General features: G+C 40.2%; 345 protein-coding genes, 1 tRNA gene, 2 pseudogenes, 2 riboswitches and 5 other annotated features (1 of these 355 cut by a window edge). Of the genes and pseudogenes, 47 read left to right on the top strand and 301 right to left on the bottom strand.

What is annotated here, in order from left to right:
- Together Q1B03_RS11290 and Q1B03_RS11285 are read right to left on the bottom strand one after the other, a co-directional pair.
- Positions 1–493 (bottom strand): hypothetical protein (locus tag Q1B03_RS11290; protein ID WP_299741268.1); only part of this gene is annotated, 493 nt, incomplete at its 3' end.
- A 439-nt stretch (positions 494–932) separates the two neighbouring features.
- Positions 933–1,070, bottom strand: a pseudogene (locus Q1B03_RS11285) (general stress protein); the annotation flags it as partial.
- Positions 1,071–1,258: 188 nt separating this feature from the next.
- Here Q1B03_RS11285 and Q1B03_RS11280 point away from each other — a divergent pair.
- Positions 1,259–1,753, top strand: coding sequence for a kinase (locus tag Q1B03_RS11280; protein ID WP_299741303.1), 495 nt, complete (start codon positions 1,259–1,261; stop codon positions 1,751–1,753).
- A gap of 186 nt (positions 1,754–1,939) precedes the next feature.
- On the opposite strand, the gene Q1B03_RS11275 is transcribed toward Q1B03_RS11280, so the two are convergent.
- The 3 genes from Q1B03_RS11275 to Q1B03_RS11265 all read right to left on the bottom strand — a co-directional run bounded on the left by Q1B03_RS11275 (position 1,940) and on the right by Q1B03_RS11265 (position 3,776).
- Positions 1,940–2,128: a hypothetical protein gene (locus Q1B03_RS11275; RefSeq protein WP_044337158.1), complete on the bottom strand. Its 189-nt coding sequence runs from the start codon at positions 2,126–2,128 to the stop codon at positions 1,940–1,942.
- Between the two features lie 156 nt (positions 2,129–2,284).
- Positions 2,285–2,491, bottom strand: coding sequence for a hypothetical protein (locus Q1B03_RS11270; protein WP_044337159.1), 207 nt, complete (start codon positions 2,489–2,491; stop codon positions 2,285–2,287).
- Positions 2,492–2,603: 112 nt separating this feature from the next.
- The gene (locus Q1B03_RS11265) at positions 2,604–3,776 is read right to left on the bottom strand and encodes a hypothetical protein (RefSeq protein ID WP_299741267.1); all 1,173 of its coding nucleotides are present in this window, start codon (positions 3,774–3,776) and stop codon (positions 2,604–2,606) included.
- 268 nt (positions 3,777–4,044) lie between these two features.
- On the opposite strand from Q1B03_RS11265, the gene Q1B03_RS11260 reads away from it, so the two are divergent.
- From Q1B03_RS11260 to Q1B03_RS11235, 6 genes are all read left to right on the top strand, one after another.
- Positions 4,045–6,684 (top strand): hypothetical protein, encoded by a 2,640-nt coding sequence (locus Q1B03_RS11260; protein ID WP_299741266.1) that lies wholly within the window; start codon positions 4,045–4,047, stop codon positions 6,682–6,684.
- 92 nt (positions 6,685–6,776) lie between these two features.
- The gene (locus tag Q1B03_RS11255; protein ID WP_299741265.1) at positions 6,777–7,433 is read left to right on the top strand and encodes a PIG-L deacetylase family protein; all 657 of its coding nucleotides are present in this window, start codon (positions 6,777–6,779) and stop codon (positions 7,431–7,433) included.
- Positions 7,430–8,770 (top strand): glycosyltransferase family 4 protein, encoded by a 1,341-nt coding sequence (locus Q1B03_RS11250; RefSeq protein WP_299741264.1) that lies wholly within the window; start codon positions 7,430–7,432, stop codon positions 8,768–8,770. Before Q1B03_RS11255 ends, Q1B03_RS11250 begins: the two co-directional genes overlap by 4 nt.
- Positions 8,770–9,945: a carbamoyl-phosphate synthase gene (locus Q1B03_RS11245; protein WP_299741263.1), complete on the top strand. Its 1,176-nt coding sequence runs from the start codon at positions 8,770–8,772 to the stop codon at positions 9,943–9,945. The genes Q1B03_RS11250 and Q1B03_RS11245 overlap by 1 nt, the downstream gene beginning before the upstream one ends.
- A gap of 34 nt (positions 9,946–9,979) precedes the next feature.
- Positions 9,980–11,014: a phosphotransferase gene (locus Q1B03_RS11240; protein WP_299741302.1), complete on the top strand. Its 1,035-nt coding sequence runs from the start codon at positions 9,980–9,982 to the stop codon at positions 11,012–11,014.
- A gap of 27 nt (positions 11,015–11,041) precedes the next feature.
- On the top strand, positions 11,042–12,310 hold the full coding sequence (locus Q1B03_RS11235; protein ID WP_299741301.1) for a glycosyltransferase family 4 protein: 1,269 nt from the start codon (positions 11,042–11,044) through the stop codon (positions 12,308–12,310).
- A gap of 148 nt (positions 12,311–12,458) precedes the next feature.
- On the opposite strand, the gene Q1B03_RS11230 is transcribed toward Q1B03_RS11235, so the two are convergent.
- A complete protein-coding gene (locus tag Q1B03_RS11230) occupies positions 12,459–13,856 on the bottom strand; it encodes a protoporphyrinogen oxidase (RefSeq protein ID WP_299741262.1) in 1,398 nt (465 codons plus the stop codon).
- A gap of 292 nt (positions 13,857–14,148) precedes the next feature.
- Positions 14,149–14,256, top strand: a riboswitch (SAM riboswitch).
- Positions 14,257–14,356: 100 nt separating this feature from the next.
- Between Q1B03_RS11230 and Q1B03_RS11225 the strand changes: the two genes are divergently transcribed.
- Together Q1B03_RS11225 and Q1B03_RS11220 are read left to right on the top strand one after the other, a co-directional pair.
- Positions 14,357–14,572 carry a Fur-regulated basic protein FbpA gene (locus Q1B03_RS11225; protein WP_299741261.1) on the top strand — a complete coding sequence of 72 codons (216 nt, stop codon included), beginning with the start codon at positions 14,357–14,359 and terminating at the stop codon, positions 14,570–14,572.
- A 316-nt stretch (positions 14,573–14,888) separates the two neighbouring features.
- The gene (locus Q1B03_RS11220) at positions 14,889–15,458 is read left to right on the top strand and encodes a TVP38/TMEM64 family protein (RefSeq protein ID WP_299741260.1); all 570 of its coding nucleotides are present in this window, start codon (positions 14,889–14,891) and stop codon (positions 15,456–15,458) included.
- Between the two features lie 85 nt (positions 15,459–15,543).
- Here the strand turns inward: Q1B03_RS11220 and Q1B03_RS11215 are convergent, their stop codons facing one another.
- The 3 genes from Q1B03_RS11215 to Q1B03_RS11205 all read right to left on the bottom strand — a co-directional run bounded on the left by Q1B03_RS11215 (position 15,544) and on the right by Q1B03_RS11205 (position 18,896).
- Positions 15,544–16,710: a stage II sporulation protein P gene (locus tag Q1B03_RS11215; protein ID WP_299741259.1), complete on the bottom strand. Its 1,167-nt coding sequence runs from the start codon at positions 16,708–16,710 to the stop codon at positions 15,544–15,546.
- A 98-nt stretch (positions 16,711–16,808) separates the two neighbouring features.
- Complete coding sequence (locus Q1B03_RS11210; RefSeq protein WP_299741258.1) at positions 16,809–17,282, bottom strand: DUF2975 domain-containing protein; 474 nt, start codon at positions 17,280–17,282, stop codon at positions 16,809–16,811.
- 138 nt (positions 17,283–17,420) lie between these two features.
- Positions 17,421–18,896 (bottom strand): flavin monoamine oxidase family protein, encoded by a 1,476-nt coding sequence (locus Q1B03_RS11205; protein ID WP_299741257.1) that lies wholly within the window; start codon positions 18,894–18,896, stop codon positions 17,421–17,423.
- Positions 18,897–19,101: 205 nt separating this feature from the next.
- Here Q1B03_RS11205 and Q1B03_RS11200 point away from each other — a divergent pair, with 205 nt between their 5' ends.
- Positions 19,102–19,338, top strand: coding sequence for a hypothetical protein (locus Q1B03_RS11200; protein WP_299741256.1), 237 nt, complete (start codon positions 19,102–19,104; stop codon positions 19,336–19,338).
- 311 nt (positions 19,339–19,649) lie between these two features.
- Here Q1B03_RS11200 and Q1B03_RS11195 read toward each other — a convergent pair whose 3' ends face one another.
- Together Q1B03_RS11195 and Q1B03_RS11190 are read right to left on the bottom strand one after the other, a co-directional pair.
- On the bottom strand, positions 19,650–19,964 hold the full coding sequence (locus Q1B03_RS11195) for a DUF3892 domain-containing protein (protein WP_299741255.1): 315 nt from the start codon (positions 19,962–19,964) through the stop codon (positions 19,650–19,652).
- A gap of 110 nt (positions 19,965–20,074) precedes the next feature.
- Entirely contained in the window at positions 20,075–20,914 is an 840-nt protein-coding gene (locus tag Q1B03_RS11190; RefSeq protein WP_299741254.1) for an N-acetylmuramoyl-L-alanine amidase, read from the bottom strand.
- A 779-nt stretch (positions 20,915–21,693) separates the two neighbouring features.
- Between Q1B03_RS11190 and Q1B03_RS11185 the strand changes: the two genes are divergently transcribed.
- Complete coding sequence (locus Q1B03_RS11185; RefSeq protein WP_299741253.1) at positions 21,694–22,329, top strand: glycosyltransferase; 636 nt, start codon at positions 21,694–21,696, stop codon at positions 22,327–22,329.
- A 56-nt stretch (positions 22,330–22,385) separates the two neighbouring features.
- On the opposite strand, the gene Q1B03_RS11180 is transcribed toward Q1B03_RS11185, so the two are convergent.
- The 4 genes and pseudogenes from Q1B03_RS11180 to Q1B03_RS11165 form a co-directional block, all read right to left on the bottom strand.
- Positions 22,386–22,958: a sugar O-acetyltransferase gene (locus tag Q1B03_RS11180; protein ID WP_299741252.1), complete on the bottom strand. Its 573-nt coding sequence runs from the start codon at positions 22,956–22,958 to the stop codon at positions 22,386–22,388.
- 107 nt (positions 22,959–23,065) lie between these two features.
- Positions 23,066–23,176: pseudogene (locus Q1B03_RS11175) on the bottom strand (VOC family protein); the annotation flags it as partial.
- 149 nt (positions 23,177–23,325) lie between these two features.
- Entirely contained in the window at positions 23,326–23,799 is a 474-nt protein-coding gene (locus Q1B03_RS11170) for a GyrI-like domain-containing protein (RefSeq protein WP_299741251.1), read from the bottom strand.
- Between the two features lie 14 nt (positions 23,800–23,813).
- Complete coding sequence (locus Q1B03_RS11165) at positions 23,814–24,446, bottom strand: RNA polymerase sigma factor (protein WP_299741250.1); 633 nt, start codon at positions 24,444–24,446, stop codon at positions 23,814–23,816.
- 87 nt (positions 24,447–24,533) lie between these two features.
- Here Q1B03_RS11165 and Q1B03_RS11160 point away from each other — a divergent pair, with 87 nt between their 5' ends.
- The gene (locus Q1B03_RS11160) at positions 24,534–24,956 is read left to right on the top strand and encodes a VOC family protein (RefSeq protein WP_299741249.1); all 423 of its coding nucleotides are present in this window, start codon (positions 24,534–24,536) and stop codon (positions 24,954–24,956) included.
- 45 nt (positions 24,957–25,001) lie between these two features.
- Here Q1B03_RS11160 and Q1B03_RS11155 read toward each other — a convergent pair whose 3' ends face one another.
- Complete coding sequence (locus Q1B03_RS11155; RefSeq protein ID WP_299741248.1) at positions 25,002–26,204, bottom strand: M14 family zinc carboxypeptidase; 1,203 nt, start codon at positions 26,202–26,204, stop codon at positions 25,002–25,004.
- A 322-nt stretch (positions 26,205–26,526) separates the two neighbouring features.
- Positions 26,527–27,411, bottom strand: a complete 885-nt coding sequence (locus tag Q1B03_RS11150; protein WP_299741247.1) for a TetR/AcrR family transcriptional regulator — start codon at positions 27,409–27,411, stop codon at positions 26,527–26,529.
- 214 nt (positions 27,412–27,625) lie between these two features.
- On the opposite strand from Q1B03_RS11150, the gene Q1B03_RS11145 reads away from it, so the two are divergent.
- The 3 genes from Q1B03_RS11145 (at position 27,626) to Q1B03_RS11135 (ending at position 32,897) form a co-directional block, all read left to right on the top strand.
- A complete protein-coding gene (locus tag Q1B03_RS11145) occupies positions 27,626–30,685 on the top strand; it encodes an efflux RND transporter permease subunit (protein ID WP_299741246.1) in 3,060 nt (1,019 codons plus the stop codon).
- A 130-nt stretch (positions 30,686–30,815) separates the two neighbouring features.
- Positions 30,816–32,267 carry an MDR family MFS transporter gene (locus Q1B03_RS11140; protein ID WP_299741245.1) on the top strand — a complete coding sequence of 484 codons (1,452 nt, stop codon included), beginning with the start codon at positions 30,816–30,818 and terminating at the stop codon, positions 32,265–32,267.
- Positions 32,268–32,402: 135 nt separating this feature from the next.
- On the top strand, positions 32,403–32,897 hold the full coding sequence (locus tag Q1B03_RS11135) for a DinB family protein (protein WP_299741244.1): 495 nt from the start codon (positions 32,403–32,405) through the stop codon (positions 32,895–32,897).
- A gap of 48 nt (positions 32,898–32,945) precedes the next feature.
- Here Q1B03_RS11135 and Q1B03_RS11130 read toward each other — a convergent pair whose 3' ends face one another.
- The 14 genes from Q1B03_RS11130 to Q1B03_RS11065 all read right to left on the bottom strand — a co-directional run bounded on the left by Q1B03_RS11130 (position 32,946) and on the right by Q1B03_RS11065 (position 48,856).
- Positions 32,946–33,821, bottom strand: a complete 876-nt coding sequence (locus Q1B03_RS11130; RefSeq protein WP_299741243.1) for a LysR family transcriptional regulator — start codon at positions 33,819–33,821, stop codon at positions 32,946–32,948.
- 110 nt (positions 33,822–33,931) lie between these two features.
- Positions 33,932–34,225, bottom strand: coding sequence for a putative quinol monooxygenase (locus Q1B03_RS11125; RefSeq protein ID WP_299741242.1), 294 nt, complete (start codon positions 34,223–34,225; stop codon positions 33,932–33,934).
- A gap of 65 nt (positions 34,226–34,290) precedes the next feature.
- Complete coding sequence (locus Q1B03_RS11120; RefSeq protein ID WP_299741241.1) at positions 34,291–34,953, bottom strand: type 1 glutamine amidotransferase domain-containing protein; 663 nt, start codon at positions 34,951–34,953, stop codon at positions 34,291–34,293.
- A 223-nt stretch (positions 34,954–35,176) separates the two neighbouring features.
- A complete protein-coding gene (locus Q1B03_RS11115) occupies positions 35,177–35,971 on the bottom strand; it encodes an ABC transporter permease subunit (protein ID WP_299741240.1) in 795 nt (264 codons plus the stop codon).
- A 15-nt stretch (positions 35,972–35,986) separates the two neighbouring features.
- Positions 35,987–36,778 carry an ABC transporter permease subunit gene (locus Q1B03_RS11110; RefSeq protein WP_299741239.1) on the bottom strand — a complete coding sequence of 264 codons (792 nt, stop codon included), beginning with the start codon at positions 36,776–36,778 and terminating at the stop codon, positions 35,987–35,989.
- Between the two features lie 6 nt (positions 36,779–36,784).
- Entirely contained in the window at positions 36,785–37,669 is an 885-nt protein-coding gene (locus Q1B03_RS11105; protein WP_299741238.1) for an ABC transporter ATP-binding protein, read from the bottom strand.
- 26 nt (positions 37,670–37,695) lie between these two features.
- The gene (locus tag Q1B03_RS11100; RefSeq protein WP_299741237.1) at positions 37,696–38,316 is read right to left on the bottom strand and encodes a TetR/AcrR family transcriptional regulator; all 621 of its coding nucleotides are present in this window, start codon (positions 38,314–38,316) and stop codon (positions 37,696–37,698) included.
- A 247-nt stretch (positions 38,317–38,563) separates the two neighbouring features.
- On the bottom strand, positions 38,564–39,922 hold the full coding sequence (gene mgtE, locus Q1B03_RS11095) for a magnesium transporter (RefSeq protein ID WP_299741236.1): 1,359 nt from the start codon (positions 39,920–39,922) through the stop codon (positions 38,564–38,566).
- A gap of 82 nt (positions 39,923–40,004) precedes the next feature.
- Positions 40,005–41,141, bottom strand: coding sequence for an endospore germination permease (locus Q1B03_RS11090; protein ID WP_299741235.1), 1,137 nt, complete (start codon positions 41,139–41,141; stop codon positions 40,005–40,007).
- Positions 41,142–41,216: 75 nt separating this feature from the next.
- The gene (locus Q1B03_RS11085; protein WP_299741234.1) at positions 41,217–42,320 is read right to left on the bottom strand and encodes an endospore germination permease; all 1,104 of its coding nucleotides are present in this window, start codon (positions 42,318–42,320) and stop codon (positions 41,217–41,219) included.
- A 20-nt stretch (positions 42,321–42,340) separates the two neighbouring features.
- Complete coding sequence (locus tag Q1B03_RS11080) at positions 42,341–42,577, bottom strand: hypothetical protein (RefSeq protein WP_299741233.1); 237 nt, start codon at positions 42,575–42,577, stop codon at positions 42,341–42,343.
- Positions 42,578–42,582: 5 nt separating this feature from the next.
- Positions 42,583–43,785 (bottom strand): Ger(x)C family spore germination protein, encoded by a 1,203-nt coding sequence (locus Q1B03_RS11075; RefSeq protein ID WP_299741232.1) that lies wholly within the window; start codon positions 43,783–43,785, stop codon positions 42,583–42,585.
- Positions 43,786–43,806: 21 nt separating this feature from the next.
- Positions 43,807–45,312, bottom strand: coding sequence for a spore germination protein (locus Q1B03_RS11070; protein ID WP_341357922.1), 1,506 nt, complete (start codon positions 45,310–45,312; stop codon positions 43,807–43,809).
- A 337-nt stretch (positions 45,313–45,649) separates the two neighbouring features.
- Positions 45,650–48,856, bottom strand: a complete 3,207-nt coding sequence (locus Q1B03_RS11065) for a DEAD/DEAH box helicase (RefSeq protein WP_299741230.1) — start codon at positions 48,854–48,856, stop codon at positions 45,650–45,652.
- Positions 48,857–49,313: 457 nt separating this feature from the next.
- On the opposite strand from Q1B03_RS11065, the gene Q1B03_RS11060 reads away from it, so the two are divergent.
- Together Q1B03_RS11060 and Q1B03_RS11055 are read left to right on the top strand one after the other, a co-directional pair.
- Positions 49,314–49,571, top strand: a complete 258-nt coding sequence (locus tag Q1B03_RS11060) for a hypothetical protein (protein ID WP_299741229.1) — start codon at positions 49,314–49,316, stop codon at positions 49,569–49,571.
- Between the two features lie 33 nt (positions 49,572–49,604).
- Positions 49,605–50,222, top strand: coding sequence for an acetate uptake transporter (locus tag Q1B03_RS11055; protein ID WP_299741228.1), 618 nt, complete (start codon positions 49,605–49,607; stop codon positions 50,220–50,222).
- Positions 50,223–50,266: 44 nt separating this feature from the next.
- Here the strand turns inward: Q1B03_RS11055 and Q1B03_RS11050 are convergent, their stop codons facing one another.
- The 7 genes from Q1B03_RS11050 to Q1B03_RS11020 form a co-directional block, all read right to left on the bottom strand.
- Complete coding sequence (locus Q1B03_RS11050; protein ID WP_299741227.1) at positions 50,267–50,482, bottom strand: hypothetical protein; 216 nt, start codon at positions 50,480–50,482, stop codon at positions 50,267–50,269.
- Positions 50,483–50,520: 38 nt separating this feature from the next.
- Positions 50,521–51,435, bottom strand: a complete 915-nt coding sequence (locus tag Q1B03_RS11045; protein ID WP_299741226.1) for a ferritin family protein — start codon at positions 51,433–51,435, stop codon at positions 50,521–50,523.
- An 81-nt stretch (positions 51,436–51,516) separates the two neighbouring features.
- Entirely contained in the window at positions 51,517–52,479 is a 963-nt protein-coding gene (locus tag Q1B03_RS11040) for a GNAT family N-acetyltransferase (protein ID WP_299741225.1), read from the bottom strand.
- Positions 52,480–52,939: 460 nt separating this feature from the next.
- Positions 52,940–53,800, bottom strand: coding sequence for a permease (locus Q1B03_RS11035; protein WP_299741224.1), 861 nt, complete (start codon positions 53,798–53,800; stop codon positions 52,940–52,942).
- A gap of 169 nt (positions 53,801–53,969) precedes the next feature.
- The gene (locus Q1B03_RS11030; protein ID WP_299741223.1) at positions 53,970–54,290 is read right to left on the bottom strand and encodes a metalloregulator ArsR/SmtB family transcription factor; all 321 of its coding nucleotides are present in this window, start codon (positions 54,288–54,290) and stop codon (positions 53,970–53,972) included.
- Between the two features lie 151 nt (positions 54,291–54,441).
- A complete protein-coding gene (tyrS, locus tag Q1B03_RS11025) occupies positions 54,442–55,689 on the bottom strand; it encodes a tyrosine--tRNA ligase (protein WP_299741222.1) in 1,248 nt (415 codons plus the stop codon).
- 244 nt (positions 55,690–55,933) lie between these two features.
- Positions 55,934–56,142: a binding site (T-box leader), on the bottom strand.
- A 57-nt stretch (positions 56,143–56,199) separates the two neighbouring features.
- Positions 56,200–56,862 (bottom strand): O-methyltransferase, encoded by a 663-nt coding sequence (locus Q1B03_RS11020; RefSeq protein ID WP_299741300.1) that lies wholly within the window; start codon positions 56,860–56,862, stop codon positions 56,200–56,202.
- Between the two features lie 162 nt (positions 56,863–57,024).
- On the opposite strand from Q1B03_RS11020, the gene Q1B03_RS11015 reads away from it, so the two are divergent.
- Positions 57,025–58,698, top strand: a complete 1,674-nt coding sequence (locus Q1B03_RS11015) for a ribonuclease J (RefSeq protein WP_299741221.1) — start codon at positions 57,025–57,027, stop codon at positions 58,696–58,698.
- Between the two features lie 80 nt (positions 58,699–58,778).
- Here the strand turns inward: Q1B03_RS11015 and Q1B03_RS11010 are convergent, their stop codons facing one another.
- The 13 genes from Q1B03_RS11010 to Q1B03_RS10950 all read right to left on the bottom strand — a co-directional run bounded on the left by Q1B03_RS11010 (position 58,779) and on the right by Q1B03_RS10950 (position 69,466).
- Complete coding sequence (locus Q1B03_RS11010; protein ID WP_299741220.1) at positions 58,779–59,075, bottom strand: putative quinol monooxygenase; 297 nt, start codon at positions 59,073–59,075, stop codon at positions 58,779–58,781.
- Positions 59,076–59,099: 24 nt separating this feature from the next.
- Positions 59,100–59,735, bottom strand: coding sequence for a nitroreductase family protein (locus Q1B03_RS11005; RefSeq protein ID WP_299741219.1), 636 nt, complete (start codon positions 59,733–59,735; stop codon positions 59,100–59,102).
- Between the two features lie 26 nt (positions 59,736–59,761).
- Positions 59,762–60,196: a MarR family winged helix-turn-helix transcriptional regulator gene (locus tag Q1B03_RS11000; protein ID WP_299741218.1), complete on the bottom strand. Its 435-nt coding sequence runs from the start codon at positions 60,194–60,196 to the stop codon at positions 59,762–59,764.
- Between the two features lie 304 nt (positions 60,197–60,500).
- A complete protein-coding gene (locus Q1B03_RS10995) occupies positions 60,501–60,692 on the bottom strand; it encodes a hypothetical protein (protein ID WP_148993760.1) in 192 nt (63 codons plus the stop codon).
- A gap of 63 nt (positions 60,693–60,755) precedes the next feature.
- On the bottom strand, positions 60,756–61,490 hold the full coding sequence (locus Q1B03_RS10990; RefSeq protein ID WP_299741217.1) for a hypothetical protein: 735 nt from the start codon (positions 61,488–61,490) through the stop codon (positions 60,756–60,758).
- A gap of 35 nt (positions 61,491–61,525) precedes the next feature.
- Positions 61,526–61,987 (bottom strand): DinB family protein, encoded by a 462-nt coding sequence (locus tag Q1B03_RS10985; protein WP_299741216.1) that lies wholly within the window; start codon positions 61,985–61,987, stop codon positions 61,526–61,528.
- Between the two features lie 49 nt (positions 61,988–62,036).
- Entirely contained in the window at positions 62,037–62,321 is a 285-nt protein-coding gene (locus Q1B03_RS10980; protein WP_299741215.1) for a hypothetical protein, read from the bottom strand.
- Between the two features lie 553 nt (positions 62,322–62,874).
- The gene (locus tag Q1B03_RS10975) at positions 62,875–64,239 is read right to left on the bottom strand and encodes an NAD(FAD)-utilizing dehydrogenase (RefSeq protein WP_299741214.1); all 1,365 of its coding nucleotides are present in this window, start codon (positions 64,237–64,239) and stop codon (positions 62,875–62,877) included.
- Between the two features lie 180 nt (positions 64,240–64,419).
- Positions 64,420–65,646 carry an MFS transporter gene (locus Q1B03_RS10970; RefSeq protein ID WP_299741213.1) on the bottom strand — a complete coding sequence of 409 codons (1,227 nt, stop codon included), beginning with the start codon at positions 65,644–65,646 and terminating at the stop codon, positions 64,420–64,422.
- Positions 65,647–65,660: 14 nt separating this feature from the next.
- Entirely contained in the window at positions 65,661–66,707 is a 1,047-nt protein-coding gene (locus Q1B03_RS10965) for a helix-turn-helix transcriptional regulator (protein ID WP_299741212.1), read from the bottom strand.
- A 445-nt stretch (positions 66,708–67,152) separates the two neighbouring features.
- Positions 67,153–68,223: a 23S rRNA (adenine(2503)-C(2))-methyltransferase RlmN gene (gene rlmN, locus Q1B03_RS10960; RefSeq protein WP_299741211.1), complete on the bottom strand. Its 1,071-nt coding sequence runs from the start codon at positions 68,221–68,223 to the stop codon at positions 67,153–67,155.
- Between the two features lie 162 nt (positions 68,224–68,385).
- On the bottom strand, positions 68,386–69,024 hold the full coding sequence (locus Q1B03_RS10955; RefSeq protein WP_299741210.1) for a FusB/FusC family EF-G-binding protein: 639 nt from the start codon (positions 69,022–69,024) through the stop codon (positions 68,386–68,388).
- A gap of 175 nt (positions 69,025–69,199) precedes the next feature.
- Entirely contained in the window at positions 69,200–69,466 is a 267-nt protein-coding gene (locus tag Q1B03_RS10950; RefSeq protein WP_299741209.1) for a CD3324 family protein, read from the bottom strand.
- Positions 69,467–69,791: 325 nt separating this feature from the next.
- Here Q1B03_RS10950 and Q1B03_RS10945 point away from each other — a divergent pair, with 325 nt between their 5' ends.
- The gene (locus tag Q1B03_RS10945) at positions 69,792–70,337 is read left to right on the top strand and encodes a GNAT family N-acetyltransferase (protein ID WP_299741208.1); all 546 of its coding nucleotides are present in this window, start codon (positions 69,792–69,794) and stop codon (positions 70,335–70,337) included.
- Between the two features lie 138 nt (positions 70,338–70,475).
- Here the strand turns inward: Q1B03_RS10945 and Q1B03_RS10940 are convergent, their stop codons facing one another.
- Positions 70,476–71,705, bottom strand: coding sequence for a helix-turn-helix domain-containing protein (locus Q1B03_RS10940; protein WP_299741207.1), 1,230 nt, complete (start codon positions 71,703–71,705; stop codon positions 70,476–70,478).
- Positions 71,706–71,944: 239 nt separating this feature from the next.
- Here Q1B03_RS10940 and Q1B03_RS10935 point away from each other — a divergent pair, with 239 nt between their 5' ends.
- Positions 71,945–72,313 (top strand): hypothetical protein, encoded by a 369-nt coding sequence (locus Q1B03_RS10935; RefSeq protein WP_299741206.1) that lies wholly within the window; start codon positions 71,945–71,947, stop codon positions 72,311–72,313.
- The gene (locus tag Q1B03_RS10930) at positions 72,310–73,878 is read left to right on the top strand and encodes a cation acetate symporter (RefSeq protein WP_341357911.1); all 1,569 of its coding nucleotides are present in this window, start codon (positions 72,310–72,312) and stop codon (positions 73,876–73,878) included. Before Q1B03_RS10935 ends, Q1B03_RS10930 begins: the two co-directional genes overlap by 4 nt.
- Before the next feature lie 72 nt (positions 73,879–73,950).
- On the opposite strand, the gene Q1B03_RS10925 is transcribed toward Q1B03_RS10930, so the two are convergent.
- Complete coding sequence (locus Q1B03_RS10925; RefSeq protein ID WP_299741204.1) at positions 73,951–74,508, bottom strand: GNAT family N-acetyltransferase; 558 nt, start codon at positions 74,506–74,508, stop codon at positions 73,951–73,953.
- Positions 74,509–74,951: 443 nt separating this feature from the next.
- Between Q1B03_RS10925 and Q1B03_RS10920 the strand changes: the two genes are divergently transcribed.
- The 3 genes from Q1B03_RS10920 to Q1B03_RS10910 all read left to right on the top strand — a co-directional run bounded on the left by Q1B03_RS10920 (position 74,952) and on the right by Q1B03_RS10910 (position 79,472).
- Positions 74,952–75,767, top strand: a complete 816-nt coding sequence (locus Q1B03_RS10920; RefSeq protein ID WP_299741203.1) for an STAS domain-containing protein — start codon at positions 74,952–74,954, stop codon at positions 75,765–75,767.
- 485 nt (positions 75,768–76,252) lie between these two features.
- Positions 76,253–77,467: a S8 family peptidase gene (locus tag Q1B03_RS10915; protein WP_299741202.1), complete on the top strand. Its 1,215-nt coding sequence runs from the start codon at positions 76,253–76,255 to the stop codon at positions 77,465–77,467.
- A gap of 397 nt (positions 77,468–77,864) precedes the next feature.
- Positions 77,865–79,472 (top strand): M4 family metallopeptidase, encoded by a 1,608-nt coding sequence (locus Q1B03_RS10910; RefSeq protein WP_299741299.1) that lies wholly within the window; start codon positions 77,865–77,867, stop codon positions 79,470–79,472.
- Positions 79,473–79,678: 206 nt separating this feature from the next.
- Here Q1B03_RS10910 and arsC read toward each other — a convergent pair whose 3' ends face one another.
- The 4 genes from arsC to Q1B03_RS10890 all read right to left on the bottom strand — a co-directional run bounded on the left by arsC (position 79,679) and on the right by Q1B03_RS10890 (position 83,463).
- Positions 79,679–80,098 carry an arsenate reductase (thioredoxin) gene (gene arsC / locus Q1B03_RS10905; protein ID WP_299741201.1) on the bottom strand — a complete coding sequence of 140 codons (420 nt, stop codon included), beginning with the start codon at positions 80,096–80,098 and terminating at the stop codon, positions 79,679–79,681.
- 28 nt (positions 80,099–80,126) lie between these two features.
- Entirely contained in the window at positions 80,127–81,425 is a 1,299-nt protein-coding gene (locus Q1B03_RS10900) for an arsenic transporter (RefSeq protein ID WP_299741200.1), read from the bottom strand.
- Positions 81,426–81,439: 14 nt separating this feature from the next.
- On the bottom strand, positions 81,440–81,784 hold the full coding sequence (locus Q1B03_RS10895) for a metalloregulator ArsR/SmtB family transcription factor (RefSeq protein ID WP_299741199.1): 345 nt from the start codon (positions 81,782–81,784) through the stop codon (positions 81,440–81,442).
- Positions 81,785–81,981: 197 nt separating this feature from the next.
- Positions 81,982–83,463, bottom strand: coding sequence for a SulP family inorganic anion transporter (locus Q1B03_RS10890; protein WP_299741198.1), 1,482 nt, complete (start codon positions 83,461–83,463; stop codon positions 81,982–81,984).
- A gap of 269 nt (positions 83,464–83,732) precedes the next feature.
- On the opposite strand from Q1B03_RS10890, the gene Q1B03_RS10885 reads away from it, so the two are divergent.
- Positions 83,733–84,149, top strand: coding sequence for a universal stress protein (locus Q1B03_RS10885; RefSeq protein ID WP_299741197.1), 417 nt, complete (start codon positions 83,733–83,735; stop codon positions 84,147–84,149).
- A gap of 45 nt (positions 84,150–84,194) precedes the next feature.
- Here the strand turns inward: Q1B03_RS10885 and Q1B03_RS10880 are convergent, their stop codons facing one another.
- The gene (locus tag Q1B03_RS10880; protein ID WP_299741196.1) at positions 84,195–85,244 is read right to left on the bottom strand and encodes a M14 family metallopeptidase; all 1,050 of its coding nucleotides are present in this window, start codon (positions 85,242–85,244) and stop codon (positions 84,195–84,197) included.
- Positions 85,245–85,497: 253 nt separating this feature from the next.
- Positions 85,498–86,979, bottom strand: a complete 1,482-nt coding sequence (locus Q1B03_RS10875; RefSeq protein WP_299741195.1) for a triacylglycerol lipase — start codon at positions 86,977–86,979, stop codon at positions 85,498–85,500.
- Positions 86,980–87,299: 320 nt separating this feature from the next.
- Here Q1B03_RS10875 and Q1B03_RS10870 point away from each other — a divergent pair, with 320 nt between their 5' ends.
- From Q1B03_RS10870 to Q1B03_RS10860, 3 genes are all read left to right on the top strand, one after another.
- Positions 87,300–89,075, top strand: coding sequence for a dihydroorotate dehydrogenase (locus tag Q1B03_RS10870; protein WP_299741194.1), 1,776 nt, complete (start codon positions 87,300–87,302; stop codon positions 89,073–89,075).
- A 173-nt stretch (positions 89,076–89,248) separates the two neighbouring features.
- Positions 89,249–89,557, top strand: a complete 309-nt coding sequence (locus Q1B03_RS10865; protein WP_299741193.1) for a PadR family transcriptional regulator — start codon at positions 89,249–89,251, stop codon at positions 89,555–89,557.
- A 13-nt stretch (positions 89,558–89,570) separates the two neighbouring features.
- Complete coding sequence (locus tag Q1B03_RS10860) at positions 89,571–90,761, top strand: chromate transporter (RefSeq protein WP_299741192.1); 1,191 nt, start codon at positions 89,571–89,573, stop codon at positions 90,759–90,761.
- A gap of 122 nt (positions 90,762–90,883) precedes the next feature.
- On the opposite strand, the gene pssA is transcribed toward Q1B03_RS10860, so the two are convergent.
- Positions 90,884–91,558 carry a CDP-diacylglycerol--serine O-phosphatidyltransferase gene (gene pssA, locus Q1B03_RS10855; RefSeq protein ID WP_299741191.1) on the bottom strand — a complete coding sequence of 225 codons (675 nt, stop codon included), beginning with the start codon at positions 91,556–91,558 and terminating at the stop codon, positions 90,884–90,886.
- Between the two features lie 186 nt (positions 91,559–91,744).
- Between pssA and Q1B03_RS10850 the strand changes: the two genes are divergently transcribed.
- Positions 91,745–92,221, top strand: a complete 477-nt coding sequence (locus Q1B03_RS10850; RefSeq protein ID WP_299741190.1) for a DUF2062 domain-containing protein — start codon at positions 91,745–91,747, stop codon at positions 92,219–92,221.
- A 17-nt stretch (positions 92,222–92,238) separates the two neighbouring features.
- Here Q1B03_RS10850 and Q1B03_RS10845 read toward each other — a convergent pair whose 3' ends face one another.
- Positions 92,239–92,433 carry a hypothetical protein gene (locus Q1B03_RS10845; RefSeq protein ID WP_299741189.1) on the bottom strand — a complete coding sequence of 65 codons (195 nt, stop codon included), beginning with the start codon at positions 92,431–92,433 and terminating at the stop codon, positions 92,239–92,241.
- 496 nt (positions 92,434–92,929) lie between these two features.
- Here Q1B03_RS10845 and Q1B03_RS10840 point away from each other — a divergent pair, with 496 nt between their 5' ends.
- From Q1B03_RS10840 to Q1B03_RS10830, 3 genes are all read left to right on the top strand, one after another.
- Positions 92,930–93,154, top strand: coding sequence for a hypothetical protein (locus Q1B03_RS10840; protein WP_299741187.1), 225 nt, complete (start codon positions 92,930–92,932; stop codon positions 93,152–93,154).
- Positions 93,155–93,308: 154 nt separating this feature from the next.
- Positions 93,309–93,518, top strand: a binding site (T-box leader).
- A 93-nt stretch (positions 93,519–93,611) separates the two neighbouring features.
- Positions 93,612–95,339: an aromatic amino acid hydroxylase gene (locus tag Q1B03_RS10835; protein ID WP_299741185.1), complete on the top strand. Its 1,728-nt coding sequence runs from the start codon at positions 93,612–93,614 to the stop codon at positions 95,337–95,339.
- Complete coding sequence (locus Q1B03_RS10830; protein WP_299741183.1) at positions 95,336–95,629, top strand: 4a-hydroxytetrahydrobiopterin dehydratase; 294 nt, start codon at positions 95,336–95,338, stop codon at positions 95,627–95,629. Before Q1B03_RS10835 ends, Q1B03_RS10830 begins: the two co-directional genes overlap by 4 nt.
- A gap of 45 nt (positions 95,630–95,674) precedes the next feature.
- On the opposite strand, the gene Q1B03_RS10825 is transcribed toward Q1B03_RS10830, so the two are convergent.
- The 6 genes from Q1B03_RS10825 to Q1B03_RS10800 form a co-directional block, all read right to left on the bottom strand.
- Positions 95,675–96,094, bottom strand: a complete 420-nt coding sequence (locus tag Q1B03_RS10825; protein ID WP_299741181.1) for a GNAT family N-acetyltransferase — start codon at positions 96,092–96,094, stop codon at positions 95,675–95,677.
- Positions 96,095–96,157: 63 nt separating this feature from the next.
- A complete protein-coding gene (pyrH, locus tag Q1B03_RS10820) occupies positions 96,158–96,886 on the bottom strand; it encodes a UMP kinase (RefSeq protein ID WP_299741179.1) in 729 nt (242 codons plus the stop codon).
- 194 nt (positions 96,887–97,080) lie between these two features.
- Positions 97,081–98,304, bottom strand: a complete 1,224-nt coding sequence (gene thrS / locus Q1B03_RS10815) for a threonine--tRNA ligase (protein WP_299741177.1) — start codon at positions 98,302–98,304, stop codon at positions 97,081–97,083.
- 50 nt (positions 98,305–98,354) lie between these two features.
- Positions 98,355–98,578 (bottom strand) — a binding site (T-box leader).
- Positions 98,579–98,904: 326 nt separating this feature from the next.
- The gene (locus Q1B03_RS10810; RefSeq protein ID WP_299741176.1) at positions 98,905–99,726 is read right to left on the bottom strand and encodes an undecaprenyl-diphosphate phosphatase; all 822 of its coding nucleotides are present in this window, start codon (positions 99,724–99,726) and stop codon (positions 98,905–98,907) included.
- A 45-nt stretch (positions 99,727–99,771) separates the two neighbouring features.
- Positions 99,772–100,083: a hypothetical protein gene (locus tag Q1B03_RS10805; protein WP_299741175.1), complete on the bottom strand. Its 312-nt coding sequence runs from the start codon at positions 100,081–100,083 to the stop codon at positions 99,772–99,774.
- 202 nt (positions 100,084–100,285) lie between these two features.
- Entirely contained in the window at positions 100,286–101,188 is a 903-nt protein-coding gene (locus Q1B03_RS10800; protein WP_187443370.1) for a YitT family protein, read from the bottom strand.
- A 409-nt stretch (positions 101,189–101,597) separates the two neighbouring features.
- Here Q1B03_RS10800 and Q1B03_RS10795 point away from each other — a divergent pair, with 409 nt between their 5' ends.
- Both Q1B03_RS10795 and Q1B03_RS10790 read left to right on the top strand, forming a co-directional pair.
- A complete protein-coding gene (locus Q1B03_RS10795; RefSeq protein ID WP_299741174.1) occupies positions 101,598–102,851 on the top strand; it encodes an ATP-binding protein in 1,254 nt (417 codons plus the stop codon).
- A 131-nt stretch (positions 102,852–102,982) separates the two neighbouring features.
- Positions 102,983–103,360 carry a hypothetical protein gene (locus Q1B03_RS10790; protein ID WP_299741172.1) on the top strand — a complete coding sequence of 126 codons (378 nt, stop codon included), beginning with the start codon at positions 102,983–102,985 and terminating at the stop codon, positions 103,358–103,360.
- A 95-nt stretch (positions 103,361–103,455) separates the two neighbouring features.
- Here Q1B03_RS10790 and Q1B03_RS10785 read toward each other — a convergent pair whose 3' ends face one another.
- From Q1B03_RS10785 to Q1B03_RS10750, 8 genes are all read right to left on the bottom strand, one after another.
- A complete protein-coding gene (locus Q1B03_RS10785; protein WP_299741170.1) occupies positions 103,456–105,309 on the bottom strand; it encodes an LTA synthase family protein in 1,854 nt (617 codons plus the stop codon).
- Complete coding sequence (locus Q1B03_RS10780) at positions 105,306–106,916, bottom strand: aminotransferase class V-fold PLP-dependent enzyme (protein ID WP_299741168.1); 1,611 nt, start codon at positions 106,914–106,916, stop codon at positions 105,306–105,308. Before Q1B03_RS10780 ends, Q1B03_RS10785 begins: the two co-directional genes overlap by 4 nt.
- Before the next feature lie 34 nt (positions 106,917–106,950).
- On the bottom strand, positions 106,951–107,502 hold the full coding sequence (locus Q1B03_RS10775) for a glycerol-3-phosphate acyltransferase (RefSeq protein ID WP_299741166.1): 552 nt from the start codon (positions 107,500–107,502) through the stop codon (positions 106,951–106,953).
- Between the two features lie 66 nt (positions 107,503–107,568).
- The gene (locus Q1B03_RS10770; RefSeq protein WP_299741298.1) at positions 107,569–108,297 is read right to left on the bottom strand and encodes a TIGR02206 family membrane protein; all 729 of its coding nucleotides are present in this window, start codon (positions 108,295–108,297) and stop codon (positions 107,569–107,571) included.
- Positions 108,298–108,607: 310 nt separating this feature from the next.
- Positions 108,608–109,405: an alpha/beta fold hydrolase gene (locus Q1B03_RS10765; RefSeq protein WP_299741164.1), complete on the bottom strand. Its 798-nt coding sequence runs from the start codon at positions 109,403–109,405 to the stop codon at positions 108,608–108,610.
- A gap of 315 nt (positions 109,406–109,720) precedes the next feature.
- Entirely contained in the window at positions 109,721–110,098 is a 378-nt protein-coding gene (locus tag Q1B03_RS10760; protein ID WP_299741162.1) for a hypothetical protein, read from the bottom strand.
- A 219-nt stretch (positions 110,099–110,317) separates the two neighbouring features.
- Positions 110,318–110,611 (bottom strand): TIGR04104 family putative zinc finger protein, encoded by a 294-nt coding sequence (locus Q1B03_RS10755; RefSeq protein WP_299741160.1) that lies wholly within the window; start codon positions 110,609–110,611, stop codon positions 110,318–110,320.
- A gap of 65 nt (positions 110,612–110,676) precedes the next feature.
- On the bottom strand, positions 110,677–110,853 hold the full coding sequence (locus tag Q1B03_RS10750; RefSeq protein ID WP_299741158.1) for a hypothetical protein: 177 nt from the start codon (positions 110,851–110,853) through the stop codon (positions 110,677–110,679).
- Between the two features lie 176 nt (positions 110,854–111,029).
- Between Q1B03_RS10750 and Q1B03_RS10745 the strand changes: the two genes are divergently transcribed.
- Complete coding sequence (locus Q1B03_RS10745) at positions 111,030–111,806, top strand: MBL fold metallo-hydrolase (protein ID WP_299741156.1); 777 nt, start codon at positions 111,030–111,032, stop codon at positions 111,804–111,806.
- 46 nt (positions 111,807–111,852) lie between these two features.
- On the opposite strand, the gene Q1B03_RS10740 is transcribed toward Q1B03_RS10745, so the two are convergent.
- The 3 genes from Q1B03_RS10740 to Q1B03_RS10730 all read right to left on the bottom strand — a co-directional run bounded on the left by Q1B03_RS10740 (position 111,853) and on the right by Q1B03_RS10730 (position 114,482).
- Complete coding sequence (locus Q1B03_RS10740; RefSeq protein ID WP_299741154.1) at positions 111,853–112,458, bottom strand: YitT family protein; 606 nt, start codon at positions 112,456–112,458, stop codon at positions 111,853–111,855.
- A gap of 201 nt (positions 112,459–112,659) precedes the next feature.
- The gene (locus Q1B03_RS10735) at positions 112,660–113,367 is read right to left on the bottom strand and encodes a DNA alkylation repair protein (protein WP_299741152.1); all 708 of its coding nucleotides are present in this window, start codon (positions 113,365–113,367) and stop codon (positions 112,660–112,662) included.
- Positions 113,368–113,423: 56 nt separating this feature from the next.
- Positions 113,424–114,482 carry a bifunctional transcriptional activator/DNA repair enzyme AdaA gene (locus tag Q1B03_RS10730; protein WP_299741150.1) on the bottom strand — a complete coding sequence of 353 codons (1,059 nt, stop codon included), beginning with the start codon at positions 114,480–114,482 and terminating at the stop codon, positions 113,424–113,426.
- Positions 114,483–114,728: 246 nt separating this feature from the next.
- On the opposite strand from Q1B03_RS10730, the gene Q1B03_RS10725 reads away from it, so the two are divergent.
- The gene (locus tag Q1B03_RS10725; RefSeq protein WP_299741149.1) at positions 114,729–115,640 is read left to right on the top strand and encodes a hypothetical protein; all 912 of its coding nucleotides are present in this window, start codon (positions 114,729–114,731) and stop codon (positions 115,638–115,640) included.
- Between the two features lie 48 nt (positions 115,641–115,688).
- Here the strand turns inward: Q1B03_RS10725 and Q1B03_RS10720 are convergent, their stop codons facing one another.
- The 3 genes from Q1B03_RS10720 to Q1B03_RS10710 form a co-directional block, all read right to left on the bottom strand.
- A complete protein-coding gene (locus Q1B03_RS10720) occupies positions 115,689–116,294 on the bottom strand; it encodes an alpha/beta hydrolase (RefSeq protein WP_299741147.1) in 606 nt (201 codons plus the stop codon).
- 14 nt (positions 116,295–116,308) lie between these two features.
- Complete coding sequence (locus Q1B03_RS10715) at positions 116,309–117,289, bottom strand: ring-cleaving dioxygenase (RefSeq protein WP_299741145.1); 981 nt, start codon at positions 117,287–117,289, stop codon at positions 116,309–116,311.
- 236 nt (positions 117,290–117,525) lie between these two features.
- Positions 117,526–118,371 (bottom strand): STAS domain-containing protein, encoded by an 846-nt coding sequence (locus Q1B03_RS10710; protein ID WP_299741143.1) that lies wholly within the window; start codon positions 118,369–118,371, stop codon positions 117,526–117,528.
- A gap of 514 nt (positions 118,372–118,885) precedes the next feature.
- On the opposite strand from Q1B03_RS10710, the gene Q1B03_RS10705 reads away from it, so the two are divergent.
- Positions 118,886–119,083: a hypothetical protein gene (locus Q1B03_RS10705; RefSeq protein ID WP_299741141.1), complete on the top strand. Its 198-nt coding sequence runs from the start codon at positions 118,886–118,888 to the stop codon at positions 119,081–119,083.
- Positions 119,084–119,299: 216 nt separating this feature from the next.
- On the opposite strand, the gene metH is transcribed toward Q1B03_RS10705, so the two are convergent.
- The 23 genes from metH to Q1B03_RS10590 all read right to left on the bottom strand — a co-directional run bounded on the left by metH (position 119,300) and on the right by Q1B03_RS10590 (position 147,026).
- A complete protein-coding gene (gene metH, locus Q1B03_RS10700) occupies positions 119,300–122,746 on the bottom strand; it encodes a methionine synthase (protein WP_299741139.1) in 3,447 nt (1,148 codons plus the stop codon).
- Entirely contained in the window at positions 122,727–124,577 is a 1,851-nt protein-coding gene (locus Q1B03_RS10695) for a bifunctional homocysteine S-methyltransferase/methylenetetrahydrofolate reductase (RefSeq protein WP_299741137.1), read from the bottom strand. The genes metH and Q1B03_RS10695 overlap by 20 nt, the downstream gene beginning before the upstream one ends.
- Positions 124,578–124,592: 15 nt before the next feature.
- Positions 124,593–125,777: a cystathionine beta-lyase gene (gene metC, locus Q1B03_RS10690; RefSeq protein WP_299741135.1), complete on the bottom strand. Its 1,185-nt coding sequence runs from the start codon at positions 125,775–125,777 to the stop codon at positions 124,593–124,595.
- Complete coding sequence (locus Q1B03_RS10685) at positions 125,770–126,891, bottom strand: methionine biosynthesis PLP-dependent protein (protein ID WP_299741133.1); 1,122 nt, start codon at positions 126,889–126,891, stop codon at positions 125,770–125,772. The genes metC and Q1B03_RS10685 overlap by 8 nt, the downstream gene beginning before the upstream one ends.
- Before the next feature lie 95 nt (positions 126,892–126,986).
- A riboswitch (SAM riboswitch) is annotated at positions 126,987–127,096 on the bottom strand.
- Positions 127,097–127,316: 220 nt separating this feature from the next.
- On the bottom strand, positions 127,317–128,315 hold the full coding sequence (locus tag Q1B03_RS10680; RefSeq protein WP_299741131.1) for a tryptophan--tRNA ligase: 999 nt from the start codon (positions 128,313–128,315) through the stop codon (positions 127,317–127,319).
- 58 nt (positions 128,316–128,373) lie between these two features.
- Positions 128,374–128,616 (bottom strand) — a binding site (T-box leader).
- A gap of 65 nt (positions 128,617–128,681) precedes the next feature.
- Entirely contained in the window at positions 128,682–129,308 is a 627-nt protein-coding gene (locus Q1B03_RS10675; RefSeq protein ID WP_299741130.1) for a metal-dependent hydrolase, read from the bottom strand.
- 96 nt (positions 129,309–129,404) lie between these two features.
- The gene (locus Q1B03_RS10670; RefSeq protein WP_299741129.1) at positions 129,405–130,031 is read right to left on the bottom strand and encodes an NUDIX domain-containing protein; all 627 of its coding nucleotides are present in this window, start codon (positions 130,029–130,031) and stop codon (positions 129,405–129,407) included.
- A 13-nt stretch (positions 130,032–130,044) separates the two neighbouring features.
- A complete protein-coding gene (locus tag Q1B03_RS10665) occupies positions 130,045–130,701 on the bottom strand; it encodes an HAD hydrolase-like protein (protein WP_299741127.1) in 657 nt (218 codons plus the stop codon).
- 256 nt (positions 130,702–130,957) lie between these two features.
- Complete coding sequence (locus tag Q1B03_RS10660) at positions 130,958–131,137, bottom strand: hypothetical protein (RefSeq protein ID WP_299741125.1); 180 nt, start codon at positions 131,135–131,137, stop codon at positions 130,958–130,960.
- Between the two features lie 88 nt (positions 131,138–131,225).
- A complete protein-coding gene (cls, locus tag Q1B03_RS10655; RefSeq protein ID WP_299741123.1) occupies positions 131,226–132,440 on the bottom strand; it encodes a cardiolipin synthase in 1,215 nt (404 codons plus the stop codon).
- A gap of 150 nt (positions 132,441–132,590) precedes the next feature.
- Positions 132,591–133,148: a VanZ family protein gene (locus Q1B03_RS10650; RefSeq protein ID WP_299741121.1), complete on the bottom strand. Its 558-nt coding sequence runs from the start codon at positions 133,146–133,148 to the stop codon at positions 132,591–132,593.
- Between the two features lie 78 nt (positions 133,149–133,226).
- Positions 133,227–133,700, bottom strand: a complete 474-nt coding sequence (locus Q1B03_RS10645; RefSeq protein ID WP_299741119.1) for an 8-oxo-dGTP diphosphatase — start codon at positions 133,698–133,700, stop codon at positions 133,227–133,229.
- Between the two features lie 7 nt (positions 133,701–133,707).
- Complete coding sequence (gene selB / locus Q1B03_RS10640; protein WP_299741117.1) at positions 133,708–135,594, bottom strand: selenocysteine-specific translation elongation factor; 1,887 nt, start codon at positions 135,592–135,594, stop codon at positions 133,708–133,710.
- 401 nt (positions 135,595–135,995) lie between these two features.
- A complete protein-coding gene (locus Q1B03_RS10635) occupies positions 135,996–136,592 on the bottom strand; it encodes an SCO family protein (RefSeq protein WP_299741115.1) in 597 nt (198 codons plus the stop codon).
- Between the two features lie 82 nt (positions 136,593–136,674).
- Positions 136,675–137,496 carry a type II pantothenate kinase gene (gene coaW, locus Q1B03_RS10630; protein ID WP_299741113.1) on the bottom strand — a complete coding sequence of 274 codons (822 nt, stop codon included), beginning with the start codon at positions 137,494–137,496 and terminating at the stop codon, positions 136,675–136,677.
- A complete protein-coding gene (locus Q1B03_RS10625) occupies positions 137,493–137,789 on the bottom strand; it encodes a hypothetical protein (RefSeq protein WP_299741111.1) in 297 nt (98 codons plus the stop codon). The genes coaW and Q1B03_RS10625 overlap by 4 nt, the downstream gene beginning before the upstream one ends.
- Positions 137,790–137,902: 113 nt before the next feature.
- Positions 137,903–139,063, bottom strand: a complete 1,161-nt coding sequence (locus tag Q1B03_RS10620) for a Ger(x)C family spore germination protein (protein WP_299741109.1) — start codon at positions 139,061–139,063, stop codon at positions 137,903–137,905.
- Positions 139,064–139,069: 6 nt separating this feature from the next.
- Positions 139,070–140,518 carry a spore germination protein gene (locus Q1B03_RS10615; protein WP_299741107.1) on the bottom strand — a complete coding sequence of 483 codons (1,449 nt, stop codon included), beginning with the start codon at positions 140,516–140,518 and terminating at the stop codon, positions 139,070–139,072.
- Between the two features lie 12 nt (positions 140,519–140,530).
- Positions 140,531–141,610 carry an endospore germination permease gene (locus Q1B03_RS10610; protein WP_299741105.1) on the bottom strand — a complete coding sequence of 360 codons (1,080 nt, stop codon included), beginning with the start codon at positions 141,608–141,610 and terminating at the stop codon, positions 140,531–140,533.
- A gap of 183 nt (positions 141,611–141,793) precedes the next feature.
- The gene (locus Q1B03_RS10605) at positions 141,794–144,928 is read right to left on the bottom strand and encodes an AAA family ATPase (RefSeq protein ID WP_299741103.1); all 3,135 of its coding nucleotides are present in this window, start codon (positions 144,926–144,928) and stop codon (positions 141,794–141,796) included.
- Positions 144,925–146,070 carry an exonuclease SbcCD subunit D gene (locus Q1B03_RS10600; protein WP_299741297.1) on the bottom strand — a complete coding sequence of 382 codons (1,146 nt, stop codon included), beginning with the start codon at positions 146,068–146,070 and terminating at the stop codon, positions 144,925–144,927. Before Q1B03_RS10600 ends, Q1B03_RS10605 begins: the two co-directional genes overlap by 4 nt.
- Positions 146,071–146,253: 183 nt before the next feature.
- The gene (locus Q1B03_RS10595; protein WP_299741101.1) at positions 146,254–146,391 is read right to left on the bottom strand and encodes a YvrJ family protein; all 138 of its coding nucleotides are present in this window, start codon (positions 146,389–146,391) and stop codon (positions 146,254–146,256) included.
- 107 nt (positions 146,392–146,498) lie between these two features.
- Positions 146,499–147,026 carry a hypothetical protein gene (locus Q1B03_RS10590; RefSeq protein ID WP_299741099.1) on the bottom strand — a complete coding sequence of 176 codons (528 nt, stop codon included), beginning with the start codon at positions 147,024–147,026 and terminating at the stop codon, positions 146,499–146,501.
- A 302-nt stretch (positions 147,027–147,328) separates the two neighbouring features.
- On the opposite strand from Q1B03_RS10590, the gene Q1B03_RS10585 reads away from it, so the two are divergent.
- A tRNA-Sec gene (locus Q1B03_RS10585) sits at positions 147,329–147,425 on the top strand.
- 65 nt (positions 147,426–147,490) lie between these two features.
- On the opposite strand, the gene Q1B03_RS10580 is transcribed toward Q1B03_RS10585, so the two are convergent.
- Positions 147,491–148,816, bottom strand: coding sequence for an ATP-binding protein (locus tag Q1B03_RS10580; RefSeq protein WP_299741097.1), 1,326 nt, complete (start codon positions 148,814–148,816; stop codon positions 147,491–147,493).
- A 201-nt stretch (positions 148,817–149,017) separates the two neighbouring features.
- On the opposite strand from Q1B03_RS10580, the gene Q1B03_RS10575 reads away from it, so the two are divergent.
- Positions 149,018–149,443 carry a DUF2621 domain-containing protein gene (locus Q1B03_RS10575; protein ID WP_299741095.1) on the top strand — a complete coding sequence of 142 codons (426 nt, stop codon included), beginning with the start codon at positions 149,018–149,020 and terminating at the stop codon, positions 149,441–149,443.
- Between the two features lie 158 nt (positions 149,444–149,601).
- On the opposite strand, the gene Q1B03_RS10570 is transcribed toward Q1B03_RS10575, so the two are convergent.
- The 4 genes from Q1B03_RS10570 to Q1B03_RS10555 all read right to left on the bottom strand — a co-directional run bounded on the left by Q1B03_RS10570 (position 149,602) and on the right by Q1B03_RS10555 (position 152,054).
- Positions 149,602–150,081 carry a site-2 protease family protein gene (locus Q1B03_RS10570; RefSeq protein ID WP_299741093.1) on the bottom strand — a complete coding sequence of 160 codons (480 nt, stop codon included), beginning with the start codon at positions 150,079–150,081 and terminating at the stop codon, positions 149,602–149,604.
- 172 nt (positions 150,082–150,253) lie between these two features.
- On the bottom strand, positions 150,254–150,733 hold the full coding sequence (locus Q1B03_RS10565) for a CcdC family protein (RefSeq protein WP_299741091.1): 480 nt from the start codon (positions 150,731–150,733) through the stop codon (positions 150,254–150,256).
- A gap of 122 nt (positions 150,734–150,855) precedes the next feature.
- The gene (locus Q1B03_RS10560) at positions 150,856–151,215 is read right to left on the bottom strand and encodes a response regulator (protein WP_299741089.1); all 360 of its coding nucleotides are present in this window, start codon (positions 151,213–151,215) and stop codon (positions 150,856–150,858) included.
- A gap of 131 nt (positions 151,216–151,346) precedes the next feature.
- Positions 151,347–152,054, bottom strand: coding sequence for a cytochrome c biogenesis CcdA family protein (locus Q1B03_RS10555; protein ID WP_299741087.1), 708 nt, complete (start codon positions 152,052–152,054; stop codon positions 151,347–151,349).
- A 266-nt stretch (positions 152,055–152,320) separates the two neighbouring features.
- Between Q1B03_RS10555 and Q1B03_RS10550 the strand changes: the two genes are divergently transcribed.
- Positions 152,321–152,497 carry an aspartyl-phosphate phosphatase Spo0E family protein gene (locus Q1B03_RS10550; RefSeq protein WP_082051130.1) on the top strand — a complete coding sequence of 59 codons (177 nt, stop codon included), beginning with the start codon at positions 152,321–152,323 and terminating at the stop codon, positions 152,495–152,497.
- A gap of 91 nt (positions 152,498–152,588) precedes the next feature.
- On the opposite strand, the gene Q1B03_RS10545 is transcribed toward Q1B03_RS10550, so the two are convergent.
- The 9 genes from Q1B03_RS10545 to Q1B03_RS10505 all read right to left on the bottom strand — a co-directional run bounded on the left by Q1B03_RS10545 (position 152,589) and on the right by Q1B03_RS10505 (position 162,252).
- Positions 152,589–154,394: an ABC transporter ATP-binding protein gene (locus tag Q1B03_RS10545; protein WP_299741084.1), complete on the bottom strand. Its 1,806-nt coding sequence runs from the start codon at positions 154,392–154,394 to the stop codon at positions 152,589–152,591.
- A 3-nt stretch (positions 154,395–154,397) separates the two neighbouring features.
- Positions 154,398–156,146, bottom strand: a complete 1,749-nt coding sequence (locus Q1B03_RS10540) for an ABC transporter transmembrane domain-containing protein (RefSeq protein ID WP_299741082.1) — start codon at positions 156,144–156,146, stop codon at positions 154,398–154,400.
- Between the two features lie 141 nt (positions 156,147–156,287).
- Positions 156,288–157,409 carry a CamS family sex pheromone protein gene (locus Q1B03_RS10535; RefSeq protein ID WP_299741080.1) on the bottom strand — a complete coding sequence of 374 codons (1,122 nt, stop codon included), beginning with the start codon at positions 157,407–157,409 and terminating at the stop codon, positions 156,288–156,290.
- Positions 157,410–157,600: 191 nt separating this feature from the next.
- Complete coding sequence (locus Q1B03_RS10530) at positions 157,601–157,822, bottom strand: YneF family protein (protein ID WP_044337285.1); 222 nt, start codon at positions 157,820–157,822, stop codon at positions 157,601–157,603.
- An 84-nt stretch (positions 157,823–157,906) separates the two neighbouring features.
- Positions 157,907–158,344: a sporulation inhibitor of replication protein SirA gene (gene sirA, locus Q1B03_RS10525; protein WP_299741078.1), complete on the bottom strand. Its 438-nt coding sequence runs from the start codon at positions 158,342–158,344 to the stop codon at positions 157,907–157,909.
- Positions 158,345–158,615: 271 nt separating this feature from the next.
- Positions 158,616–160,622, bottom strand: a complete 2,007-nt coding sequence (gene tkt, locus Q1B03_RS10520; RefSeq protein ID WP_299741076.1) for a transketolase — start codon at positions 160,620–160,622, stop codon at positions 158,616–158,618.
- Between the two features lie 302 nt (positions 160,623–160,924).
- A complete protein-coding gene (locus tag Q1B03_RS10515) occupies positions 160,925–161,158 on the bottom strand; it encodes a DUF896 domain-containing protein (RefSeq protein ID WP_299741074.1) in 234 nt (77 codons plus the stop codon).
- A gap of 105 nt (positions 161,159–161,263) precedes the next feature.
- Positions 161,264–161,914 (bottom strand): recombinase family protein, encoded by a 651-nt coding sequence (locus Q1B03_RS10510; RefSeq protein ID WP_299741072.1) that lies wholly within the window; start codon positions 161,912–161,914, stop codon positions 161,264–161,266.
- 11 nt (positions 161,915–161,925) lie between these two features.
- On the bottom strand, positions 161,926–162,252 hold the full coding sequence (locus Q1B03_RS10505) for a LysM peptidoglycan-binding domain-containing protein (protein ID WP_299741070.1): 327 nt from the start codon (positions 162,250–162,252) through the stop codon (positions 161,926–161,928).
- Positions 162,253–162,408: 156 nt separating this feature from the next.
- On the opposite strand from Q1B03_RS10505, the gene lexA reads away from it, so the two are divergent.
- On the top strand, positions 162,409–163,029 hold the full coding sequence (lexA, locus tag Q1B03_RS10500; protein WP_044337292.1) for a transcriptional repressor LexA: 621 nt from the start codon (positions 162,409–162,411) through the stop codon (positions 163,027–163,029).
- A gap of 116 nt (positions 163,030–163,145) precedes the next feature.
- Here the strand turns inward: lexA and glnA are convergent, their stop codons facing one another.
- The 4 genes from glnA to hflX form a co-directional block, all read right to left on the bottom strand.
- Positions 163,146–164,480 (bottom strand): type I glutamate--ammonia ligase, encoded by a 1,335-nt coding sequence (glnA, locus tag Q1B03_RS10495; protein WP_148969244.1) that lies wholly within the window; start codon positions 164,478–164,480, stop codon positions 163,146–163,148.
- A 37-nt stretch (positions 164,481–164,517) separates the two neighbouring features.
- On the bottom strand, positions 164,518–164,934 hold the full coding sequence (locus Q1B03_RS10490) for a MerR family transcriptional regulator (protein ID WP_299741061.1): 417 nt from the start codon (positions 164,932–164,934) through the stop codon (positions 164,518–164,520).
- A gap of 138 nt (positions 164,935–165,072) precedes the next feature.
- Positions 165,073–166,350, bottom strand: coding sequence for a methionine gamma-lyase family protein (locus Q1B03_RS10485; protein ID WP_299741059.1), 1,278 nt, complete (start codon positions 166,348–166,350; stop codon positions 165,073–165,075).
- 18 nt (positions 166,351–166,368) lie between these two features.
- Positions 166,369–167,622, bottom strand: coding sequence for a GTPase HflX (gene hflX / locus Q1B03_RS10480; protein WP_299741058.1), 1,254 nt, complete (start codon positions 167,620–167,622; stop codon positions 166,369–166,371).
- A 200-nt stretch (positions 167,623–167,822) separates the two neighbouring features.
- Here hflX and Q1B03_RS10475 point away from each other — a divergent pair, with 200 nt between their 5' ends.
- Positions 167,823–168,431, top strand: coding sequence for a trimeric intracellular cation channel family protein (locus Q1B03_RS10475; protein ID WP_299741056.1), 609 nt, complete (start codon positions 167,823–167,825; stop codon positions 168,429–168,431).
- A 72-nt stretch (positions 168,432–168,503) separates the two neighbouring features.
- Here the strand turns inward: Q1B03_RS10475 and spoVK are convergent, their stop codons facing one another.
- From spoVK to Q1B03_RS10455, 4 genes are all read right to left on the bottom strand, one after another.
- On the bottom strand, positions 168,504–169,457 hold the full coding sequence (spoVK, locus tag Q1B03_RS10470; protein ID WP_299741054.1) for a stage V sporulation protein K: 954 nt from the start codon (positions 169,455–169,457) through the stop codon (positions 168,504–168,506).
- A gap of 386 nt (positions 169,458–169,843) precedes the next feature.
- Complete coding sequence (gene hfq / locus Q1B03_RS10465; protein WP_299741051.1) at positions 169,844–170,080, bottom strand: RNA chaperone Hfq; 237 nt, start codon at positions 170,078–170,080, stop codon at positions 169,844–169,846.
- Between the two features lie 27 nt (positions 170,081–170,107).
- The gene (gene miaA / locus Q1B03_RS10460; protein ID WP_299741049.1) at positions 170,108–171,067 is read right to left on the bottom strand and encodes a tRNA (adenosine(37)-N6)-dimethylallyltransferase MiaA; all 960 of its coding nucleotides are present in this window, start codon (positions 171,065–171,067) and stop codon (positions 170,108–170,110) included.
- Positions 171,068–171,280: 213 nt separating this feature from the next.
- On the bottom strand, positions 171,281–173,653 hold the full coding sequence (locus Q1B03_RS10455) for a penicillin acylase family protein (protein ID WP_299741296.1): 2,373 nt from the start codon (positions 173,651–173,653) through the stop codon (positions 171,281–171,283).
- Between the two features lie 255 nt (positions 173,654–173,908).
- Between Q1B03_RS10455 and Q1B03_RS10450 the strand changes: the two genes are divergently transcribed.
- Entirely contained in the window at positions 173,909–174,355 is a 447-nt protein-coding gene (locus Q1B03_RS10450) for a DUF4385 domain-containing protein (RefSeq protein ID WP_299741047.1), read from the top strand.
- A 52-nt stretch (positions 174,356–174,407) separates the two neighbouring features.
- Here Q1B03_RS10450 and mutL read toward each other — a convergent pair whose 3' ends face one another.
- The 4 genes from mutL to Q1B03_RS10430 form a co-directional block, all read right to left on the bottom strand.
- Complete coding sequence (gene mutL / locus Q1B03_RS10445) at positions 174,408–176,297, bottom strand: DNA mismatch repair endonuclease MutL (protein WP_299741045.1); 1,890 nt, start codon at positions 176,295–176,297, stop codon at positions 174,408–174,410.
- Between the two features lie 13 nt (positions 176,298–176,310).
- Positions 176,311–178,932 carry a DNA mismatch repair protein MutS gene (mutS, locus tag Q1B03_RS10440; protein WP_299741043.1) on the bottom strand — a complete coding sequence of 874 codons (2,622 nt, stop codon included), beginning with the start codon at positions 178,930–178,932 and terminating at the stop codon, positions 176,311–176,313.
- 189 nt (positions 178,933–179,121) lie between these two features.
- Positions 179,122–179,742: a DedA family protein gene (locus Q1B03_RS10435; protein WP_299741041.1), complete on the bottom strand. Its 621-nt coding sequence runs from the start codon at positions 179,740–179,742 to the stop codon at positions 179,122–179,124.
- 117 nt (positions 179,743–179,859) lie between these two features.
- Positions 179,860–180,678, bottom strand: a complete 819-nt coding sequence (locus tag Q1B03_RS10430) for a hypothetical protein (protein ID WP_299741039.1) — start codon at positions 180,676–180,678, stop codon at positions 179,860–179,862.
- Positions 180,679–180,807: 129 nt separating this feature from the next.
- Between Q1B03_RS10430 and Q1B03_RS10425 the strand changes: the two genes are divergently transcribed.
- A complete protein-coding gene (locus Q1B03_RS10425; RefSeq protein ID WP_299741037.1) occupies positions 180,808–181,734 on the top strand; it encodes a VanW family protein in 927 nt (308 codons plus the stop codon).
- 49 nt (positions 181,735–181,783) lie between these two features.
- On the opposite strand, the gene Q1B03_RS10420 is transcribed toward Q1B03_RS10425, so the two are convergent.
- From Q1B03_RS10420 to Q1B03_RS10355, 14 genes are all read right to left on the bottom strand, one after another.
- Positions 181,784–182,152: a VOC family protein gene (locus Q1B03_RS10420; protein ID WP_299741035.1), complete on the bottom strand. Its 369-nt coding sequence runs from the start codon at positions 182,150–182,152 to the stop codon at positions 181,784–181,786.
- 107 nt (positions 182,153–182,259) lie between these two features.
- Positions 182,260–183,615 carry an aspartate aminotransferase family protein gene (locus tag Q1B03_RS10415; RefSeq protein WP_299741033.1) on the bottom strand — a complete coding sequence of 452 codons (1,356 nt, stop codon included), beginning with the start codon at positions 183,613–183,615 and terminating at the stop codon, positions 182,260–182,262.
- Between the two features lie 21 nt (positions 183,616–183,636).
- The gene (locus tag Q1B03_RS10410; RefSeq protein ID WP_299741030.1) at positions 183,637–185,103 is read right to left on the bottom strand and encodes a CoA-acylating methylmalonate-semialdehyde dehydrogenase; all 1,467 of its coding nucleotides are present in this window, start codon (positions 185,101–185,103) and stop codon (positions 183,637–183,639) included.
- Between the two features lie 148 nt (positions 185,104–185,251).
- Positions 185,252–186,853, bottom strand: a complete 1,602-nt coding sequence (locus Q1B03_RS10405) for a PucR family transcriptional regulator (RefSeq protein ID WP_299741028.1) — start codon at positions 186,851–186,853, stop codon at positions 185,252–185,254.
- A gap of 72 nt (positions 186,854–186,925) precedes the next feature.
- A complete protein-coding gene (locus Q1B03_RS10400; RefSeq protein ID WP_299741026.1) occupies positions 186,926–187,111 on the bottom strand; it encodes a hypothetical protein in 186 nt (61 codons plus the stop codon).
- A gap of 21 nt (positions 187,112–187,132) precedes the next feature.
- Complete coding sequence (locus tag Q1B03_RS10395; protein WP_113968125.1) at positions 187,133–187,336, bottom strand: hypothetical protein; 204 nt, start codon at positions 187,334–187,336, stop codon at positions 187,133–187,135.
- A 63-nt stretch (positions 187,337–187,399) separates the two neighbouring features.
- On the bottom strand, positions 187,400–188,872 hold the full coding sequence (locus Q1B03_RS10390; RefSeq protein ID WP_299741024.1) for an NCS1 family transporter: 1,473 nt from the start codon (positions 188,870–188,872) through the stop codon (positions 187,400–187,402).
- A gap of 131 nt (positions 188,873–189,003) precedes the next feature.
- Complete coding sequence (gene hydA, locus Q1B03_RS10385; RefSeq protein ID WP_299741022.1) at positions 189,004–190,431, bottom strand: dihydropyrimidinase; 1,428 nt, start codon at positions 190,429–190,431, stop codon at positions 189,004–189,006.
- 16 nt (positions 190,432–190,447) lie between these two features.
- The gene (preA, locus tag Q1B03_RS10380) at positions 190,448–191,734 is read right to left on the bottom strand and encodes an NAD-dependent dihydropyrimidine dehydrogenase subunit PreA (protein ID WP_299741020.1); all 1,287 of its coding nucleotides are present in this window, start codon (positions 191,732–191,734) and stop codon (positions 190,448–190,450) included.
- A gap of 23 nt (positions 191,735–191,757) precedes the next feature.
- Complete coding sequence (locus tag Q1B03_RS10375) at positions 191,758–193,113, bottom strand: NAD(P)-dependent oxidoreductase (RefSeq protein WP_299741018.1); 1,356 nt, start codon at positions 193,111–193,113, stop codon at positions 191,758–191,760.
- Between the two features lie 92 nt (positions 193,114–193,205).
- Positions 193,206–194,096, bottom strand: a complete 891-nt coding sequence (locus Q1B03_RS10370) for a nitrilase-related carbon-nitrogen hydrolase (RefSeq protein WP_299741016.1) — start codon at positions 194,094–194,096, stop codon at positions 193,206–193,208.
- A 451-nt stretch (positions 194,097–194,547) separates the two neighbouring features.
- Positions 194,548–195,996: a carbon starvation protein A gene (locus Q1B03_RS10365; RefSeq protein WP_299741015.1), complete on the bottom strand. Its 1,449-nt coding sequence runs from the start codon at positions 195,994–195,996 to the stop codon at positions 194,548–194,550.
- A gap of 297 nt (positions 195,997–196,293) precedes the next feature.
- A complete protein-coding gene (locus Q1B03_RS10360; RefSeq protein WP_299741013.1) occupies positions 196,294–196,815 on the bottom strand; it encodes an ankyrin repeat domain-containing protein in 522 nt (173 codons plus the stop codon).
- A gap of 100 nt (positions 196,816–196,915) precedes the next feature.
- A complete protein-coding gene (locus Q1B03_RS10355; protein WP_299741011.1) occupies positions 196,916–199,084 on the bottom strand; it encodes a DNA topoisomerase III in 2,169 nt (722 codons plus the stop codon).
- A 143-nt stretch (positions 199,085–199,227) separates the two neighbouring features.
- Between Q1B03_RS10355 and Q1B03_RS10350 the strand changes: the two genes are divergently transcribed.
- The gene (locus Q1B03_RS10350) at positions 199,228–200,217 is read left to right on the top strand and encodes a YeiH family protein (protein WP_299741009.1); all 990 of its coding nucleotides are present in this window, start codon (positions 199,228–199,230) and stop codon (positions 200,215–200,217) included.
- A 150-nt stretch (positions 200,218–200,367) separates the two neighbouring features.
- Here the strand turns inward: Q1B03_RS10350 and Q1B03_RS10345 are convergent, their stop codons facing one another.
- The 3 genes from Q1B03_RS10345 to miaB form a co-directional block, all read right to left on the bottom strand.
- Positions 200,368–200,904, bottom strand: coding sequence for an outer spore coat protein CotE (locus tag Q1B03_RS10345; RefSeq protein ID WP_113968133.1), 537 nt, complete (start codon positions 200,902–200,904; stop codon positions 200,368–200,370).
- 286 nt (positions 200,905–201,190) lie between these two features.
- Positions 201,191–201,622 (bottom strand): RicAFT regulatory complex protein RicA family protein, encoded by a 432-nt coding sequence (locus Q1B03_RS10340; RefSeq protein WP_044337324.1) that lies wholly within the window; start codon positions 201,620–201,622, stop codon positions 201,191–201,193.
- A gap of 1 nt (position 201,623) precedes the next feature.
- The gene (miaB, locus tag Q1B03_RS10335) at positions 201,624–203,189 is read right to left on the bottom strand and encodes a tRNA (N6-isopentenyl adenosine(37)-C2)-methylthiotransferase MiaB (RefSeq protein ID WP_299741006.1); all 1,566 of its coding nucleotides are present in this window, start codon (positions 203,187–203,189) and stop codon (positions 201,624–201,626) included.
- Positions 203,190–203,453: 264 nt separating this feature from the next.
- On the opposite strand from miaB, the gene Q1B03_RS10330 reads away from it, so the two are divergent.
- Positions 203,454–204,566 carry a hypothetical protein gene (locus Q1B03_RS10330; RefSeq protein WP_299741005.1) on the top strand — a complete coding sequence of 371 codons (1,113 nt, stop codon included), beginning with the start codon at positions 203,454–203,456 and terminating at the stop codon, positions 204,564–204,566.
- 75 nt (positions 204,567–204,641) lie between these two features.
- Here the strand turns inward: Q1B03_RS10330 and Q1B03_RS10325 are convergent, their stop codons facing one another.
- The 138 genes from Q1B03_RS10325 to Q1B03_RS09640 form a co-directional block, all read right to left on the bottom strand.
- Positions 204,642–205,508 carry a 2-oxoacid:ferredoxin oxidoreductase subunit beta gene (locus tag Q1B03_RS10325; RefSeq protein WP_299741003.1) on the bottom strand — a complete coding sequence of 289 codons (867 nt, stop codon included), beginning with the start codon at positions 205,506–205,508 and terminating at the stop codon, positions 204,642–204,644.
- A 3-nt stretch (positions 205,509–205,511) separates the two neighbouring features.
- A complete protein-coding gene (locus tag Q1B03_RS10320) occupies positions 205,512–207,254 on the bottom strand; it encodes a 2-oxoacid:acceptor oxidoreductase subunit alpha (protein ID WP_299741001.1) in 1,743 nt (580 codons plus the stop codon).
- A 233-nt stretch (positions 207,255–207,487) separates the two neighbouring features.
- A complete protein-coding gene (locus tag Q1B03_RS10315) occupies positions 207,488–208,414 on the bottom strand; it encodes a dipeptidase (RefSeq protein WP_299741295.1) in 927 nt (308 codons plus the stop codon).
- Positions 208,415–208,512: 98 nt separating this feature from the next.
- Entirely contained in the window at positions 208,513–208,773 is a 261-nt protein-coding gene (gene spoVS / locus Q1B03_RS10310) for a stage V sporulation protein SpoVS (RefSeq protein WP_034760060.1), read from the bottom strand.
- A 137-nt stretch (positions 208,774–208,910) separates the two neighbouring features.
- Entirely contained in the window at positions 208,911–209,714 is an 804-nt protein-coding gene (locus tag Q1B03_RS10305; protein ID WP_299740994.1) for a TIGR00282 family metallophosphoesterase, read from the bottom strand.
- Positions 209,715–209,880: 166 nt separating this feature from the next.
- A complete protein-coding gene (gene rny, locus Q1B03_RS10300; protein WP_299740992.1) occupies positions 209,881–211,440 on the bottom strand; it encodes a ribonuclease Y in 1,560 nt (519 codons plus the stop codon).
- 448 nt (positions 211,441–211,888) lie between these two features.
- On the bottom strand, positions 211,889–212,926 hold the full coding sequence (gene recA, locus Q1B03_RS10295) for a recombinase RecA (protein ID WP_044337332.1): 1,038 nt from the start codon (positions 212,924–212,926) through the stop codon (positions 211,889–211,891).
- A gap of 299 nt (positions 212,927–213,225) precedes the next feature.
- Positions 213,226–214,461: a competence/damage-inducible protein A gene (locus Q1B03_RS10290; protein ID WP_299740990.1), complete on the bottom strand. Its 1,236-nt coding sequence runs from the start codon at positions 214,459–214,461 to the stop codon at positions 213,226–213,228.
- A gap of 71 nt (positions 214,462–214,532) precedes the next feature.
- Entirely contained in the window at positions 214,533–215,111 is a 579-nt protein-coding gene (pgsA, locus tag Q1B03_RS10285) for a CDP-diacylglycerol--glycerol-3-phosphate 3-phosphatidyltransferase (RefSeq protein WP_149155565.1), read from the bottom strand.
- Positions 215,112–215,193: 82 nt separating this feature from the next.
- A complete protein-coding gene (locus tag Q1B03_RS10280) occupies positions 215,194–216,090 on the bottom strand; it encodes a helix-turn-helix domain-containing protein (protein WP_299740986.1) in 897 nt (298 codons plus the stop codon).
- A 16-nt stretch (positions 216,091–216,106) separates the two neighbouring features.
- A complete protein-coding gene (locus Q1B03_RS10275; protein ID WP_113968160.1) occupies positions 216,107–216,898 on the bottom strand; it encodes a DUF3388 domain-containing protein in 792 nt (263 codons plus the stop codon).
- A gap of 263 nt (positions 216,899–217,161) precedes the next feature.
- On the bottom strand, positions 217,162–217,419 hold the full coding sequence (locus Q1B03_RS10270; RefSeq protein WP_044337337.1) for a DUF3243 domain-containing protein: 258 nt from the start codon (positions 217,417–217,419) through the stop codon (positions 217,162–217,164).
- Positions 217,420–217,508: 89 nt separating this feature from the next.
- The gene (locus Q1B03_RS10265; protein WP_299740980.1) at positions 217,509–218,225 is read right to left on the bottom strand and encodes an elongation factor P 5-aminopentanone reductase; all 717 of its coding nucleotides are present in this window, start codon (positions 218,223–218,225) and stop codon (positions 217,509–217,511) included.
- 61 nt (positions 218,226–218,286) lie between these two features.
- Positions 218,287–219,576, bottom strand: coding sequence for an EF-P 5-aminopentanol modification-associated protein YfmH (locus Q1B03_RS10260; protein WP_299740978.1), 1,290 nt, complete (start codon positions 219,574–219,576; stop codon positions 218,287–218,289).
- Between the two features lie 2 nt (positions 219,577–219,578).
- Positions 219,579–220,853, bottom strand: a complete 1,275-nt coding sequence (locus tag Q1B03_RS10255; RefSeq protein WP_299740976.1) for an EF-P 5-aminopentanol modification-associated protein YfmF — start codon at positions 220,851–220,853, stop codon at positions 219,579–219,581.
- A 257-nt stretch (positions 220,854–221,110) separates the two neighbouring features.
- Entirely contained in the window at positions 221,111–222,070 is a 960-nt protein-coding gene (locus Q1B03_RS10250; protein WP_299740974.1) for an ABC transporter permease, read from the bottom strand.
- Entirely contained in the window at positions 222,071–223,120 is a 1,050-nt protein-coding gene (locus tag Q1B03_RS10245; protein ID WP_299740972.1) for an ABC transporter permease, read from the bottom strand.
- Positions 223,113–224,648, bottom strand: a complete 1,536-nt coding sequence (locus Q1B03_RS10240; RefSeq protein ID WP_299740970.1) for an ABC transporter ATP-binding protein — start codon at positions 224,646–224,648, stop codon at positions 223,113–223,115. Before Q1B03_RS10240 ends, Q1B03_RS10245 begins: the two co-directional genes overlap by 8 nt.
- Positions 224,649–224,863: 215 nt before the next feature.
- Entirely contained in the window at positions 224,864–225,961 is a 1,098-nt protein-coding gene (locus Q1B03_RS10235; protein WP_299740968.1) for a BMP family protein, read from the bottom strand.
- 49 nt (positions 225,962–226,010) lie between these two features.
- Entirely contained in the window at positions 226,011–226,736 is a 726-nt protein-coding gene (locus tag Q1B03_RS10230) for a GntR family transcriptional regulator (RefSeq protein ID WP_299740966.1), read from the bottom strand.
- A gap of 425 nt (positions 226,737–227,161) precedes the next feature.
- Complete coding sequence (locus Q1B03_RS10225; protein WP_299740965.1) at positions 227,162–229,525, bottom strand: DNA translocase FtsK; 2,364 nt, start codon at positions 229,523–229,525, stop codon at positions 227,162–227,164.
- 190 nt (positions 229,526–229,715) lie between these two features.
- On the bottom strand, positions 229,716–229,922 hold the full coding sequence (locus tag Q1B03_RS10220) for a YlzJ-like family protein (RefSeq protein WP_299740963.1): 207 nt from the start codon (positions 229,920–229,922) through the stop codon (positions 229,716–229,718).
- Positions 229,919–230,653 carry a ClpP family protease gene (locus Q1B03_RS10215; protein WP_149156060.1) on the bottom strand — a complete coding sequence of 245 codons (735 nt, stop codon included), beginning with the start codon at positions 230,651–230,653 and terminating at the stop codon, positions 229,919–229,921. The genes Q1B03_RS10220 and Q1B03_RS10215 overlap by 4 nt, the downstream gene beginning before the upstream one ends.
- Before the next feature lie 155 nt (positions 230,654–230,808).
- Entirely contained in the window at positions 230,809–232,476 is a 1,668-nt protein-coding gene (locus Q1B03_RS10210; protein WP_299740961.1) for a ribonuclease J, read from the bottom strand.
- 376 nt (positions 232,477–232,852) lie between these two features.
- The gene (dapA, locus tag Q1B03_RS10205) at positions 232,853–233,725 is read right to left on the bottom strand and encodes a 4-hydroxy-tetrahydrodipicolinate synthase (RefSeq protein WP_299740959.1); all 873 of its coding nucleotides are present in this window, start codon (positions 233,723–233,725) and stop codon (positions 232,853–232,855) included.
- A 22-nt stretch (positions 233,726–233,747) separates the two neighbouring features.
- On the bottom strand, positions 233,748–234,986 hold the full coding sequence (dapG, locus tag Q1B03_RS10200) for an aspartate kinase (protein ID WP_299740957.1): 1,239 nt from the start codon (positions 234,984–234,986) through the stop codon (positions 233,748–233,750).
- An 88-nt stretch (positions 234,987–235,074) separates the two neighbouring features.
- Positions 235,075–236,121: an aspartate-semialdehyde dehydrogenase gene (asd, locus tag Q1B03_RS10195; protein WP_299740955.1), complete on the bottom strand. Its 1,047-nt coding sequence runs from the start codon at positions 236,119–236,121 to the stop codon at positions 235,075–235,077.
- 215 nt (positions 236,122–236,336) lie between these two features.
- A complete protein-coding gene (gene dpaB / locus Q1B03_RS10190) occupies positions 236,337–236,930 on the bottom strand; it encodes a dipicolinate synthase subunit B (RefSeq protein ID WP_299740953.1) in 594 nt (197 codons plus the stop codon).
- On the bottom strand, positions 236,927–237,829 hold the full coding sequence (gene dpaA / locus Q1B03_RS10185; protein ID WP_299740951.1) for a dipicolinic acid synthetase subunit A: 903 nt from the start codon (positions 237,827–237,829) through the stop codon (positions 236,927–236,929). Before dpaA ends, dpaB begins: the two co-directional genes overlap by 4 nt.
- A 230-nt stretch (positions 237,830–238,059) precedes the next feature.
- Positions 238,060–238,293 carry a YlmC/YmxH family sporulation protein gene (locus tag Q1B03_RS10180; RefSeq protein WP_299740949.1) on the bottom strand — a complete coding sequence of 78 codons (234 nt, stop codon included), beginning with the start codon at positions 238,291–238,293 and terminating at the stop codon, positions 238,060–238,062.
- 136 nt (positions 238,294–238,429) lie between these two features.
- The gene (locus Q1B03_RS10175) at positions 238,430–239,671 is read right to left on the bottom strand and encodes a pitrilysin family protein (RefSeq protein WP_299740947.1); all 1,242 of its coding nucleotides are present in this window, start codon (positions 239,669–239,671) and stop codon (positions 238,430–238,432) included.
- 45 nt (positions 239,672–239,716) lie between these two features.
- On the bottom strand, positions 239,717–240,706 hold the full coding sequence (locus Q1B03_RS10170) for a polysaccharide deacetylase family protein (protein WP_299740945.1): 990 nt from the start codon (positions 240,704–240,706) through the stop codon (positions 239,717–239,719).
- A gap of 262 nt (positions 240,707–240,968) precedes the next feature.
- On the bottom strand, positions 240,969–243,092 hold the full coding sequence (gene pnp, locus Q1B03_RS10165) for a polyribonucleotide nucleotidyltransferase (RefSeq protein WP_299740943.1): 2,124 nt from the start codon (positions 243,090–243,092) through the stop codon (positions 240,969–240,971).
- Positions 243,093–243,431: 339 nt separating this feature from the next.
- Positions 243,432–243,701, bottom strand: a complete 270-nt coding sequence (rpsO, locus tag Q1B03_RS10160; RefSeq protein WP_034760125.1) for a 30S ribosomal protein S15 — start codon at positions 243,699–243,701, stop codon at positions 243,432–243,434.
- Positions 243,702–243,836: 135 nt separating this feature from the next.
- Complete coding sequence (gene ribF / locus Q1B03_RS10155) at positions 243,837–244,781, bottom strand: bifunctional riboflavin kinase/FAD synthetase (RefSeq protein WP_299740938.1); 945 nt, start codon at positions 244,779–244,781, stop codon at positions 243,837–243,839.
- An 18-nt stretch (positions 244,782–244,799) separates the two neighbouring features.
- Positions 244,800–245,708, bottom strand: coding sequence for a tRNA pseudouridine(55) synthase TruB (truB, locus tag Q1B03_RS10150; RefSeq protein ID WP_299740936.1), 909 nt, complete (start codon positions 245,706–245,708; stop codon positions 244,800–244,802).
- A gap of 99 nt (positions 245,709–245,807) precedes the next feature.
- Complete coding sequence (gene rbfA, locus Q1B03_RS10145; RefSeq protein ID WP_044337361.1) at positions 245,808–246,176, bottom strand: 30S ribosome-binding factor RbfA; 369 nt, start codon at positions 246,174–246,176, stop codon at positions 245,808–245,810.
- 55 nt (positions 246,177–246,231) lie between these two features.
- On the bottom strand, positions 246,232–246,510 hold the full coding sequence (locus Q1B03_RS10140) for a DUF503 domain-containing protein (RefSeq protein WP_299740933.1): 279 nt from the start codon (positions 246,508–246,510) through the stop codon (positions 246,232–246,234).
- Complete coding sequence (gene infB / locus Q1B03_RS10135) at positions 246,507–248,678, bottom strand: translation initiation factor IF-2 (protein ID WP_299740931.1); 2,172 nt, start codon at positions 248,676–248,678, stop codon at positions 246,507–246,509. Before infB ends, Q1B03_RS10140 begins: the two co-directional genes overlap by 4 nt.
- A 4-nt stretch (positions 248,679–248,682) precedes the next feature.
- Entirely contained in the window at positions 248,683–249,000 is a 318-nt protein-coding gene (locus Q1B03_RS10130; protein ID WP_299740929.1) for a YlxQ family RNA-binding protein, read from the bottom strand.
- Between the two features lie 10 nt (positions 249,001–249,010).
- Positions 249,011–249,280, bottom strand: coding sequence for an RNase P modulator RnpM (locus Q1B03_RS10125; RefSeq protein ID WP_299740927.1), 270 nt, complete (start codon positions 249,278–249,280; stop codon positions 249,011–249,013).
- A gap of 12 nt (positions 249,281–249,292) precedes the next feature.
- A complete protein-coding gene (nusA, locus tag Q1B03_RS10120) occupies positions 249,293–250,426 on the bottom strand; it encodes a transcription termination factor NusA (RefSeq protein ID WP_299740924.1) in 1,134 nt (377 codons plus the stop codon).
- Between the two features lie 35 nt (positions 250,427–250,461).
- Positions 250,462–250,932: a ribosome maturation factor RimP gene (gene rimP / locus Q1B03_RS10115; protein ID WP_113968189.1), complete on the bottom strand. Its 471-nt coding sequence runs from the start codon at positions 250,930–250,932 to the stop codon at positions 250,462–250,464.
- Positions 250,933–251,118: 186 nt separating this feature from the next.
- A complete protein-coding gene (locus Q1B03_RS10110; RefSeq protein ID WP_299740919.1) occupies positions 251,119–255,438 on the bottom strand; it encodes a PolC-type DNA polymerase III in 4,320 nt (1,439 codons plus the stop codon).
- A gap of 93 nt (positions 255,439–255,531) precedes the next feature.
- Positions 255,532–257,241, bottom strand: a complete 1,710-nt coding sequence (locus tag Q1B03_RS10105; protein WP_299740917.1) for a proline--tRNA ligase — start codon at positions 257,239–257,241, stop codon at positions 255,532–255,534.
- 148 nt (positions 257,242–257,389) lie between these two features.
- Positions 257,390–258,646, bottom strand: coding sequence for an RIP metalloprotease RseP (gene rseP, locus Q1B03_RS10100; protein WP_299740915.1), 1,257 nt, complete (start codon positions 258,644–258,646; stop codon positions 257,390–257,392).
- A 114-nt stretch (positions 258,647–258,760) separates the two neighbouring features.
- Entirely contained in the window at positions 258,761–259,903 is a 1,143-nt protein-coding gene (locus Q1B03_RS10095) for a 1-deoxy-D-xylulose-5-phosphate reductoisomerase (RefSeq protein WP_299740913.1), read from the bottom strand.
- Between the two features lie 36 nt (positions 259,904–259,939).
- A complete protein-coding gene (locus Q1B03_RS10090; protein WP_299740911.1) occupies positions 259,940–260,725 on the bottom strand; it encodes a phosphatidate cytidylyltransferase in 786 nt (261 codons plus the stop codon).
- Complete coding sequence (locus Q1B03_RS10085; protein WP_299740909.1) at positions 260,725–261,516, bottom strand: isoprenyl transferase; 792 nt, start codon at positions 261,514–261,516, stop codon at positions 260,725–260,727. The genes Q1B03_RS10090 and Q1B03_RS10085 overlap by 1 nt, the downstream gene beginning before the upstream one ends.
- Before the next feature lie 284 nt (positions 261,517–261,800).
- Positions 261,801–262,358, bottom strand: coding sequence for a ribosome recycling factor (frr, locus tag Q1B03_RS10080; RefSeq protein ID WP_299740907.1), 558 nt, complete (start codon positions 262,356–262,358; stop codon positions 261,801–261,803).
- Positions 262,358–263,083 carry a UMP kinase gene (gene pyrH / locus Q1B03_RS10075; RefSeq protein ID WP_299740905.1) on the bottom strand — a complete coding sequence of 242 codons (726 nt, stop codon included), beginning with the start codon at positions 263,081–263,083 and terminating at the stop codon, positions 262,358–262,360. Before pyrH (Q1B03_RS10075) ends, frr begins: the two co-directional genes overlap by 1 nt.
- A gap of 87 nt (positions 263,084–263,170) precedes the next feature.
- A complete protein-coding gene (gene tsf / locus Q1B03_RS10070) occupies positions 263,171–264,052 on the bottom strand; it encodes a translation elongation factor Ts (RefSeq protein WP_299740904.1) in 882 nt (293 codons plus the stop codon).
- Between the two features lie 149 nt (positions 264,053–264,201).
- Entirely contained in the window at positions 264,202–264,909 is a 708-nt protein-coding gene (rpsB, locus tag Q1B03_RS10065) for a 30S ribosomal protein S2 (protein WP_044337376.1), read from the bottom strand.
- A gap of 159 nt (positions 264,910–265,068) precedes the next feature.
- Positions 265,069–265,593, bottom strand: coding sequence for a hypothetical protein (locus Q1B03_RS10060; RefSeq protein WP_299740899.1), 525 nt, complete (start codon positions 265,591–265,593; stop codon positions 265,069–265,071).
- A gap of 135 nt (positions 265,594–265,728) precedes the next feature.
- Positions 265,729–266,487 (bottom strand): FliA/WhiG family RNA polymerase sigma factor, encoded by a 759-nt coding sequence (locus Q1B03_RS10055; protein WP_299740897.1) that lies wholly within the window; start codon positions 266,485–266,487, stop codon positions 265,729–265,731.
- A gap of 100 nt (positions 266,488–266,587) precedes the next feature.
- Entirely contained in the window at positions 266,588–267,085 is a 498-nt protein-coding gene (locus Q1B03_RS10050) for a chemotaxis protein CheD (RefSeq protein ID WP_299740895.1), read from the bottom strand.
- Positions 267,082–267,717, bottom strand: a complete 636-nt coding sequence (locus tag Q1B03_RS10045; protein ID WP_299740893.1) for a chemotaxis protein CheC — start codon at positions 267,715–267,717, stop codon at positions 267,082–267,084. Before Q1B03_RS10045 ends, Q1B03_RS10050 begins: the two co-directional genes overlap by 4 nt.
- A gap of 15 nt (positions 267,718–267,732) precedes the next feature.
- On the bottom strand, positions 267,733–268,158 hold the full coding sequence (locus Q1B03_RS10040) for a chemotaxis protein CheW (protein ID WP_299741294.1): 426 nt from the start codon (positions 268,156–268,158) through the stop codon (positions 267,733–267,735).
- Between the two features lie 33 nt (positions 268,159–268,191).
- Complete coding sequence (locus Q1B03_RS10035; RefSeq protein ID WP_299740891.1) at positions 268,192–270,216, bottom strand: chemotaxis protein CheA; 2,025 nt, start codon at positions 270,214–270,216, stop codon at positions 268,192–268,194.
- Positions 270,217–270,231: 15 nt separating this feature from the next.
- The gene (locus Q1B03_RS10030; RefSeq protein ID WP_299740889.1) at positions 270,232–271,320 is read right to left on the bottom strand and encodes a chemotaxis response regulator protein-glutamate methylesterase; all 1,089 of its coding nucleotides are present in this window, start codon (positions 271,318–271,320) and stop codon (positions 270,232–270,234) included.
- A gap of 9 nt (positions 271,321–271,329) precedes the next feature.
- Positions 271,330–272,151, bottom strand: coding sequence for a MinD/ParA family protein (locus Q1B03_RS10025; RefSeq protein ID WP_299740887.1), 822 nt, complete (start codon positions 272,149–272,151; stop codon positions 271,330–271,332).
- 13 nt (positions 272,152–272,164) lie between these two features.
- A complete protein-coding gene (gene flhF, locus Q1B03_RS10020; RefSeq protein WP_299740885.1) occupies positions 272,165–273,325 on the bottom strand; it encodes a flagellar biosynthesis protein FlhF in 1,161 nt (386 codons plus the stop codon).
- Complete coding sequence (gene flhA, locus Q1B03_RS10015) at positions 273,322–275,358, bottom strand: flagellar biosynthesis protein FlhA (RefSeq protein WP_299740883.1); 2,037 nt, start codon at positions 275,356–275,358, stop codon at positions 273,322–273,324. Before flhA ends, flhF begins: the two co-directional genes overlap by 4 nt.
- A gap of 18 nt (positions 275,359–275,376) precedes the next feature.
- The gene (gene flhB, locus Q1B03_RS10010) at positions 275,377–276,459 is read right to left on the bottom strand and encodes a flagellar biosynthesis protein FlhB (RefSeq protein WP_299740880.1); all 1,083 of its coding nucleotides are present in this window, start codon (positions 276,457–276,459) and stop codon (positions 275,377–275,379) included.
- Between the two features lies 1 nt (position 276,460).
- On the bottom strand, positions 276,461–277,237 hold the full coding sequence (gene fliR / locus Q1B03_RS10005) for a flagellar biosynthetic protein FliR (RefSeq protein ID WP_299740879.1): 777 nt from the start codon (positions 277,235–277,237) through the stop codon (positions 276,461–276,463).
- Positions 277,238–277,241: 4 nt separating this feature from the next.
- Positions 277,242–277,511 (bottom strand): flagellar biosynthesis protein FliQ, encoded by a 270-nt coding sequence (gene fliQ, locus Q1B03_RS10000; protein WP_299740877.1) that lies wholly within the window; start codon positions 277,509–277,511, stop codon positions 277,242–277,244.
- A 14-nt stretch (positions 277,512–277,525) separates the two neighbouring features.
- On the bottom strand, positions 277,526–278,191 hold the full coding sequence (gene fliP, locus Q1B03_RS09995; RefSeq protein WP_299740874.1) for a flagellar type III secretion system pore protein FliP: 666 nt from the start codon (positions 278,189–278,191) through the stop codon (positions 277,526–277,528).
- Positions 278,184–278,822, bottom strand: a complete 639-nt coding sequence (locus Q1B03_RS09990) for a flagellar biosynthetic protein FliO (protein ID WP_299740872.1) — start codon at positions 278,820–278,822, stop codon at positions 278,184–278,186. The genes fliP and Q1B03_RS09990 overlap by 8 nt, the downstream gene beginning before the upstream one ends.
- 24 nt (positions 278,823–278,846) lie before the next feature.
- A complete protein-coding gene (locus Q1B03_RS09985; protein ID WP_299740870.1) occupies positions 278,847–279,209 on the bottom strand; it encodes a response regulator in 363 nt (120 codons plus the stop codon).
- Between the two features lie 24 nt (positions 279,210–279,233).
- Positions 279,234–280,406, bottom strand: coding sequence for a flagellar motor switch phosphatase FliY (gene fliY / locus Q1B03_RS09980; RefSeq protein WP_299740868.1), 1,173 nt, complete (start codon positions 280,404–280,406; stop codon positions 279,234–279,236).
- A complete protein-coding gene (fliM, locus tag Q1B03_RS09975) occupies positions 280,396–281,394 on the bottom strand; it encodes a flagellar motor switch protein FliM (RefSeq protein ID WP_299740866.1) in 999 nt (332 codons plus the stop codon). The genes fliY and fliM overlap by 11 nt, the downstream gene beginning before the upstream one ends.
- Positions 281,395–281,427: 33 nt before the next feature.
- A complete protein-coding gene (gene fliL, locus Q1B03_RS09970; RefSeq protein WP_299740864.1) occupies positions 281,428–281,853 on the bottom strand; it encodes a flagellar basal body-associated protein FliL in 426 nt (141 codons plus the stop codon).
- The gene (locus Q1B03_RS09965; RefSeq protein ID WP_299741293.1) at positions 281,850–282,065 is read right to left on the bottom strand and encodes a flagellar FlbD family protein; all 216 of its coding nucleotides are present in this window, start codon (positions 282,063–282,065) and stop codon (positions 281,850–281,852) included. Before Q1B03_RS09965 ends, fliL begins: the two co-directional genes overlap by 4 nt.
- Before the next feature lie 83 nt (positions 282,066–282,148).
- Entirely contained in the window at positions 282,149–282,934 is a 786-nt protein-coding gene (gene flgG, locus Q1B03_RS09960) for a flagellar basal body rod protein FlgG (protein WP_299740862.1), read from the bottom strand.
- Positions 282,935–283,002: 68 nt separating this feature from the next.
- Positions 283,003–283,389 carry a TIGR02530 family flagellar biosynthesis protein gene (locus Q1B03_RS09955; protein ID WP_299740860.1) on the bottom strand — a complete coding sequence of 129 codons (387 nt, stop codon included), beginning with the start codon at positions 283,387–283,389 and terminating at the stop codon, positions 283,003–283,005.
- A gap of 11 nt (positions 283,390–283,400) precedes the next feature.
- The gene (gene flgD / locus Q1B03_RS09950; protein WP_299740858.1) at positions 283,401–284,033 is read right to left on the bottom strand and encodes a flagellar hook assembly protein FlgD; all 633 of its coding nucleotides are present in this window, start codon (positions 284,031–284,033) and stop codon (positions 283,401–283,403) included.
- Between the two features lie 8 nt (positions 284,034–284,041).
- Positions 284,042–285,289 carry a flagellar hook-length control protein FliK gene (locus Q1B03_RS09945; protein ID WP_299740856.1) on the bottom strand — a complete coding sequence of 416 codons (1,248 nt, stop codon included), beginning with the start codon at positions 285,287–285,289 and terminating at the stop codon, positions 284,042–284,044.
- Positions 285,290–285,316: 27 nt separating this feature from the next.
- Complete coding sequence (locus Q1B03_RS09940) at positions 285,317–285,910, bottom strand: MotE family protein (RefSeq protein ID WP_299740853.1); 594 nt, start codon at positions 285,908–285,910, stop codon at positions 285,317–285,319.
- Positions 285,911–285,914: 4 nt separating this feature from the next.
- Positions 285,915–286,361 carry a flagellar export protein FliJ gene (gene fliJ / locus Q1B03_RS09935; RefSeq protein WP_299741292.1) on the bottom strand — a complete coding sequence of 149 codons (447 nt, stop codon included), beginning with the start codon at positions 286,359–286,361 and terminating at the stop codon, positions 285,915–285,917.
- Between the two features lie 5 nt (positions 286,362–286,366).
- Complete coding sequence (gene fliI, locus Q1B03_RS09930) at positions 286,367–287,686, bottom strand: flagellar protein export ATPase FliI (RefSeq protein WP_299740851.1); 1,320 nt, start codon at positions 287,684–287,686, stop codon at positions 286,367–286,369.
- A complete protein-coding gene (gene fliH / locus Q1B03_RS09925) occupies positions 287,683–288,459 on the bottom strand; it encodes a flagellar assembly protein FliH (RefSeq protein WP_299740849.1) in 777 nt (258 codons plus the stop codon). The genes fliI and fliH overlap by 4 nt, the downstream gene beginning before the upstream one ends.
- Positions 288,452–289,465, bottom strand: a complete 1,014-nt coding sequence (fliG, locus tag Q1B03_RS09920) for a flagellar motor switch protein FliG (protein WP_299740847.1) — start codon at positions 289,463–289,465, stop codon at positions 288,452–288,454. The genes fliH and fliG overlap by 8 nt, the downstream gene beginning before the upstream one ends.
- 11 nt (positions 289,466–289,476) lie before the next feature.
- A complete protein-coding gene (fliF, locus tag Q1B03_RS09915) occupies positions 289,477–291,075 on the bottom strand; it encodes a flagellar basal-body MS-ring/collar protein FliF (protein ID WP_299740845.1) in 1,599 nt (532 codons plus the stop codon).
- A gap of 33 nt (positions 291,076–291,108) precedes the next feature.
- Positions 291,109–291,414: a flagellar hook-basal body complex protein FliE gene (fliE, locus tag Q1B03_RS09910; RefSeq protein ID WP_299740843.1), complete on the bottom strand. Its 306-nt coding sequence runs from the start codon at positions 291,412–291,414 to the stop codon at positions 291,109–291,111.
- An 18-nt stretch (positions 291,415–291,432) separates the two neighbouring features.
- Complete coding sequence (flgC, locus tag Q1B03_RS09905) at positions 291,433–291,894, bottom strand: flagellar basal body rod protein FlgC (RefSeq protein WP_299740840.1); 462 nt, start codon at positions 291,892–291,894, stop codon at positions 291,433–291,435.
- Between the two features lie 2 nt (positions 291,895–291,896).
- On the bottom strand, positions 291,897–292,286 hold the full coding sequence (gene flgB / locus Q1B03_RS09900) for a flagellar basal body rod protein FlgB (RefSeq protein ID WP_299740838.1): 390 nt from the start codon (positions 292,284–292,286) through the stop codon (positions 291,897–291,899).
- Between the two features lie 763 nt (positions 292,287–293,049).
- Complete coding sequence (gene codY, locus Q1B03_RS09895) at positions 293,050–293,829, bottom strand: GTP-sensing pleiotropic transcriptional regulator CodY (RefSeq protein ID WP_044337406.1); 780 nt, start codon at positions 293,827–293,829, stop codon at positions 293,050–293,052.
- A 96-nt stretch (positions 293,830–293,925) separates the two neighbouring features.
- Positions 293,926–295,338, bottom strand: a complete 1,413-nt coding sequence (gene hslU, locus Q1B03_RS09890) for an HslU--HslV peptidase ATPase subunit (RefSeq protein WP_299741291.1) — start codon at positions 295,336–295,338, stop codon at positions 293,926–293,928.
- A 68-nt stretch (positions 295,339–295,406) separates the two neighbouring features.
- Positions 295,407–295,949: an ATP-dependent protease subunit HslV gene (hslV, locus tag Q1B03_RS09885; protein ID WP_044337408.1), complete on the bottom strand. Its 543-nt coding sequence runs from the start codon at positions 295,947–295,949 to the stop codon at positions 295,407–295,409.
- 19 nt (positions 295,950–295,968) lie between these two features.
- Positions 295,969–296,868 carry a tyrosine recombinase XerC gene (xerC, locus tag Q1B03_RS09880; protein WP_299740834.1) on the bottom strand — a complete coding sequence of 300 codons (900 nt, stop codon included), beginning with the start codon at positions 296,866–296,868 and terminating at the stop codon, positions 295,969–295,971.
- A 61-nt stretch (positions 296,869–296,929) separates the two neighbouring features.
- Positions 296,930–298,228 (bottom strand): FADH(2)-oxidizing methylenetetrahydrofolate--tRNA-(uracil(54)-C(5))-methyltransferase TrmFO, encoded by a 1,299-nt coding sequence (gene trmFO / locus Q1B03_RS09875; RefSeq protein WP_299740832.1) that lies wholly within the window; start codon positions 298,226–298,228, stop codon positions 296,930–296,932.
- A gap of 242 nt (positions 298,229–298,470) precedes the next feature.
- Positions 298,471–300,546 (bottom strand): type I DNA topoisomerase, encoded by a 2,076-nt coding sequence (gene topA / locus Q1B03_RS09870; protein ID WP_299740830.1) that lies wholly within the window; start codon positions 300,544–300,546, stop codon positions 298,471–298,473.
- 300 nt (positions 300,547–300,846) lie between these two features.
- Positions 300,847–301,722, bottom strand: a complete 876-nt coding sequence (gene dprA, locus Q1B03_RS09865; protein ID WP_299740828.1) for a DNA-processing protein DprA — start codon at positions 301,720–301,722, stop codon at positions 300,847–300,849.
- A gap of 80 nt (positions 301,723–301,802) precedes the next feature.
- Positions 301,803–302,705, bottom strand: a complete 903-nt coding sequence (sucD, locus tag Q1B03_RS09860; protein WP_044337414.1) for a succinate--CoA ligase subunit alpha — start codon at positions 302,703–302,705, stop codon at positions 301,803–301,805.
- Between the two features lie 16 nt (positions 302,706–302,721).
- Entirely contained in the window at positions 302,722–303,882 is a 1,161-nt protein-coding gene (gene sucC, locus Q1B03_RS09855; protein ID WP_299740825.1) for an ADP-forming succinate--CoA ligase subunit beta, read from the bottom strand.
- A 259-nt stretch (positions 303,883–304,141) separates the two neighbouring features.
- Positions 304,142–304,423: an EscU/YscU/HrcU family type III secretion system export apparatus switch protein gene (locus tag Q1B03_RS09850; protein ID WP_113968236.1), complete on the bottom strand. Its 282-nt coding sequence runs from the start codon at positions 304,421–304,423 to the stop codon at positions 304,142–304,144.
- On the bottom strand, positions 304,420–306,240 hold the full coding sequence (locus tag Q1B03_RS09845) for a hypothetical protein (RefSeq protein ID WP_299740820.1): 1,821 nt from the start codon (positions 306,238–306,240) through the stop codon (positions 304,420–304,422). Before Q1B03_RS09845 ends, Q1B03_RS09850 begins: the two co-directional genes overlap by 4 nt.
- Positions 306,241–306,300: 60 nt before the next feature.
- Positions 306,301–307,071 (bottom strand): ribonuclease HII, encoded by a 771-nt coding sequence (locus Q1B03_RS09840; RefSeq protein WP_299740817.1) that lies wholly within the window; start codon positions 307,069–307,071, stop codon positions 306,301–306,303.
- 85 nt (positions 307,072–307,156) lie between these two features.
- A complete protein-coding gene (gene ylqF / locus Q1B03_RS09835) occupies positions 307,157–308,023 on the bottom strand; it encodes a ribosome biogenesis GTPase YlqF (RefSeq protein ID WP_299740816.1) in 867 nt (288 codons plus the stop codon).
- Between the two features lie 28 nt (positions 308,024–308,051).
- Positions 308,052–308,591, bottom strand: coding sequence for a signal peptidase I (lepB, locus tag Q1B03_RS09830; RefSeq protein WP_299740814.1), 540 nt, complete (start codon positions 308,589–308,591; stop codon positions 308,052–308,054).
- Between the two features lie 187 nt (positions 308,592–308,778).
- Positions 308,779–309,123, bottom strand: a complete 345-nt coding sequence (gene rplS / locus Q1B03_RS09825; RefSeq protein WP_032088854.1) for a 50S ribosomal protein L19 — start codon at positions 309,121–309,123, stop codon at positions 308,779–308,781.
- 136 nt (positions 309,124–309,259) lie between these two features.
- Positions 309,260–309,994 carry a tRNA (guanosine(37)-N1)-methyltransferase TrmD gene (gene trmD, locus Q1B03_RS09820; RefSeq protein ID WP_299741290.1) on the bottom strand — a complete coding sequence of 245 codons (735 nt, stop codon included), beginning with the start codon at positions 309,992–309,994 and terminating at the stop codon, positions 309,260–309,262.
- Positions 309,994–310,512, bottom strand: a complete 519-nt coding sequence (gene rimM, locus Q1B03_RS09815; RefSeq protein WP_299740811.1) for a ribosome maturation factor RimM — start codon at positions 310,510–310,512, stop codon at positions 309,994–309,996. The genes trmD and rimM overlap by 1 nt, the downstream gene beginning before the upstream one ends.
- A gap of 17 nt (positions 310,513–310,529) precedes the next feature.
- Complete coding sequence (locus Q1B03_RS09810) at positions 310,530–310,916, bottom strand: YlqD family protein (RefSeq protein ID WP_299740809.1); 387 nt, start codon at positions 310,914–310,916, stop codon at positions 310,530–310,532.
- Positions 310,917–311,152: 236 nt separating this feature from the next.
- Positions 311,153–311,386 carry a KH domain-containing protein gene (locus Q1B03_RS09805; RefSeq protein WP_299740807.1) on the bottom strand — a complete coding sequence of 78 codons (234 nt, stop codon included), beginning with the start codon at positions 311,384–311,386 and terminating at the stop codon, positions 311,153–311,155.
- Between the two features lie 12 nt (positions 311,387–311,398).
- Complete coding sequence (gene rpsP / locus Q1B03_RS09800; protein ID WP_032088859.1) at positions 311,399–311,671, bottom strand: 30S ribosomal protein S16; 273 nt, start codon at positions 311,669–311,671, stop codon at positions 311,399–311,401.
- A 118-nt stretch (positions 311,672–311,789) separates the two neighbouring features.
- Positions 311,790–313,133, bottom strand: coding sequence for a signal recognition particle protein (ffh, locus tag Q1B03_RS09795; protein WP_299740804.1), 1,344 nt, complete (start codon positions 313,131–313,133; stop codon positions 311,790–311,792).
- A gap of 12 nt (positions 313,134–313,145) precedes the next feature.
- Positions 313,146–313,478: a putative DNA-binding protein gene (locus Q1B03_RS09790; RefSeq protein WP_034755696.1), complete on the bottom strand. Its 333-nt coding sequence runs from the start codon at positions 313,476–313,478 to the stop codon at positions 313,146–313,148.
- 194 nt (positions 313,479–313,672) lie between these two features.
- On the bottom strand, positions 313,673–314,662 hold the full coding sequence (gene ftsY, locus Q1B03_RS09785; protein WP_299740801.1) for a signal recognition particle-docking protein FtsY: 990 nt from the start codon (positions 314,660–314,662) through the stop codon (positions 313,673–313,675).
- 17 nt (positions 314,663–314,679) lie between these two features.
- Positions 314,680–318,246, bottom strand: a complete 3,567-nt coding sequence (gene smc, locus Q1B03_RS09780) for a chromosome segregation protein SMC (RefSeq protein WP_299740799.1) — start codon at positions 318,244–318,246, stop codon at positions 314,680–314,682.
- An 11-nt stretch (positions 318,247–318,257) separates the two neighbouring features.
- Positions 318,258–319,004 carry a ribonuclease III gene (rnc, locus tag Q1B03_RS09775; RefSeq protein WP_299740798.1) on the bottom strand — a complete coding sequence of 249 codons (747 nt, stop codon included), beginning with the start codon at positions 319,002–319,004 and terminating at the stop codon, positions 318,258–318,260.
- Positions 319,005–319,198: 194 nt separating this feature from the next.
- Complete coding sequence (gene acpP, locus Q1B03_RS09770) at positions 319,199–319,432, bottom strand: acyl carrier protein (protein ID WP_032088865.1); 234 nt, start codon at positions 319,430–319,432, stop codon at positions 319,199–319,201.
- A 94-nt stretch (positions 319,433–319,526) separates the two neighbouring features.
- Complete coding sequence (fabG, locus tag Q1B03_RS09765; protein ID WP_299740791.1) at positions 319,527–320,270, bottom strand: 3-oxoacyl-[acyl-carrier-protein] reductase; 744 nt, start codon at positions 320,268–320,270, stop codon at positions 319,527–319,529.
- Positions 320,271–321,215 carry an ACP S-malonyltransferase gene (gene fabD / locus Q1B03_RS09760; RefSeq protein ID WP_299740789.1) on the bottom strand — a complete coding sequence of 315 codons (945 nt, stop codon included), beginning with the start codon at positions 321,213–321,215 and terminating at the stop codon, positions 320,271–320,273.
- Complete coding sequence (plsX, locus tag Q1B03_RS09755; RefSeq protein WP_299740787.1) at positions 321,208–322,206, bottom strand: phosphate acyltransferase PlsX; 999 nt, start codon at positions 322,204–322,206, stop codon at positions 321,208–321,210. Before plsX ends, fabD begins: the two co-directional genes overlap by 8 nt.
- Positions 322,207–322,788, bottom strand: coding sequence for a transcription factor FapR (gene fapR, locus Q1B03_RS09750; RefSeq protein WP_299740785.1), 582 nt, complete (start codon positions 322,786–322,788; stop codon positions 322,207–322,209).
- A 92-nt stretch (positions 322,789–322,880) separates the two neighbouring features.
- Positions 322,881–324,932, bottom strand: coding sequence for an ATP-dependent DNA helicase RecG (gene recG / locus Q1B03_RS09745; protein ID WP_299740783.1), 2,052 nt, complete (start codon positions 324,930–324,932; stop codon positions 322,881–322,883).
- Positions 324,919–325,812 (bottom strand): L-serine ammonia-lyase, iron-sulfur-dependent, subunit alpha, encoded by an 894-nt coding sequence (gene sdaAA, locus Q1B03_RS09740; protein WP_299740781.1) that lies wholly within the window; start codon positions 325,810–325,812, stop codon positions 324,919–324,921. Before sdaAA ends, recG begins: the two co-directional genes overlap by 14 nt.
- A 49-nt stretch (positions 325,813–325,861) precedes the next feature.
- Positions 325,862–326,524: an L-serine ammonia-lyase, iron-sulfur-dependent subunit beta gene (gene sdaAB / locus Q1B03_RS09735; RefSeq protein WP_044337431.1), complete on the bottom strand. Its 663-nt coding sequence runs from the start codon at positions 326,522–326,524 to the stop codon at positions 325,862–325,864.
- Positions 326,525–326,620: 96 nt separating this feature from the next.
- A complete protein-coding gene (locus Q1B03_RS09730; RefSeq protein ID WP_299740777.1) occupies positions 326,621–328,285 on the bottom strand; it encodes a DAK2 domain-containing protein in 1,665 nt (554 codons plus the stop codon).
- Between the two features lie 15 nt (positions 328,286–328,300).
- Positions 328,301–328,663 (bottom strand): Asp23/Gls24 family envelope stress response protein, encoded by a 363-nt coding sequence (locus Q1B03_RS09725; RefSeq protein WP_034755738.1) that lies wholly within the window; start codon positions 328,661–328,663, stop codon positions 328,301–328,303.
- Positions 328,664–328,988: 325 nt separating this feature from the next.
- A complete protein-coding gene (gene rpmB, locus Q1B03_RS09720; RefSeq protein ID WP_034755741.1) occupies positions 328,989–329,177 on the bottom strand; it encodes a 50S ribosomal protein L28 in 189 nt (62 codons plus the stop codon).
- Between the two features lie 851 nt (positions 329,178–330,028).
- Positions 330,029–330,109, bottom strand: a complete 81-nt coding sequence (gene spoVM / locus Q1B03_RS09715) for a stage V sporulation protein SpoVM (protein ID WP_032088878.1) — start codon at positions 330,107–330,109, stop codon at positions 330,029–330,031.
- 112 nt (positions 330,110–330,221) lie between these two features.
- Positions 330,222–330,869, bottom strand: coding sequence for a thiamine diphosphokinase (locus Q1B03_RS09710; protein WP_299740771.1), 648 nt, complete (start codon positions 330,867–330,869; stop codon positions 330,222–330,224).
- 59 nt (positions 330,870–330,928) lie between these two features.
- Positions 330,929–331,579, bottom strand: a complete 651-nt coding sequence (gene rpe / locus Q1B03_RS09705) for a ribulose-phosphate 3-epimerase (protein ID WP_299740769.1) — start codon at positions 331,577–331,579, stop codon at positions 330,929–330,931.
- A 2-nt stretch (positions 331,580–331,581) separates the two neighbouring features.
- Positions 331,582–332,463: a ribosome small subunit-dependent GTPase A gene (gene rsgA / locus Q1B03_RS09700; protein WP_299740767.1), complete on the bottom strand. Its 882-nt coding sequence runs from the start codon at positions 332,461–332,463 to the stop codon at positions 331,582–331,584.
- Between the two features lie 139 nt (positions 332,464–332,602).
- The gene (pknB, locus tag Q1B03_RS09695; RefSeq protein ID WP_299740765.1) at positions 332,603–334,621 is read right to left on the bottom strand and encodes a Stk1 family PASTA domain-containing Ser/Thr kinase; all 2,019 of its coding nucleotides are present in this window, start codon (positions 334,619–334,621) and stop codon (positions 332,603–332,605) included.
- A gap of 4 nt (positions 334,622–334,625) precedes the next feature.
- On the bottom strand, positions 334,626–335,375 hold the full coding sequence (locus tag Q1B03_RS09690) for a Stp1/IreP family PP2C-type Ser/Thr phosphatase (RefSeq protein WP_299740763.1): 750 nt from the start codon (positions 335,373–335,375) through the stop codon (positions 334,626–334,628).
- Between the two features lie 305 nt (positions 335,376–335,680).
- Positions 335,681–337,015, bottom strand: a complete 1,335-nt coding sequence (gene rsmB / locus Q1B03_RS09685; RefSeq protein WP_299740761.1) for a 16S rRNA (cytosine(967)-C(5))-methyltransferase RsmB — start codon at positions 337,013–337,015, stop codon at positions 335,681–335,683.
- Entirely contained in the window at positions 337,008–337,958 is a 951-nt protein-coding gene (fmt, locus tag Q1B03_RS09680) for a methionyl-tRNA formyltransferase (protein ID WP_299740759.1), read from the bottom strand. Before fmt ends, rsmB begins: the two co-directional genes overlap by 8 nt.
- A complete protein-coding gene (gene def / locus Q1B03_RS09675) occupies positions 337,958–338,440 on the bottom strand; it encodes a peptide deformylase (protein WP_299740757.1) in 483 nt (160 codons plus the stop codon). Before def ends, fmt begins: the two co-directional genes overlap by 1 nt.
- Before the next feature lie 31 nt (positions 338,441–338,471).
- Positions 338,472–340,895 (bottom strand): primosomal protein N', encoded by a 2,424-nt coding sequence (gene priA / locus Q1B03_RS09670; protein ID WP_299740755.1) that lies wholly within the window; start codon positions 340,893–340,895, stop codon positions 338,472–338,474.
- A complete protein-coding gene (coaBC, locus tag Q1B03_RS09665) occupies positions 340,882–342,111 on the bottom strand; it encodes a bifunctional phosphopantothenoylcysteine decarboxylase/phosphopantothenate--cysteine ligase CoaBC (RefSeq protein ID WP_299740753.1) in 1,230 nt (409 codons plus the stop codon). Before coaBC ends, priA begins: the two co-directional genes overlap by 14 nt.
- Before the next feature lie 137 nt (positions 342,112–342,248).
- Complete coding sequence (gene rpoZ, locus Q1B03_RS09660) at positions 342,249–342,470, bottom strand: DNA-directed RNA polymerase subunit omega (protein ID WP_299740751.1); 222 nt, start codon at positions 342,468–342,470, stop codon at positions 342,249–342,251.
- Positions 342,471–343,085 carry a guanylate kinase gene (gene gmk / locus Q1B03_RS09655; protein WP_299740749.1) on the bottom strand — a complete coding sequence of 205 codons (615 nt, stop codon included), beginning with the start codon at positions 343,083–343,085 and terminating at the stop codon, positions 342,471–342,473.
- Positions 343,086–343,358, bottom strand: a complete 273-nt coding sequence (gene remA / locus Q1B03_RS09650) for an extracellular matrix/biofilm regulator RemA (protein WP_044337446.1) — start codon at positions 343,356–343,358, stop codon at positions 343,086–343,088.
- Between the two features lie 56 nt (positions 343,359–343,414).
- Positions 343,415–344,290, bottom strand: a complete 876-nt coding sequence (locus tag Q1B03_RS09645) for a YicC/YloC family endoribonuclease (protein ID WP_299740746.1) — start codon at positions 344,288–344,290, stop codon at positions 343,415–343,417.
- 115 nt (positions 344,291–344,405) lie between these two features.
- Entirely contained in the window at positions 344,406–347,084 is a 2,679-nt protein-coding gene (locus Q1B03_RS09640; protein WP_299740744.1) for a cation-translocating P-type ATPase, read from the bottom strand.
- Positions 347,085–347,297: 213 nt separating this feature from the next.
- Between Q1B03_RS09640 and Q1B03_RS09635 the strand changes: the two genes are divergently transcribed.
- Positions 347,298–349,001, top strand: coding sequence for an NFACT RNA binding domain-containing protein (locus tag Q1B03_RS09635; RefSeq protein ID WP_299740742.1), 1,704 nt, complete (start codon positions 347,298–347,300; stop codon positions 348,999–349,001).
- Positions 349,002–349,160: 159 nt separating this feature from the next.
- Here the strand turns inward: Q1B03_RS09635 and pyrE are convergent, their stop codons facing one another.
- The 16 genes from pyrE to Q1B03_RS09555 all read right to left on the bottom strand — a co-directional run.
- A complete protein-coding gene (gene pyrE, locus Q1B03_RS09630; protein WP_299740740.1) occupies positions 349,161–349,784 on the bottom strand; it encodes an orotate phosphoribosyltransferase in 624 nt (207 codons plus the stop codon).
- On the bottom strand, positions 349,781–350,491 hold the full coding sequence (pyrF, locus tag Q1B03_RS09625) for an orotidine-5'-phosphate decarboxylase (protein WP_299740737.1): 711 nt from the start codon (positions 350,489–350,491) through the stop codon (positions 349,781–349,783). Before pyrF ends, pyrE begins: the two co-directional genes overlap by 4 nt.
- On the bottom strand, positions 350,463–351,404 hold the full coding sequence (locus tag Q1B03_RS09620; protein WP_299740735.1) for a dihydroorotate dehydrogenase: 942 nt from the start codon (positions 351,402–351,404) through the stop codon (positions 350,463–350,465). The genes pyrF and Q1B03_RS09620 overlap by 29 nt, the downstream gene beginning before the upstream one ends.
- Positions 351,401–352,174, bottom strand: a complete 774-nt coding sequence (locus Q1B03_RS09615) for a dihydroorotate dehydrogenase electron transfer subunit (RefSeq protein ID WP_299740733.1) — start codon at positions 352,172–352,174, stop codon at positions 351,401–351,403. The genes Q1B03_RS09620 and Q1B03_RS09615 overlap by 4 nt, the downstream gene beginning before the upstream one ends.
- On the bottom strand, positions 352,171–355,383 hold the full coding sequence (gene carB / locus Q1B03_RS09610) for a carbamoyl-phosphate synthase large subunit (RefSeq protein ID WP_299740731.1): 3,213 nt from the start codon (positions 355,381–355,383) through the stop codon (positions 352,171–352,173). Before carB ends, Q1B03_RS09615 begins: the two co-directional genes overlap by 4 nt.
- Positions 355,376–356,467 carry a carbamoyl phosphate synthase small subunit gene (locus Q1B03_RS09605; RefSeq protein ID WP_299740729.1) on the bottom strand — a complete coding sequence of 364 codons (1,092 nt, stop codon included), beginning with the start codon at positions 356,465–356,467 and terminating at the stop codon, positions 355,376–355,378. The genes carB and Q1B03_RS09605 overlap by 8 nt, the downstream gene beginning before the upstream one ends.
- Complete coding sequence (locus Q1B03_RS09600) at positions 356,464–357,750, bottom strand: dihydroorotase (protein ID WP_299740727.1); 1,287 nt, start codon at positions 357,748–357,750, stop codon at positions 356,464–356,466. The genes Q1B03_RS09605 and Q1B03_RS09600 overlap by 4 nt, the downstream gene beginning before the upstream one ends.
- A 16-nt stretch (positions 357,751–357,766) precedes the next feature.
- A complete protein-coding gene (locus Q1B03_RS09595) occupies positions 357,767–358,645 on the bottom strand; it encodes an aspartate carbamoyltransferase catalytic subunit (RefSeq protein ID WP_299741289.1) in 879 nt (292 codons plus the stop codon).
- A gap of 162 nt (positions 358,646–358,807) precedes the next feature.
- The gene (locus Q1B03_RS09590) at positions 358,808–360,136 is read right to left on the bottom strand and encodes a solute carrier family 23 protein (RefSeq protein ID WP_299740725.1); all 1,329 of its coding nucleotides are present in this window, start codon (positions 360,134–360,136) and stop codon (positions 358,808–358,810) included.
- Between the two features lie 147 nt (positions 360,137–360,283).
- A complete protein-coding gene (gene pyrR / locus Q1B03_RS09585) occupies positions 360,284–360,829 on the bottom strand; it encodes a bifunctional pyr operon transcriptional regulator/uracil phosphoribosyltransferase PyrR (protein WP_044337457.1) in 546 nt (181 codons plus the stop codon).
- Between the two features lie 187 nt (positions 360,830–361,016).
- On the bottom strand, positions 361,017–361,928 hold the full coding sequence (locus tag Q1B03_RS09580) for an RluA family pseudouridine synthase (protein WP_299740720.1): 912 nt from the start codon (positions 361,926–361,928) through the stop codon (positions 361,017–361,019).
- Complete coding sequence (gene lspA / locus Q1B03_RS09575; RefSeq protein ID WP_299740718.1) at positions 361,876–362,394, bottom strand: signal peptidase II; 519 nt, start codon at positions 362,392–362,394, stop codon at positions 361,876–361,878. The genes Q1B03_RS09580 and lspA overlap by 53 nt, the downstream gene beginning before the upstream one ends.
- A gap of 109 nt (positions 362,395–362,503) precedes the next feature.
- Positions 362,504–362,785 carry a hypothetical protein gene (locus Q1B03_RS09570; protein WP_299740716.1) on the bottom strand — a complete coding sequence of 94 codons (282 nt, stop codon included), beginning with the start codon at positions 362,783–362,785 and terminating at the stop codon, positions 362,504–362,506.
- Between the two features lie 136 nt (positions 362,786–362,921).
- On the bottom strand, positions 362,922–365,693 hold the full coding sequence (gene ileS, locus Q1B03_RS09565) for an isoleucine--tRNA ligase (protein ID WP_299740714.1): 2,772 nt from the start codon (positions 365,691–365,693) through the stop codon (positions 362,922–362,924).
- A 106-nt stretch (positions 365,694–365,799) separates the two neighbouring features.
- Positions 365,800–366,037, bottom strand: a binding site (T-box leader).
- Between the two features lie 50 nt (positions 366,038–366,087).
- The gene (locus Q1B03_RS09560) at positions 366,088–366,603 is read right to left on the bottom strand and encodes a DivIVA domain-containing protein (RefSeq protein ID WP_034755815.1); all 516 of its coding nucleotides are present in this window, start codon (positions 366,601–366,603) and stop codon (positions 366,088–366,090) included.
- A gap of 89 nt (positions 366,604–366,692) precedes the next feature.
- Positions 366,693–367,182, bottom strand: partial view of an RNA-binding protein gene (locus Q1B03_RS09555; RefSeq protein ID WP_299740708.1) — the 3' portion only. It continues 281 nt past the right edge of the window; 490 of the gene's 771 nt are visible here — the last part of the coding sequence; its start codon lies off the right edge, out of view — the gene reads right to left on this strand; it ends in the stop codon at positions 366,693–366,695.

The following is a 367,182-nucleotide window of genomic DNA, read 5'->3' as shown; positions in this document are numbered from 1 at the left end:
TCTCCTCGAAGACCTTGTACACCCTGGAGTCCTGGTTCTCCAGGAAGCCCTTGTTCTCCTTGAGGTCCCTGCTCTCCTTGAAGACCTTGTTCTCCTTGAGGTCCCTGCTCTCCCCGAAGACCTTGTACACCCTGAGGTCCTGGTTCTCCACGAAGCCCTGGTTCTCCTTGAGGTCCCTGCTCTCCTTGAAGACCTTGTTCTCCTTGAGGTCCCTGCTCTCCTTGAAGCCCTTGTTCTCCTTGAAGCCCTGGTTCTCCTTGAGGTCCCTGCTCTCCTTGAAGCCCTGGTTCTCCTTGAGGTCCCTGCTCTCCTTGAAGCCCTTGTTCTCCTTGAGGTCCCTGCTCTCCTTGAAGCCCTTGTTCTCCTTGAGGTCCCTGCTCTCCTCGAAGACCTTGTACACCCTGGAGTCCTGGTTCTCCAGGAAGCCCTTGTTCTCCTTGAGGTCCCTGCTCTCCCCGAAGACCTTGTACACCCTGCAGTCCTGGTTCTCCACGAAGCCCTTGATCTCCTTGAGGTCCTTGATCGCCCTGAGGACCTTTTTCCCATTGTATCCTTGTGACTTCTTGAGACACTAAATCTCCTTGAGCTACTCTCTTTCCTCGTTTATCGCTTTTTTTCTTACATTCTTTATCCTTTTCATTTTGATCGCTTTTTTTCTTGGATTTATTACGCTTGCCTTCCCTTTTAGATGCCAATTTTCTCACCTTCTTTTCATATATCAATATATTAATCCTATTAATCAAATGATGAATAACTAAACAGAGTTACTATAGTCTATGAGAAATAATGAGAGCAGGTGTAGACAAACATCCGTTTGTTCCATAAATCAACGATAGTCCTATAGTATTTGAACAAAACTATAATATATTAGTAAATTACTATGAAGGATAAGATGAACTTTTTAGTGGAGAAAGGGAGCTGGGATTGAAGTGTTATGGAAATCGGTAAATAACACAATTAATAAATATGTACACAGTCTTGAAATGGAGACGATTAGCAGAAGTAGCTTCTCCACCTTTTTCACCAATCTCTTGATAGAACTCTTTGTCATGGGATTTTGCAGTCTTTTCCACTTAAAGCGTCTCACTGGACTCATTTCTCCTATACGAAATTTCAGCATTTGGCTCGGTTACAAAAGAGGATCTATCTCATACAATATAAAAAAGCAAATGTCTACCAAGTAAAGGGGTGATTACCGGTGGAAAATCTATTTAACGGAAATTTGAAAATTACAAAGAAAGACCTGGCAGCCTTTGAAATGATTGGTGACGGGAAAGATGGAGAAATCTACAAGGTAGCAGATGACAAAGTTGTAAAGTATTTCTTTAAAGAAGAAACACATCAGAGGGAACTTGAAGCGATGCAAATAGGGCAGACTTCGTCCATTATGCCTCGTCTTTATGAATTCGGTGATAATTATATTGTCATGGAGTTTGTTAAAGGAATATCCCTTGCCCGTCACATGAAACGACAAGGCCAAATTGATGAAGACATGACTAAAAAGATTTTATTCGTTCTGGATGAGTTTAAGAGATTGGGCTTTACGAGATGGGATACAGAGGTTCGCCACATGTTAATGAATGAAGAAGGCGAATTCAAAGTGATTGATCACAAGCGAGCGTTTACATCTGACTCTCCTGTTCCAACGAAACTGTTCAAAGGGATGAAGAAATTTGGTTTAACAGGCGAGTTCCTGGAACATGTCAAGAATTTAAACCCAGAGCTCCATTATGCTTGGAAGAAACTTAAGTAGTTCCATACATGATGAAGGTATTAAGTAGAATATCATAGAGATGAAAACGTTCTTTCCTTTATTTAAGATCGGATAGGACGTTTTCAAAGAAAGTGTTTAGGACAAGCACCTATAAAAATCAAAAAAAAAAGGGAAAGTACTTTCCCAAAAAGTACTTCCCCCAGAACCGATTTATTATTCAAATGATTATACTTTTTTCACCGTTACCCTATCCAAGTGAGTGAATAAAACGTCACCGTTACCATTAGACCATACTAAATAATGATCTTCAGCTTTAATGAATGTTCCGTCGCAGTCTATTTTTTCTGCTCCAGACAAAACCTCGATTTTATCACCAAGCTTGAGTACTTTATTAAGTTTATCTGAAAATCCCATATTGCCTCCTCCTTTCTATCTTGTGATTCATCAGTCTATATATTTATATTAAAAAATAAGGAATTTGATAGGGCTATTACCTATCATTTTCATTTTTTTCAAAAAAAAATGACTGGAAAGCATCCAGTCATTTTTTGTGTTTCTAAATAATGTTCACTAAACTTTACGAACAGTTACATTATTTAAATTAGAAGTGTTCATATGGCCGTCATCGTCAGCCCATACAACGAAGTTATCGCTTGCGTATACATAGGAACCTTCTTCGATTTCTTCGTCACCAGATAGGACCTCGATTTTATCACCTAGAGATAAAATTTTATTAAGAAAATCTGCCATACTACCATCTTTAAACAAATGAGACATTATGTTTCCTCCTTTCGGTATTTACTCTATTTTTATGCTGAATCGCTAAATGCGTAAAGGCAGATAACTAGATTCCAAAAAAAATTTTCGTTTTTAGCATTTACTAGACTAATTATTCTTTATTATCCTCTGACATTGAGTTGATAGGTGAAGGTTCCGAGTCATCTTCTAAAGGGACTTCCTCCACAATCAGTAAACCCTCATCTTGTTTTTCGGGCATTTCAACTACCTCGGATTCCTCAGACAAATCACCTTCTTCATCTACTAGTGAAGGAGCCTGGTTCTCTTCAGGGATCTTGCTTTCTTCTTCCTTGGTAATCTCATCTGATTCAATATCATGTTCAGAAGTAACCTCTTCAATGACAGGCTCTACATCTGTTACCTCAGAATGATCTCCATTTGTGTCCGATTGCAGAGTGTACTCCTCTTCCATATCTGAACCATTAGAGTCATCTTCTGCATTCAATTTGATTTCCTTTTCCATTTCATCAGATGAATTGTGTAATGAGTCTTCATCAGAAGCATGGAAATTTTCTACTGAGGTAGTATCATCTTCGATTTTTTCATTTTCCCAGTGTTCTTGTAGAAGACTGAGATTCAACTGAGACCTTTCCTCAGTCTCATCTTCTTCTTTTTCAAGCTTTACAAAATTCAGCACTTCTTCATTAACGCCAGATTGTTCATTATTTACATCCTTTTTCCGTGAACCTTTTTCTTTCTTATCTTTTTCTTTCTTATCTTTTTGTTTCTTATCTTTTTGCTTCTTATCGTTCTTGTTATCATCTTTATGTTTCTTATCATTTTGTTTCTGCTTTTTCTTTCGCTTGGAGCCAATTTTCCTTACACTGATCGGACCGCATAAATCTGTGAAGTTGACGTTTGCTTTATGATCCATCCAGATGAGAATATTATCGAAAGCTGCTACAAATGTTCCTCCGCAGCCAATCATTTCATCCTCAAAGAAAACTTCAAGATGATCTCCAAGATTGAACATTGAATTCAAGACCCCTTCAACGGATTTACACGGAAGGCAGTCAAAATCTGGATCTGGACAATGCTTTTCATGACAATGCTTTTCATGATCATTTGAACATTCGTCATGATCGTTTGGATCTCCTTCACAGTACTCATCTGTTTCATGAGGATCTCCTATACATAATTTCTCTTGCTCATCAGGTTCTCCAACGCACAACTCATCTTGTTCATCAGGATCTCCTTCACAATTCTCTTCATCGTCGTAATGATCATAATATCTTCTCGAGAAATCATCAAACTCGTTTACCATATGTGTTCCCACTCCTTTACATTTTGTCTACAATTCATAATCAATATATGTATGTGAAAAAGGAATGTATAGCCTATTTTTGTGGTATAATCCCAAATTCCGCTCACTCTAACCGGGCTTTTGAATAGGTTATAAATAGATACAAAGACGTGGAGTGAAGCACATGCCCAATTGTTATCTTTTTATAAATGAACATATTCTGCCAAGGATCTTTTCCTCCATTTATTACGATGACTTTCTGATCCCTTGTCACAATCAATCCATCTTTGTGAGCTATCAAAAACACAAAAAGGAACATGTAACTTATTCTGTAGAACAACTGCAAAGTGCTGTTTATATTGATCAAACTCATGTTTCTCAAATGATACAGAGTATGATGAGCAGCTTAAACGTAACCACTACTCATCATCAAACAATTGAGCGGCCTACCTTCGACATCACTCTTCAAAATGAAGATCAACCCAGCCTGATTATCTCTCGAATATCTAAGCCTCGTCGCCGTAAAAGACGTGGGAAATGTCCGCAGTTACTATCACGTGAGGTACAATCATTCGAAAGAACCAATTATATAGATCACAATAACAGTCTCCACCAATCAAAATATCAAGCTAATGCGCCACCAGTACAACATATTCAGAAAAATCATTCACCAAATACCCACTCTGACAAAGGTAAAAATAAAGATGATTTTATCCAAAAGAAACTTGATCAGGAGAAGCCATCGAGAAAAGATATATATCAAATAAAACAAAAATCCTATACAAAGGGTCACTATGATCAATCGGTTAACGATAAGATATCTCATGAGGAAAAGACACATAATCATAAGGAGCATGAACTGAAAACTAAGCATCCTACCTCCTCTTTAAAATCAGATGTTCCTAAACAAACTTCCACTGCTGGTTCATCCATTGAAAATATAAAATGTGACTCTAATCTGATTGAAAAAGAAGTCAATCTTTATACCAGTTTAAAGAAAAATGAAGTGGATAAAGACATTCATATCTACTCCTCGATGGAGAATGGTAATGACGTAATACAACCGAAGAATTCGCACGAAAAATCACACCCCTACGTAGCAAATGGAGATATTCCATCTGAAAAACTCCTACAAGAAAATGTAAAATTAAAATCTCCTACTGAATTTGATTTCCTAGGATCGAACTCACCGGCTAATGAAGTGAAATATCACCTGAATCGCACTGACTTCCGGCCCAAAAAGATCGTTAATGAAGATAAGAAGGCTGCAGATTTCAATTTCGACATCCTTAGCTCGAAACCGCCAGCCAAAGAAGTGAAATATCATCTAAATCGCACTGACTTCCGGCCAAAAAAGATCGTTAATGAAGATAAGAAGAAGGCTGCAGATTTCAATTTCGACATCCTTAGCTCGAAACCGCCGGCCAAAGAAGTGAAATATCATCTGAATCGCACTGACTTCCGGCCCAAAAAGATCGTTAATGAAGATAAGAAGAAGGCTGCAGATTTCAATTTCGATATCCTTAGCCCGAATCCGCCAGCCAAAGAAGTGAAATATCACCTGAATCGCACTGACTTCCGGCCCAAAAAGATCGTTAATGAAGATAAGAAAAAGGCTGCAGATTTCAATTTCGACATCCTTAGCTCGAAACCGCCGGCCAAAGAAGTGAAATATCACCTGAATCGCACTGACTTCCGGCCCAAAAAGATCGTTAATGAAGATAAGAAGGCTGCAGATTTCAATTTCGACCTCCTTAGCTCGAAACCGCCAGCCAAAGAAGTGAAATATCATCTAAATCGCACTGACTTCCGGCCCAAAAAGATCGTTAATGAAGATAAGAAGAAGGCTGCAGATTTCAATTTCGATATTCTTAGCTCGAATCCGCCAGCTGAAGAAGTGAAAAAGGACATCAAATGTACAGAGCACTCACTTAATGAAATAGCAAAAGACGAAAAAAAATCTACTACGTCTACTAATGAAGCCCAATTTGATATCTTACACTCTAAGTCACCAACTAAAGAAGAAGTGAAAAAAGACATTAAACGTACAGAGCACTCACCTAATGAAATAGCAAAAGACGAAAAAAAATCTACTTTCTCTACTAATGAAGCCCAATTTGATATCTTACACTCTAAGTCACTGACTAAAGAAATGAAAAACGGCATTAAACGTACAGAGCACTCACCTAATGAAATAGCAAAAGACGAAAAAAAATCTACTACGTCTACTAATGAAGCCCAATTTGATATCTTACACTCTAAGTCACCAACTAAAGAAGTGAAAAACGGCATTAAACGTACAGAGCACTCACCTAATAAAATAGCAAAAGACGAAAAAAAATCTGCTACATCTACTGATGAAACCCAATTTGATATCTTACACTCTCATTCTCCAGCTAAAGAAGTGAAATACCACCTAAAACGCTCTGACGTCATGCCTAATAAAATCATTAGTGAAAAGACAAAAATTACACAGAGTCCCAAAGATAACCAATTCGAGATTCTAAGCTCTCACTCAGGAAATGTTAAAAACCAAGTCAAATACAGTAATAAACCAAAAACAATCGTAAAAGACGATGAAAAAACGACCAAAGAGCACGATTTTGACATTTTAAACGACAACACCTCATCTAACCAACCGAAAAAAGAACCATTCTACCAGACTACTAATAAAGAGGCTGGTAAACGAGTCTCTCCTGCTCCTCTTGACATGGATACAGACAATTACTCGCATACAACGATCTTGAATAAATATTTCACACTGGGTGACAAAATCAATGTATATGCGGGAAGTAAATTACTTGATCAGCAAGGAACATTTTTAATAGCCGGACCTGATTTCTTCATATGGATTGATGGTGATGGGTATGTACGGTTACAAATTATCAGCGGCGGAATTAGCATTGGTCAAACGGCAAGGAAAAAATAAGAAACAGACATTAGCCCTGTGCTAGTGTCTGTTTCGACAATATAGAAGGATACATATAGTAATGTAATAGAGATTAGAATGGGGTGAAGGGAATGAAAGAAACTGTATTGGTCATAGCAGCACATCCAGATGATGAACTACTTGGTACAGCGGGTACGCTAAAAAGGCTAGTGGATCAAGGTAATAGAGTCGTCTCGATCATTACAGCAAACGGAAGAAAGGAAGAAGCTCATCATATTCAGCAGCTTGCCCGGAAAGCAAACAAAGAAATCGGGATAAAAGAAGTTATTTTTTTGGAGCATCCAAATCTGGAATTAGAAATGATGGCTCTTCATCTTTTTACAAAAGAAATTGAAAAATTAATTGATATCTATCAACCAAGCAAGATTTTTACCCACCATTACGGTGATGTGAATCGAGATCACCAAATCACCTTTCAAGCTGTATTAACAGCAGTTCGTCCGGTGCCAAATAAACAACCGATTGAACTGATCACATTTGAAACGGTTTCCTCAAGTGAATGGAATACTCAGACAAATGACAAGCAATTCAAACCGAATTATTATGTGAACATTTCAACAGTGATTGATCAGAAAATTGCTTCCTTAAAACATTATGATGTTGAAATGAGAGAATTTCCACATCCACGTTCCTATGAGGGAGTCAAACATTTAGCAAGTGTCCGCGGAATGACGGTCGGGGTACCGTATGCGGAAGCATTTGAAGTCATTAGGAGGGTCTGGAAATGAAGGAACTATATTTTCCCTATCCTTACCTTGTTTCTGCACTGGATAAATATTATGGAGTAAAGGCAAAACCAATAACGGCAAAAACCATGGATTCAGGTACGGATTCAAAACGAAAAAAGAAAGAGCGCAAATCGAAAGTAAAGACTAAAAAGCTGAAAGGTAAACGCGGCGGCGGAAAGAAACTATCCATTCTGATAGCGACATTTTGGGACTATCCCCACACAGGTGGTCTTTCCAACTATATCACTACTTTGCGAGAAGGCTTGCGGGCTTTAGGACACAAAGTGGATATCATTGCTCCAAACCATTTTTCTCAAATAAAAGCAGAGAAAATTCGTGAAGTGGTTGTTCCTGAATTAAAGACCTTTTTCAAGGAACGGTATGGAACGTACACAAGTAAAATTATTCAAAGCTGCCGTCTCCTCTACATTTATGAGCAGATGATGCAAACCGTTAAGTTGGAGAAATACGACATTCTCCATGCTCAGGATTTATTCACAGCCAATATATTAGGTAGATTTAATGAAGACTTAGGTAAACCACTTCTTTTCACCCCTCATGGTATGTTCACCTTTAGCAGGGTCAAGTTCAACCGAATTGAAAGAGGTTCTGAGGAGGAGGTTTATTACAAAGAAATTGAGAGAAAAGCGATTGAATATGCAACTCATATGGTCATTTTAAGTGACTCTTTCCGTGATCCATTAAGCTTACTGGGTGCGAAATCTGCAAAACTTACCACCGTCAACACGGGGATTGATTTTAAATCCGTTGCCCGGAGTGAAACGAGAGGGAAAATTGTGATTTCATGTATAGCAAGGCTTGGACCAAGAAAAGGACATTCAGATTTATTAAATGCTCTTTCTCGAATAAATGGAGCAATTCATGGTGTCGAAGTGCAAATTGTTGGAGATGGAGAAATGCGTGAAGCCCTGGAAGCTCAAGTCCAATCGTTAAGACTATCCAACGTACACTTCTTAGGTAAACGAGATGATGTCCCTTCCATATTAAGTAAAACTGATATTTTTGTTCTGCCAACCATCAATGACAATTTACCGATTTCCATCATTGAAGCCATGCATAGCGGTGCAGCGATACTTACAACCAATTGTGGTGGAATTACAGAAATCATTCACCATAATGAAACCGGAATCATTGTAGAGCCGGGTAATGTAAATCAGTTAGCAACTCAACTAAAGAACCTAATTGGAAATGAGGCATTGCGAAAGAAACTTGGCAACAATGCGTATCAATATGCCAAGAACCATCTCACACGTCAAGCCATGGTTGACAAAATTGAAGAGATTTACCAAGATCTATTAGCTTCGGGAGGAGAATAATGATGTCATCACACCCAGCTGTTGTTCTTGATTTAAGTGCCAATGGAGTTGGTATCATTCATGCTCTTTCTCGAAAAGGAATTGATGTATATGCATTTGATACAGAAGGTCCCTATTCTAGAGGGAAATCCAGACTTGCCACTTGTGGGGTATGTCCAAGCCCCTTACATCAAGAAGCCGAGCTGCTTTCTTTTTTAAAAGGAGTAGCGAAGAATCTTGATGAGAAACCCGTGCTATACGCAGGTGCAGATGATTATGTTGTCTTTATCTCTAAATACAGAAACGAATTATCTCAGTACTATTTGTTTCTATATCCGGATCACTCTCTAATTATGGATTTATTAGATAAGAAGAAAACCTATGAATTAGCATTACAATATAATATCCCAACCGCAAAGACCTTTTTTGTGGAAAACGAAGAGCAGCTTGATGATGCGATTACTCAATTAGAATTCCCGTGTATTTTAAAACCTGTGTTCGGACATGAATTCAGAAAACATGTGAATAAAAAGGCCATTCATATCCAGGACGCCATTCAATTAAAGAAAGTCTTTCCTATCTATCGGAAGTTTGGAGAGCTTATTATTCAAGAAATCATACCCGGAGACAACCAATGTTTCTATAAAGTGGCTACATTTTTTGATGATGAAATGGAATTACTAGCCCTTTTCACTCTTCAAAAAAACCACCAGTTCCCTGCACAATTTGGAACGGGAGCACATATTGTGAGCAAACGAATACCTGATCTGGTTGAAGTCGGTGTTCCACTTTTGAAAGAGTTAGGACTAAACGGAGTAAGCATGATCGAATATAAAAAGGATCCCCGGGATGGACAATATAAGCTCATTGAAATCAATCCCAGGTTCTGGTTGACTCATAGTTTAACAGGTCATTCCGGAGTCGACTTTGCCCATCAGTATTATCTGTACCTTACTGGTCAACATCCTACTCCTCAACTGCAGCAAATTGACGGGGTTCAATGGATTTACATTGTACGTTACTTCCTCACCTTTCTTGAAAAACGAAAGAATGGTGAAATGAGCATTAAAGACTTCTTTAATGGGTTCAGAGGTAAAAAGGTATTCGCCCTACTTGCCTTTGATGACCCTATGCCATTCATCAGGAGTACCACGTCTCACCTGTGGAATGCTTGGAAAAGAAAACGAAAGGAGTGACTTTAGTTTGTACACACCACAAGAAGTGTATGCCATGTTTCATAAGCATGGCATCGAAGAAAAACTCTCAACATCACTTGGGAATAAAGTGTCCATTCATGCTGCATCAATCCAAAACCTTAAATCAACAAAAAGGAGCAGCATTTATCAGCTTCAGCTACAGAAACAAACAGACATCTTCCCCATCATCTTTAAAATCTACCATTCTACCAAATACAAAAATGAAGTCGAAATCAATGTTTACAGCCAAGCCTACCCATTCTTAAAAGAGTTTCTTCCTGAAATCTACTTGATGGAGAAACAGGGAAGTGACACCTGGGTATTCATGGAGTTTGTTCGTCAAATCCGGGGGCAGCTTACCTTTACACCTAAGCACTTTGATTACATTATCCCAACACTTGCCAAACTTCATGCCCACACGTACGAAGGAAAATTCACGAAAGAAAAAAACATTTTTCAGTCTTGGTTTCCCATCTACAGCTCGATAAAAATGAAAAAAGACCGGGAAAAATTCATCTCTAATACGATGACATTTCTTGACGATGCCAAGAAGGATAAACAATTGAAAGACATCATCAAACCACATTACAAATCATTAAAAAATCTGTACAGCCACGGTCCCGACTTTTTCCCGGAATTAATGGACAGCGGCTTCTCGATTACCCATGGAGATCTTCATATGCAGAATATCTGTTCAAAAGATGTAAGCAAAAATCAACCTTGGGAGATTCAATTCATCGATTGGGAATCAGCCAAATTTTCCCCGACATGGTTTGACATGATTGTATTGGTAGAGATTTTACTAGCCTTCAGGAAGGATTGGCAAAGCAATGCTGAAGAGATTCGTACCCATGCGGTTGACGTGTATACGAATGAAATGAAGAAATATGGAATCGACTTTTATACCAAACCGATTCATCTGTACAAAATGGCGTACCTTCAACGAACTCTCGAAAAAGGATTACACACTCAGCTTAGACGTATCTTTGACAATCGAGGCGGTGAGCTTCTCCCTTACCATTTAGAGAAAATATCAACCTGGGGAAGTGAACTGGGAATCTATAAATAGAAGAAAGGATGAGAAAATTTGAGTCGAATGCCCGCTCTCAACATTCACCCCTCTCTTCTGGCCATAATGGATCAGTATTATGGAGTGAAAGGAGACTTTGAAGAGTCTCTCACTCTACAACCATTCTGTCAGAAAACAACAGGTGACGATTTAAAGCCGATGAAAATTTTATACGTCACATTTTTTCAATATCCTCATACAGGTGGATTGTCTCATTACATCACCTCTATAAAAAACGGATTTGAAGAGCTCGGTCATAGTGTAGATGTACTAGCGCCTAACCACATGACTTCAGAACAGCTTGATGAATGGATTCCTCAAGCTGCCTCTGAAGCACGTACCTTTATGCTCGGCCGCTATGGAATCGCCAATGAAAAAATCGTCAAAAATCTCAGTTTTCTTCATGTATTCGAACTGTTTCTTAAAGAAAAAAATCTCCAGCAGTATGACATCATTCACGCTCAAGACCTATTTGCTATCTTCATTCTCGGCCATTTGAACCAAATGTATCAAAAACCATTACTCTTTACGCCACATGGGTTCTTTACGAAAAGCCGCTTAAAATTCAATAAAATACAGATAGGATCCATCGAAGAAGTCTATTTTACTGAACTTGAGAAAGTAGGTATTGAAGCAAGTACTGAAATCGTGATGATCTCAGATTCCTTCCGGCCTAACTTAATGGATTTCGGTGCAAAAGATGAAAGGATGACCACCGTTCATACGGGCATCGATTTTGAACCACTTCCTCATAAAAATCATGAAAACATTATCCTAACATGTGTCTCCCGACTGTCCCCTCGTAAAGGTCATGGATTTCTCTTAGAAGCATTGTCCAAGCTTCGTGAACACCTGACTAATGTAGAAGTATGGATTGTCGGAGATGGTGTCATGAAGGATAGACTGATAAAACAGGCGGAAGAACTTAAGCTAAATAACGTAATCTTTTTTGGAAAACGTCACGATATACCCTCTATTCTTTCCATGTCGGACATCTATGTGTTAGCAACTGTGAATGACAACTTTCCCTTATCCGTCATGGAAGCGATGTTTTCCCGGCAAGCGGTCATCTCCACCACATGTGGCGGACTTCCGGAAATGGTTCAGCATGAAGAAACAGGCATCCTTTGTGAACCTGGTAACGTCGAACAACTTGCACATGCGATAAAGCGTTTCATTACAAATAAGGAAGAACGTGACCGTTTTGCTAACGCTGCTGAATCCTATGCTCGTCAACACTTAACCAGTCAAGTTATGACGAGAAAAATTGAACAGATTTATCAAAGGTATTTATGAAGAAATGAGAAGGAGAATAAACTGATCCAGGACAGTTGAATATTTCAATAAGAAAATGGAGAATGAAGAATGATTTCATAACTCGTGCAAATATAAAGGAAAAGAGCTTGGTAAATTCCAAACTCTTTTCTTTTATTATTTATCTTCCTCAAACGTTCTCCTCTAACTCATCTATAATACTTTCTGCAGTTTTCTTACCGTTTTGAATACACGCACCAATGCCCACTCCGAAATACGAAGCTCCAGCCAGCTTCACTCGTGGTAGTTCGGTTGCGAGATTTTTATCTAACGATTGAACAGACTGACTATGCTCAAGATGATAGTTAGGCATAAGGTCTTTCCAATTTGTCACTTCGACAGAAATCGGGTCTCCGTCTATGCCGACACTTTTTCTGATATCGTCAAGTGCCGTGCGAACCAGTTCTGCCTCGCTAAATTCTTTCAACACTTTATAATGAGGATTTGTGCTTTTATAAAAAAGTCGCAATAAAAGATTTTGGTCATTGGACGTGTGCTTCCACTTCCGACTCGTCCATGTGCAGGCATCACATTTCACTTCGTTGCCTTTGGAGACGATGAATCCTGTGCCATCAGCAGGAAGTTCCTCAGCCGGTATATTAAATCCGAGGTAGATCGAAATCAGTGAAGAGTTTTTCAGTTTATTGAAATCAGGATCAAGTTTTTCATGAGTCAGAATCTTTTGGGCTACATCATGAGGTGTTGCGAATATTGCATAATCCGCTTGAATGCTCCCTTGACCACTGAGAGTCAGCTCATATTTGTCTCCTGTTTTTTGGAGCTTAGTAGTTTCCACTCCCTTTATGATTGTCGCACTGGAACATTTTTCTTCTAAACGTTCAATGATGGTTGATAAACCATTTTTAAACGATATGAACTTTTTATTGGATGGACCTTGGAATTTTTGTTTGTTTTTAGATAAACCTTTAATAATACTGCCGTATTCATTTTTATAATCAAGTAAGTATGGGAGTGTCGAAGCCAAAGTAAGTTTATGCAAATTTCCAGAATAGACGCCTGATAATACTGGGGCAACTTGATTCTCTACCAGTTCTTTACCTAGGAATGCTTCTAAAAATTCACCGATTGAACTTTCTTTTGTAAATTGTGTGTTTTCAGTTTCAAGATCTTTAAGTGCTGCATTCTTACCTTTTTCTGACACCAAGCTGCTATTTTGAAGGGACTCAACGCTCATAGGAATTCCGAAAATCGTGTCATGTGGAATCTTATGCAATTCTCCATTGGTATATATGTAAGATGTGCCTGTTTCATTATAGACAAGTTCATCTTGAAGATGAAGCTCATTAATGAGAGGGAGAACCCCTTCATTACGGGCCACGATGGAATCGGCTCCTGCTTCCATAATGAATTCCGCTTCTCTTACACTTCTAATTTTGCCGCCGAGCTGCTGATTACGCTCGATTAGTATTAACTTGATATCTATTTCTCGTTCTTTGGACATTTTTTGAAGATGGTACAGCGTTGTTAATCCTGTAATTCCTCCACCTACGACAACCACTGTCTTCATACGATTCACTCCAATAATTGCGTTTATGTATACAGATTATCATGTTTTTTGTTGATTAGAAAAAAAATCTGTGTCTGAATTGGGAAAAAGTATCGGGAATAAGGGGTTGAAGGCTGATTTGGGAGCATAATCTGCCAAGCTAAACCGTTTCTTTTCAACTTCAAATTTTTTATTTCAACTTACTCCAACACCCTATTCTACCTCTAATGATGCACCACTTTATATAAATACCAAGTTGACAACTATGAATACTCACCTATATAATAGATGTAATTCATGACAACTATATAATCACTTATCCAGAGAGGCAGAGGGACTGGCCCGATGATGCCTCAGCAACAGATTCTACATCATAGAACACTGTGCTAATTCCACAAGCAATTTGCTTGGAAGATGAGTTGAAGTTTTGTTACATAAAGCCTTCTTCTTATCTAATGGGAAGCGGGCTTTTTTCAATGACCCTTCCTCAATTCGGACACATTATAAGAGGAGTGATCACAATGGGAGAAATCCTACAAGAAGCGATTCATAATCGACGAAATGAATTAATTAACAAATTGATTATCCATAACATTTTCAAAAAAGGCCACAAACAATTATTCGAGTTGACGCTGCAGGAATTAGAGGACGAATTTAAATACATTCAGCAGGAAAGCCATCCGCACAGCGATGTAGGATCGATTAAATGGAAAAACTGTGCGAAGTTAACCAGCTAAAAAAGCCCCCATCCATGGAAGTGGATTGGGGCTTCCTTACTTTCCTATATTTAGGAATTTAAGCTAACTTTCTGCATTAACCCGGACACTTAAAGCATATATCTGTGCATGTATGCCAATGGTCGTAAACATGTTACCTGCACTCATTTTCGCACGCTACATTGACAAGTGATCAGTCCTTTTCTAAAATGACAAAGGATTGTTCTGGATGAAATTCATGTATGATACTATTTAATTTATATCATATAGTTTCCACCTCCCCCGGATTTCATATATCTTTCAAGGTTAGTCTAATCTCTTACAAAGGAATATACATATGTCCCTCAATCTGCAGCATTTTATGAACGAATTCATCGGCCTCGATAATTGGTCTCTCTTTTTTATCAGTATTTTCATTAATGTTGTCATCAGTATCCTTGGTTTTCTACCGAGTGTCTTCTTGACGGCCTTTAACATTTCCGTATTCGGGTTGTGGCCTGGAATCGGAATTTCCACCCTTGGTGAATCATTAGGAGCCATTGTTAGTTTTTATTTATATCGAAAAGGAATTAAGTTTGCTCGTATTGATCAGATACTTTCGAACAATTATTTTCTCAAATTAAAAGAGGCCTCAGGTACCGAATGGATCATACTTCTAATCTTATTTCGCATGGTCCCATTTGTGCCTTCAAGTGTGGTAACCGTTGCGGCTGCCTTTAGCTCTATTCCAATTGTGGTTTTTTCTGTGATCAGTTCCGTCGGCAAGATTCCTTCGTTGTTGATTGAGGCATTCGTGGTGGTGAATGTGTTGGGTGCGGATAAGGGGAAGGCTATTTTGTTAGGAGGTTCGGTGGTAGTCGGGATGTTTTATTTGGGATATCGTTGGAGGAAGAACTCAATTTCATGATTGTCACAGTTACGGAAACCACTCTCCTCCGGAACTGAAAAAAAAGACGTCCACCACATGGTACACGTCCTTTCTCCCCCATTACTTATTGTGCATTCACCTCGACAGCATCCTTCTTGTAATATTCTGCAAAGATCTCCGCAAATGCTTCTGTTGAGTTATACAATTCTACTAAATTATTTTCCACTCCGCCAAACTCAAGAAGCATGGCTCTCTCAGTTAGGTCCTGATTGTAAACCCCGTTACCTTCTGCTCTTGTTTTGATAAAGACTCCGCGGCTGATGCCAGGATACTTTTCTTCTAATTTAGCATTTAATTCTTTAGCGATTTTCAGGTTCTTTTCGAAGTTTTTGTTTTCTTTTCCTACAATAAAAAATAAGCGGGCATAGTTTTTGCCGTTAATGGTTTTGGTTGTGATGTTTCTTGGCTGGGAATCCCGGTGGATATCGATCAGGTAGGTTAGGTCATTGTCTTGAGCGATGGCTTCCTGGACCAGTCCCCTAGATAATTGATACGATTCGAAATACGTCCATGACTTATCTTTAAGTGCTTTATTTACATCCGTCTTATCTTGAACCGCACCAATTCCTCTTGATTCAAGCTCTTGCTTCAACTTTGATCCAACAGCAATGACATTAACCTTCTCATTTGTACTCGCCGGATCTTTAGAGTCGTTGTTTTTAATCAGTGGACTAAAGGCTTCCCAGCTGTGGGAATGATAAATGAAGACGGATTTTTCATCGATTTCCTGAATACCGTCTCCTGAGTTGTTGTTTGCTTGATCGATTTGACTCTGGTCAATTTCTTGATCTTTCAACTGATCTTCTGTTGGCGCCGGCGATTCGTTCGGAAGGTTCGTAATGTCCGTCCCTTTCCCTGCAACTGCTATATGAGTGTGATAATTTTCTATCCCTGGGATTTCCCGTCCAAATAAACTTCGTGGATCAAGTAGTGATACGTTCGTGACGCTCTCTAACCAATCAAAATCATTGTTTAATGCTGATTCATTAGTGACCCGGAGTCCAGTCATTTCCTGTGACAGCAGCATGAGAAACGTTTCCTTCGGGACGAGTTCAGACACCGATGAATACAATAAACTATCCACCCTCAATTTAATCGCTGTTGACGAGATCAACCATACGGTCAAATACATGAGGACAATACCGATCAATACTACCCGAATGATGGCCTTCATAGAGACGAATACTAGTGGGACTAAGCTATTGTTGTTTCGAGACTTATACGACATCATCAGTACCCCTATATAAAGTATTTAATAGTTAACTTTATGCAGGAGGTTGATAGAGTAGAAGGTTTTTTCAGGGATTCGGTCGGATTTCCTACTTCACCTTATACCGTGAAATCATTTTCAGATTTAAGTTTAAGTGCATTTCGCAGTAATTCTTGAAGGACTGCTGCGAAAATCGAAATGGTTACAGACGCAAAACTAATGATGATCCCTACCATGGCAATACCAGGATGTAGAGCATTTTGGATTAATAGAAACACTATACCTGCCACATAAATGGCAGTGATTAGTAAGGCATTCAGTTTTATTCGGTGAAGAGCCACTATTGCTTTCGCTGAAAAAGCGTTCTCTTCAATATACTTTAAAAGCTTAAAAGCTTGATACAGCGCTAAATTAAATGGAACCGCTGTTAAGTATACCCCTATTAGAATCGGCCATTTCAAATAAGCGAATTCGGGAAATAGATCAGCAGAATGCTTTGCCATGGTTGGCAACCAGACAACACAAAGGATGAATACAATCGCTCCTACTGCCATTACTGCCCCTTTTAAAAAAGTCGTCGTTCCTCGTTTCATAACACACCTCTGATACCATGTTTTTCTAAATTATATAATGAGATTTATTGTTTTCCAATAAAATATGATTGATTTTTTATTCTCTATTAAAAGTTTCCTATAAAAACAAACGCATGAGTAATCTCATGCGTTAAATCCTTATCTGCTATTCACTTCATTGGCTGCCCTCACCCCCGACTCAACCGCCCCTTCCATCCAACCATGAAAGGAGGAAGTGTGCTCTCCAGCAAAATGAATTCTGCCTTCAGGTATCTTAATATAATCCCCAATATCACTTGCCTGACCAGGGGTATAAAGGGTAAAACATCCAGCCGAGAATGGATTTTTACTCCAGTTGTAAACTACATAATTCAGTATTTCAGTATACACTTGTTCACCATATACTTTAGAAAGGTCTTCTAAAACCTCTTTGATGATTTCTTCTTTTGGTTTGCTGTTCCATAAGAGTGCATTCTGGCCCCAGCTGTAACTCGCTAACATGACCCCTGGTTTGTTGCTGCCTCTGTCGTGACTTGGCATATACGTAAAGCGGGTGGGAAGATCTGACACGATGTTTCCGTAGTTCAAGTCTTCCCAGAAGCGACGACGAAATTCAATTCCTATTTTCACGGCTGGAACATTCGTTACTTCCCGAATCGCCTGCCACTTTTTAAAGGATATTGAATTATAAGGTACGACCTCGATAAACTGAAAGACAGTAAATGGTACGGTTACGATGACATAATCGGCATTGTATTCACGCACCAATCCGTCAATGGAATCTCTTGATCGAACACTTACTCCTCTATTGGATTGAATAATGTGGGTCACTTTTTGATTCAGTAGAATGTGTGACGCAAGTTCTTGAACAAATCCGTAAGGTAAGTGGTCGTTACCTCCTGTTATTTGATAAAATTTGGTTTCTTTCCTGAATATAGGGAAAATGATGTCTTTTAATATATCGACGAACGAGAACTCAGGGAACCCTTCTATCCCGAGAATAACATTGATTTTTCGAATTGCATTTACGGATAATGATTTACCAAATGGATTGTTTGCTAAAAATTGTCCCATAGAATAACCAGAGTATTGTTTAATTAATTTTTCCTGTTCTTCATGATCACTTTTATTATATAAATCCATAAAGGGCTTGGTCGCTTCAATAAACAATTCCGAAGCTGTTCTTCCCTGTTCACCTTCTGGTAAAGGATACTGTATAATGTCGGGGTTTTTTTCGTATTGTTCTCTTGTTGTTAGGATATTGTTTACTAATAGTAAATCTCTTGGAGAACTATTGATGAATTCTTGAAAGGGCAGGTTGAATTTTCTTATATATTCGAACACTAATTTGTGGTTATCGGGGATCCTCATAGCTCCCAGGTCCAAATAATTACCGGGTGTGAATGGCTTGCGAACAGTATATACCCTGCCGCCGATTCGTTTATTTCCTTCTAAAATCGTTACGTCATGCCCGGCTTTTTTCAGTAGAGAAGCAGCGACTAAACCACTCATTCCTGCTCCAACGATTATCACTTTTTTAGACTTAGTTGGATTTAATCCTTTCCGGATAATGGCCAGCATATCGTCTGGATAGTTCAATTTGTAGGGATCATCTCTTGAAAGTTGATTTACCATCTCATCACCCACCTCCCTTTTTCTTACATCATATGACGTCAAAAAAGGAGGTATACGTATGATCTCTGTGACGAAGAGCTCATTTCCACTGATTTTAAGAACAAGTGTTTCTATTTATACGTTTATGTGTTATACTTAAATTTCATTGGGTCTACGAGACTGTATTTAGTCAATCCCTCGAGCAAGTAGAAGGGAGACATGTTATATGTCACTAGAAAATATCGTAACCATGCTCAATACTCTTAAGGAATTCAAGGATAGTGAGATTGTTCATACGATTTCAAGTCATGATCACTCACCTGTTATGACCGTTACCTACCATTTGGACAAGGAATGCTTTCAAATCACATATGTTGATTCAATGAAAGTTGAAGAATTTACAGACCTCAGCCTTTTGGCTACAACCATAGAAAGTGTTGTTCTTCTCGAACCTTCAAGATAAGGTTATAAAATGGGATGCCATTACGTAAATCGTGATGGCATTTTTTTGTACCCGGATTTTAATTATGCCGGGACATTATGTCTTTATCTTCTCAGACATATATTCGAATCTTCATTGGTAGAAACGAGCCATTATAAGGTTATGAAGCAATTTTTTGTTGAACGGGAACGAATGATATAGCATTTATTGAGGGTACAAGATTGAAGGTGGAAATAGGATTTATTCATTATGGTGTTAATTGATAAAGCATTTCCCTAATAATAAAATCGAGCATAAAACCAACCCTGGTTTTATGCTCGATTTTATACTTTTTAAAAAGAAGGAAGTTCACTAAGGTTATTCTCTTTCAGGCCGTCAGGTTCACTGCGAAGAACATCTCTTCCATATCGATGAATCACATCTACATGAGCCAGTTTTCCTGACTTTGCTTCTTCGAGTGCAGTGATATAATCAAGCTCTCTCCCACTTTCGGTTTTAAAAGCGATGAGATCGTCTTCCGCATTTCGGCGAACGGCTACAATCTGTTCCGCGCCAGATGCCAGCTCCTGAGCCATTTCTACTTTAGCTTGAAATTTACCTTGCTGTTTGTATTCCTCGTAAATTTGTTCAAAACTTTTTTCAACCATAAGATTCACCTCCCGAACGTATAATTATTATTAGCGGGAAGTTCAGGAATTATTAATATCTTCCAATGTATTATTGAGCAGATTATTGATGCCTGACTTTAAAGAGACTCTTAAGAATCAGTTTCTTTTGGTTGAGTCAGGGGTAAATTAGTACTTACCACCTCAACACTAATAAATGAATCGATTCCAAACATTTTCAATTTAGCCACTTGGCTTTCAGCATTATCCCTGATTGCAAAAGCACCGGCCTGTACTCGATAGTAGGTATTACTGGATTCTGATAGAATGTCGATAACCGATTCAATGGAATTTTTTTTAAGCTCATTCACTCTGTTTTCTGCATTTTTTCTTTCCGTAAAAGAACCAGCGATCACCTTAAATAGAGACTTTTTATTATCCGATTTTGGCGGTAATTCTAATGCCTTCGCGATACCACGTGCAATGGCCACAGCAACGGCATTTCTAAATTCAGAATTGTTCAATAATGAGATATCTCTTGGATTGTCTACAAAAAGAACCTCCACCAGTAAGGATAGCATGTTCGTTTCCCTCAATACATGAAAATTGTCTCTCTTTTTCCCTCTGTCCACCACATTGAAAGGCTTAATTGCAGTCATTACTGCATCATGAATTATATTCTGATAAATAAAGGTTTGAGCTGGTACGCTGCCACTATAAACATAACTTTCAAAGCCGCTTCCACCACCAGCATTATGATGAATAGATAGGAAGAAATCGGGCTTTGAGACATTAGCAAGTGTAGAACGATCTGATAAGGATAGCGTTTTGTCTTCTGTTCTAGTCATAATGATATTCACTTTATAATTTTCCATTAAATAGTTTTGTACAAGTCGGGCTGTCAATAGATTGAAGACTTTCTCTTCAAACCCTCTATAAGTAGCACCAGGATCCAATCCTCCATGTCCGGGATCAATCATAAGTGTTTTCACTTTAATTCCTCCTAAAATTAGATATATAGTACTATATTCACGGAAGGACTAGCCTGATTGGATTTTCAAGGTGTATGATCACCTCATTGTGAAAAAAAGAGTTCCCTGTTCAACATCAGGAAACTCTTTTTTATCTATATCAAATGGAGGTGACTTTCTTATGGGGCTTAGATTTTTATCTCTATTGTATTTCTGTAAACACGTTCTTATTCACTTTATTCATCATCATTGACTTATTGATCGGCGGAGTTTCATACTGGTGCTCGCTTCATTTTTTCAGTATGGACTGTTGATCTTATAACCATTGTTCTCTTGCTTAACGAGGGGTCGAAGAGTAACCCCGAACTGTGCAACGTGCATATTTGAGAGGGAAGGAGATCCCAAGTCAATCTTGGCATGTGTATCTGAGGTCCTGATAAAAAGATATTCTAGTAATTTTCTTGCCAAAGCATCACCTCCATAGAACACTTTATGTCGAAAAAGGCTATTTGGTGAGGACAAGCAACGGTTTTTTTGAAAATTGGCAGCCCTTTTTATTTTTCCCAATGTATTGCGCATCCAAAAAGTGAGAGGTTTGCCGACATGCCACTTACCTCCCTCTTTTCAACTACACCTCACCTGCTCCCTAAGCGTAAATGTAGGTTTCGTACGTTTGAAGATTCAAGGTCCGTCCCTCTCAATTTTTAAATTAACATATTTTTCCGATTGAGTTTTTATGAGTGAATGGGGAAAAGAAGTAAATAATAATGGGGCAAAGCTAAATGAATGGAGGTTTTTTAATGAAAAAGATTGGATTTCTTGTAATGGTTGTGATGATCACTCTTTCTTACTTCCCTGGGATCGGTGCTTCAGCTGAAGCAAAGCAGGCTGAATGTGTGAGTGAAGCCAGCATGAAAGCAAAAGAAGACATTAGAATTTTATGGAACGATCATGTTATCTATACCAGGAATTATATTATTAGTGCCGTTGATGAATTAGAGGATCAAGATGTGGTTCTTGCAAGATTACTTCAAAATCAGAAAGACATCGGAAATGCAATTAAACCTTATTATGGTGAAGAGGCTGGGAATAAGCTAGCTGATTTGTTGACCGAGCATATTGTATTGGCAGGAAAAATCGTTGATGCTGCTAAAAATGGAAAGCAAGCAGAAGTGGAGAAATTTAACAAAGAATGGTATCAAAATGCAGATGACATTGCAGGATTCTTAGCAAAAGCAAATCCTTACTGGTCTGAAAATGCGCTTAAAGACCTGTTATATATGCACTTGCAATTCGTCACCGATGAAGCGATTGCACGAATCAAGAAAGACTGGAAAGGAAACATAACAAGCTTTGATAAAGGGAAAGCACATATTCTTCACCTGGCTGATGTCCTATCGGGCGGAATTGTCAAGCAGTTTCCAGAGAAGTTCTAATCATGGCAGCTGGGATAGATTGATTCCAGCTGCTTTACTCTGCTTTATAAATACGCTTATCTCTTCTCTTCCAAGTCAATCTCCTTGATGATACGGGCAGGATTTCCACCCACCACGACATTAGAAGGGACATTCTTTGTCACAACAGCGCCTGAAGCTATAACCACATTATCACCTATCGTCACTCCGGGATTAATGATTGCGCCTCCACCAATCCAGCAGTTGTCTCCTATTTTGACAGGCTTCCCAAATTCCGGTCCTTTGTTTCTCTCAACCGGATTCATTGGATGAGTCGCTGTGTAAATATGTACTCCAGGTGCGAGCATACAATTTTCACCGATGCGGACTTCACACACATCTAATATCACACAATTAAAATTAGCAAAGAAATGGTTGCCCACGTGAATGTTATATCCATAATCACATCTGAAGTTAGGCTCTAAATAAACGCTTTCCCCAGTAGATCCGAACAATTTTTTTATGGCAACTACTCTATCCCCGTCTTCTTCTTCTGTCGTTTGATTAAGCATGCGTGTTAAAAAACGTGCTTGTTTTCTCTCTTCCATTAATTGAGGATCCCATGGTTCGTAAAGTTCTCCATCGAGCATTTTCTGTTTTTCAGTTTTCATATGTGTGCCTCCATCTTTTGTAGTGACAATACCAGAACCCTATTCTATCTCTTTTTCTAAAAAAAATATATCAACAAAACACTCCCTCACCTAGTGTAAGGATCCAATCATTCCTCTCTCTTCGATAAATTCAACTGCCATGACACACCAAACCTGTCCTCAACCCAGGCAAATTTCTCACTAAACGGAGATTCCTCCAAAGGTATTAGCACACTCCCGCCTATAACTATTTAGATGCAGATATTTATTTTCATATTTAAAATTAAAAGGCGTTGCAACCAATTTTTCTACATGAATAAAACAAAATCCCTTACCAACTTACATCCAATCAAAAAAAACGACTCCACTATCAGAGTCAGTCATCTAATCACTTCAAATCAACTGTATCCAACAATTCCACTTCAACCTGATCACTATTATCAAAACGATAAAATCTCTCTACATGCCATAAATCTCTTCTTCTTGCATATCCGTTTATCTCTGCCCATTCATGCATGTCACGATATGCATCTCTAATTCCATGATTCGTCCCTTGATAAAAGGTGCTTACATAGGTTTGGGGAGGAATCGTTAATGACACCATGCCTGGGGGAATAACTTCAATCTTCTCCACTTCCATCCCTACCCAGTATCCATCCAAATCGACAGTAGCATCCTCTGCTACAAACGCACCTAGTTGAATCTGCTTATTTACAAGATGTTGAATCTCATCGACCCTTTCTTTCAATTTAGCAGCAGCTTTTGGGATTTCTATGATGTACTCGTCACCAGGACATACGACTCGAAACCCTACTAAGTTCAATCCACCAATTTCTTTCACTTTTATGTTACGCGTAATCATATTCTTAAACCTCCTTAATTGATGATTTCTAACACATTTCCATCTGGATCAACCACATAACAAAGGATATTCACTGCGCTTCTCGAGGTATTGTAATACTTGGTTTCTAGTAGGCGATAATACTGAAATAATCGTAAGGAATTTGATTCTTTGATGGAGTTTGTTATTTCACGAAGGATCTTTTCATCTGAATTTTCATAAGGTACACCCTCCACTATTTTATTCCTAGCTCGATGAAGAGCGGTTTTTACGGATGCATCGCTGATTCGAAGCATAGAGGCGATTTCTTTAGATGAGTAGCCAAACACGTCTTTCAATGTGAGAAGCATAGCTTGCTTAAGGGGTAAAGCTGTAAATAGACATTCCAACAGAGCGTCATATTCGATAAAGTCTTTTGATTGGAAATGATAATCCTCATTGATTAAAACAAGCCCGTTTCTTTTTCTTTTTCCATCAATAAAAAGGTTTTTGGCGATGGTATAGAGAAAGGACATGGATAAGTCTCGTTCAGGTTCTGATTTCTTCAATTTGTACGTTTTTAAAAGAGTCTCCTGAACAAGGTCTTCTGCCTCTGGTGTAGAAGCAGAGAGCTTTACACAATACTTATAAAGTTTTAGAATCGTAGTTTCCAGTTCCTCAAAAATCAACTTTTTCGTCCTTTCAAAAAAATTTAAAAACATTTGTAACTTTTATTCTAGTATAATCGTTATACCAATGAATTCCAAATAGGAGGAGTGAGTGTTTTGTTTAAAGTGGGTAGTGTATTTATACCTGTGACGGACATGGAGAAATCGATGAAATGGTATGAAAAGCATTTAGGTGTAAGAAAGATTGATACCTGGGATGGTGGTGCAGGTTTTTATTTCCCAAATAGTGACACTCAATTAGGATTGGTTCAAGTGGATTCCCCTCAGCCTACTGAATTTGTCATCAGTGGGAAAAAGAAGAATGTGTACTTTAATTTCTTGGTAGAAGACATTGAGGAGGTTCATAAGGATTTAAAGAACTCTGGAGTTGTCACTTCTGAAATTGAAGACTTTGGAGGAATGAAAGGATTTGAGTTTTTCGATTTGGATCATAATCCATTTAGCGTAGTGAATGAAGTTGAAGATTCTCCCTTCCACCGGGACCAGGTGAAAAAATCACAGTATAAATAGAACAAAAGAAGCTGACTCCCCTGATTGGAGTCAGCTGTTCTATCACTATAAACCAGGTCTATATGCCGTTTCTGGAATATCTTCATAATCTTCTGGATTGAGGTCATCAATGCTGTCGTTAGCCACACCGGTGATAATTGAATTTAATCCCGTCTCAACTGCTTTTACTAATTGACCTTTTTTCTTTTGTCCCAGAGTCCATGTTTGTCCTCTTACTTCGAACAGCACAGTACCGCTACCATTAAGGGCGAATGATCCAAGGGCTGTCCCAGGAAGATCTAATTCTTGCTGATACAGGGTAATGTTAGTAAACGGTGAATTTCCGATGGATTGTAAGGCATTATACGCTGCAACATTTAACTGCCTGGAATAATCATATCGATAATTCTCAGCGTACTCAGCATAATCACTTCCTTCAGGTGAACCAGGATCTGGAACAAACTGTCCGGATAGGGACATTGTTACAATATCATCCGTCCCCTCGACGTAATATTGACCTTGATGATGCAAGTCAATAAATGTATCTACATTCCCAAACTCCTCTCTCAAGCTCTTATAAACATCTCTAACTGTCTGGGATTCAGGTGTAATATACCAACCAGGTTGATCTGAACTTCCGGGAAAATCAGCAGGTTGAGCGCTATAATTCAAATCCGGATTAAAGTCACGATTTACGTCAAATCCAGGGCGTTCACTATAATCAACATCTTGAAGAGTCCTAGTGTAATAATTCCAGGAGGGCGTAGCTTCTGCTAATGATGGAAACTTTTCCACCACCTCACTCCATGTCATATCATTCGCACGTCGATTCAATTCACTTGCGTCAGGATTCATCATAGGGAGAACGACTAGTGTAATTTCTTCACGAATGTTCTGTGCCTCTGGTGAATTACTCGACCCGAGGTACTGAAGGATATTCAGAAGAGCTTCCGTTCCTGTTTTTTCATTCCCGTGGATTTCACTTTGAATCATCACTACGCGGTCCCCGGTTCCCACCCTTGCTTTATATATCTCTAATCCATTATGTGAACGACCTGCCACATCCAGCGCTACTCTTCCTTGGCTTGTCTGTGCAATTTTCTGTAAAGCCTTCGTTAATTCTGCATGATCAGTAAAACCGGAGATTGGTAAATTTGCCCGATCATTTGTTAAATTTCCATTTGGTGAACTGGACGCTAAGCTTGTTGATGCCATGCTGGTACAAAGAAGAATTGCTGCTAAACTTGAGACTACTTTTTTCTTTTTCATAAATATATTCCCTCCCATATGTTTCGGTACCCTAAACAGTTTCTGCCTTTACATGAGGATCACCTTCAATATTACGTAAAACAGGAAATATTAAGGAGAAGTAATATGGACATATATGTCTAAAGATGTAGAATATTCAGAAAATGAGGACTTAATTTTATGTCTATTTATCTATCGATGTGTGCTCACCTTTAACGATGAAAGAAGGTATATAAAAAACCTGGTACCCCCGCTCTTCTCATCCCCCTTCAAAGCAAACCTTCCTTCCTCACTTCTGATCACACTACCTTAAAAAACAATAACAAATAAAAAAACTCCTTCCCTATACACTCTCAGGAAGGAGTTGCTTTTCTAACTCTATCGCTTCATTTTTCAAATTCTCTTCGTCCATCATCAATCTGAATAACCCTCTTATAATCAACTCATCTTGATTAGACTGGCGGCATACTTGTGAGATCCGATTGGCAATGTTCATGTAATACTTTACACGATCTTCACTCAACCCCCTTATTTTCTCATACAAACTCTTCCAAGCGTTCTCCCTCTCTTCAAATGAAATGAAGGCTCCTTCCCGGTCCATGCTAACGGAAAATGATTTCATTATCTCATCATCCAACAATGGCTTGCTCTTTCCTTCAAGAAAGTCTCCAGCAAGGAGAGAAATTTGTCTCACTAAATGTTTCCCGAGAATAGAAGGGTCCAGGGCATCATCAGTAGAAATCAAAAGCATCATATATGATGAATAGATGGATTGTGTCATCCACATGAGGTCCCATATGTATGGCTTGATCTTACCACCAAATACTTCTAATAAATTATGCTCGAGCCAGCTAAACAACCGTCCTCTCATACGGTGTTCCATTGCAGCCAATTTCTCACTGTTCTTCGCGGACTCCCCCCGCATGTGCATTTTCATATAAGATTTGTATTCGAGTATCCCTTCAAATTGTACTTGAAACTGTTTTGCGAATCGTTCAAGAGGTGGTAAATTCCCTTCTAGTCCGACGACAAAAGCCCGTTCGAAGACAAGTTGCTGATAATGTTCATAAATCGATATGATTAAATCTTCTTTTGATTGAAAGAATGAGTACAGGGAGCCCTTTGAAATGCCGACACTTTCGGCGATTTGCTGCATGGACGTTTGATTATATCCGTGTTCTGCAAAGAGCTCCACGGCTGATTCGAGTATTGATTTACGTTTATCCATTTTTCACACCTCTATATCCAAAGAAAAATTCACTCTACCATTTTAACCATACTCCCCAAAAAATAGAAGAGCATTATTTCTTGACTACAGAAAAAATACAGGTAAAATGACTAGTGAGTCAACCAAATAAATAACTGTTATAACAACGAATAATCAAATTAATAAAAAATCATTTGACCCATGAGTCAAATATTTTTAAAGGAGGACAACATCTATGTTGAAGGCTATTTTAAACCGTTCCAAAATCACACTGATTTTTATCTTATTATTTGTGATTATCGGTATTTTCACTTTTCTACAATTACCACAGAGAGAAATACCTGAAACAAGCGTGAACATTGGAACGGTCAGCACCGTTTATCCTGGTGCAACCGTTGACTCTGTTGAGAGGACAGTGACCAATCCCATCGAATCTTCTCTGCAATCCATTGATGGAATTAAAGAAATCAGTTCCTCCTCTTCAGCCGGTTTCTCTACTATTATTGTAGAGGTTGAAGATGGAGAAAACAAAAAAGAAGTGTTTGGAGATGTTCGACAAGCGGTTTCAGATGCTTCCACCTCTTTTCCTGACGAGGTATTCGATCCGGAAATTAACGAATCCACTGTAAAAATGCCGATTGTTTCGTATCACCTTACAAGTGATAGTGAAGAGTCACTTTTCGCTCTTCGTGAAGAATTGACTCGTTGGCAGGAAGAAGTCAAGGAAATCACTGGTGTCTCCAGTGTAACGGTAAAAGGATTACCCGAAGAAGAAATTGTCATTGAATTAAAACAGGATGAACTAAAAGAGTCCGGACTTAATCCTTCCACTGTCATGAGTGCGATTAATGATGAATACTATCCCACTCCTCTAGGAAAGCAAGAAGTCGATAACGAAGTCGTTCAATTAACGGTGGATCACTACTCGACTCTTGATGAAATGAACGAGCTTTTTGTTGGTAAGAACCCTCAAGGAGAATCGGTCTATTTACAAGATATAGCCAACATTAACGTTTCGTCTAAAGAAGTAAAAGATATTGTTACATTTGAAGGTAAGCCATCCTTATCCTTTACAGCATTTGTTCAGGCTGGGGAAGATATCCCTTCTGTGGATGAGAAAGTAAGCGACAAAGTGGATGAACTGGCAAAGTCTCTTCCATCTGATGTGAAACTTGAACCTTATTACTCTCAGGCATCGATTGTAACAGACATTTTTGATGGATTATTTATGTCACTTGCCATTTCAGTTGTTGCGGTCATCCTGACTACAGCTCTTGGACTTACGGTTTCTGGTGCGTTCGTCGTTGCTTTAGCCGTTCCGATTTCCGTACTTATAGGTCTAATTCCACTTCCGTTTTCAGGCGTGGACTTAAACCAAATATCTGTCATCGGTGCCATCATTGCTCTTGGTATATTGGTTGATGACTCGATTGTAGTAAATGATAATATTCAACGTCGTTACAAGCTTGGCGACCGTGCACTAATGGGAGCCATAAATGGGGTAAAAGAAATTTGGGTATCGATCCTGACATCTTCTCTAGCCATAGTGTTCACCTTCCTTCCACTTGTTTTCTTATCAGGGGGGAATGGGGCATTTATAAGGGCATTACCTACAGTATTAATTACGACTATTATTGCTTCAACACTTGTAGCGCTGATATTCGTTCCAATCTTGAGATATCTGCTTTACAGTAAAACAACGAAAAAAGTATCTGATGCTCCTGGTTTATTAGGGAAGCCATTGAATAAGCTCGCTGATTTTTATGCTGACAGTGTATTGAAAAAGTTTTCAAAAAGACCTTTCGTGGTATCTTTCATCGGCCTTGTATTCACAACCGCCATCTTTGGTCTCATTGCCCTTACACCGTTTGAATTCTTCCCGTCAGCTGACCGTGAAGAAGTAACGATTGATGTAACGTTACCAATCGGTACAACGATTGAAGAAACAGCGATCACCTTAGAAGACATGGAACAATTGTTAAAAACAGACGAAGGTGTATATGAAACTTCAGCGTTTGCAGGTACGGGACTACCTAACTTATTTAACAGCTCTCTTTCAAATTCCGGTCAAAATACAGGTCAATTGGTCGCGAGAGTCGATCGTGAAAACCAAACGGCTCAAGGACTGATTGACGAGTGGACTGACAAACTGAGGGAAGAATATCCAGATGCGAAGATCTTCATGGAAACGATCCAGCAAGGTCCTCCTGCAGGAGCTCCCGTTACAGTTACGGTTTCTGGTCCTGAGATGGAACAATTAATTGAACTTCGTGACACGATTTCATCTGAAATTGAAAAACTGGAAACTGATCTAGTGGTTGATAATGTTGGAGAAATGGAGCCAACGATTGAATATGTTCCAAACCGCGAGCTTCTTGAGGAAAATGGAATTACAATCAATCAGATCAGCCAACAGCTTCGATTGGCAACAGAAGGCATTCCTATGAAAGCCTTTGATAATGGTGTTACGAAACGTGATATGACACTGGTTTTAGAAGGAAATGATGAAGAAGTCGACCTGTCTACTCTAGAGGTTCCCGCTGAAATAGCTAATCCTGCTGGACCACCAAAGCTGATTTCACTTGATGAGCTAGTGACTCCTGAGAAGAAAGAAGAGCTTCAACTCATCCCTCATAAAGACGGAGAGCGTGCAATCACGATTCGTGCTTTCCCTGAGAATGAAGAGAACTATAAAGAAAATGTCCAGGATATCGTGAAAGATGTACGAGAAAACCTTGACGACAACAATTATTCCATTACATTAGGTGGAGAGAATGAAGCTCAGAATGACTTCTTTGCGGAGATTACAGTCCTATTTACAATCGTCATTTTCCTTGTGTATCTAGTCATTGCCCTTCAATTTAATTCTTTATCACTTCCGTTCTTAGTTCTTGTCGCGGTTTATCTTGCCATTGCAGGTGCGATTCTAGGGTTATTCGTTACTCAAACCCCAATCAGCTTCCTGGGTGTTATGGGTATGGTATCATTAACCGGTATTGTTGTGAGGAACTCTGTCGTGTTAATTGAGTTTATTGAGCAAGGATTGAAGAATGGTATGGGTGTGAAAGAAGCTGTCGTGGAATCAGGACGGACCCGAATTCGCCCAATTCTATTAACGGCTCTCACATCAATTGTTGCACTTATTCCAGTTGCAGTCAGTGGAGATGCCCTTTTTACACCACTTGCTGTTACCATTATTTCAGGTATCCTGTTCTCAGCTGTATTAACGCTGATCATAGTTCCGATGATGTATCTTGTCTTTCACCGCTTTAGAAGAAGAAAGCGCGAAGCATAAGAATGGTCTAGAGGGGTGTCCATGTGACACCCCTCTTTTTCGTGGTATATGGAACAATTCACTTGAGAAATCATTCAAAATCAAGCATTATAGATAAGTATTTTATTTTAATCTTTAATGGAGGAACAACATGTCATCAAATATCAATTCAAAAGCGATCCTCATTACTTTTATGATAGGTGCTTTTTTTGCCATATTAAATGAAACGTTGTTAAATATCGCCCTAACCGAACTAATGGCCGTATTTAACGTCGATGCTCCCACGGTTCAGTGGTTAGCAACAGGATTCATGCTCGTGATGGGTGTGCTGATGCCAATCTCCGCCCTTCTTATCCAATGGTTCACGACTCGTCAAATGTTTATTGGTGTAATGAGTGTGTTTCTTCTAGGCACGGTGATTGCTGCATGTGCCCTGAATTTCCCTATGTTACTTGCTGGCCGGATGATCCAGGCCGTTGGTACCGGTTTACTCATTCCTGTCATCATGAATGCCTTATTACTTATTTACAGGCCTGAAGTCCGTGGTAAAATCATGGGTACGTTTGGACTGGTGATTATGTTTGCACCAGCGATCGGACCGACTCTTTCTGGCGTGATTGTCGACTTGTTAGGGTGGAGATGGTTATTCATTACGGTCATTCCCTTCGCCGTATTCTCTATTCTATTCGCTCTGAAATATTTACAAAATGTCGGCGAAATCACTCGACCAAGTGTGGATATCTTGTCCATTATCCTTTCTTCGATTGGTATTGGAGGAATTGTTTACGGATTTAGTTCGGCGGGAGAAGAATCTGCAGGGTTTACGTCTCTGAAAATCATTGGGATTATTTCAATTGCGATAATAAGCTTGATTCTATTCGTCTTACGGCAGTTAAAGCTTGATGAACCACTTCTCGATGTTCGTGTTTTCCGTTATAAAAGCTATGCGAGAGGAGTATCGATTTTCGTCATCGTGATCATGGCTATGTTTGCATCGGAAATCGTCATGCCTATGTATTTACAAGGACCTCTCGGATACTCTGCAAAAGCAGCCGGATTATTATTACTTCCCGGGGCACTTTTAAATGGGCTAATGTCTCCAACGATGGGATCGCTTTTTGATAAGTACGGCCCAAGAAAACTGATCATTCCAGGAACCTTAACATTAGTCGGGGTAATGATATTCTTTAGCACAATTAACCCATCTACACCGATCTGGTTATTCGTTCTTTTCTATATGGTTTTGATGCTTTCCATTTCAGCCATCATGATGCCTGCACAAACGAATGGTTTAAATGAACTACCGAAACATTTATATCCACATGGTACCGCCATTGCAAACACCCTGCAGCCAGTCGCTGGAGCTTTAGGTGTTTCAATCTTTGTCAGCATCATGACTCAAAGTCAGGCCGGGTATATTGAAGGGCAATCGGGTGAGTTAACAGAAGGACTCTTAAACAAGGCCATGACCTACGGTGTACATCATGCTTATTGGTTTGCTCTTGCCTTAGCTGCTGTCGCTTTCTTTATTTCGTTATTTATCCGGAAAGCTGTTGCTCCTGATTTTGATGGAGAAGGAGAAAAGACTGGAAGTGAAAGTTAAAGTACGTTAACAAAACACCATATTACCTGAAAAGCTCAGATTCCTGAGCTTTTTTTAAAAAAGTGCTATTACTGTACGTTAATCTCTCTAAAAGAGTAAAATGGATGGTGAAACCACCCATGAGGAGGAACTTATTTGGATAAAGAGATTACCATGATTGAGGACATCCGTTCTGACCTATTGAATAGTGTGAGCGATTTAACGAATGATGAATTGAACAAAAGAATTGAAGAAGGCCGATGGACAATCATGCAAGTGCTTGATCACCTGTATCTAATGGAGAAATCGTTGACGAAAGCGATTCAAACAACTTTAGCTAGAGGTGAAGAGCAGGAAGTATCGTCGAAGCCGATTCACTATACGGTAAATCGGTCGACGAAAGTAGATGCACCTCCATTTGTCGTTCCTACTGAAGAAAACCTTACACTTCAAGAAATGAAGGACAAACTTGAAGAATCACGAAAAGACCTTCTAACATTTCTGGATACAACACATAAAGAAGCTCTACAAAAAAAAGCATATCCCCATCCCGTTTTCGGACTTATCCGTTTAGATGAATGGGTACCGTTTATTGGATATCATGAGAAGAGGCATTTAGAGCAGATTGAAGAACTAAAGGGAAAATTATAAATCTATTCGAAAAAGGATCTTTTCCCTTATGGAAAAGATCCTTTTTCATCACTCTTCTCCCTTTAACTTTTTGACTATACCCTCTATCACTGGATTACTCCGATGTTCGATCTTATATGCAGCATAAATCGTATTGTTTACGGAAAGATGAGGGAACATTACCTTTGACCTCTTTGCCTCCAGACTATCTTTTAATAAATACGTTGGAAGAATACTTACTCCCATACCGTTTTCAATCGCTTCTAGAATCGTCCGAAGATCCGGTACAATGTGAATCGGTGGCACTTCAGGTCTCTTGCCGAAATGTTCTCTCCAGTATCTTCTAACAATCGGGAGCTCGACTCCATAGCTTAACCACTTCTGTTCCATTAACCACACTTCAATATCTGAAATTTCAACGGCACTTGAAGAATAGCTTGCCGGTGTGACAACAACAAATTCTTCTTCTACTATCTTGACATACTCAATCGAAGACGTGTTCAGCTTTTGAGTTGTTATGGTAAAGTCGAGTTCATCTTTCTCCAACTTTTCCAATAATAAACCGGCGGTACTAAATTGAACGATAAAACGTATGTCGATATCCTTCAACTGAGGGATGACTGCTTTCGTGAAGTATTCAGCAGGGGAACCAAACCGAACGATGGGCGCAAGGGACGTTTTAGAAGAAGCGTGTCTGATCTCAAGGGTCGCGCTTTCTAGGTTTTCAATGAGAGGCACAATTTTCGTATATAATTCTTTCCCCTTAAGCGTGGGAATCATTTTACGTGGTGCACGGATAAACAGTGGTTCGCCCACTTCAGACTCTAATGCCGATAGATGCTGGCTCATCGCTGGCTGAGTCAAAATACGCGCTTTCGCTGCAGCGGATACGGAACGATGCTTATAAATACTAATAAAACTGCGATACCATTCAAAATCAATCATAGTGATCACTCCCTTCGATAAAATTTTTATATCCTCAGCTAATTCTTTTTTTAGTATATCTATAACAGAATTTATTTGAAAGCACCGTCCACAAAAGGACGGTGCTCATCTTATATATCTACTTTCTGCAGCCGATATACTTCTCGTTTCTCAACCAGTGTTTCTGTGTTTTGTCGATAACGATTGTAATGCTCAGATTCAATATGAGATGCCAGAGCTTCTTCACTCTCCCATGTTTCATAAAAAACAAAGGTCGCGTTATTTGCTAATGATTGATGAAGCGAATATTCGATGCATCCATCTTCCCGGCGAGAAGGTGTTATCACTTGGATTAATTCTTGATATAGTTGCTCTTCCCTACCAGGCTTTGCAGTCAGGATTGCGGTAATCGTAATTGATGACATTTTAGCCCTCCTGCCAATCATTATTCTACCAACATATTATTGTAAAAGTAATGACCCTATACCTGTTAGCTTAATCTCTTTACAACTTCTTTTGCTACACTCACAGTTGATTGTGGATTTTGACCTGTGATTATGTTTCCGGCCACTTGGATATGATCGGTCCAATTTGCTGTAGCAACAAATTCTGCTCCAAGCTCGCGCAATCGTGTTTCTAAAAGGAAAGGCATAAAGCGATCTAGTGTCGTTTCCTTCTCTTCTTCATCTGTAAAAGCTGTAACTGCTTTCCCTGCTACTAATGGGGTTCCATCTGATAATTTCACTCCGACTAGTCCAGCGGGTCCGTGACATACAGCCGCTACCACTTTATCCCCTTCGTATAATTCTCGAATGATATCTTGAAGTTTTGAATTATCCGGCAGATCAAACATCGTCCCGTGCCCACCTGGTAAGAAAATAGCATCAAATTGAGAATGATCTATGATATCTTCAAGTTTCAACGTGTTTTCCAGATACTTCGCTGTGTCTAATATGTCTTGAGGGGTATCCCCCTCTAAGCTGCGGGCATCAACCGGTGCTTTTCCACCCAGTGGACTTGCTACTGTAACGGAATACCCTAAACGAGCAAATTCAACATATGCTTCACCAAATTCCGATAACCAAAGTCCTGTTTTATGGTCCTCATTCATCTTGTCAGCCGTTGTAACGACCATTAATATATTTTTACTCATTATTTATCCCTCCAAATTTATATTTGTTTACCTTACGAAGTTAATTGTAATGGGGGATGATACATAATACAAATTAGTTAATTTGGTTATTGGTATAAATATATTTATAGCTTTAGTCGAAAAGTTTTTATACTTGTGGGTTCTTACCAGTGACGTTGACTCTACTTCAAATTCAGTCTATATAAAAAAGCCCATCCTTTTAAATAAGGATGGGCTTCTTTGCCTACACATTCAAATCCCGCTTATCATAAAACACAAACGTAGATACTGCCAGCACGCCTATCAAAACAACTGATATTCCTACGAATCCCGATTCCAAACCACCATCCATCACATTCTTCGCTTCAAAGTATTTGAATGGTGTGAGATATTTCAAGCCTTCGAGTTTTCCGCTCAAGTCTATGGCAAAGGAAAGGATGAAGGTGGCTAATAAAACACCTGTTGCTAATGTAGCGGCTTTTCCAGGCATTTTGGTCAAAGCTGCAATCGCTGTTCCGATTACTAAAAATAGTACTTGTAATATAAACATTCCTACCATGGTCATTCCAATATCGCTGATGATGTGCTCTCCATCACTATAGCTTCCTACTATGAATAAAGAAGCTGACCATGTGATGATCAACAGAATCCCGACTTGCGTGAGAGCTGCCAACAATTTAATCACTATGATTTTCTTCCTGGGCAGGGGTTTAACGAACAAAAACTCTACGGTTTTATCCCTTTCTTCCTTTGAGATGATTGTTGCACCAATCATTGCAGCATGAATGGTAGAGAGCAACACTATATACAGAAAGAGCACTCCATAAAATCCACTGGCCGTCGACATATCGAGACTACCTACGCCTAGAAATGCTTGGAGTGATTTAGGCATTTGGGCCATTAGCTCATTCATGGATTGACCTGAAGAAGAGAATCCTGCAAACTTCCCCATCCCCGAACCGATCAACGCTACCATCCCTATGCACCAAATGATGAGGGATGTGCGGTGAGCCTTCATTTCTCTAATATATACGTTCATCTTGTTCCCCTCCCCTTATACCGTATGGATATCTTTTTTGTTGTAAATAACGAAGCTTCCGATCAGTGAAAGGACAATCAAGAAGATCCCTAAGATCAGGAATGACCATTCATATCCCTCTTGGTTCAAAATATAGCTATAGTCAAAGTATTTAAATGGAGAAAAATAACGAGTTGTCTCCTCAGCAGCTGCAACCATACCAATTAGAAAAAAGGCAAACACGACGCCAAGCGATAAGCTGATTACCGATTTCACCTTTGGAAATACTACGGCAATGATGATTCCGATGGCAAACATAATCAATTGGGTGAATAGTAGAGTTAGAGAAATCAGCAAGAATACATACAGACTGAAATTCTCCACTTTTACCACGTTCGCCACAATGACTGCTGCAACCACATACACGATATTTGTAAAAAGCAGCGATGTTAAAGCTGCGAGTATTTTAGAAGCAAGGATCTTCGTCCGGGTAACTGGTTTGGTCAATAGAAAGTCGGCTGTCTTTTCACGAATTTCCTTAGAACTAATTGAGATTCCAAGATTCATGGCTTGAATCGCACCGCATAGTGTGATGTACAAAAAGATATACGAATAATAACCATTTAGAGAACCGATACTGTCGACCTGAATACCTAACGCTTTTCTCACTCCTTCTGGGAATCCTTCCAGGAGTTTCTTAAATTCATCAATTTCTTTAGATATAGAAGGAAACATCGACATAAACAGGATCACTAACACAACGAGTGAAACGGTCCAAATAAACGTTGACTTACGATAAGCCTTCAGTTCATACAGAAAGATATTCATAGAGTATCAAGCCTCCTTTTCGTAATAGTGCATGAAGATTTCTTCTAAATCCGGCTCCTCTATCCATAGATTGGCAATTTGGATAGAGGAAATCTTCTTCATCACCGAGTTGATATCCCCCCTGAACAGGAAGCTGACATGATTTTGATTCACTTCAAGATTGCTCACGCCTTCAAGCTCGAAGTATGATTGATCTACATCACTTTTTAATTCAAGTTTGAATTTTTTATGGTTGTTTTCTTTTAACGTACTGATCTTTTCGACTTGAACGATTTTTCCTTCTTTAATGATCGCTACTCGATCGCATAGTCGCTGAACTTCACTTAATATATGAGAAGAAAATAGAATGGTGACTCCCTTCTTATTTTCAGCTTGAAGCAGTTCGAAGAATTTTTGCTGCATTAATGGATCCAGTCCTGATGTTGGCTCATCGAGGATAATGAGTTTAGGTTCATGAAGCAACCCTTGAATGATTCCCACTTTCTTTTTGTTTCCAAGTGAGAGATCATCAATCTTCTTCGTTAAATCTAAGTTCAGCACTTCGGCCAATTCTTTAATCCTCTTCGTGCAGTCTTTCTTGTAGAAACTGGCAGAATACTTGAGGAGGTCCATCACCTTCATATTGTCGTAATAGAATACTTCAGATGGTAGATATCCAACTTCCTTCGCAATCTCTGGAGCGAACTCAACACAATCTTTTCCAAATATTTTCGCACTGCCGCTCGTCGGATGAATCAGCGAAAGGAGGGTTCGAATCGTCGTAGATTTCCCTGCCCCGTTAGGACCGATAAAGCCAAAGATTTCCCCTTCTTTTACTTGGAAACTGATATCCGTAATCCCTCTCGACTTTCCATACGTTTTCGTTAATTCATTAATTTCAATCACATTCATGAATCTCATCCTCACTTTCCAACTGTCTATTTGTAAAATGATGCCTTCAATAATTCGATGTAGGAATCAACTTCAGCCAGCACTTCTTCTTGTTTAATTTCTTCTACGGATAGTGTCTTAGCTTTTTGCTGTTGTTGATTGGCAATTCCTTCAAACGTCCAATAAATAATTTGAATCGCTTTTTTCACATCGACGCCTTCTTTGAATTTAGTTGTATCTATGTTCGAAAATAATTTTGCAAAGCTGTTCTCCACCATTTTGGCTTTAATCTGTTCGATATCATCTTTTACTTCCGGTGCTTCTTCGATAAATGCACTAGTAAGAAAATTTATCAGATGTGGGTAAACGGCAAAAAGCTCAAACTTTATCAACGTTACTGCGCGAATCGTAACGAAAATATCGCGCTCGTTCCAGTCAATACGCTCATAAATCTTCTCAGTGAATAAGTCAGCTAGATGTTCATACAGTGAAACATACAAATCCTTTTTGCTATTAAAATAATGAAATAAAATTCCCTTTGATATCTTTGCTTCCTTGACGATCTCGTTTGTTGAGGCATTTTGGTAACCATTCTTCGCAAAAACTTGAGTTGCTGCATTAATGATCCTTTCTTCTTTCTCAGGATCTAAGTTCAATGTTTTAAACAATACTTTCTCATCCTCCTATAAAGGGACAGGCGTTTGACCATATTGGTCAATTTCATTATAGCCATTTTTGACCAATTTGGTCAATGTTATTTTTGTATAATAGTAGCATTTTCAAAAAAGGTCATTTGAAGAATTAGAGAAGCTATTCCTTATTAGTCTCCTCAAATAAAAAAAAAGCTCATGATTTAAGAGCTTTTTGTAATCGTTACGTGCTAATTCTTGATGATTCTCAACTATTTGAGAAAACTTACATTAATCTCGTAATAAACATGGTAGCAATCCCAAAATAGATCATAAGAGACAAGATATCGTTGATTGTTGTAATTAAAGGACCGGAAGCTACAGCAGGGTCAACATTAAACTTGTATAGAATCAGTGGAATAATTGTACCTGCCAACGTTCCAATAACTAGTGTGATGAGTAAGGAGCTCCCTACTACTGCACCCAATATGACATTTCCTTGCCAAACAAATGCAATGATGGATATCATCACTGCGCATGTCACTCCAATGATGATGCCAACCGATAGCTCACGGATGATCAGCTTCAGCACTTGCCCGAAATCTAAGTCATTTGAAACCAGGCCCCTTACGACTACAGCAAGTGATTGAGTTCCGGTATTGCCCGTCATACCAGCAATCATGGGCATAAAGAAAGCGAGTGCCACGACTTGCTCTAGTGTTGCGGAAAACATATTTATAATGCTTCCTGAAACGAGTCCAATGAATAATAACAGAATCAACCAGGGTAATCGACGATAGGCAGCTACTAATGGTTTGGTATTGAAGTCAATTGATTTTCCTGAAGCTGATAACTTTTCTATGTCTTCATTTGCTTCTTGAATGACCACATCGATAATATCGTCAACGGTAATGACACCAGCCAATTTCCCATCTTCCTCAATGACCGGGATCGTAATGAAATCATATCGACTAATCATTTTTGCTACTTCTTCCTGGTCAGTATAGACATCTACTTTTACCACTCTGCTGTACATAATCGTTTCAATTTTATCCTGCAGTTCCCCTAGTAACAAATCTTTGTAAGAAATAACGCCGATTAGTTTCTTTTCTTCATCGATCACATACAGGTAGTTAAGGTATTCAGCCAATTCGGCGAAATCCTTCAGTTTATCAACCGCCTCACGGACTGTATAGTCCTTCGGAATCCATACATAGCGGTTGTTCATTATTCTACCAGCCGTTTCTGGGGGGTAATTCATTAAATTCATAACGACTTGAGATTCCTCTTGATTCATCTCTGACAAGAGTTCTTCAATCTTCTCAGGTTCAAGGTCTGTTAATAAAGTAGCCAGATTATCGTTTTCCATTAAGTCCAGGACTTTGGTTGATTTTTCAATTCCCAGCTTTTGTAACACCACTAATTGATTTTCTTTATCGATTTCCTGAATGAATTCAGTTAATTGCTCTAATGTTAAAAATAATAGGAATTTGTTTTGGTGTTTAGAAGGTACATTTGAGTATTGCTGAGCTATGTCATAAGGCTGCAATTCTTCTATTATTTCGAGAAACGCATTTTTTTTACCGTCTTTGAGGCTTTGGATAATGGCAAGTGTGATTTCATTTTCAGTCATCGACAACGTCATATGTTTACTCCTTGCTATAGAGTTTATTGCTGCTCACCTTAACACCTTTTCATGTTTTTGATTTGGATTAACTTACATTGACCTATTGCAATGAACGACTCCTTTGTTTGTATGCTCTTTTCACTACCAAAATTAGAAATAATAATAATGGAATATATACCTGAAATGGCATATGTACATATAACGGAACAACTTTCAGTCCTATTTGTAGATGCTGTGTAAACCCTTCAGCCATAAAAACCGAGCTTGAAAGAAGGGCTGTACTGGTTAGCACTAAAAAGAATTTTTGCTTCTTGATTCGAAACAATCTCTCAAACCCGTACATTCCTGCAAAAAAGAAAAGGGTGATTTTAAAATAGACACCTATAATGAAAATCCCCAGGGCGATAGGATCTAAACGTTGGATTATTTGGGCAATATTCACTTTTTCTATTGCTTCCATAAGGGGGAATTCTGTGTTTTTTCCTATAGTTGGCCCGAGTACACCTAAGATGACACTCATGGTTACGATGAGTACTGTACCACTAAATATTACTGCAAAAAGCCCTGTCTTCAATACCTTTTCCTTTCGATTTAAGAATGGGAAAATCATTGTAAACACGATTATTTCGCCGAAAGGGAATGTTAAAGTTAAGGGAAATGCTGTTTTTAAAACGGGAATCCAGCCTTGCTCAAGTACAGGCTGAAGATGTTCCAATTGCGGGAGGCGATCGATAAATACGAATATAAAAAACAATGAAGCGAGGATCGTTAAGATAATGAAAAATATATTGCCTGTTCTCGCAATAACCTCGATTCCTAAGTAGTAAGCGTATACCACCAAAAGTACCATGAGTAAATTGATCACCATTAATGGTGTTTGACTAAGTGTGGTTGTGATGAGGAGGTCTCCGAAATCCCGCAATACCCTTCCCGCAATGTAGAAAAAATAAAGAATATACATAAAAGCAATAACTTTTCCAGGGTATTTCCCTACTATCTTTTCCACATATTCGGTTAGTGGAAGATTGGGATACTGTTTAAAAAGGTATTCATACAAAAGGAAAAGAATGATTCCCCCTATCATCGCCAATAGAATCACCAACCATGCATCCTGATTTGCATCAAATCCTAGTCCGACGATGATTGAACTTCCCAATTCAAACAAGAAAATCAATACGAATAACTGGGTTGAATTTATTTTGTATGTTGTGATATGACATCCCTCCCTTACACCCACACAGTAAAAAGATTACAACTACTCAATAACTAAACGTTTCTTTCGCCTTGTTCAATGATGTGTATTACTCTTCTCTTAGTTATAACCTATCTTTTCATGTTTTTTTCTTAAGAATGCAACAATCAATAGAAGCAAAGGTAATAATACGCTAAATGTACTGTCATAAAAAGGCCAGTATTTTGAAATCGTATCATTAAAATAGGCTGCATTTGGAGAAATGACGATTGAAAGTACAGTGATAATCATACCCATAGGATAGAGGAGTACCTTGTATTCCTTTATTCTTACAATTTGGGCTAATGCTACGTTCAAAATATAAAAATAGAACGTAATCTTATAATAAGTGGTTAAAATCCACATGACGGCTAATATCACTTCTATCCTTTCCAAAAAATCACCAATCCTGATTATTTTGGCTAAAGCAAATGTAGGATAAAAAGACCTTTGTGTAAGATCGTATCCCAGAATTAGAATCGTAAAAGCAATGATAATGACTAATACAAGCCCCCCACATAAAGAACCTATGAGAAAGCTTTTTCTGATCTTTTTTTGATGATTTACATAGGGTAATACCATTAAAAACACTACTAACTCCATAAAAGGGAAGGCCACCACTGTAAAGGCACCGTTGATGACGGGTTTTATCCCGCCCTCAAGAATAGGCTGCACATTCTTCAAATCAATTAATGGAACAAGTGCTATAACAAATACTACAAATAGGAGCGTAAAGAAAAAGAAAAAAATTTCTCCTGATCTCGCAATCACTTCGATACCCAGTCGTGCCCCCATGACGATAATGACTACAAATAACAGGTTAACCATTAACACAGGTGTATTAGTCATGATATGTGTTGTTGTAAAATCCCCGATTTCTCTTACATGTGCTGCAACAGAAAGGAGCGGGTAAAAAATAAATAGAATCGAAACAACAATTCCAGGCCACTTTCCAAGGATTTTTTCGTTATATTCCACTAATGTTAAATGAGGATATAGTTTCCCTACCGTACCCAATAAATAGACGACAAGTAAACCAATTAGTAATCCGAGAATCGCTGATATCCAGGCGTCTTGTTTAGCTAATGCAGCTGGTATTGCAGGTAATACCAGAATAGAATCTCCAATGGTAATGAGTGTTACAAGTATAGTAAACTGAGGAAGATCTATTTTTTTGTTATCCAAAAGAATTTACACCTCATTTACTATGAATTTAACATCGACGTGAGCAAATCACTGAAAGGTTTATATACAATGCTGAGTACGTCCAAGGGATTTGGGATACTGATATTTAAACATCTTGCTATGCTTAATCCAACTCCTATAACGAGTAGAACAGAAAATACCCATAGCTCTCTTTTAGCTTTATTTTTTAAAAGGGAAGGTACTTCAGCCATAATAATGAGGATAGCTACAATAACAATTCCCAGCGTTGACCACATTATGGTCACTCCTTCATTTCAGGTAAAAATGAGTTTCCTATCTTACCTAAACGGCGAATTTTTATATCAGCTTTCACATTCACTTCAAGGTCTGTGAAGTGTTTTTCATTCCAATCCTTTTTAAGCTTTTTCCATAATTCAGGGTCAGAACGATGAATGATATCCCCGAATCCGAAAATATCCACTCCGAAATCTTCCTGAACCGTTTTGATTGTTCCTTTAGTAAGTTTTATAAAACTTTCCTCTGCTAGCTTCTCTAACTCATAAATAGTTTTAGGTTTTGTTAAATCAATGGCACATTTCACTTCCCCTATATTTCCTTCTGCCTCGATCGAAACATCAATCTTGGGTATTCCATTTTCTACATCTCCTTTCACTTTCGTTTTTGACTGTATAACTTCGAAATTCAATTCCCCTTCACTCGGACACTGGACATTAGCCACCGTGTTTTTTACGTTATCCATTATGATGTTATACCCTCTGCTCTGTTCCTCGTTTAACCATCCCAACATTCGATCTCTCTTGAATACCGCTATTCCGGAATATTTTAAATAGGCTGCAGGATTAATTTGTTCAATGTTCTGAACATTATCTCCAATAGAAGGATCACCAATAATTTCAATACCTGTCAGTATAGGACTCTTTCCTTCTGTCACCAAGCTCCGGATAAGTTCATGTAAGGTAACGGAAGTTGTTGGTGCCCATGTCTTCTCTGAAGTTTCCAGAGAAGACAGCATATTATTTGAGGGTATTTTCTCAATTGTAGTTAACATAGATAATATATTCTCAGCAGTCGTGTCCTTGGCAATGACGATATAGAAATCCGTCCGATATTCATGGTCCCTTGCATAAAAATCCAACACTTTCCCTATTCCTTCTTTGGCCAGTTCTTCCCCGATGACAAGGATTCGGAGATGAGAATGATAAATCTTTCTCGGACTGACGGTCGTTATTTCCCGCATTGCTTCAAATACGGTTTCTTCTGTCCCTGTAAAGAGGGTTACGGGTATTCCAGAAGTCGCACCTGCTTTTAAAGCAACTTCACTTGGAATAACAATTTGTGTAGATACTTTGTATTTATCATCCTCTTTATCGATTCCTTGTCCTACACTTATGGCCAGTTCATTTAACTCAACCCGGTTCCAACAACCTGTAGTAAAAAGAATCAAAAGACAAATGCAAAGGAGAGTTATTGTTTTCCCAATCATCTAACAACCTCCATCTATCATTTATTGATTATCTGGCGGGGTTGGAGCCGGACTATCTTCGCGATTCACATTTTGCTGATTCATTAAATGTGGACGTGAAACCAATCCCCAGTGAGGGAATCTGAATAGGGAATCCTTTTGATCTTCAACATTGAACGGCCCAAAAGGACTCATATAAGGAACGCCGAACGAACGTAAACTGCATAAATGGAGTATCATTGCTATAAATGCAGCGGTAATCCCGAAAATACCAAATGACGCAGCCAGCCCCATAAATATAAAACGAATCATCCTGATGGAGATACCCATATTGTTAGATGGTACAACGAAACTCGCGATTGCTGTAATAGATACTACAATGACCATTGCAGCGGATACGATTCCCGCTTCTACCGCTGCTGTTCCAATGACCAATGTGCCAACAATCGAGACGGCTTGCCCGATGGCTCTCGGCATTCTTATACCGCCTTCCCGTAATATTTCAAACGTCACTTCCATCATTAGTGCTTCCACAAAAGCAGGAAATGGAACACCTTCACGCTGAGATGCGAGACTAATAAGGAGTGGGGTGGGTATCATTTCATGATGATACGTAGTAACAGCAATAAAAATTGAAGGAGCTAATAAAGCAATAAAAAAGCTAATTAAACGAAGAAAACGTATGAGGGTACTAAAATCCCACCTTTGATAATAGTCTTCAGCAGCTTGGAAAAACTGTGTGAATAATGAAGGCACCACTAAAACAAAGGGAGTACCATTTACCAAGATGGCTACACGTCCTTCTAATAGGCAAGCGGCAACTACGTCTGGGCGTTCTGTGTTATATATTGTAGGGAATGGAGAGAATGTCTTATCTTCAATCAATTCTTCAATATAGCCGCTTTCTAAAATCCCATCGATCTCTATTCGATCAAGACGTTCTCTTACCTCTTCCAGCACTTTGTCATTGACGATCCCTTTAATGTACATAACAGATACCTGCGTTTTTGTGACTTTACCAATCCTTTTAGACTCTACCCAAAGATTATAATCATTGATTTTTCGTCTTATCAAAGCTGTATTCGTCCGTAAAGACTCCGTGAACGCTTCCCTCGGACCTCTAACAACAGTTTCCTGAGTGGCTTCTGATACCTCCCTGTCCTTTCCTCCACTTAAATCAATCGTGACTCCTCTCTTAAATCCATTCATTAATACGATGACGTGCCCAGAAAAGAGTGAAGAATATAATGTCTCAAAGTCATTTAAATCTTGAATATTTCCAACAGCAACAACAGAATCTCTCAAACGATCCACCAAATCCATCTCAGAATGATCATTTATTTCATAATCAAAATCGATCATAAGAGATTCTAAGATAAAATCATTGATTGATTTTGTGTCAACAATTCCATCTGTATAAATGATTCCTGCATCCATACATCTTTCTTTTCCTATTTTAATTTTCCTTATGACTACATCATCACTATTTCCAATTGCTTTTGAGATGGAATGTAGATTTTCTTCTAGGTTTGCATGTAATTGATTCACTTTTGAGGAATCCTCGTTTATTGTGGAGGTCGAATCTATCTTTTCTTCCTTATTAGTTTTTGAACTGCGTCGCATGAATTACACCTGACTTTATGTACAAATTTTCAACATGTTTCGGCAAGAAAAATCTTACATCATTTCTCTTAATAAATCACAAGCACTTTGAAAAAAACAACCATATCTTCATCGCATGAAACTTTCTATTCTTTCCCATTTATCATGCTTATTTATTTCTAATTTATTCGTATGCTCGTACCCTCATTGTAAAATTCAGCATGAGTATAAATATAAAAGGTGGGGCTTCATTATAGAAGCCCCACCTTTATCATCCAACGTTTTAAACTGATAATATTCCTCTAAGCTCATCTTCCGTGATGGAAGAAACGATTTTTTCATCAGGATCGATCACCTCTTGAATGAGGTGTCTCTTTTTTTCTTGCAGTTCATTCATTTTTTCTTCAATGGTGCCGCGGGCGATGAGCTTGATGACTTGCACCTCATTTTTTTGACCCATGCGGTGGGCTCTATCGGCTGCTTGCTCTTCGACAGCAGGATTCCACCATGTATCATAGAGGATGACGGTATCGGCACTTGTTAAGTTAAGTCCCGTACCTCCCGCTTTCAACGAAATAAGGAACAGGTCGCGCTCGCCTTCATTAAATCTGTTGCACATGCCTACCCGCTCTTCAGAAGGAGTTGATCCATTAAGGTAAAAGAAGGTCTGTCCCTTCTCCGAAAGCTCTCTACCGATGAACTCAAGCATTTTAGTAAACTGTGAAAAAATCAATACCCTTCTGCCTGAAAGCCTTGATTCTTCCAAAATCTCCATGAGCTGAATAAATTTAGCCGATGTTCCCTCGTAGCCCTCGACAAATAAACCTGGATGACAGCATATTTGTCGAAGCCGCGTAATACCAGCCAGAATTTTGATTCTGTTTTTCCTCAAAGTATTTTTATCCAAATGCTTAAGTGTATCGTGACGTAGCTTGGCTAAATAAGCAGCGTACAATTCCTTTTGAGGAGGCAGCAGTTCCGCCGATTCCATGATCTCCTGTTTTTCCGGAAGTTCTGACAAGACATCTTCCTTCATCCTGCGCAGGACAAACGGGCGTGTTCTTTTGGCGATATCTTTTTTTGTAAGATGACTATAATCCTTAAGTCCTCGAAATAATCCCGGAAATACTACGTGAAAGATTGACCACAACTCTTCGAGTGAATTCTCAACAGGGGTGCCGGTTAATGCAAAACGGTGATTGGCTATAATCTTCTTTACACTTCTTGCAGTTTGCGTTATTGGATTTTTGAACGCCTGAGCCTCATCATAAAACACCGTGTGAAATTTCTGTTGCTCGTACCACTTGATGTCACTTCGAAGTAACGGATAGGAAGTGATGATCACATCGACATCCTTTAACCCTTTCTGCTTCTTCCTTCGTTCTGATTGATTTCCATCCAGAATCACTGCTTGTATTTCAGGAGCAAACTTCATAAATTCACTTTGCCAGTTATACGTGAGGGACGAAGGACAAACAATCAGAACCGGAAGTTTCAGCGTCCTAATCTCTTCTAACTCCGAAACGATATAAGAAATGCTTTGAATGGTTTTCCCTAACCCCATATCGTCGGCTAATATCCCCCCCAAACCATAAAAGGCCAGCGTTTTCATCCATAGATAGCCGGTTTTTTGATAATCCCTCAAAAGTGTGTTCAAGTTTGGTGGAACGGAAAACTCCATACTGCCGGGGTTCATGATATGTTGTAGGAACTCTTTATATGATTCCCCTAATTTGAACGTGTGGCTCACATCAACTGAATCCATTAGTTGAAGACTTTGATGCAATGGCAGCTCAAGTCCCTTGATTAAATCATTTTTTTCCGCTTGTGACGTATGAAGAAATCGCTGGATGTCTTGAAACTCATTGGATTCCAGTGACAGAAGAGACCCGTTTCTCATCCGGTAATATTTACGTTTTTCTTCTAATGCCTCAAGGATCTCCATGATCTGTCGGTCAGGAATCCCATCCATTTCAAACTTGAATTCCAGCCAGTTCATTCGTTCTTTCTTCACCTTGACCTGGATTTTCGGACCTTTATTTCCTTTAAAGACACGGTTTCTCACTGCTGTAGTTGCATAGATTTGGACAAGCTTCTGAACCTTCGCCACACCATAGGTTAAAAACTCATATTCTAAATCTTCATTGTGTAAAAAGTAACCGCCTTCTGTTTTTCCAAAAGAGAACTCTTCCATTAATTCAAGGATGGCATCTTCTTTTTCAACATCCCTGATTAACACAGAACTTGAAGGGGGTTCCCTATTTTCCAACGGGTAAATCACTACATTTTCGTAATGAAATTCAAGTCCGGCGAGCAAGCGATTCTTCACCCGGTCAAGATACAGCTTTGCAACAAGCGGTGCACTTTCCAACTTTCTGGAAATGTCGTCCGAGATTGTTACCTCTCCCAATTTCTTTAATCCAATCGCTACTTTCTCTAGAAAGACGCCTATTTGGGTTTGAGGAATGGGAATCGAGTCTGTTCCTGATTCGGTGAGAAGTCGCTTTAATTCGGATAGACGCTTGCAATCCCTGGTGTCCAGTTGGGTCAATGTTCCTTTATGAAGAACGACTTGATATTCATCCAGGACGACCATATTGTTTAACCCGGTTATGTGTAATCGATAGCTTCCATTCTCAATTTGACCAAATTGGAACTTTAATGGAAGCGGGGTCTTCAATAGTTTGATCCCCTCAACTGTGTCCTGGCTTTGCTCTACTTTGACCCCTGGCGCCTTTATAAGTAATGGTAAAAGCCGCTCCCATGATGATGGTGGTATAAGTAATTGTTCACTATTGTTCATTTCAGACGAAGAGTATATTGTTTCTTCCTGGGACACTTTTATAAGCTGTTGAATCACATCATCGGTTTCGATTGCAAAGCAATGAAGTTGTTGATTGAAAATAAATGATTCTGAAAGATGAAAGGGAACTCCTTCTTTAATGCTCTGAAGAAACCCTCTAACCTGTTGAACCATGATAGAGTGTATCGTTAATTCAATCCCGATCATAGCTCCACCTGTTATTAAGGGTACAGGCTTAATCATTATTTCACATTGCAAAACTTGTCTTTTTTCAAAATGCCTCTGGTGACCAGTGGATCGTATGGGTTCATCGTGAAACAAGGTGAAAAATTCTTCTGTTACTGCCCGTTCTTGGCTATTTCCATTACGTTGCTTATATTGAATGGCGAGTAGGACAGCTGCGATATGTTGACAATCTTTATCGAAAGATGCCAGTTTGGGGCAGCTGCACTTTGCTTGGATTTCTCCATTAGCTCTCCCTGTAACGGTTACGTGGAAATCTTCCTCTCCCATAACGGTCGCTCCACAATAATTTGAACTGAACTCGACTATCTTGACTTTATTAGAACGGTAATAGCCCACTCCCCTTTTGAAAGAAACGGTACCGCATCGTTCTTTTATGAGTTTTTGTTGTATGACCTTCAATTGTCTGGTTCCTTCCTGGAAATGTTTATATGTATGTTCCATGATTGGATTTCTTCAATATTCTTATGATAACAACAATAGGCAAATTTAGAAACAGTACATCATCGATTGCTATTTTAATAGAAACGTATATTCCCGAGGTGATCTACATAGACTATAAGGGAAGCGATCCGACAGAAAAAAAAACCGAACTATGAGGCCAGTCATAGTCCGGAAAAACTTATAAGGAGCCCTCTACTTTTCAATATGATTCAACAACGAAATGATGAAACTTCCTGCTTGAAATATGAGCATGAAAATAAAGTAGTTCTCCACCGTCCTCACCCCCTTCTAGAGGAACGCTCGAGTAAAATATTTGTCCCCTGTTGATATGTATGTAGGATAGACTCAATTCATGCGTTTTTTTGTTGTGAATTGTGTGTACGGTCAGAAGGAGGAACTCCCGGATTATCTTTTTACGGATAATCCGGGATTTTTTTCATTAGTTAGGAGGTTTTTGATGAATTTTCATTGGATGAGTCGTAATCTTGTTGAAATCGACTCTTTTGATGAAGTTTTGTTAGCTGGATTAGCGAATGAGAAAATTTTATCAGCGAAATTTTCATTTTATCAGCGAAATCCAAAATATATCAGCGGAATCTTCATTTTATCAGCGAAACCCAATTTTATACCTAAACCACACCCAAAATACCGTCTTTTTAATGAAAGTTATGCTTACATAATATTTTCTATTGCATATGGAGACTTTTTTATGTAAATTAGTCAAGTATGTTTAATAGGAGGTATCATCATGAATCAAATACAAAATACTCAGCGAGTTCAAATAGCATCAGCCGATCCATCTGCTATTGGACTTTTTGGACTAGCTATGGTTACTCTTGTCGCTTCTTCAGCGAAACTTGGATGGACGGATGGAGTTTCATTTGTATTACCATGGGCAATTTTCCTTGGTGGAATTGCACAGCTGATTGCATGCTTTGGAGATGCAAAACATAATAATACATTCGGATTCACTGCATTTGGAGCATTCGGCTTATTTTGGCTTGGAGTAGGAACATCCTGGTTAATTTCATTCGGTGTGTTTGGAGATGCAGCGGCTGCTGCAGTCGATCCACGCCAACTGGGGATTGCATATATCGGCTATCTGATTTTCAGTATTTTCATGACCGTTGGCGCCATGGAAACACATAAGGTCTTGTTCATTATTTTTGTCCTGATTGATTTCCTATTTATCGGGCTTTCGCTGTCTACACTTGGAATTGCACCTGAAGCCATGCATAAATTAGCGGCCATTTCTGAGTTGTTCATTGCATTATTCAGCTTTTACGGCTCTGCTGCAAGTGTGTTGAACACCCACTTTGGGAGAGAAACACTTCCAGTAGGAAAGCCATTCGGGATATTTAAGTAACTGGAAAAAGAGATAGATGAAATGCTCATCTATCTCTTTTTCCATTATTTTTTCAATACGGGAATCAGGATGCCGAAATGAGGCTCCTCTAAATCCCGGTCACTGGGGGTATCTTTCATGCTTGATGGGAAGATCATCGAAATATTCAACATTCGGTTCTCTATAAGGTTGGTATTCGCTCTCTTTGAACCATCGATAAATACGATGATACGTATGGCCCATATCTTCGCTTTTTTATGGTGGGTCCTTTCCCTCCTCAAACCCACTCCACAAAAAAACACCCATCCAGGCGGTCACTTCATCTGGCTAACCCTCTCTCAAAAGCTGCTAAATGATTCTGTGAAGCATCTCTCAATTGTGTAAAAACAAACCTTACATCTTGAGGAAGATTGTAAGTCAGGAATTTATTATACATAGCTATATTATCAATTTCACCCTGTACTCCTGCTGCGTATGCACTCTTAATCGAATCTGGAGTTAAAGTATAAGCTTGAGAATGATCTTCAGGCAATGACACACCATAGCGCTGGAATAGGGTTTGCAAAGCTGTAATATGTCGCAGCTCGGCTTCCTTTATTCTTAAGAAGGTTCGAACATTACCGAAATTCTGTATGATTCGATCGTATCTAGCCTGAGCGAGATATTCGTCCTGCAAGGCATAAACGAGCATTTGAGGAACAGTGAGTGAAGTTGCCTCAAGTGCTCCTTTTGCGCCGTAATTCATCTGCCTCTCCTGTCTCCAGCTTCCTTGGTTCTTGATAAAGTAAAACAAAAACCAAACGGCATGATTCTGTTCATCGGCAGCAGCACGACGGAATGTTTCCTTAATATAGGTATCTTTGGCTCCATCGGCAATCTCTAAATAGAAATCAACCGTTTCTTGCTCGTCTTTTATGGCAAACTCAAGACCTTTTTTGTATGAATCAGGACAACCTTCTTGCAATTGAGGAGTGGGCGGGACTCCTGTTATATTCGTATAGATATCACTGAAAGCTTTGAAATGGCGCATTTCATCATTTCGGATTTCTCGAATGCGATTTTTCTCTTCTTCGGTTGGCGCCAATTTAGCAAGTTTTTTATAACAAGCGATCGCACTATATTCTCCGTTAATTGCCTTTTGTATATCTTTTATCAGTGAATGATTCTCCTGAACCCGCGAGTAACCATCTAAATAAAAAGGTTTGAATTGACGATAAAATTGATAAGGATTCATATAGAAAGACACCTCTCTTTTCGGTCTGTCATTAAGTATCTTATGACTTCAGCCTAAATCGGGTGTCTGGATATTTTCACTTTACCTCTTCTTATGTACTACTTCATACGCCTCCAGAAGATCTTTCACCAAAATATTATTGATCCTCATTCCCTCCGTCTCACAATCTATTAACCTAACATCATTCAGATTGCAACTTTTAAAATGGCTTCCTTTAAGATCACAGCGCTCAAAACGTACAGGTTCACCTTCTTCTCCACGAGTCGTGTCATGAACATACACGCCCCCTAAAGACACATGGGCGAATTCACTATGTGAAAAATTCAAATCAGCAATCAGGGATTTTTTAAAATTAATATTTTGAAAGCGGGTTTCACTGAAATTGCAATTGCTAAATTGAGCTCCCTTTAGGTTACTGTTGCTGAATGTTAAGTGACTGCCGTTGATTCCATAGAAATCCGTCTCCGTCATATTGCTCTGTTCTACTTGCAGCCGAGAAAGGTTCCCTTGTCTCAATGTATCACCTTGAATGAGAATCTCCCTCGTATCAACTTCTACTGTAGCATCGACTTGGATACATTTCTCATAGCAGAATTCATCTTCTGATTCAAAGATTTTCTTGTACCCCATCTTCTCATAAAAGGCATGAATATTCAGCTGCCGGCTGGATGTCTCAAGTTCCCACGATATCACCTGTGGAAACTCCTCTTCTATTAATCTTATCGTAGAAGAACCAATTCCTTTCCCCTGGAAATCCGGATCGACAAAAATCCGATCGACTCTCGCACGGTGCTTTCCTGCCAATGTGACAATCACGCCTCCCACAAGCTCTTCTTGATATAGGATTTTGAAATAATCCAATTCACGGATCATATACTTTCCCATCTCTATGGAGTCGTAGCCAGGTGGCTGAATATTGTAATCGACGACATTCTCTGCATATGAAAGCCATCTTTCCTTTTCAGCATTGAACACTTTTCTCTTTATATCTGTAAGGATTTCTGCATCTTCTATTCGTGCTTTTTCTATAGTGATTGTACTCATTTTGTTTCTCCTCTTTATCTCAAATTAATTGGTCATTAGGTAACAGATCTGCATTGTTTTTCAAATAACGGATTGCCCCCTTCATTTCTTCTCTTCGAATTTCAATATATGGAAAATTATAACTTAAATATTGCGATTCATGAAGAGGAGAACGGACAATTATCTCAACTACCTATTGTTAAGGTACGCAATTTAGAATCTGCGTTGAAGTATATTGGCTTTCATTTAACCGAAACCCCGACTCATTGATTTGAAAGTAGATCTTCGCAAACTCTCTTTATTACCATATCAATAAAAGAAGTTTAAGCCCTGCGTTAGAAAACGAGGGCTTCATTTTTATTTTTGACAACATTCTTTTTTCACATTTTCATCTTTTACTTCAACCAACTTCACTTTGCAGCAATCCATCTTTTCTTTCTGACCCATCAAACTCTTTAACCATTTCATATTGACCACCTCCTTATATAAAGTAAAATAAGAATCCCGACATAGTAGACATCATGAGGACAGAGCCAATAAATGCGAAGACAAGCTTTTTCTTAAAAATGCTATGGAGTAAAGTTACCTCAGGAAGGCTAGCTCCAGCTGATGCAATCATTAGGGCCATTACTGGTCCCAGTGCCATTCCTTTAGCAACGAGAATTTGCGAAATGGGAATCATTGTAGAAAGTCGGATGTATAACGGAATCCCAATAATCGCAGCTATTGGCACAAGCCACCAATTCTCTCCTCCTAAATAGGTTGTAATCCATTCTGTTGGAACAGAACCGTGAATAACCGAACCGATCCCTGCCCCGATAATAAGAAATGGATAGACATTTCTCATAAGTGTGAGTGTTTCTCTTATTGCTTTCTTAATGTCGATACCACTCTCAGGGGCTGAGAAATTTTCTACCATGACATTTTTTAGTTGTCTTTCAAATCCAAATGCACTCAGCGCAAATCCGATGATAATAGAAAAAGAAGTGGTTAAAATCGTATAGGCAATGGCTACTTTCCAACCCAGTAGGTAGGTCATCAAGGTCAATATCGTTAAATCCAGAACAGGTGAGGCAAAAAGAAAAATCATCACAATGGGAAATCGGACTTTGTTTCGCAATAGATTTGCGACAATAGGGATTGTTGAACAGGAGCAAAATGGTGTGACGAACGCAAAACCAACAGCAATCAGAGCACTCAACAGAGGATGGCTTCTATCCATCAATACCTCCATCCTTTTATAGGGAACAAATCCTTGCAGTAGATGAATAACAAAGGAAATTCCGACAAACAGCACAGTTAGTTCAAGGGCAATACTGATGAAATCTTTTAATATAGTCATTTTGACTACCTCCATTTTGTTTAATCAATTTTTTTTGATTAAATATCGAATATTATTTATCAACTTTTTTTGATTAATAAATCGAATTAAAACAATCTCTTTCTCAAAACATCTGCCTTACCCTAAATCAATTTTTCTTGATTAATTAATCATAAAGAGATTGAGCATCTTATTCCTTCCTAAACAAACAGCAAAGTTGTTCTGATAACAAGTGATTCAATTCAGTGTGATTTAATGTATAGTAACTCCACGTGCCACGCGTTTCTTTCAAGATCAACTCAGCTTCCATTAAAACCTTCAGATGGTAGGAAAGTTTAGATTGGGGTAAGTCTAATTTATCCGATAAGTCACATACGCACACTTCTCCCATTTCAGTAATTTGGTGCAGGATAAATAACCTTTTTTGATCTGCAAGTGCCTTGAATTTTTTTTCGTATTTACTGAAGGTTGAATCCAGTGATATATTTTTTAATGGACTTTGTTTATTCATGCTATCTGCTCCTTTTAAATCAAATTTATTTGATGTATCCTCACTATATGCAAGAACTTCCATTAAGTCAACTAATAAATCAAATATATTTGATTTATTAAAAAATTTGAAAGTCATCTACTCTTGCTGATTAGACGACTTTCATACGGAGTTACATTATTCTCAGCTTTTTATACTTCCTCTTCCCTACCTGCACAATCATCCCTTCTTCAATCTCTACTTCTAAATGCATATCCAGTACCTTTTCTGAATTGATTCTGATTCCTCCATTTTGAATCATCCGCCGCGCTTCACTCTTTGAAGCTTGCATATTCAGCTCAACAAGTAAGTCGATAATGGACACTCTACTTTCACCTGTCCACTTTATCTCTGGAATATCATCAGGCAGTGCTCCTTTTTGAAATATTTCCTTAAAATTGTTTTCAGCTTGCCCGGCTGCTTCTTCGCCGTGGTACATGGACACGATGGTTTTTCCTAAACGTATTTTGGCATCTCTGGGGTGGAGTGTCCCTTCGAATAATTCCTTCTCTATTTTCGATTTCTCATCTAAAGATAAGTCCGTGATCAGGTTGAAGTATTTCATGATCAATTCATCGGGAATCGACATCGTCTTCCCAAACATTTGGTTAGGATCTTCATCAATTCCAATGTAATTATGTTTTGATTTTGACATTTTATCTACGCCGTCAAGGCCTTCCAGTAAAGGAAGCAAGATGACCACTTGTTTCTCCTGTTTGTAATGCTCCTGAAGATGTCTTCCCATCAATACATTAAATTGTTGATCCGTCCCGCCAAGCTCCACATCACTTTCTAATGCGACGGAATCGTATCCTTGCATTAACGGGTAGAAAAACTCATGAAGAGAGACTGGCTTCCCTATTGACAACCGATTAGAAAAATCGTTTCTTTCAATTAATCGAGCAACCGTGATCTTCGATGATAAATGAATCACATCTTCAAGATTCAACGATGACAGCCATTTGGAATTGTAATGAAGCTCTACCTTCTCTTTGTCGAGGACTTTACTAAATTGCTCAAAGTAAGTTTGGGCATTTCTCTTCACCTCTTCATCAGTCAGCTGCTTCCTTGCAACAGACTTGCCAGTTGGATCACCGATTTTACCGGTGAAATCCCCGATAATAAGCTGAATGATATGACCGTTTTCTTGGAACTGCCTTAATTTGTTGAGAACAACCGTATGACCCAGGTGAACATCGGGAGCCGTTGGGTCTAGACCCAGCTTGATTTTCAATGGTACTCCTGTTGCAATTGACTTGACTAGTTTTTGCCTTAATTCTGCTTCTGGAATGATTTCATGCACTCCATTTTTGTAGACGGTTAACTGCCTTCCTACTTCTGCCTGTTGTTCTTGTGAAAGTGAGTCCCATTTGTGTTGCATGATCATTCCTCCTTGAGTTTGAATGAATTAATGTGAGTTTGGTCGAGTTCGCTGATATATCCTGGATTTCGCTGATAAAACGAAAATTCCGCTGATATATTCTGATTACAGACGACTAATTTGTGACTTCGCCGTTATATTTCCGATTTCGCCGTTAAAACGAGAATTTCTACGTTATTTTTCACATGTGGCCATTATCCACTCTCCTCAACTAAAAATCACACCAAAAAACCACGCCCCTAAAAAAAGGGACGTGGTTAACGCGGTACCACCCTAATTGAAGATTTCTCTTCCACTTCATACGGATAACGGACCGGCCGTTCTCTGCTACTAATGGTTCACAGAGAATGTTTAAGGAGGTAATTCGCGCTTATCTTTGTACTGATTCCCACCAGCCATCAGCTCTCTTCACCAGGGAGATAAGTCACTACTCGTTCCTATCATGACATGTAAGATTATGAATTTTCATTTATTTTACAGAATAATGCCATAAAATACAATAATTATTTTTTATCCCTTCACAATACCCATTACAAACCCGTCGTAGCCTTTAGATCCGACGGTTTGAACAACCGTTGAATCAATACGGGGCTCTTTAGACAACATATCAACAAAGTGGCGAACACCTTGAACACTTTCATCTTCACTGTTTTCATCGATTACTCTTCCATCTCGTACCACATTATCTGTAATGATCACAGCTCCAGGTTGAGAAAGCTCGAGTGCCCATTTTAAATAATTTGCATTGTTTTGTTTGTCTGCATCAATAAAAATGAAATCAAATTCACCTTCAATAGTCGGCAACGTATCCAAGGCAGCACCTACCTTAATTTCCACCTTTCGATCCATTCCAGCGTTTTGTATGTTTTTTGCAGCGACTTTTGCATGTTTTTCACTATATTCCAAGGTTACAAGATGGCCGTCCTCTGGCAGTGCACGGGCAAGCCAGATCGTACTATAGCCACCAAGGGTCCCGATTTCCAATATTCGTTTCGCTCCTTTAAGCTGTGCAAGCAATGAGAGAAACTTCCCTTGATTCGGAGAAACATCGATTGCAGGCAGTTCTGCTTCACTATTTGCTTTCAATACCGTGTCCATAAGTGGATCTGATACTTGAAGTTTACTCGTAAAATATTGATCTACTTCTGTCCATGCATTTGTTGATGCCAACATCATCACTCCTTAGTATGTATCATTCATAAATAATAATAGCATAATTTACCATATAAATATTTATATCATGTAACTTTTTATCTCTCAAAACAAAGTTTACCTTAATGAAATCATCCTATTCGGGCATAATAACCAAAACAATTTGTCTTGGAGGGTTCATTCTTGCATACCAATGAACAGGCATTATCCATTTTTGCACTTGGTGGAATCAATGAAATCGGAAAAAATATGTATGTCATACATCATCGTGATGATATTGTCATCATTGATTGTGGAGGTAAGTTTCCTGATGAAAGTCTTTTGGGAATCGACTTAATCATTCCTGATGTCTCTTATTTGGAGAAAAACAAAGATAAAATTCGTGGGTTAATCGTCACGCATGGCCACGAGGACCACATAGGCGGCATTCCTTATCTTCTAAAAAAAATGAACATGCCTATTTATGCTACACATTTCACCCTGGGACTGATCGAACTAAAATTAGAAGAGCATAGGCTGATAAGAGATACAAAACTTGTAACCATCGACTCAAATTCAAACCTGAATTTCGGAACAATCGATGTTTCGTTCTTCAAGGTCAGTCACAGTATTCCGGATTGTTTAGGTATCGTATTTCATACACCGGAAGGAAATGTCGTACATACTGGAGACTTTAAGTTCGACTTAACCCCTGCCAATCATCAATACTCAGACATTCATAAAATGGCGAGGATCGGTGATGAAGGAGTGTTAGTTTTGCTTTCTGAAAGCACGAATGCGGAGCGCAGCGGCTTGACCCCTTCTGAACAAATGGTGGGGAACCACATGGATGAAGCGTTCTTGAAAGCCACTGGAAAGATCTTCGTCTCAACCTTTGCTTCCAATGTCAACCGGGTCCAGCAGGTAGTAGATGCTTCCATCAAGACAAACAGAAAGCTGGCATTATTAGGAAGAAGCATGATCAATGTGGTTTCAGTAGCCATGGAACGCGGGTATTTATCGGTGCCTGACGGGATGCTGATAGATGCCCGTGAAATTGATGCATTACCTCCCGAAAAGGTAGCGATTTTATGTACGGGAAGTCAAGGTGAGCCTATGGCCGCACTTGGTCGCCTATCGACTGGAAGCTTCCGGGACGTATACGTTTATCCAGGTGATACGATCATTCTGGCTGCTTCACCTATACCTGGAAATGAAAAGGACGTATCTCGAATTCTGGATAATTTGTTTCAACTTGGTGCCAACGTAATTTACGGAAGTGGAAGCACAACAGGCATGCATGTATCAGGACACGGGTATCAAGAAGACTTAAAACTCATGCTCACATTAATGAAGCCGACCTATTTCATTCCTATACATGGTGAATACCGAATGCTGCATCATCATCGAATACTCGCTGAATCGGTAGGAGTAGAAGCAGGAAATACTTTTATAATAAAAAACGGTGAAGTCGTCGATATTCAGAATTCCACTGCCCGCCAAACCCGTGCCATTCCTGCAGGGGATACCTTTGTAGATGGCTTAAGCGTCGGAGATATCGGATCCATAGTTTTACGGGATCGAAAACAACTTTCTGAAGATGGAATGCTTATCATTGTCATTACCCTTAGTAAATCGGAACACACGATTATTTCTGGACCTGATACCATTTCAAGGGGATTCGTGTTTGTACGAAACTCAGAAGACCTCTTAAAGGACGTAAACCATCTCGTCAGGAAAGTAGTAGATGAATTGTCTGCAGAAAATATTCGGGACTGGAAAGAAATGAAACAGGCAATCAAAAAAGACGTAGGTCAATACCTATTCAAACATTTGAAGAGGAAACCAATGATTTTGCCAATCATTATTGAGGTGTAGTTGGAACTGCCGGGTGCTTATTTGCCTGGCAGTTTTTAATAAAAAAAGCACCCAACAAAAGTCAGGTGCTATCCGATCGATTATTTCGCTGCCTTGTTTCCTTCATAAATCTTCACATCTAAAGGAGCCGCTAAATACTCCGGTGCTCTCCCAACAAATGAAGAGAAATGCTCACTCGCATTGTGAGTCTCAACGGCAGCAGCATCCCTCCACACCTCTACCATTGTATAGACACTTTCTCTTTCAGTATCTTTCATCAAGTCATATGAAATGTTTCCCTCTTCTGCTCTCGATGTTGCTACAAGTGGGCGAATCTCTTCTAAAAATGCTTGTTCTTTGGTTGGATTAATTTGAAATTCTGCATGAATAATAATCATATACTTTCTCCTCTTTTCTTATTTTTATTTCCATTCTGTGATGGACTCTACTGGCAGGCGAACAGATTTGTAGCCTGCATCTGCCGCTTTTCCGATTGAAATCAGCATGACTGGATAGTAACGGTCTTTGTCCATACCGTATGCTTCAGCAATTTGATCTTTTTCATATCCACCAATCGGATTTGTATCAAATCCGTGAGCACGTGCAGAAAGCATGAGCTGCATGGATACTAAACCTGCGTCGATGAGGTTCATTTCCCTGAACTGTTCAGTTGTCATCATTTGTAGTAATCCTTTAATAGATGGTAGCTGTCTGTCTCTTACTTCTGCAGGCATATACCCTTCTTCTACTGCTTTATTGTAAATCTCATCCGCATAGTCAAGGCTGTTCATATCTACAAATACCGCAATCACTGCAGATGAAGTTTGGACTTGCGTCTGATTGAATTTCGCAAGTGGTGCAAGTTTTTCTTTCCCTTCTGGACTATCGATGACTACAAAACGCCATGGCTGCAAGTTTACAGATGATGGTGCAAGAGTGGCTTCGGTTAGTATCTCTGTCATTTCTTCTTTACTGATTTTCACAGACGGGTCATAATTACGGATGGAACGGCGCCCTGTGATGATTTGGTTAAAATCATTGATTTTTGTTTGATTCATGATGCATTCTCCTTTATGAGTAAAATTTAGTATTCAATATCCTGAACATTATCCTGAATACGATTAAGCATGTCGGATAAAACCGAACGTTCTTCTTTTGTAAAGCTTTTAAAAACTTTAGAGATAAAGATCTCTTTCTCTTCACGATAAGCTTCTATTTTCTGACGGCCTTCCTCTGTCAGCCGGACAAATGTAAACCTGTTATCATCAGGATTTTTACGGCGGGAGACCATCCCTTTTCCTTCAAGCTGCTTTAAGTGTCTCGTCACGGCTGCACTATCAATATTCACTTCTCTTTGTAGAGCCGTTTGACTGATTTCTTCCACTTCAAACAACTTGTGCAAAAGATCCAAACGAGACTGACTAATTCCGGTACAGCGCTCAAACTTAGGACTCATTTGCTTATATATATCATTTAATTGAACGATTATCTTCTCTTCTTCACGACACGAGTTGGACAAAGCATCCTCCTCCTCCACTTTAATTGAGGGGTCAATCATTGACCTGTCAATTAATATAATACATAAGATTTTATAAGTCAAACATATAGTTCTTGGGAGAAAACCCTAATGATTTTGAAGGAATCCTACATACAAATGCGGAAAGTCTGAAATGAGTTAAAACAGGAGATTTTTTCTGAATGAAAAAGGAAAAGGCAAGGTAATGAGGGAATCTCCTCTCTTACCTTGCCGTCTATATGCACTATAAAAACACTAATTATGTCATTTGTGTGAATTTACCATACGGAATTTCACAGAAAAAGACTTACTCCTTTGGTTGGTCTAACGCTTGGTAGGCAGCCTGGTATTTTCCACCTTCTGCAACCTCTGAATGATACAATGCTTTAAGAGCAAATGTACGCTCTAAATTCATCTCATCCATCAATACTTTCAGGCGCGCTTGCAATTCTTTATTATCTTTGATTAACAGTTTCATTTGTGATTTCATATATTTCATAAGGCTTTAACTCCCCTTTTCTAGTTGAACAATTCATCAAGTATAACATTGCTTATCACAGTACTAAAGGGATTTCTTAAGGAATACCCTGTTCACATCCTTCACTTCACACCCATTGGCAAGAAATGTCCGGATCATCGGAGCGTTATTTTTACTCGTCCCCCCAATATATTTTTTTGCATGAAACACACTAGCTAACAGACTAAGTGCCAGTTTATGTAGAATCTTGCTCTTTCCCTTGCTTCTTTCATCAGGAATCAATCCGAAATAAAACAGCCTTCCCTCATCTACCGTGCCCGGTTCTATATGTGGTATCATGACGCCAATTGGCTGATCACCTTCATAAATCGCAATACAGGAATCCTTATAGCTGTCACCCAGTTCGATTGCGACACTTTTCATTTGTTCTGGCATAGTTAAACGAGATGGAGCATTAAGAGAGCCCTCCATAGAATGCATCCAAATATGAGCAAACTCTTTTTCTGAAATCATATGTAAATTTTTCAATGTAAAAGAGTGTTTGATTTCCGACTTCTCAAGCTTTTTATGCACAGTCACAAATTCATCAACCAGGTCATATCCATTTCCCTCTAGATACTCATCCACTTCTCGGGAGAATGTTTGATTCACAAGAATCTTCAAGTTAGATAGGGAATGATAGGGCGGTGTCTGATCCAGGTAACTGACGAGTTCTTTCAGTTCTACAGTGGTCAAATCATTCGTATTCTCAATGGTCGCATAGTCGTTACCTTGAATGATTTTTACTTTTTCGATGAATGGCTTTTGATGTTTATTCAATGTATAGTCCTCCTTTTCTATCTGCTACATATTCATCATCTGAAAATAAAATCACTCGACACCGGTATTTTTCCGACTTCCCTTGCCCACACGGATAATTGACCAATATGATGGATCTCATGGGTCACTACATGCTGCATAACTTTTTTGTATGTAAGTAGGTATGTTTTACCTGACCTTGATGTCATATTGAGTTCTTTCTTTCCATAGGCGGGAGTCCATAATGACAGAAAGTTTTCCGTTTGCTGCCTGGTCGTTCCTGAAAACTCAATGACTTCGTCAAGTGTCGAAATAGTATGTAAATCCTTTTTCATCACGGGTTTCCCTTGTAATTGATTCATCCAAATTTGCTCACAGTCCGCTACATGAAAGAGATTCTTCAGGATGCTCCCCATCCCGCCTATACGCTCTTTCGTCAGTTCATCCGGATCAATTTCCCTGCACCAATCAAACCATTCTTCCCGTATTTGCCAATTATAAGAAAAAAGTTCTAACATGCCCTCAACCTCTCCTTTGTATTTTAAGAATTCTTAAAGCCGTACTTCCTTATTCAGTGAACAATCCAACCACAATGATTCCTATGGCATTCAATGCAAAAAAAGTCCCGTATATCATCATGACCATGCCTGTTCCAAAACCAGAAGGATCAAATGGACTTACGGATAAACCAGTCAGGATAAAAACCACGGGTGTGAGAAGTAAACATACGACTCCATACCAAATTCTCTTCTTTTTATTCTTCCCTGCCAGCTTCATAACCATAAAGTTGGTGAAAGCTAAAATCGCCATAATGATCATGAAGAACAGAAATAAGACGCCCCAATCAGACAAAAAACCCCTCCTTATTTCCTCTTAATATACGCATCCAAATGGCCCCTCCAACTTAAAAGGGGCTTGCCTCTATTCATAGATGATCCCCTCAATTTCAGCTTAGAAAGATTTAAGTGAAAGGAAAAATAAGATGCCATTGATTACTCCCAGACTTAACAAAGTGATCAGTAAAAACGTTCTTCCCCACATTTTTTTAAAATATAAATATAACAATCCAAAAATATGAATCCTACCGTGATCAGACATAAAAAGAATTCTCCCATCATTTTCCCATCTACATGAATGCCCTCCACACGAACCCATTCAAATTTATGATTGAGATCCAGATGGATAGAGAAGAACATGAATCCCCACCCAACGAAATTAAAAATTCCCAATAAACGAATGAGCGAGTACATACTCATCCCCTTTTTTGGATGATTATCTACAATCGATTCATATTCCAAAATGTTTTTTTGTACTCGCAATCCCATAAAAAAATCCTTTCTGCCTGTTCTTTTCTAGTAATACGAAAAAACAAACAGAAAGGTTTCAAATTATTCCAAATATATTATTAACTGGTAAAAACCCTATCTCCCAGATGTTTCCCCAAATAAATACCACTTGCAGCTGCCTGCGATAAGGAATGGGTTTCCCCCGAGCAGTCACCAATAAGATACAGATTTGACACATCTGTTTCAAAGTTCTTATCCGTCGGTAATTTCGGTTCATAATACTTCGCATCCAACCCGTAAAGAAGCGTATCATGGTGTATCGGTTCCCCAATAAGGCTTTCCAAAGAAGCAAAAAATTCCTTAAGCGCAATACTATATAATTCCGGAACCTCTTCCCTAAGATTCCCACATTCCGCTTTGAGGGACGGATCTACCAGATTCCCCTCTAGCGATTCTGTATTCCTATGTAATTTGAAATCTTCCAATCTCTGAACGACAATCCGCTCTTTTCCTTGATTGATCCCTCCTATAGTGCTCACTGCATAGTCCATTGCCTCACCATGGGAATGAAAATAACGCGGAACGAACAAACTGAAGTTCAAATTTGCACTTGGTATATCTTCTTCACGGGCATTTTGTCCATCAGGCATCACTACGCCATGCTGGTGCTTCCGTATGATCCTCCCTCGCGGATTCATACAATAGGTCGTCGCGCTGAATGAATGCCTTTCGATTTTCAGCTTCGTTTCAAACGTATCTTCTAATATCGATTGAAGCTGATCACCTTTCATTTCCACCCGAACCCCCATATCCAGACGTGTCTTTCCTGGAAAAAGTCCAAGTGATGCTGCTTGTTTTTTCATCCACGTGCTGCCGCTCATTCCTGTACCGATCACTAATTTCTCTGTCGTAAAGTCAACGCTATTAGCTTTCAAGTGAAAGCCCGCATCATGTTTTGAAATTGTCTCAACTCGTGTTTCAAAACTAAACGTAATGTGATTTTTGAGCACTTCATACATTCTTTGAAAAATATCACTCGCTAAACGTGTTCCTAAATGACGGACCTCAGTTGAAAGAACCTTCACGTCCACCATACTGGCTCGTTTTGAAAGCGTATCATTTTTCGTGCTATAGGACGGGATGATGTCACCGCCAAACTCACAGAGAATATCGTCTACTTCCTTCATCAAATCAAGTGTGGTTTGGTCTCCGATTTTCCTGCCGAGCTCTCCTCCGAAATCATTCGTGTAATTAAATTTCCCCTCTGATTTTCCAAGACCCGCAAACCCAATGTATTTACTGCACACTCCTTCACACGTACACACGCGCCCATCATCTAAACCGCATGTACGTTCACTCAGCTTTTTGCCGAGATCAATCATGTGGATGGAGATATGTTCATTGTGCTTCATCAAGGTGTAAGCGAGAAACACACTGCTCACTCCTGCTCCGATGATCGTGATGTCATAATGATTCGATTGCATTCTCTGCTCCCCTTTCTTAGTTGTAATCGTGCTTATGCCACTTTATATTAAAACGGTTAAAATCGATCTTTTTTAATTTCTCATTCAATTGACTTTCAGTGATTCTATCTGAATTCTCCCCACCAATGTGGTCTCCATTTCCATCGTACCATAAAACAGAGTTGTGGGAGGTCCGTCCCTCTATTTATCTTTCAAACTGTGATGAAGGTATGGAATGGAAGCAAGTGTCGAGATGGCTCCAGCTAGAACGATGGTCAGATCTGTACCTATTTCTTTAGCCAATATTCCTGCTAGGAATGCAGCGAGGGGCATGGATACCCAAGTCATGAGGCGGCTTGTAGCCTGCACCCTTCCCAATAAGTGATCTGGTGTCAGCGTTTGCCGGATTGTGATGATACAAGGACTCATCATTGAAGCACAAAAGGTCCCTATTGCGTTCATGGTCACAAGCCAGAAATAGGTTTCTGCCAGCCCGAAATAGAGAATCGAAAGTCCTCCAATGACAGAGGCCGTAAATAATATGCTCCGATAAGAAAACCGCTTCCGAAAAAGGTTTGACGTAACCGCGCCAAGAATGGCACCTACTCCACCCATTGATAATAACCCACCAATCATGACCGTATTTAAACTGATGGAATCTTTTAAGTGAAATACCAGTAATGTGAGAAACAATGTAGTTCCGAACACAGAAGATACCATGGCTAGATTGGTGTACAAGATTGGCTTGGTCTTTACAACGAATTCAAATCCCTCCCTGATCTCTCCCCATATGGAATGCCTTGATAAATCTCTCTCATTTATCTTCATCCGGAGACTCGCAATGGCAAGAAAAGATACCAGGAAGCTGACGCTGTTCACTACCAGGGCATATCCTGGATTCAAAAAGGATATAATCAGCCCTCCCAAACCTGGTGCCAGAAAGACCGCTAAATTAAATATCCCGGAATTTAGTGAATTCACAGCTTGAAGGTCTTCTCTTCTCACCAGGCTTGGTACTGAAGCAAATTGAGATGTATTGTATATTTGGCTTAAACATCCGATACCAAACACAATGGGATATACCATCCACATCTCCAGTACCTTCAAGATAAATAGAACCCCAATCATCCCGACAAGTAAACATCTTCCTAGATCGCATAAAAGCAGGAGGTGCTTCCGGTTGAATTTATCGGACATGATACCGGCGAAGGGCTGCAATAGAATCGGCAGACGCTCAAGTGCCGCCACAATACCCATACTCACAGGTGATCCAGTGAGGGATAATACCATTAGAGGAATTGCGATTAAATAGATTTGATCTCCGAAAAATGAAATCAGATTCCCACCCATGAATCGGAAAACAGGATAGTTTTTCTTTAAGGGCGGGAAATCTTCCACTTGATTTAGTCTGACCGCACGCTCACCCATATCATTTCCCCCTTTTAATCCTCGGCTAAATACTGCATTAATTCATTCGATAAAGATTGAACCGCATTCTCCTTCAGGCGATACTTCCCATCCAGAGTTTCGACCAGCCTTGCGGACCTGAGTATTTTCAAATGATGATGGACCGTCGACTTCCCCATGTTCAGCTCATTCGTGATTTCCTGAAGTGTACGATCTGACCCCTTCAGCAATTTCACCATTCTGAGGCGCGCTTCATCCCCAAGGGCTTTATGCTTTTGGACCAGAAAATAGCTTGGCATATCCTTATCATCCGGATAAATGCTTTCATTGGCTACGGGGTAATAAAACACCTTGACTCCTTCAACATCTCCTTCTACGTTCCAAGGACGATAAATCGATTGGGGGATCAACAAAACTGTATGCACTCTTGGCTCGGGCAAATAAGTGATACCTCCCGTTGCCCATTCTACTAACGCTTCGGACTTTAGATTTCCACTCATCTTTTCCTTGGATTGTTTATCCCTTTCCAGTATTTGAGATAGTGTCTCTTTATGAGGAATGATTACTTCTTTATACCACCCGGTCATGACACTCTTCAGGTGGTTCCTAAGGTCATGAACATTTGTGGTGCAGATGAATTCAATATAATCCGGAAAAAACGGGTTATCCTCTGTCTGCTTTTTCAATCTGTTTCTTGATGACTCATCTCCTTCTGAAGCATGCGTTCGAAGTTCTTGAAATTTCATCCCTATGTATGGAATGCAGATGAATCTTAGTCTTTTATCTTCCAACCCATCCAGAAACATGATAAATTCAGATAAATCCCGAAACTCTTTTTGATGCAACAAGAGAAGTAGGGATTTCCAGGTATTATTCTTTTCAACGTATTTCAAATCCCCTATCAACGGTTCAGATAAAGATCTCATTAACTTGTCCCATGACTCTTTTGGTTTTTCTAACGTATCGATAAGCCTTGTATTTGTGATGGCAGCAATCCCCAAAGCGCATTCCCAAAGAAGAGAAGCCTCAATTCTTACTTCGTATGTCTCTCTTTTTCGGCTGGTCGTATGGAATACATCCAAATTGGAACACCTCATTCCCAAAAATTTCTTCCTATCATTTATTCTATATTTATAGAACGATAAATTCAACATATATTGAATATTTTCTGGAAAAGTAGCATATTTTTAATAAAACATTGTTTCTTCGGTGCTTATTGGATAAAATGACTCAAATCTTATGTGATTATTAGCTGTTGTTACCAAATATGGCTTTTCGTACTGGCATTCATTAATATTAAAGTCGTTCGATAGAAGAATTGCGTCGTTTTCTTTCTTAATTGCGTCAAAATTAATTTTATTGCGTCTATTAAACGGAAATTGCGTCAGGATCGAGTGGAATTGCGCCAAAATAGTGGTTAATTGCGTATTTTAACAAAATATGGAATAGAATCTCATATTCAGTCTCAACAATCAAAAAAACACACAAATTCCACTCAGGAATTCATGTGCTTCATTTAAAAAAGTATTAAGATTTCACTTTGTCTTTTTTAATTTGCTTACTTCTTAACTGACCGCAAGCTGCATCAATGTCCGTTCCTTGTTCCACTCGGACCCCACAGTTGATTCCATGTTCAAGTAATGTACCGTAGAATTCGACAATCGCTTCTTTCGTACTTCTTTGATATTGGTTGTGTTCGTCAACCGGGTTATAAGGTATCAAGTTCACATAAGAAAGGTGACGCTTGTTTTTCAGCAGTTTGGCCAGCTGAATGGCTTCTTCTTTATGATCATTCACATCACTTAACAAGATATACTCAAAGGTAATGCGTCGATTTGTTTTTTCTAAATAGTAATCAATAGCTGGCATTAATTTCTCTAACGGGTATGCACGGTTGATCTTCATAATCTTCGTACGCAATTCATTGTTTGGTGCGTGCAAGGAAACGGCCAGGTTGATTTGAATGTTTTCGTCGGCAAATTTGTAAATCTTATCTGCCAGACCACTTGTTGATACGGTGATATGACGCGCTCCGATGGAAAGACCTTTTTGGTCATTCACCACCCGGAAGAAGTCCATCATGTTATCGTAGTTATCGAATGGTTCACCAATTCCCATTACAACGATATGACTGACTCGTTCTCCATTTCCTGCTTCATCCAAGTGATGTTGGACGTTCATGATTTGTTCAACAATTTCACCGCTTGATAGGTCCCGGTTCTTCTTGAGTAGTCCACTCGCACAGAATGTACAACCGATGTTGCATCCGACTTGAGTCGTCACACATACACTCAGTCCGTAATTGAAACGCATAAGAACTGTTTCTATTAGGTTACCATCCTCAAGTTTGAACAAGAATTTGATTGTGCCGTCCTTAGATTCCTGTTTAACCTCTTGAGTGAGTGTATGAAGATAGAAGTGATCGTCGAGCAACTGTACACAGTCAGCGTTCAGATTCTTCATATCGGTAAAGTTTGTCACTCTCTTTTTATATAACCAATCCCATACCTGAGCCGCACGGAACTTCTTTTGACCGTGCTCGACCAGCCATGTTGTCAGTTGATCTAATGTTAATCCGTATATGGATTTCTTTTCCATTTAAAACCCTCATTTCGAAACTCTACAATTTTCTACTTATCTATACTACTTAAAGTATGGCAATGTTTCAAGGGATTTATAAGTGTTGAGAAGAATTGGAATTCCGTAATATAGTATAAATACAATGAAAAAATACGCCGAGACTCTGCCCAGCGCATCCTTCTAATGATTGATCCTTTGAATGAAATCATCCAATTTCTCTTTGTCTTTGAGCTTTTCATTACACTCATCACTATCCTGGCAGATGTAATTTCCTTTCTTCACAAAGGTTCCTTGAGATGACGTTTTCGATTCAGACATATAAAACCCGATGCTTCCGAAGCTATTGCAAATCGTACAAATTCCTTTTTTGCTGCTGCTTTTGAAGGTACCTTTGAATCCTTTTAATTTACCTTCATACTCAGCAACGATATATTTTCGCTCCTGTCCGTAATCATTCCAGCCTAAATAGGAGAGATCCCTGAAATCGATATTTGCCCAATCAGGTGTCTTTAGCTTTTTCACTTTCGGGAATAACTTTTTCAATGAGGCATCAGAAACAGATGGAAATGGAATGACATAAGGCTTTAATCCAATTAATAAATCCTCCGCGTGGTCAGTATCACTGATATCCCCGATTGGATCAAGTATGTCCTGTTGAGCTTGAGACAACCCATCAAACAAATTTGTCACCTTATCTTTCACAAGTCCTTTCAACGCTTGAAGTACACCTAGATCATTCACTGTTGAATATCCATTGATCAGCACCTGAGTCTGATACGCAATGAAATTATATTGATCATTTCGAATAAATGGTTCCATATTAATCGCTCCTAGAAACATTTGTCTCATCATCTTAAATGGTATGTTCAAGATGAGTCAAGGAGCACGGGCATTCCGTGCAACCTCATTAATAATATATAACGATTCATGGCAGAAAGATATGTTGAGTTTGGTTCAGAATCAAACAATACATAAAAAAGCACTGACATAAACATCAGCGCTTTTTGTACACGATTTTCTTAATTGTTTCTGGTGAAAGATAATGATGAGCGGCTAATTCTTGAATCGTCTTTCCATTCAAAAAATCCTCTTGGATCTTAACATTTCGTTCATCAATTGCTTTTCTACTACCAGAACGGCTGCCCCATTTTCGGTATTTCACCTTAGGTTTAGGTATATAAAGGGTTTCCCCCTGTACATATTTCTGGATTTCAACAAGAAGGGATTGTGGTAAAACACTCTCCGCTTTTACATATTTCATTTCAGTCAGCCCCTTATTTTCTGATAAATAAAGTAAATAAGGTGCAAAGCCGACTTACTAGAAATGTACTTTAAGGGCGATCAGTCAGCGTCCACCCCATGCAAAGTATCGCCTTTCTAATAATAGGCTTTGCATGAGACGCTTGGGACTCTGGCAAGATTGTTCTCATTACCATGTCACCACCTCCTTTAAGGTCTCCTTCATTTTATTCTATTATAAAACAAATGCGGTTGAATCACATTATGATAAACAGCCTTACTTTGACTCCTCCCTAAAAACACAACATATGGTATAATCTTCTAAATATCTTAAAGGAGTTGTTCCCATGTTTTCATTCACAGTAGATCAAGAAATCTCGATCGAGCTATTTCAACAGCATCACAAAGAGGAGTTATACGAACTGATTGATTCAAACCGGGATCATCTTCGCAAGTGGCTTCTATGGGTTGATAAACGCCGGTCTCCTCAGGATTTAGAACCGATCATCCCCCTTTGGATTCGGAATTACGCGGATAATAACGGATTCGATGCCGGGATACGTTATCGAGGGGAATTAGTCGGCATGATCGGGCTGCATTATATTGATTGGAAAAGCAAGAGCACCAGTATTGGTTACCTTCTTTCGGAAGAAGCACAAGGAAAAGGGATCATTACCCGAGCCGTGTCCTCTCTATTAAACTATCTATTTATTGAAATGGGCCTCAACAAGGTAGAAATCCAATGTGCCATCAACAATAAGAAAAGCATCGACATCCCGAAACGATTAGGATTTACGAAAGAAGGAATCTCTAGAGATGGACAATGGCTATATGATCATTATGAGGATCTTGTAACGTATAGTTTATTAAGGAGAGATTGGGTTAAGTCTTAAGGAGCCAATCTTTCCGAGGGCGATACTCCTCATTGAAATCGCCCTTCTATTATCTTCACACACAACCTAGGGTAAGACTAAATTGCCTCACCCATATTCAAAGCTTTATATGAATGGATCGATTCCTACCCTGCCGTATTAAATAAAAATAATTTCTTCCGTCCCTCTGTATTCTCTTGGAGAAAGCCCTACATATTTTTTAAACGTACCACTAAAATAATTAGGTGTATTGAAACCAAGCTCTTCAGCAATATACTCAATTGTATGGTTGGTATGACGCAAAAGCCACACAGCACGCTGAAGACGAACAAAGGTGACATATTCAACAAAATTCCGTCCTGTTTCTTGTTTAAAAATCCTGCTGAAATACGGTACACTAAAATTAATCTGTTCAGCTACTTGTTTTATTGAAAGATTATCTGTACAACAATGAGCTATATAGTCCGTACATTTTTGAATCTGCTGGTCCTTTGTGATTTCTTCATAATAACGAAGGGTTAGTCTCTCATATGGTGACGTACGCCGTGCTTTATATGCTTCCCTGTATGAATGATGAAGGAGAAGTGGTTCTCGATAGATGGATCCTACACCAATATAAAGATGGATCCCATACTCCCTTTCTAATTCCCCAATCGCATCAAGTATTCTGGCTTCCCCTTGTTTCCAGTGTTTTAAGGATCCGTACTTTGAAGGAATCCGAATGAGCATTAGTAAGTGTTTACGATATGATAGAAAAGAAACCCCTTCTTCCTGAAAGCGCTTTCTTAAATGACCTTGAATAACCATAGATGCTTGCCACTCATGCTCTTCTTTCCAGGATGTGCATCTAGTGAACCCCTGAATAAAACACACCACATTTGGCAGCCCATCCATTGGAAAGAGAGGTCGGGATTGAATCAATTCCTCCTCAGAATTTATTTCCCCAGAAAGTAATCTTCGTAAAAATGCTTCTTGAAAAGGAAACGTGTGGTTCCCTTTCTTTGGTTCCGGATGATGACCCATGACATTATCACTAGTCAATATATGACCCTCACTTGAAATACCCCCTATAACTTGCTTTAACATTCGAATGAATTTATGTTTTTTTACAGCCTTGACTAGTAAACTGCTTAATTTTAACTCCATTGCAAGGGGTGAAGTATATAATAATGATGGTTCCAGTAAAGGAATGATTTTACATTCTTTATGACGTTTTTGAAATCGATGTATTTTTACCCAATCAAGCCATGTGCTTACTTCAAAAATTGCTATATGTATATGAGACGGTTTCACTTCCTCCTCCACCAGTGCAATGCTTCCCATAAATTCTTCGGTAATCCAGTCTTCCAGCTTTTCATATTCCATTTGATCTTTTACGACTAGCTTCATTGAATACACTTTGGCTTATATCCTGCCTTTCTATGATACATAATGATGTCTTATTCTAGTTTCAATTATAGAATAAAAATTAGATTATATTAAATATTTGTATATTTCTGATAATTTATTGTAAGGTATATATTCTTCTTATATCGTAAAATCAATTTTATACTATCTTATTGGTAAAGGAGGACAGTAATCAGTTATCAATAATCAGCAAAAGCACAAACCTTAAGGAGGGGTCTTTAATGGCTGGAGAGTATTCAGAATATGACTATGTTGCTGCAGACACTATAGATGTCAGCGAACTTGAACCACTCGATCCGGAAACAAGAAAAATCATGAAGGGTGAATTCAGTACTGGAATTAAACTTACGCTATTTTATTATGTTTTTATCTTATCAATCCCGATATTGAATTGGTATGCAGATGGTTTTATGTTCTCACGTATGTGGGGTGGTATGACGTATAGCTGGTTTTTCACAAGTATCGTGGCCATGGCGATGGCTTTCATCATTGCCTATGTACATACTACTCTTTATGAGAAACGTTTAAAGAATCATCGCCACATTCCCACTCACTCCAGCACATCTTCTGAGGAAAGGAGAATCAATTGATGGGTGTTTTACTAGAACCAAAATTCCTATTAACGCTCCTCTTAATGGGGACGATTGTTTATATCACCTATTTATCAAAAAGAAATGCTACCGCTTCTGATTATTTTGTTGGTGGTAGAAGCTTTGGCTGGTTTACTAACGGTTCAGCTATAGGTGGAGACTATTTAAGCGCAGCCACATTTCTTGGTATTGCCGGTTTAACCTATCAGCTTGGGTATGATGGAGCTTATTATGCATTTTGCTTTTCTATCGGTTTGACTCTTTTGGCTATTTTCGTAGCAGGTCCACTTCGTCGATTCGGCGCCTATACAGTGGCAGACTTTTTAGCGTATCGTTTTCACAGCAAACGTGCACGCCTCGCAGCTGTTGCTGTGGTTTTAGCCATTTCAGGCTTCTATGCAGCCCCACAGTTACTTGGTGCTGCGCAAATTTTAAGTATGTTCTTTGGGACAAGCTATGAATTTGGTATCATTTTCACTTGTTCTGTCATGATTTTTTACGTTGGAATCGGTGGTATGAAGGGTACTACACTTAACCAGGCTCTCGAACTATGGATTCGTCTTGGTGCCTTTCTTCTTATGGTTGGTGCTGCTATCTATGGTGGACTCCATTACCAGGAAATCCTGGCTTCGATTAATGAATTTAAAGGGGTTATTTCAGGAACTGCTGGTTTTACTACTGATGGAAAGGATATACCTTTTGATGGTGCTGCTTGGACAGGTACCGGTAATTACTTTCCATCATTCTGGCAAACCATATCAATGACCATCGGACTTTCACTCGGTACGATTGGACTTCCGCATATTTTGCTTCGTTTCTACACAAACCCTAGTGCTAAAGCAGCTCGTAAGTCCGCTCTTATGGCAATAGGTATTGCAAGTGTATTCTTTTTCTTTGCCGTATATCTCGGAGTGGTCGGGCGCTCGATTTTTCTAAGCGGAGACACAGATCCAGGTGTTATGAAAGACCTTTTAGCCGGAGGAAACAATATGGTTGTTCCTTCTACTGCCCAGGCCCTTGGTGGGGAGTGGCTGCTTGGTCTTGTTATTGCAGGGGCATTTGCTGCCGTCTTTTCAAACCTTTCTGGTTTATTCATTGCAAGCTCCGGTGCATTGGCGCATGATTTATATGCAACATTCTTCCGAAAAAACATTACAGAGAAAGAACGTGTTTTAGCCGGGAAGGTTTCGATTATCATTCTTGGTATTCTATACGGTGCTCTTGGTCTAATGGTAAAAGAAGCTTCCATCGGCCATCTGGTGGCATTGGCATTTACTGTTGCAGCGAGTACGTTTACACCAATCTTCATCCTGGGTATATGGTGGAGGGGTATGACAGAGAAAGGTGCAATTGCCGGTCTTGTTATAGGTCTAATTGCTTCTATGTACATGATTTTCTTTAAAACTACCCTACCTGAATTTCTACAGTTTAATGTACCCGGATTAATAACGGTGCCGGTTGGATTCCTTTCTGTGTATATCGTTTCAAAGATCGATCGCAGAGTACCTGGAGATGTAAACGAATTCATGAAAAAAGTTCATTCTAAAGAATCCGAAGCTGCTTAAATATAAGTAGTTGATAAAAAGACGGTTACAATAGATGAAGCATGGTCTTAATGAAGACCATGCTTCATCTATTTATATTTTCCCATACACACACGTATCCGTTAACCGTTCCCCATCTACCGAAAGATCCTCATTTCGCAGAATCCCTTCCAGCATATAACCAAGCCTTTCAGGAACCGCCCTGCTCCTCGCATTTGTGGATTCACATCTGATCTCTACTCTCTTTCCCTTTAATTCGGTTAAAGCAAAATCGGTCAATTTCCCAACCGCTTCCACCATGTAACCATGCCCACTCAATCTTGTATCAATCCAATAACCGATTTCGAATTTAGGTACACTCCAATCGATGTTATGAAAGCCTGTTGAACCGACAAATTCCTTTGTATCTTTTCGGAAGATGAGATACCTCAGACTTTCCCTTGTTAAAAATTTCGCGTGAGCTTCACGGGTGTTTGTTTCCGTATCTTCCACTGAAGGCTCATTTTGTGCAAATCCTAACCAAGGTTTCAACTCAGATAGAGAAGCCTTGATGGCTGCATTCACTGCTCTGCCGTCACCTGGCTGAGGCATTCGTAGTTCTAATCTTTCCGTTTCTAACACTGGTTGAACTTCAAGTAATACAGGGTTCATATAAAACACTCCTTTTATCAAAATAAAAAACTCTCATTCTCAAGAAATAATTCTTGAGGACGAGAGTATATCTTTCGCGGTACCACCTCAGTTCGTTGACATGTCACCATACCAACCTTTTCGGATATACGTATATCCTATCTCTATAACGGGAGATCCCGATGTATTCACTGAGTAAAATAGCTTCATACATAACTCCAAGTCTTTTACCATAATGATCATGATGGCCCTTTTTCAGCTAATAGAGCTCTCTGTTCATCAATTTCTTCATTATGATTCTCTCTTCATCGTCTAATTGGAAAATTTTTAAATTAATGAAATTATAAGGTGATGACATCTTATTGTCAATATACCTGGTATACTATTACTCTAGTCTTTCCAGCCTATACTAAAAATTAATAATACTTTATAATAAAGGAAAATCATACACCTGGAGGAGAAAAATGACTCACCACACAATTACTACATCAATTGGTAATCAATTGATTGAGAGAAAACAGGAAGTCGCCAATACCATTTTCTCAGATCTTATGGCTTCTTATCCAACACATTACATAGAAGCAAGAAGAACTGAAAGCCTTCCTTATTTTGAGCAGCTTATCGAACTTATAGGTGAAGGCTTGTTAAGGGGAGAAAATAACTTAGATAAATCAAGTCAGTGGGGAAAAGAAGTTGGAAGACTTGCTTCAGGACAAGGGGTGCCTTTGCAGATGTCCATAAGTAAATCTTCATTATATAAAAAGGTTATTTTAGAAGATATCGTTTTGAACAATGAAGCAGCAATATCTAAAGAAACCTTACTTCAAATCACGAATGATATCGATCACACATTCACCACAATGATTTCTGCTTTCTGTGAAGCTTATAGTGAGTATGCGGAAGAGCAGCTGAAAATATCCGAAGAGAAGTATTTGTCCCTATCCACTCCAGTCGTTCCCATCTTCTCCGACTTGGCAGTATTGCCTCTCATTGGTCAAGTGGATGAAGTACGTGGAGAAATGATGGCAGAGCATGTCCTTCTGGAGTGCAAAAAGCTTTCCATTCATAAACTTATCATCGATTTATCCGGTGTGTATGAAGTGAATCCTTTGTTTCAACAAGGTATCATGAAGTTGATTGATAGTCTTAAATTACTTGGAATCGAGCCGATTTTATCGGGAATGCGCCCAGAAATGAGTATCGAATTTGTCCAGATGGGTATAAATATTTCAAATATGAAAATCTATCAATCATTAAATAAAGCAGTAGAAGCTCATTAAAAATGATCATGCATGAAAGAAAGGACTTCATTCACCGAAGTCCTTTTCATATTAATGATGTTGCCCTCCGCCCCCTCCTTCTTGATGACTATCCTCCTCCATCTATTTTCATTAAAAAACAGGTCCGTTCCTCAATAATTTTAAAATTGATGTTGGGAAAATACGTGACTGTTTTCCTATGGGCATTTTTGTTTTTAAGGGAGTATTGAGGAAAGTTTTCTTGATTCCAGGTGTTTTTTGTATTTGCTTTGATTCACTTTCCTTATATTTACAAATACTGAATTTTCGCCCTATTCTTTTTTTTTGAAGGGTTTGCTAGAATCCTAGTTAGCAAGAATCATATACATAGTTTTCTTTCACACATTCTTAACAATTCTTGTGAAATTTCATAAAAGGGGGTATTTTCGCAAGCAGGCGTTTTGACACTCAATTCATTTGTCGTTGAACCACATTCATTCAAAAAAGAAAAACGGAGGAATGCTATTATGAAGTTTAAAAAAATTGCTGCTTTATCTTTAGCTGCATCACTTGCTCTAGTCCCTAGCTTCGGAGGAAGTGCCTTTGCACAAGATCAAAACCCTCTCGAGAAAGCTCCTCAGAAGACATCTGTCAATAAAAGCCTTGAAAAAGGCAGTTATGTAAAAGGTGAAGTTATTGTTAAATTCAAAGATGGTGTGACCAAGTCTGAAAAAGGAAATACCCTTAAAAAAGTGAATGCATCTGCAGTAAAGGAAAAAGATACTTCGAAAAAGCCATTTGAGGTATTAAAAGTAGGAAATGTTGAAGCAACTGTAAAAGCATTAAGCAAAAACCCAAATGTAGAATACGCAGAACCGAACTATACCTTCTCGGCTACCTGGACCCCAAATGATTATTACTACCAAGGCTATCAATACGGACCCCAAAACACGTATACACCTAGTGCATGGGATCTTGCACGCGGGAGCAGCGGACAGGAAATCGCCGTTCTTGATACAGGTGTAGATTACAATCACCCTGATTTAGATGGTAAGACGATTCGTGGTTATGATTTCGTCGACAATGATTATTATCCAATGGATTTAAACGGACATGGTACACATGTAGCTGGTACGGCTGCTGCTGAAACGAACAACGGAACCGGGGTTGCCGGTATGGCCCCTAATACAAAGATACTTGCCGTTCGTGTATTAGACGCTAACGGAAGTGGATCGCTTGATGATATCGCGGCAGGTATTCGCTACGCTGCAGATCAAGGCGCAGAAGTTCTGAACCTTTCCCTGGGTTGTGACTGTAATACTACAACGTTAAAAAGTGCAGTTGATTATGCTTGGAACAAAGGATCCGTCGTCATTGCCGCTGCTGGAAATGACGGAGTATCAACAACGTTTGAGCCAGCTTCTTATCCTAACGCAATTGCTGTAGGAGCAGTTGATTCCAGAGACCGTAAAGCTTCTTTCTCAAACTATGGAACATGGGTGGATGTAACCGCACCTGGAGTTGACATTGCTTCTACCGTACCTAACAATGGCTACTCATACATGTCAGGTACATCGATGGCTTCCCCTCACGTTGCAGGTTTAGCAGGATTACTTGCAGGGCAAGGACGAAACAATGTTCAGATCCGTCAAGCGATCGAACAAACGGCTGATCCGATCAGCGGTACAGGTTCTTACTTCCAGCACGGAAGAATTAACTCTTATGATGCTGTAAGATACTAATAAGTAGTAAAGCACCCCTCAACCAATAGGTTTAGGGGTGTTTTACAATTATTGAATCTACTTCCCCAACAAAATTAAAGAAGTCAAATGCTATGAGACTTGAAAGTTAACAAGATTGATAATCTCCTGGATGGCCTGGACTAAACCCCTCACCTTTTATAACCCGACCGACTATATGAAATATGCCCCAAATTTAAATAAAAGTATTTTATCTTATAAAAAGTTTCGTTTTTATGAAAATTTTCCTGAATAGGACCATTAGTTGTCTACTCTACACCCTCAAAAAGTCCTGCATTTTCTCAATACCGTCTTCTTCTTACCTATGATACTCTATTTTTGACAGAATTTTTAGAAAAAAAGAGGAGGAATCGGTTTGAGAAAGAATAAAATCATTAGCATGGGGTTATCCGTCGGTCTACTGTCTGGAATGATGGCAACTGGGAGTTTAGCTGCACCATCGGAAAATGCTCTCTTTCAAATGAATAAAAAAGAAGGAACACCGGAATTTGTTTCGGGACTATTATCTGCTCCATCCGGAAAAAAGGCAGAGACCATCGTTCTTTCCTTTTTAGAGAAGAACAAGGCAAAATTCAAGCTTTCTGATGAGAAATCGGACGAGCAGTTCAAGGTGTTGACTGTTGAAAATGATGAACTTGGAAATAGAGTCGTTCGCATTCAGCAAACTTACCATGGGGTACCTGTTTGGGGGTCCACACAGTCAGCAGTCGTAAAGGAAGATGGTACACTTCAAGCTTTTTCCGGTACTGTCGTAGCTGACCTGGATCAAAAGATCACCTCATCAAATAGGAAAGTGAACGCGAAAAAAGCCTTAACGATCGCTAAGAAAGATCTTGGAATCGATCCAAAATTAGAGAAAGAGGCTAAACCGGAACTGGTCGTCTACACAGATGGTGATTCTGCTTCCTTTGCATATTTCGTAAACCTGAATTATTTAGAACCGTCTCCTGGTAACTGGAACTATTTTATTGATGCGAAATCTGGAAAGATATTAAATAAATACAATGACATGCATGAAGTAAGCGGAACAAATCAAGTAGGAACCGGCAAGGGCGTAATAGGTGACACAAAACCGTTGAACACAACCCTTTCAAGTGGCAAGTACTATTTGCAGGATAATACCCGGGGCAATGGTGTGTATACATACAACATGAACAACCGTACCTTCTTCCCTCAATTCTTCTTACCGGGCACTTTGTGGTCAGATAGCGATAATATACTAAATGCTTCATATGATGCTCCTGCTGTTGATGCTCATTATTTCGCAGGTGTCACGTATGACTTCTATAAGGATAACTACAATCGTAATTCCTATGATAATCAAGGCGCACGCCTGGTCTCTTCAGTTCACTACAGCAGCGGCTACAATAACGCCTTCTGGAACGGATCTCAAATGGTGTATGGTGACGGGGATGGCACAACATTTGCCCCACTTTCAGGAGGCATCGACGTTGTGGCCCATGAATTAACTCATGCGGTGACAGACTTTACTTCTGACCTTGTGTATCAGAACGAATCGGGAGCCTTAAACGAAGCGATTTCAGATATTTTTGGAACATTGGTAGAATACGAGAATGGATCGAATCCGGATTTCGAGATTGGGGAAGATATTTATACACCTGGCACATCCGGTGATGCCCTCCGCTCCATGAGCAACCCTGCTAAATATGGTGACCCTGACCACTACTCTAAACGTTATACCGGTACAGGGGATAATGGAGGTGTTCATACAAACAGTGGAATTATCAACAAGCAGGCTTACCTATTAAGTGAAGGTGGTAATCATTATGGAATAATCGTTCCCGGAATTGGCCGTGAAAAGCTTGGGGATATTTATTACCGTATGAATACAGTGTACCTGACAGCTTCCTCAACCTTCAGCCAGGCAAGAGCTGCAGCTGTCCAGTCTGCAACCGATTTATATGGAAGCACGTCTGCAGAAGTAAATGCTGTGAAGCTATCATTTGATGCAGTAGGAATTAACTAAAGAGTTTGCCAGACCAGCAGGGATTTTGTCCTTTGCTGGTTTTCTTCGTTGGAAATTGTTCATTCATCATCAAAAAAAGCCTGTTACTAAGTACAAAAAGCACCCAGAACAGGCTTATTCTATTTAGGAAGACCTTAACAACAGCCGCTATTTCCTATTGGGCAGGTCATTAAAGAATGCCATGAGGTCAGTCCCTCTATTTCTGTTCACTTCCCAGTCTCAGCGAATGTTTTGATGCGATCGCTGATTTCATCACGAACGCGTTGGAAGAATGCCCATTTCTCTTCATCCGTTCCTTCCGCTTTTGCCGGGTCATCAATGCCCCAGTGCTCACGCTTGACATGAGGAGGGGTCATTGGACATTTATCAGCTGCATCACCACAAAGAGTGACGACTAAATCCGCATTGTTCAAAATTTCAGGATCGATAATGTCAGAAGTTTGGTTTGAAATATCAATTCCCGCTTCTTTCATTGCTTTTACTGCATTAGGATTTAATCCGTGCGCTTCAATACCTGCACTTTTCACATCCCACTCTTCTCCTAAATGATGCTTTGCCCAACCTTCTGCCATTTGGCTGCGGCATGAGTTACCTGTACATAAGAAGTATAGTGTTTTTTTAGACATAATAATCGAGCTCCTTTTGTTGTAAGTTTTAAGATATGATCATTAACCAGATATATAAACCAATAAGGGTAATGAGTAATGTTGGTACGGTTAAAATAATTCCTGTTTTAAAATATTGCCCCCATGAGATTTTTACGCCTTTTAATGATAAAACGTGTAACCATAAGAGGGTTGCCAGTGAACCGATCGGGGTAATTTTCGGACCAAGATCAGAACCGATGACATTGGAATAAATAAGGGACTCACGAATAACTCCTGTAGTGTCTGTATCCATAATCGCAATCGCATCGATCATAACGGTCGGCATATTGTTCATGACCGATGACAGTATCGCTGCAATGAAGCCCATGGAAATCGTAGCGACGAAAAGTCCTTGATCAGCTGCAACTTGGATAACGTCCGTTAACACATTCGTCAGTCCTACATTGCGCAAACCATACACTACCACGTACATTCCAATCGAGAAGAATACAATCGCCCATGGAGCACCTTTAATGACATCTTTCGTGTTGACGGCTGAGCTTCTCCTAGCCATTAGTAAGAAGAAAAACGACACAATACCTGCGATGATCGATACTGGAATGTGCAGTGATTCACTGATAAAGTAACCAACAAGCAAGATACCAAGCACAATCCAGGATAGCTTAAACATACGCTGATCTTTAATCGCTTCAACCGGTTTTTTTAGCTGGCTGGAATCATAATTTTTTGGAATGCTTTTTCTAAAGAACAGATACAGCACCAGGATGCTTGCAATCAATGAGAAGAAGTTTGGAATGATCATTCTTGATGCATATTCCACAAACCCGATATCAAAGAAATCGGCCGACACGATGTTCACAAGGTTGCTGACGACAAGCGGCAATGAAGTCGTGTCGGCAATGAATCCACTTGCCATGATAAATGGAAACACCATTTTTTCTTCAAAATTCAAGTTTCTCACCATTGCCAAAACAATCGGAGTCAATATCAACGCAGCTCCATCATTCGCAAAAAATGCTGCGACAACCGCTCCTAATAGGGAAACGTACACAAACATTTTGACGCCATTCCCTTTTGCTGCCCTCGCCATATGTAAAGCAGACCATTCAAAGAATCCAATTTCATCTAAAATTAAAGAGATAATGATAATAGCAATGAATGCTAAAGTAGCATTCCATACTATTCCTGTCACAGCCATAACATCCTGGAAGTCGACAACCCCTACAATTAAGGCTAGAACCGCTCCTCCACAGGCAGACCAGCCAATGGACAATCCTTTTGGCTGCCAAATCACAAGTATCAATGTGGCGATAAAAATCATGGTAGCTAAAAATACTGAAAACATGGGAAACCCTCCTCCTAATGACAAGAAATGCGTAATCCTTGCTTTTCTAAAGTTGTTAATCGATCATCCTGTTTAGGCAAGTGTTCTAACAAGCTTTGAACAAACGGATACGCTTCACTTTCTTTGTTAAGAGAGTAAAAGACCCATTGACCCCTTCTTAATTCCTTCACAAGTCCTGCATCTTTCAATTTACGAACATGCTGTGAGATGGCAGGCTGACTCATTTTGAATATCTCGACAAATTCACACACGCAGCAGTCATTGGACTCTAATAGTTTCACCATAGTAAGACGGGTTTTATCCCCTAGAAGCTTTAACATTGTTGCCGCCCTTTCTATTTCTAGCATTGATGTAAGCATGTAAACACCTCCTCAAGTGCCAATATTATTAGCATATTATTATTTACTTATATTAAGGACAATAAGAACCATTTAAAAGGTTCATATATAAGTTGTTTCTTATATAATAAAATGCTTATATGCTTATTTCAAGTGAAAGTTTAGTAAAGTAGAAAAACTCTTAATCAAAATGACCAAGAGTTTTTCTAAATATCCCACTAATGATTAACCACTTTACCTAGTCCACCCGGCTTGTTATGCACAGCCAGTTTTTCTATTAGCCTATTACTTTCAGCATTTAAACCTGTTACATTTGCCCTTACACCATTTTGATGATATTTAATGACGATTTTATCAATTGCCCCTACCGCTGAGTCATCCCATAAGTGTGCATGAGTTAAATCTAGAGTTACTTCTTTTACATCTTCATTGAAGTTGAAGCTTTCAACAAATTCTGTTACAGAAGCAAAGAACAATTGTCCTGAAACACGATAGACTTTTTTATGCTTATCATCGGATATCATGCTCGTAATCTTCACTTTTGAAATTTTTGATGCAAAGAAGATGGCACTCAAGATAATTCCCACTAGAACTCCTTTTGATAAATCATGTGTCAATAGGACAGTTATTACGGTCGCTAACATTACAACCGTATCGGTTATTGGTGTTTTATGAATATTCTTTAAAGAAGACCAGTCAAATGTCCCAAATGACACCATAAACATTACCCCAACAAGGGCAGCCATTGGAATTTGAACTAAGAAATCATTCAGGACGATAATAAGGATCATTAAGAAAACTCCCGCAACAAAAGCAGACAATCTCCCTCGCCCGCCTGATTTTACATTGATGACGGATTGTCCGATCATCGCACAGCCTGCCATACCACCAAAGAAACCTGACACAATGTTGGCAATACCTTGCCCTCTTGCCTCCTTATTTTTATTACTCGTTGTATCAGTCATGTCATCTACAATAGACGCAGTTAAGAGTGACTCGACCAATCCAACAATCGCGATCGATAAAGAATAAGGAAAGATGATTTGCAGAGTTTCAAATGTAAATGGGATGTCAGGAATCAAGAATATGGGCAATGTTTGAGTTAGTTCACCCATGTCTCCCACGGTACGAACCCCACTTCCTGTTACAACAGCAAAAATCGTAACCGCGATAATGGCCACCAATGCTGAAGGCACAGCTTTTGTGAAACGTGGAAGGATGTAAATGACTCCAAGTGCTGCTGCAACCATTGCATACATGATCCATGATTCACCAACAAAATGAGGTAATTGTGCCGAGAAAATAAGGATTGCCAAAGCGTTGACGAATCCTATCATAACGGAGCGTGGTACAAATTTCATTAAACGCCCTAGCTTCAGGACACCCATGACAATTTGAATCACACCCGTCAGGATCGTAGCAGCAAGTAAATACTGGAGACCATGATCAGCTACCAGAGTCGTCATAAGCAAGGCTGTAGCACCCGTTGCAGCTGAAATCATTCCTGGACGTCCACCCACAAATGCAATGACTACTGCGATACAGAAGGAAGCGTACAATCCTATCATCGGGTCTACTCCTGCAATAATTGAGAAGGCAATCGCTTCCGGGATCAATGCCATCGCAACGACGATACCGGACAGTACATCTCCTCTAACATTTCCAAACCATTCATATTTAATTTTTTTACTTAAACTCATAATGCACCTCTTCCTAATTATCTATGACTTTCAACTCTCATGAAAGTCGGGGCCGTTTAACACAAAGGACATTATATAATGGATCATTTGATTTGTGAAATGATAATGAAAGCGCAATCATACAGTTTTATCTTCCTATTACTCTGGATTTCATCCATAATCTGATCCAGTTCAAATACGTGTAAAATATATCTTAGATATCTATAAAGGAAATTGAATAAAAATATAGAACTTAATACGAAACGCTTTCATCGGATGGAGGAAATGCAATGTTCAAACACATTCTTCTCGCAACAGACGGGTCTGAACACTCTTTAAGAGCAGGAGAAAAAGCGATCGCTCTCGCAAGATGCCATGAAGGCTCTAAAATAGCTATTGTTTATGTAGTAGACGGGAAGCAATCAAAGGAAGATGTTCTTAACCATTGGGGACTGGATGCAACAGACAAACGGAAGCAGAAACTGCAATTGATAGAACAAAAAGCCAAACGTGAAGGCATCGACTATGAGATTATCTTTTTACACGGAGAACCAGGTCCAGCCATTGTTGAGCATGCGAACAAAAACAACTTCGATGCAGTAGTGATTGGAAGCCGTGGATTAAATGTATTTCAAGAAATGGTCTTGGGAAGTGTAAGCCATAAAGTCGCTAAAAGGGCTAAATGTCCCGTGATGATCGTGAAATAGAAAAAGACTTCCTAATAGGAAGTCTTTTTCTATTTACTTATATTTTTATTCACTTTCACTACGATTATATGAGCTTTCAGGAAGCGTATCCCAGAAAGAAGTATCCGCATTTTCAATTGACCCGTCAGCAATGGCTTTTGCCGTAGCTTCTAAACTAATAACAGCTTGCTTGATAAGGTAACCATTACTCTTTTGACCCAGAACATAATCATCGCGGTAATGATCAGCCATTCCCCTCATTTCAAAAAGAAGGGTTGCAATCCCATATTCTACCGCCAGTCCGTTGCGGCTAATCGTCGGTGCTGTGCCACCGATGTATTTTGATAACGTACCGAATCCACGGCTTTCCACCGTGTTATAAAGGACTGTACCAAGCTGTTTTGATTTCTCCACTACTTCAGGATCCACTTCATCATTTGTAGGATAAAGGATAGATCCTGATACGAGTTCATCTGTATCTCCAAGCGTTGTTTCGGCTCCTTGATGATGAAGATCGATCATATAATCAGGCTTGTATTTTTGAAGAACGTTTTTATGAAGAGCTTGTGTTTCCGGTTGTTTCCGGTCCACATGATCACGATTTAAATCGACTTCGTTCGCATTGTAGCGGGTGTGAGTTCCCGATACATAATCCTCCAAGGAGAAATTAACGTCCCCTTCTGCTCCATCCACATTTAATCGCGGAGCAACCAATATATTTACGTTCTCAAGCATTTCTTTTACTTCTTTTGAGTTCGAAGTAAGATGCTTGATGAACTGAAGGGCACCTTCAGTCGTCAATGTTTCGTTCCCATGCTGCTGAGTTAAGTAAAGGATTGTAGGGTTGTTATCATTGGTTCCAAATTTCGCAAGATAAAGATCTCGTCCTTTGACGGATTGACCATACACTTCTAATGATAGAGCATTTGATCTCTGATCTAATTGTTGAAGCATGCTCACCATTTCTTCATAATTATGAAGTCGCTCGTTTTTGATCGTCTCGTTCCCATTATATCCTGGACCATTTGCAAGTGCAGATGCGCCCGGTGCAGAGAAAGCGATTCCTGATGCTACTAACACACCCGAAAGTGCACCAACCATTAATTTCTTTTTCATTATGTATTCCTCCTTTTATTTCGACTCCCTAATTTATTTAGAGATTAATGGATTGAAACCCTTTTCCATTTGCAAAAATGAAACATTAGAACTGAAATACGGAACTGCGTGTGGATAAAAGTTCCTATTACTTTTCTGAAATTGTTGACTTTTGTCAAACTAATGGAGGGAGACTATTTGTTCAGTCCCGCTTTTCCATTAAAAAAGAAGCTAATGGAACATCAGCTTCTCACCTAAAGTATTTCAACCTATCCTACTGTCCATAAACGGCCCCTGAAGCATCAACGTAAATGGTTTTAATGAAGGTTCTTTGGAACGTATTTTTGTCACCGCTTCCTTTTACATCAATGGTCACATTATAAACTCCTTCTCCAAGTTTCGGAAGTTTTAATGAGTCGTTCTTTGTTTTCACCTTACTCTTCTTCAACTTACCATCCTTATAATATTCAATAGTCATGACTGGTCTAAGGTTTAGCTTACTTTCCTTGGCTTTCAAGCTGATTTCATCCTGTGCTAAATGGATACTCAAAGCATCATTCATCACGCTTTCAAAAGACACATGTAAGAGATATTTTTCTGCTGAAGACGACGATGCGTCAACCGTCCATTCCCCTGGTGCCGGATCTTTAACAGTAACAGTATGATGATACGCACCGTTAAAGTATTCACTTTCATCCTTTTTTACCTTGAAGATTGAATTTGCTTTTTGACCAGGATCTTTAAGGATTAATTGTGATGAAGAGCTATTGCTTATCCAATCAAATGTTACGGACTTAGCCCCCTGTTCAACTAAGACCTTTTCTAGTTTCTTTCCACTATATTCGCCTCCCCTAATATAAGAGGCAGCGCTTTCTGCACCTTTTCTCTCCACAACACTTTGAGCGTTAAAGCCTGACGTTTTGGTCGCTTCATTCAAATAATCTTTGAACAAATTAAAGGTAGAGGAACCTTCTTTGATAGTGAAGTGATCCCAGCCCCCAACTCTCAATTCTGTGCCATAGGGAAGTCTCGAACTATTTACTGTAACGGCACCATCGTTGCTTCCATAAGCACTAAGATACAATCCACCCCAATAAAGAGAGCTTCCGAAGCTTCCCCATTTTGTCCCGCCAAACGTATAGATCGGATTTCTATTTACATTAGGATGATGATCCGTTTCAGAGCGAAAATAACTCATATATCCTGTTTGCAGTGAATAGGTGGCGTCATTCTTACTTCCCAGAATACCTGTCAACCATCCTGCCCAACTGCTATAAGCAAGATCTGCCAGTTGAGAACCATAATGTGGCGTGGAAAGGGTGATCACCCTTGAGACATACGGATAGGCGCCATAGTGTACAAGTGCTGATTGCGTATCGATGCCCCCTTTACTGTGGGCCACAACTACTACCTTTTCACCGTAATAATCGTATATGTTGCGTATTTTCTGGGCCAGGAGGGCACCGTTATCCCACATATTCTTTGTTGGATACAGATCGATAAAAGCGGTTTCATAACCATTTTGAAAGGCTGTGTCATACATATTATTTCCATTCCACCATGTGTTAGAAGAGCTATTTAATCCGTGAACAAAGAGGATTGGATGCTTGGAAGGGTCCACATACGAGGGAGTTGTACCTACATACCACTGTCCGGGAACTCCAGAAGGATCATCACCCCCGAATGAACCTGCCTGGCTCCAGGACGGCAGCAATAAAAATAGTGCAAAAACGCTCATACAAATCTTTTTAATCATACACTCTCTCCTTTTCCATTGAAATAAACCTGTAAAGTATATCGACGGAATCTAGAAGATATAACTGATGTAACAGAATTCGGGAAGAAAGAACTAAAATATGTTCACGAGTCTGTTTTTTCACATAAACAATCATGATTAAGATCCTGAATCTTAGTCATTTCTATATCACGCTATTTCCTTCCAATAGCTTTCACCAATATTTGAATCATAATAGTAATTCGTATGTCCACGTAACCAACTTCTTCTCTAAATCCCCCCCACTCTATGAAAATCCCTGTTAAAATGATGGTATTACAATAAATTGCGAGGAATGTGTTATGCCTGATTGGTCCTATCACAGAATATTCAAACCCGTTTTATCCAAACTCCCTGCTCATATGTCGAGAGAGTTTATACATAGAGGAATGAGTACAATCGCTTCTCTCCCCCTTGGTCCTCACATTATCAATTTTTTGGGACGAGAAGAGTGCCCCCCTCAACTTAAAATACAATTTAATGGGATAGAGTTTGCCAATCCTGTTGGTCTATCCGGTAAAATTGACCCGTTACTAACCGGTACATCTGCATTTACCCATTTGGGATTTGGCTTTATTGAGGTTGGTCCGGTAACGATACAGCCAACAGAATCGTACCATCCCATTACGAATCATAATGAGCAGCGTATTCAGTTTTCGGATCCCCCCGAATCCATTGGATTAAAGAAGACTATAGAGAAATTAAGGAAGATTAGAAAAAGACAGCCATTCATCTTACGCTTGTCGGGGACACCTCAAGAAATAACCATTATGATGGAACAATTAGATGTATTGGCAGATGGTTATATTGTCGAAGGTGATGAAATTCACCCTACAATACAAAGTAACAAACCGATTTTCATCTCAAATCCAACTTTAGATCTTCTCTATAAATTGAGCGTTGAAGATATTTCAGGAATCGTTGTGGAAGAAGATGAATTCAAGACTCTCCTCTCAACTATTCGTACGTATAAAAAGGCAATCCCAACTCTCTCAATCATCACTTCAGGTGGAGTTCATGAACCAGGTCAGGCGCTATCTCTACTGGATGCAGGGGCAAGCCTCCTTCTTCTTTCAGATGGATATGTCTTTTCAGGTCCGGGCTTGACCAAACGCATTAACGAAGCATTGCTGGATGATTTGAACGATCAGATCCCCCCTCAAAAGGGATGGAAATCTTACTGGTATTTTGGTTTATTTATTTTTATAGGAGGACTCTTAGCCTTCCTATTTAGTTTAACTTCAGTGATTCTGCCCTATGATGAACATTATTTGGGGATGAAGAGGGAATCGATTGCTGGATTCAACGACCGGATTGTAAAATTTATGGCTCATGATCGGATGACGTTAGCAGGTACAATGATTTCTGGAGGGATAGTGTATATGCAGCTCTCCTTCCATGGTGTTAAAAGAGGTCTCCTATGGGCCAAACGATCAATAGACATTGCTGCCATTACAGGATTTCTGGGAATTTTCCTATTTATAGGGTATGGCTATTTTGACTGGCTTCACCTTTTATTTTGGTTCGTTTTGCTACCTTTTTACGTATATGGCTGGATTCATACAAGGGGGATAAATGGAACTCCCTCATCCCGAAATCGAAGAAATCATAATATATGGATGCAATCCCTGTATGGTCAGCTTGCATTTGTCGTACTTGGATTTTCTTTTGTTCTTGGTGGTCTTGTCATTTCTTACTTTGGGGTTACTTCTGTTTTTGTTCCCACGGATCTTCTTTACCTCTGTATGCCACCGGAGATTCTTCATGAGTTCAATCAGAACCTCATTCCCGTTATTGCACATGATCGAGCGGGATTCGGCAGTGCTTTACTAAGTGTGGGATTACTAGTCTTAACTCTCTCACTTTGGGGCTTTCAGCAAGGAAATAAGTGGGTTTGGCAGACCCTTCTGATAGGGGGGCTTCCTGCCTTTATTTCGGGCATATATATTCATTTTGCTATCGGGTACACCTCGTTTACCCATCTTCTGCCCGCCTACTTTGCCATTGGCTTATTTTTGATTGGCTTAGTCAAGACCTATTCATTTTTTTATCATGATAGAGATATTGGTGAACGTTAGCTGTATCCATTGCGGATATGGCTTTTTATATTCGTAAATACCTTTTGTTAAGAGTTTGTAAATTTGCCGTCAAACCTTTGAATCAGCACGCTTTTTATGTTACAGTCTTTGTGTAGAATTTTGATATCGACTTTCGATATTGAATTTCGATTTGAATAGTAGGAGGTGTTTACTTGGAAGACAAAGTATTACGGAAACTCTTTCTAGGGTTTATCCAGATCCATATACTCCATCATGCCAAAGAAGAGCCTATTTATGGGACGTGGATGTTAGAAGAATTAAGAGAACATGGATATAGCATAAGCTCCGGTACACTGTACCCTATTCTTCACTCAATGGAGACTGACGGACTACTAACAAAAGAAGAGAAAAACGTGGAGGGAAAGATCAGGAAGTATTATTCCACTACAGATAGAGGCAATAAAGTACTCAGTGAAGCACGAGATAAAGCTTATGAGCTATTTAAAGAAATTAAAGACTAACAAAGAAGGTGAAATGATAATGAAAACATCTAGAAGTTTAAAGACCCTGATTGAAATACTGATTATTTCAACAAGACTGGGCCTTACTTCATTTGGTGGGCCGGTTGCCCACTTAGGATACTTTCATGAAGAATATGTTCGCAGACGAAAATGGATGGATGAAAAAAGTTACGCAGATCTGGTCGCTCTTTGCCAATTTCTCCCGGGTCCTGCTAGCTCTCAAGTTGGAATGGGCATTGGTATCATGCGGGCAGGAGTGCTTGGAGGAATTGTTTCATTTTTAGGCTTTACACTCCCTTCTGTCATTGCATTGATTCTATTCGCCATCATTCTTCGAGAATTGGATGTGGCAGATGCCGGGTGGATACACGGGTTAAAGATTGTCGCAGTTGCAGTCGTTGCTCATGCTATTTTAGGAATGGCAAAAAAGTTGACGCCTGATTTAAAACGAAAAGCGATTGCATTGTTTACTTTAGTGGTTATTTTATTATGGCAGACAGCGTTTTCACAAATCGGGGTCATTCTTCTTTCAGCTTTCATTGGATTTTTACTCTTTAAACAACATAAACCCGACGAAGAAGCCGGAATTGACTTCCCGATTACTCGTAGATTCGCAGTGATTTGTTTAGTTATATTCTTCGGATTACTATTTCTTCTTCCGTTCTTAAGGGAATTGACCTCCCTTGAATGGATCGCTTTATTCGATAGCTTCTATCGTTCCGGGTCATTGGTTTTTGGTGGAGGTCATGTTGTCTTGCCTCTGCTTGAACGGGAGTTTGTTCCTACCGGATGGTTAACGGAAGAAGCGTTTTTGGCAGGGTATGGTGCAGCCCAGGCGGTTCCAGGTCCTCTCTTCACCTTTGCAGCTTATATTGGTGCTGTAATTAATGGATGGAAAGGCGGAATACTTGCTACTTTCGCTATTTTTCTACCGGCTTTCCTACTCATTTTAGGGACTCTCCCATTCTGGGATTCTCTCCGTAGGAATCCTAAGATAAAAGGAGCTCTTATGGGAGTGAACGCTGCTGTTGTTGGAATCCTGATTGCAGCCTTCTACCATCCGATATGGACTTCCTCCATTCTTGCTCCCCAAGACTTTGCCTTTGCTGCGGTTTTGTTTAGCATGCTGGTCTTTTGGAAACTTCCACCTTGGATCGTCGTGGTGACAGGAGCAGTGGGTGGACTCGTTATGGGTTTTATATAATTCATTAAGTTGATTTTGTAAGGGACCTGGTCCTAGCATTTTGATATTATGGTTTTAAGGAAACGGTTTTGCACAGTGGTAAATAAAAAATGATCCAGGCAATGAATGCCTGGATCATTTTTTTATCTCTTAATAAATCGATACGTCAGATATGCGATATACAGTGGTGTGGCGATGTAAATCAAATAGGGAAACTCCTCATAAGTCCCTTTGTAAATGACGAATAGTAATGCTCCAATGAAGAGCGTCACGATTGTTCCGTATTTAGGTAAAGGCACTTCCTTGAGACTGGGGATTCGTATACGGCTCACCATGAGAAAACACATTGCTGTGAAAATGACCGTTGTCACGATATTTGGAATAAAGTTTCCAAAAAGGGTGAGAATCGCAAGGATTCCACCTGCTGCCGTAATCGGGACACCTACGAAATAATGAAGAGAAGATTTCGGCGGACTGGTATTAAATCTCGCCAGTCGATAAGCACCGAATAATGGAAATAACCCTGCTACGATAAACCCTAATAATCCAAATTGAAAGAAATATGTATAATACACAAGAAAGGAAGGTGCGACTCCAAACGTGACAATATCAGCTAATGAATCTAATTCCTTTCCTAGTACACTATCAGCTTGCAGCATTCTCGCCAATCTGCCGTCCATACTATCTAGCATCATGCCAATGATAATTAGTATTGCTGCGTTTTTAAATTGTCCGCTTGCGGCAAACCCAATTGATAAGAAACCGCAATACAGATTTCCCAACGTGACCATATTGGGTATTTTTTTCGTTAGTTTCATCTTTTATCCTCGCTCTGCCAAAAATTCTGTTACTACTAGCATATCATGTTCCTCAAAATCATAAAGGATTGTCTTAAAAAATTGATTAAAACTTTTTATAAAAGTACTTTTTTCCATTTACAATCTTGCTAATTAAGCCATACTATAAAATGAGTAACAAAGTAAACGATTACTGGTGATGATTTCATGATTAGAAAAAAGCTTAGAGAATTCAAATGCCTTACTTTAAAACTTTTACGTCTAAAAGATAATGCTCACAGTATTGCATTAGGATTCACGGTCGGTTTATTAGTGAATTTTGTTCCTTCCTTTGGTATAGGTCCAGTCATATCAACGGCGTGTGCAAAGATTTTTAAAGGAAATCCATTCGCTGGATTAGTAGGTGGAGTCTCCTTGATTTGGGCGTTCCCTTTATTTTTCTATCTGAATTTTCTTGTAGGCCATCTATTCTACCCTATTAATGTAGTCGTTCCTTCTGTTGAAACTGTTGACTCCGCAAGTGAAGCAGTAGGCTATGGTCTGCAAATTGGGAAGGCGTTCTTTATTGGGATGTTCATTAATATTCCTTTATTTGGTACCTTTACCTATTGGGTCATGAATTCCATCGTTAGAAGATACCGTGAGTCTATGCTTACATTCGTTCAGAAGAAATGGGATTTATAATTATTTCAATTCTCTCTTTAACAACCAGTAACAGTAAAGATCGTAGTACTCTCCCATGAAATAATGCTTTTCCCTGAATATTCCCTATTTTTCAAATCTGAGCTTCTCAAGTAAACCGATGGAGGAATGATTTTTCGGTGCTCCATAAGCGTGAATTCGATTAAGTCGTAAAGAAAGCCATGTTTTAAACATTTTCCAACGGCTTTACTCATATACCCTGCCCCCCAGAAATTCCTCAGCCAAATCGTACCCGATTTCAGCAATATGATTATAGTGATCCCATAAATGAAATCCCACGGTTCCCACTATAACCTCCATCCACTTTTCTTATGATCCCCCAGCGATTATGGTTTTTGTTTTCATCATCATATGTATTCCACTCTATATAGTTCTTGGTTGCTCTATAAAACAACTCCTCGTCATAGGGATACTTACATACGTTTCATTAGAATACAAATCCAAGATAAAAGGTGCATCTTTTAAGTGAAGTTCATTTAAAGATAAACGGCTTGTTTCCAAATCAGGAAAATGTCTCACTCTAATCCTTCTTTTATATAAAATGATGAAACTCTTTCAGGTTTATATTCGTATATTCTTGTATAAAGATTCTATCTTAACATTACCACACTATATACTAATCCACCTCGTGTTTTGTTATAATTTAACTATTAAGTAACGAAAACGATTAGGAGAAAAAGGAGGATTGTCATGACTGGAACCATTGCTGTTATCATGATCTTTTCAATACCCATCCTCGGAATCATAACGGATCATTTCCAAAAACAATCCAAGCTAAAACAAAAAATGATAGAAGACCAACTCGAACTGGAAAAACTGAAACACGAAAATTTTGTGATTGAAACGCAGAAAATGAGACTCGAATTAGAACAAATGAAACTTCAGGACCCGAAGGAAAAAACGCAAATTCTATAAATTAAAAACGCCAGTATTTCCTGGCGTTTTTATCTATCTGGCATTATTGATTCAAGGCCACTTGAGTTATATTATTTATACTCCTTAAAAATGCCGCTTGACTTTAACGCTTAAAAGCGTTTAAGATATAAAGCATCTTGATCATACATATTTGTGAAGAGCTGTGATGGATTTGAAGTAGTGATCTCCTCCCTGTTATAGAGAGCTAGTGGTGCTGGGAACTAGTACATAGGAAAATCATGAATTACGTTTCTTGAGCTTCTTGTTCTGTAGTGGAACAAGACGGTTATTGTCCGTTATCAATTCGAGTGGTAGGCAATTTGCTTACAACAAGGGTGGTACCGCGATCTTTTTCGTCCCTGCTGATTTATTCAGCAGGGATTTTTTGTATGTATCCACTTTCGCGCATAAAAGCGTTTAAGCGCTAAATAACATCTTGAAATAAGGAGAATTTAATATGAACCAAACCATTCCAAGTCATTTACGCCAATTTGTAGCTGAACAGCATTATCATTCATACACTCCTATCGATCACGCCGTGTGGCGTTATGTGATGAGACAGAATCATCACTTTCTTGAAGATACCGCACATGAAGCTTTCACTGAAGGATTAAAAGCCTCCGGTATTAACATAGACGAAATTCCTAAGGTAAGTGATATGAACAGGCACTTAGGGAAAATTGGCTGGGGGGCTGCAATTGTAGACGGTTTGATCCCTGGCACAGCGTTCTTTGATTTCCAAGCTCACGGTATTCTTCCGATAGCTACAGATATTCGTCAAAAATCGAATATCGAATACACCCCTGCTCCTGATATATTGCATGAAGCAGCCGGACACGCTCCCATTCTGTTTGATGAAACCTATTCCCGATTTGTAAAGATAATCGGCAATATAGGAGCAAACGCTTTTGCCTCTGAAGAAGAACACGAAGCATTTGAAGCAACCAGGCATTTATCCATTGTAATGGAGGATCCAAGCTCCACTGAGAAAGAAATTGAAGAAGCAAAGCAGATGTTAATTAAAAAGCAAGAGGCCGTTTCCGGTCTATCTGAAGCAGAACAAATTTCACGAATCTTTTGGTGGACAGTGGAATTCGGTTTAATTGGTAATTTTCATCAACCGAAGATCTTCGGTGCAGGACTGCTTTCATCGGTTGGAGAAAGCAAGCACTGTTTATCAAGTGAAGTGATCAAAAGGCCATTCACCATCGAAGATGCCATCCATACTAGCTATGATGTTACCTCCATGCAAACTCAATTATTTGTTTGTGAAAGTTTCGAACAACTCATTGAAGAAGTCGAGAAATTCGGAGAGACCATGGCTTTCCGTAAAGGTGGAACAGAAGCTATAGAGAAAGCGATTCATTCTAATCAACTTGCTCATATCGAATACAATTCAGGATTACAAGTCACCGGTATCTTCAAAGAAGTCATAAAAAATGAGCATGGTGAAGCTATCTACGTCAAAACCGCAGGACCTACTTCACTTTCCATCCAAAACGAGCAACTGGATCATCACGGGACAGATCATCATGCTGATGGCTTCGGTGCACCTATTGGTATCCTTCAGGATGGTACCATTCTTGAGAATCAGACCGAAGCGGATTTAAGGAAGCTTGGCATTGAGATGAATAAAATAATGCAAATCACATTTGATGGTGGAATTGAAGTCTCTGGACATGTGACGAATCTCGTCTTTCACCATCATCATCTTGTTCTCATATCAATTGATGAATGTATGGTGACTTTGGGTGAACACGTTTTATTCCATCCTTCATGGGGAACATACGATTTGGCAGTAGGCAGTGAAATTGTTTCAGCACGGCCACATGCGGCAGATTATGATGCTTTCTTCGGAGAAGACCCTCTTATCAAAGAAGAGGATGGCAGATGTCATGATTTTACACCATTGGACAGTCTCTTCAGAGAGGTCAGAGAACTGAGAGAGGTAGCCTTTTCCAGAGATCTTATTCATAGTATAGTAGGAAGGCTGAAAGAGGATTTCCCTGAAGAGTGGCTGCTTAGACTTGAAGTTATCGAACTACTGCAGATTCACGAGCCGGGGTCTCAGTTAAAGGAAGAGCTTCTGAAAGACTTATATGCTTTAAGTAAGCAGGATCGGTTTGCACGTCTCATTCAAAATGGCCTAGATGTCATGTATGGAAGGAAAGGAGTTATGGTATGAAGAAGTTAAGTGAAGCTGCCATTTCTCATAAACTTGAAACTCTTGAGAAATGGCGTATTAAAGAAGAGAAATGGATTGAACGGCGCTATCGGTTCAAAGATTACCTTGAAGGAATACGGTTCGTCAACAAACTGGCAGAGGCAGCCGAGCAAGTGAATCACCATCCTTTTATAACGATTCAATACAAATTGGTTATTGTAGAGTTGACTTCCTGGAGTGAAAATGGTCTGACAGATTTGGACTTCGATGTGGCCACTCAGTTTGAAAAGCTCTATAAGGAAATGGTGTAAACAAAGAGACAGTCACACGTGGCTGTCTCTTTTCTTCAATGCCCCCTAATCCAAATACTCACCCGTCAAACTTGAATTCAAATATCTAGCCATACCCGTTTTCAGTTTCTTCATTCCATGTTTTCTATAAAACTCTTCATTACCGGTTGTTGAGATTAATTGAACGCAAGAAACATCTTTTAACTGCTCTAATAGGTCACTCATTATGAGACTTCCGATTCCGATTTTTTGATACTCTAGATGAACGACCACATCATATATTGCGGCATTGAATACGCCATCCGTAAGGGCTCTTCCAACTCCAATGATCCTACCATCACTTATAGCGAAAGATACTATATCACTTCTTTGAAAAACCTTGGTAATTACTTCATTTGAGTGCTTCAACCATCCTGCTGACTGGTACACTTCACATATCTCATCCAGCTTATTCGAATCAAATTTGTGATAAATATTGATCTCCATTATTTTTCACCTTACCTATCCCAATCCGATCATTTTCATAAAATCATAGTTATCTTCATCTTCTCAAAGTCTTGTCTCTTCATGATTAATAAGTGTTCCCCGCTTCTGACCTGAGCATATTTTCTCCATGATTCCTGCCTGGTCGAAATTAAAAATGTGTACAGGGAGTTTATAGTCCCTTGCTAAAAGCAGAGCTGATTGATCCATGACTTTAATATTATTCGTTACAACGTCATCATAATTTAAATTATGGTACATCTTCGCCTTTTTATCCCGTTTTGGGTCACTTGTGAAAACACCATCTACTCCCTGCTTTGCTACCAGGATGGCCTCACTATTCGTTTCGATTGCTCGCTGAACGCTGGGGTAATCCGTCGTTACGAAAGGTTGACCGTTTCCTCCACCGAATATGACAATGTATCCTTTGTCAAGATGGTGAACGGCACGAAGGCGAATATAAGGTTCGGCAACCGTTGATACTGGGATAGAGGTCATCACTCGAACTTCTTTGTCGGTCTTACTTTTCAGCACACCTCTAAGCATTAAACTGTTGATGATCGTTCCAAGAGTACCAATGCTATCAGCTTCTACCCGCTCAATCCCCCAAGTATCTGCCAGACTTCCTCGAAATATATTGCCCCCGCCCACAACTATGGAAACTTCAATCCCCATATTGACGATCGACATGATTTCGCCTGCAATGTGATCAAGCTCTTCAGTGCCAAAATTATTTCCTTCCTTATCCGCCAACGCTCCACCACTTAATTTAATTAACACACGCTTGTATCTCATCACTATTCCTCCCCTGGACATAAAAAAAGAACTAAAAAGGGAATGAATACCCTTTTAGTTCTTTTTATAGGAGAAGAAATGCTGAAATATGATTGATGATTGATTAACATTCCTTCTCCCCCTCTCGCACTATTCAGAATTTTCCTTCTCTCATTGTATAGAAAATACAGGAAATGTTCAAGTGGATTTTTGAATTAGTTGGCCTTACTACCCAAGCCATTTACCTCTTCTTGTAATTTCACCATAACCTCATTTAACTCCAACACACCTACGTTTCCTTCCTTTCTCTTACGTAACGAAATAGTATCACTTTCGACCTCCTTATCCCCTATTATCATCATATATGGAACTTTTTGCATCTCTGCTTCTCTGATTTTCATACCGACTTTTTCTACACGATCATCGATTTCTACCCTAAACCCTTCTCTTTCTAATTGAGACTTCACACTTTGAGCATATTGGAGATGTGCGTCGGAGATCGGAAGGATTTTGACCTGGTGGGGAGCTAACCAAAGGGGAAAATCTCCTCCGAAATGTTCAATGATGATTGCCATAAAGCGTTCGATTGAACCGTAAATGGCTCGGTGAATCATAATCGGTCTGACTGCTCCATTGTCTTCGCCAATATATTCACACTCGAATTTTTCAGGCATTTGGAAATCAAGTTGGACCGTACCACATTGCCAGCTTCGCCCAAGAACGTCCAGTATATGAAAGTCTATTTTAGGCCCGTAGAAAGCACCGTCTCCTTTATTGATCTGATAATTGACTCCTCTCTCTTTCAATACAGCTTCCAGATCTCCTTCGGCTTGATCCCATAATTCGACGGAGCCCATAAAATCTTCCGGCCGAGTCGAAAGCTCGACCTTATAGTCAAACCCGAATTTACTATAGAAAAGATCGATAAGATCCAATACTTTATGAAGCTCCGACCGAATTTGATCTTCCCTAACAAATAGATGAGCATCATCCTGAGTGAAGGAACGGACTCTCAATAATCCGCTTAATGAACCCGATAGCTCATGTCGATGAACTAATCCCAGTTCAGCGTAACGAAGGGGTAATTCACGATAACTTCTTCTCTTGCTTTTATAGATCAAGACTGCCCCTGGGCAACTCATTGGCTTGATTGCATATTTCTGATCATCTACCTCTGAGAAATACATATTCTCATGGTAATGATCCCAGTGCCCCGACTTTTCCCATAGCTCCTGCTTCATCATAATGGGAGTCCTAATCTCCTGGTATGCTGCTTTCCGATGTTCCCTCTTCCAAAAGTCTTCTAACTCATTACGTAGTAGCATCCCTTTCGGTAAATAAAAGGGCATCCCTGGTGCTTCCTCCATCGATACAAACAGCTCCAGCTCCTGACCTAATTTCCTGTGATTTCGCTTTTCCACTTCAGATTGAATTGACATTTTGTCTCCTCCTAATCATTTTTTCATATAAAAAACCGCATTCATCCCTGTCAAGGGACGAATGCGGTCGTGGTACCACCCTAATTCCGAAGTGCTAAACAGAAGCCCTCCGCTCAAAGTTGATAACGGTTTTCCCGATTATGGATACTGACATTTCACCATAATAGCTCCAAGGTGGTAAATCATTTCCTTTTCTTCAGGGCTCTCAGCCATGTGACCCTGTTCTCTGGTAAGAAAAACAGCAAATGATTCGTGTCCTCTTCATCACTTTTTATTCAATTAATAAAAAAACCGCACCCATCCCTAACCAAGGGACGAGTGCGGTCGTGGTTCCACCCTAATTCCGAAGTGCTAAACAGAAGCCCTCCGCTCAAAGTTGATAACGGTTTTCCCGATTATGGATACTGACATTTCACCATAATAGCTCCGAGGTGGTAAGGCATTCCTTTCTCTTCAGGGCTCTCAGCCGGTGACCCTGCTCTCTGATCAAGAAAAAACGGAATGAATCATGTCCTCATCTTCGCTTTCGTATAGTATATTCAATTTTGTTAAATTTGTTATTGAAATTATATGGTAGTATTTTCTAACTGTCAAGAGTGTTTAAATAAAAAAAAGAAAAATAATCGCGACTAGAACAAGCCGATAGATCGCAAAAGGAATTAGTTTGATTTTATTAATCACCTTCAGAAAAAAGTGTATCGACAGATAAGCAAAAAGAAATGCACTTAAGAACCCAACCAATAGAAACGGTAAAAACTCAGGGGTAAAATACATCCAGTTCTTCATAAGAGAAAGCGAACTTGCTCCCAACATGATCGGAACCGCCATAATAAATGTGAAATCTGATGCTGCCCGGTAGCTTAACCCAAGTAAAACCCCTCCGGAAATGGTCGAACCCGACCGAGAAAAACCTGGCCATAATGATAAGCATTGAATAAGCCCAATCATCAGCGCTTTTTTATGGGTTATCTGATCGACATTCTCCACTGTGACAATCTTGGGACGAAACAAATCCGCTGCAATCATGAGGAAAGCACCGATTGTTAAACCAGCCAGAACTGTATTAAGCGAAAAAAGATGCTCATCGATATAATCCTCAAATAACAAGCCCAGGATCACTGCAGGAATTAATCCAGCCAGAATATGGGTTAATTTTAAATTGGATGATTTATTTGCGGTACGGTGTTTAAATCCGAGCAAATCTTTAAATCTTTCTCTAAATACAATGACAACTGCTAAAATTGATCCTAATTGAATCACAACTTTAAACGTATTTGCCGGATATTTACCCAATATCTCTTTTGATTTGATCCATAAATCGTCTACTACAATCATATGACCAGTAGAAGATACAGGGGCAAACTCCGTTAACCCCTCAACCAAACCTAAGATGAATGCTTTTATTAACATGATGACGTCCATTTATCAATTCTCCTCTATCTTTTATTCATTCTGTTTATAGGACAGTCACGAAAGATAGTTGGAGTGATATTTCACGATGACCTCAAAGCCGGTTGAATCCCCACGGTAATGGGAATAGAGTCGGTCATTGGAATGAATGGGAGAAGTTAGAGGTAGAATTCTTTTAAAAGGAATTCTACTTTTATCTTCTATTTTCTTCGTCACTAGAGGAGGAGTTAATGAGAAAGAATCATCGTCAAGAAAGGCCATCTGCGCTTGATCCTGAATGACTTCTTCTCCACTATGAGCCTGTATGGCGTCTATCTGCTGAAAAATTCCACAACAGCAAAATAGCACAAGCAACATGATTTTCTTCACACTTTTCCCCTCCCCTCCCGTGATAATCTAGCTTATCATACTATAACCGACAGGGGACGACAATAAGGAAATGTACGCTATTGATCAGAGCACTTCCAATGAATCATCAGCCAAAATGTTCACGAAAGGAGTCTAAAATCAATTTTCTGAGTCAAATCAACAAAAAGCACAGTAAAGGGCTTCCCTATACTGTGCTTCTGACCTAATGAATATCTTTCTTTTTGAACCTCCCCCCCCTTACCTCTGCTATATCAGCAATAGCTAGAAAAGCGGATGGATCATGTTCAGCGACGATGTCTTTAAGTTTGGCTTCCTCCAGACGTGTGATGACGCAGAATATCACTTTTTTGTCATCTCCTGAGAAGGCTCCTTCCCCCTTCAAATAGGTCACTCCTCTCCCCAGTCTGTGTAAGAGAGCATCACCGATTTCCTTATAATTTTCACTTATGATCCAAACCGATTTGGATTCGTCCAACCCTTTAATGGTAATATCAATCATTTTAAAAGCTACGTAATAGGCCAGAAGTGAATACATGGCTCTATCCCAGCTAAATACAAATCCGGCGGAAGCCAAAATGAATAGATTGACAAACATAATAATTTCACCTACAGAGAAGGGCAGCTTTTTACTTGATAAGATAGCAAGAATTTCCGTACCATCCAGGGATCCACCGTAACGAATGACCATACCCACTCCTATTCCAAGAACGATTCCTCCGAATAAAGAAGCCAGTAGAATGTCTTGTGTGAAGGCAGCTACCGGATGAAGAAAAGTAGTTGAAATCGACAGTATAATAATGCCGTAAAGTGTAGAGAATGCGAAGGTTTTTCCGATTTGTTTATAACCGATGAAGAAAAAGGGGATGTTGAGAATAAAGATGAAAAGACCAAGTTTAACGCCTGTAATATGGGAGAGCATAATGGAGACGCCAACGATTCCTCCATCAATGACCTGATTCGGGACTAGAAATATTTCAAGACCAACTGCCATAATCATCGCCCCGATGGTAATGAGGACAGCTCTTTTCACTACCTCTTTAAGGGGAATCTTTTTATGCTTTACTTTCACTTGCTGCAATTGATTTATTACCTGTCCTTCAATCATCTTCATTCCTCCTCCAAAGATAAACATCACGCGACAACTACTGAACTCATCTCACTGGAATCAAAATGATCTATGTAACAAACAGAAAACCAATACCCTTAAGTTCCCTAAAACAAGCTTGTATAACTTATATATTCTATTATCCCCTCCAAAATACCTGCTTATAGTAAGGGACGGACCTCTAAATGAGCACAGTCCAACTTCCATTGGCTTAACGAATACTTGGTTTTAATCCTTCTAATCGAGTTATCCAGCCATTCTCTATTTAACATTTCAAGGTCCGTCCCTCTGCCATTAAATTTGACTCGAAGGGGAAAATGAAGTATTTTTAATACTTGTATATTCATATTTTGGATAAGCTGGAACTTGTTTTCTGTTTCCAGGTAAATTAGGTTTTGGAGGCTTTTCTTTGATTACATTAATCAAAACTTTGTTGGTCAATATTACAATATTGTTTTCATTTACGTATAATGCTAACGTATTATTTCCATTTAAAGAGAAACAAGTTCCACATTTTAAACATAAAATCACTTATGGTCTTATCGCATCCTTTGGGGCTTTACTGTGTATGCTCTATCCGATTGAAACCCTTGGAGAAACTCACTTTGACTTACGCATGATCGCCATTTTAATTGCGACAATCTATGCCGGTTTATTATCAGGATCGATCGTTTTAGGATGCGTGATCATCTTCCGCTATTTAATAGGCGGTCCATATGTCATGGTTGGAATAGCGGTCTCAGTTCTGGCATTTGTAATAGGCATTCTCTTTCGTAGGCTGTTATTAGATACACAATATAAATTATTGGGGAGTACAATCATCTTCCTGGTTCATTCATTGTTTTACATCACGATTATAAACAACTATATTCCTATTCTTCATTTGCCGTTTTATTTTATTTATTTCTCTGTTTTCTATTTTACTTTTCTAGCTCTGGTGTTCATTATTGAACATTTGATTCGAACGAACAAACAGATCGAAGAAATGGTGTATCTCGATAAATTGAATATGGTGGGCCAGATGGCAGCTTCTATCGCCCATGAGATTCGAAATCCCCTTGCAACCGTCAGAGGGTTCATCCAGCATCTAAGCGAGGACACTGAGGATGAACAGTTTAAAAGGTACTCTCCTCTTATTCTAAATGAATTAGATCGTACGAATAAAATCATCACAGATTATCTTAGCGTAGCAAGACCTGATGAATTTCAGCTGTCTACAATCAACCTGGAAAGAGTGATTCAGGACTGTGTCGACTTACTAAGACCATTTGCCTCCTATTCGAATACATCGATACTATTCCATCAAAATGGCACCCATTATATTAAGGGTGATGAGCATCATATGAAGCAAGCGATTATGAACGTCATAAAGAACGGTATTGAATCCATTGATGAAAATGGGGAAATCATCATCTTTTTAAAAGAAGACTCTTCCAGGGACAATGTGGTAATCAATATTTCAGACACGGGAAAAGGAATGACTGGGGATGAGTTGAAAAAGATCGGGTTACCTTTTTACACCACGAAAACAAAGGGCACCGGCCTTGGAAGCATGGTGACGAATAAAATCATTCGTGAAATGGGTGGAATGATTGAGTACGAAAGTGAGTTGAATAATGGCACCGTCGTGAAGATCCGTCTACCTCTCACAACTAAACAATAATTCTCACCAAAAGCTTAGGGTATTTTAACCTAAGCTTTTTTATTAAAAAATCTCATCTCTCTTAATCTATGATACACTTAATTCATCAAGATTTTCCAGTTCTTTCACAACCTGATGGGAGGCTAAATACAATGAGCAAAAGATGGACATTCCTATTTCTAATAGGTCTAATCGTAACACTTTGCAGTATAACCATTCTCAATAAGCCGACAGAAAAAGATTTTACCCTTTGGCTGCAAGAAGAATACACTATTGATTGCAATAAAGACTGCTCTATCATTGAATTGGAAAGTGGTAATGGCAACATCACAGAGAGGATTAAGCTTGCAAATGGAAACGGAGCCTTTTCTCCTGGACTATTTACATTACATATAAATAGACACTACATAAGCCTGAATGACCCGAACCGCATATTTAGTCTAGAAGCCATCGGATTTAATGGAAGATTCTACAAAATGAATTCCGAAAATCGGATTGAGAAATACGGTCTGTTAGAAAATCGGGAATGAATAAAGAACGCAATACGGTTTACATAATTATATTATTGATAAGTGTATACCCATTACAAACCCCGACTCTACAATAGAGCCGGGGTTTCTGCCTGCTATTCCAAAAACCTCAACAAATCTCCATAAATGATATCATCCGACATCCCCAACTCTTTTCTTACCGTTTCTTTGAACGGCTCGCATAATGATTCAGTAGCGGATGTTTCACTATTCTTGTCATAGCAAACATTGTCTTTAAAGACGTACTTTTCTGTAACAAAATCTCCATCCCTGAAAATGACTGGATGATCTTCCTTTCTAGTGAACAGGTTATGACCAAATGAAAGATTATCTTTCATCTTAATCCCCAATAAGTGAAGAATGGTTGGACGAATATCGATTTCTCCCCCTATGGTCTCAATCGTTTTCCCTTTTTCTCCCGGGACATGGATAATGAGGGGTACCTGCTGAAGCTTCACATGATTCACCGGGGTATCTTCCTGCCCCAAAAGCTCGAACACTCCATTTTCATATTTTTCTGAGATGCCATAATGGTCTCCATAAAGTACAAATACAGTGTTCTCATACATTCCGTTTGCTTTAAGCTTGTTAAATAATGTCTTTATCGCTTCATCCTCGTAACGTACCGTGGTGACATAACGGTTAACAACATCCTCCCCTGTGGAAGCCTCTGGAATAAGTTTATCTTCTTCTTCTAATAAAAAGGGAAAGTGATTCGTCAGCATTATGAGACGCGTATAAAATGGTTGCGGCAATTTTTCAAGATATGAAATAGATTGTTGGAAGAACGGAATATCCTTTATTCCATAATTGACTGAGTTATCTTCAGATACATTGAAGTCTCTTTTCGAAAAGTAGCGATCATATCCTAACGATTCGTACATCACATCACGATTCCAAAACGAACGATCATTCCCATGAAAAACAGCGGCATAATAATCTTCTTTCTGTTTCAAAATATGGGGCATGCTTTTATAACGGTTATCAGGTTTACGAACAAAAGCTGATCCACTAGCTAAGGGATATAATCCTGTATCAATCATAAACTCAGAGTCTGACGTCTTTCCTTGTGCAGTCTGGTCATAAATTTGATTGAAATAAAAACTATCCTTGATTAAAGAATTCAAGAACGGTGTGATTTCTTCTCCGTTGACTTTTTGATTGATGACAAAATTCTGTGTAGATTCCATACTGATTAATACGACATTTTTTCCTTCTGCAACTCCAAATAAGTCTGACTCATTTCGCTTCTTGGATTGTGTATATTTAAGGGATGCTTCTGTATCTGATTTACTGGCAAGCATCTTAGTGAATGGAACCGTAGATTCGACCCCAATATCATATAAATGATAATTATAAGGTCCCACTGATTTGACCATTTGCTCTCTGTCGTAGGATTCAGCAAATAAATACGGTGATTTCACTAGCCCTAATCCAACTGTAACGAGTAGTAACAGGAGGCTTAATCCGATATATGAAAGCTTCCACCTTTTTGACACATTAACGGGGTGAGTCCACTTTTTCTTTAATAACCATCCGAGCAGAAGGAAATCTGTAATTAAGAGAAGGTCCCAAGGACTCATCAGTTCAAATGTACTTGGCCCGATGCCCCCTACATTTTTAAACTGAAATAGAATCGGAACGGTTACAAAATCGGAGTAAAACCTAAAATACAATAGATCACCGTATAGTAGACCAGTTGCAATCCCCATGGCAAGGACGACAACAGAGGGTTTTATCTTTTTTGAGAAATAAAAACTGAACCCGACTAATATCATTAACGAACCAATGGAATTGAATAAGATAAGTAATAAGTCCAAGAAGGATTCTATATGCAAATTAAATCCAATAAGGGAAACTAAAGCGGTCTTTAACCATAGGGTTACAAGGGCAAACCCTACTAGTTTATATGTTTTAAAACGGGAGAAAAAAAGGGTAATCCGACTCATTTAACAGCCCTTGAATCGACATTGCTTTGATATTCTTTGTTGAGTATGTTCATTGCTTTCAAAACCTTTCGTTCGTTTTGTGTTCCCATGAGTGCCACCTGCACCCAGTTCCTCTTAACCAAATAGTCACTTTCGTAGCTTAATAAAATACCTCTATCTTTACAAACATCTCCAAACTGTCTACTACACTGTTCCCTCTCTAGTGCAATTGTAATCACTCCTGGGGAATAGTTTTTATCACCTAGTATATGAAATCCTCCTAGTGTTAACACACACCGTACTTTATGAGCTAATTTTTCATGCATTTCATACTCAATAAAATGCAGTGCCTCCTTTAGTGCCCTTACTAGGTTAGATGAGTGGGTAAATGGGATGCTTCCATTCACCTCGTACATTCCCATATCCAAGTACCTTGGAATTGATGTGCTGGATTGTATATCGTCCCTATGAAATACAATAGCGAGGCCGGGATAAGAGCCTAACCCCTTCCCACTGACTGTTGTGGCAAAGTACACTTCCTTGAAGTTCACTGGAATGGTCCCAACAGAACTACAGGCATCGACGCATAGCTCTACTCCATACGTTTTACACAAAGAAAGTAGCCCGTCCAAGTCATACAAATAGCCTGTCGACGTTTCACAATGAACCGTCCAAAGCCATTTTATGTTCTGATTTTTCTGGAGTAGGCTTTCCACTTCGACCAATGAAATGGGTTCATTCCAATCCTTTTCAAACGTTTGAAAATGTAAATCAAACCGGTATGCGTGATCAATCAACCGGTACCCAAATTCTCCGTTTGCCAGGATAAGGCCGCTGCCTGACAAACATTTCAGCTGAGCTGCAACCATGTCATTAGATAGGGTACCCGTTCCCACTGCAACTTCTGCATAGTTTGCGTTTGTTATCTCGCATAATGATCTTTTTACTTCTTCCATTTCATGAATAAACATCGTGCTTCTATGAGAAACGGGTTCTCTTTTGAAAGCTTCTTCTACCTTTCCATGAAGTGGAACCGGCCCTGGAAGGAAAGAAAGCGGAACTGATTTTTCTGTTTTGCGAATCATTAATCGCTGAAAGGCTTTCGTCGAATTTTCGAAGCTATGACGGGTTAAATACATTGGCTGGAATTTTGCCCCTTCCTCCCCTACTAGATCGGCAAAGGGCTGGAAACCTATTCGTTTATACAATTTCAGCTGACGAACCGTCCCTGAAATGAGAGCCATCGTATATCCTTTCTCCAAACAATAAGATACTAAACGCTCACATAATTGATAAAAAACCCTCGTACTTCTATACGCTTCCTTGACAGATAATAAGCGAATTTCACAAGGGACAGCATCAGTCGGCAAATATTCATTAAGATTTCTCAGTTTTAAATCCAATGAGAAGGGACGCTTGTCACGAACTGCAATCATGCCCACCACTTCACCTTGATCTTTAGCAATCACATATGTATTTTCATCGTGAAACTTATCAATCAGTTTGCGTTCTTGATTTCCTTCGTGCTGAGGTATTTCTTCTACAAAGGTCTCATAATTCAATGTATAAATTTGTTGAAACTCATATGATTCACTTGCTATTTTATACTGAAGAGAAAGGTTGTCCATTCTCGTACCTCCTATGTATCGACAGATTGCTGCTTCATCGTTTATGAGCCCATAGTACAAAAACAAATAGTGACAATAATCCGATTGAAATGGTGAATGAACCCTCAAGCACATACGCCGTAATCGGAATGCTTGCCATTGAAAGAAAACCGGCTATGGGGTATCTTCTCAAAATTAGATATAAGATTCCCATAGTGATGGCGAAAATCCCAATGGTAAGGGGACTAAGAAATAAGGCAGATGCTAAATAAGCAACTACTCCCTTTCCACCGTGAAATCCAAGCTGGATTGGAAACAAATGTCCGATCATGGCAAATATCGAACTGAGAACTAAGTAACTCTCGCCTTCTGCCAGTTGTGCCGTGATCATGATTGCAAGAATCACTTTCCCGGCATCAATCAGGAGCGTCAGAAGAAATCCTTTTTTCCCTATTGCTCTACCTGCGTTCGTCGCACCGACATTTCCGCTTCCCAGTTTACGGATATCTTCACCGGTAAACATTTTCACTATATAATAAGCACCTGTTATACTTCCCAGTCCATAAGAAACCAAAATGATAATACTTATGATCATACTATTACTCATCATACCTACACCTGTCTTTTCTTATATGTTAATAGACGGATTGATACCCGAGAAAGTTTCATATATTTACAATTCCCCTACACTCTTCCTTTTTCTTAAGAGATAGAACGGTAAATAAAGGAGGATGAATAATATAAGGGCGACACCTTCAAGAGCAAGGAGGTACCAGGGATACTCGCCTAAATAATCTATGGGACTTGCATTATACGGTTTATGAGAAAGAAACATATAATTTGCTCCAACCAGTCTGTTCAACAAAAACACGATAACAGCGATCAGATTTAAAGCGATGAATGCCCTAACCATAGATCGGAACGTTATTGTGAAGCCTTCTATCCATACCATGTACAAACAGGATATAACGATCGTCAGATGTGCTAAGAAAAATTGAAAATAACGAAAATGAGGAAAACCAAAAAACAACTCAGGTGTCACGATGGCAATAAAAGCACCCGTCATACTGGCAAAAAAACTGATTTCAAAGATTCTATAGCTTTTCGTTATGAGCATGATCGTGCACAGATACAATGAGATCGAACATAATTGAAACGGCAAATTAATGGCTACATCCCAATGATCATTGATAAAGTACCAAATCTGAAATAATGCTTCACTCAAAACCATAAGCACCACCAGAAGCCATTTAAACACACTCTTACCCCTGCCGTTTAGTTGATTTCTGAACACATACAAACCGATCATACATCCAAACGAGACAATCATTGCTACCACATGGGATACCGAAAACAACTCAAAAGGATACTCCTCATATCTAAAATTCATCATCTCTTTCACCAAACCCCTCAACTCCCCTTCGAACACCCATCTATACTATATTCTCTTAATCCTTCCTCAATTCCTTTAAGGGACGGACCTCCCCAAAGATATCTAGCAATCATCGCCCTTAACACAATCGAAATATTCCATCCCTCCCCATTCCCTTGCTCTAAATATTTAACCCCATGACAAAAAAATCCCCGTTAAGAATCAATCAGATTACTTAACAGAGATTTCTCCACTCTATCACTATATAAATCAAGTTTGCAACTAACATACATCTATAAAAAAACTCCCATCTCAATAAGGAAATGGGAAATTTTTTGCTTTATTGAACCTTACGCAATGGAACGTCTTGGTTCTTATAAATGAAATCAAGAGCCAGTCGATTAAATTCACTTGGCTTCTCTACATTGCACACATGTCCACAATCCTCAATGAACACTTTCGTAGCTGAGGGATCTCCCTTTGTATCCTGATCAAGTGACTGAACAAATAGATGATCTTCTTTCCCGGAAATATAAAGCTTAGGAACATGAGAAGCCCTTTCCTGCACAGAAGCGTACGTTGATTTCACAAAGGGTGTCAGACGATACCATCCGAGAAAATCATTACGATTCATTTTCTTTGCTTCGCGAATGAATAACTTTCTCGAAATTCTGTGATTGCTTTTAGGCATCATGATGTAGGCGAAAATTTTATACAACCACATGAATGGGATCATGTTTTTCACTGCATCACCAATTTTAAGTAGTGTATTGGATAATAAATTGAATCTAGTGATACATCCCCCTAAGACGGCACTTTTTACTCTGTTTGGAGCAGCTTGTAATAAAGCGTGAATTAGAACCGATCCTAAAGAAATTCCAATAAAATGAGCACGTTCCACTTTAAGATGATCTAATACCTTAAGAACTTCACGCACATTTAAATCAATTGTAAACTTTTCATTATATGATTCTACGCTTGGGGACTCCCCATGCCCGGGCAAATGAATCGTTATTACATTATAATATTTTTTGAATATATCGAGCTGCTTACCGAAAATTCTCGAGTTTCCTCCAATTCCATGAAGAAACACCACATATTCTTTGCCGACTCCTTGATGAACATTGTATTCTAGCATCAATTCTCTCCTTAAAACAGCATAACCTACCAAAAGAATGAATGAATCAGCCAATTATTCGAGAACCGTTTTACTTCTATTAACTATTCTTTAATGTAAAAATCGATTTTCAATACAAATGCTTGATGCACTCTAAACTCTTGAAGCCTTACCTTAATTATCTATCATTCTAAACTATATGAAGTCGCTTTGTCATATAAAAGCTGAAGAAATTCCGAACATTTTGTGATGAATGGGAGAATACCTGCCATTTTTAGAAATCCCTTACATTTATCGACATGTGGCCATCTAATTTTCAGCTCGGTAACAAGAAGCCTATACTTCCTTCACCATCTTGACATCTTTCGTGAGCTCACTTAAACCCAATTCCTTTTGGATATCCTTTTCAGGAATATCTGACGCATGAAACGTAATGGTTTCGGCTCCCCTTGACCTTGCCTCGTTCATCAACACACAAATCATTTTACCCTTATGAGTCTTGAATTCTTGTAAAACCCCAAATGACAATACTTCACTATACTTTGTATCTTCACGTAACGTTATGCCCATGACGCCAATCATCTGTTCCTCGTAAAAAAACGCAATGGAAAAGTCAAAGTCAACGGATGAATAGTATTCTTCCATCATTTTGATTTGGGCTTCATTCACTTCAACCTTTTCCTCAATTATGGAACGCCAATCTTCAAATTTCACTTTGCACACAATTCCCATATTAACAGTGTAACTTATGAATAAATTCCCTCTCAAGAATGTACTAAAACAAAATGTAGATCCAAACCTAATTATGAGATTGGGATACATTTTCTTTCATATGCCTTACTACCGCACTAAAGAAGTGTTAGAAGAATTAAATAACGGACATTAATCAATTTCCAAAAAAAGAGCTACCCAGGTCGGCAGCTCTCTTTACTATTATTTTTTATACTCGTATTTAACGAACAACGGTAGAATCAACGAGATCACAAACGCCAAACCTACGATCACACCAAAAGTCATCGGTTTTGATAACCCTTGTTCAGGTGCAATCAATAACCCGAATACAACTGCTGGAACGATGATTAGAAATGAAACAAAAAATTTTGAGGCAAAATTTATTGTATGCTTTTTACCACATTGACTGCACTCAATAGGTTTATAAGATCTCCAAATGGAGAATAATAACTCTTTCCATTGAAACTGATTCTTACATACATTACACTTCTGCAAAGCATTTCCCCCTATGTAAAACATCTACTCTACTCTCTAGTGTACCATTTTTAACACTTGAGGAGTTACTTTTCTTCACATGAAACATTCCAAGAAAGGATCCCTTCTTCCACCTCTGCTAAACCCTCGTTGCTCTCACACGCTTCAATTGCCTTTTTTAAACCCATTTTATCTAGCATTACGATGGTAATCACCATCAGAATCGTAAGGATTACAAGTAAAGACTTCTGTTTCACCTTCATACATTGAAAACCCCTTTAAAAAACGCCTGATATTCCACTTATAGGGAATTATACCATATCCACCCTCCGAATTGACCTATACAAGGAAATTCGCACTTAAATATATATTCATGCAGGAATTTAAAACTTTCATTCGAATTATGTACTATAACACTTATACATAAGGGGTAACTGCATTGATACAATCATTTAAATTAAACGTTCAAACATTAGGTCAGAAGATGCCCGTTTATATTTTTAAAGTCGATGATGTTCTTGTTGATACGGGACCATACAGTATGAAAAATGAAGTACGTACTATTTTTAAAGAGCTCCAGATTAAAGAAGTCATTCACACTCATCACCACGAGGATCATACTGGTAATAGTTCTTGGATTGAAAGGTTTTACTCCATTCCTCAATGGATTCATCCTTTAGGGGTGGAAAAGTGCAATGACAATACTAAACTTCCTTTTTACAGAGCTATGTTCTGGCATAATCGTCCAGCGTTTCACCCTTTACCACTTCAGAAGGAAGTATTTAAAACGTCGAAACACTCCTTTAGAATTGTTCATACACCTGGACACGCTGAGGATCACATTGTTCTCATTGATGAAGAGAAGGGCATTTGCTTTTCTGGGGATTTATATTTATTCCATTCTCCTACTTCTAATTTTTCATTCGAGTCTGTACCAGAGCTCATTCGATCAATAGACAAAACATTGCAGTATTCCTTTCAAGAAGTGTATTGTTCACATCAGGGGTACTTGAAGCATGGGAGAAAGCTTTTAGAGAAAAAACGAGACTATCTTATCAACCTTCAAGAAGCCGTCACCAAAGCCCACCTGGAGGGAAAATCGCCTAAAGAAATTCGTAATCACCTGCTGCCAAAAAACAAACTCTTTCAATACATCTCACTCTTTGAAAACTCGCCTACACACACAGTCAAATCAATCATCAAAGAAATATCCTAAAAAGGAAGGTCCGTCCCTCTTCACGTACGAGGGACGGACCTTCCTTTTAATGATCTTCGATGCTGGTGAAGTTTCGTTTGAGTTCAAGCTGACAAATGACATCCAAGATTCTTGTTCCGATGAATTGGCAGGCAATAGCAAATAGGATGATTTTCAAATCTACCACGATTCCTGTCAGAAGTAACAGATTACCATTAATGACAAACAGTGTTTTTCCAGGGGTGTATCCTCTAAGCTTTGAAATGATTAGGGCTAAAATATCCATCCCACCTGAGGATGCTCCCATTCTGAAAAGGATGCCTATTCCTATTCCGAAAAGGATGCTGCCAATGAGGAGATCAAAGAAAACAATTGAAACTGTACTCGTGATTAAGGACGATGTGAGATTCACCACACCCGATGTGACTGTCACACAATACATGGTCCATATGGTATTTTCTTTTCCTAACCATTTAACTGCCGCTAATAATAAACCTGCATTTAATGCCCACAGCGTAATGGCAAATGGAACATTCATCAAATAGTTTAGTAGTACACTTACACTTGCGGCCCCACCTGAGGGAATGAAGTGAGGAAACAAAAAAACCGACATGGCCAATCCTTGAATGCTTGCTGCTACACCTAAAATAGTACCTTTTCTTACAACATTCATATGTACATTGCTCCCGATTCTGTATAGGACTCTATTTCATAGTCTAGTAGCTCTTTACCCCCTGTGCAACAGAGAAATGAAAATGGATAGATGGACCACTTAATATCCTTCACAAATTACAGGCATATTTTCAGGTAAAGCAATGGTTTAGTACTATTAACTCGGACAATTAAATCTTTTCCAACCCACTTTATCTTTCATTTAACAAATGCATGTCTTCCTTTTCACACCGACCCTGCCTTTATCTTCTATCTTCTTTATGTAGCTTGTAGCTACCGGTACTTTACATGCTGTATCTCCAACATCGACATGTACCCTCCCAATTTTTTTCGCCACTTGTTTTGCCTCATCTAACAAAGGAGCTACATGTGCTCCAACAGAAATGACAAATCCATTCATTACGTAACGTACTCTATTTCTCTCTTCATGAATCGTATTTTCAATATGTTTCAGATACTGTTTGATTTCGTCTATATTGATTTCTTGATCTGAGGTTATACTAATATACCCTGCATAGGCACTCCAACCAGCCGTTGCCACCATTTCATATTCCGATTTGATCCACTCGTTTGCTAATTCAATAGCGTAGGCGCTCTCCGCCGTTACATTAGCGACAGTGTATTCAGCCAGCATATACCAATCTGCTTTATCGACCCAATCCTGTAGCATTTCCTTATTCATATTTTTGGGATTTACAGATAGCCCCGCCAGGTACATGGCATCGAAGTTGCCCGATTCGTACAGGCTTAGTACAAGCCCTTGATCATTTTTCACATGTTTAACCAGTTTTTTTAAGTCACCAATTTTCACTCCGAATAATGGTTCATGTGCGCCATGACGTAAATATGTATTCTTGGTCTGCTCGTTCCCCATTTCTTCAAGTGCTGCCATCACTTCATCAAAATTCATGTTTAACCACCTCTTCAACATTAATTGTTCACTTGTTTCTTCCTATACATGAATAATTACTTCTTTCCTTCATTCACCTTCCTTTCATGTTCGATCAACCATTTTTTCCGGGTAAGACCTCCTGCATAGCCGGCAAGATCTCCATTTGTTCTGATCACTCGATGACAAGGAATGATGATGGCAAGCTGATTACACCCATTGGCCCTTGCAACTGCTCGAACAGCTGCTGGGCTGCAAATATTTTCAGCGATTTCAGTATAGGATCTGGTTTGTCCACAAGGTATCCTTTGCAATTCTCTCCAAACGTTTTCTTGAAAAGGCGTTCCGGTGATTTTCAAAGGGGTTTGGAAGATCGATAAAGCGCCTTCAAAATAGGCATTTAATTCCTTTTCAATGGAACGAAGTGGCTCTGTAGTACCGGGAATGATTGCTGCCTTTGTTTTCTCCCGCATTCTTTCCACTTCTTTTTCTAGACCGCGTCGGTCAACAAACTCCAACAGGTAAAGTGCCTCTTCGTCGGAAATTCCAATCATCGGTCCAAGTTTCGTATCAACCCAAGCTGCTTTAAGTATTTGATGTTGATGTGACATAGCGGGTGCTGTTCCCATAATTCTCGAAAAAGCATCTCTAAATCCACTGCTTGATTCATATCCCGTTGTAAGTTGAGCATCCATGACCATCGACCCTGACCTGATGTGCTTCATGGCAAGCCCCATCCTGCGGGCTCTGGCATATTCCACAAAGGTCATACCGAACCGCTTCTTAAATTGACGCCGAGCAGTTGATGCATCAATGGATAGCTCCTGAAAATCCTTATCCTTCCAACGTTTTTCAGGATTTGATTCAACAGCCTCTACCAGCTTTTTCACGACATCCGAAATACTATTTGGGTACGTTAACGGTTGGCATCTTTTACAAGGTCGAAACGACGCCAGAAGGGCTTGTTGAGCTGTTTCATAGAATTCACAGTTCTCAAATTTAGGTTTTCTTGCAGGACAAGTCGGGCGGCAAAATACACCTGTCGTTTTAACCCCTACATAAAAAACCCCATCATATTCCGTTCTTTTTTCAATTAAAGCTTGATAATACTCCCTTTGTAATTCGACTGAAATCATCCTCATTCCTCCATTTTATCATCCTAGTCTTATTATAGCTCCAATCAAAAAACGCTGCCGCCGAAAATCAGGCATCGTTTTTTTAGAATTATTGAAGTTCCATTCATCTCTACGAATACTGAGGGACGGGCCTATGTATTCCAACAAAATATTGTAACAAGCAGGGATTCTATAACCCAATAGATAAAGTATTAAAGTAGCGAATATTTATCATTCAACCTAAATTACTATAAAGGAGAATCCCTTATGAAACTGACAACACAACAATGGAATATTGCAGCTACCTATATCAAAACCCATGCAAGACCAATTGATCAAAAGATATTCAGCTATTTTTTTGAAGAAGGAAGTAAAGAGGAAGCAATCATAGAATTATCTCGTTTCCAAAATGCTGACGGAGGATTCGGCCGCTCTTTAGAGCCAGATTTCCGCTTGGATAGTTCATCTCCAATGGCAACAACCGTTGGATTACAGGTTGCCAAAGACTTAAAGCTTTCAGCCAGCCATCCTATCGTTCAAAAAGCGATGAGCTATCTACATGACACATACGATGAGCAAATCAACGGCTGGCATGCTGTGCCTGAAGAGGTTAATTCTATTCCCCACGCTCCCTGGTGGCATTTTGATTCTGATAAGGGATATTGCCGCGTTCAAACGACTTGGGCGAACCCTAACGCTGAAATAGTAGGTTATTTCCACTTATTCCACCCAGAACATCCACGCTTACAAGAGTGGACTGAAAGAGCGGTCACAGAATTAAAGAATCTTCCACATCCGATAGAAATGCATGATTTTCTCTGTTATCAACGACTCCTTTTTGAGGTGAAAGAAGAAACGGAATCCAATCTCTATAGAATTCTTTCTTCTTCCGTACGAAAGACGGTTTGTACCGATCCATCACGCTGGAATGAATATGTAGCCAAACCATTGCAGATAGCCAGTCATCCTGCTTCCCCGTTTTATGAAGCGTTAAAAGCGGAGGTACATATGCAATTGAATGTCGAAATTGAAGCACAACACCAGAAAGGTTATTGGCATCCCAGTTGGTCCTGGTTCGGTCAATTTGACGAGACATGGCCAGTTGCTGAAAAGGAATGGAGAGGAATATTGACCCTTGGTATGCTACGGATTTTAAAGACCTATGGTAGGGTAGAATGATAATTAATAATAAAGAATCCGGAAGACTTCCCTTCCGGATTCTAAAAATTATTTAAAGTTGTCTTCAAACCATCTTTTTGCTTCATCTACTTCGTCACGACGAAGCTCGTGACCGCCTTCAGTCCAGAACTCTTTCACCTGTGTTCCGGCATCTTGAAGATTTTTCACAAGTTCTTTTGTCTCTTGTAGGGGAATGAGTGGATCTCGCTTACCAGCCCCAATGAATACATTAACATCACTTAAATCGGGAAGCTCGACATTTCGTCTTGGAACCATGGCATGAAACAGGATTCCACCTTTTAATGCATGCTTGTAATGATACATTAAACTAGCCGCGATATTCGCTCCATTGGAGTAGCCTAACGCAACGATATTGTGACGATCGAATCCATAGTTATTAGCGCTCTCGTCGATGAATTCATTTAATTCCTTCGTTCGGAATACTAAATCCTCTTCATCAAACACTCCTTCCCGTAAGCGGGCAAAGAAGCGGGCCATTCCATTTTCATCCACATTCCCTTTTACGCTTAATACCGTAGCATCGGGCTCAATCATCTCAGCCAGCGGTAATAGGTCCCGCTCATCTCCACCTGTTCCATGAAGGAGTAGAAGTATGGGTAAGTCTTTATTTCCTTGTTTAAAAAGATGTTTCATGCTGCCTTCCTCCTTTATTCTTTTGTATCTAAGGGTTTTAATTTAGCTTCTATGGAATCTCTTTGTGCTTCAAAATATGGTGGAAGTGATAAATTTTCACCTAAAGTATCAAAATCTTCATCGGTCTCAAAGCCAGGTCCGTCTGTAGCCAGCTCGAAAAGAATGCCATTTGGTTCACGGAAGTAGAGGGAACGGAAATAGTATCTTTCAACAAAGCCTGAATTCGGCAGGCGGTTTTGAGTGATCCACTCTACCCACTTTCGCAATTCATTTTCATCTTCAACACGGAAAGCGACGTGGTGAACACTTCCTCTTCCCGGTCTTTCTTGCGGAATATCGCTCCGTTCTTCTATATATACCTCTCCACCAGTACCGCCATCCCCTGTTTCAAACACGCGGATATCGGGTTGTCCATCTACATCTGAAGGAAAAGTCCTTGTTTCTCTAAAACCTAATACGTCTCTCAATACCATTGCCGTGTTTTCCCCACGGGCGACCGTCAGCGTAACAGGACCCAGGCCTACAATGCCATGCTCAACTGGTACAGGGCTCTTGTCCCAAGGCTTGCCGCCAGGAACTCCTTCGTTCTTTTCATCTGACACAAGCATGAGACGCTGTCCTTCAAAATCACGGAAGCTCAGTGTTGCCCTCCCACTATTGTGAGAAATCCCGTCATGCTCGACACCTTTCTCTTCAAAGCGGTTTTGCCAAAAAGCAAGAGACTCATCCGTGTTCACTCGCAGTGCCGTTAATGAAATACTATTCGTCCCTTTATACGTATGCCCCGCATGTGGAATTTCGAAAAATGTCAGGTCCGTCCCTGGATTTCCTCTTTCATCTGCATAGAAAAGATGGTAGACGGATGTATCGTCTTGGTTGATCGATTTTTTCACGAGTCGAAGCCCTAGTATTTTTGTATAGAATTCGTAATTTTTCTTTGCATTTGCTGTAATCGCAGAAACGTGATGCTGCCCTTTAAGTGGTTTTAAGTTCATAGCAGATTCACTCCTTTGTGATATGCTTGCTTACTTACTATCTACATCATACACAAAAATTATCTTTAATTCAAGATATTTTATTTCAAAGTGTTAGCTATTGCTTTTTCTATTCTCTTTTCTTGTGTACGCTGTTTCAATAAGCCTGTTTTTCGTAAACCTTGTCACTATTCGAAGGAAATCCACCAAAAAAAAGCATCCGTACACCTTGTACGAATGCTTTTCATTCTATTCAATTATACGACTTCATTATTCTTAATGGTCAGAGCCTGTGACAGAGTTGAGGTAATCGTAAGGTTTTCAAAATTCACTCCAAGCTGAACGGCTGTTTGTGCTATCTCTGGGCGTAGCCCAGATAGAATCGGCTTAACACCGATCAACTGAAGTGCATCTATTAGCTGAAAGATTTGATGGGCAACCATCGTATCTATTAATACAACTCCAGATAAGTCGATGAACAATTGAGAAACTTCCTTGTTAACACATTGTTCTAACGCATTCTCTAATATTAATTCCGCTCGTGAAGGATCGATATTACCAACAAGGGGTAAAAGTGCTGTATGTCCATTTAAGGATATGACAGGTGAACTTAATTCATTGATCACTTCCTGCTGGGATTGAATCTGCTCTTCCACCACTTTCGTTTGCAGCTCAACAAATCGCAACATAGCCCGGTCAAATGCTTCAATGATTACTTGATTCCAACGGCTGAATTGTTCGAATATGTTTTCTTCCATATGAGTTTCCGCATATTCTTTCAAGAATTCCAGGTATTGATGTCTAACCCTCATGAATTCTTTAAGAATATAGTGATTTGGCGTTTCTAGATGTTCTTTGTCCTCTGCAATGGTCAAGACCCATTCATCGATCCTCTGGTTAAACGTTTCTTTATCCTCAGCAAACACACTACAAAGAATGCCGTGAAACTCAAAGTTTTGTTTTTTTAAAGTTTCTATCACCTTGGGATCTGAGGAAGAATAAACACCACTTGTTGTGTTTTTATCCAGGGAGTTATACCAATCTTCCGTTAATTGACGAGCCTTACTTAATAAAAATGTATGTAGTTCCCGATTTCTGTGCATGTATGATTCCTCCTATGATATTATTCTTCTTCCCTGTCTGACGCAATGAGTAGTTGGGAAATCATACTCTTTTCTCATGTAACTTCGTATAAAAAATTTGACTTTTCGTACAGGTTCAAGTTGATCAATTCACTGTAATTCTCGACATTTTCTTATACTATCCCTCATTCTATATCACATTCATACCAAATTTCCATTCAGACACACTTATCTGTGAGCATTCCAGGTCCGGCCCCAAGTAATACCATTTACTACACTATTCAAATTTAATAAAAATCCAGATCAATTATGAGTATATTCTAAAAACATTACATTATTTTGTAAAATCAACTCTACAATTCACAATATAAAGTGTATAATGGGGGTATTAACTGAGAAACAGACAGCAGGTATGTCTCGATATACTATTTCGATGTATATGAATCTCCTACTAGAAACCAACCACAAATCTTAATATGATGTCGTAATCCTACTACTTAGTCATTTGTCAAAATAGTTGGGAGCTGATGAGAGAATGAAAAACAATTTGACAAGAAGGTGTATTGAATCACTTGCTATCCAAAGTGCCTATCATTTCTGTGAGACTATAGGAATCAAACCCAGTTTAGTCAATCTGACGATGATTACAGGATTCTCAGAAGAAAGAATACTGGAAATACTCGAAACGAAGTTTAGTAATCAAAGTGTTAAAACAGAAGATCACTCTTTCTAACTCTGTGTTTCCCCTTTATTACTCTACAAGCCGATTGTCCTTCATCCCCTAACCTTTAACTTTAAGTTCTTTCATCACCAAAAAATTCCATTTTTATTTTGAAACAGTGGGTCCTTGCCGATCTTACCAGCAGCTTAATAAGAATAGACTTTTGAACTTATCGCCATAAGTAAATAAGGCAACTCCACTTTGGAAGTTGCCTTTTTAATATGAATTTTATAATACATTAAAATACCTTGCTTCAGGGTGAGCGAAGACCATCGCTGTTACCGATGCTTCTGGTTCCATCATACATCCGTCTGTTAAATGGATTCCAATTCTTTCAGGTTGAATTAGCTTAAACAGCTTTTTCTGATCCTCAAGTTCGGGACAGGCGGGATAACCAAATGAAAAACGCTGTCCTTGATAGAGAGTCCGGAACCGGTCCTGCATCGTAAAATCAACGGGATCAGGGAACCCCCACCTGCTTCTCATCATTTCATGCACTCTTTCAGCCAGTCCTTCTGCTGTTTCTAAGGCAAGAGCCTGCAGGGCGTGACTTTCAAGGAATCGGCCATCTTCCTTCATCTCACTTGCCCACTGCCTGATTTTCACACCGGCCGTTACCGCAAAGAAACCGACATAATCCATTTCTCCACTTTCTACCGGCCGCAAGTAATCTGCTAAACATAAATGCTGATTTCCTGCTTGTCTTGGAAAATGAAATCGTTCTATTTCTGTGGAAGAATCATCCGGGTGATAAATAACAACATCTTCTCCATCTGATTGAGCAGGGAAAAATTGATATCTTGCAGCTGCCTGAATCATCCCTTCCCTATTTGCTTTTTGGAACAATTCATCTGTTACTGCTTTTAGACCGACCGTCCGCTCGTCTCCCTCTTCCAGTAATCTTGAAATTTTCCCTTTAATCCCCAGATGATGCCCAAGCAGCATTTGCTGATTAATGTAGGGATGAATTTGATCAAGTGAAAATTCTTTTATGGTATGTGGAATCAAGTCAGAAGGGACATGAACCTTTACATCTTTTGCAACTGTTGAACGTACTTTCACCGCAACAGAAGCTGTATTTCGATTCGGTGAATCTTCATTCGAAACGACCTTACTTAACTTATCGCGACACTCTTCTTCCAACTGCAATCTTGTTTCTTCATTTTGAATCTTATTCATGATGCCAAGTCCATCCATTGCATCCTTCGCATAAAGAACCAGCCCATCGTATTCCCGGCCAATTTTATTCGTAGTGAATTTTCGGGTGAGTGCCGCACCACCTACTACAAGAGGAACTGAAATATCAGACTGTTTTAAATCTTGAGCAGTAATGACCATTTGTTGGGCAGACTTCACAAGGAGCCCGGACAAACCTACGATATCCGGCTTTTCTTCCCGTATAACTTCTATCAGTTCCTGAGGGGTCACTTTAATGCCTAAATCAATCACTTTATATCCATTATTACTGAGAATAATATCAACGAGATTCTTACCGATATCATGAACATCCCCCTTAACCGTAGCTAAGATCACTTTGCCTTTCGAAGATGAACTTTCCGTTTGTTCCATATGTGGTTCCAAATGAGCAACGGATGCTTTCATGACTTCGGCACTCTGTAATACCTCCGCTACAATCAGCTGGTTATCATTAAATAATCTTCCGACTTCACTCATTCCGGCCATAAGGGGGCCATTGATGATATCCAGGGGAGCATCATATTTCTCCAAGGCGATATTTAAATCGGCAATCAGTCCCTCCTTCGTCCCTTCCACCACATAATGAGCCAGTCTCTCCTCTAGATTCATAGTATTGACGGGTACCTTTACTTCTTTCTTTTTCCCTCTATAAAATGCTGTAAATTCAGCCAGGGTTTCATCCGTCGTTTCAAATAAGAGTTTCTCCGCCATTCGAACTTCTTCTTCAGGAATAGAGGCAAAGCGCTCTAGTTTTTCCGTATTGACTATGGCATAATCAAGGCCCGCTTTTGTACAGTGATAAAGATACACAGCATTGAGGACTTCTCTTCCGACAGGAGGCAGTCCAAAAGAAACATTACTAACCCCTAAGATATGAGGGCATTCAGGTAAGGCTTCCTTAATCCGTCTTATCCCTTCAACGGTGGCATTGGCTGAACCGATATATTGCTGATCCCCTGTTCCCACAGGGAATACGAGAGGGTCAAAGATGATGTCTTCTGAGGCAACCCCATATTTCTCTGTTAACAGTTTATGTGAACGAAGGGCAATGTCTACCTTACGTGCGACTGATACACCCATTCCTTTTTCATCAATCGTCCCTACTACAACCGCCGCTCCGTATTCCTTCATCAGCTTTGTAATCTTCTCAAACCGCTCCTCTCCGTCTTCAAGATTAATCGAGTTAATGATTACTTTCCCTTGAGAATATTTTAAAGCGGTCTCTAGCACTTTCTCATCCGTTGAATCAATGACAAGTGGAACTTTTACTTTTTTCACAACCTCCTGGATAAATACATTCATATCATCTACTTCTTCACGATCGGGATCTGCAAGGCAGATATCGATCACCTGAGCTCCATTTTTCACTTGTGCTCTCGCAATCTCTGACGCTTCTTCTATCTTATTTTCTGCAATCAATCGTTTAAATTTACGTGAACCGATGACATTCGTCCGCTCTCCGACCAGAATCGGTCTTCTGTCTGCATCCTCATAGACGAACGCTTCAATTCCCGACACCGCATGAGGGTGAGACTCATTGGGTTTACGAGGAGGTAATCCCTTTACCACATTTGAAAGGGCACGAATATGCTCCGGTGTCGTTCCACAGCACCCTCCAACAAGATTCACCCAGCCTTTCTCAGCAAAACCTTTCATCTTTATACTGAGTGAATCAGCCGTCTCATTGTAATTTCCTTCTTCATCAGGAAGTCCTGCATTCGGATAACAGCTTACATAGGTAGTGGCTAAGCTTGATAAGGAACGGATATGGTCACGCATAAATTCAGGTCCTGTTGCGCAGTTTAGACCAACTACCAAAGGGTTTAAATGTTCAAGGGATAAATAAAATGCTTCGATGTTCTGGCCGGCGAGTGTAGTGCCCATAGGCTCAATGGTTCCGGATAACAAAATGGGGATCACTTTCCCTCTTGATTCAAAAGCAGTTCGAATTCCGAGGTTTGCTGCTTTTACATTTAACGCATCCTGACTCGTTTCAAGTAACAGGACATCGACTCCTCCATCGAGAAGACCTTCTGCTTGAACCCGGTAGTTGTCTACTAAGTCATCGAAGCTTACCCCTCCTGTAACAGATAAGGTTTTGGTAGTGGGACCGAGAGATCCTGCAACAAACCTGGGCCACTCGGAAGTTGAGACATCTTCTACTGCTTTTTTGGCGATTTCAGCTGCTACTTTATTGATTTCGTATGCTTTAGATCCTATATCATATTCGTCCAACACAATGGGGGTTGCCCCAAACGTATTCGTTTCAATCACATCAGCCCCTGCTTTCAAATATTCCAGGTGAATCTGATAGATGACCTCCGGCGCTGTTAAAACCAGATTTTCATTACATCCTTCAAGCTCTTCTCCACCAAAATCCTCTGGGGATAAATTCGCTTGTTGAAGCATCGTTCCCATTGCTCCATCGAGTACGAGTATTTTTTTCCTAAGCTGTTCTTCAAACAAAGTGATGGCCATAGGGAACCTCTCTTTCTGTGCTGGTTTTCTCTTGTATATGATGAATCAGTTCAATGCTCATATCGTACCTGACAAAAGGCGTGATAAGATAAATCCCATTAAAAAGATCTATTGCTGTATCAAGTAAGTCTTTTGCAATATCCATTCCAACTGCTCTTGCAACTACAGGATCACTTCCCGCTTCCTTCATTCTTTTTCTTGTTTCTTCTGGAACATTGATTCCCGGTACTTCATGATGGAGAAACTCAGCATTTCTCGAACTGATTAATGGCATGATTCCGATAAAGATCGGAACATCTAAATGCTTCGTAGCTTCATGTACTTGAATCAGCTGTTCTTTCCCAAAGATCGGTTGAGAAATGAAATAGTCAGCTCCGGCTTTCTTTTTCTTTTCAAGCCTTTTTACAGAAGCGTCTAAATGACGGAAATTTGGATTAAAGGCCGCTCCTACTGAAAATTGAGTACGTTCCCGGAGTGACTTACCGGAAAAGGATATCCCCTCATTGTTTTGTTTGATGAGTTCAATAAGTTCAAGGGAAGATAAATCATAAACGGATGCTGCCCCAGGAAAGTCACCAATCTTCGCCGGGTCACCCGTAATCGCTAAAATATTGTGAATGCCCAACGTGTGCAATCCCATAAGATGGGATTGAAGTCCTATCAGGTTACGGTCCCTGCAAGTGATGTGAACTAAAGGTGTAAGATCAAATTTGGACCTGACCAGACTCCCAATGGCGTCATTACTAATACGAGGAGATGCTAACGGATTATCAGCAAGCGTGAGTGCGTCAATTCCAGCTTTCTTTAATGCCTCAGCCCCTTGGAAGAACAGCTTCGTGTCGAGATGTTTAGGTGGATCGAGTTCAACAATGAGTGTTTTCTTTTCTCTTACATGCTCATGCAGCAAGTTTCCCCTGATTGAAGGTGATGATAACTGAACAACCTTTTTTGCTTTCACCACTTTCTCTTTAACAGGCTCACGGCTTTTTAATCTGCTTGCTACAGAACGAATGTGATCAGGTGTGGTTCCACAGCAGCCTCCAATGATTCTTGCACCTTGCAGTCGCAACTCATTGCTTATATCCCCAAAGTAATCAGGCTCAGCAGAGTAATAGAATCGACCTTCTTCATAGTTTGGCAGACTGGCGTTTGGATAGACGGAAAGAAATGCCCTTTTAGGTAATGGAACTTCCTCTAATGAGTTCACCATATGAAATGGCCCCATGCGGCAATTGATACCGACAACATCGGCCCCTAATAATTCTAATTGCTGAAGTGCGTCTTTTATCTCCATTCCATTTTGAAGAACTCCTGTTTCATGTAGAGAAACTTGAGCAATGACAGGAATGTCCGTTTCACGTTTGACAATGTTTAAAACCGTGGTTAATTCCTCGAAATCATAATAGGTCTCAAGCAGGATGCCATCTACACCTTCTAATAATAAACAGTAAAGCTGTTCCCGAAAGCTTCTTTTGATTTCTTCCAGCGACACATTTTGTTTAATGCCCCTGATTCCCCCGATGGTCCCCAGAATATAGGTGTTAACACCAGCGGCTTTTCTTGCTAGACGCACTGCAGCTGTATTTATTTCCTTAACCGAATCCTCCATTCCGTATCTGGAAAGCTTTTGATAATTGGCTCCATACGTATTGGTCTGAATGATATCTGCTCCTGCATCAATATACTCCTTATGGACTTTCAACACTTCATTTGGGTGGGAAAGATTCAATTCTTCAAAGCATCTGTCCACTCCATATGAATACAACAACGTTCCAATGGCCCCATCTGCAATCAAGATTCTCTCTTTCAGTGCTTCTAGCAACGGCTTCATGACATTCCCTCCTTTTTATAAATTTATAACGTTGTTTCGGTTGGTCTTTTGTATACTATCTAAACCTTTTTGAAGATCGTTAATCAATTCATCCACGTTTTCAAGTCCTACTGATAATCGTAATAAACCATCAGTAATCCCTCTCCTTTCCCGTTCAGCTTTCGGCATAGAAGCATGTGACATCCTTGATGGATAGGATAGAATTGATTCAACAGCTCCTAAACTTACGGCGAATACGGGAATGTTTACATTTTGTATGAGTTGCTTCACTTCCTCTGCACCCTTTAACCGGAAGGAAAGAACCGCTCCAGGACCCTCTGCTTGTCGGACTTGAATTTCACGACCGGGATGATAGCTCAAGCCTGGATAATACACTTCTTCTACTTCCTTTCTCTTTTCTAAGAAGCTCGCAATCTTATAAGCCGATTCTGATGATTCCTTCAATCGTACATGCAGTGTTTTCAGCCCTCTTAAGAGCAGCCAGCAATCCTGGACACCGAGGACCGCACCGAAAGAATTCTGCAAGAAAGCAAGCTTCCTGGCAATCTCTTCATTTCCCGTTACCGCGAGCCCCGCCAAGACGTCACTATGTCCGGCAAGAAACTTAGTGGCACTGTGAAGAACAACATCAACACCTAAGCTGATCGGTCTTTGCAGCAGGGGAGTCATGAAGGTATTATCCAGAAACGTTAAACATCCATTCGCCTTGGCAAGCTTCACGACTCCTTCAATATCGGTGATGTTCAGAAGCGGATTGGAAGGTGTCTCCATATAAATCACTTTCGTATTGTGTTTAATTGAACAAGCCACTTCATGAAGATCCTTCATGTTCACAAATGAATATTCAATCCCAAATTTAGTGAGGACCTCTGTAATCATTCTGTATGTCCCACCGTACACTTCTTCTGATACTAGAACGTGGTCGCCACTCGATAATAATAAAAAGCTTGTGGAGATTGCCGCCATCCCTGATGAAAAGGCAAAGCCTCTTACTCCACCTTCCAATTCAGCTATCGTTTCTTCAACAGTTTCCCTCGTCGGATTTCCCGAACGGCTGTAGTCATATGTTCCATATTGATCAAAATCCTGTTGGTGAAAGGTTGTAGCATGATGTAACGGTGTAGAGACCGCTCCTGTTTCTTTATCAAATCCGTGAGAATGAATGAGTGACGTCTGAAGTGAAAATGGTTTTTTACTCATACGTAAGCACCTCTTTTTCCAATTGTTGAAATACATTCTCCAGGTCTTCAATCAGGTCATCAATAAATTCAATTCCTACAGAGAACCGCAGGAGCCTGTTGCAGATACCCAACCTATTTCTTTCTTCTTCGGGAATGTCTGCATGTGTTTGGGTTGCGGGGTAGGTGATAAAGCTTTCAACCCCTCCTAAACTTTCAGCAAACGTAATAACTTTTAAGTGTTTGAGAAAGGGATCCACCCATTCTTCCTTTGCGATTCGAAAGGAAAGCATGCCGCCTTTTCCCGGATATAAAACGTCCGTTACACATTCGTGCCCTTCAAGATATTTTGCTAGTTTTCTTGCGTTTTTTTCATGTTGAGCCATTCGGAGACTAAGGGTTTTCATCCCTCTTAATAAAAGCCAACAATCAAATGGTGAGAGAACCGCGCCGATGGAATTTTGAATGGTGCAGATTTTTTCCGCCAGCTCCTCTGTGTTTACAACCACAACACCTGCCAGCACGTCATTATGGCCCCCTAAGTATTTCGTGGCGCTGTGAATAACTATGTCTGCTCCTTCAGTGAGTGGCTTTTGAAGAACAGGTGTGTAGAAGGTATTATCGACAATTAAAAGCAACCCGTTACACTTTGCGATTCCAGCAACCTCAGAAATGCTTGCTTCATTCATTAATGGATTGGTTGGCGTTTCAAGAAAGATGGCCTTTGTTCTCTTAGAAATTTGTTCTTCTATGGAGCCGGCATCACTTGTATCGACGAAATGAAATTTGATACTATATTGTGCTTCATACTGTACGAATAAACGGTAGCTCCCGCCGTATAGGTCTTTCGAAACAATCAATTCATCCCCGCTGGAAAATAAGCTAAGGATTGCCTGAATCGCTGCCATCCCCGAGCTGAAGGCAAACCCTCTGTGCCCTTCTTCCAATTGAGTGAGGGTGTCTTCTAAGGTTGCGCGGGTTGGATTTCCTGTTCTTGTGTAATCATAGCCTGTCGATTGCCCAATCCCCTTATGTTCATAAGCAGTCGATAAATGAATGGGTAGGCTCACAGCACCCGTTGCAGGATCTTTCCGGTTTCCCGCCTGGACAAGCAAAGTATCAATATGTTTTTTCAATATTCTTCTCTCCTTTTCTTTCCCTGTAAACGAAAAGGGAAAAAACAAAAAAACCTTCTTAATGAAAATAAGAAGGTTTTGTACGTTCGTTCTCCCTCTTATCGTCCAAGTTGACATCAACTTGCTGGAATTAGCACCATACCTAAAACTGTGGCTGGTTGCTGAGGTGTCTTCGGGCCAGTCCCTCTACCTCTCTTGATAAGAAACTATATGATTTTGTGAAAAATAACTTTCCCATAACTTATAACAAAGAAGAACAAATGTCAATGAGAATTATGAATTATCCGAAAATGAAGCATACATAGTGACGCAACTTTTTGAGCCGTTTTTCGTCTGCTTCTATATTCTTGCAGAGGTCCGCACATTCCCTCCAATCAACTCCAGATGAATGGCTGAATTCAAAAAAATAGAGCGATTCATTTTATTTAATGAAAGATACCCATTTTCCTTTTAATTTCTTTCATAAATGGAATCGTCTTTTCTCTTGCTTTATCGGCTCCTTCTTTTAAAATGGCATCCAGCCTCTTGGGGTTGGCTATTAGTTCTTCATATTTGGATCGAGGTTCCTCGATAAATGAATTCATGACTTGGAATAGCTCTTTTTTCGCTTCTCCCCACCCTATTCCGCCTTGAAATCTCCTTCTCATTTCTTCAACTTGATCGGATGTTGCAAATTCCTTATAAAGCGAAAATATGACGGACGATTCAGGATCCTTAGGCTCCTCAGGGGGTGAAGAATCTGTTTTGATTTTATTGATTAGTTTTTGAAGCTTTTTTGATTCTTCAAATAATGGGATGGTATTGTTATAGCTTTTACTCATTTTTCGTCCATCAAGTCCCGGTAGAACAGATGTTTCTTCCTGTATCACATAATCGGGAAGAACAAATGTTTCGCCATATTGCTTATTAAAGTTTTCTGCAATGTCCCTTGCAATTTCGACATGCTGAATTTGATCTTTACCGACAGGAACCAGTTCCGTTTGGAATAGAAGGATATCCGCCGCCATCAATATCGGGTAGGTGAATAAGCCCATGTTGACCCCTGCATCTACTTCTCTGCCCCTTTTTTGATTATCTTCAACTACTGATTTATATGCATGGGCCCGGTTCATTAATCCTTTCGGTGCAAAGCAAGCGAGGATCCAGCTTAATTCAAAAATCTCAGGTACATCAGATTGACGGTAAAAAATCGCTCGATCAGGATCCAACCCTAATGCTAACCAAGCTGCCGCCACTCCATAAGATAGTTCTTTCATTTCATGCTGATCATGTATCTTCGTTAACCCATGATAATCCGCAACAAAATAAGCGGTGTTGTAGGATTGATTCTCTGCCAATCGTAATGCCGGTTTAATGGCGCCAATATAATTCCCTAAATGAATCCTGCCTGTTGGTTTGATACCAGTCAGAACTTGTTTTTTCATAACAATCCCCCCGTCTAAAATAATAAAACCAAACACAAAAAGGGCTTCTCATCCCCTAAAAAAGGACGAGAAACCCGTGGTGCCACCTTCATTCGCTTACACTTTAGTAAACGCACTCATATGTACAGAAGTCGCCTTCGATACATCGTCTCTTTTATCGGTGAGACCCTCCGCCATAACCTACTTCATTTCAGCCTGGATGCTCAAAAGCCCATTCAACGATTTCACCATACTGATTCTCACCATCCATCAGCTCTCTGAAATGTTTCGTTCGTCTACTCTTCTTCCTCATCGCATTTAACTATTTTAGTGTTTCCATTATTTTAATGTATCAGGAAATAATGGTCAAGTAGGCGAAAACACATTTTAGATTTCTTTAGATGAAAGAGGAAGGAAAAGTTTTATGCCTCTCTTATTAAAAGGGAGAAATTTCATATCCGCGATCAGATGACTTGCATATCCGATTACACACGCTTCAAAAACTCCATCAATCATTATTGATGACTCCAGATAATGGGCAATCATGCCATAATATACAATTCCAAGAACAGAGTGAGTATAACTGCGATGTGAAACGAATGAGGCAACGAAAATATAAATGCCCAACAACCATAACCACGTTTCATTCAACTGCCAACCGCATGCTGTCACACCGATGCCGGTAATCATCAGCATCCTTCTCTGGGTAATGAAACTCGAGAGAATCATCATTCCTGCACCATATCCAATCCCGAGCCATTGTTCTTTCCCAATTCCTTCAAGATAGCTGTACACCATCATTAAAAAACCAATGATTTGTGCCACTGCTCTGATCATTTTGGGTGAAAAAGTAACCTTGTTACTAAGCTTTCCGTCAATATCCATATCAGGCATGAGTCCGGATACCCCGCCTATTGCCACAAGTGTGGCGGTTATGTCAGGACCAGATCCAAATGAGTTCGCCACAATAAATCCCGTTGCTGCTCCAATAGCCATATGTGCTGTGCCGTTCAAGTGTGTCCTCCTACTTTCGTATCTCATTATGTATGTACCAGATTACTATGATAGCCTTTATTATCCATATTGACTATGGGAAGTACGAATTAATTTCTAAAGATGAGCCGATATGCGCGCAATTATTTCAAGAAGGTAGGACCTTTCATGAGGAACATAGTGATGGTAACTCACCCTTTGCTTAATGAAGTCCGTTTTTCCTGTTTCATTAATATGAAATCCTTCTACTTCTATTTCCGCTTTCGTTTGTTGAACGAGGGCTTTAAAGTCTTGAAGAGTCGTACGGAAAATACCGGACACTTCTTCTAACTGAAGTTGAAACTCGTCATATGCAACCGGCTTGGAATACAGGAATACGTGAGTTAGTTCCCGATCGATCATATCCCGTTGATCTAATTCTCCTTTTACAATTCCTAATGATTGCAGTTCATCTATCTTAATAAGAAGTCCAAGCTCTTCATGAACTTCTCTTACGCCGTCTTCAATCTTCTCTTCTGACAAGATATGTCCAGCGGCGGTAATATCAAGCAAGCCAGGGAAATCCTTTTTCTTATCACTTCTCAGTTGGAAGTAAATATAGGTCTCTCCACTACTCTCATCATAATGCGCAAGCCAACAGTGAAAAGTTTCATGCCAATATCCCTTTAAATGAACCTCGGAACGACTTGCTACTCCAATCCTATTACCGTATTCATCAAAGACGGCTAGTTGTTCTTCCTCCACCCGTATCCCTCCTTTATTTCATTTCCTCCAGATAATCTTTAACCTCCAAGAGATCTTCAACCACAATATCCGCTTCACGCAATTCATTTTCCTGAGAAAAATCAAAAGCACAACCTATCGAAAGAAAGTGATTTGCCTCTGCTCCTTTGAAGTCAGACAATCTATCACCAATCACAATCCCATGTGTAAGATTATGATCCTCTTTGATTTTTCGAATCAACTCCCCTTTGTCATCTGAATGTATTTCCTGAATGCTGTAGCACTCTAAAATCCATTGATCCAAATGAAAGTACTCCACGACCGTCTTTAAATAATGAGGATAGCCGTTGCTTGCCACAAAGATCGGAAAACCTCTCCCTGATAAGTAAGCTAATATTTCCTCCGTATGTGGATAGAGAGATCCATTTCCCTTCTGAATATTTTCAATCAGTTTTTCATGAAATAGATCATTCACTTTCCCATGTATATGTAAGGGATGATGAGGTAAAAGTGTTTTCCACACAACAGAAAGAGGGACACCCATAATTTCTCTGTATATTTCAAGAGGTGTATCCTCTTTCCACGTTCCTTCATCTCTTAGTCGTTGAAACGTATCATGAAGTGAAGCTTCAAGAATACGATCCGTTTGAAATAACGTTCCATCCATGTCAAAAATCATTGCAGCTTTCATCTATATTCTCCTTTATTGCCCTTCGTACATTTATATGTTCGACGATTTAAGCTTAAATTACAATCTTGCTTACATGAAATAACCTTCTACAATCATATCAAATCTACGGTCGAAAGAAAGCAGCTACGTTTAGATGAACAACTTCTTACTGAGTATAGCTGTAAATTTGTGACCACCAATCTTTTTTAACAAAAAAACACACAAGAACGCTTCTCTCGTGTGTTAAGTCCTTAAATCGGTGTATAACTTGCTTTCTTTAAGATGCATTTGGAAGATAAAAGAGGACCGTCAACATCATGCCGATAACAGAAAAGATCACGATACTAACTGCTACAGACTTATGAGACTTTGACACATGTTTCTTCTTTAACACGTTAATAAACTTAAAAGCCAATAACGAAAGAATGAACAAAGATACAAACAAGAGCTCGCTCATGGACAATCCCTTTCTTCAGTAAGGTGTATTCTTTTTAAGATATGAAATCACTTTACCATATTTTCTTATTCAGTAAAAATATTTATTCTTAGAAATAAAAATATATCCAATCAGGCGTTTTGCGAAGCGCTTTTTCCCAGGCAGGGAGTTCATTAAAAGCCTTCATGGTCAGCTTTTTACTATGCTTAATGTCATTATGGATGAGTGATTCTAATTCGGCGGCAACTTTTGCATCGCGTATGATGCAGTTGCTTTCATCATTTAAGTAGAAGCTGCGTGGATCCCAATTGGCTGTACCTATATCAGCCCATTTATGATCGATGACCAGCACTTTACCGTGGAAAAATCCTTTTTCATATAAATAGAGATCCACTCCGCTCTCTAACAAAGTTTTCTCTATCCTGTAACTTGGCGGCTTCGTAAACCATGCATCTGTATTGTCCGGGATGAGTATTTTCACTTTTACCCCACGCTTCACTGCTTTCTTTAAAGCTGATACCAGTTTCCCATTTGGTAAAAAGTATGGCGTTGTAATTGTGATACTCTCTTCCGAACTGTTAATCCAGTTTACTGTCTTATCTACAATACTGTCTCCTGTAGAAAACAAGAAATGAACGTTGCTCCCCTCATTTTCACTTGAAGTACGAGTAGGATGCACGCTCTCCATACTTTCTGCTCCATCCTCGACCCAGTCCCTTTTAAATTGCTGTGCCACCTCTTTTCCTGCCTCACCCTCCAACCGTATGTGATAGTCCCTCCAGTACCCAAGCTTCGGGTCTTTCCCTAAATATTCATCCCCCATATTGAAGCCTCCAATATAGGCAATTCTTTGATCAATGGAAACGAGCCTGCGATGGTTCCGATGATGAAGGGAATAGAAAATGTTCTTCAGGGATAGAGACCTGCTTTTGACAATTTTCACCCCTCCTTCTCCCATCCTATTTATACTTTCCTTCTTAATGTCTGAACCAAGGAAGTCGACAGACAATCGAACATCTATACCTTCCTTAGCCTTTTCAATCAGCAAATCAAAAAACTCGTTGGAAATCTGATCATCCCTGATAATGAAAAAATGAATCCAAACCAGCTCATCTGCTGTTTTAATATCCGCAAACAATTTTTTATATAAGTCCTTCCCTGTATTATAGACGTTGATTTCAGCTTTACGAGAAAGGGTTTCCGTCATTGGGTGAGTTCTCGCATAGTTTTTTACACCTTGTTTCACATCCCAGTGCATGATGAGAAACAAAATCACGATGAATGCAGCCGTTATCAGGATTCCTTTAAGTCCTTTTTTCAGCAAGAGAACTCACCTCCTTTTTATGTAGTGTTAGCTTTTGTTTAAGGAGAAGGACTATACATTTCCATTCAAAATATATCTAAGTTCCAGGCATCTTTTGTTCCTATTTTACAATTTACCGAAAAAAAGAGCATTAACATAACGTTAATACTCTCAGTTGATTTTTTTATTGATTCTCAACAGATTATAGATTAAGCGTGCGAACACAAAAAGGAGGCCACCAATAAATGAACCCAATGTATTCATTATCCAATCATCAATATCCGTTGCTCTTCCTAATGGAAGATAGTATTGAGCAAACTCTATTCCAAAGGAGAAAAGTGCTCCGATAAATGTCACCATCAGAATAATCTGCTTTGACTGCCTCATCCACCAAGCAATAAAAAAGGCTAATGGAATGAACAATAATATATTGGCCATCAAGTTTCGAATGGGCACATCTAAATGATTCCGGTAAATTAAATTCAACTTCAAATTAGAAAATGGATCAAAATTCACAGATCCCTCTGAAACATTTCCACCCGTCAATGGGGTCATTGTGATTAAACAGATTGCTCCAATCGTTATACACGTAAACAGAACAGGCAGTAAATTCATCCATCTGCCCTTCCCCTTTCTCTTCTTCCAAAAGGAGACCGCAAAGATAAGGGAAATCGTCACAACCACAATAATTGGAAGAACCCAACCAAATGCGCTCCATAATTCTTTCATGATTCCTTTTCCTACTTTCCTCTAGGCTACAACGATGATTTAGTTTATTTACGATGATATATGTTTGAAAGAGAAGCATTATGACAACTGGCGAATCGTCACCTCAGCAGTCTCTTTATCGATTCCATTCCAGGAGGTGTGGATTTCAAAAGTTCCTTCTTCAAAAAACAAAGGGAATTTTCGTTTAAAAAAGGGCTGCATCGGTAAATTTAAGGCTGCTGACTTTAAGACCCAAACCAATTCACCTTCAGGAGGGTTTTCAAGGAGCTCACCTGTGGTTTCATAGGCAAGGTAATTATACACGATATATCGAAATCCCTTTCCAGGTACAACGTATTCATCTAACCCTTTATACCTTAATTTTTCCACCTGTAAACCTGTCTCTTCTCTTACCTCTCGGATTGCACCTGCTGCCGGGCTTTCGGGGAAGTCAATTTTACCTCCCGGGGCAATATAACCGGGATAATCTTTCCGCTCCGGCCTATTTAATAACAGCACTTTGTCCCCACGCTGTATCATTACTAACGAATACATCACTGTATCTACTTTCATTCATTCCTCATTCCTTCATACTTGTTCCAATCCACTTACGATGCCCCTGAATCCTTAAAGTCAGACCATCCTTATCCAGCTTTTCTAGAAACGGTATCATATATTTTCTGGATAATCCCAGAGCAGCTTTGGCATCAGCTATATCGAATGTTTCGCCGGTCTTTTCTTTTAAGCCTTCAACAGCTTTCATAAAAACTTGATAAGAATAGGCTTTTTTATTATCCAATTGCACGATTTTCTTTTCCTGGATAAAAAAGTGATAAAAATCAGACTGCCATTTTTGAGGAATACCTACTTGATGAAAATACTCTTCCATGTCTTTTACGTGTGTCCCATCAGCCTCTAATAAGATAATGAGCTGTTTGCATCGTTTCTCCCATTCAGTAGGTAAGTGAGGAATGAATCCCTCTAAACAAAGAAAGCCACTGTTTCGCTTCCAATGTTTTTGTTCAATCACATAGTCCACTAAATCTCCTGTGTACCTTTTTAAAGTTTGTTTCAACTCACCACTATTGATCCCTCGCAATAACGGAAACTCCTCGTGAAACTCTCGAAGAATCTGTTCGATCGATTTCACACATTCTTCAACTATTTTCATATGAGAGATCTTGGATTCTGAAAGTACAACCCATTGATCATCACCCTGTAGCAAATCATGCAGTTCTCTATGCGATAAAGAGGCTTCACTTAAGATGAAATCTTCATCTACACATTTATATTGTTCAAGTAGCCTTAGAACTCTTTCCTGAGGCGTCCCGTGCCGTTCAGACTGAAGAAGGGCCATCGTTTCCTCTACGAACTTGTATTTCCCACCATTCGGCTGAATAATCCAGCCTCCTCCGATGGTTTCCATTGGAGAGGGTCTTCTTAGTATAAAACGATCGCCTCTTTTGACAACAATCGATTCATCAAGCCGGATCTGGCATAAAATAAGCTCGGTTTCCGACTCCACTTTATTTCGATCAAAAAATACGAGCTTCCCCATCACTTCGGAAGTTCCTACATGGAGCACAACAGGCATTCTTTGTTTTATAGGATGGTTTACTGCATGTATTACTTCGAGACACACATCAATCGTGTTGGTCACGGTAAGATGAGTGGATGTGACGAGTACATTTCCTCTTTTCAATTCTTTGTAGTCCACTCCAGAAAGGTTTATCGCTGCACGTTGACCGGCAAAAGCACGACTCTCTTTCCTATGATGGGCTTGAATTTGTTTCGCTTTTGTATGTATTCCTTGAGGTAATATGATTATTTCCTCTCCAGTGTCCAAGGTTCCTTCAAAAACGGTCCCTCTTACGACTGTCCCTTGACCCTTTAAAGTAAAAACTTGATCAATCGGTAAACGAAAATCGCCTCTGATACTTCTTGAAGCCATGCCTCTTAATGTAGTAATGATTTTCTGTTTTAACTCTTCGACACCCTCTCCTGAAATACTATCTGCCACCAAGACACTGGCCCTTTCAAATACCGTTCCTTTCAACTCATCTATCACTTCTTCAAGAGCCATATCCCGTAGTTCTTCATCAACTTTCGAAATTTTCGTCAGCACGACAATACCGTGAGTAACTCCTAGTAACGACAGGATATCAAGATGTTCCTTCGTTTGCGGCATCACACCTTCGTCTGCAGCTACCACTAACACAACGAGATTGATCCCGGCCACACCTGCGATCATCTGGCGAATAAACCGCTCATGACCAGGAACATCCACTACGGAAATCTCCATTTCTTCATCATTATATAATGGGGCAAACCCGGGTTCAATCGAGATGCTGCGATCCTTTTCCTCCTTTAATCGATCAGTATCAACAGAAGTAAGGGCTTTTGTGAGAGTGGTTTTTCCATGATCAATATGTCCGGCCATTCCAATCGTATAATATTGTTTCCCCATCCTCTCACCTTCCCTTTACCTTTTCTTTTGGAAGCGGAAAAATAGGACGCCTGCCATTATGGCAAAACAAATGGCGAATAGGATTCCCTTCCATACATCTCCATCTGAAATAGATTTCAATACCCATAATAATATAAATAAAGTTATGGCTATATCAATCATCAACATACCTTTTGAGTTTCGAATGTTAATTCACCTGCTACCCTCTAATTTAGTTGCGCTACTTTCACTTTATCATAATCCCGGTTTACCGTTCCATTAGGTATAAACCTTGGCATACAATATTCCCAATCATAGCGGTTCCCCTTTTTATCATTATAATCCTTAAAACCCTGATTTTGGAATGGATTTCAATAATAAAAAAGAGAATCACCTGACATTCTGTGATTCTCCTTCCTAGTCTATTTCGATCCTTCTTTAATCAATGTTTTCATATCTTGGACAATTTCATCGTATGGGACATCACTATTGCCACTATACGTTTTTACGACAGTACCTTTTTGATTCACCAGGTAGAAGCTGGTACCATGAATCATCTGATCGGAATTAGGATCGTCGGCTACGATCGAGCGGAAGGAACGTTCGGCCAAATTCTTTACCTCGTCAAATTCATAGCCTGTAAGCAGTTCCCATTTACTCGTGTCTGCTTCAAAGTTTGAAATATATTCTTTTAATGCGTCCGGTGTATCATTTTCAGGATCTACGCTGAAGGAGACGATTTTGTATTCCTCTACTCCTTCTTCTTTCAGCTTTTCTTGAAGCTTCGTTAAATTAAATGTCATAGGTGGACAAACTGTTTCACAATTAGTGAATATGAAATCTGCGATCCAGACTTGTCCTTTCAAATCATTCAAACCGACTTCTTGATTATTTTGATTGGTATAAGAAAATTCTTTCACTTCATAATCTGTTTCTGCTTGAAAGTCACTATTACTGCAACCTGCAAGGAGAATACCGATGATGGTCATCACCACAATGAATGGTTTGGTTTTTGACATCTTTATCTCCTCCGACTTTATCTATCTCTCCCATTCTATGTTAGTAAAAAGAGGATAAAAAAACAATCAGCAGAGGCAATATTCATTGTCTATTTTGTGAAAGCTCTGCTTCCCTTCCAATATCAAACGCTCCCAGACTTCCAGCGTATGCACCTTTCTCTGGAAAAATAGGGGTGTAGGATAACATATCTTGAAATTGTGTAAGGTCCTCTTTTAAAGCAGGATTTGATTTCAACGTACTTCCAATAAATACGAAATGCTCTAACTTAAGAACTTGAGATGCTTGAGATGTAAGCAGAATAATGGTTTCTGCTATCATATTTGTTAGAGCCCGCAGTTTGTCTGCTTTCTTAGAAGATGCATCCCCTTTAGCAAAATTTGCAGCTGTCAAATGTTCAGGAACTGGAGAATTCATTGCCTCATAAACGTCTCTTACTGTTAAATCAACTTGCTCTCGTTTGCCTACTTTTGATAACCGTACCAGCTCGTAATAGTCAGACTCTCCAGTTAGCAGACCTCCCAATCCCATAAAGGTTCCGCCACCTAACCCACTACCGAGTAATCTCTCACATCCGTTTTCATCAACCTTAAAAATAGACGTCCCTGTACCTATATTTATGAGGATGAACTGTTTCAGGTCACTATTTTCCTCTTTAAGGAGCAGTTTAGCTCCACTGCAAACTGCTTCGAATTCACCAACAATATGTGCATGTGGAAAGATCTCTCCCCACTTCTCTGCTTTTCCTCCCGTAATGAAGAGTTTATGATTTTGGGCCAAGAGTGTAAGCCACTGCTGCACATTCTCTTGCTGCTCACTGGTAAATGTTTTAAAATGCATTCGGCCAGTTTCTTCATACACGATCTTGGTTAACGTGCCGCCAGCATCTACCCCGACTACACTCATTCTTCCCGTTCCTCCATTTTTTTCTTGGAAAATAAATAGTGCAGCGTAAATCCATGAACGACCATTATCGTAAGGAAAGCAAGAAAATAATAGAAAACACCTATGACCCCATCTGAAGTATCCTCTGTTATGAGCCACCATACGGATGCAAAGAGAAGAAAAAGAAATTGAAGTGCGACTCCCTCCAAGAATGGTTTTTTATAGGTATTAAAATCCAAAAGCCTTTTCCAGCTCCATCCAATCGCCACTACGGCAGATACTAACAATAGTAATATGTAGATACTTATTTTCATCAGTGATGCCTCCATTCAAATTCATACTATTTCCATGTTATTCAAATGACCTGGAAAATGAAAGAGAAAAAGGGAAAAACACCAATTTATTTTGGTGTTTTTCTACACTGATCCTATTCCATGCTTTTGTGATCGTAACGATAGGCGTTGAAATGTGTAATATCCACTTTTACTTTCACTTCGTCTAATGAATGGTCTGTTAAATAGAATGAAGGCTGTTCTTCAAGCTTTCTAAACTTTAGTGGATGGTATCTATACCATTTTTCACCTACATTCAGTAAATCCACTTGCTTTTCCAACCCAATATTATACACTTTTTTAATTTCATTTTCCAAAGACTTTTCCAATGTACTTTTCACATCTTTATATGGAGAATCCACTAATTTTTCAATTAGCTCAGCTTTCACGCTGACTTCAAGTGAAAAGGTGGAGAAATCACCTCTTTCTTCCTTGTACTTTATTTTAGGCTCTTTCGTCAATAGTTTAAATGTAGATACCAATTCATCATCAATATATAGAGGATAATCGATTTGATTCTTTTTGGTAAGCAACCAATCAACGATGATGGAGGGTTTAGAAGGGAGGTCTCCTTTGAATTGTGATTGTTGAAACAGACTATAACCGCTCAGATAAAGTACAGGGTATGGTTGATCGGTTTGCCAGGATTTTTTATCGATACTGATATTTGGGATGAACGCTGTCCCCATCGGTTCATAGTACTCCCGAAGAAAATGCATTAAACTTGTTGCACTAATATCATCTTGTAAAGCCTCTACGGTTTCTTCTGTCAAAAGGACTGTATAAACGGGAGGATATTGAAATAAACCATTCAACTTAAAGATTTCCTCCATGCTCTCGTCAGTTGTAAACAATAGAAGATTGGGCCTTAATGATCGATTTCTGCCCACATCCTCCAGAACTTCTTTGAATTTAAACTTGATCAAATTTTTTGAGACGACGAGAGTTTTTGTATGTCCAAAAAACAATGACGGCCTCGATGCTTTATATAGGTTTCTTACAGCCATATTCAGGGTTTTACCGGAAGCAGAACCGACAAAAGTCGGAACAGGCTCTGTCGGCTTACTCCCCTCCTGCTTGGCTACATTGGCAAAATTCAAGCCTTGAAGATATGCAGTATATAACTCGTTCTCTTCATTATAATCCAATCCGATCGAGACGATATAAGTTAGGTCCTGAATGTTTTTTGACCCCGTGCATCCTGTTAATAAAAGTGCTGCAGCAACTAAGATGAGCTTACTTATCATATTGATCATAATGATCTATCCCTTCCTTGTATCATCATCCGGGCTCGTTGTAGGGGTGCGCTTCTTATAAAACTGAATAGGCAACCGGAAAAATGACCGAATGAATTCATTCCAACTGATTGGAGCTACAGAACCAAGGAATGGAGTACCATAGGAAGATTTCGTCGCTAAATAGAGAACCGTCAGAATAAAGCTCATCACAACACCGAATAATCCAAAAAAAGTGCTAATGAGCAATACAATGAACCTTAATATCGTTGTTCCATATTTCAATGTTTGATTGACGAGTGTAAACGACGAAATATATGTAATGGCACCAATGACAAGCATGGTTGGCGATGTCAACCCGGCACGTATGGCGGCATCTCCCACAATCAGCCCCCCAAGTACAGAAACCGTCTGTCCAATTGCCCTGGGTAGCCTGACACCCGCTTCATTAAAAAACTCAAACAAAAATAGGACGATAAACATCTCAACAGGAGCGGAAAGGGGCAAGCCGAACCTGGACATGGAAATCGTAGCCACGAGCAGATAGGGAATTTGTTCAATATTATAAGCCGAAAATGCCACCCATAATCCTGGTAAATAAGCTGAAATCAAGATCCCGGCTACTCGCAGGATCCTTTCCAAAGATACATATACGTAATTGATACTAGAGTCTTCTGGTGATTTCGTTTGTAACAGAAGATTTATTGGCGCAATTGAAACAGTTGGGTACCCATCCACCAAGAGGGCAAATCTTCCCTGAACTAATGAATCAATGATAAAATCGGGGCGACCTGTATAATCGAAATTAGTGAAAATTGAATTAGGGTTGTCATCCAGCATTGATTCCAGCTGTTGATTGCTGGTTAGAACATCTATATCCACTTTTTCTAACCTGGTATATAGCTCATTGAGAATACGCTCATCGATTACATCACTCAGGTACATGATGGCGATTTCTGTATGACTGCGGGTCCCTATCTTATATTTTTCCACGGAGAGCGTTGGAGTGAAAAGCCTTCTCCTAATTAAAGATATATTTGTATTTAAGTCTTCAACAAATCCATCTTTTGGCCCGCGGATGGATGTTTCAAGCGATGATTCTTCCGGCAGCCGTTTAGGAAAATTGCCTGCATGTAAGGAGATAATTTTTTCATCGATGAAAAACAAAATATACCCATTGAATAGAGCAGTAGAGAGCTTATCCAGGGACTTTCCCGTTTCATCTACTGCTTGGAAATTCCCCTCCATCTTTTTTGCATAGGACTTTTCAGGAGACTCTTCTAATTTTGGGAGAATGAATTGATCGAGATAATGTCGATCGACCAAACTCTCAAAATACACCAGGGTGACGACTTCATCGTGAAAAAAATGTTCTCGAATAAGTAAATCATGACTCTTTGAAAATAATTGCGTTAACTCTTTCAAAGTGTCCTCTTTTTCTTCCACTATCCGCTTTTCTTTCGAAGACTTCTTCATTTTGAACATCCTTTACTTTATAAATCGGAGGATCACTGCTGACGTAATAATTTGTACGATGAAAAGGACAACGGTTGCAGGGAAAAAGTAGATATATAAGAACTTATAAAAAAAATAAGAATCAACATCAATGAAAATAAGTACTAACAGCACTAGAAAAATTGGCACCAACACTTTTAGTGACATTCGATAACGAGCCTTCTTTTTCGTAAAAAACACGGCTAGCAGAAACATGAATAAACTAATCCTGATAAGTGCCCCACATAACCACTGATAGAGAGCAAAGAAATCTAAATGCGTAATAAATTCCCCAATGGCTAATATTCTCCATTGTTCATAAGCTGGATATCTCATATTCGCTGATTCTACATGTCCAAATTCCATGATAGAAGCGGTTAATGGCCCGAACATCAAGCCCATAAGTATTAGCCCAAGAACGATTAAATGATGAAATTTAATCTTCCCTTCACTATAAGGCTGTATTAATACAATCAAATATAATTCAAGTAAACCAGATAATACATAAATCATTCCTTTTAAGACAGGCTCATATCCTTGACTGAAAATTGGCAATAATAAACTGGGATCTTTCATATTTGTGTTTGTAAAAGCAATGAAAAAACCAAATAACATAACTAATGGCAATAATATCCCACTCGCGATGGCCATATGTTTGATCCCTGACCAACTGATTAAGAAGCAAATAATGTAGATGCTTCCTACCACTAATAATGATGGAACATCTGCTAAAAAATATGCGCTTAACCATATTATTAAGTCAACAAAGGTTATATATGCACCTGATAACAAAAATAAACATATAGGTAGTGAGAATAGGAAAACAAGCCATTTGTTCCACTTTTGATTAAGTAGATGATAGAACCCTTCCGGTGGAGAATTCTTTACTATGTAATAAATGAGGAATGTGACGATAAAAAATATTGGATAGGTTAAGATAATACTGATCCATCCATCTCGTCCGGCTGCTTTTAGGATACTTGGTATAAGCATGACATGATTTAATAAACCGGTTGAAAGGATGAGCAATAATATAAGCTGTCGAGGAATTAAAATAGGACGAATGCTTTTCATAGTTTATCTCCAAAGTTAGGTAGTTTTATCTCTATTTATGTCCTACATATAAGAAATCAAACCTCCTTTCCCAATTAAGGATCGAGTACGACCGTTTCTTTTCCTTATAGAAATAAAAAGGTCAAAGAGCTATTCTCTTTGACCTTTTTAAATGAATTGTGATGATCCAAAGTGCTAATAGGACTATGCAAGAAATTGAAATTCTGTCCTGCTTCCGCTTTGAGAGGATATGACTTCTAATCGTGCGTCGATTCTCTCTTTTAACTCTGGAACATGTGAAATTAACCCTACAAGTCGGCCACTGCTTTGAATATCCATCAATGCTTCAATTGCATGGTCCAGAGATTCTGGATCCAGCGTTCCAAATCCTTCATCGATAAACATCGTTTCAAGTGAGACGCCACCTGCGTACTGCTGAACGACATCAGCAAGTCCGAGGGCCAATGCCAACGATGCTTTGAAACTCTCCCCTCCGGATAACGTTTTAACGTGTCGTTCCTGACCCGTGTATTGATCAAATATGAGAAGCTCTAAACCGCTCTGGACGTTTCCTTTGCTTCTATCTGTTTTTCGAATCAGCTGATACCTCCCCGACGTCATTTTGATTAATCGTTCATTTGCCACTTGAAGAATATCTTCAAGGAATGATGCCAGCACATATCTTTCAAATGTAATTCGATTTGCATTTTGACCACGGGCCACTTCTGCCAGATGTCCCACCATTTGATATCTGGATTCTAAATGCTTTATGCCGTCGTTTATGCTTGTCACCCGTGAAAGGATAAGCTTATTCTCTTTCGTATTTGTCATGATTTTATTAAGTTCATCATTTACAAGTCTAAGTTCACCGGAAACCCGTGATATGTTATCTTCAATGCTTTTCACATCAGGCTTATGTTTATCCTCTAAGTGCTTATCGATGTCATTAAGACGATCGGAAACGGAACGCAAGTCTTCACCATATTTCTTGATCTTCTCTTGAAGACCCAACACTTCTGCTTCAGACTTTTTCGCTTCCTGAAATGCTTTATAGTGGGGAAAACCCTGTTCTGTAAGAAGCTTAAGGAATGCTTCACGTTCTGTTTTCATCTCGGCATCTACTTTTTGTATCTGCGTATCTTTGTCACCCACTTGTGAATCTTTTACGCTGTACATGTTCTCAAGCTCATAGTATTGCTTCTGGGCGCGCTCGTATGCCGTCTTCAACTCTTCTTTTCTTTGCTTCTGCTCCTTTAACACTTTGTTAAATTGATCTTTTGATCTGAGCTCATAAGGAATAGCTTCCTTCACCTTTTGAAGGGTAGTATCCTTCGTAAGGAACAGAGTATTCAACTCCTGTAGCTTGTCTAGATTTTTCAACCTTGAGCCGTCCAGTTCTTCTAGCTTTTCCCTTCCTTTTCTTACTTCCTCCCTCATTACCTTTGCTTGTTCGACTTCCCTTTTCTTTTCCGCCATTTTACGTTTTAAGGCTTCAATCTCTGAAGTCATTTGAGAAAGAGTATCATCTATTTCTTCCCGCTTAAAGTCGCTTTTCTTTTCACGAATGTTCCGAACGATATCGTCTATCTGATCCTGAATACCCTGCATTTTGGTTTCCTCTTGAACGATTGCGAGGCCCATCCTTTTCTCTTCCTGGTTGAGTTCCTCCTGCTTTTCCTTCGCCGCTTTCAAATCTTCCTGAGAAGGTAATGACTCGACCCTGGCGGCTGGATGTGGATGATACTCTGAGCCACAAACGGGGCAAGGAGCGTGATCAACCAGGCCTTTTGCAAGGTGTGCAGCTTGAGCAGAGTGCCACTTTTCTTCTAAATGGGCCAGAGTTTCAGACGCATCCAAACTTTGTTTCTGAAGGTGACGATACTGTTCTTTTAATTTTTGCTCTTGCTTATGGACAAGTTGAAATTTTTGATCTATCCTCTCTATCTCATTTACCTGTTCTAAAAAAGCTTGATTCTCTTGCAAAGATTTTTCTAATTGAAATAAATCTGCTTGACCATTTTCCGCTTCTTCAAGTCGTTTCTCCCGGGATTTTATGCCTTCTTGTAAAAATGATATCTGCTCTGTCTGTTTTTTGACAATGTCTTGCTGCTGTTCATATCTTTCTTTCATTTCTTTGGTATCTTCCATCAACACATCCAAAGAATCTATATCTTTTTCCATTTCTTCGAGTTGAGTGATTTTCTTTGAAACGGCGTCCCTGAGATTTTCGTTATTCTTTTCTTCTTTTAGTGTTTCTTTAGCTGCTATAAGCTTTTCCAAGATTGCATTCTTTTCCTCCGTAAGGTGAGCCAATTGACCCTTCAGTTCCTTCAAGTTTCGATTGAGTTTATGGCAATACTCATCTTGTGGAACTAAACGGGAGGCTCGCTGGGCTAATAAAATGTCTCGATCGATTGATTCAATTTCAGGCTTTAATTTTAAAAGGGATTCTTTCTGAACTCTTAGTTTTTCTTGAAGCTCGTACTGATCGGCCAATCCTTCTGCCTCTTGAAGCTGTTTCTGAAGGGCATCTCTTTTTTCCTGCACACTTTCATAGGTAAGCTGCAATTCTTTCTCCCTTATTTCCATGCTCTCTATATGAGCAGGAAGAAGTTGAAGAATACGGTGGTCATTCAATGGATTTTCCAATAGTAGGGATTGAAGCTCTTCATTTTCTTCAAAATGAATTCTAAGTAATTCCCTTGTTCGTTCTTCAATAGAGGTTTCTACTGACTTTTTTAAGTCGTCTGCCTCAGATTTCAGTTTTTCCTGGATGGTCTTATAGAGCTCTGTATGAAATAGGCGTTGCAGGATAAGCTCCTTATCTTTACTGTCTGAAGTTAAGAGCTTTCGAAACTCCCCTTGAGGAATCATAAGAATCTGTCTGAATTGATTGGCATCCAGTTGAATCAACTCTTTGATCTTCTCATCCACGTCTCTGACGTTAGCCGCCAGCAGCTGTTCTTTCCCATCTTCATCGTATACGTATAATTCGGATCGGGCATTGATGGTTGTGTAGCCTTCTCCTCTTGCTTTCTTTTTATCCTGCTGAGGGGAGCGCCAAATACGATACAATCTGCCTCTTAAACTGAATGTAAGCTCTACCTCCGTAATAACATCATTACTAGCAAATTGACTTCTCAGTTCAGTCGGACTGCGATCTTCACCACTTGCCTTTCCGTAGATGGAATAGGATATTCCATCAAAGATAGTCGTTTTGCCTGATCCCGTCTTACCTGATATCACGAACATTGTGCGGTTCCCCAACGAACGAAAATCAATCGTTTCTCTTCCTGCATAGGGTCCGAAGGCTTGCATCACTAATTGAAGAGGCTTCATGCTTGATCGACCTCCTTTCTCGATTTTTCAATAACGTTTTGCAGGACTTGTTCCTTTTCATCGGTAAATTCACCTGTCGTCATATCACCGTAGAATTCTTTAAACAAGTCAAGCTCCGACCTTTTCTTATCCTCTAGTACGCGGAACGTATTTTTCTTTTTTGCATCGGTGAGATCCAATTTTCTCTCCAAATGAAGGACATTCGGATAAATTTGGCGCAGTTGGTTGATGGGATCGATTAACGTTCCTTCATCATGTAACATAATCTTTAAATAGTCATCCACTTTCTGGGATTGATAGAATTGGGGATCCAGAAGTTCTTCCATAAGACCCTCGAGTTCTCTCATATCTTGTTTCGGTTGAAGCACTTTTTCCCGTAAATGGAAGGACCCGTCCCCTTCTATTTCTACTATGCTCACTGATTTTCGCTGATTCGCTTCAGAAAAAGAGTACTTTAATAGAGATCCTGAATAACGAATCGTTTCATGCTTAATAGCATCTGGACTATGAAGGTGCCCCAAGGCTGTGTAATGAAAAGACTTAAACACATCGGCACCTACACAGCCGGATCCTCCAACAGATAGAGTGCGCTCTGAATCTGTGGTTTTACCCCCCAGTACAAATGCATGGCCCACAAAGACATGTGGTTCATTCGGATCCATGGTTTCTTCAATCCGTTTCACAATCGCTTCCATTGCAGCGTGATGAGAATTGATTGAATCGTCTTCAAGGACTTGTCTGACATTACCAGGCTCAGCATAGGGAACGCAGTGGAAATTAACCCCATTAATCGTGATTGGAGTAAAATCCTTTGTCAGCTTCCCTTTCAAGTAAAAGTGACTATGCTTGTACCATGATGACCCAAATGATAATCGTTCTGCACTATCGTGATTGCCCGAAACAGCTACTATAGGTGTGTTTAACTCTACATTAATCCGGAATAAAACCTCATCCAATAACTCTACAGCTTCAGTAGGAGGAACGGAACGGTCATAAAGATCACCTGCAATCACGACTGCATCGGGCTCCTCCTCTTTCACGAGCTCTATCAATTGCTCTAATATATAGCGTTGTTCTTCTGTCATATAAATGCCATGAACCAGTTTACCTAAGTGCCAATCGGCGGTATGAATGAATTTCACTGCTGTTGTCTCCTCTCCGGTCATTGCGTTTCTCCCTAAATTATATCAAACTAAGAAGTTATAGGTGAAAAGAAATGTCACCTAATAGAACGATTGTTCCTATATCACTTTAATTATTATTGAACGTCGATAATTAGAAAGGAAAAGGAGGCCCCTCATATGAAATGAGGGGCCTCCTTTCTATTATTCTTTTAACTGCTGAGGTAGTGTTTGTATCGACGTTATCACGGCCTCCAGCTTCGTCTCAATACGATATAGGAGATACATCGTGACAACAATCGGAAAGCCTACTTCAGAAACGAATGAAATAATAGTTTCCACCCTTTTCCCTCCTCTCATCTTTTATATAGGTAAAATGAGAGAAAAAGGAGACTATATAAAAAGAAAAAGCGAATCCATTATTTTCATGGAATCGCTTTTTAAATTTATCATCCGTTTAAATCACTTATTAAGCTTGAGCTTACTAAACCTGCTTCATCAAGAATTTCTTTGATTTGGTTTTCTGCTTCATTTAATTTCTCATTAGCTGCCGCTAAATCTGTTTCGCCCTCTTTAGAGAGAGCTTCAGCTTTCATATCAAATGATTCTTTCAGAGTGGATTTGAATGATTCCACCGCTTCTTTTTGATCATCAAGACCTTCAGGGATCTCCATGCCTTCTACTGCTTTCGCAGATTCTGTTGCTGATGCTGCAGCGGCTTCCTTCATTTTTTCCAACTCTTCTCCTGCAGGAGGCGCTTCCCCTGCCATTGCTTCTTCATATCCATTAAGATCAATATCAACACCATTGACGGTTGTTGTTAAATTCAAATAAAAATCCATTAAATCTCCAGCAACATTTGTGTTCTCTTCCGTTGCATTTGATGTTTCATCTTTTTTAGCTTCGTCAGTACCTGAATCAGAACACCCAACTAAAGCTAAGGATAGACCCAGACCTAAAAACCATACTTTTTTCATACTTGTTTTCCCCTCTCTGTCTCAATCAACATGTTCAAGTATAGAAGGTAAGCAATTCCTTTAGGAAATCGCTTTCTTCAATTTATGATAAGCCGGCAAAAAGTATCTTATCACGGGGAGAATCGACTGGTAAAGAAGAATTTTCTAATTTCTCCAAAGTTTAAATCTTATAAATATTTAAAATATAAAGCCTATTTTCTATCTGATTATCACACTTTACTCACGGGTCAATGGTACGATTATCTTCTAAACCATTTGAACAAATTTTTCTTCCATGGTATAACTTATCTATACGTAATTCCGGGGCTGATTGTTGAGCTGGTGCTTGCCTAGGTCTTCAAAACCTCCTGGGAGGCGCGTGCCGTCTCCGCTGGGTTCGATTCCCAGGCAGTCCCGCCACTTTAAATTTTTTATATCCTTACACATGAAAGAGCCCTAATGTTCATTCCATAAGGGCTCTTATTTCATTGGTTTTGTAAGGTTTCCCTCCTTCTTCTCTCTGAAGCTTGAACTGAATCAAACATGATATGGAAGGTGGTCCCTTCTCCCTGCTCGCTCTGCACCCTGATATCCGCTCCATGATCACGAAGAATTCTCAGACATATGGTGAGCCCTAAGCCCGTGCCTTTTGTCTTCGTTGTGAAGAAAGGCTCCCCGAGTTTATCCAGCGTTTCTTTTTTCATTCCTACCCCCTCATCTTTAAAGGTTAATTGAACCTTGTTATGAGAGGACAAGTCTGCCCTTATCGTAATCGTTCCTCCATGTGGCATTGCTTCTATGGCGTTTTTAAGTAAGTTAATAAATACTTGTTTTAACTGATTTTCATCTCCACGTATATGAAGCTCCCTTTCATGAAAATCGGTCTGGATTTCAATATTATATAATATGGCATTCGTATTTAACAATTTCGCGACATGATCGAGGGTCTCAATAATATTAATTCGTTTGTATGTAACAGATTGCGGCTTTGCGAGTATCAATAACTCACTCAGCACAAGTTCAATCCTCTTAATTTCAGAAAAGACAATCCCTAAGTATTCCTTCGTCTTCTCATCTGCATCATCTCTTAATAACTGCAGAAAGCCGTTAATCGACGTTAGGGGATTTCGAACCTCATGTGCAATCCCGGCTGCTAATTGCCCTGCCACAGATAGTTTTTGAGATTCGATGGCTAACGTTTCATTCATTTCGATCAATTCTTCTTCATTATGTACTCTTTCGGTAATGTCTGATATGGTTCCTACCGTACCAAGAAGCTCACCATTTACGTTATAATTTAACTTAACATTCACTTCACCCCAACGAAACTGACCCTCCCTCTTTTGATAAGAGAAGTCCATTTTCATTTTCTCCTTTTTCAAGCTTATACTTTGTCTCACCATTCTAAGAATTTCATGACGTTCATGAAGAGATATAAAATGAAGTGCATTCTTATGTAAACTTTCTTTAACCGTATAACCCGTATAGTCTTCCCAGGATTGATTCAGAAATTGAAACTCTCCTTTGGAATTGGTATGAAAGACAACTTCATCGATACTCTGAAGTACATGCTGCATTTCTTCATTGAGACGCTTTACTCTCTCTTCACTCTTTCGTAAGGCAGCTAATGTTTTATGGCTGGTGTCATGATTTTTCCCCATATAGTAGCTGATAAAGAGAATCAATAGAGTGAACACCAAATCCACCTTCAAATCCACTGGATAATGCAGAACAAAGTAATAAATAAAATCCCATGTTAAGACTAGTAAAAGTCCAAACAGCACTGATACTATTCTCCCCCTATATTTCATCCTATGAGCCCCCCTATCCATCCAAACGTAAGAATCGAAATAGAAAGAATTTTCGCGATATTTGTTATTTATTAGTATATCATTTGTAATTGAGAACAGTATAGACTTCTTTTGTAAAAACAGCGATATTCTTGTCACAAGCTTTTCCCTTGTCTATAATGAATACGATACAATCGCTTTTTGAAAAATTGAGGTGAAAGCATGCTTGAAGGTTGGTTCTTATATTTCATACTATTTTGGGTCGTTTTTTTAGTAGCTTCATTTGCTATTGGTGGATTCTTTATGTTTAGGAAATTCTTAAAGAGATTTCCTAAAGAAGATGGAAAATCCGATTTGGATTGGGAAGAACATTATGTGAATGAAACCATCCATTTATGGGGTGATGAGGAAAAGAAAATGCTCAATGAGTTAGTCACACCCGTACCCGAATTATTCAGGGACGTAGCGAAGCAAAAAATTGCAGGTAAAATTGGTGAATTGGCTTTAAAAGACAGAGCCTCTTCCATTACTCAGGAATTAGTCATAAGAGGGTATATCCTGGCGACTCCGAAACGGGATCATAAGTTTCTTCGAAGAAAACTAAACGAAATGCAAATAGATGTAACCCCATACGAACATTTATTCTAGGTGACAGGAAGGAAAGAGAATGGGATCGATACTAATTATTCCGATTGTGCTATATTTAATTTTTATTATAGGTGCGGCATTTCTGTACATTAAATGGAAGAAAGCAAAAAAAGGTAAACAATAGTCGTTTACCTTTTTTTCATTCACTTTTTATATGATTAATCAATGGGATCCTCTGCCTTACCGTATCGAATGACATCGAGTATTGCTTGTCCATCGCTTGGTTTCCCTTCTCCATTTCTAAACGGAAATAATGAAAAGAAAATAAAGTAAACGGAGAAATATACAAATTGATAGAAAAAGATGTGAACAGGAATGACCCCTTCATAAATCAGGAAATTAATAGCTAAAATCGCAATCAGGTTAAATAAACTTCCGGAAATATAAATAAGGACATGAACCCAAACCTTGTTATACTTCAATTCTGTATATTGACACCAGCCTTCCATAAAATACATTCTTCTCACTTCTAATGGACCAATGTTGATTAAATGCTTACCGGTTCCAATGCAGAATTTTATCTTTGCACCAAATATGCGAGCAATGAAGATATGTCCTGCTTCATGGACAATGGTGACCAAAGGCAGTGTTAAAAAAAATGCCAGAAAAAACGTCCAAATATCTGCTAGCGTAAACAATACTTATCCCACCAATATCTCTTGTTATTTTCTTCATCTCTCTCTTTGCCCTAAATAACTATTCTCTAAGCGTATGGGTCTCCTTTGTAAAGAAATCGTAATCTGAGATTAAGAAATTTCTAAAATAGAAATAGCAGGGTGATAGGAATCACCCTGCTATTTACCCAGTGAATTAAATTGAATTCGTTGTTAAATCTTGTTGCTCTTGGTGCAGCTTTCTATATTGAAGATACATGGCGATTCTCCATGGTACAATCATTCCAAAGGCAAGTATCCAGAACATCCCGCTTAGTTCACCATAATCAATCGATGCACTGAGGATAGACTTGGCTACAATCCGTATTAACAAAAGCCCAATCAAAATAAATGCGAACGCCTTAGATCGTTTTAAATAAATATCATTCTCACGAATTTCGAATTTGGAGGTCTTGATCAACAATATAGAAAAAATCATTCCTACCGTAATCGCTTCTAGAAATTCTCCTAAAGTAACTCGAAAGACAGGGAATAAGAACATTAAGGCACCAGTACTCATAAACAAAGGTGGTAAAATAATCTTCTTACCACTTACAGGCCTTTTCTGAGCCTTCATTCTAATAAATATCACCATAAACCCCATAAAAATCGCCACAATGGATGAAGCAATCATCATAAACCATCATCATCCTTTTAATTTCTACTTTCATACCTACCCTATTATAGCCTAAATGAAAGAAAAACGAAAACACAAAAAAGAGAGAATGAATCTAGTCTTCACTCTCCCGTTCCATTTGATCATCCTAAAACTCTTTTGATGGCTTCCTCCACACGCACATCGTCAAAAGGTTTCACTATAAAGTCCTTTGCTCCCGCTTCAATGGCTTCCACCACGACCTTTTGTTGGCCCATGGCCGAACACATGATAACTTTTGCTTGAGGAAACTCCGATAATATTCTTCTAACCGCTTCAATTCCGTCCAGCTCAGGCATCGTGATGTCCATCGTCACTAAATCCGGCTGAAGCTCACGAAACTTTTTTACGGCTGTGAGTCCATTCTCAGCTTCCCCTACAACTTCGTGACCGCTGGAGGAAAGCATGCTTCCAAGAGTCATTCTCATAAATTTCGCATCATCCACTACAAGTATCGTTGCCACAGATGTTTCCTCCTCATATACGCTACCCGATGTCTATCGAACCATATTTCCTAATTCATCCAATTAAACTATACCATAAAACGTAATGATCGTTCAATTTAATCTGTATGTTCTATACTCATATTATAGGGTTAAAATCCCGTGAATCCCCCAAATATGGAAGTAAGATAGGCAAGGATGACTGTCATCCAATCAAAGAATAGCATGATCCCTACTGCAATCATCACATATCCTCCTACCTTTACGATCTTTCCACTGTTTTTTCTGATCCATTGCATTCTTCCAATAAAGAATGACAGAATGAAAAACGGAATGGCAAACCCTAACACGTAAGCTGTCATATATATAACACCTGAACCTGGATTAGAGGCGGCAAGGGCCAGAACGGAAGCAAGAATCGGTCCGGTACAAGGAGTCCAGCCTGCAGCGAATGCCATTCCGATTAACACGGAACCAAAAAATCCTGCCGGTCTATTCTTGAACTCAAAACGACGGTCCTTCATCAATGTTTCCGGGGTAAACACGCCAATGACTACCAAGCCAAATAAGACAATGAAGATAGCTCCAAGCTGACGAATGAGATCCTTATAATCCAAAAAGAAGTTTCCGATAAGGGAAGTTCCAAAACCGATGGCGATAAAGATTGCCGAGAAGCCCACTAAGAAAAATAACGTATGTAATAAACTTCTCCTTTGGAGCATTGCATTATCCGTTTTGAGCTCATTGACACTCATTCCTGTTATGTAAGAAAGAAAAGCGGGATATAATGGCAGGCAGCATGGAGATATAAAGCTTAGGAAACCCGCTCCAAATGCTAAGAAAATATTAATATCAGACATTTTTACAACTCCTACATTTTTGTATATATCTCTATTCTATCAAACAAATCCCGATTCTATGAGGAATGATTGTGTGAAAGATTTGTGACCATTATATTACATGAACATTTTACTTTTTCAAATGTATTAAACTCTCTTTTCTTTTTTAAAAAACCAATAATTTTGCTTTGAAAAACAGTTCCATTTTCGTTATACTAATAAAAAGTTACAGTTATTACTAGTTTTGTATTCCATCTGTAAGGACATACAAAAGAAAGGAAACAGCCGTGTCTAAAAAAGAGCTTCTCGAACGAATTGAAAAACAGCGTGCTCAATTAATCGATATTGTTGCTGAAAATGGACTCACGTCACCTCAAGCTATTCAATTTAGTCAGGAACTTGATCGTCTGTTAAATAGCTACAACTCCTTATACATAAAAAAACGCTCCCCTCAAATGAGCTAAGACCTTAATGAATACAATTATACTATTCTCATATAAATAACAACGACCAAAAGGCAGGCTCTTTCATCTATAGAGTCTGCCTTTCATACATTCAAGAGCCCGATATGGCATCTTCCATACCATCTACCAGACCATTTTGAAGAAGATACATTTTATGATAAATGCCTTTTTGAACAAGTAATTCCTGATGACTTCCTCTCTCTACAATCTCCCCTTGATGAAGGACCAGGATCAGGTCTGCATCTTGAATGGTAGAAAGCCTGTGGGCAATGGCAATCGTTGTTCTTCCCTTTCTCATCCTTGATAATGCTCCTTGAATGGCTTCCTCCGTTTCCGTATCAATATTGGCGGTTGCTTCATCCAGTACTAGAATTTTAGGTCTGGTCGCAATGGTACGCGCAAAAGCGATTAATTGTCTTTGTCCACTCGAAAGCGTCGACCCCCTCTCAACCACTGGATGCCCATATGCTCCCGGTAGTTTTCCAATAAAGGTATTGGCTTGAACGAATGTGGCAGCTTCCTCCACTTCTTTATCCGACATCGCTTCACAGTGAAGCTTAATATTATCCCTGATCGTTCCGAAGAAGAGAAATGGATCCTGTAGGACAAGCCCCATTTTTCCACGAAGCTCTTCTAATGAATAAGATTTAATGTTTTGACCGTCTATGAGAATATTGCCACGTTCGAATTCATAGAACCTCATGAGTAAATTGATGATTGAGCTCTTCCCGCTTCCTGTATGTCCGACCAGAGCGACCGTTTCACCAGGTCTTGCAGTAAATGAAATATTCTTAAGAACCTCTCTCTGCCCATCATAAGAGAATGAAACATTGTCAAATGTTATTTCCCCTTCACTGATTGTTTCTTTTGAACGATTCTTCAAATTCTGTACAGGGGAAAGCTCTTCCTCATCCAGCAGCGTAAAAACACGGGAAGACGCAATGATTGCCTGTTGAAACATGGAAAGCCTCATCATGATTTGATTGACTGGCTCAAAAAATCTGTCCAGATAATTAACAAAGGCATATAAAACCCCTATTTCGATAGGCTGATTCAATGAGGTTACGCCAAAATAACTTAGCACAACAATCAAGGCAGCCACATAAACCAGATCAATGGCGGGCCTTAATAATAATCCATCCACTTTAATATTCTTCATGCCTGCCAAATAATGTTTTTTATTAATATCTCCGAATTCTTCTCTTAGTCTTTTTTCCTGCCTGAACACTTGAATGATGGACATCCCCTGGAGTGACTCACTAAGCTTTGCATTAAGCTGACTTAATCTCTCACGCATATCCTGATAGAAGATGGCACTAAATTTGCGATATAGCTTCATTATCATAAAAATGACTGGCAAGATGAATAAACAGAAGATGGCCAACTGGCTATTGAGTGCAAACATGGCAATAAAGATACCCGTTAATAAGAATGCTCCTTGAATGAAGGATACTAACACGCTCACAAACATATCTTTAATCGCTTCCGTATCATTCGTAACACGGGAGACAATACTTCCCGCCGGGGTCTTATCAAAATACTTCATACCTAAACCTTGAACCTTCGAAAAAACATCCACACGCAGTTGCTGAATGATCTTCAGGGCTATTTCCTGAAACTTCAGTAATTGAAAGTAGGAGATCAACACATTTCCAATCTGAATGAATAAATAAGTTGCTGAGAGCCCTATAAGCGGTCCATATGGAAACTCTCTTGGAGTTAAATAATCGTCTATAAACACCTTAATAATGATCGGTCCAAAGACATCACCGATCGTGGTCAACAACAGTAATGAAAATGCATAAAATATTGTTTTTTTGTGAGGCTTTGTATATTTCAATAGACGAAAAAATATGTTCCTCTGCTCCTTGGCTGTTAAAGTCGGTATAGTATCCATATCTCACCCTCCATACTCCACTAATTCTTCTAACTGTTGACGCAGATACATTTCCCGATACCATCCCTTTTTCTTCATCAATTCACTATGAGTGCCTCTCTCCATGATCTTCCCTTCTTCGAGAACGATGATCAGGTCTGCATGTTGAATGGCGCTTAATCGATGAGAAGTAATCATGGTCGTTTTTCCTGCCCGATTTTCCTTCAAGGAAGTCAAGATGGATTCCTCCGTCCTCGCATCAACGGCTGACAAGGAATCATCAAGAATAAGTACCTCCGAATTCATTAGAAGAGCTCTTGCAATCGATATCCTTTGCTTTTGTCCACCAGACAAGGAAACCCCTCTTTCACCGACCACAGTATTGTATCCGTCGCTGAAATGGACAATATCATCATGGATATGCGCAAGTGCTGCCGCCTCCTCCACTTTTTCTTTCGGGGTAAGTGGATAAGTGAAAGCTATATTCTCAAGAATCGTGGCAGAAAAAAGAAAATGATCTTGAGGCACATATCCAATACTTTCACGCAGGCGGGTTAATTTATAATCTTGGATCATATGCCCCCCAAACGTTATCTCTCCCTTATACCCTTCGAATTCCCTTAGCAATAGTTTTAAGAGGGTTGTTTTACCTGCTCCCGTTTTCCCTACAATTCCAATCGTTTGACCTTTCTTTAAGGAAAATTGAATATCTTCTAAAGCATGGACTTCTTCATCCGGATAAGAAAATGACTCAATCTTATACTCAATATCTCCTGAGGGGCATACATCCAGTGCTCTTTCATGATCTTCAATGTCCACCCTTTCATTCAAGAGTTGAGATACACGTTCGTAAGAAGCACGTCCTCTCTCCACAATGTTGAATAACCATCCGAATGCGAGCATTGGCCAAATGAGAAGTCCCAGATAGGTAGTAAAAGAGATCAGTTCTCCAATCGTCAGTTCTCCACTCACGACAAACCGTGAACCAAATACAATCGATAAAAAGAAAGAAATGCCTACTATTATGGAAATGGTGGGATCAAATAAGGAATCCACTTTTGCAACGGATATATTCTTTTGCACCACATCTTCAGATTGCTTTCTAAATGATTCGATATCCTCTTTTTCTTGCCCAAACGTTTTAAGAACCTTAATCCCCGTTACACTTTCCTGCGTTTTATCATTTAAGGATGAGAAGGCTTCTTGAGCTTTATGAAATCGTTTATGTAGAAGAGTTCCATAATAACTTGTCAGGATTGCCATGAATGGCATGGGGATCAAAGCAATAAGGGTAAGCTTCCAACTGATTGTAAAAGCCATGGCCAGTATCACAAAACCTCCTGTAGATATGGAATCCACGAACGTTAATACTCCTACTCCGGCCGTTTGTTGTATCGCCTGAAGATCATTTGTTGCATGCGCCATCAAATCACCGACTCGCCTTTTTTGGTAAAAGGATGGCGACATCTTGGTAAAATGATGATATAACCGATTCCGAAGCAAGCGGGAAAGCTTGGTTGCCGAACCAAAAATCATGATCCTCCACACAAATCTCAGTCCATACATCGATAGAGCTGTGATGATCAGAATAAGAATCCATTTCATCATGTCTTCCCGAGTTAATGAATTTTCTTTCATACTATCTACAATTATTCCAACAACCTTTGGTGGAATCAATTGAAGGAATGCTACAAATAAAAGTAGAATGGTTCCTGTGATATAAGACTTTTTCTCTTGCAGAAAAAACCATTTTAAATCTAAAAAGACTTTCATACTCTCTCCCCCGTATCCTAATACATCGACTCTTTATTTTACCAAATTTCAAAAAAATGAGAAATCTTTTTTATAAGATAAATAAACCAAAAAAAAACACCTCTTAATGTCTTAAGAGATGTTCTAATAGTTGGTGTTATACTAATGGATTTGAACAAATGGTTCTTGGTCCACTTCTTTTACGATGGTTGCTTTAAGACCCTTTGGTGTCTTCACATAAAGGTAAACGGGGGTATGAGGGAAGTAATCGACGATCTCGGGGCCAATCGCCTGAGAAAAACCAATTAGTTCTGTTTCTTTCACCATACCTGTATGTACATCGATCACAAGTTTATTCAACGTGTCCTTTTTGTATAAGCCTTTCCCAACAAACTCAATATCTTGATGAGAGAAATATTTCGAAACATAATCTTCTAGATCACGAATCCGATTATGTAGATCACGGTCTTTCTCTTCCCCTTCGTCACTAGGAAAATAATAGTATTTATCAGTAACATCAGTCCATTTTTTTACACTTTTGTCATTACCGTCTACATATCCAGCTGAAATATAGTTTCCTGACACGACACTATTTAATGGTTGAAGTTTATATAAGGAAATCATTATAGGAACATCTTTCAGTTCTTTATTGGCTCTCACTCGACTGACAACGGTGTTAGCTATTTTCTGTCCGTATTCCTTTAACTGTTTGTCATCAATCTTCGCCTCATCAAAGTGCATGAGCTTATTTTCATCTTCGACTCGAATATAATCTACCGTATTCATAGCAAGACCCAGGGAGATCCCTTTAATTTTCCCTTTTGAATCAACGTAGTTCTGCTCATGGATATATGCGAGATACATGGGATTCTTTTTTTCCAGCTCCATCTGCTGTTCCCAGCCCATATCATCCGTAATCTCCAGAACAGGATTAAGTCCCAATTTATTAGATTCTGACTTTCTTCGCAACCATGTATTTAGACCTTTAAGGTATTGGCCTTCTTCGTATACATAATCCTCAGGGGAAAAATGCTCGGTTGATAAAGACATAAGGCCTGTCTCGATTTCATCCATATCACTGCGATTGTTAATCATCATCGTAATTAGTCCACGATTGACCGACTTCTTCTCTTTGTTCACTTTATAATTTAAATATTCGCGAGCGTCTCCAGCTGCACTATTTTGAATTTCAAGTGTTTCTTCATCCATCACTTCTTGAGGCTTATTGCTGCATCCTGCAACAAGAATCAAGAGAGACAGTGAAACAATCATCCATTTTTTCATATGACTCCCTCCGGACTATATTCTATCATAAATTCAATTTCAAACTGAATGATAATTCTCAAGTTTTTATGAATACATGAAAATAATCAATTTATCCTGCATTACTAAAGGAATGCAATCTTTAAACCCATCTCTCCAAATATATATATTACAAATAGAAAAAGCACTCATCATCTGAGTGCTTCTACCTATTACTTCATGTTCTTATTCATTGCATTCATCATTTGATTGATTTTCTTTTGGGATGGTTTTTGGCCCATTTGCATCATCATCATGCGTAACATTTGCTCGTTAATTGGTGGATTTTTCTTAAGATAGCTCATCATATATTTACGAGCAATGAAAAATCCTAGTGCAACTCCAGCAAGTAATGCTAGAACTCCAACTAGAATAAGTAACCCAGTCGTTGACATACTCTTACTTCCTCCTTCATGTTGTCCTTATAAAAGTGTACTAAACCATGAAACATTATACAATATTTCAGTCATAATTTCTTATTAATATATAAATTTTCTTTGTTTTATTGGCTTTAACCAACCAAAACGTTCATTTTGTATATCGATTGCCAGTAATTGACCCATATTCTTTCGCAAAATTTCAAAGAAAATATATTCTGATTCATCTTGCCCCCAGGTGTTCAGCGTCATCCATTTTTCATTTAGAACAAGGGTAGCCCCTGAGGCCCCTCTTTCGATTGTCGCTACAGAGTCAACCCAGGCCGCTCCTTCAACCTTCATTAATTCATGCTGGAGGAGTCTTTGAGTAGGAAGGTAAGGGATAGGTTTAGTAATATATTCTACTTGCTTAGAGATGATATCATGAAGATCTCCTGAACTTGCTTCCCAATCGGAAAACAATTGATAGAACATTCTTTCTCGACCATAATAGTGCTGAACAAACGTTTCTTCAATCCAATAGATTTGATAGTTTCGCACCTTTTCTCCCTCCTGCCTTTCTTTCATATAGTATAAATCAACTAGAAGGGAGTCATTGTCAGAAATTGTTGAAAATCTACACTAGTTTTGTCGAAGTTTATTTTAACTCATACACTCTACTGAATTCTCCTGAGTTACTATATGAAACTGACTATCATCACTTTACCCATTATCTACCATACATACTCCCTTTAACAATCATTCATTTTTCCGTTCTAAAAAAGGTCAACTCCTTAAAGAGTATTAAGGAATTGACCTATCAAATCTTTATTTATTTCTGAAGCAATGCCTTGATTCTTGACACTACATTGTCTGAAGTGAATCCATATTCTTCCATAACTCTTGCCCCAGGAGCTGATGCGCCATATCCATCAATCGCTAAGATATCGCCTTCGTCTCCAACATAGCGATCCCAGCCCATTGGAGATCCCATCTCAATAGCAAGGCGTTTTTTCACACTCTTAGGTAAGATCGATTCTTTATACTCTTTTGACTGTTTCTCGAAGCGATCCCAAGACGGCATACTTACGACAGATACGCTGATTCCGTCTTTTTCCAGTACATTTTGAGCTTCTACCGCTAAATGCACTTCAGAACCAGTCGCAATCAGTAGTGCATCAGGCTGATCTTTGCCGGAAGCTGATACCACATATGCTCCTTTATCTACTCCGTTATATGCTTTATCTGCAGTACCTTTAAGAGTTGGAAGATCCTGACGAGATAGAACTAACATCGTTGGCTGATCCTTGGACTCCAAAGATAACTTCCATGCTGCAGCTACTTCATTTCCATCACCAGGTCTGATGACACAAAGGTTAGGCATTGCACGTAGTGAAGCAAGCTGTTCTACAGGTTCATGTGTCGGTCCATCTTCTCCGACAGCGATACTATCATGAGTGAAAACATACGTTACCGGTAAGCCCATTAATGCAGCTAAACGGATAGCCGGTCTTAAATAATCACTGAATACGAAGAATGTTCCCCCGAATACGTGCAGTCCACCATGGAGAGCCATACCATTCATGGCAGCACCCATACCAAATTCACGAACTCCGAACCAGATATTGCGTCCTTCATACGATTCAGGCATAAAATCTGCTTCATCTTTGATCATCGTTTTATTGGATCCCGCTAAGTCTGCTGATCCCCCGATGAATGAAGGAAGATTCTTAGCAATCGCATTCAAGACTTCACCGGAAGAAGCTCTGCTTGCTAATGCTTTACCTTCTTCATAGACAGGAATGTCACGATCCCATCCTTGTGGAAGATCGCCTTTAATGGCAGCTTCTAATTGAGTAGCAAGTTCTGGATGTTCTTCTTGGTATTTAATGAAAAGGTTAGCCCACTCTTCTTCTTTTTGAGAACCGGTTTGTTGGATTTTTTCCTCGAAGCGGCTGTACACTTCATCAGGAACATGGAAATCTTGTTCAAATGTCCATTGGTAAGCTTCTTTCGTAAGCTTCATTTCGTCTTCACCCAGTGGAGCACCGTGAACATCTGATTTCCCTGATTTATTAGGCGCACCATATCCGATGACCGTCTTCACTTCGATCATTGTAGGACGAGTTGTATCACCTTGAGCTTCTTCGATTGCTTTAGAAATTTCCTCAAGATCATTACCGTCTTCAACGCGGATATATTGCCAACCATAAGCTTCAAAGCGACCTTTCACACTTTCAGAGAAAGATTTATCTAAATCCCCATCAAGTGAAATATCATTTGAATCATAAAGAACGACTAGACGGCCTAATTTTAAATGTGCTGCTAATGAAGCTGCTTCAGAGGATACACCCTCCATCAAGTCTCCATCTCCACAGATAGAATATGTAAAATGATCCACAATATCGTATTGATCTTTATTGTATGTAGAAGCTAAATGTCTTTCAGCTAATGCCATACCAACTGCCATACCAATTCCTTGACCAAGCGGCCCAGTCGTAGCTTCTACTCCTGGAGTATGTTTGTATTCAGGGTGTCCTGGAGTTTTACTTCCCCATTGACGGAAGTCTTTAAGATCATCCATTGAAACATCATAACCTGATAAATGGAGCAGGCTATACAAGAGCATGGATCCATGACCCGCAGATAAAACGAAGCGATCGCGGTTGAACCACTCAGGATTTTTCGGATTATGATTCATGAATTTTGTCCAAAGAGCATACGCCATCGGAGCTGCTCCCATAGGCATTCCAGGGTGTCCGGAACCCGCTTTTTCAATTGCATCGATAGATAATGTACGGATTGTATTAATTGCTAATTGATCTGTGTTATCAAACATATGTCAGACATCCTTCCTTTTAATGTACCTTATTAATATTAATCTTCTTTGATAGTTTATACAACTATCTTGAATGATAACATGACTTTATAGAGGTTGAAAATAAAAACCCTTAAATTTCAGGAACGGAGACGGCTTTATCAGACACGACAAGCATGCAGCATGACGAGGGGGTAGAGGCCGTAGCAGAATGATACTTAAGGAAATGGCAAGTACTTTATCGCTCTACTTTTAAGTTTTGTCGTCACCCCGCAAACAAAAAACGCCAGGTCCATTTATATCAGACCTGACAGCTCGTTAACTTAATGCATTTTCTTTTTACTTTGGATATCCTGGATCTTCTTAGGGGTCACCTCATTACCTTCCGGATCAAAGATTCTTGTATTTTCAATGGTCCCTTTCATCGATTGACGAAACGTTTCCAGGTATTCTTTTCTCAGCTTGGACTGCTCTTTTGCTTCTTGTTCTGTTAGTCCGCTACTTTTAGACTTTTTCGCAAGTTCATTGATTCGATTCATTTTCGTTTTTGAAAGCATCTATAAAAACTCCTTTATTGCATAGTCGGCAAAATCTAAAACACAACTGAAAGTTAAGCGTCATACTATCGTCATGTTACTAGATTAAAGGAGATAAAACAAGAGTTACGCATTTTCCAATGAAGCCATATATTCTTTAAAACGCCTATGTACGGTAGCTTTGGAGACGTCATACCCAAACCCTCTTAGTGTAGCTGCAATTTCAGCAAAAGTCAGTTCATTCTTTCTTAACCTGACAATTTCCTCAACGGGTACTTCAATCCGCTCTCTTCCATCTAGATTCCCTTTATTCTTTAGATTTTTATGAGGTTGAAAACCATTTTCCACTGCCCTTTTCATTCCTCGTCTGATTTTCAAATTATGGAGTTTCCTTTGGTATTCTTCAACCATGCTCACGATATTAATCACCATGGAATCTGATTCAGATAAGTGAAGCTCGCCACTATGTGTTTGACTAATAATCTTAACTTCCTCTTTTAATAGACAATGAATGAGGGCAATTTTTGCATTTCCCCTGCCAATCCTTGTTTCGTCCTGTATGAGAACAGCCGCAATCGACTCACCTTTAATCAAATCAAGAAGTTCCAGAACACCAGGACGATCTAATTCAAAACCGCTTGCTTGATCTTTTATGATAGCAGCCACTTCGTATTGGTGTTCTTGTGCTAATTTCACTAATTCCTCTTCTTGACGTTCCAAAGATGTTTCCTGTGTGTCTTTCTTTGTACTTACTCTGCAGTAAATTACTGCCTTCATCTTCTATCCCTCTATTCTTCGTTCATTACCAATTCATAATCTGAATGGGTGGATAATGTCGGATTTTCTATAGGTAACACAAGTGATTCACCGGGCTTGATCGAGAATGATGTGAGATTATTTTCCTCTCCTACCCAAGCGATAAATTCTTCCACTGTCATAGAGTATTCTTCATTATATTGTTTGGCAATAGTCCAGAGCGTGTCTCCATCCTGAACGGTGATACTTTGATAAGACGGTTGATCTGCCATGACAAATAGTAAATAGGCTGCAGAAAAAAGCGCTAAAACAAATAATATAATAATGTAAGAGAAACGATTCCAAATGTGTGATAACATAAAAAATACCTCCATACGAATGTTTGTTCTGTTTTGTTATTTTTATTGTAATACGAACATTCGTTTGGTGTCAACAGAAATTCGAACTTATGTTTGTATCAGCTGGAAAGACATGCTATAATGGGAACATAAGATCTATAATAGAGGTGCGTGAACATGACAAAATTGTCTAAAAGACAGCAAGACATACTAGAATATATTAAAATTGCAGTAAGAGAAAAAGGATATCCACCTTCCGTCCGGGAAATCGGGGAAGCCGTTGGTCTTGCTTCTAGTTCCACCGTACACGGACATCTGGCCAGGTTAGAGAGTAAAGGCCTCATTCGCCGGGATCCCACCAAACCAAGAGCCATCGAAATTTTAAATCTTGAAGAGGATACGATTCCACGCCAGCGAGTTGTGAACGTTCCTTTAATCGGTAAGGTTACAGCAGGTCAACCCATCACTGCTGTCGAGAATGTAGAAGAATTCTTTCCACTGCCTGAGCGTATGGCACCTTCTGATGAACAGGTCTTCATGCTGGAAATCATGGGTGATAGTATGATAGAAGCCGGGATCTTGGATGGGGATTTCGTTATCGTGCGTCAGCAGCAAACAGCGAACAATGGAGATATCGTCGTAGCGATGACCGAGGAAGATGAAGCGACTGTAAAACGTTTCTTTAAAGAAAAGGATTATGTTCGATTACAACCAGAGAATTCAACAATGGATCCGATCATTTTACGAAATGTATCCATTTTAGGAAAAGTTGTCGGAGTTTATCGTCAAGTACATTAATAGGTTTAAGCCGCTATGTTTAATAGCGGCTTAATTTTTTATGTAATTTGGAAGACTATTAAAGAATAAAAAAGCAGTGGGTCGTAGCGTTTTTGCTACGACCCACTGTTTAAGGATTAATACATTTGAATGTATTGCTCGCGCTCCCATGGGTGTACTTGTGTACGGAACATATCCCATTCGATTTCTTTCGCTTCAACGAAGTGTTCGAAGATGTGTTCTCCAAGGGATTTAACGATTACTTCATTTGTTTTAAGGTTTTCTAATGCAGCGTGTAATGTTGCTGGAAGATCTACGATTCCTGCTTCTTCACGCTCTTTTTTGTCCATGACATAAATGTTGCGGTCGATTGGCTTAGGAGCTGGAAGATTATTTTTGATTCCATCTAATCCAGCTGCCAGTAATACAGCCATCGCCAGGTATGGGTTAGCCGCCGGGTCAACACTACGAACTTCTACACGTGTGCTTAATCCACGAGAAGCAGGGATACGGATTAATGGGCTGCGGTTACGAGCAGACCATGCAACATAACAAGGAGCTTCATATCCAGGTACTAAACGTTTGTATGAGTTTACAGTCGGGTTCGTGATCGCTGTAAAGTCAGTGGCATGTTTAATGATACCTGCAAGGAATTGACGAGCTGTATCGCTTAATTGCAAATCTCCCTTTTCATCAAAGAAAGAGTTTTCCCCATTTTTGAATAGGGACATGTTACAGTGCATTCCTGATCCATTTACACCAAATAGTGGTTTTGGCATGAATGTAGCGTGCAAACCATGCTTACGTGCAATCGTTTTAACTACTAGTTTAAATGTTTGGATATCATCACATGCTCTTAATGCACTTGCATATTTAAAGTCGATCTCATGTTGACCAGGAGCAACTTCGTGGTGAGATGCTTCGATTTCAAAGCCCATTTCTTCTAGTTCTAATGCGATATCACGACGGCAGTTCTCCCCTAAATCTGTAGGAGCTAAATCGAAATAACCACCGTTATCGTTTAATTCTAATGTCGGCTCACCGTTTACGTCTAATTTAAAGAGGAAGAATTCTGGCTCAGGTCCTAGATTGAAGTCAGTAAACCCCAGCTCTTCCATTTGGCTTAAGATGCGCTTTAAGTTGTTACGCGGATCTCCTTCGAATGGAGTGCCATCTGGATTGTAGATATCACAGATTAGACGGGCTACTTTTCCTTTTTCAGCTGTCCATGGGAATACTAACCAAGTATCTAAATCAGGGAATAGGTACATATCTGATTCTTCGATACGAACGAATCCTTCAATTGAAGATCCGTCAAACATCATCTTGTTATCTAATGCCTTTTCAAGTTGACTCAGAGGGATTTCTACGTTCTTAATCGTCCCCAGAATGTCAGTGAATTGCAGTCGAATGAACTTTACACCTTCTTCATTCGCTAATCTTAGAACATCTTCTCTAGTATACTTTGCCATTTACGTATTTCCTCCTCAAGATTATTAAAGGTTTTATTTAATGAAAAAAGCGAGACATGTCACCTTGACGCAAAGATGCTTTAGTAAATCGACCAGAATGCATCAATTCATTTCGGAGTAATTTACGCAGCTCGTCATCAGATAGATCTTGTCGTGCTTTTTCTTCCTTTTCATTACTTACGTCAGATACCACTTTACTTTCATTATGACTGGATACAGCAAATATCTTCTTAATCCCAGCCATGTTGATGCCTTGATCTAACAGATCCTTTACTTCCAATAACTTATCAATGTCATTCAAGGAAAAGAGCCTGCGATTCCCCTCAGTACGTGCAGGGTTGATCAGCTGATGCTCTTCATAGTAGCGAATCTGACGAGCCGTTAAGTCCGTGAGCTGCATGACAATACTAATAGGAAATAATGCCATCGTTCGACGAATTTCACTTCCGCTCATCTTGATTCCTCCTTTTCTTTCCTTCTTGACCTTATTATATGTAATGTAAGGAGATCTGTCAATCATATGTTAGATTTTCTTACATAAGAAATCAAAAGAAAGGGATAGTCAAAATTAGACTATCCAATTACTACTTTATTATCCGTTCGCAACAGTGATTAAACCTTTTTCAATCAAATTATCTACTGCTATGCAAACGGCGATTTTTACATGGGCGTAAGTTAACCCCCCTTGGACATACGCTACGTAAGGTGGTCTTATCGGTCCGTCTGCAGATAATTCAATGCTGGAACCTTGTATGAATGTTCCTGCGGCCATAATGACGTCATCTTCATAGCCAGGCATATAGTTGGGATATGGAGTGAAATGAGAATTTATAGGGGATGCAAACTGGATTGCCTGACAAAATGCAACCATCTTATCTCTGTCATTGAATTGTACCGACTGGATTAAATCTGTTCGTTGTGCATAAGGACTTGGATTTGTATCCATGCCAAGCTCCGTTAAGAAAGCGGATGTGAAGACGGCACCCTTTAATGACTGTGCCACCACATGTGGCGCCAAAAAGAAGCCTTGATACATTTCTTGCAAACTGTAAAGAGATGCCCCGGCCTCGGCCCCTATGCCAGGTGAGGTCATTCGATATGAACATGCATCTACGTATCCTTTTTTCCCAACGATATATCCTCCTGTTTTAGCAAGGCCGCCACCAGGATTTTTAATAAGGGAACCGGCCATTAAGTCTGCACCTACGTGACAAGGCTCTCTTTCTTCAACAAATTCTCCGTAGCAATTATCTACAAAGACGACGATTTCAGGGTTAATTTCTTTAACGAAATCAATCATTTCTTTGATTTCATCTAGAGTAAATGAAGGTCTATTGGCATATCCTTTAGACCGCTGTATCCCTACCATTTTTGTCTTGGAAGAAATCGTTTTAGCCACTTTTTCAAAATCGATTTTTCCTGATTCGAGTAAATCAACACTTTGATAGCCAATCTGAAAGTCTTTCAGAGAACCGGTCCCTTCTCCGCGAATACCAACAATTTCTTCTAACGTATCATATGGTTTTCCCGTTATATACACCAGTTCGTCCCCAGGTCGAAGTACACCAAATAAGGCGATTGAGATTGCATGAGTGCCTGATATGATCTGAGGTCTCACCAGTCCCGCTTCTCCCCCAAATACATCTGCATAAATACTTTCTAATGTGTCTCTCCCTGCATCATCATACCCATATCCTGTGGAAGGAATAAAATGAGAATCACTTACACGATGCTTTTGAAAAGATCTAAGTACATTAAACTGGTTTTTTTCCGCTCTTTCTTCTATTTGTTTATGAATTTCTTTAATGCTTGCTTCAACTTTTGTTACCAGTGGCTTTAGAATGGTTCCGTGCACTAATTGTTCATACATGAGATTTTTGTTTCCCTTCTACCTTTGAAATTTCTTGATGTTTCCTGCGATTGGATGATCTTCCAAGTGATAGCCCGTCAATTCATAAACCTGGCTTTCCTCTATAAATTCCAGTTTTCTTAAGATGGTTTCATTCTTTAATTGTGAAAGGGCCTTCCCTTCACTCGCTGGAATGAATACATGATAAGATGTCATATGTTTTTTCACGATTTCTTCTATTTTTAATAAAAGCTGCCCGCGATCGTGTTCGTTTAAGGCACTGATCATTATATGATCCCATTCACTACTCGGAACAAAGTCAGGGTCCATTACATCTTTCTTATTGTATACCGTTAGCTGAGGCAGTCCATTCATGTCCAAGTCTTCTAATAAAGCTTGAACGGTCTTTTCGTGCTGACTGTAATCCGGATTTGAACTATCCACAACATGGAGAAGAAGATCCGCTTCCTTTACCTCTTCCAGCGTAGAGCGAAACGCCGCTACTAATGTAGTCGGGAGATCTTGGATAAATCCGACAGTATCCGTAAGTAATGCCGTGTATCCGCTGGGCAAGGGCATCTTCCTTGTCATCGGGTCCAATGTAGCAAAGAGTTGATTCTCTTCATAAGAATCTGCTAATGAGATTCTATTAAACAAAGTCGATTTGCCTGCGTTTGTATAGCCGACCAATGCTATTTGAAAGGCTTTGTTACGCTTTCTCCGTTCACGATACCTTTCTCTGTGTTCAACTATGATCTGCAGTTGTTTCTTAATGTCATCAATTCTGCGATGAATATGACGACGGTCACTTTCCAGCTTTGTTTCACCCGGCCCTCTTGTACCAATTCCTCCTCCCAACCTTGAGAGAGACGCCCCTTGACCGATTAATCGAGGAAGAAGGTATTGAAGTTGAGCAAGTTCTACTTGTAATTTCCCTTCTCTTGAACGGGCGCGCCCAGCGAAAATATCCAGGATCAGCTGAGTACGATCAATCACCCTTGCATTTAAATCTTTTGATAAATTCCTGATTTGACTCGGAGATAGTTCACCATTAAAAATGATAATATCCGGTTCTAATTGTTCTTCTAAAAGGGCCAGCTCTTCCACTTTACCTTTTCCTATATATGTACCAGGATGAACGCGATCCCGCTTTTGAGTTAATATAGCCACAACCTGACCTTGAGCCGTTTCCGTCAACTCTTCAAGCTCGTCTAGACTATACTGAAAACGCAAGTCTTCTTCCTCCAGTTGACACCCAACAAGAATGACTTTTTCCTTCACTTCATTCTTCAATAAACATCCTTCTTTCTGTACGTTTCATTATCATTTTCATCATACCAAATTCGTCTCGTAAACTCTATGTAAAAGGTAATGAAAAATGGTTGCAATTAAGTGCAAACGTGTTAAAATCAGTATGTTTGAATAAACAAAACATCGCTCACATTCTACATACTGGCATGTAGCATATTGTAATAGGGTTAGGAGGAATGTGTATGACATGGGAAGTATTGAGCATTATTGGTACCATTGCTTTTGCTATTTCAGGAGCTATCATTGCCATGGAAGAGGAATACGATATACTTGGTGTTTATATATTAGGAATTGTCACAGCATTTGGTGGAGGTGCCATTCGGAACTTATTGATCGGCGTCCCTGTTTCCGCTCTGTGGGAACAAGGCATGTTATTTCAGATAGCCCTTCTATCTATAACAGCCGTTTTTCTTTTCCCTAATAATCTCCTTAAGCATTGGAGAAAATGGGGGAATTTCTTTGATGCAATAGGTCTATCAGCCTTCGCCATCCAAGGAGCACTATACGCTTCTGAAATGAATCACCCGATAAGTGCTGTCATTGTGGCAGCCGTATTGACGGGAAGCGGCGGTGGAATCATTCGCGATCTTCTTGCCGGCCGGAAACCGTTAGTGCTTCGATCAGAGATTTATGCTGTGTGGGCGGTTCTTTGTGGAGCGGCCATTGGACTGGGAATTGTCCATTCAGCCTTTGAACTGTACTCTTTATTCATCATTACCACGACGTTGCGAGTACTTTCCTACTTATATAAATGGAGGTTGCCGAATAGGAGCTTAAGAGCACATGTTTAATGAAAAAATGCATTCTTTTATGAATGCATTTTTTTCATAGATTCTTAGATTCTTATTGTTTACTAAGTATGGTCATTCAGAAGAAGCTTTGTTAAACACCAGATCATTGCTGCGAATGGTTAATAAATCATGTCGATCATAGCAATTTTCCATTAGGAGGCGCATTGCCTGAGCACGGATTGACTTTTCTAATACATTCCGTACATATCTTCCATTTGAAAATGCCATGGGAGATAGTGTATTTTTAGCTGAATGAAGATGCTCCCTTATCTTTCTTTCTGCATCGTGACTTAATAAATACTCCTTCTCTTCTAACATCCTTCTGCCAATTTCCATCAGCTGATCAACTGAATAATCAGGAAAATGAAATACGAGAGGAAATCGTGATTGCAGTCCTGGATTCAAGGTGAGAAAGTGATCCATTTCCCTCGAATATCCTGCCAGAATCAAGATAAATTCATGCTGCTTATCTTCCATATGTTTGACAAGTGTATCAATCGCTTCTTTCCCGAAATCCTTTTCTCCGCCTCTGCCGAGAGAATACGCTTCATCAATAAATAAAATGCCTCCTAGGGCTTTTTTGACAAGGTCTCTTGTTTTTTGAGCTGTGTGTCCAATATATTCACCGACCAGATCAGCTCTCTCTGCTTCTATTAAATGTCCTTTAGAAAGTACATTCATTTTCAAGAACAGTTTTCCAATGATTCTTGCTACGGTCGTCTTACCTGTACCGGGGTTTCCTTTGAACATCATATGAAGTGCTTGTTTTCCTGCTTTCAACCCCATTGCTTCACGTTTCTTATTGACATATATCCATGCATAAATTTCTTTCACCATTTTTTTCATTTCTTCCATTCCCACAAGAGATCCGAGTTCTTCTTCTATTTCTTTTAAAGCGACATGCTCTTGAGGGAGAGACTGAGGAAGAGATTCATGCCTCAACGTATCTCGTACTGAACTCCGTTTTTGAGAATTCAATACAATGCTGATTTGACCATTATTTTTCATTCTCATTGGTTGATCCAAAGGTTTCACCTCACTATTCTAAAGACAGTATACGCTCCTGAGGATTTTAGGGTGACAAACGCCTATACTTCACCTATTTTTTCGACAAATATGAAGAATTCTGTCTATTCCTGCGCTTTCCCGAGAAATAAAAAGAAATACGGAGTGTTTTGCTTCGTTTATGTTACAACAGGTTCATCATTATATAGCTGTTAAAAACTAGTTTGTAGCATTGTAAGTGAGGGACGTAAAAAAAGCCTCTCTTATCATCCTATTCAATTACATTTCTTTTCATTAACTAATTCTGTTAATCCTTACTCAGATTCATGGCGTTTATGAGAAAAGGATCCGATAATAACTACAAAAAAAGCTGCCCCTAGAGGCAGCTTTCGAAAGCTTTTTCACAATTAATTGGTTGTCTCTTCAAAATTTATTTGGACATTACGCTGTGGAGCGAATGTTGAAATGGCATGTTTATATACAAGCTGCTGTTTTCCATCGCATTCAAACAGCACGGTAAAGTTATCAAAACCTTTCACTTGACCACGGATTTGGAAGCCATTTAATAAAAATACCGTACATAGTGAGCTTTCTTTTCTCAATTGATTAAGGAATTGATCTTGGATATTAATGGATTGTTTCATGGTTAGTCCTCCTCTTCTATCTCTACATTACTTATTCGACTTTAATTGAAGCTTTCCTGCAATAAATTCTGAAATATCCTCGATAATTTCGGCGTGCTGATTCTCATCTGTCATATCGAACCAGGCCACATCCATTTTATTTCTGAACCATGTCAGTTGACGCTTTGCATACCTTCTGGAATTTTGCTTTAGGTTTTCTGTTGCTCGTTCCAAGCTGACTTCACCATCGAAATAATCATAAAGCTCCTTGTATCCGATGGCCTGAACAGACTGAACATCCCTTATACCTTCATCGTATAACCCTTTAACTTCTTCTAATAGACCCTGTTTCATCATTAAGTCAACACGAAGGTTGATTCTTTTATAAAGTTTATCCCGATCCATGGTTAATCCAATTAAAGCAACATCGTACTGCAGCTCCTGGGATTGCGCTTCTTGATACTCAGACATTGTCTTGCCAGTACAATGATAGATTTCCAATGCTCGAATAACACGGCGGGTATTATTCCGGTGAATATTCCCTGCTGATACGGGATCCACGGATAATAACTGATCGTGAAGCCACCCGGAACCATTCTTCTCTAGGCTTGCTTCCAGCCCCTCGCGATAGTGTTCATCACCTGGAGTTTCAGTGAATTGATAATCGTATAGAACAGACTGAATATAAAGTCCTGTCCCCCCTACTATAAGAGGGATATTCCCATGAGAGTGTATTTCCGATATTTTTTTTCGGACAAGCTGCTGAAATTCAGCTACAGAAAAGGATTCATCAGGATCTTTAATATCAAGTAAATGATGCTGGACGCCTTCCATTTCTTCGGGGGTGATTTTAGCGGTACCGATATCCATTCTTTTATAGATTTGCATGGAGTCACCACTGATGATTTCCCCTTTAAACCTCTTTGCAAGTTCTATACTTGTATTGGTTTTCCCTACAGCAGTCGGACCAATAAGAACAATCACTTTCTCTTTCTCATATCTTGTCATACGTTCACTGCTTTCTATGTAAATGATTCTTTACATATTATCGTACCATAATGATAGATGTTGTGAAATCACATCTTGCTAGTTTGTCCATTTCTTTTATTATTATTCTCAGAGATTAAACTTTTTCTGCCTCCCTTCTTTATTGATGTCAATGTACCCGTTTATGGAACAGGTAAAACTGCTTGAAGGAATCCTTCAAGCAGTTTTAGTTAGTTATTCTGCTTTTAATTTTAACGTGTCTCCACTTGGGTTGGAGATTGAGGTTCCATGATAGTCACCATTAATCCATGCATTAATTTGATTATGATACCATTCACTCTTATAATGACCCGCTTGTCCAGGGCCTACAATATGAAAGCCATTGTTCATGTTCTCTGTATCGATAACAAATCTCCATGAAGCACCATGATTGACGATTCCACTCTCATTATAGCTTGCAGCTCCCACCGTCACTCTACTTCCTCCCACTGCCACAGGATCTCTGTCATTTAAGAACCATTTCAAAACTGAAGATGCTCCCGATAAAGGATGTTCAAAGTATACTCTATGATACATTCCCCACTCCCACTCGTTCATTGAAGAACCATATTCTTCTTCCAGCTCGTCTAATGCTTGGGTAAGTGAAGCTGTCAGGAAAGTCTTGTATCCTCCCCTGTCCACAAACCACTGAGATTCCTCTCCGTTATGAGCCTTCCGAATGAGTTCATCCACGACACTTTGACGGCCTTCAAACAGTTTCATCATATCTTTTGGAATTTCCTTTTTAAATAGACCAGTGGAAATTTCGTTCATCCATTGGTGAAAAACGAGTGGAGCAGCTAGTTTTTTATCATCTTTATTGTTCCAGGACTTCAGCAACTCAACAGCTTCTTTTTCTTTAGCTGTTAATGAGCCGCTTTCCATATCTTCAATCAGAATAGGAACCATTTCACGTGCATGTAAATTCATCTGATCCATTTGAAGGTCTTTCATATCGGAAAGAGCGATATCCTTTTTTGCTTCTAAATACTCAGATATTCTCATGTACCGATATGGCTGAGCCCAGTGATGACTAATGTGATATGGATATTCTTCGGAAACCACTTTATTATTTGCTGTTGCAATGAAACCCGATTCTGGATTGATGACTTTGGGAAGCTCTTCGAATGGTATAAATCCTTCCCATTCATAATCAGGATCCCACCCGGGAACAGGGAGAAGTCCGTCCCCTTTTTTCCTGATTGGAATTTTCCCATTTGCCTTATACGCAATCGTCCCATCCTCTGAGGCAAATACGAAATTTTGGGTAGGAACATGGAAGTCCTTTAAGGCTTCTTCAAATTCATCCCAATCCTTTGCCTTATTGATGTTAAGGATTGCGAGAAGTTCCAGACTTGGATCAAGTGCTGTCCATCTCATTGAAAGCACCTTTCCACTCTCATTTTGATGAGAAAACTCTGAAATCACCGGTCCATGTCTTGTGATTGTGACTTCATAAGGAATGGTGTCACCATCTTTTACTTTAATGGGCTCTTCTATGATCGTTGCCCTTTCCCACTTTTCATCATATAAAAACAGAGAAGGATCTTCATCATTTTGTTTTTCTACATATAAGTCCTGAACATCAGGTCCCGTATTTGTTACCCCCCACGCAATTTGCTCATTATGACCAAGGATGATCCCTGGAATACCGGCAAAAATCACTCCACTCACATTGACTTGTGGTGATTCCAGGTGCATCTGATACCATATGGAAGGAGTTCCCAATGAGAGGTGGGGATCGTCTGCTAGAAAGGGCTTACCACTGGCTGTTTTCTCTCCGCTTACCACCCAGTTGTTGCTCCCATTAAACTCCGGTGGAATGACAGCACTGGCAAATGATTGCTCCATATCAACCTGAACTTCTCCTATTTCTGATAGGATGGTAGGAGCGTCTTCAGGGTATGAAGGGAACAAATCATACGCTTTATCTTTTGGCAGGTTTTCTAATGCCCAGTACCGGAAAGCCTGTCCTTGCCAGTGGCCCCCTAAATCAAATGCCATATACTTACCGATGGTTAATGAATCGATGGGAGTCCATCTTTCAGGTTTATAGCCAAGCAGAGTGAATTCAATAGGGAGCCTTCCTTCATCTGTGGCTTCTTGCATAAAAGCGTTTACCCCATCGGCATACCATTCGAGAAGCTGCTTGGCTTCATCCGGATATGCGGCAAATGAAACCTCCGCTGCCCTCCGCAAACCAAATGTCCGGAAGAACTTGTCCCGATCAATTGCTTTCTCACCGACCACTTCACTCAATCGCCCCGAAGCCTGTCTTCTGCTTAGGTCCATTTGAAATAGACGATCCTGCGCCTGTACATAACCCTGTGCCATATAAAGGTCTTTTTCATTTTGAGCAAGAATATGGGGCACGCCGTCTTTATCCCTGATCACTTCTACATCTTGGGATAAACCTTTTAATGAAATAGCACCCGATGTAACAGGCAGCGATCTGTCAATGTAATAATTTGCAAAAATAAGGACTCCAAGCATGATAAACAGAATGGTTCCCGCTGTCCATAATATAATTTTAAGGCGTTTATTCTTTTTCTCCCTTAGAAGCTCTATGCCTCCATTCATTCCATTTCCCCCTATTTCATATATTGAATTTTCTGAATATAACTATATCTTAGTATTAGCTTTTTGTGAGAAGAATTCCTTCTACTAAAATGCATTCTGAAAAATTCTATATGTAAAAAACGAAAGGGCTATTAAATAAGAAATTAGTTACCATAACATTATTACTGGTAACTTTTTTTCTGCACACAACTTCGTTTAGACGATGGATCATGGGGGGTAAAAGATATTCAGGAGGTGAAGAACATGGCATTTGATTATGATCTTGATTTCGAGACGATTGATTTTCGGGAGCAGCCTGAAAAATATCGGGTGGGACGAGGGGAACAGGGTGTATTACTTGTCGAACCATATAAGAGTGAAATCCTTCCCCACTGGCGCTTTAAAAACACCGATATTGCCAAAGAATCTTCAAATAAGATATATGAGTTGTTTATCCAATACAAACTGGAAAATGATTTTGTAGGAATGGACATGGCCAGAAAGTTTCTTCAAATGGGGTATACAAGAGCTCGACGTTACGCCAACTATCCAGGAGGGAAAAAGTATAATAAAGAAGGAGATTTAAAGAAGAGAAAGATAGACGAAGAGAAAGCTGCATCTGCAGCAGTATTCGAAACAAAGTGGAAGCTTGCCAGAGAGGATGAAGAGTATCTTCATCTTAAAAAAGAACACCAAAGCAACTTTGGTTAAAGACAAAAAGAACAGGGGTGAACTACTGCTGGTTCATCCCCCTGTTCTGATCCTACATTATACGTTTAAACATCTTTTCCATTTCATACGTTGAATAGTGGATAAGTATCGGTCGACCGTGGGGACAGGTATATGGATCACTGGTCCTTCTAAGTTCATCCAGTAAAGCTTGCATGTCCTCATTTCGCAAATGATGGTTTGCCTTGATCGAACCTTTGCAACTCATCATAATCGCTGCTTCTTCCCTGAGCTTTTTGATATCCACCCGGTTCATTTTTAACACCTGTTCGATCATATCTTCGATGGTTTGCTGTTCTTCGCCTTTTGGAAACCATTGAGGATGAGCCCTGACAATGAAGCTATTGTAGCCGAACTCTTCCAGAAACACACCAACGTCTTCCAGAAGATGGCGGTATTCATTAATTTTAATATACTCGTCTGTAGAAAATTCAAGAGTAAGTGGGACCAGGAGTTCTTGGAGCTCTTTCGCAACCTCCCCCACTTTTTCTTTAAAGAACTCATATTTTATTCGTTCTTGAGCTGCATGTTGGTCAATAATATATAGGCCACGATCATTTTGGGCGAAGATATACGTACCATGCATTTGGCCGACAGGATAAAGCGGGGGAACTCCAGGAGAGCGGCCTTCCTTTTCAAGTACTTCTTCCACATTTGTATCCTGGAATCCCACTGCTTCCTCAAGGGAATCCATTAAGTCCGGAACTGCTGGTTCACCGGATACAGGAATTTTTGCCTCATGGGATTCGTCCCTTGGTGGTTCTGGTTCATAAAGCTTTTCCAACTCTTCCTTAGGAAGCAATCGTTCACGGACCTCACCTCTGAATCCCGTACTTTCTTCTTTCGGTTGAGGTTTATGCGAATGGTCTAGGCTCATAAACGTTTGCTCTGATTTCGGTTGTACAACCCTTGGTGCCACGGACCCTGAAGGAATCAATTCTCTTCCTTTAAACACCTTTTTGATTCCTTCAGTAACTAATGTATTTAATTCACTTTCTTTACTTATGCGGACTTCCATTTTGGAAGGATGTACATTCACATCTACCAGTATCGGATCCATTTCTATGCTAAGAAGGACGATAGGGTGACGCCCAATCGGAAGAAGTGTGTGATACCCCTCCCCGATCGCTTTCGCCAAAGCATAGTTCTTTATAAACCTCCCATTGATCATCGTTGAAATATAATTTCTGGAGGCACGTGTAACCTCCGGCAGGGAGATATAGCCCTTTACCTTGAAATCAAGTGAGCTCACTTGGATTGGCACCATCTTCTTGGCTATTCCGATCCCATAGATAGCGGCCAGAACTTGCAGGACATCCCCATTACCATTGGTGTGTAACAAAGATTTACCGTTATGCAGAAGCTTGATTGAAACGTTAGGATGCGCCAGGGCAATCCGGTTCACTACATCCGTAATGTTTCCCAGTTCAGTATGAATGGTTTTCATATATTTCAATCGTGCAGGTGTATTGAAAAACAGTTGGGAAACTGTGATATCCGTCCCTTTTCTTGACGACGTTTTCTCAAGGGAATGAATTTCTCCACCTTCAAGCTCGATACATGTACCCGGACCATCTCCCGTGCTCGTTTTCAGGACAAAATGGGAAACGGAAGCAATACTGGGCAGGGCTTCACCTCTAAATCCCAAAGTACGGATACGGAATAAATCATTTTCGTCTTTAATTTTACTCGTTGCATGGCGTTTGAATGCTGTCTTCACATCGTCTGCTTCAATTCCGTCACCATTATCAATGATTCGTATCGAATGTAAACCTGCTTCTTCAATATGAATTTCGATCACAGTTCCGCCTGCATCTATGCTATTTTCAAGGAGCTCTTTCACAACAGAAGCCGGTCTTTCCACTACTTCACCGGCGGCAATTTTATTTGAGAGGGAATCATCAAGCTGAAATATTTTCACCACAGTTTCACCTCCTTTAGTTTTTTAATTTTTTCTGGATTCCGTAAAGGGTGTTCATTGCATCTAATGGAGTCATCTCCAGAATATCCAGCTTTTTAAGCTCATCTAAGCATTTCTTCTCTTTAGAAGTAAAATTTTCTTTTTTCTCCTGTTTCTCTGCGGTAAAGAAGGAAAGCTGGGCAAGTTCTTCTTCATTTGGTTTTTGTTTATCAATAGCTGTTTCCCTAGCTACAGCCACTTCTTTAGAAAAAGATGGCACTTCCTTTCGCTCGAGTTCAAGAAGGATTTCGTTCGCTCTCTCTATCAGGACCTTAGGCAGCTCAGCAAGCTCGGCAACATGAATTCCGTAACTTTTGTCGGCTGCCCCCTCCTTGATTTTATGAAGGAAAACGAGCTTTCCGTTCTGTTCCATGGCACTTACATGCACATTTTTCACTTTTTGTAGTTCTTCTTCAAGAACGGTCAATTCATGATAGTGAGTAGAGAATAAGGTTTTCGCTCCTATATGATCATGAATGTATTCAATAATCGCCTGGGCAAGTGCCATTCCATCATAAGTGGAGGTACCGCGACCAATTTCATCAAATAATATCAAACTTTGCTGAGTCGCGTGGATGATCGCATTTCTCGCCTCTAACATCTCAACCATAAACGTACTTTGACCTGAAATCAGATCATCGGCTGCCCCGATGCGTGTGAATACTTGATCGAAGATTGGCAGGTTTGCCTCACTCGCAGGAACATAACAGCCAATTTGAGCAAGAATACTGGTTAAAGCTACCTGTCTCATATAGGTACTTTTCCCCGACATATTCGGTCCTGTAATAAGAAAGACTTCTCTTTCTTGATCCATATAGCAGTCATTCGGAACATATTCCTGAGCACCCATAACCTTTTCCACAACTGGATGACGTCCATCCCTCAGCAGGATTCTTCTTTCGTCATTAAAAACAGGGCGGGTGTAATGACGCTTTTCACTGACCGTTGCAAAACATTGAAGAACGTCCAATTCACTTACGAGCTTCGCAAGCTTCTGAAGGCGGGGAATGAATTCTTTCACTCTTTCACGAATTCCAATGAACAGTTCATATTCCAAATCAACGCTTTTTTCATCAGCCTGAAGGATAAGCGCTTCTTTCTCCTTTAACTCAGGGGTGATGAATCGCTCCGCATTTGTTAATGTTTGTTTTCTTTCATAGCGGTCTTCTTCCAGGTGTTGAAGGTTTGCTCTCGTTACTTCAATATAATAGCCAAAGACTCGGTTAAATCCTACTTTAAGGGACCTGATTCCCGTTCGTTCCCTCTCGTCCCGTTCGAGTTGAGCAATCCAGGACTTCCCGTTTTTACTTGCATCGCGGAATTGATCAAGCTCCTCATGATACCCATCTCGAATTAAGCTTCCCTCTTTAATGGATAGTGGAGGATTTTCTACAAGCGCTTGTTCGAGGAGGTCTGTTAATTCTTCACACGGATCAAGCTTGCTTACGATGTCATCGGTTGCTTCATTTTCGAGTGATTCCACCAGATGTTTTAAAAGGGGTACTTGCTGAAGCGATTTTTTCAGCTGAATCAGATCCCGTGCATTCACATTACCGAACGCAACCCTTCCTGCCAGTCTCTCAAGATCATACACTTCCTTTAAACGTTCTCTAAGGTCCTGCCTCTCGAAGAATCGCTCCAATAGCACTTCAACAACCGTTTGACGCTTTTCGATGTCCTGTTTATGAATAAGTGGTCGATCAATCCACTGCTTTAGTAATCGGGCTCCCATAGCCGTCATCGTTTCATCTAATAGCCAAAGAAGCGAACCTTTCTTTCCTTTTGATCGGATCGTTTCTGTCAATTCCAGATTTCGTTTTGAGTAGTAATCCATTTTCATAAATTGATGCAGCTGATATGTCTCAACTACTTGTAAATGATCAAGGCTTCTCTTCTGTGTACGGAAGAGGTAGTGAAAAAGGATGGATGAAGCTTCTATTAGTTTATCTTGTTTTAAAGGGGCAACGAGATGAGCGAAATCTTCTCTTGCTTCAGCTTCTTTCTCATAGGATAAGGTAACATCGTTTCGTTCTTTGATCTTGCTTTGTACCGCTTCACTAAGATCCGGGTGAATGACAACTTCCTTCGCACCAATCGTAGATAATTCATTCAACAATGCTTGAAGGCCATCTGTCACTAATGTCACTTTTGATTCCCCTGTTGTTAAGTCACTATAAGACAATCCGTATGTTTGGTCATTAAAATCGGACACAGAAGCAATATAATTGTTCTCTTTATCATTTAAGCCTTTCCCATCCATTACCGTACCGGGTGTAATGAGCTGAACAACTTCTCTCCGTACAACTCCCTTAGCTTGTTTCGGGTCTTCGGTTTGTTCACAAATTGCTACTTTAAAGCCTTTATCGATGAGCTGCTCTATGTAGTTAGGAGCAGAGTGATAAGGAACACCACACATGGGAATACGTTCCTTTCCTCCCCCATCACGACTTGTTAACGTTATTTCAAGTTCTTGAGATGCAGCAATGGCATCATCAAAAAACATTTCATAAAAATCTCCTAAACGAAAAAATAAAAAGGCATCTTGGTATTCTGCCTTTACTTGTAAGTATTGTTTTATCATTGGAGTATATTGTGTCATGGTTTCATTCAAACCTTTCCAAGTAAATCTACTAATCTCTCGACTATTCATTATATCACACGTAAAAGGTTTGGAGCATGTAGTAGATTGAGGAAACCAGATCTGGTAACTTCAAGATTAGTGTGTACCTCCTTTACTCACTCAAAAAATAGATCCGCTTCTAGAATGAGAAGCGGATCTATTTCTTACTTACTTGGCTTGTTTTGCTATGCTTGACTCATCGTCCAAACAGCTGGAGTTTTTTTCCTTAAACTTGACAAAATATTTATAAGAAAAGAAACCAATCAACAGTATAGCCCCTCCAATGAGAAGGTAGGTTTGTATGTTACTCATCAAAGATTGTACATGTTTGAGATTTCCATTCTTCCCGACTATTAACATCGTGAGGGTGATGGGAAAGATTCCGATAAACGTCAGTCCGCCAAACTTCCATTTGTTCACTTTACTAATACCTGCAACATAAGAGATATAGTTACCAATGCCAAGTGGTCTCGTGATGGCAATACTCCACAAGCCACATTTCCGAAACCATTTCTGACCTTTAGCCATTTTCTTTGAGCTGGTTTTTTCTTTGATTTTATCTTTTAATTTATATCCTATTCCATAAGGGATATAACTAAATAACGTATAAACCAAGCTGCTTGTGAATGCTAATATGATCAGCTTCGTCCATGATGGATCTAAAAGGTAACCATATGTCAGCGTCACGAGAGCTCCTGGAAATGGTAAGGATGACGCTTCAATTGCATTTCCAGCGAATAATCCCCACATCCCAAGCTCCTTAATTAAATTTATTACAAAATCAAACATCGGTGTGTTCCCTCCACGATTCATTTATATACCCTTTTCCCTATTTTGCATATTAAAAACGCTCACAAAGAATAAGAATTCATCCACTGGAGGGAAATAATGTATTCGAATTGACCCTTATTCCATTTCCTCAAGAAATGCATGACCGTCTATTTTCCATTGATCTTCAATCGCATCTTTCCGAATGATGAATTGAACGTCATTTTCGTCCTGAGATTGATCGGAACGTACCCATTTCACTCTAACCTGAATCTTCATCCCAACCAGTGCAGGTAAATCCTCTACAGGAAGTATCGATCTTTGAGTAATATCAATATGTTTCACTTTCTTAAGGGCCTCCTTCACAGACCCATTACTTCCAAACATCACTTGTGAAAGTAACTTTTGATCATGCTGATTGAAAGCAATCTCCATAACGCTGATCAACTCATAGGGGTCTAATTTGTATAGAAACCCATCCAGTTTTCCACCCGCTTTTAAAATCATGATCTTATGGGCCAAATCAGGTGTTGGTGTCTTATGGGTTGTACTGCCATAAAAATGCACGCAGAAATGTCCCGGAAAATTGTTTTGGAGAGCGCCTGCTCCGTGCGGCATTCCGTTCATTGAGGCAGATATTAGTTGATCATGTACTAAAACGAGAATTGCACGACGGTCCCAACTCCATTTTCCTCCATAGATGGATTTCATGATTTTCGTGTCTTTTTTTGTAATTGGTTGTACATCCGCATGTTTGCTTCCTGCTCTTCTTTGTACCTCGAAAGAAAGGCCGGTTTCTACATCAATGATCGTAAAATACGATTGTTTAGGAATGATTTCTTTCACTTGATCCCACGGAAGTATTTCTACAGTAAAACTAGGCATTGCCCCCGCAGGTTTAGCACTGCAGGCAAAAAGTAAAGACACAACCATCATGAACCTGAATAAATAAAGCATGTAAAGACCTCTTTTTTTCCTTAGTTTCTAATCACAACTGCAAATACATAACCATCAATTTTTGGCAATTAGGATTTAACATGAAAGAAGCCTTTTCCACCGATACTACATACGAAAGGAAGGGTTCATATGCTCTGGATTAAACTTAGTTCAATTGGTCTTTTACTGTTTCCTGTGATGAATGGTCAAGATCAATTACATATTCAATTTCAAAATCATGCGCCAATTTCGATAGAACGAAATTCATTGATTATACCATTGGTGGATGAACCAATAATGGACGAAAAGCAATATGAGGAATTTGTTTCAGAAGTGCAAAATCAGGTCTATACCCCTCCTCAGAATGCTTATATCAATGAAAAAAATCAAATTATTTCAGAAAGAGCCGGTTACAAACTTAATGAACGGCGATTTCGTGATCTGGTTTATTCCTTCTTCTTTTCTAGAGGGTCAATCAATACGGAAGCACCCCTTATGACAATACATCCCAAAGTCGACAGTGAGATCCTTTCTCACATCCGAACACAGCTTATTGGAAGATACGTCACATATTTCAATAAGCATAATGAGGAACGGACTCAAAATATCGTTCTAGCGACAGAGAAGATCAATAATACGGTTGTGTTCCCTGGAGAAGTATTCTCCTTTAACGGTGTGGTAGGAAAAAGAACGAAAGAAAAGGGATATAAAAAAGCCCCCGTGATTGTAAAAGGGGAACTCTCAGAAGATATTGGGGGTGGTATTTGTCAGGTATCATCCACTTTATTTAATGCGGTTGACCAGGCAGGTGTAAAAATATTAGAACGGTATCATCATTCAAAGAGGGTTCCTTACGTGCCTCTGGGAAGAGATGCTACAGTTAGCTGGTATGGACCCGACTTCACTTTTAGAAACGCTTATAACCAGCCACTGCTCATCCGTGCAAAAGTAATTGGTGGGCAAGTTATCACTTCGATTTATTCTTCCGATCTTATCAATGTAGAAAAAAGGAAGGTGCCTAGCGCTTCACAAGAATTATCTTCCGAGAAAGATGTGGATAAATCTATTCAAGAATAGTGTTCTTAGAATGAAAATGCACCTCCTTATTCATGAGGTGCTTTCCTTATTAATTGTATTCTAGAAATTCAATTCGATTACCAAATGGATCAGAGACGAAAAAGCGATCTCTGCCGTTAATCGGAGTATCTTCTTTTATCCTGATACCTTTCTCCATCAGGGTACGCCTAAGTGCATCTAAATCTGTAACAAGTAATCCTGGATGTGCTTTTGTTGCTGGCACAAAATCATTTTGTACCCCTACATGAATTTCTTGTGGTCCATATTGGAACCAACAACCGCCTCTCCCTTGAAGGTTTTCAGGTTTCGGTATTTCTTTCAGACCAAGAATTTCACCAAAGAACTTTCTAGCTTCCCCTTCGCTGCCTTTTGGTGCAGCAAACTGAATATGGTCAATACCTTTGAAAATGATGCTCATTATGTATCTCTCCCCTTTGATTCTTACTCGTTCATTTTACCATAAAATTCAATTTAAAAGAAAAAAGGAAAACATCTGCAAAGCAGATGTTTCCCTGGAATTATAAATTATTGAAGTTGTCGGATTCCATTCATAACGGTTGATACTAACAGATCCAAATCTTCCTCCTCAATGTTTAATGGAGGTGATAATGTTAGCACATTATTGTAACCGGCAACCGTTGCACCATTTTTCCCAATGATTACCCCTTTTTGCTTACAGTACCCAATCACTCCATTGACCATAGAAATATCTAAAGGTTCTTTTGTATCCTTATTACTTACCATTTCAATTCCAATTAGCAGACCTTTCCCTCTGACATCTCCAACATATTGATGATCTTGCAAATGATTTTTCAACGTGTTCAAAGCCTTTTCACCGAGATCAGCGGAGCGTTCAAAAAGCTTCTCACTCTCCATGATTTCAATGTTTTTCAAGGCAAGAGCACATGCTGCCGGATTTCCGCCAAATGTATTAATATGACGGAAGTAATCATATTCCTCAGATCCTTTAAACGCTTCATATATCTCTCGCTTCACGGCTGTTGCAGACAGTGGAAGGTACGCACTGGTAATCCCCTTAGCCATCGTAATGATATCCGGCTTCACATCATAATTCATGAAACCAAAAGGCTTGCCTGTACGTCCAAACCCACAAATCACTTCATCGACAATCATGAGTGCACCATGCTTCTCACAGACTTCTTTCGCCGCTTTCATATATTCATCTTGTGGAACGAGTATCCCACCCCCTGTGATGATCGGTTCCATGATTAACGCAGCCACTGTTTCACTTAATTCCCAGGTCATTGCTTGATCAATTGCCTTTACTCCAGGAAGTTCATGTGGACTTCCCCCCGATGTTTCATCGCGATAGCTATCGGGTGGAGCGATATGGATAAATCCGGGAGCTAACGGCTCATACTTATATTTCCGCTGAGCCTGACCTGTTGCGGCCAGGGCCCCCATGGAATTCCCGTGATACCCTCTATATCTGGAGAAGATTTTATACCGTCCGTGTTCCCCTTTTTGCTGATGATACTGCCTTGCTATCTTAAAGGCGGTTTCATTGGCTTCTGAGCCACTGTTGGAAAAGAAAATGACATAGTCATCCCCTAGTAAATGATTTAATTTCTCAGCAAGCTCAATAGCCGGCTGATGACTTTGTGTTAGTGGAAAGTAAGCCATTTTTTTAAGCTGAAGATAAGCTGCCTCTGCTAATTCCTGTCGACCATATCCTACGTTTACACACCATAGCCCTGCCATGCCATCCAGAAATTTTTGACCATCTTTATCTGTAATCCAAGACCCGGCAGACTCTGTAACGACCATTGTTCCATCAGGATTGTATGGTTTCATGGAATGCCAAATGAGCTTTTCATCATTCCTTAACCATACATCTTGAGATTGACCTGCTTTCACCATGAAAGTTCCCCCTAACTCAGATTAAAAATCAAATCGAGAAGTGATCATTTTCTTCCTAGTATAGAAATTTACTCCGTCCTTACCGTTTACATGCATATCCCCATAGAAAGAATCCTTCCACCCTGAAAATGGGAAGAACGCCATTGTCGCAGGAACACCAACGTTGATACCCAGCATTCCAGCGTCTGCTTCTTCTCTGAACTGTCGGACAGCCTTTGCATCTTTTGTGTAAATCGTAGCACCATTTCCATATCTTGATTGACGAATATAATCAAGTCCTTCATCCAAATCCTTGGCTCTCAGTAAACTGAGGATAGGGGCAAACATTTCTTCTTTTGCAATGGTCATATCCGGTGAAACATGGTCAAAGATCGTTGCACCCAAGAAGTTTCCTTCCTTGAAGTCATCCATTTCTTTACGCCCATCTCGTATGAGGGAAGCGCCTTCCTGCAGGCCTTTGTCAATATACCCCAGTGTCTTCTCTCGATGTTCTTTTCGAATGACGGGAGTGAGAAGCACTTCTTCGTCCATTCCGTTACCAATACATAATTCATCTGCTTTTTTACTTAAAGCTTTAACAAACGGTTCATTATCCCCTACAACCACTACGGCACTGCACGCCATACATCGCTGGCCAGCGCTGCCAAACGCTGAACTGATAATATGCTCAGCCGCTTTATTCATATCTGCATCAGGCATGACAACATGATGATTCTTCGCACCGGATAATGCCTGCACCCTTTTCCCATGAGAGGCAGCCTGTTGGTATACATATTTAGCCACCGGCTGAGACCCGACGAAGGATATGGCTGCGACATCTTTATGCTCGATCAATCCATTTACGACATCATGTGCACCATGCACGACATTTAGTACACCATCGGGCATTCCCGCATCTGTTAATAACTCTGCAAGCCTATTGGCTAAAATCGGGGTTCTTTCAGATGGCTTCAACACGAAAGTATTTCCACACGCAATTGCAAGCGGGAACATCCATAGGGGTACCATCATAGGAAAGTTAAAAGGCGTGATCCCCCCCACTACACCAAGTGGATAGCGGAACATTTCTGAATCTATATCCTCTGCAATACCACTAAGCGTTTCACCCATCATTAAAGTCGGTGCACCACAAGCGAATTCCACACACTCAAGCCCCCGCTGCACTTCACCATACGCCTCTTTAAATGATTTACCATTTTCCTGTACAACCAGTTTGGCCAACTCCTCATGATTGTCAGAAAGTAAGGAATGGTATTTATATAGAATACGGGCACGTTTTGGAACCGGCGTCTTCTTCCACGTTTGTGAGGCTTGCTTAGCAGCCTTCACAGCCATAGCGACGTCTTCTTTAGTAGAAATCGGAACTCTTGCAATCTCTTCATTTGTAGCAGGATTCACTACTTGTAAGGTCTGCGAGCTAAGAGAATCAACCCATTCACCTCCAATGTAATTCTTTAACACAGCTACGTCTTTTTTTATGATCGTCATATTCAATTCCTCCTTATTTTTTCATCGGAATTTTCTGATTGGTGTAGAACCTGTCGTATAGCTTATAGTTTTATTATGAAAGAAATTGTAAGTGGTTTCATTAGACATTGTGTAAAATAACCTGATATCTCAATTTGACATTTTACAATTAATTAATCTTCGACTTTTTCAAAGAGCTAAGTGGTTGCAAATAGTCATGGGCAGCAAGGAGAAACTCGATGGCCACACGTTTATCAGAGGTCATGAAATCATCTCCAAGTAAATCTTCAATTTTTTTGAGGCGATGGTAGAGTGTTTGTCTTACAATAAATAGTTGTTTGGATGTTTCCTGTTTTGATCCCTGACATGCAAGGAAAACCTTCAACGTCTTCAATAGACTGCCATCATGTTTACGATCATAATCCAGGAGCGGAGTGAGGTACTCTTCGATCATTTCCCACAGATTAACATTGTTGTTAACAATTGAAATCAGCCTGTATAAATGCAAATCATCAAAGAAAAAATACGCTTTTGATGCATCCACCTTTGACTGAAACATGAGACTATCTTTAGCTGTTTCATAGCTCTTGTGAATTTCCATCGTCTCCATTTGGTACTTGCCAGTTGCAAATACTGTTTGTGAAGAATCTTTAAAGAAATCAGACTGAAGAATCTTTTCGTAGGCAGTGGTGACTCTCGATTTCCAATCTCCAGTCCTCCTGGTGTCCAGAAGAATGAAAATGAGATCATTTCCTATTCTTTCGGGTAACACACGAAAACCCTGTTGTTCAAAAATGCTTCTGGTGACAAGGTTAAAAAAGGTTAAATCAATCGGCTCTTGTTGATTCAGCCTATTCGTCTGGCAAATACAGACGACACCACCATTGACCTGTACATTTAAGTCTCCTAAAAATGCGGATAGTCTCTCATAGGACTGTTCTCCTTTTAGCCAACAGGTAATCCATTTAGAGTCTTCTAAACGTTTTTGCTCGTTAAAATACAATTCTCTCATTAAATACTGTGCTAACGCCGTTGAAGTTCTGTCCAATATGAGGAGCTCGTATTCGCTAAAAGGATGATCGCTTCTGTATATACATAACTCTGCGTATTCCTGGTCAAATAGAATAACTTTAGTGGAGGCAAAATGATGATTACGGGAATCTTTATGACTGTGATAACATTTTCGTATTCTCTCTTCATCAGGTGAGCACATGAGAGGATAGATTTCCACCTCTTGCTCTTTTAGCTGAAATAGTACAGGGACAGCAAGCTCCTTATGTAAAACCTGAAGGATCTCTCTGAAGTGATTTACGCCGAGGAGCCTCCTGTTTAACTCCTGTGCATATGAATCCAGTTTTTTTATCATGTCGTATTGCTGATTGATGAGTACGGAGTGAATATCCTGAGTTATACTAACAAACGGAACTTCCCTTTGAAACACGATAATAGGAAAATCAAATGCATCTGCACACTTTAATACAGAAATTGGAATCGTAGAAATATTTGTATCAAGTTCAATGCAAATGGCCGCTGCTTCACTCTCATTTAACTGATGAAGGAGTGAAAGAAAGGTCTCCTCCTCTTGTAAAGCGATTCCTGTAGAAAGGATCAGTTCATTTCCGTTAAGAAGATTCTTTATCGATGTTACTTCGACTACATGGACCCACTTAACTTGACGGCTGAGACCATTGTGCCCAGCAATCACTTTAGCATGTTCAAAGTACCTTCTTACTAGAATATCTTCTACTGAGAAATAGTAATTACTTTTCATTTTTCTCTCCTCTTGTTCTGCCTTAGGAAAATGGAGAAAAAGGATTGGCGGAACCAATCCTTCATTTTGCTTCTATTCTTCTATATAGGGGATTGCAAACTGGATCTCTTCACTCCACCATTTCATTATTTCTTCATCTGATAGCTTTTGTGAAGATAAAACGGCTAACACCCAATCGATTAGCTCATCAGACGTTTGCATATTTCCAGGAAAGAGTGTCAGTTCCTTTCCTTCATGAGGTCCCATAACGTCACTCATCCAAGTTTCCCCCTTCAACTTTTAGTTTTGAAGTAATAGATTTGAGAAATATTTTCGTGCATTTGCCGTTTTCACATGAAGAGTGGCACTTCTTTTATTTTCAGTATGCTTAAACAGAACAAATGCCCCACTTAGGTTCTCTGTTATTTTCTCAATTTTAAAGCCTTTTTGAATGAGAAAATCAATTTTATCCCGTTCACTTAAAAACTCTTGATAATCAGACATGACGACACCCTTTCTATCGTATCTTCAGATAAGAACTACCTTAACTACCTTGCTTCCATGATTCTAAGAAAAACTTGTGCCTGTTGGCGATTCGTCTGATACAATGACTTCTTCGTCGACTTGAATTTCCCAATCGCGGCCGACAGACAAGCCAAGATATTTCTCATCACTCGGATCAATCAGTTCTGCCTGCGCGTATTTCTTAAACCACCAGAATTTAGCCAATACATAATAGCAAATAGCTCCAACCCCGAAGCCGACTAAAAATGAGAAGTTTGGAACGTAATAGGAGGCAATCCCTCCAATAATCCATGAAATGAACCCTGCAAGATTCACTCCTTTCATATACTTGAATTGTCCTTTGTCTTCATATAATGCAGGTACATTGACTCTTCGTTTCCTGATAAAGTAATAGTCTGAAATCAAAATTCCAACGATTGCTGACAGAATTCCCCCTACAAAAAGGAGAACCGGAATGATGACACCAAATAAATTCCATGGCTGTACAAGTGTCCCAACGATACCTGCTGTAATAACCCCTGCCCAGAACGGAAATCTCGGTCCCCCGACATTAGAGAATATGGTTGCAGCCGGAACGATATTCGCAGCAATATTCGTTGACCATTGAGCCAGGACGATCATCAGGAGAAGGACCCCTAAAACGAATCCGCTCGCTGCTTCTTGAAGAGCTACAACGGGATCATAATTTAGTACGGCAATATATGAAATCCCACCAATTAACACCATAAATGATTGAGTGATAGGAAGAGCTACAAGGTTACCAATTAACGAGCTTTTATTTCTCTTAAACCAATTCCGCTCATTTTTTGGAGCTTTCATGAATCGGGAAATGGACGGAATGTCAGCAGATAGAGTTGCCCAAAATCCCATATTACTGAATATGACAACCAGGAAAGCCGTAAACGTGGCAGCACCTGTTACCGGACTTTCAACCCAGCTCCAAATGTCTCTCCCTTGAGAAGCAGCTGAATCAGACAGGGAAGAATACATCCATACAGAAATAAGAATGATGACAGGTGCAGCAAGGTCGGCAAATCTTTCTACCGCTTTGATCCCCAGAGCAGTATTTACTAATTGAAGGACAGCAAAAATCAAGAAACATACAAACCAATTATCAAAACCAAATAAAATATTTAAAATACCATTCATTGCTGTTGCACCAAAGTAAGTGTTTATTCCAAACCACATTGATGCAGCCAGACCTCGCACTACAGAAGGAATATGGGTACCAAGGGTTCCAAAAGGTGCTCTCATATAAACTGGAAATGACACCCCATGCTCAATCCCGATATCCCCGGTCAATGTAATAAATAGACCGATCGCAAGTGACCCAATAATGGTGGCAAGCACAACAAGAGGCAGAGGCAGGGATACGACCCCGGCTCCTCCAATGGCGAAGGTTGCAAGGACCACAACCATTCCTACCCACATAAATGAATAGCCAAGCTTGGTGATTTTTCTTTCGCTCTCTTTAATCGGTAATAAATCAGGAGACTTTAAATAACTTTTCTTCATCTTGAACACCCCTTATTTGTTTGCATCGAATGGCAAAACCAAATCTTTGACAAGAGAGGCCAGAGGGAGGCAGTCTCCCCTCCCCCGGCAGGAGTTGTTCTACAGTTAAGGTGCATTGTTTTCTAAAGTTTTTAAGACTTAGAGGATTGGAGTGCTTCACTCTCTTCACTTGCAAGAAGCTTACCGTATTTCGCTCTCTTAATATACTTTCCGGTTCCCAGCTTACCGACGAACTGTTTATCTTTAATGACATATTCACCTCTGGACAATACAGAAACAGGTTCACCTTTTATATTCATGCCTTCAAACGGGTTATAATCTGCTGCCATATGATGAGTTTCAGCGCTTATCACTCTCTCAGCACTTGGATCGAAAATGACCACATCTGCATCAGAACCCACTGCAATGGTTCCTTTCTGAGGATAAAGACCAAACAGCTTTGCACTTCGAGTAGACATGATATCAACAAACTGGTTTAAGCTTATCCGCCCTTTCTCAACTCCTTCTGAGAATAATATGGATACTCGGTCCTCAACAATCGGTCCGCCATTCGGGATTTTAGTGAAATCATCTTTCCCAAGATCCTTCTGCCCTTGGAAATCAAATGAGCATTGATCAGACCCTAACGTTTGCAGCTGGCCACTTTTCAAGGCATTCCAGAGAACATCTTGGTGCCACTTCTCACGAAGGGGCGGAGACCAAACGTATTTAGCTCCCTCAAAATTCGGACGCTCTAAATAGGTTTGATCAAGCACAAGATACTGAGGACATGTTTCTCCCCAAACATTCAATCCTTTACTTCGTGCTGCTGAAATCTGTTCAACGGCATCAGAGCAGGATACATGTACAACATATAATTGGGAATCTGCCAATCCGGTTAGTTTAGCTGCGCGGCCAGTCGCTTCACCCTCCAGTTCAGGAGGTCTCGTCAACGCGTGATAAATTGGTTCCGTTTTCCCTTCCTCTAAAGCCTTTTCGGTTAAATACTCAATAACGTCGCCATTCTCAGCATGTACCATTACCAGTGCCCCTAATTCCTTCGCGGCTATTAAGGTTCTAAATAGCGTTTCATCGTCTGCCTGGAACACATTCTTATATGCCATAAAGACTTTGAATGATGTAATCCCCTCTTTATCCATCACCTCAGGAAGCTGTGATAGAACATCTTGATTGATTTCCCCGATCATTAAATGGAAACTATAATCGATGACTGCTTTATCCTTAGACTTCGCATGCCAAGTATCAATTGCATTTTGAAGAGGTTCTCCCTTATTGGTCAAACAGAAATCAATGAGTGTCGTCGTTCCTCCAAACGCTGCTGCAATGGTTCCACTCTCGAAATCATCCTTTGATACCGTCCCACCGAAGGGCATTTCCAGATGAGTATGGGGGTCGATCCCACCGGGAAAAATGTACTTTCCCTTCGCGTCAATTACTTCTGCACTGCTAGTATCGAATCCTTTACCTATAGCTGCGATCTTCCCATTTTGTATAAGCACATCCGCTTTATATGTGTCTGTTGCCGTAACAATGGTTCCATTTTGAATTATTTTATTCATTTTCATACCTCCAGAATTATTTCGCCGTGTTTGCTCTAGCTTCGGATAGGTTCCCTACCACCGCTTGACGTTCATTCCATGTCATTGGCATATGTCCGCTTGGAACCTCTATCATGTCAATAGCTCCATCAACCGGACATACAATCGAACATAAATTACAACCGACACAATCTTCTTCCCGCACTTTTAAATAGCTGTTTCCTTTAGGGTCTTTCAGCATGTCAATGCATTGATGAGATGTATCTTCACAGGCAATATGACATTTATTACAGTTAATACATACATCCGTGTTGATTTTTGCCACAACACTATAATTTAGATCAAGATTTCCCCAATCAGAAAATCTCGGTACTGATTTCCCGACGATATCCTGGACTGAAGCAATCCCTTTTTCATCCAAATAATTATTTAAGCCATCAAGCATATCTTCGACAATTCTAAAACCGTGATGCATAGCAGCAGTGCATACCTGAACACCCGATGCTCCCATTAGCATAAATTCGACGGCATCCTGCCAATTTGAGACTCCTCCCATCCCTGAAATCGGAACGTTGATACGTGGATTTCTGGCGCATTCGGCAACCATATTCAATGAAATCGGCTTCACTGCAGGTCCGCAATAACCTCCATGAGCACCTTTTCCGGCTACATGAGGAATGGTGTTCCAGGAATCCAGATCAACCCCCGCTAAACTGTTGATTGTATTGATCATACTTACTGCATCCGCTCCACCGCGGACAGCCGCTTCAGCTGTGACTGTAATGTCGGTAATGTTTGGTGTAAGCTTTACAATTACAGGTGTCCTGGCTACCTCTTTCGCCCAATGGGTTTGTTTCTCAACAAGTTCAGGTACCTGACCGGACGCAGATCCCATCCCCCGTTCAGCCATTCCGTGTGGACATCCGAAATTCAGTTCCAGTCCATCAACACCGACATCTTCAACCTTCTTTACGATCTCATGCCACTTTTCTTGTTTAGGCTCTACCATTAATGATGCAATGATTGCATGATTCGGAAACCGTTTCTTTGTTTCATAGATTTCCTTCAAATTCACTTCTAATGGACGATCTGTAATAAGCTCTATATTATTAAATCCAGCTACCCTTTGACCGTTAAAGCTTACCGCTGCAAACCTTGAAGATACATTTATAATAGGCTCCCCTAATGTTTTCCACACAGCTCCACCCCAACCGGCTTCGAATGCTCTCTGAACCTGGTAGCCTGAATTTGTTGGCGGCGCGGACGCCAGCCAAAATGGATTAGGTGATTTTATTCCAGCTAAATCAATGTTTAAATTTGCCATGAGTTCCCCCCCCTAGGACAATCTTAATTCACGTGGACTTTCTCCAATTGTGCATGTAAATGATAGGCGGCAAGTTTCCCTTGCTCTGCAGCCGTAACGACCATCGCCTCTCCTACTCCCTTACCAAAAACAACGTCTCCACAGGCGAAAATCTTTGGATTAGAGGTTTGGAAGGTTTCCCGGTTAACCTGTACAACCCCGTCTGAATGCTCCAGTCCGAACTGTTCAATAAGCGATAGATGACGAGTTTGCCCAATCGCTTTAATGACTGCGTCAACAGGAAGCACAAACAGTGAGTCTTTTACAGGAATCGGACGTCTTCTTCCATCTTCCCCGGGCTCTCCTAACTCCATCTTGATGCATTCGATTCCCGTTACTTCTCCCGCATCATTTCCTATAATTCGCTTAGGTGCCGTTAGCCAGCGGAATTCTACTCCATCCTGCTTTGCAAATTCGTACTCAAAATCATAAGCCGTCATCTCTTCTTGTGTACGTCGGTATAAGATTTTTACATTGTCTGCTCCTAAGCGGACAGAACAGGTAGCTCCATCGATAGCTGTATTTCCCGCCCCAATCACCACCACTTTTTTGCCCACATAGTCTTGCGTCAGCTTGCCACTTTTCGTTGCCTTAACAAATTCAATGGCGTCATGAACTCCTTTTAAGTTTTCCCCTTCAATTTTCAAATCTGGAACATGGGACATTCCTGCTGCCAGGATGACAAAATCATGGCTCTCTACGATTTCATCTGCAGATATGTCTTGACCAACTTTTACATTGGTTCGAATATCGACATTCAATTTCTTTACCTGGTCCACTTCCCAAAAGGATACGCTCTGGGGTAGGCGGAAAGATACGATACCATAAGTATTCAAGCCTCCCGCTTCTTTTTCAGCTTCATAAATGGTCACTTCATAACCGAAACGTGCAAGTTCCCTTGCAGCAGATAGACCGGCTGGTCCCCCTCCGATAATCCCAACTCTAATCCCGTTTGGTTCTCCTGCTTGAAATAGCACAGTGTCGTTATGTCTCGCCCAATCTGTTGCATATCGCTGCAGGTCACCAATCATGATTGGCTTGGTAGAATGATTCAGTACACAAGCCCCTTCACACAGCTCTTCTGTCGGACAGACACGTGAGCAGCTCGCTCCCACGGGATTTGCAGTCATGATTGTTTTGGCCGATCCTTTCAAGTTTCCTGATGCGATTTTTTTAATAAAAGAAGGTATATCTATGCTTGTGGGACAAGCTTGTATGCACGGAGCATCATAACAATACAAACAGCGATTCGCTTCCTCCAATGCTTCCCTATTGGTCAATCCTTCATGGGCTTCGAGAAAATTCTTCTCAAGATTGAGTAACGAAAGTGTGTTAGACAAACTGACTTCCCCCTCTTTATTTCCAATTGATTTTCATTACCTATTAAACACACCACGGCTGACAATGATGGTTCACCGTCAGCCTCAATTTATCAAGGAAGTAAAGCCGTCATATCGTTATAGGTTTCAGGCCTGCGATCACGATAGAACTGCCATGTATCCCGGACTTCTCGTAATAATTTCTTATTCATTTCACCTATGATAACCTCATCACTATCTCTGCCTCCAATGGAAACAAAGCTGCCTCTCGGATCGACTAAATAAGACTGTCCGTAAAATTCACCCATATTCCAGGGACCCTCAAAACCAACACGATTAATAGCTCCTAAGTAGTAGCCGTTTGCCACCGCATGGGCAGGCTGCTCAAGCTTCCATAAGTATTCAGATAAACCAGCTACGGTTGCAGATGGATTGAACACAATTTCTGCCCCTTTTAATCCTAATAAGCGGGCTCCTTCAGGGAAATGACGGTCATAACAAATATAAACTCCCACTTTTGCATAAGCAGTATCGAATACCGGGTACCCAAGGTTACCAGGTTTAAAATAATATTTCTCCCAGAATCCGTAACCTTCCTCTCCAACTCCCACATGTGGAATATGCTGTTTCCGATATTTTCCGAGATAGGATCCATCTGCATCGATGACCGCTGCTGTATTATAGTAAGTGGCTATTCCTTCTCTCTCATAGATTGGTAGAACGATGACGACACTAAGCTCTTTGGCTAACGCCTGAAACTGTTTTGTGGTTGGACCATTGGGTATTTCTTCGGCAGAGTCATACCACTTTGGATTTTGTTCGGAGCAAAAATAAGGACCATAGAAAATTTCCTGTAAACAAATGATTTGAGCTCCCTTTTTTGCTGCGTCTCGGACCAGTTCCACATGTTTCTTGATCGCTTGCTCCTTATGGACGTCTACTCCTTCACTGCCATCCACATCATGAGAAGCTTGAATAAGTCCAATTTTCACCAAGTCTGACATTTCATTACCCCCTACACAAATAGATTTTATAAAATAGTAAGCGCTTTCATTGTTTTTTGCTCCATTGTTTCACACTTACTAGATTTCACTGGCTGAAATTAAAGTCTGAATTTTAAGTATTTTCACTTTATTTTAACTCGTACATTTACAGAATGCACTATACATTCTGTAACACTAACTTCCTATCTTATTTGTCACTATGTACATTCTTGAAACATTCTGATCATCTTGATCGTTTCTCTTAAGGTAGCATACTTATTTTACGAAATTTGTAGAATGATTTGTTATAATCTTTTAAAAATTCAGTTTTCATTCGACAATAAAATCTGCCTATTCTCTGGATTCATTTATTTTCATTCCTAAGAGTCTGTGCAACTGCACTTGAACCATTTGAACTTTCCAAATAAAAAACAGCCTTCTCTATTGAAAAGGCTGTTTTTGTCGATAATCGTTATGAATTTACTGAGTTCATCTCTAGTAATTTTTGTCTGCGGGGTTTGTATTTTACTACTTGTCCTACAAACCAAATCAAGACAGCCAACCAAATGACGGATCCAATTATCATCGCTGTTGAATAAGGTAGACCAAAACCTTCTGGAGCGTAAAAAATATACGAACTCACAACTCCTGTCATAAACAATGCAGGGATGCTGCAAATCCAGTGGAACCTTGCCTGCTGTAATAAATAAATGGCAGCGGTCCACAACATGACGGTTGCTACTACCTGGTTGGACCAGCCTACATATCTCCACAGGAAGGTATAGTCGATTTGAGTAAGTAAAAATGTCGGGATTGCCACAGGAATGACCAACAAGACCGGCAACCATTTCCCTTCTACATCTTTCTTCCGCAGATCTTTCAGTAAATCTGCAAGCATCATTCTAGAGGATCTTAAAGCGGTATCGCCTGTTGTAACTGGAAGGATGATTACACCAAGGACAGCCAGTATTCCACCTAAAGTTCCTAACGTCGTATTGCTGATCTCATTTACCACTCCAGCAGGTCCGCCTGCGGCCAACGCTTCTTGAAGCCCTGCCGTTCCATTGAAGAATGCCATACCTGCTGCAGCCCAGATCAAGGCAATGATCCCTTCAGCTACCATCGCCCCATAGAATACTTTCCGACCTTCACTTTCTCTTTTTAAGGTTCTGGCTAAGATGGGACTTTGAGTGGAATGGAATCCAGAGATTGCTCCACATGATACAGTAACCATCAGTAAAGGCCATAGAGGCAGTTCATTTGGATGTAAATTTTCAAATGTTAGATTTGGGACTGGATGCTCAAAGAAGAACAAGCCAATTCCGATCGCCACTGCCATAAAGATAAGGATTGCTCCAAAGAACGGATAAACCTTTCCAATAATCTTATTGATCGGTAAGATAGTCGCAATAAGAAAGTATGTAAAAATAAGGATAAGAGACGTCATAAAATTCAGAGGTGTTACCTCAGCCATTAATTGTGCAGGTCCCGACGTAAAAGCAGCGGCTACGAGAACCATCAACACGATCGATAAAATGTTCATAACGGATTGCACGGGCTTTCCTAAGTATTTTCCCACGATAGAAGGAAACTGTGCTCCATTATGCCTAAGTGATAACATTCCTGAAAAGTAATCATGAACCGCTCCTGCAAACAGAGTGCCGATCACGATCCATAGAAATGCTACAGGTCCATATAAAGCACCTAAAATTGCCCCGAAGATCGGACCTAACCCCGCAATGTTTAACAATTGAACCAGGCTCGCTTTCCACCAGCTCATGGGCATATAATCCAAGCCGTCTTTCTTTTTATATGCAGGTGTCACATTGGAATCATCAACACCGAAAATCTTTTCTACCACCTTTGAATAAATGAAATAACCTACTACTAGAATACAGATGGATGCAAGAAATGTTAGCATCACGATGTCCTCCCTTCAGTAAATGAATTTAACGTTTATTTTAATACGATAAACGACAAAAAACAACAGAATTTTCTAAAAATATTATTTTTTTAGAATAAAATGAAATATATCTTATGTACTTAAGACGTTTAAAACAATGTTGTAAGGGATTTCATTATTTTAAAAAAGTTTTATAACATAATACATATTCAGTGAATCATGTTGACAAAATCAACACTCTTTCAGAAAAGACCCTTTTGAAAAGGCAAAAATAAAAAACACCCCTTATAAGAGGTGCATGACACGCGCTGGAAGCTACTGTATCTTTCCTTTTGCAAATTTTTCATGCGCTTTTAAAAATTCTTTATTATTCCTTTCCTTTGCAATTTCCAATGGAGTACGTTCATTTCCTGAATGTAGCTCTTGCCCTTCTCCGTGAACCAGTAATAGGGACACAATCTCTTCACTTCCGTCGAAAGCAGCGATATGTAAAGGTGTGTGACCAGATGAATCCGGTTGATTTACATTCGCTCCTTGTTTTAGTAAAAATTCCACAAGTTCTTTAGAGGCTTTCCCTGCTATCCCTGCATGCAAAGCTGTGTTGGAAGGTATGTAGGAAACTTTCGAATTCGATAGGGAATTGATATCCGCACCAAAATTCAAAAGAAGTTCGACAATCTCCATATGTCCATAATGTGCAGCCACTCCCAAAGCCGTTAATCCATGTTCATTATCTGCATTACAGAGGTTTGTGTCATTTCTCAATGACTTTTCTACTGTCACTTTATCACCGGTTTCAATTGCTATAAAAAATTCTTCAATTGTAAAGGTTGTCATCACTTTCACCTCATTTTTTCATAATTACAAATATTCTACCAATTCAAATCAAAAAAAGATAGGGAAGACTCCCAAAATAGGGAGTCTTCCCTATAAAAAATTACTGATCCAGTTTTAATTTGGCTAAAGCATCAGCTAATGCGGTATTGACAGGCTCTTCCTTCTGTTGTGTTTTCAAATACTTATTTACATCTCGTTTTGTAGCTTTACTGTTCTTTGCTTTTTTCCTACGATCATTGAACGTTGATAGTTTTTCTCTATGTCCACATACACAGGTGAACATCTGCCCTTCCCCTTCTCCTCTTAAATCCAAGCGCTTATGGCAGTTAGGGCAACGGGCATTCGTCTTTTTACTGATATTTTTCCGATGACCGCATTCACGATCTTGACAGACCAGTTTTTTTCCATGCTTGTTTTTTATCTCCAGCATCAGATTCCCACAGTCTGGACATTTCGTACCCGTTAGATTATCATGAGAGAACTTCTTAGTGGAATTCTTGATTTCACTTACTGATTTCTTCGTGTAGTCTTTAATTTCTTTTAAAAATTCCTTTTTATTAAGGGAACCGTTCGCGATTTTCTCAAGTTTTTGCTCCCACTCTGCTGTGAGTGTCGGGGATTGTAATTCAAGAGGGGCCAAATCCAATAATTGCTTTCCTTTAGAGGTTATAACAATTTCTTTTCCTTTCGGCTCAATCACTCCTGAGTTAAAAAGCTTTTCTATTATATCTGCCCTTGTCGCAACTGTACCCAGTCCCCCCGCTTCATGTATGGTATTGAGAAGATCTTTGTTGCTATCTTTCATGAATTTTTTAGGATTTTCCATAGCAGATAGAAGTGTTCCTTCATTGAAACGGCCGGGAGGGTCCGTTTTTCCTTCTGTTTCTTTCATTGCCAGAACAGTAAACATATCCCCTTCTTCCATTTTTGATAGCAATTGATCTTTTTCGGAATCAAAATCATATACTTCTTTCCAACCGTTTTCTAAAATCCGCTTTCCTTTTGTCTGAAAGGTTTCAGTACCTATCCTTGCTTCTATTGTCGTTTGCTCATACAGGTATGGAGGGTAGAATGCGGCTAAGAAGCGTTTCACGATTAATTCATAGATCTTTCTTTCACGGTCCTGTAACTTTTGGAGGAACGGTGTCTCCTCCGTCGGGATAATGGCATGGTGATCTGTCACCTTTTGGTCATCGACATATGCTTTTGAAAGCTGCATTGAGCTCTGCAACGCTAAATGAGCCATTTTGCGATAAGGTTGGACGCTCACTGCTTTCAATCGGTCCTTCAATGTAGATACCATATCACTGGATAAATGCTTGCTATCTGTTCTAGGATAGGTTACTAATTTATGCTGCTCGTACAATTTCTGCATAATGGATAGTGTTTCTTTAGCTGAGAAGCCAAAAATCTTATGGGCATCCCTTTGGAGTTCAGTTAAATCATATAAAGAAGGAGCGTAATTCTTCTTTAGGGATTTTTTTACTGACTGAATAGTGATTTCCTTTTTGTCTTTCAATAAATTCATGACGTTTGTTATTTCTTCTTTAGAAAATGTTTTTGTATCTTTATTTTTACGGTTTGTCCAAATGAACGTACCGCATTCCGTTGTGGCTTGTGCCCCATAATAAGTTTGTGGTTTAAAGTTCCTGATTTCTTCTTCCCTTTGAGCAATGATGCTTAACGTAGGTGTTTGTACACGTCCACATGATAACTGTGCATTGTGCTTGGTAGTCAGAGCCCTGGTTGCATTCATTCCCACATACCAATCGGCTTCAGATCTCGCTTGGGCAGCAGCATATAGGTTTTCGTATTTTTGGGCATCTTTCAGTTTATTGAATCCGTCTTTAATCGCTCTGTCGGTGACAGATGAAATCCATAATCGTTTCAGCGGTTTATTTACCCGGGCCTTTTCAATGATCCAGCGGGCAACAAGCTCCCCTTCCCGACCGGCATCAGTGGCAATGACAATCTCTTTTACGTCCGGACGGTTCATTTGCGCTTTGACTGAACTAAATTGCTTCCCTGTCTTCTTAATGACCACGAGGTTGAGGGATGGGGGAAGCATAGGTAAATCCTCAAGGTTCCATGATTTGTAGCGGTCATCGTAGCTTTCAGGTTCTGCTAATGTGACTAAATGCCCCAGGGCCCAGGTAACAATATATTCGTTCCCTTCCAGGAATCCATTTCCTTTTTTCGTACACTGAAGTACTCTGGCAATATCTCTACCGACAGAAGGCTTTTCTGCCAGGACTAAAATCTTTTTCATGTAAAAAATCCTTTCACAGCTAAAGTTTCAATATCTTTTTTATTTTAACATACAATAAAACGATTAGTCCTTTAGAGTTCACGTCTATAAAAGGTTATACTATACTTAGGAATAGTTGATTTACACAAAGGGGTTATAGGACATTGCATCATGACATACTAAAAGATTCCTTTCTTCCCAAAGAAGCTTTGGGCATCTTCATCATTGTTTTAATCAGTTTATTATCTAAAGGTTTAGGAACTCTCTTCCCTCTCATCGGGAGTTTGTTATTTGCGATTGTAATTGGAGTAATTCTTCAGAATACAACCAGGCTTCCTTCATCATTCGATTCAGGTATACAATTTACCCTGAAGACAGTATTGAAAGTGGCCATCGTATTTCTTGGTGTCGGCTTGAGCCTGTACGATATCCTTGATATTGGACAGAGAGCTTTATGGGTTATATTTCTTTCGGTTTCCATTGGTATTACTGTGACATATTTCATTGGCAAATGGCTTCGTATCGACAAACGGTTAAGCTTGTTAATAGGAATCGGTACAAGTATTTGCGGGGCAACGGCCATTTCAGCCGTAAAAGGAATTATCGGCGCGAAAGAAAATGAAACCGCCTATGCTTTATCGACGATTGTATTCTTTAATTTAATTGCTTTTATTACCTATCCTATCATTGGCTACCTCCTTCATATGTCCGAATTATCGTTTGGCATTTGGGCAGGAACCGCTGTACATGACACATCTTCAGCAATTGCTGTGGGATATGCATTTGGGGATGAAGCGGGAGAGGTTGCAACAACAGTAAAGCTTGCCCGTACATTATTCTTGATTCCCGTCATGTTTTGCTTACCTTTTATTTTGAGAAAGAAAAATGAAGGTGAACCTTCATACAATAAGGTATTCCCTTGGTTTGTTTTCTTATTTTTGGGGGTATCTTTACTTCATACATTTGGTTTAATTCCAGTAACCATCGAATCATACCTTGAGATTTCGTCAAAATTCATGATTATCATGGTAATGGCAGCGGTGGGTCTTCAAGTCAGAATAAAGGATATCACCCAATTAGGATTCAAACCCCTCCTTACTGGTTTCATTGCTTCTATTACATGTGCTGTCATCAGTTTATTCCTTATTCTATAACCAATCACTCTTACATGTGATTGGTTTTCTCATGAAAAAAAGAGCATCTAGTGAGATGCCCCCTGTACTGTTTTACCATCCCTTATGCGATAAATTCCTTTAAACTCTGAAGAAGAAAAAACTAGGAAGAGGCCGTCTTCCTAGTAAATGCTATTCTTCGTCTCCTTCTAAGAAGTCTGGATCTAACTCTTCAAATTCTTCATCATCTAAGTCACAATCCCAGTCTTCATCGTCACAACCTTCAGGATTTACAAGGACACATACTTTCGTTTCTCCTATAACTTCCACTAAGAATTCACGTTCGACGTGAACAATGATTTTGTTTCCATTTGGTGAAATAACCGCTTCGCAGCAATTCGGCTGTTGCAGTACTCGAGCACATACTTCAATATCATCTAAGCAATCAGGATCACGGTATTTCAGCTTAATGCAATCTGTATACTGTACTCTCTCTGTTACAACGGATGTCTTTGTGTTGTCACTGTGGGAGTACCATACGTTGATATCGTATGAACCGTGAATTTCAACCTTCTTGCCTACTTTGTGTGCTTCATACTGATGATTAATGATCCAGCAGCCTAAAATGCTCGATGGATTATGCGGCGGGCTAATCGTATGATGAGACTGTGTGAATTTACGTCCCTTCGCTACGACCGCTTTAGTAATAATCTCTCTATATTCTGCCATTCGAGCGAACCTCCTCATTCATTTTCAATTCATCTTATGCGACTATCTAGGTGTTTGTGCGAGTAAATTTAATTACATAATGGGATTGTTGCGAGATAATGTATTGTATGCGAATACCCATTGAATGTTCCGGAATGCACTTTCTCCCTCATAGAAAAAACGATGAACTCAACGAATACGAAAAAGGAAGCATTATCAAAAAGAGCATGCAAAAAAAACGATCTCTGCATGAAAGGGAAATTCCCTTAAGCAGAGATCGTTTTTTATAATGTCATTGTTTTTTCTATTAAGAACAGCTGCCAGGCGTTGAGTTTTTCACTTGTGATCCAGTTTCTCCACGAAGTAAGTCTCCCCCGGTGGTTTCGATGATATGATCTGTCACATTATTTGAAATAACGGACGCAACAATTTGAAGTAAATCATTTACATCTGTTTGTGACTCTTTGAATTGTTGTACTACTGGAATGGCATCGATTTCCTTTTCCAGGTTTTCGATTTTTGCTTCAACCATTTTTAGAGCTTCTATTTTTCCATAATGCTGAAAGTTCACAGCCTGTTTTTGTAAACTCTTAATACTCGCGATCATTTCTCGTACTTTTTGATTTTCATGAATCTGTGCCTCTGCTCGTTTAAAGAAATCCACTTCTTCTGTTTCAGCAATCATTGTTGCAAGCTCTTCCGCTCGTTTCATGATATCGTCTTTAGTATACTTTGCCATATTAATTCACCTCTACCGGTTCTTGAAATTCTGATCCAATTAGGCCTTCTTCGACCATTTCCCCATCCAGTGACCAAGATTTAGCATCTGTGATCTTAACTTTCACGATTTTTCCAATGGCTGTTTTAGGAGCCTTGAAGTTCACAAGCTTACTGCGTCGAGTATAACCGGCAAGAATGTCAGGATTTTTCTTACTCTCCCCGTCTACCAGCACCTCAACGATCTGTCCTTTATAGTTCTTCATCGCTTCAGCCGAGTACTCTTTCACAACTGCATTTAATCGTTGAAGTCGCTCTTTTTTCACTTCCATCGGTACATTGTCATTCATCTTCGCCGCAGGGGTACCTTCCCTTGGAGAATAGATGTACGTGAAAGCAGATTCAAACCCGACTTCTCTGTATAGTGAAAGTGTTTCTTCAAACTGTTCGTTGGTCTCATTCGGATATCCAACGATGATGTCAGTTGTAAGAGCCACGTCTGGCATCGCTGTTTTTATTTTCCGTACTAATTCTAAGAATTGCTCCCTCGAATATTTACGGGCCATAATCTTCAGAACATCTGTCGAACCGGATTGAACCGGTAAATGAATATGCTCAACCAGATTCCCTTTTTTCGCAAGTACTTCGATTAAATGATCATCAAAATCTCTAGGGTGACTAGTCGTAAAACGAATACGTGGAATGTCCACTTTACGAAGGTCATCCATTAAATCACCTAGGCCATATTCAAGATCCTCAATATCTTTACCATATGCATTTACGTTCTGACCAAGAAGAGTGATCTCTTGGTAACCCTGGGCGGCCAGATGACGTACCTCGTGAATGATTTCTTCAGGACGGCGGCTCCGTTCCTTACCACGTGTGTATGGAACAATACAGTAGGTACAGAACTTGTCACATCCGTACATGATGTTAACCCATGCTTTTATGTTGCCACGACGAACCTTCGGAAGGTTCTCTATGACGTCCCCTTCTTTAGACCAAACTTCTACGACCATCGCTTTAGACATATAAGCATCAGAAAGGATTTTAGGAAGGCGATGGATATTATGCGTTCCAAAAATCATATCAACTTGTTGATATGTTTTCAGGATTTTATTTACAACTGATTCTTCCTGGGACATACATCCGCAGACACCTATTAAAAGCTCTGGCTTTTCACGTTTTAGATGTTTCAAGTGTCCTAATTCGCCGAACACCTTATTCTCAGCATTTTCACGAATGGCACATGTATTTAAAAGGATAACATCTGCGTCATCTGTCGAATTCGTCGCTTCATAGCCTAGTGCCATGAAAATCCCTGCCATTACTTCCGTATCATGTTCATTCATTTGACAACCATACGTACGGATATAGAACTTCTTGCCTTCCCCGAGTCCCCTGTATTGATCATCAATCGTAAAATCGTTATGATATTTAATTTCTTCTTTCCCACGCTTTTTTGCATCTTTCAACGAAGGCGGGATATAGACACTTTCGAAGTATTTACTGTAATCCTTTACGGATTTTTGGTCCGATGGAGTAACAGACTTCGATTGTTGTCCATGTTTTCGTTGTTCTTCGTTCATGAAAAATCCCCTTTCTACCTCTAAAACCAAACCGCTTATCTTCTATAATAAGATCTAACAAGAGATACATTCTTGCACATTATAATAGTATAAAGGTTTTCTGGTCTACATACAATAGAGGCGCTTAAGTGTTGAAAAATGGATACATCTTTCTTTCAGCAGCCTTATAAGTCTAAATGGGTGCTTGTAACAATCGTCGATACTTATACATAGACTAATGTATCAGAAACTGACCAGGAGGAGATTACAATCAATGAGGAAAAAGTGGTTTACCCACTATATAACATTTCTAATCAAGAAAGCTTCTTTTTACTATCGGAGATTAATAACCTAAAACAGACTATAAAAAAGTTAAAAGACGGATACCTTTACGCTGAGAATGAACATTTAAGAGAAGAGATAAGTCATAAGAATCATGAATTAGAGCTTGCGTATGAACAAATTAAAGTAAATGATTTGCACGAAATAGAACTGTTGAAGGATAGAAACACATTAACAGAAGCTAATGAAAAAGTAGAATCCGAGTTAAAAAATGCAAACCAGATAATCATCAATAATGGGGCTCATATTCAAACACTTGAATATGAAAAAAAAGAATTAGAGCAATCTCTTTTAAAAGAAAAATATAAATTCAATGAAGTTAGAAAACAGCTGGAAGAAATACAAGCAGAAAGAATTTCATTAAAAGAGTCTAATAATGTTTTACTACGCGAAATAGATACTTTACATTCTGGTTTAGTTGAAAGAGATAGGATGATCTATTCCTTTGAAAATGAAATAGCTATTAAGGATACTCATCTACAAGAATTAAACCAAGCACTCTCACAATCGGAAGAAACAAAAAAAGACCTCTTCCAGGAGTTATTGACAAAAGCCGAGAAATTAGAAGGGCTGTCAGTTGAAAGAGATCAATTAATGCTTCGATTTGAAGAATCCAAACAAAAATTAATGGAGTCTGAAAAAATGAAAGTGGATTATTTCGAAAAAATGATTGTAACCGTTCAACAGCAGATCGAGGAGAATGAATGGTGGTTGACAAATCAATTCGCTGACATTGATCGGTCATCTAAGAAGCAGGAAGAAAAAATGGACTCACTTGAATCTGTTATGAATGATTCATTTGAAAGAGTGCTAAGTAAAAAAGACAATATGTTGAACGAACTTGAAAAATTCGATTTCCAGCTTTCACATATTATCCAGCAGATGAACACACTTTATCAAACCGAGTCGTCTATATTCCACGGAATTGATTCTCTAAGAACAATGATCGATTCTAATAAAACTCAAGACTTGAACAAACTTGTGACGACCAAAAAAGGCGTTTATAGAATTGAAGCAAGAGAAAGCACGCCTATAATCAGCGATAAAACAAGATAGAAAATTGCGATGCAAATACAACAAAGATAGAAAGGACTTCCAAATTGGAAGTCCTTTCTACAATCAGAATTACAATTACATGAATTCTTTCACTAATTCATCAAATTTACTTTCATCCAACCTTAAATCATGAGTGCTTAGAGGTTCATCAGAATAACCTGCTACAAGCTCTTGGTACGATGGCTGTTCTTTGTTTTGATAAATCAAACCAGTAACCAGTCCATCCTTTTCCATGAGCATATTCATTGCTTGTTCGCGATTTGATGGATCATAGTCTTCAAGATCTGAAAGCTTTGTCAGGTTCTCTTTAAACCAGTCGTACGTATTAATCTTGTTATATGTTACGCAAGGACTAAATACGTTGATCAATGAGAAGCCTTTATGATTAAGGCCTGCTTCAATTATCGCCGTCAGCTCTTTCAAGTCAGAAGAGAAGCTTTGGGCAACGAATGTTGCACCGGCTGTCAATGCCATTTCCATAGGTGCCAGTGCCGGTTCGATACTTCCCTGAGGCGTAGACTTTGTCTTAAAACCAGATGATGAGCGGGGTGAAGTTTGGCCCTTTGTCAGCCCATAAATCTGGTTATCCATAACGATGTAAGTGACATCAACATTGCGACGGATAGCATGGATCGTATGGCCAAGTCCGATGGCAAATCCATCTCCATCCCCACCTGAAGCGATAACGGTTAAGTCCTTATTCGCCATTTTTAATCCTTGAGCGATAGGAAGGGAACGCCCATGAATGCCATGAAAACCGTATGAGTTAATGTAACCTGAAATACGTCCGGAACAACCGATTCCGGAAACGACAGCTAATTGTTCAGGGTCCAGTCCCACATTCGCCGATGCCCGTTGAATCGCTGCTTGTACAGAGAAGTCGCCACACCCAGGACACCAGTTGGGTTTAACATTATTTCTGAAATCTTTAAAGGTAGCCATGGATCAGATCAACTCCTTACATCTAGAATGAATTTCATTTGGTAAATATGGTGTTCCATCATACTTTGTCATTTTCGTGATTTTATTCCCATACCCTACATTCATTTTTATTATATTTGCCAGTTGTCCAGTAGCATTATGTTCAATCACGACCACTTTCTTCGCTGATTGCATAAGTGGTTCCAGTTCATCTGCCGGGAACGGATGGATTAAGCGAACATGCGCGTGGTTCACTTTCAGCCCATCGGCATCAAGTCGTTCCATTGCTTCTTCAATTACTCCTCGCGTCGAGTTAAAACCAATTAATAGTAAATCGGCTTCTTCATGTGGTGCATGAGTGTGGATTGGATTAGTAAAGCGGATACTTTCCACCTTTCGCATACGTTTATCCATCTGCGCCTGCCTGTTTACTGGGGATTCAGAAGGCTTCCCTGTTTCATCATGTTCTACTCCTGTTACATGATGAATCCCATTCTTCATTCCAGGAATGACACGTGGTGATACCCCATCTTCAGTCACTTCAAAACGTTTAAAGTATTTTTTCGGTTCTAATTCATTTAGTTCAGATTCATTTCCAACAAGCTTTCCTCTACGAATTTCCACTTTGCTGTAATCAAGAGGTTCAACAGTTTGTTTCCCTAATGAAAGTTGGAGATCTGAAAGAATGATGACTGGACATTGATACTCTTCGGCCAAGTTAAATGCCTCGACTGTGTCATAGAATGCTTCCTGTACTGTACTTGGAGCCAGGACGATTTTTGGAATCTCACCGTGCGTACCATAAATCATGGCCATTAAATCAGACTGCTCCTGTTTTGTTGGAAGTCCTGTGGACGGCCCTCCACGTTGAGTATCTACTACAACTAATGGCTGTTCAGTCATTCCAGATAAACCGATTGCTTCCATCATAAGTGAAAGACCTGGTCCGGCCGATGCAGTAAATGAACGGATTCCTCCGTAGTTAGCTCCGATTGCCATCGTTGCGGCTGCAATTTCATCCTCTGTTTGAATAACGGTTCCTCCAACCATCGGGAGCTTTTTAATAAGGTATTCCATAATTTCAGAGGCTGGAGTGATTGGGTATGCGGCCATTAAACGAACGCCACCTGCTAGTGCGCCAAGAGCAATTGCGTCATTTCCGATCATAAACATACGTTTATTCCCGTCAGCTTCTTTCAGCTGTAAGGAACCAACATTGCTTCCAAGTTCTTCTTTCATCGTTTGGAATCCCTGTTTAATCGCTTCCATGTTTTTCTCTACTACCGTTTCACCTTTACGGCCGAAGATTTCTTCCACAACTTCCTTAAAAACTTCTGGATCAAGATTAAGAACGGCACATGTGGCACCTACCGCTACCATGTTCTTCATTAACGACGTTCCAAGTTCCGTGGCTAACTGAGTGAATGGAATGATATAGAGAGAAGCATCTGTATCTTCAGGCTTCTCAGGCTTAAACTTCGCATCAGCTATAATGACACCATTGCTATGTAATTCTTTATAATTCACATCAATCGTTTCTTGGTCAAATGCAACTAAAATATCTAAGTCATCAGCAATCGCACGCACTTGTGTAGTGCTTACCCGAATTTTGTTATTTGTATGGCCTCCCTTAATACGAGAGGAGAAATGACGGTAACCGTATAAGTAATATCCAAGGCGATTGAGAGCCATAGAAAAGATTTCACCCGTACTCTCTATTCCTTCACCTTGCTGGCCACCAACCTTCCATGAAAGTTGTTCCTTCATTTATTACACCCCTTCAATCAATTTTTTGTAACATCTATTAGAGAAGCACATTCTCTTCATTTCGTTCAAACAATCTATTATTACATAGGATTGTTGCAACTTGCGTTCACTCTATCAGTTTATCACTTTTCTATTTAATTCACTACTGTATTGAAGAAATTATGAATGTAAACACGTTCATACTAGCCAAAAAAAACCACTAAAGGTTATACCTTTAATGGCTGGATTAATGATCAATCTGGTAATCTGACAAAAAAGTTTTCATATAAGAATTTCTTCACTTGCTTTTCACTATAGTATCGTTGAAGCGTATTGATTAAGTTATCATATTGTTCGAATGAGGATAATCCTTGTACCGTTTCAGATATACCATCAAAATCGGATCCAAAGCCAATATGACTCTCACCACCCAAACTGCATATATGCTCGATATGTCTTATCACATCTGAAATTACCGCTGATCCTTTTTTATTTAAAAAAGGAGGAACAAAAGTGATTCCCATGACACTATCTCTTTTTATCAGCGCTTCAATTTGATCGTTTTTTAAATTACGGGGGTTGGGACATATAGAATAAGCGTTTGAGTGAGAAGCAATCGGGTGATCAGCCATTTCGATTGTATCCCAGAATGCTTTCTCGCATAGATGGGAGACATCCGTCCAAAGTCTTTTCTCGTTTAAGAATGATACTAGCTCACGTCCAAAATTGGTTAATCCCCCACCCCTCGGCTCCAGTGCACCATCCGCTGCAGCATTGGCCCAATTCCACGTCAATCCTACAGAACGTACCCCAAGCCGGTAAAGAATTTCAAGCTTCGTGATGTCCTCTTCTATAGCCTCAGCACCTTCCAGTGTCAGCATCGCACCAATTTCATCATCGGCCAGTCTTTCTACTTCCTGCTTTGAAGTCACAAATTTAAGTTTTGGGTTGGGTTTTAAAATTTCATTATGAAACAAGTTGACCATTTCTAACGCAGCTTGGAATCTTTGACCAGGTTTCAAGTATGAAGGAATGTAGATCGCAAACAATTGTACCTTACTTCTGCTTTCAAGAAGCTGGGGGTAGGTAATATGCAATGTATGTTTGGATTGAAATGCTCCCTTCCCTGGTTCCAGGTATAACTTCATTAACACATCACAGTGTGCATCAAATAACATAATACTTCATCCTTTCAGGGCATCTATCTTATATGTATTTCGATTAATAGTATAAAGGCTGTCCACTAAAGAATCCTCTTTAATGAACAGCCTATTGATTATTATCTTGGTTCTACGATTAACTTTATCGCCGTACGTTCTTCTCCATCAATCAAAATATCTGTAAATGCCGGGATACATATTAAATCTAAACCACTAGGAGCCACAAAGCCTCTGGCAATGGCTACTGCTTTAACTGCTTGATTTAAAGCTCCTGCACCAATTGCTTGAATCTCAGCTCCTCCTCTCTCACGAAGAACACCGGCGAGTGCACCAGCTACAGAATTAGGATTAGATTTTGCTGAAACTTTTAATATTTCCATTCCTTTTCCTCCTTGTCATTTCCCCCATACCGTATGTCCGTGGTAAAGAACAAACTTGGTATAAATGATTCCACTGATACTATATTCAGGAAATGGACAAATCATTCCGGTAACACCGAAAAAAGGAAAGAAAACATTTAATATTCTGCCATAAATGGATGGTCTTCGTTGATTAAAATACGATCGATTTTTTTCGCTTTACCAGTTCTTTGATCAACTTCAATTAAACAGGCACTCAAAATTTTGCGTCCTGTCTTCGGGACTTCAAAACGAACTGGTAAACTAGTCTGGAATCTCTTGAGAACAGAATCCTTGCTCATTCCCAATACTTCATCATATGGTCCCGTCATACCGACATCGCACATAAATGCGGTTCCATTAGGAAGGATGCGATTATCTGCCGTTTGAACATGTGTATGGGTTCCTATTACGGCAGACACACGGCCATCTAAAAACCAGCCAACCGCCTGCTTTTCACTTGTTGCTTCTGCGTGAAAGTCTACGAAGATAATGGACGTTCTTTTCTTTGCTTCGTATACGAGTTCATCAAGTGCCTTAAACGGATCATCAAGGGGAGGCATAAAGGTTCTTCCTTGAGCATTGATGACGGCAACTTCTTTTCCGTACACTTCAGCGAACACCAGACCGCTTCCTGGCGTCCCTTCCGGGAAATTCGCCGGTCTAACCATTTGTTTAGATGAGTCGATAAAATTGAAGATATCTTTATTATCCCATGTATGATTTCCTAAGGTCACCATATTGGCGCCATCCTGTAAGAATTGTTTATAAATCTTCTCCGTTATCCCTCTGCCTGATGCAGCATTCTCCCCATTAACGATCGTAAAATCCGGTGAATGCTTCTTCTTTAACTTCGGCAGGTATTCTGTGATCATTTCCCGGCCCATTGAACCGACAACGTCTCCAACAAATAATATTTTCATGAAAAATCCCTTCTCTATATGTATTGAGTCCTGTAGTTATTGTATCACAAAATCCTTTGGGTCTATTCATCAATGAGGGTTCTCCCGAATGATTCCATGGCACTGATGGGAGAAATGATAAAAAAAGCTGACTCAAAAAGGGGATATCCCTTTTCGAGTCAACCTCTTATTTAGCGTATTCGACAGCCCTTGTTTCACGGATGACCGTTACTTTAATATGGCCTGGATAATCAAGTTCATCTTCGATTCGTTTACGGATATCTCTAGCCAAACGGTGAGATTCCAAATCGTCAATGGCTTCCGGTCTTACCATAATACGTACTTCACGTCCCGCTTGAATGGCAAAGGATTTCTCAACGCCTTCATAAGACTCTGAGATTTCTTCCAGCTTCTCCAATCGACGGATATAGTTCTCTAACGTCTCGCTTCTTGCTCCAGGTCTTGCAGCAGATAAAGCATCAGCTGCAGCTACCAGAACAGCAATGATTGACGTAGGCTCTGTATCTCCGTGGTGTGAAGCAATACTGTTAATGACCACAGGGTGTTCTTTATACTTCGTTGCAAGTTCTACACCAATTTCTACGTGACTTCCTTCTACTTCATGGTCAATCGCTTTTCCGATATCGTGAAGTAATCCGGCACGTTTAGCGAGTCTTTCGTCTTCACCAAGCTCAGCTGCCAGTAGTCCAGAAAGAAACGCCACTTCCATTGAGTGTTTTAAAACGTTTTGACCATAACTAGTACGATACTTCAAACGTCCCAGGATTTTAATTAAATCCGGGTGAAGTCCGTGAACGCCAACTTCAAACGTTGTTTGTTCACCAATTTCACGAATGTATTCGTCCACTTCACGTCGAGATTTATCTACCATCTCTTCAATTCGTGCAGGGTGGATACGTCCATCCTGTACTAATTTCTCTAATGCAATTCGAGCCGTTTCTCTACGAATCGGATCAAAACCAGAAAGAATAACTGCTTCAGGAGTATCATCAATAATCAGATCAATTCCTGTTAAAGTTTCCAGCGTACGAATGTTACGTCCTTCTCGCCCAATAATTCGACCTTTCATCTCATCATTCGGTAGGTTCACAACACTAACCGTTGTTTCAGCCACATGTTCTGCAGCACAACGTTGTATAGCCAGTGAAAGGACTTCTTTCGCTTTCTTATCTGCCTCTTCTTTCGCACGTGTTTCATGCTCTCTGACCATAATGGCGATATCATGGGAGAGTTCATTCTCAACGCGGTCAAGAATAATTCCTTTCGCTTCGTCACGAGTCAAGCTCGAGATACGTTCTAGCTCAGTTTGCTGTGATCGTACCATCTCGTCCACTTTGCTTTCCATCTCTTCAATATGTTGTTGTCTCTCGTTAAGAGTTCCCTCTTTTCTTTCAAGTAAAGCTTCACGCTTATCAAGCGTTTCATCTTTCCGATCGAGGTTTTCCTCTTTTTGCATCAAACGATTTTCTTGTTTTTGCAATTCATTTCTTCGTTCACGAAGGTCATTTTCCATTTCAGTGCGAAGTTTATGATTTTCATCCTTTGCTTCCAAAAGTGCTTCTTTCTTCAGAGCATCTGCCTCGCGCTTCGCATCTTCTAAAATCTGCTCCGCTGAACCTTTAGCACCAGCAATCTTTGCTTCAGCAATGGACTTACGAATTAGGTATCCAACAACTACACCGACGATTAGGCCAAGCAAAATGAAGATGATTGTAATAGGTTGCATTATTTCACCTCCTCTTGCTATGAACTGTCATCATGTCTTTTACATGTCGGCTTGTACATTGCTCACTAGAACAAAATATACAGCGCTAGGCTTTCAAATATTCATTCGAAAAATTTGTAAAATATACATGTTAATTTTAAATCTCTGAAAATTTATTGTCAAGGGGTAGAGCCCTCTATCACTAGATTTCTCAAGGGATTTTTTCCAATCGACATGAATTGACACTGTCGCTCTGGGGTTATGAATGATTTTCAAGCAAAACCATCTTTTTCAATTTTTTTGTTTGGTTGTAAGTACTACTCCAAAAACCTGGATTCGCATTGGTTCATTAATACCAATCAAAAATAGTCTTTGTGAAAAGGGATAGTCACTATTTTCTACAAATAAGTTGTTTGACATACATAATAAAGAGAAGCAAACCAAAGTGGCTGCTTCTCTTATTTGTGGATCAGTCCTCTAAAAGACTTAATTCACTTTGATCATCCGTTTCGGCACGACCTGTGTCCAAACCGTAATGTTCACGGATTTTCAACATGATTTCACTGCGGATCTCAGGATTTTCTTTAAGGAAAATCTTCGCGTTCTCGCGACCTTGACCCAGACGCTCTTCGTTATAAGAGTACCAGGCACCACTCTTTTGAACAATGTCCAGCTCAGACCCAAGATCGACGATTTCACCTTCTTTAGAAATCCCCTCTCCGTACATGATATCTACTTCAGCTACACGGAAAGGTGGAGCTACTTTATTTTTAACGACTTTGATCTTCGTTTTATTCCCTACCATTTCATTCCCTTGCTTAAGTGTTTCAGCGCGACGGACTTCTAAACGTACAGATGAATAGAATTTCAGTGCGCGTCCACCAGGAGTCGTCTCAGGATTTCCAAACATGACTCCAACCTTTTCACGAATTTGGTTAATGAAAATCGCGATGGTTTTCGATTTGTTAATTGCACCTGAAAGCTTACGAAGAGCCTGTGACATTAAACGGGCTTGAAGACCTACGTGAGCATCTCCCATCTCTCCTTCAATTTCTGCTTTCGGTACAAGCGCCGCAACCGAGTCAATAACGATTGCGTCTACCGCTCCACTACGTACTAAAGCTTCAGCAATTTCCAGTGCCTGCTCACCTGTATCCGGTTGAGAAAGTAATAATTCATCTATGTTTACCCCAAGCTTTTGAGCATATTCAGGATCAAGTGCGTGCTCTGCATCGATAAATGCAGCCTGACCGCCTTGAGCTTGAACTTCTGCAATGGCATGAAGTGCTACTGTTGTTTTACCAGACGATTCCGGACCATATACCTCTATAATTCTTCCTCGAGGATATCCGCCAACTCCCAAAGCTGCGTCCAACGCTAATGAACCACTTGGGCATGTTACTACTTTTCTATCAGTTTGCTCCCCCAGTTTCATTATAGAGCCTTTACCAAACTGTTTTTCTATTTGTTTTAACGCCATATCTAAGGCTGCTTTACGATCGCTCACAAATCTTCCTCCTTTGAATATATAACTTGAGATAGACAACTTATCAGCTTGTCTCAAATCCAACCTATCTATACTATAAACGTTTTTTTAATAGAAAACAAGAAAAAAATCGAACATTCATTCGGTTTTTTTCAAGGGTCTATTCAATTGAATTGAGAGTGATTTCACTAGAATACTTGAAGGTGAATGGAGGTGGTCGGTATATGTTAAGCTTTGATATCCTATCCCGGGATATCAAAACTTTTCTCCACCCATAAAAAAACTGCCTTCCCTATGCTTGAAGACAGCCTGTCTTGCACCTAACTCAATTCCTTGATCAAATAATGCCACCCGTATTTCGCCGTTCTCTTTCGATTAGCATTCCTTCCACCGCCGAGATTTAATAGAAACGCTTTAGTTGGTTGATCTTTTATAGACAATCCAATCCACACGGTTCCTGCAGGCTGACCTTCGTGTGGTCCCGGGCCGGCTACTCCTGTAAAGCTGATTCCAATATCTGATGAGAATAGCGCCCTTACATTTTCAGCAAGTTCACGTGCACACTGTTCACTTACTGTTGTATGTTCGTTCAATGTACTCTCTTTCACGGATAAAATCGTCGTCTTAACTTCATCCTGGTAACAAACCACCCCTCCATTCAGGATAGAGGAAGCTCCAGGTAACGATGCTAATTGAGCTTGAAAGAGTCCACCGGTTAAGCTTTCTGCACAGGATAAGGTGAGACCTTTCTCTTTTAGCAACTTGAATCCTACCTCAACGAGAGAATCCTGATTATAGCCGTAGAAGTAATCTCCTGCAATAACCATAATTTTTTTTTCTACTGTATCCAAAAGGGAGGTGGCAATATCCTTTGACTCGTGCTTCGCCGTCAACCTCAGGGTCACTTCCCCATCGGCCGCCAATGGCGCGATGGTCGGATTGGTTTGTTTGTCAATCAAGTCTTCCAGTTCTGTTTCCAACTGAGCTTCCCCAATGCCGAAAAAGCGCAGTACCCGGGAATGGATGATTTCTCTCTTCTTTAATAAAGTAAAAATCGCTTGCTTGCCGTATTTACTAAACATAGGTTTCATTTCAGATGGGGGACCGGGTAAAAGCATGTATGCTTTACCATCCTTTTTCAATAACATGCCAGGAGCCATACCGTGTTCGTTCTTCAATACTCTGGAACCCGCTAAAATGAGAGCCTGCTTTTCATTGTTGGGGGTCATCTCCCGATTTACTTTGTTAAAGTAGCTTTTTATTGATTCCAACGCATCTTCGTCCATGGTCAATGTTGTACCTAATGACTTCGCTATTGTTTCTTTCGTTAAATCATCCTTCGTCGGTCCAAGTCCACCCGTGAAAATTAACAGGTCTGCTCTTTCTTGAGCTACTGTAATCGCATGATGCAACCGCTCTGGGTTGTCTCCCACACTAGTGTGGTAATAGACATTCACACCCATTTCAGCTAGTTGCTCTGATATGTATTGAGCATTAGAATTGACGATTTGACCTAATAGTAGTTCAGATCCGACCGCTATGATTTCTGCATTCATCCTTATTCCCCCTGTTGGTGATGTGAAGAAGGGAATGATTCTAGTTGAATCATTCCCCTTGTTAAAACGCCTTATTTCGAATTTACAAATGCTTTTTTGTTATGTTTGAAATAATCCCAGCCTGACCAAATAGTAAAGAACATGGCTACCCAAAGGGCAATAGTCGCAAATGGGAGGTTGATCAGTTCAAAAATGGCATTATGCAGAAGCAATGCTGAAATAGCGATAATCTGTGCCCATGTTTTGATTTTCCCTAGTTGGCCCGCAGCAACCACTTCCCCTTCACCGGCTAATACAAGGCGAAGGCCGGTTACAGCAAACTCCCGGCTGATAATGATAATAACAATCCATGAAGGAGCAAGACCGAGCTCAACAAGCACAATCAAGGCAGCGGATACAAGCAATTTGTCCGCTAATGGATCTAAGAATTTCCCAAGGTTAGTCACAAGGTCAAGCTTTCGGGCATAATAACCGTCGATCCAATCAGTTGTTGCTGCAATAATGAATATTAAAGCTCCTACAAAATGTTTGACTGGCATTTCTGCCCCAAGAAACATCATGTCACCCCAATTTAATGGAGCAAGCATAATGATTAAAAACAATGGAATTAAAAATATCCTTGAAACTGTAATCTTATTAGGTAAGTTCACCTTTCTACCTCCAATACTTAAAAAACACGTTCTACCTATAGTATGTAAGAAAAAGGAGTTATTAAAACTCCCTCCATCTTAATTATTGTGTTGCTTGCGGTTCATAGTTAATGACAATATCCTGCCTTACAACATCAGTGGCTGATACTTTATACTCAAGCTGTTTGCCGTTTACCAAAATGTCTGTGTTCGCAGCATTTCCAATTACAAGATAAGCAAGTTTATCCGATGAAAAATCAAAGTCCTTTTTATTTCCCTCTTTTAGTAAACCTTCGAACAATAATTCATCCTTGGTGTTATAAACCCCAATCCATGTATCGCCCTTAGCCGATAATTGCAACTTGAATTCATCAGCATTTTTAAGGTCATAGGTTGTTTTCTTACCAGCAGTATTAACTGCCTCCAGAGATTGTTCAGGCTTTTGCTCTTGTTCTTCATCAGCTTTTTCATCATCTGAAGGTTTGCTTTCTTCTTTATCTTCGGTTTCTTCTTCAGGCTTATCGCCTTCAGCGGTTTTATTTTCATCTACCGCTACTTGCTCTTGATTTTCAGACCCTTGTGTTTCCGGAGCTTTATCTCCTACTTTCCCTTGCCAAAACACCCATACTGCAATCAACGCACCAATGACGAATAATGCTATAAGGAGCTTAGGAAGGAAGTCAAACACCTTGGTAGAGCTTTCTGAAACAGACTTTCTCGATTGGACCCTGGAAAGTGAAACCGGTATTTCATCTTCATAAGTTGTCGGAATTTCATCTTTATGCTCCTCAAAAATCACTTCAGGAGGAAGACCGACCGCTTCACAATACTGTTTAATAAATGCACGCACATAGAACTTCCCAGGCATCGCATCATACGAGCCTTCTTCGATTCCAATCAAATAGCGTTTTTGAATCTTTGTTATCTTTTGCAAATCATCGAGGCTATAACCTTTAGATTCACGAGCTTCCTTTAAACGATTTCCTAATTCCGTCACCACTTAACACCTTCCAATATTAAAAATCAAAACCTCCAAAATCGGAATTTTGAAATAGATTATTTTGTTCTACTAGTTCGTATGTAATTTCTTCATCAGGATCGTTTCTAAGTTCAATGATATAATCAAAATCTTCAAGTGAATATTCAGAGTTTTGAACGAATACATCAGGATGTTCAATTACTTTCACTGCTGGTAATCTCATGATTTCCCTTACAAGCTGCCAGTGCTTCTCACTTGCACGGCGTGTTGAAACGATACCGTCGATAATAAATAAATTCTCGGATGAGTACTCGTCTTCAATCAGCTTACTTCTTATTGTTTGCTTCAATAATGTAGAGGAGACAAAGAGCCATTTCTTATTTGCACATACACTTGATGCCACGATGGATTCGGTCTTCCCTACCCGGGGCATCCCTCTGATCCCAACAAGCTTATGTCCCTCTTGCTTAAATAGCTCAGCCATAAAGTCTACTAATAAACCCAGTTCATCACGAACAAACCGAAACGTTTTCTTGTCATCGGCATCACGCTGAATATAACGGCCGTGACGAACGGCAAGACGATCCCTTAATTTCGGTTCTCTGAGCTTTGTCACATTAATTGTATCCATCGTTTGTAAAATGGACTCTAACCTTGTGATCTGTTCATCATTATTCGCAAGAAGAAGCATTCCCCTTCTTCCTTCATCTACTCCATTTATCGTCACTATATTTATAGAAAGCATTCCTAATAATGAGGAAATATCACCTAAGAGGCCAGGACGATTTTTTTGAATTTCATATTCTAAATACCATTCTTTGCGTTCCATTGGTTACCTCCTGAAAGATCCGTGACATTTCAATTCGATAAAAATTGACATAATTCGAAAAATCTTTTAAACATCTAGGTATTATAATAAATGATTTTCCGGTAATAGAAAAGCAAAACCTACATAAATATGTACAATTTCTCATTTTATGCCTTATAAGCTGATTATAGTTATGATGTATAAGTCTTCACGCGAAAAAATGACTCCAAGTGATTTTTTTGAAAGAGTATATATAAGAAAAAGGAGAGGAAAAATCCCTCTCCTTAACGAGTACCATTGTTATTTACAAGTTTAACCATCATGTTCGCAATGGCATGTTGTTCTTCAGGAGAAGCGACAGACCATAAATCCGCTAACACTTTTTCCTGATCGTTCTTAGCTTCGACTTGATTCGCTAAGTAGTCACCAATTTGGTAAGCTAAATCAGATACCGTTTCATTTTCCATCCCACCATGTTGAGCTTGGTGAAGACGATCGCCTAAGAAGTTTTTCCAATCAGACCAATTATCTAATACAGACATGTGTCATGACCTCCTTTATTGAAATACAACCTTAGTTTGTATCCCGGAAAGAAAATTATGCGCCCTAATCTTATGACTGAAAAAACTTTTTAAGTATGCCAACCACCATTGATGGAAAGTGTTTGACCTGTAATATAGGAAGCTTTAGGTGAAATAAGAAACTGGATTGAGTCAGCGATTTCTTCCGCTTGGGCGAGACGTCCCATTGGTATCTCTTCGGTCAGCGCTTTTAAATCTCCTTCAGAAAAAATGCTCATCATTGATGTATCGACGGCTCCTGGAGCAATTGCATTAATCCTTACCCCACTTAAGGCAAGCTCTTTACTTAATGATTTCACAAATGCCAATTGAGCACCCTTTACGGTTGAATATATAACCTCACAGGCTCCACCTATTTGTCCCCAAATGGAACTTATCATTACAATATTCCCCTTACGCTCAATAAGCTTAGGCAATAATTTTTGAACGAGAAGCAAAGGACTTTTCACATGCACGTTAATCATATAGTCCATCTCTTCTTCAGTCTGATCTTGAAACATCCCCCAGTTTGAATTTCCGCTGCAATAAATAATTGCATCAAGTTGAAAGATATTGTCTACAACATTCCCCACTTCTTCTGGGAGGGCAAGATTTGCTCGAATGGGGGTTGCCTCAACCCCATACTTTTCAATTTTATGTAGTAATTCTTTCATAGCTTCTTCATTCGAATAGTAATGTAAATATAAATTCCATCCCTCTTCTGCCAAGCTTAATGCCGTACTGCTTCCAATTCCCCCTGAAGCCCCCGTTATTAAAGCATATTTCATCTATTTCCACCTCAATGTCCACATAAAGAGAGGAACTACCCTAAAGCAGCTCCCTCCGATATTATGATTTTGGTACTACCTGACACACGGTAAAGCGCTCTTCACTGATAATGGTACTTGCAACGGTTTGAATATCATCATACTTCAATGATTCAAGTGTAGGTACAACTTCAAATAGATCCATTTCATTAAAAGCATAGCGTGTGAATTGATTTGCAATAAACTCTGGAGAATTAATGGCACGTAAAAACGCACCAATTTTCTTTTTCTTTGTTCTTTCTAATCCTTCTTCTGTAAAGAGTGATTCTTTCTTGGCTTTAAGTAACAGCGATTGTACCTTCTCGGCCAACTCATCCGGCTTTTCCGTATCCCCGCCGACGGTTAAGAACCCAAAGCCATTTTCTTGTGTATAGTCATAGTGGAATGTCTCATCGATCAATCCATCATTGTATAAGTCAGAATAATACGTTGAGCTTTTCCCAAATAACATATCCAGGAAAACGTTCATCGAAAGCTCTTGTCTAAGCATTTCCTTGCCTTGCTGATGCGGTTCAGGTGCTTTAAGACCTACCAGGCACTTAGGGCTTTGCACATTCATCTTAAGGACCTGCTTCTTCTCAGCAACCGTTTCTGGTTCATCATCAAATCTCCGCTTGATCTCAGGCATTTTTTCATAATCCTTCTTTTCTTGATTCGAACGAATTTGTTTCATGATTTGATCCGGGTCTACAGATCCCACTACAAAGAGAAGCATGTTGCTTGGATGGTAGAATGTGTTGTAGCACTGATACAACATGTCCTTCGTGATTGGTGTGATGGAATCAATCGTTCCTGCAATATCAATCTTCACAGGGTGATTTTTGTACATATTCTGGATCACACCAAAGTATAATCGCCAGTCAGGGTTATCATCATACATTGTGATTTCCTGTCCTATGATGCCTTTTTCTTTTTCGACTGTCTTTTCTGTAAAATATGGGTCTTGAACAAAATCTATAAGCGTTTCTAAATTTCGTTCTACATTGGTAGTACTTGAAAATAGATAGGCGGTTCGTGTAAATGATGTGAACGCATTAGCCGACGCTCCCTGGCGGCTGAATTGCTGGAATACATCACCGTCTTCCTTTTCAAACAATTTATGCTCCAAGAAGTGGGCGATTCCATCTGGTACCTTAACGAATTCTTCTTCGTTCAGAGGGACAAAATGATTGTCAATGCTTCCGTACTTCGTCGTAAACGTGGCATATGTCTTATTGAACCCTTTTTTCGGGAGTATATAGACGTCCAATCCATTTGACATTTTTTCATAATATAAGTTTTCCTGTAGTTGATCGAAGGAAATTTTCTTCATCTTTATCCCTCCATTCCTGTTAAAAAGTAGATGGTATCAAGCTCAACTTTATTTGCTGCTTTCACGATGTCTTCTTTCGTCGTCTTCTCTATTTCATCAAGCCAGTGTTTTAAATCTATTTCTTCATGGGCGACTGCATTATGATAGAGGACCTCAACCAAACCACGGGACGTATCAATGGTTTCAAGCAGTTGATTGCGGATGACCGCTTTCGTTTGTTCGATTTCACCATCCGTAAAGTCTCCATCCTTCATGGCTTGCAGCTGATCATTGATGATTCCGACTGCTTGATCATATTTCTCAAATTCTATTCCGGACATAACCATCAATAATCCTTTATGACTTTCCAGTCTACTTGCTGCATAGTAGGCTAAGCTCGCTTTTTCTCTCACATTTATGAACAATTTAGAATGAGAAAATCCACCGAATATGCCATTGAACACTTGGAGGGCAAAGTAATCATCATCGCCATATTGTGTATGAGTCCGATATCCCATATTAAGCTTACCCTGCTTCACATCCTGCTTTTCTTTCACGACGTTTTCCCTTTCTTTTTGTTCCACTTCCGATGAATCGACTTCAAGAGGGGTACGTTCGTTTAATTGGAGGAGTTGATCACACAGAGTTTCAACTTCTGCAACATCTACATCGCCGATGACATAAAGATCAAATTGATCTTCATTCATGACTTTTTGATAATACTCATACAAACTCTTGGCCGTTATGGACTCTACTTCTTCACTAATTCCATTAACATGTAGGGCAAATCGCTCCCCCTTACACATTTCTTCTACAAGCCGTGAATTAGCATAGCGCATTTTATCGTCATAAACTGCCTGTATTCTTACCTTCTGGTTTCGTTTTTCTTTCTCGACTGTTTTCTGATCGAATTCGTTATTTTCAATATGTGGATTTTGAAGGACATCTGCTAAAAATTCTAATCCTTTTTGAAGTAAAGGATCTGAGTCCCTTAAAAATTTTTCGTTGGCGATTTCCACGGACATGCTGACCACGTGGTATTCACCTTTTTTACCTAAATCCGTAAAAAAGTTAGCACCATATAATTCATCCAGGTAGGACCTTAATTCCGTTGTACTCGGATAGGTCTTTGTACTGCTTTGCATCACATGAGGGAGTAATCCGCGTAAGGTCACTGTTTCTTGATCTAAAGGAGCTTTCATTTTCAAAATCAGACTGTTGGTTTTAAACTTATCCGTTTGAACGATATGTAGCGTGTACCCTTGTTTCTTTTTTACTATTTCATTTATGGCTGTCATCGTACCGTCCTCCTTAGTTCCACACTTCCGTCATTTTTGAAATCAATAAAAGATATAAACACCCTTATTGTGCGGTATTTATGTATAACTATACATGTACTGAGATGTTGATTTCAAGCATCTTCCTCTATTGGAAAAATACCCATAGAGTAAACTATTATATGTATGGAAAATATTCAATATGTCTCATTCTTTTGTTTCACCAAAAAAGGTACCTCGAATGCCGAGATACCTTTTTCGTGTATTGCTCATGAAAATTAACGATTTCCTTTGATGTACGGTGTGCCAAGCGCTTTTGGCGCATCTGCACGGCCGATGAAGCCGGTAAGTGCAAGGATTGTTAACACGTAAGGAGCGATTAACAGATATACACTTGGAATGTTCTCAAATAATGGAATGCTCGATCCGATGATACTTAAACTTTGAGCGAATCCAAAGAATAATGCTGCACCCATGGCACCTAATGGATGCCACTTACCGAAGATCAAAGCGGCTAAGGCCATGAAACCTTGTCCACTGATCGTGGCGTGACTAAAATCTGAAGAAATCGATTGAGCATATACTCCCCCGCCAATTCCTGCAAAAGCCCCAGAAATGATGACACCGATATAGCGCATTTTCGTAACGTTGATTCCCATTGTGTCTGCTGCCATTGGATGCTCACCGACTGAACGAAGTCTCAGCCCGAATGGTGTCTTAAACATAATGAACCAAACAATGATGGATACTAGAATGGCTACAAATGGTGGCCAGTATGTGTTAGAGAAGAAAATATTTCCAATCACCGGAATTTTATTCAGTAATGGCACATCCACTTTCCCGAATCCTTCAGAAATAATATCAGTTTGACCTTTCCCGTAAATACGTTTCACTAAGAAAAGGGTTAATCCAATAGCAAGCAGGTTGATTGCCACACCTGATACTACTTGATCAGCTCTAAAGGTGATAGAAGCAACTGCATGTAAGACAGCTAGTAACGCTCCCATTGCCATGGCTATAAGCAGTGCTACCCAAGGAGTTGCATCACCGAATACATCTGCGAAAGCAAGGTTGAAAACGATACTTGCGAAAGCGCCTATGACCATTAAACCTTCAAGTCCAATATTAACGACACCAGAACGTTCAGAGAATGCTCCGCCCAAAGCAGTGAAAATAAGTGGTGATGCCCACAATAATGTTGATGGAATAAGGATTGTCAAGATATCAATAAAGCCCACTTACTTCACCCCCTTTTTACTAAATCGTTGAATTAGATAACGAATCATATAACCAGATGCTACAAAGAAAATAATAAGGGCAATAATAATGTCTACTAGTTCATTTGGAATACCTGCTTCAAGAGGCATATTCAATGCACCGACTTTTAGCCCTCCAAATAATAGTGCTGCGAACACAACACCAATGGCAACATTTCCTCCCAATAGAGCTACAGCAATCCCGTCGAATCCGACCCCTGTAAATCCTCCTTTAATAGAAGCATAACCAAATGTCCCTAAACCTTCCATAGCACCAGCCAGTCCAGCAAACGCTCCTGAGATGACCATGGAAAGAATAATGTTTCCGTTTACGTTCATCCCGGCATATTGAGAAGCGTGCTGGTTAAAACCAACAGAACGCAGTTCATATCCACGTGTTGTTTTCTCTAATAGGAACCACATGATGAATACACAAAGAAGGGCAATGAAAACTCCCCAATGCAGGCGGGAGTAATCCGTTAAGCTTTCGAAGAACGGAGACTTAAGTGATGCCGTTTCAGCGATATAATCCGTACGATCTTTACGCTCAGTTAGGACATCACGGATAATCGCATTGGTGACGTGAAGAGCAATATAGTTCATCATGATTGTTACAATTACTTCGTGCACACGAAATCTTGCTTTAAGCAACCCAGGAATAAAGCCCCATAACGCTCCAGCTAGTGCTGCTGCAATGATGGCAAGGGGCAAATGAATGATTTTTGGTAACTCATCGAAAGCAACCCCCACCCATACAGCAGCAAGCCAGCCTACAATCAATTGTCCTTCGACCCCGATATTGAATAAACCGGTTCTAAAGGCAAAGGCCACAGCCAATCCCGCTAAAATGTACGGTGTAACTTGACGTACCGTTTCCCCTACATAGTAGATTTCGCCGAAAATACCTTGCCATAATGCAGAATATCCGGCAATCGGATCATACCCGCTTACAAGCATGATAATGGTTCCGACAATAATACCCAAAAGGACTGAAATAATCGGGATTAATATATTTGTTAATCGATTAGACATGTTCGTTTTCCCCCGTTTCCTTCCTCTTTGATCCAGCCATCAGCAGTCCAAGCTCTTGTTCGGTCGTTTCTTTCGGATTCACAATCGCTACGATTTGGCCTTCATAAATAACGGCGATACGATCACTTACATTCATGATTTCATCTAGTTCAAATGAAAGTAATAGCACGGCTTTCCCGTTATCCCGCTGCTCGATCAGACGTTTGTGGATGAACTCAATGGCCCCTACATCCAAACCACGAGTCGGTTGAGCTGCAATCAACAAGTCCGGGTCACGATCGACTTCCCTGCCGATAATCGCCTTTTGTTGATTACCACCGGACAATGCCCGGGCAAGAGTATATTCCGAAGGTGTTCTTACATCAAACTCTGAGATTAGCTTTCTCGCTTGATTGTAGATGTTTTTATAGCTTAATATCCCTTTATTTGAATAAGGCTTTTTGTAATAGGTTTGTAGAACCATATTTTCACCTATTGGAAAATCTAATACTAATCCGTGCTTGTGACGATCCTGAGGAATATGACCTACACCTGTTTCGTATATCTTACGCGGCTTCATATTGACTATATCTTTTCCATTCAGCTTAATCGAGCCACCATCGGTTTTGTGTAACCCTGTAATGGCTTCTATCAGTTCACTTTGCCCGTTGCCGTCGACCCCTGCAATACCCAGTATTTCCCCGGCCTTCACTTCAAGGTTCAATCCTTTTACTACTGGTACATTCCGATGATCTTTCACGTTTAAATCACGTATCTCAAGTACATTGCCTGCAGGATTTGCTTCTATTTTCTCAGTTTTGAAGGTTACTTCACGCCCTACCATCAGACTCGCAAGATGGTTCGGGTCAGTCTCTGATACTTTCACTGTCCCAATCCCTTTACCTTTTCTGATAACGGTTACATTATCACACACTTCCATAATCTCTTTAAGCTTATGGGTGATAAGAATAATAGACTTACCTTCTTGAATGAGAGTTTTCATAATTTGAATAAGTTCTTTGATTTCTTGAGGGGTCAGTACCGCCGTTGGCTCATCAAAGATCAAAATTTCCGCCCCGCGATAAAGTGTTTTCAAGATTTCCACACGCTGCTGCATACCTACTGAAATTTCAGAAATTTTAGCCGTCGGATCCACTTTTAAACCATATCTTTCTGATATTTCCAAAATATCCTTCTCTGCCTTTTTAATATCCACCGTTGCACCGGACTTAGGCTCTCTTCCGAGAATAATGTTTTCTGTTACTGTAAAAGTATCCACAAGCATAAAATGCTGATGGACCATTCCGATTCCCAAGTCGTTGGCGATATTGGGATTGGTGATGTTTACTTTCTGACCCTTTACACGAATTTCTCCTTGCTCAGGTTGGTAAAGTCCAAATAATACATTCATCAGTGTGGACTTACCTGCTCCATTTTCACCAAGAAGCGCATGAATTTCACCTTTTTTGAGCTGGAGGGTAATATTATCGTTTGCTACGATGCCTGGAAACTCTTTACGAATATTCAGCATCTCAATTACATAATCCATTGCTATTCACTCCTTGCGTAGGCTAGGGATATTTATCTAGTAGTTAGAGGTCAGACCTTAACTTGCTAGAAAAAAAGGGTTTCCCCGGATAAAAATCTAAATGAAAGATAGAAAAATATTTCTATACTTCAATTAGATTTTTAATTATTATGAATATTCCTTTTAAAAAAGGGATAAGAGACCGGCTATCCTTGGCCCGCTTATCCCATTTAAAATTAGTTAGCTGAGAAAGATTCCGCTTCTTTAACAGATTCTGGAACTGTCACATCTCCGCTATTAATTTTCTCTTTCCATTCATCAACTTTTTGCATTACTTCATCTTTGTTAGAAAGCTCTTCATTTAATTCAGCAAGTCCTACACCGTCTTCTTTAAGACCGTATAAGATTTGTTCTCCACCAGGGAAATTTCCGTCTTGAGCTTTTGTTGCAAGGTCTTTAACCGCGTTGTCAACTCGTTTCAATGCAGATGTCAGAACAATGTTATGGTCGCCAACTTTACCTTCTGCAGCTTGATCAGAGTCAACACCGATTGCCCAAAGCTCACGGGAAGGATCTTTTTCTTTTAAGTCACGCGCTTCTTTGAATAAGCCATTACCAGTACCACCAGCTGCATGGAAAATAACATCTACATCTTGAGAGTACATTTTAGAAGCGATCGTTTGACCAAGTTCAGCTTTATCAAAAGCTCCTGCATAGTCTGCAACGATTTCCGCATCCGGGTTAACTGATTTAACACCAGCGATGAAACCAGCATGGAAACGTTCGATTACCGGAATCTCCATACCACCGATGAATCCAATTTTATTCGTTTTTGTAGCTAATCCAGCTGCAACTCCAGCCAAGAAAGAAGCTTCTTGTTCTTTAAACATGATGCTTGCAACGTTTGGCTGATCTACAACAGCATCAACGATTGCAAAATGAGAATCTTTTTGTTGTTGTGCAATGTCATTGATTGCACCTTCCATAAGGAAGCCGATACCATATACTAAGTCAAAGTCTTGACGAGCTAATGTGTTTAAGTTAGTAGCATAGTCAGCATCAGATTGTGATTGAAGGTAGTCATATCCTTCTTTACCTTTTTCTAAGTCATTTTCTTCACCGAAAGCTTTTAAACCTTCCCAAGCCGATTGGTTGAAAGATTTGTCATCTACTCCACCGACATCTGTAACCATTGCTACTGTAAATTGATCTTCTTTCTTGTTACCTTCACCACTAGATGCACCTTCTTTGTCCTCGCTTGTTCCACAAGCACCTAATAATGTACCTGCAGCTAGAACAAATGACAACGCTAAACCAAATTTACGTTTTTTCACCTAGAGTACCCCCTAATATTGTAATAATTAGTAGAAAGATTGATTGTTGTTATACACGCTTTCTTAATACGTGGAAGCTAAATTTGTCGGATCTGAAATAGTTTACTGAGTACAGAATCGGCTCATCGTTTTCATCAAAATGCATTTGCTTTAAAACGAGTAGTGCCGTTTCTGGTTCACAATTTAGAATAGGGGAGATTTTATCGTGATACCCCATAGGTTCAATTTGTGCAACGGCATGGGTAATTCTCTTATTCTCTCGTTTTTCTAAAACAGTGAAAATAGAGTTATCTTCATGGGTGAAATTACGTGGCATAACCTTTTCAGGAATTTTGTCCACACAATACACAACCGGTTCCCCGTTTGCCGTACGAACCCGTTCAATCAGAATCACGTCGTCCTCTTCATTGCAAGTAAACCTCTTCACATCATCCTCAGTAGCTTCTTGAGTTGTTGAGCTTAAGAAAATGGTCCCTGGCTCCATACCAGCCTGCTTAATCATGTTCGTTACACTGTTCAGTTGCTCAATACCAGAAGTAAAGAGCGGTTTAGCATTTACAAATGTACCTACCCCATGACGTCTTACGATGACACTTTCTTCCTCAAGAATCCTGAGAGCTTCACGGAGAGTAGCCCTACTCACACCTAGTTGTTTGGAGAGATCGAATTCAGATGGAAGTTTTTCTTTTTCTTTGTAAACTCCCGCCTCAATGTCTTTCTTCAAACGGTCAATCACTTGTAAGTATAAATGTCGATTGTCTGTTTTTATTGTCACTGGAACCACCACCAAATTTTCTCAAGACATCAGACCTCTGATGTATATCTTTCCTACTAATCGAAAATACTATAACACTTTTCTTTTCATAAATAAATAGCATTGTGTGATTTTGTCGAAAAAAATGATTAGAAAGACAATTTAAAATCCTTTTTTGTTAATAAGTAGTAATTTCATTGTGATGAATAGGTTTACATGGTGTATTTTTACAAATATTTTACAATAGAGAGTGTGTTCATTTTCATTCTTTACAATAGTTATACAATGACATTACATTTGTAAACGCTTTTAATAGTATAACACATTGGTGGATAAACTAGAATAAGATAAAATGAATCGCATTCATTTTAAGCTTTCCCCCTTAATTACTTACAAAAAAAAGGTGTGTAACCCCATTTGTTTTTAATAGGGTAACACACCTTTTATTAAGAGCTTTGCTCTTCTGAAGGCTTACCGATTAAGACGGTTCTTGGCTTACTTCCTTCATAGGGTCCTACAACACCTCTTACTTCCATTTCATCAATCAACCTGGCAGCTCTCGTATAACCGATCCTAAATCTCCTTTGAAGCATGGATACGGATGCCGTCTGCATTTCAGCGATTAATTGAACTGCATCATTATATAGTTCGTCTTCTGCTTCGCCCGTTTTCTCATCTTCCTGAATTTCATCTGGAATCATTTCTTCCTGATACTGTGCCTTTTGTTGGGAGATAACAAAATCAACGATTTCTTCTACTTCTTCATCAGATAAGAAGGCGCCTTGAACCCTTGTTGGCTTTGAAGCCCCTACAGGCATGAAGAGCATGTCTCCTCTGCCCAATAGTTTTTCAGCACCCCCGGAATCCAGAATGGTTCTGGAGTCGGTCTGAGATGATACGGCAAACGCAATCCTTGATGGTATATTCGCTTTGATGACCCCTGTAATAACATCCACTGAAGGACGCTGTGTCGCAATGATCAAATGTATCCCTGCGGCACGGGCCATCTGTGCGAGTCTTGTGATGGCATCTTCAACATCGTTAGAAGCAACCATCATTAAGTCGGCTAATTCATCTACTATGACCACAATGTAAGGAAGCAGCGGCTGCTTTTCTTCGTTCTCGAGATTCTGTCTCTTGACGTAGTCGTTGTAGCCTTCAATATTTCTTGTTCCTGTGTGGGAGAACAATTCATATCTCCGTTCCATTTCGCTTACAACCTTTTTTAATGCCTGTGAAGCTTTCTTCGCATCCGTTACTACGGGAGCTAATAGGTGCGGCACCCCATTATATACATTTAGTTCCACCATTTTTGGATCAATCATCATGAGCTTGACTTCATGTGGTTTAGCTCTCATAAGTATACTGGTGATAATTCCATTAATACAGACACTCTTTCCACTTCCTGTGGCCCCGGCCACAAGTAAGTGAGGCATTTTATTCAGTTCTGCAAGTACGGCTTCACCCGTAATATCCCTTCCTAATCCAATTTGGAGCTTGGCATCCGGTTTATTATGTTCCTTGGCTTCAAGTACCTCTCGTAAAGAGACCATGGCAACCTCTGAGTTAGGAACTTCAATACCGATAGCCGATTTTCCTGGAATAGGAGCTTCGATTCGGATATCTTTAGCCGCAAGAGCCAAGGCTAAATCATCACTAAGATTCACGATGCGGCTTACTTTCACACCTACATCCGGGTGTACTTCATATTTGGTGACGGCTGGACCCAAGTGAACTTGTGTCACTTTCGCTTTTACTCCGAAGCTTTGGAAGGTTCTTTCAAGTTTGGCTGCGTTGGCATGAATCAGTTGATATTCATTACTCTGATCTGTTTTTCTAGGACTCTTTAATAACGAAATAGACGGTAGTTTATAATCCTTATTTTCTATTTCAGTAAATGTAATTGGTGGTGCAGAGTCCGCTTCCCCTTCTGAATCGGACTTTTCGTTAGCGGCAGCATCGTCTTTTTCACCATTCATTCCCGCTCCTGAAGAGGATGGTTCTTCTTTCGTCTGAGCCCCTCCGTATGCACGTTCCGCGAAGTTTGAGATAATCGGTTCACTTGTTTCCTCTTGCTGAGGCACCTGGGTTTCAACCGCTTTCTCCTGCTTCACTGGAGCTTCTTTCTTTTTCTTTTCTTTCACTTCTTTTTTCTTTAACTGATCTTCTCTCCAGTCATTCATATCCTGTTTGAATGCGGACCATTGTCCGCTTAAGAATGCACCAAAGCGCTTTCCTGCTCTTCCCAGCACATCCCCGATGGATTTACCTGTCACTAGTATGATTCCGATCAATATGAATGTTGCACTAACAATTCTTGCTCCTTGCGAGTCAAATAGAAAATAAGAAACGGCAAATAAAACGCTCCCTATCATTCCACCACCAAGATCAGATGTGCTCGTTTCCCCGCCTACATCCATCCAATACAAATCCCACGTATTCATGATGACACTTGGATTATCGAAAGAACCATCATTTGAGAGCAAATCAAATAATTTCACATGACTCAATAGTAAGAAGCTCGCAATGATGATATAAATCCCAATAAGCCTGCGACTAAATAACATAGGAGTCTCTCGTTTAATCATGAGGTACCCGGCCACATACAGCATCCACAGGAGGGCAACCATATACCATTCACCCAGAAAGAATCGATAGAAATATACCACTGCTTTCCCTACAGCTCCAAGCTCTATGATTGAAATCAAACTGAGGGCAGCAAGGATCATTCCTGTAATTTCATACTTGATGGTTTGTTTTAAGGTTGAACTTGTTGCAGATCGTTTTTTTCTTCTTTTTCGTTTTGCCAATCCAATTCACCTAAATTCTATTGAAGTCTTTCTTCTTATGTACATAAAGATGAAGAAAGGGCTGATCCTTTGGGGCAATCTATGTGCCTAAGGTGTCAGACCCTTCCCGTTAACTTAAAGTATCATTATGATTATCTCTTCCAGTAATATTATAGCATATCCACTATTTCGGGAAAATCCTCTTTCTCTCTTAATTGTTGATAAATTCACCCGGGCAAATCTGATTATCGAGATAATGTGCAGGGTCACTACTCATGACCCTCACAATTCGATACCGGTTCTCCTCCTGCTGAACGAGGACCGGAACACCCTGATATTCCATCATCATTTGACCACTGAATTCACTTGCATCTGTTGGAAATACAACATCATTGGGAACAACTGTATAAAGGATCATTGTACTAACCCTTCTTGTTGATCCGATTGCTTTTTCATCTCAATTAACTCGTTAATCTTTTTAATGGCTGTCCCAATGCCACCTATCCCATCTATCAGGCCGTATTCAACGGCATCGTCACCGACCACATTCGTACCGATATCCCGTGTAAGGTTACCTTTTGCAAACATCAGGTCTTTAAAATCTTCTTCCGAAATATTACTATGCTTCGTTACGAAACTAACTACCCTATCCTGCATTTTATCTAAGTACTCAAATGTCTGCGGAACCCCGATCACTAATCCCGTCAAGCGAACCGGGTGAATGGTCATTGTTGCAGTGCTCGCAATGTAGGAGAAATCGCAAGAGACGGCAATCGGTACACCAATACTATGCCCTCCTCCTAATACAACGGATACTGTAGGTTTAGAAAGGGAAGCGATCATTTCAGAAATGGCGAGTCCGGCTTCCACATCACCGCCTACCGTATTTAAAATCACTACCAAACCCTCTATTTTCGGGTTTTGTTCGATTGCTACAAGTTGAGGAATAACATGTTCATACTTCGTTGTTTTATTTTGAGGTGGAAGTTGCATATGCCCTTCTATTTGACCCACTATCGTTAAGCAATGGATATTGGAATCCTGAGAGAGTTGCGGGACATTGGTTTGCCCTAATTGCTGAATCTTTTCCATTAATCCTGATGGTTTATCTTTATTATCATCCTGGCCTTTATTTGGCTGATCCTGCATACGTTCATGATTTTCTTCCATGAAAACATCTCCTTTTCATTTCCATTCTCTTGTTATTATTTTAATAAGGGAGTGTTTTCATACTTTATAGTTTAGTCCAAATAATAAAAGTGAGGCTATTTGTTCAAACATACTCAAACAAATAGCCTCACGTATTATACTTCCATGATGATCGGTAAAATCATTGGTCTTCTCCGTGTTTTATTGAATAGATAGTAATTGAGTTGATCTCTGATATCTTGTTTGATGGTTGTCCATTCAAAAGAGCCTTTTTGTAAATAGGAATGTACCACATCAGTCACGATACCTCCTGCTCCTTCAATCAACTCTTCTGATTCCCTCACGTAAACGAAGCCGCGTGAAATGATTTCAGGACCGGACACAATCGATTTGGATCTGCGGTTGATCGTCACAACGACTGTAAATACACCGTCTTCTGATAATAGCTTACGGTCGCGAAGGACGATATTCCCTACGTCCCCTACACCAATTCCATCGATTAACACATTCCCTGCCTGTACCCGTCCGCTCATTCTCATCTTGCCGTCCTTGTATTGAAGCACATCTCCCTTATCCAAAATGAAAATTTGCTTATACGGAAGACCGATATCGTGTGCGATCTGGGTATGCGCCACCAGCATTTTATACTCACCTTGTATTGGAATGAAATACTTCGGCTTCATGATATTTAACATGAACTTTAGATCTTCCTGACTCCCATGCCCTGAAACATGAACCTTCTTATTAGCCGTCAAGACGTTTGCTCCTGCTCTGTAAAGCATGTCAATTGTCTTCCCTACAATGACTTCCATGCCAGGTGAAGGGGAGGCGGTAATAAGGACTGTATCACCTTCTTCGATATTCACAAGACGATGGGAGCGTTTTGACATCCGCTGCAGTGCTTCAAACGGTTCTCCTTGTGTCCCGGTTGCGATGATGACGACTTCATCTTTAGGATATTCACCAATCTCATCAATTCCGATGATCATCTCATCCCGTACGTGAAGATAGCCTAATTTTAATGCTACATCATATACTCTCTTCAAACTCTTACCCACTACGGCCACTTTACGATTATTTTGCTCTGCTGCATCAAAAACTTGCTGAAGCCGAATTAAATTAGATGCAAAGCAAGCTACAATCACTCTTCCGGATGCCTTCCGTAAAGCGTCTGTTATATGCTGTTCAATGACGGCCTCGGAAGTTGTGTAGCCGGGTCTCTCCGCTTCGGTGCTGTCAGACAATAAACAAAGTACACCTTTCTCACCGATTTGAGCCATTTTGCCTAAATCCGGGCGATAAAGGTGTTTAGCTGATTGATCAAATTTGAATTCCCCGGTATGGACGATGCCCCCTTCAGATGTATGTATACAAACACCAACAGAATCTGGAATACTATGTGTGGTTTTAAAGAACGTTACATTCACTCCATCAAAGGTGAGATGGCTATCAGAGTGAATCGTATAGAATTTCACATCTTCCCGGATATTATCATCCTTCAATCGTGCCTTTACGAGGGCATTGGTTAACCGTGTGCCATAAACAGGTGCCTTTATCTTATTAAGTACGTATGAAATTGCTCCAATGCTATCCTCATGCCCATGAGTCAAGAAGATTCCTTTCACACGTTCTTTATTTTCAATGAGGTATTGAATGTCAGGAATCACGATATCAATTCCGAGCATTTCATTTTCAGGGAACATCAGCCCGGCGTCAACCACGAAAATTTCATGATCCACTTCAATCACGTACATATTCTTACCAATTTCTCCCACTCCTCCGAGCGGAATGATCTTAATACTTTCATTCTTTGTCTTACTCACATTATGTCCTCCTATGCTGTGCCTTTCCCGATCTTCAATCAGTTACATTTATTATACTTGATAATATTTTGGGAGTACAACCAATTTTATCCTACCTATAACAAGATTAGGAAAAAGACTGCATTCATTTTTACTACATTACTATTTCGATACAATGTGACTAAATCCTTCTTCTTTAAAATAAATTAATCTATTACTGATTTTTGGGCATAATTTTCCTTTTTCATATGAAAAGACTGTGGGGGAATGGCCTCCACAGTCTTTTTCATTGGATATTTTGTAAACGGTGTTGATAAGCGAGCATTGGTTGATTTCGGCTCCAATCAACTTATACAAATTCACTTTCAGTAACAAAGGGCTTTCTGAAAAAAATTTTCTAAGATAATACGTTCAGCAGTTGAGACAGCTTTGCTCTTTCCACTTCAGTTAGTGGAATTAATGGTAAACGGACAGATCCAACGTCCATGCCCTTCATCTGCAGGGCTGTTTTTACTGGGGTAGGGTTTGGACTTGTGAATAACCCTTTCATGATCGGAAGAAGTTTTTGATGCAGACCGGCTGCCTGCATTGGATTTCCACCTATGAATGCAGTAACCATTTCCTGCATTTCGTTTCCGATGATATGTGAGGCAACAGACACGATACCAGTTCCACCTATAGACAATACAGGCAGGGTAAGACCGTCATCGCCACTATACAGCATAAAATCGTCTGGCGTATGTGAAATGATTTCAGTCATGCTATCTAAGTCACCGCTTGCTTCTTTAACAGCTACGATGTTTTCAATCTCTGACAATCGAATGATGGTTTCAGGAGAAACATTGACGCTTGAACGTCCAGGGATATTATACAGCATGACAGGTAAGCTTGTTGATTCGGCAATCGCCTTGAAATGCTGGAATAAGCCTTCCTGACTCGGCTTATTATAGTATGGAGTCACCAGCATGATGGCATCTACGCCTGCATCTACTGCCTTTTTGGTAAGCTCGATTGAGGCATGCGTGTTATTGCTTCCCGTCCCGGCAATCACAGGTACTCTTCCGTTTACTACTTTTACTACATGTCGAAATAAAGCAATCTTTTCTTCTTTTGTTAAAGTAGGAGACTCACCCGTCGTCCCGGCTACTACTAACGAATCTGATCCATTTTCAATCAAATACTGTATTAATTGGGTCGTCTTGATGAAATCAATATTTCCTTTACGGTCAAATGGGGTAACCATCGCCGTAGAAACGCGGCCAAAATTCAATCTTGTCACTCTCCTCTTATGTTTATCCTACCCTGAATGTAGCGGTTCTCTCTTGTAGTTGAAATGTATCATGAAGTGCATTAATCGCATTAATCAGGTCCATCTCTTTCACCAGAACCCAAATAGTCGTATGACTATCTGCTGACTGGAGGATTCGGATTCCTTCGTTGGAAAGCGACGATACAATGGCTGAAGTCACCCCAGGAACCCCTGTCATCCCCGCTCCCACTACTGAAATCTTAGCACATTCAGACTCTACAATCGGTTTATGACCTATATTTTTCAGAACGGTAATCGCTTCTTCTGCAACCGATGAGGCAACAGTGTAAACAACTCCCCGTGGTGAAATGTTAATGAAATCAACGCTTATTCCCTCTTTAGCCATCGCTTTAAAGACTTCGGCTTGAAGATTGTATTGATCTTCCTTAGCGAATACTTTAATTTGGGTAAGATTGGGAACATGAGCGATTCCTGTTACGGGATGACTCCGAAATTCTTTATGTGCTTTCGAATTTTCAAGTGTGGTCACAAGCGTGCCTTCACCATTTGAGTATGTGGAACGGATTCGAATTGGAACGTTCGAATTCATTGCAATTTCAACGGCTCTTGGATGAATCACCTTTGCTCCCTGATATGCCATATTACATACTTCATTATAGGAAACAACCGTTATCGGTCTTGCTTTCGATGAAATGCGGGGATCTGCAGTCATGACCCCTTCAACATCGGTAAAAATATCGATGAATTCAGCCTTTAATGCCACTCCTAAAGCAGAAGCGGAAGTATCACTCCCCCCTCTGCCTATCGTGGTGACATCACCATCTTTCGTTGCACCTTGAAACCCGGCAACGACCACTGCATCGTGAATTTCCAGCTCTTTTACCAAACGGCTGCATTTCATTTCCATAATCTTCGCATTGTTAAAATCATTATTTGTTCGGAACCCAGCTTGAGCACCCGTTAAAGCGGTAGATCGGATTCCATGTTCAAGCAGCATGTTAGAGAAGACCAGGCTAGAAATGATTTCTCCACAAGATAATAATAAGTCTTGCTCTCTCTTACTAATTGAAGTATTTCTGCCACCGATTAAGGATAACAGGGAGTCAGTAGCGTAAGGTTCGCCTTTTCTACCCATAGCTGAAACAACTACCACCACTTTATATCCCTTATCAATCGCTTGCTTTGTGTGGGCAAGTGCCTTTAAGCGACTTGCCTCATCACGTACAGACGTTCCACCAAATTTTTGAACGATCACTTTCATGACTACACCTCATTGTCATATGTTCAAGAGGTATGTGAGAACGAATAGTGGAAATATACAGATCAATTGCTGGCATGGTCCCTCTTAGTTACTTAATTAAACCAAGTTTCATTAAACTTTCTGCGATTTGAACAGAGTTCCAAGCCGCTCCCTTAAGTAAGTTGTCAGACACAACCCACATATGGAAACCCTTGTCTTCGTCAAGATCCTTACGCACTCTACCTACAAATACATCCGGTTTTCCTACAGCATGTGCAGGCATCGGATAAATTTGTTCATCCGGGGCGTCTTCCAAGGTTACCCCGGGAGCATCTTTTAACAGTGAGTGTATATCTTTCACTGAAACAGAATCCTTCTCAATTTCAATATATACACTTTCAGAGTGACCTGTTACAACAGGTAATCTAACACATGTTGCAGACACCTTTAAAGATGGCATGTGCATAATTTTTTTCGTTTCATTGATCATTTTCATTTCTTCAAATGTAAAGCCGTTCTCCTGGAATTTATCAATTTGTGGTATGGCATTATAAGCAATTTGATAATGCTTTTTATCCCCTTTTACAGGCAGGACACTTGGCTCAAATGATTCACCTGACAGTATGGCTTGTGATTGCGCGTGAAGCTCATCGATTGCCACTGCACCTGCCCCTGAAACTGCCTGATAAGTTGACACGATAACTTTCGATAAGCCATATTTTTTACGAATCGGTTCAAGTGCTGCCACCATCTGAATAGTAGAACAGTTAGGATTCGCAATGATTCCGTTATGAAGTTTGATATCTTCTTCATTCACTTCTGGAACAACTAGAGGAACATCTGGATCCATTCGGTATGCACTTGTGTTGTCGACGACAATCGCCCCACGTTTAACGGCTTCAGGAGCAAGAAGTTTGGATACACTCCCACCTGCACTAAATAAAGCAATGTCGACTCCTTCAAAACTTTCAGGCTTCGCTTCTTCAACCGTCCATTCTTTCCCTTTGAAGCTAACTGTAGACCCGGCAGAGCGTGCTGAAGATAATAATGTTAATTGTTTTATTGGAAAATCCCTTTTTTCTAATGTTTGTAGCATTTGCTGTCCCACTGCACCAGTAGCACCGACAACCGCTACATGAAATCCCGTTGTATTCAAATTCTTCTCTCCTTCCAACCATTCAGTATTCTCATAGTAGGTATAACCTTTTAGTCTATTACTATAATAAAGAATATTTTAACATAAACAATTATTCGACAATAGGGAATTCTTTATATAAGTTTTGATTATTTTAATTTAATGAGAGCCATATCCTTCTATATGCATGAAAAGAAGGCCATCTTAACAGTGCAAGGTGATAGCCTTCTAAAGTATTAATCTAAATATCTTTCGATTACGACAGGCTGAAGCTGTCTTCCTTCAATTGCCTCTTCAATGGTTTCCTGAATTAACGTCATTCTAGCTACCATCGATTTTGGTTTACTAACAGGCGCATCCTGACCGAATGGGATAAAGTAAATATCTTTCGTTGATATTAATCTCATTAGATTTACACCATTTAAACCAAGAGCATCATTTGTTGAAATCCCCAGTACTACCGGTCGGTGATTACGAAGAGTCGCTTTGGCAGCCATTAATACCGGAGAATCTGTCATTGCATTTGCGAATTTACTCATTGAATTTCCTGTAAGGGGAGCGATCACCATGCAATCCAATGGAATTTTAGGACCGAGTGGCTCCGCCTTTACGATTGAATCGATCACCTTATGACCCGTCACGTCCTCAATCCGCTTGATCCAGTCTTCTCCCTTACCAAATCTCGTTTCCGTATTCATAACGGTCGAAGTAACAATCGGCATCACTTCCGCACCGTTATTCACTAATCGTTCGATTTCGGGGAATACGGCATCGTACGTACAATGAGACCCTGTCAGACCAAACCCGATTCGTTTTCCTTTTACGCTCATGATGAACTCTCCTTTCCTAAATCAAAATCGTCCTCTAGCAATTGACAAAGAACATTCGCCAGAATCTGCCCGGCTGTCTTAGGTGCCACGATTCCAGGCAACCCTGGGGCTAACAATGCTTTAATGCCCCGCTTTTCTGCATAACGAAAATCTGTACCTCCAGGCTTTGAAGCCAAATCAATAATTAATGTATGAGCTGGCATTTTTGCTATCACAGCAGCCTTGACTATATGCACTGGAATTGTGTTTATACATATATCACAATTCTCAACCTCTTTTTCTAAGTTATCCAAGTGGAATGGCTCTAGACCCATTTCGGTCACCCTGGCCAGATGCTCACTTCTGCGAACACCTACCTTCACCTTTCCCCCTAAATGATGAAACGTTCTAGCTACACTCATACCTACCCTACCCAGACCTAATATGACAATGGTAGATCCGTGAATGGTAAAGTCTGTATGTTGAATAGCCATCATAATCGTTCCCTCTACTGTAGGGATGGAATTATAAATGGCAACATCATCTCTCTCAAACAACTGAACAAGTTTCCGGTGCGTTGAAGACATCACTTGATCCAAGTACTTATTACTAATTCCTGAATAGATCGTACAGTGCTCTGGCGTCTGTGACACGATTTCTTCTGTTAAAATGATTTTCTCGTTGGAAAAAATCGTATCAATTTCTCCTTGTAGATTCGTGCCGGGTACAGGTAAGATAATGGCATCAATCATCGAAAAGTCCACTTCACTCAGCTTTTCTTTCGTAGCCCCTGTAAAGGCATGATCTAGTTGTTCAAAACCTACGAGTGAGATCTTAGCATCCAACTCCGTAAGCTTCCGAATAATCTCAAGTTGACGAGCATCTCCGCCTAGAACTGCGATCTGCATTCCGGTCAGCATCACTGATTTCACCTACTTTTTACATAATCGCTATTCTAAATCCCTTTTCACTTCAACAGTGTATGTTGCTCATACCTAATGGGTGAGAACAAAAGCGATGGAAGGATGTTTAGGGTGTAGGATTGTTTTGAAGGGGGAATTTTGCGGGAGGGTGTGGGTTGTTCATAATTTAAATGAAAGTCCAATAAAAAAAAACGGGGAAGCCCCGTTTCATCAAACTTCTTCTTCCGTTAATCATTCGATACTTCCAGAATGATCATATCAGCTCCGATGGTTCTTATTTGATGCCAGGGTACTCGAATTTCCCCGCCTTGCTTCCGCAGCCATTTTCCGGTTGGAATGATAAGCGCATTGATATTTCCTGACTTATCATTAAATTCAAGATCGGTTTGCCCAAGAATTCCTAGTCGTTCTGCTTTTTTATAATCGACGATTTCTTTTCCGCTTAACTCGCTTAATCTCATGAAGGTTTCCCCCTTAAAAAGCTCTGTATTACAATGTATACACTGTCCACTATTTTTAGAAGGATTTCTTCGCTATTTCCTCCAATGTGATGAATCATTCAAAAAAAAGCAGACTAAAATAGTCTGCTTTCTCCTGTTATTTTCTCATATTTTGAGGAAGATTCCCATCGGGACTGATGAGGGATATTGCATAATCATCTTTAAAGATGTCCAGGGCCAACTGATTCACTTTATCCATCGTAACTCCGTCGATTTCTTCGACGATCTCATCAAGCGTCCGGTGTCGTTTTAGTAACAGCTCATTTTTACCATTACGACTCATGCGGCTATTGGTGCTTTCTAAGCTGAGCATAAGGTTACCCTTTAATTGCTCTTTGCTGTTAAGTAATTCTTTAGAGGTTATACCATCAGCTTTTAAGGCTTGCAGGGTACTGTCGATTGTATCGAATAACTGATCTAACTGATTTGCCCCTGTCCCTCCATAGATGGTTACCATTCCACTATCTTCATAAGCGGAGTGATATGAAAATACGGAGTAAGCAAGTCCTCTTTGCTCTCGAACCTCCTGAAACAGACGGGATGACATACTGCCACCTAACACGTTGTTTAATACAATCAGGTTATAGATGTCTGGATGCCCAATCTGCAGACCGTCAAATCCTAAGCATAAATGAGCTTGTTCTGTATCTTTTTTACGGGCAAGCTTATTGTTGTGAAAGGCAGGCTTAACACGGTCCTCAGGTCCTTTACCGCCTTCATAAGATCCGAATAGCTTCTCTACTTCTTTGATAAAAGTTTCATCTACATTTCCTGCCACAGAGACCACTACTTGCTCTGGTGTGTACATGTCATGCATATATTCCTTTAATTTAGCTTGATTGAATGAGTTCAGGGTTTCTTCCGTTCCCAGAATCGGATAGCCAAGGGGATGCTCTTCATAGACTGCCTTGCTGAGCAGGTCATGAACGATATCGTCCGGCGTATCCTCATACATTTTAATTTCTTCATACACTACATTTTTTTCCTTATTCAATTCCTCTTCTACATAGGTAGAATTAAAGAACATGTCAGAAAGTGTATGTAGTGCATAATCTGCATGATTGTCCAAAACCTTTGCATAGTAGCAGGTGTATTCCTTTGAAGTAAATGCATTTACTTGTCCGCCAATGCTATCAAAGGACTCTGCAATTTCACGTGCTGTTTTTGTTTTAGTCCCTTTAAAAAACATATGCTCCAGAAAATGGGAAATACCATTATTTTGTTCCGTTTCATTTCGTGAGCCTGTTGCGATCCAGACCCCTATCGCTACTGAGCGAACATGCGGAATTTCTTCCAGCACGATTCGTAGTCCATTTTGGCAAGTATATTTCTTTATCAAAAAAACTTCCTCCTATTCATGATGCAAAGTTACTGCTTCTCCTTACTATTTCCTTGCCCGGGATGAATTATCGACGTCTTCTACGATTCGCTCTTCTTTAACCAGACTTGAAATCGTACCCAGTCTCAAATCTTTTTCTTTTACTAGAAGGATTAACGAATTTAATGAATTGGCTGTAGAAGCTGTAGGGTGCATGAGAACTATTGCTCCCTTATGCATCTTACCCATCACACGTTCCACTAACACATGAGGCTGTGGTTTTTGCCAGTCAATGGTATCCACACTCCACATTATTGTTCTCATGTGCATTTCGTCTGCAATATTTACAACTTCATCACGATAGCTTCCGCTAGGCGGTGCAAACCACTTCACTTTTTCACCAGTAGTGACCTCAATAATCTCATTCGTCTTTTTCAATTCTTCCCTTACTTTGGCTGACTCCAACGTTTTCATATCCGGGTGAGAATATGAATGATTACCTACTTCATGTCCCGCATCAACAATCATCTTTGCTAAGTCCGGGTTATTTTTAACCCATCTCCCCTCTAAAAAGAAGGTAGCATACACTTGATGCTTTTTCAAAGTTGCAAGCATATCTGGAATATATTCATTTCCCCATGCTACATTTATGATAAAGGAAACCATGGGTTTATCTGGATTCCCTCTGTATACAGGAGATGCGGGCAAATCCGGTAAATGCTTTTCAGGAGGGATCTGTTTGTAGATCAGTTTATCTTCATCAAATGATTTCTCTTTTTTCATGTTTTGAAGGGACGCTTCTACATCCACTTTTAAACCGTTATAGCCTGGTGTAGCTTTCCAAACTGTATCTATTACAGCATCTTGAGCTGGGATTTCTCTCAATTTTGCTTCTTCTTTTATTTTGCGAGTTAGATCATTGGGTTCGCTAATTCCATTTACTTCTAGTGATTCTTGTTTTAGTCCTGTCACATACTGATCTGTTAACGGATTTTCAACAACTACTAAAGTCAGAATAGCAATGAGACTAATTCCAATCAAGTATCTTTTTTCCATACCTGTCCACCTTCCTTCTCCTAAAAACATATGTTAGGAAGGGAAAAGGTAGAACAAAAGCGGAGGGGCTTTGCTCGAGAGGCGACAAGCATAAGGCGAAGATATCGGAAAGGCGTTTTTTGCCTTTTTGATATCTTTGACTTATGACCTCGAGCCTCTAAGCCCCGGAGCTGGATGATAATCCTCCAGCCAACCAAAGATAAAAAAAGCCATCCCGGAGGAGAGTTTGCTCCTTACAGGACAGCCTGCCAATCTTAAAAGATTATGCCTGGTTTTGTTCTTCCTTTTCGCGCTGCTCTTTAAGAACGGCTTTTCTTGACAAGTTGACTCTTCCCTGGTTATCGATATCCAGAACCTTAACAAGGATCTCATCGCCGATCGCTACCACATCTTCAACTTTGCGAATACGCTCTTCTGCAAGTTCAGAAATGTGGACAAGTCCATCTTTACCACTGAAGATTTCTACAAATGCACCGAATTTTTCAATTCGTTTTACTTTACCAAGGTACATTTGTCCAGCTTCAACTTCTCTTACGATATCTTCGATTGTTTTCTTGGCCACTTTGTTCATCTCTTCATCAGTAGATGAGATAAAGATTGTGCCGTCCTGCTCAATATCAATCTTAACGCCTGTTTCGTCGATGATTTTATTGATTTGTTTACCACTTGGTCCAATAACATCACGGATCTTATCAGGATTAATATGCATGGTTAAGATTTTCGGAGCGTATTGAGAAAGGCTCGTTCTTGCTTCACCGATTGTTGCTAGCATGCTATCAAGAATCTGCATTCTTCCTTTTTTGGCTTGTTGAAGTGCTTCTTCAAGAATCTCTCGAGATAACCCATCAATTTTGATATCCATTTGAAGAGCGGTTACACCCTTAGAAGTCCCTGCTACTTTAAAGTCCATGTCACCAAGGTGATCTTCCATTCCTTGAATGTCCGTTAAGATGGAGTAGTTTTCACCAGACTTGATCAGACCCATTGCAATCCCGGCTACAGGTGCTTTAATAGGAACACCGGCATCCATCATCGCGAGGGTACTTGCACAAATGCTTGCTTGAGAAGTTGAACCGTTTGATTCAAGTACTTCCGATACAAGACGGATTGTATAAGGGAAGTCTTTTTCGTTTGGAATAATTGGATCCAGAGCTTTTTCTCCCAGTGCTCCATGTCCAATTTCACGACGGCCCGGTCCTCTGATTGGTCCTGTTTCCCCTACACTGAATTGAGGGAAATTATAATGATGCATGAATCGTTTTGATTCTTCAATTCCTAAACCATCAAGAACCTGAACATCTCCCAGAGCCCCTAATGTACAAATGCTTAGTGCTTGAGTTTGTCCACGTGTGAATAGTCCCGAACCATGTGTTCTAGGCAGTAATCCAACCTCTGAAGAAAGTGGACGGATTTCGTCAACTTTACGGCCATCAGGACGGACTTTATCTTCAGTAATCAAGCGACGGACTTCATTTTTCACAAGCTTGTCTAACACTTTCTTCACTTGCTTCAGGGTAGCTTCATCGGCTTCCTTCTCTTCTTCATATACAGCCATCACTTTATTCTTTACTGCTTTAATTGCTTCTTCACGAGCATGTTTTTCTTGAACTTGAATCGCTGGAATCAGTTCACTTTCACATAATGAACGAACCTCTGCTTCGATGTCTTGATCCAATTCCACAAGTTGAATTTCTGATTTTTCTTTACCGACTTTAGCGACGATTTCCTCTTGGAAAGCAACTAAACGCTTAATTTCTTCATGACCAAACATGATTGCCTCAAGCATTGTCTCTTCCGGTACTTCGTCTGCACCTGCTTCAACCATGTTGATAGCATCTTTAGTACCAGCTACAGATAAATGGATTTCGCTCTTTTCAAGTTGCTCTACTGAAGGGTTAATGATGAATTCTCCATCAATCAAACCAACAATGACCCCAGCAATTGGGCCCTCAAACGGGATATCAGAAACAGATAGTGCTAGTGAAGATCCAAACATAGCTGCCATTTCAGATGAACAGTTTTGGTCTACACTCATCACTATACTGATTACTTGTACTTCATTACGGAATCCATCAGCGAACAGTGGACGAATAGGACGGTCGATCAAACGGCTCGCAAGGATCGCTTTCTCACTAGGTCGTCCTTCACGTTTAATAAATCCTCCGGGAATTTTACCCACCGCATATAATCTTTCTTCATAATTTACAGTTAACGGAAAGAAATCCAAAGGTTTTGGTTCTTTAGAAGCTGTGGCACTGCTCAGTACCGCAGTATCTCCATAGCGTACCATTACCGCTCCATTCGCTTGTTTGGCAAATTGACCAACTTCGACCGTTAATTCTCTTCCGGCCCATTCAATGGAAAAGGTTTGTTTAGTTTGTTCCATAAAGTGTACCCCTCTCTTTATATATCACTAAAGGGTTCGGTCTGTACCCAACCCGGATAAAACTTAAATAATCTATATCATGCACATTTGCGCTGTTATATTCGTTTGAATGAATCACATAAGTGACTATGTAAATATAGGACGTTCGGCAGATCCTTAATCTTCGCAAGTAGGCCTGGCCTCAACATTTATGTACATATTATGTATTTTAGACAAAAACGATAAAATTGAATACTTAAAATGAAGAAAATGTTTAAAAAGAAGTGGCGAATCATACAAAGATTTCCACTTATGAAAGCTAAAGAAAAAGCGGGAAATAATCCCGCTTCCTTTGTCTGTTTATCGACGTAAACCTAATTTGTTAATTAACTCACGGTAGCGTTGTACATCTTTCTTACGTAGGTAAGATAGAAGATTACGACGGTGACCTACCATTTTTAGAAGACCGCGACGAGAGTGGTGGTCTTTCTTGTGAACGCGTAAGTGATCGTTCAGGTTGTTAATTTCTTCAGTTAGGACAGCAATTTGAACTTCTGGAGATCCAGTATCGTTCTCATGTACTTTGTATTCACTGATAAGTTCGTTTTTACGCTCTTTAGTGATAGCCATCCTTTTCACCTCCTAATAATTTCTTTCAAATCCCCTGTTACTGAGCAGCCGTTGGTGAATCGTGATGCCAAGCAAAGGTTCATTTCATACGCTATTTAGAATACTACTATTTTCAACAAAAATCAAGTATAATCCTCAAATTTCCGAAAAGTAGTGAATCGCTTTGTCTTTATCTTTTTGAATTTGGGAGATTAATTCCTCTATCCCGGAAAATTTCTGTTCATCTCTAATTCTTTCATACCATTCGATATACACTTCTTCGCCATATATTGAAGCATGAAAATCAAAAATATGAACTTCAATTGATAGAGAGTATTCATCAGGATTTTTAAAAGTGGGCTTGTATCCAATATTACATACACCATCAAACCATTTATCATGAATTTTCATTTTAACAGCATACACTCCCACTTTAGGAGTCAGATAGTCGTCGGCTAATTCAATATTGGCAGTAGGAAAGCCTATTTTTCTGCCTCTCTTATCTCCGTGTATGACTGTCCCTTTCATTTTAAACGGTCTCCCCAGGAGTTGATGAACCTTCTTTACGTCCCCATCTTTGAGGCTTCCTCTTATTAAGGTTGAACTTACTTTCAAATCATCGTCTGTCAATTTCGAAATTGTAGTGGATGTAAACATATCCCTGGAGTGGAATGGAAGAGTTTCCATCGTCCCTTTTCCCAACCTTCCATATGAGTAATCGAATCCTGCTACTACATGCAGTGCATTGAGTCCAATAATATATTGATCAACAAAGTCCTGGGGAATCAGACTTGCAAATTCTGATGTAAAACGAACAATAAATAAATAATCTACTCCCAGCTCCTCTATGATTTCTTTCTTATCTTCCAGAGGAGTTATGTAGTGAATATGTTTGTGTTTATGACCCAGTACAACTGAAGGATGGGGATCAAATGTCATGACCGCACTACTCACATTGAGTTCCTTCGCTTTTTTTACTGCTGTCGTGATGACCCTTTGATGTCCTCTATGTACTCCATCGAAGTATCCAAGAGCCATTACAAGGGGAGGAAAATCATTCTTACTAATTGAATGGGGATGATGTACAGTTATTACTTTCACAGTATTTCACCTTTTTCACTAGTCGTTGAAAAGCACCTTAACAGGCTTGATAATCCCAGGTTTGTCCGGATGACGCTGATAGATGGCAATGACCTTGCCATGGTACTCCATCACTACCTCTTTGCTTTCTGGCCAATCCTCAGGCTCTTCTAAGCGTGCTCCGTTCTTCACTTTCTCTGCTAATGTATCACTAATTGCCATTTTCGGCAAATGAGAAAGTCCCATTTCCAACGGGAGAAGAAGTCCCTTTGGGTTTTCATTTTCAACAAACTCTTTTACATCTTCTAAGGTATAACAGTCCTCTTTTCTAAAACTAGCTGATTGCGTACGGGTAAGGGCGGACATATGAGCTGGATATCCAAGTCTTTTTCCAATTTCAACTGCAAGGGTTCTCACATAGGTCCCTTTGCCACAAACTACTTCAAAAGTAAAAGATGGATCATCACTGTCTAATTCATTCCAATTCTCCAGTAATTGAAGATTATGGATATGAACAGTTCTTGATGGTCTGTCTACTTCTATCCCAAGCCTTGCATATTCATATAACCGTTTGCCATTTACCTTTACCGCCGAAAACATTGGAGGCGTTTGAACAATGTCGCCTGTTAAATTTCGGAGTATCTCCTCAACCTCTGCTCTAGTAATCGTGCGGTCCACCTTCTTTTCTTCCACGAGCTCACCCCAGGCATCTTCCGTAGTAGTCGAAAAACCGAGAGTGACTTCCCCTTCATAGGTTTTTCCTGATGCTGTAATGTATTCAGCTATCTTCGTTGCCCTTCCAATACAAATAGGCAGTACGCCAGAAACCTCTGGATCAAGGGTACCTGTATGGCCAACCTTTTTCGTTCTAAGGAGCTTTCTTAATTTAAATACACAATCATGGGACGTCATGCCGCGAGGCTTCCATAAGGGCAGGATTCCATTCATCTTACTACCTCCACTGATATACATTCTGTATTTCACAAATAGAAAACAAAAGGACCGATCCATTGGAATTGTACTTCCGTCCGGATCAGCCCTTTCTAGTTACTCTTCTGTATCTTTAGACTCTTCTGGTTCATCTTGAACTTTTCTTAATAAAGATTCAATATGATTACCATAATCAATCGATTCATCAAACTCAAAAATAATTTCAGGTGTTTTGCGGAGACGGATTCGCTGTCCTACTTCAGAACGGATGAACCCTTTTGCCTTCGCCAGACCTTTAAGCGTGTTTTCTCTTTGGTCTTCTCCACCCAGAACGGTAATATACACTTTTGCCTGTTGTAAATCTCCAGTTACCTGCACATCTGTAACCGTTACAAAGCCAATGCGTGGATCCTTTATTTTTCGTCCGATAATATCGCTGAGCTCTTTCTTCATTTGCTCGCCAACACGATTCGCACGATGGCTCATCAATATCACCTCTTATATATCGTTAATAGTTATATGTTGGAACATAAGCAACTCTCTATAACGACTCGATTTGGGTCTCCAGTCTCTCCCACTCTGGAAAAGAATCAATGAATTTCAATGCATGCTCAATTTCTCTTTCACTGGCTCCTTTAGAAGAAGCGACGGTGACCATGGCAATCCTGGTTCGTTGCCATACATCCTGATGGCCGATTTCAGAGACAGATACATTAAATTTTTGTTTGAGGCGTGACAAGACCCTCTGCAGGACCGCCCGCTTTTCTTTTAAAGAGTGAGAATCATAAATCATACACTCACATTCAACATACGTGATCATTTACGTGTAATTTCCTCCATGATGAAGGCTTCGATAACGTCGCCTTCTTTCACATCATTAAAGTTCTTAATCGTAATACCACATTCGTAGCCTTTGGCTACGTCTTTCGCATCATCCTTAAAGCGTTTAAGGGCATCGAGTTCACCTTCAAAGATAACAATTCCATCACGAATCAGACGAACGCCGCTGTCGCGAGAAATTTTACCTTCTGTTACATAGCTTCCCGCAATCGTACCAACTTTAGACACTTTAAATGTTTGACGAACTTCTGCTTGACCAATGATTTTTTCTTCGAATTCAGGGTCCAGCATCCCTTGCATAGCAGCTTCAATTTCCTCCATTACCTTATAGATAATACGGTGTAATCGAATTTCTACTCCCTCGGTATCAGCCGTACGTTTCGCATTTACATCAGGACGAACATTAAAACCTATAACAATGGCGTTGGACGCTGCTGCCAGTGTAATATCTGATTCGTTAATCGCTCCCACACCAGTATGGATGATACGAATATTTACACCTTCAACTTCAATTTTCAGCAATGAAGCTGCAAGAGCTTCTACTGAACCTTGAACGTCTGCTTTAAGAACAAGGTTCAGGTCCTTCATTTCACCTTGTTTCATTTGTTCAAACAGGTTTTCAAGACTTACTTTAGACTTCTCTCCACGCTGTGCTTGCAGAGCTTGAGATGCACGAGCTTCACCAACAGAACGAGCCGTCTTCTCGTCTTCAAATACAACGAATCGATCTCCTGCTTGAGGAACATCATTTAAACCTGTGATTTCAACAGGGGCAGATGGACCTGCTTCTTTCACACGGCGACCAAGATCATTGACCATTGCACGCACACGACCGAACGTGTTTCCTACAACGATTGGATCTCCAACTTTTAAAGTACCGTTTTGAACAAGTAAAGTCGCTACAGATCCTCGGCCTTTGTCTAATTGTGCCTCAATCACTGTACCTTGTGCAAGACGATTTGGATTCGCTTGAAGCTCTTCCACTTCACTTACAAGGACGATCATTTCAAGTAAATTATCGATACCTTCACCAGATAATGCAGATAGCGGAACGAAGATTGTGTCCCCACCCCACGCTTCAGGAACCAATTCGTATTCAGTCAGTTCTTGCATTACACGATCTGGATTTGCAGCTTCCTTATCCATTTTATTAACGGCAATGATAATCGGAACTTCAGCAGCTTTCGCATGGTTGATTGCTTCAACTGTTTGAGGCATGACACCATCATCAGCAGCTACAACGATGATCGCAATATCCGTTACTTGAGCACCGCGGGCACGCATTGTTGTGAAGGCAGCATGTCCAGGAGTATCAAGGAATGTGATTTTCTTTCCATCTACTTCTACTTGATAAGCACCGATATGCTGAGTGATCCCTCCAGCTTCTCCTGCCGTTACTTTCGTGTTACGGATAGAATCAAGCAGCGTCGTTTTACCATGGTCAACGTGACCCATGATTGTCACAACTGAAGGACGCTCTTCTACTTGCTCTTGTGTATCTTCAGTGAAGTATACTTCAAGATCAGTAGCATCTACTTTGATCTCTTCCTCTACTTCCACTCCATATTCTCCTGCAATCAGCTCAATCGAGTCTTTATCCAACTCTTGGTTGATTGTTGCCATTACACCAAGCATGAATAGTTTTTTAATGATTTCAGATGGCTCTTTGTGAAGCTTTTTCGCAAGCTCTGAAACCGTTAATGACTCAGAGAAAGTGATTTTTGAAGGTAGTTCCTTTTTCTTGGCAGGCTGCTGTTGCTGTGGAGCCTGTTTGAAATTTTTATTTTGCTTATTTTGTTTGTTATTTTTGTTTTTGTTGTTGTTATTATTGAAGACCTTCTTCTCCTTTGACTGGTGCTGTTGTTCGTGTTTTTTTCCTTCACGACTTTTCGGTGCTGATTTTACTTTTTCCTTGTTAGGAGCTTCTTCTGACTTTGATGCACTTGCCTTTGAATCCTTTTGGCCAGGTTTATTCCCTTGACTGCCGGAATTCCCTTTGTACATCGCGTCTAATTTTGTTACTGCGTCGTCTTCTATAGTTGCCATATGGTTTGATACCTCAATATTCAGTTGCTTTAATTTCCCGATAACATCTTTGCTTGAAACATTGTATTTTTTTGCATATTCATAAACACGCGTCTTGCTCATATGTTCACCCCCACTGAGATTCATCGAGCAGTTCGGATAATTTCCCGGCAAAGCCTGCATCCATTATAGCCACCACTACCCTGGCTTCTTTTCCAATGGCCTGACCTAAATCATTTCTGCTATCCACCAAACTAACCGGGACATTGTAGGAATTACATTTGTCCGTGATTTTCTTGTACGTATTAGCAGAAGCATCTTTGGAAAGAATGACAAGTTTTGCTCGTCCATTACGAACTTCTTTAATAACAAGCTCTTCACCTGAAATAATCTTACGTGCCCGATTCGCCAATCCTAAAAGTGACATCCAACGATTTTGGTTCATACGCTAAACGTTACTCCTTCTCCACAAGGCTAATCAATTCATCGTAAAGAGATTCATCTATTTTCGCTTGTAATTGATTGGCTAAAGTATTTTTCTTTTTAGCTTGTAAAATGACGTCTTTATCCTTTGAAAGATAAGCTCCCCGTCCTGATTTCTTACCGGTAGGATCGATGGAAACCTCCCCTTCTTTCGAGCGGACAATCCGGATCATTTCTTTCTTAGGTTTCATTTCACCCGTTGCTACACATTTACGCAATGGTACCTTCTTATTTACACCCATCTTGGTCACCTCTTAATCTTGATTTTCGAAATCAATATTTAAAGGTTCGTTATCATACTCTTCCTCTTCATCCTGAGGCAGGAAGGCATCTTCACGAGGATATAATCCCAGTTCACGTGCATCTGTTTCACTCTTGATATCAATCTTCCAGTTTGTCAATTTCGCTGCAAGGCGAGCGTTTTGACCACGTTTACCGATTGCAAGTGAAAGTTGATAATCCGGAACAACTACCCTTGTTGCTTTATCTTCTTCATTTACCTGTACATCCAGCACTTTAGATGGACTCAGTGCATTGGCTACGAATGTTACAGGATCTTCTGACCATTGAACGATGTCAATTTTTTCACCTTTTAATTCGTTTACAATTGCTTGCACACGCGCACCCTTGGTTCCTACACAAGCACCAACGGGGTCTACCTCTGAATTTTCTGCATGAACAGAGATTTTAGATCGGTCACCGGCTTCACGTGCAACAGATTTGATTTCTACCGTTCCATCAAAGATTTCAGGAACTTCGATTTCAAATAAACGTTTCAGTAATCCGGGGTGTGTTCTTGAAACAAAGATTTGAGGACCTTTTGTCGTCTTCTCAACCTTTGTGATAAACACTTTAATGCGATCATGAGGTTTATAAGTTTCATTGGGCATCTGCTCACTCACAGGTAAAAGTGCCTCAATCTTACCTAATGCCACATAGATAAAGCGATTGTCCTGACGTTGAACGATACCTGTCATGATATCTTCTTCGCGATCCACGAATTCGGAATAGATAATTCCTCTTTCAGCTTCTCTTACTCGTTGAGTCACAACCTGTTTAGCCGTTTGGGCAGCGATTCGGCCAAAGTCCTTTGGTGTAACCTCCAACTCAACAACGTCTCCAACCTCATAGCTAGGGTTGATTTCCCCGGCGTCCTCGACAGAAATCTCAAGGCGGGAATCAAATACTTCGTCTACAACTTCTTTACGAGCGAAGACTCTCATCGTACCCGTTTCAAGGTTAAGGTCTACACGGACATTTTGTGCTTGGTTAAAATTTCGTTTATAAGCCGACACAAGTGCAGCTTCAATTGCTTCAATGATGACATCTCTTGCAATGCCTTTCTCTTTCTCTAAAACAGTAAGAGCATCTAATAACTGAGTGCTCATGGTGGTTTCATCCCCCTTTATAGTGCGGTTAGTTCCTATGAAAATGTAACAGCTAATCGTGCGATAGCTATCTTATCTGTTGGAATTTCAACCTTCTTTTTTCGAGTCTTAATGGTTACTTCCAATGCTAATTGGTCTGAAGTATAGGAAAGAAGTGTGCCTTCGAAGGCCTTTTCACCGTTCAACGGCTCATATGTTTTCACATAAACGTTTTTGCCGATGGCCTTCTCAAAGTCCTTTTCTTTCTTTAAAGGACGTTCAGCGCCCGGTGAAGAAACTTCTAAAAAGTAATTATGAGGAATTGGGTCAATTTCATCCAACTTTTCACTAAGTCTTTCACTTACTATTCCGCATTCTTCAATGTCCACACCTGAATCCTTGTCAATAAATACGCGAAGAAACCAATTGGAACCTTCTTTCACATATTCCATGTCAATGAGTTCTAAAGACATGTCGTCTAAGATTGGTGTAACAAGTTCTTCTACAAGTGTTGTTATTTTGCTCATACTTACCTCCTGGTCTATATGAAAATCTTGCACCAAGACTAGAAATGATAGTTCAAAAAATCTCCATGTAATAACGAAAGAGTGGGGTGCGACCCCACTCTTCTACCTTTAGAGCTATCTTTAGTATTTCCAATAAAAATATACCATAATCAACATTTTTATGCAAACAATTCCCATGGTATCAGCTTAGAATAGAGATAGTTGGTTCTTATCCGGCAAGGCTTCCAAGCAGCCGTGATTATCCAGGTACTCGATAATTGTCTTGGAGACGCGACCTCTTTGTTGAAGATCCTCTTTAGAGAGAAACTCGCCATCTTGTCTTGCATTCACAATATTGATGGCCGCATTCGTCCCGAGCCCGGGAATCGAGTTGAACGGCGGGATCAATGAATCTCCATCTATAACAAATTCAGCCGCTTGTGAACGATACAGATCTACCTTTTGGAATTTGTATCCCCGTTCACACATTTCAAGGGCCAACTCCAATACTGTTAACGTGTTCTTTTCTTTCGGAGATGCATCCAGGCCTTTGCTGTTGATTTCTTCTATCTTAGCTCTGACGGCTTGTGATCCCCTCACCATGGCTTCAATATCGAAATCCTCTGCACGAACGGTGAAGTAAGCAGCATAGTACAAGAGAGCATGATGCACTTTAAAGTAAGCAATACGAACAGCCATTAATACATAGGCAGCTGCATGTGCTTTAGGGAACATATATTTGATCTTCAAACAAGAATCAATATACCAGTCCGGTACCCCATTCTTCTTCATCTCTTCTACCCATTCATCCTGGAGTCCCTTCCCTTTACGTACAAATTCCATGATTTTAAAGGCAAGTGAAGGCTCGAGTCCTTGATAGATGAGATAGACCATAATATCATCACGACAACCGATTACTTCGCTCAGATTACAAATATTATTATGGATAAGCTCTTGCGCATTGCCAAGCCATACATCAGTACCATGCGAAAGACCTGATATTTGAACAAGCTCAGAAAATGTAGTCGGTTTCGTATCCTCAAGCATTTGACGAACAAATCGTGTACCAAATTCCGGGATTCCGAGCGTCCCGGTCTTACACATGATTTGTTCTTCTGTCACTCCGAGCGATTCCGTCCCACTGAAGATTTTCATTACTTCAGGATCATCTGTTGGAATGGTTTTAGGGTCTACACCAGATAAATCTTGAAGCATGCGAATCACGGTTGGATCATCGTGCCCCAGGATATCAAGCTTTAAGAGATTATCATGAATAGAATGGAAATCAAAATGTGTTGTTTTCCATTCCGAGCTTGAATCGTCAGCAGGAAATTGGATAGGGGAGAAATCGTAGATATCCATATAGTCAGGGACTACAATGATACCTCCAGGATGCTGACCAGTTGTCCTTTTTACTCCGGTACACCCGCTTACCAATCGATCGATTTCCGCTCCGCGGATTTGCAGCTGATGGTCATTCGCGTACCCTTTTACATACCCGTAGGCGGTCTTTTCTGCCACTGTACCGATTGTACCCGCTCGATAAACATTGTCTTCACCGAACAAAACCTTCGTATAGTTATGAGCATTAGGCTGATATTCACCTGAAAAGTTCAAATCGATATCAGGGACTTTGTCTCCTTTAAATCCAAGGAATGTTTCAAAGGGAATATCATGACCATCCTTTTTATAAGGAATTCCACATTCAGGACAATCTTTATTAGGCAAATCAAACCCGGACCCTACCGATCCATCATCAAAGAACTCAGATTTCTTGCAAGATGGACATACATAGTGGGGAGGTAAAGGATTTACTTCCGTTATTTCTGTCATCGTGGCTACAAAAGAAGATCCTACTGATCCACGGGATCCTACAAGGTACCCATCATCCAATGACTTTTTCACGAGCTTATGTGAAATTAAATAGATGACTGCGAATCCATGCCCTATAATACTCTTTAATTCCTTTTCCAGCCTCGCTTCTACAATTTCAGGAAGCTCTTCTCCGTAAATGTTTTTTGCCATGGAATAACTCATGCGCCGCATTTCTTCATCTGCCCCTTCAATTTTAGGCGTATAAAGATCATCTCTGATTGGTTTAATTACGTCTACGAGATCGGCTATTTTATTGGAGTTATCCACAACAATTTCTTTCGCTTTTTCTTTCCCTAAGAAAGAGAATGCATCCAGCATCTCATTCGTTGTTCTAAAATGAACATCAGGAAGTTCATGTCGGTTTAACGGATTCGCACCGCCTTGAGAACCGACGAGAATCTTCCGGTAAATCTTGTCGTTCTCATTTAAGTAATGTACGTTACCGGTAGCCACTACAGGCTTATTCAATTTCTTACCAAGATCCACAATGTTTTTTATGATATCTTCTAGGTTCTTCTGACTTTGCACCAAATCCAACTCTATTAAATGCTGATATACTTCTTTTGGATGAACTTCCAGGTAATCATAGAATTGAGCCGTTTCCTCAACTTCTTCTTTCCCTTTTTGCATCATCCCTTCGAACACTTCGCCCTTATCACAGCCTGAACCAACAAGAATTCCCGTGCGATATTTTTGAAGCTGAGATCGGGGAATGCGCGGGACACGGAAAAAATAATTCATGTGAGATATGGATACTAGTTTATAAAGGTTCTTTAAACCTTCTTCCGTTTGAGCAATCAGTGTACAGTGATATGGTCTTGACCGCTTGTACGCATCGCCTTTCCCCATATAATCATTGAATTGATTATGATTGGTGATTCCTTTTTCGACGGCATCTTTCAGCATTTTCAATAACAGGTATCCAGTTGTTTCCGCATCATATATGGCTCGGTGATGCTGGGTCAGTTCAATATCAAATTTCTTGGCTAACGTATTTAAACGATGGTTTTTGAATTGAGGATACAATAGTCTGGCAAGCTCCAGCGTATCGATGACAGGGTTAGTCGCTTTAGGGAGTCCTGCTTTCTGATACCCTGCATTCAAGAACCCCATATCAAAGGAAGCATTATGAGCAACTAATATATCTTCTCCTACCCATTTATGATAGTCGTGAAGAACATCGTTTATTTCAGGTGCCGTTTGCACCATATCATCTGTGATCCCCGTTAATTCAATGGTAGTAGCGGATAATGGATGATGAGGGTTGGCAAACGATTCAAATTTATCAATGACCTCACCATTCTTGATTTTCACCGCGGCAAGTTCAATGACGGTATCGTAAACTGCCGAAAGTCCAGTCGTCTCAACGTCAAAGACAATAAATGTACTATCTTCTAAAGGAAGATCCCGGTCGTTATAGGCAATTGGTACTCCATCATCTACAAGATTAGCCTCTACTCCATATAGCAGTTTAATATCGTTCTTCTTGCTTGCGCTATACGCCTCAGGGAACGATTGTGCAACGGCATGATCTGTGATGGCAACCGCTTTATGACCCCATTTTTTTGCTTGAGACACTAAACTTGATACGGAAGATACAGCATCCATCTGACTCATGGGTGTGTGCATGTGAAGCTCTACCCTTTTCTCATCGGCAGGGGCTGTATCAAGTCTCAGAACAGGTTTGATTTCGTTTACATCATTGGCAATCATCACAAGGTCACGCACGAACGTATCATTTTGAATACTTCCACGGCATCGAACCCACATACCTTTTTTCATAATGTTCATAATTGCAGCGTCCTCTTTATCCCTCGAGAACATTTTGACCAGGATCGAACTGGAGTAATCCGTTACTTTAAACGTTAGTAATGTACGACCGCTTCGTAATTCACGTGTTTCACAATCAAAGACATATCCTTCGATAGCGATTCTTCGTTCCTCATCGTAAATTTCTTCAATCTTCCGGAAGTCAGCATCATCTTTAATTGTAAGACCAAGCATGAATGGACCACTAGGTGCATCACTTGCTTCCTCTTTTTCAGCCTTTTCCATTTCAATAAGAGCCTGTTTCGCTCTTTCTTGATCTTCTTTAAGCTTTTCTTCTAAAAATTTCTCATACTCATTGCTCTGTTCCTCGACCTGACTAACTTCTGCATCCAGAACCAGTTTAGGGAAGCCGAAGTTCTCGAAGGTAGAGGTGATCATGTCACCATATTTTCTCTTTAACTGAGTTGCTTCTGTATCATTGGATGCCTGAACAATGATTTTGTTTCCATTGATTTTTGGCTTTTGAGTATTTAATAATTTTAATAATGGCGGTGATATCCCTTGGATTTCTTTCACACAGTCCTGCCAATAATCTAAAATATGCTGTTCTGTGATTTGGGTATTCAACACTTTAATGGTAAATCCCACGTTTGCAATATGTTTAAAGGATGTTTGCAGTGAAATTGAGAATTTACTCCACACGTTACACGGAATGATCTCCTCAAAAGTAAAGTAAAAATGCCACTTCTTCTCCTTGCGAAACACCGCTAGTTTTTCAATTTCAGCGTTTTGAAAGTACTTTACAAAGGCATCCTCTGTTAACCCTAATTGCTTTAGCAACAGTTGGAACCTTTCTCTTTTGCCCAGGGGCTTTTCTTCCATGATTCTTTTCCCCCATTTCTAATCGTGTTATTTACAGTAGAAAAAGGGCTGACAGCTAAGGATTGCCTCCTTCAAAGTCGAGCCCTTTTATGTTTAAGAAAGAGTCTTGAATAGTTCTTGGAGCTTTGGTAGAAGCTCGTCTTTGTGCACTTCCAGCATATCTCCTGATTTTCTTACTTTTATTTCAACGATGCCTTCCCCTGCTTTCTTCCCGACTGTTATACGAATAGGAAGTCCTATCAGGTCTGAATCGGCGAATTTAACACCTGGACGCTCAGCCCGGTCATCCATTAATACATCATAACGATTTTCCTTTAATGAGTCATATAATTCGTTTGCGAGTTTTGACTGTGCGTCATCCTTCATATTAATTGGAATTAAGTGAAGGTCATAAGGTGAAAGGTTCGTTGGCCAAACCAGACCATTACCATCATTAAATTGCTCTGCAACCGCTGCAAGGGTACGTGATACACCAATGCCATAGCAGCCCATGATGATTGATTGAGATCGGCCATTTTCATCTAAGAATGAGCTACCTAAAGCATCTGAATATCTTGTCCCCAATTTGAATACATGTCCCACTTCAATTCCTTTTGCGAAAACGATCTTACCATTTCCGTCTGGTGAAGGGTCACCTTCTTGAATAAAGCGAAGATCAGCATATTGAGAAACCTCAAAATCACGTTCAGGATTCACGTTTATGAAATGGTATCCTCCTTCGTTTGCTCCGGTAACGCTGTTGCGGAGGTATTTAACTGCGTGATCGGCAACAACTCTTACCTCTTTATCCAATGAGCAAGGTCCAATCGATCCGATTTCACATCCGATGAACTCTTTCGTTTCTTCTGCAGTCGCTAATTCAACCACACTTGCATTCAAAAGGTTCTTCACTTTAATATCATTAATTTCGTGATCACCACGAGATAATACCAGTACGTAATCATCATCTACTTTAAATAGCAGCGACTTAATGCACTGAGCTTTCTCCATGGATAGGAAAGAGGATACTTCATCAATCGATTTACTATCTGGTGTTGAAACCTTTTCCAGATCAAGCATATCTTCATCCGATTTCTGATAGGAGTCAACCACTTCTGCCATTTCTATATTCGCTGCATAATCGGATGTATCGGAGTATGCAATCGTATCTTCTCCGACTTCAGATAACACCATAAATTCATGCGTATCCTTGCCACCCATCGCTCCAGAGTCGGCGATAACTGCTCTGAAATTAAGCCCGCATCGGCTGAATATATTTGAATACGCTTGAAATAACGCATCGTATGTCTCGTCCAGGCTTTCAAAGGAAGAATGAAATGAGTAGGCATCCTTCATAATGAACTCTCTTCCTCTAAGAAGACCAAAACGTGGACGCTTTTCATCACGGAATTTAGTCTGAATTTGATACATCGTAAGGGGCAGACGCTTATACGATTTAATTTCGTCCCTGACTAAACTTGTAATCACTTCCTCATGTGTGGCTCCAAGGGCAAATTCGCGATCATGGCGATCATTCATTCGCATTAATTCTGGACCATACGTTCCCCAACGTCCTGATTCTTTCCAGAGCTCAGAAGGTTGAAGAGCAGGCATAAGCATTTCGACAGCCCCCGCTGCATCCAGTTCTTCACGAATAATCTCTTCTACTTTTTTTAAAACTTTATTCCCCAATGGCAAAAAGCTATAAATACCACTGGCATTTTGTCTTATAAATCCTGCACGCAAGAGAAGCTGATGGCTCTTAATTTCTGCATCAGCCGGAGTTTCTCTAAGTGTAGGGATGAATGTATTACGTTGCTTCATCTATTAGCACCTCAGTTACCATATAAATTATTTATGTAGTGTGGGAATTTCCTTCTCACTATTTTATCTTAAATTAACAGGCAGTAACACCCTCATTTTTTTTATTCTGGAGGGAGAAACTGCCTGTTCATGATTCATACGTTAAATTTTATAAGAAAAATCGTTGAATGTCATTCCATGTAACAACGAGCATCAGAACCATGAGGAGGGCAAACCCGACAAAATGGACCATTCCTTCCATTTGGCGATCCACTGGCTTTCCTCTTACCGCTTCAACAGCGAAGAAAAGAAGTCTGCCTCCGTCAAGGGCAGGGATTGGCAGAAGGTTCATAATACCCAGGTTGATACTTAAGATGGCCGCCCATCTCATCAGGTAGTATATACCTGATTTAGCCACAACATCTGTTGACTGATAGATTCCGACCGGTCCTGATAAAGCATCGATTGAGAACTCACCGGACACAAGCTTTCCTAGTAGAACAAAAATCATTTTGGTCCATTCATAGGTTTGTTGTGCACTATTGGTCACCACTTTGAGAGGGGACTTTTCAACAGGGCTATGAACTCCAATGATCCCTATTTCTTCCCCTTCTATTTCTTGAGGCTTAGGTGTGACAGGAATCTCAGTGTTAGAGCCATTACGATCCACATTAAATCTCAGCTCATCCCCTGGGTGTTTCTGTATGATTGTAACAATATCTTCCCATGTTGAAATCTCTTTACCGTCTATACTTAAAACAACGTCATTTTCCTGAAGGCCAGCTTCTTTGGCTGCCCCGTCTTCTGTCAGTTCGCCCAGAACGGGATCATTCGTTGGAACCCCTTGCAATAGACCCACAAGGATGAAAATGAAGAAGGCTAGAATAAAGTTAAAAAGAGGGCCTGCAAAAATGGCCATGGCTCTTTGAGGCAGAGATTTAGACGCAAATTGCCGATCCCAAGGTGCAATTTGTGTTTCCACTCCATCTTCAATGAACACCGCATCCCTGGAGATCGAGAAGGTTTTCAGTTCCTCCTCATCTTCCTCGTATCCACGAATATGTAGTCTATGCTCTAAATCTGCTTCTTCTACTTCAATGACACGAATGTTCGGATATCGATCTTTGTTATTCAAGACAATTTTTCTTATATTTTCATCCTGATCGAGTACAAGACCAACCCGATGTCCAGCCTTTAACTCGACCATTTCCGGATCTTCCCCGGCCATCCGCACAAAGCCCCCAAGAGGCAGTAAGCGAATCGTATAGGTTGTTTCATCCTTTTTGTAAGAAAACACTTTAGGACCAAATCCAATGGCGAATTCACGGCATAGGATGCCTGCACGCTTAGCAAAAATTAAATGTCCAAGCTCATGGAAAAAGACTAAAGCTCCAAAAATAACAACAAAGGCAATCACCGTTTGCAAATAAAAAACCACCTTTTTTATAACCTGTCGGTAACAGATCTAAATGTTTAAAGTCCAGGCAAACACGTCCACTATCATACTACGTTACAGATCATGTAAACATGCCCAAGTACTCTACAACCAACTTGAAACGAGTTGTCGAGTCTGTCGATCAATCTCATGTATGGTTTCAAGGTCAGGTCTATGTATCACTTGATGGGAATTCAAGGCCTTTTCAATATACGTTTCAATATCAAGGAATGATATTTTATTATCCAGGAACAAGGCAACAGCCGCTTCATTTGCAGCATTTAAAACAGTTGTCATACTACCGCCAATCCGACCAGCTTCATATGCAAATGCCAGACATCGGAATCGATTTAAATCCATTTTCTCAAAATGAAGCTTACCCATTTCAACTAAGTCCAATCTATTACCTGGTCTTCGAAACCTGTCCGGATATGTTAAAGCATATTGAATCGGCACACGCATATCAGGTGTCCCCAATTGAGCCATCACAGATGAATCATGGAATTGAATCATCGAGTGGATGATGCTTTCCCTATGTTGTACAACATCAATTTGATCATAAGGAATATCAAATAACCAATGTGCTTCAATAACCTCTAATCCCTTGTTCATCATAGAAGCAGAGTCGATGGTGATCTTCGCTCCCATTGACCAGTTAGGATGATTCAGAGCCTCTTTAACCGTGACACCAACTAATTCTTCTCTCGTACGGTCTCTAAAGCTGCCCCCGGAAGCTGTAATGATCAATTTTTCAATGTTCTTATCTTGTTCTCCCTGGAGAGCCTGGAAGATAGCAGAATGTTCACTATCAACAGGTAATAGAGTGCTGCCCTTTTTCCGGGCCGCTTCCATCACCAGGTGTCCAGCTGTTACAAGAGTTTCCTTATTGGCGATGGCTATCATTTTTCCTGCCTCTATGGCCTGCAGTGTAGGATAGAGTCCCACACTTCCCAGCACTGCATTAACGAGTATGTCAGCTTCCTGATGACAGGCCACCTCCACAAGACCTTCTTCCCCATACAGGACCTTAATGGAAGAAGGTACCTCTTTGGCTAATAATTCAGCATCTTCTTTATTCTGAACAGAAACCAACTGAGGATTGAATTCTCCAATCACTTTTCTTGCTTCTTCTATATTTCTGCCAACAGACATAGCTGTCAGTTTGAATTCTTCAGGATGCTCCCGAATTACATCAAGGGATTGTGTTCCAATAGAACCCGTAGCCCCCATTAAGCTGATCTTTTTCAATACTACACTCCTCCCGCTAGAAGCCTTCTACCTTTTTTATAAAAGAAAGTGAAGAAGGGGAAATACAAATAATAAACTATCAAAACGATCAAGCATTCCACCATGTCCAGGTAATAAATGACCAGAATCTTTTACTTTGTAATGTCTTTTCAAGGCAGATTCGACTAAGTCTCCCACTTGTCCAAAGACAGAAAGAATCCCAGTCACGATAATGAGTTTGGGAATGGACATATCAAGATCTGTGAAGAATGTCATGATGACACCGACTACGATGGCACAAATGATCCCACCTACAAAACCTTCAATGGTTTTATTCGGACTGATTTCAGGCCATAGCTTCTTTTTCCCCATCGCTCTTCCGATGAAATAAGCACCTGAGTCTGTCGCCCATATAATAAATAAAGCATAGAAAACAAACTGTACTCCTTCATCCAAACGGATCTCCATGAAGTAATAGAATCCAATCCCTACATATAAAATGCTTAATAGAGCAAATGCCACATCATCGAATGTGTAACGGTTCTTGGTTGCCACTGTATATGTTAAAAAGAGCAGCACGGCAAGAAAAGCCATTTCAATTTTGGAATAGCCAAAGTCAGCTATGATCCCAATTGCATCGGTTGGGATCAAGAAAACCCACAAAAGGGCCAGAGATAATAAACCAGGAATGGTAAAAATCCATTGCCCCCTCATCTTTAATGCCTCATATAAACTGATTGAAGCAATAAGATACATTAAAATAATAAATGGTGTTTCACCAAAAATGATGATCGGTAAAAATATCGCTGCAGCTACCACTGCTGTAATAATTCTTTGTTTCATTAGGATTCCTCGCTTTGTAACCCACCAAATCTTCTTGAACGACCTTGATATGCTTCAATTGCTTCTATTAAATGCTCTTTGCCGAAATCCGGCCACAGTACGTCTGTAAAAAAGAACTCTGTATAAGCTAATTGCCATAGCATAAAGTTACTTAAGCGGATTTCTCCACTCGTTCGAATAAGCAGGTCTGGATCTTTTAAATCTTTCGTCATCAAGTAACTCGAAAACACTTCTTCATTTAATTGGTTCTCATCTAGTATTCCATTCTGAACATCTTTTAAGACATGCTTCATGGAATCTATAATTTCTGAGCGGCTGCCATAATTTAAAGCAAAGTTTAATATTAGTCCGTTATTATGCTTCGTAGCTTCCATCGCTTTCGTGACGGCTTTCTTCGTATGGTTCGGCAGTGCATCAGGAGAACCCATCATTTTAACTTGAACATTTTCTTCTACCAATTCAGGCAGAAAAGTTCCTAGAAATTCCTCTGGCAACTTCATCAGAAACTCAACTTCCATTTTTGGGCGTTTCCAGTTCTCAGTTGAAAAAGCATAGAGTGTTAAGGCCTCTACACCTAGTTCGTTTGCCAATTTAGTGATTCTCCGCACACATTTCATGCCTTCATGGTGTCCGGCCACTCTGGGCAATGCCCTTTTTTTGGCCCATCGTCCATTACCATCCATAATAATTGCTATATGACCCGGAATAGGGTGTTTTATTAATTCTTGAAATCGATCATCCACTTCCTCGGAAGTTTGCTGTCGTTTCCATTGCTTAAGCTTGTTTAGCATAAAAAATCCTCCACCAACAATCCAAAAAATATTTACCCTTACTATCATATCAAAAAATAAGGAAGATATCTTCAAGAAAATAGATTATGTATATTCATATAGGTATCTTGAACGTTTTATACGAAGTTGTTCCGCCCCATCACAACTAATATAAACGTTCTATCAGAGAATACGAGAAGCTTGCTATCATTACGCATACTCTAAACAAGCATAAACAAAGGGACTGTCCCATAAGGAATATGAGTTCACTTATAGGTCAGTCCCTTAGGATTAGAATATGATCATTAAACTTCTAACATTTCTTGTTCTTTATCTTTGGCAATGCCATCGATCTTGACAATGCTCTCGTCTGTTGCTTTTTGAACATCATCAGAGTATCCACGAAGATCATCTTCTGTTATGTCTCCGCTCTTTTCTTTCTTCTTAAGATCGTCATTTGCATCACGACGGATGTTACGAATCGCCACTTTTGCATCTTCAGCTTCTCTTTTCACAAGCTTCACGAGTTCTTTACGACGTTCTTCCGTTAAGGCAGGAACTACGATTCGGATAATATTCCCATCACTGGTAGGTGTAATTCCAAGATCTGATTTCAAAATCGCCTTCTCAATATCACCTAAAGCAGATTTGTCATAAGGTTGGATTACAAGCATACGAGCCTCTGGAATGGAAATTCCCGCTAATTGATTCACAGGTGTTGGTGCACCGTAATAATCAACTGTGATCTTATCAAGTAGTGATGCGTTAGCTCTACCGGCACGGATACTTGCTAACTCACGAGAAAATGTTTGAATTGCTTTTGTCATTCTTTCTTTTGCATTTGCAATGATCGTATTTGGCATTATGATTTCCCCCTAACGATTGTACCTATATTCTCACCAGTGATGGCCCTCTTAATATTCCCATCCTCCATAATAGAGAATACAATAAGTGGAATATCATTGTCCATACAAAGGGAAGAAGCTGTTGAATCCATTACAGCTAAACCTTCTTTCAGAACATCTAAATAGGAAAGTTCTTCATATTTAACAGCCGTTTCGTCCTTCTTAGGATCTGCTGAATATACTCCATCTACGTTGTTCTTAGCCATAAGGATCACTTCTGCTTCGATTTCAGCTGCTCTAAGTGCGGCAGTTGTATCTGTCGAGAAGTAAGGATTTCCAGTACCTGCTGCAAAAATCACAACACGTTTCTTCTCTAAGTGGCGGATCGCTCTTCGTCTAATATAAGGCTCTGCCACCTGACGCATGTCAATCGATGTTTGAACTCTTGTTTCAATACCCAGCTGTTCAAGGCTGTCTTGAAGGGCTAAAGAGTTCATAACGGTAGCAAGCATCCCCATATAGTCTGCAGATGCACGATCCATGCCCATTTCACTACCTATCTTACCACGCCAGATATTACCTCCACCAACTACAACTGCCACTTCAACATCAAGTTCAGCAATTTCTTTTACTTCTTCTGCAACATTTTTAATGACAGAAGGATTGATTCCGAAGCCATCATCACCTGCTAATGCTTCTCCACTAAGTTTCAGAACGACACGTTTGTATTTTGGAACGCCCATGGGAACCTCCATAAAATAGAATTTTTCTTGAAAAATAGGGAACACGCTAGGTGTTCCCTACTTATAGATGTTTAACTTTAGCTGATCTTATTTGTTTACTTGGTTCATTACTTCTTCAGCGAAGTTTTCTTGACGCTTCTCAAGACCTTCTCCTACTTCGTAACGGGTGAAGTCAGTTAAAGTAGCTTTATTTGCTTCAAGGTATTGACGTACTTTTTGATCTGGATTCTTAACGAATGTTTGATCTAAGATACAGATATCCTCGAAGTATTTCCCAAGGCGACCTTCCACCATTTTTTCAACGATGTTTTCAGGTTTTCCTTCATTTAATGCTTGTTGCTTAAGTACTTCACGCTCACGCTCTACTTCTTCAGCAGAAACCTGATCACGTGAAACATATTTAGGATTTAATGCTGCAGCGTGCATAGCAACGTCTTTCGCAACATTAGCATCTGTAGTACCTTCAACCACTGTTAGAACAGCGATACGGCCACCCATGTGCAGGTATTCACCGAAAGCAGCGTTATCATCTTTAGTACGGATTTCAAAACGACGCAGAGTGATTTTTTCTCCGATTTTAGCGATAGCAGCATTGATGAATTCACTTACAGTTGAACCATTTGTCATTTTTTGCTCATGAGCTTCCTCAACAGAAGCTGGTTTGTTAGCAAGTAAGTGGTCAGATAATTCTTTTACAAGGTTTTGGAAGTTTTCGTTTTTCGCAACGAAATCTGTTTCTGCATTTACTTCAAGAATAATTGCAGTGTTTCCTTCGCTCGCAATGTAAGTAGTACCTTCTGCTGCGATACGGTCAGCTTTCTTAGCTGCTTTCGCAATTCCTTTTTCACGTAAAAAGTCAATTGCTTTGTCCATATCTCCATCAGTTTCTGTTAACGCTTTTTTACAGTCCATCATTCCAGCGCCAGTTTTTTCACGAAGTTCTTTAACCATTTGTGCAGTAATTGCCATAGTGGGTTTCCTCCTTAGATTAACTATGTAGACTATGTCACCAATAGGTGAGAGTCAAAAATGTACTGTCTCTATAATTGAGGACAGTAAATGTGAATACTCTTTAAAAAAAGGTGATAAGGGTAAACCCTCTTATCACCTTTCATTCATTACTCAGCTGCTACAGCTGCTTCTTCACCTTGCTTAGCTTCTAAAATAGCATCTGCCATTTTACCTGTAAGAAGCTTAACTGCACGGATCGCATCGTCATTCGCAGGAATAACTACATCGATTTCGTCCGGATCACAGTTTGTATCAACAATACCCACGATAGGGATATGAAGTTTACGAGCTTCAGCTACTGCGATACGCTCTTTACGAGGATCGATGATGAATAATGCATCAGGTAGCGTGTTCATATCTTTGATTCCGCCTAAGAATTTCACTAAGCGTTCATGTTCTTTTTTAAGTTGTACTACTTCTTTCTTAGGTAGTACTTCAAACGTTCCGTCCTCTTCCATTTTTTCAATTTCTTTAAGACGGGAAATACGCTTTTGGATTGTTTCGAAGTTAGTAAGAGTTCCACCCAACCAACGTTGGTTGATGTAGTACATACCTGCACGTTCTGCTTCTTCTTTAACAGACTCCTGTGCTTGCTTTTTCGTACCGACGAAAAGAACTTTACCGCCGTTACCAGCTAATTCTTTAACGAAGTTATAAGCTTCTTCAACCTTTTTAACTGTTTTTTGAAGGTCGATGATGTAGATGCCGTTACGCTCAGTGAAGATGTATCTCTTCATTTTTGGGTTCCAACGGCGGGTTTGGTGTCCGAAATGTACACCAGCTTCTAGCAATTGTTTCATAGAAATTACTGACATGTGTGTTTCCTCCTAAATGGTTTTTGTTTTCTCCTCCGTTTCCGTCATCTTGTAGTAGAAACTATTTATCAAAAATAGCACCATCTACCTCAATCGAGAAACGTGTGTAATCACACCATGAATACTATAGCATACCTATTCAGACCAATCAAGAACTTCCTACATAATTTGACGAAATTTTAAAAGAAGCTCAATTTCTGTTTGACCTTTTCCGACAGTTTGAGCTATTTCTTCTACGGTCAATCCTTCTCTCTTTAGTGAGAGAACCTGTTGAAGAAAGGGATCTTCATTGGTTTTTACTGTTGGTTGCACCTCAAACTTTTTTTCGCCGGCTCCCATTTGTGGTGTTAATTTTTGCTGATAGGCCTTTGAAGCTTGCTTATATCCTGCTCCTGACCACTTGGGATTGGTTTGAAGCGGGGAACTGTTTACATTCTCATCATCCGTATTGTCAGTGATACGTTTTTCACTTTTAGCATGTTGATTAAATGTACGCATGAACTCTTCATTCTCTTCTTTCATTTCGATCAGATAAGTAGAGATGACCTCTTCCAATTCCTTGATCATTTTCTTTTGTTCTTTTTCCATGTTAAGAAAACGATTTTGCCTTGAGTATAAAATGACGATTGCCAGCAATGCAACGATATTAAGAAGAAAAGATATAAAAAGCAGGAATGTTACCATGAAATCACCTTAGTTTAGTTTGATTTTAGTCTTTCTTAAAACTATAAAGGACTGCCCCCTTAAACTGCATTTCGTCGGAACAGTCCATCAACATCTATTGGTTTGGCTCATTTACTGTTCTGTCAATCGAGAGGGTCAAGAGCCTAATAAATTGCGCAGTTTAAAGATGGCCTTGGAATGTATTTGTGAAATACGCGATGTTGATAGTTTCATGACTTCCCCGATTTCCGTTAACGTTAATTCTTCTTTGTAGAATAAGCTTAATACAAGCTGTTCCTTTTCAGAGAGGGTTAGAATCGTTTTCTCTAACTCCGATACTTTTTCACCCTTCAACACTTCTTCTTCAGGAGAGATCGTCTTATCATCTTTAATAGAATAGCTCTGAGATTCATGATCATCATCGGTTAGTTGCTCATCCATGGAAAGAATATTGGCAAAGAAATGTTCATTGGTCGTTTGGTAAACTTCTTCCGGAGCGATTTCTAACGAAGCAGCCACTTCCTCAGCCGTCACGTGTCGCAATAAAATTTGTTCGAGTTCCACTGTTTTGGCTTCAATTTTTTTCGCCCGGTCCCTTGTTGATCGCGGAAGCCAGTCTTCTTTTCTTAGTCCGTCAAGAATTGCTCCCCGTACTCTGAAGGAAGCATATGTATCGAACTTTAGATCTCTCGTTGGATCAAACTTCTGAAGTGCATCCAGTAATCCCATCAACCCAAGACTCTTTATATCTTCTCTCGAGACGTTTCTTGGCAGCCCAACGGAAATTCGCTGAACATGATACGACACAAGTGGCATATACTTTTTCACTAACATGTCACCTGCCCGGGTATCACGACTGTTTATCCATCTCTCCCAATATAGTTGTTCATCTGTTCGAGGGGGTTGCTGAGACATAAGTATCCTCCTTGCTTACTATTTTCTTTCTTGAAATCTACTTTAAAGTATAAAACACCTTGAGTATGAGCAAACGAACTTTTTGAAACTGAACGTATACTCACAATTCCTTAGTTCCTTCATTAACTGTGCGAACATGAAGGATTCCAGTCGATGTGAAGAATTCAATGGTTCTCCCTTTATTACCACCAATGTCCTCTGCTACAATCGGAACTCGATGCTTCAAGAGGGCCACCTTAACTGCATCCGCATTCCTCGGACCTATTCTCATCACATCGCTTTTTGCCTGAAATTGAAACATTTGTGCACCTCCCGCCATTTTGCACTTAAGTCTCCCCATATTCGCTCCCCGTATTCCCAGTTGTCGAATGAGTTCCTCTATTCCCGTGTCTGCGTATTTGGCTAAGTTCATCAACGGCTCTTTCCCTATCGTAGAATGGGGGAGCATAACGTGGACCATACCTGCCAATTTGATAAGGTCATCGTATAGTACAACTCCAATGCAAGAACCCAAGCCCGATGTGCGAATTGAACTTCCATTACCCACGATATTCATATCTGCAATCCCCACCTTTACCACGGTGTGTAAAGCATTCATAACTTCACACCAAGTGATTGAAAGATGACCTCAAATGAATCCGGATCGGGTAAGAGGAAGAAATGACCTTTCACACTTTCTGATTTCTGAAATTCTTCTTCTTTCAAGGCAGTATCTATAACAATCGCATAATCACTTACCTGAGAAATTTCAAGTAATCCGAAACCGATGATGGCTCCGGCCATATCTACCGATAAAGCGGGGACTGAAGGTAATAGCTTAAGATTCGTAAAGTCAGATAGGGACGACAAATAAGAACCTGAGAGAATATTACCTAACTCTTGCATAGCTGATAATCCTAATTCTGAATACGGCGGTTCACTAAATGAAAAGGAACGATCCTGTATCATGGTCCGAATATAAATAGAGGCTTGTTCAAGAGGCAACAAAAAAAACATGCTTCCCGGTGCTTCCCCTTCAATCCTTAAGAATACACTTACGACCACATTATCCGGTCCCCCTGCCATCTCCATCATTTCATCGAATGTAACAACCTGCACACTGGGCACCTTCATATCAATCTTCTTACCCAGTAGAGTGGAGAGGGCAGTTGCAGCATGACCCGCTCCAATATTTCCGATTTCTTTCAAAATATCCAAGTGCATTGACGATATTTTCTTTTCATATCCCATTCGTATCTGACCCCCTTAAATGGATTCCAGAATTTTGTCAAGATGGAGCAGGATCAACAAACGTTTGTTCTGCTTGACTACTCCACCAATGTACTCTGCCTCCATTATTCCGACAACTTGTGGCGGCGGTTCAATCATTTCTCTCGCTACATCTAACACATCATTTGCTGAATCTACGATCAATCCTACTTCTTTATCCTCTGAACCAACGATAATCAAACGGGTGCTTTCTGATGAATCTGAAGAGGATAAACCAAATCGGCTTCTTAAATCGATAATGGGAGTTACGACACCACGTAAATTTATTACTCCCCTAACATAGGAAGGCATTCCAGGCACTCTCGTAATATATTGCAGCTTCTCAATTGACCGAACCTGATTGACGGGAATCGCATATTCCTTATCCACCAATTGAAATACGATAAGCTTTAGGTCTTCCATCGTCTCTGATACTACACTCATTTCCCTTACCTCCTATTTTATCAACGCATTACAATCAACAATCAGCGCTACCTTTCCATCCCCCAATATAGTGCCACCGGAAATAGCGAATACATCGTGCAGATAATTCCCTAATGATTTTAGAACAATTTCCTGTTGACCAATAAAGGAATCTACCACTAACCCTGCCATCTTTTCACCTTTACGGACAACCACGACAGAATATAAGTCCTCATCCTTTGAATCTTTAGGAACTTCGAAAACATCCTTGAGGAATAACAATGGTACAATCTTGCCTCTGAAATCAATCACTCTTTGATTATGTGCGTTCATCATCTCTTCTTTTTTCACTATGGCCGTCTCTATGATCGAAGAAAGTGGAATTGCGTATTTCTCAGCTTCAATTTCAACAAGCATGACTGATATGATCGATAAGGTTAATGGTAATTGGATAGAAAACAGTGAGCCTTGTCCAACAGTAGAGTCGATTGTTATTGAACCGCCCAATGACTCAATCGTTGCTTTGACGACATCAAGGCCAACTCCCCTACCAGAGATATCCGAGATTTGCTCAGCAGTAGAAAAGCCTGATGCCAGGATGAGTTCATAGATTTGCCGATCCGATAAGGTTTGCGCAACTTCTTCTGATACAATTCCTTTTTGAATCGCTTTTTCCAGTACCCGCTGTTTATTTATTCCTGCACCATCGTCTTCTAGTTCAATAAATACATGATTTCCACTATGATAGGCTCGCAGCTTGACGGTTCCTTGTTCAGGCTTACCATTTTTAGTACGAACATCAGGCATTTCGATTCCGTGATCTAAAGCGTTTCGAATTAAGTGGACGAGAGGGTCTCCAATCTCATCAATGACCGTACGATCAAGTTCGGTCTCTGCCCCGATGATTTCTAATTCTATTTCCTTATTTAAATCTCTTGCAAGCTGCCTTACCATGCGTGGAAAGCGGTTAAATACCGTCTCTACAGGAACCATCCGCATATTGAGAATGATGCTTTGTAAGTCTCCGGAAATCCGTGTCATTCTTTCAACCGTTTCATTTAATTCCGGGTTATTCAAATCTTTAGAGATCTGTTCCAGTCTGCCTCTATCAATGACAAGCTCTTCAAACAAATTCATCAGCACATCTAAGCGTTCAATATTCACACGGATCGTTTTGCTCGAAGGGTTCGATTGTTTTGATGGATTACTTGTTGTTTTGGGTATCATTTCTTCCCTTTCTTTTTCAACACCTTCTCTATGCTGTTCCTCATTAGCATTATTTTCATTATCATGAAGATGATGAGAGGTGAGTTCCAGTACAGTGACTTCTTCAACCTCAGATACCTTTCGTATACTCTTTTCTATGCCACTTGCATCCCCTTTTGACACAACGGCTACAACAAAGGAATGATCGAACTGTTCTTCTTCCAGCTGATCTACAGTTGGGAAAGACTTAATGACTTCCCCGATTTGTTCCAGCACTTCAAAAACCATATAAACCCTTGCTGCTTTTAAAAGGCAATCCTCCCGCAAGGATACGGTGATTTCAAAGCAATGGAATCCCTGTTCATAGGATTGCTGAATAACGGTTTGTTCAAATGCTTCATACTTCATGGATAATGTATGTATTTCGGTGGCTGAGGATGCGGCAACTTCATTACTAGCTGACTGTAGAACTTCACCCTTTTCAATCGCTTGGAGGAGAGTTACTACTTCTGACACGTCCCGCTTCCCATCTCCGCCGTCTGCGATAGAAAACACCATTGCTTCTAAGTCGTCAACGGATTTAAACACAATATCCAAAATTTCTGGCGTCACTTTTATTTTTTCGTTTCGAATAGCATCCAGTACGTTCTCCATTTTATGGGTAAGGTTTGCTAAATCCTCGTATCCCATCGTTGCAGACATTCCTTTTAACGTGTGAGCTGAACGAAAAATTTCATTAACAATCGCCAGGTTTTCAGGGTTTTTCTCCAATTCCAGTAATTGCTCATTACAGGTTTGTAGATTTTCCTTACTCTCTTCTATAAAAACTTCTAAATATTGACTCAATTCCATGTGCACCACACCTCTCTACAACATGTACTTCATAATGGTTTGAGAAATATCCCCGATGGTTTCCACGCTGTCCACTAAATTTGTCGCGATAGCCGATTTCGGCATTCCAAACACAATACAAGATTCTTCAGATTCTGCAATGGCTCTCACTTCGCCTCGTTCTTTAAGCTTGATCAATCCTTCAGAGCCATCAGAACCCATACCGGTCATAATGACAGCAATTTTGCCATAGTCTAGAATCAAGCTTACGGATTCGAACAATATGTCAACGGAAGGTCTGTGACCATTCCTTGGTGCTTCTTCCTTTGAAAGATGAATGGATAATTGTGATCCAAACTCAACAACCTTTGTATGAAAACCACCAGGTGCTATATATGCTGTTCCTTTTTGAAGGATTTCTTCATGTTCCGCTTCCTTCACTTTAATGACTGACTGACCATCTAACCGATTGGCGAGTGATCTGGTAAAACCAGGCGGCATATGCTGCACCACTACAACTGGTGCATCCAGGTTAGGTGGTAATTCAGTCAGCACCTGCTGTAAAGCGCGTGGACCTCCTGTTGAAGTTCCAATTAGGATTATTTTCGGTGAATTCATGCTCCAGTTGCTTTCTGAAGCTGTCGTGAGTTCTGTCCCATTAGCTTGTCTGCTTGATCCTTTTAATTCTGACCTCTTTCTCTTCCCATAAGTTTTGGTCATCTTTGTCATATTCACCTTGCTTGCCGCGACTACTTTTTCAACTATTTCATCTTGAACTTTATGAAGGTCCAATGATATGGTCCCTGAAGGTTTAGCGATAAAATCCACAGCTCCCAGTTCCATGGCTTTAAAAGTCTCCTCTGCCCCTTCTCTGGTTGTGGAAGAGAGCATCACGACAGGAACTGGACATTCCCCCATAATCCGCCTTAAGGCTTCTATTCCATTCATCCTTGGCATTTCAACATCTAAGGTTACGACGTCAGGACGAAGTTTATTAATTTTCGAGATTGCGTCTTCACCATTCCTTGCAATTCCTATCACTTCTAGTTGCTTTGAGGCTGTTAGAAAATCACTAATAAGTTTTCTCATAAATGCTGAATCATCTACAACTAGAACCTTTTTCATTCAGGACTTTTACCTCCCAAAAAATAAATTTTTCATACTCTTTAAAAAACCTGCTTGTTTACTCACCGGTTGTCCCCCGGAAAGCTGATGCAACATCGTACGCAGACTTAAGGTCATGGCTGAAGCAGGGTAAGAAACGACTAAGGGGGTTTGTTGAATGACCGCCTTCCTGACCGTTGAATCTTCGGGTAAGACCCCTAAAGAGACAATCTCCTTATGCAGGAATTTCCTCATCGTTTCTTGCAGTCTAGTAATCGTTTCAAGGCCTTCCTTCTTGAATTCAGCCCGATTACATGTCAGATAGAACTTTTTCTCTTGATCTCTCAAGTAAATATATTTCATCATCGAGTAGGCATCTGTGATTGAAGTAGGTTCAGGTGTCGTGACTACAATGATTTCATCCATGGCCAGGAGGAACTCTATTGTTTCTTTCGTAGCACCTGCCCCCATATCGAAAAGAATATAATCATACTTTTGAACTGCATACTCTAACACTTCAAAGAAGCGTTCTATCTGCTTCTCTTTCCACTCCACTATGTCTTTCAGGCCATTCCCACCGCTTATGTAAGAAATACCATGAACATTTTCACAAATAATCGTGTCGATATCCGATTCTTTTTCGTCGATATAATCCATGATTGAGTAGGTATGATGACTTCCCAGTAATATATGAATGTTTCCCATCCCGATATCAAGGTCAAATAATAATACTTTCTTATTTTCTCTACCAAGCAAAATAGAAAGGTTAGTTGAGATATTCGATTTTCCGACCCCACCCTTTCCACTTACAACTGCAATCGTTTTAGCAGGAGGAGAGTCATCTAAGAGCATTTTCCTCCTTAGGTTATATGCTTGATCTCTCATAGCGAAATCCTTTCATTAGAAAATGACCTATTTTTTCAATGTTCACCTCGGTGATATCCTCAGGTACATCCTGACCGATTGTTACATAGGCTGCACCGATCTTCATCTCGGACATCATGTTGATCATAGAGCCATAACTGGATGTTTCATCCAATTTCGTAAAAATGAACCGATCAATGTCAATAGAAGAAAACTGTGAAATGATTTCCTTCATATCCCGCTCCTTGCTGGTCAGGGATAGAACCAAGAACGTTTCCATGTGATGCTTGAAGTCGATAATTCCCCGCAAATCTTCTACATATTTCTTTTCTCTGAAATTCCGGCCGGCAGTATCAATGAACACATGGTCATAGTCCCGGAATTTATCGATTGCTTTTTTAAAGTCTTCCATTTTATAGACTACTTCAACTGGTACATTCAACAGACCGGCATACGTTTTTAATTGCTCGATCGCTGCAATGCGATACGTATCCGTCGTGATAAAAGCTATTTTCATCCGTTTCTCAATGACTGCCTCAGCAGCCATTTTTGCTAAAGTAGTTGTTTTACCCACACCTGTAGGGCCAACTACGTTAATATATTTCTTCTTGTAACTCATACCGCCTGAAGAGATTTCCTCCAGAAGAGCATTAAGAAAATACGTGACTTCCTGTCGGGCCCATTCATTTCGATTATTCCCTGGAAGAAAACCACCCTTGATCCTTCCTTCAAGATAGTCACCAAGTTGGAAGAGTGTTGGGTCACTCACATCATGATTTTTAAGATATAACAAGATTTCTTGAATATCTTCAGAGTAATTCTGGAATTGATTTTTTGATTTCATGGTAGAAATCATGTGTTTTAGTTCTTTTAATTCTGACTCTACCGACCGATTAGGACCGTCGTATTTTTTTTCGGAAGGATCGGAAGTAGGAACGATTGGTGCAGATGCGGCTTTCATCTTATTCATTTCCATCTTTTCAATCTCAACCTCTGGATCGATGGCAGCGATGACCTCTATCATCTTCTTTTTAAATAACCCCATAAATCCACCCGTATACGCTACTTTAGAGTTTAGGATGACAGCATCATCCCCTAATTCAGCTCTAACCTTTTTCATTGCCTCATTCATGGAAGGTGCTGCATATTTCTTTACTTTCATCCGACATTCACCACCCCTAAACTTTGTACTTCTACAGTTGCTTCTAATTCGTTATATGAAATGATAGGCACTTGTGGGAAATACCTCTCTGTCAATTGTCTTACGTACATTCTCACAGCTGGGGAACACAGAATGATCGGTGACTCCTCCATAAGAGACAACTGCTCCATTTGTGATGCGACTGCCTCCAGGATTCCTTGAGAATCGTTTGGATCCATTGATAAATAATTTCCATGTTCCGTTTGTTGAATGGCGTCGGCAATCAATTTTTCAACCTTTCCTGACATAGTCACAACCTTTAAGGAAGCATCTCCTTGAACATATTGACTGGTAATTTGCCTTGCCAACGATTGCCGGACATATTCAGCTAAAAGATCTGTATCTGAACTCATTTTGGCATAATCAGCAAGTGTTTCAAAAATAATCGGCAAATTTCTGATAGACACATTTTCCTTTAACAACTTGGCTAATACTTTTTGTACTTCACCTACTGTTAAAGGATTCGGCGTCACTTCTTCCACTAATATCGGGTAGGATTCCTGCAGGTGATCAATGAGCTGTTTCGTCTCCTGCCTGCCAAGTAGTTCATGAGCATTTGTTTTAATCATTTCGGTTATGTGGGTGGACACCACTGACGGCGGATCCACAACTGTATATCCGAATATTTCTGCCTGCTCTTTCATATCTTCTGAAATCCACTTAGCCGGAAGACCGAATGATGGCTCGATCGTATCAATTCCCTCGATCGAGTCATCCTCCACACCTGGACTCATGGCTAAATAATGATCAAGCAAAAGCTCTCCACGGGCCATCTCATTGCCTTTAATTTTCAAACGATATTCATTCGGTTGAAGTTGTATGTTGTCCCGGATCCTTACTACAGGTATGACCAGCCCCAGCTCTATCGCTAATTGACGGCGTATCATCACAATCCGGTCAAGGAGATCTCCTCCCTGATTCGTATCGGCAAGGGGAATCAGACCATAGCCGAACTCAAATTCAATCGGATCCACATTCAGTAAGTTCACGACGCTCTCCGGACTTTTCATTTCATCCTGCTCTACTTCCTCTTCCATTTCCATCATGTCGGATTCAGTTTCCTTAGGTGACCTTGAAAGCATGTAAGCCCCTATCGCTAATAAGGCTGCCACTGGAATGGTTAAGATATCGTGAATAGGAGTTGCTACACCCAGCATGAAGATCGTGAAGGCTGCTACATATAGCATCGCAGGATAAGCAAGTAGCTGATTCATGATATCCTGTCCCAGGTTCCCTTCAGATGCGGCTCTTGTTACCACGATGCCCGTGGCTGTTGAAATCAACAGGGCAGGAATCTGACTGACGATTCCATCTCCGACTGTCAGTAAAGAATAACGGGTTGCCGCTTCGGCAATAGGAAGCCCTTGTTGTGTCATGCCGATTATAATACCGAAGATTAAATTGATCATGACAATGACAATACCAGCTATGGCATCTCCCTTAACAAACTTGGATGCCCCGTCCATGGCACCATAGAAATCTGCTTCCCGCCCTACTTTTTCCCGACGATTTCTGGCATCATGCTCTGAAATCATCCCGGCATTCAAATCGGCATCTATACTCATCTGCTTACCGGGCATTGCGTCAAGGGTAAATCTTGCCGCAACCTCGGACACACGCTCAGATCCTTTTGTTATGACAATAAATTGGATCACGATGAGGATGATGAATACTACGAGACCGACGAGAATATTTCCCCCTACAACGAATGTTCCAAAGGTTTCCACAACGTCCCCTGCTTCACCCTTACTAAGGATTGATCTCGTTGTGGAAACATTTAGACCTAATCGAAAAAGTGTTAACAATAATAATAGGGAAGGAAATATAGAAAATTGCAATGGCTCATTCATATTCATCGAGGTTAGGAGTACAAGGAGTGCAAGTGAAATATTAACGATGATCAGTAAGCTTAATAACCAGGATGGGAACGGGATGATAAGCATGGCAACGATTAATATGACACTGGCTAGTACGGATAAATCTCTTGCTGACATTGTTTCTCTCCTAACTGCTTACATTTGATTTTTTATTCGGTAAACATAAGCTAAAATTTCTGCAACTGCTTTGAAAAATTCTTCAGGTACTGCATCGCCTATTTCAGCCGAGTCATATAGGGACCGGGCTAAGGGCCGATTTTCCACCATAACCACATCGTTTTCATTGGCGATATATTTAATCTTCTGTGCTAGATAATCAACGCCTTTTGCCACTACATAAGGCGCATCCATTTTATTCTCATCGTATTTAAGAGCAATGGCAAAGTGAGTAGGGTTTGTAATTACTACATCTGCTTCAGGAACTTCCTGCATCATGCGTCTCATAGCCATTTCACGCTGTCTTTGCTTAATTTTGGATTTAATTAGTGGGTCGCCCTCGATGTTTTTATGTTCATCTTTTAAATCCTGCTTTGACATTCGAATATTTTTTTCAAAATCATATTTCTGATAAAGAAAATCGAATAGAGATAAGAATAGTAGCGCAAGTGAAGCAGCGATTCCCATTTGCACAGTCAAGCTCGCCATCGTTGCTAATGAATCCCCCACTGATTTAAACGATAAGCTTAACACTTGATCAATATTCATCCAGAGAATGACGAAGGTGATTGCCCCAACAAATGAAATTTTTAAAATGGATTTTAATAGTTCAACGATTGCTCTTAAAGAAAAGATACGCTTGAACCCTTTAATCGGATCAATCTTTTCAAGCTTCGGCTCCAGCGGTTTAGTGGTAAACATGACTCCTACTTGAATATAATTCGAAAACAATCCGGCAAGTAAGGCCACTAACATAATCGGTCCGAGAAGTAACGCAAGCTCTTTCATAATATCCATGGTTATGACTTGAACTGTATTCTCTGTCAGTTCCATCAGCATATATTCCTGAAAGGTTTGATTAAAGAGATCGAACACAATATTTCCAATATAAGAAGCACTGAATGTAAGGAATAAAAAAACGGCAAGAAGGATGATTGCTGTATTCACATCCTGACTTTTTGCTGTTTGTCCTTTTTTCCGGGCGTCATCCCTCTTTTTCGGAGTTGCTTTCTCTGTTTTCTCCCCACTGAAAAACTGTAGGTCTAATGTTAGCCACTGCAATTTATGTGCCTCCAATTATTCTCATTAAATCTCTCATGGTTACAAACATCATCTCAAATAGCTGCTGCATGACAGCAAACATCACACCCATTACAATAAATAACACGATAAAGGCAACGGCAATCTTAATGGGAAACCCAACGACAAAGACGTTTAATTGTGGAACCGTCCTGGCGACAATGCCCAAAGCCACATCTACTAAAAATAATGTTGCAACCACCGGAATCGACATTTGAAAGGCAATGATAAACATTGAATTAAAGGAAGAAATAACATAATCAATTAATCTCTCATCTCCAAATGGAATCCAAGGGCTATCGATGGGAATCAATTGATAACTATAGAAAATTCCGTCCAGTAGTAAATGATGTCCATCCAGGGCAAGCAACAAAAGAAGCGCAAAGGTATATAAATATTGACCCATCAAGGGGCTTTGGGTTCCTGTTTGAGGGTCGATTACATTGGCTATGGCAAACCCCATCTGGAAATCTATGAATCCTCCTGCTATCTGAATGGCCGTAACGATCATATAGGCAACAAAGCCAATGAGAAGACCGATCATGGCTTCTTTCATAATCAATAAAAAGTATTGTCCGTTGATTTCAAATGCCGCAGAATCAATCGTGTAATACATCACCCATGAGAGTACAAGCGAGAAAGCGATCCGATGCTGTGCAGGTATATTACGGTATGAAAACAGGGGCATTGTAACAAAAAAAGCCGAAACCCTTACAAACACAAGTAAGTATACCGATAGAATAGGTACAAGTTCTTCCATTCTCTTACCCTACGAACCTTGTTAAATCCGAAAAGATTTGTGAGGTATACGTCACAAGCTTCGTTAACATCCAAGGGCCAAAGAAAACAATTCCGATCAAGACCGCCACAATCTTAGGTATAAACGCAAGGGTTTGTTCTTGTATTTGTGTTGTTGCTTGAAAAATACTGACGACCAACCCGACTACGAGGGCCAGCAGCAGTAATGGACCTGAAACGATGAGGGTTACATATATTCCACGCTCCGCTATTGCGATAACAGATTCAGCATTCATTGAAGCTCACCTACTTAGAAACTTTGTAAAAGAGATTTTATTACTAAATACCAGCCATCCACTAACACAAACAGTAAAATCTTGAACGGCAAGGAAATCATTACAGGAGGGAGCATCATCATCCCCATGGACATCAAGACACTTGCTACCACCATGTCGATGACTAAGAAAGGAATAAAGATCATAAATCCTATTTGAAAAGCCGTCTTGATTTCACTTAACGCAAATGCCGGCACTAGGGATGTAAGAGGTATGTCTTCCACAGACTCCGGCCGTTCTGCCCCGGAATACTGTAAAAACAACTCTAGATCCTTTTGTCTTGTGTGCTTACTCATAAATTCTTTAAACGGAATCGAAGCCTTTTCGTAAGCTTCTTCAAGATTAATCTCTTCATTAAAAAGAGGGGTCAATGCTTCATCGTTTACCTCTTGAAAAGTTGGAGCCATGATAAAGAACGTAAGAAATAATGAAATTCCAATCAATACCTGGTTGGGTGGCATTTGCTGAGTGGCGAGAGAAGTTCTGACAAAGGACAGGACAATCATGATCCGGGTGAAAGATGTCATTAATATCAGAATACTGGGTGCCAGTGAAAGGACGGTAAATAATAATAGCAGCTTTACGCTTGTCGATACATTATCAGCAGAACTACTATTAAAAAACTCCATGAATTCATTCATCTGAATGATTCTCCTTATTCTTTAAATCCTTAAACATCTTCTTTCTTCCCTTGCTCATTTCCTCAAGCTGTGATTTCAACTGTGATTGAAATGAGCTTTTAGAAGACGCTGGAGAAGGGCCTTTTACCTTTGTCAACCAACTGGAAACGGCTGTTTTAGTATCGGGAAATTGAGCTTCCTGATAATAGGATAGTATCTCTTCTTTTTCTTTTTCATCCTGAATTTCTTTCAGTAGCTGAATATCTTCTCCCACACCCAGTACAAGTACTTGCTTGCCTACCTTAACAATTTGGACAGAACGATTGCCCCCGAGTGGCGTTCCACCTAAATGATTGATTAATTTCGTCTGTTGAAAGGATCTTCCTTTTTGATTTATAAACTTCAATAAAAAATAAATAAGTGCAACTACAAAGATAAGAGCAACGATCATTTTAAGATAATCCAAAAAAGTAACCGAGGTAGAGACACCTGAATCAGAACTGTCCGCCTCTTTACCTTGTTGTTCATTGCATTTCTCAGGATGCTCTATGCAGTCCTTAACATTATTCACTTCCGCAAATGCTGTTTGGTTTACAGCATTTGCAGCAATGATGAAAACGATCAGACCCACTAGAATTTGAAACTTCTTCAATACATGCACCTTCTTATTAATCTGTTAGCTTAGAGCTTTCTGGATAGCTTCGATGACACGATCAGCTTGGAATGGTTTAACGATAAAGTCCTTTGCACCCGCTTGAATGGCATCAATCACCATTGCTTGTTGACCCATTGCAGAGCACATGATAATTTTCGCACCTGAGTCGAATCCTTTAATCTCCTTTAAAGCTGCAATACCATCTTTTTCCGGCATCGTAATATCCATTGTGACCAGGTCAGGTTTCAGTTCTTTATATTTATCAACAGCTTGACTTCCATCGGCTGCTTCTCCAACTACATCGAACCCATTTTTCGTTAAAATATCTTTAATCATCATTCTCATAAAAGCTGCATCATCAACAATCAGAATTTTATTCGCCATTACCGTCATCCTCCATTGTCTAAGTTATTTAAGTTTTTTAATACGATCACTTTGACTTACGATGTCCGTAATTCTGACACCAAAGTTCTCATCTATCACGACAACTTCTCCCTTAGCCATTAATTGGCTGTTCACAAGAATATCAACCGGTTCTCCCGCTAATTTATCAAGCTCTATAATGGAACCGGATGATAGTTCAAGTATGTCCCTGACAGACCGGTTCGTTCTTCCGAGCTCTACCGTAACCTGAAGAGGAATGTCTAATAACATATTTAAATTCTTTGTTTCCTGTTGTCCCAGCGTTGTCGGTTCAAAATGACTAAACGTTGCCGGTTGTACATTTACGGTTTCTCCATGCACGCCTTGTCCGCCCAGATGTTGAGGAGACCCGTGCTGGTGGGAAGTACGGACAGGTTCCTCATACATACCGCTATAAGCAGGCACTGGTTGTGGAGCAGTAGGAGGATCGACGCCCGGTGCAACCGCGGCTGCAACTTCTTCAGTAGCTCCACCATTCATTAATTCATCCACCAGGCTCTTGGCAAAAGTTAGGGGCAACAGCTGCATAATGCTCGAATCAATGAGGTCCCCAATTTTCAATGAGAATGATACCTTCACTAATAGATCTTGATCAGGAAGGTTTTCTTCCCCCTCCCCTTTAGGTATGTACATCAGATCGATGGATGGTGGGGAAATATCCACTTTCTTACTAAATACCGTGGACATGGAGGTTGCAGCAGATCCCATCATTTGATTCATGGCCTCTTGCACGGCGCTAAGCTGAATTTCACCCAATTCACCAGATGGATTCCTTCCATCCCCACCAAGCATTAAATCAGCGATGATCGATGCATCTGATTGTTTGATCACCAACAAATTCACTCCTGAAAATCCTTCAGTATATTGAACCTGAATGGCGACATATGGATGAGGAAATTCCTCTTCTAAATAATTCTTATTAATGATGGTTACTTTAGGGGTCGTTATCTCCACCTTTTTGTTAAGCAAAGTAGACAAAGCCGTTGCAGAACTCCCAAAGGAGATGTTCCCTATTTCACCTAAGGCATCCTCTTCAATTGAACTAATGTAGTCATTACTATTTATCGTTTTGCGCTCTTCTGTGTCCTCTTCGGGTTCTGCAGAACCACGAAGAAGAGCATCAATTTCATCTTGTGATAACATATCATCACTCATCATCGTCGTCTCCCCCCTTCAAGGAATCTAAAATTTGTACCGCCAGTTTCTTATTTGACTTCCCTGGCTGAGCAGTAAATTTGGGAATTTCACCCACTCTGATCGTTAAAGGATCATCGATTCGGGTGTTCATTTCTATTACGTCACCTATATCCAGCATAAGGAACTCTTCAATTGAAATATCAGAACGTCCTAATTCAGCTACAATTGGTACTTGGGCTTTCTTGATTCTTTTTTCAAGATGTGCCGTTTCTTCCGGCTTACTCTCTTTCCGTTTGCTTTCCATCCAATAGCTTCCTGATAATTTCGGAAGGATCGGCTCCAGGACAACGTGCGGAATACAGATGTTAATCATTCCACTTGTTTCACCAATCGTTGTATTTAATGAAATAACCACAACCGTTTCATTTGGTGACACCATTTGAAGGAATTGCGGATTCACTTCAAATTCTGCAAAAAACGGATCTACATCCGCCACAGTACTCCAGGCTTCCCTTAAATTCTCAAACGCCTTTTCAAAGAGCTGACTCATGATCCTTGTTTCAATTTCCGTTAAATTCTCTACTTTGTTAACACTGACTCCTCTTCCACCCATCACCCGATCCATCATCGAATAAGCGATATTAGGGTTGATTTCCATGAGGATTCTTCCATCCAATGGAGGCAATTCATAGACATTTAAAATCGTCATTTTCGGAACGGAACGGATAAATTCCTCATATGGGATTTGGTCAGCAGATGCCACGTTTATTTGAACGTACGTTCTTAGTTGGGCAGAGAAGTAGGTAGTCAAGATACGGGCGAAGTTTTCGTGAATTCTCGTTAAACTTCGGATTTGATCCTTCGAAAACCGTAAAGCTCTCTTAAAATCGTACACTTTCACTTTTTTCTCTTCTTCTTCTTTTTTGAAATCATCTGCGCTCATCTCTCCCGTATTGAGAGCAGACAACAGAGCATCGATTTCACTTTGAGATAAAATTTCACTAGCCATGCCTTCACCTCCAAATACTCTTTATAGTCTACTTTATTGAATCATCATAGAGGTGATATAGACTCTTTCTACCATTCCTTCTTGCATAAGGGAGTTCACTTTGTCTTTAACCCTTGTTTCGATCAATTCTTTCCCTTTTTTCCCTTGCAGTTCTTCTGCTTTCAATTCTGAAAGCTCTTCTATGATGATGTTATTCACTTGAAAATTTCTCTTTTCCAACTCACTTTTCGCTTTTTTACTATCCGTTTGAATCTTAAAGGAAATACGAATAAAATCATTGCTCATTAAATTGGTAGTCGTCTCAGGGATATCCACGGAGTTTTCGATCACTTCTTCAATGGAAGGCTCCTTCGTTTCTTCATCTCCTGAAAACTTCAGAATGACAACTAACGCAATCACACCGACAAGCGTAATCGTAACCAACAAGATCATCATGATTGTCAGGGCTTTATTCTTCAACTAGTACTCCCTCCCCCATGCGGCAGGCTTAGTAGATTTGCTTTTTGAAAGAAAGAAAGTGTAAGGCAGCGAACCTCGTCCACCGTTTCCTTCACAACATATCTTCTGCCATTTGTTAATAGAATCGTAGTGTCTGGAAACGCTTCTACTGTTTCTATGTATAAAGCATTCAACGTAAACGTCTTTCCATTCAGTCTGGTTAACGTGATCATCAGCTTTTGGGACCGACTTTCATCATCGGGGTTTACCAAAGGTACCCTCCGATTAGCCAGTCCCTTCCTCCCTTTTTAACGAACTAACGTTTCAAGTTTACAAGCTCTTGCAAGATTTCATCCGACGTTGTGATGATACGTGTATTTGCCTGGAATCCACGCTGTGCCGTAATCATTTCGGTGAATTCTTCGGATAGGTCTACGTTTGACATTTCAAGGAAACCTGATTCAATTGTTCCGATTCCAGATACTCCAGGTGAATCAACAATTGGAGCACCTGAGTTAGTAGTTACTTTGAAGTAGTTCCCCCCGGCTTTTTCCAGTCCACCGTCATTTGGGAACTTTGCTAATTGTAATTGTCCAGCAGGTGTAAGTACACCATCCTTATCAACAAAGTTCACTGTACCATCTTGACCAATACTCATACTCTTTGCATCAGTAGGAATATTAATTTTTGGAGACAAATAAAATCCATCACCTGTAACCAGATCACCAGATTCATCGAGATAAAAATTTCCAGCTCTCGTATATAAAGTCTCACCACCAGTTGCGTCCGTTACTTGAAAGAAACCAGACCCGGAAACTGCTAAATCTAGTACTCGTCCAGTTGATTGCAGACTTCCTGTAGTGTGAATAGTGTCAATGGTTGAAATTTGCGAACCCAACCCTATCTGTTTAGCATTCACACCACCCCTTGAGGCACCGCTAGCGCTAGCTCCAGAGATATTTTGATTAATCATATCTTTAAATACAACTCGACCTTTTTTAAATCCATACGTATTAACATTCGCAATATTATTTCCGATTACATCCAGCTTCGTTTGAAAGTTTTTCATTCCACTTATACCTGAATACATTGAACGTAACATTGATTTTTCCCCTTTCGTGTTAGCTGCTTCGATCATTCCACAGCTACAGGCTTCCTATTTGGTCCAGCCTATGAGTCTATTAGTATGGTTCCATTTATATTTGTGAAAATTTGAGAACTTGCTTCATCACGGTCTAATGCTGTTATCACTGTTTTATTTTTTGCACTTACAATTAGTGCTGCATCTTTTAAAATCACCAGTGAATCTTGAACACCCTTTGTTTTCGCCTCATCTACTTTCTCCCCTATCTTCTCCCATGTTTGTGGAGTAATAGAGATTCCCCGTTGTTCCATCCTTACTTTTGCATGCTTACTGATCTGCATAAGGGGTACTTCTTGAATGGCTTTATCTAATTGAGCAGCAAAAGATGATGCGATTGAAGGTTTAGTAAAGGCTTTCGTTTTATAATTTGGTGCAATTGGTTGCAGTGAACGATGAACGAATGTCTTTTCCATACAACCACTCCCTAAGATTCAATTTTGATTAATTTATCACTGGAAATTTTGTCCCCTGCTTCTGTATGAAACCATATTTTTGAATCTTTCGTTGATACGGATTGAACGATTCCGCTCATCTCTCCATCTTCGCTGTTCCATGTTACGTTCTTTCCTATTAATAAAGATGCATTTACGAGAGAAGCTTCAGGGATATCCGTCGTATTCACTTGCGATATATTCCCGGGAGTCAGAATCGTGCCGTCCTCCATGATGAATTCAACAGAGTCACCTGTAAAGCGGACTCCTTTAACAAACCCCTGTCCTTCTTGTATTTCGGGTGTATCGCCTTCTTCAGATTCTATAATTTTATGCCATGTCACTTGTTTACCAACAAACTGATTGTAAGAGATCAATTGTGTTTGGGTTTGGTTATCCACAAATTTCTCCATTGTTTGCGTCAGGTTCGTCATTTGCTCTAATGATGAAAAGGTAGCCATTTGTGCGATGAAGTCTTTGTCCTGCATCGGATTTAACGGGTCTTGATTCTGTAATTGTGTCATCAGGATCTTCAGGAAGTCATCTTTTCCCAGAATATCCTTACCACCTTCACGCTGTTTTGTTTGGACGGTTGAATATAGTAAGCTCGGATCGATTTTCGTCATATTATCACCTATATTTCGGTATTTACGAGATATTCCTTAAAGGATTCAGTTCTTTCTTCTCCCCCGCTTCCTCCATGTTCGGGTTGATTCTGCTTATGTTGTTGTGAGGACTGTTGCTGTGACTGCCCTTTGGATTGCCGCTCAGCATCTGTTAACGCCTGTGAGATTTCAATCTTCTCTACCTGGAGGTTCTGAGATGTAAATGCATGCTTTAATCCTTGAATTTGAGAATCAAGCATTTCTTTCGCAGTTGCCGTTGAAGCTAATATTTTTGCGGTCATCACTCCGTTTTGCTGTAAAAGTTCGATCCTTAATGAGCCCAGTTGCTCTGGATACAGCTTGATTAACAGCTTACTCATGTTCGGCTGGGACACCATTTGAGATTTACTTAGGATATTCTGAAATTCTTTCACGAATTGTTCATATTGAACGGAGCGATTTCCTGATGAGAGACTCATGGAAACGGATTCTGTTTTCGGAAGTACAAAGTGTATGTGACTTGCCAGTATCGGTTGAATACTTTTCTTCTCCACTGTGACCCTTTCTGTTGAGGACTGCTTTTCCATTGTTTGCACAGGTGCTTGGCGTTGAAAAGCATCTTTCAAGATCCGGGACCAATCCTTCGCATGATTAAACTCCCTGGACAGGGATTGATCTACAGCCGCTTGAACCATCTTCATCATGTCTTTCAGCTCCGACGCTTTTGATGCTTCCATCACAAGTAAGTCACGGTTAGCTGCCAGAAGTTCAATGACCTTTACAAGTCTCGCCACTTCTTCCACTGGCCCTCTTCCATTTAAGCCCCCCACCTCATTCTTTAATGCGGATTGCAGTAACTGCATCGTTCCCAACAGGGTTTCATGAAGATCCTCTATACTATCACCTGATGAAGACGAAGATTGCTCAGTCCCAATAAGAGCGGATTGGAGCTCAGAAAAAAGTGTTTTGACCGTTTCTTTATCCATACCAACTATTTCAGCGATTTGGTCAAAGTCAAATTCCTTTAATCGGGATAAGTCTTCTAATTGTCCGCTTGATAGTCCAACTTCATCAAGCTCTGTTGCGCGTAAGATGCCTTGCAGGCTAACCAGAAGAGATAGTGTCTCGGGCTGTTTCACTTCTTCCCTTTCAACCACATGATTCGATACAAATCCTAAAAGTTTTGAAAACCCATCCAATTCTTTCTTAAAAAGCGTTGATTCCTGTCTCATCCCCATTAGTGGGTGGGAAGCTTGTGTACCTATTCCGACTTCCACTTTTTCACCTCCTCTCATGCCTTTAGCTTATCTTTCCTCCGTCGAGAGCAGCACCGTATATTTGGCAGCATCTTCCGGAGGCATGTTTTCTAAAATATCAGCTAGAGTATCAGGTTTGATACTTGATAGAATCTTCATCGCCTCATCGTCATTCATATTCATCAGAACAGGTGCTGCACTCTTTGCTGACATGGATTCAAATGTATTGACCACCTCTTTAAAGGCACGTTTGTTTTCTTCGCCAATTTGCCGTAACTCTTCAAGCTCTTCTTTTTGTTGCTGAATGGTTGCTTGTAGTTGTTCATTATCACTGTCTTTTTTTTCTGCTTCACTTTGAAGCTGAACAATTTTCGCCTCTTGATCTTCTGTTAAAGCTTGAAGTGAGATCATTTGCTCATGTAATTCCTCTCCATCCCGTGTATTCTCTGAAGGAAGGACTTTAGCTAAAAAGGGAATATCCGAACTTAAAGATTGAGCTTTTTCAAATACATTTATTCCTGCTACTGTCATGATTACAAGAGCGAAGGTTATAGCAAATAAGAGAGGAATGAAGATGATAAACACTACCCTTTGAAAACGACTTGATTGCTCTTTTTTTTCCTCTTCGATTACCTTTGCCATGAAATCACCTGACTCCCCGTTTCATATATTGAACGACCGACACTTCGTCTAATTGTTTATTTTCCACTTGTTGATTGCTTTGAAGGAAGCGATGGAGATCTTTTTCCCTCATCTTTTCGTATTTCTTCACTTCTACATTCATGTCCACAAGTTTCTCTTCGTACCAGTTCATTCGATTTCTAGCTTGTATCACCAAGTCCTGGTAATAAGAGATGGTCTTTTCGAGATTGGTAATGAATTGTTGATGATGTCGGATATCCTGTACGGATAATCCATTTTGCAATCCGGTTTCTTGGTGCTGTTCAAGGTATTCTTTCTTCTTCAGAAACTCATATAGCTTCTCGGCCACTTTTTCAAATTTTTCAATGGAACCCCTGTACATTTCTTGAACTTCATCTTTTTCTTTTTCCTTTAATGTTAAAATCCGCTCGAACCTGTATTGATAATTCACTCGATTCATCCACCTTTTTCCGATAGCTTTACAAGTTCATCAACACTTCCATGAAGGGAAACCTTCTCGTATACATCCTGCTTCAAGAAGGAGATGATGTCTGGATAGTATAGGATGGCTTCATCAACCTCACGGGAAGTACCCTTTTTATAAGCACCAATTTGGATAAGATCCTCGGAATTCATATAAGTACTCAATAGCTCTCTTATTCTAGTGGCGGCATGTAAGTGTTCATTTGATGCCAGATGATTCATTAACCGGCTCACACTTTTTAAAATATTGATAGCAGGATATTGGCCTCTATTTGCGATTTGGCGGTCAAGCACGATATGACCATCGAGGATTCCCCTGACCGTGTCTGATATAGGTTCATTTAAGTCATCACCATCTACCAATACGGTGTAAAATGCCGTAATACTTCCAAATACATTCGTTCCTGTTCTTTCTAATAGTTTGGGTAAAATAGCGAATACGGAAGGGGTGTACCCTTTAGTGGTCGGTGGTTCCCCGACCGCCAACCCGATTTCCCTCTGAGCCATTGCTACACGTGTAGCGGAATCCATCATGAGCATGACGTTCAATCCTTTATCACGAAAATATTCCGCAATGGCAGTTGCCGTAAATGCCCCTTTGATCCTCATTAAGGCAGGTTGGTCTGAAGTGGCTGCCACAACAATCGTTCGCTTTAACCCTTCTTCTCCTAAATCTCTTTCAATGAATTCCCTGACTTCTCTGCCCCGTTCACCGATTAACGCAATCACATTCAAGTCCGCTTTCGTATTTCGGGCAATCATCCCAAGCAATGTGCTTTTTCCTACCCCACTTCCAGCGAATATACCGACCCTTTGTCCTTTGCCTACAGTCAGCATGCTGTCGATGGCTTTTACACCAACCTCCATTTTCTCGTTGATTGGCGGCCTTGCCAAAGGATTGGGAGGGTCTTGTTCTGTATACGTTGTGCTCAATCCACTTGGCAAGTTACTTCCATCGAGTGGATGTCCAAGGGAATCAATCACCTTCCCTATTAAAGATGGACCAATTTTGATTTCTAACGGCTTTGCGGTTCCTTCAACCAAACTGCCGGGAGAGATATCCTGCATATTGGTATAAGGCATGAGGATCACTAAATCATCATTAAACCCTACCACTTCTGCTAAAATCACTTTCTGCTTGCCTCGGGAATAAATATGAATATGACATACTTCACCAACAGAACTTTCAGGTCCTTGAGATTCGATCATTAACCCGACAACCCGCTTTACCTTTCCAAACTTTTTGAAAGTCGGAATCCGGTGGATATGGTGAATTAGATCTGCGGCTTTCATTCAACATCACCTTCCAGAAAATGAAGAAGCTTCAGCTTTAATTCTCTTAATTGGGAATCCACACTCACAATGACACGTCCCTGATTGGTTTCTATATAACATTCCTCTGGTTTAAGGTCATCATTTGCATAAATAAAGCACTGAACATTAGTGGGGAACATGACTTCAAGCTCGTTTTTGTTTTCAACCAAAAGTTTATGCTTAGACGGATGAACATGAATCTGAATTTGGGGTAAATCTCTTACTTCCCTCAACCCCTGTTGGACGATTGAAAGGAAATGATCGGGTTCGTCCTCAAGTTTCCGATTCAAAATCTTCTCAGCACTTGTAATCCCCAGACTAACAATGACCTTTTCTGCATTGTGAATATAGTCATGATATTGTTGTTTATTTAGCTCGGTCATTTCATTGGCTTCCATTAAAAGCTGTTGATAATCTTGATAACCTTTGTTTCTGCCCTCTTCTTCACCTTGAAGAAATCCGGCATTATAGGCTTCTTGCATGAGTTGCTCCCGCTCGATCACCCACTTTTCTCGTTCACGTTCAATTTGACTCTGAGCATGAAGAGTCATTTCTTTCGCTTCTTCGATTATTCGGGCCGCTTTTTCTTTCGCTTCTTCTATAATGTGATCTACCTGATTTGCTCTGTTCAGTTCAAAGTCATTCGCTTCATGCTGCTTGGATTTTCCTAGTGGCATAACTCTTTTAAGGGATATCACTTTTCCATCTTCATGAATGGTTTGAGCAATGGAAGACTTAATGATTCTAGACAATGATATCGTCTCCTCCACCACGGGCTATGATAATCTCACCGGAATCCTCTAATCGCCTTATCACAGCTACAATCCTAGACTGTGCTTCTTCTACATCGCGCAAACGAACCGGCCCCATGAATTCCATTTCTTCTTTAAGGGTCTCCACCATTCGATTAGACATGTTTCTATATACAACTTCCTTGACCTCGTCGCTGGAGACTTTAAGGGCAAGGAGAAGGTCTTCGTTATCACAATCCCGAATGACACGTTGTATGGAACGTCCATCAAGGGTAACAATATCTTCGAACACAAACATTCTCTTCTTGATTTCTTCTGCTAATTCCGGATCTTGAATTTCCAATGCATCTAGGATTGTTTTCTCTGTAGAACGATCTACCCCATTCAGCACTTCCACCACTGCTTCAACTCCACCCGTTTGCGTATAATCCTGGGTAACTGTCGCAGAAAGCTTTCTTTCAAGGATAGCTTCTACCTCACTTATCACTTCTGGTGATGTACCATCCATAATTGCGATTCTCCTTGCAATATCCGCTTGAACGTCTTGAGGAAGTTCTGACAGAATTTGGCCTGCCTGCTGGGGTTCAAGATAAGATAGAATCAATGCAATGGTTTGTGGGTGTTCGTTTTGAATAAAGTTGAGAATTTGAGCAGCATCTGCCCTCCTTGCAAAGTCAAAAGGCTTTACCTGTAAAGATGACGTTAATCGATTGATGATAGCTAATGCTTGTTCTGATCCGAGTGCTTTTTCTAGTACTGTTTTGGCATAGCCAATCCCGCCCTGAGAGATATAATCTTGAGCAATGGCAATATTGTGAAACTCCTCTAGAATATCCTCTTTCGCTTCATTCTCTACCTTTTTGACTCCGGAAATCTCTAACGTTAATTTTTCGATATCTTCTTCTGACAAATGCTTGTACACTGACGCGGATACATCAGGACCAAGAGAGATCAGGAGGATGGCTGCTTTTTGTTTTCCGGTTAATTCTTTCTCTCTTCTAACCATGTTCACCCCTCCTAATCCTCTGCTAACCAGGTACGTAATAATTTTGCAAATTCTTCCGGCTTTTCTCTAGCCATCTTTTCAAGCTGTTTCCGGCGAATGGATCCTTCTGTTTCTTCTTTAGGCTCAATATCAGGGATATGGACAGGCTCCCTTTTTTCTTCGTAAACCATTTCTTCTAGCACTTCTTTCTTTCTGGAACGAATTAAGAAAAATACTAACAGTAGGATGACAACAAGAAGTATCCCTCCAACTACATAAGTCCACCAAGGAAGAACAGATTTCTCTTCAGAGACCAAGTTGACTTTTCCATTAAACGGTTGAACCGAAACGATTACTTTGTCTTCAATTGCCTCGTCTGTTAATTCAGGGGTAGAATCCTTGTCAATGGACGTTCGTACAATGGTCGATAGTACTTCGCGGATATCATCCACCCTATCTTGAGGAAGAGAATTTACCTCTTCAGGATTTGGAGGCTCCACCATTACCTGAATCCCAAGGTCCCGTATTTTGTATGGACTCTCTACCACTTCTTTACGGATACGATTGACCTCATTGTTGATCGTTTCTTCCATTCGTTCATAATCACCGTTTGATTCAGACCCAGAGCCATAAGTATCTCCGCTATTCGTTGGTTCATTGCCATCCCCGGCTCCAGGTGTCCCTCCCGGATTTGCCCCTTCTCCTGAAAAGGTTTCGGTAATTCGTTGGGCACTAACGGCAATTCCTTCCATATTTTCTTCATCCACTGGGGTTACAATGTTTTCTTCACGGTTTTCCTGGGTAAAGTCTATATCAGTTGTAACCGATACAACCACCTTGTTAAATCCAATCAATGTGCCGAGCATATTCTGAACTTGACGTTGTATATCACGTTCAATTTCTTTCTTAACATCCATTTGTTGAGCAAAGTTCCCTCCACCCATGGAATTATTTTGGGATTCCAAGTCAAAATACTCAAAAAATTGATTCATGATGACGATATTCTCAGTAGGAAGATCAGGAACACTTTTCGAAACCAGATGGTAAAGAGACTTAATCTGCTTTTGATCAAAAGTGAAACCAGGATTAGTATTTAATACAATGGACGCTGATGCTTGCTGAACGTCATCATTCAAGAAAACCTGCTTCTCAGGAAGATTGATCATGACTTTTGCATCTTGTACTCCCTCGATCCCTTTCATGAGTTGAGCCAGTTCCGTTTGCATTGCATCCAGCTTTAACACATTAAATTCATTATCGGTCATGCCAAATCCAGCATTTTGACTGAAGAAAGAGTAATCGATACTGCCCGAGTTAGGGATACCTTCTGCCGCTAACTCAACCTTTAATGTATCTACTTGTTCTTTAGGAACCATGATGGTTGATCCACCATCGGAAATCTCCGATGGTATTCCTCTACCGTCGAGATTTTCTTTTATGGTTCCGGTTTCTGATGGTGATAGATTACTGTAAAGGGGCACAAGAGACGTTCTTGTTGCAAAGAAGCTCACAACACTAATCAGAATGACCATAATCAGGAAGGTGGCACCCATACTAATCTTCTGTTTTTTTGTTCTGCTTGCCCAATAAGACTTTATTAGTTCTGTATATTTCTTTAACGATTCATTCATTACAATCCTCCGGTACATGACTGCATGAGCCTACTACATTGGCATTCTCATTATTTCCTGATACGCTTCTACTACTTTGTTTCGCACTTCCATGGTCGTTTGGAGCGTAATACTGGCCTTTTGCGAGGCGATCATCATTTGATGAAGATCAACATTTTCTCCCCGTACAAGCTTCTCTGTCATTTGATCTGATTGAACTTGCATTTCATTCACTTCTTCAATGGAATTTTTTAGTAATTGACTGAAATTCCCTGTACTTTCTGAAGGTGAAATATTTTTTTTTTCAAATGACGGACTTATAACTCCAGGATTAATCGAATTGATATTATGTATTGTCATAGAATTATACCTTCTTCCCTACTTACCAATTTCTAAAGATTTCATTAACATCGCTTTATTTGCATTAAATACGGTTACGTTTGCTTCATAAGAACGAGTAGCCGATATAAGGTCAACCATTTCTCGTAAAGGATCCACATTGGGTAGTTGTACATACCCCTCGACATTCGCATCAGGATGTTCTGGATTGTAGACCATTTTAAAAGGTGTCTCATTATCTTCTTCGATTCTGGAAACCTTTACCCCGCTACCAACACTATGTTTGTCTCCAGTGTTCATAGCATTATTTAATAATGATGAAAATTGATTTTCCTTAGATGCCATTACAACAGATTTTCTCTTATAAGGCCGCCACTCCCCTTCCACCATTTCTCCTCTTGTAGTGTCCACATTCGCCATATTAGATGAAATGACATCCATTCTTAAACGCTGAGCAGTCAAGGCAGAAGCTGTTGTATTCATACTTGTAAAAATAGCCATTATCATTTACCTCCCCTTACAACCGTTTGAAGACTGTTGAACTTACCATTTATCCGATCTGTCAGGGCGTTAAAATAGATTTGATTCGAAGCCATTTCTGACATTTCCTGATCTAAATCTACACCATTACCATTGTGATTATATTGATAAGCTGTTTTTGTTTTAACTGTTGGATGTTGACCGCTTGAATGAAAGGAAAAATGCCGGTGATCGGTTCTTTTGGCATCTAGTTGTTGAATTGATTGATCCAACATTTTCTTAAATTCTACTTCTTTTGCTTTATAATTTGGCGTATCGACATTTGCGATATTTTGAGAAATTACTTTTTGATTTAATGAGGCGTAATTAAGTCCTCTTTCTAGAGTTGTGAAAGTGTTGGAAAATAATTTCACTTAAGGCACCTCTATCCTTTTTTTTGACAAGATACTACTATTTTTTACAAATTTAGCATGCAACAGTATTTATTGTAATGTTTAGCAAGATTAGTGTCTATGAATATTCCGTAAATTTTCAAGAATGAGCTCGATAATCAAAGAATTCGTGACTTTTAATCTATATTTAACCCTTAAATTCCCAAGGATATTTTTACAAATAAATGATGTTTTTTCTAATTTTATTACATACATGTTACACTTCCGCTTTTTTAATAGAATTATTTTCAATGTACAAAATTCAAAGATGTTGCTTTCTTCATGAATCTCTTACATAAATATAAATCCACCTTTATTACACATGAAAATAACACCTGCAAAGAGGTGAAAGTTCTCATAATTCTCATTCTCTACTGGTTTAGAAGCATTTTGTCGAAAATAGTCGTAACATTGTTGTAACTTTATTGTACTATTCATGTCATTTATGACAATACCTAACGGATAATAATCGATAGTCCATTTGGCTTATTTTCACTAAACAATCTGATATTTCCGTCCATTCGTACCACAAAAGCGGAGGGACTTTGCTTAGAGGCGACAAGCATAAGCCAAGGCCACCGGAAAGGCGCTCATTGCCTTTTTGGTGGACTTGACTTATGACCTCGAGCCTCTAAGTCCCGGAGCTGGATGACACAAAAGCGGAGGGACTTTGCTTAGAGGCGACAAGCATAAGGGAAACCAAATAAAAAAGCTGTTCCCCATTTGGGAACAGCTTTTCATTGTATTAATTTGTACGAAGCTTATCTAATTCAACTAAGAACTTATTGTTTAAGACTTTAATGTAAGTACCTTTCATTCCCAGGGAACGAGACTCAATTACACCGGCACTTTCTAATTTACGAAGGGCATTAACGATTACTGAACGAGTGATTCCCACTCTATCCGCAATTTTCGAAGCCACCAAAAGACCTTCATTACCATTAAGCTCTTCAAAGATATGCTCGATCGCTTCAAGCTCACTGTATGATAATGAACTGATCGCCATTTGTACAACTGCTTTACTTCTAGCTTCCACTTCAATTTCTTCAGCTTTTTCCCGAAGAATTTCCATACCAACTACTGTTGCACCATATTCAGCCAAGATTAGATCATCGTCTTCGAAGCTTGCTTCCAGGCGAGCGAGAATTAATGTACCCAGTCTTTCTCCTCCCCCAATAATAGGAACGATTGTTGTTAACCCATTTTTGAAGAATTCTCTATTTTCAACAGGGAAAGCAGTATATTCACTGTTAACATCCAGGTTTGGTGATGTTTCTTGAACATTAAACAGGTTTTGAGTATACTCCTCGGGGAATTGACGGTCAGCAAGCATTTGTTTCATGCGCTCGTTTTCAATTTGCTGATTGATAGCGTATCCAAGTAATTTACCTCGACGACTTACAACGAATACATTTGCTTCGATGACCTTGCTTAGTGTTTCTGACATTTCTTTAAAGTTAACTGGTTTACCAGCTGCTTTTTGCAGCATAGCATTAATGGTTCTTGTTTTACCTAATAAATTCATTTCATTTCCTCCTACTACAACTTAAGTGTATCTATTATTTAATTTAGTATTGTGATTAATTCATCTATCTTTACCCAATAGAGTGAAGGTGAAAACTTATAGAATAAACTGACTCAGATCCTTATCCTTCGATATGGCGCCTAACTTATCATCCACATACTGAGGTGTGATTTTAACCGTTTCTAGTGTAATGTCCGGAGCTTCAAAAGATAAGTCCTCGAGAAGTTTTTCCATAATCGTATGAAGTCTTCTCGCTCCTATATTATCGGTGTTCTGATTTACGTCATATGCAATTTCAGCTAATCTACGAATAGCATCGTCAGAAAATTCAATTTGTATACCTTCTGTTTCCATTAAAGCAATATATTGTTTGATTATCGCATTATCAGGTTCAATGAGTATACGCACAAAGTCTTCTGTAGAAAGCTTCTGAAGTTCCACTCTGATTGGAAAACGACCTTGTAATTCCGGGATAAGATCAGATGGTTTACTCATGTGAAAGGCACCTGCGGCAATAAAAAGCACGTGATCTGTTTTCACGGAACCATGCTTCGTGACAACCGTAGATCCCTCTACAACTGGAAGGATGTCACGCTGAACCCCTTCTCTTGAAACATCGGCTGAAGATTGGCCAGAGCCCTTGCTTGCAATTTTATCAATCTCATCGATAAAAATGATTCCTGATTGCTCTGCACGCACGATTGCCTCCTGGGTCACTTCGTCCATATCAATGAGCTTTTGAGCTTCCTCATTAGTAAGAACGATTCTCGCTTCTTTCACCTTTAATTTGCGTTTTTTCTTTTTCTTTGGCATGAAGCTGCTCATGGCATCCTGCATGTTCATCCCCATCTGTTCCATACCGGATCCTTGGAGCATATCGAACATGGAAGGCTGCTGCTCTTCTACTTCAATGGTGATGAACTCTTCTTCAAGCTCACCATTCTGTAGCCTCGTTTCCATTCTTCGTCTTTGCTCTTGAAGGGAACTCTCTTCTTGCTTTTCTTCCTCTTCTTCCGAAGTGCCCTGAGTCTGACTGCCACCAAAGATCATTTCAAATGGGTTTTTGTAAGAGGATGACTTTTTCTTAGATGGTACAACCATTTCGACTAAGCGTCGATTGGCGTTTTCAGCAGCTCTTTCACGAACTCCTACCATCTTCTCCTCTTTCACCAGCCGGACAGACGTTTCGACTAAATCTCTTACCATTGATTCTACATCACGTCCAACATAGCCTACTTCAGTAAACTTTGTAGCCTCCACTTTTACAAAAGGAGCTCTTACAAGCTTCGCGATTCTTCTGGCAATCTCTGTCTTTCCGACCCCTGTTGGTCCCATCATTAAAATGTTCTTTGGAATCACTTCATCCTTTAATACATCAGAAAGAAGGCTACGGCGATAACGGTTACGTAATGCAACAGCGACCGCTCTCTTTGCATCTTTTTGTCCTACAATATATTGATCCAGACGTTCAACAATTTGCCTTGGAGTTAAGTGATCGGTACTCTTCATCAAATGGCACACTCCTTACTTTCCCTATAGTGTGAAAGAATATAAAATTTCTACATAATGATCCATGTTTAAAGCTCTTCAACAATAATTTGATTATTTGTATATACACATATATCAGCAGCAATTTGTAAGGAAGATTGAGCGATTTCCCTTGCTGATAAATGGTCACCTGCGTATTGCTTTAATGCTCTTCCAGCAGACAATGCATAATTTCCACCTGATCCAATGGCTAAAATTCCATCATCCGGCTCGATCACTTCACCTGTTCCTGAAATTAGAAGCAAGTGATTTTCATCCATTACAATCAACATCGCTTCAAGCTTTCTTAACACCTTGTCGCTTCTCCACTCTTTAGCTAACTCAACAGCTGCTCTCGGAAGGTTCCCGTTAAATTCCTGGAGTTTCCCTTCGAACATTTCCGATAGTGTGAATGCATCTGCAACAGACCCGGCAAAACCTGCCAATACTTTACCATTAAAAAGCTTCCGTACTTTTTTTGCTGTATGCTTCATCACAACTGTATTGCCAAATGTAACCTGTCCGTCACCAGACATCGCACATTTGCCTCTATGTTGCACGGCAAAAATAGTGGTTGCGTGGAATTGTTCCATATCCTGACCTCCAACTCTTCTAAGCACGTGGATGATGTGCTAAATACGTTTTTCTTAACTGGTCCTTTGATACATGAGTATATACTTGAGTTGATGATAACTGAGAGTGTCCAAGAAGTTCCTGAACCGTTCTTAAATCGGCACCATTATTAAGTAAATGCGTAGCAAATGTATGCCTTAGCATATGGGGATGAATCTTTCCGGTCAAGGAAGCCTTCTCGATAATCTTATTTAAGATAAGACGTATCCCCCTTTGGGTTAATGCTCCGCCACGATGATTGACCAACAAATGGGTATGAGTTTGATTCTTCATTAACATGGGGCGTGATTGTGTTATGTATTGTTCTATAGCATCATGAGCAAAGCTGCCAAATGGTACATATCTCTCTTTGTTACCCTTACCTTTCACAAGAATTGTAGAAAGACCTAAATCTACGTCCTTCAGTTGCATATTTGTGCATTCACTTACGCGAATACCTGTTGCATAAAGAAGTTCAAAGATGGCTCGGTTGCGTATGTCTAAAGGTGTTTCTCCACCGCACGCTTCTAACAATACTTGTATTTCTTCCTCGTAAAAAAAGTTAGGCAATCGTTGTTCTTTTTTAGGAAGATTCACAAAGGAAAATGGATTAACAGTTAGCTGTTTTTCCCGATTTAAATAACGGTAAAAACTTCTTAAACTGGAAACCTTCCTTGAAATGGAAGACCTCATTAAACCATGATCATGCAGCTTGGTTAAAAAAAGTCTCGCATCAGAATACTCGACATCTTTTAATGAACTTAAACCTTGTTCTTTCATAAATACGTAGAACTCTTCAATATCATGACGATATTGTTCAAAAGTGTGAGCAGAATAATGCTTTTCTATTTGTATATATTCAGTAAAGGATTGTAATTGTTCATATAATTGATTTTTCATTTTCAACACCTCACAAGGGCTACTAAATAGTAACACAACCTAGCAGCCCTTGCAATGAATTTTACACTTTTTTCACAAAGTTCTGAATTGTTTCTAAGGCCCGAGTTGCATGCTGTTCATTACGCTCTTTCTTGCCTTTTACCTTTTTGGGTAAATCAGGGAAAAGACCGAAATTAGCATTCATCGGTTGGAAGTTATTTTTGTTGGCAGTCGTTATATATCTTGCCATGCTTCCAATCGCTGTTTCATGTGGAAATACTAGGGCTGATTCACCCTTGGCTATCTTCGCAGCATTGATTCCAGCAATCAACCCGCTGGCAGCGGATTCCACATAACCTTCCACACCTGTCATTTGGCCGGCAAAAAAAAGATTCTCATGTTCTTTTAATTGATAGGTATCTTTTAGAACATTTGGAGAGTTGATGAAGGTATTTCTGTGCATGACCCCATAACGGACAATATCTGCATTCTCAAGTCCCGGAATTAATTGGAGAACTTCTTTTTGAGGGCCCCACTTTAAATGTGTTTGGAAGCCTACAATATTATAAAGTGTGCCCGCTGCATCATCTTGTCTTAACTGAACAACAGCATATGGTCGTTTACCTGTTTTAGGGTCTTCTAATCCCACTGGCTTTAAAGGGCCAAATAACATGGTTTTCTTTCCCCGGGAAGCCATCACTTCTATCGGCATGCAGCCTTCAAAGAAGATTTCTTTTTCAAACTCTTTCAAAGGCACCGTTTCAGCTGAAATAAGAGCTTCATAAAAACGATTGAACTCACTCTCTGTCATCGGGCAATTTAAATATGCCGCTTCCCCTTTGTCATATCGGGATTTCAAATACACTTTGTCCATATCAATGGAATCCTTCTCGATGATTGGAGCTGCAGCATCATAGAAATATAAATGCTCTTCACCTGTTACTTTTCTAATTTTCTCAGAGAGACTCTCACTTGTCAGCGGCCCTGTGGCTACAATGGTAATTCCTTCAGGTAGATCCGTGACTTCTTCATTGAATACTGTGACATTCGGGTGATTTTTTACTTTCTCAGTAACATGTGCTGCAAATTCATGGCGGTCGACTGCCAACGCTCCCCCTGCCGGAACTGAACATGCATCAGCTGCTGACATAATGACCGAGTCTAATTGACGCATTTCTTCTTTTAATACCCCAACGGCATTGGTTAATGTATTTGCTCTAAGTGAGTTGCTGCACACAAGCTCTGCAAATTTATCTGTATGATGGGCAGGTGTTTGGCGTACAGGTCTCATTTCATAAAGGTTTACCTTTATTCCCCTCTTGGCAATCTGCCATGCGGCTTCACTTCCCGCTAACCCTGCTCCAATAACATTTACTGGCATCTATATAAACCTCCTGTAAATCGATCCTTCGTCTTAACCATATTGTATTGTACACCAATGCACAAAGATAAAAAAGACAAAAGCATATTGAGAATTTGTCATTTTGACTAAATGCAAACAGAAAAGGGCTGACCCAACAGATAATAGAGAAATCACCTGTTGGGACAGTCCCTTGTTACATTGTATAAGTTCATTGTTCAACAATCAATCTTTTTATTGATCAGAGGAATAGGAAACTCACACTATTTCTGAGGTTCTTCTTTATAATCACAATTCGTACATTGAATTTGATTACCTTTTTTAAGCTTTTTCTCTACGAGCAATTCTGAACATTTCGGACATTTCCGTTCGATAGGTTTATCCCAAGATAGGAAATCACATTCAGGATACTGATCACAGCCGTAGAAAATACGCTTTTTCTTGCTTTTTCGCTCTATGATATTCCCTTTTTCACATTTAGGACATTTCACACCAATTTCCTTGACGATCGGCTTTGTATTTCTACAATCGGGGAAATTACTGCATGCCATGAATTTACCATATCTGCCCATTTTGAACACCATTGGATGTCCGCATTCTTCACAGTCTTCACCGGCAGGTTCATCGCGGATTTCGATTTTTTCCATCTCATTTTCCGCTTTTTCTAAGTGTTTTTCAAAATCCTGATAAAAACGGTCGATGATACTTTCCCATTTCACATTGCCGTCTTCAATATCATCAAGGCTGCGCTCCATGTTTGCCGTAAACTCTACATCAATGATCTCCGGGAAGAACTCTCTAACTAACTCTAAGACGATTTCACCCAGTTCCGTTGGAATGAAACGCTTATTATCAAGTGTTACATAGCCTCTTCGTTGAATCGTATCCAGAGTCGGGGCATACGTGGAAGGGCGGCCAATACCCAGTTCTTCCAATGTCTTAACCAGCCTCGCTTCTGTATACCTTGGTGGTGGTTGAGTGAAATGCTGATTTGGATCAATACTTTCACTTTTCACTTTATCGTTTTCTTCCAAGGCAGGAAGAAGATTGTCTTTTTCTTCTTTCTGATCATCAGATCCTTCAACATAGACTTTCATAAAGCCTGGGAACTTCACTTTAGAGCCGGTTGCTCTAAACATGACTGAACCATTTACGATATCAACGCTCATCGTATCCATGATTGCCGGGGACATTTCACTTGCCACAAATCGTTCCCAAATCAATTTATAAAGTCTGTATTGATCTCTTGAAAGATATTCTTTCACTGAAGCCGGATCCCTTAATGTACTGGTTGGACGGATGGCTTCGTGGGCATCTTGTGACTTTTGTTGTTTTTTCTCTTTGCGCTCAGTCTGCTTAACGAAGTCATTTCCATATTTATTAACGATGTAATCGTTCGCTTCTTTTTGAGCCACTTCTGAAATACGAGTCGAGTCAGTTCTCATATAAGTAATAAAACCAACCGTACCTTCTTTCCCCATCTCAATTCCTTCATATAATTGCTGGGCAAGCATCATCGTTTTCTTCGCACGGAAGTTTAACTTTCTTGCTGCTTCCTGCTGTAGTGAAGAAGTTGTAAATGGCGGAGCCGGATTCCGTTTTCTTTCCTTTTTTGTCACTTTGTTAATTTCAAAGGACTTCCCTTTTACTTTACCAAGCACTTCTTTCACATCTTCTTCGGTCTTCAATTCAACCTTCTTACCGTCCATTCCGTAAAACGATGCCTGGAATGTATCGTTCCCTTTTGTGAATTCAGCTTCTATTGACCAGTACTCTTCTGGAGTAAAGCTTTTGATTTCATTTTCACGGTCAATGATTAATCGTACAGCGACGGATTGTACTCTTCCTGCACTTAGACCTTTTTTAACTTTTTTCCAAAGGAGAGGGCTGATGTTATACCCAACTAATCGATCTAAAATTCTCCGTGCTTGCTGTGCATCGACTAAATCCATATTGATTGCTCGTGGATGCTTAAAAGATTCTTTAATCGCATCCTTCGTGATTTCATTGAAGACCACACGACACTCGGAACTCGTGTCCATATCAAGGCTGTGAGCCAAATGCCACGCAATGGCTTCTCCTTCTCTGTCGGGGTCAGCCGCCAGGAAGATTTTCTTTACTTTTTTTGCTGCGGTTTTCAGTTCTTTTAATACAGGGCCTTTACCACGTATCGTTATATACTTCGGTTCAAATTCGTTATTAACATCCACGCCCATTTGACTCTTCGGTAAGTCTCTGACGTGTCCCATTGAAGCCCTGACCTTATATTTCTTTCCTAAATAACGTTCAATTGTTTTCGCCTTAGCCGGCGATTCCACTATTACTAAATAATCTGCCATCCAATAAGCCTCCTTAAAGAGGAAAATAATCACTGTTTATAGCACCTTGGAATGATAAAGATCCTAGCGTAACGGAAACGTTTACACTTTCATTCACATAGGTATAGAATTGATATCATTGTAGATAATCACTACTTTTAACGATTTATTTCTCTTATATATAGTTTTAGATACCTGTTGCAAAATGTATAACAGTTTCACAATAATTGCAACCATTTTGTATAAATTACTTGTAATTATTCAAACATTCGCAGGAAAAATCCCACTTTATTAAAAGATTCTATATCATATGTTCTGACTTTATACTCCCAGTTCTGAAAAAATATCTTCTATTGATAAGACCATTCTTGCACCTTCCTGGATTAAACTGTTGGTTCCTTCTGCTAATGGCTCAAATATGGATCCTGGTATACATAATACTTCTCTTCCTTCATTTAATGCATAATCAGCCGTGATGAATGTCCCGCTTTTTTTTCTTGCTTCCGTAACAAGCACTGCGTCGGAAAGACCGCTGATGATCCTATTTCTAAAAGGAAATTGCCATTTTTCAGGTTTGATATAAGGGGGATATTCAGAGAGGAGAAGCTGATGCTTCATCATATGATGGGCTAACCCTTCATTTTGCTTCGGATAAATGTGGTTGAAACCTCCAGCAAGTACACCTATCGTTTGGCCACCTGATTGAATCGTTTCGTTATGAGCCACCGTATCGGCACCTTGCGCTAGTCCACTTACAATGACTACCTCTTTCTTCACCAGCTTTGGAATCATATCGCGAAGAATTTTATCAGTATAAAAGGTGGCATTTCTCGAACCGATAATGGCCAATTTTTTTTGGCCATGAAGGAGATTCCTGTTTCCTTTTAAAAAGAGGAGAAAGGGGGGATCATATACGTTTCCCAATAGAGCAGGGTAGTCTTCGTCCATAATTGTGATCCATTCTATATCATTTTCCGAATAAAGCTTTTTGTATCGCTCTGAATCAAATGAATGAAGATCTCTATAGAAGAGTTCTGAATTGACATTGGTGGAAAGGATTATCTTTTGAAGGGTGGAAGGGGATAAATCAAAGATAGAGTGTAATTTCGGGAGCGATTCTAGTATTCTTTTTGTTCCTTTCAATCCAATTCCCCGACAATGATGAATATGAAATAGAATATGACGACGTTCTTTCATTTATTACCTCCTGAATATTGTTTAATAGAGGATATAAAACTGAGACTGATAGCTTGAATGCCATCAGTCTCAATCCATGATTAATGCGTTTTACATTTATCTAAGATTCCTTCTTCTTTAAGAACCTTTATTAATGTTTCTCCCATATCTGAAGGTGTAGGAGCAACTTGAATTCCGCATTCATTCATAACGCGAATCTTCTCATCAGCTGTTCCTTTACCGCCTGAAATGATCGCACCGGCATGGCCCATACGTTTTCCTGGAGGTGCTGTACGTCCTCCAATGAATCCTACTACAGGCTTAGTCATGTTGGCTTTAACCCATTCAGCAGCTTCTTCTTCAGCAGTACCGCCGATTTCACCAATCATGATGACGGCATACGTATCTTCATCTTCATTGAATGCTTTCAATACATCGATAAAGTCTGTTCCATTCACAGGGTCTCCACCGATACCGACTGCCGTCGACTGTCCGATTCCCGCTTGTGAAAGTTGGTGAACTGCTTCATACGTAAGTGTACCAGAACGTGAAACAACACCTACATGACCTTTCGTATGGATGTAACCAGGCATGATTCCGATTTTACACTCTTCAGGTGTGATGACTCCCGGACAGTTCGGTCCTACAAGGCGTGTTTTCTTGCCTTCCATATAACGCTTGACCTTCACCATATCCAATACCGGGATATGTTCAGTAATACAGATTGCCAAATCAAGCTCGGCATCTACCGCTTCCATGATTGCATCTGCTGCAAACGGAGCAGGAACATAAATGACGGATGCATTTACGCCAGTTGCTTTCTTTGCTTCTTCAACTGTATTGAAAACAGGTACGCCTTCAACCTCAGTTCCGCCTTTTCCTGGTGTTACACCTGCCACGATTTGTGTACCGTATTCAAGCATTTGCTTCGTATGGAAAAGAGCTGTTGATCCTGTAATCCCTTGTACAACAACCTTGGTATCTTTATTAATAAATACGCTCATTAGTCCCCCGCCTTTCTCAGCCTACTTGCTCAACGATTTTTTGTGCGCCGTCCGCCATAGATTCAGCTGCAATGATATTCAATCCTGATTTATTAAGGATTTCTTTCCCTAAGTCAACATTTGTACCTTCAAGACGAACCACAAGAGGAACTTGAAGACCGATTTGCTTAGCTGCTTCTACAACACCTGTTGCAATAACATCACATTTCATGATTCCACCGAAGATATTGACGAAAATACCTTTAACGTTTTCATCAGAAAGAATGATTTTAAATGCCTCTGTTACCTTTTCCGCTGTCGCACCGCCCCCAACATCAAGGAAGTTAGCGGGATCTCCGCCGTAATGCTTTACGATGTCCATCGTTGCCATGGCAAGACCTGCTCCATTAACCATACAACCGATATTACCGTCAAGGGAAATATAGCTCAGGTCATATTTAGAAGCTTCGATTTCTTTTGCATCTTCTTCTTCAAGATCGCGTAGTTCAATGACATCTTTTTGACGGTATAATGCATTTGAATCGAAGTTGAACTTCGCATCAAGTGCCATGACGTCTCCGTCACCTGTCACAACCAATGGGTTGATTTCGACGATTGATGCATCCTTTTGGATGTACACGTTATAAAGACCCATCATGAACTTGGCTGCTTTTCCAACCAGTTTTTGAGGGATATTGATGTTGAATGCAATGCGTCTGGCTTGGAAGCCTGTTAATCCAACAACTGGATCGATGTACTCTTTAAAGATTTTTTCCGGTGTTTTTTCTGCTACTTCCTCGATTTCTGTTCCGCCTTCTTCAGAAGCCATCAGGACAACTTGGGAAGTCGCACGGTCAAGTACCAGACCTACGTAATATTCTTTCTTAATATCACAGCCTTCTTCGATAAGTAAGCGCTTTACTTCCTTACCTTCAGGGCCTGTTTGGTGAGTTACTAATGTTTTGCCGATTAACTCATCTGCATATGTACGCACTTCGTCCAGGCTTTTAGCGATTTTCACTCCGCCAGCTTTACCTCGACCACCTGCATGGATTTGGGCTTTCACTACATACACGCTGGAATCTAATGTCTTCGCCGCTTCTACTGCTTCTTCAGCTGTAAAAGCCACTTTACCATTTGGTACGGATACCCCGTAATTTCTGAGGATTTCTTTACCTTGATATTCATGGATATTCATTTTCCATCCTCCTATCAAACTCTTCAAAAAATAGACTGCGCTTTCATTGTATAAAATGACAGTATATCTGTCTACCATTATGCTAAAAATATTATATTAATTTTAAAATTCTGAACTTGAAATAGTAGAATTACTCCATATGCTCCGTTGTTCCTGAAGTGACTATCCTTGAAATTATTATTCTTAAAAAATATAATTTGCTATTCTAATTCGTGTTGATGCCTTTTAGTGACAGGAAGTATATTCGATTGGCAAAGAATTATCCCTTCCCCGCTATATCCCGATCTAATCGATAGATGAAAGCAAAAACCTCCGCTACAGCGCCATATAATTCTTCGGGTATTGATTCTCCTATATCCAGGTTCCCAAGAAGTGAGAGTAAGCTCTTGTCTTCTTGTACAGGTATTTGATGGTCTTTTGCTTGAGCCAAAATGTTTTCAGCAATGATTCCCTTCCCTTTAGCAAGGACCTTTGGAGCTGATTCACTACTTTGATTATATCCTAAAGCAATCGCTTCTTTTCTCTCATGAGGGTTTTTCATATCTTTAAATCAACTCCCGAAAACGTTTTAAAACGTTCTGCCATGATTTTATCAGAAAGCTCAACCTGCTTATCCGGAGCTTTCACCTTTACCATAGATAGTTGATAGTCCAGTTTCTCCAGACCTTCTTTTAATCCAGGAATAAATGATCTGGACATCCTCTCTGCGTTTGGGTGGTCATTCCAAACGGTCAAGGAGACCACCCGGTTTTGAACCTGCATATCGATCAATGTCTCTCTCATGATATCCAGCTCTAAATAAAATAAAACCCGGCAGTAGTCTCCATCAATCACACCTTTTTGTTTCTCTTTCCCTGTCCATTGAAGGGTGATATCGGTGCCCTGTCCATTTAGAGAAAATGGGAATTGCTGTACGATTGTTAGAAAAGGAGAACTCTCCTGTGATTGAAGCACTTGGTGGTTCATTTTGAGAACAAGATCATCGGCTAACATTCGAATATCTGCGAGTGGGTGATTTTGACTTAACCCAATGAGATACTGCTTAATTGTTGGATGATTTTGAAGCTCTTGTCCGTTTTTTTGTAACTGAGCTTCAAAGTTAATCCCAAACGTTCCAATTACTTTTTTCAGCATCCTTGCCAGTTCTTCTCCCCGAATCGTCTGAGTGATTTCTTGCTCTATCTGTAGGTGAAGTTTTTGTAATAGCCGTTCCATGTTCGATGCAGGTGCTCCTTTTCCATAAGACTGCAAGAGCCTCATATAGTTCATCTCAATGGACCGCCATTTTCCCTCTCCAACTACTCCCATCAGCTCTTTAGCTGCCACAAGAGAAGGTTTATCCCTTTCTCCATTTAGTACAGTCTCCGAACTCAATAGTATATTAATCCATTTATCGATATGAGTTCCAGATCGTTTAGGAATTTCCGGGATCCTGCCGGTAGTCGTTGATAGGAGCTGATTCAGATCATTTCGAAGCTTTACGGGAGCTGGACCTGGATGATTTGCCAATTGGGTTCTTAGAATATCGATCTTTCTTTCCCACTGCCCGTATGTAGACTGTTTCAGTTCTTCTGAAAGCATTGTCTTTAACCCTTTCCTCCACTGATTCATGGGAGTGTCTTTCGGAAAGACTCCTAGTGATTTCAATAGATCGAAATGGCCTAATCGATTTGAGAAGGTTTGGGATGAATCAACTAAACTGGATAAGGCATTTATCACAAGTTTTTCAGACGCCAGCCTATTCAACGGTTTCTGGATCCCCGTAAGTAAATGAAGTGCGGCCGTGTCCCCTCCAGTTCCCCTTAACTTTGAAGACAGCTCATTTAACATGGATAAAATGCTGGTGGTTGAAGTTCCCGCTCTCATTGAGAGAAAGACCCTGTCAGAAAGCGGCATGTTCCTCTTAGCCATTTCAACCAGGTTTTTCACATTTTCCGATGAATCCTTCCCTTTCAAATGTTTCTCTCCGAATAATAGCAGTTCTTTATGAATGGGAATGTTTTTTTTCATTAGCTCCATTACAAATTCGTTCATTTCTTTTCCACTTGTTGATATGGAAAAATGCTGTAATAGATTTGCTGCTATTTGCTTTCCATTTTCTACTCCAGTTTGCCCACGGCTCGGGATCAGATGTAGACTTACACTACTTTCAGATTGCTTCACTTCTACCCAATAACGTTCTCCAGCTTCCATAGGCGCTTCAATTTTCGCAATAAACCGTCGTCCATTTGCTGACACCACCGCATTGCCCTCTCCTAACAGCTTATGGACGCTGATAATTAGAACTTTTCCACTTTGAATGGAAAAGGGCTTTTGATCAAGGGGTTGGTTACTGTTAATACCATGAATATGGGTCATATCCTTATCTCCCGTTCATTGTGAATCCTAATCGTTTATACAGGCGAACCGGCTGCTAATCTATAGCAGCTCCTTCACAGGTGCAAAGGTCTTTCGATGAATGGGCGTCACTCCTAATTTCTCCAGCCCGCCTAAGTGATCCTTTGTTCCATATCCTGCATTTTTCTCAAACGCATATCCAGGATAGGTAGCGGCATACTCCTTCATCAGCCTGTCACGTGTCACCTTGGCAATGATGGATGCTGCGGCGATGGATATACTTTTCGAGTCTCCTTTAATGATCGACTGACTCGGAAAGGGCGATTGAATTTTCATCGCATCGATCAGTAAATACTCAGGCTGAACCGGCAGGCTGACGATCGCTTCACTCATAGCCTTTTTTGTAGCCTGATATATATTTATGGAATCAATTTCTTCCGCATGTACCATTCCTACTCCAACAGATGTTGCGTGTTCCATGATGTATTCATAGAAATCTTCTCTTCTTGCTTCTGTTATCTTCTTGCTATCATTTAATCCCGCCAAATAGAAGTCATGGGGCAGGATGACGGCAGCCGCTACCACAGGACCTGCTAAAGGACCTCTGCCTACTTCATCGATTCCTGCAATAAGGGTGAATCCTTGCTGGCGAAGTTCACTTTCATATTGAGTAAGGACGGCAAATTCTTCTCTTTCCTTCTCTCGTTTCATCTGCTCGCGTTCAATCTGTTTTAATAGTTTTTGGACACCAATTCTTTTGTCCTTCTTCAATCCCTCAAGAATCGGACTATGAGCAGAAGCAGACTTGATGATTTCACTTATTTCCTTAATGGTCATATGTACTGTATTCATATTGCTCCTCCTATCTATATCGGATGTACTTCACATAAATAAAGAGGCTGCGCTAAAGAGATCCCCTCTTTTTACAGCCTCTTTTTTATTCGCTCTCCCGCTCAGTCTCACCAATGATGTCAAACGTCATGGGTCCTAATTGTACATTTCGAATGTCACGGACGATAATTTCAGATGTCTTGTCATAGTTCACTTCTCCACCAGCCATCAGACAGCCTCTTTTAGCTCCGATTTTATCGAAGCTATCCACTACTTCTTCAGGTATTCCTTCGAGGCCGTAGCGCTCTTCTAATCGCTCTGGATAGTTCTCTTCAAGAAATCGCAAACCATAAACGGCGATATCCTGTAAATTCAGGATGGTATCTTTAATGGCACCGGTCAATGCCAGTTTATATCCAACTTGCGGATCTTCAAACTTAGGCCATAATATACCAGGCGTGTCGAGCAGCTCAAGCTCTTTCCCTACTTTGATCCATTGCTGGGCTTTTGTCACTCCAGGAGTATTTCCTGTTTTCGCTATATTTTTCTTAGCCAGGCGATTGATTAATGTGGATTTTCCTACGTTAGGAATACCGACAATCATGGCTCTTATGGCACGAGGTCTCATTCCTCTTGATTTCATGCGGTCGAACTTTTCTTTTAATATTTCTTTAGCGGCTTGAACTATGACTTGAAGTCCTTTGCCAGCCTGTGCATTTACAGCAAGGGCTGTTATTCCTTGCTCTTTAAAATAAGAAATCCACTGATTCGTTCTATTTGTATCTGCCATGTCTGCTTTATTTAACAAAACAAGTCGCGGCTTTTGTCCAATAATTTCTTCTATCATTGGATTTCTTGATGATAACGGTATTCTTGCATCTACTAATTCAATCACAATGTCTACAAGTTTTAACTTCTCAGTAACTTGCCTACGAGCTTTAGCCATATGCCCTGGGAACCATTGTATTGTCATATGACCACCTCCAAACAACTTTTTTCTATTATTTCACGAAACCTATATCTTTAACAGGCCAATAGATCACTTTTGTATCACCGATGACTTCTTCCATTGGAACTGTACCGATGTGACGACTATCTTTACTGAATCGGCGATTGTCACCCATCACAAAGATTTCCCCTTCAGGAACAGTGCCTTTTTCAATGATATCATTTAAAGTGAAATCTTCTGTTAACACACCTTCATTTAATTGATCTTTATACTCTTGTAAGTATGGTTCATTATATGCTTTTCCATTAATATATAATGTGTCATTTTTGTACTCTACTTCATCACCCGGGAGCCCGATGACGCGTTTAATATAGTCTTTTTGTTCAGGTGCATGGAAAACGACGATATCAAATCGCTCCGGCTCCCCTAATTTACTTACAATCATTCGATCTCCATTATGTAAAGTAGGCATCATTGATAATCCATCGACAACAATGGGTGCAAATAAAAAGAATCTGATAATTGCAGCTAAACCTACTGCGATCAACAGTGCCTTCATCCACTCCCACCACTCATTTTTCTCTTTAACCACATCTCCACCACCCAATGTATTTTTCTATCTTTTTCTATTCTACTAGAAATTCTTGTATTTCTCATTAAAAAAAGGTGGCTTCATTAAAATAGGCAGGCCGTTTTTCCGCGGATGTTTCATTTATTTCACAACAAATCTTGTAAAATAAGGAAAAGGAGCTTGTCTCCAAGCTCCTTTTCTTACATTCTTATCGAATTTCTTTAATACGTGCCGCTTTACCACGCAGGTTACGCAGGTAATAAAGTTTCGCACGACGGACTTTACCGCGACGAATAACTTCTAATTTAGCGATCTTTGGTGTGTGTACTGGGAACGTACGTTCAACACCTACACCGTAAGAAATTTTACGAACTGTAAATGTTTCGCTGATACCGCCACCGCGGCGTTTGATTACTACTCCTTCGTATACCTGAATACGTTCACGAGTACCCTCAACGATGTTAACGTGTACACGTACTGTATCACCAGGACGGAAAGATGGTAGATCAGAGCGAAGTTGTTCTTTCGTAATATCTTCGATTAATTTGTGCATCTTTTTCAACTCCTTCCAACAGATGCTCTTACAAAAGCGATTGATTGCAGCGGAACATCGGGATCAATGGCAACAGGGGATAACCCCTCAAGCCACAAAGAATATAATATCACACAGACAACCAGGATGCAATAGCCTATTTAGACTTTCTCCATTCCTCTATCCAGGCTTTTTGTCGATCTGTGAGCTTATAGCTTTCCAATAGATCCGGTCTTCTTTCATAGGTTCTTCTCAAACTCTCTTTCTCTCTCCATTCATCGATCAGACGGTGATTCCCTGAAATCAGCTCCTCCGGTACCTTCATCCCCCTAAAGTCGGACGGGCGGGTATAATGGGGATGTTCAAGGAGTCCTGACGAGAACGAATCCAGAATGGGAGAATCCTCATTCCCAAGCACACCTGGAAGCAGGCGTACTACACTATCAATGACCACCATGGCGCCAAGCTCTCCACCAGTCAAAACATAGTCTCCAATCGAAATTTCATCTGTGACAACATGCTCCCTGATTCGCTCATCGTAGCCCTCATAGTGCCCACATATAAATACGAGATGATCTTCCTTGGCCAATTCCTCAGCCTTTTGTTGAGTATAGCGTTCACCTTGGGGACACATGAGGATAACCCTCGGTTTTGATTGTTGTTCACTCTTCAATGCGTCGACGGCATCAAAAATAGGCTGGGGCTTCAAAACCATACCTGCTCCTCCACCATACGGATAATCATCGACTTGATTATGCTTATTGTCAGCGTATTCCCTGAAGTTAATCACATTATAGCTTACAGCTTCTTTTTCATGTGCTTTCTTAAGTATCGATTCACCTAATATTCCTTCGAACATAGGTGGGAAAAGAGATAGGACATCAATTCGCATCATGATAACAAGCCTTCCATAGGTTCTATCGTGATGAGCTGCTTCTCAATATCGACGGTTTTCACAATATCCTCAATGTAAGGAATAAGGTGTTCTTTCCCCCGTTGACCCTTCACTACCCAAACGTCATTCGCTCCGGGGCTCAGAATCTCTTTAATCGTCCCCAGTTCTTCTCCTTCAGTCGTAACGACCTTACAGCCAACGATTTCATGGAAATAGTATTCCCCTTCTTCAAGTTCCTGTAATTGGTCTTCTTGAACCTTTAAGATGCCTTCTTTAAATTTCTCAACCTCATTAATGTTTTCATAACCCTCAAAGGTCAGTAAATCAAAGCTCTTATGATTTCTATGAGATTTAATCACGAGATTGATCGGTTCATTATTTTGACCTTGGAACAAATAAAGTGTGTTCCCTTTTTGATAGCGTTCTTCCGGGAAGTCGGTAGTCGAGACGATCTTTACCTCTCCTTTAACTCCGTGCGTGTTGACGATCTTACCTACATTAAACCACTTTTCCATAGCTTTCACCTCTTGCATTAACGAATTTCTTTCACAATACCATCTTCTACGACAATCGTCTTAGAAAGTGCTTCTTCCTCCCAATTGTCACCAACTTGAATGTCCATCATACCTTGGACTTCCCTTTCCTTTAGTTCGCTTCCGATAGGCAGGATATTTAACTGCTCGATTTGGAATTCCAAGAGCTTGATCTTTTCAGCACGTTCATTCAATTCTCTTTCAAAATGCTGACTTAACTTATGTGACGGGTATTTCTTCCCACGTTCGATCTTTTTCATTTCGAACTGCAACTGGTCACATTCCTTGGCTAAATGAAACTTTTGATTTTCATATCGTTTCATTAACAAGTCCTTACTGTTTACTGTCAGCACTTGTTTAATCGTAATCGTATGTATCACATTCAAAAGCTCTTCCTCCTCCTTCTATTCACCCCACGCTGTCATATTAAATCCTTAGGGTGTTCTCTTCGGGGAGTGTTGGATTGTACCATTTTTTCTTTATATACAGCAGCCTAAGCCTATGAAAAAGGGGACTGACGTCTTAAGGCTATATAGTAACCTTGTGGGTCAGTCCCCTGGTTCTAAAAGAGCAAGTGTTGAAGGTCTAAAGCCTCATGAGAAGGCAGCTGATGAAAGCTTCCTTACTCCACTATCTCTAAAAAGATTTTCTTCTGTTGTGAAGATCCTGCTGCAGCGTATACCACAGTTCGAATCGATTTAGCTACTCTCCCTTGTTTCCCAATAACCTTCCCCATGTCCTCGGGATGAACAGATAACTTATACGTTATGCCGTTCGTTCCTTCATCCGTTTCGATGTGGACCGCGTCAGGATGGTCAACTAAGGGTTTCACAATCGTTAGAATAAGATCTTTCATCGATCTAATCGATTACTTGCTGTTTTTAGCATTGTGGAATTTTTCCATAATGCCTTGTTTTGAGAATAGGTTACGAACTGTGTCAGATGGTTTAGCACCATTAGATAACCATTTAAGAGCTAACTCTTCATCGATTTTCACTTCAGCTGGTTTAGCAACCGGGTTGTACGTTCCAACTGTTTCGATTTGACGTCCATCACGTGGTGAACGAGAATCTGCAACTACGATACGATAGAAAGGAGATTTTTTTGCTCCCATACGTTTTAATCTGATTTTTACTGCCATAATTAAAGCACCTCCGAATAGTTTCACACAAGTTAGTATAATATCAAATGTGTATTTTGTTTGTAAAGTGTTTTTTCTTAACAGTTCTATTTTTCTTATGAAAAACAGAATGAATTGCTTACATAAATGGGAATTTCATCCCTTTTTTCTTACCTTTTCCTTGCATGCCGCTCATCTGTTTCATCATTTTCTTCATATCCTCGAATTGTTTCAGAAGCCGGTTTACCTCTTGAATAGAAGTTCCACTTCCTTTGGCAATCCGTTTACGGCGGGAAGCATTGATGGTTTCCGGATGAATTTTCTCATCACCAGTCATGGATTGGATAATCGCCTCTACATGACTGATCTGCTTGTCATCGACTTGCAGCTTATCCAGACCCTTCATTTTGTTTGCTCCCGGCATCATTTTGAGTAACTCATCAAGTGGACCCATTTGCCTTACTTGACCTAATTGCTCAAGGAAATCATCAAATGTGAAAGACATGGTACGCATTTTTTGTTCCAGTTCTTTGGCTTTCTCTTCATCCACATTGGCCTGAGCCTTTTCGATGAGGGATAAAACATCCCCCATACCGAGAATCCGTGACGCCATACGCTCAGGATGGAATGCTTCCAAAGCATCCATCTTCTCGCCCATCCCAACAAATTTAATTGGTTTTTCAGTGACTGAACGGATGGATAATGCGGCCCCGCCACGTGTATCACCATCAAGTTTTGTCAGCACAACACCGGATATGCCAAGAGCTTCATTGAAGCTTTGCGCAACATTTACTGCATCTTGACCAGTCATGGCATCCACCACAAGGAAAATTTCCTCTGGATTTGAGAGTTCTTTAATTTCTTTCAACTCTCCCATTAGATTTTCATCAATGTGAAGTCGACCTGCCGTATCAATCAGAACATAATCGTGATGTTCTTCTTTTGCCTTTTCGATGGCTTGCTTTGCAATTTCCACCGGACTGACCTGATCCCCCAATGAAAACACAGGAAGGCTTAATTGCTTCCCGATGGTTTCTAACTGCTTGATTGCAGCAGGACGGTAAATATCAGCAGCCACTAAGAGTGGTTTGCGGTTATGTTTCTTTCGAAGCAGGTTCGCAAGCTTACCAGTGGTGGTCGTTTTACCTGCACCTTGTAAACCAACCATCATAATGACAGTCGGAGGACGTTTAGCGACGGCAATCTGACTTTGTTCGCCACCCATCAAGTTTGTAAGCTCTTCTTGAACAACTTTAATGACCTGTTGTCCAGGTGTAAGACTTTTCATGACTTCCTGTCCGACAGCCCGTTCACTTACTTTCTTGACGAATTGCTTCACCACTTTAAAATTAACGTCTGCTTCTAAAAGAGCAAGACGAACTTCACGCATCATTTCTTTAACATCCGCTTCTGATATCTTTCCTTTTCCACGGATTTTTTGTATTGTACCTTGCAGTCGGTCGGCTAATCCTTCAAATGCCATTCATGCCGCCTCCTAATCCAATATTTCAAGATCATCAATGAGTTTTAAACAATGAGAAGAATCGATTGATGGTTCTTCTATTTTTTGTCTGAGTTGATCAAGAATCTCGTTGCGTTCTTGAAATTTTTTAAATAATAAAAGCTTTTCTTCGTACTCCTCGATCATGGCCTCTGTTCGTTTAATGTTATCATACACTGCTTGTCGACTAACATTATACTCTTCAGCGATTTCCCCTAAAGAGAAATCATCCAAATAATAGAGGGACATATAGCTTCTTTGCTTAGGAGTTAACAAAGATTGATAAAAATCGTAGAGATAATTCATTCTGGTTGTTTTCTCCAGCACGGATATCCCTCCTTGTTAAGTGAAAAACCTTTACATATGAAGAATACAGTCTTTACGGGCGTTTGTCAAGGATACTTATAGATTTTTCAGAGAGAAAACCTAAAAAAACATACTGATTCCGTAAACAAAAGAAGAGTAACCTGCAAGACCGCTTCTCAAAGTCTCTCATCAGGCTACTCTATCGATTCTTGTATCTATTCTTCTTCTTTATCAACCAGGTTTGAGAATAAGCCATAGACATACTTTTCAGCGTCGAACGGCTGGAGGTCGTCCATTTTTTCTCCAAGACCTACATATTTCACAGGGATTTCGAGCTCGTTTCTGATCGCAAGGACAATACCACCTTTTGCTGTACCATCAAGCTTCGTCAGGACGATTCCTGAGACGTTTGTTGCTTCTTTAAAGGTTTTCGCCTGTACCATTGCATTTTGACCTGTGGTTGCGTCAAGAACGAGTAATACTTCGTGAGGAGCTCCCGGAATTTCTCTTTCAATCACTCGCTTCACTTTTTCAAGCTCTTTCATAAGGTTCACTTTATTTTGCAACCTTCCTGCCGTATCACAAATGAGTATGTCTGCTTTTTTCGCTTTGGCAGACTGGACGGCATCAAACATAACCGCCGCAGGATCGCTTCCCGCCGCCTGCTTAATGACCGGAACTCCTACACGTTCACCCCATACTTCAAGCTGCTCGATCGCTCCTGCTCGGAATGTGTCACCTGCAGCAAGAACAACATTCTTACCCTGTTCCTTAAACATATGGGCCATTTTTCCGATGGTCGTCGTTTTTCCGACACCGTTCACCCCGACGAATAATAAAACTGTTAGCGCATTGTCTTGAATGTTCAGGCTGCTGTCTTCTTCACGATCCCCCTGGTAGATTTCTACGAGCTTCTCTGAGATGACAGATTGAACATCTTCCGTGTCTTGAATATTCTTTCGCTTCACTTCAAGCTTTAGTTCATCAATCAGCTCCATCACTGTATCAAAGCCGACGTCCGCTCCTATCAGGATTTCTTCCAGCTCTTCAAAGAAGTCTTCATCGACTTTGCGGTATCTGGCAACCAGGTCATTCATCTTTGAAGTGAAGTTGTTCCTCGTTTTACTTAATCCATCTTTAAATTTCTCTGTTACATTATCACTCGACTGTGTAAATTTATCTTTAAGTTTCTTAAAAAAACTCATTCTTCCGCACCCCTTACCTAAGTTTCAAGTAATTCCTTTGTTTCTTGCAGTCTGACAGATACCAATTTGGACACACCGGATTCCTGCATCGTTACACCGTACAGTACGTGGGCTTCTTCCATCGTTCCTTTACGATGGGTGATGACAATGAATTGTGTTTCATCACTGAATTTTTTTAAATACTGACTGAATCTCTGCACATTTGCTTCATCAAGAGCTGCCTCAACCTCATCCAATATACAGAATGGCACAGGGCGGATCTTCAGGATTGAAAAAAGGAGTGCAATGGCCGTCAAGGCCCTTTCCCCACCTGACATCAGGCCCAGGTTCTGCAGCTTCTTCCCAGGTGGTTGTGCCACTATATCGACCCCGGTATGAAGAAGATCTGATGGATCTGTCAGCTTTAACTGAGCTCGTCCGCCACCAAACAAGGCTTTAAATACACCTTCAAATTCCACTTGAATGGCCGTAAAAGTTTGATCAAAACGTTTGATCATTTCTGTATCCATTTCATTAATGACCAAATATAGTGTATCCTTCGCTTCAGTTAAATCATTCTTTTGCTCAACTAAAAATTCGTACCGTTCTTTTACTCGTTCATATTCGTCAATGGCACCTAGATTGACGGTCCCCAGCTCTTCCAAGGCCAATTTCACAAGTTTCACTTTCTTTCTTGCTTCTTCAACCTCAATCGTCAATGGGTAGTCGGACTTAGCCGCTTCAAATGAAAGCATATACTCATCACGTAAATGATCAAGACGATTTTCCAGTTCAACATCAAGACGATTGATCTTTACTTCCTCGTCCCTTAAAGCTCCAACCAATCCTTTATGCTGACGCTTCAATTCTTTTAACTCAAGCTCCTCATCTTCAACCCTATGTTGAAGCTCCAAGCGCTCTTCACGTCGCAAAGAGATCAAATTTGACGTTTCTGCCTTTTGAATTGCACATTCTTCTGCCTTCATCCCGAGCTGCTCTTCACCTGAAAAATTATCCTTCATTTCCGTCTGCAACCATTCTAAATCATCCTGCAAAGTCGCTTTTCGCTTCTTTGATTCAACGATTGTTTCCTGCACCCGCTTTAATTGACTACGACTGTTGACCAGTTGCTCGTTTCGCGCAGCCAGGTTCGCTTTAATATCGCTGATTTCGTTCAATAAAGCGTCTTTGGACGTTCGTTCACTATTCTTCTGCAGAGTAAGCTCACTGATCTTTAGATCGAGTCTTGTAATCTCTTCTCCAATTTCATCGAGTGACGATCTTAATTCTTTCGTTCTGGAATCATGCTTTTCTTTAACCGACGTAAAGTCTTTTTTCTCCAAGTCATATAGGGAAAGCCTTTCATCCAGATTCTGTTGGGATAATTCATTTTCACGAAGTTGGGAAAGAATCTCTTGCTCCTTGAGTCGCAAACGCTCTCCCTTCACTCTCATTTCCTCAAGCTTCTTTTCTCTGAAGCTGCTCTCTTCTTTGAGTGATTTCACTTGAGACTGAAGCTGTTCAGTCTGATTTTCCATTGTAGTAAGCTTTGCTTTCATTTCTTCAAGCTCACCTTTTCTGGAAAGAAGAGAATTCTTTTTCTGCTTTATCGTACCACCCGACATGGATCCGCCGGGATTAACCACATCCCCATCAAGAGTCACGAGACGGTAGCGATATTGTATAAGCTTCGCGATTTCATTGGCACCCTTTAAATCCTTTGTGATGATCACATTTCCAACCAGGTTGGAGATCACCATTTGGAAGCGCTGATCATAATTCAGGAGATCGGTTCCAACTCCTATAAAGGAAGAATGCCCCTTCAGCATGTTTTTTTGACTATCGGGTATCGATTTCCCTTTGATCACGTTCATCGGTAGGAAAGTAGCACGGCCATATTGGTTCTTCTTTAAGAAAGCAATGGCTTTACGACCATCTTCTTCAGTGTCGACCACAATATGCTGCATGGAGGCTGCCAGAGCAGTTTCCATAGCTGTTTCATATGCTTTAGGTACGGTAATCAGTTCTGCAACCGCACCTTGAATACCGGTTAACTGACCGTCACGTTCCTTAAGGACTTCTTTTACACCTTGGAAGAAACCTGTATAGTCCTCTTCCATTTCCTCAAGCATTTCTTTCCGGGATTTTGCTTGTTGCAGAAATTGGATAGCTTGGTAAAGGGTTTTTTCTTGCTTTTCATATTTTTCTTTAACCGATTCAAGCTTCTTCTGTTCTTCCCTATAGAAGAATATGTGCTCATCGATTACCTCTTTTTGCGCTTGCAGCTCTTTCGAAAGTTCTTTGTGACGCAGATGAAATTCCTCACGCTGAATCACATATTTTTCATTCTCTGCTTCTAATCGGCCGCTTCGATTGGATTGCTGCTCCAGTTGCTGCTCAAGGTACTGAATTTCATTTTTGGCTGACGCCTGCTGATTCAGCTTTTCAATGTAATCACTTTTGAAGGATTCAATCACATCTTCAATATTTTCATTGTAATGCTTAAATTGATTCTGTTTCGTTATGAGCAGCTCTTTTAGTTCCTTGACGTCTGAATCGATAGACTTGAATTCCATTTCTCCTTTTTCTTTTTCAGAAGTCAGTTGTTGGATTTGATCCTTGGTTTCTTCTATCGATTGCATTAATTGAGATTCGTTGGAAGACGAATTCCTCTTCCGCTCCACTAATACTTGCTTCCTGCCCTCAAGCTTCTCCAATTCTTCACTAGTAGCCAGGAGCACCTCTTGAAGATTCGAAATCGACTCATCAAGAGCTGCAATTTTATCCCGGGTGTGGGTTAGAATGGCCTCTTTCTTTTGTATACGCGTGGAAAGTGCAAGTTCTTCTTTCCCATGATGCTCGAATTCTTCACTGAGCTTTTCCCATTGCTTATGTAAATCCTCAATATCATAAACCGTCAGGGCAACCTCGAACTTCTCCAGCTCTTCTTTTTTCTCTAAATAGTCACGTGCCATGGAAGCTTGAATCTTAAGAGGTTCTACCTGCCCTTCCAACTCATGAAGAATGTCATTTACACGATTAAGATTTTCCTGTGTTTCGAATAACTTATTCTCAGCCTTTTTCTTGCGTGATTTATACTTCAATACGCCCGCTGCCTCTTCAAAAATGGTTCGTCGTTCTTCGGGCTTACTATTAAGGATTTCTTCCACTTTCCCCTGACTGATGATAGAGAACGCTTCTTTCCCCAAACCTGAATCCATAAATAATTCAATAATGTCTTTCAATCGACAAGGCTGTTTATTGAGTAAATACTCACTATCCCCGGAACGGTAGACTCGTCTTGTGACACTGATTTCACTGTAATCAATCGGAAGGGCTCCGTCTTCATTATCCAAGACAAGTGTTACCTCTGCTATATTAAGGGCTTTTCTCGAATCACTGCCGGCAAATATAACATCTTCCATCTTTGATCCACGTAAACTTTTTGCTGATTGCTCGCCCAGCACCCAGCGAATCGCGTCGATAATATTGCTTTTTCCACTGCCGTTTGGTCCAACAACAGCTGTAACACCCGGGACAAATTCCACGGATATTCTTTCTGCAAAAGATTTAAACCCCATTACTTCTAGTTGTTTGAGGAACATCTTCTTTCCCCCTATTTAGCGTCTAGCTTTTGTTTTAGCTTCTCAAGAGCCTTCTGTGCGGCTTGTTGTTCGGCTTCCTTCTTAGATCGACCTTTTCCGATACCTAATTCTTCGTCATTTAAACTGACACGGGAAATGAACTGACGATTATGGGCTGGCCCGCTTTCTTCAAGGATGCTGTATTCAATCATTCCTGCACTGCCTCGTTGGACTAGTTCTTGTAGCTGGCTCTTATAATCCATCACATGAGAAAAAGCACCGACATTGATTTTTGGATAGACAACTTTTTCAAGGATTGAAATCACTGTATCTAACCCTTGATCCAAATATACCGCTCCGATAAACGCCTCAAAGACATCTGCGAGTAGTGCTGGTCTTTCTCGACCACCTGTCATTTCTTCTCCTTTACCAAGTAAGATGAGCTCGCCGAAATTCAGTTCGATCGAGAACTTAACCAAGGATGGCTCACATACTATGGCTGCCCTTAATTTCGTAAGTTCACCCTCACTCATCATTGGATACTTCTTAAATAAGAATTGAGAAACCGTTAGTTCCAAGACGGCATCTCCAAGAAATTCTAAGCGTTCGTTGTCTTCATAAGGCTTACGACGATGCTCATTCACATAGGATGAATGAGTAAAAGCTTGTTTAAGTAGTTTTTCATCATTAAATTGAATCCCGATTTCATCTTGAAACGTTTTGAACTTTCCATCATTTTTATATCTGGTTATTCCTTTATTTCTACTTTGCTTCCGCATAAGGCACTCCACCTTGCTCTATATATGTTCTCATTGTATACTAATCAAGTTTATGCTAAAAAAATCATTTACGCAAAAGTTTCTTGCGTACGTTAGAACACAAATAAACTTGGTAGAGGTGAGACCTCTACCAAGTTTTAAATGGTTTTGAATGAAAGATGGACGTTTGCCCATCTTTTAATTCAATCTAACGATTAAGCGTTTGCTTTTATGTAGTTCACAGCATCACCTACTGTGCCGATTTTTTCAGCATCATCGTCAGAAATTTCCATGTCAAATTCATCTTCAAGTTCCATAACCAGCTCAACTACATCAAGGGAGTCAGCTCCTAGATCTTCTTTGAAAGAAGCTTCAAGAGTTACTTGAGATTCATCTACACCTAGACGATCAACGATAATTTTTGTTACACGATCTAATACTTCTGCCATTTTTGTCACCTCCCCTCAAGTATTATAGAGCATTTTGACCTCTAATGAAAAGAGTATACATGAAAACGATCAATAATTTATTATTTTCTTGCCGTTACATGACCATTCCGCCATCGATATGAAGAGTTTGGCCTGTCATATAAGCAGTTGAGTCGGAAGCCACAAATGTTACTACCTTGGCGATATCTTTTGGGTCACCAAAGCGGCTTAAAGGAATTTGCCTTAACATTTCATTACGCACATCTTCCGGCAGCTGATCCGTCATATCCGTAGAAATGAAACCAGGAGCGATCGCATTTACCGTGATGCCACGGGGTGCCAACTCTTTTGCTGTGGTTTTCGTTAATCCGATTACACCCGATTTAGCAGCTACATAGTTTGCCTGACCAGGGTTTCCACTCACACCAACAATCGAAGAAATATTGATGATTCTGCCGCTTCTTTGCTTCATCATTTGGCGGGTAACGGCCTTCGTACAAAGGAATACACCTTTTAGATTGATGTTAATGACATCATCCCATTCTGCTTCTTTCATTCTCATTAATAAATTATCTTTCGTAATTCCAGCATTGTTAACCAGAATATCCACTGAACCGAATTGACTAATCGTTTCCTTTACCATGGCCTGAACAGCATCACTATCCGATACATTACATTGTACGGCAATGGCTTCTCTGCCTAAACCTTTAATTTCATCGACGACTTCATTAGCCTTCGCTTCACTTCCTGAATAGTTTACGGCAACATTACAGCCTTCACGGGCAAGCTCTAGAGCGATCTCCCTACCTATTCCCCGGGACGCCCCCGTTACCAGGGCAACTTTTCCTTCTAAATTCATTTAAGCTTCCTCCTTTAACGCTTGAATGGTTTGTTCTAAAGATGCTTCATCTTGAACAGCATACGTTTTCACTCGTCTATTGACTTTTTTCACTAAACCTGAAAGGACTTTTCCGGGTCCAACTTCGATAAACGTATCCACATCTAATTCAAGCAGCTTCTCAACAGTATCTTCCCATTGAACAGGAGAGTATAATTGTTCAATTAATAAACGTTTGATTTCTTCACGATCCGTCACAGGTTTGGCCGTCACATTCGCAACAACCGGTACAGCTGCATCTTCAATCGTGATCGAATCTAGAATTGAGACAAACTGGTCGGCAGCAGGTTTCATTAATCGAGAATGGAATGGTCCACTCACTTGAAGTGGAATGACTCTCTTTGCTCCAGCTTCTTTCGCTTTCTCTGAAGCAAGCTCCACTCCTTTCACCGTACCTGAAATCACAATTTGACCAGGACAATTTAAGTTTGCCAGCCCCACTGGATGTCCCTCATTTGTTACAAGATCGGTAACTTCCTTTAGCGGCTCTCTTTCCATGCCAAGAATAGCAGCCATCGTGCCTTCTCCACTTGGAACTGCTTGTTCCATGAATTCCCCTCTTTTACGAACCGCATACACAGCATCTTCAAAGCCCAGGGCTCCGGCAGCTACCAGGGCGGAATATTCACCTAAGCTATGTCCGGCCGTATAATCTGCTGTGATGCCTTCTGCCTTTAAACGGTCAAGAATCGCGATGCTCGTCGTTAATAAAGCAGGCTGGGCATTCGTCGTTTGGGTAAGCTCCTCTTGGGGTCCTTCGAATATAACCGTTGATAGCTTTGTATCTAATGTTTTGTCCGCTTTAGTGAAATACTCCTGTACTTCAGGATATTGATCAGCCAATTCTTTTCCCATCCCGACTGATTGGGAACCTTGTCCAGGAAAAATGAACGCGATTTTACTCATACTTTTCTTCACTCCTATTGATAGCATCTTTAATTGTATTGGAGACATCGTGCTTCACCATTTCTCTGGCTTGTCTCATGGCGTTATATAAAGCAACTTCATTTGATGAGCCGTGGGCTTTGATCACCGGTGCTTTTAGACCAAATAAGCCCGCGCCTCCATACTCTGTATAATCAAGCATGTCTTTCATCTGCCTTAAATCATTTTTCACTAACCCGGCAGCCAATTTATTTTTTGTTGAGGCTGTAAAGGTCTTCTTGAGCATCGAGAAAACAGAAAGAGCCGTCCCTTCAATCGTCTTCAACACCATATTCCCGGTGAAACCATCGGTTACTACGACATCCGCAGGGCCTTCAAGTAAGTCCCTGGACTCTACATTTCCCACGAAATGAATAGGGGCGTCCTTAAGAAGTTGGAAAGACTTCTTTGTTAATTCATTCCCTTTTTTATCTTCGGTCCCAATGTTTAATAAGCCTACACGGGGATTGTTGATTCCTCTTACTTTCTCAGCATAAATGCTCCCCATGATGGCATATTGAAGGAGATGCTCAGGCTTGGCATCAACATTTGCACCTAAATCGAGCATGAGAAATCCTTTACCATCCAATGTCGGAAGGGTTGGTGCCAAAGCGGGGCGTTCAATCCCATCAATTCTGCCTACAATGAATAATCCGGCTGTCATAAGGGCTCCCGTGTTTCCTGCAGAGACACACGCATCAGCTTCCCCATTCCGGACTGCTTGGGCCATCAGCACCATAGAGGCATTCTTCTTGCGTTTAACGGCTCTAACAGGTTCATCTGTCCCCTCTATCACTTCATCCGTATGAACGATCGTCAAACGATCAACGGGTGTGATGTACTGCTTGATTTGGTTTTCATCTCCGAATAAAAGCACTTCTATATCGTTAAATTCCTTCAATGCCCTCTTTACACCAAGAACAATTTCTTTAGGAGCATGATCTCCGCCCATTGCATCAACGGCTAACTTCATCTACGCTTCATCCTTTGCAGAATTTTTAGAGCGATACATTTCGAATTCACCAGTGAAAACGAGCTCGCCACCGACTAAACTTTGAACTTCTACCGTTGTTCGGTCCTTTAGATCCTTCATATGTATCACTTTTGCTTTCGCGACAACACGCTCCCCTTCCTTTACAGGCCGGGTAAAACGGATTGTTGACTTAGCTGTTAATGCTAAGTCATCATTAATGACTGCTACCGCAAGAGAGTTTGCTTGAGCGAACAAATGATGCCCTCTCGCTATTCCATTTCTTACGAAAACATGCTCTCGTTTCACATCAAAAATGGAAATCGCACTCTGATCTAATTCTATATCAATAATTTCTCCAATAATCTCTTTAATAGGTAATGATTTCACTTCGTCTTCAAACGATTTCTCTGCTACATATTTAATCCGTTCACGAAGCTCCGGTATAGACAATTCCATACGATCCAACCGGATTGTCTGTACGCTCACCCGAAAACGTTCAGCTAATTCCTCATCTGTTATAAAAGGATTTTCCTTTATCGTGTCTGTAAGGTTTCCCTGTCTTTCTTTTTTTGAAAGTCTCAATATCAACACCGTCCAGTATTAGTACTAGGTACTAATAGTAGTATATAATCTAAAAAAGCAGATTGCAAGAAATAATCTCACAATCTGCCTTTCTAGTCTAGCTTTTCACCTTCTAATATCCCTGCAACCGACAGATACGCCCGAAGAGGTTCAAACTCGGGATCCTTCCAGAAAAGATCGGATTGAATTAAGCTTGCAGCATCATCTCTTGCAACTTCCAACGCACGATAGTCATGCACCATATCTGCCACTTTAAACTCAGGAAGCCCACTCTGCTTTCTGCCAAAGAAATCCCCCGGGCCTCTCAGCTCCAGATCTTTTTCACTCAGAACAAATCCATCATTGGTTTCGGTCATGATCTTCATTCGCTCTTTTCCAACCTCTGTTTTCGGTTCGGCAAGAAGAATGCAATAGGACTGATGTTCCCCACGTCCGACTCTCCCTCTTAGCTGATGAAGCTGAGACAACCCAAAGCGTTCAGCATCATAAATAAGCATAAATGTGGCATTGGGAACATTCACGCCCACCTCGACAACCGTGGTGGATACGAGTACTTGGAGATGATTTGCACTAAATTCCCTCATCACTTCATCCTTCTCATCAGGGTGAAGCCTTCCGTGCATCAATCCGACGTTGTATCGTCCTTCAAAGTAGTGCAGTAATTGATTGTAGACATCGATCGCATTTTGAACATCCAGTTTGTCAGACTCTTCAATCAGCGGACAAATCACATAGGCCTGTCTGCCTTGATCCAACTCCTTGTCCATAAATGAAAGCACCCTTGCTAGCATATCGGCTTTAGCCCAGTAAGTTTCAATCGTCTTTCTTCCTGCTGGCATTTGGTCGATTATACTCACATCCATCTCTCCAAACACCGTAATAGCAAGTGTTCTTGGGATGGGAGTCGCTGTCATAAATAATACATCAGGACTTTCCCCTTTTTCCCTGAGAACCCGTCTTTGATTTACCCCAAAACGATGCTGTTCATCGGTTACTACGAGTCCAAGAGACTTAAATTGCACATCCTCCTGGATAAGTGCATGTGTTCCAATGAGGATATCTATTTCTCCTTCTTTTAACTTTTCTAATAAAAGCCGTCGTCTTTTTCCTTTTACGGAGCTTGTTAACAGGGCAACAGACAGGCCTACCGGCTCCAATAATTCACTCAGAGAATTTGCATGCTGTTCTGCGAGGATTTCCGTTGGAACCATTAAAGCCCCTTGAAATCCTGCGGTTACACTCGAATAGAGTGCGATAGCCGATACGACTGTTTTCCCCGATCCGACATCCCCTTGCAAAAGCCGATTCATTCGGTAAGGAGACTTCATATCTGCCGAAATTTCATTCACTACCCGCTTTTGTGCATCGGTTAGCGGAAACGGGAGAGAGTCAATAAATTCTTTGATTTTACTTAAATCATAATTCTGTTGTAGACCAGACGAATGTTCTCTTTCAAACTTCCTAAGCGCCTGCATTTTCAGTTGAAACAACAAGAACTCTTCATACACAAATCGTCTTCTCGCCTGCTTCATGTCTTCAGTAGAATCTGGGAAGTGGAGATGAAAGAGAGCATCTTTTCGACTGGACAGCTTATATTTCTCCATCAACTGGTGGGGCAGGTTCTCCGTTACCAAATGACTGTAATCCTGAAAACCCTTTTTAATGAATTTTCTTAGTGTGTTGTTTTTTATAGAGCCCTTCAACGAATAAACAGGTTCAAAGTCTCCCTGTTTCCCATGTGGCCCCGACTGAAAATGCTGAACCGTAATGATTTGCCTATTCTTATCCCATTTCCCTGTGACCGTCACCGTATCGTGAAGGTTTATTTTCTTCTTTAGATACGGCTGATTAAAGAATACGGCCTGAACTAAATTCCTCCCGACCAATATTCTTAACGTCAAACGTGATTTTTTTCTCCCATAATACATTAATGCAGGTTCAGAATGGACCTTCCCTTCCACTGTGACACGCTCATCATGGGCTACTTCCTCTAAGTCCCGAAGCCTGTAATCTTCGTACCTGTAAGGCAGATATTCTAACAAATCCAGAACAGAATATATCCCCATTGCATTCAGTTCCACAGCTGTTTCTTCACCAATCCCCTTTATGTTCTGGATCGTTAGCCCTTCTTTATGAGTCTTCACGTTTATTCAGGGAAACCCCAAAGATTTTCGCTTCCAGCTCTCTACCTGTAGGGGTGGCAGCCAAGCCACCTTGAGCTGTCTCTCTTAGTGCCACTGGCATTGTTTGACCGATTTTGTACATAGCGTCAATCACTTCATCACATGGAATCCGACTCGTTATGCCCGCAAGTGCCATATCCGCTGCAACCATTGCATTTGCCGCCCCCATTGCATTCCTTTTCACACAAGGTACTTCAACGAGGCCTGCAACAGGGTCACACACAAGACCTAACATATTCTTTAAGGTAATGGCCATGGCCTCGGCTGACTGGCTGGGTGTGCCCCCGGCCATTTCAACGATGGCAGCTGCAGCCATCCCACTGGCAGAACCAACCTCTGCTTGACATCCGCCGGCTGCACCTGAGATGGAAGCATTATTCGCTACAACAAAACCGAACGCCCCAGACGCGAATAAAAAGCGGATCATTTCATCTTTAGTAGGATTCAACTTATTTTTCACGGCAAACAATGTTCCCGGAACAACTCCTGCAGATCCCGCAGTAGGCGTCGCACAAATCGTTCCCATTGCAGCATTCACTTCATTGGTTGCTACCGCTTTACTAACTGCATCCAGGATAGTGTCCCCGGAAAGTGAACGGCCTTTCTCAATATATTTTTGTAAAAGTACGGCATCCCCGCCAGTTAAGCCTGAATGTGATTTCACACCTTCCAGACCTCTGGCTACTGCCTGTTCCATCACTTCCAGGTTTTTCTCCATTTGACTGTAGACTTCTTCGAATGTTTTACCTGTAAACTCGATTTCTTGTTCAATCATAATGTCAGAAATTTTCTTGTTCTGACTTTCAGCAAGTTCAACTAACTCTGCTACATTTCGAAACATTAAAATGACCTCCTCGCCTGAATGTAAACGCTATCATTATATTAATTGATTAATCGGAAATTCGGGTAACCTGAGTAATATTGGGCAGAGACGTTAATTCATTGATGACAGCCTCATCAATCGGCTGATCTACTTCAATGGTCATCAATGCCATTTGACCTTTCTCTTTGCGTGAAACATCCATATGTCCTATATTCAATTGATGTTTGGCAATGACATTGGATACAGATGCAATGGCTCCAAATCGATCATCATGAACAACCAATATGGCAGGATGGTGACCTGAAAGCTTGAGCTCAAAACCATTAAGTTCTATTATTTCAACTTTCCCGCCCCCAATGGAGATACCCACTAATTCGATTTCACCCTGCTCATCTCCCATCCTGATACGGGCAGTATTCGGATGATCCGTAATGGCGTCCTCCTCTTGGAACTTGATCTTTATTCCTTTTTGTTTGGCTACATTGATTGATTCGATAATTCGTTCATCATATGTATCATAATCAAGGATTCCACCTACAATGGCTACATCTGTTCCATGACCCTTGTATGTTTTTGCAAAAGATCCGTAAAACGATATCGTCGCCCATTTCGGTTCCCGACGAAACAGGTTTCTCGCTACTCTTCCTATTCTCGCTGCACCAGCAGTATGAGAACTTGATGGACCAATCATAACGGGACCAATAATATCAAATACACTTTTGTATTTCATGACTTTTCCCCCTAACTTAACATCCGGTCTATACTACCATTCTAACATAATGGAAGGGGACAAACTCCATATAGAGCTGTCCCCTTCCTTTATTCCTTATTCAACTGAGAATATATAGGAGTAAAGTGGTTGTTTACCATTATGAACTTCCACTTCTACATCTTCATAATGCTCTTCTACATACTCTTTTAATGAATCCACGTCCTCTTCTGTTACATCCTCACCATAAAGAATGGTTAAGATTTCAGAGTCTTCATCCAGCATTTTCTCTAATAAGCTTTGCGCTGTCTTTTGACGGTCATGATCAGAAATGACTATCTTTCCTTCTGCGATTCCCATAAAATCATCTTTTGCAATCGCAACACCATCAATATTCGTATCTCTGACAGCAAACGTGATTTGACCGGTTTTGACCTGCTTAGAAGCTTCAGTCATTAACTGCTTGTTATCTTCAACAGAAGCTGAAGGATTAAAAGCAAGTAACGCGGCCATTCCTTGAGGTACTGTCTTCGTTGGGACAACAGCTACTTCCATTTCCAGAACTTCAGCCGCCTGATCAGCTGCCATAATAATATTTTTATTATTAGGCATGATAATGACTTTCTTCGCATTCACTTCTTCAACAGCCTTCACGATATCCTCCGTACTTGGATTCATCGTTTGACCACCTTCTATCACAGAGGTAGCCCCGATGCTCTTGAACAGCTCGGCGATCCCTTCTCCCATCGCTACAGTCACAATGGCAAAGTCAACTTCTTTTGCTGCAGCAGGAACTTTAGCGTTCACAGGCTTTGTTTCACCAACAATGCTGCTGTGCTGCTGTCTCATGTTTTCAATCTTGATATTAATGAGACTTCCGTATTTATGACCATACGTCAATACATCCCCAGGTTGTTCAGAATGGATATGTACTTTAGCTAATTCATCGTCACTAATGACAAGCAGTGAATCACCGAATTCACTTAAATCCTGACGGAAGTTTTCTTCCACAAAGGATTGTTTGTCTTGTTCAAATCTGACCATGAATTCAGTACAATAACCAAACTCAATATCTTCTGTACTCATGAAATCCTGAGCTGTTTTGTGATGCTCAGCACTTACAAGATCATTCATGGAAGGTAACGAAGCTTGATTTGAAACCTTTTCACCCTTTAGCTCGGCTAAAAAGCCTTCATATACGAATAATAGTCCTTGACCACCACTATCGACTACTCCTACTTCCTTTAGAACAGGAAGTAAATCAGGTGTACGATTTAATGAAGCCTGTGCCTCATCGACGATTGCCTGCATAACCTTTACGAAATCACTTTCTGTTTCAGCTGCAGAAACACCTTTTCTGGCAGCATCTTTGGCAACCGTTAAAATCGTTCCTTCAACAGGTTTCATGACCGCTTTATAAGCCGTTTCCACACCTGTTTGAAGTGCATTGGCAAATTCCACACTCGATAAGGATTCTTTCCCTTCAATTGCTTTACCAAAGCCTCTGAACAATTGGGATAAGATAACACCTGAGTTACCTCTTGCTCCCATCAATAACCCTTTAGAAAGAGCAGCAGCCACATTTCCAATATGACCTTGAATATGTTTTTGGACTTCTTTCGCACCAGAAGTCATGGATAAATTCATATTTGTTCCAGTATCACCATCAGGAACAGGAAAAACGTTTAATGCGTCAACTAACTGCGCATTCGCAGATAATTGGGTGGCACCTTGTATCACCATTTCAGCAAAACGTTTTCCTTCCAAAGATGTAATCGACACGAATCTTCCTCCTCACTACGGGTTCGTGACACGAACCCCCTGCACAAAAATATTTACTGAATCTACCGCCAAGCCGACGGTCTTATCAAGAGTATATTTAACCTTGGATTGTACGTTATGAGCAATCTCAGAAATTTTTGTACCATAACTCACAATAATATACATATCAATATGTACTTCCTCTTCATCTTGACGAACGATCACTCCGCGAGTGAAATTTTCTTTACGTAAGATATCTGTGAAACCGTCTTTAATTTGGTTCTTTGAAGCCATTCCAACAATTCCGTAGCAATCCACCGCTGCACCTCCAGCAATCATTGCAATGACATCATTCGTAATATCAATTTGTCCGTACTGCGTTTTTAATTCGATGGACATGGAATGTTTTCCCCCTTTAATTACATGCTTGGCTAAAAACATTTTACTATAAGTATGGTGTTTTTGAAAGCTAAACTATTATCTCTACGTGATATGTTGGTTATGCCATCTATTTTTTCCTTAATATGCAAAGATTAATCAATTATTCTTCAGGTGGATATGACATATCATATATCGTGTTTTTAAGTAATGATCTGTTATTTTCCAAATACGTAATCAAAATTACTGCCTGTTTTTCTATGGTTCCAACAGATTAACTGGCCCTTCTTCCATCAGAAGGTAGAAAAAAGACGCCTAGCAACTAGACGTCTTCTCATTTTAAGTATTATACGCGTTCAACTTTACCAGATTTCAACGCTCTTGCAGAAACCCATACTTTCTTAGGCTTTCCGTCTACAAGAATTCGAACTTTTTGCAGGTTTGCACCCCAAGTACGCTTGTTCGCATTCATTGCGTGAGAGCGAGCGTTACCTGAGCTAGCTTTACGGCCTGTTACTACGCATTGTTTTGCCATAATATATTCCCTCCTCACTAACAAGAAGCTGAAGTTAATTTCAGTTCCACATTTCGCTTATTATCATAAAGATACTTTAATAATTTATCACACAACTTTCTAGAATGCAATACTACAATTAAAACCTTTCAAGAAAAAATACTTTACAGGCAGAAAAGCGGAGGCGGCTTGAGTAGGCCTGACAAGCACAACTGGGAAATCCCAAAAGGCGCTTTTTGCCTTATGGGATTTTTCAGTTGTGACCTCGAGGGACTAGCCGCCGGAGCTGGACATATAGAAAAGCGGAAGGGGCTCGGCCTGAGGCGACAAGCATAAGGCGAACTAACCGGAAAGGCGCTTTTTGCCTTTTTGGTTAGTTTGACTTATGACCTCGAGCCTCAAGCCCCTGGAGCTGGACATCGCAGAAAAGCGGAAGGGGCTCGGCCTGAGGCGACAAGCATAAGGCGAACTAACCGGAAAGGCGCTTTTTGCCTTTTTGGTTAGTTTGACTTATGACCTCGAGCCTCAAGCCCCTGGAGCTGGACATCGCAGAAAAGCGGAAAGGGCTCGGCCTGGGGCAGGAACACGACTGTTCACAATTTGGCGCAACAAACTCCAAAAGTGGCACAAGTTTGTGTGAAAGTGGCGCAACAAACCCAACAAGTGGCACAAGTTTGCTTGAAAGTGGCACAAGTTTACCCCAATGGAGGACTCTACACAGCCAAAAATACTCTTCCAGCACACTATTGAAAGCTCTCATCAACATTTCCCTGTCCTTAAATAACAATTACGCTCTCATTTTTCTAAAAACCACCTCACTTCTTCCATAAACAAAAAAGAAGATGGCACTAAAGCCATCTCCAACAAACTATTTATTCTTTTTTAAACGTTCCTAACATCGCCCTCACAAGTCCACCCAAGAATTTTGGTAATTTAATTGTATAAAAGCGCATTTTTAGTCCCTCCCCACAATCTAAAGAACGTAATGTTTCGCTTGACAACAGTTCAGTCTATTCAAGCAGTGTCAGTTAAGTACGTCTTCTTTTCTACCTGGTTTAAGAAGCTTTAATCACTGCTTCTTATCACCATTAATATGCCATTTGAAAAGGAAAAAGTACCAGATGATTGTATAAGTTCATTACTAATACATAGTGTGGATCCTCTGGAAATATTCCGATTTTCTAATGGATATTTAAAGCCGGTGAGGGTGATCCCTTCGACACTTTCGGTTACCGGAACGAAGGAAATATACTGTAATTCCGGGCTTTTTTCAACGGAATGCTCTCCAGGTTTGGCTATGTATAAACGATTTTGCACATCTATGATTTCCACTTCAATATCCGTATTTAATAGTCTCGGAGTCATTAATAATTGCAGGTTGCCCATGAAATGATCAAGCCGTCCACCGGTCGCACCAAAAATGTTGATTTTGTCAGGATTCTGATCAATCGCCCAGTTCAGCGCAAGCTCCAGATCCGTCTCGTCCTTTTCAGGCTTAAAACGATTGACTTCCTTAACTTTTTCTTGGATCAGCTCCCACTCTTTCTCGTTCACTGAATCAAAATCTCCAAAAGCGACATTCGGTTCAATATTTTGTTCAAGTAACGTGTATACCCCACGGTCCACACCAATCCAGTTTGCCTCACCATCCGAATATGCGTTCAATTCAGGGATGTATCTTTCTGGTCCGCCGGCAACGATATTGATTTCCATATTCTTCACTCCCTTTTTTATAAAAATAGACTGACCCTAAAGGATCAGCCTGTCATCTCTTATGTGAGAGATTTCTTTAATTCTTCGATTGCTGCCCCTCGGTCGCTGCGGTTGTAGATGGCAGAACCTGCAACAAACACATCTGCTCCTGCTTCAGCACAAATAGCTGCTGTTTCAGGGTTAATGCCACCGTCCACCTCGATTTCAAGTGTAGGATTGATTTCATGTGCCCATTCACGAATCTGTTTGATTTTTGGTACGACCGATGGGATGAATGATTGCCCACCAAATCCAGGGTTCACTGTCATAAGCAGGACCATATCGACATCTTGCAAAATTGGCTTGATCATTTCTGCCGGTGTTGCAGGATTTAGGACGACTCCCGCTTTTACACCTTTGCTTTTGATCATCTGAATCGTTCTATGCAAATGGGGATCAGCTTCTACATGGACGGTAATATAGTCAGCTCCAGCATCAGCAAAAGCTTCGATATATTGACTTGGATTTTCAATCATAAGATGTACGTCCAGTGGTAACGTCGTTAATGGACGTATCGCTTTCACGATCATTGGCCCCAGCGTGATATTCGGGACGAAGTGACCATCCATCACATCCACATGGATATAGTCGGCTCCCCCTTTTTCCACATCTTTAATTTCGTTCCCTAACTCTGCAAAATTTGCAGACAGAATGGAAGGTGCGATTTTCATGTTTAGTACCTCGGCTTTCTTTCTTTTATTTCTTTATGGAATGTTAAGTAGTGATCGTAGCGGTAAGTAGGGATTTCTCCTTCATCCACGGCAGCTTTAACGGCACATTTGGGTTCATTGATATGAAGACAGCCCCTAAATTTACAATCGTCTGATACTTCAACCATTTCGGGGAAGCATTGTGGCAGCTCTTCTATTTCAAGCTCTGAAAACTCCAATGAACTAAAACCTGGGGTATCCGCTACTAAACCATCCTCAATATCAATCAGCTCCACGTGACGAGTGGTATGTTTTCCCCGGCCCAAATGGGAGGAGATCATAGCCGTCTTTAATTCAAGTTCAGGTTTCAAGGCATTAAGCAAGGATGATTTCCCAACTCCGGACTGGCCTGCAAAGACAGAAATTTTATCACTTAAATAAGGTGTTAATTCCTCTACTCCATGCTCTGTTTTAGAAGACGTCATCAGGACTTCATAACCAAATGAGCGGTAATCTTTCACATATCGTTCGATCTTGTTTGTTTGATCAGGCGTTAGCAAGTCCATCTTGGTAACACAAATAAGCGGTTCTATTTCTTTACTCTCCACTAACACAAGAAAGCGGTCAAGTAATGCCGGGCTAAAATCTGGTTCGCTTGCAGAGAAGACCAATATCGCTTGATCGACATTCGCAATCGGCGGACGTACTAACTCATTCTTACGTGGAAAGACTTTCAGGATGTATCCATCCGTTTTGTTCTCTGCTTGAAATTCAACATAATCACCCACCAGGGGGGTTATTTTATTCTTACGGAAATTTCCTCTACCCCGGCATTGCGTAACGCTTCCTTCTGAAAGTACATAGTAAAATCCACTTAATGCTTTAACGATTTTTCCTTCAGGCATTCGAAACCTCCTATTCAAAAACATTCATTAAATAATTTAGTCATCTGGGTTATGTATCATTATCATTATAAATGAAAACAAGAGGACTGTCCCGTCAGGTTCATAAAAAACCTCGGTACAGCCCTTTGGCAATTGTCATTTATTCTTCTTTAGGATACTCGACAGTACCTGTTTTATACTCTTTTTCATCAACGAGAATGCGATATTTCCCAACAGTTCCTTCTTCCAATGTGAACTTCATTGTAATGGTCGTATCCTCATAAATGCTGATGAGTTCGTCACTATCTTCAATCTTTTTATTCTTGTCCTCAATAAAAATATCCACTACTTGAGGATCTCCATTGTCCTTGGTATAAGGAATGGTCATTTCCTCTGTAAACTCCTTGGTCGGTACTTCCTTCGGTGGCTCAGGACCCTTAGACATGATAACGTAAACATCCTCACCCTTACTAATAGGAGTATCTGCCACAGGCTTATGAGAAATCACCCTACCTTCTTCAACCTCATCTGAAAACACTTCACTCTGTACAATGATATTTATTTCCTTTGAAGCTTCATATTTATCAAGTGCAGTTTGATCGAAACCTACCAAGCTTTCTAAATCAAACTTTTCAGTTCCCTTACTCACGGTAAAGGTTATCGTCGTTTCATCTGCCACGACTTCTACTCCAGGAGATGGATCCTGGTCGGTGATTGTTCCAGCAGGTTCGGATTCATTGAACTCTTCTTCTTTCTCTACCGTGAATCCTTTTTCTTCAAGTTCAGAGGACACCTCTTCAAAATTCTTTCCTACATAGTCCTCTACTCGAACTTTTTCTTTACCTGTACTAACATAGATATCTATAGCCGATCCTTCATTCGCCATCCGTCCTGCCTTTGGGTTGGTCTTGATTACAAAACCTTCAGGAATCGTTTCATGGGATTGTTTTTTTGTTTCTCCGACGACAAACCCCTCTGAAACGATGGTGGAAATGGCTTCAGTCTGATCTTTTTCGACCACATCGGGCACCTGAATTTCCTTTGGCCCCAGCAGCTCAGGAACGAAAGTAACAGCAGCAACTCCTAAAAGAATAAGCAAAAAGAATAAACTAATAATAAGAATCGGCCACTTCTTTTTACTCTTTTTCTTAGGTGTTCCCTTCTTATTTTTCTTCTTTCCGTTCTTCTTCCCCTCTTGAACGGGAGGAGTTGGCTTCGTTTGTAATTTGTCTGTATCCGAATGATGGTGAACAATCGTATCGTCTAGATTCGAATAAGCCTTTTGATCGGTGATGACCGGAATGGCCTTTGTTGCCTCGTCATCAAGGGGAACGGCGAATTTCGGTTCATTCATCCGGTCCGGGTCCAAGGCTGAGCTCAATGCCTCGTCCATATCCTCGAGGCTTTCATACCGTCTGAATGGGTCTTTAGCCGTTGCCTTTAATACGATATTCTCAACACTCTGTGGAATATCCGGATTCCATCTTCGTAGAGAAGGAGTTTCAGATTGCAAGTGTTTTAAAGCAATCGAAACCGCTGATTCCCCAGAGAATGGGAGTCTGCCCGTTAACAATTCAAACATGACGATTCCAAGTGAGTAGATATCTGATTTCTTTGTGGCCATGCCGCCCCTCGCCTGTTCAGGGGAGAGGTAATGGACCGATCCCAGGACTGAATTGGTCTGGGTGATCGAAGTGGCACTAAGAGCCATCGCGATCCCGAAATCCGTGATCTTCACATTTCCATCTTCATCAAGCAGGATATTGTGAGGCTTAATATCACGGTGAACGATATGATTCTGATGAGCATGAGACATCGCTAAGGTTAACTGCTTCATAATATCGATCGCTTTGTCTACATGAACAGGTGAATGCTGCTGTATGTATTGCTTTAAGGTCATGCCATGAACATATTCCATGACAATATAGTATAGATCGTCTTCTTCTCCTACATCGTATATACTCACAATGTTCGGATGTGTCAAGCTAGTAGCAGATTGGGCTTCTCGTTGGAATCGTTTAATGAATTCCTCTTCATTGGCAAAATCGATTCTGAGCATTTTAATAGCCACTTCACGATCCAAAATCACATCATGAGCTAAATAAACGTTGGCCATCCCTCCGCCGCCGATTAGTTTAATGATTCTGTAACGCCCACTGATGCGCTTTCCTTCCATCATGTTATCACCCGCTTTCCGTTTCAGCGGCAAACTCAACAATTACTACGGTAATATTATCCTCACCGCCATATTCATTGGCTAAATGAACAAGCGACTCTCCTTTATTTTCTAGGGAGTTGTCATGAACCAATATCTCTTTCATTTCTTTTTGGGAGACTTTATTAGAAAGACCGTCTGAACACAATAAAATAACGTCTTCTTCTTCAAACATTATCGTTTTAATATCCATCGTAATTGAAGCTTCCGTACCTATCGCTCTAAGTATTACATTTTTTCTTGGATGATGCTCTGCATCCTCTTTCGAAATTTCACCGCTTCTAACTAATTCATTCACAAGTGTATGGTCTTCTGTTAGCTGATGAAAACCATTTTCGTTCAGAATATATCCTCTGCTGTCACCAATATTAACAATGGTTGCAAATAATGAGGTGCAAATGGCTCCGACAAGAGTCGTTCCCATTCCCTCGCACTCCGAATTGGATTGAGAATAAGTATATACTTCTTTGTTTACTTCGTTAATAGTTGTTTTTAACCAATTTTCGGCTTCATCAGCGGTGTGAAATTTTTCGGTTTTCTCCCATAAGTCCTTTAAGATCGAAATGGTGAGCCCACTAGCAACATCTCCTGCTCGGTGGCCCCCCATTCCATCTGCTACAACAGCTAAATGATCGCCGTGATGATTCACAAATACCCCGGCACTATCTTCATTTAGTTGACGCACTTTCCCTTTGTCCGTAAAATAAACAGTTTTCACTTAGGTCACCTCGTCTCTTCTTCTGCACCTGATTCAAGTAGCTCCTTATACTCATAGTTGGATGCATTTCAGTTCAAAAAATGAATTCACTTTGATTATCTTCGTTATATACGATCAGCTTCACATTCATTCTGAATGGAGTTGATAATGAAAAGAGCGAATATTTTCGGGCTTATCACTTTTGAGGAAATAAACATATGATTACAAAGTATTAGATAATCAAAGATTCATTAAGGGCTGTTGTACTTTTACGACTTTTCTAGTGAGTTTTCCTGCTTTTCTTTCGACATTTGATTTATTTCGACTCATTTTTTTCTAAAACACGAAATGAAAAACCCATCTCCACCAAAATCTTGTGGAAATACTTGTAATTGATTTTCTTTAATAAAAGGAGTAATGGAATCCGGAAGTCCATCTAGAGGATCAGGCTTAAATTCACTATGATCACTTAAGAAAGCCGCCACAGTACCTTCATTCTCATTTTGGTCTACAGTACATGTGCTATAAACTAAAAGTCCATCTTTTTTTAACAGTGGTGCAACCGCTGATAAGATGTCCAGCTGAATCTTTTGTAGTGATAGAAGATCGGACTCTTTTTTAGCATATTTAATATCCGGTTTTCTTCTTAATACACCTAAGCCAGAGCACGGAGCATCGACTAAAATACGATCGAAACTTTCTTTTTCAAACTTCTCTCCTGCTTTTCGACTATCAAGGGTTGCCGACTTTACATTATTTAATCCAAGTCGAGTCGCATTTTCGTCAATTAATTTCACCTTATGCTTGTGTAAGTCCAATGCATGGACTTCACCGGTACCTGAGAGTTTTTCGGCTATGTGGGTCGTTTTGCCCCCAGGTGCTGCACACGCATCTAACACTTTCATCCCCTGTTCAAGCTTTAAAGCATAGGAGACAAGCATGGAACTTTCATCCTGGATGGTACACTGTCCGTTACGATAAGCTTCTGATTTTGCCAGGTTACCTCGAAGTGACTGAATAGCCTCCGGGACAATTGCGCTTACTTTCACTTCATTTCCACTATCCGTTAAACGTTTAACCAGTTCTTCCCGACTGATTTTGGTCATGTTGACACGTGCCGTTTGTTTAGGTGCGATTAAATTGGTTTCACACATTTCTTTCGTCTTCTCCAGACCAAATTGTTCTTCCCATCTCTTCACTAACCAATAAGGATGACTCGTTTCGATGGCCACCCGCTCGATCGGATCTTTAATACTGTCAAGGGAAGGAAGCCCTTTCCTCTGAACAGAACGCAAGACCCCGTTTACTAATCCTGAAATGCCTTTGTGTCCTCTCTTCTTGGCGATTTCTACAGCTTCAAAGAAAACAGCACGGTCAGGAATTCGATCTAAGTACACAAGCTGATAAAGGGATAAGCGCAAAAGTTGACGAACCCACTCATCCAGCTTCCCTTTAATAAATGGAGCTAAATAGAAATCCAACGTCATTTTCCGTTGAATGGTTCCATACGTCAGCTCCGTTAATAATCCAATGTCTTTACTTGGCAGTTGATTTTTTTCAATCACAGAATTCAATAATAAATTACTATACGATTGATTTTTCTCTACTGCTTCAATGACATCAAGCGCTGCTTCACGAACGGTTTTATTTCTTTTACTCATTATTTTCTCCTAACATCATTCCTGCTTTTAGGTGAGAGCCAGCCCCACGCAGGTAATCCTTTGCACTCATTCTCTTTTTACCGGAAGGCTGTAAATCGGTTATTTTAATTCCCACAGAATTGCCTGTAGAAACGACGAATCCATCCTCTTCAATCTTCACGATTTCACCAGGTGCAGCAGAAGTACCTCCGACTTTTTCTCCCCACCAAACTTTGATCACAGAATTTTCTAATGTAGTGTAAGCAACCGGCCAAGGGTGAAGTCCTCTAATATGGTTGTAGATTTCTTCTCCAGTTTTCTTCCAGTCAATTTTTTCTTGTTCCCGCTTGATGTTTCGTGCAAACGTCGCTTTTGAATCATCTTGCTTGACCGGGGAAATGTCCCCCGCTAATAATTTGGGCATCGTTTCAATCAGTAACGCTGCACCTGCAACACTTAGTTTGTCATGAAGCGTCCCGACATGATCCCGCTCTTCAATATCCACTTCCACTTGACTTATAATGTCTCCTGCATCAAGCTTTTCGACCATATACATAATGGTAATGCCCGTTTTCTCTTTTCCTTGGAGAATGGAATAATGAATGGGTGCCCCCCCTCTAAGTTCAGGAAGTAAAGAGGCGTGAACATTGATACATCCATATTGTGGAGCTTCCAGTAATTCGTTAGGAAGAATTTGCCCAAAGGCCGCTGTAACTATAAGATCAGGCTTCAATGCAAGCACTTTGTTTAACTCATCTTCATTCTTTATTTTCTCTGGTTGGTAGACTGGGATCCCGTGTTTTTCAGCTGCTACTTTTACAGGAGGAGGCGTGAGGATCCTTTTTCTTCCCACCGGGCGGTCAGGCTGTGTCACAACCGCAATAACATCATACTTTTCATCTAATAGAGATTGAAGAACAGGAACTGAAAAATCAGGTGTTCCCATAAAAATCACTTTCGTCATTAAGCTTCATACCTTTCTAATTCTTCTTCTGTAACATATTTTTCTACCTTTGAGGTAAATAGGATACCGTGAAGATGATCGATTTCATGTTGAATCGCTCTCGCTAAAAAATCCTCCGCATGAAATTCAATCATTCTTCCTTTTCGGTCATGCGTTTTGACCTTGATGGAATAAGGACGGGTCACTTCGCCATATAAGCCCGGGAAACTTAAGCATCCTTCGAGGTCGGTTTGAGATCCCTCCGCCTCGACGATTTCCGGATTGATAAGCTCGATTGTTCCAGTGTCATCCCCGACATCGACCACTGCTATCTGAAGGTCGATTCCTACTTGGGGCGCTGCAAGGCCGACACCGTCCGCTTCAAGCATAGTATCATACATATTTGCAAGTAATTTTTTTAATTTCTTATCAAATGCCGTTACCTTCTCACATTCTTTTTCTAAGATCGGATCAGGGTGCATTACAATTGGAAGTATTGCCATAAGTCTCCTCCATTTTTCCGTATAAATAGTGTTACATCATCATATAAGGGTTCACATCTATGGAGATTGTTAACCCTTGGGATGCATATTGTTGCTGGTACTGGTCTAATACTGTCTTTAATGTAGTTCCAAGATTTGGTTCCAGCTTGTATTTTATCAAACATTGATAGCGATATCTATTCTTTATCCTGGGGATTGGTGATGCAACGGGCCCAAGAATAATCGTTGTGTCGGATAGCTTTGAACGAATATAGTTCGTCATCTTCTCTGCAATATCCACCACTTTCATTAAATCTTCATGACTCAATGTGATCAGAGTGATGTAGTAAAAAGGAGGATAGGAACCCATTTTCCTCATCATCATTTCCTGCTGATAAAAACGGTTGTAATCATGATTTGACGCTAACTCGATTGAATAATGCTCAGGTGTATACGTTTGAATCACGACTTCTCCGGGCAGCTTGTGTCTGCCGGCCCGCCCACTTACTTGTGTCAGTAATTGAAACGTCTTTTCTGCTGCTCTGAAATCCGGAAGATGGAGCATCGTATCTGCACTGAGGACCCCAACAAGTGTGATATTCGGAAAATCGAGACCCTTAGCAATCATTTGAGTACCAAGAAGGATATCCGCTTTCCCTTCTCCAAAGGCTGTTAACAGTTTTTCATGGGAGCCTTTTCGTGAAGTTGTATCTACATCCATACGAATGATTCGAGCATCTGGAATGAGTTTCGTCAATTCCTCTTCAACCTTTTGAGTTCCGGTCCCAAAATAACGAATATGCTCACTCGTACATTCAGGGCAAGTACTTGGAACTCCCTCCTCGTAACCGCAATAATGACACTTCATGCCATTTGAAAAACGATGATAGGTCAAAGATATGTCGCAGTTTGGACACTGAAGGACAAAGCCGCAATCTCTGCACATGATGAAGGAGGAATGCCCTCTTCTATTCAGGAATAGAACGGTTTGCTCTCCCTTTGCCATCCGGTCCTGAAGCTTTTCGAATAGTTTTGTTGAAAACATGGAACGGTTTCCCTTCCTCAGTTCCTCTCTCATATCCACAATGTCAACGGATGGTAATGGACCGTCATTCATGCGTTTATCCAAAGTGAGAAGCTCATATACACCTTTCGATGCCCGTGCAAAGGATTCCAAAGAAGGTGTAGCACTTCCTAAAATTACAGGGCACTTATGATATTCCCCTCGATAAATGGCGATGTCTTTAGCATGATAACGGGGATTTTCCTCTTGCTTGTAACTTGTCTCATGCTCTTCATCGATAATGATGATCCCGATATTTTCAAAAGGGGCAAAAACGGCTGAGCGGGCACCGACCACTACTTTTACTTCCTTACGCTGAATTTTCCTCCACTCATCATATTTTTCACCAACTGACAAACCGCTGTGCAGTACAGCTACATCATTTCCGAAACGGCCCTTAAAACGGTGAACCATTTGGGGGGTAAGGGATATTTCAGGAACTAATACAATCGCTTCCTTCCCTTCTTGTAAGACCCGTTGAATGGACTGCAGGTAAATTTCTGTTTTACCACTCCCTGTTACTCCGTAAAGAAGGAATGTATGATGTTTGTCTTGATCGATGGTGTTTAGTATAGGACGAATCGCTTGGTCTTGCTGGGACGTCAACGTTAGGGGTGAGGTTTTCTCAAATGTTTTGTTTTCAAAGGGGTCACGATACATTTCAACGTTTTTTTCAATCAGAAGCCCTTTATTGACCAACGATTTAACGGTAGATGAAGTGGTTGCCATCTCTTCAAGGAGGGTTGACGCTAGTATCCCGTCACCACCCGGAGCAGAATCACTCATGTACTCTAGGATTTGTTTCTGCTTATTTGCTTGAAGGGGCAGGCTGTTCTTTACCTCTTCTAAATCATCGTCTGGAACATTAAGATAAAGTTTTCGAACCGTTTTCTTATTTCCTTTCGCTTTCACCCTGTAAATCACTTCCACCGAACCATTTTTAACCTCTTTATGAATGAGAGGTAGAAGTCCGCTGTCTTCAATCGCTTTCCAGGAAACCTCTTTCCCCTGCTGAAAGAAGCGCTGTAAAGAGTGATGAAGCTCGTCAGGTCCCTTGTTTTCTTCTAGCTGAAAGAACTTTTCGTATTTGGCTTTCATTGCTGCAGGCAGCATGGATTGAAAAGCAGAGATTTTAAAACAAAGTGTTTTCTCTGTCAGCCAGTTCCCCAGTTTAAGCAATTCGTTGTTGAGAACTGGTACAAGATCCATTGGCTCAATGACCGGTTTGAGTTTCGACACTTCGCCTTTTTCCTTTAATTCAATCACAAAACCTTGAATTTTCCTTGGTCCAAACGGAACAACCACCCTCATGCCGGGAAGGATGCTGCCTCTCCATTCATCCGGGATACTATAGTCGTAGGTGCGATCCGTTTGCATGGCAGGGACGTCGACGATTACACTAGCTACGTTCATATGGCGTACCCTTCTTTAATTGCCGGACTGCTTCTTTATAGATTTCTTTCGCTACATCCACTTTTGATAATAACGGCAGATCCCGAACGTCCCCACCTTTTGTCACGATTGAAACCCGGTTTGTGTCGGTACCAAAGCCTGACCCCGCTTCTTTCACATTATTTGCTACGATCATATCTGCCTGTTTTTTTTCAAGCTTAGCCTTGGCATACTCCTCAACATTTGTTGTTTCCGCAGCAAATCCGATAAGAAATTGATGATTCTTTCTCTCTCCAAGACTTTTTAAGATATCCTTCGTCCTTTCGAATTCAATCACGAGATTTCCATCTTTTTTCTTTAACTTATCCCCGAATATTTCTTTCGGACGATAATCAGCCACCGCAGCGCTCTTCACCACGATATCCGCCGTTGGAAAAGCTGCGTGAACCGCATTGTACATGTCTTCGGCACTCATGACGGAAACCAATTCAACACCACGTGGAATCGGTAAATGAGATGGTCCTGAAATCAACACGACCCGGGCTCCTAAAGACACAGCTGCTTCTGCAAGGGCATAGCCCATTTTCCCCGTTGAACGATTGGAAAAGAAGCGTACAGGATCCACCATTTCCCTGGTAGGGCCAGCTGTTATCACTACTTTTTTCCCTTGTAATAGCATTCCTTCACTATCAAGATCTGAAAAATAGCGATCAACCAACTCCACTACTCTTTCAGGTTCTTCTAATCTTCCTTTTCCAACGTATCCACAAGCCAAATACCCTTCACTTGGTTCGACAAATTCGTAGCCAAACTCAAAAAGGGTATTAATATTTCGTTTCACCGCTGGATGATCATACATATGTACATTCATGGCTGGGGCAATCCAGACTTTCGTTGTAGTTGCCAGTATAGTTGTAGATATCATGTCATCTGCAATTCCATTCGCGAGCTTCCCGATGATGTTGGCCGTTGCTGGAGCTACGAGTACAAGGTCCGCCCAGTCAGCTAAGTCGATATGAGCAATCTTTGACGAATCCTTTTCATCAAAGGTATCCCAATATACATCTTGACGGGATAATGCTTGGAAGGTAAGTGGAGCCACAAATTTTTGAGCTGATTCAGTCATGATGACTTTCACTTCGGCACCGCTTTGGACCAGCTTGCTTGTTAAAGCAGCCGCTTTGTATACAGCAATTCCACCAGATACACATAGCAGTATTTTTTTCCCCTTGATCATTCTGCTTTCCCCCATTACTCTTTATACTTCCTTTATTATGAAGGATATTGATAGAAAAAGAAAATAGGGTTGTCCCGAAAAGATCATGAAATCTTTCGAGTCAACCCCCTAGAGTTTTTCATTAAGCATGATGATGCTTATTCATCAGAATAAACAGCTTTGGCATCTCTTTCTTTCATAGATAATTGACCGGCCTGAATTTCTTCAAGGGCTTTTCCTACAAATTTTTGAGACTCATAGCGGTTCAAACGGTAATCCCCTGTGTCTTGCAGGTTTCTCGCTCGCTTAGCCGCAATACTGACTAACGAATATTTAGAATCAATCTTCTTCATTAATGAATCAATGGATGGGTTTAACATTTATTCAACCTCCAGCATATTTAAGTATCGTTGTTGCACTCGTTCCCGTTTACAGTGTTCTGCTTGAACAATGGATTTAATCTTGTTTACTGCATTTTCAATTTGATCATTTTCAACAATGTAATCATATAAATTCATCATTTCGATTTCTTTTCTAGCAGTATTCATTCTGCCCTGAATCAAATCATCCGTTTCAGTTCCTCTTGTTACGAGACGATTCTGAAGTTCAGAAAGACTAGGGGGTGCCAGGAAGATAAATAAACCTTCAGGGAATTTATCTCTAACCTGCTGTGCACCTTGCACTTCAATTTCAAGAAAAACATCTCTTCCTGCATCAAGTGTCTCTCGAACGTAATCAACCGGAGTGCCATAATAGTTTCCAACGAACTCTGCATACTCCAAGAGCTTTCCTTGCTTTATAAGCACTTCAAACTCTTCTCTTGATTTAAAGAAATAATCTACACCATCCACTTCTCCTTCTCGGGGTTTACGAGTGGTCATGGAGATGGAATATTCAAATTTTGTATCTTCTTGGGAAAAAATCGCTTTACGAACGGTTCCTTTTCCTACACCTGAAGGTCCGGATAGAACGATCAGCAATCCTTTTTCTTTCATTTATTTACCCTGCCCTTCTTCTACTATATCCTCTTTATCCGTTAAACGATGAGCAACGGTTTCGGGTTGAACAGCTGAAAGAATAACGTGATCGCTATCCGTAATAATAACCGCTCTTGTTCTTCTTCCGTATGTAGCATCAACAAGTGTTCCCCGGTCTCTTGCATCCTGAATCAAGCGTTTGATCGGTGCTGATTCGGGACTAACAATCGAGATGATCCGGTTAGCTGAAACGATATTTCCAAATCCTATATTGATGAGCTTAATCGACATAACGCTCCTCCTAATCAATAGTTTAGTTTCGCCGGAATGATGGGAAACTAAACTTCTTATTCTACATTTTGCACTTGTTCTCTTAGCTTCTCGAGTGTTGATTTCAGTTCCACAACAATCGTGGCGATAAAGGAATCATTTGCTTTCGAACCAATCGTGTTCACTTCCCGGTTCATTTCCTGGATCATGAAATCCAACTTCCTGCCTACAGGCCCTTCACCAGCCAATGTGGAATGAAAATACTGGATATGACTTTCTAATCTCGTCAGTTCCTCGGTAATATCCGATTTATCAGCAAAAATGGCAACTTCCATAAGTAAACGACTTTCATCGAAGGAAGTTTCATTGTATTCGAGAATCCTTTTTCTTAACCGCTCTCTATATTGATCGACCAGTTCAGGAGCATGATTGGTAAGTTCAACAATTTTGTTCTCAAAATGATTGAGATGGGTGAGAAAATCCTTCTTGAGAAGCTGTCCTTCTTTTTCCCGCATTAACCTAAGGTCAGTTGCCGCTTTTTCTACAGCTTTTAACACCAAATGCTCAAGTTCTTCATTTTCTTCTTCCATTTCTTCAATCAACACAAATTCTTCCCTGTTTAAGAGGTGGGCTAATTGCACTTCATCTTTTAGGGAGAAGGTTTCTTTCACTTTATTTACTAACTGATAATAATCTTGAATGAGCTTCCAGTCAATATGTAGATTTTTATGTACTAAGCCATCACCGGTAATGGTGATGAAAATATCCACTTTCCCTCTCTTAACGGACTGGGATAGTTGTTTTTTAATTTTATCCTCAAGTTTCATTAATTGGCGGGGCATTCTTATGTAACATTCACTGAATCTGTGATTAACGGATTTCATTTCTACCGTTACAGTATGTTGTTCAGAGTCTACTTTGCTTCTACCAAAGCCTGTCATACTGACAACCATTACGATCACATCCAATCTTTTGACGTAGATCAACTGATTTCATGCGTGCATTCACACTATAAAAAAAGGTAATAGAGGCTTTTCTCTATTACCTTTAGGATTATACCACATTTCACTATTTTTTTCTTGCAAAAAATGACCCTGCCAGCAAAAACGTTGGAACGGAGCTTAATCCGATGATTAAGAACCAGTCTTTTAGCGCGATCGGTACTGTATGGAAGATCGGCTGCAATGATGGGATGTAGATCACAAGAAGCATTAATACGAGTGAAGATAACACGGCCCACACCAGATACATATTTCCAAACGGATTTCTTGAAAACACTGATACTTCACTTCGACAGTCGAACACATGTATCAGCTGTGCCATAACCAATGTAGCAAAGGCAACCGTTTGGGCATAAGCCAAGTGATCAGGATGAGTCTTATATGACAACATAAATGCAAGTAAAGTGACTCCTCCGATTAAGAATCCCCTTGACACCACTTTCCAACCTAATCCCCTTGCAAACACCCCTTCTTTCGGATGTCTTGGCTTTCTCTTCATGACATCATCTTCAGGCTTATCAAGACCCAGTGCCATGGCAGGAAGCCCATCTGTCACAAGGTTCACCCATAGAATCTGAATCGGCACCAATGGAAGTGGGAGTGCAAGAATCATAGCAAAGAGCATGACGAGGATTTCCCCGACGTTCGAAGCCAGCAGGTACCGGATAAACTTTCTGATATTTTCATAGATGTTCCTGCCTTCCTGAATCGCCGATTTAATCGTCGCAAAGTTATCATCCAACAGGACCAGTGAGGAAGATTCCTTGGCTACATCCGTTCCGGTTATTCCCATCGCTACTCCAATATCGGAGGATTTTATAGCAGGAGCGTCATTTACTCCATCCCCGGTCATCGCCACCACATGTCCCCTGTTTTGCAGGGCTTTGACGATTTTCAATTTATGCTCAGGAGAAACTCGTGCAAATACGGATACATCTTCTACCATTTCTTCTAGTTCATGTACTTCCATTTGATTTAACGCTTTTCCATCCAGAACGCGATCCTTGTTTTTTAAGATCCCGAGTTGTTTAGCAATCGCTTTAGCCGTTAAAATATGATCCCCAGTAATCATGACCGTCTTGATACCGGCTGCACGGCACTCTTTTACCGCCTGCTTCACTTCAGGTCTGGGAGGATCAATCATACCTTGTAAGCCAATGAAGGTGACTCCTTCTTCAATTTTTTCTTCGGTAATTCCTTCCATGGAACTTTCATTGAGGGGTTTATACGCGATCGCAATGTTCCGTAGGGCATTGGAAGACATCTCGCTGATTGCATCTTCTACTTTTTGAGACATTTCAGTTGTTTTATGTTGAAGTCTTCCTTCCCACAAGATGGATTCGCTTTTACCGACCAATACGTCGGGAGCACCTTTCGTTACAGAGAATTGTTTCCCATTTTGATCGACTACGATAATACTCATCATCTTTCTGGTAGAATCAAAGGGGAATTCTTTTACAACCTTAAATTTTTTCTGCAAAGACTCCCGGCTTAATCCAGCTTTCAACCCTGCAACAAGAAGAGCCCCTTCTGTAGGATCTCCATCAACTGCAAAGCTTTCTTCACGTGTCACCAGTTCTGCATGATTGCAAAGCATTCCAAAAGTTAATAATTGTTGCAGGGCGTTCTCATTGTGAGGTGTAACCCTTTGTTCCCCGTTGTAGAATTGGCCGTTCGGCTCATATCCGGTCCCCGTTACCGTCCACGTTCTCCCTCCACTCCATAGATGTGTGACCGTCATCTTATTTTGGGTCAGAGTCCCTGTTTTATCTGAGCATATTACCGATGCACAACCTAATGTTTCAACAGCCGGCAGCTTTCGAACGATCGCTTTCTTCTTGATCATCCGCTGGACGCCGAGGGAAAGGGCAACGGTGACAATGGCTGGTAAGCCTTCAGGAATAGCGGCTACAGCCAATGAAACTCCCGCTAAGAACATGGTGTACATATCATGGCCTTGGATCACACCGATTCCTACGACTAATGCCGTCAATACGAGGGCAACCGTGATCAGTATTTTCCCTAATTCTTCAAGCTTTCTTTGAAGTGGAGTTATCATCGTTTCTGCTTTTTGAATCATATCAGCAATTTGTCCCATCGCTGTTTTCATTCCGATTGATGTAACCACACCAATTCCATTACCCCTTGTGACCATCGTCCCCATAAAGGCCATATTCTCTAAGTCACCGAGACTCATATTTTCGCCATTAACGGGGTTCGTTAATTTAGTAACAGGTACAGATTCCCCTGTTAAGGCAGATTCCTCTATTTCCAGGTTGTTCGCTTCAATGAGGCGTACATCTGCCCCGATCCGATCGCCGCTTCCAAAGCGAATAATATCTCCAATAATAACCTCTTTTGAAGCGATCTTCACCCATTCCCCATCCCTTAATATCGAAACCTGAGGTGCTGAGAGTTCCTTTAAAGCCTGTAGGGACCTTTCTGCTTTTCGCTCTTGAAAAAAACCTAAAAAACCGTTGATTAATACAATGGCAATGATTGCAATCGCATCGATGTATTCCCCAAGTAATCCTGAAATGAGTGTGGCTGCCAATAACACAAGAACCATAAAGTCCTTAAATTGACTGAAAAATAATAACAAAGCCGATTGCTTCTCAGCTTCTTCTAATTGATTGTACCCATATTGTTTCCGTCTTTTAGCTACATCCTCTGTTGAAAGACCTTCTTGATAATTGGTATTCAATGACTGCTCTATATCCTCTTGTCTCATCTCATGAAATTTCATGCAACCATTTCACTCTCCTCCTACGGTACGAAAAGTTGTCCCTTCTCATAGCATTCTTATTCAGACTCGTCCTAAAAAATGATATGATTTATGTATGTTTTGCATTTTATCGTTTAGAAGGGTAAAATCGATTACATTTGAAACACGGAGATCTTGACAAAGTCGGATAGAATTAAAAACGAATGAAACCGTTTAAAGTAGAGGATGTTTTATATGTCATTTGATGGATTATTTACGAGAAGCATGACGAAAGAATTGAATGAAAACTTATTACACGGACGCATTAATAAAATACATCAACCTTATAAAAATGAAATCATCATGATTATCCGGGCGAATGGAAAAAATCACAAAGTTTTATTATCCGCCCACCCCAATTATTCCAGGGTACAATTAACCAACGAAAATTACGAAAACCCTTCTGTTCCTCCTATGTTTTGTATGCTTTTACGTAAGCATCTAGAAGGGTATATCGTAGAAGGAATCAAACAAGTAGAGTTGGACCGGATGATTATATTTGAAGTAAAAGGAAGAAATGAAATCGGTGATATTTCATACAAACAATTAATTATTGAGATCATGGGCCGACACAGCAATATTATTTTAGTTGATAAAGAACGAAATATGATTCTGGATAGTATCAAGCATATTTCACCAAGTATGAATACCCATCGTACCGTTTTACCGGGACATACGTATGTTCTACCCCCACAGCAGGATAAGAGAAATCCTCTTGAAGCAACAAGTGATGATATCCTAAGAGCACTGGACTTTAATTCCGGCAAACTCGATAAGCAGATCGTTCAATCTTTCGCCGGAATTTCTCCTCTCTACGCTAAGGAAGTCGTCCACCGGGCAGGAATTGGAAGCCAGTCGACCTTTGCAGAATCCTTCTTAGAATTGATTCAACATGCAAAATCGAATGACTCAACACCAACCCTCATTAGCGGAGAAAAAGAAACGTTTTACTGGATGAATCTTGACCATCTTCAAGGAGAGAAACAAACCTTTCCTTCGTTAAGTGCATTATTAGACCGGTTCTTCTATCAGAAGGCGGCACGAGATCGGGTCAAGCAACAAGGAAACGATTTGGAACGATTCATTCGAAACGAAAGGGATAAAAATGTAAACAAAATCGAAAAATTAAAGCAAACGTTGGAGGATGCCCGACAGGCTGATCGCTATCAATTGCTGGGTGAACTCCTCACGTCGAATCTATATGCCGTTGAACGAGGAATGACTGAGGTTAGCGTTGTAAATTACTATGATGAAAACGGGGAAAGCATTACGATCCCCCTCAACCCACAAAAGTCTCCTTCGGATAATGCCCAAAACTATTTCTCACGCTATCAAAAAGCAAAAAATGCAGTGAAAATCGTACATGAGCAAATTGAAAAAGCCGACAATGAGATAAAGTATCTAGAGCAATTACTTCAGCAATTAGAATCGGCTTCTACGAAAGATGTAGAAGAGATCAGAGAAGAACTTGAGGAAGAAGGTTACCTGAGGGTTCGCAAGCAGACGAAAAAGAAAAAGGCCAATGTGAAGCCCGTTCTGGAAAACTACACATCGAGTGATGGCACACAAATATTAGTCGGGAAAAACAATAAACAAAACGACTATCTAACAAACAGAGTCGCAGGAAGGGAAGAGATTTGGCTTCACACGAAGGATATTCCCGGCTCCCATGTTGTAATCAAGAGTCAGAATCCTTCCGATGAGACGATCAAGGAAGCGGCTAACATTGCTGCCTACTTTAGTAAAGCACGTGATTCAAGCTCGGTACCTGTTGATTTCACTCAAGTCAAACAGGTAAAGAAACCAAAAGGAGCCAAGCCGGGGTTTGTCATCTATGAAGGACAGCAAACCGTGTATGTGACACCTGATTTGGATTTGGTCCGGTCATTAAAAGAATAATTTTAGTTAGAATGTACTTTCCCCCAGGCTGATATTGGCCTGGGGAAAGTATTTTGGTTATAGTACAGGCGAAAAATGCAGAAAGGCAGATAAACGCCTCCCCACTATCATTCTCCTATTAAAACTAAAAAGCAACTCACAAAAGAGTTGCTTTCCACCTTAACTGCCCCACTTCTCAGGATTTTCACTCCAAAGCTTCAATTGTTCCAGATCTTCTTCACGAATGATGGAGTTTTGAAGCGCTACGTCCAATAAGCTTGAGTAATCGGATAGAGCATATGCTTTAATGTCGTGTTCCCCCAGCATCCTTTTTCCTTTTTCTAACTCGTATGTGAAAATGGCAGCTACCCCTAATACTTCACAGCCCGCTTCTCTTAATGCGTTTACAGCCGTAATACAGCTACCTCCCGTTGAGATGAGGTCTTCTACCACGACCACTTTTTGTCCAGGCGTCGCTTTCCCTTCAATCTGTTTACCTTTTCCGTGAGCTTTCGCTTTTGACCTGACATAACACATCGGAAGGTTTAATTTTTCACTCACCCAAGCAGCATGTGGAATTCCAGCTGTTGCAGTACCCGCAATGACTTCCACCTGAGGAAATTGCTCTTTAATAATCTCAACAAGACCCGTAGAGATTTCATCCCGCACTGTAGGATAAGATAAGGTCAGTCGATTATCACAATAGATCGGGGACTTTATTCCGGATGACCATGTAAATGGCTCCGTCGGATTTAAAAATACAGCTTCAATGTCTAATAGTTTTTTTGCGATTTCTTGTTTCATTCTTTGTCCTCCCATTCATGTACGATCCGCTCATATGCAAGTACCGGATTATCGGCACCTGTGATACTTCTTCCAACGACAATGTAGGAAGATCCTAATTCTTTTGCCGTTTGTGGTGTAGTGACTCTTTTTTGATCTCCTAAATGATCTTCTGCTAATCTGATCCCAGGAGTTACACGTATAAAGTCAGAACCGCAATGTTCTTTAATCAGGCGTGATTCGTGAGGAGAACATACCACTCCATCAAGTCCCGCTTCTTTCGAAAGGGTGGCATAATGTAAGACAGACTCATTAATGGATTTAATAATTAGTTGTTCTTTCTGCATTTGTTCTTCCGTTGTCGACGTCAATTGTGTGACGGCAATCAGTTTTGCTCGTTTATGATTGGCAGGAGTACCCGCATGCAGACCTTCCAGCGCCTTTTCCATCATCACACTGCCACCTGCAGCATGCACATTGATCAGGTCCAGGTCGAACCCGGCAAGTCCCTTCATGGCGCCGTATACTGTATTGGGAATGTCATGTAGCTTCAAGTCCAGGAAGATACGATGATTTTTATTTAAAATCTTTTCGATGATAACCGGTCCATTTTGAAGGTATAGCTCCATACCTACTTTTACATTTAAACTCTCTGAAAATTGATCTAAGAAGATTGATGTCTTCTCCCACGTTGGGAAATCAAGAGCTATAAACGGCTTTTGATTCATGCTTCCCCCAGCTCCTTCCGGTCAATTGGGATATATGGTCCACTCCCAGCTCATCAAGTAACGGCGGTAAATCTTTTATGATACGCTGACACACGAATGGATCCACGAAGTTTGCTGTACCGACGGCTATGGCACTTGCCCCTGCGTAAAAATATTCAATCACATCTTCAGCAGTTTGTATGCCCCCCATTCCGATAATCGGAAGATCCACCTGTTGACTTACTTCATAAATCATACGAATCGCGACAGGTTTAATGGCTGGTCCTGACAATCCACCTGTTTTATTAGCCAGGATCGGCTTTCCTGTCTTCATATCCAGCCTCATCCCGAGGAGTGTATTGATCATTGTCAGCCCGTCTGCCCCCCCTGCTTCAACAGCCTTGGCCATGTCGACAATATTGGAGACATTCGGTGATAACTTTACATATAGTGGGACCTGCGAGACTTCTTTTACTCTCTCAGTCAATTCTTTTGCCACTTCGGGAATGGTACCAAAGGCAATTCCCCCTGTTTTTACATTTGGACAGGAGATATTCAATTCAAGGGCCTTAACGTTTTCTGCGGTTGAGATGACTCTTGCCACCTCCACATAATCCTCAACTTGAGAACCAGCCACATTTGCAATGATTGGTACATCGTACTGGGAAAGCCATGGAAGTTCGTTTTCCATCACACCTGTTAGTCCTGGATTTTGTAAACCAATCGCATTCAGCATCCCGGCGTTCGTTTCTGCGACGCGGGGAGTAGGATTTCCAAAACGAGCTTCTTCCGTCGTCGCTTTGATCATGATCGCCCCAAGCTCGCTTAAATCATAGAATTGACTATATTCGCGACCAAAGCCAAAGCAGCCTGATGCCGGCATGACCGGGTTTTTTAATGATAATCCCGGTAATTCGATTTTTAATGATTTCATAAAAGCACCACCCCTACTGGAAATACAGGTCCGTCACTACAAACCTTCACGTAGCTTGCCCCTTCAGGATCATCCTGTTTATGACAAACACAAGCGAAGCATGCACCTATTCCGCAGCCCATTCGTTCTTCTAAAGAGATAAACCCTCGTTTGTCCTCTAATTCGACTTGAAGTGCTTTTAGCATCGGAGTCGGACCACAGGAATAAAACACATCAAAGGCCGGTGCTTTTTCTCGAATAACATCTGTTACAAAACCGGGAGTTCCGAGGGTTCCGTCCACTGTGGCGACAAAGGTTTCACCCAATTCTCTGAACATATCTTCATAAAAGCTCACGGATTCAGTTTGAAAACCGAGGATGTGTTTCACTGTCCAACCATTTTCAACCAGCTTTTTAGAAAGACCGTAGAGGGGAGGAACTCCAATTCCTCCACCTACTAACAGTGCGGTCTTACTTGCGTCTTCGACTGGGAAACCATTTCCAAGAGGTCCTAAAACGTCGACTGTTTCTCTTATTTTCACCTCTGAAAGAAGGATCGTTCCCTTCCCTTCAGCACGGTAGATCAATGTCATCGTGAGGTTTTCCGGGTTGTGAGAGGCGATGGAAATCGGCCTTCTAAGTAAAGGGTCTATTCCCGTACCCACTTTAATATGGACAAATTGCCCAGGAGCCTTGATCTCGTTCACCAATTCCCCTTGTAGAACCAATTCAAAGATGTTTTCAGCTATTCTTTCATGAGAAAGCACAACCATCTTTTGATTTACGATCATTGAAAAACCGCCTCTCTCGTCTTCGGTTGTGATGGAAGAGCCTCAGCAGAGAATGTCATGGATTCAATCACTCTCAGGATGGCTTCTGCCGTGTCCAGGGATGTAAGACATGGAATGCCATTCTCTACAGATTCTCTACGGATTCTAAATCCGTCCCGGGCAGGTTGTTTTCCTTTTGTTAAAGTGTTTATGACAAGCTGTGTTTCTCCACTTTGGATGATATCCAGCAGGGTTGGTCCGGTAGATCCGATCTTATCCACCTCACGAACGGTGATGTTTGCTTTAGTCAGATGCTCAGCCGTGCCCTTAGTTGCAAGGATCTGATACCCGATATCGATAAAGCGTTGCGCCAGGAGAACCGCTTCTTCTTTGTCTTTATCTGCTACGGTCATGAGTACAGAGCCGTACTCTTTCATTTGCATCCCTGCTGCAACCATTCCTTTGTAGAGGGCTTTTTCCAGTGTAAGATCTTTCCCCATTACTTCACCTGTTGATTTCATTTCAGGCCCTAAAGTGATGTCCACCCGTCTTAGCTTGGCAAAGGAGAATACAGGAACCTTTACATATACACCATGTTTTTCAGGAATTAATCCTGATTCATATCCTTGATCTTTCAGGGAGATTCCAAGTATGGACTTAGTTGCAATATTCGCCATCGGTACATTCGTAATCTTGCTGATGAATGGTACTGTTCGGCTGGAGCGTGGGTTCACTTCCAGAACAAATATTTCTCCTTTTGAGATGACATATTGGATATTCAGTAACCCAACGATGTTTAAGCCTTTGGCGAGTCTCGTTGTATAATCAACAATGGTTTGTTTCTGTTCTTGAGTGAGCTGCTGTGGAGGATAGACCGCGATGGAATCTCCCGAGTGAACTCCAGCCCGTTCGATATGTTCCATGATTCCAGGGACGACTACGTCTATTCCGTCAGAAATGGCATCCACTTCAATTTCTTTTCCGATCAGGTAACGGTCGATTAGAACCGGATGCTGTGGATTCACTTTCACTGCATTCTTCATGTATTGAAGAAGTTCTTCTTCCCGATACACGATTTCCATCGCTCTTCCACCAAGAACGTATGACGGTCTTACCAGAACCGGGTAACCGATGCTTTCTGCGATCTTAATGGCTCCTTCTACAGATACCGCTGTTTTCCCTTCAGGTTGAGGGATGCCCAGTTCATTCAGTGTATGTTCGAATTTGTCCCGGTTTTCTGCACGATCTAAATCTTCAAGGGATGTACCGAGAATCGTGACTCCTCTTCTCACTAGCTCTTCTGCAAGATTGATCGCGGTTTGCCCACCAAACTGCACGACAACTCCCTTAGGCTTTTCAAGATCAATGATGTGCATCACATCTTCTACCGTAAGAGGTTCAAAGTATAATTTATCCGAGATGCTGAAGTCGGTCGAAACCGTTTCTGGATTGTTATTTACGATGATCGCTTCATAACCCGCTTCTTTAATGGCCCAGACAGAGTGAACGGTCGCGTAATCAAATTCGACTCCCTGACCGATCCTGATCGGTCCTGACCCAAGAACGATGACACTCTCCCGAGAAGTGACCTTGGATTCATTCTCATCCTCATAGGTTCCATAGAAGTAAGGAGTTTCCGATTCAAACTCAGCCGCACATGTATCTACCATTTTATAGACAGGTGTCAATTTATTTTCTTTTCTCCAGCTATACAATTCTGCTTCTGTACTATTCCATAGCTTGGCAATCGTGATATCTGAGAAGCCCATACGCTTTGCTTTTTGGCCCAGCTCAAGATTGAAGGGATGTAGAGTTAATTCCTTTTCGAATTCTACGATTCTATTCATTTTATACAGGAAGAAAAGATCGATTTTGCTCCAATCATGAATGGTTTCAATCGTCACTCCTCTTCTAAGTGCTTCCCCGATATAGAAGAGGCGTTCATCTCCTGCTTTGCGGATTCTCTTCTCGATCCACTCGTCTGTAAATTGTTCAGCATCACTTAATTCTATATGATACGTGTTGCTTTCAAGGGAACGAATCGCTTTAAGAAGTGACTCTTCCAATGTTCGCCCAATCGCCATTACTTCACCGGTTGCTTTCATTTGCGTACCGAGGTTACGCTTGGCAGCCTCAAATTTATCAAATGGCCATCTCGGGATCTTTGTCACCACATAGTCCAGGGCAGGTTCGAATGATGCATATGTTTTACCTGTTACAGGATTCATCATTTCATCCAGGGTCAGTCCTACAGCAATTTTTGCTGCAAGCTTCGCAATTGGGTATCCCGTTGCTTTTGATGCAAGTGCAGAAGAACGGCTCACCCTTGGGTTCACTTCGATGATGTAATACTGGAAGCTGTCCGGATCAAGGGCAAGCTGGACGTTACAGCCCCCTTCTATTCCTAATTCACGGATGATATTTAAGCTTGTATTCCGCAGCATTTGATACTCACGGTCACTTAAGGTTTGACTTGGTGCTACAACAATTGAATCTCCCGTATGAATTCCAACCGGGTCGATGTTTTCCATATTACACACCACGATGGCGTTATCGGCTGCATCTCTCATAACCTCATATTCTATTTCTTTGAAGCCAGCAATACTTTTCTCCAGCAAACATTGGGTTACCGGACTATATTTCAATCCTGAGCTTACAATCTCGACCAATTCGTCTTCGTTGTGACAAATTCCACCACCGGTTCCACCTAATGTATAGGCAGGACGAACGATGACCGGATAGCCTATTTCATTCACAAATTGATAGGCTTCATCTAAGGAATGAATGATTTCACTTTCCGGAACCGGTTCTCCCATTTCATTCATCAAGTTCCTGAACAAGTCACGGTCTTCCGCTTTCTCGATTGCAGAAAGCTTCGTCCCGAGAATTTCAACTCCGCATTCTTCTAAAACGCCCGATTTAGCAAGTTCAACAGCCAGATTCAATCCCGTTTGCCCACCTAATGTAGGAAGTAGGGCGTCAGGTCGTTCTTTGCGAATAATTCGACTGACAAACTCCAGTGTAAGTGGCTCGATATACACTTTATCTGCCATTTCAGCGTCAGTCATGATTGTAGCTGGGTTTGAGTTTACAAGAATAACACGGTAGCCTTCCTCTTTTAAGGCGATACACGCTTGAGTTCCGGCATAGTCGAATTCTGCAGCCTGTCCTATGATGATTGGTCCGCTTCCGATAACTAAGATGCTTTTAATGTCTGTACGTTTAGGCATGTTGAAGCTCCTTTCTTTTCTCATCTTTCATAAGTTGTAAGAAATCATCGAATAAGTAATTTGAATCCTCAGGTCCAGGTGACGCTTCAGGGTGATACTGAACCGTAAAGGCCGGGAAGTCTAAATGCTTTAATCCTTCTACTGTGCCATCATTGATGGCCATGTGAGTAACTTGAAGCCTTGATCCTGTCAATGACTTTTCATCTACTGCATAGCCATGGTTCTGGGAAGTCAGTGCTACTTTTCCAGTTTTTATATCTTTTACCGGGTGGTTGCCTCCGCGGTGACCAAATTTCATTTTGAAGGAGTCCCCTCCACATGCCAGAGCAAACAATTGATGCCCTAAACAAATACCAAACAGTGGAATTTCTCCCAGTAGCTCTTTAATGGTCTCAATGGCTTCCGGCACATCTTTCGGATCCCCCGGCCCATTTGAGAGCATGATCCCGTCAGGCTGCAAGCGACGAATCTCTTCAGCTGACGTATTGTAAGGAACCACAATCACGTCACAATCACGCTTGTTTAATTCTCTCAGAATTCCGTGTTTCATCCCAAAGTCCATTAATACGACACGATATCCTCTTCCTGGACTGGCATAAGCTGTTTTGGTCGAAACCTGCATGACTTGATCTGTTCTTAGAGCTGTATCATGCAATTTCTCAAGCATTTCTTTTGGATCTAATTCAGCTGAGCAAATGATGCCTTTCATTGCTCCATGCTGTCTGATGATTCTTGTTAACTTTCTGGTATCGATATCTGAAATTCCTGGAATCCCTTTTATTTTTAATAATTCATCCAATGTTGATTCATTTCTCCAGTTAGAAGGAAAATCAGCAACTTCTCTCACAATGAATGCTTTGATAGCTGGAGTGATGGACTCAAAATCGTCGCGATTGATTCCATAGTTCCCTACTAGAGGATAGGTTAATGTGACAAGCTGTCCACAGTAAGATGGATCTGATAGTATTTCCTGATATCCTGTCATACTTGTGTTGAAAACCACTTCTCCAATCGTTTCTTTATTCGCTCCAAATCCTTCTCCTACGAATACTGTTCCATCGTCTAAAATGAGTTGTCTTTTCATTGTTTGTTTCCTCCTTCATTCCATACAAGAGATCCCTGATAAAAAGTAGCTTTTGGAAAGCCTCTGCACTCCCAGCCTGTAAATGGGGTATTTTTTCCTTTTGATAAAAATTCAGCTGGGTCAATCCCTTTTTGTTCATTTAAATCTATAAGCGTAAAGTCAGCTTCTCCTCCTACTTCTAGTAGTCCAAACGGAAGGTTAAATGCTGAGCTTGGTTTAATCGTCATCCAGTCAATTAACTGCTTTAATGTGAAGATTCCTTTTTCTACAAAGTGTGTATAGAGTAACGGAAAGGCTGTTTCCAATCCTACAATTCCGAAAGGAGCGAGCTGCATCCCTTCTGACTTCTCTGCTTCCGTATGAGGTGCATGATCCGTCGCAATAAAGTCGATGGTGCCATCCAGCAATCCTTCTATTAACGCTTGCTGATCTTCTTTGCTTCTAAGAGGCGGGTTCATTTTGAAATTCGTATCAAGCCCTGGAATATCATCTTCACACAGGAGAAGATGGTGTGGTGTTACTTCAGCTGTCACATTGATCCCAGCCCTTTTAGCATCACGGACCACTCTTACTGACTCTTTTGTTGAAATATGACATACGTGATAATGTACACCTGCTGCTTCTGCAAGCAGCACATCCCGGGATATATGTACGGCTTCACAGATGGAAGGTATTCCTTTCAGGTTATGCTCTTTGGAGAATGTTCCGTCATGAACCGCTCCTCCATAAATCAGGGTATTCTCTTCACAGTGGGCCACAATGGATGCATTGATGCCGGCTGCCTTCTTCATGGCTTCAAACATCATCCCTGCCGATTGCACCCCTACCCCGTCATCTGTGAATGCAAATGCCCCATTTTCTTTTAAGGAAGGTAAGTCATTAAGCGTTTTTCCAATTTGTCTCTCTGTGATGGCGGCATAAGGTAATACGCGAACACTCGCTGTTTCAGAGATTTTCTTGTTTAGGGCTTGCAGATTTTCTACCGAGTCAGGTACGGGTCTTGTATTAGGCATTGCAGCGATGGTAGTGAAACCACCCTTCGCAGCAGCTTTTGTTCCCGTTTCGATTGTTTCTTTGTGTTCGCCCCCTGGTTCCCTTAAATGGACATGAAGATCAACAAAGCCTGGGGAAATCAATAACCCATCTGCTTGAAATTCCTGGTGATCGGTAAGTTTGAGGTCTGTTCCCATCTCGATGATTTTCTGATTCTCCACCTTCACATCCACTATCTCAAGAACACCATTCTTTGCTAGAATACGTGCATTTCGGATTAACCAATTCATTTCAAATTCCCCCTAGTTAGTTGCTTTCAAGTGCTCTCTTTAAAACAGCCATTCTGATGTAAACTCCATTTTCCATCTGCTTAAAGATTCTTGATTGATCACATTCCACCAATGAATCTGCAATTTCAACCCCACGGTTGACCGGTGCCGGATGAAGAATGATACCGGTTGGTTTCATTCGTGCTTTTCGACTTTCCGTCAAGCCAAAGCTTTCATGGTATTCCTCTTTCGTTAAACTTGATGTACTATCGTGTCGCTCATGTTGAATTCTCAGTAACATGACCACATCGGAATCTGCTATACAATTATCTATCGGCCTATATTGATGTCGGTCCTGTGATGGGAACCATTCCTTTGGTCCAGAGAACATGACTTCGGCTCCCAGCTTTGTTAACGCTTCTGCATTGGATCGTGCCACCCGGCTGTGGGCAATGTCTCCAATGATCGATACCTTCAGTCCTGCAAATCCTCCAAATTCCTGTCGTATGGTCAACAGGTCCAAAAGGCATTGAGTTGGATGATTACCACATCCATCGCCTCCGTTGATGACGCTTATGTTAAGTGGTGCAAGTTCATCGAAATATCGTTCAAGTGAGTGCCGGATTACAACGGTTTCGACCCCGATGCTTTCTAATGTTTTCACCGTGTCATACAAGCTTTCTCCCTTTTGTACACTTGAAGTCTGTGCTTCAAATGGAATGACCTCGAGCCCAAGTTTCCTTTCCGCCATTTCAAAACTGCATTTCGTCCGGGTACTTGCCTCGAAAAAAAGATTGGCTACATATTTATTGGAGCCTTCCTTCCATGTTTCCCCCTCTTTAAAGTGTTCAGCTGCATCTAATATTTCAATGATTTCCTCTTTTGATAAGTCATTCATTGTCAACAAGTTCTTCATCATGGGACAACCCTTTCTTCTCTTCTTTCAAAAAAACACCCTGCCAATTTTCTGACAGGGTGTTTTTGAACATGCCAACAGGGACCGTGCGAAAAATCCCACGTGCCTGTCTTGTTCAAATTCACCCTTCTTAGACTCTCTGGACCATGTTAAAAGGTGCTTCTATGCAACATCATGCTTAGCATTTTCTTCTTCGAATAAGTTGTTTTCTCCTTCGCTTTCTTCTCTGCCTGGTAAGACAAGATTAAGGAGAACTCCGACAATCGCTGCTAGAGCCATTCCTGATAAGGATACCTGCTCATTGACCTTCACGAATGCCCCTCCTACCCCGATTACCAGGATCACTGAGGAAATCACCAGGTTTCTCTTGTTTCCTAAGTCTACTTTGTTATCAATCAGCATGCGCAGTCCGCTAGAGGCGATGATTCCGAACAGAAGGATGGATACTCCGCCCATGACGGCTGATGGTATCGATCCAATCAAGGCTGTTATCTTACCGACAAATCCGAACATGATGGCAAGGACTGCGGCTCCTCCAATTACGAATACGCTGAACACTCGTGTTATGGCTAATACTCCAATATTTTCACCATACGTTGTATTAGGTGGTCCACCGAGGAAGGATGCAATCACAGTTGCTACCCCATCCCCAAGAATGGAACGGTGAAGACCTGGTTTCTCAATGAAGTTTCTTCCTACTACTTTACTTAGAACCATCTGGTCTCCTGTATGCTCTGCCAAAGTTACGAGGGCAACAGGTACCATTATGGACACGATTTCCCAAGAGAAGCTTGGCGTGTAGTCAACAAATGGCATGAAGAAGTCCGGCATTTGAAAAAGCGGTGCATCGATTACTTGTTGGAAATTTACTAACCCTGCAAAAACCGCGATGACATATCCACCAATGATTCCAGCTAAAATCGGTACCATTCCAAGAAACCCTTTGAAGTAAATCGAGCAAATCACGGTAATGGCCAGAGTCGCAAGTGCCACCATAAAGTGTGTGTTACTGTAAACCAATTCTTCTGCTCCAGGATTTTCATACATGGCCATATTTACGGCCGTTCCTGCCAGGCCTAATCCGATAACCATAATCACTGGTCCTACAACAATCGGTGGAAGAATTCTCACCAGCCATTTCAACCCCAGTTTAGATATCAGTAATGCAACAATTCCGTAAACAATCCCGGCGAGAAAGCTTCCCATCATGGCAGCCTCCGGTCCTCCAAAGCTCTTTGCAGCTAAGATAGGTGCAATGAAAGCAAAGGATGATCCTAAGTAAGCAGGAATTCTGCCCCTTGTAATGAAGAGGTAAGCAAGTGTTCCTAAACCACTTGAGATAAGGGCGACTCCCGGGCTTAACCCTACCAGGAATGGAACTAATACCGTTGCTCCAAACATGGCGAATAAATGCTGTATACTTAAAGTGATCCATTTTCCTAACTTCGGTACTTCTTCTACATCTAATACAACTTGTTGGTTTTGACTCATTTATTTTTCCTCCTCTAATACCCAAATTCCCCAATAAAAAACCCTCTTTGTCCAAAAGAGGGCACAAAGAGGGTACAAGAAGGTCTATTATTACCTTCATTCCCATCCTTTGTCAGCCTCACGGGACCACTCTTAAAAGGACTTCCGTTATTCTTTTTCGTGTATTGCGACGATATCTTCCTGATCGACCTCTGTTAAGGCAACCATAATTTTTTCGGAGCTGGATGTAGGAATGTTTTTTCCAACAAAGTCTGCTCGTATCGGTAATTCTCTATGTCCACGATCGACCAGTACTGCAAGTTGGATTTGACTTGGTCGTCCAAGATCCATCAATGCGTCCAAGCCTGCCCTGACCGTTCTTCCTGTAAATAATACATCGTCTACCAGGATGACTTTCTTGTTGGTAATATCAACAGGCAGGTCAGAACCTTTCACCTCGGGTTCATGATCTTCTGTTTTCTTAGTTAAGTCATCTCGGTATAGGGTTATGTCTATTTCCCCTACGGGAATCTTTTCGCCTTCAATATCATGGATTCGCTCCGCTAATCGGTTAGCGATGTAGATGCCTCTTGTTTTGATTCCAACAAGAACACAGTCCTCAATTCCTTTGTTGCGTTCAATGATTTCATGAGCTATCCTTGTCAGAGCTCTTCGAATGGCGGGTTGATCCAATACCGTTGCTTTCTTTGTCACTTTCGCCACCTCGTTTCTTTAAAATAAAAAATCCCTCTCACCGTAGGGATGAGAGGGCACACTTATCGTTGTAATCTGATTGCACGCCAAAACGATTTGGTCGTACATGCTCCTTCTCAGCCTCACGGGACCGTATTAAAGGTTACTTATTCAATTAACTAAATCATAAAGGTCGAGTCGGAATTTGTCAACGATTATTTTCAAGATGCTTCACAAGTTTAGTGAACTCTAAAGGTAACTCCGAGTGAAATTCCATATATTCTTCTGTTCTGGGATGAACAAACCCTAAAACCCCTGCGTGAAGAGCTTGTCCCTCTATGCTCAGTGTTTTCCTTGGTCCATACTTAGGATCCCCGGCAAGGGGGAAGCCGATATACTTCATATGCACACGGATTTGATGCGTTCTCCCAGTTTCCAATTCACATTCAACTAATGTAAAATCTTTATAACGATCAAGCACTCTGAAATGAGTAACTGCTTGTTTGCCGTTATCCACTACAGCCATACTCTGACGATCTTTAGGGTCTCTTCCGATTGGAGCATCAATGGTGCCGTATTCGTGGGGAATAAGACCATGTACGATGGCTGTATATTTTCTTGTAACGGACTTTTCTACAAGCTGATTTACCAAATGCTCGTGGGCCATGTCATTTTTCGCCACCATCAGTAAGCCGGAAGTGTCTTTATCTATACGGTGGACGATCCCCGGTCTTAGAACTCCATTAATGCCTGATAGATCCTTACAATGATACATCAATCCGTTCACCATTGTACCTGAATAATGCCCAGGTGCAGGGTGAACGACCATTCCCTTCGGCTTATTTACAACGATGACATCCCCATCTTCATATGCAATGTCAAGGTTAAGATCTTCCGGCTCTACATCCAGCTCTTCCGGTTGAGGGATTGAAACCGTGATGACTGCATCTAGAGGACATTTAAAGTTGGGTTTAACTGCATCACCATTCACTTGAATATGCCCTTCCTTTATCCATTGTTGAACCTGTGAACGGGACCATTCCTTATTCAACTGACTTACGACTTTATCAATTCGTTCTCCCTGGTCTTCCTGCTGTATGTTGTGCTGAATTACTTCCATTTTTGTTCTCCTTCTTTGCTTTTCGTTCGTCTAAATACATGTAAATTAGTAACAATGCCACTCCAATGGTTAATGCTGCATCTGCAATATTAAATATCGGAAAATCATAGGAAAAGATGTATGTATTTAAGAAATCAACCACTTCTTTTCGAAAGATACGGTCAATAAAGTTTCCAATAGCTCCACCAAGCATAAAGGCTAAACTTAAACTGAATAAAGAATGCCCTTTCGCATGGACTTGCATATAATACACGATACCTACAATCACTACTACTGTAATAATGTAAAAAAACCACATTTGCCCTTGAAGTATTCCCCATGCTGCACCTTGATTTCGATGAGAAGTAAGATATAAGACGTTGTCAATGATCTTTATACTTTCTCCTTCTGTCATTCGTTTCACAACCAACCATTTTGTTAATTGATCGAGTCCAATCACAACCAAAGCCAATAAATAATAATACACAAAGGTAACCTCCGAACATCGTTTAAATGATTACCTTTGCATTTTAGCATAAAAGGGAGAATAAAGACACTTAAACTAAGGAGAACGACGAAAACCTATAGTGTGGCTGTTAGGAATAAGATGAGATTTTTCCAAATCGTCTCCATTCCAATGCATCTTCCAGAGATGTGCATGTTGGGTTCATCTTAATGAAATCATAGGGAATTTCTTCTCCGCTCATTTCACAATAGCCATATTGATTATCTCTAAATCGATTTAACGCTTGTTTCACTTCTGTAATTTCTTCATCAATATACTGCTGAATTAAAGGATGTTGAGATTGACTTGCCTCCAGCTCTTTCAAGGATGTGGTCAGTTCTTGAACAATGGATGTGTATCGGTCATATGTCATCTTTGATCCCTCCATTTATAGTATGGGGGAAACAGACCTAAAAATTGTGTTGCAAGATATAGCAATTTTGGAATTAGAAAGGCTGTCTGGACGAAAAAAGACTGACTCACATTGAGTGTGAGTCAGCCTTTTTAAATTATGCCAGGTGTGAATAGCTTTCTTTCACTACTGATGCACATCTTGTGCAAAGAGTAGGATGATCTTTATCCTTGCCGACTGTCGGTGTGACAATCCAGCAGCGGTCACATGTTTCACCTTGCGCTTTTTCCACGACAATATTGATTTCACCAAGACTTAATGCATGTTCTGGTGCTTCGTTCACTGCTCCACCGATTTCAAATGCGGAGACGATGAATAATTGTTTTAAGTCTTCCTTAATTGAACCTAGTAAAGCTTTCGTTTCATCATTTACGTAAAGGGTCACTTTAGCCGTTAATGATTTACCAATCATCTTCTGATTACGCGCTTCTTCAAGAGCCTTTAAAACATCATCTCTTAACTCAAGGAAAGCATTCCATTTCTTCTTCAACTCATCAGCATTTCTTACCTCTTGCACTTCAGGCATATCTGTTAGTTGAACACTCTCTCCCTCTACTCCAGGGATATGAGCCCACACTTCATCAGCTGTATGAGACAGGATTGGAGACATCAGTTTCGTAAGCGCAATCAGGGATTCATATAACACAGTTTGAATGGCTCGACGCTCTTCATGATTTTCTGACTCGATATATAGAACATCCTTCGCAAAATCTAAATAGAATGAACTTAAATCAAGCGTACAAAAATTATTTACAGCGTGATAGATGCTTGCAAATTCATATTTGTCGTATGAATTTCTCACATTTTTCACAAGATCATTAAGCTTTACAAGCATGAATTGATCCACTTCTCTTAATTGATCGAAGGATACCGCATTGGTACTTGGATCAAAGTCGGAAAGATTTCCCAATAAGAAACGGTACGTATTACGGATTTTACGATACACTTCAGCCACTTGCTTCAAGATTGGATCCGATACACGTACATCTGCTTGATAATCAACCGATGCAACCCACAGACGAAGGATATCGGCTCCAAGCTGCTTCATCACTTTTTCAGGAACGACTACGTTCCCTAATGATTTACTCATTTTTCTTCCGTCACCATCAAGAGCAAATCCATGACTTAACACGCCTTTATATGGAGCTTTACCCGTCACTGCTACACTTGTAGTCAAAGAAGAGTTAAACCATCCGCGATATTGGTCAGATCCCTCTAAATAAAGGTCTGCAGGACGCTTGAGGTCATCTCTTTCTTCAAGCACCGCTTGATGTGAGGAACCTGAATCAAACCAGACGTCCATGATATCCTGTTCTTTTGTGAACTTCCCATTCGGACTTCCTTCATGGCTGAATCCTTCAGGTAGAAGATCCTTCGCTTCTTTTTCAAACCAGATGTTTGATCCATGTTCACGGAAGAGCTTCGATACATGGTCGATTGTTTCATCTGTAATGATTTCCTGGCCATTTTCAGCATAAAATACCGGGATAGGCACTCCCCATGCACGTTGTCTTGAAATACACCAGTCTCCACGGTCTCTAACCATATTGTAAAGGCGTGTCTCCCCCCAAGCAGGTACCCATTTCGTTTCATTGACAGCTTCCAGCAGTTCTTTACGGAATTTATCGATTGACGCAAACCATTGTGCCGTCGCTCTAAAGATAACAGGCTTTTTCGTACGCCAATCATGTGGATAGGAGTGAGTGATAAAGTTAAGCTTTAATAATGCTCCTGTTTCCTGTAGCTTTTCTGTAATCGGTTTATTGGCTTTATCGTAGAATAAACCTTCGAATCCAGGTGCTTCAGATGTCATAACGCCTTTATCGTCAACCGGGCATAACACATCCAAACCATATTTCTTTCCTACCAGGAAGTCATCTTCCCCGTGTCCTGGAGCGGTATGAACACATCCAGTACCAGAATCAGTAGTGACATGCTCCCCTAGGACAACAAGTGAATCCCGATCATATAATGGATGTTTTGCCACGATATGCTCAAGCTCTGCACCTTTAACCTTTTGGGATACAGAGTAATCTTCCCATTCCAGATTCTTCGCTACTTCTTCTAATAAATCTTCAGCTACTACATAGCTGCTTTCTTTCACATTTACTACGACATAACTTAGATCTTCGTGCACGGCAATTCCCAGGTTAGCAGGAATCGTCCAAGGTGTTGTCGTCCAGATGACTAATTGAGTCCCTTCTTCAAGAACTCCCTTTCCTTCTGTAACGGCAAAACCGACATAGATGGAAGGAGAACGCTTATCCTGATATTCAATCTCTGCTTCTGCAAGAGCGGATTCACTTGATGGAGACCAATACACTGGTTTTTTACCTTTGTAGATATAGCCTTTCTTCGCCATATCACCAAACACTTTAATCTGTTGAGCTTCATATTCAGGCTTTAATGTAATATATGGATTATCCCAATCCCCGCGCACCCCTAATTGTTTGAACTGAATGCGTTGATTGTCAACCTGCTCATATGCATATTCCTCACACAATTTACGGAACTCAGCGATAGTCATTTCTTTACGTTTCACGCCTTTGTTCGTTAACGCCTGCTCAATCGGTAAGCCATGGGTGTCCCAGCCTGGAACATACGGTGCATGAAACCCGCTCATGGATTTATAGCGAACGATAAAGTCTTTAAGGATTTTATTTAATGCATGACCCATATGAATGTTTCCATTCGCGTACGGTGGTCCATCGTGAAGAACAAATAATGGACGATCACTCGTTCTCTCCTGCACTTTTTGGTAAATATTCATTTCTTCCCATTTTTTCTGTGTATCCGGTTCGCGTTTCGGTAAATTGCCTCTCATCGGAAATTCCGTTTTGGGCATCAATAATGTATCTTTATACTCCATGAAATCTTCCTCCTAAACGTTTCTCTTAATTGCCATCTTTTCTAAAACCTGCAATTCTTAATCAGGCTATCCCTTTTAGAAACAAAAAAAAGCTTTCTCATCCCTGGAAAGGGACGAGAAAACTTTTCCCGCGGTACCACCCTCATAAAGATCGAAACCGACCTTCACTCGTTTTGATTCGTAACGTGATCAAGACGCTATTCATTACTCTTCAGAAGTGAATTTCATGAGTAGAGCTCTAGGGTGATCTTCCGTACCTTTGTTCCTTGTCGGGCTTTCACCGTCCCCGACTCGCTAGAAAGGAATGATCATAAGAAACGTACTGTCCCTGTCTTAGCCTTCATTATGGCAATTTAGATTGTTGTTCAATTATATGAAAGTATTGCTCTTTTCGTCAAGACAATGTCTCTTCTTCTTTTAAAGTTTTTAAATCTGTTGCATCCAAATCGAATTCCATTAATTGATCCCAGTCATTTGTATCAAGTAAATCAAGTTGGGCTTCAATTAACATCTTGAAACGAGTTCGGAACACCTTTGATTGCTTCTTTAGTTCTTCAATTTCAATGGCAATCTTACGGGCTTTGGATAATGATTCGTTAACGATGCGATCAGCATTCTTCTCGGCTTCCTTAATGATCAGCTTCGATTCTTTCATTGCATTACGCTTAACTTCTTCCCCTGCTTCTTGAGCAATGACGATTGACTTGTTTAATGTTTCCTCGATGCTTGTAAAATGACCTAAACGTTCATTCAAGGAGTTTAAACGTTCTTCGGTTTCTTTCTTCTCACGGATAAGAATTTCATAATCTTTAATAATTTGATCTAAAAATTCATTAACCTCATCCTCATCATAACCACGAAAGCCACGACTAAATTCTTTGTTATGTATGTCTAATGGCGTTAAAGGCATGGGAGCCACCTCCAGTACTTGGTGAATTACATATTTATTATAACTAAAATTTCGACAGTATGTGGGAGTATTCCTTTATTTTTCTTAAATTATTTCAGTATTCCGACAGAAATTCGCCATTTCTCCCGTTTTGTTCTTCCTTCAATGGACAATAACTTACTTCTTCCGTATCCTCTTGCTGAAAGTACATCGCCGGCTTCGACTTCAAAAGAGGCATTTTCGACTGTTTTCCAATTAACTTTTACATGATTACTCTTGATTAAGCTTTGAGCTTTTTGGCGGGAATCATTATAAACTGCTGCAAGAACAACATCTAACCGCAGGGAACTTACAGTAGTCACTTTTTCGAGCCATTCTTCCTTACTCACGATTCGATCCTTCAAAGGAATATCCTTCAAGGATATCTTTGCCTTCCCTATTTGTGTGAGTTCCATTCGAACGTATTCAGAAATCTCATCAGCAAGCATGAGTTGAATGGTATCGTCCACTGCTAAAATATCCCCGAATTTTTCACGTTTCAAGCCTAATGACATAAGAGACCCTAATACCTGTCTATGTTCTATTGTAACAAACTTGGAC

The sequence above is a fragment of the uncultured Rossellomorea sp. genome (assembly GCF_947488365.1).
GTDB lineage: Bacteria > Bacillota > Bacilli > Bacillales > Bacillaceae_B > Rossellomorea.
Note: the sequence above shows the minus strand (reverse complement) of the source record. Positions and strands in the feature narration are given on the sequence as shown.

Coding starts and splice junctions, on each gene's coding strand:
- Q1B03_RS10645 (WP_299741119.1), bottom strand. CDS start 133,700: ATGAAAGTAGATACAGTGATGTATTCGTTAGTAATGATACAGCGTGGG.
- Q1B03_RS11055 (WP_299741228.1), top strand. CDS start 49,605: ATGAATCAAATACAAAATACTCAGCGAGTTCAAATAGCATCAGCCGAT.
- Q1B03_RS10320 (WP_299741001.1), bottom strand. CDS start 207,254: ATGAAGGAACAACTTTCATGGAAGGTTGGTGGCCAGCAAGGTGAAGGA.
- fliE (WP_299740843.1), bottom strand. CDS start 291,414: ATGACAATACATAATATCAATTCGATTAATCCTGGAGTTATAAGTCCG.
- fabG (WP_299740791.1), bottom strand. CDS start 320,270: ATGAATTTAGAAGGAAAAGTTGCCCTGGTAACGGGGGCGTCCCGGGGA.
- Q1B03_RS11170 (WP_299741251.1), bottom strand. CDS start 23,799: ATGATTACGCGTAACATAAAAGTGAAAGAAATTGGTGGATTGAACTTA.
- Q1B03_RS10515 (WP_299741074.1), bottom strand. CDS start 161,158: ATGCTTTCAAAAACGAAAATGAATCGAATCAATGAACTTGCGAAAAAG.
- lexA (WP_044337292.1), top strand. CDS start 162,409: ATGACAAAATTGTCTAAAAGACAGCAAGACATACTAGAATATATTAAA.
- Q1B03_RS11150 (WP_299741247.1), bottom strand. CDS start 27,411: ATGGATAAACGTAAATCAATACTCGAATCAGCCGTGGAGCTCTTTGCA.
- Q1B03_RS10720 (WP_299741147.1), bottom strand. CDS start 116,294: ATGAAACATCTTTTTAAACAAGGAAATAAAGACTTACCCATACTTCTA.
- arsC (WP_299741201.1), bottom strand. CDS start 80,098: ATGTCTAAAAAAACACTATACTTCTTATGTACAGGTAACTCATGCCGC.
- ffh (WP_299740804.1), bottom strand. CDS start 313,133: ATGGCATTTGAAGGATTAGCCGACCGACTGCAAGGTACAATACAAAAA.
- tyrS (WP_299741222.1), bottom strand. CDS start 55,689: ATGCAACACAAATGGGACTCACTTTCACAAGAACAACAGGCAGAAGTA.
- Q1B03_RS10345 (WP_113968133.1), bottom strand. CDS start 200,904: ATGGCAGAATATAGAGAGATTATTACTAAAGCGGTCGTAGCGAAGGGA.
- priA (WP_299740755.1), bottom strand. CDS start 340,895: ATGAACGTAGCTAGTGTAATCGTCGACGTCCCTGCCATGCAAACGGAT.
- Q1B03_RS10940 (WP_299741207.1), bottom strand. CDS start 71,705: ATGAAGCTAGTCGTAAAAGATCAAATGGAATATGAAAAGCTGGAAGAC.
- Q1B03_RS10490 (WP_299741061.1), bottom strand. CDS start 164,934: ATGAGCGGAAGTGAAATTCGTCGAACGATGGCATTATTTCCTATTAGT.
- Q1B03_RS10060 (WP_299740899.1), bottom strand. CDS start 265,593: ATGGTAACATTCCTGCTTTTTATATCTTTTCTTCTTAATATCGTTGCA.
- Q1B03_RS10660 (WP_299741125.1), bottom strand. CDS start 131,137: ATGAGCGAGCTCTTGTTTGTATCTTTGTTCATTCTTTCGTTATTGGCT.
- Q1B03_RS11270 (WP_044337159.1), bottom strand. CDS start 2,491: ATGTCTCATTTGTTTAAAGATGGTAGTATGGCAGATTTTCTTAATAAA.
- plsX (WP_299740787.1), bottom strand. CDS start 322,206: ATGAAGTTAGCCGTTGATGCAATGGGCGGAGATCATGCTCCTAAAGAA.
- Q1B03_RS10780 (WP_299741168.1), bottom strand. CDS start 106,916: ATGGACAACCTTTCTCTTCAGTATAAAATAGCAAGTGAATCATATGAG.
- Q1B03_RS10130 (WP_299740929.1), bottom strand. CDS start 249,000: ATGAACCAAAATCGTTGGATGTCACTTTTAGGATTGGCGAATCGGGCA.
- fmt (WP_299740759.1), bottom strand. CDS start 337,958: ATGACGAAAGTGATTTTTATGGGAACACCTGATTTTTCAGTTCCTGTT.
- pssA (WP_299741191.1), bottom strand. CDS start 91,558: ATGAAACTAACGAAAAAAATACCCAATATGGTCACGTTGGGAAATCTG.
- Q1B03_RS10830 (WP_299741183.1), top strand. CDS start 95,336: ATGAAGAAGTTAAGTGAAGCTGCCATTTCTCATAAACTTGAAACTCTT.
- pyrF (WP_299740737.1), bottom strand. CDS start 350,491: ATGAATCAAAAGCCGTTTATAGCTCTTGATTTCCCAACGTGGGAGAAG.
- fliQ (WP_299740877.1), bottom strand. CDS start 277,511: ATGAATGCTGAATCTGTTATCGCAATAGCGGAGCGTGGAATATATGTA.
- Q1B03_RS09620 (WP_299740735.1), bottom strand. CDS start 351,404: ATGAAATCATTAAAAATCGAATTACCGGGATTATCATTAAAAAACCCG.
- frr (WP_299740907.1), bottom strand. CDS start 262,358: ATGCCAAATACGATCATTGCAAATGCAAAAGAAAGAATGACAAAAGCA.
- Q1B03_RS10835 (WP_299741185.1), top strand. CDS start 93,612: ATGAACCAAACCATTCCAAGTCATTTACGCCAATTTGTAGCTGAACAG.
- mutS (WP_299741043.1), bottom strand. CDS start 178,932: ATGACACAATATACTCCAATGATAAAACAATACTTACAAGTAAAGGCA.
- Q1B03_RS10765 (WP_299741164.1), bottom strand. CDS start 109,405: ATGCTAGAATACAATGTTCATCAAGGAGTCGGCAAAGAATATGTGGTG.
- Q1B03_RS10890 (WP_299741198.1), bottom strand. CDS start 83,463: ATGAGTTTAAGTAAAAAAATTAAATATGAATGGTTTGGAAATGTTAGA.
- Q1B03_RS10840 (WP_299741187.1), top strand. CDS start 92,930: ATGACTGGAACCATTGCTGTTATCATGATCTTTTCAATACCCATCCTC.
- Q1B03_RS10580 (WP_299741097.1), bottom strand. CDS start 148,816: ATGAAATATAGGGGGAGAATAGTATCAGTGCTGTTTGGACTTTTACTA.
- Q1B03_RS10425 (WP_299741037.1), top strand. CDS start 180,808: ATGCTCTGGATTAAACTTAGTTCAATTGGTCTTTTACTGTTTCCTGTG.
- Q1B03_RS10870 (WP_299741194.1), top strand. CDS start 87,300: ATGCCTGATTGGTCCTATCACAGAATATTCAAACCCGTTTTATCCAAA.
- Q1B03_RS11045 (WP_299741226.1), bottom strand. CDS start 51,435: ATGAATCCTTATCAATTTTATCGTCAATTCAAACCTTTTTATTTAGAT.
- def (WP_299740757.1), bottom strand. CDS start 338,440: ATGGCAATACTTCCAATTGTAATGCACCCTGATCCGATCTTAGAAAAA.
- Q1B03_RS09595 (WP_299741289.1), bottom strand. CDS start 358,645: ATGAAGAACTTGTTGACAATGAATGACTTATCAAAAGAGGAAATCATT.
- dpaB (WP_299740953.1), bottom strand. CDS start 236,930: ATGAGCGTAAAAGGAAAACGAATCGGGTTTGGTCTGACAGGGTCTCAT.
- Q1B03_RS09635 (WP_299740742.1), top strand. CDS start 347,298: ATGTCATTTGATGGATTATTTACGAGAAGCATGACGAAAGAATTGAAT.
- spoVS (WP_034760060.1), bottom strand. CDS start 208,773: ATGGAAATATTAAAAGTTTCAGCAAAATCTAATCCTAATTCTGTAGCT.
- Q1B03_RS10050 (WP_299740895.1), bottom strand. CDS start 267,085: ATGAATGCTTTACACACCGTGGTAAAGGTGGGGATTGCAGATATGAAT.
- Q1B03_RS11080 (WP_299741233.1), bottom strand. CDS start 42,577: ATGTGGTCAACGCTGGGAATTGTTATTGTAGCTATCCTCATTATTATG.
- Q1B03_RS10680 (WP_299741131.1), bottom strand. CDS start 128,315: ATGAAAAAACAAGTTCTGACTGGTATCAAACCAACAGGCAGGATTCAT.
- spoVM (WP_032088878.1), bottom strand. CDS start 330,109: ATGCGCTTTTATACAATTAAATTACCAAAATTCTTGGGTGGACTTGTG.
- Q1B03_RS11250 (WP_299741264.1), top strand. CDS start 7,430: ATGAAGGAACTATATTTTCCCTATCCTTACCTTGTTTCTGCACTGGAT.
- Q1B03_RS10030 (WP_299740889.1), bottom strand. CDS start 271,320: ATGAAAAAGGTTCTAGTTGTAGATGATTCAGCATTTATGAGAAAACTT.
- Q1B03_RS10785 (WP_299741170.1), bottom strand. CDS start 105,309: ATGAGTCGGATTACCCTTTTTTTCTCCCGTTTTAAAACATATAAACTA.
- Q1B03_RS10605 (WP_299741103.1), bottom strand. CDS start 144,928: ATGAAGCCTCTTCAATTAGTGATGCAAGCCTTCGGACCCTATGCAGGA.
- Q1B03_RS09965 (WP_299741293.1), bottom strand. CDS start 282,065: ATGATCACGTTAACCAGACTGAATGGAAAGACGTTTACGTTGAATGCT.
- rpoZ (WP_299740751.1), bottom strand. CDS start 342,470: ATGTTAAACCCATCCATTGATTCATTAATGAAGAAGATTGATTCTAAA.
- Q1B03_RS10450 (WP_299741047.1), top strand. CDS start 173,909: ATGGCATTTGATTATGATCTTGATTTCGAGACGATTGATTTTCGGGAG.
- Q1B03_RS11210 (WP_299741258.1), bottom strand. CDS start 17,282: ATGAAACGAGGAACGACGACTTTTTTAAAAGGGGCAGTAATGGCAGTA.
- Q1B03_RS09805 (WP_299740807.1), bottom strand. CDS start 311,386: ATGAAAGATCTTATTCTAACGATTGTGAAACCCTTAGTTGACCATCCT.
- Q1B03_RS09725 (WP_034755738.1), bottom strand. CDS start 328,663: ATGTCCATCGAATTAAAAACGCAGTACGGACAAATTGATATTACGAAT.
- Q1B03_RS11105 (WP_299741238.1), bottom strand. CDS start 37,669: ATGAATGTGATTGAAATTAATGAATTAACGAAAACGTATGGAAAGTCG.
- Q1B03_RS10305 (WP_299740994.1), bottom strand. CDS start 209,714: ATGAAAATATTATTTGTTGGAGACGTTGTCGGTTCAATGGGCCGGGAA.
- Q1B03_RS10360 (WP_299741013.1), bottom strand. CDS start 196,815: ATGACAACCTTTACAATTGAAGAATTTTTTATAGCAATTGAAACCGGT.
- acpP (WP_032088865.1), bottom strand. CDS start 319,432: ATGGCAGAAGTATTAGATCGTGTAACAAAAATTATCGTTGATCGTCTA.
- rplS (WP_032088854.1), bottom strand. CDS start 309,123: ATGCACAAATTAATCGAAGATATTACGAAAGAACAACTTCGCTCTGAT.
- Q1B03_RS10390 (WP_299741024.1), bottom strand. CDS start 188,872: ATGAAGAAAAGTTATTTAAAGTCTCCTGATTTATTACCGATTAAAGAG.
- rsmB (WP_299740761.1), bottom strand. CDS start 337,015: ATGAGTAAAAGAAATAAAACCGTTCGTGAAGCAGCGCTTGATGTCATT.
- mgtE (WP_299741236.1), bottom strand. CDS start 39,922: ATGACGTTGTCGATGACTGAAAATGAAATCACACTTGCCATTATCCAA.
- Q1B03_RS09840 (WP_299740817.1), bottom strand. CDS start 307,071: ATGAATACAGTACATATGACCATTAAGGAAATAAGTGAAATCATCAAG.
- Q1B03_RS09985 (WP_299740870.1), bottom strand. CDS start 279,209: ATGGCGAATAAAATTCTGATTGTTGATGATGCAGCTTTTATGAGAATG.
- Q1B03_RS09600 (WP_299740727.1), bottom strand. CDS start 357,750: ATGAATTGGTTAATCCGAAATGCACGTATTCTAGCAAAGAATGGTGTT.
- rlmN (WP_299741211.1), bottom strand. CDS start 68,223: ATGGAAAAGAAATCCATATACGGATTAACATTAGATCAACTGACAACA.
- Q1B03_RS10085 (WP_299740909.1), bottom strand. CDS start 261,516: ATGCTAAACAAGCTTAAGCAATGGAAACGACAGCAAACTTCCGAGGAA.
- Q1B03_RS10800 (WP_187443370.1), bottom strand. CDS start 101,188: ATGATTGAAGGACAGGTAATAAATCAATTGCAGCAAGTGAAAGTAAAG.
- Q1B03_RS09615 (WP_299740733.1), bottom strand. CDS start 352,174: ATGATCGTAAATCAAAAGATGGTTGTGCTTTCTCATGAAAGAATAGCT.
- rbfA (WP_044337361.1), bottom strand. CDS start 246,176: ATGAGCCATCGTGCGAATCGTGTTGGCGAGCAAATGAAGAAAGAGCTC.
- Q1B03_RS10170 (WP_299740945.1), bottom strand. CDS start 240,706: ATGGAAAAAAGATACTTGATTGGAATTAGTCTCATTGCTATTCTGACT.
- Q1B03_RS11180 (WP_299741252.1), bottom strand. CDS start 22,958: ATGAAAACTGAAAAACAGAAAATGCTCGATGGAGAACTTTACGAACCA.
- rpmB (WP_034755741.1), bottom strand. CDS start 329,177: ATGGCAAAACAATGCGTAGTAACAGGCCGTAAAGCTAGCTCAGGTAAC.
- fliG (WP_299740847.1), bottom strand. CDS start 289,465: ATGGTTAGAAGAGAGAAAGAATTAACCGGAAAACAAAAAGCAGCCATC.
- coaW (WP_299741113.1), bottom strand. CDS start 137,496: ATGAGTGTAGTCGGGGTAGATGCTGGCGGCACGTTAACCAAGATCGTG.
- Q1B03_RS10970 (WP_299741213.1), bottom strand. CDS start 65,646: ATGGGTGAGCGTGCGGTCAGACTAAATCAAGTGGAAGATTTCCCGCCC.
- hslU (WP_299741291.1), bottom strand. CDS start 295,338: ATGAAGAGTACCGATCACTTAACTCCAAGGCAAATTGTTGAACGTCTG.
- Q1B03_RS10410 (WP_299741030.1), bottom strand. CDS start 185,103: ATGACGATCATAAAAAAAGACGTAGCTGTGTTAAAGAATTACATTGGA.
- sucD (WP_044337414.1), bottom strand. CDS start 302,705: ATGAGCGTATTTATTAATAAAGATACCAAGGTTGTTGTACAAGGGATT.
- hfq (WP_299741051.1), bottom strand. CDS start 170,080: ATGAAACAATCCATTAATATCCAAGATCAATTCCTTAATCAATTGAGA.
- fliY (WP_299740868.1), bottom strand. CDS start 280,406: ATGATGAGTGATGATATGTTATCACAAGATGAAATTGATGCTCTTCTT.
- sdaAB (WP_044337431.1), bottom strand. CDS start 326,524: ATGAAATACAAAAGTGTATTTGATATTATTGGTCCCGTTATGATTGGT.
- Q1B03_RS11110 (WP_299741239.1), bottom strand. CDS start 36,778: ATGAATATCTTTCTGTATGAACTGAAGGCTTATCGTAAGTCAACGTTT.
- Q1B03_RS10810 (WP_299741176.1), bottom strand. CDS start 99,726: ATGGACGTCATCATGTTAATAAAAGCATTCATCTTAGGTTTGGTTGAG.
- miaB (WP_299741006.1), bottom strand. CDS start 203,189: ATGAACGAAGAACAACGAAAACATGGACAACAATCGAAGTCTGTTACT.
- Q1B03_RS11030 (WP_299741223.1), bottom strand. CDS start 54,290: ATGAATAAACAAAGTCCATTAAAAAATATATCACTGGATTCAACCTTC.
- Q1B03_RS10725 (WP_299741149.1), top strand. CDS start 114,729: ATGAAACTGACAACACAACAATGGAATATTGCAGCTACCTATATCAAA.
- Q1B03_RS10995 (WP_148993760.1), bottom strand. CDS start 60,692: ATGAAATATATGAAATCACAAATGAAACTGTTAATCAAAGATAATAAA.
- coaBC (WP_299740753.1), bottom strand. CDS start 342,111: ATGATCAAGGGGAAAAAAATACTGCTATGTGTATCTGGTGGAATTGCT.
- remA (WP_044337446.1), bottom strand. CDS start 343,358: ATGTCGATTAAGCTCATCAATATAGGATTTGGAAATATCGTTTCAGCT.
- Q1B03_RS10555 (WP_299741087.1), bottom strand. CDS start 152,054: ATGTCTGATATTAATATTTTCTTAGCATTTGGAGCGGGTTTCCTAAGC.
- Q1B03_RS10920 (WP_299741203.1), top strand. CDS start 74,952: ATGACTCACCACACAATTACTACATCAATTGGTAATCAATTGATTGAG.
- Q1B03_RS11020 (WP_299741300.1), bottom strand. CDS start 56,862: ATGTTGGCATCAACAAATGCATGGACAGAAGTAGATCAATATTTTACG.
- flgG (WP_299740862.1), bottom strand. CDS start 282,934: ATGTTACGTTCAATGTATTCAGGTATAAGTGGAATGAAAAACTTTCAA.
- Q1B03_RS11005 (WP_299741219.1), bottom strand. CDS start 59,735: ATGAATCAAACAAAAATCAATGATTTTAACCAAATCATCACAGGGCGC.
- Q1B03_RS09605 (WP_299740729.1), bottom strand. CDS start 356,467: ATGAAAAGACAACTCATTTTAGACGATGGAACAGTATTCGTAGGAGAA.
- flhF (WP_299740885.1), bottom strand. CDS start 273,325: ATGAAAGTAAAGAAATATGCAGCACCTTCCATGAATGAGGCAATGAAA.
- tsf (WP_299740904.1), bottom strand. CDS start 264,052: ATGGCAATTACTGCACAAATGGTTAAAGAACTTCGTGAAAAAACTGGC.
- fliP (WP_299740874.1), bottom strand. CDS start 278,191: ATGAATGAATTCATGGAGTTTTTTAATAGTAGTTCTGCTGATAATGTA.
- pknB (WP_299740765.1), bottom strand. CDS start 334,621: ATGATGGAAGGAAAGCGCATCAGTGGGCGTTACAGAATCATTAAACTA.
- Q1B03_RS10025 (WP_299740887.1), bottom strand. CDS start 272,151: ATGCTCTTAGATGACTCTCCTCCTGCTAAAACGATTGCAGTTGTAAGT.
- Q1B03_RS10625 (WP_299741111.1), bottom strand. CDS start 137,789: ATGAAAATAAGTATCTACATATTACTATTGTTAGTATCTGCCGTAGTG.
- Q1B03_RS10715 (WP_299741145.1), bottom strand. CDS start 117,289: ATGAACTTAAAACCACTTAAAGGGCAGCATCACGTTTCTGCGATTACA.
- Q1B03_RS10405 (WP_299741028.1), bottom strand. CDS start 186,853: ATGAAAAGTAATTACTATTTCTCAGTAGAAGATATTCTAGTAAGAAGG.
- Q1B03_RS10270 (WP_044337337.1), bottom strand. CDS start 217,419: ATGTCTGTATTAGATAATTGGTCTGATTGGAAAAACTTCTTAGGCGAT.
- Q1B03_RS10915 (WP_299741202.1), top strand. CDS start 76,253: ATGAAGTTTAAAAAAATTGCTGCTTTATCTTTAGCTGCATCACTTGCT.
- Q1B03_RS10055 (WP_299740897.1), bottom strand. CDS start 266,487: ATGTCTCAGCAACCCCCTCGAACAGATGAACAACTATATTGGGAGAGA.
- Q1B03_RS10735 (WP_299741152.1), bottom strand. CDS start 113,367: ATGAATTTTGATGAAGTGATGGCAGCACTTGAAGAAATGGGGAACGAG.
- Q1B03_RS10275 (WP_113968160.1), bottom strand. CDS start 216,898: ATGGAACGCAAAGAATGGTATTTAGAATATGAAATTCAAAAAAATCGT.
- Q1B03_RS10530 (WP_044337285.1), bottom strand. CDS start 157,822: ATGTCAACGACTGGGTTACTTATTCTAGTTGGAGTTCTAGCATTACTT.
- ftsY (WP_299740801.1), bottom strand. CDS start 314,662: ATGAGTTTTTTTAAGAAACTTAAAGATAAATTTACACAGTCGAGTGAT.
- Q1B03_RS10540 (WP_299741082.1), bottom strand. CDS start 156,146: ATGAAAGTCTTTTTAGATTTAAAATGGTTTTTTCTGCAAGAGAAAAAG.
- fliM (WP_299740866.1), bottom strand. CDS start 281,394: ATGGCTAGTGAAATTTTATCTCAAAGTGAAATCGATGCTCTGTTGTCT.
- Q1B03_RS10730 (WP_299741150.1), bottom strand. CDS start 114,482: ATGATTTCAGTCGAATTACAAAGGGAGTATTATCAAGCTTTAATTGAA.
- Q1B03_RS11205 (WP_299741257.1), bottom strand. CDS start 18,896: ATGGTAAATCAACTTTCAAGAGATGATCCCTACAAATTGAACTATCCA.
- Q1B03_RS10245 (WP_299740972.1), bottom strand. CDS start 223,120: ATGTCTAATCGATTAACAAATATATTAATCCCGATTATTTCAGTCCTT.
- Q1B03_RS10090 (WP_299740911.1), bottom strand. CDS start 260,725: ATGAAACAAAGAATTATTACAGCAGTGGTAGCTGCAGCGATATTTTTA.
- trmD (WP_299741290.1), bottom strand. CDS start 309,994: ATGCGAATTGATGTCCTATCTCTTTTCCCACCTATGTTCGAAGGAATA.
- codY (WP_044337406.1), bottom strand. CDS start 293,829: ATGAATTTATTAGGTAAAACAAGAACCATTAATGCTATGCTGCAAAAA.
- pnp (WP_299740943.1), bottom strand. CDS start 243,092: ATGGAACAAACTAAACAAACCTTTTCCATTGAATGGGCCGGAAGAGAA.
- Q1B03_RS11040 (WP_299741225.1), bottom strand. CDS start 52,479: ATGAGTACAATCACTATAGAAAAAGCACGAATAGAAGATGCAGAAATC.
- Q1B03_RS10695 (WP_299741137.1), bottom strand. CDS start 124,577: ATGAAGCCGTTGCTAGAAGCACTGAAAGAGAGAATCTTGATTGCAGAT.
- nusA (WP_299740924.1), bottom strand. CDS start 250,426: ATGAGCACTCAGTTATTAGATGCTCTTACTGTTTTAGAGAAAGAGAAA.
- flgD (WP_299740858.1), bottom strand. CDS start 284,033: ATGACGAAAATCGATCCGAGCTTACTATATTCAACCGTCCAAACAAAA.
- Q1B03_RS11140 (WP_299741245.1), top strand. CDS start 30,816: ATGTCATCAAATATCAATTCAAAAGCGATCCTCATTACTTTTATGATA.
- Q1B03_RS10740 (WP_299741154.1), bottom strand. CDS start 112,458: ATGAATGTTGTAAGAAAAGGTACTATTTTAGGTGTAGCAGCAAGCATT.
- fliF (WP_299740845.1), bottom strand. CDS start 291,075: ATGAATGAATCGTTAAAGAAATATACAGAACTAATAAAGTCTTATTGG.
- Q1B03_RS11115 (WP_299741240.1), bottom strand. CDS start 35,971: ATGAACGTATATATTAGAGAAATGAAGGCTCACCGCACATCCCTCATC.
- Q1B03_RS10635 (WP_299741115.1), bottom strand. CDS start 136,592: ATGTCAAAAACCAAACCATTCATTGTGGTGATGACCATCATCGGTATT.
- Q1B03_RS11225 (WP_299741261.1), top strand. CDS start 14,357: ATGGGAGAAATCCTACAAGAAGCGATTCATAATCGACGAAATGAATTA.
- hydA (WP_299741022.1), bottom strand. CDS start 190,431: ATGAATAAAATAATTCAAAATGGAACCATTGTTACGGCAACAGACACA.
- ileS (WP_299740714.1), bottom strand. CDS start 365,693: ATGGAGTATAAAGATACATTATTGATGCCCAAAACGGAATTTCCGATG.
- Q1B03_RS10925 (WP_299741204.1), bottom strand. CDS start 74,508: ATGAACCCTGTATTACTTGAAGTTCAACCAGTGTTAGAAACGGAAAGA.
- selB (WP_299741117.1), bottom strand. CDS start 135,594: ATGGGGAAACAATATTATACGATTGGAATGGCCGGACATATTGATCAT.
- Q1B03_RS09710 (WP_299740771.1), bottom strand. CDS start 330,869: ATGGAAATCAATATCGTTGCCGGCGGACCAGAAAGATACATCCCTGAA.
- flgC (WP_299740840.1), bottom strand. CDS start 291,894: ATGGCTATTTTTACAAGTATGAATACAACAGCTTCTGCCTTGACTGCT.
- Q1B03_RS10340 (WP_044337324.1), bottom strand. CDS start 201,622: ATGGCAAAGTATACTAAAGACGATATCATGAAACGAGCGGAAGAGCTT.
- Q1B03_RS10035 (WP_299740891.1), bottom strand. CDS start 270,216: ATGGAATTGAGTCAATATTTAGAAGTTTTTATAGAAGAGAGTAAGGAA.
- Q1B03_RS10790 (WP_299741172.1), top strand. CDS start 102,983: ATGAGCAAAAGATGGACATTCCTATTTCTAATAGGTCTAATCGTAACA.
- Q1B03_RS11130 (WP_299741243.1), bottom strand. CDS start 33,821: ATGATTGATTTTGAATGGTATCGCAGTTTTATTAGTATTTATAAGCAT.
- Q1B03_RS10885 (WP_299741197.1), top strand. CDS start 83,733: ATGTTCAAACACATTCTTCTCGCAACAGACGGGTCTGAACACTCTTTA.
- smc (WP_299740799.1), bottom strand. CDS start 318,246: ATGTTCCTCAAACAACTAGAAGTAATGGGGTTTAAATCTTTTGCAGAA.
- ylqF (WP_299740816.1), bottom strand. CDS start 308,023: ATGACAATACAATGGTTCCCAGGGCATATGGCTAAAGCTCGTAGGCAA.
- Q1B03_RS11185 (WP_299741253.1), top strand. CDS start 21,694: ATGAAAAAGATTGGATTTCTTGTAATGGTTGTGATGATCACTCTTTCT.
- Q1B03_RS10575 (WP_299741095.1), top strand. CDS start 149,018: ATGCTTGAAGGTTGGTTCTTATATTTCATACTATTTTGGGTCGTTTTT.
- preA (WP_299741020.1), bottom strand. CDS start 191,734: ATGGCAAATTTAAACATTGATTTAGCTGGAATAAAATCACCTAATCCA.
- rnc (WP_299740798.1), bottom strand. CDS start 319,004: ATGCGGAAGCAAAGTAGAAATAAAGGAATAACCAGATATAAAAATGAT.
- Q1B03_RS10110 (WP_299740919.1), bottom strand. CDS start 255,438: ATGGAAGAAAAGCCCCTGGGCAAAAGAGAAAGGTTCCAACTGTTGCTA.
- Q1B03_RS10665 (WP_299741127.1), bottom strand. CDS start 130,701: ATGAAAGCTGCAATGATTTTTGACATGGATGGAACGTTATTTCAAACG.
- carB (WP_299740731.1), bottom strand. CDS start 355,383: ATGCCTAAACGTACAGACATTAAAAGCATCTTAGTTATCGGAAGCGGA.
- Q1B03_RS11035 (WP_299741224.1), bottom strand. CDS start 53,800: ATGACTATATTAAAAGATTTCATCAGTATTGCCCTTGAACTAACTGTG.
- Q1B03_RS10045 (WP_299740893.1), bottom strand. CDS start 267,717: ATGGGATATGAAAAGAAAATATCGTCAATGCACTTGGATATTTTGAAA.
- Q1B03_RS10535 (WP_299741080.1), bottom strand. CDS start 157,409: ATGAAAAAATGGATGATTGTTTCACTGTCTCTCTTGATTCTTGTTGCA.
- Q1B03_RS10040 (WP_299741294.1), bottom strand. CDS start 268,158: ATGGAAGACCTAAAGCTTATCGTATTTCAATTGGTGGATAAGGAATAT.
- trmFO (WP_299740832.1), bottom strand. CDS start 298,228: ATGCCAGTAAATGTTATTGGAGCAGGGTTAGCGGGAAGTGAAGCCGCA.
- pyrE (WP_299740740.1), bottom strand. CDS start 349,784: ATGAAACAAGAAATCGCAAAAAAACTATTAGACATTGAAGCTGTATTT.
- Q1B03_RS10395 (WP_113968125.1), bottom strand. CDS start 187,336: ATGTCTGATTATCAAGAGTTTTTAAGTGAACGGGATAAAATTGATTTT.
- Q1B03_RS10290 (WP_299740990.1), bottom strand. CDS start 214,461: ATGAATGCAGAAATCATAGCGGTCGGATCTGAACTACTATTAGGTCAA.
- Q1B03_RS10895 (WP_299741199.1), bottom strand. CDS start 81,784: ATGCTTACATCAATGCTAGAAATAGAAAGGGCGGCAACAATGTTAAAG.
- Q1B03_RS10545 (WP_299741084.1), bottom strand. CDS start 154,394: ATGGATACTATACCGACTTTAACAGCCAAGGAGCAGAGGAACATATTT.
- Q1B03_RS10325 (WP_299741003.1), bottom strand. CDS start 205,508: ATGGCTACCTTTAAAGATTTCAGAAATAATGTTAAACCCAACTGGTGT.
- Q1B03_RS10485 (WP_299741059.1), bottom strand. CDS start 166,350: ATGTATGAACAATTAGTGCACGGAACCATTCTAAAGCCACTGGTAACA.
- Q1B03_RS10610 (WP_299741105.1), bottom strand. CDS start 141,610: ATGAAAAGCATTCGTCCTATTTTAATTCCTCGACAGCTTATATTATTG.
- Q1B03_RS10900 (WP_299741200.1), bottom strand. CDS start 81,425: ATGTTTTCAGTATTTTTAGCTACCATGATTTTTATCGCCACATTGATA.
- Q1B03_RS11280 (WP_299741303.1), top strand. CDS start 1,259: ATGATTGGTGACGGGAAAGATGGAGAAATCTACAAGGTAGCAGATGAC.
- Q1B03_RS11010 (WP_299741220.1), bottom strand. CDS start 59,075: ATGATTATTATTCATGCAGAATTTCAAATTAATCCAACCAAAGAACAA.
- Q1B03_RS11230 (WP_299741262.1), bottom strand. CDS start 13,856: ATGAAGACAGTGGTTGTCGTAGGTGGAGGAATTACAGGATTAACAACG.
- Q1B03_RS10850 (WP_299741190.1), top strand. CDS start 91,745: ATGATTAGAAAAAAGCTTAGAGAATTCAAATGCCTTACTTTAAAACTT.
- topA (WP_299740830.1), bottom strand. CDS start 300,546: ATGGCAGATTATTTAGTAATAGTGGAATCGCCGGCTAAGGCGAAAACA.
- Q1B03_RS11075 (WP_299741232.1), bottom strand. CDS start 43,785: ATGATTGGGAAAACAATAACTCTCCTTTGCATTTGTCTTTTGATTCTT.
- xerC (WP_299740834.1), bottom strand. CDS start 296,868: ATGAAAAATCAATTATATGAACAATTACAATCCTTTACTGAATATATA.
- Q1B03_RS10510 (WP_299741072.1), bottom strand. CDS start 161,914: ATGAAGGCAGTAATTTACTGCAGAGTAAGTACAAAGAAAGACACACAG.
- Q1B03_RS11215 (WP_299741259.1), bottom strand. CDS start 16,710: ATGATGTCGTATAAGTCTCGAAACAACAATAGCTTAGTCCCACTAGTA.
- Q1B03_RS10265 (WP_299740980.1), bottom strand. CDS start 218,225: ATGAAATATGCTTTAATAACGGGGGCTTCAGGGGGAATTGGAAGCAGT.
- flhA (WP_299740883.1), bottom strand. CDS start 275,358: ATGTCAGCAAGAGATTTATCCGTACTAGCCAGTGTCATATTAATCGTT.
- Q1B03_RS11145 (WP_299741246.1), top strand. CDS start 27,626: ATGTTGAAGGCTATTTTAAACCGTTCCAAAATCACACTGATTTTTATC.
- Q1B03_RS10955 (WP_299741210.1), bottom strand. CDS start 69,024: ATGGAACCATTTATTCGAAATGATCAATATAATTTCATTGCGTATCAG.
- rpsB (WP_044337376.1), bottom strand. CDS start 264,909: ATGTCAGTAATTTCTATGAAACAATTGCTAGAAGCTGGTGTACATTTC.
- dapG (WP_299740957.1), bottom strand. CDS start 234,986: ATGAAAGTGATCGTTCAAAAATTTGGTGGAACGTCTGTACGTGATGAG.
- Q1B03_RS09845 (WP_299740820.1), bottom strand. CDS start 306,240: ATGACCCATATTCATGGTATTAACAGTAACCAACCCCTTGATCAAAAG.
- Q1B03_RS10975 (WP_299741214.1), bottom strand. CDS start 64,239: ATGCAATCGAATCATTATGACATCACGATCATCGGAGCAGGAGTGAGC.
- Q1B03_RS09955 (WP_299740860.1), bottom strand. CDS start 283,389: ATGGAAAAGACATTCGTTCATCGTTCACTGCAACCAATTGCACCAAAT.
- sdaAA (WP_299740781.1), bottom strand. CDS start 325,812: ATGTTTCGAAATGTAGCAGAGTTAGTTGAACTTGCTGAAAGTCAGAAC.
- rpsO (WP_034760125.1), bottom strand. CDS start 243,701: ATGGCTATCACTAAAGAGCGTAAAAACGAACTTATCAGTGAATACAAA.
- Q1B03_RS10705 (WP_299741141.1), top strand. CDS start 118,886: ATGAAAAACAATTTGACAAGAAGGTGTATTGAATCACTTGCTATCCAA.
- glnA (WP_148969244.1), bottom strand. CDS start 164,480: ATGGCAAAGTATACTAGAGAAGATGTTCTAAGATTAGCGAATGAAGAA.
- dprA (WP_299740828.1), bottom strand. CDS start 301,722: ATGAAAGAACGTCGTCATATTCTATTTCATATTCATCATTGTCGGGGA.
- Q1B03_RS10420 (WP_299741035.1), bottom strand. CDS start 182,152: ATGAGCATCATTTTCAAAGGTATTGACCATATTCAGTTTGCTGCACCA.
- rimP (WP_113968189.1), bottom strand. CDS start 250,932: ATGAGCAAAATAACAACACTTGTAGAAGAACTTGTTACACCAATCTTA.
- Q1B03_RS10415 (WP_299741033.1), bottom strand. CDS start 183,615: ATGGTGAAAGCAGGTCAATCTCAAGATGTATGGTTAAGGAATGATGAA.
- miaA (WP_299741049.1), bottom strand. CDS start 171,067: ATGACAAGATATGAGAAAGAGAAAGTGATTGTTCTTATTGGTCCGACT.
- rpe (WP_299740769.1), bottom strand. CDS start 331,579: ATGAAAATCGCACCTTCCATTCTGTCTGCAAATTTTGCAGAGTTAGGG.
- fabD (WP_299740789.1), bottom strand. CDS start 321,215: ATGAGTAAAATCGCGTTCATTTTTCCTGGACAAGGTTCCCAATCAGTC.
- rsgA (WP_299740767.1), bottom strand. CDS start 332,463: ATGCCTGAAGGAAAAATCGTTAAAGCATTAAGTGGATTTTACTATGTA.
- gmk (WP_299740749.1), bottom strand. CDS start 343,085: ATGAAAGAAAAAGGATTGCTGATCGTTCTATCCGGACCTTCAGGTGTA.
- Q1B03_RS10475 (WP_299741056.1), top strand. CDS start 167,823: ATGACATGGGAAGTATTGAGCATTATTGGTACCATTGCTTTTGCTATT.
- Q1B03_RS10260 (WP_299740978.1), bottom strand. CDS start 219,576: ATGAAGAAAATTTCCTTCGATCAACTACAGGAAAACTTATATTATGAA.
- rpsP (WP_032088859.1), bottom strand. CDS start 311,671: ATGGCAGTAAAAATCAGATTAAAACGTATGGGAGCAAAAAAATCTCCT.
- Q1B03_RS10750 (WP_299741158.1), bottom strand. CDS start 110,853: ATGAAGGTGAAACAGAAGTCTTTACTTGTAATCCTTACGATTCTGATG.
- fliI (WP_299740851.1), bottom strand. CDS start 287,686: ATGAAAGCCGCAGATCTAATTCACCATATCCACCGGATTCCGACTTTC.
- Q1B03_RS11120 (WP_299741241.1), bottom strand. CDS start 34,953: ATGAGTAAAAATATATTAATGGTCGTTACAACGGCTGACAAGATGAAT.
- Q1B03_RS10430 (WP_299741039.1), bottom strand. CDS start 180,678: ATGCTTTATTTATTCAGGTTCATGATGGTTGTGTCTTTACTTTTTGCC.
- Q1B03_RS10125 (WP_299740927.1), bottom strand. CDS start 249,280: ATGGGTGTAAATAAGAAGGTACCATTGCGTAAATGTGTAGCAACGGGT.
- rny (WP_299740992.1), bottom strand. CDS start 211,440: ATGCAACCTATTACAATCATCTTCATTTTGCTTGGCCTAATCGTCGGT.
- Q1B03_RS11060 (WP_299741229.1), top strand. CDS start 49,314: ATGAATTTTCATTGGATGAGTCGTAATCTTGTTGAAATCGACTCTTTT.
- Q1B03_RS10945 (WP_299741208.1), top strand. CDS start 69,792: ATGTTTTCATTCACAGTAGATCAAGAAATCTCGATCGAGCTATTTCAA.
- Q1B03_RS10935 (WP_299741206.1), top strand. CDS start 71,945: ATGGCTGGAGAGTATTCAGAATATGACTATGTTGCTGCAGACACTATA.
- Q1B03_RS10370 (WP_299741016.1), bottom strand. CDS start 194,096: ATGTCAGACTTGGTGAAAATTGGACTTATTCAAGCTTCTCATGATGTG.
- Q1B03_RS11245 (WP_299741263.1), top strand. CDS start 8,770: ATGATGTCATCACACCCAGCTGTTGTTCTTGATTTAAGTGCCAATGGA.
- Q1B03_RS11195 (WP_299741255.1), bottom strand. CDS start 19,964: ATGGTTGAAAAAAGTTTTGAACAAATTTACGAGGAATACAAACAGCAA.
- dpaA (WP_299740951.1), bottom strand. CDS start 237,829: ATGCTGACCGGAATGCAGATCGCAGTTCTAGGCGGAGATGCTCGTCAA.
- Q1B03_RS11255 (WP_299741265.1), top strand. CDS start 6,777: ATGAAAGAAACTGTATTGGTCATAGCAGCACATCCAGATGATGAACTA.
- Q1B03_RS10355 (WP_299741011.1), bottom strand. CDS start 199,084: ATGAAAAAGATTTTAGTCCTGGCAGAAAAGCCTTCTGTCGGTAGAGAT.
- sucC (WP_299740825.1), bottom strand. CDS start 303,882: ATGAATATCCATGAATATCAAGGTAAAGAAATCCTCAGAAATTACGGG.
- Q1B03_RS10215 (WP_149156060.1), bottom strand. CDS start 230,653: ATGCAGGATCAGCCAAATAAAGGCCAGGATGATAATAAAGATAAACCA.
- Q1B03_RS11240 (WP_299741302.1), top strand. CDS start 9,980: ATGTTTCATAAGCATGGCATCGAAGAAAAACTCTCAACATCACTTGGG.
- Q1B03_RS10255 (WP_299740976.1), bottom strand. CDS start 220,853: ATGACAGCCATAAATGAAATAGTAAAAAAGAAACAAGGGTACACGCTA.
- Q1B03_RS10400 (WP_299741026.1), bottom strand. CDS start 187,111: ATGAGTGACGTTATGGGACCTCATGAAGGAAAGGAACTGACACTCTTT.
- Q1B03_RS11235 (WP_299741301.1), top strand. CDS start 11,042: ATGCCCGCTCTCAACATTCACCCCTCTCTTCTGGCCATAATGGATCAG.
- Q1B03_RS10565 (WP_299741091.1), bottom strand. CDS start 150,733: ATGATGATTGCTTCATCCATTGTGGCGATTTTTATGGGGTTTATGGTG.
- Q1B03_RS10880 (WP_299741196.1), bottom strand. CDS start 85,244: ATGAAAAAGAAATTAATGGTTGGTGCACTTTCGGGTGTGTTAGTAGCA.
- Q1B03_RS11065 (WP_299741230.1), bottom strand. CDS start 48,856: ATGGAACATACATATAAACATTTCCAGGAAGGAACCAGACAATTGAAG.
- fliR (WP_299740879.1), bottom strand. CDS start 277,237: ATGGAAGAACTTGTACCTATTCTATCGGTATACTTACTTGTGTTTGTA.
- Q1B03_RS10825 (WP_299741181.1), bottom strand. CDS start 96,094: ATGGAGATCAATATTTATCACAAATTTGATTCGAATAAGCTGGATGAG.
- Q1B03_RS10845 (WP_299741189.1), bottom strand. CDS start 92,433: ATGAGTAAAGCCGTTGGAAAATGTTTAAAACATGGCTTTCTTTACGAC.
- Q1B03_RS09640 (WP_299740744.1), bottom strand. CDS start 347,084: ATGAAATTTCATGAGATGAGACAAGAGGATATAGAGCAGTCATTGAAT.
- Q1B03_RS09560 (WP_034755815.1), bottom strand. CDS start 366,603: ATGCCTTTAACGCCATTAGACATACATAACAAAGAATTTAGTCGTGGC.
- Q1B03_RS10910 (WP_299741299.1), top strand. CDS start 77,865: ATGGGGTTATCCGTCGGTCTACTGTCTGGAATGATGGCAACTGGGAGT.
- Q1B03_RS10105 (WP_299740917.1), bottom strand. CDS start 257,241: ATGAAGCAACGTAATACATTCATCCCTACACTTAGAGAAACTCCGGCT.
- Q1B03_RS10140 (WP_299740933.1), bottom strand. CDS start 246,510: ATGATCACGTATGTTGAATGTGAGTGTATGATTTATGATTCTCACTCT.
- metH (WP_299741139.1), bottom strand. CDS start 122,746: ATGGCCATCACTTTGTTTGAAGAACAGCTTAGGAAAAAAATACTCGTA.
- Q1B03_RS10875 (WP_299741195.1), bottom strand. CDS start 86,979: ATGATTAAAAAGATTTGTATGAGCGTTTTTGCACTATTTTTATTGCTG.
- Q1B03_RS11155 (WP_299741248.1), bottom strand. CDS start 26,204: ATGAAAAAGAAAAAAGTAGTCTCAAGTTTAGCAGCAATTCTTCTTTGT.
- Q1B03_RS11125 (WP_299741242.1), bottom strand. CDS start 34,225: ATGTCATCAATTACGATTACCGCAATCCTGACTGCAAAGCCTGGTAGG.
- Q1B03_RS11200 (WP_299741256.1), top strand. CDS start 19,102: ATGTCACTAGAAAATATCGTAACCATGCTCAATACTCTTAAGGAATTC.
- thrS (WP_299741177.1), bottom strand. CDS start 98,304: ATGTCAATTCAATCTGAAGTGGAAAAGCGAAATCACAGGAAATTAGGT.
- rimM (WP_299740811.1), bottom strand. CDS start 310,512: ATGGAAAAGTGGTTTAATGTAGGTAAGATCGTCAACACGCACGGAGTT.
- Q1B03_RS11220 (WP_299741260.1), top strand. CDS start 14,889: ATGTCCCTCAATCTGCAGCATTTTATGAACGAATTCATCGGCCTCGAT.
- Q1B03_RS09580 (WP_299740720.1), bottom strand. CDS start 361,928: ATGGAAGTAATTCAGCACAACATACAGCAGGAAGACCAGGGAGAACGA.
- Q1B03_RS11275 (WP_044337158.1), bottom strand. CDS start 2,128: ATGGGATTTTCAGATAAACTTAATAAAGTACTCAAGCTTGGTGATAAA.
- Q1B03_RS10775 (WP_299741166.1), bottom strand. CDS start 107,502: ATGAGTAATAGTATGATCATAAGTATTATCATTTTGGTTTCTTATGGA.
- Q1B03_RS10180 (WP_299740949.1), bottom strand. CDS start 238,293: ATGAGATTAAGCGAGTTAAGCGGAAAAGAAATCGTCGATTATAAAAAA.
- Q1B03_RS10240 (WP_299740970.1), bottom strand. CDS start 224,648: ATGGATTATGTAATTGAGATGCTGAATATTCGTAAAGAGTTTCCAGGC.
- Q1B03_RS10220 (WP_299740963.1), bottom strand. CDS start 229,922: ATGATCCTTTATACAGTTGTTCCCAATGATGTTGTATTTCCAACAGAT.
- Q1B03_RS09570 (WP_299740716.1), bottom strand. CDS start 362,785: ATGACATATGACCGATACACATCCATTGTTCAAGAACTGACCACATCC.
- Q1B03_RS09850 (WP_113968236.1), bottom strand. CDS start 304,423: ATGAAAAACCCTCATGAGAGAAAAGAAGCGATTGCTTTAGGATATAAT.
- pyrH (WP_299741179.1), bottom strand. CDS start 96,886: ATGAGATACAAGCGTGTGTTAATTAAATTAAGTGGTGGAGCGTTGGCG.
- Q1B03_RS09590 (WP_299740725.1), bottom strand. CDS start 360,136: ATGAGTCAAAACCAACAAGTTGTATTAGATGTAGAAGAAGTACCGAAG.
- metC (WP_299741135.1), bottom strand. CDS start 125,777: ATGAGTAAAAAACCATTTTCACTTCAGACGTCACTCATTCATTCTCAC.
- Q1B03_RS10650 (WP_299741121.1), bottom strand. CDS start 133,148: ATGAAAGAATTATGGAGCGCATTTGGTTGGGTTCTTCCAATTATTGTG.
- tkt (WP_299741076.1), bottom strand. CDS start 160,622: ATGTTTGATAACACAGATCAATTAGCAATTAATACAATCCGTACATTA.
- Q1B03_RS10710 (WP_299741143.1), bottom strand. CDS start 118,371: ATGCACAGAAATCGGGAACTACATACATTTTTATTAAGTAAGGCTCGT.
- Q1B03_RS09940 (WP_299740853.1), bottom strand. CDS start 285,910: ATGGCAAAGGTAATCGAAGAGGAAAAAAAAGAGCAATCAAGTCGTTTT.
- pyrH (WP_299740905.1), bottom strand. CDS start 263,083: ATGGGCGTTCCAAAATACAAACGTGTCGTTCTGAAACTTAGTGGAGAA.
- Q1B03_RS10950 (WP_299741209.1), bottom strand. CDS start 69,466: ATGAAATATGTAAAAGCGGAGAGTGTTTTACCACAATCCCTTCTTGTT.
- Q1B03_RS10620 (WP_299741109.1), bottom strand. CDS start 139,063: ATGATCAATATGATAAGTAAGCTCATCTTAGTTGCTGCAGCACTTTTA.
- Q1B03_RS10505 (WP_299741070.1), bottom strand. CDS start 162,252: ATGTTATCACACATTTGGAATCGTTTCTCTTACATTATTATATTATTT.
- Q1B03_RS10365 (WP_299741015.1), bottom strand. CDS start 195,996: ATGCTAACATTTCTTGCATCCATCTGTATTCTAGTAGTAGGTTATTTC.
- hslV (WP_044337408.1), bottom strand. CDS start 295,949: ATGGAACAATTCCACGCAACCACTATTTTTGCCGTGCAACATAGAGGC.
- Q1B03_RS10860 (WP_299741192.1), top strand. CDS start 89,571: ATGATAATGAAAACATCTAGAAGTTTAAAGACCCTGATTGAAATACTG.
- Q1B03_RS09645 (WP_299740746.1), bottom strand. CDS start 344,290: ATGGTTGTCAGTATGACAGGCTTTGGTAGAAGCAAAGTAGACTCTGAA.
- Q1B03_RS11265 (WP_299741267.1), bottom strand. CDS start 3,776: ATGGTAAACGAGTTTGATGATTTCTCGAGAAGATATTATGATCATTAC.
- Q1B03_RS10985 (WP_299741216.1), bottom strand. CDS start 61,987: ATGTTAGAACTTTTTTCTTATAATTGGCAAATACGGGAAGAATGGTTT.
- Q1B03_RS10590 (WP_299741099.1), bottom strand. CDS start 147,026: ATGAAAAAAGTATGGTTTTTAGGTCTGGGTCTATCCTTAGCTTTAGTT.
- Q1B03_RS10435 (WP_299741041.1), bottom strand. CDS start 179,742: ATGTTTGATTTTGTAATAAATTTAATTAAGGAGCTTGGGATGTGGGGA.
- Q1B03_RS10615 (WP_299741107.1), bottom strand. CDS start 140,518: ATGAAGAAGTCTTCGAAAGAAAAGCGGATAGTGGAAGAAAAAGAGGAC.
- infB (WP_299740931.1), bottom strand. CDS start 248,678: ATGAGCAAGACGCGTGTTTATGAATATGCAAAAAAATACAATGTTTCA.
- truB (WP_299740936.1), bottom strand. CDS start 245,708: ATGAATGGAATCCTGCCCTTATGGAAGCCTCGCGGCATGACGTCCCAT.